Source organism: Mesorhizobium sp. M8A.F.Ca.ET.161.01.1.1 (assembly GCF_004792105.1).
Classification (GTDB): Bacteria; Pseudomonadota; Alphaproteobacteria; order Rhizobiales; family Rhizobiaceae; genus Mesorhizobium.
The window spans coordinates 390,881-759,813 of the sequence record NZ_SRTD01000002.1; the positions used below are offsets into that span (position 1 = coordinate 390,881).

Below are 368,933 nucleotides of genomic sequence, written 5' to 3' on the forward strand. Positions count from 1 at the left end.
TCAGCGCATTGCCGATGTCGATCTGGCCGCAGGCGATGTCATAGGGGCGGCCATCCAACGCCAGCGTCTTGGTCAACCCCGTAATCGCATGCTTGGTCGCCGTATAGGGCACGGAGCCCGGACGGGGCGCATAGGCCGATACCGAGCCGTTGTTGATGATGCGGCCGCCCATCGGCTTCTGCTTGCGCATGGCGCCGAAGGCGGCGCGCGCGCACAGGAACGAACCGGTGAGATTGACGCCGACAATATCGTTCCACACCTCGACCGGGATCTCGTCGATCGGTGTCGACTTGTATCCCATGCCGGCATTGTTGAAGAGCAGGTCGACACGGCCGAAAGCCTCCACCACCGTCTCGAACAGATCGTCGACCTCACCGGCCTTGCTGATGTCGCAGGCAACCGCCAATGCCTTGGCCTCGGTCGGGCCGATCTCGGCGATCGCGGCATCCAGCACCGGCTTGCGGCGCCCGCAGAACACCGTGTTCCAGCCAGCCTTGAGCAATGCCGTGGCGACGCTCTTGCCGATCCCGGTGCCAGCGCCGGTGACGATGGCGGTTTTTTGCTCGGTCATGGCAGATGTCCTCCGGCAGCGCCGCGCGTGCCTGTCTGATTGTCAGTGTTTCGGCTCAAGACAGGAAGGCATCGCAAATGACGGCGGCGATGGCAAGCGCGGCCACCGGGCGACGCGCTCGAAAGGTACGACCTGTTTTTTCGGAGAAATCCCGGCAAGGGCCGACAAAAAGGGCGGTCATTGGCGACCGCCCTGATCTGAACCGGGCTTGGGAGGAGGAAAGCCGATCCGACTGTGTAAAATCATGCGCTTCCTGAGTTAACGAAAAGTTAACGCCGGAAAGCCCGCCTGCCCCGTTTTGGCCTACCAGCGCGGGTTGGGCGAGGTCCCAGCCTTTGCCGCCGGCACCTTGGCCGCCGAAACCGTCGCCTCGACATGGTCGACCAGCGCACCCGGCAGGCCAAGGCGCCCGGCAAGCAGGTCGAGGTAACCGCGCTCGGCGCGCGTGTCGGGGTCGATGGTGAGGCGCGACGCCGTATAAAGCTCGAGCTTCTGCGCGTCGGTCCTGGCGCCGGCCACCAGCGCGTCGAGGTCGAGCGGGCGCTCCAGCTCCGCCATCAGGAATTTTTCCGCATCGGAGCCGATCCCGGCAAGGCTGAGCTTGCCGGCGATCTTCTGGCGTTCCTCGTCGTCGACATGGCCGTCAGCCTTGGCCGCCGAGATCATCGCCCGCACCAGGGTCAGTGTGAACTCATCCTCGCCTTGCGGCGCCTGCGACGGGTGGAAGGCGGTGTCCTTGGGGGGCGGCAGCAATTCCGGCTCGCTGGCGGCGGGCGCCTGCTCCGGTGCGTTGCCGGCCTTGTAGTTCTGATAGGCCTTGTAGGCGAGGCCACCGATGGCGGCCAGGCCGCCGAGCTTCACCGCGGCACCCGTCACCTGCCGGCCGGCACCCGTTCCAAGCAGCACGGCGGCCAGCGCACCGGCGGCCAGCGGATTGTCCTTGGCCATCTGCACGGCTTGCCCGGCCTTGTCGCGGACGGTGCCGCTGGTGCCGGGAACCTGCGAGCCGAGCAGATCGTCGAGAAGCTTCTTGGGATCGAACATCAATGCCTCCAGGATTTGCCCGGCCGAACGGGCGGGTTTCGAACGCCGAAGACGTAGGTCCCGAAGCTTGACATTGCAATGACAGGTGGCCGCTTTGCCCGGCCCGGCCCCTCATCAGGATCCGATGTGCGGTCCCCTGCCCCGGGCTTGCGCGAGCTCGACCTGCCGCTGGCGCTCCGCGTAACGCTTGCGGTCTTCATCCGAGCGGGCATCGAAGCAGTGCGGGCACGAAACCCCGGCGGCATGTTTCGGCGACATCAGGTCGCTCTCCGTCAGCGGATGGCGGCAAGCGCGGCACAATTCAGCACCGCCCTCCGCGAGACCGTGCGACACCGAAACCCGCTCGTCGAAGACGAAGCATTCGCCCTGCCACAGGCTCTGTTCCGCCGGCACCTGCTCGAGATATTTGAGGATGCCGCCCTTGAGATGGAACACATCCTCGAAGCCGAGCGACTTCACATAGGCGGTCGCCTTTTCGCAGCGTATGCCGCCGGTGCAAAACATCGCCACCTTGCGGCCTGCGAGATCCGCCCGGTGCGCTTCCACCCAAGCCGGAAATTCGCGGAAGCTCGCCGTCGCCGGATCGACGGCGCCCTTGAAGGTGCCGATCGAGACTTCATAGGCGTTGCGCGTATCGATGACGATCGTGTCGGGCTGCGAGATCAGCGCATTCCAGTCGCCCGGCTCCACATAGGTGCCCGCGCTTGTCGCCGGGTCGATGGTCTCGACACCCATGGTGACGATCTCGCGCTTCAGCCGCACCTTCATGCGGTGGAACGGCATGGCCGCGGCGCTGCTGAACTTGACCTCGAGGCCCGACAGGCCGTCGATCGTTTCGATGTGCTCGATCAGCGCGGCGATCGCTTCATCGCTGCCGGCGACGGTACCGTTGATGCCCTCATGCGCCAGGAGCAGCGTACCCTTGATGCCGCGTCCGCAGCAGAAGGCCGCAAGCGGCGCGCGCAACGCCTCGAAAGCGTCGAGCCGGGCAAAGCGGTAGAGCGCGGCGACGCGGACTGGCTGGGATGGCGCGGGCAGTGTTGTCATTGCCAGAGCAACTAGACGCTCGTGGAAGTCGATTCAAGGTGAAACGGGTTCGGACCGACTGTCATGGCCTTGTCGGGAAAGAACCTTTAAGCTCGGCGGCAACGCGTGACATCGCGCCGCGACCGGTTCCGTGGACAGGGCAATACCCGTCTGCTAATCGGTAGAAATTCGCCTCGATGCGGCCCTCGACAAGGAGAGACAGATGCCCAGCAAGACCGAGAAACTCCTGTCGCTCCTCAATGGCCAGCCGGTCATTCCGGTGTTGAAGATCGCCAATGTGGCGGATGCGGTGCCGCTGGCCCGTGCTCTGGCGCGTGGCGGCTTGCCGGCGATCGAGATCACGCTCAGGACCGCGGATGCGCTCGAAGCGATCCGTCGCGTGGCGGGCGAGGTCGAGGAAGCCATAGTCGGCGCCGGCACCATTCTGGACAGCAAGCAGTTCGACGAGGCGGCCGGTGCCGGTTCGCGCTTCATCGTCAGCCCAGGCATCACCCGCGAGCTTCTGGCGGCCGCCGCCGACAGCCAGGTTCCGTTGCTGCCCGGCGCCATCACGCCGGGCGAGATCATGGCGGCGCGCGAAGCTGGCCTGCGCTTCCTGAAATTCTTCCCGGCCGAACAGTCCGGCGGCATCGCTTCGCTCAAGGCTTTTGCCTCGCCGCTGGCCGACGTCAAATTCTGCCCGACCGGCGGCATCACCGGCAAGAACGCGGCCGACTATCTCAGCCTGTCCAATGTCATCTGCGTCGGCGGTTCGTGGGTGGCGCCCGACGACATGGTCAAGGCCGGCAAGTGGGACGAGATCGAAGCTCTCGCACGCGCTGCCAGCAAACTCGCGAAATAGCCTTTCCGGACGGCACGAAAAAACCCGGACGACTCGCGTCGACCGGGCTCTTTGACTGGCTGGAGCAATTCCAGGAAAAGTGCGTAGCGGTTTTCCCGGGAGAAGCGCGTAGCGCTTCCCCTTGGGAATTGCGTAAAAACAAAAAGTTAGAGCGGGTCAGAGATTCTATCAAACTCAGGGCCGCTCTAGACGCGGTTAGTTGCAGACCTTGACCGTCTCGGTCACCTTGCGATGATGCCGCCAGCGCGTCACCATCCTGGTCCGGCAGTGCTTCTTCATGTGCATATGATTGTCGGTCTGACGACAACTGTCTCCGCCTGTGACGGAGCGAGCGCGGCCAATGCCGCCGCCAGTGCCAGAACTGACGCCAGTAGAATTTTTTTCATGAAGATCCCCAGGTTGGAACGGACCCACCTCAACCCGGAAACGGCTGGGCTGTTCCGGCTTCACGAGAAGTTCAGCCGATCCTGCAGGATCAAGGCGCCGCGCGTGTCGTGCCTAGCAAAAAGCCGCGCGGGTCGCCCGGCGCGGCTTCGGCAATATTGTGGCCTGTTCGCTACTTCGTCTGGAAGCGCGCGACCGACATGAACTTGACGGCATTGCCGGTAAAGCGGCTGGCGTCGGCCATCTGGTTGCTCGGCTGGAAGCCGGCCGTATAGACCTCGCTCGGCGGCGTATGCACGATGCTGTAGGCGTAGCCCGGCGCGGTCGTCGCGCTCGAAACGGTGGCGACGTTCTCGCCGCTGGTCAGCGCCCAGCGGGCGGCCTGCGGCGCCGCGGCCACAACCACGGCCCTGGGGCCAGGCTTCTGATCGCGGGCGGTGGCCCTGGCTTCCTTGCGGGTCGTCTTCACGCCGGCGCCGATCGCGGCGGCCGGATCGGAACCGGCAGGACGGGCGGCAACAGCCTGGCGCGGCGACGCCGCATCGACACCAGACGGATCGTTGAACGCCGAACGCGGTTCTTCGGACAACGAGGCCACCTGATATTCGTCGGCGGTGCCGACCTGGGCGTTGGCCTCGTCGAGCACGGCCTTGACGGCATCCGGCTTGGTCGGCTCGGGACGCGCTGTCGGCACCACGGAGAAGGCGTCCGTCGCGGTCTTGCCCTGGTCAGCCGTTTCGGCCAGCGCCATCAGCACATCCTTGCTGGGCGGCGGTGCGAGATCGGCCGGCAGCGAGCGCTCGGGGCGCCATGTCGGCAGTGGGATGTTGTTGAGGGCAACCTGCGCTGGATCGGCAGCCGCGGCTTCCGCGATCGCTGCCGGATCGGACTTGCCGAAAGGCATGTTCGCCGGTGCCTGCGCGGTCGCCACTGCCTGTTCGGTGGTGGCCGTGGCGTCCGCCATGGCGAAGGGAACATTCTCAGGTGGCTGTGCGCCCACATCGGCCTTCGGCCGCGGCGCGAAATCGGGCAGCGGGATTTCCTTGGCCGGCAGCGCCGCGATAATCGTCTCCGGCGTGTTCTTCTCCGGTTCCGGAGCCTGCTCGTCGGCAACCTGCGGAATCTCGGCGCGCTGGGCATTCTCGGGGGCGACGATGGCGATACCGGGCAGGTCGCTGCTCTTGGCGGTCGCGGCCGGCTTCAGATTTCCAGCCTTGGGCGCAGGCGCGGCCGAGGCGGTCTCCACGTCGGCACTGTCGTCGGCCTCGTCGGCGCCACCGCCGCCGAAGAAGGCCGCGAGGAATCCGCCGGATTTCTTGCCGCTGCCGCCAGCGCTGGCCATTTCGATATTCGGTGTGCCGGAACCCTTGCGCGACTTGTAGGAGGCGAGCGCCTGTTCATAGCCGGGCAGCGGCCGGCCGTCGCTCGGCACATGCAGCGTCTTGCCATTGGGGAACAGGCTGACCAGTTCCTGGCGGCTGATGCCGGGCCAGTGGCGCACATTGCCGACATCCATGTGGACGAATGGCGACCCGGAGGTCGGGTAATAGCCGACGCCGCCGCCCTGCATCTTGAGGCCGATGTTGCGCAGCTTCTTCAGCGGCACGCCGGGAATATAGAAATCCATCGCCTTGCCGAGCATATGCTGGCTCTTCTCGGCGACACCACGGCTGCGGCTGCGCAGCATCGAATTGGTCGACGGCGAACGGTAGCCGCAGACGACCTGGATATAGTCGGTGGCGCCGCTTTCGCGATACGCCTCCCAGACCAGATCCAGCAGACGCGGGTCCATCTTGGTCGGCTCGTTGCGGCGCCAATCGCGCAGGATGATGTTGATCTTCCTCAGGCCCTCGGGAACGTAGCGGCCATTGCGCTTGTAGACGATCTCGGCCTTCTCGTGCGTGTGGAGGTGGTAGAGCTTCAGCGAACGAACTTCGGCCTGGGCGCCCGTGGCGGCCGCGGCAACAAAACCAAATGCGACAATCACCGCCGCCAACCATCTCGGCCAGACGCTCAAATGATAGTGCCGCCCGTTTGTGAGTCGTTCGATTCTGTTCAAATCAAAAGGCCTTGCAGGCTGCCGTTTGTCCCCGGATTTGCCCAAACGGACGTGTCGTTTTCACATCCGAATATCGATCCTAATGGTTAATCATCGCTTATTGAAGCCAAAATGCGGTAACACCGTGGCGATATCCCGTCAAAAATTGTCCGCACGGTTTCTTGGTAAACCGCTGGTTTAGATCAGGATTCCGGCTTTGGCCGAACACGATCTGTTACCATTGGCCTCAATGCGTGAACAACACCCCATCGAGTGCCGCCTCCGACTCGCCATAGTCCGGGGAAGGCACTCTGTCAGCCCACATAATGACGAGGGAAACTGGTCCAGGCCTTGCGGTTCAGGAAGCAAGCCTGTCGACGCGGCCGGTTTCCGGGTCGATGCCGTATTCCTTGAGCTTGCGGTAAAGCGTCGAGCGGCCGATGCCGAGCCGGCGGGCGACCTCGCTCATCTGACCATTGTAGTGATCGATGGCGAGCTTGATCATTTCGAGTTCGACATCGGCCAGCGCACGCACATTGCCGCGCTCGTCGAGCGCCCGCAGCGTGCCGAAGCGGGGCTGCGCCCCGGCCGGATGCACAGGTGCCGGAGCGGCCTCGTCGGGGACAACGTCTTCATCGCGCGGCGCCAGCGCGGGGGCAGCCCCGCTTGCTTCTAACGTGTCGTCCGCTTCGAGTTTGACGGTGCCTTCCACCTGCGCCCGGATCTGCGGAAAGTCATCCGCGCTCAACACATCGCCTTCGCACAGCACCGAGGCGCGGAAGACGGCGTTTTCGAGCTGCCGGATGTTGCCGGGCCAGTCATAGGCTTGCAGCACGCCAAGCGCCGCCGCCGAAATGCCCTTCAGCCGATGGCGCGGGTCGGCCGGCGCCACCTTTTCCATGAAATGCGTGACCAGATGGGGAATGTCGTCGCGGCGGTCGCGCAACGGCGGCACGAAAATCGGGTAGACGTTCAGCCGGTAGAACAGGTCCTCGCGGAACTTGCCGTCCTTGACCTGCTGCAGGAGGTTGCGGTGCGTCGCCGAAATCAGCCGGATGTCGACCTTGACGGTCGAGCGGCCGCCGACCGGATCGACCTCGCCCTCCTGGACGGCGCGCAGCAGCTTGACCTGCACGTCGAGCGGCAGGTCGCCGATCTCGTCGAGGAACAGCGTGCCCGTATGCGCCTCGACGAATTTGCCGGTGTGCTTGTCGGTGGCGCCGGTGAACGAGCCTTTCTCGTGTCCGAACAGGATGGATTCCACCAGATTGTCGGGAATGGCGCCGCAATTGACCGTAACGAAGGGTTTCGAGCGGCGGTCGCCGCTGCCCTGGATCGCACGCGCCACCAGCTCCTTGCCGACGCCGGATTCGCCCTCGATCAGGATCGGAATGTGGGAAGCCGCCGCTTTCTGGCCAAGGCGTATCACCCTGTCCATGGCCGGACTATGGGTGATCATGTCCCTGAAGGTCAGCAGCCCGCCGCGTTTGCGCGACGTGCGCTTGACCTCGCCCTCGATCGCTTCGACCTTGAGCGCATTGGAGATCGAGGCCTGCAGCCTGTCGGGCGAAGCCGGCTTGACGACGAAATCGAAAGCGCCGTGGCGCATCGCCGAAACCACGGTTTCGATGCCGCCCTGCGCTGTCTGCACGATGACCGGCACGCTGATGTCGCGCTCGCGCATCGCCTTCAGCACGCCGATGCCGTCGAGACCGGGCATGACAAGGTCGAGGATCACAACCGAGACATCGCGGGCGCCAGGCCCGTCGAGAACTTCGAGGCCGGCGGCACCGCCATCGGCGACGATCGCGGTATGGCCGAACCGCGTCACCGCCGCCTCGAGCAGCCGGCGCTGCACGGGATCGTCATCGACTATGAGTATGGAACCTGTCATGACTGTCTTGGTCTGCCCGCGCCCGAATTCCCCATGGATCATCTTGGCACAGGGTTCTAAATAAGGTTTCAAAAAACCCGGTGAACGAATTCCTTAGGATTTGACCGGCTTCTCCATTCCCGTTGAGTCTGGCTCCCTAATTCCGGCCACTTGATTCAAAGCGGCCAGTCGATTCAAACAAGGCCGGTTGATTCAAAAGGCCAGTTGATTCAAAGAAGGTATGTCGATGCGCATGATGTTTGATCGGCGGATTGCGGCGCCAGCGTCCGGTCAGGGCGCGGCCGGGCTTGGCGATCTGCCGGAATGGAATCTCGCCGACCTTTATGCCGGCATGGAGGCGCCGGAACTGAAGCGCGACATTGCCGAAGCGGCCGCCGACGCCATCGCATTCGAGGCCCGCTGGAAAGGCACGCTCGCCGCCGAGGCCGGGCGCGGCGGTGCCGGCCGACTGGGCGAGGCGCTGGTCGCCTACGAGACGCTCGAGGAACTGATCGGCCGCATCGTCTCCTATGCCGGCCTCGTCTATGCCGGCAACACCGCCGATCCGCAGCGCGCCAAGCTCTATGGCGACATCCAGGAGAAGATGACCGACGCCAGCGCGCATCTGCTGTTCTTCGCGCTCGAGCTGAACCTGATCGACGATGCGGCGATCGAAGGCGCGCTGGCCAGCGACCCCGCCTTTGCGCATTACCGCCCGTGGGTGCTCGATCTGCGCATGGACAAGCCCTATCAGCTCGAGGATCGCGTCGAGCAGCTTTTCCACGAAAAATCGATCACCGGACGCGGCGCCTGGAATCGCCTGTTCGACGAGACGATGACCGATCTTCGCTTCGATATCGACGGCGAGGAACTAACGCTGGAGCCGGCCCTCAACCGCCTGCAGGATGCCGACGGCGAGGTCCGCCGGCGCGCCTCGGAGGCGCTAGCCACCACCTTCCGCAAGAACCTGCGCACCTTCACGCTGATCACCAACACGCTTGCCAAGGACAAGGAAATTTCCGATCGCTGGCGGGGCTTCGAGGACATCGCCGATTCACGCCACCTCGCCAATCGCGTCGAACGCGGCGTGGTCGATGCGCTGGCCACCGCCGTGCGCGAGGCCTATCCGCGCCTGTCGCACCGCTACTACGCCATGAAGGCGCGCTGGTTCGGCATGGAGGTCATGAACCACTGGGACCGCAACGCGCCGCTGCCGGAGACGCCGCAGGCGGTAATCGGCTGGGACGAGGCCAGGAACACGGTGCTGTCGGCCTATCACCGCTTCTCGCCCGAGATGGCCGAGATCGCGCGCACCTTTTTCGACCGCAACTGGATCGACGCGCCGGTGCGCCCGGGCAAGTCACCCGGCGCCTTTGCCCACCCGACCGTGCCATCGGCTCACCCCTATGTGCTGCTCAACTACATGGGCAAGCCGCGCGACGTGATGACGCTGGCGCATGAACTCGGGCACGGCGTGCATCAGGTGCTGGCCGCCGGCCAAGGCGCGCTGATGGCCTCGACGCCGCTGACGCTGGCGGAGACGGCATCTGTCTTCGGCGAGATGCTGACCTTCCGTTCGCTGCTCGAGCGGACCACCGACCGGCGCGAGCGCAAGGCCATGCTCGCCCAGAAGGTCGAGGACATGATCAACACGGTGGTGCGCCAGATCGCCTTCTATGAATTCGAGCGCAAGGTGCATGCCGAGCGCCGCAACGGCGAACTGACATCCGACAGGCTCGGCCAGTTCTGGCTGGAGGTTCAGGCCGAAAGCCTGGGACCGGCGATCAAATTGCGCGAGGGCTACGAGGTATTCTGGACCTACATCCCTCATTTCATCCACTCGCCCTTCTACGTCTATGCCTATGCGTTCGGCGACTGCCTGGTGAACTCGCTCTATGCGGTCTACCAGAATGCCGAGCGCGGCTTTCAGGACAAATATTTCGAGATGCTGCGTGCCGGCGGCACCAAGCATCATTCGCAGCTTCTGGCGCCATTCGGCCTCGACGCAACCGACCCCGCCTTCTGGCAGATCGGGCTCGGCGTGATCAGCGGCCTGATCGACGAACTGGAAACGCTGGACGATTGAGACGCCCTCTGGCCGGCCAAGAACAGTTTAGCCGGAATGCATGTTTGGGCCTCGCTATTCTTGCCCTAAATATTTGTTCTTGAAGAACTCTCCACGGACGTTTTCCCATAGCTTTCCGCAAGCTCTATGGTAGCTTTCCTTTAAGCTCAGCCGGAGCGCATGCGGATCGGCGAGGGAAAGTCTCCGCCAGCCGTGCGCTCAGGCGAACGCGACAAGGCCGTTGGCCATGGGCAAGCAAAGCCGATCGCCGACAGCTCGAACCGAAGCCGGCTGTTCCGCGTATCAGCGGAACCATCATCGAGTAGTCCCTCGCCGAAGGTCATGACCCCGCGGCAGACGGATCTGACTGGAGAGAGACAATGGGCACTTTTTTCTACGTGGTCCTGGCGTTCCTGGTAGGCGTGTTGGTCGGCTGGTTCATCTGGGGGCGTCTGCGCGGAGAACTCGACAGCCTGCGCGGCGACCTCGATCGCACCCGCAGCGAGCGCGACAAGCTGCGCGCCGACAGCGACCGCCTGACCGGCGAACTCAATGCATGCGGCAAGACCCGCTCCGACCTCGAGCGCCAGCTGCGCGAAGCACAGGCCTCGTCGGGCGCCGGCGGAGCAAAGGCGTCAAGTCAGCCACCGGCAGCCCTGATGTCGACGCCTGCCGTTGGTAAATCCGCTGCGGCGACAGCCAAGCCAGCCGCGGCGAAGGCCGCGCCGGCAAAAGCGGCGCCGAAGCCCGCCGCGGCCAAATCCGCAACCGCTTCGGCACCGGCGGCCAAGGCACCGGCGGCCAAAGCTCCGGCGGCCAAGGCTCCGGCGAAGACCTCGGCCGCGCCCAAGGCAGCGCCCGCCGCCAAAAAAACGGCACCGGCAGCTGCCAAGCCGGCGTCGGGCAAGCCCGACAATCTGCGCCGGCTGATCGGCATTGGCCCGGTCAACGAAAAGCTGCTCAAGGCGCAGGGCGTCACCACCTTCGCCCAGATCGCCGCCTGGACATCCGCCGACATCAAGCGGATCGAGGACGTGATGAACTTCGACGGCCGCATCGCGCGCGAACGCTGGATCGAGCAGGCCAAGCTGCTTGCCGCCGGCAACGAGGCCGAATTCGCCAAGCAGTTTCCGACGGCCGGAACCGCCAGCAACACCTGAGCGGTGGATCCAGGGATCATGTGAGCGGCGGCGCCAAGGGCGCCGCCGCTTTCTTTTTTGCCGGCAAGGTTCGACCCGGCAAAGGTCGGCTTTGAGGGACAGGGTGCCGTTCCCTCGATTGCGCGCGCACGGCCCCCCATATAGAGCGATCGTCGGCTACATCGATCCCGGTTCCCATGTCCCTGCCCGCCGCAATTTTCCGCAACGACGAAAGCGCGCGCCAGCTCGTTTTCGAGCGGCCGGCTGATATCATCGTCGCGCATGAGGCCAAGGACTTTCCGGCGGCGTTGCAAGCGGCGCAGGCCGCGCACGACGCCGGCAAATGGCTGGCCGGCTATTTCTCCTATGAGGCCGGTTACCTGCTCGAGCCGAAACTCGTTCCCGTGTTGCCCGGCCGGCGCCGAGCCCCACTGGTCTGCCTCGGGGTCTTCGATGCTCCTGATGAAGAAGCCGTGCCGCCGCCAAGCCCGCCCACCAATGGCCCGATCTTCGATGCAAGGGCGACGTGGTCGTTCGAGGATTACGAGAAGCGGTTCTCGCGGCTGCACCGGCACATCAGGCAAGGCGATTGCTACCAAGGCAACCTCACCTTTCCGGTGCACGCGCAATGGTCGGGCGACCCGCTCGCCGCCTTCGACGCGCTGACCGAACGCCAGCCTGTGAAATATGGCGCGCTGGTCGCGCTCGGCGATCCCATCGTTCTGTCGCGCTCGCCCGAACTGTTCTTCGAGATCGATGCGGCGGGGACGATCGAGACGCATCCGATGAAAGGTACCGCACCGCGCGGCGCAACCAGGGACGAGGACGAGCGGCAGAAGAATTTCCTGCGTAACGACGAGAAGAACCAGGCCGAAAACCGGATGATCGTCGACCTGCTGCGCAACGACATATCGCTGATCAGCGAGGTCGGCACGCTGGAGGTGCCGGAATTGTTCCGCATCGAGACCTACCCGACCGTCCACCAGATGGTGAGCGACGTCAGGGCCAAGCTGCTGCCCGGCCTCGGCATACGCCAGATCTTCGCGGCGCTGTTTCCCTGCGGCTCGATCACCGGCGCACCGAAGATCCGCGCCATGGAGATCCTGCACGATCTGGAGGGCACGCCGCGCGACGTCTATTGCGGCGCCATCGGCTGGATCGCACCCGGCGGCACGATGCGCTTTTCCGTGGCGATCCGTACCATCTCGCTCTTTGCCAGCGGCGAGGCCATCTACAATGTCGGCGGCGGCATCGTCTTCGATTCGGTCGCGGAAGAGGAGTACCAGGAGTGTCTGCTCAAAGCCCGCTTCGCGACGGGGACACCGCCGGTTTCGAGCTGATCGAGACCATGCGCTGGGAACCCGCCTCGGGTTTCCTGCGCCTCGATCGCCATCTTGCGCGCCTTTATGGCTCGGCGGTGGAGCTGGGCTTCAGCTATGATCCGCAAAAGGTCGGCGAGGCCCTGAGCGGCGCGGTCAACCGATCGCCCATCGCCATGCGCACGCGGCTCGCTCTGTCGCGCAATGGCGAGACCAACGCCTCTGCGCAACCCTATGAACCCCTTGCCGCCGACAAGGTGTGGACGCTGCGGCTGGCACGGACGAGGCTCGATTCGAGCAACATGCTGCTGCGCCACAAAACCAGCCGGCGGCAGCTCTACACCAATGCCCGCTCCGAATATCTCATCACCCAGGCCGATGAGGTTCTGCTGGCCAATGAGCGCGGCGAGATCTGCGAAGGCACGATCACCAATGTCTTCGCCGATTTCGGCGAGGGCATCCTGGCGACGCCCCGACTCGATTGCGGCCTGCTGCCTGGCGTATTGCGAGCCGTGCTTCTGGATGAAGGCCGCGCCAGTGAAGCGATCTACAGCTTGGATGACCTGAAATCCGCCAAGGCGCTGTTCGTCGGCAATTCGCTGCGCGGACTGATCCCGGCAAGACTGATCTGAGGCATGACGTCCCTACCCGCCCACACGCCCTATGATGGCTCGTCGAAACTCTTCACCATCGGGCTGAAGCCGCTCGACCCCGCGAACTGGATCGAGGTCGACGGTCACCTGCTACCCTATCTCGCCGAGAAGCGCCGGCTCTATGCCGAGATCCCCGAGCGGGTTTTCGTCGAGGAGGACGGCACGCGCGCCGCCCAGCAGGAGGTGCTCGAATTGCTCGGCGCCTACCTGCCGGAAAGATTCCCCGACATCCACCGGCGCGGCGACGCGGGCGTTGCGGTCGTGGGCGCGACGGGCCGTCCCACGATCCCCTCCAACCTCGCCGCCGCTCCCTTGGTCGCGGCCTCGCTGCTTGTCCAGGAAGACCTCATCCTCATGCGCCGCGACGACAGCGGCTGGCGTCTGGCCGCGGGTTCGCTGTGCTTCCCCTCGTCCTGGGCGCTCACCGAAAAATTCGGCAAGCCGCTGCAGCAGATCCACGAGCCGGTGCCGGGCTTCGGCCCGGGCACAAGGCCGGCCGATCTCATCAACCGGATGTTCGATGGCCTGCAGGGCCAGGCGGTCGAGCGTTACAATTGGTCGATCCAGTCAGGGGACGCGCTCTACCATCCACTGTCCAATGTCGAGCGCATCGACCGCGCCACCAACCGGCCGACACGTTTCCCCGACGGTGACGTCAAGGCGCACGCCTTCATTCGGGTGGAACGCCAGACACTGCGCAAACTGCCCGCCTCGCGCGATATCCTGTTCACCATCCGCATCCATCTCGACCCGCTCGCCGTGCTGGCGCGGCACCCGGACCGGGCGACGCTGGCGGCGTCCTTCGCCGCCCAACTCGAAGCGCTCGATATCGCCCAGCTCGACTACAAGGGCCTGACATCGGATCGCGATCGGGTGATCGCTGTCCTTAACCACATGGCCAAGGACGCGTAGTCGCGGGTTGGCGCTTTTCGCTGGTTTATGACAATGATCTGTGATGTAGCGCATGGCCGTTGGGCGAAAATGCCCGGCTTTTGCACGGGGTTGCTCGGCTTTTGCACGGAGTTGCCCGGCTTTGCACGCAGTTGAAGGAGTGCTCGATAAAATGGCGAATGAAAACTGGCCCGTTTACGGTGAGATTACCGGCCCCGTGGTGATGATCGGCTTTGGCTCGATCGGACGCGGAACGCTGCCGCTCATCGAACGCCATTTCAAGTTCGACAAGTCGCGCATGACGGTCCTCGACCCGCGCGATACCGATCGCAAGCTGCTCGATGAGCGCGGCATCGCCTTCGTCCAGGAAGCGGTAACCGAGAAGAACTACAGGAAGCTTTTGACGCCGCTTCTGACGAATGGCGCAGGCCAAGGCTTTTGCGTCAACCTGTCGGTCGACACCGGCTCGGTGGACCTGATGCGGCTCTGCCGCAAGCTCGGCGTGCTTTACATCGACACCGTCGTCGAGCCCTGGCTTGGCTTCTATTTCGACGCCAAGGCCGACAATGCCAGCCGCACCAACTATGCGCTCCGCGAAGCGCTGATCAAGGAAAAGCACGACAAGCCCGGCGGCGCGACGGCAATCTCCACCTGCGGCGCCAACCCCGGCATGGTGTCCTGGTTCGTCAAGCAGGCGCTGGTCAATTTGGCCACCGATCTCGGCATGGAATTCTCCGAGCCCGCGCAGGACGACCGCGAGGGCTGGGCGAAACTCATGAAGAAGGCCGGCGTCAAGGGCATCCACATCGCCGAGCGCGACACCCAGCGCACCAAGAAGCCCAAGCCGATGGATGTGTTCTGGAACACCTGGTCTGTCGAGGGCTTCATCTCCGAAGGATTGCAGCCGGCCGAGCTCGGCTGGGGCACGCACGAGACCTGGATGCCGAAGAACGGCAAGAAGCACAAGCACGGCTCCAAGGCCGCGATCTACCTGGAGCAACCGGGCGCCAACACGCGCGTGCGCTCCTGGTGCCCGACGCCGGGCCCGCAGTATGGCCTGCTGGTGACGCACAATGAGGCGATCTCGATCGCCGATTTCTTCACCGTGCGCTCCAAGAAGGGCAAGGTTCAATACCGCCCGACCTGCCACTACGCCTACCATCCCTGCAACGATGCGATGCTGTCGCTGGACGAGATGTTCGGTGCCGCCGGCAAGCCGCAGCCGGTGCACCATGTGCTGGACGAGAACGAACTGGTCGACGGTGTCGACGAACTCGGCGTCCTGCTCTACGGCCACGACAAGAATGCCTACTGGTACGGTTCGCAGCTGTCGCTCGCCGAGGCGCGCAAGCTGGCCCCCTATCAGAACGCCACCGGCATGCAGGTCACCTCGGCGGTTCTGGCCGGCATGGTCTGGGCGCTGGAAAATCCGGCCGCCGGCATCGTCGAGGCCGACGAGATGGACTACAAGCGCTGCCTCGACGTGCAGTCGCCCTATCTCGGACCGGTCAAGGGCTATTATACCGACTGGACGCCGCTCGACAGGCGCCCGGGCCTCTTCCCGGAGGACCTCGACCGCAGCGACCCGTGGCAATTCCGCAACATCCTCGTCCGATAGCATCGCGCGGACCCTATGCCATTGCCTTGCAATCGCCCGGAAATCGGGCGATTGAAGGGATGCGGCCTGGAGTGGCGAGTGCGTCCCGTTGGACGCATAAGCACACCCCAGCACTTTGGACGTTCGCGTCGCGCTTTCCAGAAATCGGCCCGATTTTTGGACCCGACGCGTTTGGAGAGGATTTTATATGACTATTGCGCGCAAAGTTCTTTCTATGGGCGTGGCGGGCGCCGTTGTCTCGATGCTCGCTGCCTGTACCACCAGCGGCCCCGGCGAGCCGCCGATGGCAACCACGCCGAAAGGCGTCGAGGGGTCCTGGATCGATGCCAAGGGCACCGGCCTGTCGACCTTCAACGGCGGCAAGTTCACGACCGTCGCTACCGACACCGGCCAGAAGCTGGCCGATGGCAGCTACACGATGACCGGCGCCACTTCGGTGCAGATCAACGGCACCTCGCTGATCCGCCAGACCGGCGTCAGCTTCAACTGCCTGCTGGTGTCGACCAGCCAGCTCAACTGCACCAGTTCGGGCGGCCAGAATTTCGTGCTGACGCGACGCACCTGAACCCCGCGAACATCCGCTTGCTCAAGGACGGCGGCCATTGGCCGCCGTTCTTTTTATGCCGGCAAAGCTCACCTGGATTTCTGCTTGCGTCGGCCGGAACGCGATGGGAACATGATCGAAACGCTGGCTGTTATATCCCAGTCAAGTAGGGGCGTTAGACGCCTCGGATCAGCCTGCCGGGAGACGAAGATGAAGAAGCTTGTCGCCATTGCCGCCCTTTCCGCGTCGACGCTTGGCCTGTCGGCCGGCGTATCCTTTGCCGACTACACACTGAACATCCTGCACATCAATGACTGGCACAGCCGCATCGAAGGCAACAACAAATATGAGTCGACCTGCTCGGCCGAGGAGGAGACCAAGGGTGAGTGCATCGGCGGCGCCGGTCGGCTGATCACCGCGATCGCCCAGGAACGCAAGAAGCTGGAAGGCCAGAACGTGCTGTTGCTCAGCGCCGGCGACAATTTCCAGGGTTCGCTGTTCTACACCACCTACAAGGGCAAGGTCGAAGGCGAGTTCCTCAACGACATGAAGTTCGACGCCATGGCGCTCGGCAACCATGAATTCGACGATGGCGAAACGGCGTTGGCGCCGTTCCTCGACATGATCAAGTTCCCCGTGCTCGGCGCCAACGTCAAGGCCAACGCCCAGTCCAAGCTCGGCGACCGCGTCAAGCCGTCGATCGTCGTCGAGGTCGGCGGCCAGAAGATCGGCATCATCGGCGCCGTCACCAACGACACGCCCGAACTCGCCTCCCCCGGCCCCAACATCACCATCGAGGACGACGTGAAGTCGATCACGGCGGAGGTCGACAAGCTCAAGGGCGAAGGCGTCAACAAGATCATCGCCGTGACCCATATCGGCTATAACAGGGAGCGCGACGTTATTGCCAAGATTCCCGGCATCGATGTCGTCGTCGGCGGCCACAGTCACACGCTTCTGTCCAACACCGACCCGAAGGCGGCTGGACCCTACCCGACGATGGTCGACAACCCCGGCGGCTACAAGGTGCCTGTGGTGCAGGCGGCGTCGTATTCGAAATATCTCGGCGAGTTCAAGGTCGTGTTTGACGACAATGGCGTCGTCAAATCGGCGAGCGGCGACCCGATCCATCTCGACAAGTCGATCACGCCCGATCCCGCGGTGCTCGCCCGCATCAAGGAGCTCGGCGCACCGATCGAGGCCTTGAAGAACAAGGAAGTGGCCGAGACCACCGACGTGATCGACGGCAGCCGTGAGAACTGCCGCGCCAAGGAATGCGCGATGGGCAACCTCGTCTCCGACGCCATCCTCGACCGCGTCAAGGGACAGGGCGTCGAGATCGTCATCTCCAACGGTGGTGGCCTGCGCGCCTCGATCGACAAGGGCACCGTCACCATGGGTGAGGTGCTGACCGTGCTGCCGTTCCAGAACACGCTGGCGACCTTCCAGATTTCCGGCAAGGACCTGGTCGCCGGGCTCGAAGGCGGGCTCAGCCAGATCGAGGACGGCGCCGGCCGCTTCCCTCAGGTGGCGGGCCTCAAATATTCCTTCGACAGGTCGGTCGCGCCCAATGCCGGCCGCGTCAAGTCGGTGGAAGTGATGGAAAACGGCGCCTGGACGCCGATCAATCCCGACAAGGACTATCTGGTTGCCACCAACAACTATGTCCGCCAGGGCGGCGACGGCTACAAGGTGTTCGCCGAAAAGGCCAAGAATGCCTATGATTACGGCCCCGGTCTCGAACAGGTGGTTGCCGACTATCTAGGCGCCCACCAGCCCTATACGCCGAAGCTCGACGGCCGCATCACCGAGATCGCGGCGACGGTCGCGGCGGCGCCTGCCGCCGAGCCGGCAAAGCCTGCCGAACCAGCAAAGCCCGCGGCGCCGGCACCGGCCGAGGCCGCCAAACCGGCTGAACCGGCAAAGCCCGCCGATGCCGCACCGGCGATGCCTGAAATGCCTGCCAACTCAGGCGATATCGCCAACACGCCGCCAGCCATATCGACGGAAAACGCGCCTCCCCCACCGGCCCCGCCGGCACCTGCCGAACCGGCAAAGCCTGCCGAGACTGCCCCAGCCGCTCCCGTCCCGGCGGCATCCGCGCCCGTCGAGCCGGCAAAGCCCGCCGAGGCCGCACCGGCCACTGGCAGCCATGTCATCGTGACCGGCGACACCTACTGGGAGCTGGCGAAGAAGGCCTATGGCGACGCGACCAAATGGAAACTCATCTATGAGGCGAACAAGGGGCAGAAGCCTCACCGGCTTCCGATTGGCGGCACGCTGACCATCCCGCCGAAATAGCCTTCGCTTCGAAGCCTGGAATACACCACCCCGCCCGGGAAACCGGGCGGGTGTCGCTTTTTAAGGCTAAGGTGCGGCCAGACGCAGCATTGAAAGCCTGCGCAAGATGGTTAGGTTCGCGCCATCCGGAGAACCCTTATGACGCTTTCTTCCTCGATAGATGCCGACGCCGCAAAGGCGGTTGGCCCGCTGCCGCCAGGCCATCCACCGGTCAGGACGGGCAAGGTTGGCGTCATGCTGGTCAATCTCGGTACGCCCGACGGCACCGATTTCAAGCCGATGTGGCGTTATCTCAGGGAATTCCTGTCCGATCCGCGCGTCATCGAGCTCAACAAGGCGATCTGGTATCCAATCCTCTACGGCCTGGTGCTGACGTCGCGGCCGAAAAAGTCCGGCGCCAACTACGCCAGGATCTGGAACCGGGAGAAAAACGAGTCGCCGCTGCGCACCTATACCCGCGCGCAAGGCGAAAAACTGGCCGCGGCGCTGCGCGACCTGCCCAACGTCACCGTCGACTGGGCGATGCGCTACGGCAATCCGTCGACGGCAAGCGTGGCTGAGCGGCTGGTCGCGCAAGGTTGCGACCGCATCCTGTCGCTTCCGCTCTACCCGCAATATTCGGCCACCACCACCGCAACCGCCAACGACCAGCTGTTTCGCGCGCTGATGAAGATGCGCCGCGCGCCGGCGATCCGTAGCGTGCCGCCCTACTATGACGAGCCGGTCTACATCGAGGCGCTGGCAGCTTCTATAGAGCAACATCTGGCAACGCTGAATTTCGAGCCGGAGGTGGTCATCACCTCCTATCACGGCATCCCGAAACCCTATTTCGAGAAGGGCGATCCCTATCATTGCCACTGCCTCAAGACGACGCGGCTGCTGCGCGAACGGCTGGGCTGGGACGAGAACAAGCTGATCACCACCTTCCAGTCGCGCTTCGGCGCGCAGGAATGGCTGCAGCCCTATACCGACAAGACGGTGGAGAAACTCGCCAAGGACGGCGTCAAGTCGATCGCCATCGTCAATCCCGGCTTTTCCGTCGATTGCATCGAGACGCTGGACGAGATCGGCCGCGAAGCTGCCGAGACCTTCCATCATGCCGGTGGCGAAAAATTCGCCCATATTCCTTGCCTCAACGACAGTCCGGAAGGCATGGCGGTGATCGAAGCGATGGTACGGCGCGAGCTGTCTGGCTGGGTCTGACGCCGGAACCACCGCCACTCCGGGGCGTTGACGCGCACCTTCCGGAGACGTGGATGCCGCGCAAACTCGACCTCAGAACCGGCCGGCCTGTCTGGTCGGCCTATCGCGCGCCCACGGTGCCGACCGACAGTCTGACCCGGGACGTCAAGACCGATGTGCTGATCATCGGCATGGGGATCAGCGGCGCCATGATGGCCGAGGCGCTGACAGCGGACGGCCACTCCGTGATCTGCATCGACCGCCGCGGACCGCTGAAAGGCTCGACGGCGGCAACCACGGCGCTGGTGCAGTTCGAAATCGACCAGCCGCTTTCAATTCTGTCGAGAATGATTGGCAAGGCCGAGGCACGGCAGGCCTGGCGACGCTCGCGGCTGGCCGTTTCCAATCTCGCCGCCCGCGTCACCGAACTCGGCATCACCTGCGGCATGAGCCGAACCCAATCGCTCTATCTGGCCGGCACCGTGCTCGGCCCCTCGGAACTGCGTGAGGAGGCCGAAGCGCGCCGGCAAGCTGGCATCGCCGCGACCTACTTGACCCCTCGGCCGCTCGCCGAGGCGTTCGGCATCGACCGCGATGGCGCCATCCTCAGCCATGGCAACATCGCGCTCGACCCGCGCAAGCTGACGGCAGGACTGCTGCTCGAGGCGCTCGGGCGCAAGGCTCGTCTCTACACGCCCGTCGAAGCGACGGCGATCAAGGACAGTGCCGACGAGGTGGTCGTGGCAACCAGGGACGGCCCCACCATTACGGCGCGGCATGTCGTCCTGGCCACCGGTTACGAACTGGTCGACATCGTGCCGGCGGCGGCCCACCAGATCATCTCGACCTGGGCGATCGCGACGCGCCCACAGCCACGAAAGCTCTGGCCGGGTGCGACGTTCATCTGGGAGGCGTCGGATCCCTACCTCTATGTCAGGGCGACCACCGACGGCCGGGTCGTATGCGGCGGTGAGGACGAGGATTTCGTCGACGAGACACAGCGAGACGAACTCATCCCCGACAAGAGCGAACGGATAGCCGAAAAGCTTGGCAGGCTGTTGCCGCATCTCGACACCAGGCCCGAATTTGCCTGGACCGGCTCCTTCGGCACGACGACCACTGGCCTCCCTTGCATCGGCGCCATTCCCAGGCATCCGCGCATCCATGCCGTGATGGGTTATGGCGGCAACGGCATCACCTTCTCGCGCATCGCTGCCGAGATCGTTCCGGCCTCGATCCGCGGGCTTGAAGACACGGATGCAAGCCTGTTTGCCTTCAACCGCTGAGTGTATACTCGCAAACAATCCCTCATCACCTAATTGTAACGTTGCTGAAACACACTTAAGTCTTTGGTGAAGTCGGCTGCGTGGGAATGGCTCGCGCGGCCTGCCTCTGAGGGAGAACCAAATGGATTTCAGTGGTTTCGATATTGCGGTCGTTGTTCTGGTCGCGCTTGTCGTGCTGGTGCTGTTCAAGGGCATCAAAACAATTCCGCAGGGATACAACTATACCGTCGAACGCTTTGGTCGTTACACCAAGACACTGAGCCCCGGCCTCAACCTCATCACACCATTCGTTGACCGCATCGGCGCCAAGATGAACATGATGGAACAGGTGCTCGACGTTCCGAGCCAGGAGATCATCACCCGCGACAACGCCATCGTCGGCGTCGACGGCATCGCTTTCTACCAGATCCTCAACGCGGCACAGGCCGCCTATCAGGTTGCCGGCCTGCAGAACGCCATCCTCAACCTGACGATGACCAACATCCGTACTGTAATGGGCTCGATGGACCTCGATGAGCTGTTGTCCAACCGCGACGCCATCAACGAGCGCCTGCTGCGCGTCGTCGACGAAGCGGCGCATCCGTGGGGCATCAAGATCACCCGCGTCGAGATCAAGGACATCAACCCGCCGGCGAACCTGATCGAATCGATGGGCCGCCAGATGACCGCCGAGCGCAACAAGCGCGCGCAAATCCTGGCCGCCGAAGGCCTCAAACAGTCGCAGATCCTCGAAGCCGAGGGCCGCAAGGAAGCCGCCTTCCGCGACGCCGAGGCGCGCGAACGCTCCGCCGAAGCCGAAGCCCGCGCCACCCAGGTGGTGTCGGAAGCGATTTCCAAGGGCGACGTGCAAGCGCTGAACTACTTCGTCGCCCAGAAATACACCGAGGCCTTGACCAGGATCGGTTCGGCCACCAACAGCAAGGTCGTGCTGATGCCCCTGGAAGCCTCCTCGCTGATCGGCACGCTCGGCGGTATCGGCGAGATCGCCAAGGAAGTCTTCCGCAGCGAAGGCACGACCGGTGCGCAAAGGCAGGCAGCGCGTCCGCCTGTCGTCAGGCCCTCCGAAAACTGAGATAGGCCACGCTCATGATCGACCGCATCGTTTCTGAACTCGGCCCGTGGAACTGGATGGTTCTGGGCTTCGTGCTGCTGGTTGTAGAGGTCATCGCGCCGGGTTTCTTCATGCTTTGGATCGGCATCGCCGCCCTGATCGTCGGCGCGGTGTCGCTGCTAATCTGGGATGCCGCCATCTGGACATGGCAGGTCCAGGTGCTGCTGTTCCTCGTGCTGTCGCTGGTTTCAGCCTTTGTCGGCAAGAAACTCATGGGCGGACGCGACCAGCCGACCGACCAGCCCCTGCTCAACCGCCGTGGTGCGCAGATGATCGGTAGGATGGCGACACTTGCCGAACCGATCCGCGACGGCCGTGGCCGCATCAAGCTCGGCGACACGCTGTGGCGCGTTTCCGGCCCGGACCTGCCCGCCGGCACCCAAGTCCGCGTCACCGCCGCCGCCGACACCGATCTGGAATTGACGGTGGAGCAGGTCTGAATTTCAGCTCGCCATTACCTGAATGCCGCCGACGCGCAGGTGTGCTGAGATTCAGGTCAGGGCGAGTCGAAAATGGCTGATGCCGAGAACCGGAGCGGAGCGTACTTTTCGTACGCGAGCTCAGTTCTACTGCGACGCAGTAGAACGGGGAAGCCCAGGGATCAGCCATTTGCAGGCCGACCTCACCTGAATATCAGCGCACCTCAGGCTGCGCCGATGCGCAGCAGGTCGTGAAAATGCACCACGCCCAGCGGCATGTTGTTCCTGGTCACCACCAGTGCGCCGATATTGTGCTCGTTGAGCAGCGCGATGGCCGTACCTGCTAGCGTCTGCGGGTCGACCGTCTTGGGTGTGCGGGTCATCACCTCGTCGACGATGACATCGGCCAGGTTACGGTGCAGGTTGCGCGCCACATCGCCGTCGGTGATGATCCCGGCCAATTCGCCATTCGCGTCGACGATCAGGACGCAGCCGACCTTCTTCTGCGACAACGTCATCACCGCTTCCGGCATCTTGGTGCCGACGACGGCCAGCGGCATCTGGTCGCCGACCCGCATGATCTCGGAGACCATGGTCAGGTTGGCGCCAAGCTGGCCGCCGGGATGGAAGGTGCGAAAATGGTCCGGCGTGAAGCCGCGCGCCTCGAGCAGCGCGATCGCCAGCGCGTCGCCGACGACCAGCTGCAGCAGCGTCGATGTTGTCGGCGCCAGGCCATGCGGGCAGGCCTCGGGGGTGCGTGGCAACAAAAGCACGACGTCGGCCGCGCGCGCCAGCGCCGACGTCTCTCCAGAGGTGACGGCGATGAGCGGAATGGAAAACCGCCGGGAATAGGCGACGATACCCATCATCTCCTTGCTCTCGCCCGACCACGAGATTGCGATGATGGCATCGTCCTTGGCGATCATGCCGAGATCACCATGATTGGCCTCGGCGGGATGGACGAAGAAGGCAGGCGTGCCGGTGGAGGCCAGCGTCGCCGCAATCTTCGAACCGATATGGCCGCTTTTGCCGACACCGGTGACGATGAGCCGGCCCTCGATCTTCGAGATCATGTCGACGGCATGGGCAAAGGGTGCCGCCAGTCCGTTCTCGAGCGCCTCGGCAAGGGCCGCGATCCCGGCCTGCTCGGTTGCCACCGTTCTCAGCGCCGATTCGATCGACGCTTGCCTGTCCAGGGGCTTCTTATCGAGAGGTCTCGCATGCATGGCTGATGCGCTTAGCGCTTTGCCGCCCGCCTGTCCAACAGAAATGGCCTTCCGCATGACGGCTGAATGTGTGCGGTAATTTGGGACAACGACAAGGATCAAAACGGAAGGCACGACGCGGACCCGCATTGTCGCCCGCGGAAATCGCGTTTGAACCGGGGACGCGCGCGACCTCAACCCTCCGTTAACCATCCCCATTTACGGTTCGGTAAGTATGGCGCGCATGCGCCGCGCGAGCAGTGGTGGCGATGTCCGGGGTCCAGCCAGAAAAATCGAGAGGACGACGGGGCAACGCGGTCTGCGCCTTGCTGCTGGCGACCAGCGTCCTTGCCTTGCTGCGTCCTGCGCCACTCCAGGCCCAGGAAACGGAACTGCGTGGAGAAGTGTCGGAATCGGCGATCCTGTCCGACCAGCAGCGCAAGGCAAGAAACCTTGTTCTTGCCCAGCAAGCGGCGGCCAATGCTGCCGCGCAGGACGATGCGTCGGCGCGCACCTATCTGCCGGCCAGCGCCGGTGCCGTGCCTGACGATACCGACGCCGCGAACTCGACCACGAGCGTCTTCGACCCGCCCCAGGCCAGCGACGATATCTCCGCCGACACACCGACGCCGCCCAAGCCGCGCCGCACTTCGAACGCCAGGCAGAACGCGGCCGACAAGGCAAAGGACAAGGCTGCCGACAAGTCCAAGAAGAAAAAGGGCACCACGGCGGCTACGGATCCAACCACCACCGCCACGGCAGTCACCACGGCGAGGACCGACGATACCGACAACACCGCGGCGGACCAGGAAGCGGCCAACCGCCGTGCACTTACCATCGACAGTGTGGACAGGCAGAAACTCGACGCCGGCGCCGAGCGCACCGCTGCGATCGAAGGCCAGAACAAGAAGCCCGAGGACGATCCGTTCGCCGCCACCGGTGTCAAATGGGGCTCCTTCGTCATCCGGCCGACCCTCGAACAGGGGCTGACGGCGACGACGAACGGCGATTCGAGCAGTGCCGGCACGTCGGCGCTGCTGTCCGAGACGGCGCTGCGCTTTACCGCCGCTTCCGACTGGCGCGAAAACTCCGCGACCATCGACGGCTATGGCAATTTCCGCGAAACCGTGTCGGGCTACCCGGTTCACGATGGGCAGGGCCGCATCGAAGGCCAACTCAATGTCGACCTCGACAAGGAATTGCGCGCCATCGCCAAGCTCGGCTACGAAGCCGTGCCGGAATCGGCGTCTTCGCCCGATGCCATTGCCGGCGTCAGCACCCAGCCGCTGCGGCAGACGATCGATGGCAGCATCGGCGTCGAGAAGGCCGTCGGCAAGATGCAGTACAGGTTGACCGGGGCGGTCTCACACGACTTCTACGGTGACGCCAAGCTCGCCGACGGCACCTCGCTGTCGCAGAAGGATCAAGACAACACGCTCTACACGGCAACCTTGCGCACCGGCTACGAGATTTCCCCGGCGCTCACGCCCTTCACCGAAATCGAGGTCGGCCGCCGGGCCTATGACCAGCGCATCGACGATGAAGGCTTCGAGCGCTCCTCGACGCGCCTCGGCGCCCGCGCGGGCCTGCAAGTCGACATGGGCGAGAAGCTGTCGGGTGAATTCTCGGCCGGCTGGCTCAGGGAAGCGATCGACGACAAAAGCCTTGAAGCGATTTCGGGTGCCACCGTCAATGCCGATCTAAACTGGTCGCCCGAACGCGGCACCACGATCGGCCTGACCGGCAAGACCACTGTCGAGACCACGACCACATCAGGCGAAAGCGGCGATATCCTCTACTCCGGACGCCTGACGGGCGAACGCGTGATCCGATCCAATCTCACCGCGAATGCGGCACTGGGCCTGGACTGGCGCGACTATGTCGGCATCAACGGCCATGACAGGATCTTGAGCGCCGAGGCCGGCCTGACCTGGTGGCTGAACCGCTATGCCGGCCTCACCACCCGGGTGAGAACCGAAAAACTGACCAGCAACCTGCCCGGCCGCGACTACACCGCCAACAGCATCTACCTCGGCATGAAAGTGCAGCGCTGAACGCGTATGCACTTCGTCATCCTGGGGCGTAGCAAGGAGCGAAGCGACCCGGCGCAGACCCCAGGATCCATGCAGCGACTTATGGGTCGCCTCTGCGGTGATAGGCCTGGAGCATCTCTCTGGCTCCTGCTTCGCCGAGGATGACGAAAGTATGGGGCTTAAAACGCTGCCCCGCGCCGTTCTGATGGCTTCATCTCGTCGAGAAGCGTGCGGATCACGCCGGCCATGCTCTGGTTCATGTCGTTGCGCCACAGCGCGAAGGCGACATTGGCCTCGACAAAACCTTCCGGCGAGCCGCAATCGAAGGTGCGGCCCTGATAATGATAGCCGTAGAAGGCTTGCTGCTTTTCCAGCTTTAGCATCGCGTCGGTGAGCTGGATTTCGTTGCCGGCGCCCTTCTCCTGGCCTTCGAGAATTTTGAAGATCTCCGGCTGCAGGATGTAGCGGCCGTTGATATAGAGGTTGGAGGGCGCTGTGCCGGTCTTCGGCTTTTCCACCATCTCGGTGATGCGGAAGCCGTGATGGGTGTCTTCGCCGCGGCCGACAATGCCGTATTTGTGAGCCTCCGCCGGGTCGCATTCCTGCACCGCGATGATGTTGTTGCCGGTTTCCTCGTAGAGTTCGACCATCGCCTTCGTGCAGCTCTTCTCCGACTGCATGATCATGTCGGGCAACAACAGCGCGAACGGCTCGTCGCCGACCAGTTCGCGCGCGCACCAGACAGCATGGCCGAGACCCATCGGCACCTGCTGGCGGGTGAAGCTGGTCTGGCCCGGCGCCGGCTGCAGCCGCTGCAGGCGGGCAAGCTGCTCGTCCTTGCCGCGCTGTGCCAGCGTGTCATAGAGCTCGAACTGGATATCGAAATGGTCCTCGATGACCGCCTTGTTGCGGCCGGTGACGAAGATGAAATGCTCGATGCCCGCCTCGCGCGCCTCATCGACGACATACTGGATGACCGGCCTGTCGACGACGGTCAGCATTTCCTTGGGAACGGCCTTGGTGGCCGGGAGAAACCGGGTGCCGAGGCCGGCGACCGGGAAAACTGCCTTGCGAACTCTCTTCATGCTTTCAATTATCCGTTTGCTGGCCGGCTCCGCAATCCCCGTCTCGCGACATTTTCACGCCGGAATTGAAGATTACTGGAGCGGCTGAGGGAAACTTCCACCGGTTAAAGCATCGAGGTGTCTTTTCGTTCCAGGCGACGCCTATGGTAAACTAATTCCTAACCCGGTTCGGCGATGAATGGTCTTTCCTGAGACAAAGAAGGAGGAAAAGATGTCCGTTCGCAATGCCGCAAAACGTTTCAGCAGCGTCATGACGGCGGCAAGCCTCTCGCTCGCTTTGCTCATTCCCACCGGGCCGGCCTTCGCCGACGCCGGGTTCCGGCAATGGGTCGCCGGCTTCCGCGCCACCGCCGTGGCCGGCGGCGTTTCCGGCGCCGTCTACGACCAGGCCTTCCGGGGGATCAACGAGCCCGACCCGGTGGTGCTGGAAAAGGCCCGTACCCAGCCCGAATTCACCGCACCCGCCTGGGATTATTTCGACAACCGCGTCCATGACCAGTCCGTCGCCGTCGGGCAGCAGATGGCGAAAAAGTGGAAACCTTGGCTGGACAGGATCGAGGCGAGGTTCGGTGTCGACCGCTACGTGCTGTTGGCCATCTGGTCGATGGAATCGAACTATGGCGAGATCCTCAAGCGCGACGACATCATGCGCAATGTCGTCCGTTCGCTGGCGACTTTGGGATATGGCGACCCGAAACGTTCGAAATACGCCCGCACCCAGTTGGTCGCGGCGCTGAAGATCCTGCAGAGCGGCGACATCGACGAAAGCCACCTGATGGGCTCCTGGGCGGGTGCCATGGGCCAGACCCAGTTCATCCCGACCAGCTACCAGCATTATGCCGTCGACATGGACGGTAACGGCAAGCGCGACATCTGGAATTCCATTCCCGATGCGTTGGCGACATCGGCTAACCTGCTCAAGAAGAATGGCTGGCAGGCCGGCAAGACCTGGGGCTACGAAGTCACCTTGCCGGCAGGCAAATTGCCGGGCGGATCGAAGACCCTGGCGCAATGGCAGGCGCTCGGCGTCGTCAGGGCCAGCGGCAAACCGTTCAAGACCCTTACCGACAAGGCGACGCTGAAAGTGCCGGACGGCCGCGGCGGGCCGGCCTTCCTGATGATCAGGAATTTCTCGGTCATCAAGGCCTACAACAATGCCGACAAATACGCGCTCGCTGTCGGTCTGCTTGCCGATGAGATCGCTGGCGGCAACGGCCTGGTGCAGGACTGGCAGCGACCTTTCACCAAGCTCAGCTTCGAGGAAAGGCAGGAGTTGCAGAAGCGACTTTCCCAGCATGGCCTTTATGATGGCAAATTCGACGGCAAGATCGGTGACGGCTCGAAGACGGCCATCATGGCTTATCAGGCGAAGGTTGGCTTGGCCCAGGATGGCTATCCGAGCTTGGAAGTGCTGAAATGGCTCAGGCAAAAATAAAACCTGGCGTAGTTGAGTAGGGAGGGGGCGATTGGTTTGGCCTGCGCGCATCGGGACGGTCGTTCGTCGCATGCCGGTGCTGATTCTGGCCTTCGCCGTGCTCGCCATCGCCGTGGCCGGCGCCGTCCACGCCCCAGCCATGGCGCAGGAGCAGCCGCAGCAGAGCCGCGGCTGGTCGTTGCGCGACCTTCTGTTTCCGCGCCGCAGCGAGCGGGTAGAGCCGCCACTGGACATCCAGAAGGCGATACCCAAGCCGAAGAAGAAACCTCGTGCGCCTCGCCCACCCGAGGAGCCTGCAACGCCCGTGGCCGAAAAAGCGCCGGACGCCCGCACCGTCCTTGTGGTCGGCGACTTCATGGCGGCGGGTCTGGCCGAGGGTCTGGACGAAGCCTTCGCCGAGAATACCGGCGTCAGGATCGTTGACCGCAGCAATGGCTCGTCAGGCTTCGTGCGCGATGATTTCTACAACTGGCCCGAACAGATCAAATCGCTGATCGAAACCGAAAAGCCCGCCGCGGTGGTCGTCATGCTGGGGTCTAACGACCGCCAGCAGATGAAGGTCGGGGACGTACGCGAGCAGCCTCGTTCCGAAAACTGGACCAAGGAGTACGAACACCGTACCGATGAGTTCGGCAAGGCAATCGCCACCGCCAAGGTGCCTTTCCTATGGGTGGGCATGCCGGCCTTCCGGGTGCCGAAGATGACCTCGGACATGCTGGCCTTCAACGACATCTACCACAAGGCGGCCGAAAGCCACGGCGGCGAATTCGTCGATGTCTGGGACGGTTTCGTCGACGAGAACGGGGCCTTCATTACCAGCGGCCCCGACATGAATGGCCAGCCCGTGCGGCTGCGCGCCGATGACGGCATCAACGTGTCCAAGGCAGGCAAGCGCAAACTCGCCTTCTACACCGAAAAGTCGCTGGTGAAGATCCTTGGACTGGCCGCGCCGGGAAGCGTGGCACCGACGGCGGCGCCGGCGGGCGCACCGGTCGAGGCGCCCGGTTCGGCCGCCGCCCCCATCGTCATCGATCGCACCCAACCCATGCTGCTCAGCGATCCCGCGCTCGACGGCGGCACCGAATTGCTCGGCGCCGCCCCACTGCCGAAGGCCGATCCAGCTCTTCCCGGGGAAAGGTTGGTGATCGAGGGCAAGGCGCCGGAAGCTTCGCCCGGACGCGCCGACGACTTTTCCTGGCCGCCGAAGGCAAGTCCGGCAGCCGCGGCGGCGGCCGCCGATACCACGACGGCGATTACCCCTTAACGCGGCAGGACGGTCGTCCCCATCAGCGCCTCGTCGATCGAGCGTGCCGCCTGGCGGCCTTCGCGGATCGCCCAGACGACCAGAGACTGGCCACGGCGCACGTCGCCCGCCGCGTAGAGCCGGTCGACGCTGGTCCTGTAGTCGCGGTCATTGGCCTCGACATTCCTGGAACGGCGGCTGTCGGTGGTGATCTTCATCTCACCCTCCAGTTCCGCCGCAACGCCTGCCGTCGCCGGTCCGGCAAAGCCGATGGCGATGAAGGCCAGATCGGCGCGGATGACGAATTCGGTGCCGGCGATCGGCTTGCGCTTCTCGTCGACCTCGCAGCATTTGACGCCCGTAAGCTGGCCTTCCTCGCCGATGAATTCGAGCGTCGCCACCTGGAATTCGCGCTCCGCGCCCTCGGCCTGCGAGGACGAGGTGCGCATCTTGGTTGCCCAGTAGGGCCAGACGGCGAGCTTGTCTTCCTTCTCGGGCGGCTGCGGGCGGATGTCGAGCTGGGTGACGCGCACGGCGCCCTGGCGGAAGGCGGTGCCGACGCAGTCGGAGGCGGTATCGCCACCACCGACGACAACGACATGCTGGCCACCGGCGATGATCGGATGCGACGGCCATGCCACGGACTGGATCGGCTCACCGCCGACGCGGCGGTTCTGCTGCACCAGATAGGGCATCGCGTCATGCACACCGCCGAGATCATCGCCGGGTATCCCGGCGGCGCGCGGCGTTTCCGAACCGCCGCAATAGAGCACGGCATCATGCTCTGCGAGCAGTTCAGCCACGGGCTTGTCGACGCCGACATTGACGCCACAGTGGAAGGTCACCCCCTCGCCCTGCATCTGTTCGATGCGCCGGTCGATATAGTGCTTCTCGATCTTGAAGTCGGGAATGCCGTAACGCATCAGCCCGCCTGGCCGGCTCTCGCGCTCATAGACATGCACGTCGTGGCCGGCGCGGCCAAGCTGCTGGGCCGCCGCCATGCCAGCCGGGCCGGACCCGATGATGGCGACCCGCTTGCCGGTCTTCCTTTCCGGCGGATAGGGCCTGATGTGGCCGGTCTCATAGGCCTTGTCCGCGATCGCCTGCTCCACCGTCTTGATGGCGACAGGAATGTCCTCGAGGTTCAGCGTGCAGGCTTCCTCGCAAGGTGCCGGGCAGATGCGGCCGGTGAACTCCGGGAAGTTGTTGGTCGAGTGCAGGTTGCGGATCGCGTTGTCCCAGTCCCTGTTGTAGACGAGGTCGTTCCAGTCGGGGATCTGGTTGTGGATCGGGCAGCCGGTCGGCCCGTGGCAGAACGGAATGCCGCAATCCATGCAGCGCGCGGCCTGTTTCTCCACCTCCTTGTCCGACATCGGCAGCGTGAATTCGCGGAAATGCCGGATGCGGTCGGAGGCCGGCTGGTACTTGTGCACCTGCCGGTCGATTTCGAGAAAGCCTGTTACCTTGCCCATAGTCCAGTTCCTGCTGTCCAGATGGTGCGGTTTTCGCCGCACCCGTTAACCTCTTGAGGCAGCCATGGCAACCTTGAGCCCGAGGTCAAACTGTCGATGAAGGGGCCGGGAAGCCTGGGCTCCCCGGCAATTCTCAAAAATCTATTCGGCCGCGACGCCCATGCGCATGCGTTCCATCTCGATCAGCGCGCGGCGGTATTCGACCGGCATGATCTTGCGGAATTTCGGCCGGAACGTCGCCCAGTCGTCGAGGATCTCGCGGCCGCGCACCGAACCCGTATAGTGCACGTGGTTCGAGATCAGCTGGTAGAGCCGTTCCTCGTCATGGCTGGTCATGTCGCCGGAGACGTCGACGCGGCCCTTGTGGTCGAGGTCGCCGCCATGGTGCAGCAGCTTTTCCATCAGGTCGTCTTCTTCCGGAACCGGCTCCAGCTCGACCATGGCCATGTTGCAGCGCTCGGCGAAATCGCCCGCCTCGTCCAGCACGTAGGCGACGCCGCCCGACATGCCGGCGGCGAAGTTGCGGCCGGTCTTGCCGATGACGACGACGACGCCGCCCGTCATGTATTCGCAGCCATGATCGCCGACGCCTTCGACGACGGCCGCCACGCCCGAATTGCGCACCGCGAAGCGCTCGCCGGCGACCCCGGCGAAATAGGCCTCGCCCTCGGTCGCGCCATAGAGCACCGTATTGCCGACGATGATGGAGTCGGCCGCGACGATCCTGGCTTCTTGCGGCGGCCGGATGACGATGCGGCCGCCCGACAGGCCCTTGCCGACATAGTCGTTGCCGGCACCGACCAACTCGAAGGAAACGCCGCGTGCCAGGAAGGCGCCGAAGGACTGGCCGGCGGTTCCGGTGAGCTTGACCTGGATCGTGTCCTCGCGCAGCCCCTTGTGCTTGAAGCGCTTGGCCACCTCACCCGACAGCATGGCGCCCGTGGAACGGTCGACATTGCGGATGTCCACCTCGATCTTGACCGGCTGCTTGGCCTCCAATGCGGGCTTGGCCAGTTCGATCAGCTTGCGGTCGAGCACATCGTCGATCGGGTGCTTCTGCCGTTCCGTCCAATGCACTGCTTCATGCGGCGCATCCGGCTTGTAGAACATCTTAGAGAAGTCGAGCCCGCGCGCCTTCCAGTGCTGGATCACGTCGCGCTTTTCCAGAAGGTCGGCGTCGCCGATGATCTGGTCGATATGGGTAAAGCCCATTTCGGCGAGCAGCGCCCGCACCTCTTCCGCCACGTAGAAGAAGAAGTTGATGACGTGCTCGGGCGTGCCCTTGAAGCGCTTGCGCAGCACCGGGTCCTGCGTCGCCACACCGACCGGACAGGTGTTGAGATGGCACTTGCGCATCATGATGCAGCCGGCCGCGATCAGCGGCGCGGTCGAGAAGCCGAACTCGTCGGCGCCGAGCAGCGCGCCGATGATGACGTCGCGCCCGGTGCGCAGGCCGCCATCGACCTGCAGCGCCACGCGTGAACGCAGGCCGTTCAACACCAGCGTCTGATGCGTCTCGGCAAGACCCATCTCCCACGGGCTGCCGGCATGCTTGAGCGAGGTCAGCGGCGAGGCGCCGGTGCCGCCATCATAACCCGAGATGGTGATGTGGTCGGCGCGCGCCTTGGCGACGCCGGCGGCAACCGTGCCGACACCGACTTCCGACACCAGCTTGACCGACACGTCGGCCGCCGGATTGACGTTCTTCAGGTCGTAGATCAGCTGCGCCAAATCCTCGATCGAATAGATGTCGTGGTGCGGCGGCGGCGAGATCAGGCCGACGCCCGGCGTCGAGTGCCTCACCTTGGCAATGGTCGCGTCGACCTTGTGGCCGGGCAATTGGCCGCCCTCGCCGGGCTTGGCGCCCTGCGCCACCTTGATCTGCATGACATCGGAATTGACGAGGTACTCGGCCGTCACGCCGAACCGTCCCGAGGCGACCTGCTTGATCGCCGAGCGTTCCGGGTTCTTGTCGCCGCCAGGCAGCGGCAGATAGCGGTCGGCCTCTTCGCCGCCCTCCCCGGTGTTCGACTTGCCGCCGATCTGGTTCATGGCGCGCGCCAGCGTGGTGTGCGCTTCCCTGGAGATCGAACCGAACGACATCGCCCCGGTCGAGAAGCGCTTGACGATCTCGGCCGCCGGCATCACGTCGTCGAGCGCGACCTTCTTGCGCCCGCTCTCATCCGCCAGCTTGATCTTGAACAGGCCGCGGATGGTCTGGGCGCGGGCCGTCTGGCTGTCGATCTGCGCCGAATACTCCTTGAACGTGTCCCACGAACCCTGGCGCACGGCGTGCTGCAAGGTGGCGACCGCGTCGGGCGACCACATATGCGCCTCGCCGCGCATGCGGAACAGATACTCGCCGCCGACCTCCAGGCTGTTGCGCAGCACCGGATCGCTGCCGAAACCGTCCGTGTGGCGGCTGACGGTTTCGCCTGCGACCTCATCAAGTCCGACGCCTTCGATCAGCGTCGCGGTGCCGGTGAAGTACTGCTGCACGAAATCGGTCTTCAGCCCGATGGCATCGAAGATCTGCGCGCCGCAATAGGACTGATAGGTCGAGATGCCCATCTTGGACATCACCTTGAGGATGCCCTTGCCGATCGACTTGATGTAGCGCGACACCACTTCATAGGCGTCGACCTCTTCCGGCAGCTCGCCGCGCTTGTGCATGTCGAGCAGCGTGTCGAAGGCCAGATAGGGATTGATCGCTTCCGCGCCATAGCCGGCAAGGCAGCAGAAATGATGCACCTCGCGCGGCTCGCCGGATTCCACGACCAGGCCCACTGCGGTGCGCAGTCCCTTGCGGATCAGGTGGTGATGCACGGCGGCCGTGGCCAGCAGTGCCGGGATGGCGATGCGGTCCGGCCCGAGCTGGCGGTCGGACAGGATGATGATGTTGTAGCCGCCGGCGACCGCCGCCTCGGCCCGCTCGCACAGACGTTCGACGGCGCCCTGCATGCCGGCAGCACCCTCGCTCGACCCATAGGTGATGTCGATCGTCTTGGTGTCGAAACGGTCCTCGGTATGGCCGATGGAGCGGATCTTTTCGAGATCGCCGTTGGTCAGGATCGGCTGGCGCACCTCGAGCCGCTTGCGGCGCGAATTGCCGACCAGGTCGAAGATGTTCGGCCGCGGTCCGATGAAGGACACCAGGCTCATCACCAGCTCCTCGCGGATCGGGTCGATCGGCGGGTTGGTGACCTGGGCGAAATTCTGCTTGAAATAGGTGTAGAGCAGCTTCGACTTGTCCGACATCGCCGAGATCGGCGTGTCGGTGCCCATCGAGCCCACTGCTTCCTGGCCCGTGGTCGCCATCGGCGACATCAACAGCTTGGTGTCTTCCTGGGTGTAGCCGAATGCCTGCTGGCGATCGAGCAGGCTGACGTCCTTGCGCAGCGCGCGCGGCTCCACCGGCTTCAAATCTTCCAGGATGAGCTGCGTGTTGGAGAGCCAGGTCTTGTAGGGGTGCCTGGTCGCGATCTCCGACTTGATCTCCTCGTCGGGGACGATGCGGCCCTTGGCCAGGTCGATCAGAAGCATGCGGCCGGGCTGCAGCCGCCACTTCTGCACGATCTTCTCCTCCGGCACCGGCAGCACGCCGGCTTCCGAAGCCATGATGACGCGGTCGTCATCGGTGACGATGTAGCGTGCCGGACGCAATCCGTTGCGGTCGAGCGTGGCGCCAATCTGGCGGCCATCGGTGAAGGCGACCGCCGCTGGCCCATCCCACGGCTCCATCAACGCCGCATGATACTCGTAGAAAGCTTTGCGGTCGGCATCCATGAGCTTGTTGCCGGCCCAGGCTTCCGGGATCAGCATCATCATGGCGTGGCTGAGGCTGTAGCCGCCCTGGAACAGGAACTCGAGCGCATTGTCGAAGCACGCCGTATCCGACTGGCCATCGTAGGAGATCGGCCAAAGCTTCGAGATGTTGTTGCCGAACAGTTCGGAATCGACCGACGCCTGGCGCGCCGCCATCCAGTTGTTGTTGCCGCGCACCGTGTTGATCTCGCCATTGTGGGCGACCATGCGATAGGGATGCGCAAGCTTCCACGACGGGAAGGTGTTGGTCGAGAAGCGCTGGTGGACGAGGATCAGCGCGGTTTCGAAACGCGGGTCCTTGAGGTCCTTGTAGTAGGCGCCGACCTGATAGGCCAGGAACATGCCCTTGTAGACGATGGTGCGCGCCGACAGCGACACGCAATAGGCGCCGATGTCCTTGTTGTCGTTCTCGGCGTAGATGCGGCCCGAGATGACCTTGCGTAGCAGATAGAGCCTGGCCTCGTATTCCTCGTCATCGATGATATCGGCCGTGCGGCCGATGAAGACCTGGCGGTGGAACGGCTCGGACGCGACGATGTCAGGCGCCTTCGACAGCGACGAATTGTCGACCGGCACGTCACGGAATCCGAGCAGCGGCAGCCCCTCGGACTGCGCCGATTCGGCGATGATCTCTTCGATATGGGCACGAAGGATGGCATCCTGCGGCATGAACCAGTGTCCGACGCCATACTGGCCGACCGGTGGCAGTTCGATGCCTTGGGCCGCCATCTCCTCACGGAAAAAAAGATCCGGAAGCTGCGCCAGCACGCCGGCGCCATCGCCGACCAGCGGATCGGCGCCGACGGCGCCGCGATGCGTCAGGTTCTCGAGCACGGCAAGCCCGTCCTTGACGATCTGATGCGACTTCACGCCCTTCATGTTGACAATGAAGCCGACGCCGCAGGCGTCATGCTCGTTGCGCGGATCGTAGAGACCCTGGGCGGTGAGGCCGCCGGTAGTCGCGCGATTTTTTATGGAGGTATTTTTGACGGCGGCCGCTTTCGTCTGCGCGGCCTGGCCGTTCGTCGCAGAGAGCGTCAATTCCGTCATCGTTCTATCCTCCGTTCCGCGCCACGTGGCATTGGCCTGCGGGCGCTGGTTTGCCTTGGCGAGCACTTGGGCTCGCCCTTCATTCTTGCGGCACGTCTTGCGAAATCGCCGAACCAGGCGGCGCGCCGCTGGTTCATATCCGGTATCGTACAGGCCAGAGCTGGTCCGTCCACCTGTCGCTCGCGGCAAAAGCCGGAGTGGCCTAAACGATACGCCAATCCAGCCAGTTTTGTGCGACAAAATAAGACAGCACTACTGTCCTAAATTTTTATGACAGAAATCCAGAACCCATACAAGACCGATTCACAAAAAACTTGGCCGCGTCGCGACACAAAATTTCGTGAGGTGGCTGCAAAACGTAAGCTTCGGTCTGTGAGGGCGCCGCCGGCCCGACCCTGGCTTTACCCGTTTTCTGGTGGCTGGCTCTTGCGGGCGGACCATGAAACCGGTCAAGGTCCCGGCGATTTTCCCAACACAGGCAGACGCATGTTCTTCGCTTCCGACAATTGGGCAGGCGCCCACCCAAGCATTGCAGCCGGCCTCTCGGCCCATACCGCCGGCTTTTCGACCGCCTATGGCGACGGTGCGCTCGACCAGGCCGTCTACCGGCGCTTCAGCGAGATTTTCGAACGCGAGGTGGCCGTGTTCTTCGTGGCGACCGGCACCGCCGCCAATTCGCTGTCGCTGACGACCTATAACAAGCCAGGCGGCATTTCCTTCGCGCACCGCGAATCGCATGTCATCGAGGACGAGTGCGGCGCGCCGGAATATTTTTCCGGCGGTGCGCGGCTACACGCGGTCGACGGCGCCCTGGGCAAGATCGAACCACACAATCTGGACAGGGCTATCGGCCGTTTCGCCGGCGAGGTGGTCCATTGGGGCCGGCCGATGGCCGTTTCGATCACCCAGTCGACCGAGGTCGGCACAATCTATGGCCTGGCCGAGATCGAAGCGATCTCGGCGATCGCCAAGCGCCATTCTGTGCCGCTGCACATGGACGGCGCCCGCTTTGCCAATGCGCTGGCCGCGCTCGACACCACGCCAGCCGAAATGACGTGGAAACGCGGCGTCGACATCCTGTCCTTCGGCGGCACCAAGAACGGCTGCTGGTGCGCCGAGGCGATCGTGCTGTTCGATCTCGACCGCGCTGGGGAATTGGCCTTTCTGCGCAAGCGAGCGGCACAGCTGTTTTCGAAGTCGCGTTTCGTCGCGGCGCAGTTCGAAGCCTATTTCAAAGACGGGCTGTGGCTCGACACCGCAAGGCATGCCAACGCCATGGCAGCGCGCCTCGCCGCGGCGATCGAGGATTCGGCCTCGGCCAAGCTGGCGTGGCTGCCGCAGGCCAACGAAGTCTTCGCTGTGATCAAGAAAACGCAAGCCGAGAAACTGCAAGCGGCCGGCGCGGCCTTCTACGACTGGCACAGGCCGCACGGCTTCGACGGTCATATCGGCGAGGACGAGCTGCTCTATCGCTTCGTCACCAGTTTTGCGACGACCTCGGAGGAAGTCGACCGCTTCGGCCAGTTGATCGCCGGCTAACCGGTGTCCCGGGCAACAAAAAAGCGGCGCCTTTCGGCGCCGCTTTCCGTCTCGGGAGGAGACTTTAGACTTTAGGCAGCGGTCTTGGCCTCGATCTGCTTGGCCTTGGCCGGAGCCGAGGTGATCGCGATCTTGCGCGGCTTCAGCTCTTCGGGAATGTTGCGCTTGAGGTCGACGAAGAGCAGGCCGTTCTTCAGCGCGGCGCCGACGACTTCAACGTGATCGGCAAGCTGGAAGCGGCGCTCGAAGGCCCTGGAGGCAATGCCGCGATAGAGCAGCTCGGAGCCTTCGCCGGTGCCCTCGTCCTTGCGCTCACCCTTTACGGTCAGCACGTTGCGGTGGGCTTCGATCGAGATCTCGTCATCCGAGAAGCCGGCAACCGCCATCGAGATGCGGTAGGAATCCTCACCAGTGCGCTCGATGTTGTAGGGCGGATAGGTCTGCGCGCCATCGGGCTGGGCGAGCGAATCGAGCATCGTGAAGAGACGGTCGAAGCCGACGGTCGAACGATAAAGCGGGGAAAAATCAACGTGACGCATGAGGTGTTCTCCTGTTGAGCAACATGGTTTGCGTATGGCCGGTGCGAAACCCGTGAGCGGCGTTTCGGGAGGACCAGCGGCCCCGACATTGGCGGCCGCAATCCACATCTGGGGAGCGCTTGAAAGCATTTCAAGTTTCGTTTGACCGGAAAAGAATGAGGCGGCCAGCCTTTGATGAACGGCAGATGAACCGGCGCTTCGGCGCCCGTTCAGACAGCCGCCGCTAAAGTGGCTCTCAAGATCAAGGATTGGCGGCGCCGGTTTTCCAGAGGTGCCGCAACGAGGCCGAACCGGGTGTTAACGTCCCTTCCTCCCGGATCGACAGGGGCCGGAAGCGCGCTCAAAGCCGCTTCCGGCCTTCCCCGTTGCGGTCCTCCACAAGCCGGATTTGCTTTGCTTTTGATGTATTGGCGTCTATCACCTTGAGGCCAGCCGCGACAGGCTGGCGCGCAAAGACGCCGAGCACAAAGCGCCGAATGACGGATCTTTTCCACGACACCCCGCTTTTTCACGAAGTTGAAGGCAATCCGCGACCGGAAAACGCCACCGGCGGCTTTTTCACCACGCGCGACGGCAAGAAGATACGTTACGGCCTGTTCGCAGCGGTGGCGCGTCCAATGCGCGGCACCGTTGTGCTGCTTGGCGGCCGCAACGAGTGCATCGAGAAATATTTCGAGACCATCCGCGACCTTGCCGCGCGCGGCTTCGGTGTCGCCACCCTCGACTGGCGCGGCCAGGGCGATTCCGACCGGTTGATCCGCGATCGTCAGCGCGGCTATGTCAGGTCGTTCCGCGACTATACGGCCGACCTGGAGCAGTTCTTCGAGGAGATCGTGCTGCCGGACTGCCGTGGCCCCTACTACATCCTTGCCCATTCCGCCGGCGCTGTGATCACGCTGCTTGCCGCGCCGTCGATGGTGAACCGCGTGCGGCGCATGGTGCTGATCGCGCCATTCCTGACATTGCCCGACCTGCCGGTCTCGATACGGACGGTGCGCCGGGTCTGTTCGCTTTTCTGCGCCCTGGGGCTCGGCAGGCTCTATGCCGCGTGGGGTCCACGGCCGAGACACACCCTACCCTTCGAAGTCAACAAGGTGACGTCGGATCCACAGCGCTATCGCCGCAATACGCGCATCTATGAAGAATATCCGCAACTGGCGCTTGGCGGGCCGACGATCCGCTGGCTGCAGGCGGCGGCGAAGGCCTCTGAAGCCATCAGCGACCCCGACTTCATGGCCCGCATCCAAGTGCCTCTGCTGATCATCGCCGCCGGCGCCGACCAGGTCGTCTCGACCAAGGCGGTGGAAAAATACGCCAGAAGCCTGAGGCTCGGTTCGCTGTTGATGATCGACGGCGCCAAGCACGAGATCCTGCAGGAAGTCGACCTCTACCGCGAACAATTCCTCGCCGCCTTCGACGCCTTCGTCCCCGGCTCGGACGATCCGACGGCCTGACCAGTGCCTTAGGTCTCTTCGAGATAGCCTAGCTGACACCCCGTTGTCAGGAGGAGCGCACAGGCCAGGTCCCCAGTAGGCAAATTGCTAAAGATTCTGACAGGCCACGGCTGCTCCGGAATGCTCATCTGCATGCGTCGAATTGAACGCCATGGAGATGAGATCATGACCGAGAAAACCTGCGCCGCCTGCGATTGCCAACTGGACGCCAACCCGATCCGCGTGAAGGTCGGCGGCAAGACCGTCGAGGTCTGCTGCGAGGAATGCGCGCAGGCGCTGAACGAAGCCGGCGCCTCGGCGGCCGGCACGGACGAGGACTGAGCGATGCGCCCCGATCATACAATCGTGCACCGCCTTGCCGGCCGGGCGCCGGCAGTCCGCGCCGCGACCACCATGCAGTCTTTGCGTGCCCACTGCATTGCGGCGGCAAGATGGTTCGGCCGCCAGATGGAGAAACGAAGGAGCCGCCTTGCCTTGCTCGAAATGAGCGACGAACAGCTCAAGGACATCGGTCTTTCGCGTGGCCAGGCCTATGCGGAATTCAGGCGCCGCTAAGCGCCTGTCGAAAGTCTCCTGACAGGCCTGGGCAGTCCGCCTGCGTAAAGTGCTCTCCGCAATTCCGGACTCGTTTCCGGCGCGAGGAAAGAGCGCAACGGACATGTCGCAATACGCGGTACAGCCGCTTCTCGACACCGGCACCGTCAGGGTGAGGGACGTCGTCTGCGGCGGCGAGTGCCGGCACAGGAGCGATGAAGAATGCACCGCGGCCACGCACCTGGTGTTTCCCTATCGCGGTGTCTTCGTGCGCCATGTCGGCCGCAACGACGCGGTCGCGGAAGCCAATCAACTGCTGTTCTTCAATGAAGCCGAGCCTTATCAGGTCAGCCATCCCATCGAGGGCGGCGACGCCTGCCTCGACCTCGTCATCGAGGACGGTCAATTGCGGGAGCTGGCGCTGAAGGATCAGCTTCGCTCCGGCGGCACGCTGGCGTTTCGTCGTCAGCGCCGGCGCATCGACCCGCGCGCGCAGGCGCTGGTGGCGCTGCTGCGCCACAGCCTGAGCCGCAAGGTCGCTGAAACGCTGGAGGCCGAGACGCTCGCCCTGACACTGGTGCGGCGCTCGCTTGGCGAGCGCACCTCGCATGTCGCGGGCGCCAGCCCTGGCCGGCAGAAACTGGTCGACCGCGCCAAGCTCGTGCTGTCGTCGGACCTGTCACGGCGCTGGACGCTGGCCGGGATCGCCGTCGAGGTCGGCGTTTCGCCGGTCTACCTGACCCAGGTGTTCCAGCAGGTCGAAGCCATGCCGCTCTACCGCTATCATCTGCGCCTGCGGCTGGCGCGTGCGCTTGACCTGCTTGGCCGTTACGACAATCTGACCACGCTGGGCATGGATCTCGGCTTCTCCAGCCACAGCCATTTCAGTGCCGCGTTCAAGCAGGTCTACGGGCGTACGCCGGCGGAATTCCAGCGTTCGATACGGTCGCGCTGACCGCAAGCGATGTCAGCCGCGCAGGGCAGCCATGGCGGCGGCATGAAGCTCCGGTGTCGCCGCCGCCAGCACATCGCCGCCATTCACCGCCGGCCCGCCGTCGAAGGTGGTGACGACACCGCCGGCCTTCTCGATGATCGGGATGAGCGCGACGATGTCGTAAGGCTTCAGGCCGGGATCCGTGACGATGTCGACACTGCCCGAGGCGATCATGGCGAAGGCATAGCAGTCGGCGCCGTAGCGGGCGAGTTGGACCTGTTTCTCGAACGCGTCATAGCGCGTGCGCGCTTCGCCCTTGAACAATGCCGGCGTGGTGGTGAACAGCGTCGCCTCATCGAGTTTTGTCGTCTTGCGGGTCGACAGTTTTCGCGGACCGCCCGGTCCCTCGTAATGCGAGCCGGATCCATTGGCGTAGAACAGTTCGCCGGTGAAGGGTTGCGCCATCATGCCGGCAACCGCATCGCCGTCGACCGTCAACCCGACCAGCGTCCCCCACACCGGCAGGCCGGAGATGAAGGCGCGCGTGCCGTCGATCGGATCGATAACCCAGACATGCCGGCTGGAGATGTTCTCGCTGCCGTGCTCTTCGCCCAGGATACCGTGGTCGGGGTACTCGGCCGATATCAGCGCCCGGATGGCGCGCTCGGCCTCGCGGTCGGCCTCGGTGACCGGATCGAAACTGCCCTTTTCCTTGTTGGCGACCGCGCCTTGGGCGCGAAAGCGCGGCAAGGTCTCAGCCGCTGCCGCTTGCGCGATACGGCGCATGAAATCGACGCTGATGTCCAACTGATTCTCCCGCGTTGCAGCATGCCCAGACAGTCGTTTGCCGTCACTTTCGTGCCAAAACAAGGGTGTTCGAGAATTTTCCGGCAGCGACACCTGTTGCTGAAATGTCACGTTTCTGTCAACGAAACGCAATTTCCACATCACTCTGAATTAAAAAAGCCTGAACGTCGCTTGACATTTGTGCGCTGCACAATACCCTCATTCTCGGATAGGGTTTCCTGTCCATGCCCTCCTTGGGCGTTTCCTCCCTAGACTTCGACCGTATCGTGCAAACGATGCGGTCTTTTTTTCAGCCGCTCCCGAAGCGTACCGCCCAAAACCACACGAGGGGTCTTCGGGCAGTCGCACGCATGGAACAAGGCGTGATCTTCACTCCGCGGCCAGCGGCAGGTCGATGAAATGGTGATCCGGCATCGCCATCAGGTCGGCCGAAAATCGCGTCAGATCGTCGGCCAGCGCGTCGAAGCCGGCGGCTTTCTCGAATGTCCGCTCATTCATGTAGAGCCCGCGATTGACCTCGATCTGCAGCGCATGCAGATGACGCGCCGGGCGGCCGTAATGTTCCGTGATGAAACCGCCGGCATAAGGCTTGTTGTGAGCAACGGTATAGCCCATCGCGGTCAATAGGCCGATCGCGGTTTCGGTCAGGGCCGCGGTGGCCGAGATGCCGAAACGGTCGCCGATGATGAAATCCGGCCGCAGCCCGTTGTCGCCGACACGGATGCTCGCCGGCATCGAATGGCAGTCGATCAGCACGGCAAAGCCGAAACGGGCGTGGGTCCGGGTCAAAAGCCGCTTCAGCGTTTCGTGATAAGGCTTGTAGACGGCTTCGATGCGGGCAACCGCCTCGGCGAGCGGCAAGCGGCCCGCATAGATGTCGAGCCCCTCGCCCACCAGCTTCGGCACGGTGCCGAGCCCGCCGGCCACGCGCGCGGAGCGGATGTTGCAGAAGGACGGCACCGGCTCGGCGAACATGCGCGGGTCGAGTTCCCATGGCTCGCGGTTGACATCGAGATAGGCACGCGGAAAATTTGCCGCCAACATCGGCGCGCCCAGCGCCACGGCGCCGCCGAACAGCTCGTCGACATAGCAATCCTCCGAGCGGCGGATGGCGTTGCGATCGAGCCTTGCCATGGCAAGGAAGCGTTCAGGATAGTAGCGGCCGCTATGCGGTGAATTGAAGAGGAAGGGGACGCGCTGCTCGGCGCCCGACCGGATTTCGAAGGGTGGAAAGACCGAAAAATCCTCGGCTGCCGTCTTCAATTTGAACGAACCCGAAAACACCAGTGCATCATGGCATGAAACTGCCACCTTGCTGGCCGCATGTCCAGCATTTCAGCCGTCGTGCCGCTTGGCAAATGTGGGGCAAGCGCGTCCATGTTCACTTGATGTTTACTCTCACCTCCTCATATACAGGATGGTTAACGGGCCTGCCCCTCGGCAGTCTCGGCGGGTGATTCGGACGGGACAACATGGCACGCATTCTTCTGGCGGAAGACGACGACGATATGCGTCGGTTCCTCGTCAAGGCGCTGGAGCGCGCCGGTTATCAGGTCAGCGATTTCGACAACGGCGCCAGCGCCTATGAGCGGCTGCGCGAAGAACCATTCTCGCTGCTTCTGACCGACATCGTCATGCCGGAGATGGACGGCATCGAATTGGCGCGCCGCGCCACCGAGATCGACCCCGACCTCAAGGTCATGTTCATCACCGGTTTCGCCGCCGTCGCGCTGAACCCGGATTCCAAGGCGCCGAAAGACGCCAAGGTGCTGTCCAAGCCCTTCCACCTGCGCGACCTCGTCAACGAGGTCGAGAAGATGCTGCACGCGGCCTGAGCCGCCTTCCGCAAGCCGCCGGGTCAGTCCACAGCCGCGGCGAGACGACGTGTTTTTCCTCTTTTCCTGCTATTGACGCGCCTGACCAAAAATGGTGTATGCGCGGCTTCGGATGGGCGTGTAGCTCAGCGGGAGAGCACTGCATTGACATTGCAGGGGTCACAGGTTCAATCCCTGTCACGCCCACCATCCAGATCCAAACCAGCTGAGTCGAAGAGATAGGGCGTAAGGCCTGGCCGCCGCTGCGTGCCCTGATTCCCCCACTGCCCTATTCCCTCATCGAATCATTGCGGTGTCGGGTCAGGCTATTCCCAGGCCTGTCAGCGAGTTTTGCGAAGGGGCAAGCCACAACACTCGAGTTGGCGGCCGCGGCCAACCTGTGTGCCACTCAGACGCCCGCGACGGCGCAGAGGCTCTTCATCCTGGCAACCGCCATCTCCGGGTCGGCCAGCAATCCAGCCTGATCGGCAAGGCGGAAGACTTCGGCATAATGGCGGATGCCGCGCGCCGACTGCATGCCACCGACCATCGCGAAATGGTCCTGGTGGCCGTTCAGCCAAGCCATGAAGACAATGCCGGCCTTGTAATATTCGGTCGGCGTCTCGAAGATTTTTCGCGACAACGGCACGGTCGGCGCCATCAGCGCGTCGTAGCCTGTACGGTCGCCGGCGGCCAGCTTCGCCAGCGCCGCATTGGCAACCGGCGCGATCGCGTCGAAAATGCCGAGCAGCGCGTGCGAGTGGCGCTTGCCGTCTCCGGCGATCAGTTCGGGATAGTTGAAGTCGTCGCCGGTGAACATCACCACGCCGTCCGGCAGCCGGTTCCTGAGCGCCACCTCCTTGCCGGCGTCGAGCAGCGATATCTTGATGCCCTCGACCTTGCCGGCATGGCGCTCGATGATGGCGACCACCGTATCGAGTGCGGTCTCGAAATCATCGCTGCCCCAATAGCCTTTCAGGGCCGGGTCGAACATGTCGCCCAGCCAGTGCAGGATCACTTTGCCGGAGGCCTGGCCCAGTATGCGGTCGTAAACCAAGGCATAGTCGTCCGGGCCCTTGGCGACGGCGGCCAGCGCGCGGCTGGCCATCATGATCGCCTTGCCGCCTTGCCCTTCGATGAACGCGAACTGTTCCTCATAGGCGGCGATCACATCATCCAGTGTCCTGGCCGACGCCGGCGCCAGATGGTCGGTTCCGGCGCCCGAGGCGAGGTCGGCGTCAGCGACGGTCCTCGCCTCCGCGATTGATCGGCGGATCAATTCCCTCGCGCTCCGCCAATCGAAACCCATGCCGCGCTGCGACGTGTCCATCGCCTCGGCGATGCGGAAGCCGAGCCGCCAAAGATGATGGCGAAACGCCATCGTCCTATCCCAGTCGACAACCGGCCGCGACCATGGATCGGTCATTTCCAGGGGATCGGCGACGACATGCGCGGCGGCATAGGCGATGCGCGGGAACCGTGCGCCGATCACCGGCTGGACCGGCTGTCCGACAAGCGCGTAGCGTGTGCTGCGGCCACCCGCGCCGGGCAAGGCAATGTCCATCGATCTCTCCGTTTTCGGCATTTACTAAATGGAACGTTCCAATAAATCAAGAACCTTTAAGATTCGAAAGCGGCCGCCGACCAATGCTGCGTTGCAACACATGAAGCCTTGAATGGTATATCGTTGGACCACGTATGATCGCCTCGCTGGATCGAGAAAAAATCCCGATTGACTCATCCACGGAGCAGGGATTAGAACGTTCCAATAAATTCGATTGAGAAAACCGGGAGGAGACATCTGGATGGCCAGCCGCGCCAAGGCGACGATCTTCGACATCGCCCGCGAGGCAGGCGTGTCCAAATCGACGGTGTCGCTCGTGCTCCAGGGCAGCGGGCTGATCCGCCCCGAGACCGCGGTCAAGGTTCGCAAGGCGATCGAGGATGTCGGCTATGTCTACAATCGCGGCGCCGCCAATCTGCGCAAGGCCCATTCCAACGTCATCGGCATGGTCATCAACGATCTCACCAATCCGTTCTTCGCTGAACTGGCAGTGGGCATGGAGCGCGTCTTCCAGTCGGCCGGCATCGTGCCGTTCATCGCCAACACGGCGGAGAACCCGGTGCGCCAGGAAGAAGTGTTGAAATCGCTGATGGAGCAAGGCGTCGCCGGCCTCATCGTCTCGCCGGCGCGCGGCACCACGCCGGGTGCCTTCCGGCGGCTGGAGATGGCGGGCGTTCCGGTCGTCTTCGCCATGCGCCGCTTGCCGGAAAGCCGCATCCCGGTGATCACGCCCGATAATCATCGTGGCGCCTATCTCGCCACCGCTCATCTCGTCGGCAAGGGGCATCGCCGCCTGGCCTTCTTCGGCGGCTCGTCCGACCTCATCGTCTATCATGAGCGCTTGGGCGGCTTTCGCGAAGCCTGCGAAACGCTTGGCATAGACCCCCGCGACGCGCTCATCATCGAGGGCGAGACCAACCGCAAGGGCGGCATGGCCTGCCTGGAGACGTCGCTCGCAATGGCCGAGCCGCCAACGGCGGCGCTCTGCTTCAACGATGCCGTCGCCTTCGGTGTCATGCTGGCGCTGCGCAAACGCGGACTTGAGCCGGGCGCGGATTTCGCCGTCGTCGGCTTCGACGATGTGGTCGAGGCCGAACATTACATGCCGGCGCTAACCAGCGTCGCGGTGGACTCCGCCGGTCTCGGCGAACGCGCGGCCCACGTCATGATCAAGATGATCCAGTCGCGCACCACGCGCGCCGAGGACCATATCGGCGCCGTCAATCTCGTGGTCAGGGAAAGCTGCGGCCCAGATCGCCGCACGCGAAACAGGCCCGCGGCAACGGGAGCCGCAAGATGAGCATCAAATGGGGGCTGATCGGCGCCAGCACGATCGCCCGGCAATTCATGATCGACGCCGTTCGCGCGCAAGCCGATGGCGAGATCGCGGCTGTAATGAGCTCCAGCGAGGAACGCGCCGCGGCCTATGCAAGGGAAAATGGCATTCCGGCCGCCGTATCAAACCTCGATGCCTTGCTCGGATCCGACATCGACGCCGTCTACATCTCGACCACCAACGAACTGCACCTCGAACAGGCACTCGCCGCGATCGAGGCAGGAAAGCATGTGCTGTGCGAGAAGCCGCTGGCGCTGACCAGCGACGACGCGCGTAGAATGGTCGCCGCGGCCAAGGCCGCGGGCATTGTGCTCGGCACCAATCACCATCTGCGCAATGCCGGGGCTCACCGGGCGATGCGCGAGGCGATTGCCGCCGGCCGCATCGGCCAGCCCATTGCCGCGCGGGTCTTCCATTCCGTCTACCTGCCCGAGAACCTGCAGGGTTGGCGCATCGCCAGGCCCGAGGCCGGCGGCGGCGTGGTGCTCGACATCACCGTGCACGATGCCGACACGCTTCGCTTCGTGCTTGGCGACGATCCGGTCGAGGTTTCCGCGTTCACGCAATCGGCCGGCATGGCCGGCAGCGGGTTGGAAGACGGCGCCATGTGCATCTGGCGCTTCAAGTCGGGCCTCATCGCGCAATCGCATGAAGGCTTCACCACCAGATTTGCCGACACCGGTTTCGAGGTGCACGGCTCGCAGGGTTCGCTGATCGCCCGCAATGTCATGACGCAGAAACCGGTCGGCACGGTGACGCTGCGCACCGCGGGTGGCGAGGAAGAATTGAGCTTCGACCGCGACAACCTCTATGCCAGGTCGGTGGGCCGGTTCCATGCCGCGATCCGTGGCGAGGACCAGCCCTCCGCCACCGGCGAGGACGGCATCTGGTCGCTCACAGCGGCCGAGGCGGCATTGCAGTCGGCCAATTCCGGCAGAGCCGTCAAGATCGACCCGAAACTCGGGAGCATGAATTGAGCAAGGTCGTTTCATCGGCGCAGGCAGCCAGCCTGATCAAGGACGGCATGGTCGTCTCGGTGTCCTCGTCGAGCGGTCTTGGCTGTCCGGACGCCGTGCTCGCCGCCATCGGCGAACGCTTCGACAGCGAAGGCCATCCGAAGGACATCACCACCCTGCATCCCATCGCCGCCGGCGACATGTATGGCATCAAGGGCATCGATCATCTGGCCAAGCCCGGCCTGTTGAAGCGCACGCTGTGCGGCTCCTATCCGTCGGGGCCCTCCTCGGCCGAACCGCCGCAGATCTGGAAGATGATCGGCGACAATTCCGTCGCCGCCTATAACGTGCCGTCCGGCATCCTGTTCGACATGCACCGCGAGGCCGCCGCCAAGCGGCCGGGCGTGCTGACCAAGGTCGGCCTCGACACTTTCGCCGACCCGCGCCACCAGGGCTGCGCCATGAACGCCGCCGCCGGCGAACCGATCGTCTCGGTGCAGCAATTCGACGGCGAGGAATGGCTCTATTTCCGCGCCATCGTGCCGCAAGTCTCGATCATCCGCGCCACCACGGCGGACGAGCGCGGCAACCTGACCTACGAGCATGAGGGCGCCTATCTCGGTGGGCTGGAACAGGCGCTCGCCGCCCGCAACAATGGCGGCATCGTCATCGCGCAGGTCAAGCGCGTCGTCGAGAACGGCACGCTGAAGCCGCATGATGTGCGCGTGCCGGGCGTGCTGGTCGACCATATCGTCGTGGCGCCCGACCAGTTACAGACGACGCTGACGCCTTACGATCCGGCGATTTCGGGTGAGATCTTCCGGCCGCTGTCGACCTTCCGCAACGCGGAGATGAACGTCCAGAAGGTGATCGCGCGCCGCGTCGCCATGGAGCTGCGCGACGGCATGGCCGTCAACATAGGCTTCGGCATCTCGGCCAACGTGCCGCGCATCCTTCTGGAAGAAGGCCAGCACGGCAAGGTCACCTGGGTGATCGAACAGGGTGCCGTCGGTGGCGTGCCGCTGCTCGACTTCAAGTTCGGTTGCGCCTCCAATGCCGAGGCGATCATGCCCTCGCCGCACCAGTTCATCTATTTCCAGGCCGGCGGCTTCGACGCCTCGCTGCTCTCCTTCCTGCAGATCGACCGCCACGGCTCGGTCAATGTCTCGAAACTTTCGGCGCGGCCGCATGTCACCGCCGGCGCCGGCGGCTTCGTCGACATCACGTCACGGGCGAAGAAGATTGTTTTCTCTGGCTTCTTCAACGCCGGGGCAAAGCTCTCGCTGGCCGATGGCGGCATTCGCATCGATGCGGAGGGCAAGGTCAAGAAAGTCGTCAATGAGGTTGAGCATATCTCCTTCTCGGGCAAGCGTGCCGTCGCTCAAGGGCAGGACATCACCTATGTCACCGAGCGCTGCGTGATGAAGCTGACGCCCGATGGGCTGATGGTGACGGAACTGGCGCCCGGTATCGACCTCGAGCGCGATGTGCTGGCACAGGCCGAGATCCCGCTCAACGTGGCCAATGACCTCAAGGTGACGCCGGCCGCGCTCTACCAGGATCGGCCGATCGGCCTGTCACTCAATGGCGGCGCCTCGCTTGGAGGCGCGCATGGCTGAGCGCCTCGTCACCTTCGAGCGGGATGGCGCGATCGGCATCGTCACCTTGCGCCGGCCCGAAAAATTCAACGCGCTCGACATCCCGATGCTGCGCGCGCTGGAGGCGGCTCTCGATGAGGCGGAAAGCGCCGAAGATGTCCGCGCCGTCCTCATATGCGGCGAAGGCAAGGGATTTTGCGCCGGCGGCGATGTCGAGGCCTGGGGCGGCATGAGTCCCGCAGATTTCCAGGTGCAATGGGTGCGCTACGGCCACCGTGTCTTCGACCGGCTGGCACGGCTGCGGCAGCCGACCATCGCCGTTCTGTCCGGCCATGCTCTCGGCGGCGGGCTGGAACTGGCTGTCGCTTGCGATTTTCGCGTCGCCGAAACCCAGGTGAAGCTCGGCTTCCCCGAGACCTCGATCGGTGTCGTCCCCGGCTGGTCCGGCACGCAACGCGCGGTGCGCCGCTTCGGCGCCCAGACGGTGCGTCGCATGGCTGTCGGTGGCGAGATTTTTCTGGCGGCTGAAGCGCTCGTGCTTGCCATCGTCGACCGCGTCGTCGAAACCGGCAAGGCGTTAGACGAAGCCAAGGCCTGGGCTGGGAAAATCGCCGAACGCGGGCCGCTGGCGACCGAAGCCGCCAAGCTGATGATCGCCGTTGCCGAAGGCGAGGAAAGCGCTGCCGCGACCGAAGCCCTGGCCAGCGGTTTCATAGCGCTCACCGGCGATCTCAAGGCCGGCGTCGGCTCCTTCAAGACCAAGCAGAAGCCCGTGTTTTCGCGTTCCTAGGACAGAGTGGAAATCACATGAATGCACCTCTGAAGATTTCCATGCCCGCCGAGGCTTCCGCCGCGCCCAAGGCGTACAAGCTGCTGATCGACGGCAAGCATGTCGATGCCCGCGACGGCCGTATGCTGGAACGCAAGAGCCCCGGCCACGGCTTCACCGTTTCACACTATGCTCAGGCAGGGGCTGCCGAAGTGGAAGCCGCGATGCAGGCCGCGCACAGGGCGTTCGAGACCGGTCCTTGGCCGCGCATGAAGGCGGCCGAGCGCGCCGCGATCCTGCTCAAGGCGGCCGACCTGATCGAGGCCCGGCTGGAAGACATCGCCCGCCTCGATGCGCTGGAATCCGGCAAGCCGATTACCCAGGCGCGCGGCGAGATTGGCGGCGCCGTCGACATCTGGCGCTATGCCGCCTCGCTTGCCCGCACGCTGCATGGCGAGAGCTACGCCAATCTCGGCGACGCCATGCTGGGCGTCGTGCTGCGCGAGCCGATCGGTGTCGTCTCGATCATCACGCCGTGGAATTTCCCGTTCCTCATCGTCAGCCAGAAACTGCCTTTCGCGCTGGCCGCCGGCTGTACGGCCGTGGTCAAGCCGAGCGAGATGACGTCGGCCTCGACCTTCGTGCTCGGCGACATCCTGATGGAGGCTGGCCTGCCCGCCGGCGTCGTCAACATCCTCGCCGGTCTTGGCGCCGATGTCGGCGCGCCAATGGTCAGCCATCCCCTGGTCGAGATGGTGTCGTTCACCGGTTCCACCCGCGTCGGCAAGATGACCATGGCGGCGGCCGCGAATTCCCTGAAGAAGGTTTCGATGGAACTCGGCGGCAAGAACGGCCAGATCGTCTTCCCCGATGCCGATCTCGAGGCGGCCGCCGATGCAGCGGTGTTCGGCGGCTTCTTCAATGCCGGCGAATGCTGCAATGCCGGCAGCCGGTTGATCGTGCACGAAGCGATCGCCGACGATTTCCTGGCCGCCGTGAAGGCGTTGACCGCAAAGGTAGCCGTGGGCGATCCACTCGATATCAGGACCAAGGTCGGTGCGATGATTTCCTCCGACCATCTGGCCAAGGTCACCGATTACATCGCGGCCGCCGCGAGTGACGGGGTCCGCATCTACAGCGGCGGCGGGCAACTCCCTTCCAATGCCGGCCAATATCTCGATCCGACGATCTTACGCAACGTCACCGAAAACATGGCCGTCGCCCGCGAGGAAGTGTTCGGGCCGGTGCTCTCGGTGCTGACTTTTGAAACGATTGAAAAGGCGTTGCACATCGCCAACAACACGCCCTATGGTCTGTCGGCGGGTGTGTGGAGCGCCAGCATCGACACCTGCATGTCGGTGGCGCGGGGCGTGCGTTCGGGGACGGTCTGGGTGAACACGTTCATGGAAGGTTATCCAGAACTGCCGTTCGGCGGCTACAAGCAGTCGGGCCTGGGCCGCGAACTCGGCAAGCGCGCCGTCGAGGACTATACCGAGGAAAAGACAATCCAGTTTCATCGCGGCCAGCGCACCGGTTGGTGGGTCGGCTGAGTTGGGAGACCCCGGCGGCATCCGCCGGTCACGTGAGTTGCAACAAGGGAGGAAGTACATGTTGCGCAAACTGCTTATCGGAACGGCTCTCGCTTCGGGCCTGGCTTTCGCGGCCCATGCCGAGGACGTCAAGGAAGTGCAGATGCTGCATTGGTGGACGTCGGGCGGCGAAGCGGCTGCCCTCAACGTGCTCAAGCAGGATCTGGCCAAGGAAGGCTATGCCTGGAAGGACGTGCCGGTGGCCGGCGGCGGCGGCGATGCCGCCATGACCGCGCTGAAGGCGATGGTCGCGGCCGGCAACTATCCGACCGCCTCGCAGATGCTCGGCTATACCGTGCTCGACTATGCCGCGGCCGGCGTGATGGGCGACCTCACCGAGACGGCGAAGAAGGAAGGCTGGGACAAATCGGTTCCGGCCGCCCTGCAGAAATTCTCCGTCTATGACGGCAAGTGGGTCGCCGCTCCGGTCAACGTCCACTCGGTCAACTGGCTGTGGATCAACAAGGCGGTGATGGACAAGATCGGCGGCGCCGAGCCGAAGACCTTCGATGATTTCATCGCCCTGCTCGACAAGGCCAAGGCGGCCGGCGTCACGCCGCTCGCGCTTGGCGGCCAGAACTGGCAGGAAGCCACCATGTTCGATTCCGTCGTGCTGTCGACCGGCGGGCCGGAGTTCTACAAGAAGGCGATGAACGACCTCGACGACGCCTCGCTCAAGTCCGACACGATGAAGAAGTCGTTCGACAACCTCGCCAAGCTCGTCACCTATGTCGACCCGAACTTCTCGGGCCGCGACTGGAACCTCGCCACCGCCATGGTCATCAAGGGCGATGCGCTGGTGCAGGTCATGGGCGACTGGGCCAAGGGCGAGTTCCACGCCGCCAACAAGACCCCGGGCACCGACTTCCTCTGCTACCGCTTCCCGGGCACAGACGGCTCGGTGATCTACAACTCCGACATGTTCGGCATGTTCAACGTCCCCGACGACCGCAAGGCGGCCCAGGTCGCTCTGGCCACAGCCACGTTGTCGAAGAGCTTCCAGTCGGCCTTCAACGTCGTCAAGGGTTCGGTTCCGGCCCGCACCGACGTGCCTGACACCGACTTCGACGCTTGCGGCAAGAAGGGTATCGCCGATCTGAAGAAGGCCAATGAAGGTGGCACGCTGTTCGGCTCGCTAGCCCAGGGTTATGGCGCGCCTCCGGCTGTCGCCAATGCCTACAAGGACGTCGTCTCCAAATTCGTCCACGGTCAGATCAAGACCTCGGACGAGGCCGTGACCGAACTGGTCAAGGCAATCGACGACGCCAAGTAAGCATTACGCACAAAAACACCTTCCCCGCTCCGGCGGGGAAGGCTTCCGGTCCGTGAGGCCGGTCGGCCGGACGCCGACGGGAGGAACCCCATGAGCACAGTTGCGACAACCCAGATCAAGCTGACGCCGGAGCATGCCCGCCCGCGCACCTCGGTGCGCGGGCGCCTGCAGGACGCCTTGCCCAAGATCGTGCTGGCGCCGAGCTTCGCCATCACCGTCGTCTTCGTCTACGGCTTCATCCTGTGGACGATCTACCTGTCCTTCACCAACTCCAAGACCTTTCCGTCCTACGCCATAACCGGCGCGCGCGCCTACCAGCGGCTGTGGAACTGGACCTTCGACACCGATCCGCCGTCGAGCTGGTACACATCGATCACCAATATGGGCATTTTCGGCTTTCTCTACATCTTGATCTGTCTGGCGCTCGGCCTGTTCCTGGCCATCCTGCTCGACCAGAAGATCCGCGGCGAAGGCGTCTTGCGTCCCATCTACCTCTACCCGATGGCGCTCTCATTCATCGTCACCGGCGTCGCCTGGAAATGGTTCCTCGACCCTGGCCTCGGCCTCGAGCAGACGCTGCACCAATGGGGCTGGACGAGCTTCCATTTCGACTGGATCAAGAACAAGGATTTCGTCATCTACACGGTGGTCATCGCCGGCGTCTGGCAGGCCTCCGGCTTCATCATGGCGATGTTCCTGGCCGGCCTGCGCGGCATTGACGGCGAGATCATGAAGGCGGCGCAGATCGACGGCGCCACCACCTTCCAGCTCTATCGCCGCATCGTCATTCCGCTGCTGCGGCCGATCTTCCTGTCGGCCTTCATCGTGCTCGCGCACCTTGCCATCAAATCCTACGATCTGGTCGTGGCGCTGACCAGCGGCGGTCCCGGCGGCTCGGCATGGCTGCCATCCAATTTCATGTATGAATACACCTTCAAGCGCAACGAAATGGCCGTCGGTTCGGCAAGCGCCGTGATCATGCTGATGACCATCGTCGCCATCATCGTGCCCTATCTCTATTCGGAATTGAGGGAGAAGCCGCGATGAGCGCCGTGACCACTCCCGCCCGCCAGGCCAGCGGCGGCATGAACGTCAAACTCGTCAACCGCATCGTCATCTACGGACTTCTGGCGCTGTTCGCCCTGTTCTATCTGATGCCGCTGTTCGTCATGCTGGTGACCTCGTTCAAGACCATGGACGAGATCCAGAACGGCAACATGCTTTCGCTGCCCAAGGCGCCGACCTTCGATCCCTGGCTGAAGGCCTGGGGCGAGACCTGCGTCGGCCTCACCTGCGCCGGCATCAAGGGCTATTTCTGGAACTCCATCAAGATGGTGGTTCCCGCCGTGCTGATCTCGACCATGCTCGGTGCGCTCAATGGCTACGTGCTGACCAAATGGCGTTTTCGCGGGGCGACGCTGGTGTTCGGGCTGATGCTGTTTGCCTGCTTCATTCCGTTCCAGTCCGTTCTGTTGCCGATGGCGACGATCCTGGGCAGCGTCGGCCGCTTCGGCGTGACGCTGCAAAACTCGATCGGCACCAGCTTCGGCCTCGGCAATTCGACGGTCAATCTGGTCTTCGTCCACGTCGTCTACGGCATCGGCTTCACCACGCTGTTCTTCCGGAACTATTACGAGGCGTTCCCGACCGAACTGGTCAAGGCCGCCCAGGTCGACGGCGCTTCGTTCTTCCAGATCTTCCGGCGCATCATGCTGCCGAACTCGATGCCGATCTTCGTCGTCACCGTCATCTACCAATTCACCAACATCTGGAACGACTTCCTGTTCGCCTCCGCCTATGCCGGCACCGGCGATGCGATGCCGATGACGGTGGCGCTCAACAACGTCGTCAACACCTCGACCGGCGTCGTCGAATACAACGTCAACATGGCGGCGGCGATGATCGCCGCACTCCCCACCCTTCTCGTCTATGTGCTCGCCGGCCGCTATTTCGTGCGTGGCCTGATGGCGGGCGCGGTCAAAGGATAACCCAATGGCTTTTCTGGAAATTGATGGTCTGAGGAAGCGTTTCGGCCAGGTCGAGATCCTGAAAGGGATTAACCTCGAGCTGGAAAAAGGCGGCTTCCTGGTGCTGGTCGGTCCTTCCGGCTGTGGCAAGTCAACCTTACTCAACACCATTGCCGGACTGGAGACGATCACCTCTGGCGATATCCGCGTCGACGGCCGCACCATCACCGATCTTCATCCGTCCAAGCGCGATATCGCCATGGTGTTCCAGAGCTATGCGCTCTACCCCAACATGACGGTCGCCGGGAACATCTCCTTCGGCATGGAAATGCGCGGCGTGCCGGCCGACGAGCGGCAGAAGGCGATCGACAAGGTGGCCAAGATCCTGCAGATCGGCCATCTGCTGCAGCGCAAGCCGAGCCAGCTCTCCGGCGGCCAGCGCCAGCGCGTCGCCATGGGCCGGGCGCTGGTGCGGGACCCCAAGCTGTTCCTGTTCGACGAGCCGCTGTCCAACCTCGACGCCAAGCTGCGCGTCGACATGCGCATTGAGATCAAGCGCCTGCATGCCACCACGGGTACAACGATCGTCTATGTCACCCACGACCAGATCGAGGCGTTGACGCTGGCGACCAAGATCGCCGTCATGCGTGACGGCGAGGTGCAGCAATTCGGCACGCCGGCCGAAATCTACAACAACCCCAGCAATGTCTTCGTCGCCGACTTCATGGGGTCGCCGGCAATGAATCTGATCCCGGCCACCATCGGCGGCAATGGCGGCGATCTGGCCGTCGTGCTCGATCGCGAGGCACGCCAGCCGATCACCTTGCCGATGGCCAACGCGCCGGCCGGATTGTCGGCATTCAAGGGCAAGCCGATCATCTTCGGCGTCCGCCCGGAGGCGCTTACCGATCCCGAAGGCGCGGAACGCAACGCCTCGCAAATCGCCACCGCCGATTGCCATATTGAGGTGGTGGAACCGGCCGGTTCCGACACTTTCGCCGTCACCAATCTCGGCGGCAAGGGCGTGGTGGCACGGCTGCGCGCCGATGCCAACATCCAGCCGGGCACCAGCACGCCACTGGCCTTCAACCTGACCAAGGCGGTGTTCTTCGATCCGGCGACCGAGAACCGTATTCGCTGATGCGTCTCGCCAAAAGTGGATCCGGTTTTGGGGCAACGACATGCATCAAAACAAAGGACCTGAAGCGCGTCGCATGTGTCAATTCAATCGCGGCGCGCTTTAGGTGATGGCAAACCCCGATATCGTCATCATCGGTTCCGGCATCGGCGGCGCCACGATCGCTGCCGGTCTGGCCGGCAGCGGCGCCTCCATCCTGATGCTGGAGCGCGGCGAACCCTTGCCGGCGACCCCGCATGCGCGCGACACGCGCTCGATCTTCGTCGACGGCCACTACCGGCCGAAGGAGATGTGGCGCGAGGCCGGCGGCGGCGCCTTCAACCCAGGCAATTACTACTATGTCGGCGGCAACTCGAAATTCTTCGGCGCGGTGCTGATCCGCTATCGCAAGCAAGACTTTTCCGACATGGAGCACTTTGGCGGCGTGTCGCCGGCCTGGCCGTTTTCCTATGACGAATTCGAGCCATGGTATTCGAAAGCAGAGCAGCTTTTCCGCGTGCGCGGCGCGCTGGGCGAGGATCCAACCGAGCCATTTCATTCGGTTCCCTATGCCTTCAAGCCGGTGCCCGACGAGGCGCCGATCGCGCGTGCCCGCGCCGAGCTCAAGGGACTGGGCCTGCATCCGGCCTCCCTGCCACTCGGCGTCGACATAGAGACATGGCTGAAGGAGGGCAGGACCGGCTGGGACGCCTTCCCAAACACGGGCCAGGGAAAGATGGACGCGCAGACCGCACCGCTGGCAGCGGCATTGACCGATCCGAACATCAAGCTCGAGACCGGCGCCTATGTCGAATATCTCGAGACTGCCCCGGACGGCAAATCCATATCCGCCATACATTATCGCCAGAACGGCGAGCTGAAAAAGCTGTCGCCGAAACTGGTCATCCTGTCGGCCGGCGCGGTCAATTCAGCGGTCATCCTGCTACGCTCGCCCTCACCCGGTAATGGCAAGGGGGGCGGCAAGGGCCTGGCCAACCGCTCCGACCAGGTCGGGCGCAATTTCATGAACCACAATTCGAGCGCCATGCTGGCGATCGATCCGCGCCGCAGGAATGATGCCGTCTACCAGAAGACGCTGATGCTGAACGACTACTATTTGTCCGACGGCAAGGGCGGCAAACCGCTCGGCAATGTCCAGCTTCTCGGCAAGATCGACGGCAACATGCTAAGGGCCAATGTGAAGCGGGTGCCGAAATTCGCGCTCGATTACATGGCCAGCCATGCCGTCGACTGGTACCTGATGTGCGAGGACCTGCCCGATCCCGAAAGCCGCATCATGGTCGACGGGAAGGACATCGTCATGCAGTGGCGGCGCTCCAACATGCAGTCGCTCGATGGGCTGACCAAGGTGATGCGCGCGAATTTTCGCGCCTGCGGTTATCCCATCGTGCTGTCGCGCCCTTTCGACAAGCGTACGCCCTCGCACCAGTGCGGCACGGTGAAAATGGGCGACGACCCGGCGACATCGCCGCTCGACCCCTTTTGCCGCGCCTTCGATCACCAGAACCTGTTCGTCGTCGACGCCAGTTTTCTGCCGAACTCGGCGGCGGTCAATCCGGCGCTGTCGATCGCCGCCCAGGCGCTACGGGTGGCGGACCATATCCGCAAGAGCGAACTAGCATGACCGGTTTGCGCCGCCCCTCATCCGCCTGCAGGTCCCTTCTCCCCGTGAAGGACGGGAAGAAGGGACCTGGCCGCAACGCCGGCGACCTTTTTGCAGCGCTGGCGATTGGCGAAAGCGGCGATGACAGCGTCCTTCTCCCCGTCACTATACGGGGAGAAGTGCCCGGCAGGGCGATGAGGGGCAGCGCTAGCATTCGCAAGGCTAGCGCCCCATGACGCGCCCTGCCGCCATAGTCACCGGCGGTGCACGCGGCATTGGATTGGCCTGTGCCGAGGCGCTCGCCGACGCAGGCTTCGATATTCTTGTCGCAGACCTAGCCGACCAAGCGCCGGCCAATCTCGCCGCCAATATCACCGCGAAGGCTGCAAAATTCGCCTATATCAGATGCGACATCGCCAATCTCGAAAGCCACGCCGACCTCGTCGATACCGCCATGCGTGCCTTCGGCCGCATCGACTGCCTGGTCAACAATGCCGGCATTGGCGCCGTCGTGCGTGGCGACCTGCTGGATCTCAAACCCGACAATTTCGACCGCGCGCTCGGCATCAACCTGCGAGGCACCGTCTTCCTCAGCCAAGCCGTCGCCAAGGCGATGCTCCGCCAGCCCGGCGATCATGCGAAATCGATCATCACCATCACGTCGGTCAGCGCCGAGATGGCCTCTCCAGAACGCTCCGAATATTGCATGTCGAAGGCAGGGCTTTCCATGTGGGTGAAGAACCTCGCGCTCAGGCTCGCCTCGGAAAACATCGGCGTGTTCGAGCTGCGGCCGGGCATCATCCGCACCGACATGACGGCGGGCGTGACCGCCAAATATGACGCGCTGATCGAAGGTGGATTGGTGCCGGCGAAACGCTGGGGCGAAGCCTCCGACATCGGCGCCATGGTGGCGGCGCTCGCTGCCGGCAGACTGGGCTTTTCGACCGGCTCGATCATCAATGTCGACGGCGCGCTCTCGGTGCCGCGGCTGTGAACGGATGAGACAATGACCGACTATATCATCGTGGGCGCCGGTCCGGCCGGCTGCGTTCTGGCCAACCGGCTGAGCGAGGATCCCTCCAATTCCGTGCTGCTGCTCGAAGCCGGCGGCAAGGACTGGCACCCCTATATCCATATGCCGGCGGGTTTCGCCAAGATGACCAAGGGCATTGCCTCCTGGGGCTGGTCGACCGTGCCGCAGAAGCACATGAAGGATCGCGTCTTCTGGTACACGCAGGCCAAGGTGGTCGGCGGCGGCTCCTCCATCAATGCGCAGATCTACACGCGCGGCAATGCCCGCGATTACGACGCCTGGGAGAAGGAGGAAGGGCTGGCCGGTTGGGGCTACCGCGACGTGCTGCCCTATTTCAAGCGCGCCGAGAACAACCAGCGTTTCGCCAACGATTTCCACGGCGACCAGGGCCCGCTCGGCGTGTCGAACCCGATTTCGCCGCTGCCGATCTGCGAGGCCTATTTCCGCGCCGGCCAGGAGATGGGTATCCCTTTCAACCCGGATTTCAACGGCGCTGCCCAAGAAGGCGTCGGCTATTACCAGCTGACCCAGAAGGATGCCCGGCGCTCTTCCGCCTCGGTCGCTTACTTGAAGCCGATTCGCGCCCGCAAGAATCTCACCGTCAGGACCGACGTGTTGGTCACCCGCATCGTCGTCGAGAAAGCCCGCGCTGTTGGCGTCGAGGTTGTAGATAAGCCGGGGGGTGAGACAAAAATCCTGCGCGCCGACCGCGAGGTGATCGTCTCGTCCGGCGCCATCGGCTCGCCGAAGCTGTTGATGCAGTCGGGCATCGGCCCGGCCGACCATCTGAAATCGGTCGGCGTGACGCCGGTGCACGATCTGCCCGGCGTCGGCTCCAACATGCAGGACCATCTCGACCTGTTCGTCATCGCCGAATGCACCGGCGATCACACCTATGACAATTACGCCAAGCTGCACCGCACGGCCTGGGCCGGCCTGCAATATCTGCTGTTGAAGAAGGGTCCGGTGGCTTCCAGCCTGTTCGAGACCGGCGGCTTCTGGTACGCCGACCCGACCGCCGCCTCGCCCGACATCCAGTTCCACCTGGGTTTGGGATCCGGCATCGAGGCCGGCGTCGAGAAATTGAACAACCCGGGCGTCACCTTGAACTCGGCCTTCCTGCGCCCGCGCTCGCGCGGCACGGTGCGGCTGAAAAGCGCCAACCCCGCCGACCATCCGCTGATCGACCCCAACTACTGGTCCGATCCCTATGACCGCGCCATGTCGCTCAAGGGACTGCGGCTGGCCCGCGAAATCATGCGGCAGGAGGCGCTGGCCCCATACGTGCTGCGCGAGGTGCTGCCCGGCCCATCGCTCGCCGGCGACGATGAACTGATCGACTATGCCTGCCGCACGTCCAAGACCGACCACCATCCGGTCGGCACCTGCCGCATGGGCCATGACGAGATGGCGGTGGTGACGCCGGATCTCAGGCTGCGCGGCATCGACGGCTTGCGTGTCTGCGACGCATCGGTGATGCCGCGTGTGCCTTCTTCCAACACCAATGCGCCGACCATCATGGTTGGCGAAAAGGGTGCTGATCTGATCCTTGGCCGCGAGCCGCTGGCGCCGGCGGTGTTTTCCGGCAATCACGCTGCTTAGGGAGTGGTAAAATGATCAGACACTGTGTTTTCGCCAGATTTCGTAGCGATGTGTCCCCGACCGAGCGCACGGCCATCCACGCCGACCTCGAGGCCTTGCGACAGGTGATCGAAGGCATGGAGACGGTTCATTTCAGCGCCAATGCCAGTCCGGAGCCTTTCGCACGGGGTTTCACCCATGGCTTCACCATCGACTTCCGCGATGCCGCGGCGCGCGACGCCTATCTGGTGCATGAGGCTCATCAGCGTGCCGGCGCCCGGCTGGTCGCGGCCCTCGAAGGCGGCACGGACGGATTGATGGTCTTCGATCTCGACCTTACGAAAAAGTGACCGCCGACCTTTCGAAAGCCGGCTGATCGCTGTTCTCTTTTGCCGACAAGGCGACATATCGTTCCTTTGGGGGCACCAAAGGAGGATGCCTTGAATCTCACTGCCGAGCAGAAGAAAACCGTTCTGGCCTCGTTCCTGGGCTGGACGCTCGACGCTTTTGATTTCTTCCTTCTGACATTCCTGCTCACCGATATTGCGAGTGAATTCCAGACCGATGTCCCGGCAGTCTCGAAGGCACTGTTCCTGACCTTGGCGACGCGCTTCATCGGCGCGTTCTTCTTCGGCATGCTCGCGGACAGATACGGTCGCAAGCCGATCCTGATGCTCAACATCGTCAGCTACTCGGTGATCGGGGCGCTGGCCGCCTTCTCTCCCAATCTCGGCATTTTCCTGGCGTTGCGTGCCCTGTTCGGCATCGCCATGGGCGGCGAATGGGGGCTCGGCTCCTCGCTCGCCATGGAGTCCATTCCGCCGAGCGCGCGCGGCATGGTCTCGGGTATCCTGCAATGCGGCTATCCCGCCGGCTACCTGCTGGCGGCGGTAGTCTATGGCTTGCTCTACCAGCAGACGATCGGCGGCTACACGATCGGCTGGCGCTTCATGTTCCTGCTCTCCTTCATCCCGGCGCTGATCGTACTCTTCATCCGCTCGCACGTCCCGGAATCACCCGCCTTCGTCGAGGCGCAGAAATCCGTCAAGCCGGGGCTTCTGGAGACGCTGCAGAAGCACTGGGGCGTCGCGCTCTATGCCGTGGTGCTGATGATGTTCTTCAATTTCTTCAGCCACGGCACGCAGGATCTCTACCCGACCTTCCTGAAGAAGCAGCATGGCTTTGATCCGCATACGGTGAGTTGGATCACCATCGTCGCCAATATCGGCGCCATTGTCGGCGGACTGGCATTCGGCGCGCTGTCGGAGAAGATCGGCCGCATCAATGCCATCACTTTGGCCTGCATGATCGCCCTGCCGGCCATCCCGCTATGGGCCTACAGCTCAACGCCCTTCATGCTGGCCATCGGTGCCTTCATCATGCAGGTCGCGGTCCAGGGTGCATGGGGCGTCATCCCGGTGCACCTCAACGAGCTTTCGCCCGGCGCGGTGCGCGCGACCTTGCCCGGCTTCATCTACCAGGCCGGCAATCTCGCCGCCTCCTATGGCGGTCCCTATCAGGCGGGGATCGCCGAGGCGCCCGGCGGCAGCTATGGCTACGCGCTGGCGCTGTTCGCCGGCGTGGTCGCCGTCTGCATCATCGTCGTCATCCGCTTCAGTCCGGAGCGGCGCGGCCAGGTGATGACCGTGCTGGGTTGAGGACGCTCACCCCAGCCGGAGCGCGATAACGCCGGCGACAATGCTGAGCGCGGCCGCACCGCGCCAGCCCGTCATCTTCTCCCCGAGCGCGTAGACCGAGATCATCATGGCGAACAGGATCGAGGTCTCGCGCAATGACGCCACCGAGGCGATCGGCGCCTTGGTCATGGCCCACATCACGATCCAGTAAGCCGCGCCGGAAAGCACGCCGGTGAACAGCCCGGTCTTCCAGTCGCGCGCCAACACCGGAAGCGCCTTGGGTCCTCGGAAAACGAGGCACAGCACCAGGGCGCCAAGCGCATCGCAGATGAACAGCCAGGCGGCATAGCTTTGCGCGGTCGCCGCCAGCCGCGCGCCGCTGCCGTCGGACAGCGTGTAGCTGGCAATGAACACCGAGGTGCCGAAGGCGAAGCCGACCGCGCGCAGGTTCAGCTTCTCCAGATGCGCCCCGCCGCGAAACGACATCACCAGCGTGCCGGCCGACAACAGCAGTATGCCGACAATGGCGAGCGGCGCCGGCACCTCGGCGACGACGAACATGCCGCCGACCGCGGCCAGCAGAGGGGCCGTGCCGCGCGCCAGCGGATAGGTCTGGGCGAAATCGCCGGCCTGGTAGGCACCGATGAGGAAAGTGCGGTAGCCCATGTGGAAGATCACCGAGGCGATGATATAGGGCCAGACTTCCGCCTTCGGCACCTCGACAAAAGGCAGCACCACGAGGCCCGCGAGCCCCATGCCGAGCGTCATCAGCGTGATCGACAGGAAGCGATCGAGATGCACCTTGACCAGCGCGTTCCAGATCGCATGCATGGCGGCGGCGGCAAGCACCGCGAAGAAGACGAAAAGCGTCATATCGGGCTCATCGACCTCCCGGGCCGAATGGCGTTTCGAGATCGATGTCGACCCGGACCGGGAAGTGATCGGACGCCACCTCGCCGATATCGGCGCCGATCGATTTCACGCGCCCGGCCAACATACCACCGACGAAGCAATGGTCCAGCCGGCGCTTTGCCAGCCTGCCGTCGATGATCTTCTCATGCGTGTGGAAATCACCAGCCGGTTCGACCGCCACGGCCGCGGCATCGACGAAGCCGCCAAGATAGGCAGCACCCCGATGGTAGGGCGTGCTGCCGACGATGCGGCGATACTCGGCGCTGGCCGGCTCCATGTTGAAATCGCCCAGCCAGATCGCCGCCGGCGGATTTTCCGGCTCGACTTCCCCATGAGTCCAGTTACGCGAAGGTTCGTCGTCCGCGCCGCTCCATGGTCCGCCTTCCGATGGCGCCCGGCGGTGCTCGGCCAAGAGATAATCAATCTGCTCCAGCCGCTCTTCCGCCGCGATGTGCGCGAGATGCAGCGAAAGCACCCTGACCGGCCCTGCCGGCGTGCGGATCATGCATTCGAGCGCGGCATTGCGCGTGTTGAGCGGACGCAACGTGCGGCGCATCGGCAGCGCGTGCAACCGCGACCAGACAATCGGCAGTTTCGACAGAACCATGGTGCCGAACTGCCGGCGCCGGTTGACCAAATGGCCGTCCCGCCATTCGCTGGCATCCATGTCGAAGGCCGGGCCATACACCCAGTGATAACCAGGCAAAAGGCGCGAAAGCATTTCCGCCTGGTCGTCGAAATTGCTGCGCTGCCAGTGCCGCTCGATCTCCTGCAAGGCGATGATGTCGGCGCCGGCGACAAGGCGCGCCGCGCGCGAAAGATCGTAGCGCGTGTCGCTGCCGAACCCGTACTGGATGTTGTAGCTGACCAGCTTCATTGCTTATCCGGCTCACTTCTCGGCGTTGGCAGTAACGGTTCGGTCGATTGCTTGCAATGTGCAGGAAGACGGACGGGGCTTGGGCCAGCAGGGCGGTTGAGACTCGGTATCTGCTAGTCGGTGGTCAGCGGCTGGAAGCGGCCGGCGGGCGACGCCGCCAATTCCGCCCAGTCGATCTCTTCCTCCAGCCGGTGATAGGCCTCGTCACCGATCGTGCCATTGCTGCGCAGTTCCTCCAGCGTGTCGCGCTGGCGGTTGATGGCATAAAGGCGCAGCCGGTCGTATTCGGTCGCGGCCTGCGCGTCGTCGGGGTTTTCAGCGATCACACGCTGAGCCTCATACTGCTCGCGCACGACGGCGGCCGCCGCCGAGGTCTTGCGGTTCAGCACGTCCAGCGCTGCCTGCATGATGGCGACGCGCGCCTTCGCCACCTCATTGTCGACGGTTCTGTCCTTGTCGAAGTTGATCCAGCGCAGCAGCGGCTTTAGCGTCATGCCCTGCAGCACCAGCGTGCCCAGAACCACCGCGAAGGCGGCGAGCACGATCGGATCGCGGCCGGGAAAATTGGCCGGCAGCGCAATGGCCACGACCAGCGTCACCAGCCCGCGCATGCCGCACCAGCCGACGAGAACGGCGCCTCCGAAAGTCGGCAACTCCCGCCTTGCCTCTTTGCCGCCGAAGCGGGCAATCCATCGGATGATCGCGACGTAACTCGCCACCCAGGCAAGACGTGCGACGATAACGACGACCAGCACCGTTGCGGCGAAAAGGAATGCTTCGCCTTGCCCGTCTCCGGCCAGCCTGCCGACGATCGTGCGTGCCTGCAGGCCCATCAGCACGAACGCCAGCACATTGAGCACGAACACCGCCGACTCCCAGACCGAATAGGTGCTGACGCGGCGTCTCGCCGACGAGTGGCGCGGTCCCCTGCGTGCAATGGTCATGGCATAGACGACAATGGTGATGATGGCGGAAAGACCGAGCTTGTCGGCGATGATCCAGACGGCAAAGGTTCCGGCAAACTGGACCACGGTGCTGCTCGCCGCATCCTCGATGCGGGTGAGCGCCAACAGCGACACGCGGCCAAACAGATAGCCCGCGACAAGACTGCCAATCGTCGCCAGCAGGATCACCGGAATGGCGTTGCTCAGCATGATCGATCCCAGCGCTGCCGAAACCGCCAGCCGATAGATCAGCAGCGCCGTGGCATCGTTGAGCAGGCTCTCGCCCTGCAGTATGGCGGTGATGCGGTGCGGCACCTTGAACTGGCCGAGCACCGCCGATGCCGCCACCGCATCCGGCGGCGCGACGATGGCGCCAAGCGCGACCGCCGCCGCGATCGGCAGTCCGGCCATCTTCCAGCCGACGAAGGCAACCACGACGGTGGTGAAGACCACAGCGCCGAGCGCCAGCAGCACCAGCGACAGCCGGTAGCGCTTCAGGTCGCGCAGCGACGTGTCAAAGGCGGCATCGAGCAGCACCGGCGCGATGAACAGGGCAAGCGCCAGTTCCGGATCGATCTCGATCACTGGGGCGCCCGGCACGAAAGCAATCGCGACGCCGGCCAGGGCCAGCAGGGACGGATAGGGAATCTCCAGCCGTCGCGACAACGCCGTCAGCGCGACGGCGGTCAAAAGCAGGACGAGGGTCAGTTCAAAAAGAGCCATGGGCGGTTACTTCTGGAGACCGGATTGCCGACGCGGATATTCCCGCAAGATGCGGTGGATTGGCCATCAAACTCAAGCCCTCTGGCCGCACGTCTCAAACCGCCTCCTGCCCCGCATGATCCTCGTCGGCTGCTCGGGATATCATGGACGCCGCGAAAGCCATCGTCGAAAAACATCGCCGGGCTGTAACACCCATGTAAACGGTGGCCCTCTGTGAGCGTGACGGGCCTCCATGAAAGGCCGCACGCCCATCAGAAAGCGTGGCACCCTGATGTGGATCGGTTCCGCTGGGGCAAAATGACGCCCTAAGAGAGGCGTTGGGACCCCTTGCGGCGCGCTTGATGTTGTATCTGGGTACGAGCAGCGCACTCGTTGGCACGTTGTTTGGAGGGGTTGGAACTGTTATGGTCCGTACCGAGGCTCGGCCCAGCGACCACACACAGCAAGGCAGCATGCAGACCGCCGGAAGGACCCTTACGCGGCGCACGCCGAAGCAGCAACGCTCGCGGCAGACCGTCGACGTCGTGCTAGAGGCGGTACAGCTTGTAGCCAAGCGCCACGGGACACTGGCGATTACCACCAATCGCATTGCCGAGGCCGCCGGCGTCAGTGTCGGATCGCTGTATCAGTACTTCCCCGACAAGCGCGCGATCTTCACAGCTCTTCACGACCGGCACGTCGATGAGGTGCGGCGGGTCATCAAGCAGACGATGACCGACTGCGCCTCGGCTTCGCTGGAGGAATTCGCGCGCGAACTCGTCCTGGGCCTGGTGAACGCGCACGCGGAAACTGCCGAACTGCACGACGTTGTCGCGTCCGCTGTTCCGCACAGCGCTCTCGGCTTCAAGAATGCGCTGCATCAGACCTTCGGACAAGTCCTGTCACGCGCCGAGGACCCGGAGCGGTACAGCCTCGACGAGACGGAGCGGATGCTTTTTGTCCTACCTCGCATGGTGGAAGCGCTCGTGCACGGAGGACAGCACGCGCCCCTCTCGCGCGATGGTGCAAGGAGCGAGGCAATCCGCACCGTACTGGTCTACGTGAATTCCTTTCAGGGCAGCGCTCCGAAAGACTACTGAAACGACGCGGTATTCTCGGTGGCCCACTGATCGAACGGGATTGGTTCCCGTCCGGTTATCTGCTTTACGCCATCCGTCACTGTATCAAGCCGGCCCTCGCGCACCGCCCGCCAGATGTCCACGAGCGCATCCGCATAGGCGCCTTTCCCGGCCCATTCGACCGTGCGTGCGTATGCCTGACCGTCCGTTATTTCCTCGAAGCGAACGGGCTTGCCCATGGCTCTACCGATCGTATCCGTCATCTCCCCATACGACAGCGCCTCAGGGCCGGTGATCACAAGTGCCTGGCCGTCGTAGTCGCGTGTGGTCAGGGAGGCTGTGGCGACGGCAGCGATGTCGTCTGGATGGATGAATGCGATCTTGCCCCCACCCGTGGATGAGCGCAGCACGCCCTCTCGGCGGATGGACTCCGACCAACCGAAGGCGTTGGACATGAATCCGGCTGCTTGAATGAATGTGAATGCCACCCCGCTCTCCCGAACGGCATTCTCGCCCCGTGCATGCCACGGACCGGTGCCGATTCCGGTTCGCACGTCTAGCGTGGAGAGCTTGACCACATGTCGGACGCCTGCGCGGTTGGCAGCGAAGGAGACCGCGCGATCTCGCTTCTCGAGATCCAATCCATCCGTGACGAGGAATATCCCGTCGACTCCAACCAGCGCCCTGCCCAACGAGGGACCTGGATTCTCGAGGTCTCCGACATGAATGTCGACCTGGTCGCAGAAAAGGGCTTTGGCCCTCTTCGTGGAGCGGACTAAAACGGACGGGCGTGCCCCCGCATTAATGAGGCGCTGAACTACCCGGGCGCCGATGTTTCCCGTAGCGCCGATGACCAGGTATTTCACTTGAGTTTGCTCCAGCCACGGATCACCTCGAACGCCATTTGCTTCTGGCCAGCCAGGGTGAAATGCAGACCGTCGCTTATGAGGAAGTCCGAAGGAGGCGGGCTCCCCAAAATAGAGAAGGCGTCGATGACGGGCCCGTCGCGGTCGCGAATAATCTTGGCGACTCGCTCAAGATCTTGGTTGCGGAACCGAACCCCGAACCTGGCAAGGCCCGGATGCGTCGCGACCTGCGCTTCGTTGACCGCTGGCGGGGTGATCCAAACGCAGCTCGCCTTGGTCTCTCGGGAAACGCGCTGGCGCAACTCCGCGATGTTGCGCGCGGTCTCCTCGTGATGGACGAGTGTCTTGGTGGGGTGCGGGCCCTGCGTGCGCGCATCATTGGTACCGAACAGGAAGAGGATCCAGTCGGGCCGGGCATCGGTAATCTCTCTGACACGCACAAGACCGTGCGTGGTCGTCTCGCCTGCCACCGCGCTGATGGTCAGCGAAATCTCCTCGGCACCTCGGCGCATCGTCAGCATTTCCCTCAGGATCACCGCCCAGGACTGGGGCTCGGATGTCAAGCTGTCGCCGAACACCACTACTTTGGCCCCTCTGCGAAGCGGAAGGCGATCGACCATCGATGCCACGGCCTGGTCCGCAAGCAGGGCGCTAGCCGCTTCCGAGGCCTCCTTTTGCATGCGGCCAAGTTCGGCCGCGTAAACCTCGACCGGAAGGCCAAGTAGCGCTGCATGAGCGTCCTGGCCGAAATTCGCACCTCCGGGGAGGGAGGCCAGACTCCGCTCGGGTTGGATGACCTTCAAAAGCCAGTTCACCTGTTCATTCGACATCGATTCACCTCGCACCTGAATTCATCCGCACAGGCGATAGATAGCCGCGTCCCAGGAACGCCGCTACTCGCGTTATCGGGTCGATAAGGGTTTGAAAATACTGATAAATTTTGCAACATCCGGAGTCTTCATCAGGTTCCAGCTCCTGCGGACACCGCTCGCTTTCACCGCTGACAGCCGACAACCAGGGGGACTTCATCGACCCGTTGCACGACATCGCGTACTCACAAACGACATTCGCGCCCGCGAAGTAGAGACCTGGAAGTGTTGGCGAGCCAGGTGAACGGATCGACGCCGCTCATCTTGGCGGCCTGCAGGATCGTGGCGATCGTCGACCCTGTCTGCCACCGCCATCAGACCCGGCGAAGACCGCATTCTTGCGTTTGATTGTGTGGGGCCGAATGGCGCGATCCACCGTGTTCGAACCGATGTCGAGACAGCCGTCGGCGACGCTCATCCCGGGCTGGTTTCGCTGGCGGGCTCCTAGCGGGAGGCCGGCAATTGCAGGCCGGCTCACCTGAATATCCGCTGAGCTTAATGCAGCACCAGCATATCGCTCGACGAGAACGAAATCTCGGCCTTCTCGCCGACTGCGGGCGGCGGGGTGGCCGAGTTGTTGAACGTGTCGAGCGACACCATGTTGCCGCCGATGCCGACGCGGACCCGGATCACCGAGCCGAGAAAATGCACTTCGGAAATCTCCCCCGTGAGGCTGGAGTCGCGGCCCGGCTGGCGGCCGAGCGAAATCGCCTCGGGCCGCAGCGCCAGCGACAGCATGTCGCCGGACTTCGAGCCGTTGAGCTTGCCCTTCAGTTCGACTTCCTGGGTGTTGACTTGCACCTTGCCGGACGCGGCGTCGGTGACCTTGCCCTCGAGCACGTTGAGCGTGCCGACGAAATTGGCGACGAACTTGGTCGCCGGCCGGTTGTAGATCTCGAACGGCGTGCCGACCTGCTCGGCCTTGCCGCCATACATGACCGCGATGCGGTCGGAGATCGACAGCGCCTCTTCCTGGTCATGGGTGACGAAGATTGTGGTGATGCCGAGCCGCTTCTGGATCGAGCGGATTTCCTCGCGCAGCGACACGCGCACCTTGGCGTCGAGCGCCGACAGCGGCTCGTCGAGCAGAAGCAGCTTCGGCTTCGGCGCGATCGCGCGCGCCAGCGCGATGCGCTGCTGCTGGCCGCCCGAGAGCTGGTAGGGGTAGCGGTCCGCCATCTGCGGCAGCTTGATGATGCCGAGCATCTCGGCGACACGGGCATCGATGTCCGCCTTGGGCATGCCCGCGACCTTCAGGCCGAAGCCGATGTTCTGCGCCACGGTCAGGTTCGGGAACAGCGCATAGGCCTGGAACACCATGCCGACATTGCGCTGGTTGGGCTTCAGCCTTGTGATGTCCTTGCCGCCTACGACGATCTTGCCGGCGCTCGGCTCCTCGAAGCCGGCCACCATGCGCAGCACCGTTGTCTTGCCGCAGCCGGATGGCCCGAGGAAGGAGACGAATTCGCCGCGCTCGACATCGAGATTGAAATCCTCCACGACCGTGGTGGCACCGAAGGATTTTCGAACGTGCTGGATGGAGAGGAACGGGTCGGCCATGGCTTTTTCTCTCAGGTCAATTCGGGCGGTTCGCCGATTTCGGCGCGAAGCGGGACAGGATCTGGATCAGCGACATGCAACCCCAGGTGATGGCGAAGGCAATGATGGCAAGGGCTGCCGGCTCATAGGCCCGGTTGGCGCCGATGTTCTGCAGATACGGGCCGAAGGCCGGCCGGTTGAGCAGGCTCGCCATGGTGAATTCGCCGATGACGATCGCGAACGTCAGGAACGCGCCCGACAACACGGCGATCAGCACGTTGGGCAGAATGACGCGGCTTATGATCGTACCCCAACCGGCGCCCAGGATCTGCGCCGCTTCCGTTAGTGTGCGCACATCGATGGTCCGGAGGCCCGTATCGACAGCTCGATACATATAGGGCAGCGCCAGCGTCGCATAGCCGATGACCAGCAAGGCATTGGTGCCCGTGTCGGTAGCCAGGAACGGCAGCGGTGAATTCGAGCCATACATCCTGATATAGCCGAAGACGATGACGATGGCCGGGATCACCAGCGGCAGCAGCGTGATGAATTCGACGATCGGCCGGAGCTGCGGCAGGCGAAGCCGTATCCAGTAGGCAGCCGGCACCACGATGAGCACGCCGAGGACGATGGTGAAGACGGCGGCAAGTACCGAATAGCCGAACGTCGCCTGGAAGCGTGCGTCGCCCAGTACAACCTTGTAGGCGTCAAAGGAATAAACGCCGCGCCGCATGCGCATGGAGAACTCCACCGTCGCGATCAGCGGAATGAAGAAATAGGCCGCGCCCAGCGCAAAGACGACCCAGGCCCAGAACCTGCCAGCCTTCATTTGAGCCACCTCTCGGAGCGGGTGCGGAACCAGATGTAAAAGACATTGGCAAGACCGGTAATCAGGATCATGCCGAAGGCTATGGCATAGCCGAGATGGGCATTGTGCAGCACGTCGCCACGGATCTGGGCATAGAGCAGGATCGGCACGATGTTGAGCGACGAGCCGGTCAGCGCATAGGCGGTGGCTATGGCACCGAAGGCGTTGGCGAACAACAGGATCACGGTGCCGAGGAAACTCGGCCAGATCACCGGAATGACCACCATGCGCCAGTACTGCGACATGGTCGCGCCCAGCGTTGCGGCGGCTTCGCCCCATTCCTTCTTCAACCCATCTATGGCCGGCACGATGATGACCACCATCAGCGGAATCTGGAAATAGACATAGGTCAACGTCAAGCCCCAGAACGACAGGATGTTGAAGCCGTGTGCGTAGATGTTGAGGCCGAACAGGGTGTTCAGGATCACCGTCGCAAGGCCGAGCCGGCCAAGCGTGGCGAGGAAGGCGAAGGCCAGCGGCACGCCGGCAAAATTCGAGGCGACGCCGGAAAACGTGAGTGTCGCCGAGCGAATCCAGTCTGGCAGGCCGCCGCGCACGATGGCGATGGCAATCGCCAGCCCAGCAAAAGCGCCGATCAGCGACGAGGCCAGGCTGACCTTGATCGAAATCCAGTAGGCGGCGACGATCGACGGCTGCGCCAGTTCCGCAATATTCTCGAAGGTGAACTCACCTGCATCGTTCTGGAACGCGCCCAGCATCAGGTAGAGCGTGGGCAGGATCAGGAACATGATGGCGAAGATGAAGAACGGCGCGACGCCGAGCCATTGCGTCGGCAGCTTGAGCCTGCGCGCCTCGGCGGGAGGCGCGGTCTTTCCGGCAACAGCGTGATCGGAAAATGAGAGATCGGTCATGCGCCGGCTACCGTCTTCAAGAGGAAGAACCGGGCAGCCGTGAAGCCGCCCGGTGGATTTCAAGTCTTACTTTACGTTGGCGCCGACAACGGCGTCCCAGTTCTTGGTGATGGCTTCCTTGGCCTTGCCCTGCTCGTCGAGCGTCGGGAACACTGCGGCCGTATAGGACTCGGCCGGCGGCAACTTGGCCAACACGTCCGCCGGGATCTTGCCGTTCTTGGCAAGATCGTTGAAGCGGATCGGGTGGCAATAGCCCTTCAGCCAGGCGACCTGGCCTTCGTCGGAATAGAGGTATTCCAGCCAGAGCTTGGCCGCGTTCGGATGCGGCGCGAAGGCGCTGATCGCCTGCACGTAGACGCCGGCGACCACACCGGTCTTCGGCACGACGACGTCGACGGGCGGGTTGCCCTTCAGTGTGTCACGGCCGGCGAGCGCGTTGTAATCCCAGGTGATCAGGATCGGGGTCTGACCCTGGGCGAGCGTGGCGGCCTTGCCGATGACCGGCACGAAATTGCCGGCGGCGTTAAGCTTCTTGAAGAAGTCGAGGCCGGCGGTCCCGGCAGCTTCACCAGCGGCCGCACCAGACGACAGACCAGCGGCATACACCGCCTGGATGGCCTGGTTCGAGGCGCGCGGGTCACCGGCAAGGGCTACCGAGTTGGCGAATTCCGGCTTCAGGAGGTCGGCCCAGTCCTTCGGCGATTCCTTGATCAGATCCTTGTTCACCTGGAAGGACAGCACGCCGTAATAATCGCCGGTCCAGAACCCTTCCGCATCCTTGGCGCTGTCGGGGATCGAGTCCCAGGTCGACACCTTGTAAGCCTGGATCAGACCATCCTTCTTGGCCGACGGGCCGAAGGAGAGGCCGACGTCGATGACGTCGGGAGCCTGCGGGCCCTTGTTGTCCTTGTTGGCCTTGATCGCCTCGACTTCGTCGCCGGAACCGGCGTCCGGGTTGAGCTCGTTGATGGTGATTTCCGGATATTTCGCCTTGAAGCCGGCGATGACGTCGCCATAACCACACCAGTCATGCGGCAAAGCGATGGTGGTGAGCTGGCCTTCAGCCTTCGCGGCCTTGACGAGATCGTCCAGCGAAGCCGCGGACGAAATCACCGACGACACCATCAGGGTCGCGGCCGAAAGGGAAAGCACCTTCCCCGTGAATTTGAACATGTGTTCTCTCCGTTGAACTGGCGCCGTTGGACGCCTGCGATGCGGTATCGTTTTCGTGTGACAGCCAGATGAAAGCTTTGTGAAACCAGCCGTCAGCAGCGCGAAAAGTTAACTCTTTTTAACAGGCTGTAGCAATTAGCCATCACTTAATTTTCCGGCTAATCATTAATCCGCCCGTCTTTCGCCCTTCCCCTTTCCTTTCCCCTCGTTTCCCGATCAACTTCCGCCCCCCCGGAACCGGCCTCAGACCGTCCCGGCGATGGCGTTTTCGAGCAGTGTCAGCGCGGCCTTCTTGGTCAGCTTGACCGGGTTGCCGCCGGCCGTCGGATCGACCACCGCCATGTCGGCGATCAGTCCCTTGCGCTTCTTGTCCATGTCGAGCCCCTTGATCAGGCCCGGCAGTGCGTGCGGCACCTTCAATTCCTTGCGCAGCTTGATGACAGCCTTGGCGAAGCCGTCGAAACCGCCCTTGATGCCGCAATAGGCGGCGAGCCGGGCAATACGCTCCTCGATGGAGTCGCGGTTGAAGGCCAGCACATAGGGCATGAACACGGCGTTGGTCATGCCGTGGTGGGTGTCGTAGAGCGCGCCGATCGGATGAGACAGTGAGTGGATGGCGCCCAGCCCCTTCTGGAAGGCCGCGGCGCCCATGGCCGCCGCGCTCATCATATGGGCGCGGGCGACAAGGTCCTTGCCATTGGCATAGGCCTTCGGCAGGTTTTCGAAGACCAGGCGCACACCTTCGACCGCGATGCCGTCAGCCATTGGATGATAGCCCGGCGCGCAATAGGCCTCGAGGCAATGGGCGAGTGCATCCATGCCGGTGCCGGCGGTGATGAAAGAAGGCATGCCGACCGACAGCTCCGGATCGGCGATCACGATCGCCGGCAATAACTTCGGATGGAAGATGACCTTCTTGGTATGCGTCTCCTCGTTGGTGATGACACCAGCGCGTCCGACCTCCGAGCCGGTGCCAGCTGTGGTCGGCACCGCGATGATCGGAGCGATGGCGTCGGAATTGGCGCGCGTCCACCAGTCGCCGACATCCTCGAAATCCCAAACCGGCCTGACTTGACCGGCCTGAAAGGCGATCAGCTTGCCGAGGTCGAGCGCCGAGCCGCCGCCGAAAGCGATGACGCCGTCATGCTTGCCCTTCTTGAACACCGCAATGCCGGCGGTGAGGTTGGAGTCCACCGGGTTCGGCTTCACCTCGGAGAACACGCCATAGGGCACCTTGGCGTCGTCGAGAATCCTGAGCGTCGTGGCGACGACCGGCAGCTTGGCCAGCCCCGGATCGGTGACGAAGAGCGGCCGCTTGATGCCGGTGGCCGCCAGCACCTCCGGCAGTTCCTTGATGCGGCCAGCGCCGAAGCGGACTGTGGTGGGGTAGTTCCATTTGGAGATGAGCTTGGACATTTTTGTCTTTCGAAAATTAGATGGCTTCACGCAGATGAAATGATTTCGGCCTCGTCAGATTGTCGTAGCCGATGGCCGACAGCCCGGCACCCTTGCCGGTGTCCTTGACGCCGGTCCAGACCAGCGCCGGATCGAGATAGTCGCAGCGGTTCATGAACACCGTGCCGGTCTCGACCCGGTCGCCGATCGCCACCGCGTGCTCGGTGTCGCGTGTCCAGATCGAGGCGGTCAGCCCATAGGCGCTGTCGTTCATCAGCGCGATCGCCTCATCGTCGTTGCGCACTTTCATGATGCCGACGATCGGGCCAAAACTTTCCTCGCGCATGACGCTCATCTGGTGGTCGACTCCGGTCAGCACCTCGGGCGCCAGATAGGGCGAGCCGGGCTGGTCGTTGGCCACCTTCATGTTGATGTGCGCCACCGCACCCTTGCGCAGCGCCTCGGCCTTCTGCTCGCGGATCAGGTCGGCAAAACGCGCCTGCGCCATCGGCCCCATCGTCGTCGCCTGTTCCAGAGGATTGCCGACGACGTAGTTCTTCGTCTCGGCGATAAAGCCTTCGACGAATTCGTCATAGACCTTCTCGTGCACATATACGCGTTCGATGCCGCAGCAGCATTGGCCTGAGTTGTAGAAGGCGCCGTCGACCAGATTGGCCACGGCGTGGTCCATCTTGGCATCGGCCAGCACATAGGCCGGGTCCTTGCCGCCGAGCTCGAGGCCAAGCGTCATGAAGGTGCCTGCCGCCGCCGTTTCAATGGCGCGGCCGCCGGCGACCGATCCGGTGAAATTGACATGGTCGATCTTGCCCGAACCCAGCAGTTTTTCGGTCTGGGCGTGATTGAGAACGACGTTCTGGAACACGCCCTTGGGCAGCCCGGCCTTGTCGAAAGCCTGTTGGAAGCGCTCGCCGACCAGCAATGTCTGCGCCGCATGTTTCAGGATGACGGCATTGCCGGCCATCAGTGCCGGCACGATGGTGTTGACGGCTGTGAGATAGGGATAGTTCCATGGCGCGATCACCATGACCACGCCGAGCGGATCCTTCTTCACATAGCGGCGGAAGCCGTCCTTGGGATTGGAAGCCGGCACGGATTTCAGCGCCGCCTCGGCGATCTCGACCATATAGGTGGTGCGCTCCTTGACGCCGCCGAACTCGCCGCCATACCGAACCGGACGCCCCATCTGCCAGGCGATCTCCGGCACGATCTCGTCTGATTTCGCAACCAGCGCTTCGAGCATCGCCAGCATGTACTTGCCGCGCTCGACGATCGGCGTCTGCGCCCACTTCTCCTGCGCCGCCTTGGCACGCTCGACCGCGGCATTGATCGCCTGGTCCGTCGCGACCGGACGCTCGGCATAGATCGAGCCGTCGATGGGAGATTTCAGTTTGACCGTTTCGGTCATCGTTTAAGTCCTCGCACTTCTGTAACAATCGAAAAATCACATGGCTTGGCGCTGCCCCTCATCCGCCTGCCGGCACCCTTCTCCCCGTGTAGCGACGGGGAGAAGGGAAACGCTCCAGCGCTGGCATCCCTCTCTCACCGTTCTTCACGGGGAGAGGGTAAGGGTGAGGGACGGCGCTAACGTCGTGGCAATCTAGTACCGCTCGAACCCCCTGTGCAGTTCCCAATCCGTGATACGGCGGTCGTATTCGAACTGTTCCCACTTTGCCGTGTGGACATAGTGTTCGAGCACATCCTCGCCGAGCGCCTGCTTCAGCATCTTCGACTTGGCCAGCGTCTCGGTGGCATCGCGCAACGTCTTTGGGATCTCCGGCAGGCGCGAAGCCTGGTAGGCATCGCCGACGAAAGGTTTTTGCAGTTCAAGCTTCTCGTCGATGCCGGCCAGCCCGGCCGCGATCAGGGCTGCAAAGGCAAGATACGGATTGAGGTCGGCGCCGCCGATGCGGCATTCCATGCGGATGCCCTTGGTGCCTTCGCCGCACAGGCGGAAGCCGGCGGTGCGGTTGTCCTCGCTCCACATGATCTTGGTCGGCGCGAAGGTGCCGGCCTGGAAGCGTTTGTAGGAGTTGATGTAGGGCGCCAGGAACCAGGTGAATTCCTTGGCGTACTTCAACTGTCCCGCCGCCCATTGCTGACCGAGCGTGGACAGGGTCCAGTCGGCTTGTCTGTCGAAGAACAGCGGCGTCTTGCCGTCGGCGCTCCACAGCGAATTGTGGATGTGGCTGGAATTGCCGGCGAGCCCGTAATTGTACTTCGACATGAAGGAGATCGCCTTGCCTTCGGACTCCGCGATCTCCTTGGCGCCGTTCTTCAGGATGACGTGGCGGTCGGCCATGTCGAGCGCTTCGGCATAGCGCACGTTTATCTCTTCCTGGCCGGGGCCCCACTCGCCCTTGGAATTCTCGATCGGAATGCCGGCCGCTTCCATCTCGTTGCGAAGCCGGCGCATGACGCCTTCTTCCTTGGTGGTGATGCCTATCTGGTAGTCGCCGATATAGGGCGACGCGGTGTCGAGACTTTGCCAGTGCTTCTTGCGGGCGGAATCGTAGGTCTCGTTGAACAGGTAGAATTCGAGCTCGGAAGCGAAATAGCCGATATAGCCACGCTCCTGCAGCCGCTTCACCTGCTTCTTCAATATGGCGCGCGGCGAGTGCGGCAGGTCGTCATGGGTATGGTGGTCGAGCACGTCGCAGATCACCAGCGCCGTCTTTTCCAGCCAGGGAATACGCCGCAGCGTCGCAAGGTCCGGCTTCATGACGAAATCGCCATAGCCCTTCGACCAGCTTGCCGCCTTGTAGCCCGGCACCGGCTCCATATCGATATCGGCCGCCAGCAGGTAGTTGCAGCCATGCGTTTCGTCATGCGCGGAATCGACGAAGTACTGCGCTAGGAACCGTTTTCCCGCCAGTCGGCCCTGCATGTCGACGATGCATGCCAGCACCGTGTCGATCTCGCCATTGGAGACCGCTTTCTTCAACTGATCGAACGAGAAATTTCCGGCCATTCCTTTGGCACTCCAGCGCTTGGTCGTTTCGGGCTTGTCATATTGAACGGGAAAAAACCGTGGCGAGCGAACCCGCCACGGTTTGATTGGCTGTTTAGGCGGATTCGCCGACGGCCTTTTCGGCCGCTGCGATGGTCGCCCTGCGCTTGGCGATTGCCGCCTCGCCGATGGGAGGCCCCTGGAAGCGGCGGTTTTCAACGGCGAACCACAAAACGACGAGCAGAATGATCAATCCAATCGCATAGTTGATCAGAATGTCGAAGGGCGGCTGGATGCCGGCATACATCAACACCAGGACACCAAGCACGGTGATGATGGCGAACGGCTTTGACCAGATGCCGAGCCGGAACGGTCCGAATTCGGTCCAGCTCTTTCCTTCCGCAAGAAGTCCCGCTGCGATCGGCATGGCATAGGAGACGTAGAGGAAGAGAGCGCAGCCGGCTGCAAGCGCCGCGAAAGCCGGCGAATAGAGCGTGGCGGCGATCGACAGCACGACGCCGAGCCAGATAGCCGGAACTGGCGTGCGCCAGGTCGGCGAAACCTGCTTCCACAAAGACGACCCCGGCAGACCCCCGTCACGCGAAAAGGCGAAGATCATACGCGATGTCGAAGTGAGGCCGGCCAGCGCGCACAGATAGTTCGACAGCACGATGGCGATGCCGAGCAGAGCCTTGAGCCAGGTTGGCGCCGGCAGATTGTTGAACAGGTTGAACCAGGCATTGCCGCCGTCCTTGGCGGTCGCCACGAGATCGGGGCTCGCAAGGACGAAGGAGACCGCCATGACGAAACCGAAGACGAGAGACCAGAGGACCGCGTGGATCATGCCCCTGGGCACCGCAACGCGGGCATTGTGTGTCTCCTCGGCAGTGTGCGCCGAGGCGTCGAAGCCGGTGATCGTGTAAAGCGGGTAGAGAAGGCCGATCAGGAAGGCCACCAGCGCCGTGCGGGCCGTCGGAACATAGCCGCCCCCGAGATCGCCGGTCGTGTTGACGAAGGTCGTCAGTCGCGAAAGGTCGAAACCATGCGCGCCCCAGATCAGGAAGGTCAGCGTCAGCACGACCGCAACGACGAGGATGAGGTAGCCGGAAAAATCGGTCAATCTCGTTGTCGTCTTGATGCCGAGATGATTGAACAGACCTTGGGTGACGGTAATGATCACGACAGCCACCGTCTGCTGCCAGAAGCCCCAGGTCGATGTGTCCCAGCCGAAGATCGGACCTGCGACGAGCCCTTGAAACAGCAGGTAGACGCCGACATTCACCGAGGCGACCACGAAGATCAGGCCGAGCAGGTTGATCCAGGCCGTAGCCCAGCCCCAGCCGCGACCGCCCAGGATCGACGACCAGTGATAGAGGCCGCCGGCGGTAGGATAGGCCGAGCCGATCTGGCCCAGCGAAGCAGCGACGACAAGGGCGAAGACGCCCCCGATGAGCCAGCCGATGGTCGCCTCGAAACCACTGCCGGTGGCCATCGCCAGCGGGAAGGACGTAATGCCGCCCGCCAGGATGCAGATAATCGAGAAGGAAATGGCGAAGTTGGAGAAGCCGCTCATGCGGCGAGCCAATTCCTGGGCGTAACCCATACTGTGAAGGATATTTGTGTCCTCCGACTTGTCGGGTTGATCAGGTGTTGTCATGTCAGAATTCCCCTCTTGGTTCTTAGCTGGCCGATTGAACTGACTTTCCGACTGCGCTTCGTCGAGAGCCCTTGGCCTCCTCTGGCTCCAGATTCAAAAAAATGCCCGCAAGCAGATCCGCCCATTTCCGCTGCCCGGTCTCGCCGGAGATTTCATCGTTGCGGATTTCGATCATCGCGCAGGGTAGCCCGCGCGAGCGCGCATGCCGTTCCAGCGTGAAATAGACACGGTCGGCTGGGGAATAGGGTTCGTTGACGCCGACGGTGATGCCGGCAAGCCGCCTGAGCGCCGATATCAGCGGCGAGGCCAGCCGGCGGTCCTCATCGTGGATGATGCCGATATGCCAGGGCCGGTTGCGGCCCTTGTAGACGGGCGTGAAGGAATGCACGGAAACCAGCCGGGTCTCCTGGCCGCGCGCCAGCCGTTCCTCGACGATACGCTCGATGGCGTCGTGAAACGGCTGCCATGACAGGGCGACCCGCGCCGAGCGCTGCTTTTCGGTCAGGTCGGCATTGCCGGGAATGATCGTCGTCTCGCTGACCGGCGACACCAGGTCCGGCGCATCGAGCGGCCGGTTGCAGTCGATGATCAACCGCGAAATTCGGGTTTCGACCAGCGTCGCATCGAGGGTTTGCGCCATGCGTAGCGCAACCGGCAGCGCGCCGGGATCCCAGGCGATGTGGCGGGACAGATCCTCGGCGGCAAGGCCGAGCGTACCGAATTCGGCGGGCAGGAAATTGGAAGCGTGATCGCAGGTCAGCACGAAAGGGCTTGAGCCGCCAGGGTTGGTCACCCCAACGGTATCAGACGATGCAAGGCTGGCGGGCCGTGCTTTCTCCATAGTCTGCCGTCCCCGGGGAGCGCTGTATCGTATGTTACGTATTTTGCCTCATTGCGTCCCTATGGATGATTTCATACAGTTTGCCCGGCTTTGTCAAATGCGATCTCGTGGGCAGGGCCAGCGGGTGGGGGAAAACATGATTTCCAGCATTGCCGAACTGATCGCCGACCGCATTGGCGCGATGCCGGCCGGCGAACGGCGCGCGGCCCAGACGCTGATCGCGAGCTATCCGATGATCGGCCTGAAGACGGTCGCCGAATTCTCGGCCGCGGCCGGTGTCTCCTCGCCGACGATCCTGCGCTTCGTCGCCCGGCTCGGCTTCCAGAACTATCCGGAATTCCAGTCGACCCTGCAGGACGAACTGGCGGCGCAATTGCAATCGCCGGCGATACGGACCCTCAACCCGCCCTCGCCCGGCGGCGGCACGGTCTCTCCGATGCTGGAAGCGACGCTCGACAATATGCGCGAGACCTTCCGCCACCTCTCCGACAGGCAGCTTGCCGATATCGCGGCGCGGCTTGCCGACCGGCGTGGCAAGACATTTCTGATCGGCGGCCGCTTCACCGACCCGCTGGCACGTTACATGGCCGCCCATCTTGCCGTTATCCAGCCCGATGTTTTTCACCTCGCCGGCCAGGAGAGCATGTGGCGCGACCGGCTGATCGACATGGGCAAGCGCGATGTGCTGGTGATCTTCGACATCAGGCGCTACCAGGACAGCCTCGTCCGCTTCGCCGAGAAGGCACACCAGCGCGGCGTTCAGATCGTGCTGTTCACCGACCAGTGGCTGTCGCCGATCGCCCGCTTTGCCCGACACGTCATCGCCGGACGAACGGCCGTGCCCTCCGCATGGGATTCCTCGGCGGCGCTTTTCGTCGTCGCCGAAACGCTGATCGGCGCCGTCACAAGACAACTCGAGGCCGACGGCGCCCGGCGCATCCGCGAGATGGAAGGCCTGCGTTAGGCGGATCCCGGCCAAATCGCATCCGTCCCGACGGGGGTGTCCCGACTTCACGTTACCGAGATTTAATGTGCACGATCGCGTGATAATTGCCATAAACCGCTGATATGCGAGGTGTGGCGTGGCCGGATTTCGCCGCCCGCCCGTACCGTCGCTGTGCCGCTCCTTCGGGAAGGGGCTGACGATTCCTGGAAACCGGAGTGTCGATGCGCACCTCAAAGCAAATTGTCGTTGCGCTTGTGATCGTGGTCGTCGCTGCGGCTGCCTGGGCGCGCTTCTATCCCGGAGCTCCCGAAGTGCTGGCGCGTTGGGGGATAGACTGGGCCTATGCGGCGACGCCTCCGGCCGGAAACAGTGCGGCCGACGCGAGACAGGCCGGCAATCGCAATGGCCCCCGGCAGGTCGACGTCGTCGCCTTGCCTGCCGGCACGGCCACCATCAACGACCGCCTGCAGGCGATCGGCACCGGCCGCGCCAACGCCTCGGTGACCGTCAATCCCTATAGTTCGGGCCGCCTTGCCGAACTGCTGGTCGAATCCGGCAGCCATGTCGACAAGGGGCAGATCATCGCCACGCTCGATTCCGAGACGGAGATCATTGCCCAGAATCGGGCCAAGCTCGCCCTGCAGGACGCACAAGCCAAGCTCGACCGCGTCAAGTCGCTGCGCGCCTCCAACGCCGCCACGCCGGTCGCGGTCGCCGATGCCGAAGTGGTGCTGGCCGGCGCCAAGCTGGCGCTTCAGGATGCCGAGCTTGCGCTGCAGCGTCGCTCGATCCTGGCGCCGATATCGGGCACCGTCGGCATCCTGCCGATCTCGGCCGGCAACTACGTGACCAACCAGTCGGCGATCGCCACGCTGGACGACCGGTCCTCCATCCTGGTCGATTTCCAGGTGCCCGAACGCTTCGCCGCCGCCGTCAAGGTCGGCGCGCAATTGAAGGCGACGCCGATCGCCAATCAGAGCAACGCCTATACCGGCACGGTGTCGGCGATCGACAATCATATCGACGAAAAGAGCCGCACCCTCCTGGTCAAGGCCAAGATCGCCAACCCGGCCGACTCGCTGCGCGCCGGCATGTCGTTCTCCATCACCATGAAATTCCCCGGCGAGACCTATCCCGCCGTCAGCCCGCTGGCGATCCTGTGGGGATCGGACGGTGCTTATGTCTGGCAGGTCGAGGACGGCAAGGCCAGGCGGTTGCCGGTTCGCATCATCCAGCGCAACACCGAAACCGTGCTGATCGACGCGGAGATCAGCCGCGGCGACATGGTTGTCACCGAGGGCACCCAAAATGTCAGCGAAGGCGGCGAGGTTCGCATCGCCGGCCAGGAGCAGCGCGCCGCCACCGCCGCGGAAGGCTCATGACCGGACCCGTCAACGCCGGCAGCGATACCGGCTTCACCGCCCTGTTCATCCGCAGGCCGGTCATGGCCTTCGTGCTCAACGTCCTCATTGCGGTTGCCGGCCTCGCGGCCTTCTACGGCGTCGAGATCCGCGAATTGCCCGACGTCGATCGTGCCGTGGTCACGGTCTCCACCACCTTCGAGGGGGCGACGGCCGAAACCGTCGACCGCGAATTGACCGACACGATCGAGGGCGCCGTCGCTCGCGTCTCCGGCGTCAAGTCGATTTCATCATCCTCCTCATTCGGATCGAGCCGTGTCACCATCGAGTTCAACGACGGTGTCGACCTCAACGTCGCCGCCTCGGATGTGCGCGATGCCGTCGGCCGCGTTGCAAACCAGATGCCGGATACGGCCGATCCACCGCGCATCGTCAAGGCCGACGCCAATTCCGACGCGGTGATGCGGCTGGCGGTGACTTCGGACACCATGTCGATCCAGGACATGACGGTGGTGGTACAGGACCAGATCGAGGACGAATTGGCCGCCGTCCCGGGCGTCGCCGACGTCCAGGTCTATGGCGACCGCGACAAGATCTTCCGCATCGACGTCGACCAGAACAAGCTCGCCAGCCTTGGCTTCACGGTCGCCGACCTCAGGGCGGTGCTCGCCTCCGTCGCCTTCGATTCCCCGGCGGGGTCGATCACCACGACCAACCAGGACCTGATCGTCCGCACCACGGCCGACGTGACGACGCCTGCGGAATTCGAAAACATCATCATCGGCGGCACCACGCGCATCCGCGATGTCGCGACCGTCACGCTCGGCCCCGATGTCGGCCAGACCACGCTGCGTTCGGACGGCAAGACCGGCATCGGCATCGGCATCATCCGGCAGGCGGAATCGAACACGCTGGACATTTCGACCGGCGTCCAGGCCGCCGTCGCCAAGCTGCAGGCGAACCTGCCCAACGGCATGTCGATCAAGATCACCAGCGACGACGCCGTCTTCGTCAAGGGTGCCGTGCACGAGGTCGAGATCGCGCTCGGCCTGTCGGTCACCATGGTGCTGATCGTCATCTACGTCTTCCTGCTCGACTGGCGCGCCACGCTCATCCCGGGCCTGTCGATGCCGGTCGCCATGATCGGCACCGTAGCCGCCATCTATCTGGCCGGCTTCTCGATCAACATCCTTACGCTGCTCGCTTTGGTGCTGGCCACCGGCCTTGTCGTCGATGACGCCATCGTGGTGCTGGAAAACATCGTGCGACGGCGCAATGAGGGCATGGGGCCGCGCGCGGCCGCCGTGCTCGGCGCACAGGAAGTGTTCTTCGCCGTCGTTGCCACCACGCTGACGCTGGTCGCGGTCTTCGTACCGATCTCGTTCCTGCCGGGACAGACCGGCGGCCTGTTCCGCGAATTCGGCTTCGTGCTTGCGATGTCGGTGCTTCTGTCCTGCGTGGTGGCGCTGACGCTTTGCCCGATGCTTGCCTCGCGCATGCTGACCAGCGCGTCGCTTCACCACGAAGGTGACCACGGCATCGGCGCGCGCATCGGCGGCGTCCTCAATGCCGGCTACAAGCGTGCGCTCCATGCATGTCTCGACGCGCCGTGGATCGTGGTTCTGGTCGCGGTGCTGTTTGCCGGCATCGCCTTCACGCTGTTCGGCACGATCCGCCAGGAACTGACGCCCACCGAGGATCGCGCCGCCGTGCTGTTGCGCATCAACGCCCCGCAAGGCGTCAGCCTCGACTACACCACGCAGCAGATGCAGAAGATCGAGCGGCTGATCCAGCCGATGCGCGATTCCGGCGAGATTCGCTCGACCTTCGAGAACGCCGGCCAGAACGGTTCCTACAACTCGGGCTTCATGGTGATGACGCTGGCGCCGTGGGACGAGCGAAGCCGCAGCCAGCAGGAGATCATGGCCGAGATCAGCCAGCTGACCAAACAGGTGCCCAGCGTGCGCATCTTCCCGGTCCAGCCCAACAGTCTCGGCATCCGCGGCGCCGGCAACGGCCTGCAGTTCGCTCTGGTCGGCAACGATCGCAAGGCGCTCGGCGATGCGGCGGTCAAGATCATCGCCGAGATGCAGAAGGATCAGCGCTTCCAGACGCCACGCCTGTCGATCGACCCGACGCAGCCGCAGCTGGCCGTGGCCATCGACCGTGAGCGCGCTTCCGACCTCGGCATCGACATATCCGGGCTCGCCAACACCATGCAAGCCATGCTCGACGGCAACGACGTCGTCGATGTCTACATCGCCGACCGCAGCTACGGCGTGAAGCTGGTCTCGACCACCAATCCGATCAACGACCCGACCGATCTGGAAAATGTCTTCCTCAAGACGGCGGATGGCCGCTTCGTGCCGATGTCGACCATCGCCACGCTGACCGAGCGCGCCGTGCCGCCGTCGCTGTCGCGCGAACAGCAGCAGCCTTCGGTGGCAATCACCTCCAACCTCTCAGGCAATTTCGCGCTTGGCGATGCGCTGACGCGTGCCGAGGAGATCGCCACGCCGCTCCTGCCGCCCGGCAGCCGCATCCTGCCGCTGGCCGAAGCCGCCACATTGGGCGAAACCAACAGCGCCATGGTCACCATCTTCGGCTTCGCCCTGATCATCATCCTTTTGGTGCTGGCCGCCCAATTCGAGAGTTTCGTCAGTGCCGTCATCATCATGGCGACAGTGCCGCTCGGCCTTGCCTGCGCCATTTTCGCGCTGCTGCTGTCGGGCACCAGCCTCAATGCCTACAGCCAGATCGGCCTGGTGCTTCTGGTCGGCGTCATGGCCAAGAACGGCATCCTGATCGTCGAATTCGCCAATCAGCTGCGTGATCGCGGCCTGGGCGTGCGCGAAGCGATCGAGCAGGCCTCCACCATTCGCCTGCGGCCGGTGATGATGACGATGATCTGCACCATACTTGGCGGTGTGCCGCTTGTGCTGGCCGCCGGCGCGGGCGCGGAGGCGCGCGTGGCGCTCGGCTGGGTGATCGTCGGCGGGCTTGGCCTGGCCACCGTCTCGACGCTGTTCCTGACACCGGTCGCCTATCTCGTGCTTGGCCGCTTCGTCACCCCGAAGACCCATGAGGAAGCGCGGCTGAAGCGCGAACTCGAGGAAGCCGCCTACACCAATGTGGAACCGGCGGAATAGAGATAGCTATTTCAGCAGCCGGCCTTCGATCGACCAGCGCGCGGCAAGGAAGTTCAGCACAGCCGCCACGATGACCCCGCCGATCTTTGCCGGCCACACGCCGGTGATGCCGGCGAAGAGTGCGATCGACAGGCTGGAGACGCCGAGCGAAATCAACGCCCCGGCCGTGACAAACCGCAGGAAGGCGTCATGCAGCCGGATGGCGTGATTGCGCTCGAACGACCAGAAGCCATTGGCCACGAAAGAGAAGATGACGGCGATCGACCACGAGAGGACGTTGGCGGCAAGCGGTGGGACGTGCAGCTTGAGCAGCAGGGAAAAGCCGGCAAGGTCGATGGCCGTGTTCACCAGTCCGACAAGCGCAAAACGGGCGATCTTGCTGCCGGTTGAACGCTGGGGTCGATCGGCTCCGCTCATCCCTTGCCGTCCATGATCTCGACACCGGCGCGGGCCAGGCTCGCGCCGAACGCATCCGAGGCCAGCACCCCGAATTCCACTTCGCGCACGCCTTGCATCGGGTCGCGCGCGCGCAGTGTTTCGTCGACATGGCCGGGGTGGCACATGAACAGCCCACGGTCCGGCAACGCTTCGACCGCGGCCTTCAGCAATGGCGCAAATTTTTCGGGTTGCCGCCAGTCGTAGATGCCGGCGAGCGGCTTCCAAACGGCAAAGCCGGCGCGCTGCATCGATTGATTGAAGCCGGCGGCCACGGCAGCGATTGCCGCGATCTTCGAAGCGACGGCGGCATCGCCAAGCGCCGGAGCGCCGCGCAGCACCGGCCTGCCGGCGGCGTCGGGAAAATACGCCCGCAGCCATCCGCGCACGACGGGCAGGAAATGCACGTGCTGATGACCGTCGATGAAGTCGGGCTTGCGGCCGAGCGCCTCGACGAACCGACTGTACTGCGCGTCGAGTTCGGCATGGACATCGCGCTTGTCGATCCGGCCGCGCAGGACCGGCAGGGCGAGCGAACGAAGCGGCGGCAGCCGGCCCTCGGGCGCCAGGCTCGACTTGCCTGTGACGGCCGGCTGATCCGTAAGTGTCAGGTGCAGCCCGATCGCCGCATGGCCGCACAACGGCCTGATACGCGCCGCCGCCCCGGCCCATTCCGGAAAACCGGTCATGCAGCTGGTGCCGGTCAGCCGTCGCCGGTCGAGCAGGTCTAGAATTCCGGCGCAAACCCCTGGCGCCAGGCCGTAGTCGTCGGCGATCAGGCGAATGCGCCGCGTCATATGCCGGACGCGCCTGGCGGCCTGTCCGAGACGTCGCTGCGCACGACATCGCGCACGATGTAGACCGGCCGGTCCTTGCTCTCCGACAGCGTGACCCAGACATATTCGCCGATCAAACCAAGCAAGGTCAGGTTGAGGCCACCCAGCAGGACGACGGCGACCATCAGGCTGGGATAGCCAGGCACGGCGATGCCGTAGAACATCACTTCGAAGAACACCTTGGCGCCGTAAACGATGCCCGCCAGCGCCGCCAGCATGCCGCTCAGGCTGATGATGCGCAGCGGGATGACGGAAAACGACGTAAAGCCTTCCAGCGAAAAGGCGATCAGGTTGAGCCGGCTCCATTTCGACGTGCCGACAGCCCGGTTTTCCGGCGAATAGGGTATGGCTTTCTGGCGGAAGCCTGCCCAGGCGAACAGGCCCTTGTTGAAGCGCCGCTTGTCGCGCAGGCTGGTCAGCGCGCGCGCGACGGTACCGCGCATGACGCGAAAATCTCCCGCGTTCTCGGGGATATCGAAACGCTGGCTGCTGTTGATCAGGCTATAGAACAGCTTCGCCAGCTGGCTGCGCCGCCAGCTGGCCTCGCGCCGGTCGTTCTGGGCGTAGACGACGTCGATATCGGGATGCTTCACCAACTCGGCAATCATCTGCAGGCTGATGTCCATGGAATGCTGCAGGTCCGAATCCATGATCAGCACCATGTCGCCGCGCGACTGGTCGAGGCCGGCGAGCACCGCGACCTCCTTGCCGAAATTGCGGCTGAGGCGAACGATCTCCCAGGAGCCCGACAGCGCCAGCGAAAACCGTTCGGCGCCATCGTCGCGACTGCCGTCGTCGACCAGGATCTTGTGGACGGCCATGCCGAAACGGCTTGATACCGCTTCCTCGAGCCTGTCGAGCAGCGCGGCAAAGGCCGACGCCGATTGCGCCTCGTTGAAGAAGGGCGCCACGATATCGAGTTTCTGACGCAACTCAGCCATGTGCGACGGGTCCGACATTCGCCATCTTTTCGCTCGCCTTGGCCCGGAACCACCAGATCAGCGGACAGACGATGAAGGTGACCGCGAGCGGCCGGAACCAGGGGAAGAAGAAATCATGCATGTGGCGCTCGACGCCCGTCAAACCTGTGACGAACAATACCATCGACAGCACCGAAGCCAGGACGCCGCCACGCTCGTCCCGCCACAGTGTGGCGATAGCGAGGCCGGCAGGCACCGCGATCATGGCGTAGGTATTTGGCTCGACGCGCGGATTGAAGACGCACATGTAGAAGGCGGCCGTCAGGAAGATGGCCAGTCCCGCCATTCCAGGCTGGAGCTTGCGGTCGAACCAGAGAACGGTCGATAGCGTAAGCAATGCCACGACGACACGCACGATCGTGGCGGCGAATTCAGGCATGGGTAGGCCTGCCGACGTGAAAGGCGCCGTGAAGTCGGTGGGCACAAAATGGCCGGACTTGTCGACCGCCATGGAGGTCAGCATGCTGGCGAAATCACCGTACTGCTCGTTGAGGTAGCCGGCAGGTGCGAAAGCATATGGAATGGCGAGCACGAACAGCACCGCCAGCACGAGCACGGGTATCAGCCGCAGGCGCAGGGCTCCCACCAACAAAAGCATGATGATCGCGGTCGGTTTGGCAATGATGGCGACCGATGCCCAGAAGAAGGTCTCGGCGCGCCGCCCTTCGAGCGCCGACAGGGTCAGGAGCCAGCAGGCGCCGGTCAGGAGGATCGTCGCCTGGCCGTTGCGGATCGCACCCAGCGCCATCGGCAAGGCAAGGAAGAGCCCGAAGGAAAGCAGCCACGTCAATTCCCCGCCACCGAGCTTGCGCACCTGGCGCATCGCGGCGAAGGTGAGCACCGCAAACCCCAGCACGTGCCACACCAGTCCGCCCAGATGCGGACCGAGCTTCAGCACCGGAACATAGAGCGCGGCAAAGGCCGGCGCGTAGAGATAGCCCATCTCGGACTGGAGATTGTACAGTGGCTGGCCGCTGAGGAACGCCTCGCTGCCAAATCCGTAGGCCTGCATCACCGTGCGCGTGTAGGGCGACCATAGCACCATCCCGAGGACGACCAGGAATGCCCCGACCCACAGGCTCAGCCCCAAACGGTCGAAAACCGGCTTGGAAATCGTCATCAATACACCCCGCACGCCATTGGGGGAGACGCCTCAGCCTGGCGTCGTCCCGGCATTCGATGGCGGCGGCATATCACGGACAAAGCGGCGCGGCATAGGGGGGTCGATGGCGCAAGCGGCGATCCGGCCGGTCCGATGGCAGCCGGACACGTGAATGTGTCGACCATCGAGAGCAAGGTCACCGTTTCAAGGCCGGATGAAAACCTTGCCGTTGGGCTTGGCCAGTTCCGCCGGCAAGCGCGCCATTGTCTCGGCCAGCGGAATGACCGCCGTCACGTCGGTCGACCAGCGTCCATCGGAAAACCGCTTCTGCGCCTCGAGAATCGCCGGACCACGGCGATCGCGGAACTGACGCATCCATTCGCTCAGCCAGAAGCCCTCGATGTGCTTGTGCTGGAAGATCAACTGGCCGGGCTCGCGGATGACCGTGGCCTCGGGATCGAGCCGGCCGTAGATGATCCAGCGCGCCCGTTTAGGCATCGCATTGAAGATCGCCGAAGCCAGCGGCCCGGTGACCGCATCGAGGAAGATGCGCGGCTGTTCGGCCTTCATCACCTCGCGCAGGGTGGTCTCGAAATCCGGCGCCTTTTCGTTGAGGACACGCGCCGCGCCAAGCTCTTTCAGCAGCGCGATCTGCTCGTCGCGGCGCACGGTGACAACAGGCCGGAACCCCTCCTCCCTGGCCAGGCCGATGATCAGCTTGCAGAGCTGGCTGGCGCCTGCGGTCATGATGAAGGCCTTCTCGCCTTCCTGTTTGACGATGTCGAACATGGCGATCGCGGTCAGCGGATTGACGATCATCGCGGCGCCATCCTCGTCGCGCACCGTATCGAGGAGCGGAATGCAGGCCGCCGCCTCGGCGACCGCATATTCAGCCCACGAGCCCCAATTGCTGAGACCGGTGGCGAAGGCGACCCGCTTGCCGATGAGGCTCCTGGGATAGGGCTCCTCCCCGCCCGCGACGACTGTGCCGACACCTTCGAAGCCCGCCGGCTGGCCCTTGGCGCGCGGCTGCCCGTACTGGCCCTTGATGAAGGCGACATCCGATGGATTGATCGAAGCCAGACTGACCTTGATCAGCACCTGGCTCGGTCTGGGCGCCGGCACGGCGATGCTTCCGGGCTCGAGATACGGCTCCATCGCCTCGAGCGCACTGCCGCTCGGTGTCCTGGTATAACCGTCGCCCACCAGGAGCAGCGCCTTCATTTCGGAGGGGATTGTCATCAGTGACACTCCTTGGTTGCCGCGGGAAGAACCGTATGTGGCCAGCCTAACTGCCGCTCAGACCTTCTCCTGCGTGTATTTCTTCAGCTCCGTCCGCGCCACCTGGCGGCGATGGACTGCGTCAGGCCCGTCGGCGAGGCGCAGCGTCCTCAGATGCGTCCACGAGCGCGCGAGCGGCGTGTCCTGGCTGATGCCTTTTGCGCCGAACATCTGCACCGCCTCGTCGGTGACCTTGAGCGCCACGCGTGGCGCGATGACCTTGATCTGGCTGATCCAGGGGGCCGCGGCCCGCGCGTCGCCCTGGTCGATCATCCACGCCGCCTTGAGGCAGAGCAGCCGGGCCATTTCGATCTCCATCCGGCATTCGGCGATGATGTCGAAATTGGCGCCGAGTTTCGCCAGCTTCTGGCCGAAGGCCTCGCGGCGCACGGAACGCTGGCACAGCATTTCCAGCGCCATCTCGGCCTGGCCGATGGCGCGCATGCAATGATGGATCCGGCCCGGCCCGAGCCGGCCTTGCGCGATCTCGAAACCCCTGCCCTCCCCGAGGATCAGGTTCGACGCCGATACCCGCACATTGTCGAAGCGAAGATGCATGTGGCCGTGCGGCGCGTCATCGTCGCCATAGACCTGCATGGCGCGGACCTTGGTCACGCCTTTCGTGGCCGAGGGTACCAGGATCATCGAATGGCGGCGATGCTGCGGCTCTTCATCGCCGCCGGTCCGCACCATGACGATATAGATGGCGCAGCGCGGATCGCCGGCGCCCGACGCCCACCATTTCTCGCCGTTGAGCACATAGTCACCGCCCTGCCGCTCGCAGCGCATGGAAATGTTGGTGGCGTCGGAGGAGGCGACATCCGGCTCCGTCATCAGATAGGCCGAGCGGATTTTTCCGTCCAGCAGCGGCTCGAGCCATTCCCGCTTGTGCTCGGCCGAACCGTAGCGTTCCAGAACCTCCATATTGCCGGTGTCGGGCGCGGAGCAGTTGAAGGTTTCGGCGCCGAGATGTGCCTTGCCCATCTCCTCGGCCAGATAGGCGTATTCGACGGTGGACAGGCCGCGGCCGCGTTCTGAACCGGTCAGCCAGAAGTTCCACAGGCCGCGTTCCCGGGCGGTCTTCTTCAGCCCTTCGAGAATCTCGCTCTGGCGCTTGCTGTAGACCCAGCGGTCGCCGGCCTTGCCGACTTCGCCGAGGAACTCCTTGTCAAGCGGCATGATCTCGTCGCGCACCATGGCCGCGACGCGTGCGTGGATCGGCTTCAGCCGCTCGGTCATGCCGAGATTCATCTGCGTCATCGGTCGCTAACCCTTCATGCACGCCAGGCATTTTATCCGTGGCAAGGATGACCGTATTTCGGATAGCCTTGTCAACGCGAACTGTTTTGCCCGCGGGCGGGGCAACGGCGCGGAGAATTTGGATGAGCTACCTGGACGACCTGTTTTCGGTTGCCGGCAAGACCGCGCTGGTAACGGGAGCGGCGACCGGCATCGGCCGCATGGCGGCAACCGCGCTGGTCAAGGCCGGCGCCAGCGTGATGATCGCCTCGCGCAAGGGCGAGGACTGCATCAAGGTCGCCGGCGAATTGAACGGACTTGGCGCCCCGGGCCGGGCGGAAGGCTTTGCCGGCGACGTTTCCAGCGAGGCTGGCATTGCCGCCCTGGTCGGCGAGGTCAGGGCGCGGACCAAAGAACTGCATATCCTGATCAACAATGCCGGCGTGTCCTGGGGCGCGCCGCTGGAAAGCTTTCCCTACCACGCCTGGGCCAAGGTGTTCGGCGTCAATGTCACCGCCGTCTTCCATCTGACCCGCGAATTGCTGCCGCTGCTCGATGCTGCTGCCAGCGACGCCGATCCGGCCAGGGTGATCAATCTGGGCTCGGTGATGGGCACGCAGCCGCTGGCCGACGACGCCTATTCCTACACCGCCTCCAAGGCTGCGGTTCACCATTTGACGCGCACGCTGGCGCTCGAATTCGCCGGCCGCCGCATCACCGTCAACGCCTTCGCACCAGGCCCCTTCCAGAGCCGCATGACGGCCTTCGCCACCGGCACGGACGAACAGGCAAGGCATGTCGGCAGCCATGTCCCGATCGGCCGCATCGGCACACCGGATGACATTGCCGGCGCAACGCTCTATTTGTGCAGTCGTGCAGGCAGCTATGTCACTGGCGCCATTCTGACGATCGACGGCGGGCAGTCGGTGCAGCATGGGTTGACCTTGTTCAAGGAATGACATTTTCCGGCCGCAGAAGCCGGAGGTGAACTGGAGGACATGAGCGTGGAACCGATCAGTCTCGATGTGCTTCTGGCCAGTGTCGGCAAGGAGGTCGGCGTTTCACCCTGGCGGGTGGTCACGCAGCGCATGATCGACCAGTTCGCCGACGCCACCGACGACCATCAGTTCATCCACTGCGATCCGGAGCGGGCCAAGCGCGAAACGCCGTTCGGCGGCACCATCGCGCATGGCTTCCTGTCGCTGTCGCTGCTGTCGGCCATGACCTTCGAGACCATGCCGCCGCTGGAAAACGGCAAGATGGGCGTCAACCATGGCTTCGATTCGCTACGCTTCCTGGCGCCGGTGAAGACCGGCGCGCGCATCCGCACCCGTTTCGTGCTGGCCGACGTCAAGGTCAGGCCGTCGGGCTGGGTGCAGACGGCGCACGACGTGACCATCGAGATCGAAGGTTCGAAGAAACCGGCGCTGACCGCCCGCTGGCTGACGCTGACCTTGATTGAACGCCAGCCCGAGACGGCATGAACGAACCGAACGCGCTCGACCAGGCGGCCCTCGCGCCTTACCTCGAGGCGCACATCCCGGGCTTTTCCGGGCTCGCGGCAATCGAAAAATTCAAATCCGGCCAGTCCAACCCGACCTACCTCCTGACGGCTGAAAGCGGCCGTTACGTGCTGCGCGCCAAGCCGCCAGGCCAACTCTTGAAATCGGCGCACCAGGTCGACCGCGAATTCCGGGTGATGAAGGCGCTTTCGGACACCGCCGTGCCGGTGCCCGAAATGCTGCATCTGTCGGCCGAGGACTCGCCGATCGGCCGCATGTTCTACGTCATGGATTTCCTCGACGGCCGCATCTTCTGGGATCCGGCGCTGCCCGAGGCCCGCGGCAACGATGAGCGCGCCGCGATCTACGATGCCATGAACGCCACGCTTGCCGCCCTGCACGACGTCGACGCCGAGGCCGTGGGCCTCGGCGATTTCGGCCGCCCCGGCAATTACTTCGAGCGCCAACTGGCACGCTGGACCAGCCAGTACCGCGCCTCGGAAACCAGCGCGATCGGCGACATGGACCGGCTGATCGAATGGCTGGAAACCCATATGCCAGCCGATGATGCCAGGGCTGCGCTGGTGCATGGCGATTACCGGCTGGACAATCTGATCTTCGCGCCGGACCAGCCTAAGGTGCTGGCGGTACTCGACTGGGAACTGTCGACGTCAGGCCACCCCTTCGCCGACATCGCCTATCAATGCATGCAATGGCGCCTGCCGCATGCCTCGGGTTTTCGCGGCCTGGGCGGCATCGATCGCTCGGCACTCGGCCTGCCCTCCGAGAAGGACTATGTTGCCGCCTATTGCCGGCGGCGTGGGCTGACCGGCATCGGCAACTGGACGTTCTTCCTCGCCTTCTCTTTCTTCCGGCTGGCGGCAATCTGCCAGGGTGTCTACAAGCGCGCGCTCGACGGCAATGCTTCCAATCCGGAGAAGGCCAGAACCTACGGCGAGGCGGTGAAATTGCTCTCGCATCTCGCCGCCAAACTGATCGACAAGCAGGCGTAAGAGGGAGACGGGATGGGCCGCTTCGAAGGAGGAACGGTGCTGATCACGGGTGCCGCCGACCCGGCCACTCCCTCATGACCGGCATGACGCCTGCCGCTTGGGAACCCGTGGCGCCCTTGTTCGTTTCCGTACAGCGTATATAATTTAGCCAGGCACCAACCAGACAAGGGCAACAGACTTGCCGCTGAGCGTCCAGAAGCGCCGCGAGAAACAAAAGGCCGAACTGCGCTCGGAGCTTGTCGAGGCGGCACACAAGCTCGTCCAGGAAGAAGGCTATGAAGGCTTGACCATCCGCAAGCTGGCCAAGCGGGTCGGCTATGCGCCGATGTCTGTCTATTCCTACTTCGCCGACAAGCAGGACATCCTCTTCGCGCTGGCCGAGGACGCGTTCGAAACGCTCGCCCGGCGCATCGAGGAGCACCCGTCCGACGATCCGATCGAGGCCTTGCAGGCGGTGATGACCGAATACGCTGCCTTCGGGCTCGGCAATCCCAATGAGTACCGCACCGTCTTCATGACCGAGAAGACCAAGCTGCCGGATGGCAGGAGCTACGAGGACATGGAGGAAGGCAATCCGGCGATGAAGGTGCTGATAAGCAGGGTCGAAGCCTGTGTCGCCGCCGGCAAATTGCACGGCGATCCGCGCGCCATTGCCACCATGCTGTGGGCGGTAGGCCATGGCACGATCTCGCTGTTGATCACTTTCCCCTTCTATCCCTTCGGCGACGCGCAGGCTTTCGTGAAGCGGATGTGCGACTTCACCCTTGCCACGCTCAGCACGCAAGACGTGCCGCCGTTGACCGAAAAACCGGTCAACTGCTGAGCGCCCGCCCTTTCGGTTTCGCAGATTTCCACGCCGACCTGGCACCCAAATCGGCGTCGAATTTCTTGGTTAACAAAAAACTACCGTACGTGTACGATTCTCCCTTGAACTTCGCGATCGACGGACGTATTTGTACGAAGTAACGTACATGTACGAAACAATTCGCCCGTCGAACACGGAGACTGACCATGAAAAAGACACTCCTCACCCTCGCCGCCGTGCTGGCACTTTCGGGTTCGGCTTTCGCCGCCGGCACCAGCCAGCCGGTCAAGCACCCGACTGCGGCGACCTGCGTCGACACCAAGACCAATGTGAAGCTCGATTGCGCTTCGACCGGTTCGGTCGACAAGAAAGCTTCCACGCAAGCCACGACCAGCGGCAAGGGCCCGCGGCTCGGGATCACGGTGAACCCGTGGATCATGCCGAGCGCCTACTGAGATTTCGGCCTACCAAGATTTCGGAAAGTCGGTTCTGGCCGGCTCAGCCGGCCAGACGGTGATTCAGGCGATCGAGACCGGCAGCTTGGTCGCTGAACTTTCGAAGGCCGCATCGATCAGCTTCTGCATCTCGGCGGCGCGCCGGAAAGACGGATCACCGTTCCGTCCCGTGTCCAGCGCATCGGCGAAGCGCTGGGCATTGTGCTTGACGTCAGGCGGCGTCAACGTCCGCCAACGGTGCAGATCGACGTCATCACCCAGGCAAGCGGACAGCCGCGAAACCTTGCCGTCGGTCTCGACCTTGATCGCGCCCTTGGTGCCGTGCAGGGCCAGCGACAAATCATTGCCATGGCCTGTCGTGTAGCGGCTGGCCATGATCGTGGCCAGCGCGCCTGAGCTGAGCCGCGCCGTTATCGCCAAGCTGTCATTGACGTCGAGCACATAGTCGCCGACGCGGTCGCCCTCGGCCTTCGGAAACGTCACCAGATCGGCATGCAGGGAGACGATATCCTCGGCCGCCCCATAGGTCGCGAAGTCGAGGATATGGATGCCGACATCGCCCAGCACGCCTGTCGAACCGTGCCGGCTCGACAGGCGCCACAGCCATTTGTCGTCGACCCGCCAGTCGCCCCAGAACTTGCTGACCAGCCAGCTTTGCCTGTAGCTGGCCTCGACGTGGCGCAGCTCGCCGATCTCACCGGCCCGCACCATGCGCCGCGCCTCCTGGATCACCGGCGTGTTGCGATAGGTCAGGTTGACCATGTTGACGAGCCCGGCCGCCTCGGCGGCTTCGCTCATCGCAAGCGCATCGGCATGGTTCGGCGCCAGCGGTTTTTCGCAGAAGACATGTTTCCCGGCGGCCAGCAGGGCCAGTGTCGTCGCCTTGTGAACCTGGTCCGGCGTCGCGTTGATGGCGGCATCGAACTCGCCCCAGGCGATCGCCGCTTCGAGGCTCTCGAAGAAAGTGCCTATTTTGTTGGCGGCGGCGAACGCTGCCGCGCGGCCCGGCAGACGATCGACGCAAGCGACGATGGTGCAGCCCGGGACCTGAGCGAACTCCTCGATATGGTGTGCGGCGATCCAGCCGGTGCCGAGCAGAAGCAGGCGGTGCATCAGCTCAACCCCTTGTCACCGTCGGCATGCAGGCGCAGGCCTTTCTGGACGATCTTCTCCTTGGCCTTGTCCGTCGGCACATTCGGCGCGTTGGTGATGCCGGCCCAAGCCGGGGCCGGATTGTGTGCCCAATGCACCGCGTTGCGCAGCACCTGCTGAACGCCTTCATTGTGATAGATCGGATAGGTCTCGTGGCCCGGCGAGAAGTAGAAGATCTTTCCGGCGCCGCGCTGATAGGTCAGGCCGGAGCGAAACACCTCGCCGCCCTCGTACCAGGAGATGAACACCGTCTCCAGCGGCTCGGGCACCGCGAACGGCTCGCCATACATTTCCGTCTCGCCGATCTCAAGGCATTCGCCGATGCCTTGCGCGATCGGATGGCCGCGATTGATCACCCAGACCCGCTCGCGCTCGCCCGCCTCGCGCCATTTCAGCGAACAGGGCGTGCCCATCAGCCGCTTGAAAATCTTCGAGTAGTGGCCCGAATGAAGCACGATCAGCCCCATGCCTTCCCAGACCCGCTTCTGGACGCGCTCGACGATCTCGTCTCTGACCTCGCCATGCGCCGCATGCCCCCACCACAGCAGCACATCGGTGGCGGCCAGCCGCTGCTCGCTCAGGCCGTGCTCAGGCTCCTGCAAGGTCGCGGTGGTCGCCTCGATGCCCTTGTCCTGGTTCAGCGCCGCGGCGATCGTGCCGTGCATGCCCAGCGGATAGAGGTCGCGCACGGCGGCATTGCTCTGTTCATGGACGTTTTCGCCCCACACTGTGGCTTTAACAGGCATTTTTTCCTCTCCAAAGCGCTTTGAATATCGCATCTTCGGAGGTGTTGGGAAGATGCCTTCAACCGGAATCTGCTAAATCAGGGCTTGCGGGTCTTGCGTCCGGCCACCGTCTTGGCCTTGCCGGGCTTGGCGGGTGCACCGGGGATCGCCGAACTGGTGATGGACACCGGATCGCTGGCAGGGAACGTATCCTCGAGGCCTTCCTCGAGTTCCTCTTCGGTGTCGGCCTCTTGATGCCGCTCATGTTCGAGCGAACGGACCGCCGCGGTTTTCGGAGATTTCGGCGCGGACTTCGACGGCATCGGCATTTCTCCCTCGACTTGTCGCCGCACAACGGACGTGGGCGGCAAACGTTCCGAGGTCAGCCGGCGGCGTCGCGGGCTCCCTCGGACAGGAAAGTAAAGACATAGTCCGAGAAGGAACGCCAGCACTCGACCCTGAAGGCGTCCTCGGCCGTGCGCAACAGCACGATCTCGGCCTTGCCCAGGATGGTGCGCGAAGCGGCGCCCACCGGGAAGGCCTCGAGCGACAGATCCTGCGGGCAGCCCGAATTGATCGCGGCTTCCGCCGCCGGACCGGTGACGGATATCGCGATGTTGCGATGCGAGATACCGACCGACGAGTGCAAGGCGGAAACCTCCGCGCAATCGGCGAGCGGGTCCTTGCCGGCCTCGTCGATGACAAGCCACTCGTCCGGCCCAAGCCACAGCGCCGTACGCCCGCCTTTCGACGCCGAGGTTTTCGGCTGCTTCGGCAAGGTCACGCCGAGCGCCTTCGACAGGGCGGCGACCGAAGCCTCCGGCGCACGCAGCGAAATGCGCTCGGCCGGTGGCAGCACTTCGACCTTGGCACCTGTTGCGGAGACGGTGCGCCCGGCCAACGCCGGACGCCGCTCTGCCGAGGGCGAAGCCGTCGCGGCCGTCCTTGCAGCAGCCTTAGCCATTGAGGCGCCCTCCCGTCTCGTCAAAGAACACCATCCCGGTAACCTCCACTTCGATCACCCCGTTCGGCATCGGCACGTAGAGCGTATCGCCCATCCGGTCACGTCCGCCGGCGACCAGCGCCAGTGCGATGGAACGGCCGCAATTCTGCGACCAATAGCTCGAGGTGACGTGGCCGATCATCTTCATCGGAATCGCCTGCTTCGGGTCCTCGACGATCTGGGCACCCTCTTCCAGCACCACCTTGGGGTCCTTGGTCTTGAGGCCGACCAGTTGCTTGCGGCCCTTGGCCACCAGATCCGGCCGCGCCATGCCCCTGATGCCGACGAAGTCGACCTTCTTCTTGCCGACCGCCCAGTCGAGACCGGCATCGTTTGGCGTGACCGTGCCGTCCGTATCCTGGCCGACGATGATGTAGCCCTTCTCGGCGCGCAGCACATGCATCGCCTCAGTGCCGTAAGAGGTGGCGTCATGCTTCTGGCCCTCGGCCCACAACGCTTCCCAGACCGCCTGGCCATAGTCGGCCGGCACGTTGACCTCGAAACCGCGCTCGCCGGTGAACGACATGCGGAACAGCCGTGTCGGCACGCCGCAGATCTTGCCTTCGCGCACCGACATATGCGGCAGCGCCTCGTCAGACATGTCGATGCCTTCGACCAAAGGCGCGATGATGTCGCGCGACTTCGGCCCTTGCACCGCAATCACCGCCCACTGTTCGGTGATCGAGGTCAGCCAGACATTGAGATGCGGGAACTCGGTCTGGAGGTAATCTTCCATGTGGTTCATGACACGCGGCGCGCCGCCGGTCGTCGTCGTCACATGGAAGCGGTCCGGCGCCAGCCGGCCGACGACACCGTCATCATAGATGAAGCCGTCCTCGCGCAGCATGATGCCATAGCGGCAGCGGCCTGGCTCCAGCTTCTCCCACGGGTTGGTGTAGAGCAGTTCCATGAACTTGGCCGCATCCGGGCCGACCACTTCGATCTTGCCGAGCGTCGATGCATCGAACAGCCCGGCCTGGTTGCGGACGGCGACGCATTCGCGGTCGACCGCCGCATGCATGTCCTCGCCGGCTTTCGGGAAGTACCAGGCGCGCTTCCACTGGCCGACATCCTCGAACACCGCGCCTTGCGCCTCGGCCCAGGGATGGATCGCGGTCTTGCGGGTCGGGTCGAACAGCGGGCCGCGCGCATGGCTGACGATCGCGCCGAAGGTGACAGGTGTGTAGGGCGCGCGGAACGTGGTCAGCCCAACCTCGGGGATTGGCTTGCCCAGCGTCTCGGCGGCGATCGCCAGGCCGTGCATGTTGGAAGTCTTGCCCTGGTCGGTCGCCATGCCGTTGGTGGTGAAGCGCTTGACGTGCTCGATCGAGCGCATGCCCTCATGCACCGCCTGGCGGATGTCCTTGGCGGTGACGTCGTTCTGGAAATCGACGAAGGCCTTGACCGTCGTGTCCGGCCCGGCGCCGGGTGCCGCACCCAGCATGCCGCGCGACCAGCTCTCCGAGGCATCCACCTTCGGCTTGGTGCCCTTGGCTGTCTTGGCGCCGGCATCCTTGGCCGCCTTGGCGCCAGCCGCATAGGCCTCGTCGACCGTTGCCGACAGCCCGTCGGTGCCGTTGCAGGCGCCGACCGAAATGCAGTCCTGCGCGTAAGTGCCCGGCACGAAGCGCTTGGTCTCGTCATTGAAGGCGACCTTGCCGCGCGACTGCGAGAACAGATGCACAGACGGCGTCCAGCCCGCCGACATCAGGATCGCATCGACGGGAACAGTGCGTTCGCCGCCGCCATTCTTCGGCTGCACCGTCATCGACGACACGCGCAACTTGCCGCCGGCGCGGATCACCGCGCGACCGAAATTAATCTCGATGCCGAGCGCCCTCGCCTCGTCGATCACCGGGCCCGTCGGGTTGTCGCGCAAATCGACGATCGCCGCCACGTTGACGCCGGCCTTCTTCAGGTCGATCGCGGCCGCATAGGCCGAATCATTGGCGGTGTAGACGCCGACATTCCGTCCTACCGCGACACCGTAGTGGTTTAGGAAGGTGCGCGCCGCGCCCGCCAGCATGATGCCGGGCCGGTCGTTGTTGGCAAACACCATGTGGCGCTCGATGGCGCCGGAGGCCAGCACCACGCGCTTGGCGCGGACCTGCCAGAGCCGCTCGCGCGGCAGGTCGTGGCCGGGGGCCTTCAAATGATCGCTGACGCGCTCGACCAGGCCGACGAAATTCTGCGCGTAATAGCCGAACGCCGTCGTGCGCGGCAGCACGCGGACATTGTCCATGGCCCTCAGCCTGGCGATCGCCGCTTGCGCCCAGGCAAAGCCGTCCTGGCCGTCGATCTTGGCGCCGCTCTCGAAGCGCAGGCTGCCGCCGAATTCGGCCTGTTCGTCGGCGAGGATGACGCGCGCGCCGGTCTCTGCCGCGGCAAGTGCCGCCGCGATACCGGCCGCACCGCCGCCCAGCACCAGCACGTCACAATGCGCGTAGCGCGAGGAATAATGGTCGGGATCGGGCTTGTCGGGCGAAACGCCAAGGCCGGCGGCTTCGCGGATCTTCGGCTCGTAAAGGCTCTTCCAGGCGGCCTTCGGCCACATGAAGGTCTTGTAGTAGAAGCCGGCCGAAAACAGCGGCGATGCCAGGTCGTTGACGGCGCCGACATCGAAGGACAGCGACGGCCAGCGGTTTTGCGAATTGGCGGCGAGCCCGTCATAGAGCTCCTGCACGGTGGCGCGCACGTTAGGTGTCTTGCGCGCGTCATCACGCACGATCTGCACCAGCGCGTTGGGCTCTTCCGCGCCGGCCGACAGGATGCCGCGCGGGCGGTGATACTTGAACGAACGGCCGACCAGATGCACGCCGTTGGCCAGCAACGCCGAGGCCAGCGTGTCGCCCTCGATGCCGGTGTAGGACTGGCCGTCGAAGCTGAAGCGGGCGGTCTTGGCCTGGCTGAGGCGCCCGGCGCCGGAAATGCGCAACGCGCCGCTCATTTCGCAACTCCCGGCAGCTTGGAAGGCTTGGGCTCGCCGGCCTTGTAGGTCATGACGAACTTGTCGGTGACGGTGTCACGCACCGCGTTGAAGAAGCGCGCGCAGCCGTGCATGTGCCGCCAGCGCTCATAGATGATGCCCTTTGGGTTCGACCGGATGAAGAAGAACTTCTCGAAGTCGTCATCACTCTCGCCTGATATGTTGGCCGAGCGCGCTATATGCGCCTCGCCGGCGTTGCGGAATTCGAGCTCCGGGCGCTCTTCCTCGCAATAGGGGCAGCGGATGAGAAGCATCGTGTTTGATCCTACAATTCGCCGTGGCCGACGCGCGCGCCGGCGGGTTGATCGCAAAGCTTTTGGCCCATGGCCATGAACGGGGCGACGAGCCGCAGCCGCTCCTCGACGCTTGCCGCGGCACGAAACAGGTCGCGGTTGGCCATGTTGCCGAGCGTCAATTGCAGGGGGTCGGTGGTGACGATCACGCCACGCGGCGTGAAGTCCTCGTCCTCATCCAGCTCGGGCGGCCGGCCTTCGAAGAACATCACCACTTTCTGGCCGCCACTCCAGACGCAGGTGAGCGTCCCCTCATCGACCGAAAACGGCCATCCGGCTTCGTTGCCGGCGCGCGCAATCGGCTGCAGCCGCACCTCCGCCACCGTCGGAAAATGGAACATACCTTGTTCCCCCGCCAGCATCAGCGGCATAGCGACAGCCATCTGCGCCATCATCAGTGCGCCACCGCCGCCGCCGCCGCCTCGTCGATGAGGCGGCCGGTGCGGAAGCGTTCGATGGTGAAGGGCGCATTGATCGGATGCGGATCGTCCTTGGCGATGGTGTGGGCAAAGACATGGCCCGAGCCCGGCGTCGCCTTGAAGCCGCCCGTGCCCCAGCCGCAATTGACATAGAGGCCCGGCACCGGCGTCTTGGCCAGGATCGGCGAGCGGTCGGGCGTGACGTCGACGATGCCGCCCCACGAGCGCAGCATCTTCATGCGCGTGAAGATCGGGAACATCTCGCAGATGGCGTCGAGCGTGTGCTGGAGAATGTGAAGCCCGCCGGTCTGCGAATAGGAGACATACTGGTCGGTGCCGGCGCCGATCACCAGTTCTCCCTTGTCGGACTGCGAGATATAGGCGTGCACCGTGTTCGACATCACCACGCAAGGCACGACCGGCTTGATCGGCTCCGATACCAGCGCCTGCAGCGGATAGCTTTCCAGCGGCATGCGCACGCCAGCCATGTTCATGATGACGGAGGAATGGCCGGCGGCGACCACGCCGACTTTCTTGGCGCCGATGAAGCCACGCGTCGTATCGACGCCCATGACCGCGCCATTGGCGGCCCGCTTGACGCCGGTGACCTCGCAGTTCTGGATGATATGGACGCCGCGCGCCGAAGCGCCGCGCGCATAGCCCCACGCGACCGCATCGTGGCGCGCCGTGCCGCCGCGGCGCTGCAAGGCGGCCCCGACGACGGGATAGCGGGCGTCCCTGGAGGTGTTGAGCGGCGGGCAGAATTCCTTGGCCTGCTCCGGTGTCAGCCATTCATTGTCGATGCCGTTCAGCCGGTTGGCGTGGACATGGCGCTTCAGCACCTGAATGTCGTGCACATTGTGCGCCAGCATCATGACGCCGCGCGCCGAATACATGACGTTGTAGTTGAGCTCCTGGGAGAGCCCGTCCCACAGCTTCAGCGCATGGTCGTAAATGCCGGCGCTCTCGTCATAGAGATAGTTGGAACGGATGATGGTGGTGTTGCGCCCGGTGTTGCCGCCGCCCAGCCAACCCTTTTCCAGCACCGCGACATTGGTGATGCCATGCACCGTGGCAAGATAATAGGCGGTGGCCAGGCCATGGCCGCCGGCGCCGACGATGATGACGTCGTATTCCTTTTTAGGCTCAGGCGAGGACCATTGTTCCTCCCAGCCCTTGTGGCCGCGCATGGCCTCGCGGGCGATGGCGAATACAGAGTATTTCTTCACGGTCCAAGCCTCGCAAATGGCAGCCGGGCGTTCATCATCAAGCCCCGGCGCGCGAGGTGTATCACTAGCGAAACGGCGCTGCTATCCTTGCGCTGTTTGCGACGGCGCTTGCCGTTTTGCGCCGCGCTGAAAAAGAGGTATCCCGCCTGGCTCTGTTGATTGCCTTCAGTCACACTTCTCCCTGCCGGGGATTCGGAGGATGATGATGGGCAACGCCTGGTGGAATCTCACATTGCGCTTCCTGCTGGAGCTTGCCGCTTTGCTTGGCCTCGGCATGGCAGGCTGGAGTCTCTCGGACGGAGCGTGGCGTTGGGTCCTCGCCATTGCCTTGCCGCTCGCCGCAGCCGCGGCATGGGGTACCTTCGCGGTCCTCAATGATCCGAGCCGTTCAGGCCGGGCACCGGTGCCTGTGCCGGGCGCTGTCAGACTGGCGCTGGAATTCGTCGTCCTGTTCGGCGGCGCGGCGGGTTTCCATCTGGCAGGCCATGCCGCCACGGGCATCATCATGGCCGTGCTGATCGTCATCAGCTACGCGTTCTCGCTAGACCGTCTGGCATGGCTGCTTCGGCAATAGTTGGTGCGAACCTCTGCACGTATCGGGTGGCTGCTGTCCCGCCAACCTGCGATCAAGCATCCGATCGCCGGCAAGGCTGGCGCGAAGGACAGGGATGCCCAGACATGCTCGCACTTTCCAACAAGATCGCCATCGTCACCGGTGCCAGTTCCGGCATCGGCCGCGCCACCGCCAAACTGTTCGCCGAGGAGGGCGCCAGGCTCGTCATTTCCGCCCGCCGCCAAACCGAGCTTGATGCGATCGCCGCCGAAATCGAGGATGCCGGCGGCACGGCCGTCGCTCTCGCCGGGGATGTCACCGACGAGACCTACGCGAAAGCCCTCGTCGAGCTGGCGGTCGGCAGCTTCGGTGGACTCGACATCGCGTTGAACAATGCCGGCTCTGTCGGGTTGATGGGACCAGTCCCCGACATGTCGGCACAGACATGGCACGGGACGATGGACACCAATCTGACCAGCGCCTTTCTCGGCGCGAAGTATCAGATACCAGCCATGCTGGAGCGCGGCGGCGGCTCACTGATCTTCACGTCGAGCTTTGTCGGTTACACCGCCGGCATGCCGGGCATGGCCGCCTACGCCGCCGCCAAGGCAGGTCTGATCGGATTGACGCAGGTGTTGGCCGCCGAATACGGACCGCAAGGACTGCGCGTCAACGCGCTGCTGCCGGGCGGCACCGACACACCAGGCGCGACGACGACCACGCCCGAGGCACGCGCCTTCGTCGAGGGCCTCCATGCCCTGAAGCGCATGGCGCAACCGCAAGAGATCGCCCGCTCCGCGCTTTACCTCGCCTCCGACGCCTCGAGTTTCACCACGGGAACCGCGCTGTTTGCCCATGGCGGCGTGTCGATCAACCGGACGTGAAGGATTTTTACGGGGAACAGGCCTGTTCGTCGTTGTGACGCAGGCCGCCGGTCTTGCTTTTTCGGCGCGATTTGGCGATTCCGTTTCCTGTCGAAACGGGTCTTCTTGCCAAGACGGGTCCTGGAACCATGATGCTGATCCGAACCTATGTCGCGCAGAGCGCAATCGAAGGCGTCGGCATGTTCGCCGCCGAGCCGATCCGCAAGGGCGCCTCGATCTGGCGCCTCGATCCGGATTTCGATCGGCTGATCCCGATGGAAAAATACGTGGCGGCCTCGCCGCCCCTGAAGGAACTGCTCGACCGTTACGCCTATCCGAGCCCGGACAAGCCCGGCTTCATGGTCTATGAGGTCGACAATGGCCGCTTCATGAACCATTCGGCGACCCCGAACACCGATTTTTCGCGCTATGGCGGCGCCACCGCGACTCGGGATATCGCCGTCGGCGAGGAGATCACCTGTGATTACGGTGAGTTCTTCGAGGATTTCGAGCGGTTGCACCTGGCCACGGCGTAACGGCGCCCTATCTCCAGGCGACCGTGGCAATTTGGCTGCCGTCCGTCATTTCGACTGTGGACAGCGAGGCTTGATTCTGCTATCAGCCGCCACAATTCGTGGTGTCGAGCGCCGCGGAGGCTTGTGGCTATGGCTGCTTGCCTGTTGATATCAAACCCGAAAGACAGGATTGCCCGTGCAGGTACTCGTCCGCGACAATAACGTTGATCAGGCGCTTCGCGCGCTGAAGAAGAAGATGCAGCGCGAAGGCATTTTCCGCGAAATGAAGATGCGCGGCCACTACGAGAAGCCTTCCGAGAAGCGCGCCCGTGAAAAGGCCGAAGCCGTTCGCCGCGCCCGCAAGCTGGCCCGCAAGCGCGCACAGCGCGAAGGCCTGCTGCCGATGACCCCGCGTCCGGTTGCTGCTGGCGGTGCCGCCGGCGCAGCGCGTCCGCCGCGCTGATTATCGCCAATATTTCGTCCTTTTCGAAGGATACCAGGGTGGCGCGATGCGGAATCGCCGCCACCCTTTTATTTTGATTGTGACCCGGCCCGGAGGGGGAACCGGACCTGAACGACGGCGCAAGTGAGGACAGGGCAGACATGAACGCAACAAGCGTGGAGCGCGGAACCGCATTGCGTGGTTTCGCCCTGACAGCGGCCCTGCTTTCCGGACTGGTACTTGCCGGCTGCCAGACATCGGGCCCGGCCGGCGAATTCAACAACATCGACAAGGCGCAAGGGTCGAGCGAGAACATCTCCTCGCTGTCCGCTGTCATCCAGCGCAATCCCCAGGATCCCGAAGGCTACAATGTTCGTGGTTCGGCCTATGGCCGCGGCGGCCAGTACCAGGCGGCGCTCAAGGACTTCAACCAGGCCATCCAGCTCAATCCGAATTTCTATCAGGCCTATTCGAACCGCGCGCTGATCCAGCGCTTCCTCGGCAACCAGGAAGCGGCGCTGGCGGACTACAACCGCTCGATCCAGATCAACGGCAATTACGACGCCGCCTATATCGGCCGCGGCAATCTCTACCGCAAGGCGGGCCGCACCCAGGATGCCTTCAACGACTTCCAGAAAGCGATCCAGCTCGACACGACGGACGCCCGTGCCTACCACAATCGCGGCCTGATCTATCAGAGCCAGGGCCAGCACAAATTCGCCATCGAGGATTTCTCGACCGCCATCTCGCTGGCGCCGGATGCCGCCGAGCCCTACAACGGCCGTGGCCTTTCCTATCTGGCGACCGGCGACGAGGACAATGCCTTCTCCGACTTCAACATGGCCATCAAGCTCGATGGCCAGAACGCCGAGGCCTGGGCCAACCAGGCGCTGATCTACGAACGGCGCGGCGACAAGGCCAAGGCGGCGAAGGCCTATCGCGAGGCCGTGCGCCTCAACCCCAGCTACCAGCCGGCCAAGGACGGCCTCGCCCGCGTCAGCTGACACTGGCTCCGCAGGCCCGCGCCAAGCGCCCCACTGCATCATGTGCGTGTCCGAAAGGACACCCGGCGCGTCGGATCGCCATCAAACCGGCAACCCTGTGTTAACCGCGGTGGCAAGCCGTTAACCCTTGCCTTGTTCGCGCCAAGTTTTCAGCGGAACGGTCGCGGGACCCGAGACGTTATTGAAGACTGACTGCGAAAGGACCCTCCCATGATCAAGAAACTCGTCTGCGCCGCCGCCCTTGCAACGACCGTATTCGCCGCAGCCCCGGCCAGCGCCGGCAGGCTGCAACTCGGCACGCTCGACTGCACCATCGATGGCGGCACCGGCTATATCGTTGCGTCCAACAAGGGCGTGTCCTGCGTCTTCCGGCCCCATCATCACGGGCCGTCGGAAATTTATACCGGCGTCATCTCGAAGCTCGGTGTCGATGTCGGCAAGACGCACCAGGGCCAGCTCGTCTGGGCGGTTTTTGCCGCGACGCGCGACCGTGACGCGGGCGACCTTGCCGGTAGCTACTACGGCGTCAACGCCGAGGCGAGCGTCGTGACCGGCGGCGGCGCCAACCTGCTGGTCGGCGGCTTCGACAGCGCCTTCATGCTGGAGCCGCTCAGCGTCCAGGCGCAGACCGGAGTCAACCTCGCCGTGGCGGTGACTTCGCTGGAACTGATCCACTCGCTCAAATAAGAGGTTTCGAGCCTCGGCTCCAGACCCTTCACTCTACGGCGCGGAACCGGATAGGATGGTTCCGCGCCGTTTGATTTTTGGAGGACGCCATGCCGAGGACAGCCATCGCCGCTGCCATGATCGCAACCATGCTTGCCGGCACGGCACAGGCGCAAGACCAGGGCGTGGAGCTCGGCACGCTTGAATGCGCCATATCAGGCGGCACCGGCTTCATCTTCGGCTCGAGCAAGGATCTGAGCTGCACCTTCACCCCGGCCGACAAGAGCTTCGCGCCGGAAGCCTATTTCGGCGCCGTCAACAAATATGGCCTCGACATCGGCACGACCAAGCAGGCGGTGATGCGCTGGCTGGTGCTGACGCCGCTGAAGAACATCTACGCGCCGGGCGCATTGGCGGGTGACTATGTCGGCGCCAGCGCCGAAGTGACCGCCGCCGTCGGCGCCGGCGCCAATCTGCTGGTCGGCGGCTCCTCGCAGGCCTTCACCCTGCAGCCGCTCAGCCTGCAGACGCAGACCGGCATCAATCTCGCCATCGGCGTCAGCCAGTTCCAGCTGCGCAGCACCGAGAACTGATCGCCAGCGATCCATCCAGGACGACACTGGCCCAAACATATCTCGAAAAAATCGCTTGAGCTCAACTGAGGTTGAGGTTCTACAAGCCCGTCCCGTGCAAGGCCGCGTCTCGACACGGCGCGCATGGTCCTGCCGGAAGCCTCGCCCTGGCCTCTGGTGCCATGCGGCTGCAGCAAGATATGCAAAGCAGGGATGGACATGACTGAAATCAGCACAAAGAAGGTCGATTGGCGCGCCTTGTGGGCGAGCGGCGACCTCGCGCGCTTCTGCTTCATCAGCCTCGGCATCCTGCTGCACGCCACCAATGAGACGATGGTGGCGACGGTCATGCCGGCCATGGTCGGTGAACTGGCCGGCGTGCAACTCGTCGGCTGGTCGCTGGCGATCTACGAACTCGGCGCCATCGTCGCCGGTGCCGCGGCCGGACGGCTGGTGAGCTATGTGGCGCTGCGCACCAACATGGTGGTCGCGGCGCTTCTTTATGCTGCCGGGGCGCTGATCTGCGCCGCCTCGCCTTCGATGCAATTGTTCCTGGCCGGCCGTCTGATCGAGGGGCTGGGCGGCGGCGCGCTGGTGTCGCTGGCCTTCGTCTCGGTCGAGCGGCTGTTTTCGCGTGCCATCTGGCCGCAGCTTTTCGGCATCATGTCGGCGATCTGGGGCGTCGCTGCCTTCAGCGGTCCCCTGCTCGGCGCTGTTATGACCGAATTGCTGTCGTGGCGCTGGGCCTTCGGCGTCTTCACTCTCGGCGGCACCGCCATGGCGCTGGCAAGCTTCCTCGTGCTCGACACACCGGAAGCGACAAGGCCCAGCACCGGAGCCGGCAAGGCGCCGCCCTTCCCGTTCATGGCGCTTGGCTGCCTTGCCATCGCCGTGGTGCTGATTGCCTCGGCCGGCGTCGACATCGCCCTGTTGCGTTCCTCGCTGCTGATCGTGCTGGGCCTCGCCGGGCTGGCGTTGTTCTTCTACATCGACGCGCTGAAGCCGCGCTCCCGGCTTTTCCCGGCGCGGCTGTTCTCGTGGCGCACGCCAGTGGGCGCCGGCATGACCATGGTCGCCGCCTTTTCCATCGCGACCTGCTCCTTCGGCGTCTACGGACCGCTGCTGCTGACCAGCCTGCACGACATTCCGCTGCTGACCACCGGCTACATCATCGCCGCCGAATCGATCGCCTGGTCGATCCTGTCGATCCTCGTCGCCAACGCGCCGCCGCGGCGCGAAAGGCTGATCATCGTCTGCGGCGCACTGATGATCGCGGCGGGCATCGCCGGCTTCGCCTACACGATACCGCTGGGCTCGATCCCGCTGATCCTGGTCTGCGCCCTGTTGCAGGGCGGCGGCTTCGGCATTTCCTGGCCGTTCCTGACCCGCGTCATCGTCGCCTCCGCCCCGGACGACGAGCAGACCATTGCCTCGGCCGCGGTGCCAACCATGCAGCGCATCGGCTATGCCGTGGGTGCCGCCCTTGCCGGCATCGTCGCCAATGCCAGCGGTTTTTCGCAGGGCCTCACCCATGACGCGGCCGCTGATGTCGCGAGCTGGCTGTTCCTTGCCTTCGTGCCGCTCGGCATTCTTGGCTGTCTCGCCGCCTTGCGGACATCGGCGGCGGCAAATCGGCCGCTCGCGGTCATCGGCTGACGCCGGTTCCGGCGGACGGGTTGTTCACTCGACGCGCAGCCGATAGCCGACACCGGTTTCGGTGGTGATGTAGCGCGGCTGGTCAGGGGTTTTTTCGATCTTCTGCCTGAGCTGGCGCACATAGACCCTGAGATACTGCACGTCGGTCGAATCGTCCCAGATCTGCTTCAGGATGAAGTGGTGGGTGAGCACCTTGCCGGCATGCTGCACCAGGATGCGCAGTATGTCGTACTCCTTCGGCGAGAGCTTCACCTCCCTGTCCTCGACCTTGACGATGCGCTTGACCAGATCGACGCTGAGGTCTCCACTCTGGAAAACCGGCTTCTCGCCCTGTTGCTGGAACTTGTGCCGCAGCGCCACGCGGATGCGCGCCACCAGTTCGTTCATGCCGAACGGCTTGGTGACATAGTCGTCGGCGCCGAGTTCGAGCGCGCTGACGATGCCGGCCTCGTCGGTGCGGCTGGAGAGGATGACGACAGGAATGTCGATGCCCCCGTCACGCCATTGGCGCAGGAGGTCATGGCCCCCCATGCCGGGCAGGCCGAGATCGAGCAACACCAGGTCGGGCTTTTCCTGTTCGATCAGCTCGATCGCCACCTTGGCGTTCGGCGCCTCGCTGACCGCGTAACCCTGGCTGGCGAGGCCGACCCGCAGCAGCTTGCGGATCGGCGGCTCGTCATCGACAACCAGTATCCTGACATTGGAATTGGTCATCGAGGCTGATCCTCGCCGGGCTCGTCGCCGCCATTGCCGACATCGGGCAATTCCGCCGGCACCGGCATCCGGATGGTGAAGGCGCCACCGGAGCGGTCGGTCCGGTTGGCGGCCGTGATCGTGCCGCCCATCGCCTCGACGAAGCCACGGCAGATCGGCAGGCCGAGCCCGGTGCCGGCGCGCACCTGATCACCCTTGCGCACCCGGTAGAAAGTGTCGAACACGCGTTCCAGGTCCTGCGCCGGAATGCCCGGCCCCTCATCCATAATCTGCACGACGACGGAGCCATTGTCGGTCCATCCCTGGACGCGGATCGTCGAGCCGGGCGGCGAATATTTCGAGGCATTGTCGAGAAGGTTGAACAGGACCTGCTCGAACAGCACGGGATCAAGCCTAAGCATCGGCAAGTCGGGCGGAATATCGACCTCGATCTTGTGTTCGCTGGTGATCTTGCGGGCGCGGTCGAGCGCCGTGCCGACGATATCGCCGAGATAGTGGAGGGCGTAGTTCGGCTCCATCGCACCGGACTCGATCTTGGTCATGTCGAGCAGGTTGGCGATGAAGCGGTTCAGCCGTTCCGATTCGTCGATCACCGCCGACAGAAGCTCCACCCTGTCCTGCTCGGGCAGATCAGGCGCGAACTCCTTGAGTGTGCCGGCCGCTCCCATGATGGCCGCGAGCGGCGTCTTCAGGTCATGCGAAATCGAGGTCAGCAGGGCCGAACGCAACCGGTCGGCTTCGGCGGCGAGCTTGGCGCGGTCGACATCGGCGACGAGCTGGACGCGTTCGATCGCCACCGCCGCCTGATCGGCCAGCGCGTCGAGCAGCCGCTGCTGTTCGGGCGTCAAAAGCGGACCTTGCTTGTCATTGTCGAGGCCGACGACACCGATTGCCGTGCGCCCCGTGCGCAAGGGGAGATAGAGGCGCTTGGCGCCGGGCAGCGTGTCGGCGCCGCGTCCCGCGGCACGGTTATGCTCCCAGGCCCAGCGGGCGGCGGCGATGTCGGCCTCGGCCAGCGTGTCGTCGGGCGGATAGCCTGCCTTGACCGTGATCGTGCCGTCTTCCGGCAGCAGCAGCACCACGCGCAGCTTCAGCATCGAGGCGATCTGGAAGGCGGTGGCCCAGAGCACGTCATCGAGCGTGCCTGCGCCGGCGAGCTTCTTGGAGAAGAGATAGATGTCCTCGGTTGCCCGCGCCCGCGAGCGGGCGGCGGCGGCCTGACGCTGCACGCGCGCGGTGAGATTGCTGGCGATCACCGCGACGGCAAGGAAGACGGCGAGCGCGACGATGCTCTCCGGATCCCGGATCGTCAGCGTGTAGCGCGGCTCGAGGAAGAAATAGTTGAAGGCCAGCGCGCTCAGGAAGCAGGCATAGAGCGCCGGCCACAGGCCGCCCGCCACCGCCGACGTCAGCACTCCGAGCAGGAAGACGATCGCCAGGTTGCGGACATCGAGAAACTGGTCGAGCGCCGTGGTGACCGCCAATGAACCGGCGACATAGGCGGTGGCGAGCAGATAGGGCCAGACCTGGAACTGCCTCTGCTCGGCCGCCGCCTTGACCCGCCTTGCCGACGCCTCGGTTTCGCGCTCGGTGCCCGAGATGACATGGACGCTGATGTCGCCGGCGTTGCGGATCAGATCATAGGTGAGCGACCCCTCGATAAGTTCCCGCCAGCGCGACCGGGTCGGCCTGCCGACCACGATGTGGGTGAAATTGTTCGCCGTCGCATGGCGCACGATGTCCTGAGCGACGCTCTGTCCCGGAATGGTCGTCACCTCGGCGCCGAGCTGCTCGGCGAGGCGCAGGAGCGTGGCGAGCCTGTCCTTGTCGTCCTCGGACATGCCGGCCGAGCGCGGCGTGTCGACATGAAGCGCCGTCCATGGCGCACGAAGCCTGTCGGCCAGCCTGCGTGCATAGCGAATGCGGGCTGCCCCGCCTGGACGCGCATCGACGCAGACGAGCACCCTTTCGCCCGCCGCCCACGGACCCTGGATGGCGTGGGACTGCATGTGGTTGAGCAACTGTTCGTCGACGCGCTGGGCGGTACGGCGCAGCGCCAGTTCCCGCAACGCCGTCAGATTGCCTGGCGAAAAATAGTTCTCGACGGCACGCTGCGCCGTGTTGGGGAAATAAACCTTCCCCTCCTCCAGCCGCTTGATCAGGTCGTCGGGCGTCAGATCGATGATTTCAACATCGTCGGCCCGGTCGATGATGGAATCGGGAACGGTCTCGCGCACCCGGACCCGGGTGATCTGGGCGACGACGTCGTTCAGGCTTTCGACATGCTGGATGTTGAGCGTCGTATAGACGTCTATGCCCCGCGCCAGGATTTCCTGGACGTCGAGGTAGCGCTTGGGGTGGCGGCTGCCGGGCGCATTGGTGTGGGCGAGTTCGTCGACCAGGACCAGCGCCGGACGCCGGGCAAGGATGGCGTCGATGTCCATCTCGTCGAGGACACGCCCCTTATAGTCGACCTTGCGGCGGGCAACGACCTCATACCCCTCGACCAGGGCCTGGGTTTCCTTGCGGCCATGCGTCTCGACCACGCCGATCACCACGTCGACGCCGTCGGCCAGCCTGGCACGGCCCGACATCAGCATCTCGTAAGTCTTGCCGACACCAGGTGCCGCGCCCAGGAATATGCGCAGACGGCCGCGCCCTTCCCGCTCGGCATGCTCGAGCAGCGCGTCGGGGGATGGTCTGTTTTCGACGTTGCTTCTGTCGTCCGGCATCGGGTCCGATCATGAATGGCGCCGGGGACCGTGTCGATCCCCGGCGCCTGCCATCAACTATTTCGCTGCATCCAGCGCCAGGTTGAGAGCCAGCACATTGACCGCCGGCTCGCCGAGCACGCCCAATTCCCGGTCCTCGACCTGGCCGTCGACGAGCGCCTTGACCTTGGCCTCGTCGATGCCCCTGGCCTTGGCCACGCGCGGAACCTGGAAATAAGCGGCCTGCGGGCTGATCTGCGGATCAAGGCCGCTGCCGGATGCGGTCACCAGGTCCATCGGCACCGGCGCGTTCGGATTTTCCGCCTTCAGCTTCTCGGCTTCGCCCTTGATGCGCTCGATGAGCTTCGGGTTGGTCGGGCCGAGATTGGAACCGCCTGAGGCGCCGGCATCATAGCCATTGCCCGCGGCCGAAGGCCGTCCGTGGAAATATTTGTCGCTGGCGAAGGCCTGGCCGATCAGGTCGGAGCCGATTACCTTGCCGTCCTTCTCGACCAGGCTGCCATTGGCCTGGCGCGGGAACAGCGCCTGGGCGATACCGGTCATGCCGATGGGATAGACGAGCCCGGTCAGCACGGTGAAGAAAACGATCATGATGATCGCGGGTCTGATTTGCTTGAGCATCGGAACGATCCTTATGCAAGGCCAAGGGCGGTGACCGCCATGTCGATTATCTTGATGCCGGCGAACGGCACGACGATGCCGCCGAGGCCGTAGACGAGAAGATTGCGGCTGAGCAGCGCACCGGCGCCGATCGCCCGGTACTTCACACCGCGCAGCGACAACGGGATCAGCGCGATGATGATCAGCGCGTTGAAGATGATGGCCGACAGGATGGCGCTCTGCGGCGTCGCCAGGTGCATGATGTTGAGCGCCTGCAGCGGGCCGGTCGTCTGGCCGGGCGCGACGTAGAAGACGGCGAACATGGCCGGGATGATGGCGAAGTACTTGGCGACGTCATTGGCGATGGAGAAGGTCGTCAGCGAACCGCGCGTCATCAACAGCGCCTTGCCGATTTCGACGATCTCGATCAGCTTGGTCGGATCGCTGTCCAGATCGACCATGTTGCCGGCCTCGCGGGCGGCGACCGTGCCGGTGTTCATGGCCACGCCGACATCGGCCTGCGCGAGTGCTGGCGCGTCGTTGGTGCCGTCACCGCACATGGCGACCAGCTTGCCCTTGGCCTGCTCGTCACGGATCAGCTTCAGCTTGTCCTCGGGCGTCGCCTGGGCGAGGAAGTCGTCGACGCCGGCTTCCGCCGCGATTGCTGCCGCCGTCATCGGATTGTCGCCGGTGATCATCACCGTGCGGATGCCCATGCTGCGCAGTTCGGCGAAGCGCTCGCGGATACCGCCCTTGACGATATCCTTCAGGTGGACGACGCCGAGCAGGCGCCCGTCCCGCTCGACCGCCAACGGCGTACCGCCCGATTTGGCGACCTCGTCGGCGATCACCTGCAGGTCGCGCACGGTATCGCTTCCGGGCCGTATGCCATGCGTGGCCGATGTCGGCTGGCTGACATAGGTCAGGATCGAATCGACCGCGCCCTTGCGTACCGAAGAGCCTTCTATGTCAACGCCGCTCATGCGGGTCTGCGCCGTGAAAGGCACGAACGTGGCATGCAACGTCGCCATGTCGCGGGCACGGATGGCATATTTCTCCTTGGCCAGCACCACGATCGAGCGGCCTTCCGGCGTCTCGTCGGCGAGCGAGGCAAGCTGTGCCGCGTCGGCCAGTTCCTGCTCGCTGACGCCTTTGACCGGGCGGAATTCCGTCGCCTGGCGATTGCCGAGCGTGATCGTGCCGGTCTTGTCGAGCAGCAGCGTATCGACATCACCGGCGGCTTCCACGGCGCGGCCCGACATGGCCAGCACATTGAAGCGCACCAGGCGGTCCATGCCGGCAATGCCGATGGCTGACAGCAGCGCGCCGATCGTGGTCGGGATCAGCGTCACGAACAGGGCGACGAGCACGGTCACCGAAATGTAGCCACCCGAGTAGGAGGCAAAGCTCGGGATCGTCGCGGTGGCCAGCACGAAGATCAGCGTCATGCCGACGAGCAGGATGTTGAGCGCGATCTCGTTCGGCGTCTTCTGGCGCTCGGCGCCTTCGACCAGCGAGATCATGCGATCGAGGAAAGTATGGCCGGCGGCGGCGGTGATGCGCACGCGGATCCAGTCGGACAGCACCTGCGTGCCGCCGGTGACCGCCGAGCGGTCGCCGCCGGATTCGCGGATCACCGGCGCGGACTCGCCTGTGATCGCCGCCTCGTTGACCGACGCGACGCCTTCCACCACCTCGCCGTCGGACGGGATGATGTCGCCGGCCTCGACCAGCACGATGTCGCCGACCTTCAGACCGGTGCCGGGCACCAGCTTGAACCTGGTGCGATCCTCGCCCGTCAAAAGCTTGGCCTGGGTTTCCGTGCGCGCCTTGCGCAGCGAATCCGCCTGCGCCTTGCCGCGCCCTTCGGCGACGGCTTCGGCGAAATTGGCGAACAGCACCGTGAACCACAACCAGATGATGATCTGTAGCGTGAAGCGCAGATCGCCGCCGCCGGTGACGAGGTCCTTGACGAACAGCACCGATGTCAGCGCCGACACCACTGCGACGACGAACATCACCGGATTGCGCGCCAGCGTGCGCGGATCGAGTTTGCGGAAGGCGCCGCCTATGGCGGGCCACAGGATGCCGGCATCCATGATGCTGGCCGATTTTGACTGGCTCATTTTGAAGCTCCGGCTTCAGTGTTGGTGTGCGGCGCCGATTGGTCGGATGCCGAAAAAAGATGGGGAAGCCCGTAGGCCAGCAGCCAAAGCGCGATCATGGCGCCGGCAAGCCCGAGAAAGGTCGACATGGTCGGGAAAGGAGGCGGCAGCCCCTCCTTCCCCGGTTCGGGCCGATGCCTGACATGGCGGCGCTTGTTGCTGAACCAGGACACGGCTACCTCAGAATGCCTGTCCATGGATCATCGCCAGGTGCTCGACAACAGGTCCGACGGCAAGCGCCGGGAAGAAAGTCAGCCCGCCGACGATGACGATGACGCCGACCAGCAGCCCGACGAACAGCGGACTGTCGGTCGGGAAAGTGCCGGCCGAGGCGGGCACGGTCTTTTTCGCCGCCAACGCGCCGGCGATGGCGAGCGCCGGGATGATGACCAGGAAGCGGCCCATCAGCATGCCGATGCCGATGGTGATGTTGTACCAGGGGGTGTTGCCGGTGAGGCCGCCGAAGGCCGAACCGTTGTTCGCCGCCGCCGAGGTGTAGGCGTAGAGGATTTCGGAGAAGCCGTGCGGCCCGCCATTGGCGATCGAGGCCACCGCGCTCGGCAGCACCACCGCGATGGCAGTGAAGACCAGCATCGCCAGCGGCAGGCACAGAATGGCCAGCATCGCCATCTTGACCTCCTTGGCCTCGATCTTCTTGCCGAGATATTCGGGCGTGCGGCCGACCATCAGGCCGGCGACGAAGACGGCGATCAGAATGAACATCAGCATGCCGTAGAAGCCGGCGCCGACACCGCCGACGATGACCTCGCCGAGTTGCATGTTGATGAGCGGGATCATGCCGCCAAGCGCGGTGAACGAGTCATGCATGGCGTTGACCGCGCCGCAGGAGGCCGCCGTGGTGATGACCGCGAACAAAGCCGAGAGCGCGATGCCGAAACGGGTCTCCTTGCCTTCCATGTTGCCGCCGTCGATGCCGAGCGCATGCACCAGCGGATTGCCCGCGGCTTCCGCCCAGTAGCAGACGGCGACGCCGGCGATGAACAGCACGCCCATCGAGGCAAGGATCGCCCAGCCCTGGCGCTGGTTGCCGACCATGCGGCCGAAGACGTTGGTCAAGGCAGCGCCGACGACGAAGATCGACAGCATCTGGATCAGGTTGGAGATGGCGTCGGGGTTCTCGAAGGGATGTGCCGCATTGGCATTGAAGAACCCGCCGCCATTGGTGCCGAGCATCTTGATGGCGACCTGCGAGGCGACCGGGCCGAGCGCGATCGTCTGCCTGACGCCTTCGAGCGTGGTGGCGTCGACATAAGGCCCGAGCGTCTGCGGCATGCCGAGCCAGACATAGACAAGGGTGAGCACGATGCAGAGCGGCAAAAGCACGTAGAGCGTGGCGCGCGTCATATCGACCCAGAAATTGCCGATCGATTTTCCCGAAGCGCGGGCAAATCCGCGGATCAGCGCGATCGCGATGGCGATGCCGGTGGCGGCCGAAACGAAATTCTGGACCGTCAGGCCGGCCATCTGCACGAGGTAAGACATCGTGCTTTCGCCGCCGTAGTTCTGCCAGTTGGTGTTGGTCATGAAGCTGGCGGCGGTGTTGAAGGCGAGCGCCGGGTCGACCGCACTCATGCCGGCCGGATTGTAGGGCAGGCTGCCCTGCAGGCGCTGCAGGAAGTAGAGCACCAGGAAGCCCGCCAGGTTGAACAGCAGCAGGGATACCGCATAGGTGGTCCAGTGCTGTTCCTCGCGCTCGCCGGTTCCGCAAATGCGGTAAAGTCCGCGCTCGAGCGGGCCGAGGACCGGCGAAAGCGGCGTGCGATCGCCATTGAAGACGCGGTGCATGTAGCCGCCGAGCGGCTTCACCAGCAAAACGAGGATCCCGCAGAAGATGAGGATCTGTATCCATCCGTTTATGGTCATGATGTAGCTTCCGTGCACCGGTGGACTAGAAACGCTCTGGGCGAATGAGGGCGTAGGTCAGGTAAGCGAGCAGGAACAAGGTGACGCCGCCACCGAGGATGTAGTCGACAAGCATGGTTCGATCCTTCCGCTTAAATTCTGTCGCAGGCTCTGACGTAGGCGAGGGACACGGCGAAGAACAAAACTCCGATCCCGAGCATGATAATGTCCATTTTGCCTGTTCCTTGTGCTTTGTACTTCGTGCCTTCCTGGAAAGGCTCGCAATACCATGACAACCCCCGCCGCATTTTCATTGACGTGGCACCAAATCTTGGTCGTGCGAATATGGACCCGATCGCCATAAAGGTTCGAGACGGCGCGGGGCGCAAAGAAATAGGAATTTTATAAAGGTTTCCCGCGCGGGCTCGATTGCCCGGCCGGGGTCTGTCGGCAGTGGGCGGCCTCAGCGAGAGCAGGCGCCCCGCGACCACGGCGCGCCCGGAAAGCTTGCCCTTGTTTGTTGGAACTCCTGACCGGCCCACATCAGGTTCCCGGTCCACCAGTCATGGCCGCCGGTCAGTGCTTCTGCCAACAACACCGTGGCTTCCTGTTTCAGCTCGGATCGTAAATTCTCCCAGCCTTGATGCCGATCAAGGGGGCTCGCGGCCTTCTCCGCTATCAGACCGTGATGATCGAGAACTCAACCTCTCCAACGTGGCGTGGCCGGGGCCAGCCCTACTGGTCGCGACCGGCTATCGAGGCGCTGCAGGAATGCCGCTCTCGGCCTGCCGGGCTGACTTCGACCGAGCCGCGCAACGAGGATGCCCGCTCGGTTACTCACCGACAGGGTGCGTCGCCCTTATCGGCTGGGCCGGAGATGGAGGCGACGGAGGCGCACCGAAGGTGAGCGGCATTTTCACGACAATTGCGCGGCGCTTCACCCCGTTTAAGCCGATGGCCGACGCGATACGCGCTGGCGAGAAGTTTCCCAGTTTTGTCCGGCGCGCCAGCGGCATGCATCAGGTCTATGTTAGCGTGATCGCAATCTCGGTTGCCTTGGCTAACTTTATCCCCATCGACCTGCAGAGACGGGTCGTCGATGGGGCGATTGCCGACAAGAACGTACGGGCGCTCCTGATGCTCGGCGGCCTGTATCTAGCGGCTATACTCCTGCATGCGGGGTTGAAATACGCACTGATCGTCTATCAGGGCTGGCTCGGAGAGAGCGTGGTTAAGACGGCGCGCGATCAACTCGCTCTCGTCGCCACGCAAAGGTCAGCGCGCGAGCACGCAAGGAGCGGTCAGACCGCCAGCATCATCGGCAACGAGATCGACTATGTTGGCGGATTTGTCGGCACCAGCATCTCTGAATGCGTGGTCAACGTCACGATGATGATCTCCGTCGTATCTTACATGATCTACATGCAGCCGGTGATTGCTCTGGTCAGCGGCGTATCACTCCTGCCGCAGATCCTGCTTGCGCTTTACATGCAGAAGGACCTGAACACACTCGTGGAACGGCAGGTCGTGCTGGTCCGAAGGCTTGGCAACCAGGCAGTCAATTCCTTCGCCAGCCACTCGACGAAGCGCCGGGCAGCCTTTCGCACCATACGCACCATCTTCAGCAACCGCCTTGAATTCTATTTGTTGAGATTCGGGCTGAAGACGTTGCTGAACATAGCCAACGCGTCTGGGTCCCTGATGGTCCTGATCGTTGGCGGCTATCTTGTCATCCGCGGGCAGACGACGATCGGCACCGTCGTCGCCTTCATTTCGGGCTTCCAACGCTTGTCGGAACCCACGGGGGAACTTCTCGACTTCTATCGCGCGTATTGGCAAGCGAAAGTGCAATTCCGGATGATCGTCCAGTGGGTCGACGGCAATCATCCCTCGCAAACCGGACATTCCAGCGCACAGCCGGAATTGAATCGGTGATCTAGTTAGCCTGGCCAGCGGCTGGTGCTCCGCAGCACAAGCCGAACGCATAGTGAACTTATTGGCGAAGCACCATATGAAGCACGTCTGAGCGCGCCGTGTAGGAGAGCCCATTCGGCATGTCGCAGGTGAAGCCGCCCTCCGCATCCGGGCGGCTACATCTTGACGGACGACCCAAATTTCAAGCGAAATACACCACGACGGTTTTCCCACAGACCAAAGGGGAATTTGTGGTCGACCTGGAAGGGACCTTCAAGGCGATGGCTGTGGGCCGCAAGGGCCTGTCCCGCAACTGACCTACAGCCGCCGGTGCAGCCGACCGGATAAGTCGCATCGACGGCAAGGTCTAAGCGTTCCTTGAAAGCCCCATCGAGGGCGACGCGATCGAACGCCGATTGATCTCGCGCAATTTGCGCTTAAGCCATACCTAATACAATCGTCCGGCTATCGACTTTGCGCAAAGGACGTATCTTTGACCGCCAGGCCTTCATCGCCTTCGTACAGAAATGGGCAACTTGGCCCTGACGACCTTCCCAGCGCCGCCTGTCGTCTGCCGGCGCAAGCGGACAGGCTCGCTCCCGGCTGGCTTCCCACGGGCAGCCGGAGCGTCCGATGAGCAAAGCACTGCGCACTCGAATTTGTATTCTGCTGTCGGCCGGCATTGCGATTTTCTTTTGGGCACTGCTTGGAACCTCCTTGGCACAGCAGTCTCCGGCCGGCTTGCCGCCTGAAAAGGCACGGCAGTTCCTCAACCTGCTGTCCGACCCTGAGGTGAAGCAATGGCTCGAAGGAAAGATACAGGCAGCCGCTGAAGAACCGCCTGCCCCATCGCTGGAAGACACGATCGCGAGTTGGGAGGGAGCCGTTCGCGCACGTCTCGCCGCGCTCGCGGATGCCATTCCCCGCATCCCGCAGGAGTTGTCCAACGCCGCCGGCGTCGTCTCGCGCGACGTGAATTCAGGCAGGCCCGGCCTGGTGGTCCTGATCCTGGCAGTTCTGATTGTCGTCGGGTTCGGCGCCGAGTGGCTGGTCCGCCGGGCTTTGGCGTCGGGCGCTTCCGAGGCAACGATTGACCCCGGAAAGGCGGTTCTGTCCGAGGTCGCTGCCTTGCTGACATTTGCCCTAGCCAGCATCGGCTCGTTCCTCGCGTTCGAATGGCCGCCGCTTCTGCGCAAGATCGTGCTGACGCTGCTGCTCGCCTTCATCATCTTTCGCGCTATCCGCGCGATAACCAAGTCTCTGCTGGCGTTGGGGTCTCCCATTGAGGGTGACCCTAGCGATCAGCGGGGCGGCAGCCGCGAGGCGGGTCAACGCTTCTGGCAGCAACGCGTGAGCGCGGTCGCCGGGTTTTTTTTCTTCGGCTGGGCGATTGTCAGCATCATGCCGACCCTTGGCTTCTCGCCCGACATGCTGCGGCTCGTCGCGCTCTCGTTCGGGCTTGGCCTGCTGGCCGTCGGCTGCGACACCGTTTGGCGGCGGCATAGCAAGCCAGCCTCACCGATCAAGAATTGTCTGCTTACGCTCTATCTGGTTGTACTTTGGCTAGTCTGGGTCGCGGGGGTGCTCGCATTGCTGTGGATCGGTTTGTACGCGCTGCTCCTGCCTAGCGTGGTGCGCGGCGTCGGTAATGTCTCGCAAGCGGTCGCCGGCACCGCCAAGCGCAGTGGCGCCGTCGGCGTGGCGCTCAACGTATTTATCGTCAGAGGCGCTAGGGCGGGGGTCATTGCAGCGGCGATCGTTTGGCTCGCCTACGTCTGGCGTCTTAGAGCAGCGGCCTTTGCTCACGACGAGATGGGCGCTCGCATCATATCCGGATCGCTTAACGCCATTGTCATATTGATGGTCGCGGATCTGTTCTGGCAGCTCGCCAAGGCCCTAATCGCCTATAGAATTGAGGCATCGAGTCTGGCCAGTACGGATCCCCATCATGCGGCACCCCAGGCGGATCCGTACGATGCAGCACGTGCAGCCCGCCTGCGAACTCTCTTGCCGATCTTTCGCAACGCGCTCGCCGTCCTCATCGGCGTCGTGGCAGTACTAAGCATCCTGGCCGGGTTAGGCGTGCAGATCATGCCTCTGATCGCTGGCGCAGGTGTGTTCGGCGTGGCCATCGGCTTCGGCTCGCAGACGCTTGTGAAGGACATGCTGAGCGGAGTGTTCTACCTGATGGACGATGCGTTCCGGGTGGGGGAGTACATCCAGAGCGGGTCATACAAGGGGACGGTCGAGTCCTTCAGCCTGCGCTCGGTCAGGCTGCGCCACCACCGCGGCCCCGTCTATACCGTTCCGTTCGGCCAGCTCGGCGCGATCCAGAACATGAGTCGCGACTGGGTGATCGACAAGATAACGATCGGCGTGACCTACGATTCCGACGTCGAACTCGCGCGCAAGCTGGTTAAGAAGATCGGACAAGAGCTGGCGCAGGACCCCGAATTCGCGGCTGACACGATCGAGCCGCTGAAAATGCAGGGCATCGACGCGTTCGGCGATTTCGCCGTCCAGCTCAGTATGAAGATGACGACCAAACCGGGAACGCAGTTCCCGATCAAGCGCCGGGCCTTCATGATGATTAAGAAGGCCTTCGAGGACAACAACATCAAGATCGCGTTCCCGACGGTGCACGTCGAGGGCGGCGATGCCGCCACCGCCGCCGCCGCACAGCAGCAGATCGCCAAAATGAGCCAGGCTGAAGCAGCGGCCTGTCAGGCCTAGACCATGCACGGCATTGACTGTCGATCCTGAGGGTTAAGTCTGATCCCGAAACGAGGCCGGTTCATCTTTGCCCGGGCTCCAGGCAAGCCAGTGAGTAGGACGAATCTCGACGCGAGCTCCGGTCACCACATTCCTCCACCCCTTCTCACACGGAATCACAAGCGGATGCACGCCGTCCTTGTCCCTGTTTAACCTGCCTGGGCTTCTTCGCATCAAGATCACGACGGATCGCCGCAATCAGCTCGTCCAGTGAGAGGGGCAGTTCATTTCCCGACAGCGTTGCTGCGTCGGTGGATAGTCGGTTGTTCGAGGATTGATCCGGTGCCAGATGACGCTTGCAATCAAGGTGAGTATACCGGAAGCCGCATTGATCTCGCCAATATATTACAACATCGTCAATTGCCGTTACCCACGCCGGCGGCGTCAAAATGGTGGACGCGTCGCGCTATCTGAAAAGACGTCAGGTCTCTTTTTCTACGTCATTATTGGGAATGCTCTAATTTAGTATCTTCGCTGTTGGTCATCAGCCCCGCGGTCGTACTTCTGATACGATCTTGGCGCGCCGACTGGCATTGGCCGCTCCGGCGGCGGCGATTTCACACGCTGGCGCTCTGCGTTAAAACTCTGTGGCTGCAGCCAATGGCCGAGATGGGGAATATTGCCCAGCGGGCGGTCACTGCGCGAGGCATTTGCGGCCCATTGCCATTGCCTTGTAAGTCCCCTTCAGATCGACAACGAAGGTCCCCTTGGTTTCCGGAAACACGATCATTTCATATTGCTTCGCTACGTCGCGCTTGAAATTCGGGTCGTCTGTCAAGATGTAGCCACCAGAATATCCGCCCTTGAGTTCGCCGCTCGTGGTGATGGCCACACCACTATAAAGATGGCCAGCGATGGAGACGAAGATTTCCGACTGGGCCCCGTTCTGAAGGCCGATATCCGCCTTCGTGAACACGCCGAGATACCCGACCTCCTGATTTGCGGTAACGCCCATTTGCACCGAACTTGGCCCATCCTGGCGCACGATCAAGCAATCTCCGCGGGTTTGATTTGCATAGACCGTCCAGCCCTCCACGTCGTCCCCGTATCGGACAAGCACATCGCTGGCCTTGGGAAGGGGATTTTGTGTTTGTGCGTAGGCTGCCATCGCAGACAAAAGTGCTACTGAAGTTGCCGTGATAAGTGTCATTAAATTTCGCATGGAAGTGCCTTTCCTTTATCTGCCTTTATCTGCCTTTATCTGCCTTTATCTGCCTTTATCTGCCTTTATCTGCCTTTATCTGCTCATGAACGTCCGCGCTGGGGTCTCAGCATGGGGCTTTTTCCTCGCGGACTGCAATTCGGCGGGTGCCTCAAAGGGCTTGTATATCGCGTGAGCCCAGAGGCAGTAGGTAAGTTACGTGGGCAAGCATGTAGATTAGCGGACCACTAGTTGGACAGGCCCGTTAGCTCGTTGGCTTAGATCGTGGTCCATTTTGGTCCTGCGCTGAGCAACCCTGGTTGAGCATGATCGCCTGTCCTCGACTATCGAAGCGTAGACCTTCTCCTAGTCATCGATCATGCGGGACGCGCTGAAGGCACATTGTTGTCGCTCCTTTGCACTGATTGACGCGAAGGTTAGCGGACGTGGCGCGTGCACGCGCGTAGCATCTGGTAACCTACTCCCGGAACAGCCACACCATGCACCATGGTGCCTTGAGACTTGCCGGTGATCAGACGAGTTCCATCGACATACTGCAAGACTTGTCTGCCGGGCCGAATAACAGTCTTTGCGAGTGCTGGCGTCAGGCGACGACAGCGTTTGCTGAAAACGGTATCAAACTCGCGAAATCCGTACTGGCTCAGAGCTCTGCCGGACCGCAACAGGAAGCAGTGGTCAGTGCGGCTGCGGCGCAACAGACCCGTCACCGCGCAACGGAAGGAGGCGGCGGCGTGATACTTTGGATCGCCGCGCGATGTAGCATCTGGTATATTCGGTGCGGCCAAGGGCTGCTCCGCTTGCGAGGCCCCAGCCAGCCATTGAGCAGCTTTCGTTCACTACTGACTTTTCGGCCGCCGGGCCGGGAGCGGGATACTGGCGGCTGTATCCAATATTGCTTCGATCTCCTTGGCCAGGTCGTTGACCAGCGCTAGGTATTCGGCGCGACGCTCATCACGCTTTGGTGTGTCGGAATTCTCCCAACGCAGGGCCGCTCTTTCGGCGTCAGCAAAATCGATACACAGCGAGCGGAAATCCTCATCGCGGACGGCGAGGTCCTCGATCGCGCGCTTTCGCAAGGGAAAGCGCCGTTGGGCCGCCTCGATTTTTTGATCCATATCAATGACGCCCATTCCGCCGTCGGTGCAATGGAGTATAGGCGTGCCGCAGCAGTTGCGGGCGTAGGTTACTGTAGCCGACGCCGGAGCATATGGAATCGTACATAGTCTTGGACGGAATGGAATGCGGGGAGTACGCTACTTAAGCAATTTCTAATTTACCTCCAAAGCCGATGCCCTACGGCAGGTCGGGACGGCCCTCAAGGTGGGGCAAGAGGGGTTCTGGAATGAACGTCTTTAATCCTGGGGTTGCAGCGCTAGCCCTGACTTCGGCACTCCGACTGCCACCCTCTCCGGAGGAGGTCCGCGCCGAGCTTGAGCGCATTCTCTCAAGTCCTGAGTTTTCGGTGCCGGCGCGCGCTTGTGCTTTCCTACGCTACGTCGTGGAAGAAACGCTCTCTGGGCGCGCTACGCGGCTCAAAGGTTATTCGATCGCCATCGAGGTTTTCGACCGGGACGAAAACTTCACGCAGGACGATCCGGTGGTGCGGATCGAGGCGGGTCGGTTGCGCCGCGCGCTTGAGCGGTATTACCTGCTGTCCGGATGCACCGATCCGATCCGCATCGAAATCCCCAAGGGCGGGTACGTTCCCGTTTTCAGCTGGAACGTCTCGAACGCAGTCGAACTCACGCCAGTCGGGCCTGCAGCGGCTCCCGAGATTTCGAAAGCGGCTTCGTTTTCATGGGAACGCGTGCATTGGCTCGCCACGGCAACGCTCGCAGTCGTCGTCTGCCTCACCTTTGCATATTGGGCCTCCAGCCAGCTGGTGTCGCAGACCTCCCTGCCCTCGGCGCGGGCGGCCGATCCCGAGGGACCAACGCTGGTGGTCGCGCCATTCGCCGATCTCGGCGGAGGACCGGAAGCCAAGCTATATGCGATGGGGCTTACCGAGGAATTGCTGAGCATCCTGCCGCACTTCAAAGAACTCACGGTGTATGGCCGCGAGACCTCAGAGGCTTTGCCACCGCAAGTCGCCCCCTTGCACATCCAGCAACTCGGAGCCAGTTACCTTCTGACCGGCGGGGTGCAAATCTCCGGCGCGCGAATCCGCGTCACAGCCCGTCTGATCGAAACCGAAAACGGCGCGATCCTGTGGTCTCAAACCTACGACGACGATTTTCGTTCCCGCGATATCTTCGCCATTCAATCCGATGTCGCCGCCCAGGTTGCAACAGTAGTAGCTCAGCCCTACGGCGTCATCTATCAGGCCGACATCGCGAACGGCCCGCCCGATGATCTCGATGCCTACCGTTGCACGCTTCAATTTTACGCCTATCGCACCGAGTTGAGTGTCGAACGGCATGCGGCCGTCCGCGACTGCCTTGAGAGCGCCGTCGCGCGCTTTCCATCCTACGCTACCGCCTGGGCGATGCTGTCGATTGCTTACGTCGACGAGGACCGGTTTGGCTTCAATGCACGAAAGGGCGCGCCCACATCGGCTGAACGTGCACTCGCTGCAGCGCGTCGGGCGGTCGAGCTGAACTCGGACAATATGCGCGCACTTCAGGCGTTGATGACGGCGTTGTTCTTCAATCAGCAATGGGCTGAGTCGATGGAGATCGGGGAACGGGCACTGGCACTCAATCCCAACGATACCGAGTTCCTCGGCGAATTCGGCACACGACTGGCACTTGGAGGGCAATGGCAGCGTGGGGCGGAGCTTGTGCAGCTAGCTCTTGACCGCAATCCGGGGGCCGGCGGGTACTACCACACGGTGCTCGCGCTCACAGCCTATATGCAGCATGACGACCAAAAAGCCGTGGCCGAGATCCGGCAGGCCGATCTCCAGAAACTCCCAATCTTCCATGTGGTAGCGACCGCCATCTATGCACAGGCGGGGATGATGGCGGAAGCAACCCGGGAGGGAGAAATATTTATGAAGATGAGCCCAGCGTTCATCCCCAACATCGAGGCCGAACTCATGAAGCGCAACATCCAGGCAGCGGATCGGGCGCGCATGATCGCGAGCCTTCGCAAGGCAGGCTTGCCCGTGCCGTCGGACGCGCCGTCAGGCTCCTCAGTGCCTGCCACAACATCTGATATGCCCTCGAGCGAGTAAGTGCGGGCTGAGCGTCGATCCGCGTTCTCGCGCTGGTAGGCCGCCGCGGCACAAAAGTAGCGACCATAACAGAACCTACCCGATGCTACGGGTGCTCCTCCGCTTCCTCAACTAATACTGAGGCACCTGGAAGGAGGCACTCACATGAAAAGAATACCACGAAAATCAAGGCGACTCGCCGCCGCATCTACAGCGGCGATGATCTTGGCGATTGGGTGGGGAGCGCCCGCGACAGCGGACGACGCAGAGGCCAAGAGCTTGCTCAAGGCGATGTCCGATTACATGGCGGGCATGAGTTCCATTTCCTTTGGATACGACACCAACTTCGAGGTCGTCACCAAGGACCACCAGAAGCTTCTGTTCGCGAGTTCGGGGATGGTCGACCTCAGCCGGCCCGACAGGATCCGCGCCACCCGCAGTGGCGGTTTCGCCAATGTCGAGATGATCTTCGACGGCAAGACGCTGACGCTGCTGGGCAAGAACGCCAACCTTTACACGCAGGCCGAGGTGCCTGGTACCCTGGATCATCTGGTCGATGAGTTGCGGGACAAGTTCCACCGGCCTGTTCCCGGCGCAGACCTGCTTATGTCGAACGTCTACGAGGAGCTGATGCGCGACGTGACCGACGTCAAGGACCTCGGCAGCGGCGTGATCGGCGGCACCGAATGCGATCATCTGGCGTTTCGGACCAAGGAAGTAGACTGGCAGATCTGGATCGCCCAGGGCGAGCATCCCTATCCCTGCCGATATGTCATTACCAGCAAGAAAGTCGATCAGGGGCCGCAATACAGTGTTCAGATCAGAGACTGGAAGACCGGCAGCGATGTCGCGGCCGATGACTTCGGCTTCAAGAACGGGACCAACGCCAAGAAGGTCGATGCGAAGGAACTGACCGACACCGATGAACTGCCCACACAGTTTTCACCAGAAGGGACCAAATAATCATGACAGCGAAACTGAAAAACATCCTGCTCGCTGCCACCTTCGGGCTGATCGGGCTCGGAGCCTCGGAACGGATGACAGTCACCGGTTCCCACACCCTTATGTCGACGGCCGAAGCCATCGTCGGGCGTCCGCTCACGCCGGTCAGTGTTGCCGGGGTTGCGAGGCGTACGGTGCGGCGCTGCGCGGTTGGTATGTATTACTGTTAAGTCGCGCCTGCTGCGCAACCTGAGGCACAGATTTCCAAGCTGGTCTCATAAGGCCGAGTCCGCGCACAAGGGCGGAACAGGTTTATGACGTCCGCCGGTGGCAGATCAACCCTGCATCGATCAGAGTTCGAGATGAAGGACGAGGCACCAACCCTCGCGTGCCGCAGGTCGCTTGGGCATGCTTCCCTCACAGAACATACCCGATGCTACGGGTGTGTTTCCACTTACAGACTACGATGTGGTGACGAGCTTTAACCGGAGGAACCACAATATGCGCAGTTCTGCTTTCAGGTCCATTCTTCTGAGTGCGACCATCCTCGGCCTGGCGGCACCGGCATTTGCTGATGATGACATTGGTGCGCTATCACCGGAGAAGGCAGCGAAGGTCTTTGCCGCGAAGCCGATCTATTCGCCCTATGCTGGCCGAAATTTCCCTACCCGGCCGTTCTTCGGCGACACGCACCTTCACACCGGAGCATCTTTCGATGCGGGTGCGTTCGGCGCGCGGCTGACACCGCGTGATGCCTATCGCTTTGCGCGAGGCGAGGAAATTACGGCGTCGAGCGGTCAGCCGGCCAAGCTGTCGCGACCGCTGGACTTCCTGGTCGTTACCGACCACTCCGACAACATGGGCATGTTCCCGGACCTGTTTGCCGGTAAGCCGGACGTTATTGCCGACCCGCAGGCCAAGACATGGTACGATATGATCAAGTCCGGACAAGGCGGCGACGCTGCGATCCAGATCATCCAGGCCTTCAGCGCGGGAACACTTCCGAAGAGCATGATCTATGGACCTGAAACCCGCCCCTACAAAAATGCATGGCAGGATACGATAAAAGCGGCGGAGGAATACAATGATCCCGGCCGTTTCACTGCTGTCATCGGCTATGAATGGACGTCCAACACGGCGGGCAACAATCTGCACCGCAACGTGATCTTCCGGGATAACGGAGACAAGGCCGACCAGATCGTGCCCTACACGACTTTGAAGCCCCTCGGCAGCGATAATCCGCGCGATCTGTGGAAATGGATGCAGGCCTATGAGGACAAGACGGGCGGTAGCGTGCTGGCCATCGCCCACAACGGCAACCTTTCCAATGGCCGTATGTTCCCGCTGATCGAGTCCTTCACCAACAAGCCGGTGGACAAGGAATATGTGGAGCAGCGCGCAAAGTGGGAGCGGCTCTATGAGGCAACCCAGACCAAGGGCGACGGCGAAACCCACCCGACGCTTTCCCCAAATGACGAATTTGCCAATTTCGAACGGTGGGACTTTGGCAACCTTGATGGCAGCGCGGCGAAGACACCCGATATGCTGGAGTTCGAATATGCGCGCTCAGCACTGCGGAATGGTCTCAAGCTCGAGGCCGAGCTTGGCACCAACCCCTACAAGTTCGGCATGGTCGGCAGTTCCGATGCTCACACCGGCCTCTCCGCGCTGGAAGAGGAAAACTTCTTCGGCAAGACCACGCCACAGGAGCCGAGCCCGGAGCGCATGTTGAGTACATTCTTCACTAATCCAAAAACGAAGATAAAGGTCATGGACTGGCAGGTCAGCGCCTCGGGTTATGCCGCGGTCTGGGCGACGGAAAATACCCGTGAAGCTCTTTGGGACGCCATGCAGCGCAAGGAAACCTATGGCACCACGGGACCGCGCATGGCTGTGCGCTTTTTCGGCGGCTGGGATTTCGAGCAGGCAGATGCAGAGACCCGCAATCCGGGCGCTATCGGCTATGCCAAAGGCGTGCCCATGGGCGGCGACTTGACGGCAGCGCCAGAGGGCAAGGTGCCGACGTTCCTCGTCGCTGCACTTAAGGATCCGATCGGCGCCAATCTCGATCGTTACCAGATCGTCAAGGGATGGCTCGATGACAAGGATCAAACTCATGAGCAGGTCTATGACGTAGCTTGGGGTGGCGACCGCAGGTTAGGCGCAGATGGCAAGCTCCCATCGGTTGGCAGCACGGTGGATGTCGAAAACGCTACGTGGAAGAACACCATAGGCGCCTCGGAACTGATTGCGGTCTGGAAGGACCCTGCATTTGATCCAAAGCAGAAGGCTTTCTACTACGGTCGCGTCATCGAGATCCCGACGCCGCGCTGGACCGCCTACGACGCCAAGCGCTTTGGCACGAAGCCACTGGAGGGGACACAGATGACTGTGACGGAGCGCGCCTACACGTCGCCGATCTGGTACACGCCTTGAACGTCACTCTGGAGTTGACCTGAAAGTTCGGTGCGGCCGCCTACCGCCGCACCACCCTGCTTGTCCTTTGCCAGCGGAGCCAATCATCTTGCTGAAACGTCTGCTGAGAGAGCCATTAGCGCACTTCATCATTTTGGCTCTGGCCATCTTCTCGGTGTATGGCCTGCTCAACCGCGGGGGAGCGCAAGCGCCGGATCGCATCATCGTCACGGCGCCCAAGATCGAACAACTGACTGCAATCTTCGGCAAGACCTGGCAGCGACCTCCGACGGCCGAGGAATTCAAGGGACTGGTCGACGACTACGTCAAGGAAGAGATCTACGTCCGCGAGGCATTAGCCTTGGGGCTCGACAAGGATGACGCTGTCATTCGCCGCCGCCTAAGCCTGAAGATGGGGTTTATGAACGACTCCATCGTCGATGCACAAACGCCGACTAGTGGTGAGCTTGATGCCTATCTGAAGGCTCACCCCACCGTATTCGAGATCGAACCGATGCTGGCCTTCCAACAGGTTTTCCTCAACCCGGACCAGCACGGCGACAAGACCGGGCAGGACGCGGCCTCCATATTGAAGACATTGGCGACAAATCCCGCGACCGATCCGACGATGTTGGGTGACGTGTCGTTGCTTCCCGTGGAGCTGCCCCTGACAGGCAAATCATCGATAGGCCAGACTTTTGGGACGGATTTCGCCGAAGCGCTCGACAAGGCAACGCTAGGCCAGTGGACAGGTCCCGTCACATCAAGTTTCGGACTTCATTTGATCAAGCTGTCAGAGCGTAGACCGGGCCGCTTGCCCGCGCTCAACGAGGTGCGCGATGACGTGGTGCGCGAGTGGGCGAATGACAAGCGCAAGGAATTCGAAGAGCGCCGACTTGAGGAATTGCTGAAGCGATATGCGGTAGTGATCGAGTACCCCGCAAAAACGAGCGCCATCCGATGATTCGCTTCGCAGCGCTATTGACGGTTCTTCTGCAGCTGTTCCAATCCGCACCCGCAGCAGCACACGAGATGCGCCCCGCTTATCTCGAGATGCGGGAGACGGAACCCGATGTATTTGTGGCGGTATGGAAAGTGCCGGCCCTGGGCGACAGGCGGCTCAGCCTCTACGCGCGTTTGCCGGAAACATGCAGGGCGGAGAACGAGCCGACGAGATCCATCGATGGCGGTGCCTACATTGAGCGATGGACCGCCGCATGCGACGGCGGTCTGAAGGGCCATGAGATCACCATCGACGGCTTGCGCTCAACCCTGACCGACGCGCTGATCCATATTACCTACCGCGATGGGACGACGGAGATTGCCCGCCTCAAACCAGATATGCCGAGCACTGTCATCAAGGGCGCTCAGGCCAGCTTTGAGGTGGCGGAAACCTATTTCCGGTTGGGTGTTGATCACATCCTGTCCGGCATCGACCACCTTCTATTCGTGCTGGCTCTCATGCTGCTGATCCACAATCGATGGACGCTCGTGAAGACAATTACTGCCTTTACGATTGCCCACAGTATCACGCTTGCAGGGGCGGCTTTGGGTTACTTCAGCCTACCGCAGAAACCCGTGGAAGCCACCATTGCGCTTAGCATTGCCTTCGTGGCCAGCGAACTCACCAAGATCAAGCCAGCAGAAAGGCGGCTGTCCGAGACCTATCCCTGGATGGTGGCCTTCGCTTTCGGTCTTCTTCATGGCTTTGGCTTTGCTGGTGCGCTCAAGGAGATCGGACTTCCACAGGTGGATGTGCCGCTTGCTCTTCTCACCTTCAATCTGGGCGTCGAAGCAGGGCAAATGCTTTTTGTAGCGGCGGTACTAATCGCCTTCAGAATTGTTACCACCCTGATCACCATTCCGATTGTAGCTGCGCGGAGCACTGCCGCCTATCTGATCGGCACAATGGCTGCAGGCTGGCTCATCACACGACTTGCCGGCTTTGTGGTCTAGATCGGATAACTGGAACTGGTTCCGAACTCGGGTTAAGCGTCGCGTTGATTGGCGAGAAACGTCGCGAGCCCTCGAGGATCGGAGCGATCTTGGTCATGGCGATGTCGCGTCTCGGTCGTCCTGCGGATTTCCCGGATCAGAATGAGATGGCGGCCACTCCATGTCGGCACCGCTGAGAACCCCAGTCGAGAATTCCAAACGGAACGCAGCAATTGGAGAACAGAATGAAACAGAAACAAGTTGAATGGGCTTCATGCGGACGTTGCTCTATGTGGCTGCCCAAACGCAGATGACTCCGCCCCGAGGTGGGAAATGGACGTCTATGCAGGTCAGGCGAACGCTGGACCGTTGCGGGCGACCAAATCGGATGGCGTTTGGGGTCAAAACCCAATCACCTGGACTACCGAGTTCGACCCTAAACGGAAGCTCGTTCGCGCTCGGCCAGGAGCGAGAGTCCATCCGCTGAAGGCAGCCGGGCAGAGCCTCAGCCAGATCGCTGCTACCCTCACACGACAAGCGGACGCAGGACCGGCCTGCGCCCCGGCCGAAGCACTGCCCGGCCTATTTATTTGGAAACAGTAGTGTAATACCCGTGCGGAAGCCGAAACCATCTGGCCCATTGTCGGGGCTTTCCGCCCAGTAGCGCACACCGGCGAACAGGCTGATCGGCTGCTTGTCCATCACCACCAGCTTCGAGACTTGGAAGTTGATCGGGACCGACCATTGCTGCGCCTCCCAATTGTAGGTGCTCTCGGTGTTCAAGCTGAACGTCCAAGCGTCCTTCGTCGTGTAGGAGACGAAAGGCTGCAAGTAGGTGGCGTTGATGTCGCTGCGGTCGCCGTCGCCGGCAAACGACCAGATGTGGTTCGCCAACATACCCACCGTCCATCCGTCCTTTTGTTTCAACACGACGGCTGTCGGACCAGCTCCCCATTTTTGTCCACCAAGCAATTCGTCGGTCGCCGTCGGAAAGAGGAACACCGGGCCGACACCCCAGATGATCCCATTTGCGGTCGGCTTCTTGGGCGAGAAGAACAGGCTCTGGCTGATGTCGCCGAGCCCGAACTGATTGCCGGAAGGCCCGGCAATATCGTGCTGGTAGGCGACGGGCAGGATGGTGCGGGAGATGACGTTCCAATCGTCGTTGAGCGAGAACGGAATGACCGGCTGGATGTTGACATAGCCCTTGTCGCCATCGTTGGGACCATAGCCCTGGTCCCAATTGAATTGGAACGGCACGCTGATCAGCGAGGCGATCGGGTTAGACAGCTTCTTGGCGAGATCCTGGGTATCCTCGGCCCAAGCGGCACTGCAGACGAGCAAGCCTGAGGCGAGCGTAGCCGCCAGCCGAATGGCCCATTCGGACTTCATTGACATCGGCAACCCCCTCTTCGCATGCCGACCAGCCTAAGGGGACCGACCCCGGATAGACAGTACACCGTCAATGCTGGGTATGGTCCACACTTTTGTCGATGGGTGTGTTTCTCGAACGCCGCCCCGCAATCATTCGCTTGTCTTAGGTCGATGCAGGCGGGATGGAGCTTGCGACTGAAGCGCCGGTCATGAGAGCGGAACAGGGCGATCATGACATGCCTTGCGCTGGGCAAAGTTGGAACCAGATCGTTGAGGACATGGAGTGTTCCCGCGCCACGGTCAAGCCGGCCAAGCGGTTTAAGGAGGCCTCGGGGGCACAGTCTACCCCCCCCTCAGCCTCGCCACGTCACTCAGCTCACCTTCTTGACAGGCGGGATAGTCCACGAACCGTCAATGATCGAAGGGTCGCTCTCGTTTGGCCAGTAGGTCCGCATCATCAGGACGAACTTGCCCTTGGGCGCAGGCAGCCAGTTGGCCTCCTTGTCTGCTCCAGGGCTCTCGTTCTGGATCAGGAGGTCAATGGAACCATCGTCATTGGCTTTCAGCGGCTGGCGGGGGCTGATAGAATAACGGTTGAGCGGGTTGTCGACGAAGAAGTAATCCGCGTCGTACATAGTCACTGACCAGAAGCCTGTTACCGGAGGGGTCAGACCCTTCTTGAAGGTCAGGACGTATTTGTCCGAACCCGAATAGGCCCTGTTGATCAAGTCGCCATGCGACTTCATGGAGGTCGGATAGATCGCGTCCTGCGGACGATTGGCGCCAAGGCCAATGGCGGTCACGAGCGCGCGCTGGATATAGTTCGTGCCGTAGATGCCGGTCTTGGTTGTGAAGCCCCAGCCATTGATTTGCTTCACGTCGCCGTCACTGAACTTGAAGTGCAGCATGATGCGGTCGAAGGCGATCTGCGGGACGCGCGTGGCGAAGGCAGGATTGAACTTCGTCTTGTCGAAATCCTGCCCCGGCACGATGCCGATTTGTGCCATTTTTTCCACCATCGGTGCGTCAGCCTCCGTCGGCGGATTGGTCTTCATCAGTTCGGCGAGCAGCGTGAAATACTCGACCGCATCCATCTTGTTGACTTGATCGCGGACCGCCGTTTTCATGTCGATCGACTGGTCGACCTTGCCGGGAGGCGGCGTCCATTCCTTGCCGTGGGCGCTCAGCGGATAGAGCTTTACCTCGTCCTGCACCTTGTGAACTGCCGCATAGTCCTCGGGCGTGCCTGTGCAATAGATGCGGCCGAGCAGCCAGACGATGCTGGTCGGCGATTTGTACTGCTTGACCCCGTCCGGCAGCGTGCCTTCCCAGCCAGGGCCGGTAACGGCAAAGGTCTGCGCGCCTGTTCCGGTGGTCCGCTTTCCCGGCACGTCGAAGACCGTCGTCCAGCCGTCGAGCATGGGGAACAAGGCGTAGCGGTCCTGCAAGTCCGGCAGGCTGACGACCCAAGGCTCCTTGCCGACGTCCAAGAAGGCCGTGGTGTACAGCGTGTCGGCGTTGGGAGCTGTCACATCCCGGAACTGTGCATTAGGATATTCGCGCACCTTGATAAGATTCCCCATCGGAGCCTTGGTTCCCTTGGGTTTGGCAACATTTGTTATAACCCGGCGAGTCATCTCCATCGTGACCAGCGGATAGCCGTAAGTGTAAGCCTCGACCGCGAGGCCGAAATCATCCGATCCTTCCATCAGATCTCCAACCAGACCCTCTGCGTGGCCACTCGTGGGCCTCTGCGAAGTTGCAGCAAGCAGACCTAAGCCGCCAAGCGAGACGGCGCGACGCGATATGTTCATAGCTGGCACTCCGAGTTTTGACGTGTGTTTGACGCTACGGCACCATGCATCGAGAAACTAGGTACTGCATGTATCTTACGGGATCATACAGGCGTCGATTGTCGTGAAAGCAAACAAGGTCGCGCACCAGCACGTTAAGTGTCAAAAGCCGCGCAGGGAGAGTTCCCCGCCTGGCGCCGAAGCTCCTTGATGAGGCTGGCACAAGACCGTTGAATGCCGCTGGGGTCGCGCAGCTTACGCCTCGCGTACCAAGCGGTTGCTGAGGAAAGCCGGCTTCACGTCGACTGATCCACTGGCACGAGCTGCCCAGTCTGCACGTAGCATACAGTTAACTACCTTCCCCATAAGAGGGGAATGCTCCAGCATCGTGCCAAGGCAGAAGGTATTTGCCGGGACTGGCAGCACGACTCGCTGGCAGCCACCCTGAAATCGCTTGGAGGACGATAATGGAACGCAAGTTTCCGCGCTGGCGCGCCGGCGCCGGCATTGTGGCCGCTATTGCGCTTCTCGTCTGCTCCAGTCCCGCCTCCTTCGCGGCCGCCCAGAATAAGACAGTCGCCGCGGATAGCGGCACGGGCGCCCAATCTCCCGAACCGCTTGACGAGGATGAACTTGAAATCCTGGTAGCGCGCGTCGCACTCTACCCCGATGAACTTGTCGCACTTATTTGTGAGGCGTCGCTGTACAGGCTGCAGATTGTAGAGGCGAGCCGGTTCCTGGATCAGGTGGCCAAGAAATCGGACCTGAAACCCAAAGAAAGCTGGGACGGCAGTGTAATCTCGCTGCTCAACTATCCCGAGATCATTAAAATGATGAGTGACGATCTGGATTGGACCCAGACGTTTGGCGACGCGTTAACGTATCAGCAAAAAGACGTACTGGTCGCGATTCAGCAGTTGCGCGACAAGGCGGAGGCCAAGGGCCGACGACAAGGTCACGGTTGTCGAAGAGAACAACAATGTCGTTATCCGGTCCGCGAGTACGGACACGATCTATATCCCGCGGTATGAACCGGCCATGCCGTACGCTACCGCTTATCCCCTTGCGCCGATTGCCTACTGGGCTAAAAGTCCCGACAGCGGACCCGACGGCTTCGGCTTCCGCACGGGAATTACCCTGCTGTTCCCGAAGTAGGCTCAACACTGTCCGTGACAGCCACGAGCAATGGACCGCTACGAATGAAGAACGACCGGAAGCCGATATCCATTAGCTGAGCCGCGCGAATACGTATATGTTGTCACTGCGGCGCAAGACGTTCGCATCGGACAAGAAGTAAAAGACGGATTTTAGAGGGGACTTCGATATGGGAATCATCCGAGCTCTCGTGCCGGCTTTGGCGGGGATAGTGGCAGTGCTGGTTGCGGCGCCGGCGATCGCGGCAGACCTTGCACCTCCCGAACCCACGCCTGCACCCGCGCCGGTCTGGACCTTCACGGCAGAGCCCTATTTCTGGATGGCAGGCATGAACGGCAGGGTCGGCGTCAGGGGCCTGTCGCCGGCGGATGTCAATGTCGATTTCAGCCAGATTTTCAACCACATCGATTGGTCTCCCCCGCCGGTCATGCTTGCCGGTGAGGCGCGCAATGGCCGCTACGCTCTATTCACCGACTTCATATACCTGGGACTCGAGGCCGATGGCACATCGCCCGGCCCGTTGGCTGCTCTTTCGGCCGAAGCGAAGATGAACATGGTGCTGTGGACCTTCGGCGGCTCCTATCGGGTCGTCGACAATGGCACCGCGACCTTGGACGTTCTGGCCGGCGGACGGCTCTGGTACCTGGATACGGATTTGACCGTTACCGGCCCTCTCGCCACGAGGGAGGCCAGCGGTAGCAAGACTTGGGTCGACCCTCTGATTGGTGTGGCCGGCAATGTTGCTCTCGGCAACGGATTCGGCCTCCATGGCGAGGCGGATGTCGGTGGCTTCGGTGTCGGCGCCGACATCGATTGGCAGGTGCTGGGCACGCTTCAATACCGGTATAGCGATTCGGTCACGCTGGAAGCGGGCTATCGCTACCTTGCCGTAGACTACGACAACGACGGATTTGTATTTGACGTGGCAATGCAGGGACCAATCATCGGCGCCAAATTTCGGTTCTGATCGGATCGGTGATGGCAGGTCAAATAGATCGCGATCGCGTATTTGAGGTAAGGAAGCAAGAGCATCGCGAAGTTCGCTATGGCGGTTCCGTGCTGATCGTTTTCGCTCCCGGTAGCAGGGGCGGCCTTCTCGACCCGAGAACGCAATGTTCTGGTCGGTGGGAAGGAAGCTCCTCGTCTATGCGGGGCGCAAGATCACCACAAACTCCCTCGCGATGAAGTTTCATTTTAGCTAGGTGTGAGCTTTCAGGAGGTTGCTCATTCGGCCCCGACCGAGAAAGCGGAGATTGTCGAAGCTTCAGTGATTCTCGAAGGACGAATGAACATCCACAAGAATGCCCGTCTGACGCCGCTGCGTCGAGAGGAGATGGCCGCGACGTTGTTGAATGCCGTCTTTCCAAAGCCGATGCGGCGCAGACATACGGGGTGACGGCGAAGGTGGTGGCGCGCTGGGTGGAGTGCTTCCAGATCGGGGGAAGCGCCGGCATGCTCGACCATTCCTCGCGGCCCAAGACAAGTCCGAGGCGAGCCGTAGCCGCGGTGGCAGATGCGATTGTGCGCTGCGCGGGCAGCGCCTGACCGGCAAGCACATTGCTATGCAAACCGGCGTGTCCGAAGCGACGGTGGGGCGAGTGCTGGCACACGCCGGACTGTTACGGCTGAAAGACCTGGTACCGGCCGAGCCGGCGCGTCGCTATGAGGGCGAGCGTCAAGCCAATCAGCCTGTGCCCGGGAGTGGTGCTCTATTGGGCTGAGCGCTCGGGAGCGAGCCCTGACAGATTCAGTTTCCGCACCGTCGTTACACTCCTACTCGCAAAGAAATAAGTCCGAAGCCAACCAGCAGAGAATACCAGATGCTACGAGCGCCATGCATTTGCATCAAGTATCAAAGCGGGGCTGCTTTCGAGCCGTGCATTCGCTTGGGGACAACTTCGAAACGGGAGGGGAGTTTGGGAAATTGTTTTGTGAGCCTATCCAAAGTCAGGCATGTCAGCAGCGTTTTGTTGGCGTCGGCTTTGGCTGCCCTGTTGTGGGGGTGCGCGTCCCGTCCGACGAATGTGCTGTTGCCAGTGGCCGAAACGTCCCCTTCGGCTAGCAAGGTGGAGATGTTGGTGGCGACGACCCGCAGTCGTTCCTCGAATCCCGCTGAGATGTTTACGGGCGAGCGCGGATTGGCCCCCTCGTTCGCGGAAATTACAGTGTCGATCCCTCCGGCATCGGTTCGCAAGGTCGGCGAGGTCGCGTGGCCCAAGAAACTTCCATCAAACCCGGCAACCGATTTCGCGGTCGTTCAGACCGACGATTTGACCGTCCAGACAGCGAAGGGATGGCTCCACGCATCTGTCAGGAAAAGCCGGGACCATAGTGTTTTGGTCTTTATCCATGGTTTCAATAACCGATTCGAAGATTCGGTTTATCGTTTTGCGCAGATCGCTCACGATACAGGCACCGACAGCGTGCCGATCCTGGTCACCTGGCCCTCTCGTGGGAGCGCACTTGCCTATGGATATGACCGCGAAAGCACCAACTACACCCGTGATGGCCTCGAACTGTTGTTCCAGTTTCTCGCGCGCGATCCTGACATAAAGGAAGTCTCGATCCTCGCCCATTCAATGGGTAACTGGCTTGCGCTGGAAGCCTTGCGCCAGATGGCTATCCGCAACGGCGGCCTGCCGGCGAAATTCAAGAACGTCATGCTGGCTGCCCCTGACGTCGATGTCGACGTGTTTCGCACGCAAATTGCCGACATGGGCAAACCGCACCCCCAGTTCACCCTTTTTGTTTCGCAGGATGACCGCGCGCTGGCGATTTCAAAACGGGTCTGGGGCGATATCCCGCGGCTCGGTTCAATCAACCCGGAGCAGAGCCCATACAAAGAGGAATTCGCGAAAAACAATGTAGTGGTCATCGACCTGACCAAAGTCAAATCCGGAGACAAGTTGAACCATGGCAAGTTCGCCGAGTCACCCCAGACCGTCCAACTGATTGGGGCTCGAATTGCCGGCGGCCAGAATCTCACCGACAGTAGGGTTGGCCTGGGCGACACGATCATTCAGGCAACGACCGGAGCGGCAGCAGCGGCGGGCAGCGCGGCGGGGTTGGTGATCGCGGCACCCGTGGCAGTGATCGATCAGAACACCAGGGAGAACTACGGCCGTCAGGTCAACGCTCTCGCAGGTTCCCAGAACAGCCAGAAAGCGAAGGCTGGCAAGAATTGCGTTGTCTCCTCTCCGACTATCCAAGATTGCAGGAAATAGCCATTCGGCGAAGCCAAGTGGCAGTACTGAAGCCGATGAAGGACAGACCATACGCATCTGCAGGAACGGCGCTGCGTTCCGTCCGGCTGAAAAGGGGGGAATGAATGCGTGGCGTCGCGCGAATCTCAATTGCGATCGTCCTTTCACTAGTCGTTACAATCTTGACCGCCTGGGCCGGCCTTGCGATGTGGTACCGCCTGCCTTTCGCGGAGCCCGGACGGGCAGTGGCCTGCATCCTGTTCATCTTGTTCGGCTTCACCATCATCATCGCGCTCTTCAGCCGGATCCGCTTCCGGGCGCTCGCAGTGTTTGTGGCTGCGTTTGCTGCGGTTCTGGTTTGGTGGAGCACCATCAAGCCTTTGGCCCACGCCGACTGGGCGCCCGATGTCGCCCGTCAGGTAACCGGCACCTACGACGGAAATCGGTTGACGTTAAAGGACGTGCGCGCCTTCGAATGGCGCAGCGACACCGATTTCACCGAACGCTGGACAACGCGGACGTACGATCTCTCCAGCATCCAGACCGTCGACCTCTTCATGTCTTATTGGTCTGGGACCAAAATCGCTCATGTCATCATGAGCTTCGGCTTTGCAGGAGGTGACTATCTTGCCTGGTCCATCGAGGTGCGGCGGCGTCGCGGTGGCGAGTTTTCGCCCATAGCAGACCTGTTCAAGAGCAATCCCCTGGTCATTATCGCGGCCGACGAGCGTGACGTGGTCGGCGTCAGGTCGAATGTACGGGGAGAGGACGTCCAAATCTATCGACTAAAGGCGTCGCCTGACGCAGCCCGGACGCTCCTTCTGGAATATCTCTCTGACGCAAATGCGCTTTCCGCGGCTCCAAAATTCTACAATTCCATCACGACGAACTGTACGACGACGATCGTCAAGATGATGCGAGCGGTCGGTGACGTGGTCCCCCTCGGCTGGCGCCTAATCGTCAACGGCTATCTTCCCGATTATGCCTATGCACGGGGTGCACTCGACACCCGCATGCCATTGTCAGACTTGAGAGCACTAGCCCACATCGACGACCGTGCGCGGAAGTCAGGCCTTTCGCCAGACTTTTCAAGACTAATCCGTATTGGCGTACCGTCTCCGTCTCGAAGCGGGTACGCCCCTTGAAGTGCTATATCTCGATTGTCGAAACTGAATCAGTAGGCCAGATGTCGGCCTAAAGAAGCTGCTGAAGCGATGCGGAATCGCGTCCCCGCCGCAGGATACTGGAACAAAGTTCGTGTCGGAAAGAAGGTGCCCGCATTACCCAAGGCGCCACCGCGGCGGCCGCAAACGGGCGATCGGGACTAGAGCGCCGATGCTGGTGCCGCTGAGTGCCGACGAGCGCTGACTTCGTATCGGACCAGCCCACCGACGGGCGCCGCTTCCGCATCATGATCTCGATGAGTCCAAGATATCGTTTTATGATGGGAATGGCGCCCCGGCCGGATGTCTCATGCCGTCGCAGCTGCCTAAATCAATAGCATCCTAATGATGGGTTCTTTGGCGGGTAAATTCTGAAATTCACTATAAGTTGTTGATTTTTTTGAAGATATGGCGGAGAGAGCGGGATTCGAACCCGCGTTACGGTCTCCCGTAAACACACTTTCCAGGCGTGCGCCTTCAACCACTCGGCCACCTCTCCGTCCTTGCATTTTTCGCGACGGCCGGTTTCGCCGCGCGGGTTGGGGACAATGCAGTCCCTTCAGGGAGCCGGTACGCGATATCAGCGCCGTGGGTGCCGCCAACCAGCAAGCACCTTCCCCTCGCACCTAAGCCGTCAAAGCAACAGGCGCGGGGCTCATCTAGTCGATCCCGCGCCGAATGCCAAGCCATAACGGCAGTCTATTCGCTTTGCCGGCCACACAGTGCTTCGCGAGGCCGCCGCGGCATCCGTTTCGAGGTGCCGACGCCCCGAATGATGTGCACAGGCAAGGCCGCAAGACCGGCCGCGCTTGACTTCGCCGCCGGCCACCTGTCGAGTGACGTTGAGGCTTTGCGGGGGCATCGTCCGGACATGACATCAAGCAATGAACAACCGGGCAGCGGGCAGGCGCCAGTCGGGCGGCCAGGCAACGACCTGTCTTATGTCCCGGTGGGTTGGCTCATCTTCGTCATGGCGTGGTCGGTCTACGGCCTGGCCTCGGCCTGGTGGCTGACCGGCGACTCCGGCCTGCCGGACAGGATCTTTTATTTCCTCCTTGGCGGGCTTGCCGTCGACATCATCACCATCCTGTGGGGGCTTTACCTGCTCGGCCTTGCCTTTGGCCGCTCGGCGCGCTTCCCGCGCCAGTTCATCATCTGGCAGGTGGCGACCATCGTCTGGGTGCTGGCGAGGCAGGCCTATGTGCTTGCCGTGCCCGATTTCGTCTTCTCCGCCAGGAGCCAGTTCATCGGCGGCGCCGAAATCGCCATCGGCCTGCTCTGCATCTATCTGCTGCGCCGCGGCTCCGGCGCCGAAGGCGTCTATGCGAGGCCTCCGACCGAAGCGCCGTCGGTCTTCGTTTCCATCGTCGCTGCCTTGCTCGGCATCATCCTGGGCGCGGTCATCGGCGCCGTTGGCGGCTTCCTGGCTGGCTCGGTGATTGCCGATGTCGCCGAGGTCAGTTGCTTCGAGGGCGGCTGCGGCTACTTCGCCGCCTTCATCGGCTTGGCCGGGCTGGTGGTCGGCGCCATTGCCGGCGGCATCCTTGCCGTCTGGCTCGTTCACCGCCGCGGGCGCAAGCCAGCCGCGTAGGGTTCAGAAAGCGCGAACCTTCAAATTCGCGTATCGCGATTGCGGACAAACCGCACGCATTCTATGTCTGGTGCGGGACATGTGCCGGAGGCTCCTGGTCAGCTCCAGGATGAACCGGGGGAGAGCCTTGATGTTTCGCTTCGTCTTTCGTCTTGCGGCCATGGTCGCGCTGTCGGTTTCCGTCATCATGGCGGTGCTCGACACGACGCGCACGGTGGCGGCTTCGGCCCTCGTGCTGACCCCGCTCAACGCCAGCTGGCTGGCTGTCTCGCCGGACACGCGGGCGGCCTTCGAAACCTATGTCCGCGCCAAGGCCAGTCCGCTGCTGTGGGATGGCGCCGTCGCCTGGGTGCTCAACCAGCCGGGCTTTGCCGTCTTCGCGGTGCTGGCCTTCCTGCTTTACGCCATCGGCTACCGGCGGCAACGGCGCACGGGACAGTTCGCCGCGAACTGACCCATCGGCATCGCCCGCGCCATTCCGGCCACCTCCCGACGGCTTGCGCGCAAGGATCGGATCGCGGCGCGGCGTGCCCATGGCATGCTTTTCCAAAAGGTCAAAATTCCGCGTGAATTTTGTTTCGGGCCGTGCCAGATTGCCCGGGAGCGGGAGGGGAATACACTCCTGGCTAACGTCGTTTGCCTGCCGGAGAACCGGGCAGACAGGCGGTGCGTAACGGAAAAAATAACCGACAGGGTGTGGATCACATGAAACGTATCGTTCTCGGCCTCCTGGCCGCAACCGCAATGGTTCTTCCGGCTTTCGCCGCGGATGTCCAGCCGGCCATCCTCTATGATCTGGGCGGCAAGTTCGACAAATCCTTCAACGAGGCGGCCTACCACGGCGCCGAGAAATTCAAGACCGAGACCGGCGTTGCATATGTGGAGTTCGAAGTGTCGAACGCCTCGCAGCGCGAGCAGGCGCTGCGCCGCTTCGCCGAGGACGGCCGTAACCCGATCGTCATGGCCGGCTTTGCCTGGGAGGACGCCCTCAAAGCGGTCGCAAAAGATTATCCCGACCTGAACTTCGCCATCATCGACGATGCCGTCGACCTGCCCAACGTCCGTTCGCTGGTGTTCAAGGAGAATGAAGGCTCCTATCTCGTCGGCATCCTGGCGGGGATGGCCTCTAAGTCCAAGAAGGTCTCCTTCATCGGCGGCATGGACATCCCGCTGATCCGCAAATTCGAATGCGGCTATGTCGGCGGCGCCAAGGCGGCAGGCGCGACCGATGTCATCCAGAACATGACCGGCGACACGCCGGCTGCTTGGAACGATCCGGCCAAGGGCGGCGAGATCGCCAAGACGCAGATCGACCAGGGCTCCGACGTGGTCTATGCGGCGGCCGGCGGCACCGGCGTCGGCGTGCTGCAGGCGGCGGCTGATGCCGGCAAGCTCGGCATCGGCGTCGATTCCAACCAGAACGGCCTGCAGCCCGGCAAGGTGCTGACCTCGATGATGAAGCGTGTGGACGTCGCCGTCTACAATGCCTTCATGGACGGCAAGAACGGCACCTTCAAAGGTGGCGTGCAAAATCTCGGCCTCAAGGAAGGCGGCGTCGACTACGCCATGGACGACAACAACAAGGCGCTGGTGACCGACGAAATGAAGGCGGCGGTCGAAAAGGCCAAGGCCGACATCATCGCCGGCAAGATCCAGGTGCACGACTACACAGCCGACAACGCCTGCCCCTATTGATCGGCGGCACCATACGGCAATGACTGGAACCGCCGGGCAACGCCTGGCGGTTTTGTGTCGGCCTACAGCTTGCCGGCGAGATAACCCAGCGCGAAGGCCGCGATCAGTGCCATAGCGACCACGTACCCACGCTTGCCGCCCAGCGCGTGCACGCCAACGCCGTACGGCTGTCGGGACAGGCTTCGGATCACTGTCGGCGGTTTGGCATCGTTGCCGCCCAGGCCAACGCTGCGCATTTGCGGCAATTCGGCGAGGCGTTGCGTGACCAGCGCCCAATGATTGGCGCCAGCTGGTTTTTCGGCACGGTCGAAAACATGCATGCGTTCGGCGAGTTGCACCACCGCGTCGCGGAAGGCAGGGTCGATCTCGAGATCGCGCTCGGCCCGCTCGCGCTCGGCATCGTTCATCAGGCCCAGCACATAATCGCCGGCCCTTGCGATGCGGTCGCTTTCACCGGCCATGGCCAGGCCCCTCCCCTTCTCCTCACCAGTGTGGCGGTTTGGTCACCGGCACATCCGGTGCCGCCTGCTCTTCAAGGGCCAGGAAGCGGTCGGTCAACGCATCGAGCTTGCGCTGCATGCGTTCGATCACCTTCCACTGCTCGGCAATCTGGCCCGACAGTTCCTCGATGGTCTTCTCCTGCTCGGCGGCGCGGATTTCCAGCGTCGTCAGCCGGTCGGCGGGCATGATCATGCAAAGTCCCCAGTTCGTGCCGCGACACCTTGCGCCGCAACGTCAAATCGACCTCGCCATATTAGCGAATGCGAGAGCTTCGGCCACGTTCGAAATTGACAAGCGCGCGCGGATTTGTCGAGAGTGGACGCTGCTCCGGACAATTGGCATGGGCGGAGCGTCATGCTAGGCATTTTGACCAAGCGATAAAAAAATAAGAGTGGGACAGGCTGCATGGCGCAAGCCGCAATCGAACTGACAGGCATCAACAAAAGTTTTGGCGCGGTGCGCGCCAACCGCGACATCAATCTGGAGATCGCGCGCGGCACTATTCACGGCATCGTCGGCGAGAACGGAGCCGGCAAGTCGACGCTGATGTCGATCCTCTACGGTTTCTACCAGGCCGACAGCGGCGAGATCCGTGTCGGCGGCAAGCCGGCGTCGATCAAGACCCCCAACGACGCGATCGCGCTCGGCATCGGCATGGTGCACCAGCATTTCATGCTGGTCGACAATTTCTCGGTGCTGGAGAACATCATCCTCGGCGCCGAAACCGATGCGCTTCTGAAGAGCAGCATCGCCAAGGCGCGCTCCGAGCTTGACCGGCTGGAACGCGAATACGGGCTGGAAGTCGATCCCGATGCGATCATCGAGGAACTGCCGGTCGGCCTGCAGCAGCGCGTCGAAATCCTGAAGGCGCTTTATCGCGGCGCCGAAATCCTGATCCTCGACGAGCCGACGGGCGTCTTGACCCCGGCCGAGGCCGACCACCTGTTCCGCATCCTCAGACAGTTGAAGGAACAGGGAAAGACGGTGGTATTGATCACCCACAAGCTGCGCGAGATCATGGCCATCACCGACACCGTGTCGGTCATGCGTCAGGGCACGATGGTGGCGACCCGGGAGACCAGGAAAACCACCGTCGAGGAGCTGGCCGAGCTGATGGTCGGGCGGCGCGTCTTGCTCCGGGTCGAAAAGGGCGACGCCGAGGCCGGTGCCGTCAAGCTCGCGGTCAAGAACCTGACGGTCAGGGATTCCCGCGGCGTCACCATGGTCGACGACGTCTCCTTCGACTTGCGCGCCGGCGAGATCGTCGGCATCGCCGGCGTCGCCGGCAACGGCCAATCCGAATTGCTCGAGGCGATTTCCGGCATCAGGCACGCCGTTTCCGGTTCCGTAATGCTCGAGGGCAAGCCGATCGATCTCACCGGCAAGGCCGATCCCGGCGAATTGCGCGACCGCGGGCTCGCCCACGTGCCGGAGGACCGCCACCATGTCGGTCTGGTGCTGGCCTTCGAGGAAAACGAGAATTCCATCCTCGGCTACCACGACGATCCCCGCTACCTCAGGGGACCGTTCCTCAACATCGACGCCATCATGGCCGATGCCAAGGACAAGATCGAGAAATACGACATTCGTCCCGGCAACCCGCGCCTGAAGACGGCCAATTTTTCCGGCGGCAACCAGCAGAAGATCGTGCTCGCGCGCGAAATCGAACAGGACCCCGGCGTGCTGATCGTCGGCCAGCCGACGCGCGGCGTCGATGTCGGCGCCATCGAATTCATCCACAAGCGCCTGATCGCCATGCGCGACCAGGGCAAGGCGGTGCTGGTGGTCTCGGTCGAACTCGACGAGATCCGTTCGCTCTCCGATCGCATCCTGGTGATGTTTGCCGGCCGCATCGTCGGCGAGCGCGGCCCCGAGGCGACCGAAGGCGAGCTTGGCCTGCTGATGGCCGGTGTCGAGCATCAGGAGGCCGCGCAATGAGCACGCCTTACGCCAAATTGCCGGCCTGGGCCGACTACGGGCTGATCCCGCTGATCAACCTGTCGGTCGCCTTCATCGTCGCCGGCTTCGTCGTCATGCTGGTCGGCGAAAACCCGTTCCGCGCCGCCGTCATCCTGGTCGAAGGCGCCTTCGGCAAGGGAACGGGCATCGCCTTCACCCTCTTCTATGCCACGACCTTCATATTCACCGGGCTTTCGGTGGCGGTGGCGGCGCATTGCGGCCTGTTCAACATCGGCACCGAGGGCCAAGCCTACATCGCCGGCCTCGGCATCGCCATCGTCTGTCTTTCCTTCGACAGTACACTGCCCTGGTGGCTGACTTTTCCGCTGGCCATCGTGGCCTCGGCGCTCGTGGGCGCGTTGTGGGCGTTGATCCCCGCCTACCTGCAGGCCAAGCGCGGCTCGCACATCGTCATCACCACGATCATGTTCAACTTCATCGCCGCCTCGATTATGGTCTACCTGCTGGTCGGTCCGCTGAAACCGGCAGGGTCGCAGGCGCCGCAGACGCGCAACTTCCTCGCCGGCGCCGAACTGCCGAAGCTCAACTGGATCATCGAACTGTTCGGCGCCAAGATCCGCTCGGCCCCGCTCAACATCTGCTTCCTGCTGGCGCTGGCGATGGCCTTCCTGGTCTGGCTGCTGATCTGGCGCACGAGGCTCGGCTACGAGATGCGCACCTATGGCCACAGCCCGAAGGCGGCCCGCTATGCCGGCATTTCGGAAACGCGCATCATCATCACCGCCATGATGATCTCGGGCGCGCTGGCCGGCATGATGGCGCTCAACCCGGTGATGGGCGACCAGCACAATGTCGCGATCGACTTCGTCTCGGGCGCCGGCTTCGTCGGCATCGCGGTGGCGCTGATGGGCCGCCTGCATCCGGTCGGCATCGTGCTGGCGGCGATCCTGTTCGGCATGCTCTACCAGGGCGGCGCCGAACTCGCCTTCGAGATGCCGGCGATCAGCCGCGACATGATCGTCATCATTCAAGGCCTGGTCATCCTTTTCGCCGGCGCGCTGGAGCACATGTTCAGGCCCTATATCCAGGCTCTGTTCGCCTCGTTCAGCCCGAAATCGGTGGGCATGCAGGCTGTCAACGGGAAGGGCGCCTGAGATGGACATCTTCAACGCAATCATCCAGGTGCTGGACTCGACCATCCGCCTGTCGGTGCCGCTGCTGCTTGCCTGCCTCGCCGGCCTCTATTCGGAGCGGGCCGGCATTTTCGACATCGGCCTCGAAGGCAAGATGCTGGTCGGCGCCTTCGCGGGGGCTGCCGCGGCTTCCGTGTTCCACTCGGCGCTTATCGGTCTCGGCATGGCGGTCCTGATCTCTGTCGCTTTCGCGCTGGTGCACGGCTTTGCCTCGATCACCCATCGCGGCAACCAGATCGTTTCGGGCGTGGCGATCAACTTCGTCGCCGCCGGATCGACCATCATCCTCGGCCAGGCCTGGTTCCAGCAGGGTGGCCGCACGCCGGCGCTGCAACCCGGCGAGCGGTTCGAGGCGATCATCTGGCCTGGCGCCGACGCGGCCAGGGACGTGCCGATCATCGGTCCGATCTACGCCGAACTGATCTCCGGCCATTCGATCCTCGTCTATTTCGCCTTTGCGATGGTGCCGTTCACCTGGTGGGTGCTGTTTCGCACGCGCTTCGGCCTCAGGCTGCGCGCGGTCGGCGAAAATCCGGCCGCGGTCGACACGGCTGGCATCTCGGTCGCCTGGCTGCGCTATCGGGCGCTGATCTGCACCGGCATCCTGACCGGGTTCGCCGGCGCCTATCTTTCGATGGTGCAGAATGGCGGCTTCGTGAAGGACATGACGGCGGGCAAGGGCTACATCGCGCTGGCCGCGCTGATCTTCGCCAAATGGAAGCCGGTCAACGCCATGTTCGCCTGCCTGCTGTTCGGCTTCCTCGACGCGGCGTCGATCCGCCTGCAGGGGACACCGCTGCCCATTGTTGGCAAGGTGTCGGTGCAGTTCATGCAGGCGTTGCCTTATGTGCTGACCGTCATCCTGCTCGCCGGCTTCATCGGCAAGGCCATCCCGCCGCGCGCTGGCGGCGTGCCTTACGTCAAGGAACGCTAGGACAAGACTCCCCACGCCGGGTTTTGGACACGATCATCGGAGAGAACACCTGAATGTCGCATGATCTGTTCGAAGCGGCCAAGGCCGCCATGGCCAAGGCCTATGCGCCCTATTCGAAATTCCCGGTGGGTGCCGCCTTGCGCACCGAGGACGGGCGCGTCTTCACCGGCGCCAACATCGAGGTCGCCTCTTATCCCGAGGGCTGGTGCGCCGAGACCACCGCGCTTGGCCACTACATCATGGGCGGCGGCGGCAAGATCGTGGAAATCGCCGTCCTTGCCGAACGCATGGCGAAATGCTCGCCGTGTGGCGGCTGCCGTCAGCGGCTGGCCGAATTCTGCCGCCCGGAAACGAAACTCTACCTCTGCGACAACACCGGCGTGGCCGAGACCGTGACCATGGGCGACATGCTGCCCTATGGCTTTCGCGGCGATATCCTCAAATGACGCGTTGGCTCACATGCAAAGCTGGCTCAAATGAAGCGTAGGCCGAGATGACGGAAAAAGCGCTGGACCATCTTATCGAAAGGCTGGACGGCCTGGCGCCGTCGACCGCGCTGGTGCTGGGTTCGGGGCTGGGCGACCTTGTCGACCGGATCGAGGATCCCATCCGCGTCTCCTATGCCGCCCTGCCCGGCTTTCCCAGAAGCGGTGTCAGCGGCCATGCCGGCGAAGTGGTCGCCGGGCTGTTTGCCGGCGTTCCGGTGCTGATGCTGTCCGGCCGCGCCCACTACTATGAGCATGGCAACGCCGCGGCGATGCGTCCGGTGCTGGAAGTGCTTGCCGGCATCGGCATCACAAAACTGATCCTCACCAACGCAGCCGGCTCGGTCGATCCGGACATGCCGCCGGGCTCGGTGATGCTGCTCACCGATCACATCAACTTCTCCGGCACCAATCCGCTGATCGGCGAGCCGAGCGACCGCCGCTTCGTCGGCCTGACCGAAGCCTACGATGCCGGCATCCGTGACGCGATCGAACGCGCGGCCAAGGCGACGGGCACAGCGCTGCACAAGGGCGTCTATATGTGGTTCTCGGGCCCCTGCTTCGAGACGCCGGCCGAAATCCGCATGGCGCGCACCATGGGCGCCAACGCCGTCGGCATGTCGACCGTGCCGGAAGTCATTCTCGCCCGTTTCCTCGGTCTGCGCGTAGCCGCCTGCTCGGTCATCACCAATTTGGCCGCCGGCATGACCGGAGCCGAGCTTTCGCACCAGGAAACCAAGGACATGGCGCCGGTTGGCGGATCGCGGCTGGCAACGGTGCTGCAGCGCGTGTTCCGTGACGGGCTGCTGGAGAGCTGATGCTTCCCCAGGAAATCATCCGTCACAAACGCGACGGCCACAGGCTGGCGCCTCACGAGATCGCCGCCTTCATCGACGGCGTGACGTCGGGCACCGTAACCGACGGCCAGGTCGCGGCCTTCGCCATGGCGGTGTTCTTCAACGGCATGAACCGCGACGAGGCCGTGGCGATGACGCTTGCCATGCGCGATTCCGGCGACGTGCTCGACTGGTCGGATTTGCCAGGCCCCGTCACCGACAAGCATTCGACGGGCGGCGTCGGCGACAATGTCTCGCTGATGCTGGCGCCGATCGTCGCCGCCTGCGGCGCCTATGTGCCGATGATCTCGGGCCGAGGCCTCGGCCATACCGGCGGCACGCTGGACAAGATGGATGCCATTCCCGGCTACACCAGCCAGCCCGACATCGCGCTGTTCCGCAAGGCGGTGCTGGAAACGGGCTGCGCCATCATCGGCCAGACCGCTGATCTGGCACCCGCCGATCGCCGGCTCTACGCCATCCGCGACGTGACCGGAACCGTGGAATCGGTGCCGCTGATCACTGCATCGATCCTGTCGAAGAAGCTCGCGGCGGGCCTGCAATCGCTGGTGCTCGACGTCAAGGTCGGCAACGGCGCCTTCATGGAGAAATCCCGTGATGCGACCGCGCTCGCCAACAGCCTGGTCGAGGTCGCCGGCGGGGCTGGGCTGAAGGTCTCGGCGCTGATCACCGGCATGAACGAACCGCTGGCCTCGGCCGCCGGCAATGCGGTCGAGGTGCGCAATGCCGTCGATTTTCTGACCGGCCGCTTGCGTGACCGGCGGCTGGAGGATGTGACGCTGGCGCTTGCCGCTGAAATGCTGCAGTCGGCGGGGCTGGTATCGTCCAACCAGGACGGCATGCGTCGCGCCACCGAGACGCTGGCCAGCGGCCGTGCCGCCGCCACCTTCGCGCGCATGGTGACCGAGCTTGGCGGTCCGGCCGATTTCATCGAGAAGCCGGAAAAATACCTGCCCGAGGCGGCAACGGAATTCGCCGTCAAGGCGACGACAGAGGGTTTCGTCACGAATATAGCCACCCGCGACATCGGCCTCGCCGTGGTCGGGCTGGGCGGCGGGCGCACCCGGCCCGACGACAAGATAGATTCCGCCGTCGGCATCACCAGGCTGCTGCCCATAGGCGCGGAAGTAAAAGCCGGAGACGCGCTAGCGCTGATCCATGCCCGCTCACCGTCCGATGCCGAAGCGGCAGCCGCGGCGGTGCTTTCAGCCTATGCGATCGGTGCTTCGAAGCCGTCCGCCGACAAGTCGGTCATCCGGCGGATTCTGCCGCGCGGCTGACTGCACCCTACTGAACCAACAGCAGCGTGCCGTTCTCGGCCTGGTATTTGCCGAGCCGATTGAGAAAACTCATACCGATCAGGTTGGTGCCCAGTGCCTTGTCGTCGAGCACGATCGCCTGCACTCCGTCGACGCTGATGCTGCCGATCTGCAGGCGGTCGATCATCACCACGGCTGCCTTGATGGTGCCGTTGGCGGTGTTGACCTCGTGGCTGAAATCGGAGGGATTGAGCGACAGCCCGATCCGGCGTGCCGTCGACATATTGACCGCCACCAGCGTCGCACCGGTGTCGATCATGCCGTCGACCTGACGGCCGTTGAGCCTGAAGGTGGACGAAAAGTGTCCGCGCCCGTCCGCCGCAACCACGACCTTGCGGCCGGTTGGCAGCGGCGCCACCGGCTTGTCGGGAGCGGACGCCAGGCTGACCTCGGGTTGCGTCTCGGCCCCAGGCTTGGCCGTTACCGTCGATCTCAGCAGGTTTTCGAATATTCGCGGATTCGACTGGTAGACAACCGGGATCGATGCCGACGCACCGGCAAAGACGCTGAGGATAAGGAGCTTGCGCAGCATGGATCGGCCTCGCCGCATGACCCCGAAAATCGAGATCGATTTTCGGAAAGGCTCATGCGCAAAAAACAAAGTGCTACAGCGTCCTTTTGTGCGTCCGAATGGACGCACGGCGCTGTAGTGAGAGCCGATTCATTAGCGCTGGATGGTGTTTGCCGCTTTAACGCGTGCCGAAACCGCGTCTTTGCGTAAACATTTGGTAAATCATACCAAGCACTTTGCTTGGTATTACTTCGTCCCGTACATGCGATCGCCGGCGTCGCCGAGACCAGGCATGATGTAGCCCTTCTCGTTGAGCTGGCGATCGATGGACGCGGTGAAGACCGGGACATCCGGATGTGCCTTGGTAAAGCGCTCGATGCCTTCGGGCGCCGCCAGCAGGCACAGGAAGCGGATGTTGGTGGCGCCGCGCTCTTTCAACTTGTCGATCGCCGCGATCGCCGAATTGGCGGTCGCCAGCATCGGGTCGACGACGATGACCAGCCGGTCGCCGAGATCGCTTGGCGCCTTGAAGAAATACTCGACAGCCTCCAGCGTTTCGTGATCGCGGTAGAGGCCGACATGGGCCACGCGGGCCGCCGGCACCAGGTCGAGCAGGCCTTCGAGCAAGCCGTTGCCGGCGCGCAGCACCGAGGCGAACACCAGCTTCTTGCCCTCCAGCGTCGGAGCTTCCATCGTCTCCATGGGCGTTTCGATCGTTGTCGTCGTCAATTCGAGATTGCGGGTGACCTCATAGCCAAGCAGCAGCGATATCTCGCGCAGCAGCCGCCGGAAGCCGGCCGTCGAGGTCTCCTTCTTGCGCATGATGGTCAGCTTGTGCTGGACAAGCGGATGGTCGACGACGGTGACGCCCTTCATGATGTTCTCCTGATGCGGTGTCGCCCGAAACCGCGCGCATGGACCCTTTCGGACCTGTCGCGCTTCAAGCTGCTTGGGCGAACCCTAGCGGTATTGGACCGGCCAAGGAACCGCTTGGCCCGCATCGACCACAGCTTTGTCGGAAGAAATCAGCGAGCGGCGCTGTTCAGCCGGCCAAGAAGCGCTGCTTTGGTCTTGCGGTCGACGAAAGCCGCCTCGATAGCCGTCCTGGTGACCGCGGCGAGCGCTTTCTCATTCATCGCGAAATGCTCCGCCGCGATGTCGTATTCGCGCTTCAGCGAGGTCCAGAAATAGGGCGGGTCGTCGGAGTTGAGCGTCACCTTGCAGCCCGCCGCCTGCAGGGCCGGAAACGGATGATCGGCGAAACTGTCGAACACCTTGAGCGCGATGTTGGAACCGGGGCAGCACTCCAGCACGACGCCCTCGTCGGCGATGCGCCGGACAAGGTCGGGGTTTTCGATGGCGCGCACGCCATGGCCGATGCGCGATGGGCGGATATGGTCGAGTGCCGCCTGGACGGTCTCCCAGCCCGTCAGTTCGCCGGCATGGATGGTGATGCCGAGCCCCGCCTCGCGGGCGATCTCGAACGCCCTGACATAGTCTTCCATGTCGCCCATGCGCTCGTCGCCGGCGACGCCGAAGCCGGTGACCAGCGGATGGCCGCAGCGCGCCGCGAAGCGTGCCGCCCGCTCTATCGATTCAACGCCGACATGGCGCACGCCGGTGACGATCATGCGGCCCTCTATGCCGGTCTTGGCCTTGGCGCGCAGCATGCCTTCGCCGAGCGCGTCGGTGTAGGCCTTGGGTGACAGCCCGGCTTTCGTCGCGTGGTCCGGCGAGGTGAACACCTCGGAGTAGATTGCCCCGTCGCGGGCCAGGCTGGTCAGATAATGGTCGGCCAGCCGCGCATAATCCTCCTCGGTCCGGAACAGGTCGGCGGAAAAGTCGTAGGCCGCCAGAAAGGAGGTGAAATCGTGCCAGACGAAGGAACCGTTCTGGATATAAGGCGAGGTATCCTTGCCGTATTTCTGCGCCTGCCGGATGACGAGCTCGGGCGCCGCTGCCCCTTCAATGTGGCAGTGCAGTTCCGCTTTCAAAGGCATTCAAACATCCCGTCGGTCAGTCCAGGTCTTGAAACCCACCACCTGGAAGCGCGGCTGAACACCGCGCCTTAAACAATAGCGCCCGCATCATCGATCGGCTATGGTCCCGCCGGTTTTATGACGGATCAAAAAAATGTCAGTTGAGAGAACCACGGCCGCCGGCGGCATGGAAACCTCCTATGGTTTCAAGCGTGTAGGGGAAGGCGAGAAGCAGTCCCTGGTCAACGATGTTTTCCACAAGGTCGCCAACCGCTACGACCTGATGAACGACCTGATGTCAGGCGGCCTGCACCGGCTGTGGAAGGACGCCATGGTCGCCTGGCTCAATCCGCCCAAGCGCGCCGGCTGGCGCGTGCTCGATGTTGCCGGCGGCACCGGCGACATCGCCTTCCGCATCGTCGATGCCAGCCATGGCCATGCGCATGCCACCGTGCTCGACATCAACGGCTCGATGCTCGCCGTCGGCCGCGACAGGGCTGAAAAGAAGAGATTGTCCGGCAACACCGACTTCGTCGAGGCCAACGCCGAGGAACTGCCGTTCCCTGACGCCAGTTTCGACGCCTACACCATCGCGTTCGGCATTCGCAACGTCCCGCATATCGACGTGGCCCTGGGTGAGGCGTTCCGTGTGCTGAAGCCCGGCGGCCGCCTCCTGTGCCTGGAGTTTTCCGAGGTCGAGATGCCGCTGCTCGACAAGGTCTACGAAGCCTGGTCGTTCAATGCCATTCCCAAGATCGGCAAGATGGTCACCGGCGACGGCGAGCCCTATTCCTATCTGGTCGAATCGATCGCGAAATTCCCCAATCAGCAAAACTTCGCGGCGATGATTTCCCGCGCCGGCTTCGAGCGCGTCTCCTTCCGCAACTATTCCGGCGGCATAGCGGCCCTGCATTCGGGCTGGAAGCTTTGAAGCCGTCGCCCATCTCCTGCACGCGACGCGCCTTGCGCCAGTTCGATGAACCGGTGGGGCGGACGCGGCCATGAGCACCGTCAGCGCGGGATTCCGGCTCATACGGGCCGGTTGGGTGCTGGTGCGCGAGGGCGTCGTCGCTGCTCTGCCCGGCGAGGAACTGTCCGGCCTGCCCAAATTCGGCTGGCGGCTGGCGCGGCTGTTCACCCGCCGCCGCGCGCTCGCCTATGAGCGCAGCGATCGGCTGGCGAAGGCGGTGGTCCGGCTCGGCCCTTCCTACGTCAAACTTGGCCAGTTCCTGGCGACGCGGCCCGATGTCGTCGGCAACGACATGGCGCTCGATCTCGCCATGCTGCAGGACAAAATGCACACCTTCCCGAAGGCCGAAGCGATCGCGGCCATCGAGGCCTCGCTCGGGCGCAAGGTGGGCGATCTCTATGCGCGGTTCGGCGATCCCGTTGCGGCCGCATCCATCGCCCAGGTGCATACCGCCGACACCATGCATGACGGCGTGGCCACCCAGGTGGCGGTGAAGGTGATCCGGCCGGGCGTTCGCCGCCGCTTCTTCCACGATCTCGAAAGCTATTTTCTCGCTGCTCGCCTGCAGGAAAAATACATCCCTTCCTCGCGCCGGCTGCGGCCGGTCGAAGTGACCGAGACGCTGGCCCAGACCACCAGGATCGAGATGGACCTGCGCCTCGAGGCGGCGGCACTCTCCGAACTCGGCGAGAACACCAGGGATGACCCCGGCTTCCGTGTCCCAACCGTCGACTGGGAGCGCACCGGCCGCGACGTGCTGACCATGGAATGGGTCGACGGCATCAAGATGAACAACATCGCCGGCCTCGAAGCCGCCGGCCATGACCTGAAGGCGATCGCCGCCAACCTCATCCAGTCCTTCTTGCGCCATACGCTGCGCGACGGCTTCTTCCATGCCGACATGCATCCGGGCAACTTATTCGTCGAGGCAAACGGCACCATCGTCGCCGTCGATCTCGGCATTGCCGGGCGCCTCGGGAAGAAGGAGCGCCGCTTCCTCGCCGAAATCCTCTACGGCTTCATCACACGCGATTATCTGCGCGTCGCCGAGGTGCATTTCGAGGCCGGCTATGTGCCGCGCCAGCACAATGTCTCTGCCTTCGCGCAGGCGATCCGTGCGATCGGCGAGCCGATCCACGGCCAGCCCGCCGAAACGATTTCGATGGCCAAGCTTTTGACGCTGCTGTTCGAGGTGACCGAACTCTTCGACATGGCGACGCGGCCTGAATTGATCCTGCTACAGAAGACCATGGTGGTGGTCGAGGGCGTGGCGCGCACGCTCGACCCGGCCTTCAACATGTGGAAGACCGCCGAACCGGTTGTCGGCGGCTGGATCGCCGGTAACCTCGGGCCGCGCGGTCTTATGGTGGATGCCCGCGACGGAACCAAGGCGCTGCTGGCGCTGGTGCGCCAGGCACCGGAGCTTGCGGCGCGCACTGACCGGCTGTCACGCGAAATCGACCTGATGGCGGAGCACGGGCTGCGCTTCGACGAGACCACCGCCCGCGCCATCGGCAAGGCCGAGGCGCGCTACAGCCGATCCGGCCGCGTGGCGCTGTGGGTGATCGCGCTGACGCTGGTCTATATTGCCTGGAAGCTACTTTAGGCCTCCGAGGGGGGCCGGCGGCTTGCGGCAGTTTGATTGCATTGCTATCATCGCTATCAGGCAAGATGAGTAGAGTGCAATCATATGGCCAGCATCACCATCCGCAACCTTGACGATGAGGTCAAGGAGCTGCTGCGCCGGCTGGCGGCGGAAAACGATCGCTCCATGGAAGAACAGGCGCGGGTGATGATCCGGGCCGCTGTCGACGGCCAGGTCGGCCCGGTAGGCCGTCTCGACCAGATCGAGAAAGCCCTCCACGAACTGGCCAATTCGCAAGGCACCCCGGCGTCAGCCTTGGCAGGCAAGAGTTTGCCGCGAGGCACGCTTTCCAACAAACGCATCCTGCTGATCATCGGCGGCGGCATCGCCGCCTACAAGGCGCTCGACCTGATCCGCAGGCTGCGCGAGCGTGGTGCGGCGGTGCGGGTGGTCATGACGTCGGCGGCGCGGGAATTCGTGACGACGCTGTCGGTCGGTGCGCTCTCCGCCGACCATGTCTTCACCGACCTGTTCGACCGCAACGATGAACACGATGTCGGCCACATCAGGCTGTCGCGCGAAGCGGACCTCCTGGTGGTGGCGCCCGCCACCGCCGACCTGATGGCCAAGCTCGCCAATGGCCACGCCAACGATCTGGCCTCGACCGTGCTCATCGCCACCGACAAGCCGGTGCTGATGGCCCCGGCGATGAACCCGAAGATGTGGTCGCATCCTGCCACCCGCCGCAACCGCGCGACATTGGGCAAGGACGGCATCGCCTTCGTCGGCCCCGCCAAGGGTGAGATGGCCGAGAGCAACGAGGCCGGCGAAGGCCGCATGGCCGAACCGCTGGAGATCGTCGCCGCGGTCGAGGCGCTGCTCGATGCCGGCCCCAAGCCGCTGGCGGGGCGCAAGATCATCGTCACGTCAGGCCCGACACACGAGCCGATCGATCCCGTGCGCTATATCGCCAACCGGTCGTCCGGCAAGCAGGGCCACGCCATCGCCGCGGCATTGGCGAGGCTCGGCGCCGACGTGCGCCTCGTCTCCGGTCCCGTAGGCATCGCCGATCCGGCCGAGGTGAAGACCGTCCATGTCGAACGGGCGCAGGAGATGCGCGACGCGGTGGAACAGCTTCTGCCCGCCGACGCCGCGGTGTTCGTCGCCGCAGTTGCCGACTGGCGCACCGAGAATTCGGCCGGCGAGAAGATCAAGAAGGTCGCGGGCGAAGGCCCGCCGGTGCTGCGCATGGTCGAGAACCCCGACATCTTGGCGGGCATCGGCCACCACAAGCAGCGACCAGGTCTGGTCGTCGGCTTTGCCGCCGAGACGCAGGATCTCTTGCGCAACGCCGAGGCCAAGCTCAGGAAGAAAGGCGCCGATCTCATCGTCGCCAACGATGTGTCGCAGGCCAGCGGTATCGGTCCTTCAGGCGTGATGGGCGGCGATCGCAACCGGGTGCGGATCGTGTCGAAGGCCGGCGTCGAGGAATGGCCTGAAATGACCAAGGACGAGGTGGCGGCGCGGCTCGCCGCGCTCATCGCCGAGCGGTTGAAAACGATCGTCGTCTGACAAGTGTCGGCGCAAGCATTTACCGCCAACCCCTGTCGCTTGCGGTGACGGTCCAAGCCGTCAATTGGCCAAAAGCTCCGCGGTGCGGGCAAGCGCCCCACCGAAGCCGTTGAGCGGAATGGAAAAGCTTACGACTTGCCCCGTATCCGCCGCGAACGCATCGATCTTGAGCGTGGTGCCGTTCTTGAGCAGCGGCGTGACATTGGCATCGAACGCCACCGGCACCAGGCAGCCGACCACCTGGCAGGTGTTGAACTGCAGGCTGCCGTCGAGCTTCTGGTCGTCTATGGTCAGCGTGACGCCCTTGGCAAGCGCCAGGCCGAACGGCAGGGCAAGGGTTCCGGTCGCATCCTCGCCGGTCTTGCTCGACAGCTCGATCGCCAGCAGCCGCTGGTTGCTTTGCTTGTTGAACTGCTGGTGCGACAGGCTACAGACCTTGTTGGTGCCCGATATCTGGCAATTGACCGTCCAGTCGCCATGGGTTTCGGACAAGGCCGAAGCACCACCGGGCAGCTGCGGCGCGTCAGCCGCGGCGGGCGGCGTTGCCGTCACCTTGTCGCTCTTGGTTTGCGCCGCCATGGCCGGCAGGCCTGCGATACAGGCAGCACCCAGCACGGCTGCGAAATACGCGTATTTCCTCATCAAGATCTCTCCCGCCGGGCTCCGCCTCGAGCCAGCCTAGAAACTGACCTTGAGAGACGCGCTGACTGCATTCTGTTTGACCGTTTCCCCGAAGGCGCCACTATACCTGACGGACATGCCGACGCCATTGACGCCATTCAACTCAAGGCCGGCGCCGACCCGATAGAGCGGCGAATCGATCGCCTCCGTCAAGTGCAATGCCGGGTTGCCGGGCAGATTCTCCGCAGCCGCGAAGCGTCCTTCGATCTCCCACTCCTTGGTTGAAAACTCCACCCCAGCCTTTCCATAGAGGCGAAGGCTGGCAATGTCGCTGAGTGCGATGTCGGTTCCGATTTCGAGCGCCGGCGTCGCCGCATAGAAGGTGTCCGCCGATCCGTCGAAGTTGAAACCGGCAGCCGACCCCTCTTCCTTTCCCGAAACACGCAGCCAGCGCGCATCGAACTGCAAGGTCGGCTGCAGGTAGAACGCGCCCATCTGTTGCGTGAAGCCAAGCCGTGCCGAGCCGCCGAACTGAGCGGTCTTCTGCGTGTAGGTGACGCTGTTGCCGATCCCGGGCAGCATTTCCTCGTCCAGATAATCGCCGATCAGCGTTTCGCCGGGAATGAAGAACGCCGGATCGATATGGGTATCGCGCTCGCCCTTGAAGGAACCGGTGCCGCCGCCGAGCGCGAAGTCGATGAAGTAATTCTTGTTGGCGTACTTCGCCAGCGCATAGGCCTGCCAGGCCTCACCGGTGGTTTGCGACAGCGGTTCGCCGTTGGCGTCGATCTTGGAGTCGAATTCCGTACGGCCGATGGTGGCGCCGAGCGACCAGTTCTGGCCGACCTCGCCGATGCCGCCAAGCGACATGGTCTTCAGGACGTCGTCGCGGCTGGTGGTCCCGGCACCCGCGTCGCGACTGTATTCGGCCTGCGGACTGATCGTCGCCCAGATGCAGCGGCCGTCGAGGTTCTTGTAGAACGGCACGCCGGTGCATTCGCGCGCCGTTTCCAACATGATGTCGGCCTCGCGGTTGATCATATCGAACGTATGCACCGCATAGTGCGGCGTCAGTCGCGTCAGCGCGGCGCCCAGTTCCTGCTCATTGGGCAGGAAGCGCAGCATGTTGATCAACCGCGCCATCGGATTGTCCGGGGTCGATGCCGCCTCGACGTCGTCGAGATACTGCGCCAACTGGAACACGCCCGGATCGGTGGTGCCGGAACCGGGATCCTGCGCCAGTTCGAGGAAGGTCGGATTGTCGGCGTAGAGAACGAGATCGGTGCCGTTATCCACCTTGAACTGGAAGTTGAAGCCCACTGCCGGATGCAGGGTTTTCGCCTCGATGCCGGAATCGGTCATCGCCGAACCTTTGGCCACCACATATTCGGTGAACAGCTTGTCGATCGTGAGGAAGTTCAACGGAGCCTCGCCGTTGAAGTCGCCAGCGCCTGTCAGCGCCAGCGCATCGGTGATCTGGTTGTTGAGGTCCACGTCGGTGACGAAGTCGCCGGAGAGAACCTGCTTGAAGCCGCCGCCGACATCCACTTTCGCAACCACGCCGATGCCCTGGTTGGTATAGAACCCATCATTGGTGAACAGCCCGCCGCCGAGATCGATGGTCTTGAGGCCGACCATCGAGGAATCGGCGAAATTGTGGAAGCTGTTGTTGCCGCCGCCGAGATCGATGTTGCCGATGACGCGTCCCAACGTGTCGGCCGCCTTGGAATTGTCGACATGGTCATCGCCCGATGTGCCGGTGATGGCGAGCGGACTGAAATCGTCCAGCAGCGATTCCAGGATCGCGTTTGTCGGCACCACCGGGCCGGGCGCAAGCAGGAAAGCCTGAAACGCCTGGAACTGCGCTGCCTGGATCTCGAAAGTCGGCGTCGCCCCCATCGCGTAGAGCAGGCTGTGGTTGGTCAGCGTGTTGTCGGCGCCGCCGACGAGCATCGCCGCGACACCGGTTCCGGCCCCACCGATCGTATATTGGCCATTGAGGTTGATGGTGATGTTGCCCTTGGCGCCCTTGGCCGTGCTCTCGCCATAGACAGCCACCGAATCCGCGCCTTGTGCGAACAGGCTGTCACCCGCCGTCAGGTCGACCGCATGGGCGTCGCCATTGCCTGTCGCGCTCTGCCCGAACATGGCATAGGCACTCGCGCCCTTCACCCAGACCCGGCTGTCGGTGCTGGCGGATGCCGCCGCGGCGTCGCCGACACCACCTTGCGAGCCCGCGGCCGACTGGCCCATGCCGAGCGAATCGGTGCCGCCGGCGCCACCGCCGCCACCAACCGCCTGGGCGACGATGCCGTGGCCACGGTCGCCATCGGTCTCGATCGCGCCTGACTGGATGATGGTCACCTTGCCGCCGGTGCCCTTGGTGCCGCCGGGCGTGTTGAAGCCGATGGCATTTGGCCCGCCGCCATCGTCGTCGGCGCCAAAGCGGCCGAAGCCCGCACCACCGATGCCGCCGCCGCCGCCCACCGACTGCGCGATGATGCCGATCGAATCCTTGCCGGTGGTGGTGATCGTGCCGGTGCGGATGACGGTGACGTCGCCGCCATCGCCGCCTTTGCCGCCGACACCACCAATGGCCAACGCGTTCGAACTCTTGCCCTTGGCGTCACCGCCATAGCCGCCACCGCCGCCGACCGATTGCGCGACCACGCCATGAGCGCGTTCGCCATGGGTGATGATGGTGCCGGAAACGGTGACATCCACTTGCCCGCCATTACCGCCATTGCCGCCGAAGCCGCCAAGCTGCAGGGCGACCGATTCATCGCCTGCCGTGTCTGCTGACACCACGCCGCCATAACCGCCGCCGCCGCCGATGGACTGGGCGAAGATGCCGAGCGCGCCGTCCTTCCAGGTCTCGATGGCGCCGTCATTGTTGACGATGACATGGCCGCCATTGGAGCCGTCGCCGCTTGGCAACGAGGCCGCGCCGCCGATCGTCATGTCGGCCTTCGAGGTGTTGGCCGCGGCACCCGATGCGCCGCCACCGCCACCGACCGACTGCGCAAAAATACCGTGCGAGAGGTAGCCCAGGGTGGTGATCTTGCCGTGGTTGTCGACCGTCACGTCACCCCCGCGGCTGCCTACTCCACCCAGGCCGCCGATTGCCAGGGACACAGACGTCTCGGCGCTGCCCGTCTCGGTCGAACCGGCACCGGCGGCACCGCCGCCGCCGCCAATCGACTGCGCGAAGATGCCATAGGAATTGTCGCCCTTGGTCAGAATCTCGCCCGTGTCGAAGTTCGTGACATGAACGAAATCGCTCTTGCCGCCGTCGCCACCGGCTCCGCCGAGGCTGAGCGTAATGGCCACATTGGAGTCCTTGGCCGAAGTGCCGGAAGCGCCGCCGACGCCGCCGCTGCCGCCGATCGACTGCGCCATGATGCCGTGCGAATAGGCCGCCTCGGTGTGGATGTAGCCGCTGTTCTCGACGACGATCCTGCCGCCGTCGCCGCCGACCTTGCCCGATCCGCCGAGCGAGAGATTGACGCTGACTTCCGAGTCATCGGTCTTTCCGGTGCTCTCGCCGGCACCGCCGGCGCCACCGCCGCCACCCACGGACTGCGCGAAGATGCCGATCGAGCGCTCCTGCTTGGTCCAGATTTCGGCCGTCCCAAGATTGAAAACGTCGACCTCGAAGCCACTGCCGCCGCCGCCGCCCGCCCCGCCGAGCGCGCCGCCGATGGCATATTTGCCGAGAACGCCCGATGTCGCCGAACCGCCGACGCCACCACCGCCGCCGATGGAGTTGGCTGAGATGCCGTAGGAATCGGCGCCGTCTGTGACGATCAGGCTCCGGTTGGTGACCGACACGGTGCCGCCATTGCCGGCGCCGCCGGCGGCAAGGCCGATGGCCGCGCCGATGCCCACGGATGTCTCGCCCTCGCTGCCGCCACCGACAATCTCCTCGTCGGTCGAGGCCGCTCCGCCGCCGCCGCCGCCGCCGCCGACCGACATGGCTAGTATGCCTATCGAATTGAAACCCCGGGTCCGGATCACGCCGGAATTGTCGACATGCACGCCGGCGCCGATGACATTGCCGCCGCCATCAAGGCGGAACATCGCCGCATCGTTTCCGGACCCGCCCTTGCCGCCGATGCCGACATTGACGGTGACGCTCGTCTCGCTGGTGCCGCCCAGATGGAACGCCTTGGCGTTGCTCGCGCCGCCCATGCCCCCGCCGCCGCCCAGCGACTCCGCGACGATGCCCGAGGAGAAATCGCCCGTGGTCGTCAGGTTGCCGCTGTTGATCACGTCGACCGCGCCGGAAGTATTGCCTGTGCCGCCGCCGCCGCCGACACCGACATTGACCGCGACGTTGACCCCCTCGCCGCCGCCGAGATCGGCGGTCGCGCCATTGGTCGAGCCGCCATTGCCGCCGCCGCCGCCGATCGACTGAGCCATGATGGCCGCGCTCATGTCGCCGGCGGTTTGCACCGTCAAGGCGTTGTGGACGAGCACGTCATCGCTGACATTGCCGTCGCCGCCACCGCCGCCGATGCTGACCGTCGCATTGATGGCGACATCGTTGCCGTAACCGCCGGCCGCCCCCCAGGAATCGCCGCCATTGCCGCCGCTGCCGGCGACCGATTGGGCAAGAATGCCGACCGCCTGATAGCCACTGGTGACGATGCTGCCGCCACCGTTCAGGCCGGTGTCGACCGTCACCAGGTCGCTTCTGCCGCCATCGCCGCCCCAGCCGCCAACCGTAACACCCAGGCTGACACTGGCGTCGGTGCTGACAGCGCCGGTGATTGTGGTCGCCCGCCCGCCATTGCCGCCGCCGCCGCCGATCGACTGCGCGACGATGCCGCCCGATCCGACCGCATCGGTATCGGCAATGATGTTGCCGTCCGCCTTGACCGTAACCTTGCCGCCAGGGCCGCCGTCGCCGCCGGTGCCGCCAATCGACACCCCCACGGCGGCGGAGAAATAAAGGCCGCCGCTGAAGGCGCCGGAATAGGCATTGCCGCCATTGCCGCCGCTGCCGCCGACTGACTGAGCAAGAATGCCCTTGGAGCCGGCTCCCGCCACATGAATGTCGCCCTTGTGGGTGACCGTGACCTCCTTGCTTAGATTCGCGTCGCCGCCACCGCCGCCAAGCGCCACGCCGGCCGCGCCGAACGCGCCAACGGCAACGGCCCCGGTGCTGCCGCCATTGCCGCCGCCGCCGCCGACCGACTGCGCCAGTATGCCATTCGAGAGCGCGCCCTTGGTTGTGATGTTGGCGTTGTTGATAACCTCGACGACGCCACCCGCGCCGCCACCGCCGCCCGCGCCGCCGATGCCGACGGCTGCGAAAAGCCCGCCGGCCACGGCAAAGCCGCCGTCGCCGCCGGACCCACCGACCGACTGCGCGAAGATGCCGTTGGACAGGTCGCCACCCGTATCGATCTTGCCGGAGTTGTTGACAAACACCTTTTCGCTCGTGCCCGCCGAGGCGCCGGTACCGCCCAGCGACAAGGACGGGCCACCCAAGGCGACGCTGAAGCCGCCCGAACCGCCGCCGCCACCGATCGATTGTGCCAGGATACCGTGCGACTGGTAGCCCCCGGTGCTGAGTGCGGCTGCGTTGATGACGTCGACCGTGCTGGAAACGCCGCCGCCTGCGCCCTTTCCGCCGATGCCGATGTTGACGCCGGCACCGAGCGCGACGACGCCGCCACCATTGCCGCCGCCACCACCGATCGACTGTGCCACCATGGCCGAAGACCGCTCGCGTGTCGTGGTGACGGAGCCGCCATTGTCGGTGATCTTGACCGCACTGGCGTCGCCCGCAACGCCGCCGCTGCCGCCGATGCCGACAGACGCGGCCAAGCCGAGGCCACCGACGAAGCTGCCATTGCCGCCACCGCCGCCGATCGACTGGACAAGGATACCGATCGAATCGGCGCCCGCGGTTTTGACGACGGAATTGTCCGTAAAGAAGCTGGCGGCCATGCCTTTGCCGCCGCCCGCGCCGCTGCCGCCCACGCCGACATTCACGCCCAGGCTGCCGCTGATCACCGCGCCGGCATTGCCGCCGCCGCCGCCAATGGACTGCACGATGATGCCGGCCGACCGATCGTTGGACGTTGTCACGCTGCCATTGGAACGCGCATCGACAACGCCGCCATCGCCGGCGGCGCCGCCACTGCCGCCAACGCCCACGGAAACGATGGCCGAGACGGCGATCGAAAAGCCGCCATTGCCGCCGCCGCCGCCAACCGACTGCACGATGATGCCGGCCGAATCCGCGCCATGCGTCGTCACATCGGACTGGGTGCCGTTGAAGGTGACCGCATCGCCGGTGCCGCCGCCGGCGCCTTTCCTGCCGATGCCGACACTGACGCCGGCGCTGCCTGCGACGCTGCCGCCGCCATTGCCGCCACCGCCGCCGATCGACTGCGCGATGATGCCGGCGGAGCGATCCTGGAATGTTTCGACGCTGCCGCCGGTCGTCATGTTGACCGTGCCGCCCTTGCCGCCCGGGCCGCCTTCGCCTCCGACGCCGACCGAGATAAGCGCGGAGATCGACAACGCAAACCCGCCATTGCCGCCGCCGCCACCCACCGACTGGGTCAGGATGCCGGTCGAGTCGGTGCCATGCGTCGTCACATGCGAGGTGCCGACATTGTAGATGACGTTACCGCCGGCGCCGCCCGCGCCACCCTTGCCGCCAATCGAGGCCGAAACCGCTCCGCTGACCGTATAGCTGCCGCCCCCATTGCCGCCGCCGCCGCCCACCGATTGCGTCAGTATGCCGATGGCAGAGATTCCGCTCGTCTCGACCGTTGGACCGCCGGCGGCCTGCTGGACGTTGACGTCGCCGCCATTGCTGGCCGCACCGCCGGAACCGCCGACGCCGACCGCGATCACCGGGCCGCCGGCGATGGCGAAACCGCCATTGCCGCCACCACCGCCGATCGACTGGATGACGATGCCGATCGCGCCGTCGCCGCTGCCGTCGGCGCCGGTCTTGATCGAGCCCCCGAGATTGCCGAAGACACTGCCGCCCTTGCCGCCGCCGCCGCCGGATCCGCCGAGTGCGATCGATCCGATCGCGCCGCCGCCGTCGCCGCCACCACCGCCGACCGATTCAACCAGCATGCCGATGGCGCCGACGCCGTTGGTGGTGATGGAACCCGTGTTGGTGCCGGTCGCTGTGCCGCCATTGTTTCCGTCTTGGCCCGAGCCGCCGCCGCCGAAGAAGCCGAAGGCTCCGCCGCCATCTCCGCCACCGCCGCCGACGGACTGGATGACCATACCGCTGGCGAAGTCGCCCATCGTGGTGATGTTTCCGGAATTCTTGCCATCCGCCGAGCCGCCGATGGTCGGTACGCCGCCATTGCCACCGCCACCGTTGATAATTCCGGTTCCCTGCGCTCCGTCGCCGCCGGAGCCACCGGCCGAACGAACCAGGATTCCCTTTGCAAAGGCACCTTGCGTGTGAATGTCGCCTGCATTGTCCGCCGACGCCGAGCCACCATTGCCGCCGGAACCGCCATCTCCACCTTTGCCGGATCCGATGCCGCCGACGGCGGTGCCGCCATTGCCGCCATTGCCGCCACTGGCGTTGACGGTGATACCGTTCGCCAGGTCCGCTGTCGTTGTGATGTTGCTGGTCGATGTGGTCGTCACGGTCGCGGTGCCGCCGTCGCCGCCCCTGCCACCGGTTCCACCGTTGATCAGCAGCAGATGGAAGGCAAATCCGCCATTGCCGCCATCGCCGCCGCTTGCATTTGCACTGATGCCGCTCGCGGAGGTGCCACTGGTCTGCAATTGGGCCGTATTCGTGATATCGACGACGCCACCCTTGGCGCCGTTGCCGCCATTGCCGCCATCGACCTCGAAGAAGGGAGGGACAATGGTTGGCTCGACGGTCGAGCCCCCATCGCCGCCCCTGCCGCCAACGGCGCTGCCGACAAACGCGCTGCCGACGCTCGATTGCGGATCATTATTTGTGTAGTTGACCGGTCCGGTGGGTGGATGGCCGTCGTCCGCATCGGCATCGCCGATCACATTTGCGCCGTTGTCTCCGGGCGCACCGTCGTGATTGATCACGACCTGCGCATGGACCGGGCTTGTGTGGAGAAGGGCAAAACCGCTCAGAGCCGTGGCGCCAAGCAACAGGGTCAGCCGCGCTGCCATCACTGCCAGACGAGGGTTTCCGGCCACCGGAGATTCTGCAACCAGGGGAAGTCGGCTTCCCGCCAGGATCGGCATAAAGGAACGGCGTCCGACCGCTTCGCCGTCAAAATCCGCGCACTCAAAATCCGCGCACTCAAAAGAGCGCCTTGAGAACAACGCCATGCACTTAGCCCCCTTAGAGCAGGCGCTCCCAATCCCTCCTTGAGTTAGGCGCCCCCGCCACGGTCAGTCCACGCAATAAAATGCCGGCACTTTGCAATAAGGTTCAATACATTGAGGCCAGCAGTCCGCAGTCCCGCTTGTGAAGTACTGGCTCAATTAGAATACATAAACTTGCGCCAGAAGGAACCGAAAACTTACGTAAGGGACACTGACCAAGGCCATCTGCTTTTCATAGTCGTCATATGACGGCAATCTGCGTCCCGGGACTAGGTGGCAGTCAGTACTCGGGTGCGGTTGGTGTGAGGGCGATCACCATTCTCGCCATGGCATCGCCGGACAAACACCCTATATATCCGTCGTGATGAGATTTTTTGCAGGAATGGGCGGGTGTGCATGCGTCGTTCATCGATGATTTTCGCATTGGCGGTGCTGGCTGGGGCGGCTTCCGCTGGCTTTGCATCGCCCGCTTCCGCGCAGGTGATCAATCCAGCGGCCAGAAACAATGTGATCATCCAGCAGAATGATCTGCAGGCCTTGCAGAACCAGGTTCAGCGGCAGCAATTTCAGCAGCAGCAACAGCAGTATCGTGCCCAGGATCGCGTCATCGTCCAGCAGCCGCCGCCTGTCGTTCCGCAGGTCAGGCCGAGCTGCCAGACGCAGATAATCGGCAACACCGCCGTCAGCACCTGCCGCTGACAGACGGCACCTTCTTTTATTTAGCCGACTTACATGATAGGGCACTTTGGGTGCCCCCGCGGTCGTTTGGATTTTGCAAAGGCATCGCATCACGCTAAGGGGCATTGCAGCGACTGGATTGTTAAGATGGCAGCCACCAAGAAAAAGGCCGTACGCCAGGCCAAGAAAGGCGAAAGGATCCGCCAGGTGGCGGCGATTCCCTTTCGGCTGAACGCGCGCGGAGACATCGAGGTGATGCTGGTCACGTCGAGAACGACGAGACGCTTCATCGTGCCCAAGGGGTGGCCGATGAAAGGCAAGAGCGGGCGCAAGGCAGCCACTATCGAGGCGCTGGAGGAAGCCGGCGTGCGTGGCAAGACGCTGAAGCGGCCGGCGGGCACCTATTCCTACTGGAAACGCCTGGCCAACCGCTTTGTCCGCGTCGACGTCATCGTGTTTCTGCTGGAAGTGACGGAAGAGCTCGCCGACTGGCAGGAAGCCAAACGGCGGCAGCGGGCATGGCTGGCGCCGGCCGACGCCGCGATGCTCATCGACGAGCCCGATCTCTCGACGCTGGTGAGCACCTTGACGCTGCCCGAGCCCACGACGCTCGTGCGGCCATAAGCCTCAATTCTCGATGCCCTCGTCCCCAGGAGCCGGCCGCGCCGGCGGGCCACTATAGGCCCACAGCCATTCGCGCGGCAGCGGCCCCTTGTTCCGCTCGGCCTGCTGCGATTGCTCCCAGGCATGCGCCAGGATGCCGACAGACCGCGACAGCAGGAAGAGGCCACGCGTCAGCGGCGGCGGAAAGCCGAGTTCGCCGTAGATGACGGCGGTGGCGCCATCGATGTTGAGCGGGATTTTTTTGCCCTTGCGCCGCGCGACATCGGCCTCGACCGCCTCGGCGATGTCGGCGTACCGTCCATTGACGACGCCATGCGCGGCAAAATCTTTGACCAGTTCCAGCAGGCGCGGCGCGCGTGGATCGACAGGATGGAAGCGATGGCCAAGCCCCGGCACGTAGCCCTCTTCCTCCGCGAAGAACCGGTCGAGGCGTGTCGAGACCGCTTCGTCGAGGGCAATCCCGCCCTCGAGCGCCACGGCAATATTGCCATAGAGGGAAAGCGCCTGCTCGCCGGCTCCACCATGCACGTCGCCAAGCACATTGATGGCAGAGGCCATGGCGCTGTTGATGCCGACGCCGCAGGTTGCCGCCATGCGGGCGATGGCGATCGACGGCGCCTGCGGCCCATGGTCGACGGCCGCCCCCAAAGCGATGCCGAGCAGTGCCGCCTGGTCCTCGCTGGGCAGTTCGCCACGCAGCATCAGCCAGATCATCGCGGGGAAGCTGACACGGCCGATCAGGTCCTGGATCTCGTAGCCGCGCAGCCGGATCATGCCGGGGCTCATCTCGATGATGCCGGTCCGCCACCATTCCTCGCCGCGCTCGCGGCCTGTTTTCTTCTCCACGCCGCTCATGCCCTGGCCTTTGCCTTGGCGCGCGGTGGCAGGCCGGCGAACACCTCGTCCATGTGCTCGCCCAGCACCGGCGGCGGCCGTGTCGGCAACGGTGCCGTGCCGTCGACCATGAACCCGCCGCGCAGGACGGTGAGTGGCCCGTCCATGCCGGCCACATCCTCGAAACGAGCCGTCACCTGGCGCTCGAGCACTTGTGGTTCGGTTAGCACTTGCGGGATCGTCAGGACCCTGCCCGCCGGCACGCCGGCTCGATTGAGCGCCTCTTCCCAAACCGCCGCCGGAGCGCTTGCCAGAGCGTCCTCGATCTCGACCTTGAGCGCCGCGCGGTTCTTCTTGCGCGTCTCGCGCTCGGCAAAGCGTGGGTCCGATGCCAGTTCCGGCCGTCCGATCAGCCGGCACAGCGTCACGAACTGCTCCTGCTTGTTGGCGGCGATGTTGATGAGCCCGTCGCCGGTGCGGAAGGCGCCGGAGGGAGCCGCGGTCATATTCTCGTTGCCCATCGGCTTGGGATCGACCCCTGCCGTCAGATAGTTGGAGACAGGCCAGCCAAGTGCCGAAAGCGTACATTCGAGCATCGACACGTCGAGGAACGCGCCCTCGCCCGATGTCTTCTGCCGGACCAGTGCGGCGGCGATGGAGAACGCCCCGACCAACCCTCCCAGCGTGTCGGCAACGGGATAACCGACGCGCAGCGGCGCGGTTTCCGGCGTGCCGGTTATGCTCATGATCCCGGAAAGGCCCTGGACGATCTGGTCATAGGCGGGGTTGTCGCGCATCGGCCCGCTCTGTCCGAAACCCGATATCGCGCAATAGACGAGGCCGGGCCGCACAGCCTTCAACACATCGTAGCCGAGGCCGAGGCGCTTCATCACGCCGGGGCGAAAATTCTCGACCAGCGCGTCGGCGCTGGCGACCAGGTCGAGGAAGCGCTCGCGATCCGCCTCTTGCTTGAGGTCGAGCATGACGGACCGTTTGCCGGCGTTCTGCGCCAGGAACGACGCGCCCATGCCGGCGCCGTTGAGCTTTGGCGAACCGCCGAGCTGGCGCGCCAGGTCGCCGCCTTGCGGCCCTTCGACCTTGATCACGTCGGCTCCCAGCAAGGCCAGCTGATAGGCGCAGTAAGGCCCGGCGAGCACATTGGTGAGGTCGAGGACGCGGATACCGGAAAGCAGGTCTGTCATATCTTTTCAAATCGCTCAGGCATCGCCCGGCACATGTTCGGGCCCGCGCCGGCGCCGGTGCTCGATGAAGGCCCAGACATGCGGCCCGACAAGGCCGATGAAGGCGAGCGTCAGCAAGGTCAGCGACAGCGGATGCTTGTAGAACACCGACCAGTCGCCGTTCGATATGGTCATCGCGCGGCGGAACTGGGTTTCGGCGAGCGGCCCCAGGATCATGCCGATGATGACGGGCGCGGTCGGGAAATCGAAGCGCCGCATCAGGAAGCCCGCGGCCCCCAGGAGATAGAGGATGACGAGATCGATCGGCGACTGCGAGATGCCATAGGTGCCGACAGTGGCGAACACCAGAATCCCCGCATAAAGCTGCGGTGCCGGGATTTTCAGCAGCCGCACCCACAGCCCGATCAGCGGCAAATTGAGGATGACCAGGATGACGTTGGCGATGAACAGGCTGGCGATCAGGCCCCAGACAAGGTCGGCCTGTGTCGTCAGGAGCAACGGCCCGGGATTGATGCCGTAGCTCTGGAAGGCCGACAGCATGATCGCCGCCGTCGCCGAGGTCGGCAGACCGAGCGTCAGCATCGGCACCAGCACGCCTGCCGCGGACGCGTTGTTGGCGGCCTCGGGCCCGGCAACGCCTTCGATGGCGCCGACCGTTCCGAATTCCTCCTTGTGCTTCGACAGTTTCTTTTCGATCGCATAGGACAGGAAGGTCGGGATCTCTGCGCCGCCAGCCGGCATGGCGCCGATCGGAAAGCCGATCGCGGCGCCGCGCAGCCAGGCTTTCCACGAACGCCCCCATTCGGCCGCCGTCATGTAGAGCGAGCCTTTCAGCGGCACGATCTCGTCCTTGCCGGCATAGCGGCGCGAGGCCATGTAAAGTGTCTCGCCAACCGCGAACAGGCCGACGGCGGCGATGATGACGTCGACGCCGTCGAGCAGTTCGGTCATGCCGAAGGTGAAGCGCGGCTGGCCCGTCTGCAGATCGACGCCGATCATGCCGATTACGAAGCCGGCAAACAGGCTGGTCAAACCCCGCACCGACGATGAACCAAGCACCGCCGAAACGGTGATGAAGGCCAGCACCATCAGCGAGAAATATTCGGCCGGGCCGAAGGCCAGCGCGAACTTGACCACGACAGGCGCCAGGAAGGCGACGCCCAGCGTGCCGAGCGTGCCGGCGACGAACGAGCCGATCGCCGAGGTGGCGAGCGCGGCGCCCCCGCGGCCGGAGCGGGCCATCTTGTTGCCTTCCAGCGCGGTGACGATGGTTGCGCTCTCGCCTGGCGTGTTGAGCAGGATCGACGTCGTCGAGCCGCCATACATGGCGCCGTAATAGATGCCGGCGAACAGGATGAAGGACGCCTCCGGCGCCACCTGGTAGGTGATCGGCAAGAGGAGCGCGATGGTCAGTGCCGGCCCGAGGCCAGGCAACACGCCGATGGCCGTGCCGAGCGTGGTGCCGAGCAGGCACCACAAAAGATTGGTCGGCGAGAATGCGACCGCAAAACCGTGTGCGAGATGGCCGAGCGTTTCCACGGTCTCAGCCTCCCAGCGTGCTGGTGAAGGCGTCGATCACCGTATTCAACTGGTTCTCGATGAAGCCGGCGCCGATGTTGACGCCGAGCGCCTTGGCGAAGCCGAAATAAGCCGCCAGCGCCAGCACCAGCCCGGTAAGTACATCGCGCAGCGTGTGCCTGCTGCCGAAGCCGTAACAGACCAGAACGAACATGATGACCGATGCGGCGGTGAAGCCAAGCGGCTGGATGAGCACCAGATTGGCCAGAAGACCGATGACGACGAAGCCCATCGCCTTCCAGTCGGTCGAAGTTTCCTTTTCCTCCTCCGGCTGCCAGCCGCCGCGAAGTGCGGCGAGGATGAGCAGCAGGGAGAGCACCACGAGGCCGACCATGGTGAGATAGGGAAAGACAGTCGGACCGACCTTGGAATAGAGCGGCGACACCGGGATCGCCAGCGTCTGCCAGGCGACAGCCCCGGCGCAGGCCAGAAGGCCGATGCCGATCGACAATTCCGGTACGGCAAGGCGTGGGGGCGCCGCCGGCTGGTTGATGGTGCTCATGAACGTCCTCCCCGTTATGGCCGAGACCGGCGGCAGCCCGCAGCCAGCCTGCACCGTACCTTCACCTTTAGACCGATCGCCTCCCTACGGTCGGCTGCGATTGAAAAATGAGGGGCGGAGCGAGCCGCCCCTTGGGGAAAAATCAGGCGAGACCGAGATCCTTGAGGATGGCCTCGATGCGAGCCGAATCCTCGGCGACGAATTTCGCATAATCGTCGCCGGTGAGCAGGATGGACGTCCAGTTGCGGTTCTTGCATTCGCTCGCCCATGCATCGCTCTTGGCCATGGTCTCGACCAGCGTGATCATCGCCGCCTTGTCGGCATCGGAAACGCCGGGTGGCGCGAAGACGCCGCGCCAGTTGAACAGTTCCACATCAATGCCGGCTTCCTTCAGCGTCGGCGCGTCGATGCCGTCCTGGCGCTTGTCGGCCGAAATGGCGAGCAGCCTGAGCGCGCCGGCCTTGACCTGCTCGGAGAACTCGCCGAAGCCGGAAATGCCGGCCGCGACCTGGTTACCGAGCAACGCCGACAAGGCCTCGCCGCCGCCCGCGAACGGCACGTAGGAAAGGCTGGGGGCCGGAACGCCGACCGTCTTGGCGATCAGGCCGAACAGGATGTGGTCTGAGCCTCCGGCGGAACCGCCCGCGACTGGAACCTTCGTCGGATCGGCCTTGAGAGCCGCGACGAAATCGGCGGCCGTCTTGAACGGCGAGTCCGCCGGCACCACCAGCGCCTCGAACTCACCGGTGAGACGGGCGATGGGGGTGACTTGGGTCAGGTTGTTGGCTGCCTTGTTGGCGATGATGGCACCCACCATGACCATGCCCGCGACCATCAGCGAATTGCCCTTGCCGCCCCACTGATTGATGAACTGCGGCAGCCCGACCGTGCCGCCGGCGCCCCCGACATTGGTGATCTGCGAGCCCGAGATGAGCTTCTCGCTGCGCAGCACCTGGTCCATCGTGCGCGCCGTCTGGTCCCAGCCGCCGCCGGGTGCCGCCGGCACGAAGACCTGGATTTGCGGTGCACCTTCTGCGAAGGCGGGTGAGAAATGCGATGCCACCAGCCCGGCCGCGCCTGCCGCCGCCGTACTCATCAAAAATCTGCGTCTGTTCAGCATGGGATTCCTCCAGATCACGACACCTCCTCCGGTGCCTGCCAAAACGCGCCTGTTCACAGACCCGTGATCGAGTTCAAGCAGATTTTACCTCGTTCCGTCAACAGGAACGATATTCTGCTGGACAGAACGCTCCAGCGGCGCGACAGAGTGGTTCCGCTCGGGCTTCTCCGATTTGGAACCGCAATGGACTTACCAGCCAACTCAGCCGATGTGGAAATCCGCCGAGCGTCCGCCGACGGTGTTGCCGCACTCGATCGGGCGATCGCCATCCTCGATGCTTTCACCACGGTCGACCGCTCGCTTAGCCTGGCTGAAATCGCGGCGCGCACCGGCCTCTACAAAAGCACGATCCTGCGGCTCGCCAATTCGCTGTTGCGCGGCCACCTGCTCGAGCGCCTCGACGATGGGCGCTACCGTGTCGGGCCCGCCGCCTTTCGGCTGGGCGCGCTTTACCAGCGCTCGGTCGTGGCGGTCGACATACTGTTGCCGATCATGCGCGAGCTCTCAGAACGAAGCTGGGAGAGCGTTGCCTTCTACGTCCGCTCGGGAGACGTGCGCACCTGTCTCTATCGGGTCGAATCCAAGCATCCGATCCGCTACACGATACGCGAAGGCGACGTATTGCCTCTGCTGGCCGGCTCCGGCGGCCGCGTGCTGGCAGCGTTTTCCGGCCAGCAGGGCGAACCCTACGAAACCATCCGCAAAACCTACAACTGTCTCGCCGTGGGCGATCGCGACCCCGAGACTGCTGGCGTGTCGGCGCCGGTTTTCGGGCCGGGACATGTGCTGCTTGGCGCGTTGACGCTGGCTGGTCCAAGCACGCGCGTCGACGCAGCCTTCCTGCAGCGCATGAAACGTCCGCTGCTCGAGGCGGCGGCTCGTGCCACCCGTGCCTTCGGTGAGGATGCCTCCATGCTGGAGCAGGCGAGCCTAGCGGCGGACGCTCTGCCGTAGCCGCGCGGCTACGGCCGGAAGAGGGCCGCCAGGTTTCGAATACAAACTGATTCAACTTGAAGCTGTTACTTGACGCAGCGTAATATTCGGTCATTCCCGGCAGCCGGAAACTATTTATTTGCTGTTAAGCCCCTCATGATACCCGGATTGGTGTCGCCATCTGAGCGACATGAGGGAGCAACATCGTCTCAACCGGCGGATGAAACAGCCGGACGGACGCGCTGACAGGATCATGGCACGTCCATGAATTCGATGAAGCTGTCATCGATCGACGCAAGCCCCCGCCTTCTCGGGCTTGTGTGGCCGTTCGTCGCCGTCGTTCTCATTCAGGCGCTGGTCGCCAGCCTGAGCCTCTATACGCTTTCGGCGGTTCGCGCCTATGTCGGCGGCGAAAGCCAGTGGTCCAAGGGGCAAAAGCACGCCATCTATTTCCTCAGCCTCTACGCCGATACCGGCAATGAGGAATTCTTCAGCGAGTATCGTGCCGCGATCGCCGTTCCACTGGCCGATCGCTCGGCCCGTCTGGCCCTCGAGCAGTCCGAGCCCGACACCCAGGCTGCACGCGCGGGCTTTCTGCACGGCAGGAACCACCCGGACGACGTTGCGGGGATGATCTGGCTGTTCCAGAATTTCCGTAGCTTCAGCTATCTCGACGCCGCCGTGCGGCACTGGACGGCGGCCGATGTCATGATCCTCGCCATCCGGCAGCTCGGCGACGAGATGCACGACAAACTGAGCAAGGCCCCGGCATCCCTGGCCCAGATCAGCGCCTGGAAGACGCAAATCCATCAACTCGATCGAGAGATCAGCCCGCTCTCCAAGGCCTTCTCGGACAGCCTCGGCGAAGGATCGCGCTTCATCAAGATGCTGCTCACCTTTGCCAATCTCGTCACCGCCGCCTTGCTGATACTGCTCGCCGTCTGGCGCACCCGCAAACTTCTGGCGCAGCGCCAGGCCTTCCAGCTGGCGCTCAACGCCGAGCGCGAGCGCGCCCAGGTCACGCTGGCTTCGATCGGCCAGGCCGTCATCAGCACCGGCCCCGATGGGCGGCTGGACTACATGAACGCGGTTGCCGAGAAATTGCTGGCATGCCCGTTCGGCTCCGCCAGAGGCAAGCCGTTGGCGTCGCTGTTTCGGCTGGTGGACAAGGACACCAGCGTCGAAGAGCCTCAATTGATCGAACGCCTGCTGGCCGGCGAGCCACGCCGCTCCAGCGCCCGTCCGCAATTGCTGCAGCGGCCGGACGGCTCCGTTGTTCCGGTCGCGCTGACCGGCGCGCCGCTGCTCGTTTCCGGTGGGATCGTCGGCGCCGTGCTGGCCTTCCACGACATGACCCGGGAAGAGGATTATATCGAGCGGCTTTCCTGGCAGGCTTCGCATGACGCGCTGACCGGGCTCGCCAACCGGCGTGATTTCGAAAGCCGGCTGGAACGGACGATCGTCGAATTGCAGGACGGGGCCCGCCAGCATGCGCTGATGTATCTCGATCTCGACCAGTTCAAGCTGGTCAACGATACGTGCGGCCATGCCGCTGGCGACCAGTTGCTGCGCCAGATCTCCTCGCTGCTGATCAACGAGCTGGGGCCGGGCGACGTGCTGGCCCGGTTGGGCGGGGATGAATTCGGCGTGCTGCTGATCGATTGCGAGGCGGACAATGCGGCCGACATCGCCGAACGGCTGCGCGCCGCCGTGCAGGAGCTGCATTTCGCCTGGGATGGCCGGCCTTTCAACACCAGCGTCAGTGTCGGCATGGTGCAGATCGCCAATACGCATGTGACGATCGAGGAGGCACTGCGTGCCGCCGACGTCGCCTGTTACATGGCCAAGGAGAAAGGCCGCAACCGCGTCCAGATCCATAGCGACGGCGACGTCGCCTTGCGCGAGCGCTTCGGCGAGATGGCCTGGGTGCAGCGCCTGCACGCCGCGCTCGAAGAAGATCGCTTCAGGCTTCATGCCCAGGAAATCTGGCCGCTCAACGACGACGTCGCCGAGGCTGGAGCGCATATCGAGATTCTCTTGCGGCTGACCGATGAAGACGGCGGCTTCGTTACCCCGCAGAGCTTCATTCCCGCCGCCGAGCGCTACGGCCTGATGCCGTCGATCGACCGTTGGGTGGTGCGCAATACATTCCGCATCCTGGCGGCGCGGCAAGCCGATCAGCGCATGCCGCCGATTGCCACATGCGCCATCAATCTTTCCGGAGCGACGTTCGGCGACGAGACGTTTCTCGGCTTCCTGCGCGAGCAGTTCCTCGTCCATGGCATTTCGCCGGCCATGATCTGCCTGGAGATCACCGAAACCAGCGCCATCGCCAATCTTACCAGTGCCATGCGCTTCATGGCCGACCTGCGCGGGTTGGGCTGCCGTTTCGCGCTCGACGATTTCGGCTCCGGCATGTCGTCCTTCGCCTATCTGAAGCACCTGCCGGTCGACTACCTCAAGATCGACGGCAGCTTCGTCAAGGACATGCTGGATGACCGCATCGACCGCGCCATGGTCGAGATGATCCACCATATCGGCAAGGTCATGGGCAAGCGCACCATCGCCGAATTCGTCGAAAGCGACGACATCGCCGCCGCTCTGAAGACCATCGGCGTCGACTATGCCCAGGGCTACGGGATCGCCAGGCCGACGCCGTTCGATGCCTCGACGGTGCTGCTGGGCCGGAGCGTCACGCCGGCCGCGCCGAGCGCCGATCCATGGGCCGACCTTGCTCGGAAACTGGGTCGCAAGGCCGGCTAAACGATCAGTTCAGTTTCACCAGAACCACCCGGCGGTTCTTGGCACGGCCCGCCTCGTCATCATTGCTGGCGACGGGCGCCATCATGCCGGCGCCGGCGGCGGTCAGCCGCTTGCCGTCGATGCCATATTTCGACACCAGCACCTTCTTGACCGCTTGCGCACGCCGCGACGACAGATCGATATTATAGTCGAAGGCGCCCTGATTGTCGGTGTGACCGACGACGATGACCGCCATATCGGGTTCGTTTGCCAGCAGCGTCGAAATCTCCTTAAGCGTTGGTTCCGATTCCGGCTTGATGACCGCCTTGCCGGTGTCGAAGAAGATGCCGTAGAGTGAAATGCTGCCGGTGGCGGAAATCGAATCCGCCATCTTGGCCGCCTCGACGACCACCATTTTCTTGTCGCGCGCCTTGGGTTCCAGCACCTGCACAACGGCAACGGTGCGGCCGTTGAGTTCCTTGCAGTAGAGATCGTCGGTCAACGAATAGGTCTGTACCGTGATATAGGCGTCGCCGCCGTCCTGTGGCACCTTGGCCGAGAAATAGCGCTGGTCGTTGATGCCGGAAGCCAACGCGCAAGCGCCATTGGAGAATGCCGCGTCCTTGAGATCGCTTTCGTGGAAGGAATACATCGTCAGGCTCATGTCGCCGCCGCCGCCGCTCGACGAGCGGTCGGCAGCGCCGCCACATTCCTCCTTCTTGCATTCGAACAGGACTTCGCCGCCTGCTGCCTTGATCACATCCTGATAATTGCGCAGCACCTCGAGCGGCGAGCGCTCGGCCGGCAGCACATAGGCGATACGGGTCAGGGCACCCTCCACCTCGGCCTTCTTGTCCGGCGCGAAAACGCGATTGTTCATGGCGTCGCGCGCGTCCGGATCTGCGCTTGGCTTCAGGGGCGACAGCGGTACGCTGAAGTCGGTAAAGGCAAGCTTTGCGTAGGACACGATGAAAGAGCCTTCGTAGCGCTTGGCCAGTTGATTGTCGGCGGCGCCCCCGATATCGGCGGTCGGCACCGTCGCGTCGGCTGCCGCGAGCCGCAGTGTCAGCGCGAGAACAAGCCCCGCCCAGAAAAACCTCATGATTGTCGACTTTAATGCATGCATCGATCGATCCCCTCGCTTGATGATCGATGCTAGCAGAGCGGGTATGTCCAGTCGATGACGCCACTCAGGGCAGCCGCTCCAGCAGGATGGTCGGCGCATCGTGATAGAGGGTCTGCGTCAGCTCGGTATAGCCGCACTTCCTGGCGACGTTCAACGAGGCCGTATTTTCGGGATCGATGATGCAGACGGTTCTGGCACGTCCGAACGTCTCGTCGCCCCAGCCATGCACACGGCTGACGATCTCCGTGGCAAGGCCAGCGCCATGCGCGGCCGGAGCGAGCGCCCACCCCGCCTCGGGGATGCCTTCGATCGACGGCTCCATGTCGCGCTTCAGATCGTGGAACCCGGCCTCCCCGACGAAGCGGCCAGTCGCTTTCTCCTCGATGGCCCAGAACCCATAGCCCAACAGCGACCACAGGCCGGCGTGACGCAGGAAGCGCATCCAGCTTTCCTCACGCGTACGCGGCTTGCCGCCGATGAAACGGGTGACGACCGGATCGGCCCACATCGTGGCATAGGCATCGAAGTCGCCGAGCTGGTGTGGCCGCAGGATGGTTCGTGGCGTCTCGATGACGGGGGCGACAGTCGCTTGCGTCGGATTCATTGGATTTGCCTCGCGTTACGGCCTGCGGGTTAGCAAATCGACGGCGCCGTGCAAGAGCCAGGGAACCCAGGGAGCGTCATCCAGGACGAAAGCGCGACGTCCGGCTGCCTTCACGACATCCGGGCAGCGCTTTGGGATTTTTGCGCGGCGGTGTTATTTTCGACGCGGGCTGATTCAGCAGCCCAAATTTTGAGGCGCCCAGTGCCGCCGATCCGAGGGAAACGAGCATGGACACCACCGACCTCGTGCTCGCCATCATCCACCATCTGCTGGTGTTCTCGCTGGCGGGGATCATTGGCGCCGAATTCGTGCTGATCCGTGGCGACCTGCCCGCCGCGACGCTCAAGCGGCTCGCCGGCATCGATCGCCACTACGGCATCATCGCCGCGCTCATCATCATCGTCGGCATCGGCCGTGTCGTCTGGGGGCTCAAGGGCTGGGAGTTCTACGTCCACAATTGGGTGTTCTGGGCCAAGATGGCGGCGTTCGGCATCGTCGGCCTGCTGTCGATCGTCCCGACCGTGCGTTTCATTTCCTGGAGCCGGCAGGCGAGTACCAATCCTTCCTTCGCCGTGCCTGTCGGCGAACTGGCCTCGGTGAAGACCTATATCCGCGCCGAGGCGTTCGTCTTCCTGCTGATCCCGGTCTTCGCGGCGGCGATGGCGCATGGCTACGGCTACTGATCGTCGGCGGAAACCGTTTCAAGTGGAGCGATCGGCACCAGGGGTGCCGGAATGCTGGTCGTCTTCACCTCCGCCTTGCAGATATCGGCGATGACGCAGGCCGGACAATCCGGCTTGCGCGCCTTGCAGACATAGCGGCCATGCAGGATCAGCCAGTGATGGGCGTGGCGCATATATTCGTCCGGGATGATCCTCAACAATCCCTGCTCGACCTGTTCCGGGGTCTTGCCGGGCGCCAGGCCAAGCCGGTTGCCGATGCGCAGGATGTGCGTGTCGACCGCCATCGTATGTTGGCCGAAGGCCATGTTGAGCACGACATTGGCGGTCTTGCGCCCGACACCGGGCAGCTTGACCAGCTCATCGCGGTCGTCAGGCACCTCGCCGCCATGGTCTCGGATCAGCGCCTCCGACAGGGCGATGACGTTCTTGGCCTTGTTGCGCCAGAGACCGATGGTCCTGATAAAGTCGCCGACCCTGGCTTCACCGAGCGCCAGCATCTTTTGTGGCGTATCGGCAACCTTGAACAAGGCACGCGTCGCCTTGTTGACGCCCGCATCGGTCGCTTGCGCCGAAAGCACCACGGCCACCAGCAGCGTGAAGGCATTGACATGTTCGAGCTCGCCCTTGGGCTCAGGCCGCTGCACTGAAAAGCGCCTGAATATCTCGCGCACTTCCGTCGGGCTATAAATCGATCTGGACCGCGCGGGCCTGAGGCGCGGTTTGGCGTTCGCGCCGTCGCGCCGTCCGGGCAACAGTTCACTTTTGGGCAGGGACGAATCTTTGGACTTGGGGCGCGCCATTTCCCTCCTATAATAGTCTGTCATGAGCGACACAAACGCCTCGTTTCAGGCTGATGAGCCCTTCTTTCATGCATTGCTGACCCCACACCGGTCGCTGGGCAGGACGGGCTTCCTGATCCTGATGGGCGCCCTGACGTTCGGCTGGCTGGTGACGGGCGCGTTCTTCCTGTCCCGCGGCGCCTGGCCGGTGTTCGGCTTCTTCGGCCTCGACGTGATCGCCGTTTACATCGCCTTCCGCGTCAACTATCGGGCCGCCCGCGCCCGCGAGGAAGTGTCGGTCTCGCGAACCAGCCTCGATATCCGCAAGACGGCCCCCTCGGGAAAGTCGGAAGCGCACCGCTTCAATCCGTTTTGGGCTCGGTTTTCGATCGCCCGGCACGCCGAGATCGGCATCACCAGAATGACCGTGGAAGCACAGGGCCAGAACGTGCCGATCGGCGGCTTCCTCGATCCCGATTCCCGCGAGAGCTTCGCCACCGCCTTCGCGCGCGCTCTGGCGACCGCCAAGGCGCGCTAAGCAATTCCCAGAAAAGTGTGAAGCGGTTTTCCGTCCGCAATTGCGGCAAACAATGTGCTTCAGAAGCGATACCGCAGCAGCCTGCCGACCTTGCGCAGCGCCGGAATGTGTTTCCAAAGGCGGACGAACAGCTTGGCGGACCAGCCCATGCGGGCAGCGTGCTCGGGCTTGTAGGCCGAAATATCCTCGATGAACCGCAGCTTCGGAACCGCTAGTTCCAGCTCGTGCGGGTCGTCGATCGCCCAGTGGACCTCGGCGCCCGTCGCCTTGATCGTCGGATTGAGGCGAAGCAGCGTCAGGCCGAAACGGCTGTAGGCGTCGAAGATCAGTTCGCCGCCTGCAAGATGCGAGACAAGCCGTGAAAGCAGGCGCAGCCCTTCGTCGGCGGGGAGATAGGGCGTCAATCCCTCCGCCACCACGATGGCCAGGCGGTTGCGAGGCACGTCGGCCAACCAGCCGGGTTCGGTCACCGACGAAGCGATGAGGTGGTAATGGTCGCGGGACGGGTAGAGCTTGCGCCTGAGTTCGATCACTTCGGGATAGTCGATATCGAACCAGTCCACCCACGGTGGAGGATCGACCCGGAAGATGCGGGTATCAAGCCCGCAACCCAGATGCAGCACGATGGCGCCAGGATTTCTGGCCAGAAAATCCTCGACGCGGACGTCCAATGTCTTGGCTCGGATCGCCAGGCCGATGCCGAGATTCTCGTCGACCTTGAGCCTGGCGAAATCATAGTCGATCTTGCGCAGCGCCGCGTCGGCGAAATGGTCCCCGAGCAGCGACTGGGGCATCCTGCTCTCCAGCGCCTTGCCGTACAGGGTCATGAGCAAGGTCTCTTTTGCTCCCGTCAAATGTACTTTTTCGCCAACCATGAGCGGCTCCCGGGCTCGAATCCCCAGTCTATCTGGGCAGGTGCTGCAAGAAGGCAAGTTTCGGGTGGCGATCGGCGCCCCAAGGGGCGATATTCCCGCCCAAGGAGACAGGTCCATGAGCACACACACGGCAGTCCTCAAGAGGGACATCACGCCCGAGGGCAGCGACTACGAAATCGTGCGCCGCGCCATCGAGAAGATCAGCCTCGACTATCGCGACCAGCCATCGCTGGAAGAACTGGCCGAAGAGGTCGGCGAGACGCCGACCGGCTTGCAAAAACTCTTCACCCGCTGGGCCGGTCTGTCGCCCAAGGCCTTCCTGCAGGCGGTGACGCTGGACCATGCGCGCAAGCTGCTCGATTCCGGCATGCCGCTGCTCGAAACCTCTTTTGAACTGGGCATGTCCGGTCCCGGCCGGCTGCACGACCTGTTCGTCACCCATGAGGCGATGTCGCCTGGCGACTACAAGACGCGCGGCGCCGGCCTCACCATCCGCTACGGCTATCACCCCTCCCCATTCGGCACCGCCTTGATCATGGCCACGGACCGCGGGCTTGCCGGCCTCGCGTTCTGCGACGCCGGCGAGGAGCGCACCGCCTTCGCCGACATGTCGGGGCGCTGGCCCAACGCCTTCTATGTCGAGGACCGGGAAGCGACAGGCCCTTATGCCGCGCGCATCTTCGAGCCGACGTTGTGGCGCGCCGACCAGCCGCTGCACGTCGTCATGATCGGCACCGACTTCCAGGTCCGCGTCTGGGAAGCCTTGCTGCGGATCCCGATGGGCAAGGCCCGCACCTATTCCTCGATCGCCGCCGCCATCGGCGCGCCGAGCGCCAGCCGCGCGGTCGGCGCCGCCAACGGCGCCAACCCGCTCTCTTTCGTGGTGCCTTGCCACCGCGCCATCGGCAAATCAGGCGATCTTACCGGCTATCACTGGGGCCTGACCCGCAAGCGCGCCATCCTGGGCTGGGAGGCGGGGCAGATTTCGTCCTGAAATGTCGATTTTTAATTCCGGTTCCAAGGAATATATGAATATTCGGATTTTAAAGTATTAGTGCGAATTCTTTTCGGAATCGGTGGATACAACCGGTGACAACCATCGGTTTCTTCATGACTGTTGTTTCGGCACTTTATTTGAGTTTACGCTAAATTAACCATGCTAAAGCGATGATGACCCATATTAATTCGGGCGGTCCGACTTAATAGGAGGGTCTCGATGCCGTTGTTTCGCACCACCGTCGGTGCAGCCTTGCTTGTCGCGTGCCTGGACCACGCCGCGATGGCCACAACGCAGAATGTCATTTTCAACGGCACGGTAACCGCGACCTGCACGCTCGTTGTCGGCTCCAACGGCACGATGACGGTGAGCCCCGACCTCCAGTCGCTGAGCTCGCACAACAGCGGCGGTTCGGCTGGAACAGTCACGCTCACCACCACCGGAGGTGTTTCGCTGAGCGTCGATCCGGTGACCCTCACCACCGTGCCGGCCGCCGACAGCACGGCCACCACCTGGACACCGACCTATTTGTCCAGCGGCGCCCACACGATCGCGGAAACGGGTTCCTCCACCGCCCTGACCGCCCCCGGCGCCGACCTTGTCTCGGTCCATCTCGCCGGCACCAAGGGTGGCAGCAACCGCTTCGCGAACGGCAACTATCAGGCAACCGTAACACTGCGCTGCGAATAGGCCGTCGCGAAGGAGGGATCCTTGAAACATGCTCTGAACCTGGCGGCGGCATTGGCCGCCGGATTGATGCCCATTGCCGCGGGCGCCCAGTCGATGTCGCCGATGCGGGGTGAGGTCAACAGTTTCACCGACGCCTTCGCGGTCCGCGTGTTCCCCGCCAATCCCTACGACCGGAAGATCAAGGTCGAAATCCACGTCTACGATCAGGATTTTCAGCCGGTGGACGCCAAGATCTCTCCAAGTGTCTTCCAATTGGGCTCGCAGGCTTCCCGCCCTGTCCTTGTGGTCGTGCCCTTCGGCGGCGCTGCCGAGCGTAAAGTGCGTATCTGTACCGAGAGCATCCCCTTTCCCAATCAACAGACGCAGATAAGGGCACAGATATGCGGAAAGTTTTTTGGGCACCGCAAGTCCTGACGCTGGCGCTCGCGGTTGCTGTGACCAGCACCGCTCCAACCCAGGCCCAGGAACAGATTTACAATCTCAACCAGAACGAGAACGGCTTCAACTTGCCCGGTGTCACTCTGCCCCAGGGCCAGGACGAGGTTCACGCCGCGGATGGCACCACTTGCCGTTCCGCCGTTTCCGGTTCCGGTGCCTATGTCGATCTCGGCGTTATCAGAGGCAACAGCCAGACGAACAATGGCGTCGCCACCTATGGCCGGGTGGTGATCCCGATCGGCCGGACGCCGAAGCGTCTCGACTGCAGCCGGCTCTATGAACTCGAGGTGCAGCGCCTTCAGATGGAGCTAAAGTTGTTGAAGATGGGCGTCAATGTCGACGGCGGCACGACCGCGAGCGTGGCCGCAAGCGCTCCCGCCACCGCTGCCGCATCACCTGGATGGGCCAACGAAGGCTGGAGCATCAGGACCGGAAACAGCGATGGCAAGAAAAAGAAGAAGAAATAACCGGGCGCTGCTTGCGATGGCCGCACTCGCCGGTTTCTGCCTTCCGGCGCAGGCGGCGATCATCGGCACCTGCACCATCATGGTCGGGGCATCGGGCACGATGACCGCAAATCCGGCCATCGGCATACTGGGCTCCAAGCAGGCAGGCGGATCGAGCGCCAATGCCACCGTGGTGGCTAGCTCCCTGCTGTGCTCGATACTTAACCTGCTTGACTGTTATTCTGTTTCAGCGCCCGCGCCTGCCGCGTTCTCGTCGGCGCCGAGCGGCGGCGGCACCAACGTGACCTTCGCCTCGGTCTACCGCCTCGATGGCTCGGGGGTCGACAACAATGGGGGCGTGCCGCAAAGGGTCGTCAACGGCACCCACGCCATGCAGATCGACCTCACCGCCACCAAATCGAGCGGTATCTTCCCCGCCGGCAACTATCAGGGCATCGTCACCGTGCGATGCGAGTGAGGCAGCAAATCGCGCTGGACCATTCGCGTGGTCTGGCATCGAACGGCCCGGCAGGGTAGCTTCCCGTGCGTTCAGCAGGAGGCACTTTCTTGATAGTCGTTGTCGGCTCGATCAACCTCGACCTTATCGCCAACGTCGACCGCTTGCCGAGCCCCGGTGAGACGGTAAGCGGTTCCAGTTTCTCGACGGCGCCTGGCGGCAAAGGGGCCAACCAGGCATTGGCCGCCGCGCGTGCCGGCGCTCAGGTGCGCATGGTCGGCGCCGTTGGCAAGGACAATTTCGCACCCGAAGCACTGGCGTTGCTGCGCGAGGCCAAGGTCGACCTGTCTGGCGTGGGAGAGACCTTTGCCTCGACCGGCACGGCGCTGATCATGGTCGGCGACGACGGCGAGAACATCATCGCCGTGGTGCCCGGCGCCAATGCTTCCGTGGTGCCCGGCGACCTCTCCAAGGCTTTTCTGAAGAAGGGCGACGTCGTGCTGCTGCAGCATGAGATTCCGCTCGCGACGATCGATGCGGCACTCGACCAGGCAAGGACGGCCGGCGCGGTCACTGTCCTCAACACCGCTCCTTTTCATGGCGAGGCAGCCGCCTTCCTCGGCAAGGCCGACTACGCGGTCGCCAATGAGACCGAGTTCGACCTCTATGGTGAAGCGCTGGCCTTGAAGGGTCGCGATCGTGCTGCACGCATGCGCGATTTTGCCGGGAAAACCGGACGCACCATCGTCGTCACCCTCGGCGGCGATGGCGTGATGGCGGCGACACCGAGCGATTTCCTGACTGTTCCCGCGCTGAAGATCACGCCGGTCGACACGGTTGGGGCCGGCGACACGTTCTGCGGCTATTTCGCCGCCGGCCTGTCGTCGGGCCTCACGCTCGAACAGGCACTTGCGCGTGCCGGCGCTGCCGGCTCGCTCGCTTGCCTCAAGCCCGGCGCCCAGCCGGCGATCCCGCTGGCGAAAGACGTCGAGCAGGCCTTGCAAGAGGCCCGTTGAGATGATGCGCCCCCGCACGAAGCATGCCGTACCCGCGGCCAGCGACATCTGTCGCCTGTCGGCTGTCGAACTCGTCGACGCGATCCGCCGAAAGAAACTCTCCGTGCGCGAGGTGGTGACGGCTTTCCTGGACCGCATCGATGCGGTCAACCCGCAGGTCAACGCCATCGTCTCGCTGCGAGACCGCGCCGATATCCTGCGCGAGGCCGACGCCGCCGATGTCAGGCGGACGGATGGAACCGGCGCGCTCTTTGGCCTTCCCATCGCCATCAAGGACCTTGCCTCCACAACGGGCCTCAGAACCTCGTTCGGCTCGCCGATCTTCGCCGATTTCGTGCCGCAGGAAGACGATTTCTTCGTCGAACGCATCCGCGACGCTGGCGCCATCATCATCGGCAAGACCAATGTTCCCGAATTCGGGCTCGGCTCCAACACCTACAACAACGTCTTCGGGCCAACGCTGAACGCCTTCGATCCGGCGCTGACCGCCGGCGGCTCGAGCGGCGGCGCGGCGGTGGCGCTGGCGCTGGACATGGTGCCGGTCGCCGATGGCAGCGATTTCGGCGGTTCGCTGCGCAACCCGGCTGCCTGGAACAATGTCTACGGCTTTCGGCCATCGCAGGGGCTCGTGCCCGGCGGTCCCGACTTCGAGGTTTTTCACGCGCAGATGGGCGTCGAGGGGCCGATGGGCCGCAACGTCGCCGACATGGCGCTGTTGCTCGACGTGCAGGCCGGTTACCATCCGCAAGCGCCTCTCTCCTATGAAAAGCCGGGATCCTTCCTCGAAGGGCTCGCGCCACCGGCGACCGGCGGCCGCGTCGCCTGGCTCGGCGATCTCGGCGGCCATCTGCCGGTCGAGCCCGGCATCCTCGACCTGTGCGAGGCAGCGCTGGCACGGTTCACGGATGCATCCTTCCGGACCGAGCCCTTGCGTCCGGATTTCGATTTCGAGGCACTCTGGCAGGCCTTCGTGACGCTGCGCCAGGCCAGCAGCGGCTGCGCGCTGAAAGTGCATTATGACGATCCCGCTAGGCGCAGGCTGCTGAAGCCGGAAGCCGTCTGGGAGGTGGAAAACGCCATGCGGCTGACGGCGCCGCAGATTCGCGCGGCCTCGGTCATGCGCACGTCCTGGCACCGGATGCTACTATCGATCTTCGAACGCTTCGACCTCATCGCGCTGCCGACCGCGCAGGTCTTTCCCTTCGATGTCGGCACCCATTGGCCGCGCGAGGTCGCCGGGCGGGCAATGGACAGCTACCATCGCTGGATGCAGGTTTCGGCCTTCGCCACCTTGGGCGGTTGCCCGGCGGTCAATGTCCCGGTCGGCTTCGACGACAGGGCCCGGCCCATGGGCATGCAGTTGATCGGCCGGCCACGCGGCGACCTCGCCGTGCTGAAGGCCGCGGTCGCCTATGAGACGACCCTGCCCTGGCCGGCCGGCGCCTGAGCCACGTACGACGCGCGCCAGCTTGCTTCGCCCTCGCCGTCATGCATTGATTGTCGCCTGACAGGCCGCGACAGCGGCATTGCGAGGAAAAATCATGTCGCTGGAACTCTACGCCGCCTATGTTCTTGCTTGCATCGTCATCATCCTGGTGCCTGGGCCGACGGTCACGCTGATCATCGCCAACAGCGTCCGCCATGGTTCCCGTGCCGGCCTCGCCAACGTCGCCGGCACGCAGGCCGGCCTTGCCGTCATGATCGCCATCGTCGGCATTGGGCTCAACACGCTGATCGCGGGCATGGGCCACTGGTTCGAATGGGTCAGGCTGATCGGTGCGGCCTATCTGATCTGGATGGGCGTGCAGATGTTCCGCTCAAAGGGCACGCTGAACGCCGACGGAACCGCTCGGAAACCCCGCGGTGGCTTCTTCCTGCAGGGCTTGGCTGTGGCGCTCAGCAATCCAAAGACGCTGGTCTTCTTCGGCGCCTTCTTTCCGCAGTTCATCTCTCCCGCCGGCAACTACCCGCTGCAGATCGTCATCATGGGCCTCACCGCCATGATCTTCGCCGCCATGTCGGATTCGACCTATGCGCTGGCCGCCGGCCGCGCCGGGCGCATGCTCTCGGCCAGCCGCATCAAGCTCCTGTCGAGGATCAGCGGCAGCTTCATGGTCGGCGGCGGCCTGTGGCTGGCGTTTTCGAGGTCGAAGTAACGGCAGCCGAGGCCGGCGCCGCGTTAAAGCTGCGTCGGCGGCTGATTGAAAGTCTACTTTCCAGCTACCACATGAATCGACATTGAGGGATTCATGTTTTCACCGTCGACTTATGAGGGTTTGAAGAGGAACGCGCCCAGCGTGGTCTTCTTCTCCGGTTTTTTTGCGATAATGTTCATATTGGCCCAGAGTAAGTGGGAGAATGACGCAACGCCGATTCGATCAACTGACCCGATCAACGCGACGATCGAAGGCGTTTACTGGCACTGGACCAGCACGTCTCAATATGGATTGTTCCTGGAGAACAACGCTCTGGTTTTCGTTGACGACGATCGACCCCGCCTGATTGGCTCCCGTGTCAAAATTGAGCGCGTTACCCGCGACAATGGCTCCGTCTTCTACCGGTTTGCCGATTGAGGGGCTGTTCGTCGTGTGCCGACACGCCATGAACTATCAGGTCAGACTGCTCAATCGCCGAGAAATGGGGCCTTAAAGCCGCCCCAACCTCTCCACCAGCAGCGCGAAAAACCCATCATGGTCGATGTCGCGCATGACCATGGCGTTCTTTTCCCGCTTGGTGACACCCCACCAGTCGACCACGGTCATGCCCATGGTCAGTTCCGAGGCGGTCTCCACGCTGACGTTGCAGTGGCGGCCCTTGAACAGCTCCGGCTTCAAGAGATAGGCGATGACGCAGGGGTCGTGCAGCGGCCCGCCGTCAGTGCCGTATTTGCCCTCGTCGTAGCGTTCGAAGAACTCCAGCATCTCGGCGGTCGCGGTGCCGACCTTGGTGCCCAGTGCGCGAAAAGCCTGTATGCGCTTGGTGGTGGTCAGCGCCTTGTGGGTGACGTCGAGCGGCATCATCACGATCGGGATGCCGGACTTGAACACCAGGTCGGCGGCCTGCGGATCGACATAGATGTTGAATTCGGCCGCGGGCGTAACGTTGCCGCCCTCGAAGAAGCCGCCGCCCATCAGCACGATTTCCTTGATGCGCGGTGCGATGCGCGGTTCGCGGATCAATGCCAGCGCTATGTTGGTGAGCGGCCCGAGCGGGCAGAGCGTGATGGTGCCGCTCTCTTCCCGCATCAGCGTCTCGACGATGAAATGGACGGCATACTGCGCCTGCAGTTGCATCGTCGGTTCGGGCAGCTGCGGCCCGTTGAGGCCGGTCTTGCCATGCACTTCCTCGGCGGTGACCAGTTCGCGCGCCAACGGACGGATGGCGCCGGCATAGACCTTGACGTCCGGCCGACCGGCCAGTTCGCAGATCTTGCGGGCGTTCTTTTCGGTCAGTTTCAGCGGGACGTTGCCGGCAACGGCGGTGACGCCGACGATGTCCAGTTCGCTACTGCCGAGCGCCAGCAGAATGGCGACGGCATCATCCTGGCCGGGATCGGTGTCGATGATGATCTTGCGTGGTTGGGGCATTTGAATTCCTTGTTTAGCTGGCCATCAACTCACCGGCCGATCGTGCGCCCGAAAGACGCCAACCGGCGGCAAGCTGCCGAGCCGCTTGACGGGGAACGGTCCCGGCCTGCGCGCTTCTCGTTGCATCCGCGCGTCGTTTCAAGCGCCATGGCGATTATTCCTGTGAGTCCACGACCTGGTCTTTTTGGGCGGGTCTTTTGGTGGCTTGAACTTGGCCGCGGGGCGGACCATATCAAGACCATCGGGAAAAATGCCATCCGGGTTTTTCCAGTTTATGTCGCTCTTGAGAGGACAGTGTAACATGAGCCGAATGACGCCTTTCTCCAGCCCGCTTCTCCTGGGTTTCGACGCCATGGAAAAGACGCTGGAGCGCCTGGCGAAGTCCGGCGACAGCTACCCTCCCTACAATATCGAGCGCCTCAGCGGTGCCGACGGCAAGGCCGAAAGGCTGCGCATTACACTCGCCGTCGCCGGTTTCGCCGAAAGCGATCTCGATGTGACAACGGAGGAAAACCAGCTGGTCGTGCGCGGCCGTCAAACCGACGACACCGAGCGCGAATTCCTTCATCGCGGCATTGCCGCGCGCCAGTTCCAGCGCTGTTTCGTGCTGGCCGACGGCATGCGGGTGATCGCGGCGGAACTGAAGAACGGCCTTTTGTCGATCGACCTCGATCGGCCGGAGTCCGAACGGCTGGTACGGAAAATAAATATATCGGTGAAAGACTGATCTTCACTGATGGCTCTCATGCGGGATGGCCTTGAGCGGCGTCCTCGCGCCAAGGAGGCTTGAAATGACCAGAACTGACGAAATCATCACCATGACCAGCGGCGAGTTCGCCCATCTCGGCGAAGGCTCGGTCGCCTATCTGCGCAAGGTCTCGAGCGATGAACTGCTCGGCCGCTTCCCCAACATCGGTGAAATCGCGCCCGGCATGGAGCTGTGGGCCCTGTTTGGCGCCAACGGCCAGCCGATCCTGCTTTCCGATGCGCGTGACCGTGCTCTGGCCGGCGCCATGGAAAACGATTTGACCACCGTCGCCATTCATTAAGGCGGGACGGAAACGAAAGGGCCGCTCACGGCGGCCCTTGGGGTGATATCTTAAAGAAGATGACTTCAGGCCGCGTGCGAGGCCTGCGTGTCCGACAAAAGCGCATGGATCGCCGTGGCGTCACGCGTTCCCCTGATCTTGGCCACCGTGTCGGCATCGCGCAGCACGCGCGCGATGCGCGACAGCGCCTTGAGGTGATCGGCACCCGCCCCTTCAGGCGCCAGCAGCAGAAACACCAGATCGACCGGTTGGTCATCCAGCGATTCGAAATCGACGGGCGTTTCCAGCCGGGCGAAAACGCCGGCGATGCGCTTCACGCCGGCAAGCTTGCCGTGCGGGATGGCGATGCCGTTGCCGACGCCGGTCGAACCCAGGCGCTCACGCTGCAGGATGGTGTCGAACACCTCCCGTTCCGGAATGCCCGAAATCGCCGCCGCCCGCTCGGACAGCAATTGCAGAAGCTGCTTCTTGGAGTTCGCCTTCAACGCCGGCAAAATCGCCGGAACGCTGATAAGATCGCTCAGATCCATACTTGAAAATCCTTGTTCGCCTGCCGCGCCAGTCCCCACCCCTCGTGCGGCTGGCTTTTATCCCTGTGCGACTTTGGTCGTGGACGGATCGATCCAGCCGATGTTTCCGTCGGGCCGGCGATAGACGATGTTGAGATGGTCGGTTCCGGCATTGCGGAAAACAACCACCGGACTGTCCTTGGTATCGAGCTCGATGACGGCCGAGGCCACCGACATGGTCTTCAGCGTCATGGTTGATTCGGCGACGATGGCCGGTGCGAAATCCTCCGGGATTTCCTCATCGTCATCGGCAAGCGGTGCCATCACGGTATAGGCAATGTCGGTCAATTCGCCATTGCCATTGCCCGAATTGTGCGATTTCAGACGGCGCTTGTAGCGCCGAAGCCGGGTCTCCAGCCGATCGGCGGCGGCCTCGAAGGCCAGCGTCGGATCCTGGGCATCGCCGGTGGCTTGCAGCGAGGCGCCTGAATCCAGCCGGATCACGCAATCCGCCGAATAGCGCGAACCCGATTTGATGACGGTGACGTGTCCCGCGAAGCCGCGATCGAAATATTTGCCGATCGCTTCACCGACCCGATCGTTGATGCGTGTGCGGAACGCATCGCCGATATCCATATGCTTTCCCGATATGCGCAGATTCATCTGAAAACTGACCTTCCTTGCTCAGGCTTCAAACTGGCCCGAGTTTATACTCGTGATCCGTGCGCACAAGCTTTGCGGCGTCACTCGCGCCGATTTAAATCCGAACTTTCCGGTTGATCACAAGCCGCCTTCTTGACCGTCCCGGGGTCATGTCGTGACGGACCATCCGCTAGCGGGCATCAGGCCCGTCTCATGCGGGCGGGCTTCTAGCCACTTCACCGTGGCTTGTCAATGAAACTCGAAAACTGTGGAAATCGTGAGCGCATGGAGCTGTCCATCATTTCACGGAAACGCCGCTCCATCTCTTTGCCTTGGCGCAATTGCCAAGGGAAAGCGCCATGCGCCTTCCCGGGAAACCGCTTCACACTTTTCCTGGACTTGCCCTAGCGGCCGGCGCTGGCGAGCGCCCGTTTCTCGCGCCGGCGCTGCACCGACGAGGGAATATTCATGCCTTCCCGGTATTTGGCGACCGTGCGCCGGGCGATATCGACGCCGCTTTCCCTGAGCATGTCGACGATAGCATCGTCCGACAGCACATCGACGGGCTTCTCCTCGTCGATCATTTGCTTGATGCGATCACGCACCGCTTCGGAGGAATGCGCTTCGCCACCGCCCGATGCCGCGATCGAGGCGGTGAAGAAATAGCGCAGCTCGAACACGCCGCGCGGGGTCAGCATGTATTTGTTCGCTGTGACCCGGCTGACCGTCGATTCGTGCATGCCGATGGCGTCGGCCACCGTGCGCAGGTTGAGCGGCTTCAGATGGCGTACGCCATGGACGAGGAAGGCGTCCTGCTGGCGCACGATTTCCGAGGCCACTTTGAGGATCGTCTTTGCCCGCTGGTCGAGGCTGCGCGTCAGCCAATTGGCGTTCTGCAGACACTCGGCCAGGAAGTCCTTCTCCGCCTGGTTCTTCGCGTGCGGCGACACCTGGGCGAAATAAATATGGTCGACCAGCACGCGCGGCAGCGTTTCGGCATTGAGTTCGACGGTCCAGCTGCCGTCATTGGCCGCCCGCACCTCGACATCGGCGACGATGGCGTCGCTGGCGCCGCCCGAAAAAGCCATGCCGGGCCGCGGGTCGAGCGCCCGGATTTCGGCCAGCATGTCGAGCAAATCCTCCTCGTCGACGCCGCAGACCCGCTTCAGCGTCTGGAAATCGCGCCGTGCCAGCAGTTCGAGATTGGCGACCAGGGCCTTCATCGCCGGATCGAGCCGGTCACGCACGGCAAGCTGCAGGGAAAGGCATTCCGCGAGATCGCGGGCGAACAGGCCGGCCGGCTCGAAGGTCTGGCATACGGCCAGCACCTTGCCCACCGCCAGGCTGTCGATGCCGAGCCGCGCGGCGATCTCCGCCAGATCGGCCCTGACATAGCCGGTCTCGTCGAGCCCATCGGAAAGTTCTCCGGCGATCAGCCGCGCTACGGGATCGGTGAAGGCAAGTGCGATCTGCTCGCCGACATGGTCGCGCAGCGTGATCGCGCTCGCCGCCATGTCGCCGGCATCGAGCCCCTCGGACGAGGAGCCGCCGCCGCTGCCCGAAGCCGATTTCCATTGCGCCGTCAGGTCGGGCCCGAGCCGTTCGCTGGTGCCGGGATCATCGGGAAACAGGTTTTCCAGGGACGTATCGAGCTTTTCCGAGATCGCCTCGGCGCTCCATGCCGTTTCGTTCTCGAACCAGTCGCCGTCGGGGGCGGCTTGCGGCTCGGCCTCGAGCTTCTGCGCCTGATCGCTCGCGGCATCGTCCTGCGGCTCGGCGCGCTCCAGGAGCGGATTGCGCTCGATCTCCTCGTCGATGAAATGCTCAAGCTCGGCATGGGTGAACTGCAGCAGCCGAATCGACTGCATCAGCTGCGGCGTCATCACCAGCGACTGCGACTGTCGGAGCTGTAGTTTCGCCGCCAACGCCATGGCTCGGTTTCAAACGCCTCCTGAACGCGTCCGGACTTCCGGAATGAATTTCACGGCGGGCATAGAAACTGGCCCGGCTTTTGCTTGTCAAGGCAAAGCCTAGCGAAACCCGATTACCGGAGCGTTATCCCGCGGCAAAACCGCGAAAAAACAGGCCGCACCGCCCGAAAAATCGTGTCAGGAAACAAATTTCACGCTCAGAGCAATTCCAAGAGCCGGGGAAAAAACAGCTTCCTGGCCGGAACTTCGTAAAAACAGACGCAGCGAAGCGGCGTGTAGGACAAGGAATTGCTCAGAGGGTAAAACCCTCGCCGAGATAAAGCCGCCGCACGTCGGGATTTGCCACCACTTCGTCGGCGCGGCCATGGGTCAGCACCTGGCCGGCGTGGATGATATAGGCACGGTCGATCAGGCCGAGCGTCTCACGCACATTGTGGTCGGTGATGAGGACACCGATGCCGCGCGCCGTCAGGTGACGCACCAATTGCTGGATGTCGGCGACCGCGATCGGATCGATGCCGGCGAAGGGTTCGTCGAGCAACATGTAGGCCGGACGCGTCGCCAGCGCGCGCGCGATTTCCAGGCGCCGCCTTTCGCCGCCCGAGAGCGACATGGACGGCGCCTTGCGCAGATGGCTGATGTGGAATTCCTCGAGCAGTTCGTCGAGGTTGCGCTCGCGGACCTTGCGGTCTTTTTCCACCACTTCGAGCACGGCGCGGATGTTCTGTTCGACATTGAGGCCGCGGAAGATCGAGGCCTCCTGGGGCAGATAGCCGATGCCGAGGCGCGCGCGGCGATACATCGGCATCGAGGTGACGTCGAAGCCGTCGATCTCGATCGTGCCTTCATCCACCGGCACCAGGCCGGTAACCATGTAGAAGCAGGTCGTCTTGCCGGCGCCGTTGGGGCCGAGCAGCCCGACGGCCTCGCCGGCGCGTACGCCCAGCGTGACGCCGCTGACGACCTTGCGGCCCTTGTAGCTCTTGGTCAGGCCCTTGGCGATCAAGGTTCCCTTGAACTTCGCCTTGTCGGCGGTGACCGTGGCCGGAGCCGAAAGCTTGCCTGCGGCCCGTCCCGGAAGACGCGCCGTCAGCGACGACAGGCTGGCCATCAGGGGTTCGTCGCTCCCGATTTCGACGCATCCGATTTCGGCGGCGGCGTGATCGACATCTGCACGCGCTGCCCAGCGCATGGATCGACCTGGGCCAGTCCGCTTTTCATCTGCACGGTAAGCTTGCAGCCGACCAGCACATTGTCGTTTTGCGACAGGACGACCTTTTTGCCCGAAAGCACCAGCACCTGGCTCTTCATGTCGAAACTGCCCTGATCGCCGGTAGCGACCTGCTGATCCGACTTGATGTACACCTTGTCGGAGATTTCGAGATGGTCGATGTTGGCCGAGCCGGTCATCGCAGCGCCCGCGGCTTCCGTGCCCTTGGCCGCGGCATTGGCATCCTTGATGTAATAGACCATCATCTTGCCGGCCTTCATCAGCGTCGGCCCCTGGACGACGGTGACATTGCCCGTGAAGATGGCGACATTCTCGGCTTGACGCACTTCCAGCTTGTCGCTTTCGATCTGGATCGGCTTGTCACCGGCCAGTTTGAGGCCTGACACCTGACTGGCGGCAGACGACTGCGCCAGCGACGGCGCCAGGCTGAGCAGGAGCAGCGCCGAAGTTGCGGCCGCAAGCCGTGTCGAACTATTGAGCCACATTCGCTTCTTCGCCCTTTGCCTCAGCCGCCTTCAGACTGGCGGCATCAATGTTGACGCGCACCCTATTCTCGAACACCAGGATCTTGCCATTGTCCTGGACCGACAGGGAATTCGCTGTGATCTGCGACCCGCCACGGCTGACATCGACGGGATCATCCGTCTTCATAGTGCCTTTGCCCATGTCGAGGAAGACCGATTTGAACTTGGCCTGCATGCCGTCGGTCGTGGTGATGGTGACGTCGCTGTCCAGTTTCATCGTATTGCCGTCGCGATCATAGGTGCCACGCGAGGCTTTTACCGCCGCGACATTGTCGGGAGCGATCGGCACCTTGGCGTCGATGCCCTCGAGCTCGATGATGCCTTGCGTGCTCACATCCTGTATCGCCCGCAGCGCCGTCATCGAGTAGGGCTGCTTCTGCTTGGTGAAGCCATTGAGTTTGGGATTGGCCATCACCAGCTTGCCGTTGGAGAAGGCGGTGCCTTCCGCCTGCACCGCGACGGAAACGGGGGCGGCGAGATACGAATAGATCGGGAAGGCGACGGCGATCAGCGCCGCGGCCAAGGGCACGGCGAATTTGAGCACGCGCACGCGGCGCGAGTGACGCTGAGCGCGGTCGAAGGCCTCGTCCCGCGTCCAGCCATCCTCCGGGGGAGCCAACTCCGTCTCCGGGCTGGCCGGTTCATTCGGTCGCGCTAACATGACTGCTTTCTTCTAAAACCCGCCCCCGGGGAGCACCGCCTATAGGTGGGACGCCAGCGTCCTCACGCAAGCACAAGCCGACGAAAACCGCAAAAATGTGACAGCTGCCATTGCACAAACGAAACCCGGGTCAGCGCAATAGCCAGTGCTTCATAGCAGAAATAGTCGCCCTTGCGTCTTTTTTCATCACCGAAGTTCTTCCCACTTACCTTGCGTCCCCCGCACAGACCAGTCACAAAACAGACAGCATAAGGACCGTCGCGCGCGGATTGCCGCGCCATGTGCGGGATGGAACTGCTTCCCGATGGAGACATCATGGTCTAAAAGCGTCTCTTCCCGCTGACTGTGAGGCTGACGATGGCATTGAGAGCCGACGACCTGATCGACCGCCGCCGCTTGCGGCGCAAGCTGACTTTCTGGCGTGTCGCGGCCTTTGGCATCGTGGCGCTCGGGGTGATTGCGCTGTCGGCCTGGTTCTATGGCGACGATTTCGGCGGCTCCACCGTCGACCACATCGCCAAGGTCAGGATCGAAGGCACCATCACCGAGGACGACGAACTGATCAAGCGGCTGGAGACCATCCGCCAGTCGTCGAAAGTAAAAGGCGTGATCCTAGTGATCGATTCTCCCGGCGGCACCACCGTCGGCGGGGAATCGATCTACGAGGAGGTGCGCAAGCTCGCCGCCGACAAGCCGGTCGTGGCCGAGGTCGGCACGCTCGCCGCGTCGGCGGGCTACATGATCGCAAGCGCCGCCGACCATATTGTCGCCCGCAAGACCTCGATCGTCGGCTCCATCGGCGTGCTGATCCAGTATCCTGACGTCAGCGGCCTGATGGACAAGCTCGGCGTCAAGCTGGAGGAGGTGAAATCCTCGCCTCTGAAAGCCTCGCCCTCGCCCTTCAAGCCGACCAATGACGACGAACGCGCCATGGTCCGCAAGCTCATCCTCGACAGCTACGACTGGTTCGTCGGCATCGTCGCGGAACGCCGCAAGATGACGCACGAACAAGCACTGGCGCTCGCCGACGGTTCGATCTTCACCGGCCGCCAGGGTGTTGCCAACGGGTTGATCGACGCCGTCGGCGGCGAGTCCGTGGCCATCGACTGGCTGGCGACCAAGGGTGTCGATGCCAAGCTCAAGGTGGTCGAATGGAAGGACACGGAACGGCGCGGCGGCTTCCTGTTCTCGAAGGCGATGGCACGCACGATCGCCGGCGCGCTCGGCTTGCCGGATTCCGGCGGCGACGTCATCCATGAACTTGGCGCCAACCGCTTGTTTCTTGACGGTCTCGTTTCCGTCTGGCACCCTTGAGACGCGTTGGGACAGCTGAAAAAGCAAATAAAATCATCCTGATAATTTTGGCCGAACTGCTTTCACGGGGACCCGTCTGATGATCAAGTCCGAGCTTGTGCAGATTATTGCCACGCGCAATCCGCATCTTTTCCTGCGCGACGTCGAAAACATCGTCGGCGCGATCTTCGATGAAATCACCGACGCGCTTGCCGAGGGCAACCGGGTCGAATTGCGCGGCTTCGGCGCTTTTTCGGTGAAGAATCGACCCGCCCGCACCGGCCGCAACCCGCGCACCGGCGAGTCCGTCGAGGTCGAGGAGAAATGGGTGCCGTTCTTCAAGACCGGCAAGGAACTGCGTGAAAGGCTGAACGGCGGCAAGTAGCCGGACTGCCTTGTCCGGCCGCTTGCAACGGAAAACATTATGCTCAATCGCTTCATGCTCATCGTGGTCTTCGTGCCCCTGGCGATCATCCTGATCGCCTTGGCCGTTGCAAACCGCGAACTCGTCGCCTTCACGCTGGATCCATTCAATCCCGGCAATCCCAAGCTGACGCTGACCTTGCCGCTGTTCATCTTCCTGTTCCTGGCGCTTGCCATCGGCATGATCGTCGGCAGCCTGGCGACCTGGGTAAAGCAAGGCCGCTACCGCAAGCTGGCGCGCCAGCGCGGCGCCGAGGCGGAAAACCTGCGCCAGGCGGTCAGCCGCGCGCCCTCAGTGCCGCAAGGGCCGGTTCAAGGATCAGCCCAAGGACCGGCCCAAGGATCGGTATTGCCGAAGCCAACCACTTGAACCGCAGGCCGGCGCATTTCTTTTCACGGAGCTTTTCATGCTGACCATTTCGGCCGCGGAGGTCGATCGTGCGCTGACCTTTCCTGGACTGGTCGAGACGCTGCGCACTGCTTTTCGCGAGGGCGCGGTGCAGCCAGTCAGGCATCATCACGCGGTCGAGAGGCCTGATGGCGCGGCGTCGACCCTGCTTCTGATGCCGGCCTGGACCGATTTTCACGCCGCCGGCGGTTCGGCCGGCGGCCATATCGGCGTCAAGATCGTCACCGTCTCGCCCGACAACAACGCCATCGGCAAGCCAGCCGTGATGGGGCTCTATCTCCTGCTCGATGGCGGCACCGGCGAACCGGAAGCCCTGATCGACGGCCAGCGGCTGACGCAGTGGCGAACGGCCTGCGCCTCGGCGCTCGCGGCGTCCTATCTCGCCCGCGACGACGCCTCGCGGCTGCTGGTGGTCGGCGCCGGCGCGCTCTCACCCTTCCTCGCCAAGGCGCACAGCGCCGTGCGGCCAATCAAGACAATCCGCATCTGGAACCGTACCCCGGCCAACGCCGAGAAAGTCGCGGCCGATCTGTGCGCCGAGGGCTTCGCGGCCAGCGCCGCGACCGATCTCGATGCCGAGCTTGGCCAGGCCGACATCGTCTCCTCGGCGACAATCACCACCAAGCCGCTGGTCAAGGGTACGCTGCTGCGGCCGGGAACCCATGTCGATCTGGTTGGCGGCTTCACCCCGACGATGCGCGAAAGCGATGACGACGCGATCATGCGCGCCCGCGTCTATGTCGACACCCGCGCCGGCGCCACCAAGGAGGCCGGCGACATCGTCCAGCCACTGGCCTCCGGCGTGCTGAAGCCGGAAGCCATCGTCGCCGACCTGCACGAACTGGCGCGCGGCCAGAAGCAAGGCCGCGGCAGCCCCGACGAGATTACGCTTTTCAAATCGGTTGGCGCAGCACTCGAGGATCTTGCCGCCGGCATTGCCGTCTACAAGGCACTCAGGGGCTAGTCGAAGCCAGTTTGGCGCCCATTGCCCGTGCGATCAGGGCGAAATCGGCCGCGCTGATCGGAAACAGGCCAAAGCGCAGCTGGTAACCCCAGTTCGATTTGCCTGCGGTGAATTCCAGCCTCTCAAGCAATGGCTTGATCGGCGTTTCCCCGGCCTGCGCCCAGCCGACATCACGGCGGAACGGCGTGAAGCCGCCGCCCATCTCGCCTTGATAAGGTTCTCCTTCCCGCACCGTGCCGATCGCCGTGAACGCCTGCAGACCGTCTTTCTCCCCCGAAACGGTGGTTGGCGAGTAATAGACGATGCCGTCGCCGGGCCTGACGCGGCGCAGAGGTGCAGCCTTGCCGTGGTTAACCTGCATGAAGCCGCCCTGCCGGCCGCGCCGGACATGCTGCGCCGACGCCACCGCGATCCAATACGCGCTCATTTCTGTTCCCCATTGGCCTGTTCTCCATCGGCCAATGCTTGCCCTCTGACCGGCCGGTGGAGCCGGCGCAGCAACTGGATGAGGTCGAGCAGGCATTCGGAGCGGGACATGGATGATTATCCGGGAGTGGTAGACGATAGGGTCAAGGCTGCGGCAACGGCAAGTGGCGCGCCTGTTCGGAACGGCTTCGGTTCGGAACCGTTGTTGCGTCATGCGAATATACGGCCTCCTGCTATTCTGGTCTGTCTTGACCGCCACGATCGCTGCGCTCAGCCTCGGACCGTCCTTCGCTCATGTCCTGGAATCGGTGCCCCGGCTCATCCGATGGTCCCCGGCGCTTTGGCGCGAGGCCACCGTTTTCAACGGCCAGTTCCTGCTCTTCGCAATCATTGGCGCGCCGCTGGATGTCGCCGCGGTCGCCTGCCCGGGACTGCTGGCATGGCTGTTGCGCGAGGATCGGCCGGCGTTCTGGTTCGCACTCGCCGCCACCTTGCTCTATGCGCTATCCCTGGTGCTTTGGTTCGTTCTCGTCAAACCGGCCAACAATGTTCTCGCCACCTGGATGCCAGGCCCGATTCCGGACGATTTCGAAGCCATGCGGCTGCGCTGGGAGACCGGCCACATGGCTGTCACGGCCGCCAAGGCTGCCGGCTTCGTTTCGTTGGTTGTCGCCCTGCTTTCGATCGGGCGCGGCTGAGCCATCGGCAATCGCAATGTCGCGCGGGTTTGTTGCGCCGGAGGGCATAGCTGTGGCAGAAGCGGGCCGAACCGCCGGAGAAGCTGCCTCTTGAAGTCTTTTCGCGACAAACGCCGCGACGGCCGCCCACACCCAGCGAAGAGCGGGGCCGGACAGCCGCGCCCGCCCGAGAATCGTTCCGCGGTCAAGCCAGATGCCAGGCCGCGCGAACAGCACAATGTGAAAGCGGACAGCCAGCCCGCGCCGAAATCCGCGCCGCGCAACCTCGCCCGTCGCGAAGGCGCCCTGCCCGCAGAACATTTGCCGTTGGTTCTCGAAGTGGCGCCGAATGCCGATTATGCGTTGCTCGACAGCGGCGCGGGACAAAAACTCGAACAATACGGTCCCTACCGCATCGTCCGGCCCGAGGGCCAGGCGATCTGGCAGAAGGCCCTGCCGGCAAGGGACTGGGAGCGCGCCGACGCCATCTTCACCGGCGACACCGACGAGGAAGGCATCGGCCGCTGGCGCTTCCCCAAGACGCCGCTCGGCGAAACCTGGCCGATGAAGCATGACGGCATCGACTATCTCGGCCGTTTCACCTCGTTTCGCCATGTCGGCGTCTTTCCCGAGCAGGCTTCGCACTGGGATCATATGGCAGGGCTGATCGCGGCGGCCAGGCGCCCCGTCAAGGTGCTCAACCTGTTCGGTTATACCGGCCTTGCCTCGCTGGTGGCGGCGCGCGCGGGCGCCGAGGTCACCCATGTCGACGCCTCGAAGAAGGCGATCGGCTGGGCGCGCGAAAACCAGGAGATGGCCGGCCTTGGCGGCAAGCCGATCCGCTGGATCGTCGATGACGCGGTGAAGTTCGCCGAGCGCGAGGAGCGTCGCGGCAGCCGCTACGACATCATCCTGTTCGATCCGCCGGCCTATGGCCGCGGCCCCAAGGGCGAGGTCTGGCAATTGTTCGAGGACCTGCCTGATTTGACGGACCTCTGTCGCTCGATCCTGACCCCAAAACCGCTCGCCGTGGTGCTGACCGCCTATTCGATCCGTGCCTCCTTCTACGCCATCCACGCCCTGATGCGCGACACCTTCGCCGGCATGGGCGGCAAGGTTGAATCGGGCGAGTTGATCATCCGTGAAAAGTCCGCCGGCCGGGCGCTTTCGACTTCACTGTTTTCGCGCTGGGTGGCCTGACATGAACGAACGGCACGCCGGCGCACCCGGCCAGGTGAAGGAAGTCACCAGTCTTGCCAATCCGCTGGTCAAGGACATCAAGGCACTCGCCTTGAAGAAATTCCGCGACCAGCAGAACGCCTTCATGGCCGAAGGGCTGAAGCTGGTCATCGATGCGCTCGATCTGGGCTGGCAGATCAGGACGCTTGTTTTCGCCAAGGCCGGACGCGGCAACGCGGCCGTGGAAAAGGTCGCGGCGCGCACGGTTGCCGCCGGCGGCACCGTGCTCGAAGTATCGGAAAAAGTGCTTGTCGCCATCACCCGCCGTGACAATCCGCAAATGGTGGTCGGCGTCTTCTCGCAGAAATTCCTGGCCCTGAAGGACATCAGTGCCGACAATGGCGATGTCTGGGTCGCGCTCGACCGGGTGCGCGATCCCGGCAATCTCGGCACCGTCATCCGCACCGTCGATGCCGTCGGCGCCAAGGGCGTCATTCTGGTCGGCGACACCACCGATCCGTTTTCGGTGGAAACGGTGCGCGCCACCATGGGTTCCATTTTCGCCGTGCCGGTGGCGAAGGCAACGACCGAGGCATTCCTTACCTGGCGCGGTGGCTTTTCAGGTCTCGTCGCCGGCACCCATCTGAAAGGCGCGGTCGACTACCGCTCGGTTGATTTTTCCCGCGGGCCGGTGCTGCTGATGATGGGCAACGAGCAGCAGGGACTGCCCGAAAGCCTGGCGGCGAGCTGCGACAGGCTGCTCAGGATTCCGCAGGCAGGCCGTGCCGATTCGCTCAATCTCGCGGTCGCCACCGGCATCATGCTGTTCGAGATCAGGCGCGGCGCGCTGAAACTCGAACCAATCCCGGACCAGCAATGAAGGTTGTCCAATCGTGAAATCATGGTCTCCCTACGCGCTGCTCGTCATCGTGGCCATCGCGCTCGACCAATGGATAAAGTCAGTTGTCGAGGCCAGCCTGCCCTTTCAGGAGAAGCTCGACCTGCTGCCCTTCCTGGCGCTGTTTCGCACCTACAACACCGGCATCGCCTTCTCGATGTTCTCCTCCTTCGGCGACACCGGCCTCGTGGTCATCGCCGTGCTGGTCGTCGCTTTCGTGCTTTACCTCGCCACGCGCACGCCATCGGGCCATGTCATCGCCCGTACCGGCTTTGCCCTGATCATCGGCGGCGCTCTGGGCAATTTGATCGACCGTGCCGTCTACGGCCACGTCATCGACTACATCCTGTTCCACACGCCGGTCTGGTCCTTCGCCGTCTTCAACCTTGCGGACGCCTTCATTTCCGTGGGTGCGGCACTGGTCGTGTTCGACGAACTCATCGGCTGGCGGCGTGAACCCAAACCTTCGAACGCCAAGCCTTCCAAAGATTGACCCCGCGCGGCCATCGCCGCACAGTCAGACGCCAAGCAAGTTCGCGGAGAGAAAGATGACCGAAACGTTCAAAGCCATCCTCGTTTCGCGCGACGCCGAGAAAAAACAGTCGGTCGCCGTGACTGATCTCACCGACGCCGATCTGATGGAGGGCGACGTCACCATCGCGGTCGAGGCGACGACGGTGAACTACAAGGATGGACTGGCCATATCGGGCAAGGCGCCGGTGATCCGCCGATGGCCGCTGGTGCCGGGCATCGACCTTGCCGGCACTGTCATCTCCTCTTCCAATCCCGACTGGCGCAAGGGTGACAAGGTCATCCTGAACGGCTGGGGCGTTGGCGAAACCCATTTCGGCGCCTATGCCGGGCGCGCCCGCGTGAAGGGCGACTGGCTGGTGCCGTTGCCGGAGGGCATGAGCGCGCATGATGCCATGGCTGTCGGCACCGCCGGCTACACGGCCATGCTCTGCGTCATGGCATTGGAACGGCACGGCATCCTGCCTGATCGCGGCCCTGTCGTGGTGACGGGCGCTGCCGGCGGCGTCGGTTCGGTCGCGGTCTCCATCCTGTCCAGCCTCGGCTACCATGTCGTCGCCTCGACCGGCCGCAATGCCGAAAGCCCTTATCTGATCAATCTTGGCGCGGCCGAAGTGATATCGCGCGACGAGCTCAACCAGCCCGCCAAGCCGCTGGCCAAGGAGCGCTGGGCCGGTGGTATCGATTCGGTCGGCAGCCACACATTGGCCAACGTGCTGTCAATGACCTCCTATGGCGGGGCGGTCGCGGCCTGCGGCCTCGCCGGTGGCATGGATCTGCCATCGAGCGTGGCGCCCTTCATCCTGCGCGGCGTCTCCCTGCTCGGCATCGATTCAGTGATGGCGCCGAAGGCCGTGCGCCTCGAAGCCTGGCGGCGCATCGGCTCCGATCTCGATGTGGACAAGCTCGCCAGCCTGTCCACGACCATCGGCTTCGACGGCATCATCGGTGCGGCACACGACATCGTCGATGGCAAGATCCGCGGTCGCGTCGTCGTCGACATGTGACCGGACTGAGGGATCGCAGGCCGGACGGAATTGCCACATCGGGCGGCAAATCGGTCTTCGCCGGGGCAAAAACCCCGATCCGCTAAAATTCGAACGATCCCCCGCAATTTTCCATAATGTCTGTCTGGCAAGGATTTCGCATGATCGCGGAATCCGACAGCCAACGGGCCGACCCTGGCGACGACATCGTTGCGGCACCGGCGCAAGCGCCGGCAATGGCGCGGCGGTTTATCGCCGCGCCGCCGCTGGTGCCCGATCAGCAACCGGCCAAGCGCGAAGGCCTGCCGATCCTGACCTTCGTTGTCATGGTTCTGGCCGGCCTCTCCTACCTGACCGGAGCGCCGGTCTTCATCAGCCTTGCGTTGCTGGCAACAGGCCTTGCCGGCCTGGCCATGCACCTGCACGCCAGGCGCAGCGTACGCCGCAGTACGGTCCTGCTCGACGAAACCACCGCCCGCAACCGCGCCGAGATCGAGACGCTGGCCGACCGCATGTGGGAGATGCAGGAAAGCGAGGAGCGCTTTCGCGGTCTCATCGACGCGCTCGGCGATCTCGTCATCCATCGCGACCGCGACGGTTACATCGTCTATGCCAACAAGGTGTTCGCCGACCTTGTCGAAACCGATCAGCGCGACCTTGCCGGCAAGACGCTGGCCGAACTCGGCATCGAGGTCGGCATCGTTCCCGATGCCGCTTTCTCCGACCATGAATGCCTGAGTTCCACCGACGTCGCCATCCGCACGCCATCCGGGCCGCGCTGGTTCTCCTGGATCGAGCTGTCCGTGCGCGACAAGGACAGCGATGCCGTCTCGCATCGCGCCATCGCGCGCGACATCACCGCCCGCAAGCGCGCCGAATCGTCCATGATCACGGCGCGCGAGCGGGCCGAGTTCGCAAGCCAGGCCAAGTCGCGTTTCCTCGCCACTGTCAGCCATGAGATCCGCACGCCGATGAACGGCATCATGGGCATGGCCAAGCTGCTCGCCGACACCAGCCTGTCGCCGGAACAGCAGACCTATGTCGGCGCCATCTCGACCTCGGCCAGCGCCTTGCTTGCCCTGATCGAGGATCTGCTCGACTATTCCAAGATCGAGGCCGGACGCTTCGATCCCGAACCGCAGCCCATGTCCGTGCGCGAGATCGCCGACAACATCATCGAATTGATGGCCGCGCGCGCCTTCGCCAAGAATATCGGCCTCGGCTGCCATGTCGAACCGGATGTGCCGCAATTGATCACCGCCGATCCGGGCCGGGTCAGGCAGGTGCTGCTCAACCTCATCGGCAACGCCATCAAGTTCACCGACAGCGGCGGCGTGCTGGTCAGCGTCGCGCGCGCCCGCACCGAGACCAGCGACCGCATCTGCTTCACCATCGCCGATACCGGCCCCGGCCTGCGCGACGAGGACATGGAGCGGATCTTCGAGGAGTTCGAGCAGGCCGACGGCACCTCGACGCGCACGCATGGCGGTGCCGGACTGGGGCTTGCCATCTCCAAGCGTCTGGTCACCGCCATGGGCGGCACGATTTCGGTATCCAGCCGGCTCGGCCAGGGATCGGAATTCGTCTTCGAGATTCCGGCCATATCGGCTACCGAGCCGCCGCAGGGCCGGCTGAACGCGCTTGCCGGCCGACGCGCCGTGATCCTGTCCAAGAACACCGTCGAGGCCGACGCCATCGCCCGCACCATCCGCGCCAATGGCGGCGCGGCCGGCATCGCCACCACCGTGGCCCAGGCCGCATCCTTTGCCGACGGCTGTGACGTGCTTCTGGTCGACGCGGCCCTGGAAGAGAGTGACGGGAAGCTGCTCAAGCGGCTTCGCCAGCATGGGTTCACCGATTGCGAAGCCGTCACGCTGATCGCACCCACCGACCGCGGCATGCTTGGCGAGTTTCGTGCCAGCGGCTACGCGACATTCCTTGCCCGGCCGGTGCGCGGAGGAACACTTTTGCGTGTCCTTTTGAGCAGCCAGACGCCGGTCCTCGCCCCGCCGCGGCCGGAAAAACGCCGCGCACCGGCGCTTCGTGCCTCAGGCGAACGCCAACAGGGCCTGTCCGTGCTGATCGCCGAGGACAACGACATCAATGCCATGCTGGCCCGCGCAACGCTGTTGAAGGCCGGGCATCGCGTCAAGGTGGTCGGCAACGGCAAGGCTGCCGTCGAGGCGGTCACCGCCGGCGGGCACAAGCACCGCTTCGACGTGGTGCTGATGGATCTGCATATGCCGGTCATGGACGGATTGGACGCCATTGCCGCGATCCGCCGCCACGAGGAGGAAGCCTCCGTACCGCCGGTGCCGATCATGGTGCTGTCGGCCGACAGCCAGGAAAAGACCCGCCATGCGGTGCTCGCCCACGGCGCCAGCGGCTTCGTCACCAAGCCGCTCGACCCCGACGCGCTGGTCAGCGCCGTCGAGGGCCAGGTCGCCGCTTGAGCCGCCTTTTCCCGGTGCATGGCTGACGAAGCCCGCCAAAAAAAGCAGCCCGGTTTCGGGCGCCCGCGAAGCCAACGCGCGTAGGCTCTTGTGCCGCAACATAGCCGGTTGACCGTTTTCGCCAGCCGACGAAGTATTGCCCGAGACGCTGTATCACGGTACTGTCACAATCCTGTTGCACCTACACCGTATCCCCGTGCCAAGAGGGATGGCTCGAAGGAGAATCACTCGTGCATACAGTTATGCCGGAATGTGACACTCGGCCGAACGCCAGCAGCGCCTTGCTCGCCGGACGTAATGTCGATTCCGTCATAAAAGGCGCAGCGCTCGGCCGTATCGGCAATCTCGAAGTGCGGCTCGCCCGCAACGAGGCCGAGATCGCGGCCGCGCAGGAAGTGCGCTACCGTGTATTTTATGACGAGCTTGGCGCCAGGAAGGATCTGTTCCAGGCGCAGGACCGCCGCGACGCCGATCGCTTCGACCCGCTCTGCGACCATCTCCTCGTCCTCGATACATCGCTTTCCGGCCCTGAGCACCGCCGCATCGTCGGCACCTATCGCTTGCTGCGGCAAGAAATCGCGGCAACCGCCGGAGGCTTCTATTCCGAAGGCGAATTCGAGCTGACCAAGCTCATCGCCCGTCATCCCGGCCAGCGTTTCCTGGAACTCGGCCGCTCCTGTGTGTTGCCGGAATACCGTTCGAAGCGCACCATCGAGGCGCTGTGGCAAGGCATCTGGGCTTACATCAATCACTACGAGATCGGCGTGATGACCGGCTGTGCCTCCTTCCACGGCACCGTGCCGGCCGCGCACGCCGAGGCGCTCACCTATCTCGCCCATCACTGCCGCACCAACTCGGCCTGGGACGTGCGCGCTGTGTCCGGACGCTATTGCTCCATGGACCTGATGCCGATCGAGGCGGTCAACACCAAGGCGGCGATCGCGGCGATGCCACCACTGGTCAAGGGCTATCTGCGGGTCGGCGCCCGCATCGGCGATGGTTGCGTCATCGACCGCGAATTCTCGACCGTCGACATTTTCGTGGTGATGCCGGTCAAGGAGATCGGGGCCCGCTACGTCAACTATTATGGCGGCGAAGCGCAGCGCTTCGCGGCGTGAGCGAGTAGGCAGTAGGCAGTAGGCAGTAGGCAGTGGTGAAGACGCCACGATTCACGCTTCGGCGACTACTGACAATTTCCCTACTCCCTACTCCCTCTCTTCAGGGAATGTCTTCAGGCCGCCGGCCGGGCCGGCTTTTGTAGGCTGGAAACGTCCAGCCGAAACGGAGCGCACCGCCGCGCACCGCGAACGCCGCGGCGAAGCCGGCCAGTTCTGAAACGATCGGCGGCAATCCTGTGACGTCGCCAGCCGTGAAGATTGCAGCACCTGCGAGAGCGGCCGTAACGTAGATTTCCGGCCTCAGCAGCACCGAGGGCTCGCCGGCCAGCAGATCACGCAGGATGCCGCCTGACGTGGCGGTGAGCACGCCGGTGATGACGGAGACGACCGGCGAACCGGTAATGGCCAGCCCCTTGGCCGCCCCCATCACCGAAAAAGCGGCCAACCCGATGGCGTCGAGCCAGAGCAGCCATTTCCAGCGGGATTCGACACGGTGCGCACCAAAGAACACCAGCACCGCAACCGCCGCGCAGATCAGCACATAGCTGGAGTTGGCGACCCAGAAAACCGGCAGATTGAGGATAACGTCGCGAAGCGTGCCGCCGCCGATACCGGTGACGCTGGCCAGGAACAGAAAGCCGATAATGTCGAGCTGCTTGCGCGACGCCGCCAACGCCCCCGTCGCCGCGAAGACGGCAACGCCGGCATAGTCGAGGAGGGCGATGGGGTTCATGAATTATGCGGTTAAGGGAGCAGGGGAGCAGGGGAGTAGGGGAGTAGGGGAGCATGTTTAGCACGAAGCCGCATGATTCATACGGCTTCCTGTTTTCCTGCCCTACTCCCCTATTCCCTAATCACGCATCCTTTTCGGCCTGCTCATTGACCGGCCCTGGCTCGACCGGCGCGTCGGCGGCAATTTTCGGGCCGCCCTTGGCGACGCCGACCATGGCCGGGCGCAGCACCCGCTCGCCGATCGAATAGCCCGGCTGCACGACCTGGACCACGGTGTTGGCCGGCACATCGGGATTGGGCACTTCGAACATTGCCTGGTGGAAATTGGGATCGAACTTTTCGCCTTCCGGCGCGAGTTTCTTGACCCCGTGCCGTTCCAGCGCCGACAGCATGGCGCGCTCGGTCAGGTCGACGCCTTCGATCAGTGCCTTGAAGCCGGCGTCCCCCGACGCCTTGGCCTCGGCGGGAATGGCATCCAGCGCGCGGCGCAGATTGTCCGACACCGACAGCATGTCGCGGGCGAAATTCGCCACCGCATAGGTTCGCGCGTCATGCACGTCGCGCGCGGTGCGGCGGCGCAGGTTCTCCATCTCGGCCGCGACGCGCAGCGCGCGGTCCTTCAGTTCTTCGTTTTCCTTCAGCAGTCGTACAAGCGCTTCATAGTCGCCATCGATGCTGCCTTCCGTGCGCTCGGCATTGGCCTCGGCCGCCTCGGCTTCACTGGGCGCGCGTTCGTCTTTTGCCTGGTCGCTCATCGCCGTTTCCCGTCATCTTGAATGGTGTGGATTTTGTGCCCGATATCGAGGTTCGCAGGCCAAAAATCAAGGGGAAAGCAACCGCAAGGCCCTTTGAAGACGCCAGGACGATGCTGCGATTTTAATTCAAATTTTACCGTACTTGCCGGCTTTGCTTGCCTCAGGGGCGTGATGGGGGAACCATTCCCTTGCTGGAGGAGTTTCGGAGCCGACGCAGGATTTTTGAGATGATGACCCGCAAAAAGCTTGAAAAGGGCGAAAGGCTCGCCGCGGAGGTCCGGCGCCAGCTCGGCGCCGAGACGATGGCGCGCTTTCTGCGCACCTTGCCAGCCTTCCACACGGAGACCGACATCCCCGATCGTTTCAGGCAATTGCTCGACCGCCTTGACCGGGTCGAGAATGGCGACGCCTGGCGGCGGCAGTAGGCGCCTCGTCCGGCCTTACGCGACAATTACGCACAGTAACTTTACGTGAAGGCCGGCTTGCGGCGGCGGCGCACCCTGCCTATGCTTCCTGATGAACATGATTTCCCCCGAAATGGCGGCCAGTAGCAAGCGCGCCTGGCTCAAGATTCTGGCACGCTACAAGAAGCCCGACAGGCGGCGCAGCGCACTCGAACTCGCCATTACCCTCATTCCTTTCGCCTCGCTGTGGGCTCTGTCTTCCGCCGCCTATGCCTACGGCCATTGGTGGGGGCTGATCCTCATCCTGCCCGCGGCCGGGTTCCTGGTGCGGATCTTCATGATCCAGCACGATTGCGGCCATGGCTCGTTCTTCGCCAATCGCATTGCCGACGACTGGATCGGCCGAGCGCTCGGTGTCCTGACGCTGACGCCCTACGATTGCTGGCGGCGTGCCCACGCCGTGCATCATGCCAGCGCCGGCAATCTCGATGAGCGCGGCATGGGTGACATCAGGACGTTGACCGTCGCCGAGTACCGGCGCCTGTCCTGGCGCGGGCGCCTGGCCTATCGCCTCTATCGCCATCCGCTGGTGATGTTCGGGCTCGGGCCGATCTGGTTGTTCATCTTCTCGCAAAGGCTGCCCATCGGCATGATGCGCGGCGGCTTTACGCCCTGGGTGTCGTCGATGACCACCAATCTCGCCATTGCGCTTGCGGCGGCATTGCTTATCTGGGCCGTCGGTCCCCGCGCGTTCCTGATCGTCCATCTGCCGATCGTCATTCTCGCCGGTTCGGCCGGCATCTGGTTGTTCTACGTCCAGCATCAGTTCGAGGAGACCGAATGGGCGAAGGACGAGGAATGGCAGTTCCAGCATGCCGCCCTGCACGGCTCGTCCTACTACGACCTGCCGCCGGTTCTGAACTGGTTCACCGGCAATATCGGCGTCCACCACGTCCACCACCTCTCCGCCAAGGTGCCCGGCTACCGGTTGCAGGAAGTGCTGCGAGACTATCCGGAACTGCGCGGTATCGGCCGCGTCACGCTGCTCGACAGCCTGCGCTGCGTCAAACTGGCCTTGTGGGACGAAAGCCGCAGCAAGCTGATATCGTTCCGAGAGGCACACGCGGCGCTGTAGCGCTTGTCTTGCTTCCCATCAACGGAGAGGTGAAGTGCGGTCCGCGCAGCGGACGAAAAGCCAATTGCCTGGCTTTTCGAACAATGCCCAAGGGCCGCATGAGGAAGCAGCGCAAAGCTTTCCAACCTGAGTTGAAAGCGTAGAAGAGCAGCCGGTTCTCAGAGCCTCAGGCCGCCTGCCGCTCGTCGCGCATCAGGATCTCGCCATGGCGGATCTCCGTGCCCAGCACCTTCAGGCATTCGCGAATGAAATTGGACAGGCCCGGCCAGCCCTTGGCAGATACGAGATTGCCGTCGACATGGGCTCCGTTCGGCGCGACGTCGATATAGATACCGCCGGCCAGCGTCACTTCCGGCTCGCAATAGTGAAGCGCCGCCACTTCCCTGCCCCGCACCACGCCGTCGACCGCGATCAGGATCTGCACGCCGTGGCAGATGGTGAAGATCGGCTTGCCGGTCTCATGGAAGTGCCGCACCAGCGCCTGCACGCGCTTGTCGATGCGGATGTATTCGGGACCGCGCCCGCCCGCCGCGTAGACGGCATCGTACTGGCCCGGATCCACTTCGGAAAACGTCTTGTTGAGGATGTAATCGTGGCCGAGCTTTTCGGTGTAGGTCTGGTGGCCCTCGAAATCGTGCAGCGATGTCTTCAGCACATCGCCCGCCTTCTTGTCCGGGCACACGACATGCACGGTGTGGCCGACGGCATGCATGGCCTGCTCAAAGACGAAAATCTCATATTCCTCGCTGAACTCGCCAACGAGCATCAATATTTTCTTACCAGCCATTCCCGGTTCCTCCCTTTGTGGCCATTTATTTCGGATGACGAAATAATTGACTTATCCTAAGGGCAGGACGATGAAAGGGGAAGCGGAAATCTCAGGATGATTGCGACGCTGGAGCGGATCATAGCTCAAACAAAACCGGACACAGGACAAGCTAAAGCAGGGCCGGTCAGTAAAAGAGGCCCCGCGCGAACGGGGCCTAAGTCGTTTTAACCGCAAGCAGCCACGCTAGTGTGAACCTTCACTCGGCCCTCATCGGGGCGTACGGGCTGGTCCTTGCCTATTGGCAACACCTTTCTACGGTCTTTTGTCTGCGACAGATGGACATCGACATTGATACCAAGCGCAAGCAAATATCGTATAAGGCGTTCCATGGAGAATGCCTCCAAACGACCCCTTACGATATTTGACACTTTCGCCTGATCTGTTCCAAGAATCACGGCTACGTCTTTTTGGGTATAATCTCGCGCCGCAATGACCCTTGTGATTGCGCGCGCAATATCCACCTTGACAGCCTCTTCGGGCGTCAGTTCGATCCCAAGATCGCGGAAAACGTTACCAGAGCTTTCAACGATCTTGTCGCTATCGCTCCTTTTGGTCGGCATTTCTCTTCCTCACGGTTTTACCAAAGTTTAGTTCATAGTGCGCTTCGGCTGACTTGAGCCTACTCCGCACCAACGCCATTTCTTTCAGAGGCGTCTCTGAGCCCTTCACCGCCTTCTTTTTGAAGGCGTGCAAGACATAGACGGCTTGAGCGAACCGAACCGTGTAAACAGCACGGTAGGTGTCGCCGTCATGGTCTACAATGACTTCCGGCACCGATGCGTTCCCGAACCCTGTCAGAGGTACCGCGTTCAGCGCCTTGCCGCCCATCTCGGCCATATAAAGGGAAAACCCAATTTCACTTTTTACTTCTTTCGGAAAATCCTGGAGGTCATCCAGACTAGAGCCGATGAAAATAAGTTTTCTTTTCATTATTCCTCTCCGACATGCCAGTGCGTCTTGCCATAAAAATACCTCCAAGTGCCCTTCAGGCGACACGTTGCCACCTGCTCGTCAGCGACGACAATATGCTAGTTCTGGCATAAAAAGTCAAGGGGCCGATCACGCCGCCTTGCGGCGCTGCCAGTAGCCGGTGAAATCAAGCGAAGGCTTCCGAGCGGGCAGCTCGGTATTTGAAAGTCGAGCTAAGCGAGCCGATTTGACTTATGACGAGCTGGCGGAGCGCAGGGGGGGCGCACGGCTTCAACGAGACGAAGGCAAGCATAGCCAACAAACTGGGGCGGGCAACGATGTCCGCGCATTTCTTCTTGGCCGCACTTGCCGCCACTGGCAGGGAGAGGGTAACTCTAGAGATATCTAGGGGTTCAGTGGCGGTAGACGATGCTTAAGGCGCTGAAGGATTGGCGAGGGTGGATTCTTTTTGCCATTCCTGTCGTAGTGTTCGCTTGGCTTGTAACAAGCTCACAGTCGTTTCATTCCTGCATAAAGTATGCAGACTACTACTACGCCAAATATGCCCTTGCAGAAGGTTTCTCCTACCTCCCTTTCACAGTCCGTCAATATGTCAATTGCTCCGGGCGATTTCTGACCGGCAACAGCGACGCCGTAATAGCCATTTTCACAATCGTCTTGGCGTTCTCTACGATTGGGCTTTGGGCTTCTACTAACAAGCTTTGGGAGGCTGGCGACGATCAGATGAGGTTGATCGAGGGCAACGCCAAAAAGGAGCTTCGTGCTTATCTCACGGTCGTTCCCGATGGGATCAACCAATTGATCGGTGAACCCGACGCTATGGGACATGTCGTGTTGAAAAATGTCGGCAGACTGCCAGCGCGCAATGTCACCCTGCTCGTCAAGATGGAGTTGTCGCACGGTCCAGAGGTGGACTCGTTCTTTCGCAGACAGATTTTCGACATTCCCAAAGTAGCAATCAATTCAGATCGCGTTATCCAGCCTGGCGGAGAAATGCGACAAGGAAACGAACGGCCTACTCTCCCAATTTCTGACCTCTGTGTTCCGGACTACAATGTCTACGTCTACGGTATCGTCAAATACGACAATGGGTATGGGGAGCAGTGCTTCACGAAATTCTGCCATCGGTATGCAACAGCTAGTCGGGATCGCAGCGTTAAGCCGGATAGCAGGCCGAACAAAAGCCGCGCTTTCATCAGCGCAGACAAGGCCCGGTATCATAACTATGGCAACAGTGCAGAGCTTCCCGAATAGCCATGCAAACCATTTGGGCACGTATATCGTATCGGTCGCTTTCGGCGATGATCGTATGCTTTTTAATTGGTGCCAATGCTGCTTGGTCACAGCATCCACCCGAAAGCGCCGGTCAGTACAATGAAAACGCTAAAAAACCAGCAAGCGAGAGCACCAACGCAAAATCAAAGGATAAGTCTGTTTCTACTCAGACCGCCGACGATAACAGCGCCGACGGGAAGGAAGAGAAAGTCCAGACCGACGATAAGCCAGGAATTTCCCGGACGGATCGGTTCATCGGTCTCTTCGAAACCCATGACAAGTTTTGGGTGGCGTTCGGCACCATCATTATAGCTGTCTTCACGGCCATCCTTGGCTTCTCGACAGTCTTCCTTTGGAGAGCTACCAGACGGCTGGTTTTGGGGGCTGAGGACACCGCTAGACGACAGTTGCGGCCCTACGTGTTTCTCGACCCCCAAAAAGAGATGACATTTGTCCGCTACCCGTCCATTTCCCATACTGTCGAGATTGAAATTCACGTCAAAAACTTGGGTCTGACTCCGGCCCACGACGTCATTGGCATTAGTTGGGTCGCTTTGGAAAAATGGCCCTTGCGGGACGATTTTACTTTCGAGGGGCCGATTATCAAGGACCACCCCGTCACGCGAAGTGTCATACCGCCTGACGGGATGGCTCATTATCACACGGGCAGTGGTCGCCCGATGACTCCCGCCGAATTGGCGGCCTTAGAGAACGGTGATCTGCGCCTCTATGTCTATGGGCACATTAACTACACCGATAGCTTCGGCCGCCCGCATTGGACCAACTTCTGCCACGCAAGCACCGCTTTGGGCAAACAGGGCTTCCGCACGGCCATGGCCAAATGCGACCGTCATAACGACGCTGATAGAGATTAGGAAAATGCAGCGCACCATCATGCCAGCCACCCGCTGTGGCGTTTGCGCCACAATACCGCGATCGCCTACAAATCGAGTCGGAAAAAAGACCAAAAAGGGGCCATTGGTTCGACCAGACTACGGTCAGGCAACCGCCTTGATCATGTCCGCGGCCTTCTCGGCGATCATGATGGTCGGCGCATTGGTGTTGCCGCCGATCAGCCTCGGCATCACCGAGGCGTCGACGACGCGCAAGGCTTGCATGCCGTGGACTCGCAGTTCCGGATCAACCACCGCCATATCGTCGATGCCCATCTTGCAGGTGCCGGCCGGGTGATAAATCGTGTCGGCGCGGGCACGGATATGGGACATCAGCTCCGCGTCGCTCGACACGCCGGCCGTGTAGATTTCCTTGTGGCGGTATTTGGCCAGTGCCGGCGCCTCCAGGACACCGCGCATCATTCGAACACCCCTCAGCAGAAGCTCGCCGTCGCGTTCGTCCGATAGAAAGCGCGGGTCGATGCGCGGTGCCGCCAGCGGATCCGCGCTCGACAGCCCGACCTCGCCCCGCGAATATGGCCGCAGCACGCAGACGTGGCAGGAAAAGCCGTAACCCATATGCAGCTTGCGGCCGTGATCGTCGACGATGGCGATGCAGAAATGCAGTTGCAGGTCGGGCCGGTCGATCGCTGGGTCGGATTTGAGGAAGGCGCCGCCTTCCGCGTAGGGCGTAGCGATCATGCCGCCGCCATCCCTGCGCCAGCGCAGCATATGCCGCAGCAGGCCAGGCAGACCGCGCACACCGATGCCCATCATGTCGGCGTCCTTCGACGTCCAGCCCAGGATGAAATCGAGATGATCCTGCAGGTTCTTGCCCACTCCGGGCAGTTCGTGAGCAACCGGAATACCGTGCACGGCAAGTTCGGCGGCGGGGCCAATGCCCGATAGCAACAGCAGTTGCGGCGAACCGAAAGCGCCGCCGCAGACAATGACCTCGCGCCCGGCTTGTGCAATCGCTTCGCTGTTGCCCTTGCGATAGCGAACGCCGGTCGACCGGTTGCCGTCAAGCACGATGCCCGTGGCTTGTGCTCCGGTGATGACGGTAAGGTTGGGCCGGCTCATGACCGGATGCAGATATGCGGCAGCCGCCGAGCATCGTTCGCCATTGCGGCGCTCGTCCCAGAATTGCGTCACCTGATAGAGCCCCGCCCCTTCCTGCTCCGGTCCGTTGAAATCGTCGTTGCGGCGTATCTGGTTTTCGCCGCAGGCCTCGACAAAGGCCCTTGAGAGCGCACGCGGCTCCTGCTGTTCGCCGACCCGCAGCGGTCCTTCGCTGCCATGTAGTGCGTCTGCACCGCGCTGATTGCCTTCGGCGCGCCGGAAATAGGGCAGCACGTCGTCCCACGACCAGCCCTGGCAGCCGAGATCGGCCCATTCGTCATAGTCGCCAAGGTGCCCGCGCGTGTAAAGCATGGCGTTGATGGCACTGGAGCCGCCGAGCGTCTTGCCGCGCGGCTGGTAACCCTTGCGGCCGCCAAGCCCAGGCTGCGGCACCGTCTCGAACGCCCAGTTGTTGATCTTCGGCCGGCCCGGCAGCAGCGCGATGACGCCGGCGGGTGCGCGGATCAGCAGATCCTTGCCGGCTCCTCCCGCCTCGATCAGGCAAACTGTTTTCGAGGTATCTTCGGAGAGCCGCGCGGCAAGCGTGCAGCCGGCGGACCCGCCACCGGCGATGACATAGTCGTAGCGCATGAGACCCCTCCCAGATCGTCAGGCGGATATTTCTATCCGGACGATCAGAGAAGGCCCGATCGCGGGCGATGTAAAGACGCGTGGACCTACCGCCGCGTCAGTTGCCGCGAGCCCGCCGCCAGGAATATCTCGGACCCTTGGGCTCCGATATGGCGGCCGGCTGGTAGTAAAGCCCCAGGCCGCCGGTCCGGCCTTCCTCCAGCCGCTTCAACAGCACCGGATTCGAGATCTCGAACTCGTCGAAACCAAGCCGCAGCATATGCGGCAACGGGTCGACCAGGATCTGCCCGGTGGCACGCAGCGCGCCCGTGAAATGATAGCGGTTGCGCAGCAGTTCGCCCTTGGAGAAAGAACGGCCGTCGCCGAAGGCCGGGAAGGCCAGCGCCACCAGCGACAGCTGGTCAAGCAGGTCGGCGATCTTCTCGAGCTGATCGCCGGGCTGCAGCACGACGCCGAGCCGCTCCTTCGCCGAGCGGCGCACCTCCGGGTCAAGATCGAGGAATGCCTGCAACGGCAGGATGAAGCGGCCATTGCCTGCCAGCGCGTCGGCGCTTTCGGCATGGGTCCACTCGTCCTCGCGAAACCCTTCAGGGGTCCAGAGCCGGGTCTCCGGTGTCGTCGGTTCAGTCATCAAAATTCCTAAAAATTCAAAGAGCTCAAGGGTGTGCTGAAATTCAGGTCAGGCCGCTTCGAAAACGGCTGCTTCCGAGAACCGGAGCGGAGCGTACTTGAAGTACGTGAGCCCCGGAAGCGCAGGAAGCTGCCGTTTGCAGGCCGGCCTCACCTGAATTGCAACATACCCTATAGTGATGCGTCGGTCAGCGACACTTCCAGTCCCGACAGGTGAATGCCGCACTCGGTCTTGGCGTGACCGGCCCAGCGGCCGCTACGCGCGTCCTCGCCCGGCTGCACCGGCTGCGTGCACGGAAAGCAGCCGATCGACAGATAGCCATAGGCGACCAGTGGATTTTCGCGCAGCGCATGCGAACGCATGTAGTCGGCCTGATTCGACGTCGTCCAGTGCGCCAGCGGATTGATGCGGATGCGCGGGCCGACCGCCTCGAACACCGGAAGTGCGGCCCGTGTCGAGGCCTGGAAGCGCTTGCGACCTGTGAACCAGGCACGGAAGGGGGCGACGCCACGTGCCAGCGGCTCGACCTTGCGCACGTCGCAGCAGGCATCGGTGTTGTTCTGATGCAGATTGCCGGTCGGGTCGATCCGTTCGAGCGCCGCCTCGTCGGGCTTGATCACCCGGATGTTGGTCAGCCCGAAATCGGCGACCAGCGCGTCGCGATAGCCGAGCGTCTCCTCGAAATGCTTGCCGGTATCGAGGAAGATGACCGGTAGCGTGCGGTCGATCTCCGCGATCATGTGCAGCAGCACCGCCGAATCCGCGCCGAACGAAGACACGGCGGCGATCTCGTCGTGGAACAGGTCCCTGGCCGCACGTTCGATGATCTCAAGCGGCTTCAAATGGCCATAGAGCGCATCGAGGCCCGCCGCCTTGGCGGCGGCGCCGTCCTCGACGTCGGCAATACGGTCAAGCGGCCTTGGCTTCGCCAGCATAGAGCGCCTCCTTGAACGGCGCGGGACCGAAACGGCGGTAGGCGTCGATGAATATTTCCTGTGGGTTGAGCCGAAGGCCGAGATAGGTATCGACGATCGTCTCGATGGCGTCGGTGATCTCTTCCGACGAGAAGCCGCGGCCGATGATCTCGCCGACGGAGGTGTTTTCGTCGGCCGAACCGCCGAGCGTCACCTGGTAGAGCTCGGAGCCTTTCTTCTCGACACCGAGGATGCCGATATGGCCGACATGGTGGTGGCCGCAGGCATTGATGCAGCCGGAGATCTTGAGCTTCAATTCGCCGATCTCGCGCTGCCGCTCCAGCGAGGCGAAGCGTTGCGAGATTTCCTGCGCGATCGGGATCGAACGCGCCGTCGCCAGCGCGCAATAATCGAGGCCCGGGCACGAGATGATGTCCGAGATCAGGTTGGAATTGGCCGTTGCCAGCCCGATGTCGACCAGCGCGTCATAGACGGCCTTCAGGTCGGCGCGCGCCACATGCGGCAGGATCAGGTTCTGCTCGTGGCTGACGCGCAACTCGTCGAAGGCGTATCTTTCGGCGATATCGGCGACGGCTTCCATCTGGCTGTCCGATGCGTCGCCCGGTACCTCGCCGATGCCCTTGAGCGAAATCGTCACCGCGGCATAATCGGGATGGCGGTGCGTCACCACGTTCTGGTCGAGCCAGTCCGAGAAGCCCTTGGAATCCAACCGCGCGAGCTTGACGGCCTCGTCGCCTTCCGGACGTCCGGCCAGCGCCGGCGGCGCGAAATAGGCCTCGATGGCGCGGATGTCCGCCTCAGGCAGCTTCAGCTCCGCGTCCTTCAACTCCTGCCACTCGGCCTCGACCTGGCGGGTGATTTCCTCGGCGCCGGTCTCGTGCACCAGGATCTTGATGCGCGCCTTGTACTTGTTGTCCCGGCGGCCATAGAGGTTGTAAACGCGCAGGATCGCCGTGCAGTAGGACAGAAGATCGGCTTCCGGAAGGAAGTCGCGGATCTTGCGCGCCACCATCGGCGTGCGGCCCTGGCCACCGCCGACATAGACGGCGAAGCCGAGTTCGCCGGCGGCGTTCTTCTTCAGGTGCAGGCCGATGTCATGCGTCTGGATGGCGGCGCGGTCACGCTCGGCTCCCGTCACCGCGATCTTGAACTTACGCGGCAGGAACGAGAATTCCGGATGCACCGACGACCACTGCCGCAGGATTTCCGCATAGGGGCGCGGATCGGCGACCTCGTCGGCGGCAGCGCCGGCAAAATGGTCCGCGGTGACATTGCGGATGCAGTTGCCGCTGGTCTGGATGGCGTGCATCTCGACGCTGGCCAGGTCCGCCAGGATCGCCGGAATGTCCGACAGCGCCGGCCAGTTGAACTGGATGTTCTGGCGCGTGGTGAAATGGCCGTAGCCCTTGTCGTATTTGCGGGCGATGTGGCCGAGCATGCGCAACTGCTTGCCGTTCAGCGTGCCGTAGGGCACGGCGATGCGAAGCATATAGGCGTGCAGCTGCAGGTAAACGCCGTTCATCAGCCTGAGCGGCCGGAACTGGTCCTCGGTGATCTCGCCGGACAGCCGGCGCTGGACCTGGTCGCTGAACTCGGCGACGCGGGCCTGGACAAAATCGTGGTCGAACTCATCGTAACGGTACATGCTTCGTCTTTCAGGGCGCGTCCGCCCACTTTCACTTTCAGTCTGGCTTACGCCGCCCGTATAGCCTGCTTGCCGAGATCGCCGCGAATAGTGGGACCGGCGGCTCGGATCTTCTCGCGCAACCGCACCGGCTCGACGACGCCGTCGACGACTTCCGCGTCGATCAGATTGACGTCGACCACTTCATTGTCGGCATAGGCCTTGGCGCCGATCGCCTCCAGCCGATCCTCGGCCGCCTTGTCATGGGCAAGGTCTGCATTGTCCACCGTCTCGGCCCAGCCGCCATCGGCGTACCAGACGGCGATGCCGTCGCCGAGGCGATTGGCGGTCAGTATCTTCATGGCTGAACTCCCTCGGTGGCCGCTACGGGCGCATGCCTGTGAGCCGCGAGCGGCTCGGACCGCTCGAAATTGGCCCCGGCGACAGCGTCGCCGATGATGGTCATGACCGGTCCCGACAGATCCGCGCGCGCTTCCAGCGACGGCAGGTCGGCGAGTGTGCCGTGAAAGCGTCGGCGATTGGTCAGGCTGGCATTCTCGACCACGGCGACCGCCGTGTCCGGCGACAGGCCGGCCTCGATCAGCCGGCCGGCAACTTCGGCCGCGACCGAGCGGCCCATATAGACGGCGACGGTAGCACCGGAAATGGCGAGCTTGGCCCAGTCTGGCAATGAATTGCCCTTGAGATCGTGGCCGGTGGTGAACACCATCGAGGAGGAAACGCCGCGCAGCGTCAGCGGCAGCTCGAAATCGGCGGCAGCGGCGAAGGCCGCGGTGACACCCGGAACCACCTCATAGGCGATGCCGGCATCGCGCAGCGCCGCCATCTCCTCGCCGGCGCGCCCGAACACCAGCGGATCACCCGACTTCAGCCGCACGACGCGCTTGCCCGCACGGCCGAGCTCCACCAGCAATGCATTGATTTCGGCCTGGCTCTTGGTGTGGCAACCCTTGCGCTTTCCCACCGGCAGACGCTCGGCATCGCGGCGCCCCATGGCGACGACCGCCTCCGGCACCAGCGCGTCATGGACGATGACGTCGGCTTCCATCAGGAGACGATGCGCCCGCAGGGTCAGGAGATCCTCGGCGCCGGGACCGGCGCCCACCAGGGCGATGTGGCCGCGAACGGGCGCGTCGGACGTCAGCAGATCGGCGGCGGCTTCGCGCGCCCGCGAAAATTCGCCAGCCTCGACCGCGCGCGCCGGCGCTCCACCGAAGAAGTCGCTCCAGAAACGGCGACGTATATTGCCCCTGGGCAATCTCTCGGCGGCATTGCGGAACGAGGCGGCAAGCGCCGCCAGCGCGCCAAGCGACGGCGACAGCATGCGGTCGATGCGGCCGCGCAGCATCTGCGCCAGCACCGGGCCTGCGCCTTCGGTGCCGATGGCAATGGCGACCGGCGCGCGGTTGACCAGCGCAGGCGTGAAGAAATCGCAGAGGTCCGGCCGATCGACCGCATTGACCGGAATGCCCAGCCGGCGCGCGTCGGCGGCCACGCGACGATCGAGCGTCTCGTCGCCGCTGGCGGCAAACACCATCACGGCGCCTTCGAGCCGTGAGGCGTCATACCCGGCGGCCACATGGTTCGCGCCGGTCTCGGCGATGAAGGCCAACAGCTCCGGTTCGGCATTTGCGGCGATGATGTACAGAACCGCGCTCGACTGGGCGATCAGCCGCGCCTTGGCCAGCGCCTGCTCGCCGCCGCCGACAATGGCCACGGCTTCGCCCTCGACCCGCACGAAGACGGGAAAGGCATTGAGCTTGGTGGTGGCTTGCGGCATCAGAAAAGCAATCCGGGAACAGTTTCGCAGTTTTACGCCCAGGCATAAAAAAGCAGAAGCAAAGCACTCGCTCATCCGGTGATGGCAGGCAATCGCTTTTTCGCAACCGCGAAGAGCAGGAGAAAAATATTCCACGCCCATGTCCTGAGCACACCAGGGCCGTCGAAACAGGCCTTGATTTCAGGCACTTTTAGCTGCCGGCGACTTATCTCGCAAAATAGTTTTTTCTAAATTCTACCAATTCAGTAGATTAAAGTCGTGCAGAGGCGATTTCATGTTCGCCGCCCGTCTTCGCGACCGCTCGGTCCGCCGTTTCAGTTGGAACGTGACCGGCCAGAAAGCGTTCCCGGAATAGCCACCACTCAACAAGGAGCGTTTTCATGAACACGATCAATTTGAAGCATGGCATTTGGGTTCTGGTGGCCGACGGTGAAAAGGCGCTCCTGCTCAAGAATGCCGGCGACACCAAATTTCCCAACCTTGAAGTCGTGCAGGTGATGGAACAGGAAAACCCGCCCACCCGCGAACAGGGAAGCGACAGCCCGGGCCGATACAATGATGGCCCATCCGTACACCGCAGCGCGGTCGAGGAGACCGACTGGCACCGTATCGGCAAGGAACGCTTCGCCCAGGAGATTGCCGCCCGGCTCTACAAGCTTGCCCATGACGGCGAGTTCGACAGCATCGTGCTTGTCGCCCCACCGGTGGTGCTCGGTGCCATGCGCAAGAAGCTGCATAAGGAGGTTGGTGACAAGGTGACGGCCGAGATCCCGAAGACCATGACCAACCACGACATTTCCGAGATCGAGGCCTTGTTGCAAGCAGCCTGATCGCCGGCAACAGGACGAATACCATCGCGAGCTGGAACAAATCGGCGGCATCCGTTCGCCGGTCCAGCATTTTGTCGCCGCGGGGTCGCTTTTCGCACCCTTGCGGGTTGCATCATCGTTACCGCTTCCACCATATTGCAAGACAGGCGACGGCTTCGGGCGGCGCATATCCGACATCGCTAGCTTGAAAGGCGCTCCATAGACAATGCCGCATGACACGCCCCTTATCGCCACCATCGTCGCCGGTCTGGGGCTGGCTTTCGTCTTCGGCGCTCTCGCCAACCGCTTCCGCATTCCGCCATTGGTCGGCTATCTCGTAGCCGGCGTGCTGGTCGGGCCGAACACGCCCGGTTTCGTCGCCGACGCCGGGCTTGCCAACGAATTGGCCGAAATCGGCGTCATCCTGCTGATGTTCGGCGTTGGCCTGCATTTTTCGCTCAAGGACCTGCTGTCGGTCCGCGCCATCGCCGTGCCTGGCGCCATCGTCCAGATCGGCTTTGCCACCGCACTCGGCGCCGGGCTGTCCTGGATGCTCGGCTGGTCGATGGGCGCGGGCCTGGTGTTCGGCCTGGCGTTGTCGGTCGCATCGACCGTGGTGCTGCTGCGCGCACTTCAGGAACGCCGCCTGATCGAGACCGAGCGCGGCCGCATCGCCGTCGGCTGGCTGATCGTCGAGGACCTGGCCATGGTGCTGGCGCTGGTGCTGCTGCCGGCGCTTGCCGGTGTGCTCGGCGGCCAGGAACAGGCCGATGCCCATTCGAGCGGCCTGCTGTCGCTGCCGGCCAGTTACGGCATCTGGGGCGTGGTCGGCATCACGCTGGCCAAGGTCGCCGCCTTCGTCGTCGTCATGCTGGTGGTCGGCCGCCGGGTCATTCCCTGGATCCTGCACTACGTCGCCCATACCGGGTCGCGCGAACTGTTCCGTCTCTCGGTGCTCGCCATTGCGCTCGGCGTCGCCTTCGGCGCGGCAAAATTGTTCGGCGTCTCGCTGGCGCTGGGCGCCTTCTTCGCCGGCATGATCATGAGCGAATCCGAGCTCAGCCACCGAGCGGCGGAAGAATCGCTGCCGCTGCGCGATGCCTTCTCGGTGCTGTTCTTCGTCTCCGTCGGCATGCTGTTCGACCCGTTCAGCCTGATCAGCAACGGCCTGCCGATCCTGGCGACGCTGGCCATCATCGTCATCGGCAAGTCGCTGGCGGCGTTCGTCATCGTCGTCGCCTTCGGCTATCCCCTGGCCACGGCCTTGATGATTTCGGCCAGCCTTGCCCAGATCGGCGAATTCTCCTTCATTCTGGCCGAACTCGGCGTCGGGCTGAAACTCCTGCCCGAGCAAGGCCGCGATCTGATCCTGGCCGGCGCCATCCTGTCGATCGTGCTCAACCCGCTGATGTTCCTGGTCATCGACTGGATGAAGCCTTGGCTGGAGGCCCGCGCCGCCAGGACGACGCCGCCGGTGGACGCCAAGCCGGTCGGTCCGGCGACGGCACCGGGCCAGGTGGCCTCCGTCGCCGCAACGTCCAGCAAGGAAGACGGGCCGCCGCCGAGGACGACACTTGCCGGTCATACCATCCTGATCGGCTATGGTCGGGTCGGTGGGCTCGTCGGTGCCGCGCTGAAGGAAGCGGCACTGCCTTTCCTCGTCATCGAGGATGCCGACAAGACGCTGGCGAAGCTGAAAGCAGATGGCATCGAAACCATCGCCGGCAATGCCGCCAATGCCGAAGTGTTCGCCGCCGCCAATCCGGAGGGCGCAAAGCGGCTGATCCTTGCCATCCCCAATGCCTTCGAGGCCGGCCAGATCGTGCTGCGGGCACGCACCGCCAATCCCAACATCAACGTCGTCGCCCGCGCCCATTCCGATGCCGAGGTCGAGCATCTGAAGGGATTAGGCGCCGACACGGTGATCATGGGCGAACGCGAGATCGCTCGCGGCATCGTCGAAGAGGTACTCGGTTCCAAGCCGGGCGCGGCCGAACCAACGGCGGCCTGAGCCAACCGCACCACAGGCGCGGTATTCAAGCCACGAATGCCGAACCGCCGTTTTGCGCGACGCTGCCGAGGTATTTTGCCGGAGGCTTGCCAAGCGCCTTCTTGAACATGGTGATGAAGGCGGTGACCGAGCCATAGCCGAGATCGCCCGAGACCTGCTGCACACTCGCACCCGAGGCCAGCTCCCGAATGGCGACGATCAGGTGCAATTGCTGGCGCCAGCGCCCGAAGCTCAAGCCAGTCTCCTTGACGACGAGACGCGCCAGACTGCTTTCGCTGAGCGCAACGCGGCTGGCCCATTGTGCCAGCGTGCTGCGATCGGCGGGGTCCTGCGCTAACGCCTCGGCGATCCGCCTCAATCGCGGCTCGGCTGAAATCGGCAGATGCAGTTGCTGGACAGGCATGCGCGGCAGTTCGGCAAGCAGGGTCCTGGTCAGGAGGTCATCCCTTGCCTTGTCGTCCTGCACGCTGTCGGACAGCTCGACGATCAGTTCGCGCAGCAGCGGCGAAATTGAAAGCGTGCAGCACCGGTCCGGCAATTCGGCGGCTCCCGGCTCGATATAGACGAAGAAGATCCGGGCATTGGCCGTCGCGATGTTGCTGTGCTCCATGGAACCGGGGATCCATACCCCGCAATGCGGCGGCACCATCCACAGGCCGCTCGGAACGCGGCATGTGACGCCGCCTCCGAGCGCAAAGACGAGCTGGCCCTTGCGATGCCAATGAGCGGGAACCTCTGCACTGGTTTCGGTGACGTCGACACGAACGGCGATGGCTGGCGCCAGCACGTCATCGACATTGAAATTGAGCCATGGGTAGCGAAGAGGCTGTCTCATGATCGACTGCTTTTAGCGATTAAATGCCATGATAGCTAAATTCCTCGAGCTGCGAAGCCGGTAAGGTCCGGCGTCCAGCAAGAAGGGTGCGTAGCCATGCTCGCCTTAATCATATCTTCCGACAGCGCCACGCGGCTCAGGCTGGCCGAGGTGGAAGAACCTCGGCCCCTCGCGGACGAAGCGCTCGTCTCCGTCCACGCAACCTCGTTGAACCGGGGTGAACTGCGCCTGCTCACCATCCGTCCGAACGGCTGGAGACCCGGCCAGGACATCGTTGGAATTGTCGAACGCGCGGCCGCCGATGGCTCCGGGCCGGCTGCGGGCACCCGGGTCGCGGCCTTGGTCGACCAGGCCGGCTGGGCCGAACGGGTCGCCGTTTCAACCGACCGTCTCGCCGTCCTGCCGGATGAGGTCGGCTTCGTCTCGGCAGCCACGCTCCCCGTGGCGGGCACGACGGCGCTCAGGACTTTGCGCCATGGCGGTGACCTGGCCGGCCTAAAGGTCTTGATCACCGGTGCAAGCGGTGCCGTCGGCCGCGTCCAAATCCAGATCGCCCGCGAGCAGGGTGCTTCAGTGACCGCCATCGCCGCCGGCCGGCACCACGAGGATCTGCGTGGGCTGGGAGCCGAGCAGATCGTCGAGTCGATCGAGCAGGCCGAGGGGCCGTTTTCGCTGATCACCGAGTCGGTCGGCGGCAAAAGCCTCGCACATGCGATCGAACGCGTCGCGCCCGGTGGGACAATCGTCATCTTCGGTTCGAGCAGCGGCGAACTCACGCCGGTTGGATTCCGCCAGTTCGTTCCGGGTCACGAAGGGGCAAGGCTTCAGACATTCGCCTACTACACGTCCGGTTCCGCCATCGGCGCTGACATCGCCACGCTGCTCGCCCTGGTCGCTGCCGGACGGCTGGAAACCCGTGTGGCTATGACCGTGCCGTGGACGGAGATCGGACAAGCCCTGGACGCACTGCGCCAGCGCAGCTTCAGCGGCAAGGCCGTTCTCACCTTGGCCGGATGAGCAGACCTTGGCTCGACCAGTTCAAACGTGCTGGCCGCCATTGATGTGGATTTCCGAGCCGGACACATAGGACGACTGGGCCGAGCACAGGAAGAAGATGATGTCGGCGACCTCCGCAGTGGTGCCCAGGCGCCGCAGCGGGATGGTCTCGACGATCTTGTCCGTGCCCGGCGACAGGATCGCCGTGTCGATCTCGCCCGGTGCGATGGCGTTGACGCGGATGCCGTGCGGGCCGAAATCATGCGCCATCTCGCGCGTCAGCGAGCCAAGTGCGGCCTTCGACGTCGCGTAGGCGGTGCCGGCGAAGGGATGCACGCGGGTGCCGGCGATCGAGGTGACGTTGACGATCGAGCCCTTGGCCGCGGCTAACTCTTTGAACAGCCCCCGCGCGAGCATGATCGGCGCGAAGAAATTGACCTGGAACACGTCGCGCCAGACATGCATCGGCGTGTCGATCGAGTTCATGCGGCTGTTGCCATCCCTGAGCTTGGGCGAAATCCCGGCATTGTTGACCAGCGCATTGAGCTGGCCGCCATGCGCTTCGAGCCGATGACGGATCTCCGACACGGCAATACCGACATCTTCCTGATCGGCGAGATCGACCTTGATGTGGTCCTCGGGACCGGCAGGCCACGGGCAATCCTCGGCGAAGGCCTGGCGCGAGCAGGTGATGACGCGCCAGCCCTCGCGCGAAAAGCGCTTGACCGTGGCATGGCCGATGCCCCGGCTGGCGCCGGTCAGCACGATGGTTTTTCTGGTGTCGAGTTCAGCCATGTCGCGGTCTCCGGCCGGAGGTGTAGCCGAACACCGTGGCGCTGGCGAGAGGCGGATTGACGCTCAGCCGCCACCGAGAATGTCGAGGATCGAGGTCCGCTTCTTCTTCAACGGACCGCCAACGCTGCCCGGAGGGACCGGATGCCCGACCGAGGCGGTCGTGCCATTGTCAGCCGGCATGTCAAAACCATCGGCATCGACGGTCTGGGCAGGCCGCGCCGCGCGGACCGGTGCTGGCCTCGCCGGTGCCGTCGCCTGCGCGATCGGCGCTTGCTGTCCGACCGAAGCCGACGGAACCGGTGCCGGCTGGTTGTTGTCGGCCGAGGGAATGTCGTCGGGCACAATGGTATCCGGCGGCGTCGACTTCCAGGTGCCGGGCAGCGGCCGCACCGGCACGCCCTCATGCGCCGCGACCATGAATTCGTGCCAGGCCTGCGCCGGCAGCGCGCCGCCGGTGACCTTCTTCATCGCCGTGCCGTCATCATTGCCGAACCACACGCCGGTGGTGAGATTGGCGGTGTAGCCGACGAACCAGGCGTCGCGCGAATTCTGGCTGGTGCCGGTCTTGCCGGCCGACGGCCAGGCGAAGGCCGCCTTCTTGGCGGTGCCGACCTCGACCGTACCGGTCATCATCGAGTTCATCATGCCGACGATCTCGGGCTTGATCACACGCGGCGCGCTGCCGCCGGCGCTGTCATAGAGCACCTTGCCGTCGGCTGTCGTCACGCGGCGGATGAAGTGGATGTCGGGCTTGTAGCCGCCATTGGCGAAGGGCACATAGGCCGAGGTCAGCTCCAGCGGCGTCACTTCCGAGGTGCCAAGCGCGATCGAGGTGTTGGCCAGCAGATCGGACTGGATGCCCATGCGGTGCGCGGCTTCCACCACCGCGTTCGGCCCGACCTCCATGGTCAGCTGCGCGGCAACCGAGTTCAGCGACTTGGCCAGCGCCGTCGCCAAGGTGACTTTGCCAAAGTACTTGCCGCCGTAATTGTCGGGCGTCCAGTTGCCGATCTTGATCGGCGCGTCGTTGCGCACGCTGTCGGGCGTACGGCCGGCCTCGAGCGCCGCCATGTAGACGAACGGCTTGAACGCCGAGCCAGGCTGCCGGCGCGCCTCGGAGGCGCGGTCGAACTGGCTGGTCGAATAGTCATAGCCGCCGACCATGGCGCGCACCGCGCCGGAATCGTCGATCGATACCAGCGCGCCCTGGGTGACGTTGAGCTTCTTGCCGCTGTCGTCGATCAGCCGGCGGATCGACTGTTCGGCAAGCTTCTGCAGGTTCAGGTCGACGGTGGAGTCGATGACGATATCGCCGCGCACGTCGCCGATCAGGTCGGGCAGTTCTTCCATGATGGTGTCGGCGACATAGTTTTCCGAGCCGGTCCAGTAGGACGGCGAGCGCGTCGCCGGCGCGCTCAGCGCCGTCTTCAGCTCCTTCTCGCTGATCTTGCCCTCCTCGCGCATGGCGGCGAGCACCAGTTGCGAGCGCTCCTCGGCGGCCTTGGGATCGCGCGCCGGCGACAGCCGCGAGGGCGCCTTCAGCAGGCCAGCCAGGAGTGCGGCTTCCGACAGGGTGACGTCGCGCGCGCTCTTGCCGAAATAACGCCGCGAGGCCGCCTCGACACCATAGGCGCCGGAGCCGAAATAGACCCGGTTGAGGTACATTTCGAGGATCTGGTCCTTGGTGTGCTTATGCTCCAACCACAGCGCCAGCAGCACTTCCTGCACCTTGCGTTCCAGCGTGCGGTCGGGCTTCAGGAATAGGTTCTTGGCCAATTGCTGCGTTAGCGTCGAACCACCTTGCGAGAAGTGCCCGCCGGCGAGATTGGTGACCATGGCGCGCGACAGGCCGATCGGATCGACGCCGAAATGCGAATAGAAACGGCGGTCCTCGATGGCGATCACCGCCTCGGGAATATAGGGCGACATTTCATGCAGGCCGACCGCTTCGCCACCACTCATGCCACGATTGGCCAGCAATTGCCCGTCGGCAGAGACGATCTTGATGTTGGGCGCGCGGTCCGGGATCGACCAGGTCGTGGCCGCGGGCATCTTGGCGCCGTAGTAGATAACGACGCCCGCGACCGCGATGCCGCCCCATATGGCGAGCACGAAGCACCAGTAGACCAGCCGGCCGAGCACGCCGAACAGGCCACGCCCGCTTCCACCGCGCCTCCCCCGCGACGATTTCCCCTTCGATGATTTGCGTTTGGCGGAGGCTTTGCGGTTGCTCGGCACGACGCGGTCCTCCTCGCTCACCGAAAGACCCGTCTGGGATTTCGCCCGTGGCGGTCCCTCGAAGCTGGGCTCGATGCGGCTGTCTCTGCGGTTCGCCATGCGCTGCGCTGATGTCCCCGGTGCCAATGGCGCTCGGGTTGAAGAGTAGATGCGGCGATTTAAGGGCGGGTTAAATCCGAAAAATTCAAAGCGATTAATAATCAATCGCTTGGCGGCGGCCCGTTACCGCGCGTTACCGCAGCTGTTACCGCTCTGTTCACGGAGCTTGAGCAACGATTGTGGTGACAAACCCAAATCGAAACATGAATATGACCTACGGTTCATGACGCTCTCAGGGACCCCCTCGTAGGCCCAATGAGGAGCGCTGTCGCGGCTTATGTAGACAATCGGAAGAGTTGGCTTGGCTCTCCTTACGCGCTTGGCTAATTCCTATCCTGATTTTCCGGGGCCAGGCGGATGTCCGTTAGAAGTGCGGCGAACTTGTGCGGGTCTTTAATCGAAAGCTTCTATCGCACTGACACTCATTTGTTAGTGTCCCAATCCCTGCCAATCACAAGGAGGATTGGTTCCGTAGGCCAAAGGCTCAAGACGGCAACTCTTAGCCGTAGCGGAATAGGAACCAGCAAAGGGAATTGACTCGCTAAACGCCACGCAGGGCGTAATGTGACTTGTCGCCCGCACCCTTAGAGGCAAACGGGCGCTTGGTAGCCAAATCAGGTGCTCCCCCCAATGCACGCGCGGGAGGATTTAAGTGGCAAAGGCCCATTCGCACAATTCCATCTCGGCCTTCGATTGCGACGTCATTCGAGAGGCGTTCCGATCGTGGGTTATCGAAGACAAAATTCCAGAGCACGAATGGCAGGAACGCGCCAAGGGTCTAATCCACACCCTGACGGGGATAGAGGATCTCGACCCAGACATGCTCGAATGGATTGTGCGAAAATAAAGCCCTAGCGCTAAGGGGTCGGCGCTAGGGCTGTTGGGCATGTACGCGATACCTGCATGACCTAACGTTAGGCTGCGCTCATATAGTGAACGAAGAGTGAATAAAACTACCAGACTAAGGGATGGCTACAGGACCTGTAGGGGGCGCATTATCTGACATCAATCGACGCCGGCTTCGAAATCATCCCTAAATTTGAGCGTCAGCGATTCTGGGAGTGCCGCTTTGGCGACGGCCTCGAAGTCGGCCAGGCTCCAATCCGGTTGATCATAGTCACGATCTCCGCCCCCATCTTGACGCCGGAGAATATAAACGCTGCAGGGTGGGAGCCTACTAGGGCCTCTAATCATTCGTCGGTAACGCGGCGCAATGAAAACAACCACTTACCTTTAAAGGCGGGTTAAACTGTTGGGCGACCATCCATTTGAAATTACTTACGAATTTGTTAACGGGTTACCGCGCGTTACCGCTGCTGTTACCGCTCTGTTCACGGCGCTTGAGCCGGGCCTCGGCAAAGCGATCGGCGGCTTCTAAGACGGCCCGGTCATATTTCTCGGTGGTTTTGGTGGCGGTATGTCCGGCAACCTTGCTGGCATCGTCCAACCTGGCGCCCGACGCCCTGCCTTCGGTGATCCCAGAGGCGCGCAGATCGCGAGCCCACAAGGTCGTCGGCAAGCCCGCCGCCTTCCTGTCGACCGTCCAGCGTTGCGCGAAGATTGAGGCACGCCAAGGCAGACCGTTTTCTTCGGAAACGATCATGGGGCCGGTGCGGTTTTCAACCGGCCAATGCTTCAGCTCATCCATCACCATCGGCGCTTTCTGCAGCGAATAGGAAATTATCGCTCCCGAGCTATCGGCGGTTTTAGACGGGGTGTAGTGGAGCACCATGTCAGCATTGATGTCTTCCCATCGCAAACCGAACCATTTCATGTCCCGATCGGCGTCGAAAACTTCCGAAATGCCGCCCATATTCACCGGCCACCATTGGCCAATCGCATCCCACAGCCGCAAAACCGTCTCGAAGCAAAGGGCATAGGCTAACGCCGACGACGGTCGGCCATTCTTATGAGCGGCTGCTCGCGCCGCTACAATTTGCTGAGCCGTAGCCGACTGGTTACGCGGTTTCGGGTGTGGCAACGTCTTGGCCGTTTCGCGCATCACTGCGGCTAATGCTCCGCAACCCTGAAGGCGCATCATGATACCGAAGCTAACGGCCGCGAACAGAACTGCACGTGCCGTGGTTGCTGCCGCGAGATATCGGCCGTTCTCTGACCAAACATCGTGCCAATCCATCAAATCGACGCCAGTGGTATCGTCAATCCGCACGCTGCCTATATGGGCCTTTAGATTCTTCAGGTAGTGGTTGTAAGGCCGGAGCGACCCAGGTCGCAGCTTACGATAGGTGCTGCGCGGGTGCGTCTCATAAATCGACAGGAGCGACTTGATCGAGCCGTCAAACTTCAGCGGATCGGCACGATAGCCGGTGCGCCACAGAAGCATTTCCGCCTGCAACGAATCGCACTTCGCCTTCAGCATGTCAGGTTGGTCAGCGAGGTAGTAGAGGTTTACGGTCTTCGGGCTATAGCCGTTGCTTACGTCTACTTCGTTGGCCACCCAAAACGGAGTTCTACCCCTCGTGCGCTTGATCCACTTCAGCCCGGGTGCCTTGATCTGCGTTTCGCCTTCCATTGGCTTGCGTCCGCTCTGCCAGGCGCCGCTGCTGGGGATTGGGCGGTGCCAAGATAACCTTCGTAGAAACGGCGTATGAGAGCGACAGGCCGACCGCCGTGGAAATCGTCAACTGCCGGGAAACCTGCCCTGCCAGAAAGTGTCGGCAGCCGCTCGCGCATCCATCTTTCCGCTCTATCGCGCCCGACGATCGCCTGCGCGATTTGCTGATCGGTTGCGAACAGAGGTAAGTCTTCAAGCCGCAGTGGTGTCGCCTCGATGGTAGCAAACTGAGTGGAATCGGCCTGCCGAAAGATATTTCTCTGACTTTTTGTCATCGCTCATGCCCGCATTGGGACGTCCAGTGACGTCGGGCCAGCGTCGTCGAAATCTCTCCATTGGCGTATGGCGCTTCAGTACGCCCCTGCGTCCCTTTCCTCCTCGGATCACTCCCGAAAATATTATCGTCCGGTACATTTTGGACGACGAGCCTTCACGCGCCGCAGCGGTGCGAAAAATCAAGGACGCTCGGCTTCTCGAGGTTGTGGCTTGGCTCACCCTTCAACCGAGGCCAGACCGACGAGGATCATAGTTCCCCATCCGCGGCAGGCTCGCCCAGCAAGGCCAGCACGCCCCGCCAAAATCGCAAATCCGCTTCCCGATGCGAATTGCGCGCCGAAAGCGCGCACCATTCGATTGCTTGGGCAGCATCAGTGCCGAACAGGCAGCGCGCCGTCTTGGCAATCGCCTCCGGAGTGCTACGGGTCCACAGCTTGCCATCGTGCTTTGAGACCGAGGATGCAGCAAGCGCGATGTCGCATTTGGCCGTACCGGCCTCTTTTTGATGCACGGCTGATCTCGGAAACGGCGGCGTTATGATGGATGGTCTTTTCATGTCACTCGATCTCCGCGCTGGTACATCATCACTGACATGCAGACGTCCTCACGGCGCTTTCGCGGGTAAGGCGTTTTTTGGGCGCTGCCGGGGATTGACCCGCTCGGCTTTTGGGCATGGACCATGCGCATCAGATCGACGAGCGCGGCGCGCAGCTCCGGCCAGGGAAAGTCCGTGCAGTCTTCCGCGCTTTCGCCTTCGCATAGGATTGCATCGAGCTTGCCTGCCACACCGGAAAGCGTCGTGGCAGGCGCTGACATTAGGGCATCTGCCAGCTCTTGTTCTCTGTCGGTGGCGAGCAGCTGTGCCCTTTTGGCAGCGGAATAGCCGATCTGCCGGTCTTCGGCATCCCAACGCGCCCGATGGGCAGCCAGGTCGGCCTCCGCAAGAGCACGGAGGTCGGCAAAACGTTCATCATCCCCGAACAGCTCTTCCAAATCGCCTGCGCAGGAGACGGTGACAGTTACATTCTCGTCGGTCAGGTGGACCTCCGCTCTTGGGAACCCGATGGCTTCGATTAGCTGGGTCTCAAGGTTCTGCTGCTTACGGCAGAGCACGGCAGTTCTTTCATAGGCGGATTGCCAGTCGTGCCACAGCGCCAGAGCTGGGTCGACGACAGTGCTGGCGAGCGCCCCGGCTGCCGCCGCATTCTCTTGAAATTTGAGCGTCGCCGCGAGCGCAGCCGTTCCCATAAGCAAATGCCTCCGAGTGACGAAAGGCAGAGTCGTGCTAATCTCAGAATCAGCCATGATCCGAGCTCCCTTTAGCTTGGTGTGGTCAGGCTGACCAAGGTGTTCCCGCACCTTGGTCTGCCGCTCTGTAGCACGGCTCGCTTAAGCGAAGCCGAGCATTAGATATTGATAGAAAAAATATCAATTCGATTGGTGCAAATGTCAATAGAAAATCTATCAAATCGCTCTTCAGCTGTCACAACTCGGCAAGTGAAGGCTGCCAGGGCCCTGCTTGGGTGGTCCCAAGGAGACTTAGCGACGCATTCTGCTGTTTCAGAACCGACGATAGCTCGGCTTGAGGCTGAGGATGGACCGCTTGGTGGCCGTACCGATACGGTCATGAAGATGGTCCGCGCATTAACGCGCGCAGGCATCGAATTCATTCCTGGAAATGGCGGCGGTCCTGGCGTCCGTTTGGCAAGGCCTGCCGATGATCGGTGATCACTAGGCTCAAATCAAAAGCGCTTAATCAAACGTACTTTTCAAGCACGACGCCTACCAACCGCAGTTCGCACTTCCCTTTTAGAGGCGCGCGATGGCGCCTATGTTTGACCGGCGACACGTCAGGATCGGGGCGAAATCGGCGCTCGATCCCCACGCGCCCCTCACGACTCATGTCGCCGAGGAAGCAACCGGTGTTGATCTCGCCGTACCGGAGCTCACCACGATCAAGGCGTCGCGGACTTTCTGGGACAAGGCAGTGATCGCTCATGGGCTGCCGCTGGTTGAGCGGCGCAGTGAACTACGGTCGGAAGGGGAGCGGGTCTCGCGACATTACTACGACTTGCACTGCCTCATGCAGTCGGAAACCGGTAGAGCCGCGCTCGCCGACCTCGGATCTCGGCGCAGATTGGGTGCGTCACGCGCGCATGCTTTTCCATCGACCGACTATGATCTCGCTTCAGCAGTACCGGGGAACTTCGCGATCGGGCGGATGCCCCAGATGGTCGAATCACTTGTGCACGACTACGCCAATACGACGGCTATGATCTTCGGCACTCCGCCGGCCTCGATGACATTATGGCATCGGCGCAAAAGATAGAGCAGGGCCTCAACAGCCCCGCCTAGCGCTCACGCTGGAGCGCCGCCGCTCCATTCTGGCCGCTGAGCCTGACCTTCAATGCGCGAAACTCGATCCGGGCCAGGTCGGCAGATGTCTCTGACTATGCAAGACGCAGCATCGTTATCGAATTGCTTGGCGAATGCGGTCAGTCAGCGTTTGCTCAGCATCGAAGTAACCCTGCCAGGCGTCGGGCTGTTGAGCCCGCGCGGCAGCGGCAACAACGTCGAACATGGTGGCACTTTTGAAAGTCGGCAACTCGTCCCAGGCGACCGGTATGGCGCAGGAGGCACCGGGCCGCGCACGGGTCGACCAGGGACAGATTGCCGTCGCGCCTTGTCCGTTGCGCAAGTAGTCAAGAAACATGCGGCCCTTGCGCTTCGCCTTGCTCATGTTAGCGACGAAACGCGAAGGGTCCGTGCGAGCCAGCAGTTCAGCGAAGTCCTGGCAGAAGCTTTTGACCTTCTGCCAGTTTGCTTCGGGGACAATCGGAACGACGACGTGAACGCCCTTGCCGCCGGATAGCAACGGCCACGAGCGCAGGCCGAGCGCTTCCAGAATGCTTCGGATATCCAGGGCTGCCTGCTTGACATCATCGAAGCTTAGGCCCTCGTCGGGATCGATGTCGAAGATCATGCGATGTGGCAGACTCGGCTGCTGCCGCAGGCTGCCCCAGACGTGGAATTCGAGCACGTTCATCTGGACGCCGGCTATCAGCCCGGCCAGGTCGTCGACCCAGAGGATGCGGCTTTCCTTGCCGGACATCTTCTCCAGCTGGCCGTCATGGATGGCCTTCGGCATGCCAGGCAACTTGTGCTTCTGAAAGAAGCTCTGCTGCAGGTCGCCGTCAGTGTCGCGCACCAGCGAAAGGGGCCGATCCTGGATGTGCGGTAGCATCTTCTCGGCAACCGCTGCGTAGTACGCGGCGAGCATCGCCTTTGTCACCTTGGTTCCGGGGTACATGACCTTGTCCGGATGCGTGAGCTTGACGCCGACCGCAGCGGCGATCTCCTTGCCGATCGCCGGATCGAGATCGCCGGAACCAGAAGTCTTCGCCATTTCCATGACGACCTGATCGGCTCGCTTGTCTTCGCGCATCCCCTCGAAGCTGGGATGCCGCAGACTGCCGTCTGGTGTCACCTCTGAATAGGTCACCTCGGCAACGAGTTCGGGCTTCACCCAGCGGGCGCTACGCGCGATGTCCCGCGGCACAGAGGCAAAAGCCGGTTTTTCGATCCGGCGCCGTTCAAGCTGGGCCAGGATCTTGTTGCGCATCGCCTCGGTGAACCCGGTGCCAACACGTCCCCGGTACACCAGCTTGCCATTCTCGTATGTGCCCAGGATCAGCGATGCCATACCGCGCCCAGTGTCGCTCGGGCGGTAACCGCCGACCACGAATTCCTGTCGTTTCGTGCACTTGATCTTGAGCCAGGTGGCAGGTCGGTCGCCGACATAGCGGCTGTCCGCGCGCTTGGCGATGACGCCCTCGTGACCCCCGGCGCACATGGTCTCGAAGATTTTCTCTCCATGATCGGCGATATGGCTGGAAAACTGCAATGCGTCATCCGGGTCGCGTTCGCCCAAAAGCTCCGCCAGCCGCTCCTTGCGCTCGAGGAGCGGTTGGTCCGCGAGATTGCCGCCGTTCAGTTCCAGCAGGTCGAAGGCGTAGAATTTCAGTGGCATGCCGGCAGCAATGCCAGTTTTGAGCATGGAGAAATTCGTGCGGCCCTGGCTGTCAATTGCGACGATTTCACCGTCGATCAGCGCCGAGCCGTTGGTGAGTCTCCGTAGCGGTGGGAGTACCACCTTGAACTGGCGGGTCCAGTCGTGGCCGTTGCGGGTGTAAACGACGACTTCCGATCCGGAGATGGCGACCTGCACCCGATAGCCGTCGAACTTCATCTCGAAGAGCCAATCGGCGCCCGCCGGAATGTCGTCGGTCAGCGTGCAGAGCTGAAACGGCCGAAACGTGGGGAGGGGGTATCGCGGGGTAGAGTCTGAGTCCCTGCGCCGTGTGCGCTTTTTGTTGAGGGCGACCTCTACGGCCGACATGCCGAACTCGAATTCATGGTGCGATTCAATCCTGTGCCCTGGGATTTTGTTCCGCACGCGCGTCGTTGAATTGAACCGGAAGAGTCCGGCTGCGTTGTTGGGAACTGGAACGCAAACCTTGGAGTAAGAAAATGGCCACTACTCAAACAACTCGCGGCCGCAGCCAGGACCGCGCGAAGGTCGCTGGCGGGCAGGATCATGAAGTGAAGTATGAGGTGGGCAAGACCGGAGCCAGCAAGGCCGAGGTCAAGTCGGCCGTGAAATCGGTTGGCAACAGCCGCAAAAAGGTCGAGGACAAGCTAAAAAATAGCTGGGCCGCGCAGCGATGATCCGTGTCGCCACGTTCAATGTAAACGGCGTCAATGGTCGGCTACCGGTCCTCCTCGCATGGCTCAAAGCCACGCACTATGACATCGTCTGTCTTCAAGAACTCAAGACATCCGACGAGAAGTTTCCGGTTGAGGCGATCCGAGAGACGGGATACGGCGCGATCTGGCATGGTCAGAAATCCTATAATGGCGTTGCTATCCTGGCTCGCGGAGCAGACCCGATCGAGCGCCGACGCGGGCTTCCCGGCGACCCTGACGACAGCCATAGCCGCTATATCGAGGCGGAGGTCAGCGGCCTCGTTGTCGGCTGTCTTTACCTGCCGAACGGAAATCCCGCCCCTGGCCCCAAGTTTGACTACAAGCTGCGTTGGTTCGACCGTCTGATCAGCTACGGCCAAGCTCTTCTCCAAGAGCGAGCGCCGACCGTGCTGTGCGGCGACTACAATGTCGTTCCAACCCCGATTGATGCCGTGGTGCCGCGACGATGGCTTGGGGATGCAGTGTACTTTCCCGAGAGTCGGCAAGCCTATGCCGGGATGCTTGAGGATGGCTGGATCGATGCGGTCCGGCGCATCCATCCGCAGAAGGGTGTCTATACTTATTGGAATCACTCCTATGGCGGCGGCTATGACAGGAGTTCGGGCCTGCGAATGGACCATCTGCTGGTCAGTCCCTCGCTGTCGCCCCGGCTTGGCGATGCCGGGGTGGATGTTGAGACCCGTGGGTGGGAGAAGCCGAGCGATCACGCGCCGGCATGGATAGAGCTTAAGTAGCCCGAGTCGAGGCCGATTTCCGTCAGCGATTCAGACGGCGTAACCATCGTTTCCTGACAGTTCGTACACAGCCGGAATGCCTCTTTGGACCATAGGTACGGCAGCGCTTTTATTTGCGGTTGCACCGCATTTGTGCAAGATTCACACATGCCGGGAAACGCGTAGGGGTCCTCGCTGTCTAATCGCCGGCCGTGTATCATTGAACAGGCGCCATGGCCAAAAAATCAAGCAAAAACGAGGGCCGCTTGGGACGCGACACGAGCGCGAACCGAAGGCAGGCTGCCGAGGACGGCACCGTTGGCCCTCCGAACGCGGCTATTCCGGTTGTAGGTATCGGAGCCTCGGCAGGCGGGATCGAGGCGCTGGGCAGTTTCTTCGACGTCATGCCGGCTGACAGCGGCTGCGCGTTCGTCGTCGTGCTGCACCTTGACCCAAAGCGGGAAAGCGAGATGGCCCGCATTCTAGGCACCCGTACCCGCATGCCCGTGCTGCAGGTCGAGGACGGCATGAAGCTTGCGCCCGACCATGTTTATGTGATCGCCCCGGATACCGACCTCAAGCTGGTAGAGGACAGGTTAGAGGTGTCGCGGCCGTCTGAGCCGCGCGGTCACCGCCATCCGGTTGATGTGCTGTTTGCCTCGATCGCGAGGGAGCGACGGGAGCGGTCCGTCGCCATCGTGCTCTCCGGCACGGGGAGTAACGGCACCGAGGGCCTGAAGGAGATCAGGGCCGAAGGCGGCATGAGCATGGTCCAGGCGCCGGGCACGGCCAAGTTCGACGGCATGCCGCGGAGCGCGATTTCGGCAGGTCTAGCTGACCACGTGCTGGCCCCGGAAAAGATGCCGGAGGCGCTGCTCGCCTATGTCCATCATGGCTACGTCTCCGCCCCGGCCGAGGTCGAGGCGGTCGTGCCGAAGGGTGAGGCGACGATCGAGGATGTCCTGGAGGTCGTGCGCGCTCGCGACGGACACGATTTCGGCAGCTACAAGCGCAACACGCTCAGGCGGCGGGTCCATCGTCGCATGGGGCTGCGGAACATCGCGACGCTCGCCGATTATCTCGACGACCTGCGCACCAATTCCCCAGAGGTGACCATGCTGGTCGCTGACCTGATGATCAGTGTCACCGCATTCTTCCGCGACGCCGAGGCATGGAAGACGCTTGGCGAGCTGGTGATCGCACCTCTCGTCACTGAGCGCGAGAGTGGCGGATCGGTGCGGGTGTGGGTCCCCGCGTGCGCGACCGGGGAAGAAGCCTATTCGATCGCCATGGCGATCACCGAATATGCCGAGGCTTGCGGGAAGCGTTTCGACCTGAAGGTGTTCGCCACGGACGCCCAGGAAGTCAATCTGCGCAAGGCGCGCGACGGCATCTACCCGGCCGCCGCGCTCGCCGACTTTCCACCCGAGCGAATCCGCCGCTTCTTCGAAAAGCTCGATGGCTCCTTTCAGGTGGGAAAGGAGCTCCGTGACATGGTGGTGTTCGCGTCGCAGAACCTGCTGCGGGATCCACCGTTTTCACGATTGGACATCGTTTCGTGCCGCAATTTCCTGATCTATCTGGAGCCTGAGGCGCAGCAACGCATAATCGTCATGTGCCATTTTGCTCTGCGCCCGGACGGGCATCTGTTTCTGGGCAATGCCGAGACAATTGGACGGCATGACGATCTCTTCGAAACCGTTTCGAAGAAATGGCGGATATACCGCCGGATCGGGCCAACCCGACACGACCTTATCGACTATCGGCCGCCGCGCGGATCGGTCGCAACCGTTGGAGCGGGCGAGCCATCGTCCACGCCATCGGAGACAATCTCCGCGCCTCTCGCCGACATCGCGCGCCGCGCCTTGCTAGAACGGTATGCCCCTGCCTCGGTGATGATCGACCAGAAGGGGCGCGTCGTCTATTTCCACGGAACGACGCGCGACTATCTGGAGCAGCCATCGGGCGAGCCTACCAGGGACATCCTGGCGATGGCGCGGGGCGGGCTGGGCCTAAAGCTTCGCGGCGCGATAGGCGAAGCATTGAAAGGCAACAAGAGCGTCACGGTCCAGGGCCGCCTGCATCGGCGCGGGTCGTCGCGGAACGTCGCCATAACGGTGATGCCGCTCCCCTCGCAACCGCACACCGGCAAATTCGCCTTAGTGACCTTCGCGCCAGGCGCGCCAATTGGCGAGTCCAAGCTGCCGCCCATTCGCGAAGATGCCGGCGACACATCCTCGGGCGGGCGCGCGCTTGAGGATGAGCTGGTCTCGATGCGCGTCGAGTTGCGCACCACTATCGAACATCTGGAGACCGCCAACGAGGAATTGAAGGCTTCGAACGAGGAAGCGACTTCGATGAACGAGGAGCTTCAATCCACCAATGAGGAGTTGGAAACCTCCAAGGAGGAGTTGCAGTCCTTCAATGAGGAACTGAATACCGTCAACAGCCAGCTTCAGCACAAGATCGCCGAGCAGGAACGGACCACCAACGACTTGAACAATCTGTTGGCAGGGTCGGAGACGGCAACCCTGTTCCTGGACGACAAGCTGGCAATAAACTGGTTCGCGCCGGCGACGAAAGAACTCTTCGACCTCGTAACGTCCGATATCGGCCGGCCGATCGCTCATTTCGCCCGGAAATTCTCCGACGACAGGCTTTTGTCGGACACCGAGACAGTGCTGAAGAAGCTCACCACCATCGAGGCCGAAGTGCCAAGCGACGCGGGGCGCTGGTATTTACGGCGTATGCTTCCCTACCGGACGCGCGACAACCGGATCGCCGGCGTTGTCATCACTTTCATCGACATCACCGAGCGCAGGCAAGGCGAGAGCGCGGTCCGCGCCAGTGAGCAGCGCCTGAAAGACCTGATCGCGGCTTTGCCGGGCGCGGTCTACACGACCGACGCCAAAGGCCGCCTAACGTCTTACAATCCCGCGGCCGTGGAATTATGGGGTCGTCGTCCGGAATTGGGCACGGATGAATGGTGCGGGTCGTGGCGCATTTATCGACCAGACGGCACGCCATTGCCGCACGACGAATGTCCGATGGCCATCGCGCTGAAGGAAAACAGGCCGCTACAGGGTGCGGAAGCGGTGGCCGAGCGACCCGACGGTGTCCGGGTGCCCTTCCTCGCCTATCCCACACCCTTGCGGGATGCCGCGGGCAAGGTCACCGGCGCGGTGAACATGCTGGTCGACATTACCGAGCGAAAGCGCGCCGAAGAGCTTGCCGAGCGCCTCGCAGCGATCGTCGCGTCATCGGATGACGCGATCATAAGCAAAACCCTGGATGGCACCATCACGAGCTGGAATATCGCAGCCGAGCGACTGTTCGGCTATTGCTCCGACGAGATCGTCGGCCAGTCCATCATGATCCTGGTGCCGCCGGATCGCCAAGATGAGGAAAAGAACATCCTTGGGCGCGTCCGACAGGGCGAGCACATCCAGCACTATGAAACACGCCGTCGGCGCAAGGACGGAACCATGGTCTGGGTCTCCTTGACCTTATCGCCGCTGGGCGATGCCCAAGGCAGGCCCATCGGGGCGTCCACCATAGCGCGCGACATGACCGAGCGCCGGCGGGCGGACGAACATCGAAAAATCATGATGGGGGAGCTCAACCACCGCGTCAAGAATACGATGGCGGTCATCCAGTCCATCGCCTCCCAGACGCTTGGCCATGCATCGACGCTTGACGAGGCGCGGGACACATTCAGCGCACGGCTGATCAACTTGGCGAAGGCCCATGACGTGCTGACGCGCGAAAGCTGGCAGAGCGCGAACCTGGCCGACATCGTCGCTGACACGACCAAGCCGCATGGGGGCCGACAAGGCCGCTTCCGCATCGAGGGACCCGACATCCGACTTACCCCAAACGTTGCGCTGGCGATCGCCATGGCCCTGCACGAGTTGAGCACGAATGCCGCGAAATACGGCGCGCTTACCACGGAGAACGGTTACGTCGAAATCGTGTGGCGGATCGAAAGTGAAGGCGCGGGCCGCCGGCTCGTCCTAGGCTGGCAGGAGAGTGACGGCCCGCCGGTTGCCAAACCGAGCCGCAAGGGCTTCGGTTCCCGCCTTATCGAGCGGGCCCTGGCGGCGGAACTGGGGGGCGAAGTGAGCGTTGATTACGCGTCGGCCGGCGTTATGTGCACGCTAATTGCCCCGTTGGGAGCCGACGAGAATTTGCTTGGAGCGCAGCGTGATGGGACAGGGGGCAAAACGGGTACTGATCCTGGAGGATGAGCCCCTCGTCGCCATGCTTTTGGAAGACCTTCTGGTCGAGATGGGACACGAGGTCATTGGATCGGTTGCTTGGATAGGCAAGGCCATGGAACTCGCCGGTCAGGTGGATATCGATTTCGCGATCCTCGACATCAACCTGGGCGGCGCAAAGTCCTTTCCCGTGGCCGAAATCCTGCGTCGGCGCGGAATACCTTTCGTGTTTGCCACCGGCTACGGTTCCCAAGGCCTGGAGGGTGAATTCGAGAACGAACTTACCCTTCAGAAGCCTTATGAACCTCACGAGCTCAAGCGGGCGATCGAGCAAGCGTTGGTGCGCGTCAGCGGCTGATGGCACCCCGCGCGCTGGCCGGCATGGAATCTGTCGTTTCGGTGTCAACCAATCCTGTTCGACGAGATCGCGCAATCTGTATGCGCGGTCGAGCGCTCGTCACCTGGCGCTTGCTACAAAGGGCCCCATCGAGCGTTGCGATTAGGGCAATCGCGTCGGAACCACCCCTTGTCCGTGGAGTTAAGGATCACCCCCACCAGGGTTAATCCAATAAGAAGGGAGACTACGATGGCAGCCACGAAGAAAACGACGGCGACTGCAAAAGGGCTTGAGGACCTGTTTCTCGACGGCCTGAAGGACATCTACTACGCTGAAAAGAAAATCCTGAAAGCTCTGCCCAAGATGGCCAGGGGCGCCGACCAGGAGGAGGTCACCGCGGCCTTCGAAAAGCACCGCGCCGAAACCGAGGGCCAAGTGGAACGGCTTGAGGAGATCTTCGACATCCTGGGCGTGCCGGCACGCGGCAAGACCTGCCCGGCGATCGACGGCATTCTAGAGGAAGGATCCGAAATCCTTGAGGAGTACAAGGGCTCGCCGTCCCTGGACGCCGGCCTGGTCGGCGCCGCCCAGGCGGTCGAACACTACGAGATCGCCCGCTACGGCACCCTGATCGCATGGGGCACCTCGCTCGGCAAGAAGGACATCGTCGGCCTGCTTAGCGCCACCCTTGAAGAGGAAAAGGCCACCGACGTGGCGCTGACCGATCTTGGCGAGACCGGCGTCAACGATCGCGCCGCCGAGCAGAAGGCGGCCTGAACGTTCAAGGGGTTCCGGCTCGCCGGAGCCCCCTGCCCTTCAACTCGCATTGGGCCTTAGTAAGCGCGACGGCGCGGGACCTTTGGCCTGTTGCACATTTCAGCCGATTGATTCCGCTGCAGGAGCATATCCTTTCCATGGCAGGCCGAGCTCCTCACGATCCCCGACCCTCCATCAACTATGAGGATTTTTTCGAGAACGGCGGCGTCGGCCTTCATGTCGTCGATGCGACCGGCCGCCTCCTTCACGCCAACAAGGCCGAGCTCAATCTCCTCGGCTACGCGGCCGACAAGTATGTCGGCTCAAATATCGCCGACCACTACGCCGACGCAGGCGTCATCGAGGATATTCTGCACCGCCTCCGGAACGGTGAAGCGGTCGAAAAATATCCGGTCGCCATGCGCGCCCGCGACGGCTCGTTGCGCCATGTGGAAGTCAGTTCCAGCGGTCATTTTGAAGATGGTTGCCTGATTCACACGCGGTGTTTCACCGTGGACGTGACGCGGTTCAAGGCTGCGGAGGCGGCGAAAGTCCGCGACGAAGCCCGGTTCAACCAGATCCTGGACGCCTTACCGGTCGCCATCTACACCACCGATGCCGGCGGCAAAGTCACGTATTTCAATCGTGCGGCCGCCGAGCTGGCGGGGCGCGAGCCGGTGGTAGGCGTGGACGAATGGTGCGTGACCTGGCGCCTGTTTACTATCGAGGGCGAGCCGTTGCCCCATGACCAATGCCCGATGTCCGTCGCGCTCAAGGAAAACCGCCCAGTGCGCAACGTCGAGGCCATCGGCCAGCGCCCGGATGGCTCGCTCTTTCCGTTCCTGCCCTTTCCGACGCCCCTGCGGGACGACCAGGGCCGCCTCATAGGCGGTGTCAACATGCTGCTTGACCTGACCGACCGCAAGAGCGGCGAGGAGGCGGCGCAACGCCTGTCGGCGATCGTCGAGTCGTCCTTCGACGCCATTGTCAGCAAGGACCTCAACGGCGTCATCAAGACCTGGAACCGCGGCGCCGAGCAGCTGTTCGGGTACACCCCGGAGGAGGCCATTGGGCAGAACGTGACCTTCCTGATTCCGGCGCATCTGCAGGACGAGGAGCCTCAGATCATCGCGCGCATCAGGGCAGGTGATCGCGTCGAGAGTTACGAAACCATCCGGAAGCGCAAGAATGGAGACCTGTTCCCCGTGTCGCTGACCATTTCACCGGTCCGCAATGCGTCCGGCAGGATCGTCGGCGCCTCGAAGATAGCCCGTGACATCACCGCCGCCAGGGAGAGTGAGCAACGCATCCGCATGCTGATGCGCGAGGTCAACCACCGCGTCAAGAACCAGTACGCCGTGATCCTGTCAATGATCCGCGAAACCAACAATCGTTCCGATAATCCCGCCGAGTTTGAGGCGCAGGTTCGCGAGCGGATCATGGCCTTGTCGCGCTCGCACGATCTGCTTGTCTCAGCCGACTGGAAGGGTGCGACCCTGCGGGACCTTATCGAGGAGCAGGCCAAACCGTTTCCGCGCGGCGACCTGATAGCGATAGCAGGCCCCGGTCTGACGCTGAGCCCTAATGCGGTGCAGTATCTGGGCATCGCCTTTCATGAGCTGTGCACCAATTCAGCCAAGTATGGCGTGCTGTCCGGCCACAAGGGGTCCTTGCACGTCACCTGGGACGTTCACACCAACGGGGACGACCGTGTTTTCACGCTGGCATGGCGCGAGCGCGACGGGCCTGGGGTCAAGACACTCGGAAAGGCCGGGTTCGGCAGCGTTGTGCTCAAACGGGTCGCCCCGCAGGCGCTCGGCGGCGTGGGCGAGTTGCACTACGACAACGGCGAAATCCTGTGGCAGCTCAGTGCTCCCTTGGCGTTGGTGGAGGCCGGGCCGTACCGGGAGGGGGCCGTCTAAGCGACGCCGCGGAGCGCTGTAGGTTTGCTTCAGTGCTACGTAATCGACGTCCACAGTGACCGGAATGCCGAGGTTCGGCCCGTCCGCACCGCAGCTAAGTGATCTCGTAGAAGAAATCGCACATCAGATCGGCGATCTTGATGGCCTCGAAGTCAGTCATATGCGCCGCATTTTCAACAGAGACCGTTTCTAGATCGTCATGATCGGTCGCCAGAAGGTCCAGCAATTTGGCAAATTTTATTTTGAGTTCGAGGTCGCCGTCGAATTCGTCGATCGTGACATTCAGAATGCTTGAATTCGCTTCGATAAGCCTCGCCTGGATGCTGTCCGCAGAGGCTGCTAGCGCACGGACCGCCGCGAAGAAATGTTCTCGGACATTCGGATATTTGTCGCCCATTTTTGTACCTCTATCGGAGAAAAGCGCACCCTGGACGCGGGGTTGCGAGGCGGTCACCTACGCTTTTCACAAAGCAGTAGGCAACCTCCCTGCACGACTCCTCGGCCGCTCGGCGAAGAACCCCTGCGCCTCTATTATCCCAGAGAAGAATGATCGCGACCGACAAAAAGCGCGGCATTAAATCACGTCGGCCGGTCGTTGCTGTCCGGTGGGCGTACGGTGCCCGAATAACGCTGCGTACTCATCGATGGCGAGGAACGCCTTGTGCGCCTTTTCGAGGTCGAGACGCTCATCTACCCGCAGGTAGTCAGACCGAGAAGGCTGCGGAAGCCTCTCATGAGGCGCTTTGCAACACACGGTGGCCGGCGGCGCTCGCGCAGCCAATGACCCTGTCTACTTGGCCGTCCTCAAAAAGCAGCCTATGGCGCCGCACAAGGTCACTTACTTCCAAGGCTACCGAGACAGGGGAAACAAGGCAGGGGCACTGCAAATTTTCTGGGCAATGGAACTTCCCGAGCGATTGCGGGTTCGCTCGCATAGGGACGACTGAGGCCCATTCCGGCCTGTGCAATCTGCAGGCAAGCGCCTCGCCAACAGGAGACGGCCATGAAACATCAGACACTTGAAGAACTGCATGAGGTCGCGGAAATCGAAGCATCCTTCCCGGCCATGACGCGGCGTCAGCGTTTGGAACATTGGGCCATGCTGCTCGAACGAAATCCCGAGCGGTGTCTCGCCGCCTTCCCCGGGACGGAATATATGACCTTGGGTGTGCGCGACAAAGCTCAGTCCCTCGGCTCCGCGATCAGCATCGCTTTCGCCGATCCGATGTTGAGCGCGCAAGGATTGAAGAACGATACGTATGGCGAAGCGAAGCGTTTCTTCGACCTAGCGGATTGGCAGTTGCACGCTATAGTTTGCCATTGCCACGTCGGCGGGACGATGAAAGCCGGATGGGCCGCAGTTCAAGTCCGATCTGCCATTGACAAGCAAGGCAAGATTTTCAGCAAATTGCGCGACGCGATAGCGCATTGGCCGGTATTCCGCATTGTAACTCCCGCGAGGGAGTAAGCGACGCCTCAGGAAGTTGAAAAAGGCAGCGGCCGGAAAAGGTCCAAGCACGTGACCGACGGTATATTTTGGATCTGAGATTGCTAACCGTGAAAAAACGGGCGAGCGTTGCCCGTTTCCTTTTCCCTCGAGCTAGCCGCCGAGCGTGCTCCTTGGAAGTGGTCCGCTGAGATCCGCAGCGTGGCGGTCTTACTATGTATCTTGTCCAAATACTGTTGCCCCGCTCAGACAACCAGGGTGAACCCTTCCCCCGAACGGATTTCGACCGCGTGAAAGAAGAACTGACGGCCCGCTTCGATGGCGTGACCGCCTACCTTCAGGCGCCTGCGGAGGGTCTTTGGAAGGACGGCGGAGAAACAGACCGGGACGATATCGTTGTCTTCGAGGTGATGACGCCGAAGGTGGAGGCTTCGGAATGGCAGCGTCGACGCAGCGATCTAGAGCGCCGCTTTCGGCAGGATAAAATTGTAGTCCGCTACTCGAAGATAACGGTCCTTTGAAGCTTATTGTCGGGCTCGTCGGCCTCGGATACGTTCCAGACTGCCCTTTATGCGACTTTTTAAGCACAAAAGGCGAACATTGAAAGGGCGTCGCGTGTTTGACGTCAATAGGCCTACCCATTCGATCGGTCCCGGTGATCAATAGCAATGGCTGGAACGGGGCCGGCAGCCAACTGTCCGCTCTCGGGCCAACTTCTTGACGAGTCGCCATTCGATTCCGCCGCCCTTCTTGAAGGCTTGAAGCTGTTTGCCAAAATGCTTTCAGCAACTGGCTCAGCAACAGCCACGCGTATGCAGTCTTCCGCATAAAAATATAGATAAAACAGCATATTGATGTTTCTGTGGAAGAGTGGAAGATTTCTCCATTGAAAAATCTTCCACCATGGCCTACAATGGGGTCTAGCCTAAACGAGGAAGATTTTCGGTGGCAACTGTCGACAGCAAGCTTGAAAAAGACATGGTGCACTTGGCGCGCGTAGCGCTGTCGGGCCGCCCGCAGGATGTTATGACCCTGCTGCACCGCTTTGCGAAGGGGTATCGCGATAATGCGCCGGCCATGGCGCGTTCCCTTGCCGATCTTTTGCGAGAAGCCCCAACGCGGGCTTCGCCGCTTCGCCGCCAGACCGAGGCGGTCCTTCCCGTCGATGGCGATACCCGTTTTCACCTTCTGCGGATAGAAGAGCATCCGGTTCTCGACCATGAGCCGGTCTATTCGAGGGTCGTGAAAGGCGCTCTCGATACGCTTGTGGCGGAGCGCAAGGGCATAGAGAATTTGCACAAAGCAGGGTTGGAGCCCACACGCACAGTCCTGTTCACCGGCGCCCCCGGCGTCGGCAAGACCCTCGGGGCAAGGTGGCTTGCCCGTGAACTGAACCGGCCCCTTCTGATCCTCGATCTCGCGGCCGTTATGAGCAGCTACCTTGGCCGCACGGGGACCAATCTGCGGCACGTTCTCGACTATGCAAAGACGCTCGACTGCGTGCTGCTCCTTGATGAGCTCGACGCGATCGCCAAGCGTCGTGACGACCGCGGGGAAATTGGCGAACTCAAAAGACTGGTCACCGTCCTGATCCAGCAAATCGACGACTGGCCGTCGCGTGGTTTGCTCGTCGCCGCGACCAATCACCCAGACCTGCTCGACCCTGCGATCTGGCGGCGCTTTGACACAACGCTCGATTTCCCGATTCCGGACCGTGAAGCTATTCATGCCTACCTTGCGGACGCGCTCGCTCCCATCAGTAGCCATGCGCAGAACTGGGCGCAGATTCTGACGATCCCGCTTGAAGGGCAGTCGTTCAGCGACATCGATCGCGAACTCCGTGCGGTACGCCGCAAAGCGGCGCTCTCCGGCGAGCCGCTCGATGACCAGCTTATAGGGCTTCTCAATGGACAAGCTGGCAGCAAGGCGGACCGTATCGCCATCGCCGCCGAACTCGTGAATGCGGGCGTGCTGTCACAACGCGCCGCGCACGAGGTAACCGGGGTTGCCCGGGAGACGATCCGCGCGCGGACCAAGAAAAAGCCTGTGAAGAGCAATGGCCGAGGTCACGATGGCTAAGACGAACTTTCTTCTCGGCAAGGGCGAACGACTGACCCAGGCCGTTGTTGTGCGGTCCGGCGGCGGCCCCAAGGCGACGCCGTATACGTTTGCGCAGGCGCGCAGCCGCCTTGCGCCGATGCTGGCCGACACGGTGAAGCAGATCAGGTCACTTCCTGATGAAGCGTGCCCGCAGGGTCAGGCCGTTGCGGCCGTCGTCCTCAATCCCGAGTTCATCGCCAAGTCCTATTTTCCAACAGAGCTGTTTCGTCAGACTGGCCTGACGCCGGTCGGCAGCAAGCCGCGCCGGATTACGCCGGCGCAGCGCTCAAAAGGGCGCCCACCGGAGGAGGCCCTGACGACCGAGCTCTTCGTCATGGGGAGCAAAGAGGATTTTGCGAACTGGCAAGCGTCGATGGGAAGGGTCGTCGAAGGCACGCAGGTTGCTAAGGACCTGATGACGCTCGAAGCGATCGAAGCACAGAGCGTTGACGACAAGATCAAAGGTACGCTGCCAAAGCGCGGCAAGACTGTGTTCGAAGTTGTGCTGCACACGGAAGGCCTTCAGGGCGAGCAGGCCATGCTGCCCGCGTTCCGGCGATACCTTGCGGGCCTTGGTGTTGAAGCGAGCCTTGACCACCGGTTCTATGCCGGAGGCCTTTGCTTCGTCGAAGTCGAGGCCCCGGCCGCGCTCGCCGAGCCTATCGCCCAGTTCTCGATCGTCCGCGCGGTCCGGCAGATGCCGGAGCTGCGCGTCCTGCAGCCCGCCATCCGTACGTCTGCCATCCCGTCGGCTTCGATCTCGTTGCCGCCTGAGGCGGCAGTCGATCCTTCCATTGCCGCCGCCATCTTCGATGGCGGCCTGCCGAAATCCCATCCGCTTGGGAAATGGGCACAGGCGCGCGAGATAGCCGGCACGGGCGCGCCCATCGATGAATTCCTCGTGCACGGGACGGGGGTGACGTCTGCGTTTCTTTTCGGCGCGATCGACCCCTCGCAGCCGCTGCCGCAACCCTACGCGAATGTCGATCACTACCGCGTCCTTGATGGTGATCCCAGCCAGAACCTGCATGAACTCTATGAAGTGCTCGGACGCATCAAGAACGTGCTCGACCGCAAGCACTACGATTTTGTGAATTTGAGCATCGGACCGTCTCTCACCATCGAGGATGACGATGTCCACGCCTGGACCGCTGTACTCGACGAGCGCTTCGCCCGTTCCGATACCCTTGCCGCGGTGGCTGTCGGCAACAATGGTGAAGGCGACGAAGAACTGAGTCTTAACCGCGTGCAGGTCCCGTCCGACTGCGTGAACGCTCTGGCGGTCGGTGCGGCCGACTCGCCCGGCGAAAAATGGGCGCGTGCTCCTTACAGTTCAGTCGGGCCGGGCAGGAGCCCCGGGCTTATGAAACCCGACCTTGTCGAGTTCGGCGGATCGCTGCAAAGGCCGTTCCTAGTCATCGGCGGCAGCAGCAAGCCGGGCCTTGAAGCAACCGGCGGGACGTCCTTCGCGGCGCCCAGCACATTGCGGCTCGGGGCCGGGATCAAGGCCCATTTCGGCGGCAGCATCGGACTCCTTGCGGTCCGGGCCCTGCTTGTGCACTCGACCGAGGATTCGGAGCACCCCTACCGGGAGGTCGGCTGGGGACGCGTCGCGCGCACGCTGGAAGACATAGTAGTGTGCGACGACGACACGATCCGCGTGATCTACCAGGGCGACATTTCGCCGACCAAATACATTCGAGCCCCGATCCCGCTGCCGGACGGCGGCATTGCCGGCAACGCCGAGATCATGGCGACGCTCGCCTACAAGTGCCTGACCGATCCGCACCACCCTGGCAACTACACGAGAGCCGGGCTGGAGGTGACGTTCCGGCCGCATGACGGCAAGTTCAAGACGGACGACCAGCTTCACCCCGATTCAAAAAGCTTCTTCTCCAGCATCCGTTCGGGCGGGGAGGAAGAGGAGTTACGGCGCGATGCTTGGAAATGGGAAAACTGCCTGCACGCCAGCCGAATCTTCCGGGGGTCAAGCCTGCGCAATCCGTGCTTTGACATCCACTACAATTCTCGGCTCGAAGGCCGGAACTTTACGCCCGCTGAAAAGCTGCCCTATGCTCTGGCCGTGACGGTGTGGGCAAAAGGCATTGCGGATTTCTACGACCAGGTTGTACGCAAGTACGCAACCCAGCTGGAGCCGCTGCGGCCCGTCGTGGAAATACCGATCAGAACCTGAATCTGCTACGAATAAACGGCGGCGCGGCGCATGCGGATGTAGGCACCGCTCATGTTCAGCCGAAGCTGCAGCATCTGCTCGCTTACGCCGTAGAGATGTTGCGCTTCATCCGTAAGCCTCTGGCGCAGCACATGCATCGCGCCCTCGTCCGTCAGCAGCAACACGCCGGCGAGGAAGTCTGCTTCGGCCTCGATACCGCGATCATGCGTCCGTTCGCCGTCGATCGTCAGCGGCGGTGTGAAGCCGTGGCCGAGAAAGCAGTGCGCGAGTTCATGGCAGATGTTGCTGCGCTGCCGGTGCTCATGATGCTTGTCGTTGTGCAGAATGGCTGTCTGGCCGCCACGCGGCACGGTCACGGCCGAGAAGAACTTCCGGTTTTCGCCATGCAGAAAAGGGGAGTCCGGCTCGACCTCGCTCAGCTTGAGCAGACGGATGTCAAAGCGGGCGCAGACTTGCACGGGGTCGATAGGACAGATCGGCGTCAGGCCGACCTTTTCCCGGACCCGGGCGGCGATACGTTTGGCCTCTGCCTTAAATCCGTGCGTGAACTTCAATTTCAGTCATCCCGCAGCTTCTTGTAGGTACTGATGACGATATCCTCCATGAGCTTCGCCTTATCGCCGGACAGCTTCGGATCGGCGCGCAGCAAGGCGGTGATACGCGCGATCGGTTCAGCTTCTTGCCGACCTGCGCCTGGGATAAACATCTCGGCCTTAAGATTCGACCATGTCAGCAGGGCCGCTAATCCGTTGACGTCAGGCTTGGCACCCTGTCCGATCCTGGACAGGGTCGATGCGTTGACCCCTGCCTCCTCGGCGACCTCCTTCCACGTCATCTGGCGACCAAGACGCGCGGCATTGAGCGCCGCATAGAAGGCTTCGCTGTCGAAGTGGTCGGTCATTGTCTCTCCAATTGCGAAAATTAAATCAATTGCGAACTTGCAATTTGATCCCTGAGATTATAATATCGAATTGATTGCGAAATCGCAATCCTCCTCAAACGGCGCGACGCGCCAGAAAGATATGTACCGATGAATGACCTCAACCACGAAGAGCGGCCGAAGACGGTGACCATCATCGTCAACGGCCGCAAAAAGACACTCCCGAAGAAAGAAGAGCTGACCTTTGAAGAGGTCGTTGCCCTCGCTTTCGATAATCCCCCGACCGGGGACGGCATCCAGTACACCGTCCAGTACACCCGCGGTCCCGGCCACAAGCCGTCGGGCACGCTGGTCGAGGGCCAGTCGGTGAAAATCAAGGAAGGGATGGAATTCGATGTCACGTCGACTAATCGCTCTTAGTCCGGACCTTCTCCGGATGCAGAACGAGGGTTACGACCTCGAAATACGGGGCGGCTACCTGCTCGTCAGGAACGTTCCGTATGTCGATACGTCGGGAACCGTCCGTCTCGGCATCCTGATCTCGAAACTCGAGCTGTCCGGCGACAAGACCGTGAAGCCCACCGATCATGTCGCCTACTGGACCGGGGAGCACCCCTGCCACAGTGACGGCAGCAAGATCACGGCGATCCAGAACTCCTCAGCGCCCCAGGATTTCGGGGACGGGGTCAAGGCGGATCATACGTTTTCCGCCAAGGCGGATTACCGCGACTACCATCACAAGATGACGACCTATATCGGCCGCATCGCCGGCGAAGCTGCCAAGGTCGATCCTCTCGCGACAGCCCGCACCTATCCGGCAATCCCGGCGGACGACAAATCGTGCGTGTACAAGTATGTCGACACCGCCACCAGCCGCGCCGGGATCGGGGCGGTGAACGCCAAGGTTGCCGGCCAGAAAGTCGGTATCCTCGGTATGGGCGGCACCGGCGCCTATGTATTCGACCTCGTGACGAAAACGGCTGCGGCGCAAATCCATATCTTCGACGGCGACGTGTTCTCCCAGCACAACGCCTTCCGCGCGCCGGGCGCCCCATCGCTCGAAGACCTCGAAATCAAGCCACAGAAGGTGACGTATTTCGCCGACCTCTATTCGAACATGCATAAAGGTATCGTCCCCCATGACGTCTACCTTGATGAGACGAACGTCGCGCTCCTTGACGGACTCGATTTCGTGTTCATCTGCATCGACAGGGGGCCGGTGAAGCGGGTCGTCATCGACCGGCTTATCGCGAACGGCACACCGTTTGCCGAAGTCGGCATGGGCGTCGTTATTCACGAAGGCCAGCTTGGCGGGATCGTCCGGCTGACGACGAGCACACCCGATACAAGGGAAGCGGCCGCACCGCATATCTCCTATGCGGACGATGACGGCGGTGCGAACGAATACGCCACCAACATCCAGATCGCGGAGCTGAATTCGCTGAATGCGGTGATCGCCGTGATGGCCTGGAAGCAGCACTTCGGGATCTACAGGCAGTCCCGGCCGCATTTTTACACCGGCTATTCCATCGGTTCAGGCGAGTTCGTGCACGAGAGTGCCGCATGAGCGGAACAAATCTCCTGACGCCCTCCTTCGTCGAGTTCATTCCCGATGAGCTGGAGGAGGGCGTCATCTATATTTCCCGCCGCTATTCAACCGCCTTGCACCGGTGCTGCTGCGGATGCGGGCGCGAGGTCGTGACGCCGCTCAATCCCGCGAAGTGGCGACTTGTTGAAAAAGACGGGAGGGTGTCGCTGACCCCGTCCGTGGGCAACTGGAGTTTTCCCTGCCAGTCGCATTACTGGATCAGCGGCAACCGGGTTTCATGGGCACCAGGCATGGCGCCTGAAGTCATCGCGGGCGTTCAGGCGCGCGATCGCCGCGACGCCGCCAAGCACATCCCCCAGCGCCCGGGCCTTTTTGCCCGCACCTGGAGTATTGCAGCAGGAATTGGCCGGCAGTTGGTCTCCTGCTATCGCCGCTGGAAAGGCCGCTGGTAGTCGAGTCGGTCCGGCCGGCTGCGCGCTATGCGATGTCCTTCGGCGCGGGAAACCATGGCTCTGCCTGAAGTCTTGTGCGCAGCTTGGTGACGACCAGTCCGGGTGCGCGCCATACATAGGTGGCCGCAGCCGCTTTGCCTTCTGGCGTGATCTTTTGCAGGTGCGCGACGGCGGTATCAATCGAGAACGCCTCGCCTCTTTTTACGGCATTCTTGGCGGAAAAGTTCGAGGGCATGCCGGCCCAGACGACGACGTCAAATTTCTTCTTCTTGGCCCATGCGCGAATGGCGGCCGGTATGGCCGGCACGCACTTTCGCTCAGGCTCTTTCGCATAGTAAAACCCCATGTGATCCATGATGGTGCCCTCACGGTCACGCAGGTCGGCAATCGCGTCGGCAGGATTCTTTCGCCGGCTGATCGCATACATCACTTTGCATTCGCTGCCGTTGTCCCGGTCGATGACGAGCGTCAGCGCTCCCTTGCGGGTCTTGGAAACGCGGGAGAATTCGAGCGGCAGAACAGGGCCGTCTTCAAGCCAGTCCTCGCGCTGGTCATCAAAGGAAGGCCAGCGGTCATCCCAGATCAGCGATCCCCAGGCCAGGATTGCGATCTGCGGCGGTTTCGTTTTCTCAGCCATCTGTGCCTCGCTCAATACATATGCAGGACAGCTTATCCGCAGAATTCAGGCTGCGCAGCCAAATCAAAATGCGGGGCATTTCCAGAATGCGCCGTGAGGGTGATCGGCAACCGCTATAATGGTGGCCATTAGGACCATCGAGCCCCGGATCTTGACCAAAATGCTGGTGCCTTCAATCCCGTGTGCTTAGCCGATCAGTCCCTACTGCCTCTATCTGTCGCTTTGCCCGGCTGTCGAGCCTTTAGGTGGTTGGTTATTCGATCAGCCAGCCACACGAGATAGGGACGTCTTGACCCATGTTCATTTTCATCGCGCTCATGAGACGCCTTCCGCAGCAGCACCACAGCGATCGCGCTCATATACTCGCCCTGCGTCTTCTCGTCCCCGAGCCCAACCCGGCGGATCTGCCGCACCGTATCCCATAGCTCACTTAGAGGGCTTGTGGGTGTTCTAGGCGCCGGGACGGAGGACAAAGCATCGGGCGCGTAGAGCGCGGTCATGGTTTCCTGCCAGTCCTTTTCGGCCGCCATCGCATGGAAGGCCAAAGACACCTCTAGATGCGAAGGGTCTGATACCAGCGGAGCCGTAGTGACAGAGGCAAAATCGATGAGAATGGCCTGGCCACCTAGCCTAACCCGAACGTTGTTGCCATGGAGATCGCCATGGGAGAGTGCAACCATATGGGGGGTGGCAGGCAAGTTGTCCAGCATCTGGGCGATCGCATCTGGCGTTGCAACCGGCCCGATCTTAGCCGCCTCCGTCGCGTACCCGATTAGCCTTCTATTGGCAGGTTTGTTGTAAAGAGCCCCACCCATGGATTGGCTGATAGGGCGTTGTACCATCATCCCATAGCCTCCATGATGCGCCTGCCATCGCCAGCCTCGCAGTGCATCCTCAAACAGGGAATTTATAGCCGACTGGCCTCGACCAGTCTCCACAACAGCCGAGAGCGGCTCCGATTGCTCGACAAAGTTGCCCACAATCAGTCCATATTCAGCCCCCAGCACGCAGCGTGCCTCGTCAATGTTCGGCCGCGCGTAGAATGGGACAAAAAGGGTCGTGCACTCACGATAGTTCTTGAGTTCGCGTTCAATCTTGGTGCGTCGATCCAGTTTGGCAAAGAATGGCAAAGGGTAAGCACCGGCTCGCGAATCGGCGAGCTCGGCGTGCGCCAGAAAGACGGTCGCGCTGCGGCCGCCCTCCAGGCGTTTCAGATGGACGCGGGTGCAATCGAAAAAGGCGCGCCTCAGCAAGATGATCTGCTCGCTGTTGAGGGTTTGTGCCCCCTCAATGGCAACCAAATGTGAAAAGTCTGGGCCAGGTTCAAACCGCGCACAAGATTCGCAGAACTCGCTGAGGTGCTCGGCCGCATCGAGCTTTTCGGCGCGGAAGAATTGCGTTTTCACCGCAGGCTGCACCTCGCCAAGATTTTCAAGCGGGGCAATCACCCTTACCATTAAGCCATGTCGCAGGGCCTGGTCGATTAGGCGCTCTTTGGCTATGGGAAGGACAGGATCACCGGCCGAAGCGCAGGAAATGACGAGGACACGTCCGTTAGCCAGCGCTTCGACGGCCGTTTCGGCGCAGCGTTTGTCAAGTTGCAACCACCGTTCAGTGAGCTGGCGTTCGATCTCAGGCGTCGGACCGTCACCAACCCAAATGATCCTGTTTCGCATCGCAACTTCACCCGAACGAGGTCTGCGGGCGACTGAAGATATGGGGGACGTCAGAGGAGAGTTCTACCCGCTCATCAGGCCCAAGCACGCGGTCGGCGCCACCACTTACCTCCAAAATCAGATCATCTTCTGGCGACAGGTTCGCTAGCGTGCGGATCTGCAACTGCGAAAGCTCGGCGAGAGCGACCTCAAAAACCCGCCCATTGATCACGACGGTACGTTTCGGACGCTCACTCACTCCCATTCAAAATGCCCTTCGCCCGGCTGCTTCGCACCGGCGCAATAGAGAACAAAATCCTTCTGGATCGCCTTGCCGTTGGAGGCGAGGACACGACACGCCCACGCGACATCCCATGGATTTTCATCAAGCGCTTCTGCCACTTGCTCATAGTGTACAAAAAGCCCCGAGTGTTCTAGCAAATGGCCGAGAACGCGGTTCGTAAGGGCTTGATCCGCCGGATCTGGCCCCTCACGCCAATCGCACCACAGAATCTGACCGCGCCAAACTATGAAATGCGCACGACACCCGCTATCGCGCCAGACCGATGGATATACAGTGAGGTTGCCGTGACGACGATCCAATCGCCAGGCCTTGCCGGACCGGCCGTCGAGATTGATCGTCAGCACATCGCCACACCCGTCCGGACAGGCCATAACCAACGCGCGCTCAACGCCGCGTCGATCGACGACAACATCTCCGGGTTTTTCCAAAAGACTCTGAGCTTGATTATGTCCCTCAGCTTCGCCGAGTAGCCTTAATTTGCGGGCGCGCGTCATTCTGGTCGGCCAGGCAATGGAGCCCTATCACCCACTCCCAAGGTCGAATCCGAACCACAGAAGGGGCAGTCAGGGTTCGCAGTTACCGCCAGTGCATTCATGCGGCCGCGCACGGCATCATAGGCAAGATATCGTGGACGCGAGGGGATACCAGCGACTGTCGATAGAAACATAGTGATTGCCAATGAAGCGGTCGTGCCATTGAGGCTAATGACGGCAGGTTGTTCAACGCCGGTTCCATTTTCAAAATAGGGATCGGCGGTACGCTGCTCTTCCGTCATAAGTTCCTCGCGAATGCGATGCGCATTCAAATGGTTGGAGCACCATAGGCAAGGGAGATTGGGTGCCAGCATCTGCACATGAGAGCCGATCGTAGTTTGATCCCCCGAGGCGCCGATGGCAACGCCGAGGTCAATGGCTGGAATGAGATACTGGTAAGCAAGCTGATTTATTGTGTGGCGGCTGGCGTGCGTGTCCGTGCAGCAAAAAATGAAATCGGTACGCGAAAGCCGTCGGGCCACCGACCGCGTCGTGACATCACCAACAATGGCCACAACGTCCGCGTCCGAGCGGATATGCCGTATCATACGTCCAGCAATTGCTACCTTTGTCTGCCCCACATCCGCTGGCGTTGCTCCAACCACCCTGTTCAGGTTGCTGATTTCTATTTCGTCAGGGTCAATGAGCAGAAACCTTTGAATGCCCAAGTGGGCCAGTTGCTGAGCTACAATCGAGCCGGTGCCTCCAAGCCCGACAATGCCGACCTGCAAGGCAGCGATCCGTTGCTGACCATCTTTCCCAAAGGCCCGAATCTGACGATCGAAACGATCGGTGTCGGGTTGCTGGGAATCTTCCGTTGCCGAGACAAGGTTTGCGCCAATTTCAAGCACGCGCACCGGCTGGGCCGAGCCGAGTACGCGGCAGCGTGGCGGTGCATCCTTTGGAAAGAGGAGCGCCATGTGAGGAACACCTGGGCATCGCCAGCCTAGATATTCGGCGAGCTTGGCCTCTGTTGCATCATCTTCGAAGGAAAAGTCAGGATGCCCAGCCGTCGGATGCGTGTGGACATAGACCAGAGAAAGCCCACTTTGCTTTGCTGCCTTCTCGATCGGCAGGCAGAATTTCGGATCCAGGCTGACCCGCGCAGCCGACCGTTCCAGATAGTCCTGATCAGACGCAACATAGGCTTTTTTGACAAGGATGCGCGCCTGTGCACCCTCCAAGACAGGCTCGCATAGCAGGATCGCCGCGCTCTCCAGCGTTGCATCATCAAGCGCCGCACGTAGGTCAGATAAAGCCGGTGCTGCGAAGGCAAGCGAAATCATACAACCTTCCCAAGCCTGTCGAGGATGATTGAAACATATGTGGCCAGTTTGTCACGCGCCGGATTCCACTGCTTTTGGGCATCCGTCACGTGCCATGAGAACCACAAGGCTTCGATTGGCGTTTCAGGAATTGTCTGCATCTGCGCTGCTTGGGGAACGGCACCGCTGGCCAGTCGCAGCTTGCCCTCGACCCAAAAGCAATCCGGACATGGGCCGGGATATCCAACCGGAATCACAAACCATATCGTTGTCTCGCCATGCGACCACCCGTCCGCGAGCGGGACATTCGGTAGCGTGACGAGGATCGCCGCGGATGGCAGCTCTTGGTAGGCTGCCTCCGGAAAGCGCTCCCTTACACGTTCGATCTCCTTGAGCGTGATCGGGGAAATCAAGCGCGGCCGCCGAAATTCGTCGGGGGGCGTGAAAAGAATTGCTTGGGACCGCCATGCTTGTGGGAGAGGTCGACCGACTGGTCATCGGTTATGACCTGATCGGCATCGTTCCCCCGACCCTCGAGCACGAGATCCTGGCTAGGGTCGAAAGCCGGCACCAGCGATTTTATCGCAGCCTTGATCTGTGCGCCGGTCATAAATTCCAGATCGGAATCGACTTTGGTGTCGCCGTAGCGAAATTCGTATTTGCCTGACATGGAGCCCTCAAAACAGAATAGGACAGATGTAGGAAGCGAATCCCTAGCGTGCAAGTTGTTTGCAGGTGAGCCAAGGCAGCTATACGGCCGAAATAACGCAGATATACAAAGTAGTGGCGCAGCGGACCCTAGACCACGCTGAAGTCCATGTTGCGCGGATTGGCCAGCAATCCGGGACCTCAGGGCGCCAACTGAGCCGGCCACGGGTCAGCACGCTCGTGGCGTCTTAATCGCCGCAACCCGAGGAAGCCCGCTCACGGTACTGGGCCTACAAGAATATCGGCCTAGCCCCCCTCGTCAGCTAACCCGGCTGGAATATCGCCCGCCATCAGCTTCTCCTTCGACAGCAGCCCAGCGTCCTCGAGCGCCTCGAAATCCGGCAGCTGGCGCAGCGTGTCGAGCCCGAACTGCGAAAGGAAGTTCTTGGTCGTCACATAGGTGTAGGGCGCGCCCGGCTGTGGGCTGCGCGGCCCCGAGGCGATCAGCTCCTGCGCGCGCAGCACGCCGATCAGATCGCGCGACACCTCCTTGCCGAAGAAGGATGACAGCTCGCCACGGGTGATCGGCTGGAAATAGGCGATGCACATCAGCACGAGCGCCTCCGATTGCGTCAGCTCTTTTGTCCCCTGCCCCGCCGGCGTGCCGAAGGCGGCGTGGATGGCGTCGCCAAAAACCCTTTTGGTCCGGTGCTGCCAGCCACCGGCGACCGCGACCAGTTCGTAGGGGCGACCGGCGAGCTCGGCGCGGATGTCGTCGATGACCAGATCGAGATTGCAGTTTCTTCCCACCACCCGCGCCAGCACATCGCGCGACACAGGCTCGCTGGCGGCAAAGATCACCGCTTCGACGCGGCCCATCCACTCGCGCCAGCGCAGCTCCGGCGGCAGGTGCTCGAGCTCGGTGTCCAGCAGTGCCGGCTGCTCGTTTATCTTGCGGCGAACGGAGGCTTGGCTCATCGCTACAGCCCAAACAGCCGGAAGGTCGGACGGCCGGAGAGTTCCCGCACAGCCTCGAGCTGTTGCAGCCGTTCGAACAGCCGTCGCGCCGCAAAGCGTGAGAAATTCTTCGTCGTCAGCGAGCCCGAAACGGCGTCTTCATTCAGCAGCAAAAAAATCACATCGCCGGCGCCCTTGGCGCGCAGTTTTGGCGCCACTGCGAGGAGTTTTTCGGCGCGGCGCGACAGTTCAGCGGCCAGCCGGCAGGCCTCGGCCGCTGCCTGAACCAGCGCCAGGCAGACCGCACGCTCGAAACCTTTTTGCCCGGGTCGGATGCGCTTGCCGCCGCCGCCCTCGGCGCGGAAGGCCGGGCCAAAAGCCTGCGCCATCAGCAGCGGCAGCGGCCGCGGCCAGCGCAGGCGCTGCGCCAGCACCAGGTCGGCGAGCCACCAGCCAAAGAGCTCGGCATCGGGGCGCATGGCGACGACGCGGGCGGCGATCGCCGCCGCGGCGAACGGCGCCGGCCGCTGCGAGCCCGCCACGTCTTCGATCTCCGTGCAAAGGTCGGCGAGCGCCTCATCGTCCCAGGCGAGCCCGAGCATCTCGGTCCCTTTTGCCAGCCGATGGGCGCTGAAGACGGGCGGCTGCAGCGCCAGCTGGCGCCAGGCGCCAAAAATGGCGCCGGCGGGACCGGGAGCGGCGCCGGCCGGGCAAAGCTGCCAGGCATCGCGCAGGGCGGCCTCATCCTCAGCGCGGCCGGCCAGCCGCACGCTGGCGGCCGCGCATTTGAGCGCCAGCCGCTGGCGCCAGGCGCCGGCCCAGGCAGGCTGCGCCCGGGCGAGCGTGTCGAGGGCGCCCAAGGCGGCGCCGGCCTGGAAGGCGGCGTCAAAGTCGCCCGGCGCGCCGGCGCTTGCGAGCGCCCAAGCCGGAACGGCGGGCGGCGCGGCGAGGCTGGCGGTCGCGGGATCGAGGCGAATCATGATTTCGAGGGTAAAATGCCGGTGCGCTTTGCGCCATCAATTTCGGCCAAAAACGCACAGCTTGTCGGAGAGAGAAAACGAATGATAATGTTGCATTATCAATCATTTAGCTCCATTCCGTCTTCGGTGCAGCCACTCACGTCGCCCGTCTTCTCGTCGCGACTATCGCGGTACCCCGAGTTAGTCACGGCGACCTGCTTCCGAGACACCTTTCGAAGAGATCGAGCCCGGATCACCAACTCTAGATTCCGCGTGATTGCCTATTCTATGAACCCTCCGTCAAGATTGCAGCGGCCAGAAGCCGCCCCCAGCCAAATCATACAGCGCCCGCCCAATCGAACCTGAAATCATACTGGTCGGCGGACTTGCGCGGGGCGCGTCAATTTTTCGCGCGGCCAGTGGAGCAGCGCGTGAAAGAGCACATGAATAGGAGTGGCGCCAATATTTTCGCATTGCTCTAATCGATTATAGTTGTGAAGAGCGATTTCAGCCCGTTTACTTGCCGCTTAAGTCACACGTAAAAGAAGGTAGCACCGATTCGGTAGCTTATCCCCTGTCTTTCGCGTACTCGCGGCCCGTGGCGCCGGTGGACGATTGAAGATCGCCGGTCTCACTAGCAGGTGGGCATAAGGGCCTGGGGCCGGTTGGCAAGCCACAGGAGTAGGACGATGTCGAAGGATTCGGGTAAGGGCGATAATCACGGCGGCGGGCCAGGCAAGATCGAGATTACAGTGGTGGTGAACGGCCAGCCCACGCAGGTCGAAGCCAATCCCAACCAGCCGCTGCACGTTGTTCGTACCAAAGCCCTTGAAAACACGCAGAACGTCGCCCAACCGGCCGAGAATTGGGAATTCAAGGATGAGGCTGGCAACTTGCTCGACGTCGACAAGAAAGTTGGCGATTTCGGTTTTGCAAATCCCGTGACCTTGTACCTCAGCCTGAAGGCAGGCGTCGCAGGTGCCTGAACCCCAAACTGTCGATCCTGTGGTCTCCCGAGCGAAATTCGATCGGGAGATCGGCTGGTTCCTTGGACAAGCGGGTGTTTATCGGGCGCAGGGATGCTTCCTGATCGAGGCGATCTTCCCACGCGCCTTCTTCATCTTTGCGCCGCCGAAGTTAAAGCCACAGGTAATCGGCGCAGCTGTCGAGATCGACTTTTCCAATTACGATCTCCGACCTCCGTCGGTGGTCTTCGTCGACCCATTTAAGCGCCAGCCGATTGCCCGCAAGGATCTACAGCTTAAGATGCTGAGACGGTCGCCGCTACCCGGACCCCCAACGGAGATTGTACCGGTCCTGCCGCAGAACACCGTGCAGCTGACGGACTTCATCCAGGCCAATAGTATGGAACACGCGCCCTTCCTGTGCATGGCAGGCGTGCGAGAATACCACGACAATCCAGCCCATTCAGGTGATTCATGGCTTCTCCACCGGGGTTCTGGAGAAGGCTGTTTGGCCTTCATCCTGTACCAAATAATCAAATACGGACTCACTCCAGTAGAGCAGCTTCAGCTCCAAATTTCAGTGGTGGGGCTGGCAGCACCTCTGCCAGCCATCCCGGAATGACCGCTCTGGAGGCCGTCAGGACAGTTGACCTCCCCCGAGACTGTGTGTCCGCTGTACAGGCGCATCTGCGCTCGGTTGGACAGCAGGGCCATGAGGGCATGGCGCTCTGGGTCGGCGTTCAGCAAGAACAGCACTTTGCCGTAACGGAAACGGTTATCCCGGCGCAACGTCACATCCGCACGAGCGACGGCGTATGCGTGATGGTTCCTGCCGAAGAACTGCACCGGCTCAATGTTTGGCTCTACAGACGTGGCCTGACGCTCCTGGCGCAGATCCATAGCCATCCGGGCCGGGCCTACCATTCGACGACCGATGACGCCTACGCGATAGCAACCACGGTGGGGTGTCTGTCGCTGGTGGTGCCCAATTTCGCGCGCGATCCTTTCGATCTTGCTCGGGTCGCTGCCTATCGACTTGACGCGAAGGCGAACTGGAATGAGGTCGCGTCCGCAGTCCTGATGCGAATGATCACGATAACGAGCTGACGATGACCCTTGCTAATTTCATCGACCGCGCTGCTACGGCAGCATCTCAGGTCCTGACAGACTTTCATCTGGGTGACTTTAAGGCAGTTCTCGAAAAGCAGGTCGTGGCCATCGCTTTCGACAATCAGGCGGCCTCGTGCGCCGAAGGCCAGGCGACGCTGGATCTTGTGGTGAGGTTGCTCGCCAGACTCTATCCGGTTCTGGCGATACTCCCCTTGGACAGCGCAGCGAGTTCTCAAGCCCAAGCGCTAGAGCGCCTGGCAAAGTCGATCAATCCAAGAATCGGCATCCGGCGTTCCGGCAAGTTCGCGACGGTCGGCATCGTTGCAGGGGCGATGCGCCCATCACTTCGGTGCCCAACCTTCTTCATTGGTTCGGACGGCTGGGCAGCAAAGCTGTCGCATACGGACCCGGTGGGCTCCGGCTCGAGTTTGCTGCCCTATGGAGCCGGCGCCGCCAGTTGCTTCGCCGCCGCCAACGTCTTTCGAATGATCTTCGCGGCCCAGCTGACCGGCGCCGAGTTGGACGAAAATATCGACCTCTCCTTATACAGCTATAACAAGACCAAAGCAGGCGGAGCAGGCCCGACCAAGTTTAGTGTCGACCTTGGCGAAATGCACTTCGTTGGGCTGGGCGCGATAGGCCATGGCTCGCTTTGGACCCTGGCGAAGCAACCCGGCCTTTCGGGTCGGCTGCATGTAGTCGATCACGAAACGATCGAGCTCTCAAACCTGCAGCGCTACGTGTTGGCCGGCCAGGCAGAGGTCGGCATGTCCAAGGCGGTTCTTGCAACCACCGCTCTTCGATCGACCGCGCTCAAGGTCGAGGCGCATCCGCTGAAGTGGGCAGAATATGTTGCGCACCGCGGCGACTGGGGCTTCGACCGAGTGGGTGTGGCGCTCGACACCGCCGCCGACCGTCTGGCGGTCCAAGGTGCACTGCCCCGATGGATCGCGAATGCCTGGACGCAGGAGCACGACCTCGGCATCTCGCGGCACGGGTTCGATGACGGCCAAGCTTGCCTTTGTTGCATGTACATGCCGTCTGGGAAATCCAAGGACGAGCACCAGCTGATTGCCGAGGAACTCGGAATACCGGATGCACACGAGCACGTGAAAACGCTGCTCCAGACCAATGCCGGAGTTGCTGACGACTTTGTAGCTCGAGTGGCCACAGCGATGGCGGTCCCCTTTGAGCCGCTCGCTCCGTTTGTTGGCCAGCCCCTGCGCTCCTTTTATCAGCAGGCTGTCTGCGGCGGTTTGGTGTTCCAGCTCAGTGATGGAAGTCGCCGCGTACGAACCCTGGTTCCAATGGCCTTTCAGTCAGCGCTTGCCGGGATTATGCTTGCGGCGGAGCTGGTCAAACATAGTGCGGGTTTTCCCGTGAGCCCGACGACGAGCACTCGGGTGAATCTTCTGCGCCCCCTCGGCTCCCACTTGCACGATCCCAAGGCCAAAGATTCCAGCGGCCGCTGCATCTGTAGCGACGAAGATTTCATCGCCGCTTACAGGCGCAAATACGGCAAGAGCGTGGAACAGCCAAGCGATGTCTCCGCCGCCTAACGAGACGCGGATATCTCCGATCCCAGGGCCGACGGCTTGTGCGCGTGATGAGGGCGCCACTATGACACGCTTGGTCCACTCCTCTGCCGACCTATCGTCCATGAAATCCCCTCTCCGCTCACGATCCCGGATACCTCCTTGCCGATGTGCCGCTCGAGCACCGGCCGCCAAGGCACTAGGGTGAACTCGCGCGACTTTTCAACGATGGCATATTTTCCGCTGGCAAGCTCGACGGAGCGGCGGAGCCTACCCTCTACTCGTTCTCCAGACCGGGCTTCGACATAAGACAGTCCAAGCCCCTCCGACAGCTGCCCGGCAACCCGGTTCAGCTCGCGCTGGCGCAGGATCGAAATCATGTTGACGCGATAAACGATCCGGTCTTGCTCTTCATGCGGCAGGCCTTGGGCAATTAGCCACTGCCGCCAGCCAGCTTGTGCCTCCCGCATCTCACGGCCGAAGCCGGATTTGCTCAAGGCCTCAGGTGCATCGGAAACGAGCTCCCGGTCGATCCAGGTCGCGCCGTCAAAACCGACCTGCTGCTCCAGGAGCATCGACGAGAGCTTGTCGACCATGACAGGTTCAAACCTGGCACGCTGGCGTTCGTAATCCGCGGCCCGGTCGAGATGGTCTGGCGCGATGATCCAAGTGCCGTCGGGGTCGTGTTCTACGCCACCGGTGGCGCGACGAATCGCCTCCAGTCGACGCGCGTGCGTTTCGGCAAAGCGTTCGGTGGAGGACAGGTCGTGCCTCAGATGAATATCGATGCTGTAGCGACCGCCGTGAGCAGCGGCGATCGCGGCGGTCGTGCGGTCGACCTGCCTCGGCTCGGTGTTCCCGGCGAGATACGGATGATGCAGCCATGAGGCGTCGGCTCGGTGGCTTCGCCCTTGCCGATATCGATGTAGTGGCTTTTGCCGTCAAGGCCATCGACGATAAGGTAATGCCGGTCGTTGATTTCGTCGCCCAGCCGCGCGCAACAACGCGGCCAACGACAGGCTGGGGTGGCTCGCCGGTTCGATCGTGAATCAGACAGTCAGCAGCACTGCGGGCGAGCCCTTGGCCCGCCAGCTCACGATGCATGGTCTTGATGATGTCGCCGCGCTCGCCGATACGGCGCAGCGTCGTTTCGAGCTCATCATCGAGACGCCAGGAGTCAGCGCCGACTTCCTCCGCCAGACCCATGCGCTCGAGCTTGCGCAGGCGGCCTTGGTGCAACGTTTGGCGAAAGGCGTCGCGACCGTCCGGCGAGACAAGCCCTTCATCATCGCGCATGCTGAGCAGTCGGCGGTCGATGCTGGTGAAGCGCTCCTGCTCCATTTCTGGCGGAGCCGCTGCTCGATCTCGTGATCTGTGCGAGGACCGAGATCGAGGCTGACCAGCTCGGCCGCCCGCTCGCGGATTCCACTCGAAATGTATCCGCGTGCGATGACCAGGTTCTCGCCGCGGTCGTCCTTGCCCCGAATGATGATGTGAGTGTGCGGATGGCCGGTGTTGAAGTGGTCGACGGCAACCCAGTCGAGCCTGGTGCCGAGGTCTCCCTCCATCTGCGCCATGAGACGACGGGTGAGCGGCTTGAGGTCGTCATACTCAATGCCGTCTTCGGCCGCGACGATGAAGCGGAACTGATGACGGTCGCCGTCCGCGCGATCGAGGAAAGCTCTTGCGTCGACGCGGTCGGTGTCGGCGCCGTAGAGCTCGCCAGGCTCGCCTTCGCGGGTGACGCCGTCGCGCTGGAGATACCGCAGATGCGCCCGCGCCCCGTCAGCAGCCTTGCCAGCCAGCTTCACGACCCGTGCCTTGACGATCGCTCGACGCTGCCGGAACGCAGCATATCGGTCGCGTGACTTGAGCAGCGCCGCGGCGGCCCCGCCGCGCCCAACGCGGCTTCCAGTGAAATGGCTGCTGCGTCGGGACTTGCCACCGGCCCGGTTGATCGCGGCCCGAAGCTGACTGGTGAACCGCTTCCCTGCCTTTGAGCCCCGCGACCCGATTTTGCCAAGCTTCGGCCTGAACTCTTCGTCTGTCACCCCAGCCTCCCGCATAACCACAGCAAAATCAGCTGCTTGGGCGCCCCAGCCTCCTGGCGCCGGAGGCAGCCTCCTGGAAAAACGATGTGCAGACAAGGACTTCGCCGCCCCTTGGAGGCGATGCCTTTATCTTGCCCTACTAATCGGACAGCTATCTACCGGTAATAATTCATCAATATCAACCGCTCAAATCGTACTCCATCGTAGTAAAGGCGGGCATGATACACTTCAGTCGTACGAAAGCCAAGCTTGCGGGCGGATCGTTGCCTCTGGCGGTCCATGCGCTACTTCGAGCTCGGCGATTGACTGGTTCCAAAGGGTCAGCTCGGCCGGCTCATGCTCTTCGTCAGATCTACAAAACAGGGCATTCCAAGCGTTCACAGCGCTCTCATCGCAAGCAGATCGCGACGGATACAAAGCAGGCAAGATAGCGGACATACCCTGTTCAGCGGCCCCGCCAGGGGCTCTTCCACGCGCGTGGAATGGCATCAGACTCCCGTGTTCGATGGCTGCGTTTACTCCTGGATGATCGTCGTTTTCATGCTGCTGGCGCTGCCAACTGCGGCAACCTCCGCTTCATCTTTGCGCCACGCCCGACCTTGAATTCGGCATCGTCCAGCCACACCCTGTGCAGGATCGCGGCGAGCTTGCGGGCCACCGCCACGATGGCATTCATCATGCTGGTACGCTTGGCAATCCGCATAGCCTTCAAAGCAGACCAAGATCGCACGCGCAGAAGCAGGCTCGCGGCGGCCTCGCAAAGCGCTGTTCGCACCTCGCGATCACCCTGTTTTGTGATGTGTCCCTCAATGTCGATCGAGCCCGACTGCCACCGTCTTGGCGTCAGTCCAAAGTGCGCGCCGACGGTTCTGGAGCGCCGGAACCGCAACGGGTCGTCGACGCCCGACTTGAAGGACAACGCGGTGATCGGGCCAACGCCCGGCACCGTCATGAGGCGGCGGCAGACCGGATCCTGCGCCACGATCCGCACCAACAACCGGTGCAGCGCATTGTAGCCGGCAAGCATGCCCTGGCGAACGGCGAGCATGGTCTCGATGAAGTCGTTGCGGCCATCGCCAATGCCCTCCAGGAGCTCGCGAACCCTGCCTTCGAACTTACCGCGCGAGACCGTCCCCATGAACAGGCCGAAGGCGCGCAGTGTGCCACGAATGTGGTTCTCGACGTCGATCAGCTTGCGCTTCAAGAGCCGCCGGTTCGACAAGAGGAGGCGCAGCCGCTGGCTGTCCGAGCTCTTCACATGAACGGCGCGGTACCATCCCAGACGTATCATCTCGGCGATGCCGCGCGCGTCATTTCGATCGGTTTTGTTGCGCTGCGCGTTGAGTGCTGCGCGCATCGGCCTGGCCTCCACGACAACGGCTGGAAAGCCAATTTCCTTGAGCTCGGCAGCGAGCCAACAAGCGATCGAGGAGGCCTCGAGCCGACGCGATCCAACTCGCTTTTGAACGGGGCGAGCACCTCCGCAACGGCCGCGGGATCGGTGGGCGCCTTGCCTTCTTTCAAGCGTTTCCCGGCCTGATCGTGGACACAGAAATGCGTCTCTTCAAGGGAGACATCGAGACCGACATAAAGGACCATCATGCTTCTCCTCCGAATCAGTTGACGGTCGGAATCCTCCGTCACATTCGGCTCCCGAACATGGCAACCCGCACAACAATCCACGGTTTGCCGCATGACGTCCGATTAGGAGAGCCTTCCGCAACCCAGCCCAACCCCGGTCTCCTCACCCCTTCCGGCCGGCAAGAAACACCTCCCCTCCCCGGCCAACCCGCATCACAGATCCCGCTGGCTGGCGGTCGAGTGGCGCACAATCCCGCTGCTCGAATTGCTTTCGAAAAGGCAGTCGTTGAAGAAAACACCGCGCGCCTGGAGTGAGATTTTGAATGCTTTCTCGCGATGAAATTTGCTCACGGACGGGTGCTTGGCGGCGAGAAAAATCGCGCCTTTTTGAGCTGTTCGAATGCCAGACCTTCATCCGCAGCAAAGCCATTCATCTGCCAAGAGGTGAGCAGCTAGCGCGCTGGTCCGGCGTCCTAGACAGCGAACGGAGGCTGGGATTTTGGAACGGCTATATCGGCACGCAGATATGCTGCGCGCACCCAAACGTCGTGGCGCGAACCATACGAATCCGCTCCCAGATATGATCAACGCAGCAGGTTCCTAGAGTTGCGAGCGGCATTGAATGCATGACGCCAAATGCCCCCGACCCACGACGTGAACGGCTTCAGTAGCGCAACCTCGGCCCACTACCTTCGGAATCCACGACGCCATAAATCCATCTCTGGCGCACACCAAAACGTCGGGGTGCCTCAGTTAAAAAAGTTGCTGCAGTCGTTGCACTCCGGCCCGCGGGCGATGAGCCGGAGGGGCACGCTGGTTGCGGCCAAGTGGGCGGAGCGCGGTTCAAAACAAGCCAATATCCAGGCGGCTCTCAGCCCGATGGACGAAACGTGCAAGGCTCTCTGAAAGAGCCCCCGCACCGATCGGTGCGGGGGCTTTCGCGACTGGCCGATCAGTCGGCCGGGTTCCAGATGATGGCGTAGGTGTCGTCATCGTCCTGGCCGGCGGCGCGGCCGAGATTGGCGTAGAGTTTTCGCGGTCCGAACTCGGGTGCGGCGATCGACAGGCTGACATAGTCCTTGCCGGAGGCCTCGCCGGTGCGGATCCAGCCGGCGCCGACTTCGATCCCCTGGGTCAGCACCCGGAAGTCGGGATGGCTTTCGGCGCTCTTGGCCTGGTTGGGCAAGATGGCGATCTCGGCGCGGACGCTGAGCGTCTTGAGCTGGCCCTTGTAGCTGCCGTCTTCCTGCTTGGTGACGTATCCGATCGCGGTCATTTCGACGTTTCCTTTTTTGCTGTCGCCGGGGACCATTCCCCTGCGATGGCGAACCGTGATGGGCGCGTCCGGCCCGCCCGAACCTCAAAAGGCCGCAGCGCCAGCGGAGGACCCGAGCGGACGGCTTTTTTGAAGCGCGAGCGGGCGCGAGGAGCCGCCGCAGGCGGCGGGGAAAAAAGCTGTCGGCCGAGGGTTTCGGGCGGGCAGGATCGCCCATAGGTCATCAAGCCAGCGGCAGGGGAATGGTGCCGGGCGACAGCAAAAAGAGAAGCTTGCGAGACGCGGTCGCTGCAGCCAGCCAGGTGGTGAAGGCGATAATAGGGATTGCGGACGCTTCGGTGCCGAGCCAGCGCAATCATGCTCAACCAGCAAGCGCTGTTGCTCCCGGCGGTGGTGCTGATCGCAGGTCAACAGAGAGTGCGACCTGCTGAACACCGGAGCGGAGCAGCGCTGTCGCATGGCATGCCGAGCTGTCGATGCAGCGTCTCAAGCGGACAAGCGGCGACGTTCCAAACGTCGCCGCCCGCCTGCACAAACGATCAGTCAGACACGAACAGCGACTGGACCTTCGACCACTGATCAGCAGTGCGGAAGCCGCCACGGTTGGTGTAGGACTCGACCGGGAACTTCATCCAGCGCGGCAGCCAGCCGTCGAACTTTTGCCGGCCGTTTTCCCCGGCAAGGAAGTCGCAAATGATCTTCTTTTGCGTCTTCAGCTTCTGCGATGCATTGCCATCGGCGACGTCACTGCCGCCGACATCGGCGAGCATTGCGTTGGCGACTTGCCTGTCGCGCAACAGCTCGAAGAAGGCGTCGTCGGCTTGCCAATGGGCGCGCATGTCGAGGCCAAGATGATTGCCGAGCGCCTCGATGATGGCGCTGCCGAGGCCAAGCGTCTCGGCCATGATGAGAGCCAGAACATGCTCGACTTCGTTGTCCGGAAGCGTCAGCAGACGGGCAAAGACACTGGCCAGCGCGACGTCATCGCCATTGCCGCCGGCGACCGGACCATCCTCTTCGGCCTGCCCAAGCAGGGCCAGAACCTCGCGCCGCTTCCCGGCAAATGCCGCTTCGGTCTTTGAAGCCGCGATGCTGGCCGCCACCGCCTCGTTGGCGGCGCGTTGCGGATCGGGACGCACCTGCCACAGGCTCGTACCGACAATTGCGTGCGCCACCATCAGGCGCAGCGCGACACCGGAATGATCGAGCAGGCTGAGCCGCACGGCGGCGTGACGATGCAGATCGACATAGTTCTGCATCGGCCCGCTGAGCTCGGGGCGCGAGGGTTTTGCGAGCTGTTCGGCCTCGTTGCCGACCTCGCCATTCGAACGAGGGCGGCGGGCCTCTTTCCGCGACAGATACCCCTCATGCGCCTCGACCTCGCCGCGCTGCGAGACTGTCATGAAGACCTTGCCGCCCTTCTTCCTGGGCGTCTTCTCGTAATCCCACGGGTGGAAATACTGACCGGGTTCGTGCACCACGACTTGCGCCCATCCGGCTTCAAGATAGGCATCCCGCTTGGCGGCGACGGCCTCGTTCTGCTTTTGCCAGAACAGGTCGGCATCGGCGAAAAAACTGTCCTCGCCGAACAGATCGGAGACGATCAGGCCAGAATAATCCTCGATGGAAAACAGCGCCACCTTGGTCGAGATCGACTGGCCGCCGAACAGCCATTGTTTCAGCTGCCAGCCGCGCGGCGCGCGGTTGTCGGGATCGGCATAGAGCGCCAGCCAATCCTTCTGCTGCGCTTTCGAAGCCATGGTCAAATGGCGCACGGTCTCGGTGTCGATGTCCTCGCGGCGATAGGCTTCGCGGATCTTCGGCAAGAGGTCACCCAGCGCCAGAATGCGCTTCACCTGAGGCTCGCTGAGGCCAAAGGTCATGGCGATATCGGCGATGCTGCGGCCTTGCCTGATGAGCCGCGCAAAGGTCTCCCATTGCGAGACCTGGTCGGGATCGAGGCGGGCGATGTTTTCGATGAGCGAGGCTTCGAGCGCGTCGGCATCGTCGCCGTCCTCCATGATGGCGCAGGGCAGCGGATCGGCCTCGCCGCGCTCGGCGGCGACGGTCTTTGCAGCAAAATAGCGCCGTCGTCCGGCGACAATCTCGAAACTGTCGGGCGAACCGTTCTGCCGCACAAGCAGCGGCACCAGCACACCGCGCGCCCGCACCGACGGCAGGATATCGGAGATATCGGGCGCGCGTCTGGAATGACGCATGTTGATGGCGGAAACGCTTAACTGGTCGAGGCAAACATGGGCAAGTTGCATGGTCTTTCTCCTTTGGCTCTGGTTGGTGTTGCCCTGTCCGCGAGGCCGCAGGCCGAGCGACGGGCTGGTTTTGCGCCTAGCGGCGCGGTCGTTCCGCCGGATCGGGCGGAAGCTCGGGCGTTGGCGTTTTGAGACGCGCGGCGGCCTGCCGCAAAAGCGGCTCATCCTCGGTGATATGGCCGGCAATCCGCGCGGCCTCGGTGTAGACCGAGAGCGCAAAGCGCGCCCTGAAGGAGAGATCGCGCTCGACGCCTAGGCCAAGTGGTCCCTTGACGGTCTGAAGCTCGGCAAGGCTGACGCTGCCGAGTTCGGGGAAGCCGAAACCGAGATCGCAAAGGCCAAACAGCGTGTCGCCGTCGGCGTCGAGTTCGGTCAAAAGCCAGGTCGCCGCACCAATCGGATTGAATAATTTTACCACTGGCACATGGTCGGTTTCCGTCTCTGCTGCGCCATTGGCGAGCAGGCGCGCGGTAAGGTCAGCGTTGATCAGGATCATGGCAAAGCTCCTTGTCGAAACAGGTCGAGTTGATTGCGTTTGGCATCGCGCCGGCTCACGCCGCGATCTCTTCCTCTGCGTCGGGTGCCGCTCCGCCTTGAAAGGCGCAAAGGAAATCGGCGGCCTTGGAAGCAAGGCTGGCGGCGCGGAAAATGGCGCGGTTGTCCTCGCGCAGCACGGCAAGCCATGAGGCGATATAGTCGGCATGGCGCACGGTCGGCTCGATGCCGAGACTGGTGCAGGTGAAGGCGGCGGTAAGCTCGGCAACCAGCTCCTCGCGGGCATAGGTTTTGGTGCCGAAGGAGCCTGAGAAGTCACGGGCAAGCCGGGCCGGATGTCCGGTCCAGTGGCCTAGCTCGTGCAGAGCCGTGCGGTAGTAATTGACCTGTTCGAAGAACGCGGGCTGCGGCGGCAGTTGCACGAAATCGGCGCTCGGCATGTAGAAGGCGCGGTCACCACCGATGCGGATATCGGCACCGCTCGCCCGGATGAAAGCTTCGGCCTGCGGGATGATCTCCCGTTCCGGCAACGGCTCGGGCTGGCTGTAAAGCTGCTCCGGCAATCCCTCGCATTGCGCGACATTGAAGACGGTGAAGCGCTTGAGATAGGCCACCGCCTGCGGCTCCACGTCCTCGGCCTTGGCGCGTTCCTTCTCGTCCTTCGGCACAAAGCGATCGGCATGAACGATGGTGGTGCCGTGCTCGCCTTTCCTGACATTGCCGCCAAGCGCAAGCGCCTGCCGGAAGGTGAGCCAGCTCTGGCCGGAATAGCCGCGATCGATGACCGCGCCCCACAGGATCAGGATGTTGATGCCGGAATAACCGCGCCCGGTGGCGGCGTTCTTGGGCAGCCCAAGGCCAGCCTTCGCGCTTCCCCAAGGCTTGACCCAAGGTACCGCGCCCCGCTCCAGATCGGCGATGATGCGATCTGTGATCTCTGAATAAAGGCTGGCCCTTTGCTGCTCGCCCTTCTTGCCGCCAACGTCTCCACGGGCACTGTGTTTGCCGGTCTTGCGCATGATCAAATCTCCGCTCGCCAATCTTCGCTACGCCCTCCCCGGAAAGCGGGGTGGGCGGCGAAAACGACCGGAAAGGCCCGCCGTCAGAGGTGGCCGGCATCCGCAGGACCGAAACGCGAGTGGAGGACCCTGAGCGGAACGCGAAGGGTTGCGGGCCGCCGCGGCGGGCCTAGAAGGGAGAGCCGCCCACACCGCTCCGCCGGGAAGGCCACTCAAAAGGACTTCGCCGCCCAAAGGCGGCGACCGTCACAGCCCGAAGGGCTGCCCGCGCCAGGGGGCGAAGCCGTAGGGCCGAGACCGCCTGAGCCGGTCGAAGACAAGCGGGCTCGGTTCACGAGCACCCGGTGCGCGCCCTCAAGCGCGCAGGCGCCATCACTTAACTGATGAGGGTCAAGGAGGCCGTTTTGATCAAAGTCGCGTTGCAAGCGTTGTGCGCCATGCAGGTGAAGGCGATGAGTTGGAGCGGCATAGGGTTTTGCGGAGTACGCGGCGGCGCTCGATCTTGCCTGCTGACGGAACGAAAGCGGAAATATCTACGGACCAAGGGATGCGATTTTGTCACGCCTCCCAAGGGTGAACCCTGATGGCTTTCCGCAGGTAAGCATCCTGCGATGAAATCGGTATTCGGATACTGAGCAATAACCAGACGCGTTAGCGAGATGTAGCGCCTATGTTTTCTCTTCCGGAAGACTGTAGCTATGCCGGTCTCGCCTTCGTGTTATTGGAGGCGCCCAACGATCGCTATCACTTTGGAATGCTCCAATAGGATAAGGTAAAGGCTCTGCGTCGACTTGAGAGCGAATGGCTCAACGACGAGGTCGCGGTCTTGGGTTTTGGCGAAACTGATGCATCACCTAGCTAGGAACTGACGGAAGCGTTCCGATCGACTGGCGCTGAAGATCTCCTCAGGTGGTCCCTCCTCTTCGACAACTCCCTTGTGCAAAAAGACGACCTTGCTCGACACATCCCGCGCGAAGGCCATCTCGTGCGTGACGACCAGCATCGTCCGGCCTTCTCCGCCAGCGAGCGCATCACTTTTAGAACTTCCCCGACAAGTTCGGGATCGAGAGCGGATGTCGGTTCGTCGAACAGCATGACGCGAGGACGTTGGCCGAGCGCTCGCGCGATCGCGGCGCGCTGCTGCTGACCGCCGGAAAGATGTATCGGATAGTGATAGAGCTTGTCGGCGATGCCGACTTTGGCAAGGAGCTCCTTCGCCTCTTCGATGCATTCGCCTCGAGGGCGACCTTGGACGTGGATAGGTGCTTCGATGACATTCTCTAGGACGGTCTTATGCGACCACAGGTTAAAGCTCTGAAAAACCATGCCGACGCGCATTCGCAGGCGATCGACCTGGGTTCTGTCGGCAGGCTGCTGGCCCGTCTTCGCCTTTTTCATCCGGATCGTCTCGCCGCCGATCGAGATCGCGCCGCCGGTCGGCGTCTCAAGCATATTGATGCAGCGCAGCATCGTCGACTTGCCAGAGCCCGACGACCCAAGAATTGAGACAACCTCCCCGTCATAGGCGTCGAGCGAAACGCCCTTCAGCACATCGAAAGCGCCATAGGCTTTTCGCAGATCGCGAATTCGCACAGCCGGAACAGTCGCACTGGCAATCGGATCTTTGTGAGGTTGCATGCTCATGTCGCGTCCTCTCTTTCGATGACGGCTGGCGCTGCGGATGTGAGATGCGGCGTCAGCCGGTATTCCAGCAAGTGAATGATGCGCGTGATGACATAGTTGATGGCCAGGTAGATGCTTCCCGCGACAATGAAGACTTCGACGGCGCGGTAGCTTTCAGAAATCAGCTTGGCGGCAAGACCAGTAATTTCCATCATGGTGATCACCGACGCCAATGCAGTCGCCTTCACCATCAGGATGACTTCATTGCCGTATGCCGGCAGGGCCTGACGGATGGCGAGGGGCAGAATGATGCGGCGAAATACCAGCAGGCGGCCCATGCCGCAGGCTCGGGCCGCCTCGATCTGCCCCTCTGGCACCGATTGCAAGCCGCCTCGGATTATCTCGCTCCCGTAGGCAGCCGTGTTCAGTGCAAGCGCGATGATGGCGCACCAATAGGGCTGACGCAGGATGGGCCAGAGTACGCTGTACCGAATTGCCTCAAACTGGCCGAGACCGTAATAAAGCAGAAAGATCTGCACGAGCAGCGGTGTCGAGCGGAACGCGAAGATGTAGGCGCGTGCGATCCATTGCAGGACAAGACTGCCCGAAAGCCGCAGCAGCGCCAGCATCAGGGCGAGGAGCATTCCGAGCCCAACTGAGATGAACGCCAGTTGCAGCGTCAGTGGAACGCCGGGGACCAGGCGCATCAAGGCATCAAGGAAAAAGGAAAAATCCATCACCCTCTCCTGAGACCGCGGGTGAAATGCCTTTCGGCGTGTTGCAGTGCCCACCCAGATGCGCAAGAGATGAGCAGGTAGAGGATTGCTGCCGCCAAGAAGAACGTGAAGGGCTGCCTGGTCGAGCCCGCGCCGATCTGCGCTTGGCGCAGAATTTCCACCAAGCCTGTCACCGAGACCAGTGACGACTCCTTGAGGACGAGCTGCCAGATGTTCGAGAGGCCGGGCAAGGCAAAACGCAGCGTGAGCGGCGCGATAATGCGGCGGAAGGCGAGCGCGTGCGACATACCCGTCGCATAAGCCGCGTCGATCTCCCCGCGTGAGACAACCTGGTAGGCGCCGCGGAAGACTTCAGTATGATAGGCGCCCGAAACAATGGCGATCGCCAAGGCACCAGCGAAGAAGGCGGGCAGACTTAGGAAGCCGTTGGCCCCCAAGAACCGGCCAATGGGCGTCAGGATGGCGCTGGAGCCGAAATAGAAGAGATAAATGACCAGCAGGTCCGGGATCCCGCGCAGGATTGTTGTGTAGCCATCAGCGACCGCTCGGACGATGTGGCCCCCAGAAATCTTCGCCCACGCGCCGAAGGCTCCTATTATCGCACCGGCGACAAACCCTGTCACCGCCACGGCGATCGTCATGACGGTTGCCGCGGACATGGCGGCACCCCAGCCACCGGGGCCAAGACTGAAGACGGTCATCAGACCGAAATCATTCATGGGATCACCTGCGTGACACTGCGGTCAGGACATCGAGCGATCGACGCTGCGCGTGGCGAAAAGCGAGCCGCGCCGAACGAGGCTATCGGAATTGCACTTTTGCCGTCCGCGACGAGATCGGCAATGACGGCGCCAACGATTGGACCCAGTTGGAACCCATGGCCGGAAAAGCCGAATGCATGCCAGAGATTGGGCGCAATCTGGCTTGGGCTGATGACCGGAATGACATCCGGCATCAGCGCCTCAAGCCCTGCCCAGCTCCGTACGATGGTGGCTCGGCGCAGTATCGGGAAAAACTCACAGACCGTTTGGGCGCTGACCACCATCCGATCAGCAATCGTGTCGGCTGTTTCGGCGTCCAGATCGGGATCGCCGAGGACACCACCGCCGATGACGACTGTGCCTGCTTCGGTTTGCTTGAAGGAGAGCACCCGATCGATGCCGATCACCACGGGATCGATGAAACGAGGCATGCGGGACGTTACCATCAGCGTCGATGCGAAATGCGTCTTGGGCAAATGCTCGCCGACCATCGCCGCGATCTGCCAGGCCCAGGCGCCACCGCAGTTGACCACCAAGTCGGCTTTGACGGCGCCGTTGTCAGTCGTCACCGTCCAGCCGTCGTCGCCCTGCGAAAGCCCGGTCACACGCGTCCGCTCCAAAATGCGAGCACCAAGCTGTTCGGCGCGCGCGCGGAAGGACTGCGTCGTGCGGAACGGATTCGCATGACCATCCCGCCGTGAGATAATGCCGCCGCGGCAGCTATCGGAGACGGAGGGGACCAGACGCCGGAGTTCGACAGCGTCGATCACTTCCTCGAAGTCGTAGCCAAGGGAGCGCATTTCAGCGACGCGCTTCCGGCACCATTCCATCTCGCCTTGGCTCTCGGCGATTCCTATCTGTCCGACCCCGCCGATGAATTCGCAGTTTTTTGCCAATTCCGGGCCAAGCAGGTCGTCCAGACGCTCCCAACCATCCATTGCCGCCATGGATAACGGCAATTCGGCTTCATGGCGCATCAGTTGGCGCACGCCGCCCGCATTGACGCCCGAGGCGTGGCGGCCGACAGTGTTCTTCTCCAGCACGATTGGGCGCATGCCCCGCAGCGCGAGGTGGATCGCCGTGCAGCAGCCATGGATACCGCCCCCGATCACGATTGCGTCCGTAGCGGTCATATTAACTTCCCAATCGATGTCGTCATGTCGCTCCCGCCTATGCCGCTCAGATACGCTGGCTCGGATCGCCCGCCACGACCGGGAGCGGCGCTTCGCGCTCGGCGTTGCCGAGGTCTGCAAGCTGGGCGACAGGCAACGGCTTGACCGGCAAGCGCAGTCGGTAATAGCCGACCGACTCCATGTCGGTGCCCAGGCTTTCCGACAGTATGCGCGCGACCGTGCCTCCGCACATTCGGCCCTGGCATTGGCCCATTCCGCACCTGGAAAAGGACTTGAGCTGGTTGAGGTCGGTGAAGCCCTCGTTGATGAGCGCGCGCAGCTTGCCGGCCGTCACTTCCTCGCAGCGGCAGGCAATCGCGTCGTCACTCAGTCTGGATATGGCTTCGGCCGGACGGTAAACGCGATCGAGGAATGCACGGAAACGGGTCTCTCTCCTTAGGGCCTGACGCTCAGGCTGGGCACGTTCGTCGCGCTCTGTCCTCGAAATGCGGCCCATTCGGCAGGCCGCGTCGAGCGCGGCCAGGCGCCCTCGATGCACCGCCGCCCTTGCGCCGCCGATGCCAGCGCCGTCCCCTGCGACGGCGACGAGATCCACGGTCGTCGAGCCCCATTCGTCCGTCTGGGGACGCCATGCCATCTGCGCGATGTCCCACAGATGTTTGCAGCGCAGGCTCGCTGTGATCTGGTTGTTGGGAATGACGCCTTCGTGCAAAAACAGGAGGGACGCCCGCAGCGTCCGGCGCCGGCCACCGTTTTCGAAACTGACGCCCTCCAAACGCGAAGCGCCTTCGACCGTCAGATTCCTTCCCTTGTAGAAAGGAACGCCCGTCTTCCTGAGCGCGGCGATCCAGGACACCCCCTTGAGCAAGTCGCCGGCGAAGCCAGGCAGCAGGGGCAATGCGGCGAGGCCCATCTCGAACAGGCCCATTTGAGACGTCTCGATGAAGCCATGCAGGGGTGCCCCGGCCTTCATGAGCTGGAACGCCATCAGATAGATGAGTGGCCCCGAGCCGGCGATAACAGTCGGTCGGTCAGGCACCACGCCGGACGCCTTCATCAGCGTCTGTGCCGCCCCTGCGCCCATGACCCCTGGCAGTGTCCATCCCGGGATTGGAACGGATCTTTCCATCGCGCCGGTCGCCAGAATGACCCTGCGCGCCTTGGTCAGGTAGGATTTGCCGTTCTGAGAGATGCCGAGTTTGCCGGCGGCCGAAACCTGCCAGACCGAGCTCAGTGGCTCGTGGGCAGCGCCGCTCCTGCGAAAGCTCTCCGCGAGCGCAAGTCCCTTGAAGTAGTCCCTGCCCAGAATAGCGCGCAACCTGTCGTCCGTGCGGCTGTTTGCTTCGATGTTGCGATAGACCTGACCGCCCAGAGTGGGCTGCTCGTCGAACAGCACCGTTTCCACACCGAGTTTCGCGGCGAGCGAAGCGGCGGCCAGGCCTGCAGGGCCGCCACCCACCACCGCCAGTTCCCAATTCGTGCGTACCGCAGCAGTCATATGGTGTCGAACCTTCCCGTGCCTGGCTGGAAGCGGACTTTCATTCCTTCAGCAACCGGCACCAGGCAGGCCTGGCGGTCGGGCTGACCGTCGATCTCGACCAGGCAGTCGAAGCAGTTGCCTATCATGCAGTGGGGCATGCGATCGGCACCGCTGGCAGGCGTCGTGCGGAATCGCTCGATGCCTGCCGCAAGCAATGCTGCGGCGACACTGTCATCGGCCCGGCATTGGATTGCCCGTCCGTCGAACAGGATGGTGGTCGACAAATCATCTGTCCGAAGCCGTCGAAACATGCTGGCCTTTCTGAAATCGGGCTTGAGTGTCCTTGGTTGTCAGAAGAACCGCGCGGGCCGGAAATCCTGGAGCGCCTCTTCGGGCTCGCCTCCCGCCAGTTCGGCAGCAGCCACCTGCCCCAGCCAGGGTGCCAGCGTAGCCCCGCTGTGGGTGACGGCTACATAATAGCCGCTGATGCCCGGGACCGGACCGACGGCCGACACTTCGTCGCCGGGAATGGCTCGGTAAGAAAGGCGGATCGCCTCCGGCTTGGTGCTTGCAAGTTCAGGATAGAACTTTGCCGCTCTCTCAATCATCGATGCGGCCACCGGCATTGTCTCGTCTCGGCTGCTTTCGAACGCGAAGCGCTTTTCGTCATGCTCACTGTGCAGCATGATCCGGCCGGCACCGTCGGGGCGGAAGTTTACCTCGCTCGTTCGGATTACACGCCGAACACCCGATGCTGCGGGAGCTGTCACCACGAGGAGGCCGAGCGTCGGAGCCAGCGGAAACGTCAAGCAGATGTCCTGCCCAAGATCGTTTGCCCAGCGGCCCGTGCAGTTTACGACCACGTCGGCGCCGAGTGTCTGCCCCGATGCCGTCTTGACGCCCCCCACCCTATCGCCTTTCAAGTCGATGCCGGTGACGGTTTCGCGGCGCAATTCCACACCAAGGGCAGGGGCTTTGCCGAGAAAGAATTCGATATAGACGCTGGGGTCCACCCAACCTTCATCGGCAAAATAGGCGACCTTCGCATCGCCCGACGCTCCGCGGGCCAGAGCTGGTTCCAGCCTCTGCAGCCTGTCCGCGGAGATCCATTCGGCGGCATATTTCCAGCCTGTAAGGCGTTCGACGCGCTCCTCGAGTTCCCGCGCCTCATTCGCATCCGAGCGCCATTCGACAGCACCGCCGCCATGAAACCAGGGACGGGCGCCAAACTCGTTTTCGAGTTCTCGGTGCGCGCGCATCCCCAGCGCATTGATAAGGTGGTAGCTGTAAGGTGTCTTCTCGTTCGAGTTGGTCCAGGCGAAACTTGCGCCGCTCGTGCCGGCGCCTGGATGATCGCGCTCAACAATCGTTACCGGATGTCCTTTTTCGGCAAGGCGATAGGCGATCGACGAGCCGAGGAGACCAGCTCCCACTACGACAAATTGGGTCATGCTATCAGTTTTTCCGATGGTAAAATGGGCAGGAGCAGGGTTGCACCTGCCCGGGGGGAGTTCAGTCCTTGGGCGTGATGTCGACCCCGAACCACTTCTCGGTCAGCTTGTTGTTGAATCCGTCCGCATTGACCTCGTGGATGGCCGCGTCGAACTTGGCCTTGAGTGCGGTATCGTCCTTGCGCATGGCCACATTAGCGGTGCCACTTCCCAAAACACCCTCAATGAAAGTAGGTCCGGCAAGCGTGGCGTTGGCGAGATCAGGCTGCTTCATCGCAGCTTTCAGCATGGTGATATTGCCCATGACCAGGTCGACGCGACCGGCGACAAGATCGAGATTGTGCTCTTCCGTGGTTTTGTACTCGCGGATCTCAACCTTGTCCTTGAGTTCGGCGGTGGCGAATGTGGCTGCCGTCGAGGACCCTTGGACGGCTAGCACCTTGCCCTTGAGCGCCGGGGCCATCGCCTCGATAGCCCTTTTAGCGCCGTCTGGGTCCTTCTTCAGGCTGTAGTCGACCCTTGGCCCAAGTGCGGCGACGAGCGGGCTGTCCTTCATCATCATGAAGGCGTTGGGCGCCTTTGCGTAAGGGACCGAGAAGGAGGCAACCTTCTGCCGCTCGGGCGTGACCGACATGGACGCGATGATAGCGTCGAACTTTCCGGCATTGAGCGCCGGCAGCATGCCGTCCCAGTCCTGTGCGACGATCTCGCACTCGGTCTTCATGCGGCGGCACAGTTCCTGGGCGAGATCGATCTCGTAGCCCACTAGTTTGCCGTCAGGAGACATATAATTCCAAGGCGCATAGGCGCCCTCGGTCGCAATGCGAATTTTCGACCATTGGCCAGCGTCGTCGGCGCGCACAGCACCGGTAAGCGAGATCAAGACGCTGGCAGTAAGGCCCATCCAACGTAACAGTCCCATTTTCATTGTTACCCTCTGAGTGTTGGCTGCGCGCGCGAACGTCACCTCGATCCTTCGATCGGAGCAATTACAGTCTCTGCGCAGTGGTGATTTCCAGCGCCGTGATGGCCAGTCCTGGCGCCTGTTGAGTAAAGCGAAACCGATGGCGATTGACAAATATGAAAAGCTTCATTCTCTATAGTTTTTTCCTATAGAGGTCAGGCTCTCGCCCATGATGAACTACAGGCAGCTACAGGCATTCCGAGCAGTGATGGATGCAGGAACCGTGGTCGGCGCAGCCGACCTCCTCCACATCTCGCAGCCCTCCGTAAGCGCCCACATCGCCAACCTTGAACACAATTTGAAAATCCAGTTGTTCGTGCGTCAGGGTGGCAGGCTGACTCCGACTGCTGAAGCCTATCTGTTGCATGAAGAGGCCGGCCATGTCGCCAAGGGCATGGCGCGCCTACGGCGATTGGCGGCCGACATCCAGCAGCTGCAGGCGGGCCGTCTGATCATCGGCGCCTATCCAGCGCTGTCGAGCATCGTGCTGCCCAGGTTCATCGGCGGGTTCGCGCGGCGTCATCCAAAGCTGCGGCTGGCACTGATGCCATCATCCTCAGTTCGGATCGCCGAACTCGCGGCGAGCAAACAACTCGATATCGGCCTGATGACTATGCCGGCGATCGACCCGGCGACCACCTGCGACCTGATCTTCGAGACGTCTTCTGTCTGCGTGCTGCCGGCAGGACATCATCTGAGCGACAAGCACACGATCGAAGCCTCCGACATCCGCGACGAAAGCTTTATCCAACTAGGGCGCGAAGACGGATCCCGTCAGGCCGTCGAGCGCAGCTTCGACGATGCAGGAGTTCGCGTCGAAGCCCGTTTCGACGCACATTTCAGTGATTCCGCCTGCGCTTTGGTAGCCGAAGGTCTCGGCGTGTCCATCGTCGACAAGTTCTCGGCCGAACGTTGGCGCGGCACGCTCGTCATCAAGCCATTCCTCCCCTACGTTCCCAGCCACGTCTATCTGACGCGCAGCCGAACGCATCTGTCTTCACTTCTGCAGGAACAATTCGAGCGAGAATTCCGGATCTATCTGGAAGAGCATTTTTCCTGACACTCATCGTCAGCGGTTGCCGATAGACGACCAGAAGGAGCTAATTGCGAGACCATCGTTCATAATCTGATATTGTTCGCAGAGATCAATCGGGCGACGATCGGTCGCTATACTCGATGACAGAAGTCGACGGTTGCGAAGCTTGCCGTGTTCCTTGGGTTGGAGCTTCTACTGCATTTGGCCGTGCCTACTGAGCCTCGAAGGCTTGCGCGCTCCCTACCGCATCAGGCCCGCGGTGCGCAGCGCGTCCTCGATCACCTTTTTTACCGATTCACGCGGCGAAAAATCCCCGTCAGTTCGAGCCAGTTCCGCAGGGATGGCCTTCGCTGACGACACGGATGCTGTCCGAATATGAGATATTGACGGTCTCGTCTCGACCGCCGCAGTCCTTGGCGGAGCTGATCTGACGCTCTCAGACCCTCTCGCGTCGTCGGCATCGCCGAGACCCCAGAACCGCGCGATCTCCTGGGTTGATGAGATACCCACCTCAAGCATGTAAGGCCCGGCCGTGCCGCGGCCGTTGCCGATGGGCGTACCGTGGCCCATGCCTGCAATCATATTGATCTCGATCTTCGCTTCGCCTGCTTCGTCAGCCCAGACCCGCCGGCTTCGTCCGCGCTCAATCGTCGAATGCGTCGGCGCCGTGTCGAGTTTGTGCACGCCGCGCCACTGAGCCACGATGGACTCCGCGTTTGTAGAGGCCACAGTATGATCGCCGGAGCCCTGCCAGATCGAAATCTTGGGCCACTGCCCATTGTGCTTGGAAGCTTTGCGCACTAACCGCTGCAATTCTTGCTCGGAGGGACCGCCGTGGCCGCGCATCCGATCGAAAGCTTCCGGAACGGTTGTCGCGCAGCCGAACGGCAGCCCGGCAATGATGCCGCCCCCGGCGAACAACTCAGGATAAGTAGCGAGCATCGCGGCGGCCATTGCGCCGCCGGCTGAAAGACCGGTGACGAATATTTGCTTTCGGTCCAGGCCGTGGGCAACAACCATTGTCTCGATCATCTGCCGGATCGAGAAGACCTCGCCGCGATCGCGAGCAGTGTCTGCCGGCAGGAACCAGTTGAAGCAGAGGTTCGGATTGTTGGCGCGTTGCTGCTCGGGGTAGAGCAGCGCGAAACCGGCCTCGTCGGCGAGTTGCGACCATCCCGAGTGATGGTCGTAGCTGGCAGCATTTTGGGTGCAACCGTGCAGCACAACGACCAGCGGCGCCTCGTCCGGGAGATCAGCGGGCGTATAGTATCGTGCCAGCAACGCACCAGGATTGGGGCCGAAATTTCCTAGGGTGGAGAGGCGATCGGCGGATGTGAAAGAGGTTGTGTTTTGTAGCCCGCGCAGTGCTGCAAGGCGCGCGATCGTATCGGAGACTTTTCGCAATTGAGCCGTCCTTTTTTTGACGCCCTTTATTGGACGCCCTGTGTGCAACGCACTCGCAGCAATATCGTTGCTGCACCGCACAATAAGAAGGGCGACTGACATGCGGTACTGGATGCAGCGTCCGGTCAGCACAGACGAATTGTTCGCGCCTCAAGTCCCTTATGGCCTCGACTGTATGCGATGATCACTTTCTGGCCGACTTCGAGGTTTGCCACGCCGCTGCGGTTCAAAGTAGTCGCATGGACAAACACGTCCTTCTCCCCGCCATCCAACGCGATGAATCCGAACCCCTTGTTCAGATCGTATCGCTTCACGACGCCAGCGGCTTCCTGCCCCTCGTGTTCCTGCACAGGAACCAAGGCTTCGGCGGATCGCTTCGCAACCTTTGGGGAGAACGCACCGTCTCCCACGCTTACAGAGACAACTTCGACAACTTGGGGTCCTTTCTGGCCGGGTTCGGTTCGGACCTTCAGGCGTGCCCCTTCGGGAAGGCTGTCATGTCCCGCAGCCTGCAACTTCGAGAAGTGAATGAAGGCATCGGAACCATCGCTGAGCCTCAAGAAGCCGAAACCCTTCTCCGCGTTTAACCAGAGTACCTCAGCATCATGTAAGAAGGTCGTCGCTGACGAAAGCTGGGGTGGTGCTGGCCTGCGGCTGAAATAACTCGGCTCCGAACCCTCATGATGGTTTTCGCTCTCGAAGCCTTGGCTCCGCGACTGACGGTGTTCCCGATATTTGCCCATTCCAGCACTGACCCTAGAGGAAAAGATTGCATTATCACCGGGAGTGAGCAGCGAGCAATATCAATCCGGTTGCTGACGTGGCGCATGGGAAACTCCACCGTTAAAGGTGCGTGAGCAACTCAGTTCAACGGATCGGGCGGGCTGATCTGGGGGCATCGCTGAAACCTGCGTGAAGGATTATGCTTGCCTGAGGGTGTGCAAGCTCATTCAGGCGGGCTGATGGATGTGCCCAAACGTGAGCGTCCGATTTCGCGACAACACATGGAGGCTTAAATTTCAAACGTGCCTTAATGCAAGCAAGGTCACGGAAAAGGTGATGCGACCGGCCCAAAATACGTGTGACACGGCCGGGGTGTCGTGAGCGTGCCAAAGCGGCGTCATGTGCTCACGAGTCTCATAATGGTGTCGATATTGAACTCCAGGCGTTGATTCAGAGCATCCTTCTCCATCAGGTCGCGCTCAAAAATAATCGAACCGGTGAATCGGTTTGTCAGATAATAGTATCCGATCGCCGCGATCGTGATGTTCAACTGCACTGGGTCGATGCCTGCGCGAAAATCTCCGCTGCTCACGCCTCTTTCAAGTATGCCGGAGACCATGGCGACAAATTTTCGGGTCTCCGCCTTTATCATCTCAGATCTCTTCACATGCTTGGCACGATGAAGATTCTCGCTGTTTACCAAGGTGATAAATTCCGGATTCTTCAAGTAGTATTGCCATGTGAACCGCACAAGCCGCTCAAGAGCATCCTTGGGCTCCAAATCATCAAGATTAAGTTTCTGCTCGGCCGTTCGAATGTCATGGTAGGCATTCTCAATCACTGTCTGGAATAGGTTATCCTTACTGCCGAAGTAATGGTAAATCATTCTCTTGTTGGCATTGGCCTTTGCCGCGATAACATCGACACGCGCGCCGCCCAGGCCATTCTTTGCGAAATCACTTTTCGCCGCTTCCAGAATACGAAGCTTGGTCGCTTCGGCATCCCGAAGCCGCTTCTTCCTGCCGCCATTGCCTGATTTTTCGGACGTGGCGTCCACTTTGGGCGCTCCCTTGATTCCAGTTCCAGCGTGCTGTCGACTATCGGTCATACCCTCAAAGTCATTTCAATTATCTAAGAAGTCAACAGGTCGCCCACCCGGCCACCGCTTGACTCTCTCACATTCAAGAAGTAACTAGATGGTGCATTAAGCGGCAGGGCGGGGCGGCTTCGACGGGCAGCTTTCGAGGTCGCTCAATAGATGGCCCGCCGTGCGGGCGTCACCAAATGGGAGGTAGCATGTCAACTTTCATCAAGGATTTCATCGAGCGCGAGACCATCAATCGGCGCAATTTCCTGCTCGCCACGGCTGCCGGCATGGGGGCGATGGCGGCGCCATTCGCCTTCGGCGGTAGTACTGCCCGGGCGGCGATCAGTGACCCGGCCATCGCCTGGTCATACCGCGACCGCGCCTCGGCTTACTGGAACTCGATCGTGTCGGGCGGCGAGGCATTCGTGGAGTCCCTCGGCAAGCCCAAGGATTCCCTGGTCTCCCTGATCAACGAAGGGTCCTCCGAAAAGTCGCTGGCCGATATCAAGGCGTTCCTTGCCAAGACCGGCGGCAAGTGTGCTATCGCGTGCGATGCCAATGACAGCCCGAACGCCCGTCCGGTGGTTGAAGCTGTGCGCGACGCCGGCGGATACATTTCCACGATCTGGAACAAGACCGACGACCTGCACCCGTGGGACATTGGCGACAATTACGTCTCGCACATGACCTGGTCGGACGAGAAGCCGGCCGAGAAGACGGCGCGGATACTGTTCGATGCCATGGGCGGCAAAGGTGGCGTCGTGCATCTGGGTGGCATTGCTGCCAACAACCCGGCCATCGAGCGTCTGAACGGCTTGAAGAACGCATTGAAAGACTTTCCCGATATCGAGCTTCTCGATGCTCAGCCCGCCGACTGGGACACGACCAAGGGCACTGAGTTGATGGCGTCTTTCCTGACTCGTTTCGGAGATAAGATCACCGGCGTGCACTGCGCCAACGATAACATCGCTTACGGTGTCATCGAAGCCCTGCGCGCCGAAGGCATCGAGAATATGCCGATCGTCGCCTATGACGGAAATCCGGAAGCAGTGAAGCTGGTGATGGACGGCAAGCTCCTGGCGACCGTCTTCACCAATCCGCACTGGGGCGGCGGCGTCACGGCGGCGCTGGCATATTACGCCGCGACCGGAGCCTTCAAACCTTCGGAAGAACCGAAGGAGCACCGCGAATTCTACGGCCCGACAGTTCTCGTCACCAAAAAGGACGCCGCAGACTTCAAGGTCAAATATCTGGACGCCGTTCCTTCCTACAATTGGAAGGATTTCTGGGGACCGAGCAACGGCCAGATCAAGTACAAGTAATACGAAGCTCGATCGAGCGGCCCTGAAAACGGGCCGCTCTCCCTACACGGCACGCTTGGACGGGAGGCCGGACTTGCCACGCATCCTCACGCGGGAGAACGCGATCCGCTGGGCGCCCTTCATGGTGCTTCTCGCGCTCATAATTCTGTTCACGGCGATAAACCCATCGTTCCTGTCGCAACGCAACTTTGCGCGCATCGCGATCGCAGCGGCGCCTGCGCTCATGGTGGCGGTCGGCGTGACCTTCATCATCGTGATGGGTTCCATCGATCTGTCCATGGAGGGCGTCGTTTCCCTGACGGCAGTTCTTTTTTGCTTTCTGATGCTGGCGCTGGGTGGAACGCTCGGGTCGGGCGGCTGGCTCGCAATCCCGGTCGTTCTTGCCGTCGGGGCCGCGATCGGTCTGGTGAACGGGTTCATCCACGTCAAGCTGAAGATTCCATCCTTCATGGCGAGCCTGGCGCTCGGATTCGTCGGCACAGGCGCCGCGATCCTGCTGACCGGCGGCGACATTGTCAAATTCAACGACCCGATGTTCCGCGCGCTGCTGACTTGGCGCATCCTCGGCTTTCCGCTGATGGTCTATGTCGCGGGCCTCTGCCTGGTTCTCGCCTGGTTCATCCAGTCCTACACCCGCCTTGGGCGTTACTTTTATGCGGTCGGCGGAGGCGAGGAACTCGCCCACGCCTCGGGCGTGCGGGTGCAACATGTGAGGATGGCCGGCTTCTCGCTTGCGGGCTTCTTTTACGCGATCGCGGCCATCCTTCAGGTAGCGAAGCTCGGCCAGGCCGAATCTGTCACCGGATCCAACTTTATGTTCATGTCCATCACTTCGGTGGTGGTTGGCGGCGTCGCGCTCTGGGGTGGCATCGGCGGCGTGTGGAACACGCTCGTTGGCGTCTTGATCGTGGCCGTCATCAACAACGGCATGGTGGTCATCGGCCTACCCGACTTCCTGCAGGCCGCCGTTCTCGGGCTGCTGGTCATCATCGCGGTCATCCTGTCGACAGACCGGCGCGCGGTCGCGTTCGTCAAGTGAGGCCGCAATGTATGAATTGAAAGCTGTCGAAAAGAAGTTTCCGGGAGTCCGGGCGCTGAAATCCGTCGACTTTTCCATCAGCCGCGGCGAGATCGTCGGGCTGGTGGGCGAGAATGGAGCCGGCAAATCCACACTTATGAAGGTGATCTACGGCGCCTACCAGCCCGACAGCGGGGAGATCCTTATCGACGGCAAGCCTGTCCGGTTCGGCGGACCGCGCGACGCAATGGAACGAGGCATCGGCATGGTGTTTCAGGAACAATCGCTGATCACCAACCTGTCCGTGATGGAAAACATCTTCCTGGGCTATGAAGACCAGTTCTCGCGCTTCGGCGTGGTCAACTGGAAGGCGATGGCCAAATCCGCCGGGAACCAGCTTGCAAAAGTCAAACTCGATATCGATCCGCGCACGATCACCTCGAGCCTTTCCTTCGCTCAGCGCCAGCTCGTGGAATTGGCCAAGGTGCTGACCCTGGAGGAACGGGTGTCGGGTCATCTGGTCGTCCTGCTCGACGAGCCAACCTCGGTGCTGGCCGAGGAAGAGGTGAAGCTGTTGTTCAAGCTCGTGCGGGAGCTGACGACGCGCGCTTCATTTATCTTTGTTTCCCATCGCATGGATGAGGTCATGGAGCTCTCGGACCGCATCTACGTGATGAAGGACGGGCAAGTCGTCGACGTCGTCTCGCGCGGCGCGGCGACGCCGGAGGCGATCCAGCATAAGATGGTCGGCCGCCATGTCGACAAGGAATACTATCGCGAACAGCGGCAAAAGCCCTACAACGCGACGAAGCCGCTGGTGGAGCTGTCGGGCGTGGACCTGGCGGGACGGGTTCACGATATCTCTCTGACGCTGCATGCCGGCGAGGTCTTATGCCTGGTCGGCACCGAAGGCTCCGGCCGAGAAGCGATCCTGCGGACAATCTACGGCATGCGCACGCCCACCAGGGGCACGCTGAAGATCAAGGGCGAGACCGTCTCCAGGCTGACCGCCCGGGGAGCGGTGGAGCGTGGGGTCGGTTATGTGCCGCGCGAGCGCAAAATCGAGGGCATCGTGGCCGGCATGAATGTCTACGAGAACATGACGCTCTCGCAAATGCCGCACTACGCGCGGATGGGCTGGCTCGATGTGGCCGATGAGCGGGCCCTTGCCAGGAAATGGATCGGGAAGCTCGCCATAAAGGCAAGCTCCGAATATGCCGACTGCGGCAACCTTTCGGGCGGCAACCAGCAGAAGGTCGTGCTTGCCAAATGGCGGTCTTGTGGCTCCGACATCATGCTGCTCGATCATCCGACCCGAGGCCTGGACATCGGCGCCAAGGAGGATGTCTACGACATGATCAGAGAGATGTGCGACGACGGGGCCGGCGTTGTCCTGGTCGCCGACACGCTCGAAGAGGCGATCGGCCTCTCCCACACCATCGTCGTCATTAAGGACGGCGAGATCCAGAAGCGCTTCGACGGCGTGCCCGGTTCCAAGCCGACGCCCTACGACCTTCTGCACTACATGATCTGAGGGCCTCCATGGACATCCAACGCCTGAAGCCGCACTTTCCCTGGATCACCCTTCTGGTCCTGGTCACGATCGTCGGCCTCGCCGATCCGAGTTTTCTCAAGCCGGTCAATCTGCTGAGCCTTGCAGGCGATATCGTGCCGCTGTTCATCATGGCGCTGGGACTGACATTCGCGATCTACATCGGCGGCATCGATCTATCGGCACAGTCGATGGCTAACATGATCACCGTCGTCGCCTCGGTTTATCTGGCGCCGCTGGGGATCTGGGTTGCGGCGCTCTGCATCCTTGCCGGATTCACGCTGGGAACGCTCTCCGGCTATCTCACCACCCGTATGTACGTCCCGTCCTTCATCTCCACGCTGGCCGTCGGCGGCATCTGCTTCTCGGTAGCGCAATGGCTTTCCGGCAACCGCGCCCTGAACATGGACGCCACCCAGCGTAACGAGACGTTCGGGTGGATGATCGGCCGAACCGGTATTGTACCGAACGAACTCTTTATCGCGATCGGCTTGCTGGCGATCTGCCTGCTCATAGAACGGCGCACGATCCTGGGCCGTGCGCTGAAGGCGGTAGGCGCCGGCGAACTGGCCGCGGCCGCGTCCGGGCTTGACGTTGCCCGTTATAAAATCCTTGCCTTTGCTATATCTGGAGGGCTGGCCGCGGTGGCCGGGCTGTTGTTCTCCGTCAAGCTGTCGGGCGGCGCGCCGACGATAGCCAATGGTTTCCTGCTGCCCGCCATCGTCGCGGTGCTTGTCGGCGGAACGCCGCTAACGGGCGGCGTCGGCGGTGTACTCAACACAGCGATCGGCACGCTGATCGTGGCGGTCATCCGCGCGTCGATGCTTTATTTCGGCATCGCGGCGACCCAGCAGCAGATGGTCTTCGGCCTAGTGTTGATCGTCGCCATCGCCTTGACCATCGACCGCTCCAAACTTCGCACGGTGAAGTGAGATAAGCCATGGCAACAATGCGCGCCGCAGTTCTGACCGCTCCTCATCGTTTCGAACTGCGCGAGGTCGCCGTTCCGGAGGTGGGGCCCGATGATGCCCTGATCCGAGTCCAGCGGACCGGCATTTGCGGCACCGACATCCATATGTTCAACGGTCATTATGCCGTTGATCGGCTGCCGTTGGTGCCCGGCCACGAGTTTGCCGGGACCGTTGCCGCAACAGGCGAGGGTGTGAAGCATATCAAGCCAGGCACGACCTGCGTCGCGGACATCAATATCGGCTGCGGCCAATGCTATTGGTGTCGCCGCAACGAGATCCTCAACTGCCCGTCGATGACGCAAGTGGGTATAGGGCGCGACGGCGCGTTCGCCGAATATGTATGCGTGCCGGCCAGGCTTGTCATACCGGCGCCTGACAATGTGCCGGTTCAGGTGCTTGCCCTGACGGAGCCGGTGTCCTGCGTAGTGCGGGCCGCACGCAAGGCGAACGCGAGTTTCGGCCAGTCCGTCGTAATCCTGGGAGCAGGACCAATTGGCAATCTGCATGTCCAGATGATGCGCCTGTGCGGCGCCGCGCCAATCATCGTCGCCGACCTGTCGGAAGACCGTTGCCGCCTTGCTCTTGAAGCCGGTGCGGATGCAGCCATTACCGATCCTGCCCAGCTTAAGGCAGAGGTCCTGAAAAGAACCGGTGGACGCGGGGCGGACCTGGTTATCGAGAGCGTCGGCTCCGCGGGGCTCTATGCGCTCGCATTCGAGCTCATCCGCAAGGGCGGGCATGTCGCTTTCTTCGGACTTACCGGGCCGCACCAAACGGTGCCGGTCGATATCCTGCGCACCATCCTCGAGGAGAACAGTCTAAAGGGCTCCGTCGCCGGCATGGGCGAAGACATGCATGATGCACTGACGCTCTTGTCGCATGGCCGCTTCCAGACCGAGGCTTTCACACGCGCGACCTTCCCGCTCGAGGACATCCAGCGCGCCTTCGAGACCCTGGCCGAGCGGCCCCAGGATCTCAAGACGCAGATCATTTTGAACTAACAGCCGGCGCGATCTGCTTTGCAAGCGATTGCGCAGGGCCCGCGCACCACTAGAACGGAGGCATTCCATGCTCGATTTCACTGATCGCCCCGCCCTGCCGGATGCGCCACGGGAATTTGGGTTCTGGTCGGACGGATCCTGGTGCAAGGGCGGCGCTTTGTTCGAGCGCCGGTCGCCGGGCCACGGCGTGCCTGTGACGCTCACGCCAAGATGCACGGTCGACGACCTCAATGCCACCGTCGCAGCAGCGCGCCGCGCGTTTGAGGATCGCCGGTGGGCCGGAGTGCCAGGCGCCGACCGGGCCGGCGTGCTGCTAAGGGCGGCCGAGATCTTGCGCCGCCGCCGCGACGAGATCGCCTATTGGGAAGTCCTCGAGAACGGCAAGCCGATCTCCCAGGCGCGCGGCGAGATCGATCATTGCATAGCCTGCTTCGAGGTCGGCGCGGGTGCCGCAAGGCTGTTGCATGGCGACAGCTTCAACAGTCTCGGCGATGGCCTTTTCGGCATGGTGCTGCGCGAGCCGGTCGGCGTGGTCGGGCTCATCACGCCCTGGAACTTCCCGTTCCTGATCCTGTGCGAGCGCGTTCCCTTCATCCTGGCCAGCGGATGCACCGTCGTCGTCAAGCCTTCGGAGGTCACGTCGGCGACCACGCTGCTGCTTGGCGAGATCCTTTCCGAAGCCGGCGCGCCGGACGGCGTCTATAACGTCGTCACCGGATCGGGCCGCACGATTGGCCAGGCTTTGAGCGAGCACCCGGATGTCGACATGCTGTCCTTTACCGGATCGACATCCGTCGGACGCTCATGCGTCCATGCGGCGGCCGATTCGAACTTCAAGAAACTCGGGCTGGAACTGGGCGGCAAGAATCCTATCATCGTGTTTGCGGACAGCAATCTCGAGGATGCGGCGGACGGCGCGGCTTTCGGCATAAGCTTCAACACGGGGCAGTGCTGTGTGTCGTCGAGCCGCGTCATCGTGGAGCGCTCGGTTGCTCCTGCATTCGAAGAAATCCTCGCCGCCAAGATGGCCAAGATAGTGGTCGGCGATCCGCTGCAGACAAAGACGCAGGTGGGAGCCATCACCACCGGGGCGCAGAATTCGACCATCCTGAGCTATATCGACAAAGGCAAGGCCGAAGGGGCAACGCTTGTCGCCGGCGGGCAGGCCCTGGATATCGGCGGCGGTCACTATATCGCACCGACGCTGTTTTCCGGAGTTACAGCCGAAATGTCGATAGCCCGCGACGAAATCTTCGGGCCCGTCCTCTCGTCTTTCCATTTTGACACGCTCGAGCAGGCCATCGCCCTTGCCAACGACACTGTGTATGGCCTGGCTGCCAGCGTGTGGACAAAGAACATAGACAAGGCGCTGGTGGTGACGCGACGCGTACGCGCCGGCCGGTTCTGGGTGAACACAATCATGGCCGGGGGGCCGGAAATGCCGCTCGGCGGATTCAAGCAGTCCGGATGGGGAAGAGAGGCCGGAATGTACGGCGTGGAGGAGTACACACAGGTGAAATCCGTCCACATCGAGGTCGGCAAGCGTACGCACTGGATCAAGTGATGACGACGGGTTTCGACTATGTGATCGTCGGTGCAGGCTCTTCCGGCTGCGTGCTCGCGGCCCGCCTGTCCGAGAACCCGGCAGTCCGCGTCTGTATAATCGAGGCTGGGGGTAAGGACAGCCATCCGTTGATCCACATGCCAGTCGGCTTCGCCAAAATGACCACAGGGCCGCTCACCTGGGGCTTGGTGACGGCCCCTCAGAAGCACGCCGACAATCGCGAGATTCTCTACGCGCAGGCAAAGGTGCTGGGCGGCGGCTCGTCAATCAATGCCGAGGTATATACCCGGGGCCACGAGACCGACTACGACCGGTGGGCGAACGAGGAAGGCGCGGATGGCTGGGCATTCAAGGACGTGCGGAAATATTTCCTCCGTTCCGAGGGCAACAGCATATTCTCCGGCAGCCTCCACGGCACCGACGGCCCGCTCGGCGTGTCGAACATACCAGATCCCAACGTCGTATCTCGCGCATTCGTCCAGGGCTGCCAAGAATACGGGCTGCCCTATAATCCGGACTTCAACGGCGCGAAGCAGGAAGGCGCCGGCATATACCAGACCACGACCCGCAACGCCCGCCGCTGCTCGGCCGCCGTGGGCTACCTCAAGCCTGCCCTGGCGCGCCCGAACCTCACGCTGATCACCGAGGCGCTGGTCCATCGCATCGTTTTCAAGGGTCGCCGGGCCGTTGGCGTCGAATGCTCGGTCGGCGGCTCGTTGAAGGTCATAAACGCGGACAGCGAAGTGCTGGTCACCTCGGGGGCGATAGGAACGCCGAAGCTGATGATGCTGTCCGGCATCGGCCCAGCCGAGCACCTGCGCCGGCATGATATCGAGACCATCCAGGACCTCCCGGGCGTCGGGCAGAACCTGCACGATCATTTCGGCATCGACATAGTGGCCGAATTGAAAGGCCATGATTCACTCGACAAGTACAACAAGACCCAGTGGATGCTGTGGGCCGGCATTCAGTACATGCTGTTTAAGACCGGACCGATAACGTCGAACGTCGTCGAGGGTGGCGCCTTCTGGCATTCCTCGGGGAACCATGCTGGAGCGGTTCCCGATCTGCAGTTCCACTTCCTGGCGGGAGCAGGAGCGGAAGCGGGCGTGCCGTCCGTGCCGAAGGGATCGTCCGGCATCACGTTGAACAGCTACACGCTGCGCCCGAAATCGCGTGGGAGCGTGACGCTCCGTTCGCCGGATCCGCGCGACAATCCAGTCGTCGATCCCAATTTCCTCGCGGACCCGGACGACCTCAGAGTGTCGGTCGAAGGCATCAAGATCAGCCGGGAGATATTCAATCAGCCTTCGCTGCGAAAATTCATCAAGGAGCTCCGTTTCCCTGACACAAATGTGCGTTCGCAGGCAGACTATGAAGCCTATGCGCGACGTTACGGCCGGACCTCGTATCACCCGACCTGCACCTGTCGGATGGGGAAGGATGCGATGTCCGTGGTCGACCCTCAACTGCGAGTGCACGGATTGGATGGCATCCGCATCTGCGACAGCTCGGCAATGCCGTCTCTGGTTGGATCAAACACCAATGCGGCGACAATCATGATCGGCGAGCATGCGTCGGACCTGATCCGAGGCAACCGCTAGCTTTTGCCATCACCTCGGATCTGCTAATGGTCGTGTTCGCGCCCTCAGGCGTCGAAATCCGGCGCATATGGGATCAGCCGCTTTCCGACAACGCGATAACCGACGGCACCCATGGCGTCGATGCGGCCCATGTCGATACTCGACAAGGTGAAGTCCATCACGTCGAAATTGGCGCGGATGTTGTCCGGCTTGGTGGACATCGTGTTGATCGGCAAACCCTTCTGCAGGATCCAGCGCAGCACCACCTGGGCAGCCGACTTGCCGTATGTGACGCCGATGTCGGCGAAAATCGGATGCTTGAAGACCTCGCCGCGCGCGACAGAACAGTAGGACGACAGAGGGATACCCGTTTCACTCGCGGCCGCCAGCAGCTTGCGCTGGTCAAGCAGCGGATGGAATTCCACCTGATTGGTCACGAGCGGCACCCCGGTGATCTGCTTCGCCTGGCGCATCATCGCCGCTGTGTAGTTCGAAACGCCGATGGTGCTGGCGAAACCCCGCTCCTGCGCTTCCTGAAGCAGTTCCAGGGAAAGCTTGATATCGCCTCCCGGCGTCGGCCAGTGAAGCAAAAGGATATCGACACGATCCAACCTCAGATCCCGCAAGGACTGTTCGACGGACGGCATGAACCGTTCCGGCGAGAAGTTCTCCACGGTGACTTTTGTCGTGATGCAAAGCTCGTCCCTGGATATGCCGCCCTCGGCCAAGGCCAGGCCCGTGTCGGCTTCATTGCCATAGGCCTGAGCCGTGTCGAACGCGCGGTAACCTGCATCGATCGCAGCCGCGATCGCAGCGCGCAGCGTATCCCCCTTAAGGGGGAAAGTTCCAAACATCCGCTGGTTCGTCTTCTGGAACATGATGTTCATAAAAATCCTCCCGCTGGTTGCCGTCGGCGCGGAGCTTGCCTTGCAAGCCGCAGGCGGCTATATCACGTTTATAACTATCTAGTTACTTATTGCCAAGCCTTATGGAGAGGAAGCGTGAGCAAGGTCAGGTCCGCAGCGGAGGCTGTTGCCGCTATAGGCGACGCAGCGGTGGTAGCGGTCAATTCGTCGTCCGGCCTGCTTTGTCCGGACGCCGTGCTTGAAGCCCTTGGCAAACGTTTCGCGGCCGAAGGAGCGCCGCGCAACATCACCACCATCCATCCGATTGCCGCCGGCGACATGTTCGGCACCAAGGGGGTCGACCACATCGCCTTGCCGGGCCTGATCAGCCGCATCATCGGCGGCTCATATCCCTCAGGGCCGACCAATGCCGAGCCGCCGCTGATCTGGCAGCGTATCCTGGCCGAGGACGTAGCGGCCTGGAACTTCCCTTCCGGAATCGTGTTCGACATGCTGCGCGAGGGCGCGGCGCAGCGTCCGGGTGTGTTGACCAAGGTCGGCATGGACACATTTGTCGATCCGATGCTCGAGGGCGGAGCCATGAACGCTTCGGCCCGGAAGGCGCCGATCGTGCGGCGCGTAGAATTCAACGGCGAGACCTGGCTCCACTTCCCTCCCCTCAGGCCGGACGTGGCGATCATCCGCGCGACCACGGCGGACGAGAAGGGAAACCTCACCTTCGAGCAGGAAGGGGCAACGCTCGGTGCCATGGAAATGGCGCTTGCGGCGCGCAACTGCGGCGGCATCGTCATTGCCCAGGTCAAGCGCGTCGCGGCTCAGGGCACGCTGCGGCCGCATGATGTGCATGTGCCCGGTATCCTGGTGGATTTCATCGTCGAGGCGCCGGACCAGCTGCAGACCACGGCGACCGCTTATGACCCGGCGATATCAGGAGAACTGTTCCGGCCGCTGCACACGTTCCGCACCCCAGAATACAATGTCTCCAAGGTCATCGCGCGCCGCGTCGCGCAGGAGCTTCGAGCGGGCTGGGCGGTCAATATCGGCTTCGGCATCTCGGCCAACGTACCCCGCATCCTGATCGAGGAAGGCCTGCACGGCGCCGTCACCTGGGTGATCGAACAGGGTCCGGTGGGCGGTGTGCCACTGCTCGACTTCAAGTTCGGCTGCGCCTCGAACGCGGAGGCTTTCGTCGCCTCCCCGCACCTTTTCACCTATTTCCAGGCCGGAGGCTTCGACTGCTCCCTGCTGTCGTTCCTCGAGATCGGCTCCGACGGATCTGTCAACGTCTCGCGTCTTTCCTCGACGCCGCATCGCACCGCCGGCGCCGGCGGCTTCGTGGACATCACCTCGCGAGCGCGCAAGATCGTGTTCTCCGGCAACTTCAACGCCGGCGCGAAGATGCGGCTGGAGAACGGCAAGCTGGTCATCGATAAGGAAGGCAAGGTCGCAAAGATCGTCCCGAAGGTGGACCAGGTCAGCTTCTCAGGCGCGCGCGCCGTCAGCCAGGGCCAGGACGTCACCTATGTGACGGAAAGATGCGTCATCCGCCTGACAGCCGACGGCCTGGTCGTCACCGAAATAGCCCCCGGGCTGGACCTTGAGCGCGACGTCCTGCGGCAGGCGGCGTCTCCTCTGGCGGTCTCGCCGGGACTGAAGCAGATGGACGCGGCGCTGTTCTTCGGCCAGCCAATGGGGTTGCGGCTGTGAGCGATCCCCGCCTCGACCTCAGCTTCGACGGGGCGGTGGCGCGTATGACGATCCGTCGGCCTGAGAAGCTCAACGCGCTCGATGCCGCGATGGTCGATGCGCTCGCGCCGCTGTGCAGGGCGGTGGAGCGTTCCGCGGCGAAGGTGCTGATCCTGACCGGCGAGGGCGAGAAGTCGTTCTGCGCGGGCGGCGACGTCGCCGCCTGGAGCGCGCTCGATCCGGCGGAGTTCGCGCGCCACTGGATCCGCGACGGCCATGCCGGCTTCGACGCTCTTGCCAGGCTCTCGCAACCGGTTATTGCGGTCCTTAACGGCCATTGCCTTGGCGGAGGCCTGGAGCTTGCAGCCTGCGCCGACTATCGGATCGCCGAGAGCCACGCCCGCATCGGCCTGCCTGAAACCAGCCTCGGGACCATACCGGGCTGGTCGGGCACCCAGCGCACGGCTCGCCGTTTCGGCCCCCAATTGGTCCGGCGCATGTCGCTTTTCGGCGAAGTCTATTCCGCCGACGAGGCCCTAAGATTGTCGCTTGTCGACAAGGTGGTCAATAAGGGTGGCGGCCTCGCGGCGGCCGAGGAACTTGCCGCCATCGTCGCAGGCCGGTCCGCTACCGCTACCGAACTGGCCAAGATGCTCATCAACGCTGCCGAAGGCGAGGAACGGGAACGTGTTCTGGATGCGTTTGCCGGACGGATCGCTGCCGGGAGCGACGACCTCCGGGCAGGCCTGGCTGCCTTCCGGGAAAAGGGCCGCCCGTGAGACTGGAACTGCCGAGGGCCGACGAGTGACATCTGTCCAGTGACAGCGATCCGGCCGAAGGGCCGTGGTCTTTGAAGGATTGTCGTCGCTTTCCGGTGATTGCCTGGTGGGAGCATCATCCCAAACGGGCCTTCATCGTAAGCCGGCGGCAGCCCAGTCGAGCACCGCAAATGGCTCTGCGACTTCGCGCGCCAGCAGCCCTCCATAGACCGCGGTCGGATCAGCCGGCGAGAACGTCCTGACAAGGCCGGCAAGCGGAACAAGCCCCCTTGCCAGCCACGTCAGGGCTTTTGCCAGACCCGTCATGGTGGTGTGCGGAGCGTTGTTATAGCCCTCATAAAGTTCTTCCCAGACAAAGTCTCGGCCGACCACCGGCACCTCCCACTCCCAGCCGCTTCGCAAATTTACAAAACGGAAGAATACCGCATGCAGGATCTCATGCGCCAACATGCCGGTATGGGCCTTCCAAGGGACGCCGACGAGCACGACCTCGCCCTTCTTGCGAACGATCTTGCAGCCGTCGAGAACCGCGCCCTCATGTCCGGAACAGTCGATGACCAGCGCCACCTTTTCCACGAAGGCAGCATCGTCCACGGGCATTTTGGACAGCACCGATAGTCCGGAATCCCGCGCCTGGGCATTGCGCTGCGGGTCCGGCTCGACGACCGAGACCTCATATCCAGCGATCCTGCAAAGATGCGCGGCAAGGTAGCCGACTGGCCCCGCGCCGGTGATGACGACCGTGTCGCCTGGCCGGGCCGCAGTTGTCATCAAGGTTGTCATCGAAACACCCATGAGGCGAGCGAGAACCGCCGTCTCCGGCGCCAGGGCGTCGGGCAATTTTAATACATAACGCTGGTCGAACTGCTGCGTGGAGCGATGCGCTCCCATTGAAAGGAGCTTGTCGCCGCGGGAGACACCCCGAACGTCGCGGCCAAGTTCCTCGGCCTCGTAGACAGCCGCATAGCCTGGACGTAATGGAAAGTTGCCGGTCTCCGCCCAGGCCAGCTCGGTGCCCGGGCTTATCAAGGTCGCGAGCGTACGTCCCCTCACCTCTGTCAATCCGAGCGGCGCGTCTTGATAATCCTGCAGCTCGAACTGCCGCCTGCCTGTAAAAACGATCTCGCTGCCCATGCCTGATCTCTCCCGGTTCAACTGCGGCTTGTGGTGGCGCTAGCGGATTGCTTCACCGCTCTTTGTGTCGAAGACATGCAGACGCGCCGTGTCGAACCCGATGCGCACGCTCTGCCTGCCCGGCGCGGGCCGGGCTGCCGCGGCCACCTGCGCCACCAGTTCATGATTTCCGGCGCGCAGGTTGAGCAATGCCTCCGTCCCGAGGTACTCCTCCACCTCGATGAGGGCCTCGTAGCCTCCGAGTTCGTCAACGCGAATATCGCTCGGCCGTATCCCGACCGTGATACTTGCGCCAGGGTTGAGCGCAGGGATGATCGATGCCGGAGGCGCCATGCGGAAACCGTCGGCGACGAGCACCGGCGCTCCGTTTTCGGCCTCCACCTTGCCCGGCAACAGATTCATCCCCGGACTGCCTATGAATGTGGCTACGAAAAGATTGCGCGGCTTGGCAAACACATCTTCGGGCGAACCGACCTGTTCGATATGGCCGTCCTTCATGATGACGATCTTGTCGGCAAGTGTCATCGCCTCGACCTGATCGTGCGTAACGTAGAGAACAGTGGTGCCGAGCCGCTTATGCAATTTTGCGATCTCGACACGCACCTGCGTGCGAAGCTTCGCATCGAGGTTGGAGAGCGGTTCGTCGAATAGGAACACTTTGGGTGTGCGCACCATGGCACGGGCCATGGCCACGCGCTGCCTTTGGCCGCCAGATAGCTGCGCGGGTTTGCGTTCAAGCAACGGCTCCAGGCCAAGAATGCGGGCTGCTTCGGCGATCCGGGAGGAGAGCTCGCTTCCTGGGAGCCGTTGCGGCTTCAGAGCGAACTCCATGTTCTGGCGCACGGTCATATGGGGATAGAGCGCGTAGTTCTGGAAGACCATGGCGATCTGGCGATCTTTTGGCGCGACGTCGTTGACAACCCGGCCTGCGATTTCCAGTTGGCCTTCCGAAATGTCCTCCAGCCCCGCAACCATGCGCAGCGTCGTAGTCTTGCCGCAGCCTGACGGTCCCAGCAGCACGACAAACTCTCCCTCCTCGACCGCAAGATCGATGCCGTGAACCACCTCGATCTGACCATAGCGCTTGATAACCTTGCGCAACGTCACTGATGACATCGGCCCTCTCCTCCCAATCGAAACAGTTGTAAGGCGTTCATCCCTTGACCGACCCCATCGTCAGACCTTTCACCAGCCAGCGTTGGCAGGTGAGCACGAAGACGACGCCGGGGATGAGGACCACGAAAGAACCGGCCATGATGCGGCCCCACTGAACGGCGTCGCTCGACCAGAAGGACATAACCGCCACGGTCACCGTCTGGGCCTTTGACCCGGTCAGCATCAGCGCGAACAGGAACTCGTTCCAGGAGAAGATGAAGCAGAACACAGCCGAGACCGCGAGGCCAGGAGCCGTCAGCGGTAGTGTAACCCGAAAGAAGGTAGTCATGATGCCGTGTCCGTCGACCTGGGCCGCCTCCTCCAAGGCTTGTGGGACCTCATCGAAGAAGCCCTTCATCAACCAGACCGTCAGCGGGATGTTGAATGTCGAATAGACGATGATCAGCGCAAGGGGCGTGTCGAGCAGACCCAACGTTTTGAAGATGATATAATAGGGAACGACCACTGCGATGGGCGGAAACATGCGCATGGACAGGATCCAGAAGGCCACGTCGTTTATGCGGCGATGCTTGATACGGGAGATGGCGTAGGCGGCCATGGTGCCGATCGCGAGGCTGAAGGCGGTTGAGCCGAGAGCGACAATCAGGCTGTTCAGGATCTGCAGATGGAACGGCCGCATCGTGAACAGGTCGTAATAGTGCTGCAGCGTCGGTGTGAAGATGAAGCGTGGCGGCCGCGAGAACATGATCGGCGACGGCTTCAGCGACGACACCAGGATCAGGTAGATCGGCGTCATGAAGATCACCAGAACGATGATCACCAGCATATAGGTGAGGAATTTTTCGCGCATACTTGGGGTCATGCCAATGCCCTCCCTAACGAAGCAGTTCGGCTTGGCTACGTTGCAGCTGCTTGAAGAACAACGTTATCAGTACCGAGATGATGATAAGCGAAACGAAGGATGCGGCGGCGCCGACGCCCATGCGCCAGAAGGTGAAGCTTTGTCTGTAGATGTAGAGGGATATGACTTCCGTCGCGTCGGCCGGGCCGCCCTTGGTGAGCACGAAAATGATATCGTAAATCTTGAAGGCATCGATCGCGCGCAGGAAAAGCAGGCTGATCAGCACCGGTTTCAATTGCGGCAGCGTGACATAGCGGAATACGTCCCAGCGTGAGTTGCCATCGATGCGAGCCGCCTCATAGGGCTCCGGCGAAAGGCTCTGCAGAGCGGCTGCCGTTCCCATCATGATGAACGGCGTCCACTGCCAGACGTCCCCTATCGCGATCGCGGTGAGCGCCCAGCGGGTGCTGGTGATCCAGGCCACGGGGCCGATGCCGACGAGACCGAGAAAATAGTTGAGATAGCCCAACTCCGGGAAATACAGGAACAGCCAAACCAGGCCGACAATAACCGGCGAAATCATCATGGGAACGAGAAGCAGCGTGCGCGCTAGGGCCATGCCTGGAAGCTTCTGACTGACCAACAGCGCGATGCCGACGCCGAGTACCAGCTGCGCCGACAGCGTCAGCGTCATAAGCTTAAAGGTGGTGAAAAGCGCATGGAAGAACGCATTGGAGGTGAACACCTCGGCGTAGTTGGCAAGACCGACGAAGATCCGCGGAATGAAGGGCTTGGCCAGATCGTAATTCCGGAAGCTGAGCCAAAGCGCATAGAGCATCGGGTAGATGGTCGTCGCGAAGAGGACCACTACCGCCGGAAGCAGGAAGACAGCAGCTATGCGCTTGTTGCGGCTCGCCGTATGGCTCATTGGCCGGACACCGTTCTAGGGATGTGGGACCCGCCCCGGCGGGAGTGGACCGGGGCGGGCGCGGTCGTTACTTCGCCAGGACTTCCGCCGGGATGTCGTTGATCCAGCGGAGGCGTTGTTCGACCGGGAACATGGAGAGCTGAGAATTTACGGCGTTGCAGGCAGTCTCAAGTGCCTCCTTCGCGGTGGCAGTCTCGCCAGCCATGTATTTGCTCAGCTCGACGCCAAAATTCTCTTCCACGGTTTGATAGAAAGGATGGAAGATGCGGCGGCGGGCACTTTTCTGCGATTCCAACAGGACCTTGTAGTAGGGATATTTCGCCTGCAGGGAAGGATCGCTGAGGATCGACTTTCGGAACTGGCTGACCCCCTTGCCCTCGTCGGCGAAGCGCCGCATCAGCTTCTCGCTGGTTGCCCATTTGATGAACTCCCAGGCCGCATCCTTGGTCTTTTCATCAACCTTGGCGTTGATGGCAAAGGAGAGCGACCCGGTATAGGTCGGCTGGGGACCCGCATCGGAGTCGGGATTGGCCGCGAAGCCCGCCTTGCCGATCTTGGCAAGGACCGCTTCATCAGGGTTCGTAAGTCGAACCGAGCGAACGCTCCAGTAGGCCGCCTCCGCTGCTTCGCCGCGCTCCATGAAACCCGACTGGATGTCCCACATCAGGCCAAGATAGTCCGGCGGATTGAATGGGATCAGCGACTTCATGTACTCGGCCGCCTTGATATGCGCCTCGCCCGTCATCGCGCAGAGGCCGGTTTTCGGATCCCAGTAATCTCCGCCAAATGACCGCATGAAGGGGAAGTAGTCATGGGTGATGGCGCCCTGCACGCGGCTGTAGGACTGGCTGGCGCCATAAAGATCGTTCTCCAGCGGCTTTCCACCGGCAAGCTGGCCTTTTTTTCTGGTAAAGAATTCGGCGATGTCGCGATACTGGGCCCATGTCTTGGCGGGAGCGAGATCGTAGCCATATTTCGCTTTGAACGCGGACTTCTCGTCAGGGTTTTCAAAGAGATCCGCCCGATATTGCTGCAGCCAGGTCATACCTGAAGCCGGGAAGGCCAATAGCTTGCCCTGCCAAGAGTTTTCCTGAAGCTGGACTGGGATAATATCGTCGAGGCCGATCTCGCCCGCGTCACGCTTTGCTCGGGAGGTGAGATCTTCTAACGCCCCGGCCTCGCCAAGCATGCCGACCCAGGGACTGTCGATCCACAGGAGCTGGTAAGTTGGGCTGTCCGAGCTTGATTCGACGATGATCTTGTCGATCAGGCCCGGGTAAGGCAGCTGATCGATATGCACCTTGATGCCCGTCGCCTGCTCGAACTCGCCGACAATCGGCGCCACGCGGGTGACCGACGTATCGCCGATACCCAGCATCTTCAGTTCCACGCCGGCGAAGGGTTTGTCTTGCGCCCAAGCGGCTCCGGTCATCGCGAGAACGGCCCCGGCCGCCCACATAGTTTTCTTCCACTGCATCATGCGTCATCCTCCATTCGCTGCGGCAGCTTGATTATGCGTTTAAGCAGCTAATTGCGGGCGTCTTGTTCAATGACTTCGGATCGGGCTGCCTTCCCGTCCGGCCGGAATTAGCTATTCGGATGGCGACCACATACGCGGACCGTCGGATGTTTCATAACCCATCGGACCGGTGGTGCTGACCAGTTCCAGGAACTGGCCCCACGGTGACCTCAGATAAACCCAAGTCAGGCCCTCCATCGGACCGGAGGTGATCAAGGTCGGACCGTCCAGGACATCCACGCCCGCGGCCCTAAGCCTTTCGGTAGCTTCCACAGCGTCCTTCACCTCGAGGGCAAAGTGGCAGGCGCCGACCTCGCTGTTTTGCTTGACCGGGGTCGGGCTGGGCTCGCCGCTGTACTCGAAGAGTTCGAGATTGCCGCCATTGCCAAGACGAATGACGCGCTGGTCCTTGATCCGGCGGCCGGATGGAACGCCCAGGCGACGGATCATGAATTCATCGTCAACGTCGACGCCGCCGCATTCCATCACGCAGACTGCGCCGAATATGCTGGTGAAGAAAGCAACAGCCTCCTCCATGTCCGGCACGGTCAGACCGATATGCTGGATGCCGCTGATCCTGACAGGTAGTCCTCCCATTATCCTGCTCACCCTCCCTTAGTAACTATCTAGTTATTTTATTATGAGAGTTCTGTCAATGGCATGAGGCTTAGGACATACCGCTTTGCCATGCACGTTCTCGATGATCCTCAGATTCCGGCCTGTAGGCGCGGGCCCTGGATTTCGAACGAAGTCGGGCGAAGAACGGATCGATCATGACGTGGAGACGGTACCAAGCAGCCGAGATTTGTCCCCTGCGCAGCCAGACACTCGCCGAGTTGCGGATAGCCCTCTCCTCAGCGAGCTTGGCGCACGATTTCTTGGGGCCCCGCACAAACCCGCCCTCCTAGCCAACGCATAGGAAACCGCAGCCGCCGGTGACCTTGGCGATCCTTGATGTTGGGCTTCTGCGCAAGGGACGGATTCCCGCCACGTACTTCCAAGGGTCTATCGCGGCTGTCCATCATCCGCGTTCAACAAACGGACCGGAAACGCTCCACGCAGATGTCCAACACGTGCCCGGGCTCTCGCCTCCACCAGTTTTGCGATGAGAACACCTCGACCTCGCACGGTCCGTCATAGCCGGCCGCTTCCACCGCCGCGCGGATCGTCCTCAGGTCGGCTACCCCGTCTCCCATCATGCCGCGGTCGAGCAGCACGTCTCGTGTCTGTGCCAGCCAGTCGCACAGGTGATACCCGAAAATGCGTTTCGGCCCGGCCCGCAGCAATTCGTCGGCCAGCGTGCGGTCCCACCAGACGTGGTAGACGTCGACCGCAATGCCAAGGTTAGGGGCATCTATAGCAAGGCAAAGATCGACCGCGTCACGCATCGTCACCAGGCAGGATCTGTCGCCGCCGTAAACCGGATGCAGGGGTTCGAGGGCCAGGCGAACGTTTCTGGCCGCCGCGTAGGCGGCAGCTTCGGCGACACGATCCGCGACCAGCTTGAGACTTTCGCTGATGCCATTCGTTCCCGGCTCGACCCCGCCGCAAACGATCGTCAGGACAGGCGCGCCGAGACCGGCTGTCATGTCGATCGCGGAGCGGAAATCGTCCATGATCGCCGCGCGGCTTGGCAGCGCCAGCGGGCCGGTGAGATAAGGCGCGCGGCACAGGCCGGCGACCCTCAAGCCGGCAGCGCGAATCCGATCGCCGATCTCGACGGCGCGGCCGCCGATTTCGCGACGCCACAGGACAATGCCGGATATGCCACGTTCGGCGCAGGCATCGAGCACCCGCTCGACGGGCCAGCCGGCGCCCTGACCGTCGAGATTATGGCCGAGTGTTGCTGTGTTCAGCGCCAGCGCGGAATGATCTGTTGTAAAATCGCGCATTATCTTGAATGGAGACCATAAAGGGCAAAGAGCTTGCGCATGCGCGCGCCAGCCAGTTCGGGATCCGCCAACAGGCCGCATTCGTCCGCCAGCTTGAACACCTCCACGAAATAGGGCAGCGGCCGTGTCGACTGAGCGCCCCCCAACATAATGAAATGATCCTGGAACCCGTTCAGCCAGGCGAGGAACACGACCCCTGTCTTGTAGTATCGGGTGGGCGCTCGAAAGATCAGGCGTGCGAGCGGCACGGTCGGATCCAGCGTGGCGTGGAAGCCTTGGATATCGCCCCGGCCGAGCCGATCGATGGCGTGGGCGGCTGCAGGCGCCAAAGGATCGAAAATGCCGAGAAGGGCATGCGAGAACCCCTGCTCGTCGCCCGCGATCAGCTCCGGATAATTGAAGTCGTCGCCGGTATACATCTTCACGCCGGCGGGCAAACGGCGACGCATCGCGATCTCCTTCTCCTTGTCGAGGAGCGAAATCTTGATGCCGTCCACCCTGGCGGTATTGTTCCCGATAATCGCCAATACCGTCTCGAGCGCATCCTCGAACCTGTCGCCCCCCCAATAGCCCTTGAGGGCCGGATCGAACATCTCTCCCAGCCAGTGCAGGATCACCGGCCTGTCGCAGCACGCAAGCACGTCGCCATAGACCGAAACATAATCGTCGGGCGAACGCGCCACGGCGGCCAGCGCCCGGCTGGCCATGACAATCAATCTGCCGTCGACCTTCTGTATGGCCTCGATCTGCTCGAAATAGGCTCGGCGAACATCGTCGAGCGTGCGTGCATCGGCGGGTTCGAGCTGGTCGGTGCCGGCGCCGTTGAAAACGAGCGCGTCGGGCAATTCGCTCTTGGTCCTGCGGATGAGCTCACAAGCCGAAGTCCAGTCGAGGCCCATGCCACGCTGCGCGGTGTCCATCGCCTCGGCAATGCCGAGGCCAAGCCCGTCGAGGTGACGCCTGAATGCCATCGTTGCCTTCCAGTCGATGGCGGCCGGGCCGCTGGGGTCGCTGGCGCTGAAAGGATCCGCAACGACGTGGGCCGCCGATAGCACCGTGCGTGGCCCATCGGAAGGCAATAGCGCGGCCGGTATCTTTTTGCCCAGGAGCCGGTAGTCGTGAAGTCTGCCTGTGTTATCCGGCAGTTGAATGATCATGGCGTTCTCCCTGACGCTGTGCCGCAGTTAGAAACGCGGCACCAGCATGCCCGCGTCAACGGCAATGACATGGCCGGTCGTATAGGGCAGATCGCCCGTGGCGAGCGTCGCCATGACGCGACCGACATCTTCCGGCCTGCCGAGGCGGCGGATCAATGTCAGCCCTTCGTGGTCTATTCGGCGCTGGTAAGTCTCGCTGACCGCCCTCGTCATCGCCGTCTCGATCAGACCGGGCCTGATGTCGTAGACGGCGATGCTCTCGCGGCCAAGGCGGACGGCGAAGACCTGGCTGACCATTGCGGACCCGGCCTTAGACACACAATACTCGGCGCGCGGCTCCGCGACCGCCGTGGCATTGGAGGAAGAGACGTTGATCAGGCTGTAGAAGCGGCCGTCATCGCGCTTGCGGGCAAGCAGCCGCCTGGCCCAGCACTGCGACAGGAAGAACTGCGCCTTTGTGTTGATTGCCTGGCAGCGATCGTAGCTCTCCTCCGAGACGTCGAGCGGGTCGCCACGCGAGATGACCGAAACGCCGGCATTGTTGATCAGCGTCGATAAGGGACCAATGACGGCCTCGGCTACGTCGAGCATACCCTGGTGGCCGCCCAGATCGGCAACGTCGCCTGCAACGCGCGCGACCGGAACGCCGAGCGAGGCGACCGCAGCTTCGGCGGATTTTAGTTCATCGTCGTCGGCAGGACCGTTGAGCGCTACGCCGAATCCACGCCGGGCGAGCTCCAATGCCGCCGCCAGCCCGATGCCACGGCTCGATCCGGTGACCAAAGCCGCATGACGCGATATGGCGGTCACGCCCGAGCTCCATGCTTGAGGAGCTCGCGGGCGATGATCATGCGCTGGATCTGGTTAGTGCCTTCGTAGATCTGTGTGATCTTGGCGTCCCGATAGAGGCGCTCGACCTCGAATCCGCGTATGTAGCCGGAGCCGCCGAAGACCTGCACGGCATCGGCGGTGCGCGCCACGGCTGTGTCTCCCGCAAAACATTTGGCGATCGAGCAAGCCTTGGTTGCATTTTCCCCAGCGTCGATCTTCTCGGCGGCACTGCGAACGAGCAGGCGAGCCGCCTCGATATCCTTTGCCATGTCGGCAAGCAGCCATTGCACACCCTGAAAATCGGCGATCGCCTTGCCGAACTGGCGTCGCTGCTGCGCATAGTCGACAGCTGCCTCGAGCCCCGCCTGCGCTATGCCGACAGCCAGGGACGCGATGCCGACACGGCCCTTGTCCAGCACGCTCATCATCATGTGGAAACCTCGGCCTTCTTCGCCCAGCAGCGCTTCAGAACCCAGGACGACATCGTTGAAATTGAGCGCGCCGACCTGGCTGGCACGCTGACCCATCTTATGTTCCTTCGGCCCGCGCTCTATTCCTCTGGAGTGCAGGTCGACGACGAAGATCGACATGCCGCGATGACCCGCATCCTTGTCGGTGCGCGCCAGCACGAAACCGACGTCGGCGACCGGAGCGTTGTGGATCCAGATCTTGCCACCATTCAATCGCCATCCGTCCCCGTCGCGGGTCGCGGTGGTGCGTATCCCGGAAACATCGGTGCCCGCTTCTGGCTCGGTTATGCAGTAGGCGACCTTCTTCTCGGCGCGCATGGCCGGACCCAGCCACTGCTGCCGTTGCGCCTCGGTGCCATGCTGAACAAGCAAGGTGCTGATCAGCTCGACGAGGCCGCACTGATCGGCGACGGACGCATAGCCGCGCGATAGCTCTTCCATCACCAGGGCATAGGTAAGTGTGTCGAAGCCTGGGCCGCCCATGGCCTCCGGAACGCTGATACCGAAGAGGCCGAGTTCGCCCATCTGCTCATATATCTCGCCGGGAAAGCGCTCGTCCCGATCAAGCGCCTCGGCAACCGGACGAATGACATCCTCGGCAAACTGGCGCGCCATCTCGCGCACCTGCTGCTGCGTTTCGCTCAGCGGCACGATCACCTCCCTATGTAACTATCTAGTTACTACTACGCTCAAATCGTCGACTGCGTCAAGCGGGCGGACTTCGCACAGCGATTGGTTGCCGTTACAAGTACTTGCGACGCCGAGCGAACTTGAATAGAAATAACCAGATGGTTACTAAGGGAGGATATCATGAAGCCGTCTGACAAGCGCTTATTCGGCCGGTGTGGCCTCAACGTTACGGCCTTCGCGTTCGGGACCGCTCCTATCGGCAATTTCCTGAAGCCCATAGACGAGCAGACCGCGGACACCATGATCCAGACCGCCTGGGAAGCGGGTATCCGTTTCTACGACACCGCGCCGATGTACGGACACGGTCTTTCGGAATTGCGGGCTGGGTATTCGCTTCGCTGGAAGAAGCGAGACGAGTTCGTCGTCGCTAGCAAGGTGGGCCGGGTGCTGAAGCCCGCAAAACGCTCAGAGATCGACTTCGCGCCGTGGTCGAACGCTGCCCCTAATACTATGACTTTCGATTACTCCTATGATGGCACAATGCGGTCGTTCGAGGATTCGCTGCAGCGCCTGGCGCTCGAACATATCGACATGCTGTTCATCCATGACATCGATCGGTTCACCCGTGGAGATGAGCAGCCGGAGGTCTTTCGGCAGGCGATGGATGGCTGCTGGCGGGCATTGGAGAAACTGCGCTCGGAAGGCGCTGTGAAGGCGATCGGCGTTGGAGTCAACGAGTGGCAGGTTTGCTACGAGGCGCTGAAGCAGCGCGACTTCGACTGCTTCCTACTGGCAGGCCGCTACACGCTGCTCGAACAGGAGGCCCTTGATCAGTTCCTGCCGCTCTGCGTCGAACGCGGCGCGGCTGTGCTGGTCGGCGGGGGCTTCAATTCCGGCATACTGGCCACAGGCGCCGTTCCCGAGGCCAAGTATAACTATTCACCAGCGCCAAAAAGCATCATGGAGAAAGTGGCGAAGATTGAAGGTGTCTGTCGCGCGCATGGCGTGCCGCTGCCTGCTGCCGCCTTACAGTTCGTGGTGGCGCACCCGGCCATCCCGTCCTTCTGCGCCGGCACCCGTACCGTCCAGCAACTCGAGCAGAACCTGGCTTGGTTCAGCTACCAGATCCCCGGCGAGTTCTGGCAAGACCTGAAAAAGAACGGACTGCTGCGGGAAGATGCTCCGGTGCCGGGATGAGCGCCGACACCCGAGGGAGATTGCTTGCGGGCCTCGGGTTGAGCTACGAAGACGTTGAGGTCGGCGATCATTTTGAAACGCCTTCCACGAACGTAACGGCGGCCATTATAGAAGCGTTCGCGGAAATGACCGGTGACCGGTTCGAAATCCACATGAGCGATGAGGCGGCAGTTCGACATGGTTTCCCGGCGCGTGTCGCACATGGCCTGCTTGTGCAGTCTCTTGTCGATGGTCTCAAAAACAATGCCGCCGCTCGGTTCCGGGCCGTAGCCTCGCTCGGCTGGACCTGGAGGTTTTCGGCCCCCGTGCTCGCCGGCGACACTATCAAAGCCGAGGTGACGGTTGCCGACAAGCGGACCATTCACAATCCGGCTCGCGCCATCCTTCGCCTGCATTTCGTCGTTCGCAATCATGAGGGACGGGCCATACAGGAAGGCGAGAACGAGTTAATGGTCTATCGGCGTGAAATGGCTAAAGAGAATTCGCTCCCGCCTCATCAGGGGTGAAAGCACGCTGTGTGCTTTGGGCAACGACAGGCCCTCCCTATACCGCCGCCGTGAGGGCGCATAGCTGCCTTTCGCGTCATGGAGACGTGCATCGGCTTCGAGTCACGAAGACCTTGCCCACTGATCTTTGCAACGCCATACAGGTCATAACGCCCAACATCGTAGGAAATATCGCGGGGTTTCCGAGTGGGGGGAGAGGCGGTAGCGCTCTTCCGACGAGCGCCCCCCGGCACTGCGTGTCGACCAGATCAGCAAAGCCGCAGAATCGGCTCCGCCAATTGCCTCATGATCTCGTGCGACACTACTTCCATGGCCCTCAATTGTGGAACTGGTCGGCATCCGCTTTGGGCCGAAGCGGACTGTCTGTTTTCGGGACGGCTGGGTCAGTAAACAGGCCTCCGGCTGCTCATACCGCCCAGCCACTTCGATTTGGCGGACGCTTCTCCGCGCGTTTGACCAGCTAGCTAAGCGCAGGCAGCCCCTGCCGCATTCAAAATCCAAAAGAGAGCGGAGTGACAGTCGTGTACGCAAAAGCGATTGCGTCATTCGTGGAAACGCGTTTGGCAGTTGCGCGCGCTGACCGATTTTCTGGAAGTGCCAGGTCATTTTCGAGGCCTGGGGTTGTATGCAGACCTGCGTCAATAGCCACAACATTCACGCCTGGATCCGCCGCAGCGTTCATAGCGAGTTGCTTTCGCAAGACAAAGCCGTACGAGCAATCGATCACTGGCCTGCCGACGACCTGCAGGAGTTCAGCTGTCACGGCAAGTCCAAGGAAAGTCGCAACCAGCAGCCGAATGATTTTCGGCCAAGGGATAGGTTCATATCGAGGTTCAAGCAACGTCATGTCCTTCCTCGGCTGCTCAGGATCAAGATCGAAGGCAATTGGCTAGCGCCCGACCTAATTGAAGCAATTGCGGGCGTCGCATACGGAACCAGTTGCGGCGACCGATCGCCGTAACTGGGCCACTTACCGTCCACGAAGACCTCAGCGCGGGGTTACGTCCAGGCCGAAAACCGGCTTCGACAGACGGGCTATCGTGCCATCTGCGACGGCTTCCTTGATCGCCTTGTCGAACAGTGCCTTCAGCTCCGGGTCGCTCTTGCGAAGGCCGACACCGGCGCCTTTCCCCACGACGCCACCGGCAAAGCAGGCGCCGGAGATCGTCATGTCCTCGTTGCCGGGTTTCTTGGCGGCGCCGAGAAGCGTGTCCTTTGCGCCGATGACGGCATCGACGCGGTTCGCAATAAGGTCGAGATCGCGAGCCTGAGGCGTTTTGTACTGCTTGGTCTGTGCGACGCCCTTCAGATACGTGTCCGCAAACGCCACCGACGTGCCGGCGGACAGAGTGCCGATCGTCTTGTCTTTCAGCGCGGCCTTGACCGCATCCATCGCCTTATCCGCCTCCCCTGCCTTGTCGAGGGAGTAGATGGTGTCGTCAGCCGGCAATGCCTTGGCGACATCGCTGTCTTTCAGTGTGGCGAAGGTGTAGCAAAGTGCGGCATACGGCACCGAAAAGGCGATCACTTCCTCGCGCTTCGGCGTAATAGCAACGTCGTCGATCAGCGCGTCATATTTTCCGGCATTCAGCGCCGGGATCATGCCGTCGAACGACTCGGCGGAGATCGTGCACTTGACCTTCATGCGCGCGCAAAGGTCCTTGGCCAGATCGATTTCGAACCCAGCCAATGTGCCGTCCGGCTTGGTGTAGTTCCAGGGGACGAAACCGCCCTCCGTGGCGATCCTCACTTCCTCCCGTTTCTTGTCCTGTGCGTATGTCGCGCCGCCGGCGCTCACGCAGGCTCCGATAGCGAGAATGGAAATTGCCGTGTACTTTTTCATGTTCGCCTCTCCATTATTATGATGTTCCTGTTGTTCAGCCGGCCAGGAACTGCCGGAACCGTTCGGATTTGCTGATGCTGAAGACGTCGCCAGGGGGGCCGTCCTCTTCCACAACGCCCTTGTGCAGGAAGACCACGCGACTGGAGACATCACGCGCGAAGCCCATCTCGTGGGTTACGATGAGCATCGTGCGCCCCTCCTGCGCCAGCGCGCGCATGACGCGCAACACCTCGCCGACAAGCTCGGGATCGAGCGCTGAAGTGGGCTCGTCGAACAGCATCACCTTGGGGTGCATTGCGAGCGCGCGGGCTATGGCCGCGCGCTGCTGCTGGCCGCCCGAGAGATGGGACGGGAAGGCGTGGCGCTTGTCGGCAATGCCGACCTTGGCCAGCAGGGCTTCAGCCTCGCCGACGCATTCCTTGCGCGCCCTACCTTGAACATGGATCGGCGCTTCGATGACGTTTTCCAGTATGGTCTTGTGCGACCAGAGATTGAAGCTCTGGAACACCATGCCGAGCCGGGAACGGATGCGATCGACCTGCTTCTGGTCGGCCGGCCGCAGCCCATATTTTGTCGACCTCATGCGGATCGTCTCGCCGCCGACGGTGACGGACCCGGAGTTCGGGACCTCGAGCAAGTTTGTACAGCGCAGCAAGGTCGACTTTCCCGACCCCGAAGAGCCGAGGATCGAAACGACGTCGCCTTCGTTCGCGTCGAGCGAAATCCCTTTCAGAACTTCGACCGCGCCAAAACTCTTGTGCAGGTCGCGAATCTGAATGGCTGGTTCCGCTGCGATGTGGGCCATCAGGAAATCCCTTCTCTGGCTTCAGCGGCAGGTGTGGCCGGTCGGCGTTGCGGGTTGAGCCAATGTTCGAGCAGGGTCACCGCCCGAGTCAGGATGAGCGTCATACCGAGGTAAATGATCCCGGCCGCGGTGTAGACCTCGATCGGCCGGTAGGTCTCGGCGGCAATCGTCGTTGCGATGCCGGAGATTTCCATGAGCGTAACGAGCGAGGCGATCGACGTCGCCTTGACCATGGCGATCATCTCGTTGCTGTAGGCCGGCAATGCTTGCCGGATCGCCAACGGTAGTACGATCCGGCGGAACATCAGCAACCGGGACATTCCGCAGGCCCGCGCCGCTTCCTTCTCACCCTCGGAAACCGAAAGCAGACCGCCCCTTATGATCTCGGCGGCGTAGGCGGAGGTGTTGATGGTGAGCGCGAGCAACGCGCAGCAGAACGGCTCACGCAGGAATGGCCAAAACACGCTGGCGCGCACCGAGCGGAACTGGCCGAGGCCGTAGTAGAACAAGAACAACAAGACCAGCAGCGGCACGCTTCGAATGACGAGCACGTATAGCCAGGCGAGGAAGACCAGGGCTCTTACGCCGGACAGGCGCAACAAGGCAATCGCCATGCCGATCAGGGCGCCCAGCGCAATTGAACCGGCGGCGAGTTCGAGCGCGAGCGGAATGCCGGCAAGAAGCTTTAGGAAAGTCGCTCCGATGAATACTGGATCCATCACGCCGTCCTCTTTCCGCGCGAAAAGTGGCGCTCGGCGACGAGGACGAACAATCCTGAAACACCCGCCAGGACGACGTAGACAGCCGCGGCGGCAATGTAGAAATCAAAGGGGCGGTTAGTCGACCCGGCGGCAACCTGAGCTTGACGGAGGAGCTCGGCGACCCCGGTCACGGAAAGCAGCGAAGATTCCTTCAGGACGCTGAGCCACGAATTTCCCAAACCTGGCAGAGCGTGCCGCAAGACCAGGGGCGCGACGATTCGGCGAAAACGCAGGAAGCGCGACATACCAAACGCGTATGCGGCTTCGATTTCGCCGCGATTTACCGCGCCAAGCCCACCGCGCAGAACTTCGATATTCAAGGCGCCGGACGTGACGCCGACAGCAATGGAGCCGGCAAGGAAGCCTGGAAAACTGACAAATCCAGTCGCTCCAAAGGAGCCTGAAAGGCCGGTCAGGGCCGCGCTGCCGCCGAAATAGACGAGATAGATGACCAGGAGATCGGGAACACCGCGCAGGACGTTCGTGTAGGTCTCGGCTATTTTCTTCACTACCGGGCCGCCCGATACCTTGGCCCAGCTGCCCAGGATGCCGATCACGATGCCGAGGACATATCCGCAAAGGGCGACAACGATCGTCATGCCCGCGCCCGCCGCAAGAATAGGTCCCCATCCCTCCGGGCCAAACCCTACCAATTCAAAGAAGCCGGGCTGGTTCATGAACTACGATCTTTCGAGGTCTAGGCATCGGTACGAGAGACGTTGGTTTCGACGGCTTGGCTTCACACGTTTCAGTCTCTTTGACGATCGTGAATGAAAAAACGTCGTTCCTATGTTTATGTAAATTTTCATTCTAAATGTCAACCGATGCCATTTTTCATCCCTGCAGCGGTGCGCCTAGCTCGCCTGGTACTGATAGCGTGCCCTCGCCGCCTCGATGGAGACACGGCCCTCGCGGATGTCTTTCTCGATCTTGTCTTTGGCACGTTCGCCGGCCGGGCCATATCCGCCACCGGAGGATGTGACCATCGTGACGGTATCGCCGGCCATCAGCACTCCGCCTCGCCCTTCAAGTGTGGCCTCGGCGTTGCTCAGTTCTACCTGGCATACCTGGCCCGGCTCGCCGGCCGCGATGCCGAATGGAGGCAGGATGCTATTCGTGCCGCCGGCATTGACCACCGCCTCATGGCCGAGCGTGCGAACTGTCCGTCTGATCGACATGCCGCCACGGGTTCGTCCAGGCCCGCCGGAGTCACGCACCAGCCCGTACTCCTCGACGCGAAGAGGAAATTCAAGCTCCAATGCTTCGATCGGAAGATTGGCGGTGTTGGTGGTGTGGACCTGCGTTCCGTCCATCCCGTCGAGGCCATAACGGGCGCCCATTCCACCGCCGACCATCTCATTGTAGACGTAGAAGCGGCCATTGCGGGGATTGATGCCGCTGACGGTGACGAGGCCGCCGCCGGTGGATGCAGCCATAATTTTTTCCGGCACTGCAGGTTCGAGCGCGGCCAGGATCATGTCGACGAGACGAAGGGCGACATCGGTGCGGCTATAGACTGCCGCCGGTTCGAGCGCGTTGACGATGGAGCCGGGGTCGGCCTTCACGGAAACGACCCGGTGAAAGCCGGCATTCGGCGGAACGTCCGCGTCGACCAGTGTCTTGACGGCATAGTAGAGCGTAGCAAGCGTGGCGGTCAGCACCATGTTGATGGGCGCGTGGACCTGCGGCGGGTTGCCGGTGAGGTCGAAATGGATCTGACCGTCCTTGACCTCGACCGCGACCCTGAGATCGAGGATGTGGTCGATCAGATTGGTGTCGAAGCGGGAGTTGTAGCGGTAGACGCCGTTCGGAATTTTCGACAGGGATTCACGAGCCTTGCGCTCGGCATAATTCATTATTTCCTTCTCGACCGACTTCACGAGGTCGAGTGAGTAGCGCTCGCACAAGGATTGGTATCTGCGCACGGCCAGGCGATTGGCGGCCATCTGCGCGGCTAGGTCATTCTTGCGCTCGCGTGGCACCTGGCAGTTGAGGAGAATGAGGTCGAGCACGTCCTGCTGAACCTCGCCTTTCCGGCAGAGCCTGACCGGAGGGATCCGCAACCCCTCCTGGTATATGTGCTTGTGGCTGCGATCCACGAAATCGGCATGGTGCGCGAGGTTGGTCGCCCAACCGCAGTAGCGGCCTCCCACAAAGATCGGCTGCATCAGGACGATGTCGTTGAGATGCGTCCCGCCGCCACGATAGGCATCGTTGCCGATGAAGACATCTCCCTCGCTGAGATCATCGAGGTCGATGTGATCGAGGACATAGCTGCCGACGCCCAACAGAGAGCCGAGATGGATCGGAATACGCTCGGCAAGCGAAACGATCTCCCCCTCCTCGTTCAGAATCGCGGTGCTGCAATCCTCGCGCTCCTTGATGTTGGGCGAGAAGGCAGTGCGCACGATCACGCCGCCCATTTCCTCGACGACCGACTGGAGATACTTCGAGACGACTTCGGTGGTGATAGGATCGATCTGCATCGCGAATTCCCCCTCAGCCCGCCGCAACGATGACATTGGCGTGCTTGTCGATTACCGCTCGCTGTCCGTGCAGGACATGAATGGTCGTATCCATCTGCTCTATGACGCAGGGACCGGCGATCTCGATCTCGCTGGGCAGGCCGCTCTTCGAATAGACCGGCGTCCGATGCGCTTTGACGTCGTAGATATCGAGAACGTCGCGGTAGTCGATTGGCGTGACAGAACCGGCGGCCCCGACCTTTTGCGCCCGGGGCGGGTCGAAGCGCAGCTCCTCGAATGCCTCCGCGCGCACCGCGGTGATCTGGATGTCTTCGCCGTCTACGACGTAGCCGTAGCGATCGCGGTGCGCAGCGGTAAAATTGGCCACAAGCTGGTCGAGCGAAGCTTCACCCGTCTCGTCCGGGAACGGGATCGTCAGCTCATAGGCCTGGCCGGCGTAGCGAAGGTCTATCGCCGACCTCACGTTGCGGCGGCCGGCAGCCACGCCCTCTTCGTCGAACCAGCCATTCGCAAGCTTCGCCAGCTCACCGAATTGCTCGCGCAGCCCGCCAAGCGATTGTGCATCCAGCGGCCTGTAGTGGGTCCGCACGAAATCCATGCGCATGCCGCTGGTCAGCAGTCCGACCGCGCACATGACGCCGGGATAGGGAGGGATGATGATCTCGGACATCTCGAGTTCGCGCGCGAGAAATCCAGAGTGCAGCGGACCGGCGCCGCCGAAAGAGAAGAGCGAGAAGTCACGCGGATCGAGCCCGCGCTCGACCGTCATGGCCCGAATGGCGTTGACCATGTTGGCGCTGACCACCCGCAACATGCCCGACGCCGCACGCTCCCAGGTAATCCCGAATGTCTCGCCGAGGCGCGCAATGGCAGCTCGGGAGGCGTCGGCGTCGATCGCCATGCGGCCATTGAGGAGATGTTTCTGGTTGAGGACACCGATCGCGACATTTGCGTCCGTCACGGTCGGCTCGAGACTACCCAGACCATAGCAGACCGGACCCGGATTGGCCCCCGCGCTGCGCGGCCCGACTTTCATCAGGCCGTGGTCGTCGCGGGCGATCGAGCCGCCGCCGGCGCCGACTGCATGGATGTCGATCATCGGTATCTTGATCGGAAACCCGTCGACATCCGCCATCGGCTTGTAGCGCGGGGTGAAGTCGCGGATCACGGACACATCAGCCGAGGTGCCGCCCATATCGAAGGTGATGATGTTTGGACGATCGATGCGCCTTGAGATTTCAAGCGCGCCCATCACGCCGGCGGATGGGCCCGAAAGCACGGTGCGAACCGGCTGGGATGCGGCGACGTTGGCGCCGATGAGGCCGCCATTGCTTTGCGTGATCATGATCTGCGAGGGCGCGATCTCGCCCAAGGCGCTCTGCAGCCGATCGATATAGCTGCGCATCATCGGCCCCAGATAGGAGTTCATGACCACGGTCGAGGTGCGCTCATATTCGCGAAACTCCGGCACGATGTCGGAAGACGCGGAGACAAAAAGATCCGGCAGCTCGCGCTCCAGTATCTGCTTGACCATCCGCTCGTGCGCCGGGTTCAGGAAGCTGAACAGGAACGATATCGCGACTGCTCCGACGCCGGAGATCTTGATAGCCGGGACGAGCCGCATCACCTCGTCTTCGGTCAGCGCAACGAGAACCGAGCCGTCGAACTGAATTCTTTCGCGCACCTCGAACCGCAAGTCGCGCGGCACCAGGGGTTCGGGCCGCACGGTTTGGAGACTGTAGAGTTCGGGCCGGCGCTGGCGCGCGATTTCCAGGACATCGCGAAAGCCATGGGTCGTGATCAATGCGGTGGGCGCGCCGCGACGCTCGATCAGCGCGTTGGTGCCGACCGTCGTGCCATGACCGAAAAAAGCCACCGCGGGGGCCGTCTCGTCACGCTCCTGCAAAATCGAGTGCATGCTTCTTGCAGCATCCACAATGCCTAGGGACGGGTCGGCGGGCGTGCTGGAAACCTTCCACACCGAAAGCTCTCCCGTCCTTTCGTCCATCGCGCAGATGTCCGTGAAGGTGCCGCCGGAATCGACGCCGAACCTGTATGCATGGGGCGTTGCCGAAGGCTTTGACATTCTTCTCGCCATCCATAACCAATGTATGTGCCAAGATTGGCGCCAATCTTGGTTATTAAATTTGGTGATGTCAACCGATTTCTGATGCGATAGCTTGCAACTGAACCCGCCAGGGGTGAATCACGAGGAGCAGCAGTGGCGAAGAGCGCAGGCAAAACCGGAGCGACACCGAACGGATCCGGGGTGAAGGATCTGGCGCTGCAGATCGAGCGCGACATCAATCTTGGCCGCCTCAGCCCAGGCGCCTGGCTGAAGCAGATCGACCTTGAGCGAACCTATGGCGCCTCCCGGCTGGCAATTCGTCAGGCCCTGGAGCGGCTGGCCGAGCGAGGCCATGTCGAGTTGCTGCCCAACCGCGGATATCGCGTGAAGGAATTCGACCTGCAGCGCTTCAACAACATCATCAACATCCGCGCGGTTCTGGAGGTGGCTGCCGCCGACCTCGTCGCGGGTGAGGTTGACAAGGACAGCATCTACAAGATGAAGGCTTTCGCCGAAGATTTTTCCGATGCGGTCGCCAACGGTACCTCGCCCGAGCAGGAGCGCGCCAATCGAGCCTTTCATCAAGAAATGCTGCGCGCCTGCCCGAACCGCGATCTGGTCGAGCTGATTTTCGACCTCAGGGACCGTATCCCCGTCAATGTGCAGCGGGAAAAATACAACACCACAATGCTTCAACGGTCGGCCCAGGAGCACTTCCAGATGGTCGAGCTTCTGCAGGCCGGGGATCGCCAGGCGCTCGAGGCATTGGTTCGCAAGCATGCGCTGGGAAGCTTGCTGACCACGACCCAGGCGCGAGCCTGACGACGCGACCGCCCAACCCTCCGGTTCAATCCAACGCATACCGCCCGCAGGAACTTCGGTTCCCAAGCACCGGCATGCATGAAAGCAGGGCGCGGCGCATGAATCCGTCTCGACGCGACGACGCGCCTTAGCCAAGGGCGCAGACACTAGATCTCCCTACGCAGCACCTCTTACCGCCGACGCCACTCGCTTGGCGAGCGGGGTTGCGTTGCCGGTCTTTCCTCATCATGAATGAAAATTTTCTACCGTTGACATAAGGTATGTAATTATTCATAAATTGGCACGCGAAATTTCCCATTCATCGACTAGGAAGAGGAGGCTTTATGCCGTCACCCGATATTCTCACCTTCGACGCCCCGGGCGCTAGGCTGTCTTTCAGGGCGACCTTGCTCGCCAAGGAGAATCCGGACGTTGTCGACCAGGTGCTGGGCCAGCTGCCGCTCAAAAGCGTGCTTGGCCATGTGGTCGTGTCAGGCGAAGCGATCTGGATGCCGACCCGGATCGTGCATCTCGGCCGCAACAATATGGTCCTGCGCCATCCAGGCGCGGTCTACCTTTATGCGCCCGGCCAGACGATCTGCCTGACCTATGGCAAGATCACCGAGAGCGCCAACATCAACAAGTTTGCCGAGGTGTTCGAGGAAGATCTCCCCAAACTCCGGCATCTGGGAACGCTAGTTTACGACCAGACCGTCGCGCAACCGCGCCGCAACATCATCGAAATCAACGTTCGGAGGGCTGCCTGATGTCTGCCATCAAGAAATTCGAAGGCGACTGGCGGCAGGCCAAGTCGATCATCGAGAAAGAGATCGATCGCGTCTGGTTCGACGAGCCGGTCGAGATCCAGAAGGTTCGCTGGGGCATTATCGACAGCGGTGCCGGCAGCGGCGAGCAGTCCTTTTCGGTGCTTGTGCATCTCGAGGCCTATTTGATGCTCGTGGGCGCCGACGTGATGTACCGGTTGCTGAAAATCTCCAAATACGAAGACATGCAGTTGCCAACGCTCAACCGGATGACGCGTGAATTCCTGACGGGAACGTTCAACGTCTTCGAATTCATGACCGACCTCGGAATGACGAACATGCATCAGATCGGACAAATGTACTCCGACGCTCTGGATCAGCTGGAAACCAAGGAAGAGTTCGTCGAGCTCACCGGCGCCATGATGACCTATGTCATCCGCATGCACCGCTGGGTCCACTTCATTTTCCCCTGGAACCTCGGCGTTGCCTTCCCCCACCGCAAGCCCGGCGAAGTCCAGGCACTCTCCAGGATCGTCGCCGCAGGCTAGGTGTCTGATACTCCCCAGACAGCGGACCAGGCCCACGAAACGCGGGCCTGGTCTTTTTCATTTGTGGCGACTTTGTCGATCCAGTGTGCTGTGAATATATTGATACAGGAAAAGAGTTCGGAGAGGCCGGATGAACGAAACGGCGAATGGTGATCAGGCGCGGGGCACAAGCCTCAATGCTTCGAACACGCCGCTCGACAGGCGGGCCTTGCAGGCCGAGATCGACAGCAGGACCGCGGGACAAAGGCTGACGCCGGCCCAGCGGCGCATCGCCCAGTGCATGATGGAGAACAGCACGCAGTTGGGTTTTCTTTCAAGCATGGAACTTGCCGATCTTGCCAATGTCAGCCAGCCGTCGGTGACGCGGTTTGCGATGGCGCTCGGCTTTGACGGCTATCTCGAAATGCGCCGTTTCCTCAGGTCGGTCCAGACCGCTGAGGAAGCGACCGGCGAAAGCGAGACGAATCGCTATCAGTCGGCGATCCTTGCGGAAGCCAGCAATTTGACGGAACTGGCTCTATCCCTGGCGGACAGCAGCGTCGTCGATCGCTTCGGCCAGGCGCTTGCGGCCTCGCGCCCGCTCGCCGTTCTCGGTCTTCGCGCCTCGGCGGGCCTCGCCGCGCAATTTGCCTACTTTGCCGCAAAGGTGCATCCAGATGTGAGGCTGCTTGCCGGCGGCGGATCGCTGATCGAGGATCAAATCGAGCAATGCCGCGTTGCGGGCGCGCGCACGATGCTCGTGTTCATGATGCCGCTCTACCCGCGCGAGACGTTGAAGGCGATTGAACTGGCCCGCCAGACGGGCATGCAGATCGCCCTGGTGACGGATGCCAGCTTCAACGATCATGACGGGATTGCCGACCAGTTGATCGCGGCGCGTGTCAGCAGCAAGTTGGTTTTCGACTCCTATGCGGCGTCGGCCACACTCGTGTCCGTGCTGCTCGACGCCATGTGCAACAATATGAACGGTCAGGCGCGCAAGCGCCTGGATGACGTCGACCGGTCTTCGAAGAAGCGGAAAGTCTTCCTCTGACGGGCGCCAATCCGATCGGTCAACGGGCAGCCCTCCCACTGCGTCGGAACGACCCGACGGCTCACGGATGGAATGGTCAAGATGAATGGCGGCAATCAGCTTCGTCTGCTTCTGGCAGGCTGAATGGCCCGCCGACATGGCCGACATGAGGCGCACAGCTGCCGTTCGCGTCATGGAGACGGGCGTCGACTTTCGCGTCAGATTTGCCCTCGCCCACTGGTCTTTGCAACACCGATACAGGACATCAATGCTTTCCAGGCCTTCGCAGATGGGGATGATGCCGTTGGCTTTGCTTGGCTTGCCAACTCGGCAGCTATATCGAGACATTTCGACTACCAAAGCGAAAGCCGTCGTTTGGGAGCGTTCCTATGCTACCCCGTCGGCAGGTCTGGGTAGCTATTTCTACGTCGCAAAGAGCAGCGGCTTGGAGATTATTTGTCCGGAGAGAAGCCGCTCTGCCAGCTGCTGTCAAAACCCGAAGAGGCTCGCCGTGCCCACGGTCTCGACTCGCCTCGACCATGATCTAGGGCGAATGCACGGTAACGCGTGGCAAATAAAACAAGTACTTACCCTTAAGGGCGGGTTAAGCAGGCCTTCGGCCAAGCCTTTGAATTTCGTTAGGAATTTGTTAATCCTGTTGCCGCCGGTCTTGGTGGCCGGATGACAGCCGGCTTATGCGATGCGAAGCCTCTGCTGGACCTCTTGGCCGCAACGCGCGCCTTATTTGCCTTCCCTACGTTTTTCGATCTCATAGGTCAGCCATCGGCAGAACATGCCGGCAATCGAAGCCGCCGCGCCGACAAGCAGACATGTGGTCAGCAGCGGGCTTTTGGAAGCGCTCGACCAACTGACGATGGCCAGCAGCACAACGCTCAGGGTTGAGATCAGATAGCCCACGCCCTTGAGCAAGTGCAAAGAAGCTTTTGTCATGCCCTGAAATCTCCTCGGCCTGCTCTTGGGAACATTCATTGCGCCTTGGAGTTCCATCCCGGATCAACCCGGAACGCGACAGAGGCGCCTCATGCCCGACTACCTCAAGCTGCCGACGACGACGAAGGGCCTTGTCAGGGTCGTCATCGAAACCCCGCGCGGTGCCGCTGCCAAGGTGGCCTATGAGCCGGCTATCCAGGTATTCGGCTATGTCCGCCCTTTACCGGTCGGAATGACCTACCCCTACGATTGGGGTTTCATTCCCTCCACATTGGGGGACGACGGCGATCCATTGGATGGGTTAGTCATCCATCAGGCCGCCACGGGTCCCGGCACCGTCATCAAATGCAACCTTTTGGGTGCGCTGCGGGTCAAGCAGAAGGATCAGGGCGGCGAGGCCCTGCGCAACGACCGTTACGTCTTCTGTCCTCACAAGGAGGACGCTGAGGACGAGCCCGTGGCCGCCGACCGCGTGCCCGAGCATCTCAGGCGCGAGATCGAACAGTTCTTTCTGTCGTCGGTGCTTGGCACCGGCAAAACCATCAAGTTCAAAGGCTGGCAGGATGCCGGTGAAGCGCGCAGGGCAATCAAGAAGGGCATGAAGGCCTTTGCCGCCAGGCTACGCAAGTAAGCATGGCCATTTTCTGGTGCGTTGTTCCGATCGATCAGGCGCTTAACGGCGCGCCACGCCCGGCTCGATCCCCGACCTTGTTGTTCCGACAATCGACGCCAGCGGATAGAAGGCCAGCGCCTGCTCCTCGCAAGTGACCGCAACGACGTTGTTCGAGCGGTCGATGTCTAGACCCTTCGGGCCACCTTCCTCGACACTGGCCCTGCCCCGCAGGAAGGTCTCCTCGTCGAGCACGGTCACCGAGGCCGCGGGTGCTCGCTGGCCCCTCCAATCGCCGTCGCCGCCATAGACATGCACCATACGGCTGCCCGCGTCGGCGACGAGGATGTGCCGATCATCCGCTGTAAAGCGCACGCCGTGCGGATAGCCGGCGTGCTGCAGGACGCCGGCGGGTTCGCTGTCAGGCCCAAGCGAGGAGGACATGCGGTAGAGTTTTACATCCTGGGTGCCGTGGCTGCTGACGGCGATCCAGCCTCCGTCATGGCTGAGCGCAATGCCGTCGGGTATGTCGAGACCACGTTCGAGCAGCGGCTGGTTGCTCGTCGTGCGATAGCCGAGCCACCGGTTGACCACATGCTGGGTGACCAGATGCGTATAGTTGTTGCAGACCAGCAGGCTGACGCGGCCGCGCGACTCCGGCCTGACGGCAATCGAGCCCGGCGAATTCAGTTTGCAAGGCCGCCGGCCCTTTACCCGCCGAATGGCCGATATCTCGCGACTCTGGCCGGCTGGTTGCTCTCGAGGCAGGTTGAATATGGCGACCAGTCCATCGCGGTTGCCAATCGCCAGGGTGCGGTCATCGATGAAATCCAGGCCATGGATTTCGCCCATGTCGCCTGATGTCAGCTCCATGAAACCATGGATCGTGACATCGGGACCATCCGATCCGGCCTCGACGTCGATGCGCAGGACCAGCAGGCGCTTGCGCGCATAGCCGGCGATTGCCAGCAATCGATTGTCCGGTGAAAAGCGCAGGTCCTCCGTACGTCCGATCGCCGAAAGCGCCGCCCTCACCGCCGCGCTGGCCTTGAAAGCGATCCCCGGGATCATTTGCGACCCGCCCAGCGGATCGAACGCTGGAAGGGATCGAGAACCGTCCAACTGCTCGCTGTCCATTGACGACTGTCTGCCCCGCTTTGATGTCGCCGACTAAGCCCGATCGCGCGCTCGACGGTCAAGCGCAATGCAGGGGTTCCAGGCCATAACGGTTGGATATCCGCCGCCTTTGCGCTGACGCTGGTGCCCGATCCGCCATATGGTTGATGTCGCCGCCCAATCGGCGGCAGGCTCAGTTCTGCTGGATCGAAATGCCCTTGTCGTCGATCTTGAGTTCGACGCCTTTCGGCCTGGTCTGCTCGCGGTAGACGTAGACGCCCAGCGCGACGACCACGACGATGAGCGCGCCAATGATGAGATAGAGTGTGTTCTGCTTCATGGCGCGCCCTTTGTCGTGCCGAGCCTCATGCTCGTTTCAGGACCTTGACCAGAACCAAAAGGATGATGGCGCCGATCGTGGCGTGGATGATGGAGGCGATGATGCCGCCGCCGATCGAGAAGCCGATCCGTGGGAACAGCCAGCCGGCGATGAACGCGCCGACGATGCCAATGATGATGTTGCCGATCAGGCCGAAGCCGAAACCCGAAACGATGAGACCGGCGAGCCAGCCGGCGATGGCACCAATGATGATGAAGACGAGAAGGCTTTCGACACCCATAGCGGTTTCCTCCGAGCAAGAGGGCGAGCGCGGAGCGGAAGGCTCCGAATCGGCCCCGATATCAACGGCTTCAGGCTATGCGAAAGCACCCGGCCTAGCCAGCGGCGCGCTCACTGGTCGTCGTCGTCGCCGGCAGTGGGCCGCCAGCTGGTCGGCTCGACCTTCTTCTGGGTGTGGCTGTCGGTGTAGACCCACCAGCCGCCGTCGCGGTATTGCGCTATGGATTCATTGAGGACGCCGTCGCTGTCCTTCCAGGTGACGGTGACCTTGGAGCCGTCGGTCGGCGCGGTCGATATCGGCTTTCTGTCAGCCATCTCATCCCTTTTTCAGCTGTGGGCGAAGATATCCTCTTCGGCCCAGCCCATCAGGTCAAGCTTGGACCGGGTCGGCAGAAAGCGGAAACAGGCGTCCGCCTCCTTCGTGCGCCCCTCGCGCGCCAGCCGTCCGGCCAGCACGTCGCGCAACCGATGCAGATAGAGGACGTCCGAGGCGGCGTATTCGAGTTGCTCGGGCGACAGCGTTTCGGCCGCCCAATCCGACGATTGCTGCGCCTTGGACAAGCCTACGCCGAGAAGCTCGAAGCAGATGTCCTTCAGCCCGTGCCGGTCGGTGTAGGTGCGCGTCAGCCGCGAGGCGATCTTGGTGCAGAAAACCGGCTCGGGCATTACGCCAAACGCATTGTAGAGCACGGCGAGATCGAAGCGACCGTAGTGGAACAGCTTGGTGATGGTGCGGTTTCTCAACAGGCTGACAAGGTTCGGCGCCTTCTTCTGGCCCGGCGCGATCTGGATGACATCGGCGCTGCCGTCGCCAGGCGAAATCTGCACCACGCAGAGCCGATCGCGGTGCGGGTTGAGGCCGAGCGTTTCCGTATCGATGGCCACCGCCGCGACATTGTAGTGGGAGAGGTCAGGCAGATCGTTTTTATGGAAGCGGATATCGCTCATCGTCTTCTCCGGGTCGCGGCCTTCGGCGTCGCGCCTCCATCGAAGAAGCGCACACGCGCTCCAACACATTGCGCTGTCGACCCGTCCTCGCCGTGATCGGCGGAAAAATCAACAGAAAGTTGATTTTTCCGCTGTCCAGGGTTGTCCGCCTTACCGTGTCAGAGCATCCAGAATGCGCGCCCATGAGCGCTGCCCCTTGTGGAAGGAGCTGAGCTCGTATTTCTCGTTGGGCGAATGGATGCGGTCGTCATCGAGGCCGAAGCCGACCAGCAGCGATTCCATGCCGAGATAGGTCTGGAAGTCGCCCACCACCGGAATGGAGCCGCCGCTGCCGGTCGTCACCGCGGGCTTTGGCCATTCGTCCGAGAGCGCGATCTTGGCCTTGGCCAGGAAAGGCGAGTCATAGGAAAGCTGGATTGCCGGTGAACCGCCATGGGCGTGGAATTCGACCGAACAATCGGCCGGGATACGCTCCTCGACGAATTTCTGGAAAGCCGCGCGGATCTTCTTTGGATCCTGCTTGTGAACGAGGCGGAACGAAACCTTGGCCGAGGCTTCCGCCGCGATGACAGTCTTGAACCCCTTGCCGGTATAGCCGCCGATGATGCCGTTGAACTCGGCGGTCGGCCGTGCCCAGGTCAGTTCCAGCACCGAGCGACCTTTTTCGCCCGACGGGATCGACAGGCCGACAGGTCCGAGGAATGTCTCGGCCGTCTCGCCCAGTGTCTCCCATGATTTCAGCACCTGCGAGGGCGTTTCCTCGACACCGTCATAAAAACCCGGAATGGTGATATGACCGTCCTTGTCGTGGATGTCGGCCAACACCTTGGCCAGGATGCGGATCGGGTTGGCTGCAGCCCCGCCATAGAGGCCCGAATGCAGGTCGCGGTCGGCGGCCTTCACCGTGATCTCCTCGCCGACCAGACCGCGCAGCCCGACGCAGATCGACGGCGTGTCTCGGTCCCACATGCTGGTATCGCAGACCAGCGCGAAGTCGGCCTTGAGTTCCTCGGCATTGGCCTCGAGGAACGGCTTCAGCGAGGGCGACCCGGATTCCTCCTCGCCTTCGAACAGGATGGTGACGCGGCACGGCAGACTGCCGTGCACCTGTTTCCACGCACGGCAGGCTTCGACGAAGGTCATCAGCTGGCCCTTGTCGTCGGCCGAGCCGCGCCCGGTGATGACCTTGTGACCAGGTCCGATCTCCTTGATCGCGGGGGCGAAGGGGTCGTTTTCCCACAGTTCGATCGGGTCGACCGGCTGCACGTCATAATGGCCGTAGAACAGCACATGCGGCGCGCCCGCCGGCCCGTCATGATGCGCAACCACCATCGGGTGTCCAGGCGTGTCGCGCACGCTGGCGTCGAAGCCGATCAGCTTGAGTTCCGCCACCAGCCATTCCGCCGCCTTGCGGCAGTCGGCGGCATAGGCTGGATCGGTGGAGATCGACTTGATCCCGAGCAGGCCGAAGAGCCGTTCCAGGCTTTGATCGAGATTCTTGTCGAGGCGGTCGAGGACAGGGGAAACTGCGGACATGTGCATAGCCTTTCGATTCAGTGCCGGAACCGTAAAGGCAGAGCGGCGAAACGAAAAGCCCGGGACAATTGGACCACGGCCCGCGCCGGCGGCCGCGGGCAAAAAAAGACCGCCGTGGTGGAGGGGGAACCACGGCGGTCTTGTACTCGAAACGATGCGGCAGCCCGGAGAGGGGGGATAGGCTGCCGCAGTTGTCCGGTATAGGCGGGGGACGGGCCTTGCTCCGGACTTCGGCGAAAACTGCCGATGACGTGTATTTGGGTCTCTGAACATGGCGATTCAAGGGCGTTAACGTTACACTTTTGTAACGTACCCGTGAGCGGCCCTGTATAACCCCGATCTGTCAGGGTTCCCGATCTGTCAGGGTGTTGACGGAACCTATGTCTGGCGATGTCTTTGGCATGGACCAAGCCATCGCGCCGCGCTATCCCTGCCGGCATGAAAAAAGGCGATCATCTCTTCCTCATTGACGGCTCTGGCTACATCTTCCGGGCCTATCACGCACTGCCGCCGCTGACCCGCAAGTCCGACGGCCTGCCGGTCGGTGCCGTTTCCGGCTTCTGCAACATGCTGTGGAAGCTGATGCAGGATGCCCGCAACACCGATGTGGGCATTGTGCCGACGCATTTCGCAGTCATCTTCGATTATTCCTCGAAAACCTTCCGCAACGACCTCTATCCCGAATACAAGGCCAACCGTTCGGCGCCGCCCGAGGATCTGATCCCGCAATTCGGCCTGATCCGCCAGGCAACCAGGGCGTTCAACCTGCCTTGCGTCGAGATGGAAGGCTTCGAGGCCGACGATCTTATCGCCACCTATTGCCGGCTGGCCTGCGAGGCCGGCGGCGACACCACCATCATCTCCTCCGACAAGGACCTGATGCAACTGGTTGGCGACACGGTGGGCATGTACGACCCGATGAAGGATCGCCAGATCGGCATCCCCGAAGTCATCGAGAAATGGGGGGTGCCACCCGAAAAGATGATCGACATGCAGGCGCTGACCGGCGACTCCGTCGACAATGTGCCTGGCGTGCCCGGCATCGGGCCAAAGACCGCGGCGCAACTGCTCGAGCAGTTCGGCGATCTCGATGGATTGCTCGCCCGAGCCGGCGAGATCAAGCAGGAGAAAAGGCGGGAATCGATCATCGCCAACGCTGACAAGGCACGCATCTCGCGCCAGTTGGTGACGCTGAAGAACGACGTGCCGGTGGCCGAGGGACTGGACGATTTCGTGCTGCATGCTCCCGACGGGCCGAAGCTGATCGGCTTCCTCAAGACCATGGAATTCACCTCGCTGACCCGCCGCGTGGCGGAAGCGACCGGCACCGAGGCCGGCGACGTCCAGGCCGTCGCGGTGACCGTCGAACGCGCCGACAACGCACATGGCCCCGACGTCGGGGCCGGAACGCCGCCCGTCGCCCGAAACGGGGCGGCCACCGAGCCGGGCCAGGCCGCTGAAGCCGAGACGGAGACGCCAAAAAAAGGTGACACCCCTTCCCTCCTGGCCGCATTGCGGCTGGAGGGCGCGGCGACCGCCAAGATCGATACTTCGGCCTATCAGTGCATCCGCGATATCGCGACGCTGAAAGCCTGGGTCGCCGAGGCGCGGGAGGCCGGTATCGCGGCCTTCGACGTCAGGGCCACCTCGACCGATCCGATGCAGGCCTCACTGATCGGCATGGCAATGGCCACGGCGCCCGGCCGCGCCGCCTACATCCCCTTCGCCCACAAGAGCGGCAATGGCGACCTGCTCGGCGGCGGCATGCTCGAAAACCAGATCCCGCTTCGCGAGGCGCTGGCGGTGCTCAAACCACTGCTTGAGGACGGATCGGTCCTCAAGATCGCACAGAACCTGAAATATGACCTGGTCATCATGAGCCGCTACGGCGTCGATGTCGCACCCTTCGACGACACCATGCTGATCTCCTACGTGCTCGACGCCGGCACCCCCCATGGCCACGGCATGGATGCCCTTGCCGACAAATGGCTTGGCCATACCCCCCTTCAACTCAAGGACGTGACCGGTTCCGGCAAGAGCTCTGTCGGTTTCGACCAGGTCGACATCGACAGGGCGACCGCTCACGCCGCCGAGGATGCCGACGTGACGTTGCGGCTGTGGCTGGTGCTGAAGCCGCGGCTTGCCGCCAAGGGACTGGTCTCGGTCTATGAACGCCTGGAGCGGCCGCTGGTGCCGGTGCTGGCGCGCATGGAACAGCGCGGTATCTCGGTCGACCGGCAGATCCTGTCCCGGCTGTCGGGGGAACTGGCGCAAGGTGCGGCCCGGCTGGAAGAGGAAATCTACCAGCTCATCGGCGAGCGCATCAACATCGGCTCGCCCAAGCAGCTCGGCGACATCCTGTTCGGCCGCATGGGGCTGCCCGGCGGCTCCAAGACCAAGACCGGCCAGTGGTCGACCTCGGCGCAGCTGCTCGAAGATCTCGCCGCCGAAGGTCACGAACTGCCGCGCAAGATCGTCGACTGGCGCCAGCTGACCAAGCTGAAATCGACCTACACCGATGCGCTGCCCGGCTTCGTCAATCCTGACACCAAGCGCGTCCACACCTCCTACGCGCTTGCCGCAACGACGACCGGCCGTCTGTCGTCCTCCGACCCGAACCTGCAGAACATTCCGGTGCGCACGGCTGAAGGGCGCAAGATCAGGACCGCCTTCATCACCGACAAGAGCCACCGGCTGGTTTCAGCCGACTACAGCCAGATCGAACTGCGCGTGCTCGCCCACGTCGCCGAAATCCCGCAATTGCGCCAGGCCTTTGCGGATGGCGCGGACATCCATGCCATCACCGCGTCTGAAATGTTCAACGTGCCCGTGGAGGGCATGCCATCGGAAGTGCGCCGCCGCGCCAAGGCGATCAATTTCGGCATTATCTACGGCATCTCGGCCTTTGGCCTCGCCAACCAGCTGTCGATCCCGCGCGAGGAGGCGAGCGCCTATATCAAGAAATATTTCGAGCGCTTCCCCGGCATCCGCGACTATATCGAGGAGACCAAGGCCTATGCCCGCGAGCACGGCTTTGTCGAAACGATCTTCGGCCGCCGCATCCACTATCCCGACATCAGGTCGTCGAACCCGTCGCTGCGCGCGTTCAACGAGCGCGCCTCGATCAACGCCCGCCTGCAAGGCACCGCCGCCGACATCATCCGCCGCGCCATGATCCGCATGGAGGAAGCCTTGGACAAGGCCAAGCTGTCCGCCCGCATGCTCTTGCAGGTGCATGACGAACTGATCTTCGAGACGGTCGAGGCGGAAGTCGAGGCGACGATCCCGGTCGTACGCCACGTCATGGAAAACGCAGCGATGCCCGCGGTCTCGATGTCGGTGCCGCTGCATGTCGATGCGCGGGCCGCCAACAACTGGGACGAGGCGCATTGAGGCTGCGTTAGGCGGCCTCAGCGCGGCATTTCGCGCAGGTCCCGCGAAATTCGATCACCGCCTTCCTGGCGGCGAAGCCGGTCGAGTTGACCCATTCGTTCAGCCGGTGGTCGACGTCGTGATCGGACATTTCGGTCACTTGCCCGCAGCTGTCGCAAATGGCGAAGGCGGTCATCGAGTGGCTGTGGTCGTGCGGCTCGGCGCAAGCGACGAAGGAGTTGATGCTCTCCAGCCGATGCACGAAGCCTGATTTCACCAGCGTGTCGAGCGCCCGATAGACTTGTAGCGGCGCCCGAAAACCGCGCTCGCGCAGCTGATCGAGCAAGGTGTAGGCGCTGAGCGGCCCGCTGGCGGTCTCGAGTTTCTCGAGCACGCACAACTGGTTTTTCGTCAGCACATCCCTTGCCGCCATGGTTCTGTTCCAGCCTGCCCTGCGCCATCCAAGGCTGTTTGCTGACGCAAACGGCCTGATCCCATTCAGATAGCGACGAACCGCCTTCTTTGCTACTCTTCTGTTGCTGTCCCGAGCCGATCGATGACATGCCGGCACATTGGTGATGGCAGGCTTGATGACGGAGCGACATTCAAAATACTGCCAAAATCCTCGACGAGGATAGTCTCGCTTGGGAAATTCGATCGGGCTTGGGGAAGCAATATGATCAAATTGACACGCCGGACGCTGCTTGTCGGCACGTCCGCGCTGATGGCTGCCGGCACGATTTCGTTCCGGGCGTTGGCCGCGTCGCGCACCTACCATGCGCTGCTCGTCGCCTGCACCGAATATCCGGCCTTGCCCCAGAGAAACTGGCTTATCGGGCCGAAGAACGATGCCGCCCTGGTGCACGAATACCTGCTGAAGAACGTGCCCGATCCGGTGCGATTCGCGCCGGAAAACGTCACGCTGCTGGCCAAGGACGTGCCCGGCGCCAAGGGCTTGCCGACCCATGCCGCGATCATGACGGCACTGGCCGACCTCGGCGCCAAGGTTCAGCGCGACGACTTTGTCTACCTGCATCTGTCCGGCCACGGCGCCCAGCAGCCCGAGAGGGTCAAGGGCGACGAGACCGACGGACTCGACGAAATTTTCCTGCCCGTCGACATCGAGAAGTGGATCAACAGGGATGCCGGCGTGCCGAATGCGCTGGTCGACAATGAGATCGGCGACGCGCTCGATGCCATCCGCGACAAGGGCGCCTTCGTCTGGGCGGTGTTCGACTGCTGCCATTCCGGCACCGCCACCCGCGCCGTCGATGTCGATGACGAGCTGGATCGCAAGGTCGAGTTCGCCGACCTGGTCGGTGGCGACGAGGCGGCCAGGGCGGCAGCCATCAAGGCGTATGAGAACACCGTCGCAAGCGCATCGCGCGGCCTCGACGAGAATGGCCAGCGCAAGCCGGCCTTCAACCTGTCGCCGACTGGCGGCGAGCCGATCACCAAGGGCAAGTTGGTCGCCTTCTATGCCGCGCAGACGGTCGAGACGACACCGGAGATGCCGCTGCCCAAGGGCACGGCCGATGCGCCACGCTTCGGCCTCTTCACTTTCACCATCCTGTCGAAGCTCGCCGAAAACCCCAACGTCACCTACCGGCAGCTCGGCCAGGCCGTGCTGCAGCAATATTCGGCCGACAGCCGTACCCGGCCGACGCCGCTGTTCGAAGGCGAACTCGATGCGCGCGTGTTCGGCACCGACAAGACGGATGCGGTCATGCAATGGCCCGTTACCATCAAGGACGGCGAGGCGTCGATCGGCGCCGGCCTGCTGCACCGCCTCACCCCCGGCAGCAAGCTCGCCATCCTGCCGTCGGCGCTGTCGTCGCTATCCGACGCCGTCGGCTATCTCGAGGTGGAGTCAGCCAAGAACCTGGAGAGCCGGGTCAGGCCGGTCGAGTTCGACAAGAAGCCCGCGCTCAAGGTGGCTGATATCCCCTCCAATGCCTATGCCCGGGTGGCGGAGATCGCCGTCGACTACAAGCTCGCCGTTGCACGACCGGCCCCGACCAAGGGACTGGAGACGGAAACGGTACTCGTGAACTCGGTTCTCGACGAATTGGCCGCGGCCAAGGAGACGGGCTTCAACATCGAACTGGTCGATCCGGGCAAGAGCGCCGAACTTCGCTTCGCGGTGATGCGCGAGAATGCCATTGCCGGCGCCGACGGGAACGCAACCGGCAAGCCGGCCCTGTGGTTCCTGCCGGCTTCGGGCGACGTGACCTTGAAGGATGGCGGGAGGCCGCCCCTGATCATCATCCACCCCGACGACCGCCAGAAGCTTGTCGATGCGACGGCCAGGAATTTGCGCACCATCTTCCGCGCCACCGGGCTTTCCAGGCTGGCGGCGGCCTCCGACTACAAGCCCGAGGATGTCGACGTGCAATTCCAGGTCAAGCGTCGTGACAAGGACGGGCTGGAGCCGTTGCAGGCCTCGGTAGTGCCACGCGTCTCACCTGGCGACGAAGTGCATGTGCTGGCAAAGAACAGCTCGGACCAGCTGGTCGACATCAATGTGCTCTACGTCGGCAGCGATTATTCGATCACCCACATCGTTGCCGAGCGCCTCGCCCCGCAGGCCACGCTGGAGGAAGGGTTGCTCGCCTTCACCGACACCAGCTTCGGCATGGAGCGGATGATCGCGGTGCTGACCGAGGCGCCGCCGGAAAGCGAAAAGGAGGATCTGAGCTTCCTGGCGCAGGACGGTGTCGCGTCGATGACGCGCGGGATAGGTCCCGCCAGCTTCTCCGACATGCTCGCCGATATCGGCATGGCGCCGTCGACGCGATCGGTGATGCGGCTTGCCGACAAGAGCGGCCCGAAGGGAGCGGTGATGATCTTCCCGATGGAGACGGTGCCCCGCGCCTGAGAATTCAGGCGCGGGTGTTCATGGCCGGGCCTTGCACTGCCGGCACGATGGGGTGAAAACTTTTGGCCGACGCGTTGGGACGTGACACGGCCGGCGGAATGGATGGGGTGGTTCGTGAGCTATAGCCTATTTTCCTGGAGTGCCACGGTTGGCGGCATCGTCGCCGGCCTGCTGCTGGTTGCCGACGCGTCGGCGCAGGACGCCTGCGGCCTCTGCGCCAAGCAGGTGGTCATCAATTCGGAACTGGCGACCTGCTTTCTCGACCAGTACGACCAGATCGCCAAGGCCAGCAGCGACGCGATCGTCGTCGATCTCTCGGGCTGCGCCTCGCGCGGCATCGTCGAAGCCTTGCCATCGCCGAACAAGGCGCCGGCGGAACCGGACGTGCAGTTCATTGTCTCGCGCCCGCAACTGGCGTGCCTGAAGAAGCAGCTCGAAGCGCCGGGCGTGGTGCTCGATCCCTCCGCCACCATCGAACTGGATAGCTGCAAATGAAGAAGCCGGGGGGCACGACGAAGCAGGCAGCAGCAGTGACACCGGCAAAGGAGGCGGCTGCGAAGCAGGCGCTGCCGGAAACCACCGAAGGCTTCCCGTGGCTGAGCAGTCATGAGATCAAGAAGGAAAGCAACCCCTTCACCGACCGCGACTGGCGCATGCTGGTCTATGCCTGGTCGGGCATGCTGGTGCGCTTCGCCATCATCTTCACCTTGGCATTCTCGGTCTATCAGTTCCTGGCCAACCAGGAGCAGAAGCGCGTCGAGCAGACCATGTCGCTGGTCGAGCTTTGGGAGACCAAGGATTATCAGCAGGCGCAACGGGCACTCAAGGATCGCCTCGCGGCCCTCAATTCCAAATACGACAATCTGCTCAGCGCCAACCCTTCGCCGACCGAGGAGCAGGTATTCCGGCAACGTATCGGCATCGAGGCGATGAGCGCTTCCGGCGGCGACATGCCGCTCGCCGACTTCAGCGAGAATTTCGACCGCATCGTCTATTTCCTCAACCGGCTCTCCTTCTGCGTCGATGGCGACCTGTGTTCGCGCAAGGTGACCGACGCCTATTTCCGCGACTATGCCGTCTCCTTCTGGAGTTACTTTGCCGGCTATGTCGACAAACAGCGCAAGGCCGGCTCCCCCACTTTCGCCACGGCGATCGAAGCCTATGTGCGCAGCGGGCGACCGTCGGCTGAAGCCAAATAACGATGACAAGGATGAGCCTCCGCCTCATGCGTGCCTTCCGCTGGCTCGCCATGGCTGGAGCCTTGGTCGCCGCGTCGGTCGCCCGTGCCGAGGACGCCCCGGATTTCCACCTCGATCTCGACACTGGCGGCCACAGCGCGCGGGTCACCGATCTCGCCTTCACGCCCGATGGCGAGAACCTCGTCTCGGCCTCCGACGACAAGACCATCCGTATCTGGGACTGGCAAAACGGCGTCAGCCTGCGCACCATCCGTGGCTATCTCGGCAACGGCAACGACGGCAAGATCTTCGCGGTCGCGGTCTCGCCGGACGGCAAGACGATCGCCGCCGGCGGCTATTTCGGCGCTGGTCTCGGCGACAGGCCGCCCTATGGCGACATTAGGCTGTTCGACTTCGCCACCGGCAAGATGAAGGCCGTACTCAAGGCAGCCGACTACGCGACCTATGACCTTGCCTTCTCTCCCGATGGAAAGATGCTGGCCGGCGGTGGCGCCGATGGCGTCGTCTATCTCTGGAGGCTGGACGACAAATCCACGGCCGGATGGACGCTGGACAAAAAGCTCGACGCCGATTCCTGGCATATCGACAAACTGGCTTTCGCCGCGGTGGGAACCCGACTGGCGGCGACAACGACGGACAATGGCATCCGGCTCTGGGACATCACGAAGGGCGAGCAGATCGCCTTACCCGCCGAAGCGGAGCAGCTGCGGGACGTCAGCGTCATGGCGCTGGCCGTTTCGCAGGACGGCAGCCAGTTTGGCACCGGCAGCAAGGACGGGCAGGTCCAAATCTGGCGTGCGGCTGATGGCACTCTGGTGCGCGCCATGCCGAAGCAGGATTTCCTCATCGGTTCGCTGAACTTCGCCAAGGGGTCACGTCTGATCGCTTCCTGCGGCTACCGCTGCGCCAACAAGCACCGCTCCATCGTCTGGAACACCGACACTGGAGACAAGCTGCTCGACTATGCCGGCCATGACGGCACAGTCTACGCCAGCGCCGCCAATGCCGACGGGTCGCTGGTGGCGACGGCCGGCGGTACCCGCAACGCCATCCAGGTCTGGGACCCGGCGACGGGTGAACGCAAGGCCCTGCTGCAAGGATCGGGGGAGCCGGTGACCGCGGTCGGCATCGACGCGGCGAACGGCATCATCGGCTGGGGCGATGCCAACCCCTGCCCCGAGCGCGTCGCCTGCCCGGAACAAATGGGCGCGCTGGAAAAGAAGCTGGAACTGCCGACCGCCGAGCGGTTCTTCGACGACCCCCAGCTGCTGACGGAGCAAAACTCGTTTGCCCGCGCCACACTGACCAGCGGCCAGTGGTCGCTGCACGCCACGGTCGGCGGCAAGGACGCGCTGGAAAACGCAGTGCTGGAAATCGCCAATGGCGGTAAGGTCGTGCGCACGATCGAGAACGACGCCACCAACGGCTTTGCCCATTCCGCCTTCACGCTGATCGACAACGGGCTTGGCCTGATCACCGGCGGCAATGACGGCACGCTGCTGGAGTACAAATCCGCGACCGCCAGGGTATCAGGTGAATTCACCGGCCACACCGGCGAGGTCAACGCTATGGTCGCCTCCGAAAAGGCCAGCCTGCTGGTCACCGGCAGTGCCGACCAGACGCTCCGGCTCTGGAACCTGAAGACGCACGAACTGATCGTGTCGATGTTTTTTGCCGGGTCGCAATGGATCGCCTGGATGCCGCAGGGCTATTACTATTCCTCCGACGAGGGCGACAAGCTGATCGGCTGGCACGTCAACCAGGGTCGCGACCATGAAGGCCGCTTCATCCGCGCCGGCCAGCTGAAGAAATACCTCTGGAGCCCGGAAATGGTGCGCCGCGCCATCATCCTGCGCAGCGCCAGGCAGGCGGTCAAGGAGATGCGGCCCGGCGTCGACGACGAGTTGCAGAAGCTTCTCCAGCGCAAGCCGCCGGAGTTCGGCATCCGCCTCGCCGGCGATCAGAGCAAGGTGCGAGACGGCTACGTCGCGGTCGAAATCACGGGCGCCAGGGAGGCCGGCGCTGATGCCGCCGGCTTCTCGATCCTTTCGAACAGCCGCAATGTCGGCGACGTCACCGCCCGCTCGGTGGACGGCAACAACACCATCGTCGAGGTTCCGGTCGAGGATGGCCAAAACACCATTCGCATCACCGGCACCAATGAATACGGCTATCTGACCGAGCGCAGCGTGACGACGCTGGCAAGGAAGGCCGAGAAGGCCCAAGCCAAGGGCAAGCTCTATGTCGCGGTCGTCGGTGTCGACAAATATCCGTTCCTGACCGACGCCTGTTCGGGCCATGCCTGCGACCTGCGCTACCCCGTCGACGACGCCACTGAATTCCTCAAGGTGGTTGCGCAAAAATCGGCGCCCCTGTTCTCATCGATGGAGACACTGGTGCTGGTCAATCGCGAAGCGCTCAGCCCCGACAAGGCGCGGCAGACCTACACCGTCGCCAGCGCCGACACCGTCATGGAGCCGGATTCGCACACGATCGACGACCAGCTCGCGGATTTCCTCGACAGACCCGGTGAGCACGACACCACCATCGTCTTCGTCGCCGGCCACGGCATCAACATCGACGAGGATTACTATTTCATCCCGACCGATGGCCGCAAACAGGACGCCGAGCGTTGGAAGCGCTCCTCGCTGGTGGATTGGTCCGACATCCAGAAATCGGTCGAGCGGGCCAAGGGCATGCGCTTCATGCTGCTCGACACCTGCCACGCCGCCAACGCCTTCAATCCGCGCCTGGAGAAGGACGCTGAGGACGCGCGCATCGTCGTTTTCTCGGCCACCGCCGCCAACAACACCGCCGCCGAATTGCCCGAACTCGGCCACGGCGTCTTCACCTATTCGATTCTCGAGGGCCTGCGCGGCAAGGCGAGAACCTCGGATGGCGGCGTCACATTGTTCGGGCTTGCCGATTTCATCTCGCGCGAAGTGGTGCGGCTGACCGCTTCGAAGCAGAAGCCGTTCTATTATGTCGGCGGCGTGGAAAACATCGTGCTGGCCGAGCCGTGACCATCAAACGTCGGCGCCAAGGGACCCCCCTCTGTCCTGCCGGACACCTCCCCCTCAAGGGGGGAGATTGGCTGACATTGCTGCTTTCGCCAATCTTCAATGCAGCAAGACTGGTACCAAGGCCGAAGCGTTCAATCTCCCCCCTTGAGGGGGAGATGTCCGGCAGGACAGAGGGGGGTCGCCTCGCGCGAATCTGGCCGGCTATGGCAATGCTGTTCTTCCTCCCTCTCCCAGCCTTCGCCGCCCCTGTCGTCTGCCCGCCCGGCGCCGAGAATTTCCCGCCCTTCTACGACGACGCCAAGCTGTTCGAGAATGCCATCGCCAGCGCGGCCGAGGTCCAGCCATCCAATCAGCGACTGACCGGCATCACCGTGCCGCATCATCTGCTGGCCGCCGACCTGGTGGCGCTGGGTTTCCATGCCGCTTCGGGCTTCCGCTACAAACGCATCGTCATCTTGTCGCCGGACCATTTCCACAAGACGCGCAAGCTCTACGCCACTTCCATGCGCGGCTTCGACACCGTGCTTGGTCCGGTGGAAGCCGACACCGATGCCGTGCGGCTTCTGGAGAAGAACAGCGACATGGTCGAGGAGTCCTGCCTGTTCGACAAGGAGCATGGCGTACGTGCCATGCTGCCTTTCCTGCACCACTATTTCCCCGAGGCGAAAATCGTGCCGGTGGCGATGTCGGTGAAGGCGCGGCGCCGCGACTGGGACAGGCTTGCCGAGGCACTTAAGACAATTGTCGACCACGACACGCTGATCGTCGAATCCACCGACTTCTCGCACTATCTGCCGCAGCATGAGGCACGCCGTTTCGACCAGCAGTCGCTCAACATGCTGGCCGCCAGCTCGCTCGACGGCATCGCGGCACTGCGCCAGCCCGATCATGCCGATTCCGTCGGCGCGCTCTACATCCAGACCAGGCTGCAGCGCGAATTGTTCGGCGCCCTGCCGCTGGTCGTCGCCAATGAGAACTCGCAGGAACACACATCGGATTATGTCGAGCGCACCACCAGCTATGTGGTGGCGCTGTTCGGCGCTTTCGGCCCCGGCTTCAACAACCCCACACGGCCCAAGGACAAAATCTATTATCTCGCCGGCGACGTGAATTTCGGCCGCGCCATGAAGAAGATTTTGGTCCGCGACGGTGTTGCCGACCGCATCGTCGACAGCATCCTGTCGCTGACCAACTCGCGGCCGCTGATCGTCAATCTCGAAGGCGTCATCCTGCCCAACGTGCCGGAGGCCATCGACGATATGACGCTGGCGATGCTGGAGGGCCTCGCTGTCGACATGCTGAAGCGGCTGCATGTCGCCGGCGTGAGCCTCGCCAACAACCATGCCTACGATCTCGGCCCGTCCGGCTATGCCGAGACGCTGCAGGCGCTGGACGAAGCCGGCATCCCCCATGTCGCCCAGGGCGAGACGCTGGCGCTCGCCGATCTCGACCTGGTCGGCCTGACTGACATCGACACCAACGGCTCGAAGAACAGCGACCTGCTCACCCCAGCCTTGCTCGACCGCCTGCTGCACGAAAATGCGGAACGCCCGGTGGTCGCCTTCGTCCACTGGGGCCGCGAATACAAGACCGAGCCGTCGGCGCGCGAAGAGATGCTCGCCGACCAGATGCGGCTGCGCGGTGTGTCGGCCATCGTCGGCGGCCATCCGCATGTGTCGAGCGAGGCAATCGTGCCGCTCGGCGGCGGCGATGTGGCTGAAGTCTATTCGCTCGGCAATTTCCTATTTGACCAGAAGGCGGAACGCTCGTCCGGATCGATGCTGGAACTGCGCGTCTTTCCCCAGGGCACGATCTTCGCCCGGCTCATTCCCCTGCCCAACTATTTCGAGATGGGCCGCAAATAGCCGTTCCTGGATCAGGATGCGCCAGGCTTAAGATCGGGCCGGCATCACCTGAATATCGATACGTCCTAACCGCTGCAGCCGACCATGTCGCGTGGCAGATAACACGCCGCCGGCTCGGTCTTGGTCTCGAACAGCGACCGCTTTGGCTTGAAATAGAAGAAGGTCACCGGCTTGCTCTCGCGAACGCTGCCATCGGCGAAATGCGCGGCGATGCTGAAGTTGTGGATGGACGACATCGACGACCACATCTTCAGCCGCGCCGTATAGGCGCTGATGTTCTTGTTGCCGCGCACCGGCATGGCGATCGTGTAGTCGTGCTTGCCGATTGGAAACTCGATGTTCTGGTAGCGCATCGCTTCCGGTGTGCCGCCACCGCCATCGCCGCATTCGGCCATCGATTCCGGGGTCTCGAAAACCGCCACGGTCACCGAGGTGCGAAACGGCTCGCTGTTCTGATTGATATGACCTTCGTCATCTGTCCAGGAATAATCGAGCTTGCCGATCGCATTCAGTGTCATCGCCTGCTGCATATTGCCGAGATAGTCGGCGACCTCGCCGAACTTGATCTTGTTGGCCAACTGGCTGCGGCAGACATTGAGACTGTCCACCGACGGACAGGGAAACCGCCCCGTCTCCAGGCTGGCGGTGTCGACGCCGGCTTCAGTGAGCACGCTCTTGATCGACACGTCGACGCCCTCGCCGAAACTGCCAATGTCCTTGCTGAACATACGGCTTGGCTGGCCGCTGGGATTGCCATCCTCGTCCACGGTCGTGAACTGGATGGACATTTTCATGTCCTTGGCGTCGCCCCAGCCATTGTTGATGATCGAGAAATCCGGCCGGAAGCCGACACAGCCGAAATGCTCCGATATCGACAGCATCGGCTTGCGGTAGGCATCGCTCGAGGCGACCTTCATTTCCAGGCGGTCGAGCCTGACTTTGGATTGGTCCGTCGTTTTGAGGTCGACCTCGGCGAAGGCCGGCGCTTCGTCCCAATCCTTGCGGCCAAAGACATTGCTGGTCGTAACCTGCCCGGTGCCGTTCCAGCTGTCATTGTCCTCATCCGCCTGCGGATAGATCGCGATGTCCTCGTCGCGCACCAGGTGCTGGTACTGCATGTCGGATTGCTGCGTCATACGTTGATCCACCACGACCCCGATCTCGACCTTGTCGGCGTCGCCGCCGCCGGTCTGCGCCTTCAAAAGGCCGCCGACCCGGGCATCGGCCAGCACGTCTGGACGCGAGCTGCCGACCTCCTTGCCCATCACCCATTGCGATTGATAGACCGTGCCGCCGGCGAGCCGGGTCCGACCCTTGCCGTTCTTCAATCCGTCGACAAAGGAGCCGGCGAATATTTCGCCGGTCTTCGACATGAGCCGGCCTTCGCCATTCGCGACGCCAGCGACGAACTGGCCTTCATAGCGGTTGCCCTCGGCATCGATATGGATGCCCTTTCCGTTGAATTCTCCCTCAAGCCACAGCCCGTCGAAGACCTCGCCCGAACGAAGCTCGAGCCGCCCTTGCCCATCCAGCCGGCCGTTCCTGACGGAGCCAAAATAACTGGAATAGACGGTCTTCGGGTCATAGTTCGCAGAGCCGCGCACGCGCCAGACCAGGCGGCCCTTGCCGTTGACGGTGCCGTCTTCGGCGATCGTCCGATCGGGAGACTGGCCAGCGGCCGGCTCCCAGGTGAAGTCGAGATTTTTTTCCGGTTGGAAATCCCACACCCGCACCATCCTGCGCAGCACCGAACGCGTCCGGCTCTGATAGAGGACCTGCACGCGCTCCGCCCAGGCGCCGGCTGGCTGCGAACTGCCTCCGTTGGCGAAGGCCTGTCCGGTAAGAGATGCCGACAACATCAACGCCGCCAGCAGGGGAGCGGCAGCCATTGCCCTCATTGCGAAGATTCCTGGCCTTGCCATATCCCACCCCTCAACGCCCAACCCCTTGGATGACCAAGCGTAATCGTGCCGGTGGGCTGGCGCAAGTGACGGCTCCGACCGTGCACGCCATCACATAGAAAACCGGCGGCGGGAACGTCCCGCCGCCGGTTCTTTGTTTCTCTGTCGCGGCACGCGCCGCGACCGTCGGCAGCCGTCATTTGTAGAGGCTGTTGATCCACTGGACGTTGGCGGCGTTCAGGCGCACGGCGGTGTTGGCCTCAGGGCTTTCCGCCACGTTGACGCCGGTAATGATGCGCTGCTTGGACTTGGTGTCATAGGCATAGACCGAGCTGCCGCTCGACCCCGGGAAAGTATCGCAGTCATACTGGAAATACTCCGGAGCGATGTTTTCGGCATGGACTTCGCAGCTCGCCTTCCACATCGTACCCATCGGCTTGTCGCCGGGATAGCCGACGAGGTTGGCGGTGAAGTCGCCGAGATCGTCATAGTTGGCGTAGCCCAGCCAGCCGAGATTGGTGCCGACATCCTGCTTCAGCGTGATGATGCCGAGATCCCACGGGATCACCGAACCGTAATAGCCCTGGTAGTTGTCGATGAAGCCCTGCAGCACATAGGCGCTTTCGTATTCGAAGGCGCCGAACGGAGCGTCATCGGCGGTGCTGCCATTGAGGCCCGGCACGAACAGGTAGTCGGAGAGCCAGTCCTTGTCCTCGTGGCTGTAGAGACAGTGCGCGGCGGTGAGCACGGTGCGCGGGCCGATCAGCGTTGCCGAACAGCTGCCATAGCCGGTCTTCGACTTGGCTTCGAGATAGCCGATCGCCGAGAACGGATAGGTTTTGGTGTTCTTGACCTGCTCACGATCGTCGGTGCCGAAAACCTGACGTCCGGCTTCGCCTTCGCCAAGGTCAGGGTCCTCGGTCTTGCGCGGGCCGCCCTCGGCGCCATTGGCCGGCGCATTCAGTTCCTTGATGATGATCTCCCGCAGCGCTTCGCTCGGTTCGATCTTGATCTCCTTGCCATCGGCGGAACGTCCGATGATGCCATAGGATTTGACAGCCGCTTTCTCGTCGGTGATCGGCGCGGCCCGGTTGTCTTCGTCAGTCAGCGTTGGCGGCGCGATCGGCTTGGCCCGCCCCGGCTTGTAGTCGCCCGAAGTCACGTCCCGCATACTTTCGCCATTGCCGGCACTGGCGGAGCCAGGATCGGCGGCGAAAGCAGGGACCGCCAACATTGCGGTGGAAAGCAATGCGGACGCAATCATAAGCTTTGTCAGTTTTGTCATGGTGAGACTCTCCCAAAAGTCAGCAAGGACTGGATCAAAATACAGAAATATTGTCGAGATCGTGGTGGTGTTGAAAAATCGGCAAAGGCTATCGGCGAACGTACCGGATCGTTGTTTGCCTCGGTCAATCTAAAGCCCCCGCCTAAGACCCTGCCACGACATACTGCCTAAAATAATCCAAGATTGGCAATGATAAATCGCTTCCACGTAGCCCGTGGGGGCTATAGAGTTTTGTGCGGGTTCTGCTCGCGGGCACGGTTAGCAAAAGTGGAATTCGGTTTTGTGACCGATCGCGCGCCGTTCGATACGGTGCGTGTCCGATCGCCGAACCGGCGGCCCCTGGTTGCACAATGCCCGGCGTCGATCCGCGCGGGAGAATTGTCTCAGGAGGGGTTCAGGTGCACATCACAAATCGGTTCGGACAGGTCGTTGCCGCATCGCTGCTTGGCATCGCCACTGCCGTTGCATTCATCAACGCCGGCCAGGCGGACGAGGCCGCCGTCAGGCCGGAAGCGGCCGTTTCGCCGATGCAGCGGGTGACCGATGCCAGGGCCAAGGCAGCGGCGGAGAACCCTGACGGCACCGATCGCGTCTATGGCGGCAATCAGGCTGAAAAGGGCGCCTATCCTTTCCAGGTGGCACTCCTCACCACCGCCAGGCTGGACGAGAATCCGGCCTCTCAGGCCAACGCGCAGTTTTGCGGCGGCAGCCTGATCGCGCCGCGATGGGTGCTGACGGCGGCGCACTGCCTCAACGACAAGGGCCGCCCGATCTCGCCCGATTCCGTCACCGTGCTGACCGGTGCCACGGATCTCAGCGAAGGCAAGCGGCACAGGGTTGTCGAAGTCATTGTCAACGAGGGCTACAGCGAACAGACGCTCGACAACGATCTCGGCCTGCTCCGGCTCGCCGACCCGGCCGATGCGCCGACCATCAAGCTTACCCATGACGCGACACCCGACACCGGCAAGACCACCGTCACCGGCTGGGGCAAGATGCAGGACGGCACCTTCCCGACCACGCTGATGGTCGCCGATCTCGACCTGCAGCCAAACGGCGCCTGCAACAGTGGCATCAAGGCCATCTATGCGCATGATCTGAAGGCGGCTCTCGGAGACCTGTCGCACCGCATGCGCTATTCGGAAAAGGGCATCGATGCCGCGGCCAACGCGATTGCCGCCGACATGACCGACCCGCTGACCAGCAACATGATCTGCGCCGGCACCACGAGCGGCGTGCGTGACGCCTGCAATGGCGACAGCGGCGGACCGCTGTTCATGACCGGTGCCGGCGGCCCGATCCAGGTCGGCGTCGTCAGTTGGGGCGAAGGCCCGGCCGATGGCAGCGCTGCCTGCGGCCACAAGGACGCCTATGGCATCTACACGCGGCTGGCCAACTACAGCGGCTGGATCGAGGCCAAGATGAAGACTTCCGCGCCGGCGCCGGAAAAGCCCAAGGCCGGACTCGGCACCGCCCAGAAGCCAAAGTCGCCCTGAACCGGCCGCTTCGGATTGCCATGGAAACGGCGGGAACATCCCGCCATTTTCATTTGCCGGCTTTCAAGCGAGCCTATTTCCTTGGCGGACCTTTGCGCTCGGCGGACGCCGCCCACAGATTGATGTCGGACTCGCGCGCGTAAGTATCGATTTCGGCCAGTTCGGCGTCGCTGAAATCGAGCACCTTGAGCGCGCCGACGCAATCCTCGACCTGCTCGGGCCGGCTGGCGCCGATCAGCGCCGACGTCACCTTGCCCTTGCGCAACACCCAGGCCAGCGCCATCTGCGCCAGCGTCTGGCCGCGTTTGCCGGCGATCGCGTTGAGCGACTTGATGTTGGCAATGGTGCGGTCGTTGATGAAGGCCGTCTTCAGCGACTTGCCCTGGGAGGCCCGGCTGCCATCGGGAATGCCGCCGAGATATTTATCGGTCAGCATGCCTTGCGCCAGCGGCGAAAACACGATGGAGCCGACGCCGAGCCCTTCGAGCGTGTCGAGCAGCCCGTCCTCCTCGACCCAGCGGTTCAACATCGAATAGCTCGGCTGGTGGATGACACAGGGCGTGCCCAATTGCTTCAATATGTCGGCGGCCTCGCGGGTGCGCTGCGAATTGTAGGACGAGATGCCGGCATAGAGCGCCTTGCCCGAACGCACCGCATGGTCGAGCGCGCCCATAGTTTCTTCGAGCGGCGTGTCGGGATCGAAACGGTGCGAATAAAAGATGTCGACATAGTCGAGCCCCATCCGCTTCAGGCTCTGGTCGAGGCTGGCCAGTACGTATTTGCGCCCGCCCCATTCGCCGTAGGGACCGGCCCACATCTCGTAGCCGGCCTTGGTCGAGATGATCAGCTCGTCGCGATAGGCGGAAAAATCGGTGCGCAGTATCTCGCCGAAAGCGGTCTCCGCCGAGCCGGGCGGCGGACCATAATTGTTGGCGAGGTCGAAATGGGTGATGCCGAGGTCGAAAGCCTTGCGGACGATGGCCTGCTTGGTCCGATGCGGCGTGTCGTCGCCGAAATTGTGCCACAGCCCGAGCGAGATCGCCGGCAGCTTGAGGCCGGACCGCCCGCAGCGGTTGTAGATCATGTTTTCGTAGCGGTTTTCAGCGGCGATATAGGGCATGGGAAATCCTCGAATCTGAACGGACAGGGCACCGTCATCGCAGAGGCGATGAACGTGCCCGTACGCCATCCTTTACCCCCTCCCCGGAGGAACGGGGAGAGGGGGCAAGCAAAATTATCGATAATCTCCGCGACTACTTCTTCTTGGCCAGGAGATCCTTGGCTTGCTTGACGCCAAGCGCGGCCGGACGCTCGCATGTGGTCTGCATGGCGACGAACTTGCCGGTTTCGCCGGAGCGCAGGAGGCCGGTCATGACATCGACGGCATGCAGCGCGAGTTCCATCGAGCAGCGGTGCGGCCGCCCTTCGGCGATCGCCAGCGCCATGTCGGCCAAGCCCGCCGTGCGGTAATTGGCCATCATGCCTTGGCCGTGCATCTCATTGGGGATGCCCAGCGGATGCTTCCATTTCGGCTGCTTCTTGACCGGTTTGCCCTCTTCGGTGAAGCGCACGTCGCCGCCGAAGAAGTTCGGATCCGGCACGAACACCGTTCCGGCCTCGCCATAAAGCTCCATCGGCGCGTGGCCATGAGCCCAGACGTCCCAGCTTGTGTTCAGTGTCACCACGGCGCCGTTCTCGAATTCGAGCAGGCCGTGAATGGTGGTCGGCGTGTTGACCGGGATCTTTTCACCCGCTCGCAGCTTGGAGCTGATGGTCCGCTCCTTGGCGGGGGTCGTCGCGAAAGCCGCCACCTGCTTCACCGGCCCGATCAGCTGGATGAGATTGGTGATGTAGTACGGTCCGATGTCGAGCACCGGCCCGGCACCCGGCTGGAAGAAGAAGTCCGGATTGGGGTGCCAGTGTTCCATGCCATGGCCCATGACATGGCAGGTGCCGCTGGTGATCCTGCCGAGCTTTCCCTCGTCGATCAGCTCACGCACCAACTGGTGCGCGCCGCCGAGAAACGTGTCCGGCGCCGAGCCGATGCGCAGCCCCTTCTTCTCGGCCCGCGTCTTGAGGTCCTGGCCCTCCTTGAGCGACAGCACGAACGGCTTTTCCGAATAGACGTGCTTGCCGGCATCGAGCACCTGCTTCGACACCTCGTAGTGCACGGCCGGAATGGTCAGGTTGACGATGATGTCGATATCGTCGGCCTTGAGCAGATCCTCGACGGTTTCGGCACGGAGCTTGAATTCCTTCGCCCGTGCCCTGGCCGCGTCCATGTTGATGTCGGCGCAGGCGCGCATCTCGATGCCGCGAAACAGCGGCGCCAGCGAGAAATACGCCTTCGAGATGTTGCCGCAGCCGATGACGCCAATACCCAGTTTCTTTGCCATGGTGGTTGTTCCTAGTAGCTCTTGACGGTTGCGATCGAGCGGCGGGCGAAGCGCTCGATGTCGTTGGGATTGTCCTGTTCCATGACAAAGTATTTCGCCGCGCTCTTGGCCCGCAACACCTTGATCAGGTCCGCCCAGTCGATCGTGCCGTGGCCGACATCCGACCAGCCATCCTCATCCAGCCCCTCGCCCGGCTTCGCTATGTCCTTGACATGGACGGCGACGATGCGCTTGCCGTGCTTTTCGATCCAGGGCAGCGGGTCGGCGCCACCGCGGACCACCCAGGCAACGTCCATTTCCCAGCCAATGTCGGGGGCGGACGACAGGATATGATCCTGCGGCAGCGAACCGTCGGCGAGCGCCTTGAACTCGAAATCATGGTTGTGCCAGGCAAAGCCATAGCCGGCCTTCGAGGCCACCTCGCCGACCTTGGCCAGGCGCTCGCCGAAGCCGCGCCAGCCGGCGGTATCGGATGGCCTGTCCTCCGCCATCAGATAGGGGCAGATCAAGAGCTTGACGCCGAGCGTTTCGGCGATCCGGCGCACGCCGTCGAAATCCTTCTCCAGCGCATCGATGGAAAAATGCCCGGTCGGCATGGCAAGGCCGTTCTTGTCGAGTTCGGCGCGGAAGGCCTTGGGATCGTCATAGACGCCGCCGAAGCCTTCGACCTCGGCGTAACCGAGCTTGCCGAGCATTTCGAGCACATCGGTCCAAGGCAAGAAATTGCGGGCGCTGTAAAGTTGAAATGACCAGTTCATCGTCTCTGTCCGTTCTGCTTGGGGATTGTCTTTGGGAGGATGGTCTTCTTGGGAGCTACATGCGGTTGCCGGATGGGATATCGAACAGCGAGGCGCGGGCGGGGTCAAAGCCGATCCGAACCGGATCGCCATTGCGCAGCGTCTTTTCCGCCTCGACGCGGAAGGAGAAATTGCGGTCGCCGAGCTTCGTCCACACCAGCGTGTCGGAGCCCATCGGCTCGACGATTTCGACGGCGGCGTCGGTGGCGAAGGGCATGGAGTTCGCGGCCTCGCCAAAGGCAACGTGCTCCGGCCGGATCCCGAACACGCAAGGCCCGCTCTTGTTGCCGGCGCCGTCGAAGCCGTAGCGATCGAGCGGTATGGTCAAATTCCCGGTCTTGAACACCGCCGTCGTGCCAGCCTCCAGCTGCCCCTCGACGAAATTCATCGCCGGCGAGCCGAGGAACCCTGCAACGAACCGGTTGACCGGACGGTTGTAGATGGTCTGCGGCGCGTCGAGCTGCTGGATGACACCGCCCTTCATCACCGCGATGCGATCGGCCAGCGTCATCGCCTCGATCTGGTCGTGGGTGACGTAGATCATCGTGTTCTGCAGCTTGCGGTGCAGAAGCTTGATCTCGACGCGCAGCTCCGAACGCAGCTTGGCATCGAGATTGGACAGCGGTTCGTCGAACAGGAAGACATCGACATCGCGCACCAGCGCCCGCCCGATCGCCACGCGCTGGCGCTGGCCGCCCGAGAGTGCCGCCGGCTTGCGCTGCAAAAGCGGCTCGATCTGCAGGATCTCGGCGGCACGCGCGATGCGCTTGGCGATTTCGTCCTTGGCGATGCCGGCGACACGCAGCCCGAAGGACAGGTTCTTCTCCACCGTCATCTGCGGATAGAGCGCATAGGACTGGAAAACCATGCCGATGCCGCGGTCCTTGGGCTCTTCCCAGGTGACGTTCTTGCCCTTGATGAAGATGCGGCCTTCCGAAATGTCGAGCAGACCGGCAATGCAGTTGAGCAAGGTCGACTTGCCGCAGCCGGAAGGTCCGAGCAGCACGATGAACTCGCCTTCGGCGACATCGAGGTTGAGCGTCTGCAGCACCGAGACCGCGCCGAAGTTCAGCGACAAGTCCTGGATCGAAACGCTGGTGCCGTTCGCCGCCATCGCCATCACCCTTTCACCGCGCCGGCGGCAATGCCGCGCACGAACAATTTGCCGGAAATGAAATAGACGACCAGCGGCACCAGGCCGGTCAGGATGGTGGCGGCCATGTTGACGTTGTATTCCTTCACGCCCTGCACCGAGTTGACGATGTTGTTGAGCTGCACCGTCATCGGATAGGTGTCGGGACGGGTGTAGACGACGCCGAACAGGAAGTCGTTCCAGATGCCGGTCACCTGCAGGATGATGGCGACGACGAAGATCGGCAGCGACATCGGCAGCATGATGCGCAGGTAGATGCCCCAGAAGCCGGCGCCGTCGACGCGCGCCGCCCGGAACAGCTCCTCCGGCATCGAGGTGAAATAATTGCGGAACAGAAGCGTCAGGATCGGCATGCCGAAAATGGAATGCACGATCACCAGGCCGGTAAGGCTGCCATAGAGGCCGATCTCGCGCAGGATGATGACGATCGGATAGATCATCACCTGATAGGGAATGAAGGCGCCGACGATCAGGATGACGAAGAATGTGTCGGCGCCCTTGAAGCGCCAGTTGGCCAGCGCGTAGCCGTTCACCGAGGCTATGGCGATCGACAGGATCACCGAGGGAACGGTGATGCGCACCGAGTTCCAGAAACCACGCGAAAGCCCGTCGCAATTGAGGCCGGTGCAGGCCTGCGACCACGCCTTGACCCACGGCTCGAAGGTGATCTCGAGCGGCGGCGAGAAGATGTTGCCGAGGCGGATTTCCGGCATGCCCTTGAGCGAGGTGACGACCATCACATAGAGCGGCAGGAGGTAGTAGAGCGCCACAACGATGAGCGTACCGTAGAGGAAAATGTTGCGGCGCGAGAACATGTGTCGCGGCTTCGGTCCGCTCGGTCCGGAGACGCCGGCTTGCGGGTTTGACGACGCGGCGGACAAGGAGAGGACGTGGTCAGACACGCTTGCGGCCTCCGAATTCGAGATAGGCCCATGGCACGATGACGATCATCACCGACAGCAGCATCATGGTCGAAGCGGCAAAGCCCTGGCCGAGATTCTGAGCGAAGAACATGTAGTCGTAGACATATTTTGCCGGCACTTCGGAGGCGATGCCGGGACCCCCGCTGGTCTGCGCAACGACGAGGTCGTAGACCTTGACGATGCCGGACGCGATGATCACCAGCGTGGTGATGAACACCGGCCGCATCATCGGGATGATGATGAAGAGATAGGTCTTCCACATGGGTATCCCGTCCACCCGTGCGGCCTTCCAGATATCCTCGTCGATGCCGCGCAGGCCCGCCAGCATCAGGCACATGATCAGTCCCGTGCCTTGCCAAAGCGCGGCGATCGATATGCCGTAGATGACGATGCTGGAATTGTAGAGCGGATTGAAGTCGAAGCTGGTCCAGCCGAGGCTTCGCACCACGCCCTGGACGCCGAAATCCGGGTTGAGCAGCCACTGCCAGACAAGGCCGGTGACGATGAAGGAGAGTGCGAAGGGGTAGAGGAAGATGGTGCGGAACGTGTCCTCGAAACGGATCTTCTGGTCGAGCAGGGCTGCCAGCAGAAACCCGATCACCAGCGAGAACACCAGTGAGATCACGCCGTAGATCAAGAGATTCTCGATCGAGATCAGCCAGCGCGGCGTCGCCCAAAGCCGGTAATACTGGTCGAGCCCGACGAAATTCAACCGCGGCAGGAGCTTCGAATTGGTGAAGGAATAAAGCACCGTCCACGCCGTGCCGCCGACGAACACCACCACGGCGGTGAGCACCATCGGGATCGAGGCGATTTTCGCGTTGAGATTGCGGAAAAGCCGGTTGGGGCGTTCGCTGTTGCTCATCTCGGCAGCCTCGCTGGGACAATAAGAGCCTCACGCTCCCGACCCTCGATGGACAAGGGCCGGGAGCTGGCGGGGGCGCCTGAGATCAATCGGCGGAAGCGATGATGTCGGCGAAGCGCTTCTGCGCCTCTTCGAGGGTCATGTCGGGCTTGGCGAAGAACTCCGAGAACAGGTCCTCCTTCTGCTTCTGGCTGTCCTGCGAGAGCAGTTGGTCCGTCCACGGGATGACCGCGCCCTTGGCCAGGATGGCGAGGCCCTTCTTCATGCAGTCATTGGCCGCGGCGAGGTCGACGTCGCCGCGCACCGGCAGCGAACCCTTCTTGAGGTTGAAGGCGACCTGGGTCTTGGGATCGAGCAGGGTTTCGGCCAGTACTTCCTGCGCCTTGGCCTTGTCGGCATCCTTGAGCAGCGGGAAATAGAAGGCGTCGCCGCCCGTGGCGATGACCTCGTTCAGGCCAAGGCCGGGAAGACAGGTATAGTCCTTGCCGGCGGTCTTGCCGGCGACCTGGAACTCGCCCTGCGCCCAGTCGCCCATGATCTGGCCGCCGGCCTTGCCGGTGATGACCATGTTGGTGGCCTGGTTCCAGTCCTGCACATTGGTGTTCTTGGCCATCTTGCGCGCATCGTCGGCTGCCTTGAAGACCTTGGCGACTTCGGGACCGGCGGCGAACTTGGCGTCCTTGTCCTTGTAGACCTTGAGGAAGGTGTCGGTTCCGCCGACCGCTGCAAGCAGCACGTCGAAGGCGCCCGATGCCTGCCAGGCCTGCCCACCGACCGCGAGCGGCACGATGCCTGCCTTCTCCAGCGCCGGGGCCGCGGCCACATATTCATTCCAGTTCTTCGGCACCGGCACGCCGGCCTTCTCGAAGGCCGCGTTCGACAGCCACAGCCATTGCCAGGAATGGATGTTGACCGGCACGCAATAGATCTTGCCGCCGATCGTGCAACTGTCGAGCAGGCTCTTGGGCCGCACCACTTCCGTCCATTTGCCCTTGGTGGCGACATCGGTGAGGTCGCGCATCAGGCCGGCCTGCACCAGTTCTTCCGCCTGCCGGCCATGATTAAATTGGGTGGCTCCCATCGGATCGCCGCCCGTGATGCGGCTGATCATGATCGGCCGCGCCGTACCGCCGGACCCGGCGATGGCACCGTCGACCCAGTGATTGCCTGTGGCGTCGAATGCCTTGGCGAGTTCGGCGACCGCCGCCGCCTCGCCACCGGAGGTCCACCAATGGGTGACTTCCAGATCGGTCGCGGCCGCCGGCCCGGCAACGTTGAGCGCAACTGTCGCGGCAAAGGCAGCGGTCAGGAATTTGTATCGCATTTCGGCTTCCTCCCAGAAATCTGAAACGTTACAGATTTTCGATACGGCAATTGCGCCGATGGTGCAACCCCGGCCGTGCGGGTGACCTTACATTTTTTCGAAGCGCGAATAAATTCTTGGAGCTCACGGGCGTGCTGCATCGCAACACGCCGCGATTGCAGTGCAAAACGGTCAATTTGCCTGTAAAACTCGGCAAAGTCGCCGCTAAGACAGCCTTCGCCTTGGATTCCCAGGGGAATCTGCCCGCCAGATATCGGTAGCCATACTGGCGCATGACAAGCCGAGATTGGCAATCTGTAACGTTTCAGTATATTGCAACCACACAAGGCCTGAAATCATGCCGGATTGCGGATTGCGGCGATTGCCGACCTGGCCTGCGGCTGCTATGCGCCTGACGGGCGGGAAGAATGGACAAACAGCGGACGAAAAAAACCGAAGAGGCGTCGGCGCAAGAGCGGCCGACGCTGAAGACGCTTGCCTTCATGACCGGGCTCGGCGTCACCACCGTATCGCGCGCCCTGAAGGATGCCCCGGAGATCGGCGCCGAGACCAGGCGTCGCGTCCAGCTCATCGCCAAGCAGATCGGCTACCGGCCCAACCGGGCCGGCGTGCGCCTCAGGACCGGCAAGACCAATGTCATCAGCCTCGTGCTCAACACCGAGCAGGAGATCATGAGCTTCGTCTCCGACATCATCTATGGCGTAACCGAAGTCATCGCCGACACGCCCTACCACTTGATCGTCACACCCTATTCGCGCTCGCAGGATCCGCTGGATCCGGTGCGCTATCTCGTGGAGACCGGTTCGGCCGACGGTGTCATCATCTCGCGCACGCAGCCGAACGATCCCCGCGCCCGCTACATGCTGGAGCGCGGCATACCATTCGCCACGCATGGCCGCACAGATATGGGGCTGGTTCATCCCTACCATGATTTCGACAACTACGCCTTCGCTGCCGAGGCCGTGCGCCATCTCGCCGGCATGGGCCGCCGCCGGCTCGCTTTGGTGACGCCGCCGGCCGGTTTGAGCTACTACCGCCATACGGTCGACGGCTTTGCCGACGCGCTGAGCGAAGTCGGCGCCAGCGAGGTGCCGTTCAACACCATCTCGATCGACCATTCGATCGAACAGATCAGGATGAGGACCGCGCAGCTGATGCGGCGCGATATCAGACCGGACGGCATTATCAGCAGCGCCGCCGCCGCGACGCTCGCCATCGTCGCCGGTATAGAGGATGCCGGCTTCAAGCTCGGCCGCGACGTCGACGTGGTGTCGAAGCAGTCGTCGGATCTGCTGCATCTGTTCCGGCATGAATTGCTGGTCGTCAACGAAGATTTCCGGCTGGCCGGCTCCGAGCTTGCGCGCTCGGTGCTCGGCTGGATCGGCGGCACCGCGCCCGGCTCGCTGCAGAGCCTGAGCGAGCCGAAGGGCGTTGTGGCCTATCGGCGCTCAGGCGACTAACGCGCCGCGCCGCTGCCCCAAGGGCCGTGGAACGCACCCTGCTCGCCGATGCGCTCGAAACCATGCGCACCGAAGAAGTCGCGCTGCGCCTGGATCAGGTTCGAGGTGCCGCGGCCCTGGCGATAGCTGTCGAAATAGGCAAGCGCCGAAGACAGCGCCGGCACCGGCGTCCCGGCTTCGGAAGCCCTCGCCACGATGCGCCGCAGCGACGGATGCGCCTCCTGCATCAAGCTGATGAAAGCCGGCGCCATCAGCAGGTTGGTCGAAGCGCCGCCACTGCTGAAGGCCTCGGCCATTGTGTCGAGCATTTGCGAGCGGATGATGCAGCCGGCGCGCCAGATCTTGGCGATGGTCGGCATCGGCAGGTTCCAGTTGAACTCCTTCGAGGCGCCGGCCATCACGGCAAAGCCCTGCGCGTAAGCAGCAATCTTGCCGGCGAACAGCGCCAGTTCGAGGTCTTTCAGCAGCGTATCCTTGTCGCCAGAAATTTTCGTCACGCCGATATTGCCATAGGCCTTTTCGGCTGCCTGCCGTTCGTCCTTGATCGACGACAGCACGCGCGCCGCCACCGCCGCCTCGATCGCGGTCGCCGGAATGCCGAGCTGCTGCGCCTCGATGACGGACCATTTGCCGGTGCCCTTCTGGCCGGCGCGATCGAGGATGATGTCGACCACCGGCTTGCCGGTCTTCGGATCGTCGGCGGCGAGCACCTTGGCGGTGATCTCGATCAGGTAGGAATTGAGCCGGCCCTTGTTCCAGTTGGAAAATACCGTGCCGATCTCCTTCGGCCCCATGCCCAGGCCATCGCGCAGGATACCGTAGATCTCGGCAATCATCTGCATGTCGGCATATTCAATGCCGTTGTGGATGGTCTTGACGAAATGCCCGGCGCCGTCCGTACCGAGCCAGGCGGCACACGGCTCGTCCTTGAACTTGGCGGAGATGGCGGTCAGCACCTTCTCGACACGCTTCCAGGAGTCTTCGGTGCCGCCGACCATGATCGACGGCCCATGGCGCGCGCCTTCCTCGCCGCCCGAGACGCCCATGCCGATAAAGGTCAAACCCGAGCCGGAGAGCTCGGAGAAGCGCCGCATCGTGTCGCGGAAATTGGCATTGCCGGCATCGATGACGATGTCGTTGGCCGACAGCACGCCGCGCAGCGCTTCGATCTGCTCGTCCACCGGCTTGCCGGCCAGCACCATGATGATGATCGGGCGGGGTGGCCGGATCGCCGCGGCAAGCTCTTCCAGGCTGTAACAGGGGACGACCATGTCCCTGAGCGCACCGGCATTCTCGACGAAGGCGTCCGTGCGTGCTTTGGTGCGGTTGAAGACGGCGATGCGGTGTCCGTGTTCGGCGATGTTCAGCGCCAGGTTGGAGCCCATCGTGCCAAGGCCGATCAGGCCGATTTCGGCTTTTTCCATCGTTTCTTCCCTGCTTTCGGATCGCTTTGTTGAGGCCGTGTTTTGCGGGCGATGATTGACGAGCGTTTCGGGCCGCGTCAACCGCCTCGCCGAATTGTGTTACAGCCGTACGCAGACGTTTCCCGTTCGACAATGGTATCACATCCGTGAGTTACGGCCTGATGTCGATCGGCGCCTCGATCTTCACCACGTCGAAGTCCGAGACCAATATGTCTATGCGCACCGTCCAGCGGCCGGGAACCGGGATGACGAGGTTGCCGACACGCCAGCTGCCGTCGCCTGGCTTGGTTGCCGCGCGCTTCAGCGGCTCGATGCCGGAGTCGCGCTTCGACAGCACCAGCGTCACTTCCTTGGCATCGAGCGGTCCGAAATCCCCGGTCATGATGATCATCGAGACGGAAACCGGCCCGGCATGGCCAGGCGTGATGCTGAGATCGGCCATCGCCTGCAGCGCGTGGATGTGGACCGAAACCGGTTGCGCCGCCGCGATCGCCAACGCCCGTGGCGGCGGTGTGAAGCGCCAGCCCGCGGCGACACCGAAGATCGCCAACACGATCAGCACTTCGACGCCGACCGAGCGGGTGAGCCTGCGTTGCACCTCGGTCGCGCCCGCCTCGGCCGAAGCGGTGAGCTTCCAGCGATTGACGGCGGCCAGCGTGAACAGGAAGACCAGCAGCGCGAGCTTGACCAGCAGCAGCCGGCCATAGGCAGTGTCGACCAGCGCCGAGGGCGTCCGCACCTGGATCACGGCCAACACGATGCCCGCCGCGGCAAGCAAGGCGACCACGGGCAGGATGGCCCATGAGAAGCGACGCAGGAATTCGACGGCGCCGGCCGCTTGACGCTTCAGCGCGAGACCGAGCGGCACCAGAGCGCCCGCCCAGAACGCGATACCGGCGCCATGCACGAAAACCAGCGGCCGTGTCAGCCATTGCGGCTCGGCCGCACTTGCGTGGCCGCTTGCGGCAAGTGCCGCGCCCACACCCGCCAGCCCGGCAAGGGCAAGCGGCCTGGCCGCCGCGCGCGGTGCGGCCAGCGACAGCAGGCCAAGCCCCAGCGCGATGAGGGCGATCAGCACCGTCCAGCCGAAGCTGGTGCCGAGACCGGTGCGCCAGACGACCGGCTGCGCCAGATGGGAGAGCGGCGCGCCGAGCGCATCGAGGCCTTGCAAGCCCAGCGACAGCGGCGCCGCCACCAGTCCGCACAGGATCGTCCCGGCAACAAAGCGCTGACCGGCACGGCCATCCCCGGCCAGCCAGGCAAGGGCGAAAGCGCCGCCAATGCCGAAGAAAAGACCTGCATAGAGAAGGACCTTGCCGATCCAGATCGCCGACCGCAGCGGCCAGCCGATCGCTTCGGAGACGGCCGGCGGCTCGCTTGGCGCACCTATGGAAAACAAGAGCGAGCCGCCGACCGGATGGCCGTCGGCGGAAATGACACGCCAGCTCAGCACATGCGTGCCCGATTTGAGCGCCCGCGGATTGTCGATCTCGACCGTCTGCTCGCTGAGGCGGAAGGATGTCAGCGCAACCGGCGTGCCGTCGGGCCTCACCAGCGTCAGCACCAGCGGCGAGACCGGCTCGCTGAAGGTCAGCGAGAACCGCGCCGGCGCCTGTGCCAGCACGGCGCCGTCGGCCGGGTCGGTCTTGATCAGCGCCGCATGGGCAAGGGCCTGGCTTGTCGAGGCCATGACGATGAACGCGATGACCATCGCGAAAAGCCCACAGGGCCAGCCGAATCGCTTGCTGGTCGTTGCGGGCCTTTGAAGTGGGGATCTCTCGTTCATGCTGTCGCCATGGAATTGGCGGCGCACCTTGCCGACAGGCGCGCCGCCAGAAAATCATTTCTTCGGCGTGAGCTTGATGCCGGGCGCCGGGTTCTCAAGCGCGTCCTCATCCTGTCCGGCCGCCGGAACCTCTATCCAGCGGGCGGCGGCATCGCCGCATTCCTGCACCACCGGGAAGTAGAGTTTCTGGCCGGCGGGCAAATCCGCCGTCAGCGTCGCCCGGAAGACGAACTCGTCGTAGAATTCATCCGGCAGATTGCCGCCGCTCCAGTCGATTTCCTTCACCCCGTCGGCCACCGCCTGGCCGTAGAGCTGGTACGACTTCTCGTACTTGCCCTTCTTGGTCTGCAGCGTCCAGCCAGGCTTGGGCATCGGCTTGACCGCGATCACCCCTTCCGGAATCTGCACGCGTACGGCGGTCGTCGCCTTGCCGTCGCAACCATGCGGCCGCGCAGCACTGCCTTGTAGGTCGAGCCGACCGCCGCCTCCTGGGTCTCGAGCGTGATGTGCGGGAAGGCGGCATTTGTCCCCAGCACGAGAAACGCGCCGGCCGCCAAAAGATATCTGATCATGATGGTCCCTCTAGAATCCTGATCGGTACGACGGTCGGTTCAATCATTGTCTTCTTGAGGCGCCGCGCTGCCCATGGCTTGCACGGCGAATTTGATCGTCACCGTCCCGGCCTTTTCGAAGGTCAGCGTGGCGGCGAACATCTCGCCTTGCTTGGGTGGCTGCTTCAAATCCATGAACATCACATGATAGCTGCCGGGACCCAAAACGACCTTGCCGCCGGCCGGAATTTCGAGACCACCGGTGACCGGCCGCATAGTCATCACGCCGTCCTTGACGCCCATCTCGTGCAGTTCGGCCTTTTCCGAGATGTCGGAGGTAATCGACAGCAACCGGTCCGGCGTGCTGCCATTGTTGGTGATGGTGAAATAGCCGCCGGCCACCTTGGCGCCGGTCGGCGTGGCACGCGACCACGGATGCCCGATCTCGAGATCACCGAGTTTGAATTCATGCGCCAGGACAGTCTGGACGCCGCCGAGCATGATCACGAAAGCCAGGGCGGCAACGCCGAAACGTTCCTGGACGCGAGACAGAATGCGGCTGAACAAAGTGCCCGCCGCTATACGGAAAGAATGGGACATGGTTGCTCCATGACGTGATGATCGCGCCGTCGCCGGTCGCGAATGGTTTTGATCTTGGATGAGTACGCTCGCGAAAGGTACCGCAAGCAAGCAGGCTCAACCCGCCAGCGGCGGCGCGCGCGGGTTCGACGGGGAGCGTTCGCGGGCGAAGTCGAGATGCGTGGCCGCCGGGAAGACAAAGGCGACGGTCTCGAAGGAAAAGGACGCAAGTGCAAGCCCGGCATCGGGCGGCGGCGCATAGGCCGGCGAAAACATGCTGCAGCCAAGTGTGCAGCAGGCCGGCAGGTGGGACGGATGCTGGTCGCCGCCGGGAAGCTGGGAGGCGCCGTCGTGGGTACAGATGACGTTGCCGAAGGCGTCGAGCTGCGCGGCACTCGACACGGTGCTGAAGGCGAACGCACCAAGTGTCGACTGGAGCAACAGCAAATAGGCCGCGACAAGCGCGACCGGAATGCTCCACCGTCTCCCCGGGCCGATCAAGCCATCTGCCTCTTCAAACAATCGATGACGATACCTAGCACGGCCGAGACAGGTCGAAAATCGCCAATTCGCTGCTGCGGCAACGCGGCAGGATCAGCTCTTTTGGGGTTGCCGGCTTTCCGGGATCGAGGTCAGCAATGTCTGGCGTGCCGACTTCAGATGCTTGCGGCAGGCTGCATCGACCTTGCCGAGGTCGCGCGACTTGAGTGCCTCGATATAGAATAGATGCTCGCCGATCGCGACTTCGTTGCGCTCGCGTTCCTGCGCCTTGTTCCACTGGTAATGGTAATGGAAGATCATGGCGATGACGTCGTAGAAATCAACGATGAAGCGGTTGTGCGATGCGCGATGGATGAGCCGGTGGAAGCGCTCGTCCAGCTCCGAGAACTCATTGAAGCGCGTTGCAATCTCGCGCGCCAGAGCGCGGTGTTCCTCCTCCAGCCGGTCGAGATCCCCCCAGACCGGACTATCCCGCGGCAGCGCGGTGAACGCGGCGGCCGAGCGCAATTCGAATATCTCGCGGATCTCGGTCAGTTCCAGCGCGAAGGCGCGTGTAAAACCTTTCAGCACCCAATGGCTGTTGCGGCGTTTCTCGATCAGGCCGAAACGGGAGAAGCGGATCAGGAACTCGCGCACGCTGGTGGTGCCGACACCGATCTCACGCGCCAGTTCGAGCTCGTTGATCTGCATGCCGGCCTCGGCGCCGCCGGCAAGCAGCCTCCGCATGAACGACCGCTCGATGATCTCGGCCAGTGTGTCGGTCTCTTCCTCGGGGAAGAAATCGTCGGGATGCGGGTCGCGCAGCACCGTCTTGGCGCGCTTGTTCCAGGCGATCAGCCCGGTTTCCTCCATACGCGCCAGGATGCTGCGCACGGTCGTGCGGCTGACGCCGAGCAGCGCGCCCAGCTCGGGTTCCGACGGCAGGCTGCGCGTCTCGTCGAGCAGCCTGAGGCACCGGTTGTAGGCATCCTTGTAGACGTTGTTGCTCTTCGACATCCCTGACCCATTCATCCCCGCGCTTGCGGCGGCCGGCTTGAAGCGCAATATGATCTTCCCAGGACCCTGAAAGCAGGAATCGCTTTCACTGGGCCAGGCTCATTGTTTCCAGCGCCACCAAGGGCCGACCCGAGCGAAAAAACAATTGACGCAAAACTGTTTTTTCACGATAAAAGACATTATCTCTTAACAGGCGCGTGTCAATCCGCGCATCCCAGGATCACCCAGGAAACGCCCGTGAACGCCTCGAACACCATTCTTCTATCTCCCGCCGACAATGTCGCCGTTGCCAATGGCCGTATCGAGATCGGCACCACGCTGCCGGGCGGCGCGCTCGCTGCCGCCGTCATCGAGCCTGGCCACAAGGTGGCGATCAAGCCGATCGCCGCGGGTGAAGCCGTGGTCAAATACGCCCAGGCGATCGGCCGCGCCACACAGGACATCGCGCCGGGCGAGCACGTCCATTCGCACAATCTGGTTTTCGAGGCCGGCCGGCTGCCGGTGGTGCCGCCGAGCGAAGCCGAGCACGCAACCGAAGCTGACCGCGCCCGCACTTTCATGGGCTATCGCCGAGCCGATGGCCGCGCCGGCACGCGCAACTTCATCGGCATCATCGCCAGCGTCAATTGTTCGGCCACCGTCTGCCATTCGATCGCCGACACGGCCAACAGGACCTTGCTGCCGAAATATCCCGGCATCGATGGCTTCGTGCCGATCGTCCATGGCCAGGGTTGTGGCATGAGCGGTACCGGCGACGGCATGATGGTGCTGCACCGGACCTTGGCCGGCTATGCCCGCCATCCGAATTTCGGCGGCGTGCTGATGGTCGGCCTCGGCTGCGAGGTCAACCAGCTCACCCTCTACGGCCAGAAGGGTGCCGCCGCCGGCAAGCGCCACTTCAACATCCAGGATGCCGGCGGGTCGCGCAAATCGGTGGAAAAGGCGATGGGCGTGCTGGCCGAGATATCAGAGGAAGTCGGCCAGTTGAAGCGCGAGCCGATTCCGGTCAGCGAGATCGTCGTCGGCCTGCAATGCGGCGGCTCCGACGGCATGTCTGGCATCACGGCCAATCCGGCGCTGGGCGCGGCGGTCGACATTCTCGCTGGCGTCGGCGGCATCGGCATCCTCTCCGAGACGACGGAGATTTATGGCGCCGAGCATCTGCTCGCCTATCGTGCGGCGACGCCCGAGGTCGCCAAGAAGCTCGATGGCTATGTGAAATGGTGGGAAGATCACGTCGCCAAGCATGGCGCCTCGATCGACAACAACCCCTCGCCCGGCAACAAGCGCGGCGGCCTCACCACCATCCTGGAAAAGTCGCTCGGTGCCGTCGCCAAGGGCGGCCAGACGCCGCTCAACGGCGTGTTCGGCTACGCCGAGAAGGTCACCGGCAACGGGCTGGTGTTCATGGACACGCCCGGGTACGACCCGGTCTCGGCCACGGGACAGGTCGCGGGCGGCGCCAATGTCATCGTCTTTACCACCGGCCGCGGCTCCTGCTTCGGCTGCCGGCCGACACCCTCGATCAAGGTCGCCACCAACTCGACCATGTATCACCAGATGGAAGAGGACATGGACGTCAATTGCGGCGTCATCGCCTCCGGCGAAAAGACCATCGCCGGCATGGGCCGCGAGATCTTCGAACTCATCGTCGAGACGGCTTCGGGCCGCAAGACCAAGAGCGAGGATTTCGGCTATGGCGACAACGAGTTCGTGCCCTGGCATCTCGGCGCGACACTCTGAAATTCAAGCAATATCTGATAAACTTGCCGGGCTGGACAACGGCCGGGAACGGGGAGGTTGTGCATGGAAAGACGCCGCATCGGCCAGACAGCGCTGGAGGTCACAGAGATCAGCTTTGGCGGCGCCGCGATCGGCGGCCTCTACCGCGCCTGTTCGCGCGAGGCGGCGATGGAAACGCTGCAAGGCGCCTGGGAGGCGGGCTTGCGCTATTTCGACACCGCGCCCTTCTACGGCTTCGGCCTGTCGGAGCGTCGCTTCGGCGACTTCCTGCGCTACAAGCCACGCGATTCCTACGTGCTTTCGACCAAGGTCGGCCGCCTGTTCCGCCCGGTGCCGGAAGACCAGGTTCCCGACCACTCCTATGTCGATCCGCTGCCCTTCGCGCTGGATTACGACTATTCCTATGACGGCATCATGCGGTCGGTAGACTTCAGCTATGCGCGCCTCGGGCTAAACAGGATAGACATCCTGTATGTGCACGACATCGGCGTCTACACGCATGGTGTCGAGAAGACCAAGCTGCATTTCCGCCAGCTGATGGATGGCGGGCCCAAGGCGCTTGAGGAGTTGAAGCGGGCCGGTACGATTTCCGCCTATGGGCTCGGCGTCAACGAAGTCCCAATCTGCCTTGACGTGATGCGCCGGGCGCCGCTCGACTGCATCCTGCTCGCCAGCCGTTATTCCTTGCTCGACCGCAGCGCGGAAGCCGAACTGCTGCCGCTGTGCCGTGCGCAACAGACGTCGCTGGTGATCGGTGGCGTTTTCAACTCGGGCATATTGGCGACCGGGCCGGTGCAAGGCGCCCATTTCGACTATCAGCCCGCCAGCCACGATGTGCTCGACCGTGTCGACGCCATGGAGAAGATCGCCGGCGAAGGCGGTTATCCGCTGCCGGCGGCCGCGTTCCAGTTTCCATTGCACGAGCCAGCCGTCGCCACCGTGCTGACCGGCACGGCAAAATTGGCGAACCTGACGCGCAACCTCGAACTGCTCGATATCGACGTGCCGGAGACGGAATATGCCAAGTATCGTCCCTACACGGTGGTGCAGGAACTGGCTTGAGGCCCCGTACTTCGCGATGTCCATAGGGTCAGGGGCCGACTTCACAATGTCGCGATCCAGAAAAGAACGAACATTCCATATTGACTGGCATATGGAATTAATATTCCATACGTTCTCGGAACGGAAACGGGAGCGCCTGACTACGACAAGGGAAGGAGCCGCGCTGGTAGGCGAGGCATTGTCAGGCCTTTGGAGGACTGACTGGAAACACCGCTTGCATCGGCTGGATCGATGCACTATCAAAACAGTGCAACTGTTTTTTATTGATAAAGTTCCGTTTGGGCCACGCCTATCCGAACGGAGCTAAACCTTCACCAGGCGACTTAGGGAGGAACCTAATGAAATTCGTGACCAGCCTTCTCAACCGCCGCGCTTTCGTGGCCCTGGCAGCAGCGTCGATGCTTGCCGGCGCGATGCATTCCGCGCCCGCCTCGGCGGCCGACGTGACCATTCCGATCATCGTCAAGGATACGACCTCTTTCTACTGGCAGATCGTTCTGGCCGGCGCCCGCAAGGCCGGCAAGGATCTCGGGGTCAACGTGCCGGAGCTTGGCGCCCAGGCCGAAACAGACGTCAACGGCCAGATCTCGATCCTCGAAAACGCCGTCGCCAGCAACCCGGCCGCCGTCGTCATCTCGCCGACCGAGTTCAAGGCGCTCGGCAAGCCGATCGACGAGGCGGCCTCCAAGGTCAAGGTCATCGGCATCGACTCTGGCGCCGACTCCAAGGCCTTCACCTCCTTCCTGACCACCGACAACGTCCAGGGCGGCCGCGTCGCCGCTGACGGTCTCGCCGCCGCCATCGGTGCCGCCAATGGGGGCAAGGTCGAAGGCAAGGTCGCGCTGATCACGGCGCTTCCCGGCGCTGGTTCGCTCGAGCAGCGCAAGCAAGGCTTCATCGAACAGATCAAGGCCAAGTATCCGGGCCTCGAGCTTATCGCCGACAAATACGCCGACGGTCAGGCCACCACCGGCCTCAACATCGCCACCGACCTGATCACCGCTAATCCCGACCTCAAGGGCATCTTTGCCTCCAATCTGATCATGGCGCAGGGCGTCGGCCAGGCGATCGCCGAGAACAACCTTGCCGGCAAGGTCGGGCTGATCGGCTTCGACAGCGACGAGAAGCTGATCAAGTTCTTGAATGATGGCGTCATCTCCGGCCTCGTCGTCCAGGACCCGTACCGGATGGGCTATGACGGCATCAAGACCGCACTCGCCGCGTCGAAGGGCGAGAAGGTCGAGGCGAATGTCGACACCGGCGCGAACCTCGTTACCAAGGCCAATATGAAGGATCCCAAGATCGACGCGCTGCTCAACCCGAAGCTCAAATAAGCAGCGTCGCGACAATCGTTTCCGGGGCGGCGTCGCCCCGGAAACATCCATCGGACGATTTGGAAATTCGCCTGCGTGCTTTAGGCTCCGCCTTCAAGATGCGTGTTCAAGACGCATCGCTGCGTACCCAACGATTGAGACCAATCTGGGAGGATTGTTATGACGTCGACGGCGCAGGAACTGCACCCGGCCCCTACGCTGCAGCCGGGCAGGACGATCCTCGAACTCAACGGCCTCGAAAAGCGCTACCCCGGCACCCATGCGCTGAAGCCGGTGCACCTTGCCTTCAAAGCCGGCGAGATCCACGCCATTGTCGGCGAGAACGGCGCCGGCAAATCGACCCTCATAAAACTTCTGACCGGCGTCATGCCGCGCACCTCCGGCGAGGTCATCTGGGAGGGCAAGCCGGCGGCTTTGGCCACCCCGCACGAGGCGATGGCGCTGGGCATTAACGCCGTCCACCAGGAGGTGGTGCTGTGCCGCCATCTCACCGTCGCCGCCAACATGTTCTTAGGCGAGGAGGAGTCCCGCTTCGGCCTCCTGCAACAGCGCGCCATGGTCAAAGACGCGCAGAGGATCATCAACGGCCTCGGCTTCGACCTACCGGCGCATGTCATGCTCGGTGACCTCACCATCGGCCAGCAGCAGCTGATCGCGGCCGCCCGCGCCACCGTGCGCGGCACCAAGTTCCTGATCTTCGACGAGCCGACCGCCTACCTGACGCGCAAGGAGGCCGACCAGCTCTTCACCTTGATCCGCCGGCTGAAGTCGGAGGGCGTGACGATCATCTATATCAGCCATCGCATGGAGGAAGTGTTCGAGCTCGCCGATCGTGTTTCGGTGCTGCGCGACGGCACGCTGGTCGGCACCAGGAACATCAGCGAGACCAATGACGCCGAACTCGTCAAGCTGATGATCAACCGCTCGATCGAACAAATCTACCACAAGGATCATTTCACTCCGGGTGCCGCGATCGTCGAGGCCAGGAACCTCTCGGGCAAGGGCTTCGAAAACGTGTCGATGACAGTCCGTGCCGGCGAGATCGTCGGGCTCTACGGCCTGATCGGCGCCGGACGCAGCGAATTCGTCACCACGCTCTACGGCCGGCACAAGAAGTCGGCCGGCCAGGTCCTGTGGGAAGGTAAGGATGTCCAGATCAACTCCGAGCATGACGCGATCAAGCTCGGCATGGCGCTGGCGCCGGAAAGCCGCCGCGACCAGGGCCTTTGTCTCAACCTGCCGGTTGGCCTCAACCTCAATTTGCCGATCTACAAGCGCATCTCCCGCAACCTGTTGATCTCGAACGCGAAAGAGAAGGCCGAGGCCGACCGCCAAATCGCCGGCCTCAGGATCAAGACGCCGACGCGCCATGCGTTGGCTTCCAGCCTTTCGGGCGGCAATCAGCAGAAGATCGTCATCGGCAAATGGCTGGCCCACGGCGCCAAGCTGTTCATCTTCGACGAGCCGACGGTTGGCGTCGATGTCGGCACCAAGGCCGAAATCTACCGCCTGTTCAGCGCGCTCTTGTCAAAGGGCGCCGGCATCATCCTGATCTCATCCTATTTGCCGGAAGTCTATGAACTGGCCGACACGCTGCACGTGTTCCGCCGCGGCAAGCTGGTGGCCACGCACGGCTTCCACACCGCCGATCACGAGGACATTCTCACACAGGCGCTCGCCGAGAAACAAGAAAAGTTGGGAGGAAAGACATGAGCACCGAGGCGATTCCTGCCGAAAAACCGAAGCGCAATTACAACGCCCTGTTCGGACTGACGCTGCTGGCGCTGCTGGTGCTGCTGTGGGTCATCCTGTCGTTATCCACATCGAGCTTCGCGTCGGCCAACAACATCTCGAATCTGCTGCGCCAGGGTTCGATGATCGCCATTTTGGCTGTCGGCCAGACCTTCGTCATCATCACCGGCGGCATCGATCTGTCCGTGGGCGCGGTGGTCGGTTTCGCAACCGTCATCGCCGCGATGTTGATCAATGCCGGCGTCCCGGTCTTCCTCGCCATCCTGCTCACCTTGCTGGTCGGCGTCGCCATCGGCCTCTTCCATGGTTTTGGCATCGTCAAGATGGGCCTGCCGCCTTTCATCATCACGCTGGCGACCCTGACGTCGCTGCGCGGCATTGGCCTCTTGATGACCAACGGCAATTCGATTTCGATCAACAATGATGCTTTCCAGGAATTCTCGCGCAACTCCTTCCTCGGCGTCCCCAATCTGTTCTGGATGGTCCTGCTGGTCGGCATACCCGCCTATGTCTTCCTGCATCACAGCCGCTGGGGCCGGTATCTGTTCTCGGTTGGGTCGAACGCCGAGGCCTCGCGCCTGTCCGGCGTTAACGTCCAGCGCACCATCTTCATGGCCTACACGCTGTCGGGTCTGTGCGCGGCGTTCGTCGGCGTGCTCTTGGCTTCGCGCATCGGCATCGGCAACCCGACCCAGGCCGAAGGGTGGGAACTGCAGGCGATCGCCTCGTCGGTGATCGGCGGCACCTCACTGTTCGGCGCGGTCGGCTCGGTGCACGGGCCACTGCTCGGCGCCTTCATCCTGGCGACCATCAACAACGGCGCCAACCTGCTCAACGTCAACGCCTTCTGGCAGCGTGTCATCACCGGCGTGCTGATCATCGTCATCGTCTATTTCGATGGCCTGCGCCGCCGCGGCGGCAAGTAGTCAACGAACCGAAAATCGAACTCCGGCCCAGTATCAAAACGGGCCGGAGTTTTCGTAAACCCAAATTGGACCGAACCATGAAAGCCGTCGTCTGCCGCTCGCCCGGCGAACTCATTCTGGAAGACCGTCCCGCTCCCGGCTCGCCGCCTCCCGGCTGGGCACTGGTGGCGGTCAGCCATGTCGGCATCTGCGGCACCGACTATCACATCTTCGAGGGCAAGCACCCGTTCCTCGCCTACCCCCGCATCATGGGCCACGAAGTGTCTGGCACCGTCGTCGAAGTCGGCGAAGGAGCCGGTCTTGCGGTCGGCGAACCGGTGATCATCAACCCCTATCTCTCCTGCGGCAAATGCATCGCCTGCCGCCACGGCAAGCCCAATTGCTGTGTGCGCATCGAAGTGCTCGGCGTGCATCGCGATGGCGCCATGTGCGAACAGATCCTGGTGCCGACGCAGAACCTCTATCCCACCAACGGCCTGTCGCTCGCCGACGCCGCCGCCGTCGAATTCCTGGCCATCGGCGCCCATGCCGTGCGCCGCGCGCGTTCCGAGCCCGGTGCACGCACGCTGGTCATCGGCGCCGGTCCGATCGGCCTCGGCACCGCCATCTTCGCCCGCATCGCCAGGCTCGACGTCAGCTTGCTCGACATGAGCAGCGAAAGGCTGGGCTTCGCGTCAAGCGAGCTCGGCTTCTCGGTCCTTGACGGCTCGCATGCATCCGTGTCCGATCTGGTGCGCGACGCGACTGGTGGCGAAGGCTTCGACGTGGTCTTCGACGCCACCGGCAACACCTCCTCGGTGCAATCGGCCTTCGCCCATGTCGCGCATGGCGGCACGCTTGTGCTGGTCAGCGTCGTCAAGGACGACATCGTCTTTTCCGATCCCGAGTTCCACAAGCGCGAGATGACGCTGGTCGGCAGCCGCAATGCGCTGCGCGCCGATTTCGATCATGTCGCCGCCTCGATCCGCAATGGCGCCGTGCCGCTGGCCAAGCTCGTCACCCACCGCACCACGCTGACCGATACGCCAGAGGATCTCGCACGCTGGGTCCATGAAAAGTCGGGCCTGATCAAGGCCGTGATCGAGATCGGATAGCCGGGCGTTACAGCGCCGACAGCTTCAGCTCCACCCGCTCCGCGGGAAAACGTGACTCCGAAAACTGGATCGGCTGGCCGTCGGGCGTGACGTTGACCGCCACCGTCACCAGCACGATGGCGCCCGGCTGCAGATCGAGATCGGCAAGATCGGCGGCGTCGGCATGGCGCGCCGAGAGCACGGTCGATTGCCTGAGATAATCGTCGATGCCGAAACGCGCGAGCGACGCGGTGATCGAACCGGTCTGCGCCATCGCCTCGTCGATGCCGGCAAAGCGTCTGGCATCGAACCAGCTGGCAGCACGCGACACGGACCGTCCGTCGGCCTCGCCGCGTGTTTCCAGCCGCATCACGTCAGCGCCCCTGGCAAGGCCAAGACCCTCGGCGACACGCTGGCTGGCCGGCTCGATCGATGAAGAGAGCAGCACGATGTGTCGTTCCGACGTCTGTCCCTGCAGGCCCGCCGAGAAACGCGTACGCGCGCCGATCGGATAGGACAGCCGCTTGCGCGACAAGACGAACGTGCCGCGCCCTTGCTCGGCCCGCAGCACGCCCTCCTGCACGAGGGCCGATATGGCGCTGCGTACTGTGTGACGGTTGACGCCGTAGCGCTCGGCCAGCGCGACTTCGGGCGGCAGCGCGGCATTTTCGGCGACATCGCCAATGGCAATCGCTTGCAGGATCCTGTCGGCGATCTGGCGCCATAGTGAAACACCGCTGCGCCGCTCGATGCTGTCGGCCGCTTGCTGCCCGATCATGTTTTGCTCCCGCCTTGTCACGCACCCGTCATGGACTCGCGTTAGGTAATATGTATAATTTGTATAGTTGTCTATATCAATAGACAAATCTGGCGAAGAGGAAAGCTGCCGATGCGAGGACAGGAAGCCCGCGACCAGGCCGAGCGCAAAGCCGCCATGGCGACGCTGGCGCAATCCAGCGGCGACGACATCGTCCGGCTCTGGAACGAGGCCGGCCTGCCTTCGCAAGCCGAGCTGCTGCGCGGTCCCGAGACCGGCCTGGTCACGCTGTGTGGCCGCATCGGCGGCGGCGGCGCGCCCTTCAATGTCGGCGAAGCGACCGTTACCCGCGCCACGGTCCGGCTGCCGTCCGGACAGGTCGGTCATTGCTACGCGCTTGGCCGCGACAAGCAGAAGGCGAAGCTGGCGGCCATCGCCGACGCGCTCTGGCAGGACCCTGCCCGCCGCGCCGAGGTCGAGACCAGGCTCATTGCGCCCTTGCGCTCGGCTCTGACCGTTGCCCACGAAAAACGCCGTGCCGAGACGGCGGCGACGAAAGTGGATTTCTTCACCATGGTTCGCGGAGAAGATTGATGGATATCGCGGCACAATCGATCGAGGGCGGTTTCGCCGATCCGGTCTTCAACGCACAGACCGTGTTTCGGGCAGTCATGGACGCCATGGCGCGGCCGGGCAGCGTCCAGCCCTTGCCGGGCCTGGCCCGCCCGCCGGCGCCGCTTTCGGCAACATCAGGCGCCATTGCACTGGCGCTCTGCGACAACGACACGCCGCTCTGGCTCGACCCGGCCTTGCACGCCTCCGCAGCGATCGGCTCCTGGCTTGGTTTCCACACCGGTGCGCCGCTTGCCAACACACCGGCCGACGCGCATTTCGCGTTTGTTGCCACACCGGCCGAGATGATGGCGCTCGACGGTTTTTCACAAGGCACGCAGGATTATCCCGATCGATCGACGACGCTGATCCTGCAGGTCGGCGATCTCACTTCAGGAACCCCGCTGTTGCTCGAAGGCCCCGGCATCGAAACCAGCGCCACGATCGCGCCGGCACAAATGCCGCGCCATTTCGTCGAGCAGTGGAAGCAAAACAACAAGCGCTTTCCGCGCGGCGTCGACATCGTCCTCGCCACATCGGAAGGCGTAGCCTGCCTGCCGCGCACGACGCGCATCAAGACGATGGAGGCTTGAAGATGTATGTCGCGGTAAAAGGTGGCGAAGCCGCCATTGCCAACGCCCACGGCCTGCTTGCCGACCGCCGGCGCGGTGACCGCTCGGTGCCCGCGCTCCGCCTCGACCAGATCGTCGAGCAGCTGGCGCTGGGCGTCGACCGGGTGATGAGCGAAGGCTCGCTCTATGACCGTGAACTCGCCGCACTCGCCATCGTCCAGGCGCGCGGCGACATGATCGAAGCGATTTTCCTGGTGCGTGCCTACCGCACCACGTTGCCGCGCTTCGGTTACACCAGACCGATCGACACCAGCGCGATGCTGGTCGAACGGCGCGTCTCGGCGACCTACAAGGACCTGCCTGGCGGCCAGCTGCTTGGCCCGACTTTCGATTACACGCACCGCCTGCTCGACCCCGAGCTTGCCGCCGGCGCCGATGTCGCCGAACCGCTGCAGCGCGCCGGCAGCGCCGAGCCCATGCCGCGTGTCTCGGCCATCCTCGCCCGCGAAGGCCTGATCGAGCCCGATGGCGACATGCCGCAGGATCACATCCCCGGCGACATCACCCGCGAGCCGCTGGAATTCCCGATGGCGCGCGACATCCGCCTGCAGGCGCTGTCACGCGGCGACGAGGGTTTCCTGCTGGCGCTCGGCTATTCCACGCAGCGCGGCTATGCCCGCAACCATCCCTTTGTCGGCGAGATCCGCATAGGCGAGGTCGAGTTGGAGCTCGACGTTCCCGAACTGCCCTTCGCGGTGCCGCTCGGCACGGTGCGGGTCACCGAATGCCAGATGGTCAACCAGTTCAAGGGTTCGGCCAAGGCGCCGCCGCAATTCACCCGCGGCTATGGCCTCGTCTTCGGCCAGAGCGAGCGCAAGGCGATGGCCATGGCGCTCTGCGACCGGGCGCTACGCGCCTCCGAGTTGGGCGAGGACGTCGTCGCCGCCGCGCAGGACGAGGAGTTCGTCATTTCGCATTCCGACAATGTCCAGGCGACCGGCTTTGTCGAGCATTTGAAACTGCCGCACTATGTCGACTTCCAGGCCGAACTCGACCTCGTGCGCCGCATGCGCGCCGAGTATGAGGCCCGCGAAAATCCAGCGAAGGTGGAAGAAACGAAGGAGGCAGCGGAATGACTGCGCAACCGACCGACATCGCCACCTACAACTTCGCCTATCTCGACGAACAGACCAAGCGGATGATCCGCCGCGCGATCCTCAAGGGCATCGCCATTCCCGGCTACCAGGTGCCGTTCGCCTCGCGCGAAATGCCGATGCCCTACGGTTGGGGCACCGGCGGCGTCCAGGTCACCGCCTCGATCATCGGCCCCGACGACGTGCTGAAGGTCATCGACCAGGGCGCCGACGACACCACCAATGCGGTGTCGATCCGCGCCTTCTTCAAGAAGGTCGCCAATGTCGCCGTCACCACCGACACCGCCACCGCCAGCATCATCCAGACCCGCCACCGCATCCCCGAGCATCCGCTGACCGCCGGCCAGGTGCTGGTCTACCAGGTACCCATTCCCGAGCCGCTGCGCTTCCTCGAGCCGCGCGAGACCGAAACGCGCAAGATGCATGCGCTGGAGGAGTATGGCCTCATGCATGTCAAGCTCTATGAGGACATCGCCAAGCACGGCCGCATCGCCACCACCTATGCCTATCCGGTCAAGGTCGAGGGCCGTTATGTCATGGACCCCTCGCCGACGCCGAAGTTCGACAATCCCAAAATGCACCGCTCGCCGGCCTTGCAGCTGTTCGGCGCCGGCCGCGAAAAGCGCATCTACGCGGTGCCGCCCTTCACCGATGTGGTGAGCCTCGACTTCGAGGACCATCCGTTCGAGGTGCAGACCTTCGACCAGCCCTGTGCGCTGTGTGCGGCCGAGAACGTCTATCTCGACGAGGTCATCCTCGACGACCATGGAGGCCACATGTTCGTCTGCTCCGACACCGACCACTGCGAGAAGAGGCGCGAAGAGGGCCATCGCGGCCACCTTGCCCCCGAGACCCATCTGGCGCCAGCAAACATGGAGCCGGCACAATGACCGACGAACCGCTGCTGCGCGTCTCGGCGCTGTCGAAATTCTACGGCTCGCGTGTCGGCTGCGACAACGTCTCCTTCGACCTGTGGCCGGGCGAGGTCCTGGCTGTCGTCGGCGAGTCAGGTTCCGGCAAGACCACGCTGCTCAACTGCCTGTCGACGCGGCTGCTGCCTTCCTCCGGCACCGCCAGCTACCGCATGCGTGACGGCCAGTTCCGCGAACTCTACCGCATGAGCGAGGCCGAGCGCCGCTTCCTGATGCGCACCGACTGGGGCTTTGTCCATCAGAACCCCGCCGATGGCCTGCGCATGACGGTTTCGGCCGGCGCCAATGTCGGCGAGCGTCTGATGGCGGTCGGCGACCGCCATTATGGCAAGATCCGCGCCACTGCGGTCGACTGGCTGTCGCGCGTCGAGATCGAGGAAGACCGCATCGACGACGAACCCCGCGCCTTTTCCGGCGGCATGCGCCAGCGCCTGCAGATCGCCCGCAATCTCGTCACCGGGCCACGGCTGGTGTTCATGGACGAGCCGACCGGCGGCCTCGATGTTTCCGTGCAGGCGCGCCTGCTTGATCTCCTGCGCGGTCTGGTCACCGACCTTGGTCTTGCCGCGATCGTCGTCACCCACGACCTTGCCGTGGCGCGGCTTCTGTCGCAGCGCATGATGGTGATGAAGGACGGCCGCGTGGTGGAAAGCGGCCTCACCGACCGTGTGCTCGACGATCCGCGCGCGCCCTACACGCAATTGCTCGTTTCCTCGATACTTCAGGTGTGACGATGGCACCAGGTCACCCCCATCTGCCAGGCGCATTTTGCAACGTTGGAGATTGGCGAAACCGCCCGACACCGCCCCTTCTCCCCGTCACTATACGGGGAGAAGTGCCCGGTGTCCGAACCGGATAGATAGGTAACAGAATGGACCGATAGCATGGGTGACAGTTTTCTTGTCCGCCGGGAGGACCGGCGATGGTTTGGCGAGAAACTGGGATCATGGACGAGCGGCTACGGTTTGTTGTGGATTGCCTTTCGGGTGAAGAGA

At 62.7% G+C, this 368,933-nt stretch carries 331 protein-coding genes, 2 tRNA genes and 8 pseudogenes (1 of these 341 cut by a window edge); 172 read left to right on the forward strand and 169 right to left on the reverse strand.

Going from position 1 to position 368,933, the window contains the following annotated elements:
- The 4 genes from EN804_RS06950 to EN804_RS06960 all read right to left on the reverse strand — a co-directional run.
- Positions 1–571: the 5' portion of an SDR family oxidoreductase gene (locus EN804_RS06950; protein ID WP_127275848.1), read on the reverse strand. Its footprint begins 185 nt before the window's first position; the window shows 571 of its 756 coding nt (coding positions 1–571); it begins with the start codon at positions 569–571; its stop codon lies off the left edge, out of view.
- Positions 572–626: 55 nt separating this feature from the next.
- Positions 627–752, reverse strand: a complete 126-nt coding sequence (locus tag EN804_RS38615) for a hypothetical protein (protein WP_281404922.1) — start codon at positions 750–752, stop codon at positions 627–629.
- Between the two features lie 122 nt (positions 753–874).
- Positions 875–1,615, reverse strand: coding sequence for a tellurite resistance TerB family protein (locus EN804_RS06955; protein ID WP_135918982.1), 741 nt, complete (start codon positions 1,613–1,615; stop codon positions 875–877).
- Between the two features lie 114 nt (positions 1,616–1,729).
- A complete protein-coding gene (locus EN804_RS06960) occupies positions 1,730–2,662 on the reverse strand; it encodes a rhodanese-related sulfurtransferase (RefSeq protein WP_127276950.1) in 933 nt (310 codons plus the stop codon).
- Between the two features lie 202 nt (positions 2,663–2,864).
- On the opposite strand from EN804_RS06960, the gene EN804_RS06965 reads away from it, so the two are divergent.
- A complete protein-coding gene (locus tag EN804_RS06965; protein ID WP_127276952.1) occupies positions 2,865–3,503 on the forward strand; it encodes a 2-dehydro-3-deoxy-phosphogluconate aldolase in 639 nt (212 codons plus the stop codon).
- A gap of 556 nt (positions 3,504–4,059) precedes the next feature.
- Here the strand turns inward: EN804_RS06965 and EN804_RS06975 are convergent.
- Together EN804_RS06975 and EN804_RS06980 are read right to left on the reverse strand one after the other, a co-directional pair.
- On the reverse strand, positions 4,060–5,874 hold the full coding sequence (locus EN804_RS06975) for a DUF882 domain-containing protein (RefSeq protein ID WP_245464298.1): 1,815 nt from the start codon (positions 5,872–5,874) through the stop codon (positions 4,060–4,062).
- 409 nt (positions 5,875–6,283) lie between these two features.
- Positions 6,284–7,819 (reverse strand): sigma-54 dependent transcriptional regulator, encoded by a 1,536-nt coding sequence (locus tag EN804_RS06980; protein ID WP_127276956.1) that lies wholly within the window; start codon positions 7,817–7,819, stop codon positions 6,284–6,286.
- Between the two features lie 226 nt (positions 7,820–8,045).
- On the opposite strand from EN804_RS06980, the gene EN804_RS06985 reads away from it, so the two are divergent.
- From EN804_RS06985 to EN804_RS07040, 12 genes are all read left to right on the forward strand, one after another.
- The gene (locus EN804_RS06985) at positions 8,046–9,884 is read left to right on the forward strand and encodes a M3 family oligoendopeptidase (RefSeq protein WP_189524455.1); all 1,839 of its coding nucleotides are present in this window, start codon (positions 8,046–8,048) and stop codon (positions 9,882–9,884) included.
- Between the two features lie 359 nt (positions 9,885–10,243).
- Entirely contained in the window at positions 10,244–11,023 is a 780-nt protein-coding gene (locus EN804_RS06990; protein ID WP_135918983.1) for a proton-conducting membrane transporter, read from the forward strand.
- Between the two features lie 176 nt (positions 11,024–11,199).
- On the forward strand, positions 11,200–12,342 hold the full coding sequence (locus tag EN804_RS06995; RefSeq protein ID WP_135918984.1) for an aminodeoxychorismate synthase component I: 1,143 nt from the start codon (positions 11,200–11,202) through the stop codon (positions 12,340–12,342).
- Complete coding sequence (locus tag EN804_RS07000; RefSeq protein ID WP_135918985.1) at positions 12,291–12,953, forward strand: aminotransferase class IV family protein; 663 nt, start codon at positions 12,291–12,293, stop codon at positions 12,951–12,953. Before EN804_RS06995 ends, EN804_RS07000 begins: the two co-directional genes overlap by 52 nt.
- A gap of 3 nt (positions 12,954–12,956) precedes the next feature.
- Entirely contained in the window at positions 12,957–13,886 is a 930-nt protein-coding gene (locus EN804_RS07005) for a DUF3445 domain-containing protein (RefSeq protein ID WP_135918986.1), read from the forward strand.
- A 151-nt stretch (positions 13,887–14,037) separates the two neighbouring features.
- Complete coding sequence (locus tag EN804_RS07010) at positions 14,038–15,483, forward strand: homospermidine synthase (RefSeq protein ID WP_127276966.1); 1,446 nt, start codon at positions 14,038–14,040, stop codon at positions 15,481–15,483.
- A gap of 187 nt (positions 15,484–15,670) precedes the next feature.
- A complete protein-coding gene (locus EN804_RS07015; protein WP_127276968.1) occupies positions 15,671–16,048 on the forward strand; it encodes a hypothetical protein in 378 nt (125 codons plus the stop codon).
- Positions 16,049–16,237: 189 nt separating this feature from the next.
- Positions 16,238–18,328: a bifunctional UDP-sugar hydrolase/5'-nucleotidase gene (locus EN804_RS07020; protein WP_135918987.1), complete on the forward strand. Its 2,091-nt coding sequence runs from the start codon at positions 16,238–16,240 to the stop codon at positions 18,326–18,328.
- A gap of 138 nt (positions 18,329–18,466) precedes the next feature.
- Complete coding sequence (hemH, locus tag EN804_RS07025) at positions 18,467–19,531, forward strand: ferrochelatase (RefSeq protein WP_135881325.1); 1,065 nt, start codon at positions 18,467–18,469, stop codon at positions 19,529–19,531.
- 53 nt (positions 19,532–19,584) lie between these two features.
- Positions 19,585–20,796, forward strand: a complete 1,212-nt coding sequence (locus EN804_RS07030; protein ID WP_135881326.1) for an FAD-dependent oxidoreductase — start codon at positions 19,585–19,587, stop codon at positions 20,794–20,796.
- Positions 20,797–20,917: 121 nt separating this feature from the next.
- Positions 20,918–21,868: an SPFH domain-containing protein gene (locus tag EN804_RS07035; RefSeq protein WP_127278883.1), complete on the forward strand. Its 951-nt coding sequence runs from the start codon at positions 20,918–20,920 to the stop codon at positions 21,866–21,868.
- Positions 21,869–21,882: 14 nt separating this feature from the next.
- A complete protein-coding gene (locus EN804_RS07040) occupies positions 21,883–22,347 on the forward strand; it encodes an NfeD family protein (RefSeq protein ID WP_127278884.1) in 465 nt (154 codons plus the stop codon).
- A gap of 203 nt (positions 22,348–22,550) precedes the next feature.
- Here the strand turns inward: EN804_RS07040 and EN804_RS07045 are convergent, their stop codons facing one another.
- The gene (locus EN804_RS07045) at positions 22,551–23,552 is read right to left on the reverse strand and encodes a KpsF/GutQ family sugar-phosphate isomerase (RefSeq protein WP_127278885.1); all 1,002 of its coding nucleotides are present in this window, start codon (positions 23,550–23,552) and stop codon (positions 22,551–22,553) included.
- 248 nt (positions 23,553–23,800) lie between these two features.
- Here EN804_RS07045 and EN804_RS07050 point away from each other — a divergent pair, with 248 nt between their 5' ends.
- Positions 23,801–25,585 carry an outer membrane beta-barrel protein gene (locus tag EN804_RS07050; RefSeq protein ID WP_189524454.1) on the forward strand — a complete coding sequence of 595 codons (1,785 nt, stop codon included), beginning with the start codon at positions 23,801–23,803 and terminating at the stop codon, positions 25,583–25,585.
- Between the two features lie 158 nt (positions 25,586–25,743).
- On the opposite strand, the gene galU is transcribed toward EN804_RS07050, so the two are convergent.
- Positions 25,744–26,658 (reverse strand): UTP--glucose-1-phosphate uridylyltransferase GalU, encoded by a 915-nt coding sequence (gene galU / locus EN804_RS07055; protein WP_189521863.1) that lies wholly within the window; start codon positions 26,656–26,658, stop codon positions 25,744–25,746.
- Between the two features lie 202 nt (positions 26,659–26,860).
- On the opposite strand from galU, the gene EN804_RS07060 reads away from it, so the two are divergent.
- Positions 26,861–28,084, forward strand: coding sequence for a lytic murein transglycosylase (locus tag EN804_RS07060; RefSeq protein WP_135918988.1), 1,224 nt, complete (start codon positions 26,861–26,863; stop codon positions 28,082–28,084).
- A 31-nt stretch (positions 28,085–28,115) separates the two neighbouring features.
- Positions 28,116–29,348 (forward strand): DUF459 domain-containing protein, encoded by a 1,233-nt coding sequence (locus EN804_RS07065; protein WP_135918989.1) that lies wholly within the window; start codon positions 28,116–28,118, stop codon positions 29,346–29,348.
- Here the strand turns inward: EN804_RS07065 and EN804_RS07070 are convergent.
- Positions 29,345–30,799, reverse strand: coding sequence for a glutamate synthase subunit beta (locus tag EN804_RS07070; RefSeq protein WP_127869907.1), 1,455 nt, complete (start codon positions 30,797–30,799; stop codon positions 29,345–29,347). The genes EN804_RS07065 and EN804_RS07070 overlap by 4 nt on opposite strands.
- 141 nt (positions 30,800–30,940) lie before the next feature.
- Positions 30,941–35,674 (reverse strand): glutamate synthase large subunit, encoded by a 4,734-nt coding sequence (gene gltB / locus EN804_RS07075; protein ID WP_135918990.1) that lies wholly within the window; start codon positions 35,672–35,674, stop codon positions 30,941–30,943.
- 486 nt (positions 35,675–36,160) lie between these two features.
- Between gltB and EN804_RS07080 the strand changes: the two genes are divergently transcribed.
- Positions 36,161–37,213: a low specificity L-threonine aldolase gene (locus tag EN804_RS07080; protein WP_127278509.1), complete on the forward strand. Its 1,053-nt coding sequence runs from the start codon at positions 36,161–36,163 to the stop codon at positions 37,211–37,213.
- A gap of 71 nt (positions 37,214–37,284) precedes the next feature.
- Here EN804_RS07080 and EN804_RS07085 read toward each other — a convergent pair whose 3' ends face one another.
- On the reverse strand, positions 37,285–37,752 hold the full coding sequence (locus EN804_RS07085; RefSeq protein ID WP_027142918.1) for an Hsp20 family protein: 468 nt from the start codon (positions 37,750–37,752) through the stop codon (positions 37,285–37,287).
- A gap of 476 nt (positions 37,753–38,228) precedes the next feature.
- On the opposite strand from EN804_RS07085, the gene EN804_RS07090 reads away from it, so the two are divergent.
- From EN804_RS07090 to EN804_RS07100, 4 genes are all read left to right on the forward strand, one after another.
- Complete coding sequence (locus EN804_RS07090) at positions 38,229–39,206, forward strand: alpha/beta hydrolase (RefSeq protein WP_135918991.1); 978 nt, start codon at positions 38,229–38,231, stop codon at positions 39,204–39,206.
- 165 nt (positions 39,207–39,371) lie between these two features.
- Entirely contained in the window at positions 39,372–39,527 is a 156-nt protein-coding gene (locus EN804_RS37170) for a hypothetical protein (protein WP_189521838.1), read from the forward strand.
- 72 nt (positions 39,528–39,599) lie between these two features.
- Complete coding sequence (locus EN804_RS07095; RefSeq protein WP_246693397.1) at positions 39,600–39,761, forward strand: DUF1127 domain-containing protein; 162 nt, start codon at positions 39,600–39,602, stop codon at positions 39,759–39,761.
- A 103-nt stretch (positions 39,762–39,864) separates the two neighbouring features.
- Positions 39,865–40,695, forward strand: a complete 831-nt coding sequence (locus EN804_RS07100) for an AraC family transcriptional regulator (protein ID WP_135918993.1) — start codon at positions 39,865–39,867, stop codon at positions 40,693–40,695.
- A gap of 12 nt (positions 40,696–40,707) precedes the next feature.
- Here EN804_RS07100 and hisN read toward each other — a convergent pair whose 3' ends face one another.
- Together hisN and EN804_RS07110 are read right to left on the reverse strand one after the other, a co-directional pair.
- Positions 40,708–41,481 (reverse strand): histidinol-phosphatase, encoded by a 774-nt coding sequence (gene hisN, locus EN804_RS07105; protein ID WP_135918994.1) that lies wholly within the window; start codon positions 41,479–41,481, stop codon positions 40,708–40,710.
- A gap of 369 nt (positions 41,482–41,850) precedes the next feature.
- On the reverse strand, positions 41,851–42,792 hold the full coding sequence (locus EN804_RS07110) for an N-formylglutamate amidohydrolase (RefSeq protein ID WP_127869910.1): 942 nt from the start codon (positions 42,790–42,792) through the stop codon (positions 41,851–41,853).
- A 161-nt stretch (positions 42,793–42,953) separates the two neighbouring features.
- Here EN804_RS07110 and EN804_RS07115 point away from each other — a divergent pair, with 161 nt between their 5' ends.
- Together EN804_RS07115 and EN804_RS07120 are read left to right on the forward strand one after the other, a co-directional pair.
- The gene (locus EN804_RS07115) at positions 42,954–43,316 is read left to right on the forward strand and encodes a response regulator (RefSeq protein WP_010911372.1); all 363 of its coding nucleotides are present in this window, start codon (positions 42,954–42,956) and stop codon (positions 43,314–43,316) included.
- A gap of 114 nt (positions 43,317–43,430) precedes the next feature.
- Positions 43,431–43,505: transfer RNA gene (locus EN804_RS07120), tRNA-Val, on the forward strand.
- A 199-nt stretch (positions 43,506–43,704) separates the two neighbouring features.
- On the opposite strand, the gene EN804_RS07125 is transcribed toward EN804_RS07120, so the two are convergent.
- Entirely contained in the window at positions 43,705–44,859 is a 1,155-nt protein-coding gene (locus EN804_RS07125; RefSeq protein WP_135918995.1) for a dihydrodipicolinate synthase family protein, read from the reverse strand.
- Between the two features lie 241 nt (positions 44,860–45,100).
- On the opposite strand from EN804_RS07125, the gene EN804_RS07130 reads away from it, so the two are divergent.
- The 14 genes from EN804_RS07130 to EN804_RS07200 all read left to right on the forward strand — a co-directional run bounded on the left by EN804_RS07130 (position 45,101) and on the right by EN804_RS07200 (position 61,360).
- Entirely contained in the window at positions 45,101–46,159 is a 1,059-nt protein-coding gene (locus EN804_RS07130; RefSeq protein WP_127869911.1) for a LacI family DNA-binding transcriptional regulator, read from the forward strand.
- The gene (locus EN804_RS07135; protein WP_127279787.1) at positions 46,156–47,172 is read left to right on the forward strand and encodes a Gfo/Idh/MocA family oxidoreductase; all 1,017 of its coding nucleotides are present in this window, start codon (positions 46,156–46,158) and stop codon (positions 47,170–47,172) included. Before EN804_RS07130 ends, EN804_RS07135 begins: the two co-directional genes overlap by 4 nt.
- A complete protein-coding gene (locus EN804_RS07140; protein ID WP_127279786.1) occupies positions 47,169–48,770 on the forward strand; it encodes an acyl CoA:acetate/3-ketoacid CoA transferase in 1,602 nt (533 codons plus the stop codon). The genes EN804_RS07135 and EN804_RS07140 overlap by 4 nt, the downstream gene beginning before the upstream one ends.
- Positions 48,763–49,539, forward strand: coding sequence for an enoyl-CoA hydratase/isomerase family protein (locus tag EN804_RS07145; RefSeq protein WP_135918996.1), 777 nt, complete (start codon positions 48,763–48,765; stop codon positions 49,537–49,539). Before EN804_RS07140 ends, EN804_RS07145 begins: the two co-directional genes overlap by 8 nt.
- Before the next feature lie 17 nt (positions 49,540–49,556).
- A complete protein-coding gene (locus EN804_RS07150) occupies positions 49,557–51,068 on the forward strand; it encodes an aldehyde dehydrogenase family protein (protein ID WP_127279784.1) in 1,512 nt (503 codons plus the stop codon).
- A 58-nt stretch (positions 51,069–51,126) separates the two neighbouring features.
- Complete coding sequence (locus EN804_RS07155; RefSeq protein WP_127869913.1) at positions 51,127–52,380, forward strand: ABC transporter substrate-binding protein; 1,254 nt, start codon at positions 51,127–51,129, stop codon at positions 52,378–52,380.
- A 90-nt stretch (positions 52,381–52,470) separates the two neighbouring features.
- Entirely contained in the window at positions 52,471–53,427 is a 957-nt protein-coding gene (locus EN804_RS07160; RefSeq protein ID WP_127869914.1) for a sugar ABC transporter permease, read from the forward strand.
- A complete protein-coding gene (locus EN804_RS07165; protein ID WP_127869915.1) occupies positions 53,424–54,368 on the forward strand; it encodes a carbohydrate ABC transporter permease in 945 nt (314 codons plus the stop codon). The genes EN804_RS07160 and EN804_RS07165 overlap by 4 nt, the downstream gene beginning before the upstream one ends.
- Before the next feature lie 4 nt (positions 54,369–54,372).
- On the forward strand, positions 54,373–55,488 hold the full coding sequence (locus EN804_RS07170; protein WP_127869916.1) for an ABC transporter ATP-binding protein: 1,116 nt from the start codon (positions 54,373–54,375) through the stop codon (positions 55,486–55,488).
- Between the two features lie 106 nt (positions 55,489–55,594).
- Positions 55,595–57,109 (forward strand): GMC family oxidoreductase, encoded by a 1,515-nt coding sequence (locus tag EN804_RS07175; RefSeq protein WP_135918997.1) that lies wholly within the window; start codon positions 55,595–55,597, stop codon positions 57,107–57,109.
- A gap of 211 nt (positions 57,110–57,320) precedes the next feature.
- Positions 57,321–58,082, forward strand: a complete 762-nt coding sequence (locus tag EN804_RS07185) for a 3-ketoacyl-ACP reductase (RefSeq protein ID WP_135918998.1) — start codon at positions 57,321–57,323, stop codon at positions 58,080–58,082.
- Between the two features lie 12 nt (positions 58,083–58,094).
- Positions 58,095–59,723 carry a GMC family oxidoreductase N-terminal domain-containing protein gene (locus tag EN804_RS07190; RefSeq protein WP_135918999.1) on the forward strand — a complete coding sequence of 543 codons (1,629 nt, stop codon included), beginning with the start codon at positions 58,095–58,097 and terminating at the stop codon, positions 59,721–59,723.
- Between the two features lie 11 nt (positions 59,724–59,734).
- Positions 59,735–60,052, forward strand: a complete 318-nt coding sequence (locus tag EN804_RS07195; RefSeq protein WP_127281047.1) for a Dabb family protein — start codon at positions 59,735–59,737, stop codon at positions 60,050–60,052.
- A gap of 90 nt (positions 60,053–60,142) precedes the next feature.
- The gene (locus tag EN804_RS07200; RefSeq protein WP_189524453.1) at positions 60,143–61,360 is read left to right on the forward strand and encodes an MFS transporter; all 1,218 of its coding nucleotides are present in this window, start codon (positions 60,143–60,145) and stop codon (positions 61,358–61,360) included.
- Between the two features lie 6 nt (positions 61,361–61,366).
- Here EN804_RS07200 and EN804_RS07205 read toward each other — a convergent pair whose 3' ends face one another.
- The 3 genes from EN804_RS07205 to EN804_RS07215 form a co-directional block, all read right to left on the reverse strand.
- Positions 61,367–62,212 carry an EamA family transporter gene (locus EN804_RS07205; RefSeq protein WP_135919001.1) on the reverse strand — a complete coding sequence of 282 codons (846 nt, stop codon included), beginning with the start codon at positions 62,210–62,212 and terminating at the stop codon, positions 61,367–61,369.
- Positions 62,213–62,219: 7 nt separating this feature from the next.
- Positions 62,220–63,128, reverse strand: coding sequence for an endonuclease/exonuclease/phosphatase family protein (locus EN804_RS07210; RefSeq protein ID WP_135881347.1), 909 nt, complete (start codon positions 63,126–63,128; stop codon positions 62,220–62,222).
- Positions 63,129–63,241: 113 nt separating this feature from the next.
- Positions 63,242–64,795: a sodium:proton antiporter gene (locus EN804_RS07215; RefSeq protein WP_127280171.1), complete on the reverse strand. Its 1,554-nt coding sequence runs from the start codon at positions 64,793–64,795 to the stop codon at positions 63,242–63,244.
- 404 nt (positions 64,796–65,199) lie between these two features.
- Between EN804_RS07215 and EN804_RS07220 the strand changes: the two genes are divergently transcribed.
- Positions 65,200–65,874 carry a TetR/AcrR family transcriptional regulator gene (locus tag EN804_RS07220; RefSeq protein WP_210237363.1) on the forward strand — a complete coding sequence of 225 codons (675 nt, stop codon included), beginning with the start codon at positions 65,200–65,202 and terminating at the stop codon, positions 65,872–65,874.
- On the opposite strand, the gene EN804_RS07225 is transcribed toward EN804_RS07220, so the two are convergent.
- The 12 genes and pseudogenes from EN804_RS07225 to EN804_RS07280 form a co-directional block, all read right to left on the reverse strand.
- On the reverse strand, positions 65,868–66,719 hold the full coding sequence (locus EN804_RS07225) for an SDR family oxidoreductase (protein WP_135919002.1): 852 nt from the start codon (positions 66,717–66,719) through the stop codon (positions 65,868–65,870). The genes EN804_RS07220 and EN804_RS07225 overlap by 7 nt on opposite strands.
- A complete protein-coding gene (locus tag EN804_RS07230) occupies positions 66,716–67,549 on the reverse strand; it encodes an SGNH/GDSL hydrolase family protein (RefSeq protein ID WP_135919003.1) in 834 nt (277 codons plus the stop codon). Before EN804_RS07230 ends, EN804_RS07225 begins: the two co-directional genes overlap by 4 nt.
- A gap of 272 nt (positions 67,550–67,821) precedes the next feature.
- Positions 67,822–68,000: pseudogene (locus EN804_RS07235) on the reverse strand (transposase); the annotation flags it as partial.
- Between the two features lie 83 nt (positions 68,001–68,083).
- Entirely contained in the window at positions 68,084–69,148 is a 1,065-nt protein-coding gene (locus EN804_RS07240; RefSeq protein ID WP_127869922.1) for an ABC transporter ATP-binding protein, read from the reverse strand.
- 16 nt (positions 69,149–69,164) lie between these two features.
- Positions 69,165–69,956, reverse strand: a complete 792-nt coding sequence (locus tag EN804_RS07245; protein ID WP_135865643.1) for an ABC transporter permease — start codon at positions 69,954–69,956, stop codon at positions 69,165–69,167.
- Complete coding sequence (locus EN804_RS07250) at positions 69,953–70,867, reverse strand: ABC transporter permease subunit (protein ID WP_135919004.1); 915 nt, start codon at positions 70,865–70,867, stop codon at positions 69,953–69,955. Before EN804_RS07250 ends, EN804_RS07245 begins: the two co-directional genes overlap by 4 nt.
- Positions 70,868–70,933: 66 nt before the next feature.
- On the reverse strand, positions 70,934–72,040 hold the full coding sequence (locus EN804_RS07255; protein WP_135919005.1) for an ABC transporter substrate-binding protein: 1,107 nt from the start codon (positions 72,038–72,040) through the stop codon (positions 70,934–70,936).
- Positions 72,041–72,283: 243 nt separating this feature from the next.
- Positions 72,284–73,456, reverse strand: coding sequence for an iron-containing alcohol dehydrogenase (locus EN804_RS07260; protein WP_127279063.1), 1,173 nt, complete (start codon positions 73,454–73,456; stop codon positions 72,284–72,286).
- Positions 73,457–73,472: 16 nt separating this feature from the next.
- Entirely contained in the window at positions 73,473–74,861 is a 1,389-nt protein-coding gene (locus tag EN804_RS07265; RefSeq protein ID WP_135919006.1) for an aldehyde dehydrogenase family protein, read from the reverse strand.
- Positions 74,862–75,053: 192 nt separating this feature from the next.
- Complete coding sequence (locus EN804_RS07270) at positions 75,054–76,424, reverse strand: glutamine synthetase family protein (protein ID WP_135919007.1); 1,371 nt, start codon at positions 76,422–76,424, stop codon at positions 75,054–75,056.
- Positions 76,425–76,518: 94 nt separating this feature from the next.
- Positions 76,519–78,060 (reverse strand): amino acid permease, encoded by a 1,542-nt coding sequence (locus tag EN804_RS07275; protein ID WP_135919008.1) that lies wholly within the window; start codon positions 78,058–78,060, stop codon positions 76,519–76,521.
- A 22-nt stretch (positions 78,061–78,082) separates the two neighbouring features.
- Positions 78,083–78,901: an N-formylglutamate amidohydrolase gene (locus tag EN804_RS07280; RefSeq protein WP_135881355.1), complete on the reverse strand. Its 819-nt coding sequence runs from the start codon at positions 78,899–78,901 to the stop codon at positions 78,083–78,085.
- A 136-nt stretch (positions 78,902–79,037) separates the two neighbouring features.
- Here EN804_RS07280 and EN804_RS07285 point away from each other — a divergent pair, with 136 nt between their 5' ends.
- The 3 genes from EN804_RS07285 to EN804_RS07295 all read left to right on the forward strand — a co-directional run bounded on the left by EN804_RS07285 (position 79,038) and on the right by EN804_RS07295 (position 84,357).
- Positions 79,038–79,865, forward strand: coding sequence for a MurR/RpiR family transcriptional regulator (locus EN804_RS07285; RefSeq protein WP_135881356.1), 828 nt, complete (start codon positions 79,038–79,040; stop codon positions 79,863–79,865).
- Between the two features lie 203 nt (positions 79,866–80,068).
- Entirely contained in the window at positions 80,069–81,229 is a 1,161-nt protein-coding gene (locus EN804_RS07290; protein WP_135881357.1) for an efflux RND transporter periplasmic adaptor subunit, read from the forward strand.
- Positions 81,226–84,357 carry an efflux RND transporter permease subunit gene (locus EN804_RS07295; RefSeq protein WP_135919009.1) on the forward strand — a complete coding sequence of 1,044 codons (3,132 nt, stop codon included), beginning with the start codon at positions 81,226–81,228 and terminating at the stop codon, positions 84,355–84,357. The genes EN804_RS07290 and EN804_RS07295 overlap by 4 nt, the downstream gene beginning before the upstream one ends.
- A 6-nt stretch (positions 84,358–84,363) precedes the next feature.
- Here EN804_RS07295 and EN804_RS07300 read toward each other — a convergent pair whose 3' ends face one another.
- From EN804_RS07300 to EN804_RS07325, 6 genes are all read right to left on the reverse strand, one after another.
- The gene (locus tag EN804_RS07300) at positions 84,364–84,774 is read right to left on the reverse strand and encodes a GtrA family protein (protein ID WP_127869933.1); all 411 of its coding nucleotides are present in this window, start codon (positions 84,772–84,774) and stop codon (positions 84,364–84,366) included.
- Complete coding sequence (locus EN804_RS07305) at positions 84,771–85,589, reverse strand: ChbG/HpnK family deacetylase (RefSeq protein ID WP_135919010.1); 819 nt, start codon at positions 85,587–85,589, stop codon at positions 84,771–84,773. The genes EN804_RS07300 and EN804_RS07305 overlap by 4 nt, the downstream gene beginning before the upstream one ends.
- A complete protein-coding gene (locus tag EN804_RS07310) occupies positions 85,586–86,569 on the reverse strand; it encodes a glycosyltransferase family 2 protein (protein WP_127279544.1) in 984 nt (327 codons plus the stop codon). The genes EN804_RS07305 and EN804_RS07310 overlap by 4 nt, the downstream gene beginning before the upstream one ends.
- Positions 86,562–87,728, reverse strand: coding sequence for a glycosyltransferase 87 family protein (locus EN804_RS07315; protein ID WP_135919011.1), 1,167 nt, complete (start codon positions 87,726–87,728; stop codon positions 86,562–86,564). The genes EN804_RS07310 and EN804_RS07315 overlap by 8 nt, the downstream gene beginning before the upstream one ends.
- A 186-nt stretch (positions 87,729–87,914) precedes the next feature.
- Positions 87,915–88,952 (reverse strand): zinc-binding dehydrogenase, encoded by a 1,038-nt coding sequence (locus tag EN804_RS07320; protein WP_127869935.1) that lies wholly within the window; start codon positions 88,950–88,952, stop codon positions 87,915–87,917.
- A 57-nt stretch (positions 88,953–89,009) separates the two neighbouring features.
- Positions 89,010–90,251 carry an acyl-CoA dehydrogenase family protein gene (locus tag EN804_RS07325; RefSeq protein WP_135919012.1) on the reverse strand — a complete coding sequence of 414 codons (1,242 nt, stop codon included), beginning with the start codon at positions 90,249–90,251 and terminating at the stop codon, positions 89,010–89,012.
- Positions 90,252–90,373: 122 nt separating this feature from the next.
- On the opposite strand from EN804_RS07325, the gene EN804_RS07330 reads away from it, so the two are divergent.
- The 5 genes from EN804_RS07330 to EN804_RS07350 all read left to right on the forward strand — a co-directional run bounded on the left by EN804_RS07330 (position 90,374) and on the right by EN804_RS07350 (position 94,005).
- A complete protein-coding gene (locus tag EN804_RS07330; protein WP_135919013.1) occupies positions 90,374–91,189 on the forward strand; it encodes an SDR family oxidoreductase in 816 nt (271 codons plus the stop codon).
- 39 nt (positions 91,190–91,228) lie between these two features.
- Positions 91,229–91,714, forward strand: coding sequence for a MaoC family dehydratase (locus tag EN804_RS07335; RefSeq protein ID WP_019861112.1), 486 nt, complete (start codon positions 91,229–91,231; stop codon positions 91,712–91,714).
- Positions 91,711–92,745 carry a phosphotransferase gene (locus tag EN804_RS07340; RefSeq protein WP_135919014.1) on the forward strand — a complete coding sequence of 345 codons (1,035 nt, stop codon included), beginning with the start codon at positions 91,711–91,713 and terminating at the stop codon, positions 92,743–92,745. Before EN804_RS07335 ends, EN804_RS07340 begins: the two co-directional genes overlap by 4 nt.
- A 178-nt stretch (positions 92,746–92,923) precedes the next feature.
- Positions 92,924–93,568: a TetR/AcrR family transcriptional regulator gene (locus tag EN804_RS07345; protein ID WP_135919015.1), complete on the forward strand. Its 645-nt coding sequence runs from the start codon at positions 92,924–92,926 to the stop codon at positions 93,566–93,568.
- Positions 93,569–93,756: 188 nt separating this feature from the next.
- Complete coding sequence (locus EN804_RS07350; RefSeq protein ID WP_135919016.1) at positions 93,757–94,005, forward strand: DUF680 domain-containing protein; 249 nt, start codon at positions 93,757–93,759, stop codon at positions 94,003–94,005.
- 63 nt (positions 94,006–94,068) lie between these two features.
- Here EN804_RS07350 and EN804_RS07355 read toward each other — a convergent pair whose 3' ends face one another.
- The 8 genes from EN804_RS07355 to EN804_RS07390 all read right to left on the reverse strand — a co-directional run bounded on the left by EN804_RS07355 (position 94,069) and on the right by EN804_RS07390 (position 101,812).
- On the reverse strand, positions 94,069–95,118 hold the full coding sequence (locus EN804_RS07355) for a Gfo/Idh/MocA family oxidoreductase (protein ID WP_135919017.1): 1,050 nt from the start codon (positions 95,116–95,118) through the stop codon (positions 94,069–94,071).
- On the reverse strand, positions 95,118–95,903 hold the full coding sequence (locus EN804_RS07360) for a ThuA domain-containing protein (protein ID WP_135919018.1): 786 nt from the start codon (positions 95,901–95,903) through the stop codon (positions 95,118–95,120). The genes EN804_RS07355 and EN804_RS07360 overlap by 1 nt, the downstream gene beginning before the upstream one ends.
- Positions 95,904–95,980: 77 nt before the next feature.
- Positions 95,981–96,205, reverse strand: a complete 225-nt coding sequence (locus EN804_RS07365) for a hypothetical protein (RefSeq protein ID WP_127279071.1) — start codon at positions 96,203–96,205, stop codon at positions 95,981–95,983.
- Positions 96,206–96,264: 59 nt separating this feature from the next.
- Positions 96,265–96,846 (reverse strand): sarcosine oxidase subunit gamma, encoded by a 582-nt coding sequence (locus EN804_RS07370; protein ID WP_135919019.1) that lies wholly within the window; start codon positions 96,844–96,846, stop codon positions 96,265–96,267.
- Positions 96,839–99,832 (reverse strand): sarcosine oxidase subunit alpha, encoded by a 2,994-nt coding sequence (locus EN804_RS07375; RefSeq protein WP_135919020.1) that lies wholly within the window; start codon positions 99,830–99,832, stop codon positions 96,839–96,841. Before EN804_RS07375 ends, EN804_RS07370 begins: the two co-directional genes overlap by 8 nt.
- Positions 99,829–100,125: a sarcosine oxidase subunit delta gene (locus EN804_RS07380; RefSeq protein WP_015315781.1), complete on the reverse strand. Its 297-nt coding sequence runs from the start codon at positions 100,123–100,125 to the stop codon at positions 99,829–99,831. The genes EN804_RS07375 and EN804_RS07380 overlap by 4 nt, the downstream gene beginning before the upstream one ends.
- A gap of 11 nt (positions 100,126–100,136) precedes the next feature.
- Positions 100,137–100,559: a hypothetical protein gene (locus tag EN804_RS07385; protein WP_127279075.1), complete on the reverse strand. Its 423-nt coding sequence runs from the start codon at positions 100,557–100,559 to the stop codon at positions 100,137–100,139.
- The gene (locus EN804_RS07390; RefSeq protein ID WP_135881368.1) at positions 100,559–101,812 is read right to left on the reverse strand and encodes a sarcosine oxidase subunit beta; all 1,254 of its coding nucleotides are present in this window, start codon (positions 101,810–101,812) and stop codon (positions 100,559–100,561) included. The genes EN804_RS07385 and EN804_RS07390 overlap by 1 nt, the downstream gene beginning before the upstream one ends.
- A gap of 199 nt (positions 101,813–102,011) precedes the next feature.
- Between EN804_RS07390 and EN804_RS07395 the strand changes: the two genes are divergently transcribed.
- From EN804_RS07395 to EN804_RS07430, 8 genes are all read left to right on the forward strand, one after another.
- Positions 102,012–102,386, forward strand: coding sequence for a DUF2568 domain-containing protein (locus tag EN804_RS07395; RefSeq protein ID WP_245464231.1), 375 nt, complete (start codon positions 102,012–102,014; stop codon positions 102,384–102,386).
- A 104-nt stretch (positions 102,387–102,490) separates the two neighbouring features.
- The gene (locus EN804_RS07400) at positions 102,491–103,249 is read left to right on the forward strand and encodes an SDR family oxidoreductase (RefSeq protein ID WP_135919021.1); all 759 of its coding nucleotides are present in this window, start codon (positions 102,491–102,493) and stop codon (positions 103,247–103,249) included.
- Between the two features lie 128 nt (positions 103,250–103,377).
- A complete protein-coding gene (locus tag EN804_RS07405; protein WP_135919022.1) occupies positions 103,378–103,764 on the forward strand; it encodes an SET domain-containing protein-lysine N-methyltransferase in 387 nt (128 codons plus the stop codon).
- 175 nt (positions 103,765–103,939) lie between these two features.
- Positions 103,940–104,206, forward strand: coding sequence for a 30S ribosomal protein S21 (gene rpsU, locus EN804_RS07410; protein WP_010911429.1), 267 nt, complete (start codon positions 103,940–103,942; stop codon positions 104,204–104,206).
- Between the two features lie 140 nt (positions 104,207–104,346).
- The gene (locus tag EN804_RS07415) at positions 104,347–105,189 is read left to right on the forward strand and encodes a tetratricopeptide repeat protein (protein ID WP_127275461.1); all 843 of its coding nucleotides are present in this window, start codon (positions 104,347–104,349) and stop codon (positions 105,187–105,189) included.
- 210 nt (positions 105,190–105,399) lie between these two features.
- A complete protein-coding gene (locus EN804_RS07420) occupies positions 105,400–105,876 on the forward strand; it encodes a DUF992 domain-containing protein (RefSeq protein WP_127275462.1) in 477 nt (158 codons plus the stop codon).
- Positions 105,877–105,965: 89 nt separating this feature from the next.
- Positions 105,966–106,448, forward strand: coding sequence for a DUF992 domain-containing protein (locus tag EN804_RS07425; protein ID WP_127275463.1), 483 nt, complete (start codon positions 105,966–105,968; stop codon positions 106,446–106,448).
- A gap of 198 nt (positions 106,449–106,646) precedes the next feature.
- Complete coding sequence (locus EN804_RS07430) at positions 106,647–108,083, forward strand: MFS transporter (RefSeq protein WP_135919023.1); 1,437 nt, start codon at positions 106,647–106,649, stop codon at positions 108,081–108,083.
- A 24-nt stretch (positions 108,084–108,107) separates the two neighbouring features.
- Here the strand turns inward: EN804_RS07430 and EN804_RS07435 are convergent, their stop codons facing one another.
- Genes EN804_RS07435 through kdpF form a run of 7 tightly spaced genes read right to left on the reverse strand, consistent with a single transcriptional unit; the run spans position 108,108 to position 116,293 of the window.
- Positions 108,108–108,797, reverse strand: coding sequence for a response regulator transcription factor (locus EN804_RS07435; protein WP_135881372.1), 690 nt, complete (start codon positions 108,795–108,797; stop codon positions 108,108–108,110).
- Positions 108,794–111,529: a sensor histidine kinase KdpD gene (locus tag EN804_RS07440; RefSeq protein ID WP_135919024.1), complete on the reverse strand. Its 2,736-nt coding sequence runs from the start codon at positions 111,527–111,529 to the stop codon at positions 108,794–108,796. Before EN804_RS07440 ends, EN804_RS07435 begins: the two co-directional genes overlap by 4 nt.
- A 57-nt stretch (positions 111,530–111,586) precedes the next feature.
- A complete protein-coding gene (gene kdpC, locus EN804_RS07445) occupies positions 111,587–112,150 on the reverse strand; it encodes a potassium-transporting ATPase subunit KdpC (protein ID WP_127275467.1) in 564 nt (187 codons plus the stop codon).
- Between the two features lie 11 nt (positions 112,151–112,161).
- Positions 112,162–114,255 carry a potassium-transporting ATPase subunit KdpB gene (gene kdpB / locus EN804_RS07450; RefSeq protein WP_135919025.1) on the reverse strand — a complete coding sequence of 698 codons (2,094 nt, stop codon included), beginning with the start codon at positions 114,253–114,255 and terminating at the stop codon, positions 112,162–112,164.
- On the reverse strand, positions 114,252–114,491 hold the full coding sequence (locus EN804_RS07455; protein ID WP_246693380.1) for a hypothetical protein: 240 nt from the start codon (positions 114,489–114,491) through the stop codon (positions 114,252–114,254). The genes kdpB and EN804_RS07455 overlap by 4 nt, the downstream gene beginning before the upstream one ends.
- Positions 114,475–116,178 (reverse strand): potassium-transporting ATPase subunit KdpA, encoded by a 1,704-nt coding sequence (kdpA, locus tag EN804_RS07460; RefSeq protein ID WP_135919026.1) that lies wholly within the window; start codon positions 116,176–116,178, stop codon positions 114,475–114,477. Before kdpA ends, EN804_RS07455 begins: the two co-directional genes overlap by 17 nt.
- A 25-nt stretch (positions 116,179–116,203) precedes the next feature.
- Positions 116,204–116,293 (reverse strand): K(+)-transporting ATPase subunit F, encoded by a 90-nt coding sequence (kdpF, locus tag EN804_RS07465; RefSeq protein WP_015315765.1) that lies wholly within the window; start codon positions 116,291–116,293, stop codon positions 116,204–116,206.
- Between the two features lie 767 nt (positions 116,294–117,060).
- Here kdpF and EN804_RS07470 point away from each other — a divergent pair.
- The 3 genes from EN804_RS07470 to EN804_RS07475 all read left to right on the forward strand — a co-directional run bounded on the left by EN804_RS07470 (position 117,061) and on the right by EN804_RS07475 (position 120,804).
- Positions 117,061–118,092, forward strand: coding sequence for an ABC transporter ATP-binding protein (locus EN804_RS07470; RefSeq protein WP_189521840.1), 1,032 nt, complete (start codon positions 117,061–117,063; stop codon positions 118,090–118,092).
- Between the two features lie 119 nt (positions 118,093–118,211).
- Entirely contained in the window at positions 118,212–118,388 is a 177-nt protein-coding gene (locus tag EN804_RS37175) for a hypothetical protein (protein ID WP_167531294.1), read from the forward strand.
- 316 nt (positions 118,389–118,704) lie between these two features.
- Complete coding sequence (locus EN804_RS07475) at positions 118,705–120,804, forward strand: mechanosensitive ion channel family protein (protein ID WP_135919027.1); 2,100 nt, start codon at positions 118,705–118,707, stop codon at positions 120,802–120,804.
- A gap of 673 nt (positions 120,805–121,477) precedes the next feature.
- On the opposite strand, the gene EN804_RS07485 is transcribed toward EN804_RS07475, so the two are convergent.
- Entirely contained in the window at positions 121,478–122,005 is a 528-nt protein-coding gene (locus tag EN804_RS07485) for a hypothetical protein (protein ID WP_127275473.1), read from the reverse strand.
- A gap of 836 nt (positions 122,006–122,841) precedes the next feature.
- On the reverse strand, positions 122,842–123,120 hold the full coding sequence (locus EN804_RS07490) for a hypothetical protein (protein WP_135881471.1): 279 nt from the start codon (positions 123,118–123,120) through the stop codon (positions 122,842–122,844).
- A 227-nt stretch (positions 123,121–123,347) separates the two neighbouring features.
- On the opposite strand from EN804_RS07490, the gene EN804_RS07495 reads away from it, so the two are divergent.
- From EN804_RS07495 to EN804_RS07520, 6 genes are all read left to right on the forward strand, one after another.
- A complete protein-coding gene (locus EN804_RS07495) occupies positions 123,348–125,180 on the forward strand; it encodes an adenylate cyclase (RefSeq protein WP_135919028.1) in 1,833 nt (610 codons plus the stop codon).
- A 144-nt stretch (positions 125,181–125,324) separates the two neighbouring features.
- Entirely contained in the window at positions 125,325–126,122 is a 798-nt protein-coding gene (locus EN804_RS07500) for a DUF2092 domain-containing protein (protein WP_135915011.1), read from the forward strand.
- A gap of 2 nt (positions 126,123–126,124) precedes the next feature.
- Entirely contained in the window at positions 126,125–126,331 is a 207-nt protein-coding gene (locus EN804_RS07505) for a hypothetical protein (RefSeq protein ID WP_127275477.1), read from the forward strand.
- A 271-nt stretch (positions 126,332–126,602) separates the two neighbouring features.
- A complete protein-coding gene (locus EN804_RS07510) occupies positions 126,603–128,537 on the forward strand; it encodes a DUF3604 domain-containing protein (RefSeq protein WP_135919029.1) in 1,935 nt (644 codons plus the stop codon).
- Between the two features lie 88 nt (positions 128,538–128,625).
- On the forward strand, positions 128,626–129,480 hold the full coding sequence (locus EN804_RS07515) for a peptidylprolyl isomerase (RefSeq protein WP_245511687.1): 855 nt from the start codon (positions 128,626–128,628) through the stop codon (positions 129,478–129,480).
- Positions 129,477–130,472, forward strand: coding sequence for a HupE/UreJ family protein (locus EN804_RS07520; protein WP_135919030.1), 996 nt, complete (start codon positions 129,477–129,479; stop codon positions 130,470–130,472). Before EN804_RS07515 ends, EN804_RS07520 begins: the two co-directional genes overlap by 4 nt.
- Positions 130,473–131,033: 561 nt before the next feature.
- Here EN804_RS07520 and EN804_RS07525 read toward each other — a convergent pair.
- Positions 131,034–131,849 carry a transporter gene (locus EN804_RS07525; protein ID WP_127278204.1) on the reverse strand — a complete coding sequence of 272 codons (816 nt, stop codon included), beginning with the start codon at positions 131,847–131,849 and terminating at the stop codon, positions 131,034–131,036.
- A 347-nt stretch (positions 131,850–132,196) separates the two neighbouring features.
- Positions 132,197–133,639: a DUF1254 domain-containing protein gene (locus EN804_RS07530; protein ID WP_135919031.1), complete on the reverse strand. Its 1,443-nt coding sequence runs from the start codon at positions 133,637–133,639 to the stop codon at positions 132,197–132,199.
- Between the two features lie 446 nt (positions 133,640–134,085).
- Here EN804_RS07530 and EN804_RS07535 point away from each other — a divergent pair.
- From EN804_RS07535 to EN804_RS07560, 6 genes and pseudogenes are all read left to right on the forward strand, one after another.
- A pseudogene (locus tag EN804_RS07535) lies at positions 134,086–134,701 on the forward strand (DUF3300 domain-containing protein); the annotation flags it as partial.
- Positions 134,702–134,990: 289 nt separating this feature from the next.
- Positions 134,991–135,740: a hypothetical protein gene (locus EN804_RS07540; protein WP_127278206.1), complete on the forward strand. Its 750-nt coding sequence runs from the start codon at positions 134,991–134,993 to the stop codon at positions 135,738–135,740.
- Between the two features lie 318 nt (positions 135,741–136,058).
- Positions 136,059–136,452 (forward strand): annotated as a pseudogene (locus EN804_RS07545) (leucine zipper domain-containing protein); the annotation flags it as partial.
- Positions 136,453–136,743: 291 nt separating this feature from the next.
- Positions 136,744–137,997: an alpha/beta hydrolase gene (locus EN804_RS07550; protein ID WP_245520989.1), complete on the forward strand. Its 1,254-nt coding sequence runs from the start codon at positions 136,744–136,746 to the stop codon at positions 137,995–137,997.
- A gap of 104 nt (positions 137,998–138,101) precedes the next feature.
- The gene (locus EN804_RS07555; protein ID WP_135919033.1) at positions 138,102–139,121 is read left to right on the forward strand and encodes a DUF4105 domain-containing protein; all 1,020 of its coding nucleotides are present in this window, start codon (positions 138,102–138,104) and stop codon (positions 139,119–139,121) included.
- Between the two features lie 145 nt (positions 139,122–139,266).
- Positions 139,267–139,390: pseudogene (locus EN804_RS07560) on the forward strand (IS3 family transposase); the annotation flags it as partial.
- A gap of 158 nt (positions 139,391–139,548) precedes the next feature.
- On the opposite strand, the gene EN804_RS07565 reads toward EN804_RS07560, so the two are convergent.
- A tRNA-Ser gene (locus EN804_RS07565) sits at positions 139,549–139,638 on the reverse strand.
- Positions 139,639–140,010: 372 nt separating this feature from the next.
- Between EN804_RS07565 and EN804_RS07570 the strand changes: the two genes are divergently transcribed.
- The 3 genes from EN804_RS07570 to EN804_RS07580 all read left to right on the forward strand — a co-directional run bounded on the left by EN804_RS07570 (position 140,011) and on the right by EN804_RS07580 (position 142,425).
- A complete protein-coding gene (locus EN804_RS07570; RefSeq protein WP_246693381.1) occupies positions 140,011–140,730 on the forward strand; it encodes a DUF2569 domain-containing protein in 720 nt (239 codons plus the stop codon).
- A 130-nt stretch (positions 140,731–140,860) separates the two neighbouring features.
- A complete protein-coding gene (locus EN804_RS07575) occupies positions 140,861–141,184 on the forward strand; it encodes a hypothetical protein (protein WP_127280665.1) in 324 nt (107 codons plus the stop codon).
- Positions 141,185–141,435: 251 nt separating this feature from the next.
- Positions 141,436–142,425: a BMP family ABC transporter substrate-binding protein gene (locus EN804_RS07580; RefSeq protein WP_127280664.1), complete on the forward strand. Its 990-nt coding sequence runs from the start codon at positions 141,436–141,438 to the stop codon at positions 142,423–142,425.
- Between the two features lie 62 nt (positions 142,426–142,487).
- Here EN804_RS07580 and EN804_RS07585 read toward each other — a convergent pair whose 3' ends face one another.
- Together EN804_RS07585 and EN804_RS07590 are read right to left on the reverse strand one after the other, a co-directional pair.
- On the reverse strand, positions 142,488–142,886 hold the full coding sequence (locus EN804_RS07585) for a hypothetical protein (RefSeq protein WP_135919035.1): 399 nt from the start codon (positions 142,884–142,886) through the stop codon (positions 142,488–142,490).
- A 22-nt stretch (positions 142,887–142,908) separates the two neighbouring features.
- Positions 142,909–143,115, reverse strand: a complete 207-nt coding sequence (locus tag EN804_RS07590; protein ID WP_123151274.1) for a SlyX family protein — start codon at positions 143,113–143,115, stop codon at positions 142,909–142,911.
- Between the two features lie 216 nt (positions 143,116–143,331).
- On the opposite strand from EN804_RS07590, the gene EN804_RS07595 reads away from it, so the two are divergent.
- From EN804_RS07595 to deoA, 6 genes are read left to right on the forward strand one after another with little or no spacing between them, the layout of a single operon-like run.
- Positions 143,332–144,864 (forward strand): ABC transporter ATP-binding protein, encoded by a 1,533-nt coding sequence (locus EN804_RS07595; protein ID WP_127869965.1) that lies wholly within the window; start codon positions 143,332–143,334, stop codon positions 144,862–144,864.
- On the forward strand, positions 144,861–146,000 hold the full coding sequence (locus tag EN804_RS07600) for an ABC transporter permease (protein WP_127280035.1): 1,140 nt from the start codon (positions 144,861–144,863) through the stop codon (positions 145,998–146,000). The genes EN804_RS07595 and EN804_RS07600 overlap by 4 nt, the downstream gene beginning before the upstream one ends.
- 1 nt (position 146,001) lies before the next feature.
- On the forward strand, positions 146,002–146,973 hold the full coding sequence (locus EN804_RS07605) for an ABC transporter permease (protein ID WP_127280034.1): 972 nt from the start codon (positions 146,002–146,004) through the stop codon (positions 146,971–146,973).
- Positions 146,974–147,026: 53 nt separating this feature from the next.
- Positions 147,027–147,419 carry a cytidine deaminase gene (cdd, locus tag EN804_RS07610; protein WP_127280033.1) on the forward strand — a complete coding sequence of 131 codons (393 nt, stop codon included), beginning with the start codon at positions 147,027–147,029 and terminating at the stop codon, positions 147,417–147,419.
- 47 nt (positions 147,420–147,466) lie between these two features.
- A complete protein-coding gene (locus tag EN804_RS07615; RefSeq protein WP_135919036.1) occupies positions 147,467–148,276 on the forward strand; it encodes a purine-nucleoside phosphorylase in 810 nt (269 codons plus the stop codon).
- Positions 148,276–149,595, forward strand: coding sequence for a thymidine phosphorylase (gene deoA, locus EN804_RS07620; protein WP_135919037.1), 1,320 nt, complete (start codon positions 148,276–148,278; stop codon positions 149,593–149,595). The genes EN804_RS07615 and deoA overlap by 1 nt, the downstream gene beginning before the upstream one ends.
- A 7-nt stretch (positions 149,596–149,602) precedes the next feature.
- On the opposite strand, the gene EN804_RS07625 is transcribed toward deoA, so the two are convergent.
- The 3 genes from EN804_RS07625 to EN804_RS07635 all read right to left on the reverse strand — a co-directional run bounded on the left by EN804_RS07625 (position 149,603) and on the right by EN804_RS07635 (position 152,145).
- Positions 149,603–150,166, reverse strand: coding sequence for a TIGR02281 family clan AA aspartic protease (locus EN804_RS07625; RefSeq protein ID WP_135919038.1), 564 nt, complete (start codon positions 150,164–150,166; stop codon positions 149,603–149,605).
- Positions 150,167–150,391: 225 nt separating this feature from the next.
- The gene (upp, locus tag EN804_RS07630) at positions 150,392–151,021 is read right to left on the reverse strand and encodes a uracil phosphoribosyltransferase (RefSeq protein ID WP_027143010.1); all 630 of its coding nucleotides are present in this window, start codon (positions 151,019–151,021) and stop codon (positions 150,392–150,394) included.
- Positions 151,022–151,170: 149 nt separating this feature from the next.
- The gene (locus EN804_RS07635; RefSeq protein WP_127280962.1) at positions 151,171–152,145 is read right to left on the reverse strand and encodes an adenosine deaminase; all 975 of its coding nucleotides are present in this window, start codon (positions 152,143–152,145) and stop codon (positions 151,171–151,173) included.
- Positions 152,146–152,278: 133 nt separating this feature from the next.
- Between EN804_RS07635 and ubiE the strand changes: the two genes are divergently transcribed.
- From ubiE to coaBC, 3 genes are all read left to right on the forward strand, one after another.
- Positions 152,279–153,055: a bifunctional demethylmenaquinone methyltransferase/2-methoxy-6-polyprenyl-1,4-benzoquinol methylase UbiE gene (ubiE, locus tag EN804_RS07640; RefSeq protein ID WP_127280961.1), complete on the forward strand. Its 777-nt coding sequence runs from the start codon at positions 152,279–152,281 to the stop codon at positions 153,053–153,055.
- Between the two features lie 70 nt (positions 153,056–153,125).
- Positions 153,126–154,700 (forward strand): 2-polyprenylphenol 6-hydroxylase, encoded by a 1,575-nt coding sequence (gene ubiB, locus EN804_RS07645; protein WP_135865708.1) that lies wholly within the window; start codon positions 153,126–153,128, stop codon positions 154,698–154,700.
- 84 nt (positions 154,701–154,784) lie between these two features.
- Complete coding sequence (gene coaBC, locus EN804_RS07650) at positions 154,785–156,251, forward strand: bifunctional phosphopantothenoylcysteine decarboxylase/phosphopantothenate--cysteine ligase CoaBC (RefSeq protein WP_210236363.1); 1,467 nt, start codon at positions 154,785–154,787, stop codon at positions 156,249–156,251.
- A 60-nt stretch (positions 156,252–156,311) separates the two neighbouring features.
- Here coaBC and EN804_RS07655 read toward each other — a convergent pair whose 3' ends face one another.
- Positions 156,312–156,893, reverse strand: coding sequence for an invasion associated locus B family protein (locus EN804_RS07655; RefSeq protein ID WP_135919039.1), 582 nt, complete (start codon positions 156,891–156,893; stop codon positions 156,312–156,314).
- Positions 156,894–156,929: 36 nt separating this feature from the next.
- Positions 156,930–165,047, reverse strand: a complete 8,118-nt coding sequence (locus EN804_RS07660; RefSeq protein WP_281404921.1) for an autotransporter outer membrane beta-barrel domain-containing protein — start codon at positions 165,045–165,047, stop codon at positions 156,930–156,932.
- A gap of 543 nt (positions 165,048–165,590) precedes the next feature.
- Between EN804_RS07660 and EN804_RS07665 the strand changes: the two genes are divergently transcribed.
- Together EN804_RS07665 and EN804_RS07670 are read left to right on the forward strand one after the other, a co-directional pair.
- Positions 165,591–165,878, forward strand: a complete 288-nt coding sequence (locus EN804_RS07665; RefSeq protein ID WP_245511698.1) for a hypothetical protein — start codon at positions 165,591–165,593, stop codon at positions 165,876–165,878.
- 126 nt (positions 165,879–166,004) lie between these two features.
- Positions 166,005–166,481: an NUDIX hydrolase gene (locus tag EN804_RS07670; RefSeq protein ID WP_127869974.1), complete on the forward strand. Its 477-nt coding sequence runs from the start codon at positions 166,005–166,007 to the stop codon at positions 166,479–166,481.
- 3 nt (positions 166,482–166,484) lie between these two features.
- Here EN804_RS07670 and EN804_RS07675 read toward each other — a convergent pair whose 3' ends face one another.
- From EN804_RS07675 to EN804_RS07695, 5 genes are all read right to left on the reverse strand, one after another.
- Positions 166,485–167,336, reverse strand: a complete 852-nt coding sequence (locus EN804_RS07675; RefSeq protein WP_135919040.1) for a citryl-CoA lyase — start codon at positions 167,334–167,336, stop codon at positions 166,485–166,487.
- Entirely contained in the window at positions 167,333–168,517 is a 1,185-nt protein-coding gene (locus tag EN804_RS07680) for a CoA transferase (protein ID WP_135865712.1), read from the reverse strand. The genes EN804_RS07675 and EN804_RS07680 overlap by 4 nt, the downstream gene beginning before the upstream one ends.
- 15 nt (positions 168,518–168,532) lie before the next feature.
- The gene (locus tag EN804_RS07685; protein ID WP_127277132.1) at positions 168,533–170,056 is read right to left on the reverse strand and encodes a tripartite tricarboxylate transporter permease; all 1,524 of its coding nucleotides are present in this window, start codon (positions 170,054–170,056) and stop codon (positions 168,533–168,535) included.
- 4 nt (positions 170,057–170,060) lie between these two features.
- The gene (locus EN804_RS07690; protein WP_135865714.1) at positions 170,061–170,597 is read right to left on the reverse strand and encodes a tripartite tricarboxylate transporter TctB family protein; all 537 of its coding nucleotides are present in this window, start codon (positions 170,595–170,597) and stop codon (positions 170,061–170,063) included.
- Between the two features lie 142 nt (positions 170,598–170,739).
- Complete coding sequence (locus EN804_RS07695; protein WP_127277127.1) at positions 170,740–171,717, reverse strand: tripartite tricarboxylate transporter substrate-binding protein; 978 nt, start codon at positions 171,715–171,717, stop codon at positions 170,740–170,742.
- Positions 171,718–171,900: 183 nt separating this feature from the next.
- On the opposite strand from EN804_RS07695, the gene EN804_RS07700 reads away from it, so the two are divergent.
- Positions 171,901–172,671, forward strand: a complete 771-nt coding sequence (locus EN804_RS07700; RefSeq protein WP_135919041.1) for an IclR family transcriptional regulator — start codon at positions 171,901–171,903, stop codon at positions 172,669–172,671.
- A gap of 243 nt (positions 172,672–172,914) precedes the next feature.
- Complete coding sequence (locus EN804_RS07705) at positions 172,915–175,413, forward strand: EAL domain-containing protein (RefSeq protein ID WP_135914994.1); 2,499 nt, start codon at positions 172,915–172,917, stop codon at positions 175,411–175,413.
- A 4-nt stretch (positions 175,414–175,417) separates the two neighbouring features.
- On the opposite strand, the gene EN804_RS07710 is transcribed toward EN804_RS07705, so the two are convergent.
- Positions 175,418–176,518, reverse strand: coding sequence for an OmpA family protein (locus EN804_RS07710; RefSeq protein ID WP_245464303.1), 1,101 nt, complete (start codon positions 176,516–176,518; stop codon positions 175,418–175,420).
- 64 nt (positions 176,519–176,582) lie between these two features.
- Positions 176,583–177,122: a GNAT family N-acetyltransferase gene (locus EN804_RS07715; RefSeq protein WP_135865721.1), complete on the reverse strand. Its 540-nt coding sequence runs from the start codon at positions 177,120–177,122 to the stop codon at positions 176,583–176,585.
- Positions 177,123–177,349: 227 nt separating this feature from the next.
- Between EN804_RS07715 and EN804_RS07720 the strand changes: the two genes are divergently transcribed.
- Positions 177,350–177,805, forward strand: a complete 456-nt coding sequence (locus tag EN804_RS07720) for a DUF2214 family protein (RefSeq protein ID WP_135919042.1) — start codon at positions 177,350–177,352, stop codon at positions 177,803–177,805.
- On the opposite strand, the gene nth is transcribed toward EN804_RS07720, so the two are convergent.
- Positions 177,799–178,605, reverse strand: coding sequence for an endonuclease III (gene nth, locus EN804_RS07725; RefSeq protein WP_135919043.1), 807 nt, complete (start codon positions 178,603–178,605; stop codon positions 177,799–177,801). The genes EN804_RS07720 and nth overlap by 7 nt on opposite strands.
- A gap of 22 nt (positions 178,606–178,627) precedes the next feature.
- On the opposite strand from nth, the gene EN804_RS07730 reads away from it, so the two are divergent.
- On the forward strand, positions 178,628–179,122 hold the full coding sequence (locus EN804_RS07730) for a DUF2244 domain-containing protein (RefSeq protein WP_127277108.1): 495 nt from the start codon (positions 178,628–178,630) through the stop codon (positions 179,120–179,122).
- 59 nt (positions 179,123–179,181) lie between these two features.
- On the opposite strand, the gene EN804_RS07735 is transcribed toward EN804_RS07730, so the two are convergent.
- The gene (locus EN804_RS07735; RefSeq protein ID WP_127869982.1) at positions 179,182–179,997 is read right to left on the reverse strand and encodes a class I SAM-dependent methyltransferase; all 816 of its coding nucleotides are present in this window, start codon (positions 179,995–179,997) and stop codon (positions 179,182–179,184) included.
- A 115-nt stretch (positions 179,998–180,112) separates the two neighbouring features.
- Between EN804_RS07735 and EN804_RS07740 the strand changes: the two genes are divergently transcribed.
- The 9 genes from EN804_RS07740 (at position 180,113) to EN804_RS07780 (ending at position 186,614) form a co-directional block, all read left to right on the forward strand.
- Complete coding sequence (locus tag EN804_RS07740) at positions 180,113–180,991, forward strand: bifunctional helix-turn-helix domain-containing protein/methylated-DNA--[protein]-cysteine S-methyltransferase (RefSeq protein ID WP_135919044.1); 879 nt, start codon at positions 180,113–180,115, stop codon at positions 180,989–180,991.
- A gap of 222 nt (positions 180,992–181,213) precedes the next feature.
- Positions 181,214–181,684, forward strand: a complete 471-nt coding sequence (locus EN804_RS07745; protein ID WP_135919045.1) for a hypothetical protein — start codon at positions 181,214–181,216, stop codon at positions 181,682–181,684.
- A gap of 21 nt (positions 181,685–181,705) precedes the next feature.
- Positions 181,706–182,098 (forward strand): hypothetical protein, encoded by a 393-nt coding sequence (locus EN804_RS07750; RefSeq protein WP_127277100.1) that lies wholly within the window; start codon positions 181,706–181,708, stop codon positions 182,096–182,098.
- On the forward strand, positions 182,065–182,589 hold the full coding sequence (locus EN804_RS07755) for a hypothetical protein (protein ID WP_127277098.1): 525 nt from the start codon (positions 182,065–182,067) through the stop codon (positions 182,587–182,589). The genes EN804_RS07750 and EN804_RS07755 overlap by 34 nt, the downstream gene beginning before the upstream one ends.
- Positions 182,564–183,046 carry a hypothetical protein gene (locus EN804_RS07760; RefSeq protein WP_127277096.1) on the forward strand — a complete coding sequence of 161 codons (483 nt, stop codon included), beginning with the start codon at positions 182,564–182,566 and terminating at the stop codon, positions 183,044–183,046. The genes EN804_RS07755 and EN804_RS07760 overlap by 26 nt, the downstream gene beginning before the upstream one ends.
- Before the next feature lie 89 nt (positions 183,047–183,135).
- Entirely contained in the window at positions 183,136–184,041 is a 906-nt protein-coding gene (locus EN804_RS07765; protein WP_135865732.1) for a ribokinase, read from the forward strand.
- Between the two features lies 1 nt (position 184,042).
- Positions 184,043–185,488 carry an amidase gene (locus EN804_RS07770; RefSeq protein ID WP_135919046.1) on the forward strand — a complete coding sequence of 482 codons (1,446 nt, stop codon included), beginning with the start codon at positions 184,043–184,045 and terminating at the stop codon, positions 185,486–185,488.
- 94 nt (positions 185,489–185,582) lie between these two features.
- Complete coding sequence (locus EN804_RS07775) at positions 185,583–186,197, forward strand: LysE family translocator (RefSeq protein ID WP_135919047.1); 615 nt, start codon at positions 185,583–185,585, stop codon at positions 186,195–186,197.
- Between the two features lie 93 nt (positions 186,198–186,290).
- Positions 186,291–186,614: a hypothetical protein gene (locus EN804_RS07780; protein ID WP_135919048.1), complete on the forward strand. Its 324-nt coding sequence runs from the start codon at positions 186,291–186,293 to the stop codon at positions 186,612–186,614.
- A gap of 72 nt (positions 186,615–186,686) precedes the next feature.
- Here EN804_RS07780 and EN804_RS07785 read toward each other — a convergent pair whose 3' ends face one another.
- Positions 186,687–187,628 (reverse strand): nucleoside hydrolase, encoded by a 942-nt coding sequence (locus EN804_RS07785; RefSeq protein WP_135919049.1) that lies wholly within the window; start codon positions 187,626–187,628, stop codon positions 186,687–186,689.
- A gap of 301 nt (positions 187,629–187,929) precedes the next feature.
- On the opposite strand from EN804_RS07785, the gene EN804_RS07790 reads away from it, so the two are divergent.
- Positions 187,930–188,355: an Hsp20 family protein gene (locus EN804_RS07790; RefSeq protein WP_013893014.1), complete on the forward strand. Its 426-nt coding sequence runs from the start codon at positions 187,930–187,932 to the stop codon at positions 188,353–188,355.
- Between the two features lie 64 nt (positions 188,356–188,419).
- Entirely contained in the window at positions 188,420–188,677 is a 258-nt protein-coding gene (locus EN804_RS07795) for a DUF1150 family protein (protein ID WP_127869990.1), read from the forward strand.
- Positions 188,678–188,742: 65 nt separating this feature from the next.
- Here the strand turns inward: EN804_RS07795 and ptsN are convergent, their stop codons facing one another.
- The 6 genes from ptsN to lptC form a co-directional block, all read right to left on the reverse strand.
- Complete coding sequence (gene ptsN / locus EN804_RS07800; RefSeq protein ID WP_010911486.1) at positions 188,743–189,207, reverse strand: PTS IIA-like nitrogen regulatory protein PtsN; 465 nt, start codon at positions 189,205–189,207, stop codon at positions 188,743–188,745.
- Between the two features lie 57 nt (positions 189,208–189,264).
- Positions 189,265–189,849 (reverse strand): ribosome-associated translation inhibitor RaiA, encoded by a 585-nt coding sequence (gene raiA / locus EN804_RS07805; RefSeq protein ID WP_135919050.1) that lies wholly within the window; start codon positions 189,847–189,849, stop codon positions 189,265–189,267.
- Between the two features lie 383 nt (positions 189,850–190,232).
- A complete protein-coding gene (rpoN, locus tag EN804_RS07810) occupies positions 190,233–191,759 on the reverse strand; it encodes an RNA polymerase factor sigma-54 (RefSeq protein WP_127279800.1) in 1,527 nt (508 codons plus the stop codon).
- 292 nt (positions 191,760–192,051) lie between these two features.
- Entirely contained in the window at positions 192,052–192,870 is an 819-nt protein-coding gene (gene lptB / locus EN804_RS07815) for an LPS export ABC transporter ATP-binding protein (protein WP_127279799.1), read from the reverse strand.
- Positions 192,870–193,475 (reverse strand): LptA/OstA family protein, encoded by a 606-nt coding sequence (locus tag EN804_RS07820; RefSeq protein WP_127279798.1) that lies wholly within the window; start codon positions 193,473–193,475, stop codon positions 192,870–192,872. Before EN804_RS07820 ends, lptB begins: the two co-directional genes overlap by 1 nt.
- Positions 193,462–194,175, reverse strand: a complete 714-nt coding sequence (gene lptC, locus EN804_RS07825) for an LPS export ABC transporter periplasmic protein LptC (RefSeq protein ID WP_127279797.1) — start codon at positions 194,173–194,175, stop codon at positions 193,462–193,464. The genes EN804_RS07820 and lptC overlap by 14 nt, the downstream gene beginning before the upstream one ends.
- A 357-nt stretch (positions 194,176–194,532) precedes the next feature.
- Here lptC and sppA point away from each other — a divergent pair, with 357 nt between their 5' ends.
- The 4 genes from sppA to EN804_RS07845 all read left to right on the forward strand — a co-directional run bounded on the left by sppA (position 194,533) and on the right by EN804_RS07845 (position 197,264).
- Positions 194,533–195,489 carry a signal peptide peptidase SppA gene (gene sppA / locus EN804_RS07830; RefSeq protein WP_127869992.1) on the forward strand — a complete coding sequence of 319 codons (957 nt, stop codon included), beginning with the start codon at positions 194,533–194,535 and terminating at the stop codon, positions 195,487–195,489.
- 79 nt (positions 195,490–195,568) lie between these two features.
- The gene (locus EN804_RS07835) at positions 195,569–195,853 is read left to right on the forward strand and encodes an integration host factor subunit beta (protein WP_006200394.1); all 285 of its coding nucleotides are present in this window, start codon (positions 195,569–195,571) and stop codon (positions 195,851–195,853) included.
- Positions 195,854–195,892: 39 nt separating this feature from the next.
- Positions 195,893–196,261, forward strand: coding sequence for a LapA family protein (locus EN804_RS07840; protein ID WP_135919051.1), 369 nt, complete (start codon positions 195,893–195,895; stop codon positions 196,259–196,261).
- 37 nt (positions 196,262–196,298) lie between these two features.
- Positions 196,299–197,264: an ornithine cyclodeaminase family protein gene (locus EN804_RS07845; protein ID WP_127279748.1), complete on the forward strand. Its 966-nt coding sequence runs from the start codon at positions 196,299–196,301 to the stop codon at positions 197,262–197,264.
- Here the strand turns inward: EN804_RS07845 and EN804_RS07850 are convergent.
- A complete protein-coding gene (locus EN804_RS07850; protein WP_127279747.1) occupies positions 197,254–197,691 on the reverse strand; it encodes an EVE domain-containing protein in 438 nt (145 codons plus the stop codon). The two genes, EN804_RS07845 and EN804_RS07850, sit on opposite strands and share 11 nt — an antisense overlap.
- A gap of 211 nt (positions 197,692–197,902) precedes the next feature.
- Here EN804_RS07850 and EN804_RS07860 point away from each other — a divergent pair, with 211 nt between their 5' ends.
- From EN804_RS07860 to EN804_RS07890, 7 genes are all read left to right on the forward strand, one after another.
- Positions 197,903–198,388, forward strand: coding sequence for a DUF1772 domain-containing protein (locus EN804_RS07860; RefSeq protein ID WP_127279746.1), 486 nt, complete (start codon positions 197,903–197,905; stop codon positions 198,386–198,388).
- A 90-nt stretch (positions 198,389–198,478) separates the two neighbouring features.
- Complete coding sequence (locus EN804_RS07865; RefSeq protein ID WP_135919052.1) at positions 198,479–199,567, forward strand: class I SAM-dependent rRNA methyltransferase; 1,089 nt, start codon at positions 198,479–198,481, stop codon at positions 199,565–199,567.
- A 1-nt stretch (position 199,568) separates the two neighbouring features.
- Positions 199,569–200,426, forward strand: a complete 858-nt coding sequence (locus EN804_RS07870) for an RNA methyltransferase (RefSeq protein WP_135919053.1) — start codon at positions 199,569–199,571, stop codon at positions 200,424–200,426.
- Between the two features lie 13 nt (positions 200,427–200,439).
- A complete protein-coding gene (gene lspA / locus EN804_RS07875) occupies positions 200,440–200,937 on the forward strand; it encodes a signal peptidase II (RefSeq protein ID WP_127869999.1) in 498 nt (165 codons plus the stop codon).
- 55 nt (positions 200,938–200,992) lie between these two features.
- Positions 200,993–201,982 (forward strand): MDR family oxidoreductase, encoded by a 990-nt coding sequence (locus tag EN804_RS07880; protein ID WP_135914988.1) that lies wholly within the window; start codon positions 200,993–200,995, stop codon positions 201,980–201,982.
- A gap of 140 nt (positions 201,983–202,122) precedes the next feature.
- Positions 202,123–204,414 carry a PAS domain-containing hybrid sensor histidine kinase/response regulator gene (locus tag EN804_RS07885; protein WP_135919054.1) on the forward strand — a complete coding sequence of 764 codons (2,292 nt, stop codon included), beginning with the start codon at positions 202,123–202,125 and terminating at the stop codon, positions 204,412–204,414.
- A gap of 242 nt (positions 204,415–204,656) precedes the next feature.
- The gene (locus EN804_RS07890) at positions 204,657–205,532 is read left to right on the forward strand and encodes a GNAT family N-acetyltransferase (RefSeq protein ID WP_167531310.1); all 876 of its coding nucleotides are present in this window, start codon (positions 204,657–204,659) and stop codon (positions 205,530–205,532) included.
- Positions 205,533–205,632: 100 nt separating this feature from the next.
- Here EN804_RS07890 and EN804_RS07895 read toward each other — a convergent pair whose 3' ends face one another.
- On the reverse strand, positions 205,633–206,265 hold the full coding sequence (locus EN804_RS07895; RefSeq protein WP_127870002.1) for a trimeric intracellular cation channel family protein: 633 nt from the start codon (positions 206,263–206,265) through the stop codon (positions 205,633–205,635).
- A 121-nt stretch (positions 206,266–206,386) separates the two neighbouring features.
- The gene (gene grpE, locus EN804_RS07900; protein WP_127280462.1) at positions 206,387–207,019 is read right to left on the reverse strand and encodes a nucleotide exchange factor GrpE; all 633 of its coding nucleotides are present in this window, start codon (positions 207,017–207,019) and stop codon (positions 206,387–206,389) included.
- Between the two features lie 227 nt (positions 207,020–207,246).
- Here grpE and EN804_RS07905 point away from each other — a divergent pair, with 227 nt between their 5' ends.
- Entirely contained in the window at positions 207,247–207,444 is a 198-nt protein-coding gene (locus EN804_RS07905; RefSeq protein WP_127280461.1) for a hypothetical protein, read from the forward strand.
- 91 nt (positions 207,445–207,535) lie between these two features.
- Positions 207,536–208,558 carry a fatty acid desaturase gene (locus EN804_RS07910; RefSeq protein WP_127280460.1) on the forward strand — a complete coding sequence of 341 codons (1,023 nt, stop codon included), beginning with the start codon at positions 207,536–207,538 and terminating at the stop codon, positions 208,556–208,558.
- 166 nt (positions 208,559–208,724) lie between these two features.
- Here the strand turns inward: EN804_RS07910 and EN804_RS07915 are convergent, their stop codons facing one another.
- The 3 genes from EN804_RS07915 to EN804_RS07925 all read right to left on the reverse strand — a co-directional run bounded on the left by EN804_RS07915 (position 208,725) and on the right by EN804_RS07925 (position 210,317).
- Positions 208,725–209,345 (reverse strand): DJ-1/PfpI family protein, encoded by a 621-nt coding sequence (locus tag EN804_RS07915; protein ID WP_127280673.1) that lies wholly within the window; start codon positions 209,343–209,345, stop codon positions 208,725–208,727.
- A 206-nt stretch (positions 209,346–209,551) separates the two neighbouring features.
- Complete coding sequence (locus EN804_RS07920; protein WP_135919055.1) at positions 209,552–209,947, reverse strand: helix-turn-helix transcriptional regulator; 396 nt, start codon at positions 209,945–209,947, stop codon at positions 209,552–209,554.
- Positions 209,925–210,317: a type II toxin-antitoxin system RelE/ParE family toxin gene (locus EN804_RS07925; RefSeq protein WP_135919056.1), complete on the reverse strand. Its 393-nt coding sequence runs from the start codon at positions 210,315–210,317 to the stop codon at positions 209,925–209,927. The genes EN804_RS07920 and EN804_RS07925 overlap by 23 nt, the downstream gene beginning before the upstream one ends.
- A 408-nt stretch (positions 210,318–210,725) precedes the next feature.
- Between EN804_RS07925 and EN804_RS07930 the strand changes: the two genes are divergently transcribed.
- Positions 210,726–211,571: a hypothetical protein gene (locus EN804_RS07930; RefSeq protein WP_135919057.1), complete on the forward strand. Its 846-nt coding sequence runs from the start codon at positions 210,726–210,728 to the stop codon at positions 211,569–211,571.
- Positions 211,572–211,573: 2 nt separating this feature from the next.
- Positions 211,574–212,467 (forward strand): hypothetical protein, encoded by an 894-nt coding sequence (locus tag EN804_RS07935; RefSeq protein ID WP_135919058.1) that lies wholly within the window; start codon positions 211,574–211,576, stop codon positions 212,465–212,467.
- A 123-nt stretch (positions 212,468–212,590) separates the two neighbouring features.
- On the opposite strand, the gene EN804_RS07940 is transcribed toward EN804_RS07935, so the two are convergent.
- The 6 genes from EN804_RS07940 to cysG form a co-directional block, all read right to left on the reverse strand.
- Complete coding sequence (locus tag EN804_RS07940) at positions 212,591–214,198, reverse strand: GMC family oxidoreductase N-terminal domain-containing protein (RefSeq protein ID WP_135919059.1); 1,608 nt, start codon at positions 214,196–214,198, stop codon at positions 212,591–212,593.
- A 97-nt stretch (positions 214,199–214,295) separates the two neighbouring features.
- Positions 214,296–214,829: a DUF934 domain-containing protein gene (locus EN804_RS07945; protein WP_135919060.1), complete on the reverse strand. Its 534-nt coding sequence runs from the start codon at positions 214,827–214,829 to the stop codon at positions 214,296–214,298.
- 170 nt (positions 214,830–214,999) lie between these two features.
- Positions 215,000–215,764: a phosphoadenylyl-sulfate reductase gene (locus EN804_RS07950; protein WP_135919061.1), complete on the reverse strand. Its 765-nt coding sequence runs from the start codon at positions 215,762–215,764 to the stop codon at positions 215,000–215,002.
- Entirely contained in the window at positions 215,739–217,409 is a 1,671-nt protein-coding gene (locus EN804_RS07955; RefSeq protein WP_135919062.1) for a nitrite/sulfite reductase, read from the reverse strand. Before EN804_RS07955 ends, EN804_RS07950 begins: the two co-directional genes overlap by 26 nt.
- A 47-nt stretch (positions 217,410–217,456) precedes the next feature.
- A complete protein-coding gene (locus EN804_RS07960; RefSeq protein WP_135919063.1) occupies positions 217,457–217,750 on the reverse strand; it encodes a DUF2849 domain-containing protein in 294 nt (97 codons plus the stop codon).
- Positions 217,747–219,189 (reverse strand): siroheme synthase CysG, encoded by a 1,443-nt coding sequence (cysG, locus tag EN804_RS07965; protein ID WP_135865768.1) that lies wholly within the window; start codon positions 219,187–219,189, stop codon positions 217,747–217,749. Before cysG ends, EN804_RS07960 begins: the two co-directional genes overlap by 4 nt.
- A gap of 380 nt (positions 219,190–219,569) precedes the next feature.
- On the opposite strand from cysG, the gene EN804_RS07970 reads away from it, so the two are divergent.
- Both EN804_RS07970 and EN804_RS07975 read left to right on the forward strand, forming a co-directional pair.
- On the forward strand, positions 219,570–220,019 hold the full coding sequence (locus EN804_RS07970; protein ID WP_135919064.1) for a host attachment protein: 450 nt from the start codon (positions 219,570–219,572) through the stop codon (positions 220,017–220,019).
- Positions 220,020–220,224: 205 nt separating this feature from the next.
- Positions 220,225–222,009 carry a cation:proton antiporter gene (locus EN804_RS07975; RefSeq protein ID WP_135919065.1) on the forward strand — a complete coding sequence of 595 codons (1,785 nt, stop codon included), beginning with the start codon at positions 220,225–220,227 and terminating at the stop codon, positions 222,007–222,009.
- Between the two features lie 25 nt (positions 222,010–222,034).
- Here EN804_RS07975 and EN804_RS07980 read toward each other — a convergent pair whose 3' ends face one another.
- Positions 222,035–222,844, reverse strand: a complete 810-nt coding sequence (locus tag EN804_RS07980) for a helix-turn-helix transcriptional regulator (protein WP_135919066.1) — start codon at positions 222,842–222,844, stop codon at positions 222,035–222,037.
- A gap of 96 nt (positions 222,845–222,940) precedes the next feature.
- Here EN804_RS07980 and EN804_RS07985 point away from each other — a divergent pair, with 96 nt between their 5' ends.
- Entirely contained in the window at positions 222,941–223,861 is a 921-nt protein-coding gene (locus EN804_RS07985; protein WP_135919067.1) for a zinc-binding dehydrogenase, read from the forward strand.
- A gap of 21 nt (positions 223,862–223,882) precedes the next feature.
- Here EN804_RS07985 and EN804_RS07990 read toward each other — a convergent pair whose 3' ends face one another.
- Positions 223,883–224,635 carry an SDR family oxidoreductase gene (locus EN804_RS07990; RefSeq protein WP_127870014.1) on the reverse strand — a complete coding sequence of 251 codons (753 nt, stop codon included), beginning with the start codon at positions 224,633–224,635 and terminating at the stop codon, positions 223,883–223,885.
- A gap of 63 nt (positions 224,636–224,698) precedes the next feature.
- Positions 224,699–226,972 carry a transglycosylase domain-containing protein gene (locus EN804_RS07995; RefSeq protein WP_135919068.1) on the reverse strand — a complete coding sequence of 758 codons (2,274 nt, stop codon included), beginning with the start codon at positions 226,970–226,972 and terminating at the stop codon, positions 224,699–224,701.
- Between the two features lie 652 nt (positions 226,973–227,624).
- Here EN804_RS07995 and EN804_RS08000 point away from each other — a divergent pair.
- Positions 227,625–227,819: a hypothetical protein gene (locus EN804_RS08000; RefSeq protein ID WP_135919069.1), complete on the forward strand. Its 195-nt coding sequence runs from the start codon at positions 227,625–227,627 to the stop codon at positions 227,817–227,819.
- 450 nt (positions 227,820–228,269) lie between these two features.
- On the opposite strand, the gene EN804_RS08005 is transcribed toward EN804_RS08000, so the two are convergent.
- The 3 genes from EN804_RS08005 to EN804_RS08020 all read right to left on the reverse strand — a co-directional run bounded on the left by EN804_RS08005 (position 228,270) and on the right by EN804_RS08020 (position 231,128).
- Positions 228,270–229,505: an integrase gene (locus EN804_RS08005; RefSeq protein WP_135919070.1), complete on the reverse strand. Its 1,236-nt coding sequence runs from the start codon at positions 229,503–229,505 to the stop codon at positions 228,270–228,272.
- 565 nt (positions 229,506–230,070) lie between these two features.
- Positions 230,071–230,334 carry a hypothetical protein gene (locus EN804_RS08015; protein WP_127230918.1) on the reverse strand — a complete coding sequence of 88 codons (264 nt, stop codon included), beginning with the start codon at positions 230,332–230,334 and terminating at the stop codon, positions 230,071–230,073.
- A 41-nt stretch (positions 230,335–230,375) separates the two neighbouring features.
- A complete protein-coding gene (locus EN804_RS08020; RefSeq protein WP_135919071.1) occupies positions 230,376–231,128 on the reverse strand; it encodes a hypothetical protein in 753 nt (250 codons plus the stop codon).
- A 526-nt stretch (positions 231,129–231,654) separates the two neighbouring features.
- On the opposite strand from EN804_RS08020, the gene EN804_RS08030 reads away from it, so the two are divergent.
- Positions 231,655–232,152, forward strand: a complete 498-nt coding sequence (locus EN804_RS08030; protein WP_189602118.1) for a nucleotidyl transferase AbiEii/AbiGii toxin family protein — start codon at positions 231,655–231,657, stop codon at positions 232,150–232,152.
- A gap of 141 nt (positions 232,153–232,293) precedes the next feature.
- On the opposite strand, the gene ligD is transcribed toward EN804_RS08030, so the two are convergent.
- Entirely contained in the window at positions 232,294–234,222 is a 1,929-nt protein-coding gene (gene ligD, locus EN804_RS08035) for a DNA ligase D (protein WP_135919073.1), read from the reverse strand.
- A gap of 131 nt (positions 234,223–234,353) precedes the next feature.
- Between ligD and EN804_RS08040 the strand changes: the two genes are divergently transcribed.
- The 6 genes from EN804_RS08040 (at position 234,354) to EN804_RS08065 (ending at position 242,535) form a co-directional block, all read left to right on the forward strand.
- Positions 234,354–234,551: a DUF3606 domain-containing protein gene (locus EN804_RS08040; RefSeq protein WP_135919074.1), complete on the forward strand. Its 198-nt coding sequence runs from the start codon at positions 234,354–234,356 to the stop codon at positions 234,549–234,551.
- A complete protein-coding gene (gene xth / locus EN804_RS08045) occupies positions 234,548–235,324 on the forward strand; it encodes an exodeoxyribonuclease III (RefSeq protein ID WP_135919075.1) in 777 nt (258 codons plus the stop codon). The genes EN804_RS08040 and xth overlap by 4 nt, the downstream gene beginning before the upstream one ends.
- A 212-nt stretch (positions 235,325–235,536) precedes the next feature.
- Positions 235,537–239,550: a chemotaxis protein CheB gene (locus EN804_RS08050; RefSeq protein ID WP_135919076.1), complete on the forward strand. Its 4,014-nt coding sequence runs from the start codon at positions 235,537–235,539 to the stop codon at positions 239,548–239,550.
- The gene (locus tag EN804_RS08055) at positions 239,510–239,878 is read left to right on the forward strand and encodes a response regulator (protein WP_246693383.1); all 369 of its coding nucleotides are present in this window, start codon (positions 239,510–239,512) and stop codon (positions 239,876–239,878) included. Before EN804_RS08050 ends, EN804_RS08055 begins: the two co-directional genes overlap by 41 nt.
- A gap of 228 nt (positions 239,879–240,106) precedes the next feature.
- Positions 240,107–240,634, forward strand: a complete 528-nt coding sequence (locus tag EN804_RS08060) for a ferritin-like domain-containing protein (protein ID WP_135919077.1) — start codon at positions 240,107–240,109, stop codon at positions 240,632–240,634.
- 137 nt (positions 240,635–240,771) lie between these two features.
- Complete coding sequence (locus tag EN804_RS08065; protein ID WP_135919078.1) at positions 240,772–242,535, forward strand: PAS domain S-box protein; 1,764 nt, start codon at positions 240,772–240,774, stop codon at positions 242,533–242,535.
- A 94-nt stretch (positions 242,536–242,629) separates the two neighbouring features.
- Here the strand turns inward: EN804_RS08065 and EN804_RS08070 are convergent, their stop codons facing one another.
- A complete protein-coding gene (locus EN804_RS08070) occupies positions 242,630–242,989 on the reverse strand; it encodes a hypothetical protein (RefSeq protein WP_348642784.1) in 360 nt (119 codons plus the stop codon).
- A 549-nt stretch (positions 242,990–243,538) separates the two neighbouring features.
- Here EN804_RS08070 and EN804_RS08075 point away from each other — a divergent pair.
- The 4 genes from EN804_RS08075 (at position 243,539) to EN804_RS08090 (ending at position 248,276) form a co-directional block, all read left to right on the forward strand.
- The gene (locus EN804_RS08075) at positions 243,539–244,003 is read left to right on the forward strand and encodes a hypothetical protein (RefSeq protein WP_135919080.1); all 465 of its coding nucleotides are present in this window, start codon (positions 243,539–243,541) and stop codon (positions 244,001–244,003) included.
- Between the two features lie 269 nt (positions 244,004–244,272).
- Positions 244,273–244,503, forward strand: coding sequence for a hypothetical protein (locus tag EN804_RS08080; protein ID WP_348642031.1), 231 nt, complete (start codon positions 244,273–244,275; stop codon positions 244,501–244,503).
- A 424-nt stretch (positions 244,504–244,927) separates the two neighbouring features.
- A complete protein-coding gene (locus EN804_RS08085) occupies positions 244,928–246,061 on the forward strand; it encodes an ATP-binding protein (RefSeq protein WP_246693384.1) in 1,134 nt (377 codons plus the stop codon).
- Positions 246,039–248,276, forward strand: a complete 2,238-nt coding sequence (locus EN804_RS08090; RefSeq protein WP_246693385.1) for a S8 family peptidase — start codon at positions 246,039–246,041, stop codon at positions 248,274–248,276. The genes EN804_RS08085 and EN804_RS08090 overlap by 23 nt, the downstream gene beginning before the upstream one ends.
- 5 nt (positions 248,277–248,281) lie before the next feature.
- Here EN804_RS08090 and EN804_RS08095 read toward each other — a convergent pair whose 3' ends face one another.
- A complete protein-coding gene (locus EN804_RS08095) occupies positions 248,282–248,830 on the reverse strand; it encodes an ImmA/IrrE family metallo-endopeptidase (RefSeq protein ID WP_189524452.1) in 549 nt (182 codons plus the stop codon).
- A 2-nt stretch (positions 248,831–248,832) separates the two neighbouring features.
- A complete protein-coding gene (locus EN804_RS08100) occupies positions 248,833–249,177 on the reverse strand; it encodes a helix-turn-helix domain-containing protein (RefSeq protein WP_135919083.1) in 345 nt (114 codons plus the stop codon).
- A gap of 129 nt (positions 249,178–249,306) precedes the next feature.
- On the opposite strand from EN804_RS08100, the gene EN804_RS08105 reads away from it, so the two are divergent.
- The 3 genes from EN804_RS08105 to EN804_RS08115 are packed head-to-tail and all read left to right on the forward strand — an operon-like array spanning position 249,307 to position 251,157.
- The gene (locus tag EN804_RS08105; RefSeq protein WP_135919084.1) at positions 249,307–249,576 is read left to right on the forward strand and encodes a multiubiquitin domain-containing protein; all 270 of its coding nucleotides are present in this window, start codon (positions 249,307–249,309) and stop codon (positions 249,574–249,576) included.
- The gene (locus EN804_RS08110) at positions 249,551–250,723 is read left to right on the forward strand and encodes a ThiF family adenylyltransferase (protein WP_135919085.1); all 1,173 of its coding nucleotides are present in this window, start codon (positions 249,551–249,553) and stop codon (positions 250,721–250,723) included. The genes EN804_RS08105 and EN804_RS08110 overlap by 26 nt, the downstream gene beginning before the upstream one ends.
- Positions 250,720–251,157: a DUF6527 family protein gene (locus EN804_RS08115; RefSeq protein ID WP_135919086.1), complete on the forward strand. Its 438-nt coding sequence runs from the start codon at positions 250,720–250,722 to the stop codon at positions 251,155–251,157. Before EN804_RS08110 ends, EN804_RS08115 begins: the two co-directional genes overlap by 4 nt.
- A gap of 25 nt (positions 251,158–251,182) precedes the next feature.
- On the opposite strand, the gene EN804_RS08120 is transcribed toward EN804_RS08115, so the two are convergent.
- From EN804_RS08120 to EN804_RS08160, 9 genes are all read right to left on the reverse strand, one after another.
- Entirely contained in the window at positions 251,183–251,794 is a 612-nt protein-coding gene (locus EN804_RS08120) for a hypothetical protein (protein WP_135919087.1), read from the reverse strand.
- Positions 251,795–251,988: 194 nt separating this feature from the next.
- Entirely contained in the window at positions 251,989–253,470 is a 1,482-nt protein-coding gene (locus EN804_RS08125) for a phosphotransferase (protein ID WP_135919088.1), read from the reverse strand.
- 7 nt (positions 253,471–253,477) lie between these two features.
- Positions 253,478–253,714: a multiubiquitin domain-containing protein gene (locus tag EN804_RS08130; protein ID WP_135919089.1), complete on the reverse strand. Its 237-nt coding sequence runs from the start codon at positions 253,712–253,714 to the stop codon at positions 253,478–253,480.
- Positions 253,705–254,247, reverse strand: coding sequence for a DUF6527 family protein (locus tag EN804_RS08135; protein ID WP_135919090.1), 543 nt, complete (start codon positions 254,245–254,247; stop codon positions 253,705–253,707). Before EN804_RS08135 ends, EN804_RS08130 begins: the two co-directional genes overlap by 10 nt.
- Entirely contained in the window at positions 254,244–255,572 is a 1,329-nt protein-coding gene (locus EN804_RS08140; protein WP_135919091.1) for a ThiF family adenylyltransferase, read from the reverse strand. Before EN804_RS08140 ends, EN804_RS08135 begins: the two co-directional genes overlap by 4 nt.
- Complete coding sequence (locus EN804_RS08145; RefSeq protein ID WP_189524451.1) at positions 255,569–255,964, reverse strand: E2/UBC family protein; 396 nt, start codon at positions 255,962–255,964, stop codon at positions 255,569–255,571. The genes EN804_RS08140 and EN804_RS08145 overlap by 4 nt, the downstream gene beginning before the upstream one ends.
- A complete protein-coding gene (locus EN804_RS08150; RefSeq protein ID WP_135919093.1) occupies positions 255,961–256,221 on the reverse strand; it encodes a hypothetical protein in 261 nt (86 codons plus the stop codon). Before EN804_RS08150 ends, EN804_RS08145 begins: the two co-directional genes overlap by 4 nt.
- A 284-nt stretch (positions 256,222–256,505) precedes the next feature.
- A complete protein-coding gene (locus EN804_RS08155; protein ID WP_135919094.1) occupies positions 256,506–257,177 on the reverse strand; it encodes an SMC-Scp complex subunit ScpB in 672 nt (223 codons plus the stop codon).
- 2 nt (positions 257,178–257,179) lie between these two features.
- A complete protein-coding gene (locus EN804_RS08160) occupies positions 257,180–258,136 on the reverse strand; it encodes a DUF1403 family protein (RefSeq protein WP_135919095.1) in 957 nt (318 codons plus the stop codon).
- A 668-nt stretch (positions 258,137–258,804) separates the two neighbouring features.
- On the opposite strand from EN804_RS08160, the gene EN804_RS08165 reads away from it, so the two are divergent.
- The 4 genes from EN804_RS08165 to EN804_RS08180 all read left to right on the forward strand — a co-directional run bounded on the left by EN804_RS08165 (position 258,805) and on the right by EN804_RS08180 (position 261,749).
- Positions 258,805–259,101 (forward strand): DUF2604 domain-containing protein, encoded by a 297-nt coding sequence (locus EN804_RS08165; RefSeq protein ID WP_135919096.1) that lies wholly within the window; start codon positions 258,805–258,807, stop codon positions 259,099–259,101.
- Positions 259,094–259,702 (forward strand): putative metal-binding protein, encoded by a 609-nt coding sequence (locus tag EN804_RS08170; protein WP_135919097.1) that lies wholly within the window; start codon positions 259,094–259,096, stop codon positions 259,700–259,702. The genes EN804_RS08165 and EN804_RS08170 overlap by 8 nt, the downstream gene beginning before the upstream one ends.
- Before the next feature lie 98 nt (positions 259,703–259,800).
- Positions 259,801–260,187, forward strand: a complete 387-nt coding sequence (locus tag EN804_RS08175) for a Mov34/MPN/PAD-1 family protein (RefSeq protein ID WP_246693387.1) — start codon at positions 259,801–259,803, stop codon at positions 260,185–260,187.
- A gap of 2 nt (positions 260,188–260,189) precedes the next feature.
- On the forward strand, positions 260,190–261,749 hold the full coding sequence (locus EN804_RS08180; protein WP_135919099.1) for an E2 ligase fold family C protein: 1,560 nt from the start codon (positions 260,190–260,192) through the stop codon (positions 261,747–261,749).
- 59 nt (positions 261,750–261,808) lie between these two features.
- On the opposite strand, the pseudogene rlxS reads toward EN804_RS08180, so the two are convergent.
- The 15 genes and pseudogenes from rlxS to EN804_RS08250 form a co-directional block, all read right to left on the reverse strand.
- Positions 261,809–263,776, reverse strand: a pseudogene (rlxS, locus tag EN804_RS38805) (relaxase/mobilization nuclease RlxS).
- A gap of 538 nt (positions 263,777–264,314) precedes the next feature.
- Positions 264,315–265,375, reverse strand: a pseudogene (locus EN804_RS08190) (IS110 family transposase).
- A gap of 934 nt (positions 265,376–266,309) precedes the next feature.
- The gene (locus EN804_RS08195; protein ID WP_135919100.1) at positions 266,310–266,633 is read right to left on the reverse strand and encodes a DUF736 domain-containing protein; all 324 of its coding nucleotides are present in this window, start codon (positions 266,631–266,633) and stop codon (positions 266,310–266,312) included.
- Between the two features lie 223 nt (positions 266,634–266,856).
- Positions 266,857–266,988 carry a hypothetical protein gene (locus tag EN804_RS38635; RefSeq protein WP_281404920.1) on the reverse strand — a complete coding sequence of 44 codons (132 nt, stop codon included), beginning with the start codon at positions 266,986–266,988 and terminating at the stop codon, positions 266,857–266,859.
- Positions 266,989–267,172: 184 nt separating this feature from the next.
- Positions 267,173–268,903 (reverse strand): ParB/RepB/Spo0J family partition protein, encoded by a 1,731-nt coding sequence (locus EN804_RS08200; RefSeq protein WP_135919101.1) that lies wholly within the window; start codon positions 268,901–268,903, stop codon positions 267,173–267,175.
- A 76-nt stretch (positions 268,904–268,979) separates the two neighbouring features.
- Positions 268,980–269,399: a DUF2958 domain-containing protein gene (locus EN804_RS08205; protein WP_135919102.1), complete on the reverse strand. Its 420-nt coding sequence runs from the start codon at positions 269,397–269,399 to the stop codon at positions 268,980–268,982.
- A gap of 55 nt (positions 269,400–269,454) precedes the next feature.
- Positions 269,455–270,417 carry a zincin-like metallopeptidase domain-containing protein gene (locus EN804_RS08210; protein WP_135919103.1) on the reverse strand — a complete coding sequence of 321 codons (963 nt, stop codon included), beginning with the start codon at positions 270,415–270,417 and terminating at the stop codon, positions 269,455–269,457.
- A gap of 850 nt (positions 270,418–271,267) precedes the next feature.
- Positions 271,268–272,061, reverse strand: a pseudogene (locus EN804_RS08215) (ATP-binding cassette domain-containing protein).
- Positions 272,058–272,777, reverse strand: coding sequence for an ABC transporter permease (locus EN804_RS08220; protein WP_135919104.1), 720 nt, complete (start codon positions 272,775–272,777; stop codon positions 272,058–272,060). The pseudogene EN804_RS08215 and the gene EN804_RS08220 overlap by 4 nt, the downstream one beginning before the upstream one ends.
- Entirely contained in the window at positions 272,777–273,496 is a 720-nt protein-coding gene (locus EN804_RS08225; protein WP_135919105.1) for an ABC transporter permease subunit, read from the reverse strand. Before EN804_RS08225 ends, EN804_RS08220 begins: the two co-directional genes overlap by 1 nt.
- On the reverse strand, positions 273,493–274,671 hold the full coding sequence (locus EN804_RS08230; RefSeq protein WP_135919106.1) for an FAD-binding oxidoreductase: 1,179 nt from the start codon (positions 274,669–274,671) through the stop codon (positions 273,493–273,495). The genes EN804_RS08225 and EN804_RS08230 overlap by 4 nt, the downstream gene beginning before the upstream one ends.
- 46 nt (positions 274,672–274,717) lie before the next feature.
- A complete protein-coding gene (locus tag EN804_RS08235; RefSeq protein ID WP_210237365.1) occupies positions 274,718–276,133 on the reverse strand; it encodes an NAD(P)/FAD-dependent oxidoreductase in 1,416 nt (471 codons plus the stop codon).
- Positions 276,134–276,165: 32 nt separating this feature from the next.
- Complete coding sequence (locus EN804_RS08240) at positions 276,166–276,462, reverse strand: (2Fe-2S)-binding protein (RefSeq protein WP_135919108.1); 297 nt, start codon at positions 276,460–276,462, stop codon at positions 276,166–276,168.
- A gap of 39 nt (positions 276,463–276,501) precedes the next feature.
- Entirely contained in the window at positions 276,502–277,602 is a 1,101-nt protein-coding gene (locus EN804_RS08245) for an FAD-binding oxidoreductase (protein WP_135919109.1), read from the reverse strand.
- 61 nt (positions 277,603–277,663) lie between these two features.
- Entirely contained in the window at positions 277,664–278,524 is an 861-nt protein-coding gene (locus EN804_RS08250) for a transporter substrate-binding domain-containing protein (protein ID WP_135919110.1), read from the reverse strand.
- A gap of 211 nt (positions 278,525–278,735) precedes the next feature.
- Here EN804_RS08250 and EN804_RS08255 point away from each other — a divergent pair, with 211 nt between their 5' ends.
- Positions 278,736–279,626 carry a LysR substrate-binding domain-containing protein gene (locus EN804_RS08255; RefSeq protein WP_135919111.1) on the forward strand — a complete coding sequence of 297 codons (891 nt, stop codon included), beginning with the start codon at positions 278,736–278,738 and terminating at the stop codon, positions 279,624–279,626.
- Between the two features lie 216 nt (positions 279,627–279,842).
- On the opposite strand, the gene EN804_RS08260 is transcribed toward EN804_RS08255, so the two are convergent.
- From EN804_RS08260 to EN804_RS08270, 3 genes are all read right to left on the reverse strand, one after another.
- Positions 279,843–281,006, reverse strand: coding sequence for a PHB depolymerase family esterase (locus EN804_RS08260; RefSeq protein WP_189524450.1), 1,164 nt, complete (start codon positions 281,004–281,006; stop codon positions 279,843–279,845).
- Between the two features lie 125 nt (positions 281,007–281,131).
- Positions 281,132–281,749: a cold shock domain-containing protein gene (locus EN804_RS38640; RefSeq protein WP_135919112.1), complete on the reverse strand. Its 618-nt coding sequence runs from the start codon at positions 281,747–281,749 to the stop codon at positions 281,132–281,134.
- 377 nt (positions 281,750–282,126) lie between these two features.
- Positions 282,127–282,786, reverse strand: coding sequence for a TetR/AcrR family transcriptional regulator (locus EN804_RS08270; protein ID WP_246693389.1), 660 nt, complete (start codon positions 282,784–282,786; stop codon positions 282,127–282,129).
- Between the two features lie 239 nt (positions 282,787–283,025).
- Between EN804_RS08270 and EN804_RS08275 the strand changes: the two genes are divergently transcribed.
- The 7 genes from EN804_RS08275 to EN804_RS08305 all read left to right on the forward strand — a co-directional run bounded on the left by EN804_RS08275 (position 283,026) and on the right by EN804_RS08305 (position 291,848).
- On the forward strand, positions 283,026–284,138 hold the full coding sequence (locus tag EN804_RS08275; RefSeq protein WP_135919114.1) for a sugar ABC transporter substrate-binding protein: 1,113 nt from the start codon (positions 283,026–283,028) through the stop codon (positions 284,136–284,138).
- 73 nt (positions 284,139–284,211) lie between these two features.
- The gene (locus EN804_RS08280; RefSeq protein ID WP_135919115.1) at positions 284,212–285,177 is read left to right on the forward strand and encodes an ABC transporter permease; all 966 of its coding nucleotides are present in this window, start codon (positions 284,212–284,214) and stop codon (positions 285,175–285,177) included.
- 7 nt (positions 285,178–285,184) lie between these two features.
- Positions 285,185–286,690: a sugar ABC transporter ATP-binding protein gene (locus EN804_RS08285; RefSeq protein ID WP_135919116.1), complete on the forward strand. Its 1,506-nt coding sequence runs from the start codon at positions 285,185–285,187 to the stop codon at positions 286,688–286,690.
- Positions 286,691–286,698: 8 nt separating this feature from the next.
- Positions 286,699–287,640: an ABC transporter permease gene (locus tag EN804_RS08290; RefSeq protein ID WP_135919117.1), complete on the forward strand. Its 942-nt coding sequence runs from the start codon at positions 286,699–286,701 to the stop codon at positions 287,638–287,640.
- Positions 287,641–287,648: 8 nt separating this feature from the next.
- A complete protein-coding gene (locus EN804_RS08295) occupies positions 287,649–288,680 on the forward strand; it encodes an alcohol dehydrogenase catalytic domain-containing protein (RefSeq protein WP_135919118.1) in 1,032 nt (343 codons plus the stop codon).
- Positions 288,681–288,747: 67 nt separating this feature from the next.
- Positions 288,748–290,244, forward strand: a complete 1,497-nt coding sequence (locus tag EN804_RS08300; protein WP_135919119.1) for an aldehyde dehydrogenase family protein — start codon at positions 288,748–288,750, stop codon at positions 290,242–290,244.
- Entirely contained in the window at positions 290,244–291,848 is a 1,605-nt protein-coding gene (locus tag EN804_RS08305) for a GMC family oxidoreductase N-terminal domain-containing protein (protein ID WP_135919183.1), read from the forward strand. Before EN804_RS08300 ends, EN804_RS08305 begins: the two co-directional genes overlap by 1 nt.
- Before the next feature lie 44 nt (positions 291,849–291,892).
- Here the strand turns inward: EN804_RS08305 and EN804_RS08310 are convergent, their stop codons facing one another.
- Positions 291,893–292,714, reverse strand: a complete 822-nt coding sequence (locus tag EN804_RS08310; RefSeq protein WP_135919120.1) for an aldo/keto reductase — start codon at positions 292,712–292,714, stop codon at positions 291,893–291,895.
- Between the two features lie 114 nt (positions 292,715–292,828).
- Here EN804_RS08310 and EN804_RS08315 point away from each other — a divergent pair, with 114 nt between their 5' ends.
- Together EN804_RS08315 and EN804_RS08320 are read left to right on the forward strand one after the other, a co-directional pair.
- The gene (locus EN804_RS08315; protein WP_135919121.1) at positions 292,829–294,400 is read left to right on the forward strand and encodes an acyl CoA:acetate/3-ketoacid CoA transferase; all 1,572 of its coding nucleotides are present in this window, start codon (positions 292,829–292,831) and stop codon (positions 294,398–294,400) included.
- Complete coding sequence (locus EN804_RS08320; RefSeq protein ID WP_135919122.1) at positions 294,397–295,158, forward strand: enoyl-CoA hydratase/isomerase family protein; 762 nt, start codon at positions 294,397–294,399, stop codon at positions 295,156–295,158. Before EN804_RS08315 ends, EN804_RS08320 begins: the two co-directional genes overlap by 4 nt.
- Positions 295,159–295,290: 132 nt before the next feature.
- Here the strand turns inward: EN804_RS08320 and EN804_RS08325 are convergent, their stop codons facing one another.
- The 10 genes from EN804_RS08325 to EN804_RS08370 all read right to left on the reverse strand — a co-directional run bounded on the left by EN804_RS08325 (position 295,291) and on the right by EN804_RS08370 (position 305,697).
- Complete coding sequence (locus tag EN804_RS08325) at positions 295,291–296,292, reverse strand: zinc-binding dehydrogenase (RefSeq protein ID WP_135919123.1); 1,002 nt, start codon at positions 296,290–296,292, stop codon at positions 295,291–295,293.
- Positions 296,293–296,331: 39 nt separating this feature from the next.
- The gene (ugpC, locus tag EN804_RS08330) at positions 296,332–297,408 is read right to left on the reverse strand and encodes a sn-glycerol-3-phosphate ABC transporter ATP-binding protein UgpC (RefSeq protein WP_135919124.1); all 1,077 of its coding nucleotides are present in this window, start codon (positions 297,406–297,408) and stop codon (positions 296,332–296,334) included.
- Positions 297,409–297,445: 37 nt separating this feature from the next.
- Positions 297,446–298,270, reverse strand: a complete 825-nt coding sequence (locus tag EN804_RS08335) for a carbohydrate ABC transporter permease (RefSeq protein WP_135919125.1) — start codon at positions 298,268–298,270, stop codon at positions 297,446–297,448.
- A gap of 13 nt (positions 298,271–298,283) precedes the next feature.
- Positions 298,284–299,177 (reverse strand): sugar ABC transporter permease, encoded by an 894-nt coding sequence (locus EN804_RS08340; protein WP_135919126.1) that lies wholly within the window; start codon positions 299,175–299,177, stop codon positions 298,284–298,286.
- Between the two features lie 67 nt (positions 299,178–299,244).
- Positions 299,245–300,657 carry an extracellular solute-binding protein gene (locus EN804_RS08345; protein WP_246693390.1) on the reverse strand — a complete coding sequence of 471 codons (1,413 nt, stop codon included), beginning with the start codon at positions 300,655–300,657 and terminating at the stop codon, positions 299,245–299,247.
- Between the two features lie 111 nt (positions 300,658–300,768).
- Positions 300,769–301,293, reverse strand: coding sequence for a VOC family protein (locus tag EN804_RS08350; RefSeq protein WP_135919127.1), 525 nt, complete (start codon positions 301,291–301,293; stop codon positions 300,769–300,771).
- Positions 301,294–301,727: 434 nt separating this feature from the next.
- On the reverse strand, positions 301,728–302,588 hold the full coding sequence (locus tag EN804_RS08355) for a sugar phosphate isomerase/epimerase family protein (protein WP_135919128.1): 861 nt from the start codon (positions 302,586–302,588) through the stop codon (positions 301,728–301,730).
- Positions 302,588–303,745, reverse strand: a complete 1,158-nt coding sequence (locus EN804_RS08360) for a dihydrodipicolinate synthase family protein (RefSeq protein ID WP_135919129.1) — start codon at positions 303,743–303,745, stop codon at positions 302,588–302,590. The genes EN804_RS08355 and EN804_RS08360 overlap by 1 nt, the downstream gene beginning before the upstream one ends.
- Positions 303,746–303,772: 27 nt before the next feature.
- Positions 303,773–304,555, reverse strand: coding sequence for a 3-ketoacyl-ACP reductase (locus tag EN804_RS08365; protein ID WP_135919130.1), 783 nt, complete (start codon positions 304,553–304,555; stop codon positions 303,773–303,775).
- On the reverse strand, positions 304,552–305,697 hold the full coding sequence (locus tag EN804_RS08370) for an acyl-CoA dehydrogenase family protein (RefSeq protein WP_135919131.1): 1,146 nt from the start codon (positions 305,695–305,697) through the stop codon (positions 304,552–304,554). Before EN804_RS08370 ends, EN804_RS08365 begins: the two co-directional genes overlap by 4 nt.
- A 159-nt stretch (positions 305,698–305,856) precedes the next feature.
- Here EN804_RS08370 and EN804_RS08375 point away from each other — a divergent pair, with 159 nt between their 5' ends.
- Together EN804_RS08375 and EN804_RS08380 are read left to right on the forward strand one after the other, a co-directional pair.
- Positions 305,857–306,873, forward strand: a complete 1,017-nt coding sequence (locus EN804_RS08375; RefSeq protein ID WP_135919132.1) for an aldo/keto reductase — start codon at positions 305,857–305,859, stop codon at positions 306,871–306,873.
- Entirely contained in the window at positions 306,870–307,379 is a 510-nt protein-coding gene (locus EN804_RS08380; RefSeq protein ID WP_135919133.1) for a MaoC family dehydratase, read from the forward strand. Before EN804_RS08375 ends, EN804_RS08380 begins: the two co-directional genes overlap by 4 nt.
- 490 nt (positions 307,380–307,869) lie before the next feature.
- Here EN804_RS08380 and EN804_RS08385 read toward each other — a convergent pair whose 3' ends face one another.
- From EN804_RS08385 to EN804_RS08415, 7 genes are all read right to left on the reverse strand, one after another.
- Positions 307,870–308,226, reverse strand: coding sequence for a hypothetical protein (locus tag EN804_RS08385; protein ID WP_135919134.1), 357 nt, complete (start codon positions 308,224–308,226; stop codon positions 307,870–307,872).
- Positions 308,227–308,367: 141 nt separating this feature from the next.
- Positions 308,368–309,222: a transporter substrate-binding domain-containing protein gene (locus tag EN804_RS08390; protein WP_135919135.1), complete on the reverse strand. Its 855-nt coding sequence runs from the start codon at positions 309,220–309,222 to the stop codon at positions 308,368–308,370.
- 34 nt (positions 309,223–309,256) lie between these two features.
- The gene (locus EN804_RS08395; protein ID WP_135919136.1) at positions 309,257–310,027 is read right to left on the reverse strand and encodes an ATP-binding cassette domain-containing protein; all 771 of its coding nucleotides are present in this window, start codon (positions 310,025–310,027) and stop codon (positions 309,257–309,259) included.
- On the reverse strand, positions 310,027–310,746 hold the full coding sequence (locus tag EN804_RS08400) for an ABC transporter permease subunit (RefSeq protein ID WP_135919137.1): 720 nt from the start codon (positions 310,744–310,746) through the stop codon (positions 310,027–310,029). The genes EN804_RS08395 and EN804_RS08400 overlap by 1 nt, the downstream gene beginning before the upstream one ends.
- On the reverse strand, positions 310,746–311,465 hold the full coding sequence (locus tag EN804_RS08405; RefSeq protein WP_135919138.1) for an ABC transporter permease subunit: 720 nt from the start codon (positions 311,463–311,465) through the stop codon (positions 310,746–310,748). Before EN804_RS08405 ends, EN804_RS08400 begins: the two co-directional genes overlap by 1 nt.
- Before the next feature lie 177 nt (positions 311,466–311,642).
- Positions 311,643–313,274 carry a hydantoinase B/oxoprolinase family protein gene (locus tag EN804_RS08410; RefSeq protein ID WP_135919139.1) on the reverse strand — a complete coding sequence of 544 codons (1,632 nt, stop codon included), beginning with the start codon at positions 313,272–313,274 and terminating at the stop codon, positions 311,643–311,645.
- Between the two features lie 13 nt (positions 313,275–313,287).
- The gene (locus EN804_RS08415) at positions 313,288–315,282 is read right to left on the reverse strand and encodes a hydantoinase/oxoprolinase family protein (protein WP_246693399.1); all 1,995 of its coding nucleotides are present in this window, start codon (positions 315,280–315,282) and stop codon (positions 313,288–313,290) included.
- On the opposite strand from EN804_RS08415, the gene EN804_RS37940 reads away from it, so the two are divergent.
- The 5 genes from EN804_RS37940 (at position 315,191) to EN804_RS08435 (ending at position 318,488) form a co-directional block, all read left to right on the forward strand.
- Complete coding sequence (locus EN804_RS37940; protein ID WP_246693401.1) at positions 315,191–315,445, forward strand: hypothetical protein; 255 nt, start codon at positions 315,191–315,193, stop codon at positions 315,443–315,445. The two genes, EN804_RS08415 and EN804_RS37940, sit on opposite strands and share 92 nt — an antisense overlap.
- A 50-nt stretch (positions 315,446–315,495) precedes the next feature.
- Positions 315,496–316,164, forward strand: coding sequence for a GntR family transcriptional regulator (locus tag EN804_RS08420; RefSeq protein ID WP_135919141.1), 669 nt, complete (start codon positions 315,496–315,498; stop codon positions 316,162–316,164).
- Positions 316,165–316,487: 323 nt separating this feature from the next.
- On the forward strand, positions 316,488–316,910 hold the full coding sequence (locus tag EN804_RS08425) for a DUF3830 family protein (protein ID WP_135919142.1): 423 nt from the start codon (positions 316,488–316,490) through the stop codon (positions 316,908–316,910).
- Entirely contained in the window at positions 316,910–317,455 is a 546-nt protein-coding gene (locus EN804_RS08430; protein WP_135919143.1) for a hypothetical protein, read from the forward strand. Before EN804_RS08425 ends, EN804_RS08430 begins: the two co-directional genes overlap by 1 nt.
- 130 nt (positions 317,456–317,585) lie before the next feature.
- The gene (locus tag EN804_RS08435; protein ID WP_135919144.1) at positions 317,586–318,488 is read left to right on the forward strand and encodes a MurR/RpiR family transcriptional regulator; all 903 of its coding nucleotides are present in this window, start codon (positions 317,586–317,588) and stop codon (positions 318,486–318,488) included.
- A gap of 720 nt (positions 318,489–319,208) precedes the next feature.
- Here EN804_RS08435 and EN804_RS08440 read toward each other — a convergent pair.
- Entirely contained in the window at positions 319,209–319,418 is a 210-nt protein-coding gene (locus EN804_RS08440; RefSeq protein ID WP_127277475.1) for a hypothetical protein, read from the reverse strand.
- A 91-nt stretch (positions 319,419–319,509) separates the two neighbouring features.
- Here EN804_RS08440 and EN804_RS08445 point away from each other — a divergent pair, with 91 nt between their 5' ends.
- Complete coding sequence (locus EN804_RS08445; protein ID WP_135919145.1) at positions 319,510–320,049, forward strand: inorganic diphosphatase; 540 nt, start codon at positions 319,510–319,512, stop codon at positions 320,047–320,049.
- A gap of 42 nt (positions 320,050–320,091) precedes the next feature.
- Here the strand turns inward: EN804_RS08445 and EN804_RS08450 are convergent, their stop codons facing one another.
- The 6 genes from EN804_RS08450 to EN804_RS08475 form a co-directional block, all read right to left on the reverse strand.
- A complete protein-coding gene (locus tag EN804_RS08450) occupies positions 320,092–321,099 on the reverse strand; it encodes a hypothetical protein (RefSeq protein WP_135919146.1) in 1,008 nt (335 codons plus the stop codon).
- Between the two features lie 238 nt (positions 321,100–321,337).
- Entirely contained in the window at positions 321,338–321,484 is a 147-nt protein-coding gene (locus EN804_RS08455) for a hypothetical protein (protein WP_127277481.1), read from the reverse strand.
- 25 nt (positions 321,485–321,509) lie between these two features.
- On the reverse strand, positions 321,510–321,764 hold the full coding sequence (locus EN804_RS08460; protein ID WP_127277483.1) for a GlsB/YeaQ/YmgE family stress response membrane protein: 255 nt from the start codon (positions 321,762–321,764) through the stop codon (positions 321,510–321,512).
- 110 nt (positions 321,765–321,874) lie between these two features.
- Positions 321,875–322,078 (reverse strand): hypothetical protein, encoded by a 204-nt coding sequence (locus EN804_RS08465; protein ID WP_135881418.1) that lies wholly within the window; start codon positions 322,076–322,078, stop codon positions 321,875–321,877.
- 12 nt (positions 322,079–322,090) lie between these two features.
- Positions 322,091–322,711 (reverse strand): ribonuclease D, encoded by a 621-nt coding sequence (locus EN804_RS08470; RefSeq protein ID WP_127277487.1) that lies wholly within the window; start codon positions 322,709–322,711, stop codon positions 322,091–322,093.
- A gap of 150 nt (positions 322,712–322,861) precedes the next feature.
- Positions 322,862–324,253: a M20/M25/M40 family metallo-hydrolase gene (locus EN804_RS08475; RefSeq protein ID WP_189522174.1), complete on the reverse strand. Its 1,392-nt coding sequence runs from the start codon at positions 324,251–324,253 to the stop codon at positions 322,862–322,864.
- Positions 324,254–324,685: 432 nt separating this feature from the next.
- Between EN804_RS08475 and polA the strand changes: the two genes are divergently transcribed.
- A complete protein-coding gene (gene polA, locus EN804_RS08480) occupies positions 324,686–327,640 on the forward strand; it encodes a DNA polymerase I (RefSeq protein ID WP_167531309.1) in 2,955 nt (984 codons plus the stop codon).
- Positions 327,641–327,647: 7 nt separating this feature from the next.
- Here the strand turns inward: polA and EN804_RS08485 are convergent, their stop codons facing one another.
- Complete coding sequence (locus tag EN804_RS08485; RefSeq protein WP_127277494.1) at positions 327,648–328,052, reverse strand: Fur family transcriptional regulator; 405 nt, start codon at positions 328,050–328,052, stop codon at positions 327,648–327,650.
- A 243-nt stretch (positions 328,053–328,295) separates the two neighbouring features.
- On the opposite strand from EN804_RS08485, the gene EN804_RS08490 reads away from it, so the two are divergent.
- From EN804_RS08490 to amrB, 5 genes are all read left to right on the forward strand, one after another.
- Positions 328,296–330,497: a caspase family protein gene (locus tag EN804_RS08490; RefSeq protein WP_189524449.1), complete on the forward strand. Its 2,202-nt coding sequence runs from the start codon at positions 328,296–328,298 to the stop codon at positions 330,495–330,497.
- A gap of 114 nt (positions 330,498–330,611) precedes the next feature.
- Positions 330,612–330,992, forward strand: a complete 381-nt coding sequence (locus EN804_RS08495; RefSeq protein ID WP_135919147.1) for a hypothetical protein — start codon at positions 330,612–330,614, stop codon at positions 330,990–330,992.
- Positions 330,989–331,696, forward strand: coding sequence for a hypothetical protein (locus tag EN804_RS08500; protein WP_135919148.1), 708 nt, complete (start codon positions 330,989–330,991; stop codon positions 331,694–331,696). Before EN804_RS08495 ends, EN804_RS08500 begins: the two co-directional genes overlap by 4 nt.
- 11 nt (positions 331,697–331,707) lie before the next feature.
- A complete protein-coding gene (locus tag EN804_RS08505; RefSeq protein WP_246693392.1) occupies positions 331,708–334,719 on the forward strand; it encodes a caspase family protein in 3,012 nt (1,003 codons plus the stop codon).
- A 209-nt stretch (positions 334,720–334,928) separates the two neighbouring features.
- Entirely contained in the window at positions 334,929–336,584 is a 1,656-nt protein-coding gene (gene amrB, locus EN804_RS08515; RefSeq protein ID WP_246693393.1) for an AmmeMemoRadiSam system protein B, read from the forward strand.
- Between the two features lie 65 nt (positions 336,585–336,649).
- On the opposite strand, the gene EN804_RS08520 is transcribed toward amrB, so the two are convergent.
- Both EN804_RS08520 and EN804_RS08525 read right to left on the reverse strand, forming a co-directional pair.
- Positions 336,650–338,482: a hypothetical protein gene (locus tag EN804_RS08520; protein WP_245511771.1), complete on the reverse strand. Its 1,833-nt coding sequence runs from the start codon at positions 338,480–338,482 to the stop codon at positions 336,650–336,652.
- A gap of 199 nt (positions 338,483–338,681) precedes the next feature.
- Positions 338,682–339,770: a serine protease gene (locus EN804_RS08525; RefSeq protein WP_135919150.1), complete on the reverse strand. Its 1,089-nt coding sequence runs from the start codon at positions 339,768–339,770 to the stop codon at positions 338,682–338,684.
- Between the two features lie 398 nt (positions 339,771–340,168).
- Here EN804_RS08525 and EN804_RS08530 point away from each other — a divergent pair, with 398 nt between their 5' ends.
- Positions 340,169–341,266, forward strand: coding sequence for a trypsin-like serine protease (locus EN804_RS08530; protein WP_135919151.1), 1,098 nt, complete (start codon positions 340,169–340,171; stop codon positions 341,264–341,266).
- Between the two features lie 73 nt (positions 341,267–341,339).
- Here the strand turns inward: EN804_RS08530 and mgrA are convergent, their stop codons facing one another.
- From mgrA to EN804_RS08565, 7 genes are all read right to left on the reverse strand, one after another.
- Complete coding sequence (mgrA, locus tag EN804_RS08535; protein ID WP_135919152.1) at positions 341,340–342,386, reverse strand: L-glyceraldehyde 3-phosphate reductase; 1,047 nt, start codon at positions 342,384–342,386, stop codon at positions 341,340–341,342.
- Positions 342,387–342,519: 133 nt separating this feature from the next.
- Positions 342,520–343,662 carry a Gfo/Idh/MocA family oxidoreductase gene (locus tag EN804_RS08540; RefSeq protein ID WP_135919153.1) on the reverse strand — a complete coding sequence of 381 codons (1,143 nt, stop codon included), beginning with the start codon at positions 343,660–343,662 and terminating at the stop codon, positions 342,520–342,522.
- 11 nt (positions 343,663–343,673) lie between these two features.
- The gene (locus EN804_RS08545) at positions 343,674–344,420 is read right to left on the reverse strand and encodes a sugar phosphate isomerase/epimerase (RefSeq protein WP_135881429.1); all 747 of its coding nucleotides are present in this window, start codon (positions 344,418–344,420) and stop codon (positions 343,674–343,676) included.
- A gap of 55 nt (positions 344,421–344,475) precedes the next feature.
- Complete coding sequence (locus EN804_RS08550) at positions 344,476–345,573, reverse strand: ABC transporter ATP-binding protein (RefSeq protein WP_135919154.1); 1,098 nt, start codon at positions 345,571–345,573, stop codon at positions 344,476–344,478.
- A 5-nt stretch (positions 345,574–345,578) separates the two neighbouring features.
- Positions 345,579–346,514 (reverse strand): carbohydrate ABC transporter permease, encoded by a 936-nt coding sequence (locus EN804_RS08555; RefSeq protein WP_135919155.1) that lies wholly within the window; start codon positions 346,512–346,514, stop codon positions 345,579–345,581.
- On the reverse strand, positions 346,507–347,400 hold the full coding sequence (locus tag EN804_RS08560; RefSeq protein ID WP_127872345.1) for a sugar ABC transporter permease: 894 nt from the start codon (positions 347,398–347,400) through the stop codon (positions 346,507–346,509). The genes EN804_RS08555 and EN804_RS08560 overlap by 8 nt, the downstream gene beginning before the upstream one ends.
- Positions 347,401–347,485: 85 nt before the next feature.
- Entirely contained in the window at positions 347,486–348,724 is a 1,239-nt protein-coding gene (locus tag EN804_RS08565; protein ID WP_135865786.1) for an ABC transporter substrate-binding protein, read from the reverse strand.
- Between the two features lie 407 nt (positions 348,725–349,131).
- On the opposite strand from EN804_RS08565, the gene EN804_RS08570 reads away from it, so the two are divergent.
- Positions 349,132–350,184 carry a LacI family transcriptional regulator gene (locus EN804_RS08570; RefSeq protein ID WP_135919156.1) on the forward strand — a complete coding sequence of 351 codons (1,053 nt, stop codon included), beginning with the start codon at positions 349,132–349,134 and terminating at the stop codon, positions 350,182–350,184.
- On the opposite strand, the gene gndA is transcribed toward EN804_RS08570, so the two are convergent.
- From gndA to EN804_RS08600, 6 genes and pseudogenes are all read right to left on the reverse strand, one after another.
- On the reverse strand, positions 350,181–351,608 hold the full coding sequence (gndA, locus tag EN804_RS08575) for an NADP-dependent phosphogluconate dehydrogenase (protein ID WP_127277050.1): 1,428 nt from the start codon (positions 351,606–351,608) through the stop codon (positions 350,181–350,183). The two genes, EN804_RS08570 and gndA, sit on opposite strands and share 4 nt — an antisense overlap.
- Before the next feature lie 151 nt (positions 351,609–351,759).
- Complete coding sequence (locus tag EN804_RS08580; RefSeq protein WP_127277048.1) at positions 351,760–353,319, reverse strand: copper resistance CopC/CopD family protein; 1,560 nt, start codon at positions 353,317–353,319, stop codon at positions 351,760–351,762.
- 129 nt (positions 353,320–353,448) lie between these two features.
- Positions 353,449–353,966 (reverse strand): annotated as a pseudogene (locus EN804_RS08585) (YcnI family protein).
- Positions 353,967–354,005: 39 nt separating this feature from the next.
- Positions 354,006–354,545, reverse strand: a complete 540-nt coding sequence (locus tag EN804_RS08590) for a copper chaperone PCu(A)C (RefSeq protein WP_127277046.1) — start codon at positions 354,543–354,545, stop codon at positions 354,006–354,008.
- Between the two features lie 96 nt (positions 354,546–354,641).
- Positions 354,642–354,998: a DUF2946 family protein gene (locus EN804_RS08595; RefSeq protein ID WP_127277062.1), complete on the reverse strand. Its 357-nt coding sequence runs from the start codon at positions 354,996–354,998 to the stop codon at positions 354,642–354,644.
- 120 nt (positions 354,999–355,118) lie between these two features.
- The gene (locus EN804_RS08600; protein ID WP_127277044.1) at positions 355,119–356,021 is read right to left on the reverse strand and encodes a GntR family transcriptional regulator; all 903 of its coding nucleotides are present in this window, start codon (positions 356,019–356,021) and stop codon (positions 355,119–355,121) included.
- 237 nt (positions 356,022–356,258) lie between these two features.
- On the opposite strand from EN804_RS08600, the gene EN804_RS08605 reads away from it, so the two are divergent.
- The 6 genes from EN804_RS08605 to EN804_RS08630 all read left to right on the forward strand — a co-directional run bounded on the left by EN804_RS08605 (position 356,259) and on the right by EN804_RS08630 (position 363,932).
- Positions 356,259–357,764, forward strand: a complete 1,506-nt coding sequence (locus EN804_RS08605; RefSeq protein ID WP_127872338.1) for an altronate dehydratase family protein — start codon at positions 356,259–356,261, stop codon at positions 357,762–357,764.
- Positions 357,765–357,827: 63 nt separating this feature from the next.
- Positions 357,828–358,826, forward strand: a complete 999-nt coding sequence (locus EN804_RS08610; protein WP_135919157.1) for an aldo/keto reductase — start codon at positions 357,828–357,830, stop codon at positions 358,824–358,826.
- A 338-nt stretch (positions 358,827–359,164) separates the two neighbouring features.
- Positions 359,165–360,160, forward strand: a complete 996-nt coding sequence (locus tag EN804_RS08615) for an ABC transporter substrate-binding protein (protein WP_127872337.1) — start codon at positions 359,165–359,167, stop codon at positions 360,158–360,160.
- Between the two features lie 159 nt (positions 360,161–360,319).
- The gene (locus EN804_RS08620; protein ID WP_135881438.1) at positions 360,320–361,873 is read left to right on the forward strand and encodes a sugar ABC transporter ATP-binding protein; all 1,554 of its coding nucleotides are present in this window, start codon (positions 360,320–360,322) and stop codon (positions 361,871–361,873) included.
- Positions 361,870–362,838 (forward strand): ABC transporter permease, encoded by a 969-nt coding sequence (locus tag EN804_RS08625; protein WP_027144667.1) that lies wholly within the window; start codon positions 361,870–361,872, stop codon positions 362,836–362,838. The genes EN804_RS08620 and EN804_RS08625 overlap by 4 nt, the downstream gene beginning before the upstream one ends.
- A gap of 77 nt (positions 362,839–362,915) precedes the next feature.
- Positions 362,916–363,932, forward strand: coding sequence for a zinc-binding alcohol dehydrogenase family protein (locus tag EN804_RS08630; RefSeq protein ID WP_135919158.1), 1,017 nt, complete (start codon positions 362,916–362,918; stop codon positions 363,930–363,932).
- Between the two features lie 7 nt (positions 363,933–363,939).
- Here the strand turns inward: EN804_RS08630 and phnF are convergent, their stop codons facing one another.
- A complete protein-coding gene (phnF, locus tag EN804_RS08635; protein WP_135919159.1) occupies positions 363,940–364,689 on the reverse strand; it encodes a phosphonate metabolism transcriptional regulator PhnF in 750 nt (249 codons plus the stop codon).
- A gap of 111 nt (positions 364,690–364,800) precedes the next feature.
- Here phnF and phnG point away from each other — a divergent pair, with 111 nt between their 5' ends.
- The 5 genes from phnG to phnK are packed head-to-tail and all read left to right on the forward strand — an operon-like array spanning position 364,801 to position 368,669.
- The gene (gene phnG, locus EN804_RS08640; protein ID WP_135919160.1) at positions 364,801–365,262 is read left to right on the forward strand and encodes a phosphonate C-P lyase system protein PhnG; all 462 of its coding nucleotides are present in this window, start codon (positions 364,801–364,803) and stop codon (positions 365,260–365,262) included.
- A complete protein-coding gene (gene phnH / locus EN804_RS08645) occupies positions 365,262–365,873 on the forward strand; it encodes a phosphonate C-P lyase system protein PhnH (protein WP_135865809.1) in 612 nt (203 codons plus the stop codon). Before phnG ends, phnH begins: the two co-directional genes overlap by 1 nt.
- 2 nt (positions 365,874–365,875) lie before the next feature.
- Positions 365,876–366,988, forward strand: a complete 1,113-nt coding sequence (locus tag EN804_RS08650) for a carbon-phosphorus lyase complex subunit PhnI (RefSeq protein WP_135919161.1) — start codon at positions 365,876–365,878, stop codon at positions 366,986–366,988.
- A complete protein-coding gene (locus tag EN804_RS08655) occupies positions 366,985–367,896 on the forward strand; it encodes an alpha-D-ribose 1-methylphosphonate 5-phosphate C-P-lyase PhnJ (protein WP_127872335.1) in 912 nt (303 codons plus the stop codon). The genes EN804_RS08650 and EN804_RS08655 overlap by 4 nt, the downstream gene beginning before the upstream one ends.
- Positions 367,893–368,669, forward strand: coding sequence for a phosphonate C-P lyase system protein PhnK (gene phnK, locus EN804_RS08660; RefSeq protein ID WP_015315654.1), 777 nt, complete (start codon positions 367,893–367,895; stop codon positions 368,667–368,669). The genes EN804_RS08655 and phnK overlap by 4 nt, the downstream gene beginning before the upstream one ends.
- The last annotated feature ends 264 nt before the right edge of the window (positions 368,670–368,933 follow it).

Excerpts from the sequence above, each read along its gene's own strand:
- EN804_RS07265 (WP_135919006.1), bottom strand. The coding sequence starts at position 74,861 with ATGACCGAAACGGTCAAACTGAAATCTCCCATCGACGGCTCGATCTAT.
- EN804_RS07475 (WP_135919027.1), top strand. The coding sequence starts at position 118,705 with ATGAGCAAAGCACTGCGCACTCGAATTTGTATTCTGCTGTCGGCCGGC.
- EN804_RS08305 (WP_135919183.1), top strand. The coding sequence starts at position 290,244 with ATGACGACGGGTTTCGACTATGTGATCGTCGGTGCAGGCTCTTCCGGC.
- EN804_RS07100 (WP_135918993.1), top strand. The coding sequence starts at position 39,865 with ATGTCGCAATACGCGGTACAGCCGCTTCTCGACACCGGCACCGTCAGG.
- EN804_RS08360 (WP_135919129.1), bottom strand. The coding sequence starts at position 303,745 with ATGATCATTCAACTGCCGGATAACACAGGCAGACTTCACGACTACCGG.
- EN804_RS08290 (WP_135919117.1), top strand. The coding sequence starts at position 286,699 with ATGGACATCCAACGCCTGAAGCCGCACTTTCCCTGGATCACCCTTCTG.
- lptB (WP_127279799.1), bottom strand. The coding sequence starts at position 192,870 with ATGGCCAGCCTGTCGTCGCTGACGGCGCGTCTTCCGGGACGGGCCGCA.
- EN804_RS07980 (WP_135919066.1), bottom strand. The coding sequence starts at position 222,844 with ATGAGACAGCCTCTTCGCTACCCATGGCTCAATTTCAATGTCGATGAC.
- EN804_RS07400 (WP_135919021.1), top strand. The coding sequence starts at position 102,491 with ATGCTCGCACTTTCCAACAAGATCGCCATCGTCACCGGTGCCAGTTCC.
- EN804_RS07845 (WP_127279748.1), top strand. The coding sequence starts at position 196,299 with ATGCTGACCATTTCGGCCGCGGAGGTCGATCGTGCGCTGACCTTTCCT.
- EN804_RS06955 (WP_135918982.1), bottom strand. The coding sequence starts at position 1,615 with ATGTTCGATCCCAAGAAGCTTCTCGACGATCTGCTCGGCTCGCAGGTT.
- EN804_RS07405 (WP_135919022.1), top strand. The coding sequence starts at position 103,378 with ATGATGCTGATCCGAACCTATGTCGCGCAGAGCGCAATCGAAGGCGTC.
- EN804_RS07275 (WP_135919008.1), bottom strand. The coding sequence starts at position 78,060 with ATGACAACACCTGATCAACCCGACAAGTCGGAGGACACAAATATCCTT.
- EN804_RS07270 (WP_135919007.1), bottom strand. The coding sequence starts at position 76,424 with ATGGCCGGAAATTTCTCGTTCGATCAGTTGAAGAAAGCGGTCTCCAAT.
- EN804_RS07780 (WP_135919048.1), top strand. The coding sequence starts at position 186,291 with ATGTTTTCACCGTCGACTTATGAGGGTTTGAAGAGGAACGCGCCCAGC.
- EN804_RS07290 (WP_135881357.1), top strand. The coding sequence starts at position 80,069 with ATGCGCACCTCAAAGCAAATTGTCGTTGCGCTTGTGATCGTGGTCGTC.
- EN804_RS08505 (WP_246693392.1), top strand. The coding sequence starts at position 331,708 with ATGAGCCTCCGCCTCATGCGTGCCTTCCGCTGGCTCGCCATGGCTGGA.
- EN804_RS07785 (WP_135919049.1), bottom strand. The coding sequence starts at position 187,628 with ATGCCCCAACCACGCAAGATCATCATCGACACCGATCCCGGCCAGGAT.
- EN804_RS08445 (WP_135919145.1), top strand. The coding sequence starts at position 319,510 with ATGCCCGACTACCTCAAGCTGCCGACGACGACGAAGGGCCTTGTCAGG.
- EN804_RS08450 (WP_135919146.1), bottom strand. The coding sequence starts at position 321,099 with ATGATCCCGGGGATCGCTTTCAAGGCCAGCGCGGCGGTGAGGGCGGCG.
- EN804_RS07040 (WP_127278884.1), top strand. The coding sequence starts at position 21,883 with ATGATCGACCGCATCGTTTCTGAACTCGGCCCGTGGAACTGGATGGTT.
- EN804_RS07230 (WP_135919003.1), bottom strand. The coding sequence starts at position 67,549 with ATGTCGAATGAACAGGTGAACTGGCTTTTGAAGGTCATCCAACCCGAG.
- EN804_RS08470 (WP_127277487.1), bottom strand. The coding sequence starts at position 322,711 with ATGAGCGATATCCGCTTCCATAAAAACGATCTGCCTGACCTCTCCCAC.
- EN804_RS07050 (WP_189524454.1), top strand. The coding sequence starts at position 23,801 with ATGTCCGGGGTCCAGCCAGAAAAATCGAGAGGACGACGGGGCAACGCG.
- cysG (WP_135865768.1), bottom strand. The coding sequence starts at position 219,189 with ATGCCGCAAGCCACCACCAAGCTCAATGCCTTTCCCGTCTTCGTGCGG.
- EN804_RS07335 (WP_019861112.1), top strand. The coding sequence starts at position 91,229 with ATGAGCGTGGAACCGATCAGTCTCGATGTGCTTCTGGCCAGTGTCGGC.
- EN804_RS08545 (WP_135881429.1), bottom strand. The coding sequence starts at position 344,420 with ATGAACTGGTCATTTCAACTTTACAGCGCCCGCAATTTCTTGCCTTGG.
- EN804_RS08130 (WP_135919089.1), bottom strand. The coding sequence starts at position 253,714 with ATGGGAGTGAGTGAGCGTCCGAAACGTACCGTCGTGATCAATGGGCGG.
- EN804_RS06985 (WP_189524455.1), top strand. The coding sequence starts at position 8,046 with ATGCGCATGATGTTTGATCGGCGGATTGCGGCGCCAGCGTCCGGTCAG.
- EN804_RS08240 (WP_135919108.1), bottom strand. The coding sequence starts at position 276,462 with ATGTTTCGACGGCTTCGGACAGATGATTTGTCGACCACCATCCTGTTC.
- EN804_RS07190 (WP_135918999.1), top strand. The coding sequence starts at position 58,095 with ATGACCGACTATATCATCGTGGGCGCCGGTCCGGCCGGCTGCGTTCTG.
- EN804_RS08350 (WP_135919127.1), bottom strand. The coding sequence starts at position 301,293 with ATGGGAGGACTACCTGTCAGGATCAGCGGCATCCAGCATATCGGTCTG.
- EN804_RS07665 (WP_245511698.1), top strand. The coding sequence starts at position 165,591 with ATGATTTTCGCATTGGCGGTGCTGGCTGGGGCGGCTTCCGCTGGCTTT.
- EN804_RS38615 (WP_281404922.1), bottom strand. The coding sequence starts at position 752 with ATGACCGCCCTTTTTGTCGGCCCTTGCCGGGATTTCTCCGAAAAAACA.
- EN804_RS08195 (WP_135919100.1), bottom strand. The coding sequence starts at position 266,633 with ATGACCGCGATCGGATACGTCACCAAGCAGGAAGACGGCAGCTACAAG.
- EN804_RS06990 (WP_135918983.1), top strand. The coding sequence starts at position 10,244 with ATGGGCACTTTTTTCTACGTGGTCCTGGCGTTCCTGGTAGGCGTGTTG.
- kdpA (WP_135919026.1), bottom strand. The coding sequence starts at position 116,178 with ATGACCATAAACGGATGGATACAGATCCTCATCTTCTGCGGGATCCTC.
- EN804_RS08220 (WP_135919104.1), bottom strand. The coding sequence starts at position 272,777 with ATGGATTTTTCCTTTTTCCTTGATGCCTTGATGCGCCTGGTCCCCGGC.
- EN804_RS08325 (WP_135919123.1), bottom strand. The coding sequence starts at position 296,292 with ATGGGCAGCGAGATCGTTTTTACAGGCAGGCGGCAGTTCGAGCTGCAG.
- EN804_RS07455 (WP_246693380.1), bottom strand. The coding sequence starts at position 114,491 with ATGGACAGGCATTCTGAGGTAGCCGTGTCCTGGTTCAGCAACAAGCGC.
- EN804_RS07905 (WP_127280461.1), top strand. The coding sequence starts at position 207,247 with ATGATGACCCGCAAAAAGCTTGAAAAGGGCGAAAGGCTCGCCGCGGAG.
- kdpB (WP_135919025.1), bottom strand. The coding sequence starts at position 114,255 with ATGAGCCAGTCAAAATCGGCCAGCATCATGGATGCCGGCATCCTGTGG.
- EN804_RS07705 (WP_135914994.1), top strand. The coding sequence starts at position 172,915 with ATGAATTCGATGAAGCTGTCATCGATCGACGCAAGCCCCCGCCTTCTC.
- upp (WP_027143010.1), bottom strand. The coding sequence starts at position 151,021 with ATGAAGGGCGTCACCGTCGTCGACCATCCGCTTGTCCAGCACAAGCTG.
- ligD (WP_135919073.1), bottom strand. The coding sequence starts at position 234,222 with ATGTCGGCCGTAGAGGTCGCCCTCAACAAAAAGCGCACACGGCGCAGG.
- EN804_RS07205 (WP_135919001.1), bottom strand. The coding sequence starts at position 62,212 with ATGACGCTTTTCGTCTTCTTCGCGGTGCTTGCCGCCGCCGCCATGCAT.
- EN804_RS07250 (WP_135919004.1), bottom strand. The coding sequence starts at position 70,867 with ATGACCGATCTCTCATTTTCCGATCACGCTGTTGCCGGAAAGACCGCG.
- EN804_RS07185 (WP_135918998.1), top strand. The coding sequence starts at position 57,321 with ATGACGCGCCCTGCCGCCATAGTCACCGGCGGTGCACGCGGCATTGGA.
- EN804_RS08200 (WP_135919101.1), bottom strand. The coding sequence starts at position 268,903 with ATGCAACTTGCCCATGTTTGCCTCGACCAGTTAAGCGTTTCCGCCATC.
- EN804_RS07695 (WP_127277127.1), bottom strand. The coding sequence starts at position 171,717 with ATGCTGAACAGACGCAGATTTTTGATGAGTACGGCGGCGGCAGGCGCG.
- EN804_RS08110 (WP_135919085.1), top strand. The coding sequence starts at position 249,551 with ATGTCACGTCGACTAATCGCTCTTAGTCCGGACCTTCTCCGGATGCAG.
- EN804_RS07970 (WP_135919064.1), top strand. The coding sequence starts at position 219,570 with ATGAACACGATCAATTTGAAGCATGGCATTTGGGTTCTGGTGGCCGAC.
- EN804_RS07575 (WP_127280665.1), top strand. The coding sequence starts at position 140,861 with ATGTTTCGCTTCGTCTTTCGTCTTGCGGCCATGGTCGCGCTGTCGGTT.
- EN804_RS08655 (WP_127872335.1), top strand. The coding sequence starts at position 366,985 with ATGACTGCGCAACCGACCGACATCGCCACCTACAACTTCGCCTATCTC.
- EN804_RS08525 (WP_135919150.1), bottom strand. The coding sequence starts at position 339,770 with ATGACAAAACTGACAAAGCTTATGATTGCGTCCGCATTGCTTTCCACC.
- EN804_RS07020 (WP_135918987.1), top strand. The coding sequence starts at position 16,238 with ATGAAGAAGCTTGTCGCCATTGCCGCCCTTTCCGCGTCGACGCTTGGC.
- EN804_RS08625 (WP_027144667.1), top strand. The coding sequence starts at position 361,870 with ATGAGCACCGAGGCGATTCCTGCCGAAAAACCGAAGCGCAATTACAAC.
- EN804_RS07415 (WP_127275461.1), top strand. The coding sequence starts at position 104,347 with ATGAACGCAACAAGCGTGGAGCGCGGAACCGCATTGCGTGGTTTCGCC.
- ugpC (WP_135919124.1), bottom strand. The coding sequence starts at position 297,408 with ATGTCATCAGTGACGTTGCGCAAGGTTATCAAGCGCTATGGTCAGATC.
- phnH (WP_135865809.1), top strand. The coding sequence starts at position 365,262 with ATGGATATCGCGGCACAATCGATCGAGGGCGGTTTCGCCGATCCGGTC.
- cdd (WP_127280033.1), top strand. The coding sequence starts at position 147,027 with ATGTCGCATGATCTGTTCGAAGCGGCCAAGGCCGCCATGGCCAAGGCC.
- EN804_RS07310 (WP_127279544.1), bottom strand. The coding sequence starts at position 86,569 with ATGGCTGAGTTGCGTCAGAAACTCGATATCGTGGCGCCCTTCTTCAAC.
- EN804_RS07125 (WP_135918995.1), bottom strand. The coding sequence starts at position 44,859 with ATGGACATTGCCTTGCCCGGCGCGGGTGGCCGCAGCACACGCTACGCG.
- EN804_RS08105 (WP_135919084.1), top strand. The coding sequence starts at position 249,307 with ATGAATGACCTCAACCACGAAGAGCGGCCGAAGACGGTGACCATCATC.
- EN804_RS07145 (WP_135918996.1), top strand. The coding sequence starts at position 48,763 with ATGGCTGAGCGCCTCGTCACCTTCGAGCGGGATGGCGCGATCGGCATC.
- phnK (WP_015315654.1), top strand. The coding sequence starts at position 367,893 with ATGACCGACGAACCGCTGCTGCGCGTCTCGGCGCTGTCGAAATTCTAC.
- EN804_RS07735 (WP_127869982.1), bottom strand. The coding sequence starts at position 179,997 with ATGGTTGGCGAAAAAGTACATTTGACGGGAGCAAAAGAGACCTTGCTC.
- gltB (WP_135918990.1), bottom strand. The coding sequence starts at position 35,674 with ATGACGGAATTGACGCTCTCTGCGACGAACGGCCAGGCCGCGCAGACG.
- EN804_RS08600 (WP_127277044.1), bottom strand. The coding sequence starts at position 356,021 with ATGTCGAAGAGCAACAACGTCTACAAGGATGCCTACAACCGGTGCCTC.
- EN804_RS07375 (WP_135919020.1), bottom strand. The coding sequence starts at position 99,832 with ATGAGCGGCGCGTTGCGCATTTCCGGCGCCGGGCGCCTCAGCCAGGCC.
- EN804_RS07930 (WP_135919057.1), top strand. The coding sequence starts at position 210,726 with ATGCTTAAGGCGCTGAAGGATTGGCGAGGGTGGATTCTTTTTGCCATT.
- EN804_RS07500 (WP_135915011.1), top strand. The coding sequence starts at position 125,325 with ATGAAAAGAATACCACGAAAATCAAGGCGACTCGCCGCCGCATCTACA.
- EN804_RS08040 (WP_135919074.1), top strand. The coding sequence starts at position 234,354 with ATGGCCACTACTCAAACAACTCGCGGCCGCAGCCAGGACCGCGCGAAG.
- EN804_RS07700 (WP_135919041.1), top strand. The coding sequence starts at position 171,901 with ATGGACTTACCAGCCAACTCAGCCGATGTGGAAATCCGCCGAGCGTCC.
- EN804_RS07580 (WP_127280664.1), top strand. The coding sequence starts at position 141,436 with ATGAAACGTATCGTTCTCGGCCTCCTGGCCGCAACCGCAATGGTTCTT.
- EN804_RS07160 (WP_127869914.1), top strand. The coding sequence starts at position 52,471 with ATGAGCACAGTTGCGACAACCCAGATCAAGCTGACGCCGGAGCATGCC.
- EN804_RS08160 (WP_135919095.1), bottom strand. The coding sequence starts at position 258,136 with ATGATTCGCCTCGATCCCGCGACCGCCAGCCTCGCCGCGCCGCCCGCC.
- EN804_RS08430 (WP_135919143.1), top strand. The coding sequence starts at position 316,910 with ATGTCTGCCATCAAGAAATTCGAAGGCGACTGGCGGCAGGCCAAGTCG.
- phnF (WP_135919159.1), bottom strand. The coding sequence starts at position 364,689 with ATGATCGGGCAGCAAGCGGCCGACAGCATCGAGCGGCGCAGCGGTGTT.
- EN804_RS37940 (WP_246693401.1), top strand. The coding sequence starts at position 315,191 with ATGCTTCTTGCAGCATCCACAATGCCTAGGGACGGGTCGGCGGGCGTG.
- EN804_RS07220 (WP_210237363.1), top strand. The coding sequence starts at position 65,200 with ATGGTCCGTACCGAGGCTCGGCCCAGCGACCACACACAGCAAGGCAGC.
- EN804_RS08580 (WP_127277048.1), bottom strand. The coding sequence starts at position 353,319 with ATGGTCATCGCGTTCATCGTCATGGCCTCGACAAGCCAGGCCCTTGCC.
- EN804_RS07755 (WP_127277098.1), top strand. The coding sequence starts at position 182,065 with ATGCGGAAAGTTTTTTGGGCACCGCAAGTCCTGACGCTGGCGCTCGCG.
- EN804_RS07080 (WP_127278509.1), top strand. The coding sequence starts at position 36,161 with ATGTTCTTCGCTTCCGACAATTGGGCAGGCGCCCACCCAAGCATTGCA.
- EN804_RS07175 (WP_135918997.1), top strand. The coding sequence starts at position 55,595 with ATGGCAAACCCCGATATCGTCATCATCGGTTCCGGCATCGGCGGCGCC.
- EN804_RS08405 (WP_135919138.1), bottom strand. The coding sequence starts at position 311,465 with ATGAACCAGCCCGGCTTCTTTGAATTGGTAGGGTTTGGCCCGGAGGGA.
- coaBC (WP_210236363.1), top strand. The coding sequence starts at position 154,785 with ATGGCCAGCATCACCATCCGCAACCTTGACGATGAGGTCAAGGAGCTG.
- deoA (WP_135919037.1), top strand. The coding sequence starts at position 148,276 with ATGCTTCCCCAGGAAATCATCCGTCACAAACGCGACGGCCACAGGCTG.
- amrB (WP_246693393.1), top strand. The coding sequence starts at position 334,929 with ATGCTGTTCTTCCTCCCTCTCCCAGCCTTCGCCGCCCCTGTCGTCTGC.
- EN804_RS07915 (WP_127280673.1), bottom strand. The coding sequence starts at position 209,345 with ATGGCTGGTAAGAAAATATTGATGCTCGTTGGCGAGTTCAGCGAGGAA.
- raiA (WP_135919050.1), bottom strand. The coding sequence starts at position 189,849 with ATGAATCTGCGCATATCGGGAAAGCATATGGATATCGGCGATGCGTTC.
- EN804_RS07950 (WP_135919061.1), bottom strand. The coding sequence starts at position 215,764 with ATGCTGGCGAAGCCAAGGCCGCTTGACCGTATTGCCGACGTCGAGGAC.
- EN804_RS07975 (WP_135919065.1), top strand. The coding sequence starts at position 220,225 with ATGCCGCATGACACGCCCCTTATCGCCACCATCGTCGCCGGTCTGGGG.
- EN804_RS07370 (WP_135919019.1), bottom strand. The coding sequence starts at position 96,846 with ATGGCTAAGGCTGCTGCAAGGACGGCCGCGACGGCTTCGCCCTCGGCA.
- EN804_RS07985 (WP_135919067.1), top strand. The coding sequence starts at position 222,941 with ATGCTCGCCTTAATCATATCTTCCGACAGCGCCACGCGGCTCAGGCTG.
- EN804_RS08415 (WP_246693399.1), bottom strand. The coding sequence starts at position 315,282 with ATGGACGAAAGGACGGGAGAGCTTTCGGTGTGGAAGGTTTCCAGCACG.
- EN804_RS07955 (WP_135919062.1), bottom strand. The coding sequence starts at position 217,409 with ATGTACCGTTACGATGAGTTCGACCACGATTTTGTCCAGGCCCGCGTC.
- EN804_RS08395 (WP_135919136.1), bottom strand. The coding sequence starts at position 310,027 with ATGGCCCACATCGCAGCGGAACCAGCCATTCAGATTCGCGACCTGCAC.
- EN804_RS07090 (WP_135918991.1), top strand. The coding sequence starts at position 38,229 with ATGACGGATCTTTTCCACGACACCCCGCTTTTTCACGAAGTTGAAGGC.
- EN804_RS07770 (WP_135919046.1), top strand. The coding sequence starts at position 184,043 with ATGATGCGCCCCCGCACGAAGCATGCCGTACCCGCGGCCAGCGACATC.
- EN804_RS08115 (WP_135919086.1), top strand. The coding sequence starts at position 250,720 with ATGAGCGGAACAAATCTCCTGACGCCCTCCTTCGTCGAGTTCATTCCC.
- EN804_RS07355 (WP_135919017.1), bottom strand. The coding sequence starts at position 95,118 with ATGCACCGCCTGCTTCTGCTCGGCACCGGCTGGATCGCCGCACACCAT.
- kdpC (WP_127275467.1), bottom strand. The coding sequence starts at position 112,150 with ATGCTCAAGCAAATCAGACCCGCGATCATCATGATCGTTTTCTTCACC.
- EN804_RS08340 (WP_135919126.1), bottom strand. The coding sequence starts at position 299,177 with ATGAGCCATACGGCGAGCCGCAACAAGCGCATAGCTGCTGTCTTCCTG.
- EN804_RS07990 (WP_127870014.1), bottom strand. The coding sequence starts at position 224,635 with ATGGCTGAACTCGACACCAGAAAAACCATCGTGCTGACCGGCGCCAGC.
- EN804_RS07600 (WP_127280035.1), top strand. The coding sequence starts at position 144,861 with ATGAGCACGCCTTACGCCAAATTGCCGGCCTGGGCCGACTACGGGCTG.
- EN804_RS08030 (WP_189602118.1), top strand. The coding sequence starts at position 231,655 with ATGTTTGACCGGCGACACGTCAGGATCGGGGCGAAATCGGCGCTCGAT.
- EN804_RS07155 (WP_127869913.1), top strand. The coding sequence starts at position 51,127 with ATGTTGCGCAAACTGCTTATCGGAACGGCTCTCGCTTCGGGCCTGGCT.
- EN804_RS08255 (WP_135919111.1), top strand. The coding sequence starts at position 278,736 with ATGATGAACTACAGGCAGCTACAGGCATTCCGAGCAGTGATGGATGCA.
- EN804_RS08300 (WP_135919119.1), top strand. The coding sequence starts at position 288,748 with ATGCTCGATTTCACTGATCGCCCCGCCCTGCCGGATGCGCCACGGGAA.
- EN804_RS07165 (WP_127869915.1), top strand. The coding sequence starts at position 53,424 with ATGAGCGCCGTGACCACTCCCGCCCGCCAGGCCAGCGGCGGCATGAAC.
- EN804_RS07060 (WP_135918988.1), top strand. The coding sequence starts at position 26,861 with ATGTCCGTTCGCAATGCCGCAAAACGTTTCAGCAGCGTCATGACGGCG.
- EN804_RS08205 (WP_135919102.1), bottom strand. The coding sequence starts at position 269,399 with ATGATCCTGATCAACGCTGACCTTACCGCGCGCCTGCTCGCCAATGGC.
- grpE (WP_127280462.1), bottom strand. The coding sequence starts at position 207,019 with ATGAGCGACCAGGCAAAAGACGAACGCGCGCCCAGTGAAGCCGAGGCG.
- mgrA (WP_135919152.1), bottom strand. The coding sequence starts at position 342,386 with ATGCCCTATATCGCCGCTGAAAACCGCTACGAAAACATGATCTACAAC.
- EN804_RS07520 (WP_135919030.1), top strand. The coding sequence starts at position 129,477 with ATGATTCGCTTCGCAGCGCTATTGACGGTTCTTCTGCAGCTGTTCCAA.
- EN804_RS08565 (WP_135865786.1), bottom strand. The coding sequence starts at position 348,724 with ATGCGATACAAATTCCTGACCGCTGCCTTTGCCGCGACAGTTGCGCTC.
- EN804_RS07790 (WP_013893014.1), top strand. The coding sequence starts at position 187,930 with ATGAGCCGAATGACGCCTTTCTCCAGCCCGCTTCTCCTGGGTTTCGAC.
- EN804_RS08075 (WP_135919080.1), top strand. The coding sequence starts at position 243,539 with ATGAAACATCAGACACTTGAAGAACTGCATGAGGTCGCGGAAATCGAA.
- EN804_RS07005 (WP_135918986.1), top strand. The coding sequence starts at position 12,957 with ATGACGTCCCTACCCGCCCACACGCCCTATGATGGCTCGTCGAAACTC.
- EN804_RS07255 (WP_135919005.1), bottom strand. The coding sequence starts at position 72,040 with ATGTTCAAATTCACGGGGAAGGTGCTTTCCCTTTCGGCCGCGACCCTG.
- EN804_RS07320 (WP_127869935.1), bottom strand. The coding sequence starts at position 88,952 with ATGACAATCCCCTCCGAAATGAAGGCGCTGCTCCTGGTGGGCGACGGT.
- EN804_RS08005 (WP_135919070.1), bottom strand. The coding sequence starts at position 229,505 with ATGGAAGGCGAAACGCAGATCAAGGCACCCGGGCTGAAGTGGATCAAG.
- EN804_RS06995 (WP_135918984.1), top strand. The coding sequence starts at position 11,200 with ATGTCCCTGCCCGCCGCAATTTTCCGCAACGACGAAAGCGCGCGCCAG.
- EN804_RS08150 (WP_135919093.1), bottom strand. The coding sequence starts at position 256,221 with ATGTCAGGCAAATACGAATTTCGCTACGGCGACACCAAAGTCGATTCC.
- EN804_RS07210 (WP_135881347.1), bottom strand. The coding sequence starts at position 63,128 with ATGAAGCTGGTCAGCTACAACATCCAGTACGGGTTCGGCAGCGACACG.
- EN804_RS07710 (WP_245464303.1), bottom strand. The coding sequence starts at position 176,518 with ATGCATGCATTAAAGTCGACAATCATGAGGTTTTTCTGGGCGGGGCTT.
- EN804_RS07740 (WP_135919044.1), top strand. The coding sequence starts at position 180,113 with ATGAGCACACACACGGCAGTCCTCAAGAGGGACATCACGCCCGAGGGC.
- EN804_RS08100 (WP_135919083.1), bottom strand. The coding sequence starts at position 249,177 with ATGACCGACCACTTCGACAGCGAAGCCTTCTATGCGGCGCTCAATGCC.
- EN804_RS08020 (WP_135919071.1), bottom strand. The coding sequence starts at position 231,128 with ATGGCTGATTCTGAGATTAGCACGACTCTGCCTTTCGTCACTCGGAGG.
- EN804_RS07130 (WP_127869911.1), top strand. The coding sequence starts at position 45,101 with ATGGCCAGCCGCGCCAAGGCGACGATCTTCGACATCGCCCGCGAGGCA.
- EN804_RS07605 (WP_127280034.1), top strand. The coding sequence starts at position 146,002 with ATGGACATCTTCAACGCAATCATCCAGGTGCTGGACTCGACCATCCGC.
- EN804_RS07095 (WP_246693397.1), top strand. The coding sequence starts at position 39,600 with ATGCAGTCTTTGCGTGCCCACTGCATTGCGGCGGCAAGATGGTTCGGC.
- EN804_RS07150 (WP_127279784.1), top strand. The coding sequence starts at position 49,557 with ATGAATGCACCTCTGAAGATTTCCATGCCCGCCGAGGCTTCCGCCGCG.
- EN804_RS07850 (WP_127279747.1), bottom strand. The coding sequence starts at position 197,691 with ATGAGCGCGTATTGGATCGCGGTGGCGTCGGCGCAGCATGTCCGGCGC.
- gndA (WP_127277050.1), bottom strand. The coding sequence starts at position 351,608 with ATGGAAAAAGCCGAAATCGGCCTGATCGGCCTTGGCACGATGGGCTCC.
- phnG (WP_135919160.1), top strand. The coding sequence starts at position 364,801 with ATGCGAGGACAGGAAGCCCGCGACCAGGCCGAGCGCAAAGCCGCCATG.
- EN804_RS08275 (WP_135919114.1), top strand. The coding sequence starts at position 283,026 with ATGTCAACTTTCATCAAGGATTTCATCGAGCGCGAGACCATCAATCGG.
- EN804_RS07245 (WP_135865643.1), bottom strand. The coding sequence starts at position 69,956 with ATGAAGGCTGGCAGGTTCTGGGCCTGGGTCGTCTTTGCGCTGGGCGCG.
- EN804_RS07045 (WP_127278885.1), bottom strand. The coding sequence starts at position 23,552 with ATGCATGCGAGACCTCTCGATAAGAAGCCCCTGGACAGGCAAGCGTCG.
- EN804_RS07585 (WP_135919035.1), bottom strand. The coding sequence starts at position 142,886 with ATGGCCGGTGAAAGCGACCGCATCGCAAGGGCCGGCGATTATGTGCTG.
- EN804_RS07015 (WP_127276968.1), top strand. The coding sequence starts at position 15,671 with ATGACTATTGCGCGCAAAGTTCTTTCTATGGGCGTGGCGGGCGCCGTT.
- EN804_RS08650 (WP_135919161.1), top strand. The coding sequence starts at position 365,876 with ATGTATGTCGCGGTAAAAGGTGGCGAAGCCGCCATTGCCAACGCCCAC.
- EN804_RS08620 (WP_135881438.1), top strand. The coding sequence starts at position 360,320 with ATGACGTCGACGGCGCAGGAACTGCACCCGGCCCCTACGCTGCAGCCG.
- EN804_RS07835 (WP_006200394.1), top strand. The coding sequence starts at position 195,569 with ATGATCAAGTCCGAGCTTGTGCAGATTATTGCCACGCGCAATCCGCAT.
- EN804_RS08385 (WP_135919134.1), bottom strand. The coding sequence starts at position 308,226 with ATGACGTTGCTTGAACCTCGATATGAACCTATCCCTTGGCCGAAAATC.
- rpoN (WP_127279800.1), bottom strand. The coding sequence starts at position 191,759 with ATGGCGTTGGCGGCGAAACTACAGCTCCGACAGTCGCAGTCGCTGGTG.
- EN804_RS07490 (WP_135881471.1), bottom strand. The coding sequence starts at position 123,120 with ATGGATCAAAAAATCGAGGCGGCCCAACGGCGCTTTCCCTTGCGAAAG.
- EN804_RS08460 (WP_127277483.1), bottom strand. The coding sequence starts at position 321,764 with ATGGGTGTCGAAAGCCTTCTCGTCTTCATCATCATTGGTGCCATCGCC.
- EN804_RS07690 (WP_135865714.1), bottom strand. The coding sequence starts at position 170,597 with ATGAGCACCATCAACCAGCCGGCGGCGCCCCCACGCCTTGCCGTACCG.
- EN804_RS08090 (WP_246693385.1), top strand. The coding sequence starts at position 246,039 with ATGGCCGAGGTCACGATGGCTAAGACGAACTTTCTTCTCGGCAAGGGC.
- EN804_RS07485 (WP_127275473.1), bottom strand. The coding sequence starts at position 122,005 with ATGCGAAATTTAATGACACTTATCACGGCAACTTCAGTAGCACTTTTG.
- EN804_RS07795 (WP_127869990.1), top strand. The coding sequence starts at position 188,420 with ATGACCAGAACTGACGAAATCATCACCATGACCAGCGGCGAGTTCGCC.
- EN804_RS08120 (WP_135919087.1), bottom strand. The coding sequence starts at position 251,794 with ATGGCTGAGAAAACGAAACCGCCGCAGATCGCAATCCTGGCCTGGGGA.
- EN804_RS07920 (WP_135919055.1), bottom strand. The coding sequence starts at position 209,947 with ATGCCGACCAAAAGGAGCGATAGCGACAAGATCGTTGAAAGCTCTGGT.
- EN804_RS07935 (WP_135919058.1), top strand. The coding sequence starts at position 211,574 with ATGCAAACCATTTGGGCACGTATATCGTATCGGTCGCTTTCGGCGATG.
- EN804_RS07285 (WP_135881356.1), top strand. The coding sequence starts at position 79,038 with ATGATTTCCAGCATTGCCGAACTGATCGCCGACCGCATTGGCGCGATG.
- EN804_RS07775 (WP_135919047.1), top strand. The coding sequence starts at position 185,583 with ATGTCGCTGGAACTCTACGCCGCCTATGTTCTTGCTTGCATCGTCATC.
- hemH (WP_135881325.1), top strand. The coding sequence starts at position 18,467 with ATGACGCTTTCTTCCTCGATAGATGCCGACGCCGCAAAGGCGGTTGGC.
- EN804_RS08225 (WP_135919105.1), bottom strand. The coding sequence starts at position 273,496 with ATGAATGATTTCGGTCTGATGACCGTCTTCAGTCTTGGCCCCGGTGGC.
- EN804_RS07195 (WP_127281047.1), top strand. The coding sequence starts at position 59,735 with ATGATCAGACACTGTGTTTTCGCCAGATTTCGTAGCGATGTGTCCCCG.
- EN804_RS07670 (WP_127869974.1), top strand. The coding sequence starts at position 166,005 with ATGGCAGCCACCAAGAAAAAGGCCGTACGCCAGGCCAAGAAAGGCGAA.
- EN804_RS08055 (WP_246693383.1), top strand. The coding sequence starts at position 239,510 with ATGGGACAGGGGGCAAAACGGGTACTGATCCTGGAGGATGAGCCCCTC.
- EN804_RS07870 (WP_135919053.1), top strand. The coding sequence starts at position 199,569 with ATGAACGAACGGCACGCCGGCGCACCCGGCCAGGTGAAGGAAGTCACC.
- EN804_RS07380 (WP_015315781.1), bottom strand. The coding sequence starts at position 100,125 with ATGCTTCTCATCCGCTGCCCCTATTGCGAGGAAGAGCGCCCGGAGCTC.
- EN804_RS08175 (WP_246693387.1), top strand. The coding sequence starts at position 259,801 with ATGGCGCTCTGGGTCGGCGTTCAGCAAGAACAGCACTTTGCCGTAACG.
- EN804_RS07860 (WP_127279746.1), top strand. The coding sequence starts at position 197,903 with ATGCGAATATACGGCCTCCTGCTATTCTGGTCTGTCTTGACCGCCACG.
- EN804_RS06960 (WP_127276950.1), bottom strand. The coding sequence starts at position 2,662 with ATGACAACACTGCCCGCGCCATCCCAGCCAGTCCGCGTCGCCGCGCTC.
- EN804_RS08475 (WP_189522174.1), bottom strand. The coding sequence starts at position 324,253 with ATGCACATGTCCGCAGTTTCCCCTGTCCTCGACCGCCTCGACAAGAAT.
- EN804_RS07820 (WP_127279798.1), bottom strand. The coding sequence starts at position 193,475 with ATGTGGCTCAATAGTTCGACACGGCTTGCGGCCGCAACTTCGGCGCTG.
- EN804_RS07505 (WP_127275477.1), top strand. The coding sequence starts at position 126,125 with ATGACAGCGAAACTGAAAAACATCCTGCTCGCTGCCACCTTCGGGCTG.
- EN804_RS07730 (WP_127277108.1), top strand. The coding sequence starts at position 178,628 with ATGAGCGACACAAACGCCTCGTTTCAGGCTGATGAGCCCTTCTTTCAT.
- EN804_RS07030 (WP_135881326.1), top strand. The coding sequence starts at position 19,585 with ATGCCGCGCAAACTCGACCTCAGAACCGGCCGGCCTGTCTGGTCGGCC.
- ubiB (WP_135865708.1), top strand. The coding sequence starts at position 153,126 with ATGAGCACCGTCAGCGCGGGATTCCGGCTCATACGGGCCGGTTGGGTG.
- EN804_RS07260 (WP_127279063.1), bottom strand. The coding sequence starts at position 73,456 with ATGTCCAAGCTCATCTCCAAATGGAACTACCCCACCACAGTCCGCTTC.
- EN804_RS08440 (WP_127277475.1), bottom strand. The coding sequence starts at position 319,418 with ATGACAAAAGCTTCTTTGCACTTGCTCAAGGGCGTGGGCTATCTGATC.
- EN804_RS07385 (WP_127279075.1), bottom strand. The coding sequence starts at position 100,559 with ATGATGGCGCAGATGGCTGTCGCTATGCCGCTGATGCTGGCGGGGGAA.
- EN804_RS08065 (WP_135919078.1), top strand. The coding sequence starts at position 240,772 with ATGGCAGGCCGAGCTCCTCACGATCCCCGACCCTCCATCAACTATGAG.
- EN804_RS07530 (WP_135919031.1), bottom strand. The coding sequence starts at position 133,639 with ATGAACATATCGCGTCGCGCCGTCTCGCTTGGCGGCTTAGGTCTGCTT.
- EN804_RS08465 (WP_135881418.1), bottom strand. The coding sequence starts at position 322,078 with ATGGCTGACAGAAAGCCGATATCGACCGCGCCGACCGACGGCTCCAAG.
- EN804_RS07510 (WP_135919029.1), top strand. The coding sequence starts at position 126,603 with ATGCGCAGTTCTGCTTTCAGGTCCATTCTTCTGAGTGCGACCATCCTC.
- EN804_RS07115 (WP_010911372.1), top strand. The coding sequence starts at position 42,954 with ATGGCACGCATTCTTCTGGCGGAAGACGACGACGATATGCGTCGGTTC.
- EN804_RS08125 (WP_135919088.1), bottom strand. The coding sequence starts at position 253,470 with ATGCGAAACAGGATCATTTGGGTTGGTGACGGTCCGACGCCTGAGATC.
- EN804_RS07940 (WP_135919059.1), bottom strand. The coding sequence starts at position 214,198 with ATGCGCTACGACTATGTCATCGCCGGTGGCGGGTCCGCCGGCTGCACG.
- EN804_RS08455 (WP_127277481.1), bottom strand. The coding sequence starts at position 321,484 with ATGAAGCAGAACACACTCTATCTCATCATTGGCGCGCTCATCGTCGTG.
- EN804_RS07440 (WP_135919024.1), bottom strand. The coding sequence starts at position 111,529 with ATGCCGGACGACAGAAGCAACGTCGAAAACAGACCATCCCCCGACGCG.
- EN804_RS07365 (WP_127279071.1), bottom strand. The coding sequence starts at position 96,205 with ATGCCGTCGAAGTCCGCGCCGAAATCTCCGAAAACCGCGGCGGTCCGT.
- EN804_RS08210 (WP_135919103.1), bottom strand. The coding sequence starts at position 270,417 with ATGCGCAAGACCGGCAAACACAGTGCCCGTGGAGACGTTGGCGGCAAG.
- EN804_RS07295 (WP_135919009.1), top strand. The coding sequence starts at position 81,226 with ATGACCGGACCCGTCAACGCCGGCAGCGATACCGGCTTCACCGCCCTG.
- EN804_RS07035 (WP_127278883.1), top strand. The coding sequence starts at position 20,918 with ATGGATTTCAGTGGTTTCGATATTGCGGTCGTTGTTCTGGTCGCGCTT.
- EN804_RS08060 (WP_135919077.1), top strand. The coding sequence starts at position 240,107 with ATGGCAGCCACGAAGAAAACGACGGCGACTGCAAAAGGGCTTGAGGAC.
- EN804_RS06965 (WP_127276952.1), top strand. The coding sequence starts at position 2,865 with ATGCCCAGCAAGACCGAGAAACTCCTGTCGCTCCTCAATGGCCAGCCG.
- EN804_RS08165 (WP_135919096.1), top strand. The coding sequence starts at position 258,805 with ATGTCGAAGGATTCGGGTAAGGGCGATAATCACGGCGGCGGGCCAGGC.
- kdpF (WP_015315765.1), bottom strand. The coding sequence starts at position 116,293 with ATGCTTGTCGACTACATCCTCGGTGGCGGCGTCACCTTGTTCCTGCTC.
- EN804_RS07085 (WP_027142918.1), bottom strand. The coding sequence starts at position 37,752 with ATGCGTCACGTTGATTTTTCCCCGCTTTATCGTTCGACCGTCGGCTTC.
- EN804_RS07840 (WP_135919051.1), top strand. The coding sequence starts at position 195,893 with ATGCTCAATCGCTTCATGCTCATCGTGGTCTTCGTGCCCCTGGCGATC.
- EN804_RS08560 (WP_127872345.1), bottom strand. The coding sequence starts at position 347,400 with ATGAGCAACAGCGAACGCCCCAACCGGCTTTTCCGCAATCTCAACGCG.
- EN804_RS07425 (WP_127275463.1), top strand. The coding sequence starts at position 105,966 with ATGCCGAGGACAGCCATCGCCGCTGCCATGATCGCAACCATGCTTGCC.
- EN804_RS08570 (WP_135919156.1), top strand. The coding sequence starts at position 349,132 with ATGGACAAACAGCGGACGAAAAAAACCGAAGAGGCGTCGGCGCAAGAG.
- EN804_RS07215 (WP_127280171.1), bottom strand. The coding sequence starts at position 64,795 with ATGGCTCTTTTTGAACTGACCCTCGTCCTGCTTTTGACCGCCGTCGCG.
- EN804_RS07960 (WP_135919063.1), bottom strand. The coding sequence starts at position 217,750 with ATGAAGATACTGACCGCCAATCGCCTCGGCGACGGCATCGCCGTCTGG.
- EN804_RS07675 (WP_135919040.1), bottom strand. The coding sequence starts at position 167,336 with ATGAGCGGCGTGGAGAAGAAAACAGGCCGCGAGCGCGGCGAGGAATGG.
- ubiE (WP_127280961.1), top strand. The coding sequence starts at position 152,279 with ATGTCAGTTGAGAGAACCACGGCCGCCGGCGGCATGGAAACCTCCTAT.
- EN804_RS07890 (WP_167531310.1), top strand. The coding sequence starts at position 204,657 with ATGCCGGAATGTGACACTCGGCCGAACGCCAGCAGCGCCTTGCTCGCC.
- EN804_RS06980 (WP_127276956.1), bottom strand. The coding sequence starts at position 7,819 with ATGACAGGTTCCATACTCATAGTCGATGACGATCCCGTGCAGCGCCGG.
- EN804_RS08615 (WP_127872337.1), top strand. The coding sequence starts at position 359,165 with ATGAAATTCGTGACCAGCCTTCTCAACCGCCGCGCTTTCGTGGCCCTG.
- EN804_RS08590 (WP_127277046.1), bottom strand. The coding sequence starts at position 354,545 with ATGTCCCATTCTTTCCGTATAGCGGCGGGCACTTTGTTCAGCCGCATT.
- EN804_RS07330 (WP_135919013.1), top strand. The coding sequence starts at position 90,374 with ATGAGCTACCTGGACGACCTGTTTTCGGTTGCCGGCAAGACCGCGCTG.
- EN804_RS07240 (WP_127869922.1), bottom strand. The coding sequence starts at position 69,148 with ATGGCCGACCCGTTCCTCTCCATCCAGCACGTTCGAAAATCCTTCGGT.
- EN804_RS08425 (WP_135919142.1), top strand. The coding sequence starts at position 316,488 with ATGCCGTCACCCGATATTCTCACCTTCGACGCCCCGGGCGCTAGGCTG.
- EN804_RS08490 (WP_189524449.1), top strand. The coding sequence starts at position 328,296 with ATGATCAAATTGACACGCCGGACGCTGCTTGTCGGCACGTCCGCGCTG.
- EN804_RS08610 (WP_135919157.1), top strand. The coding sequence starts at position 357,828 with ATGGAAAGACGCCGCATCGGCCAGACAGCGCTGGAGGTCACAGAGATC.
- EN804_RS08390 (WP_135919135.1), bottom strand. The coding sequence starts at position 309,222 with ATGAAAAAGTACACGGCAATTTCCATTCTCGCTATCGGAGCCTGCGTG.
- EN804_RS37170 (WP_189521838.1), top strand. The coding sequence starts at position 39,372 with ATGACCGAGAAAACCTGCGCCGCCTGCGATTGCCAACTGGACGCCAAC.
- EN804_RS08435 (WP_135919144.1), top strand. The coding sequence starts at position 317,586 with ATGAACGAAACGGCGAATGGTGATCAGGCGCGGGGCACAAGCCTCAAT.
- EN804_RS08375 (WP_135919132.1), top strand. The coding sequence starts at position 305,857 with ATGAAGCCGTCTGACAAGCGCTTATTCGGCCGGTGTGGCCTCAACGTT.
- EN804_RS07525 (WP_127278204.1), bottom strand. The coding sequence starts at position 131,849 with ATGTCAATGAAGTCCGAATGGGCCATTCGGCTGGCGGCTACGCTCGCC.
- EN804_RS08540 (WP_135919153.1), bottom strand. The coding sequence starts at position 343,662 with ATGGCAAAGAAACTGGGTATTGGCGTCATCGGCTGCGGCAACATCTCG.
- EN804_RS08500 (WP_135919148.1), top strand. The coding sequence starts at position 330,989 with ATGAAGAAGCCGGGGGGCACGACGAAGCAGGCAGCAGCAGTGACACCG.
- EN804_RS08180 (WP_135919099.1), top strand. The coding sequence starts at position 260,190 with ATGACCCTTGCTAATTTCATCGACCGCGCTGCTACGGCAGCATCTCAG.
- EN804_RS07595 (WP_127869965.1), top strand. The coding sequence starts at position 143,332 with ATGGCGCAAGCCGCAATCGAACTGACAGGCATCAACAAAAGTTTTGGC.
- EN804_RS07680 (WP_135865712.1), bottom strand. The coding sequence starts at position 168,517 with ATGACAGACCTGCTTTCCGGTATCCGCGTCCTCGACCTCACCAATGTG.
- EN804_RS07170 (WP_127869916.1), top strand. The coding sequence starts at position 54,373 with ATGGCTTTTCTGGAAATTGATGGTCTGAGGAAGCGTTTCGGCCAGGTC.
- EN804_RS07430 (WP_135919023.1), top strand. The coding sequence starts at position 106,647 with ATGACTGAAATCAGCACAAAGAAGGTCGATTGGCGCGCCTTGTGGGCG.
- EN804_RS08230 (WP_135919106.1), bottom strand. The coding sequence starts at position 274,671 with ATGACCGCTACGGACGCAATCGTGATCGGGGGCGGTATCCATGGCTGC.
- EN804_RS08250 (WP_135919110.1), bottom strand. The coding sequence starts at position 278,524 with ATGGGACTGTTACGTTGGATGGGCCTTACTGCCAGCGTCTTGATCTCG.
- EN804_RS08410 (WP_135919139.1), bottom strand. The coding sequence starts at position 313,274 with ATGCAGATCGATCCTATCACCACCGAAGTCGTCTCGAAGTATCTCCAG.
- EN804_RS08135 (WP_135919090.1), bottom strand. The coding sequence starts at position 254,247 with ATGACGCGCGCCCGCAAATTAAGGCTACTCGGCGAAGCTGAGGGACAT.
- nth (WP_135919043.1), bottom strand. The coding sequence starts at position 178,605 with ATGGCGCGCCCCAAGTCCAAAGATTCGTCCCTGCCCAAAAGTGAACTG.
- EN804_RS07995 (WP_135919068.1), bottom strand. The coding sequence starts at position 226,972 with ATGGCGAACCGCAGAGACAGCCGCATCGAGCCCAGCTTCGAGGGACCG.
- EN804_RS08310 (WP_135919120.1), bottom strand. The coding sequence starts at position 292,714 with ATGAACATCATGTTCCAGAAGACGAACCAGCGGATGTTTGGAACTTTC.
- EN804_RS07350 (WP_135919016.1), top strand. The coding sequence starts at position 93,757 with ATGAAAAAGACACTCCTCACCCTCGCCGCCGTGCTGGCACTTTCGGGT.
- xth (WP_135919075.1), top strand. The coding sequence starts at position 234,548 with ATGATCCGTGTCGCCACGTTCAATGTAAACGGCGTCAATGGTCGGCTA.
- EN804_RS07010 (WP_127276966.1), top strand. The coding sequence starts at position 14,038 with ATGGCGAATGAAAACTGGCCCGTTTACGGTGAGATTACCGGCCCCGTG.
- EN804_RS07635 (WP_127280962.1), bottom strand. The coding sequence starts at position 152,145 with ATGCCTTTGAAAGCGGAACTGCACTGCCACATTGAAGGGGCAGCGGCG.
- EN804_RS08245 (WP_135919109.1), bottom strand. The coding sequence starts at position 277,602 with ATGACCCAATTTGTCGTAGTGGGAGCTGGTCTCCTCGGCTCGTCGATC.
- EN804_RS07340 (WP_135919014.1), top strand. The coding sequence starts at position 91,711 with ATGAACGAACCGAACGCGCTCGACCAGGCGGCCCTCGCGCCTTACCTC.
- EN804_RS38640 (WP_135919112.1), bottom strand. The coding sequence starts at position 281,749 with ATGGGCAAATATCGGGAACACCGTCAGTCGCGGAGCCAAGGCTTCGAG.
- EN804_RS08345 (WP_246693390.1), bottom strand. The coding sequence starts at position 300,657 with ATGATGCAGTGGAAGAAAACTATGTGGGCGGCCGGGGCCGTTCTCGCG.
- EN804_RS08155 (WP_135919094.1), bottom strand. The coding sequence starts at position 257,177 with ATGAGCCAAGCCTCCGTTCGCCGCAAGATAAACGAGCAGCCGGCACTG.
- EN804_RS07880 (WP_135914988.1), top strand. The coding sequence starts at position 200,993 with ATGACCGAAACGTTCAAAGCCATCCTCGTTTCGCGCGACGCCGAGAAA.
- EN804_RS08520 (WP_245511771.1), bottom strand. The coding sequence starts at position 338,482 with ATGAGGGCAATGGCTGCCGCTCCCCTGCTGGCGGCGTTGATGTTGTCG.
- EN804_RS08295 (WP_135919118.1), top strand. The coding sequence starts at position 287,649 with ATGGCAACAATGCGCGCCGCAGTTCTGACCGCTCCTCATCGTTTCGAA.
- EN804_RS08400 (WP_135919137.1), bottom strand. The coding sequence starts at position 310,746 with ATGGATCCAGTATTCATCGGAGCGACTTTCCTAAAGCTTCTTGCCGGC.
- EN804_RS07495 (WP_135919028.1), top strand. The coding sequence starts at position 123,348 with ATGAACGTCTTTAATCCTGGGGTTGCAGCGCTAGCCCTGACTTCGGCA.
- EN804_RS07360 (WP_135919018.1), bottom strand. The coding sequence starts at position 95,903 with ATGCCTGTTAAAGCCACAGTGTGGGGCGAAAACGTCCATGAACAGAGC.
- EN804_RS07625 (WP_135919038.1), bottom strand. The coding sequence starts at position 150,166 with ATGCTGCGCAAGCTCCTTATCCTCAGCGTCTTTGCCGGTGCGTCGGCA.
- EN804_RS08285 (WP_135919116.1), top strand. The coding sequence starts at position 285,185 with ATGTATGAATTGAAAGCTGTCGAAAAGAAGTTTCCGGGAGTCCGGGCG.
- EN804_RS08550 (WP_135919154.1), bottom strand. The coding sequence starts at position 345,573 with ATGGCGGCGAACGGCACCAGCGTTTCGATCCAGGACTTGTCGCTGAAC.
- lptC (WP_127279797.1), bottom strand. The coding sequence starts at position 194,175 with ATGTTAGCGCGACCGAATGAACCGGCCAGCCCGGAGACGGAGTTGGCT.
- EN804_RS07300 (WP_127869933.1), bottom strand. The coding sequence starts at position 84,774 with ATGAGCGGAGCCGATCGACCCCAGCGTTCAACCGGCAGCAAGATCGCC.
- EN804_RS07315 (WP_135919011.1), bottom strand. The coding sequence starts at position 87,728 with ATGACGATTTCCAAGCCGGTTTTCGACCGTTTGGGGCTGAGCCTGTGG.
- EN804_RS07760 (WP_127277096.1), top strand. The coding sequence starts at position 182,564 with ATGGCAAGAAAAAGAAGAAGAAATAACCGGGCGCTGCTTGCGATGGCC.
- EN804_RS08355 (WP_135919128.1), bottom strand. The coding sequence starts at position 302,588 with ATGCGCGATTTTACAACAGATCATTCCGCGCTGGCGCTGAACACAGCA.
- EN804_RS07895 (WP_127870002.1), bottom strand. The coding sequence starts at position 206,265 with ATGAACCCCATCGCCCTCCTCGACTATGCCGGCGTTGCCGTCTTCGCG.
- EN804_RS07655 (WP_135919039.1), bottom strand. The coding sequence starts at position 156,893 with ATGAGGAAATACGCGTATTTCGCAGCCGTGCTGGGTGCTGCCTGTATC.
- EN804_RS37175 (WP_167531294.1), top strand. The coding sequence starts at position 118,212 with ATGTCGCAGGTGAAGCCGCCCTCCGCATCCGGGCGGCTACATCTTGAC.
- EN804_RS07420 (WP_127275462.1), top strand. The coding sequence starts at position 105,400 with ATGATCAAGAAACTCGTCTGCGCCGCCGCCCTTGCAACGACCGTATTC.
- polA (WP_167531309.1), top strand. The coding sequence starts at position 324,686 with ATGAAAAAAGGCGATCATCTCTTCCTCATTGACGGCTCTGGCTACATC.
- EN804_RS07070 (WP_127869907.1), bottom strand. The coding sequence starts at position 30,799 with ATGGGCAAGGTAACAGGCTTTCTCGAAATCGACCGGCAGGTGCACAAG.
- ptsN (WP_010911486.1), bottom strand. The coding sequence starts at position 189,207 with ATGGATCTGAGCGATCTTATCAGCGTTCCGGCGATTTTGCCGGCGTTG.
- EN804_RS08485 (WP_127277494.1), bottom strand. The coding sequence starts at position 328,052 with ATGGCGGCAAGGGATGTGCTGACGAAAAACCAGTTGTGCGTGCTCGAG.
- EN804_RS07305 (WP_135919010.1), bottom strand. The coding sequence starts at position 85,589 with ATGACGCGGCGCATTCGCCTGATCGCCGACGACTACGGCCTGGCGCCA.
- EN804_RS07910 (WP_127280460.1), top strand. The coding sequence starts at position 207,536 with ATGAACATGATTTCCCCCGAAATGGCGGCCAGTAGCAAGCGCGCCTGG.
- EN804_RS07925 (WP_135919056.1), bottom strand. The coding sequence starts at position 210,317 with ATGAAAAGAAAACTTATTTTCATCGGCTCTAGTCTGGATGACCTCCAG.
- EN804_RS07745 (WP_135919045.1), top strand. The coding sequence starts at position 181,214 with ATGCCGTTGTTTCGCACCACCGTCGGTGCAGCCTTGCTTGTCGCGTGC.
- EN804_RS08335 (WP_135919125.1), bottom strand. The coding sequence starts at position 298,270 with ATGACCCCAAGTATGCGCGAAAAATTCCTCACCTATATGCTGGTGATC.
- EN804_RS08380 (WP_135919133.1), top strand. The coding sequence starts at position 306,870 with ATGAGCGCCGACACCCGAGGGAGATTGCTTGCGGGCCTCGGGTTGAGC.
- EN804_RS07280 (WP_135881355.1), bottom strand. The coding sequence starts at position 78,901 with ATGGAGAAAGCACGGCCCGCCAGCCTTGCATCGTCTGATACCGTTGGG.
- EN804_RS07885 (WP_135919054.1), top strand. The coding sequence starts at position 202,123 with ATGATCGCGGAATCCGACAGCCAACGGGCCGACCCTGGCGACGACATC.
- EN804_RS07135 (WP_127279787.1), top strand. The coding sequence starts at position 46,156 with ATGAGCATCAAATGGGGGCTGATCGGCGCCAGCACGATCGCCCGGCAA.
- EN804_RS07325 (WP_135919012.1), bottom strand. The coding sequence starts at position 90,251 with ATGACGCAGATGAATCTCGGCATGACCGAGCGGCTGAAGCCGATCCAC.
- EN804_RS07715 (WP_135865721.1), bottom strand. The coding sequence starts at position 177,122 with ATGAATCCGACGCAAGCGACTGTCGCCCCCGTCATCGAGACGCCACGA.
- EN804_RS07435 (WP_135881372.1), bottom strand. The coding sequence starts at position 108,797 with ATGACCAATTCCAATGTCAGGATACTGGTTGTCGATGACGAGCCGCCG.
- EN804_RS07615 (WP_135919036.1), top strand. The coding sequence starts at position 147,467 with ATGACGGAAAAAGCGCTGGACCATCTTATCGAAAGGCTGGACGGCCTG.
- EN804_RS07945 (WP_135919060.1), bottom strand. The coding sequence starts at position 214,829 with ATGACTGAACCGACGACACCGGAGACCCGGCTCTGGACCCCTGAAGGG.
- EN804_RS07555 (WP_135919033.1), top strand. The coding sequence starts at position 138,102 with ATGCGTGGCGTCGCGCGAATCTCAATTGCGATCGTCCTTTCACTAGTC.
- EN804_RS07720 (WP_135919042.1), top strand. The coding sequence starts at position 177,350 with ATGGACACCACCGACCTCGTGCTCGCCATCATCCACCATCTGCTGGTG.
- EN804_RS08050 (WP_135919076.1), top strand. The coding sequence starts at position 235,537 with ATGGCCAAAAAATCAAGCAAAAACGAGGGCCGCTTGGGACGCGACACG.
- EN804_RS07570 (WP_246693381.1), top strand. The coding sequence starts at position 140,011 with ATGACATCAAGCAATGAACAACCGGGCAGCGGGCAGGCGCCAGTCGGG.
- EN804_RS08630 (WP_135919158.1), top strand. The coding sequence starts at position 362,916 with ATGAAAGCCGTCGTCTGCCGCTCGCCCGGCGAACTCATTCTGGAAGAC.
- EN804_RS08140 (WP_135919091.1), bottom strand. The coding sequence starts at position 255,572 with ATGATTTCGCTTGCCTTCGCAGCACCGGCTTTATCTGACCTACGTGCG.
- EN804_RS07395 (WP_245464231.1), top strand. The coding sequence starts at position 102,012 with ATGATGATGGGCAACGCCTGGTGGAATCTCACATTGCGCTTCCTGCTG.
- sppA (WP_127869992.1), top strand. The coding sequence starts at position 194,533 with ATGGCATTGAGAGCCGACGACCTGATCGACCGCCGCCGCTTGCGGCGC.